Raw genomic sequence first — 461,373 nt, 5'->3', positions numbered from 1 at the left:
GGCAGCCGGTCGGGCCTGCCCTGTTCGGCCCAGCAGTTGCCCGTGGTGGGGCGGATGCCGAGCGGTCCGGACTCGTCGAACGCGAATGTGCGGTCGGGGAAGTGCTCCAGGACGTGCTCGATCCGGTCGAGCTCGGCGTCGTAGTCGGGGTCGGTGGACTCCTTCCAGGTCTTGGTGCGCTGGAAGGTGACGCCGCGACGGGCGAGCAGGCAGCGCAGGGCCTCGCGGCCGATGCGTATCACCCGGCCGTGGACGCGTCGCAGGTAGGCGAGCAGTTTGCGGATGGACCAGCGGGTGAAGGGCTGGCCGAGTTTGGCCGGGCGGGTGGTGACTGTCTGGACGACGAAGTCCTCGTCGTCAGTGCTGATCAGGCGGGGACGGCCTCCCGCCCACCGAGGGTCCAGGCAGGCCGGGCCGATCTCGTTGAACCGGTGGATGACACCCCGCACCGTGCCCTCGTCGGCCTGCGCGAGCTGGGCGATCACCGGGATCCGGTTGCCGCCGGCCGAGGCCAGCAACATCATCGCCCGCCGGTAGCGCACCGAGCTGGTGCTGCCCCGGCGCACGATCCTCTGTAACTGCTGGCCCTCGTGGCCCGTGAGCCTTCGGACCCTGACCGGCTCTGCCATCGCGCCCCTCCGAGTTGAACGTCTCGCGACATCCAACCGGCCGAAGGTCCGCCAGCGCCAACCCGGCGAACCTACTCGGTCAGAGCACTAGTCGGCGGGGCCGATCCGCCCGCGCAGGTCGGCGAGCAGGCGGTCGAGCAGTCCGGCGAGCGCGGTGCGCTCGGTGGGGGAGAGCCCGGTGACGAGTTCGGCCTCCCGGCCCAGCACGGCGTCCACCGAGCGCTCGATCAGCGCGTGCCCGTCCGGCGTCAGCGTGACCAGCACCGCCCGCGCGCCGGCCGGGTCGGGGGAGCGGCGCACCAGGCCCTCCCGCTCCGCCCGGGCCACCCGCTGCGAGATCGCCCCGGCGGTGACCAGCGTCCGCCGGGTCAGCTCCCGCGTCGTCAGCTCGTACGGCGCACCGGCGCGGCGCAGCACCGCCAGCAGGTCGAGCGTCGCCGCGTCGATCCCGGCCGCGCGCAGCACCCGGTTGCGGTCGTCGGCGAAGAGCTTGGCGAGCTGCCAGACCGGCGTGACGATCTCGATCGAGTCGGTGGGCGTACCCGGCCGCTCCCGCTGCCACGCGGCCGCGATCGCCGCCGCCGAACGGCTGTCCGGGCTGGCCGGGCTGTCCGACACCCGCCCCCCGCTCCCGCTCCCGTCCCCGCTCCCGGCCCCCTCGGTGGGCTCGGCCATGGGCTTGCCTCCTGCCGCTCCTGAGCTATGTTTAGTGCTAAACGTAGCAGTCGCAGCCGCAGGAGGACGCAGTGACCCGTACCGTGCTCGTCACCGGAGGAACCAGCGGCATCGGCCGCGCCGTCGCCGCCCGGTTCGCCGCCGACGGGGCCGAGGTGCACCTGACCGGGCGGCGGGCGGAGCCGGTGGAGCGGGTCGCGCGGGAGCTCGGCGCGCACGGGGTGGTCTGCGACGCGACCGACCCGGTGGCCACCGCCGCCCTGGCCGCCCGCTTCCGGACGCTGGACGTGCTGGTCAACGCCGCCGGCGGCCTGCCCGCCGGGCCCGCCACCGGCACCCCGCTCGGCGACCTGCTCGCCGCCTGGCAGGCCAGCCTCGCGCAGAACCTGCTCGGCGCCGTCCTCACCACCGAGGCCGTGCGCCCCGCCCTGGCCCCGGGCGGCACGGTGATCAGCCTGGGCTCGATCGGCGCCGAGCGGCGCGGCGGCGCGTACGGGGCCGCCAAGGCCGCCCTCGCGGCCTGGAACGCCGCGCTGTCGGCCGAGTTGGCGCCCCGCGGGGTCAGCTGCAACGTCATCGCGGCGGGCTACGTCGAGGGCACCGGCTTCTTCGGCGGGGCCCTCCCCGAGGAGCGCCGCCGCGCCCTGATCGAGGAGACCCACGACGGCCGCCCCGGCACCGTCGAGGACATCGCCGCCACCGCGCACTTCCTCGCCTCGCCCGGGGCCCGCCACCTCACCGGCCAGACCCTGCACGTCAACGGCGGTGCGCACACCACCCGTTGACCGGCCCGGCGGCGTCAGGCGTTCCGCTTGGCCCGCTGCTCGGCCTCGCGCAGCAGGGCCGCCGCGTCGTCGAGGTGGACGCGCGCCGACTCCGCGGGCCAACTGGTGCTGTGGGTGCTCCGGCGCTCGACGGCGACGGCCGCCAGCTCCTGGAGCGACTCCACCAGGGCCGCCAGCGACCCCAGCAGGTGGTGCTCGTCCGCCTCCGGGAACCGGCTCCGGGCGGCCCGCAACGGGGCGGTCACCTCCTCGCGGAGCCTGTCCCGCGCCTCGTCCAGTCCGGTGACGGCCTTCTGCACTTCGGCGTCCACGTCCGCTCCTCTCCGCCACGGCCGGCCGACCGCCGTCCGCTCCCGTGCGACCTACCCCTTTCCGGATCACCGCATCCGCCGGGAAAGACCCTCCGACGCCTCCGCGTCCCTCCCGGGCACCGCCCCCGCCCGCCGCTAGCCTGGCCCGATGAGCAGCGGTCAGGGCGGCGGCCAGGGCGGTGGACAGCCCGGCGGGCCGGACGGGGAACCGGACGGCGGGCGGGACGGGGAGCCGGGCGGCGGGCGGCGCGGCCCCCGGTGGAACGGAGCGCGACCGGGCGCGCAGCAGGGCGGCAAGCGCCGCCGACCGCGCTACCGGGCCCTGTCGCCGCTGCGCGAGCACCTGCGCGAGGCGTTCTGGTTCGCCCCGCTGCTGACCTGCGTCGGAGCGGTGCTGCTGGCCGGGCTGACCGACCTGCTGGACCGGGAGATCTTCGCCGAGGCCTCCGCCGCGCAGACCGCCGACACCCTGCTGTCGTTCAGCTCGGCCGCCAAGAGCGTGGTCTCCACCGTCAGCTCCGCGATGCTGACCTTCATCGGCGTGGTGTTCTCCATCTCGCTGGTCTCGCTGCAGATGGCCGCCAGCCAGTTCAGCCCCCGGGTGCTGCGCCTGTACGTGCGCAGCCGCCTGATCAAGGCCACCTTCGCCACCTGCCTGGCCACCTTCGTCTACACCCTGCTCGTCCAACTCGGCTACGACGACACCACCGACCCGTCCCGCGCGGTCTCCGTCCCGATCGTCTCCACGATCGTCGCGCTCGCCATGGTGATGCTCAGCCTGGCCCTGTTCGTGCTGTACGTGCAGGCCACGATGCGCCTGCTGCGGGTGCCGCACGTGATCGACCGGGTCACCCGGGAGTCCCTCCAGGTGCTCCAGGACTACCGCTGGCTGGCCCCCGAGGTCGGCCCGACCCCCGGCGCCGTCCCGCCGGGCCGGGTGCTGCTGCACGAGGGCCGCGGCGGCGTCCTGCGCGACGTCAACATCCGCTGGCTGATCCGGGTCGCCCGGCGGCACGGCACCGTGCTCCACCAGGTGCCCCGGATCGGCGACTTCATCGCGCCCGGCACCCCGACCGTGGTCGTGGTCGGCGGCACTCCGCCCCGGCCGCGCCGGATCACCACCGCGCTGAACGTCGGCGTCGACCGCACCATGCACCAGGACCTCTGCTTCGGCTTCCGCCAGCTCGTCGACATCGCCGTCCGCGCCCTCTCCCCGGCCGTCAACGACCCCACCACCGCCGTGCAGGCCGTCGACCGGATCCACCAGCTGCTCGCCGTCCTCGCCCCCGTCCACCTCGGCGAACTGCGTCACCGGGACAAGGACGGCGCGGTCCGGCTGGTCCAGCCGGTACCGGGCTGGGCGGCCACCGTGGACCTGGCGTTCACCGAGATCCGGATCTGCGCCGCCACCCAGCCCCAGGTCACCCGCCGCCTCGCCGCCGCCCTCGACGACCTGCTGCGGATCACCCCCGAAGCGCGCCGCCCCCCGCTGCTGCTCCAGCGCCGGCTGCTGGAGCGCGCCGTCGCCGCCGCCGTCCACGACGAGGACAACCGCCTCTTCGCCCTCACCCCCGACCGCCAGGGCATCGGCTGACCGTTCCCGGACCGACCGTTCCCGGGCCGACCGGCCCCGGACCGACCGGCCCCGGACCGACCGTTCCCGGGCCGACCGGCCCCGGACCGACCGGCCCCGGACCGACCGGCCCCGGACCGACCGTTCCCGGGCCGGGCTCCGATGCGCGAACCGCCCGGAACGGGAAGCCGTTCCGGGCGGTTCGCGGTGCCGTGCGGGGCGGGGACTACCCGGCGGCGCGGTTGGCGGACTTGTCCAGCGAGGCCAGGTACCGGTTGTACGCCTCCAACTCGGCGTCGCCGTCCCGGTCCGCGGCCCGGTCGCGGCGGCGGGCCTGCCGCTCCTCGGACTTCGCCCACTGCAGGGTGAGCGCGATCAGCACGATCGCGGTGGGGATCTCGCCGAACGCCCAGGTGATGCCGCCGGCCAGCTGCTGGTCGTCGTGCAGGTTCGTCCCGGCGGGCGCCGTCGCGGCGGAGAAGGTGGACACCAGCTGCCCGGAGGCCATCATCACCGCGACGCCGAAGAACGCGTGGAACGGCATGCCCATGAACAGCTCGATGATCCGCATCACGAAGCCGGGCCGGTGCGGGCCCGGGTCGACGCCCATGATCGGCCAGAAGAACAGCATGCCGACGGCGAGGAAGTGCAGCATCATCGCCAGGTGCCCGATCCGGTACTGCATCAGGAAGTCGAACAGCGGCGTGAAGTACAGCACGTACAGGCTGGCGATGAACGCCGGGATGGTGAACGCCGGGTGCGAGACGATCCGCACGTAGGTGGAGTGCAGCAGGGCGACCAGCAGTTCGCGCGGGCCCCGGCCGCTGCCCTTGCGGGCCGGGCGCAGGGCGCGCAGCGCGAGGGTGATCGGGCCGCCCAGCAGCAGCAGGATCGGGGAGAGCATGGACAGCACCATGTGCTGCATCATGTGGGCGCTGAACAGCACCATGCCGTAGTCGTTCAGGCCGGTGTTGGTGACCAGCAGCACCGTGCCGACGCCGGCCGTCCAGGCGATCACCCGGCCGACCGGCCACCTGTCGCCGCGCCGCCACAGCCGGACGGCCCCCGCCAGGTACAGGCCGAGGGCGAGCGCGCAGAACACCAGGTAGGGCCAGTCGGGCGACCACTCCAGGGCGCGGGAGAAGGAGAAGGGGGGGAGCGGTCCGCCTCCGTGGTGGTGCATCCCCGTCATGCCGTCGCCCATCGGGCGGCCCCGCTTTCGTCCATGCCGACCGGGCCGCGCGAGCGGCGGCCAGGTCCGGCCCGGTGTGGCCCGGTCCGGTTTGGTCCGGTTTCGTTCGGGCCCCAGCCTAAGCGCCGCTTACCCCCGCCCCCCGGGCGCCCCCGCCCGCAGCCCCCCGGCCCCGCCCGCAGCATCCCGGGCGCCCCCGCCCGTCGGGGCTCCCGCCTGCCGAGGGGCTCCGGGCGGGTCCGGCGGGTCAGCCCTTCGGCACCAGGGTGTTCTCGTTGGTGCGGCCCGCCGCGTAGTCGTCGATGTTGCGGACGGTGGTGTCGATGATCTGGCCCACGGCGGTGCGGGTGTAGTACGCCTGGTGGCTGGTGACGAGGACCTGGGGGAAGGTGACCAGCCGGGCCAGGGTGTCGTCGGTGATGCCCTGGATGGACTGGTCGGTGAAGAAGACGCCGGTCTCCTCCTCGTAGACGTCGAGGCCGACGCCGGAGAGGCGCCCGGCGCGCAGCGCCTCGACCAGGGCCGCGCTGTCGACGAGGCCGCCGCGGCTGGAGTTGACCAGGATCGCGTCGTCCTTCATCCGGGCGAGCGCGGCGGTGTCGATCAGGTGGTGGGTGGACGGCAGCAGCGGGACGTGCAGGCTGATCAGGTCGGACCGGGAGAGCAGCTCGGGGAGCTCGGTGTAGGTCATGCCGAGCTCCCGGCAGGCGGGGTTCTCCGCGATGTCCCAGCCGAGGAGGTGGGTGCCGAACCCGGCGGCGATCCGGGCGAAGCACTCGCCGATCTTGCCGGTGCCGATGACGCCGACGGTCATGCCGTGGATGTCGCGGCCGAGCAGGCCGTCGAGGCGGAAGTCGAACTCGCGGGAGCGGCCGGCGGCCCGGGTGAGCCGGCGGTTGACCGCCAGGGCGAGGGTCCAGGCGTGTTCGGCGACCGCGTAGGGGCTGTAGTAGGAGACCCGCGCGATGGTGAGGCCGAGCCCGGCGGCGGCGTCGAGGTCGATGTTGTTGAAGCCGGTGGAGCGCTGGGCGATCACCTCGGTGCCGCCCGCGGCGAGGACGGCGAGCGTTCCGGCGTCGAGCTCGTCGTTGACGCTGGTGCTGACGGCCGGGTAGCCGGCGGCGAGCGGGGCGGTGTCGCGGTTGAGGAACACGGCCAGGGTGCGCAGGGAGTGGCGGCCCGCGAAGGCCTCCTCCAGGAGCGGCTGTTCGTCTGCTTGGACGCCGTAGGCGAGGATCTCCATGCGGTGAGGCTATCGCCGGGGGCGCGGGCGGCGGACCGCGACGCGCCCCCGGGGTGCCGGGCCGTCAGATGACGGTCTCGGCCTCCTTGTAGCGCTCCGCCGGAACGGTCTTCAGCTCGGCGACGGCCTCGCCCAGCGGCACCAGCTTGATCTCGGTGCCCTGGAGCGCCGTGATGTGGCCGAACGCGCCCTTGTGGGCGGCCTCCACCGCGTGCCAGCCGAAGCGGGTCGCCAGGACGCGGTCGTACGCGGTCGGGGTGCCGCCGCGCTGGGTGTGGCCGAGGATGACCGGGCGGGCCTCCTTGCCGAGGCGGTGCTCCAGCTCGCGGGAGAGCTGGGTGGCGATGCCGGTGAACCGCTCGTGGCCGTACATGTCCTTGGTGCCCTCCTCCCACGGCATGGTGCCGGGCTCGGGCTTCGCGCCCTCGGCGCAGACCACGATCGCGAACTTCTTCTGCCGGTCGAAGCGTTCGCGCACGACCTCGGTCAGCTTGTCGATGTGGAACGGGCGCTCCGGCACCACGATGGCGTGCGCACCGGCCGCCATGCCCGCGTTCAGCGCGATCCAGCCGGTGTGCCGGCCCATCACCTCGACCACCATGACGCGCTGGTGCGACTCGGCGGTGGTCTTCAGCCGGTCCAGCGCCTCGGTGGCCACCGAGACGGCGGTGTCGAAGCCGAAGGTGACGTCGGTGCAGGCGATGTCGTTGTCGATGGTCTTCGGCACGCCGACCACCGGCAGGCCCGCGTCGCTCATCAGCTTCGCGGCCTTCAGGGTGCCCTCGCCGCCGATCGGGATGACCGCGTCGATGCCCAGGTCCGCACAGTACTGCTTGGCGCGCTCGACGCCGTCGCGCAGGTGGCTGGGCTGCACCCGGGACGAGCCCAGGATCGTGCCGCCCTGGGCGAGGATGCCGCTCACCGAGTCGAGCGTCAGCGGACGGTGCACGCCCTCCAGAAGACCGCGCCAGCCGTCCTCGAAGCCGATGATCTCGTCGCCGTGGTCGACCACCCCCCGGTGGACCACGGAACGGATGACGGCGTTCAGGCCGGGACAGTCACCGCCGCTGGTCAGGACACCAATACGCATTGCTTTGCCAACTCCCGAGCAGGATCGGACGGCCGGACTGGTGGGTGGGAATCGGGCATACCGCCCGAAACTGACCTGCTGCACAGCATACGGTTCCTGCGTCCGGCCGAGCCGAAACCGACGCGGGGGCGGCTTCCTCGACGCACCACGCGTAACTGCGACCCGACCGCCGAGGAGGGTGTTGCGTCCGGGCTCTCCATATTCTCCTACGAAGTCGTCCGGCGGCGGGACGGCTGACCACATGGCGGTCAGCCGTCCACCACCGTGACCTCGGCTTACGCGCGGGTGAACGCGCGGCGGGGCCGCTGCGGCGGCTACGCGGGACGGGCCGCGGCGATCCGCTCCTCGCGCAGCGCGTCGTACCACGTGGTGTCGGCCGGCGGCAGCGCGTTCACGTCCAGCGCCAGCTTGATCAGCAGGTCGGCGACGGCGGGGTTGCGGGCCATCACCGGGCCGTGCAGGTAGGTGCCGAACACCGTGTCGCGCCAGGCGCCCTCGGTGCCGTCGCCGGTGCCGTTGCCCCGGCCGACCTGCACGGTGGCGAACGGGCTGACGCCCTCGCCGAGGTGGGTGACGCCCTGGTGGTTCTCGAAACCGGTCAGCTGCGGCAGGTTCAGCTGCGGGCTCACGTCCGCCAGCACGTCGCCGACGCAGCGCGAACCCTCGCCGCGGACGGTCCACACGTCCAGCAGCCCCAGGCCCGGCTCGCGCTCGCCCAGGTCGTTGATGAACTCGTGGCCCAGGATCTGGAAGCCCGCGCAGACCGAGAAGATGATCGCGCCGTTCTCGGCCGCCCGGACCAGCCCGCCGTCGTTGCGCAGCCGCTCCGCCGCCAGCCGCTGCGGACGGTCCTCACCGCCGCCGATCAGGTAGATGTCGCCACTGGTCGGCACCGACTGGTCGGAGCGCACGTCGATCCGCTGCACCCCGAGGCCGCGCTGCCGCGCCCGCCGCTCCACCACCAGCGCGTTGCCGCGGTCGCCGTACGTCGACAGCAGGTCCGGGTACACCCAGACCACCCGCAGGCTGCTCTCGCTCATCCTCGAAGACCTCCCGAACTGCTGCTGGGGCGCGGGCCGCTGCGGAGCGTCCCCGCCGTACTGCTGGTGCTGCGGGTCGCCGTACGCCTGCTGCTGCTCGTACTGCTGGTGCTGCCGGGGCTGCTGCTGCTCGTACGGCTCGTACTGCTGGTGCTGCTGCTCGTACGGCTGCTGCGGGTCGCCGTACTGGGGCTGCCCGTACGGCTGTCGGCCGTACTGCTGCTGCGGGTCGCCGTACTGCTGCCCGTCGTAGTACTGGTCGCTCATCAGGCCACCACGGCCTTGCGCAGCTGCTGGAAGGCGGTGTAGTTGGCGATGGCCTCGATCCGGCCGGCCGGGGCGGCGTCCACCGCCTGGGCCAGCGAGTCGACCACCTGGAACTGCAGGTTGGCGACCTCCAGGCGGACCGCGAGGTCCAGCTTGCGCTGGCCCATCACGAAGATCGGGTGCCCGGACAGGCGCTCGTAGTCGACGTCCCACAGCCAGGAGGTGTCGGTGCCGTCGGCGTCCATCGCGTTCACCGAGAGGACCACCGGCGCGGGCGGCCCGTCGATCAGCGAGAAGGTCTCCAGCCAGCCGGCCGGGTTCTTCGCCAGCAGCAGCCGGATGTCCCGGCCGCGGTACTGCACCACGTCGTAGCGGCCCGCGACCGCGGCCACCGACTGCATCCGCTGCAGCGCGACCTGCGGGGCCACCCCGAAGACCGCCGCGACGGCGGCCGAACTAGTGGCGTTCGCCAGGTTGGCGCGGCCCGGCAGCTGGAGCTGGATCGGCCAGGCACCGCGGTGCGGGTCGATCACGTGCGTGCCCTGGAGCGCCCAGTGCGGGTTCGGCCGGCGGAAGCCGCACTCGCCGCAGAACCAGTCGTCGCCCGGACGCTGCATCACGCCGCCGCAGGACGGGCACGACCAGGCGTCCTCCTTCCACGCCTGCCCGGCGGCCACCCAGACCACCTTCTTGCAGGACGAGGCGGCCCAGGTCACCAGCGGGTCGTCCGCGTTCGCGATGATCACCGCGTCGGTGTCCTTGAGACCCTCGCGCCACTTCTCGGCCATCATCCGGGTCTCCGCCGCGCGGTCCAGCTGGTCGCGGGAGAGGTTCAGCAGCGCTATGGCCTTCGGCCGGGTGTCCCGGGCGACCATCGGCAGGTACTTCTCGTCCACCTCGATCACGCCGAAGCGGGCGCTGGTGCTGTTGGCCAGCGCGCCGGTGATGCCGGCCGGCATGTTCGCGCCCAGCGCGTTGGAGACCACCGGGCCGGCCGCCCGCAGCGCCTCGGCGATCAGCCGGGTGGTGGTGGTCTTGCCGTTGGTGGCGCTGACCAGGACCACGTCCAGGTGCTCGGTGAGGGTCGCCAGCAGGTCCGGGTCGAGCTTGAGCGCGACCTTGCCGCCGATCACCGAGCCGCTGCCTCGGCCCGCCTTCTGGGACAGCGCGGCGGCCATCTTGCCCGCCGTCACGGCGATCTTCGCGCGGGCGGGCAGCGAGGCGTCGCGCGGGGCTTCCGAATCGGTGCCTGGCATGCTCAGGGGTTCCTCCTTGCTGCGGCACCGCCCGGGCCGTTCGACGGCCCACGGGCGGCGGGGACAGGCTCAGCCTACCGACTCCCGCCCGCACACTTGAGCAGGGGCGACAACCTGCTGCGCGAGCTCAGCCCTTCGGCAGAGGAGGGGGACACCACCGGGGGCGCGGGGAACGGCGGGGCCGGGTCCGCTGACGGTGCACTGCCGCCCGGCGCAGCTGCTTCAGGTTCTGTCACGGGCGCGCAGCAGCACGGACACACCGATGGGCTCCGACCGTCAGCAGCACGGACTCGCCGTTCCCCGAGCCCCCGGCGGGGCCCTGTCTCAGTGAGAGGTCGGCCAGGGGGTGGGGAGCTTCTCGGTGGCCTCCGCGAGGTGGGCGGTGATCACCAGGGTGCCGTCCTCGACCTGGTAGTCGAGGGGGGCGGACAGCCGGCGCATGGTGGAGATCAGGCCGGTGTTGGCGGAGGTGGTGACCGCGTAGACGGTGCGCACGCCGGCCTCCAGGGCGAGGGCGGCCATCCGGCGGACCAGGTCGACGCCCAGGCCGCGGCGCTGCCAGGCGTCCTCGACCAGCAGGGCGATCTCCGCACCCTCGTCGTCCCACATCAGGTGGGCGAGGGCGACCAGCCGGCCGTCGGAGGTCTCGACGGCGAGGGTCTGGCCGTGGCGGGGGTCGAGCAGGTGGTCGAGGTAGCGGTCGGCGTCCCGGACCGGGCCGTGGTAGCGGCGGCGCAGCGACTCCGCGGAGCAGCGGGCGTGCATGGCCAGGGCGGCGGGCTTGTCGTCGGGGGTGGCGCGGCGGACGGTGAGCTCGTCGTCCAGGTGGCTGATCCGGGCGGCGACGGCCGGGACGCGCGGGCCGAGGACGGTGTCGAGCTCGACCAGGGCGCGGGCCCGGGCGAACTCGGTGGGCGTGAACGGGAGGTGGGGCCGGGAGAGTTCGAGCAGGTCGCCGCCCGGTAGGGGCAGTCGCATCAGGTGTCCTTCCAGGCCGGCCGGGGTGCCGTCACCGCGGCCGGGGTACTGCCGGATGGTGGCGCGGCCGAACAACTGGCGCAGGGCGACCGGGAGTTCGGCGGCGTCGAGGGCGGTGCGGGTGGCCAGGGCGAGGACCTGGCGCGGCACGTCCACGAGTTCGTGGGCGTCGGCGCGGTCGGTCCAGATGTCCCAGCCGCCGCCGGCGGCGACGGCCGCGGCGAGGTCGGTGCGGGGCAGCGCCTCGGGGGCGCGGACGATGAACTCGTCGACGGTGCAGTCGGGCAGCGGGTGGGCCTGCATGGAGACGATGTTGACCCGCAGCTCGGCCAGCGCCGTGCACACCCGGGCCAGGCTGCCGGGGGCGTCCGAGACGCTGGTGCGCAGCCGCCACAGGACGGTCGGCTCCTCGGCGGGGGTCACCGCCGGGCCGCCCGGCGGTGCGGCCGGGCCGGGCGGCCCGTGCGGGTGCCGGTGGGCGAGCCAGCCGCGGAACAGCGCGGTGGCGAGCATGGCCGCGGCGGACGCGACCAGCAGCACCGGCCCGTCGTGGCCGTGCACGACGACGTTGGCGACCAGGTCGGCCGCCGCGACGGCGGCGAAGACCGCCGCGAGCTCGACCGTCTCCTTGCGCCAGCGGTGCCCCCGGCTCCGCCGCCGCTCCTGCCGCTCGTCGCCGACTCCGCTGTGGGTGTACGCCATGTTGTCCATGCCTGCATGGTGGCGCTCCGCTGTTTCACGATCACGAATCCCCCGTGACCTGACGGTAAATGTCTCCGCGGGCCCCCGTCGGATCGGCGCTGATCCGCACCCGCGATCAGTTGGACGTACGGCACCGGTCCAGGAGTTCCGCTCCGGCGGACTTCACCTCGTCCAGCAGCAGCCGCAGGTCCGCCTCGGTGGTGGCGGCGTTCAGCAGGCAGGCCCGGAGCACCTCCCGGCCCCGGTAGACGGCGCCGGTGACGAACACCTCGCCGCGGCGCTGGACGGCCACCGGGAGCAGGGAGTTGAGCTGCTGGAGCCCGGCCTCGTCCAGACCGGCCGGGCGGTGCCGGAAGGCGACGATGGAGGTCTCGACGGGGGCGACGAGCTCCAGCTCCGGGTCCTGCTCGATCCACTCGCCCAGCTGCCGGGCCTGCGCGGTGCAGTGCGCGACGTCCCGGGCGACGCCGGAGCGGCCGCGGTGGGCGATGGACGCCCAGACCTTCAGCGAGCGGAACGGGCGGGTCTGCTCGGTGCCGTACTCGGAGAACCAGCCCAGGTCGCCGGCCGCGTCGTCGCGCAGGTAGGAGGGGACGAGGCTGAAGGTGCCGCGCAGCTCCTCGGCGTCGCGCACCAGCGCGCAGCCGCAGTCGACCGGCACGCCCAGCCACTTGTGCGGGTCGAGGGCGAGCGAGTCGGCCCGCTCCATGCCCGCGTAGCGGTGCGCGATCGTCTCGTCGAGGACGCCGAAGGCGCCGTACGCGCCGTCGACGTGGAACCACAGGCCCTCGCGCTCGGCCAGGTCGGCGATCGCCTCGAACGGGTCGACGGCGCCGGTGCCGACGGTGCCCGCGGAGGCGACCACCAGGAAGGGCAGCCGCCCGGCCGCCCGGTCCTCGGCGATCGCGGCGGCCAGGGCGTCCAGGACGAGGTGGCCGTCGGCGTCGGAGGCGACGGTGCGCAGGTGCTTGGAGCCGAGGCCGAGCAGCTCGGCGGCCTTGCGCACGCAGCTGTGCGCCTCGCCGGTGACGTAGCCGACCAGCGGGGGCATCCCGGCCAGGCCGTCCTCCCGGACGTCCCGGCCGGCCTTGCGGGCGGCCCGGTTCCGGGCGGCGGCCAGGCAGACGATGGTGGCCATCGAGGTGCCGGAGGTGAGGATGCCGCCGCCGGGCGGGTGCGGGAAGCCGACCAGCTCGGCGATCCAGCGGACCACGGCGCGCTCCAGGTGGACGTCGGCGTGGTCGCCGCCGGCCGAGCTGGGGTTCATCGCGCTCGCGGCCAGGGTGGCGAGCACCCCGGCCGGCTGCGGGGCGGAGTTGACCCAGCCGAAGAAGCGCGGGTTTCCGTTGCCCATCGGGTGCGGCATGATCCGCCGCTCGACGGTCTCCAGCAGCGCCGCCAGCGGGGCGCCGTCCTCGGGCAGCGGGAGGTCGAGCAGCGCGGCCCGCTCGGCCGGGTCCATCGGCTGCCACACCGGCCGGTCGGGCAGGGCGTCGAGGTAGTCGGCCACCAGGTCTGCGGTCGCCCGGGCGGCCCCGCGGAAGTCTTCGTCGTTCACACCCGGCATGGTATGCGCGGACGCCCCCGTGACCTGCCGCGGGTCCGGCGGGGCGCTCCGCACCCGATGCCCCGCCCGGCAGCCGGTGCGTCCGGGCGGATCGGGGGTACACGCCTCCGTGGTACCGGGTGGTGCCCGGCCGGCGCCGAACCGCCGGAGTCCGGCCCCCCGGTCCGACCAGGTCGCCGAGCGAGCACCAGCGAGGAGGAACGGATGGCACCGCAGCGGGACACGGAGTCGGCAAGGCACTACCTGGACGAGAGCAAGAAGATGATCGAGAAGACCACGGACCCGGGGCAGCGCGCGATCGCCCTGGGCCTGGCCGCGCTGACCCACGCGCTCCTGGAGGCCGGCCCCGGCCGCCCGGACGGCGCGGGCGCGCCCGCCGCGGTGGACCCGCCGCGCGGGGAGGTCTGAGACCCGGTCGACGCCGGGCGGCGGCCCGCCCCCGGGGCGGTCGGTCAGTCGGTGCTCCCGGTCTCCGAGCCCCACAGGCTCACGACCCCGTCGAGTTCGGCCAGCTCCGCCATCAGGCGGTACACGTCGCCGGTGCCCTCGACGGACAGGTGCACCGTGGTGCCGCCGGCGTCCGGCCCGGCCTCCTCGCCGCCGTCCTGCGGCGTCCGGTCGACCCGGACGCCGAGGATGCGGAACCCCTGCGCCGTGCAGCGTTCCAGGACGCGGCGCAGGGCCCCGCGCCCGGGCAGGTAGAGCAGGCGCAGCTCGGTCGCCTCGGGGGTGGAGATGGCCGGGATGCGGCGGGTGATCAGGGGGTAGCCGCGCACGATGAGCAGGTAGGCGCCGGTGACGGCCAGGGCCAGCACCCACAGCCCGCCGCCGCACGCCATGCCGACGGCCGCCGTCAGCCAGATCGTCGCGGCCGTGGTCAGCCCGCGGACGATGTCCCGCCGCACGAAGATCAGCCCGCCTCCGATGAAGCCGAGGCCCGAGACGATCTGCGCGGCCACCCGGGACGGGTCCAGGGAGACGTGCGACAGGCCGAGCACGTTGTTGAAGCCGTGCTGGGAGACCTCCATGAACAACGCCGCGCCGAGCCCCACCAGGGTGTGGGTGCGCAGGCCGGCGCTCTTCTGCTGGAACGCCCGCTCCAGGCCGATCAGCGTCGACAGCACCAGGGCCAGGCCGAGTTCGGTGAGCTGCCGCAGGCCCTGCCCGGTGCTCGGGTTCCACGGCAGTGACGCGCTCAGGTGCACGTGCCCCTCCATTGACGCTCCGTCCGACGGTCCGCCCGGCCCCGGGAAGGCCGAGCCCCGGCCAGCCTGGCACGGCCGGCCGGGGCGGGGCGGCGCGCCCCCGGGGTCAGTCCAGGGTGTTCGAGAGGCCGCCGGCCGAGCGGCAGTAGCCCTGGATCTGCCGGTCGGTGATCTGGGCGCACAGGCGTCCGGCGGCGCCCGCGCTGGTGTCGTTGACGGTGTAGTAGCTGACCAGGCCCTGGGTGCAGGCCTGGCGCTGCCAGGTGTCCTTGGGGGTGGCGCACTGCTGGGCGGCCCAGTCCGGGCGGTCCAGGTTGTACTTCATGATGCGCGAACCGGCGCCGCGCGAGCAGTCCTGGGCACCGCCGCTGGCCTGCGCGTTCAGGCACCACTGGAGGGCCTGGGGGAACGCCTCGGGGTGGTTGGCGTAGTCGTGCGAGGAGAGGAAGAAGGTCGGCGCGTAGAAGAAGCAGGCCGACTGGTAGAGGGCGGGCTGCTCCGGGCACGGGTAGAGCGGCTCGGCGGCGAGCTTGTCGGCGGGGAGGTTGGCCTTGGCCTTCTCGTCCTCCTCGTCGGGCGCGAACAGCTGCATGAAGACGCCCTCGGAGCAGGTGATCCGGCGGCTCTGGCTGGGGAACTTGTCGCACAGCGCGCGGGCGGCCGGGATGTCCTGCTTGGTGACGAACATGATGCCGTGGCCGACGCCGTGGATGCACGGGCCGGTGTTGGCCGGGGCGCACAGCGTCAGGATGTCGCTCTGCGGGTCCTTGGAGTTGGCGAGCATCTCCTCGACCGCGCCGTGCAGGTAGCCCGCCGCGCAGGTCTCGTGCGGGAAGGAGATCACCTTCTGGAAGTCCTGGTGGTAGCGCTGCACCGCGGCGTGCCCGAGCTCGTGCGCGATCGGGTGGCAGAACCGCACCGTGTACGGCTTGTCCTTGGAGATCTTGTCGAGGTCGGCGAGCGCGACGCCGGGGTCGGTGGCGTCCATCTCGGCCATCAGCTTGTTGCGCAGGGTGGAGCGCGTCCACACCGCCGGGTCGCCGGTGGGGGAGGGGGAGGCGGCGGAGGCGGCCGCGGCGCTGTCGGGGACGGCGCCGGGGCGCTGGCCGCCCGGGCCGGCGGCGGCGGTGGACTTCGGCGTCCAGTCGGTCACCGCGACCGACCCGAGGCCGAGCACGGCCAGCAGGACGGCGGTGACGACGGCGAACACGCGCGGTTGCATGACGGACGTTCCCCCAGTGATCGGCACGGACAGTACGCGGCCCATCCTGCGGGGTGACCGCCGGAAACCCGGCGAGGGACACCGCCGACCGGGTCGGACGCCCGCCACGATCACCCGAACACCGCCCGCCCCGTCGCCGTCCGCCCCCGCCCCGCAGCGACGGGCCACATCATAGGTGCCCGTCCGTTCCCGCCCGTCCGGCCACCGTCCTTTCCCACGCCGCGTCCGGCGGAAAGGTCGCACCGGGCCGCCACCGCTGGTGGTCCTGCCCGAATTCGGGCAGGATCTTTGGCAAATGAACCCTTCACGCCTAGGCTCCCCGATCGTGCCTGCCTCACCTCACCCTCATGAGGACCTGCTGGCCCACCTCGTCAGGACCACTGCGCTGTCCCCGGGGGAGGCCGCGCGGGTCGTCGCGGAGGTGCTGGCGTACTTCGCGGAGAGCACCGAGGAGTACGTCCGCCGCCGCCACGGCGAGCTGCAGGCCCGGGGGCTGACCAACGAACGGATCTTCGCCCGCCTCGGCGGGGAGCTGGCCGCCCGCCGGGTGGCCGCCCCGCAGCTGTCGGTGCGTCAGCTGCGGCGGATGGTCTACGGCTGAGCGGACCGCCCCCGCGCCACCCACGACTGACAGGAGCCCACGTCATGTGCGGAATCGTGGCCTACATCGGCCCCAAGGACGCCTCGCCCTTCCTGCTGGAGGGGCTGCAGCGGCTGGAGTACCGCGGGTACGACTCGGCGGGCGTCGCGGTGGTCGCCCCCGCGACCAAGTCCGCCCCGGCCCGGCTGCGGGTCTGCAAGGCCAAGGGCCGGGTCGCCGACCTGGCCGCCGCGCTGCCCGCCCGCTTCAAGGGCACCGTCGGCATCGGCCACACCCGCTGGGCCACCCACGGCGTCCCCTCCGACGCCAACGCCCACCCGCACACCGACAACGAGGGCCGGATCGCCGTCGTCCACAACGGCATCGTCGAGAACGCCGAGGAACTGCGCGCCAAGCTCGCCGCCGACGGCGCGGTGTTCCGCTCCGAGACCGACACCGAGGTGCTCGCCCACCTGATCGCCGCGCACCGCGCCGCCGGCGACGGCGGGCTGGAGGACGCGGTGCGCTCCGCGCTGGGGCTGGTCGTCGGCACCTACGGCATCGCGGTGCTGGACGCCGAGCAGCCCGACCGGATCGTGGTCGCCCGCAACGGCAGCCCGATCGTGCTCGGCATCGGCGAGAAGGAGATGTTCGCCGCCTCGGACGTCTCCGCGCTGGTCCGCTACACCCGCCAGGTCGTCCACCTGGAGGACGGCGAGCTCGCCACCGTCCGGGCCGACGGCTTCCGCACCTTCACCGAGGACGCCCGCACCGTCACCCGGCAGCCCTCGACGGTCGACTGGGAGGTCGGCTCCTACGACACCGGCGGCTACGCGCACTACCTGCTCAAGGAGATCCACGAGCAGCCCGGCGCGGTCGAGCGCACCCTGTCGGGGCGCCTGGACGAGCGCTTCGCCACCGCGCACCTGGGCGGGCTCAACCTGGACGCCCGGGAGCTGCGCGAGATCCGCCGGGTGAAGATCCTCGGCTGCGGGTCCGCCTACTACGCGGGCGAGATGGGCGCCCAGCTGATCGAGGAGCTCGCCCGCATCCCCGCCCACTCCGAGCCCGCCTCCGAGTTCCGCTACCGCAACCCCGTCATCGAGGCCGACACCCTGTACGTCGCGGTCAGCCAGTCCGGCGAGACCTACGACACGCTGGCCGCCGTGCAGGAGGTCAAGCGCAAGGGCGGCCGCGTCCTCGGCGTGGTGAACACCGTCGGCTCGGCCATCGCCCGCGAGTGCGACGGCGGCATCTACCTGCACGCCGGGCCGGAGATCTCGGTGGCCTCCACCAAGGCGTTCACCTCCACCGTGGTCGCCTTCGCGCTGCTCGCCCTGCACTTCGGCCGCATCCACGACCTCTCGCCCGCCGACGGGCGCCGGATCGTCGGCGCGCTCAAGGCGCTGCCCGACCAGATCCGCAAGGTGCTGGAGCAGCAGGAGGAGATCGCCGACCTGGCCGCCGAGTACGCCCACAGCCGGGGCATGATGTACATCGGCCGGGTCCGGGGCTACCCCGTCGCCCGGGAGGGCGCGCAGAAGCTCAAGGAGATCTCCTACGTCCACGCCGAGGCGTACCCCGCCAGCGAGTTGAAGCACGGGCCGCTCGCGCTGATCTCCCCCGAGCTGCCGACCGTCGCGCTGGTGCCCGACGACGAACTGCTCGACAAGAACCTCACCGCGCTCGGCGAGATCAAGGCCCGCGAGGGCCGGGTGCTGGCCGTCGCGCACCGCCCGGTCGAGGCCCGGCTCGCCGACCACTGCCTGGTCGTGCCGAAGAGCGAGCCGGAACTCGACCCGCTGCTGCTGAACATCCCGCTCCAACTGCTGGCCTACCACGCCGCGGTGGCCCTCGGCCGGGACGTCGACAAGCCGCGCAACCTGGCCAAGAGCGTGACGGTCGAGTAGCGGACCGGACGTGCGACGGCCGGGGCCCGCTCCCGGTGGAGCGGGCCCCGGCCGTCGTGGTGGCAGCGCGGCGCGGCGGGGGTCAGACGCGTCGGCGGGACCAGAACGGGGTCACCAGCATGATCAGCACGGCGGCGGCGCCGATCTGGAAGAAGTGCCGGATCCAGTCGATGCCGTCGGTGTCGGCGACGCCGAAGGCGCTCGCCAGGAAGTTGCCGATGATGCCGCCGACGACACCCAGCAGGATGGTCAGCCACAGCGGGATGGGCTGGCGGCCGGGAATGACCAGCTTCGCCAGCAGACCGATGATCAGACCGGCGATGATCGCCCACAGGATCGACACGGGTTCCTCCTCGTCTCGCGGATGCCGCGGCCCCGGTGGCGCCGCACCACCCGCATGCCCGGCGCACCGCGGCTGATGCCTGTGAGTTCCCTGAATGCCGTGCGAATGTTGTGCGAATGAGGTGCGGATACCGCGTGGATGTCGCGTGGATGCCGCGTGGACGCCGCGCTTCGCCCGGCCCGGCATGGAACCCCGGCCCGCGGGCAACCGCCTCGGGCGGCCGGAGGGTGGGAGGTCCGCCCCGCCGGAGCCGCCCGAACGGAGAGCCGAACATGAGCGAGCAGTCGCAGCAGGTGGACGTCTGGACCTACCGGGACGCGTCCGGCCACGAGGTGGGCGCCGACCTGGTCGGGTTCCACGTGGAGGCCGCGGACGGGCCGATCGGCAAGGTCGACCGGATGGCGGAGGACTTCGGCCCCCAGTACCTGGTGGTCGACACCGCGCCGTGGATCTTCCACCACCGGGTCCTGCTCCCGGCGGTGACGGTCCGACAGATCGACCTGGAACAGCGCACCGTCCGGGTCGACCGCACCAAGGACGAGATCAAGGCCGCCCCGCCGCTGGTGGCGGAGGCGCACCACGACGACCTCGTCCTGCGCACCGACCTGGCGGTCTACTACGCCCCGTTCTACGGCAACCGACTGCCCTGAGCGCGGCGTCACGGCGGTCCGGGGCCCGGGCGGCGGGCCCGGGACCGGCGGCCCGGACCGGCGGGCGGGTCAGGGGCTGACGGCGAGGACCAGGTAGGCGCCGAGGATCGCCAGGTGGACGCCGCCCTGCAGGGGGGTGGCCCGTTTGGGGATGACGGTCAGGGTGCCGACGGCGACGGTCAGGGCGAGCAGGATCATGTGGTTCGGGCCCAGGCCGAGTTCGAGCGGGCCGGAGAGCCAGGCGGAGGCGACGGCGACCGCCGGGATGGTCAGGCCGATCGAGGCCAGGGCCGAGCCCAGCGCCAGGTTGAGGCTGATCTGCACCCGGTTGCGGACGGCGGCCCGGACGGCCGCGATCGACTCCGGCAGCAGCACCAGCAGGGCGATCACCACGCCGACCACCGCGTTGGGCAGGTCCGCGGCGGCGACGCCGCGCTCGATGGTGGGGGAGACGCCCTTGGCCAGCCCGACCACCGAGACCAGGGCCACCGACAGCAGGGCGACGCTGACCAGCGTCTCCCTCATGGTCGACGGCTCCGAGTGGTCGTCCATCGGGTCGACCAGCTCGCCCGCCGGGGTGACGGGCAGGAAGTAGTCCCGGTGGCGGACCGTCAGGGTGGAGACGAACAGGCCGTAGATGACCAGCGAGGCGGTCGCGGCGAACACCAGCTGGGTGGTGGAGAACTGCGGGCCCGGCTCGGAGGTGGTGAAGGTCGGCAGCACCAGGCTCAGCGTCGCCAGGGTGGCGATCGCGCCGAACGCCGCGCCGGTGCCCTCCGCGTTGAACACGGCCACCCGGTACTTCAGCGCGCCCACCAGGATGGACAGGCCGAGGATCCCGTTGCAGGTGATCATCACGGCCGCGAACACGGTGTCCCGGGCCAGGCCCGCGCTCTTGTCGCCGCCGTCGGCCATCAGCGTGACGATCAGCGCCACCTCGATGATGGTGACGGCCACCGCCAGCACCAGCGAGCCGTACGGTTCGCCGACCCGGTGCGCGATCAGCTCCGCGTGGTGCACGGCAGCCACCACCGACACCGCCAGGAAGCAGGCCACCAGCGCCACCACCGGCCACGGCAGGTCGCGGTGCCAGGTCGCCAGGAGCAGCAGGAACGCCAGCACCGGGGCGACGGTCGTCCACTGCAGGTAGTGCGGTCGAGGGGAGGAAGCCATACGGCCGAGCTTGGCAGATGGCACCGGCCCGGCCCGGAAGTGACACTCGTGGCGATGGGCACGGTGCACGGCGAGGAGCTGCGGAGATGGTCGGACGGCGGGCGGTAGTGGCGGCGGCGCTCGGACTCGCGGCGGCGGCCTGCGCCGCACCGGGCCGGTCCCCGGGACGGGCGGCGGCCCCTGACGCCCCGTCTGACCCGCCGTCCCCGTCCCAGGCCCCCTCCCCGTCCCCGACCCCGACGGCCGATCCGGCCCGGCCGCCCGCGCCGCCCACCCGGGAGCAGGTGCTGGCCCGCTACGCCGGACGGGCGCCGCAGCAGTGGGGCACCGACCTGCCGGGCGTGGCGGCGACCGTCCCGGACGGGGCGCTGGCGCTGACCTTCGACGCCTGCGGCGGGCCGGGCGGGGACGGCTACGACGCCGCGCTGATCGGCACCCTGCGCCGCCTGCGGGTGCCCGCCACGCTGTTCCTGAACGCCCGCTGGGTGGACGCCAACCCGGGGCCGTTCGCCGAACTGGCCGCCGACCCGCTGTTCGAACTCGGCAACCACGGCACCGCGCACCGCCCGCTGTCGGTGACCGGCCGTTCGGCGTACGGCATCACCGGGACGGCCGATCCGGCGGCCGCGTACCGGGAGGTGGCGGACAACCGGGCGAAGCTGACCGCGCTGCTGGGCCGGGCGCCGGGCTGGTTCCGGGCGGGGACGGCGCACTACGACGAGGTCGCGGTGGCCCTGGTGGGGGAGTTGGGCGAGCGGGTCGCCGGGTTCGCGGTGAACGCGGACGGCGGGGCGACGTTCACCCCCGGGCAGGTCGCCGCGGAGGTGGCCGCCGCGCCGCCCGGATCGATCCTGATCAGCCACTTCAACCACCCGGCCGCCGGAACCGGCGAGGGCTACGCCCGGGCGCTGCCGGCGCTGGTCGACGCCGGGCAGCGCTTCGTCCGGCTGTCGGACTAGGGCCGGACGGGCGCTAGGACCGGACGTTCCCTGGGGCCGGACGGGCGCTAGGGAGCGGGCACGCAGGTGCGGTCGCCGACGGCGCCGAGCGGGCGGGTGGCGCGGCCCCGTTCCTGGACCACGTCCGGGCGGACCGTGGCGAAGCACTCCCGCTGGTCCGGGGTCTCCCAGAGGTAGGACGCCCCGCCCCGCCACGCCTGGACCAGCAGCACCCCCTGCGGGCCGGGGGCCTCGGACGTCCCGGCCGTCGTCTCGGTCAGCACCGCGCGGGTGCGGTCGGCCAGCTCGGCCGGCTCCGGGGCGGTGTGCGGGGGAACGTACAGCACGGGGCTCACGGATGTTCCGGGGTGGTGGAGCGCAGCAGGTCGTAACCCGCCTGGACGAAGCGGCCGTTCAGGGCGGGGCCGGTGTTGGCCAGCGCCGCGACCGCGACCGCGTCCCCGGGGCGGAAGCCGACGAAGGCGGTGAATCCCCGGGTGCCGCCGGAGTGGAAGTACAGGTCCCGGCCGTCGGAGCGGCGGCGGTTCCACACCAGGCAGAGTTCGTCGCCGGAGCCGGGCAGGCGCAGCCGCGGCCGCTGGACGTCGCGCAGGGCGTCGGCCAGGGCGTCGGCCACGGCGGTGGGGCGGGGGTCGAGGTGGGCCCGCAGGTAGCGCAGCAGGTCGGCCCCACCGGCCCGGACGGCGCCCGCCGCCGGCAGCGCGGGAATCCGCCAGGGGGGCACCGGTCGTCCGTGCCGGTGGCCGACGGCGCGGTCGGCGCGGTCGGCGCGGTCGGCAGGGTCGGCCCGGTCCGGGGCGCAGGTCGCGGAGCGCAGGCCCAGGGGCGACAGGACCCGGTCCCGGAGCAGGTCGCCGTAGGGCAGCCCGGCGCGTTCGGCCAGGGCGCGGCCGAGCAGCCCGACCCCGTAGTTGGAGTAGCGGTAGCGGCGGCCCGGCGCGGTGCGCACGGTGGTCCTGGCCAGGGCCGCGCGCAGCCGCCGCTCGTCGAAGGCCGCGTACGGGTTGCTGTTCCAGGCCGGGAGGGCGGTGGCGAGCAGCCCGGGCGGGAGGCGGGGCAGCCCGGAGGTGTGGGTGGCCAGGTGGAGCAGCCGGATCGGCTCGGCGCCGCGGACGGCGGGCGCGGGCCAGTCGGCGGGCAGCAGGCCCTCCACCGGTTCGTGCAGGGCGAGTTCGCCGCGGGCGGCCATCGCGGCGAGCAGCAGCGCGGTGAACGTCTTGCTGACGGAGCCGAGTTCGAAGACGGTGTCGGGGGTGCAGGCGGTGGCCGGGCCCCGTCCGGTGCGCCCGAAGCAGCGCACCTCCTCCCGGCCGCCGGCCAGCACGGCCACCGTGACGGCGGTCGCGGACGACGCCCGGGCCGCCCGCACCGCCGCATCGAGGGCGGCCCCGGCCCCGCTCACGCGGCCGCCGTCGCCCGCAGGGCCCGGGCGAGCGTGACGTCGCCGGCCACCACCGCGACGACGGCGGTGTGCTGGTGGTCCAGGAACACCCGCTCGCGGTCCCCGTCGACCGGGTCGCTGTCGCGCGGCAGCAGCCCGTCCTCGTGCTGGGCGGCGGCCAGCGCGTCCCAGCCCTGGCGCCCGGTGGCGGGTTCGCCGATGCAGGCGTCGACCACCAGCAGTTCCGCGACCAGGTCCCACTGCCCGACCTCGGCCCACACGTCGAGCCAGACCGGCAGCCAGTCCCGGACGTAGTCGCGCATCGGTCCGGGGAGGCCGTCGGGGCGGGCGCCCCAGTCGGTGAGGTGGAAGACGGTGTGGGTGACGTCGTACCCGGTCATCCAGTTCACGGCCCAGGGCTCGGGCCGGGCGCCGAGCCAGGTGCCGAGGGCGAGCGCCTCCCAGTCCGGCCGGTGGTCGAGCCCGACGACCCGGCGGGCGTTGGCGACGCCCAGGCGCCGGTTGGGGCGGATCTCCTCGGCGTGCGCGGCCCGCAGCCGGGCGAGCGAGCCGAGCAGTTCCTCCAGCGCCGGGTGCCGGTAGCCGGCCCGGGCGAAGTGGCCGTAGGTCTCCAGCGGGTCGGTCATGGTGAAGTGGTGCAGCTGGCGCTCGTACAGCAGGTCGCCCGCGCGCAGCTGCGCCCAGCAGCCGTCGAGCAGTTCGCGCGCGGCCCGGGTGTCGGCGGGGCCGCTGACGCCGTCGCGCAGGACGAGGGAGGTGGCGAGGGCGACCTCGCCGAGCGGCTTGTAGGCGTTGTCGGCGTCGGCGAAGTCGATCAGGGTGTTGTCCGGGATGCGGCCGAGGCCGTCGCGGTGCGCGGCGTGCAGCCAGGACAGCGCGCGGGAGCCGAGCCGCTGCGCGGTGGCCAGGACGTGGGTGTCGGTCATGCGGCCCGCCTCCCCGAGCCGGGGCCCGCGAGCAGGCGATGGGCGACGGCGAGGCCCAGCGCGGTGCGGGCGCTGCCGTCGCCGGCCAGCCGGATCCGGTCCAGCACGGGTTCGACCTCCAGGTGCGGCGGCAGGCCCTCGGCGCCGGTCCAGGCGAGCCAGCGGGCGAGCCTGGCCGCGGTGGTCGGGTCGCGGCGCAGCAGGGACCGGACGGTGCCGCGGGCGAGCGCCAGGGCGTGCGCGCGGGCGCCGTCGTGCACCGGCCCGTCCAGGGTGGGCAGGGCCAGCCCGGAGAGCTGGGCCATCCGCACCGACCAGGTCTGCCAGCCGAGCTCCGCGGGGCCGGGCGGGGCGGGCGGTGGTGGCGCTCCGTCACCGAGCAGGCGTCCGGCGGCCCAGTCCTGCCAGGCGAGCACCAGGGCGGCCTGCTCGGAGGGGGCGGCCGGGGGCGGGAGGGTGCGGCGGGCCTCGGCCAGCAGCGCGGCGGTGGGCCCGTCGGGCCCGGCGCCGGCCAGCAGCCGGGGCGCGAAGAGGTCGGGTCCCAGGACGCGGGCCGCGGCCAGCAGCGGACGGGGCGCGGCTGCGTCGAGGGGCGGCGGGGGCGCGGCGGTGTCGTCCCGGAGGGCGTCGAGGGTGCGGCGGGCCAGGTGTTCGACGGCGGCGGCGTACTCGTCGCGCAGCGGTGTCTCGGCGAACGGCATGGCGGGGGCTCCTCCCGGTACGGGGCCGGGCCGGTCCGCGCGGGCGGACCGGCCCGGTCGTCGGGCCTTCCCGGTCACCGGGTCGGCTTGGTCTCCTTCGGGGGCTTCGGCGAGAGCAGCAGCCCCAGCACCAGGAGCCCGGCTCCCACGGCCTCGGGCGAGTACGTGGGCGCGTCGGACACGGCGGCCTCGTCCTCCAGCATCAGGCTCGCCAAGGCGGCGGCCTCGGTCGACGTCGCCGTGCGTGACCGCGGCGCCGTTTCGGTCCGGAACTGAGTAAGCATCAGGTGTGCCTCCTCGTCTGGATTTCATCGCCCGTTCGGGTGACGCCCCCCTTTCGACGGTACGAGCACGAACGGAGCTTTGCACCCGCAGCGGGAGGGTTCAGCCGACATCGGTCAGGTCGCGGGCCCCGCGCAGCCGGGAGGAGAGCAGGACGACGGGGGAGAGCACCGTCAGCGCGCAGGCCAGGGCCAGTGCGGTGCGGGCGCCCCAGAGCGAGGCGGCGCCGCCCGCGGCCAGCGCGCCGACCGGGATGGCGCCCCAGGAGACGAACCGGACGGTGGCCATCACCCGGGGCAGCAGCGCGGCGGGCACGGTGCGCTGCCGGTGGGTGCGGGTCAGGATGCTGAGCACCACCACGGAGGCGCCGAACCCGGCGTTGCCGAGCGCGAACAGCAGCAGGCCCGCCCCGCCCGGGGCGAGCGGCATCAGCGGCGCGGCCGCCACACCGAACAGCGAGCCGCACACCAGGGTGCGGGCGGTGCCGAAGCGGGCGGCCAGCCGGGGGGTGAGCGCCGCGCCGAGCAGGCTGCCGGCGCCCTCGGCGGCCATCAGCACGCCGACCAGCCCGGCCGGGGCGTGCAGGGTGCGCACCAGGAACAGCGGGACCACGGCCATCAGCGCGCCGCAGACGAAGTTCACGCAGGTCGCCCCGGCCAGGCAGGGGCCCACCACCGGGTGCCGGGTCGCGTAGCGCCAGCCCTCGCGGATCTGCGCGCCGAAGGACGGCCGGTCGGCGGCGGGCGCGGGGCGCTCGACGGCGGCCCGGGGCAGGGTGCGCAGCAGCGCGGCCGAGCACAGGAAGCTCACCGCGTCGGTCACCAGGGCCGTCGCGGCGCTCAGCAACTGGACCAGCAGGCCGCCGATCGAGGGCCCGGCGAGCTGGTTCACCGCGTGGGTGGCGGAGGTCAGGCTGTTGCGGGCGGTGAGCTGCTCGGGCGGCACCACGGCGGGCAGGAAGGTCGAGTTGCCGACGTCGAAGACCACGCTCGCGAAGCTGACCAGCAGCGCCGCCGCCACCAGGTGCGGCAGGCCGAGCACGCCGAACGCGGCGGCCAGCGGGACGGAGGCGATGGCGGCGGCGCGCAGCAGGTCCATCGCGATCTGGGTGCCGCGCAGCGGCAGGCGCTGCACCAGGACGCCGGCGGGCAGGCCGATCACCAGCCAGGCCACGTACCCGGCGGCGGTGACCAGGCCGACCTGGAAGCCGCTCGCGTGCAGCACCGAGACGGCGGTCAGCGGCAGGGCGATCGCGGTGACGGCGTCGCCGAGCCCGCTGACGGTGGTGGCCGCCCAGTAGCGCCAGAACGCGGCGGCCGCGCCGTCGGCGGGGGCCCGCAGTGGTTGGTCGGTGCGGTCGGTGCTGGTGGTGCTCATGTGGCGTTCCCCCTGGTGGCAGGCAGTGAGTTCCCTTGGGGAACTCACTATAGGCGGTGCGGACGCGGCAGTGGCAAGGTGGTGCCATGCGCTACACCGACGTCGGCGACACCGACTGCTCCATCGCCCAGGCGCTGTCCGTGGTCGGCGACTGGTGGACCCTGCTGCTGGTGCGCGACCTCGCGGGCGGCACCCACCAGTTCGACGCCCTGCACGAGTCGCTCGGCATCAGCCGCAAGGTGCTCACCGCCCGGCTGCGCGCCCTGGTCGAGGACGGCGTGGTCGAGAAGCGCCTCTACCACGCCCACCCGCCGCGCTACGCCTACCACTTGACCGACAAGGGCTGGGGGCTGCTGCCCGTGCTGGTCGCCCTCCAGGACTGGGGCGGCCGCCACCTGCTCGGCGACGGCACGCTCACCGCCACCGCCGACCCCGACTCCGCCGAGACCCGCCGGGTGCACGCCCTGGTCGGCACCCGCGTCCCCGAACTCGCCCTGCCCGCCGCCTCCGAGAGCGCCCGCCCGCCGCTCACCGACCCGGTCGGCCGCACCCCCTGGACGGTGCTGTACTGCTTCCCCGGCGCGTACGCCCCCGGCACCCAGGGCTACCCGCCCGGCTGGGGCGACATCCCCGGCACCGTCGGCTGCACGCTCGAATCCTGCACCTACCGGGACCGGTCGGACGCCTTCACCGAGCGCGGTGCCACCGTGCACGGCGTCTCCACCCAGCGCCCCGACCAGCAGGCCGCGTTCGCCGCCCACCAGTCCATCCCGTTCCCGCTGCTCTCGGACGCCGCGCTGCGGCTGACCGGCGCGCTGCGGCTGCCCACCTTCCGGGCCGGCGGCGCCGAGCGGCTCAAGCGGCTCACCCTGGTGGTGGACGGCGCCCGCACCGTGCGCGCGGTGCTCTACCCGGTGCCCGACCCGGGCGGCTCGGTGGCCGAAGTCCTGGCGCTCATCGACGAGTTGACGTCCGCCCAGCGGTAGAGCAGCACCGAGGCGAGCGCGGCCAGCGCGCACCAGGTGGAGACGAACGCCAGCCGCCACAGCAGGCCGCACAGCAGCGCGCCCAGCCCGGTGATCCACCCCAGCAGCCGCAGCCGGCGGTCGCCCGAGCACAGCAGCGCGCCCAGCACCGCCGCCAGGTACCCGGCCAGCAGCAGCCCGGGCGCCGGGACGCCGACCGCGTAGCCCAGGGTGTGGCCGTGCACGTGCGCCGCCACCGGGCGCCGGGCCACCGCGAGCGCCAGCGGGACGGCGACGGCCGCGCCCAGCAGGGTGAACCACCCGGCGGCGCGGCGGCGGGTCGCGCACCACACCGCCGCCGGGACGTACAGCGGCAGCAGCGGCAGCGCGACCACCGCCCACACCGTCCGGGCCCAGGCCCAGCCCGCCCACACGCCCGCCTCCACCAGCTGGTGCGCGCCCAGCAGCAGCGGCAGCGCGGCCAGCGGCAGCCGCCGCGACACCCGGCGCGCAGCACCGCGCCGACGCCCACCGCCGCCACGGCGGCCCCGGCGGCCAGGTCGGCCTCGGCACTCCAGCACATCCGGCAAGCGTACGAGCCGACGGCCCGTCAGTACGACTGGAACTCGATCAGCCGGCCCTCCGGGTCGCGCAGGTGGGCGGTGCGCACCGTGGCGCCCCACTCCGGCCGGTCGGCGGGCGGCAGCACCGCCGTCCCGCCGCTGCGCAGGGCCAGCGCGTACGCGGCGTCCACGTCCGCGACCCGGCAGACGAACATGTCGCCCCGGGGCGCGGGCGGCTCCTCGCCCAGGGCGCCGGCCATCGCGGCGCGGTCGAACAGCACCAGCACGGCCTGCTCGCCGACGTCCCAGTGCGCGTACGGGCCCCACTCGGCGCCCTGGACGCGGTGGGCGCCGAGCAGCGGCGGCAGGACGGCGTCGTAGAAGGCGAAGCAGGCGGGGAAGTCGGCGACCAGCAGGCGGGGGTGCAGCGCGTCCACGGGGTACCTCCGAAATAGTGGGTATGGACCCACTATAGGGGTGAACCTATGATTGACTCCATGACCGATCCCGCCGAACCCCCGCCCTCGCTCAGCGAACTGACGATCTACCTGCTCTCCCGCACCGGCAAGGACGCCCGCACTTGCCTCGCCGAACGCCTGGCCGCCGACGGGCTGCGCCTGTACCACCACGCGGCCCTCGCCGCCCTCGCCGACCTCGGCCCGCACACCCAGCGCGAACTCGCCACCCGCCTGCGGCTGGACCCCAGCGACCTGGCCAAGGCCGCCGACCTGCTCGCCGCCCGTGGCTGGATCGACCGCACCCGCGACCCGGACGACCGCCGCCGCCTCACCCTCACCCTCACCGGCGCCGGCCGCACCCGCCTCGCCGAACTCCAGGCCGAGGCCCGCGCCGTCCAGGACGCGGTCCTCGCCCCGCTCACCCCCGCCGAGCGCGCCACCCTGCACGAGCTGCTGCTGCGCCTGCGCGCCGGGGGCGGGCGGGGGTAGCGCGCGCCGTCGGGCGCCCTCCGTCAGGCGCCCGCCGCCGGGGAGCCGTCCGCCGGGGAGCCGTCCGCCGGGGGGTGGCCGGCCAGCTGCCGCAGGCCGGCCAGGGTCAGGTCGAGGGCGGCGAGGAACTGCTCCTTGTCGTCGTGGTCCTCGAACACGTCGACGATCTCGTGCAGGAAGGGGTACGCGGCGTCATCGAGCGAGCGCCAGGTCTCGGCGTAGCGGTTGAAGAACTCGTCGCGGTTCATCATGCCGTCGGCCACCTCGTCCGGCGGCTCCTGCCCGAGGTCGGCGGCGTTGCTGACCACCGTTCCGACGACGGCCGAGACGGCGTGGAAGCGCTGCAGGGGGGTGAGGTCCAGCCGGAGGGTGGGGCGCCCCAGCTCCTCGTAGAGCTGCAGCGAGTTGCCCGGGGCGTCGATGTGGCGCATGAAGCGCGAGCCCAGCCACGGGCGGTCCACGATCGCGTCGAACAGCATCACGGCCATCGTCCGCAGGTCCTCGATCGGGTCGCCGGTGCCGGTGAGCTTCGCGGTCTCGGCCAGTACCCCGCCGAGCACGTGGTCGACGGCGCGGTCCAGCAGGTCGTCCCGGCCCGACACGTACCAGTAGACGCTGCCGACGCCGGTGCCGAGCCGACTCGCCAGGCCCCGGATGGTCAGGGCGGGCTCACCCGCCTCGTCCAGCAGTTCCACCGCGGCGCCGAGGACGGCCTCGATGGAGTGCGAGGCGCGCCGGCGTTCCCGGGACGTGCGGTCGGCGGGGCGCTGGCGCGGAGGTGTCATGCCCTTCATCCAACCACATTTGCCAGATTATCGAACGTGGTTCTAGTATCGAACCGAGTTCGATAATGTGACACCCGTCCCGAGAGGAGGCCGCTATGACCGGCACCGAGACCACCACTCCCGCCGCCGCTGCCGCGGCGCCGCGCACCTATCCGTCGCTGCGTGCGGCGTGGATCCCGATGGCCGCGCTCTGCCTGGCCTTCTTCGTCGAGATGGTCGACAACACGCTGCTGTCCATCGCCCTGCCCACCATCGGCCGCGACCTGGGCAGCGGCACCACCGCACTGCAGTGGGTCACCGGCGCCTACTCGCTGACCTTCGGCGGCCTGCTGCTGACCGCCGGCTCGATGGCCGACCGCCTCGGCCGCCGCCGCGTCCTGCTCACCGGCCTGGCCGCATTCGGCCTGCTCAGCCTCGCCGTCGCCCTGGTCACCGGCACCGGACAGCTCATCGCCCTGCGCGCCGGCCTCGGCATCGCCGCCGCCGCCATGGCCCCCATCACCAACTCCCTCGTCTTCCGCCTCTTCGACGACGCCGCCCTGCGCATGCGCGCCATGACCGTCATGATCGTCGTCGGCATGTCCGGCTTCGTCCTGGGCCCGCTACTCGGCGGCACCGCCCTCGCCCACGTCGCATGGCAGTGGCTGCTGCTCGTCAACGCCCCCATCGCCCTGATCGCCGCCATCGGCGTACGCCTGGGCGTCCCCGCCGACCGCCCCGAAGACCTCACCCGCGACCGCCTCGACCTGCCCGGCGCCGCCCTCAGCGTCGCCGCCATCGGCCTGGCCTGCTACAGCCTCACCAGCGGCGTCGACCACGGCTGGACCTCCCCCGCCACCCTCGCCTCCGTCCTGGGCGCCCTCACCGCCGCCCTCGCCTTCATCCGGCACGAGCGCCGCACCAGCGCCCCCATGCTCGACCTGAAACTCTTCACCAACGGCACCGTCCGCGGCGCCGCCATCGCCCAGATGGGCACCGCCATCGCCATGGCCGCCGTCATGTTCGGCCTGATCCTGCACTTCCAGTACGCCTACGGCTGGAGCCCCGTCAAAGCCGGCCTCGCCAACCTCCCCATCATCGTCACCATGCTCGCCGCCACCCCGCTGTCCGAATGGCTCGCCAAGCGCCACGGCCACCGCATCGCCTGCCTGGTCGGCGCCGCCTGCCTGGCCACCGCCCTGGCCGGCCTCGCCTGGGGCGTCTACCACGGCTACCCCGCCATCGCCGCCTCCATGGTCGTGATGACCATCGGCCTGCGCACCGTCATGACCATCTGCGCCATCGCCCTGGTCGAGAAGATGCCCGACAACCGCACCTCCATCGGCACCGCCCTCAACGACACCGCCCAGGAAATCGGCAGCAGCATCGGCACCGCCGTCGTCGGCACCCTCATCGCCGCCCTCGTCACCACCCAACTGCCCGCCGGCACCTGGGACCACACCCTCACCACCTCCTTCTTCCACGGCGAACGCATCACCTACACCATCCTCGCCGCCGCCGTCGGCCTCATCACCGCACTCGGCGCACTCACCCTCACCGACTCCCACACCACCGAAGAACACCCCGCCTAACCACCCCCCGCGGGCCCCGGGCCCGGGTCGGCAGCCGTCGCGGTTGCCGACCCGGGCCCTCGCGGCGACGGTGGGGGAGAGCCCTGCCGCCCCAGCCCGAGGGAGCACCCCCATGAGCGAGGCCCTGACCGGTCCGACCCCCGACCTCCGCCGGATCGGCATCGCCCCCGACCACTGGTACCCGGTGGCGACCTCCCGCCAGGTGCGGCGGGGCCGCACCTTCGCCGCCGTCTTCGCCGGTCAGCGGATCGCCCTGTACCGGGGCGGCAGCGGCACCGTCCACGCGCTGGAGGACCGCTGCGCGCACCGCCAGGTGCCGCTGAGCATGGGCGTGGTCGAGGGCGACGTCCTGCGCTGCTGCTACCACGCCTGGGCGTACCGGGGCGACGGCCGCATCTCGCAGATCCCCTACCTGCCCAAGGGCTGCGAACGGCCGCCGCGCGGCGTCCGCTCCTACCCCGTCCGCGAGCGGTACGGCCTGGTGTTCGTCTTCCCCGGCGACCCGGCGCTGGCCGAGGCGGCCCCGTTCCCGCACCTGCCTGAGTACCACGCGCCCACGCACCGGACGATGACCTTCTCCCGCACCGTGCGGTGCCACTACTCGTTCATGCACGAGAACCTGCTCGACATGAACCACCAGTTCCTGCACCGCAGCGTCCTCGGGATGATCCGGCCCGAGCTGCTCGGGTACGACAGCGGCCCGCGGCACGTCGAGGCCCGGTACCGGTTCGTCCCCGCCGGGGGCCGGAAGGACCGCGGCGCGGGACTACTCTCGGCGGAGGGCATCGGCGGCCGGAACTCCGCCGACGTCATCACCATCCGCACCGAGTACCCCTACCAGACCCTGCACGACGTCCCCGAGAGCACCGGCCTCCCGGCGTTCTCGCTCTGGGCCGCCTACGTCCCGGAGGACGCCGAGCAGCGGGTCAACCACGCCTACGGCCTGCTGATGATCGCGAAACCGGCGTTCCCCGGGGCGCTGCACCTCGCCTGGCCGCTGATCCGCCGCTTCACCGAACGCGTCTTCGCCCAGGACCGGACGGCCGTCGAGGCGGAGCAGCGGGCCTGGGACGAACAGGGCGGGGACCGCAACCACGAGGTGTTCCCGCTCATCCTCGACGTCCGCGAGGTGCTGCGCCGCAACGGCGTCCCGCTGGAGCCGGCGGCGGCCCGCCAGGAACGGGAGAAGGCGGCGGAACCGCTGAGTTGATCACTCGTCAGGGCGCGCTCTTGTAGGGTGCGTTCGAATCATCGATCTGACGTGGGGACGGAGCAGGCGGATGCGGATCGGAATCATCGGCACCGGAACGGTCGGGCAGACCCTGGGCGGCAAGCTGGTCGCCCTGGGCCACGAGGTCACCCTCGGCTCGCGCAGCAAGGGCAACGCCGCGGCGGAGGACTGGGCGGAGCGCTCCGGCCCCCTCGCCCACCCGGGGACGTTCGCGGAGGCCGCCGCCTTCGGCGACCTCGTCATCAACGCCACCGGCGGCACCGTCGCGCTCGCCGCGGTCGAACTCGCCGGGGCGGAGAACCTGGCCGGCAAGATCCTGCTGGACGTGTCCAACCCGCTGGTGTTCTCCCCGACCGGCGAGGTCACCCTCGACCCGGTCAACGACGACAGCGTCGGCGAGCGCCTCCAGCGCGCCCTGCCCGACACCAAGGTCGTCAAGGCGCTCAACACCGTCAACTGCGAGGTCATGGTCGACCCCGGCCGCATCCCCGGGCCGCACCAGCTGTTCGTGGCCGGCGAGGACGCCGACGCCAAGGCCCGGGTCACCGCCCTGCTCGGCGAGTTCGGCTGGCCCGCCGAGGACGTCCTCGACCTCGGCGGCATCGACGCCGCCCGCGCCCTGGAGATGCTGATGCCGTTCTGGCTGCGCCTGATGCGCCACTACGGCCACGCCGACTTCAACTACGCCATCCGCACCGCGCGCTGAACCCCGTCCGGCAGCGGGGCGGGCCCGATCGAGAGGCAAGCACCATGAGCGACACCACCGAGCAGGCCCCGCCCCCCTACCAGGCGCTCGACGAGGACTGGGAGACCGCGCTCGCCGTGGTCGCCCACCCCGACGACATGGAGTACGGCGCGGCCGCCGCCGTCGCCCGCTGGACCGGCCAGGGCAAGCGGATCAGCTACCTGATGGTCACCAGCGGCGAGGCCGGCATCGACGGCATGGACCCGGAGCAGTGCCGCCCCGTGCGCGAGCGCGAACAGGTCGAGTCGGCCCGGATCGTCGGCGTCGACACCGTCGAGTTCCTCGCGTACCCCGACGGCGTCGTCGAGTACGGGCTGCCGCTGCGCCGCGACCTGGCCCGGGCGATCCGCCGGCACCGCCCCGACATCGTGATCACCACCAACTTCCGGGACACCTACGGCGGCGTCTTCCCCAACCAGGCCGACCACATCGCCGTCGGCCGGGCCACCCTGGACGCGGTGCGCGACGCGGGCAACCGCTGGGTCTTCCGCGAGCTCACCGCCGAGGGCCACCAGCCGTGGAACGGCGTCCGCCAGCTCTGGGCGGCCGGCTCCCCGGACGGGCTGCACGCCGTCGACACCACCGACACCTTCGCCGCGGGCGTCGCCTCGCTGGAGGCCCACCGCGCCTACCTGGACGGCCTCGGCGGGGAGATGGCCGACGCCGCCGAGTTCCTGGAGGGCATGGGCCGGGCCGCGGGTTCCCGCCTCGGCACCCGTTACGCCGCCGCCTTCGAGGTGCTCAACCTTCGCTGAGCGGCTGGGGGGTGGGTCGGTGACGGGTCATGCGTGGCGGGGCACGGATGACCCGTCACGGATGACAGGTCATGAATGACGTGTCATGCGTGGCAGGACATGGATGACGGGTCATAGGTGACGGGTCACGTGTGGCAGGACATGGATGACGAGTCATGGGTGACGGGCCATGCGTGATGGGTCACGGATGACGAGTCACGGATGGCGGGTCATGGACGACGTGTCATGCGTGGCAGAGCACGGATGACGAGTCATGGGTGACGGGTCATGAGTGACAGGTCACGGATGGTCGGTGGGCACATCGTCGTCCTGGCCGTTCTGGTGCGGGATCCGGCCGGTGGCCGCGTCCCGGGGCGGGCGACGGCGGCGGCGCAGCCAGGTGCGGACGGCCAGCAGCAGGACCAGCGCGGCCAGCACCGCGAACAGCAGCACCTGGTAGCGCACGGCCTGCCGGTACAGGGTGTCGATGTTGCTGCCCGCGAAGTAGCCGACCGCCGTCCACACGCCCGCCCACAGTGCCGCGCCCACCGCGTTGGCGGCCATGAAGCGGCGCCAGGGCATCTCGGTGGTGCCCGCGATCAGGCCGTTGGTCTGGCGCAGGCCGTCGACGAACCTGGCGCCGGTGACCACCAGGGCGCCGCGGCGGCGGAAGAACGCCTCGGCGCGCTCCATCCGTTCCGGGGTGAGGCGCACGTACCGGCCCCAGCGGTGCACGAACGCCAGGCCGCCGGTGCGGCCCAGCACGTACGCCAGCGCGTCGCCCGCCACCGCCGCCAGTACGGCGACCAGCAGCAGCACCGGCAGCGAGAGCTGCCCCGCGCCCGCGTACACCGCGGCCAGCACCAGGATGGTCTGGCCCGGCACCGGGAGCACGCAGTTGTCGAGGAACACCAGTACCCCGACCGCCAGGTACCCGTAGTCGTCGAGCAGCGGGGCGAGGTGGGCCAGCGGGCCGGGCAGTGGCGGCGACAAGGTCGGGCACTCCTCCTACCGGGCCCGGTGGGGCCCTGGGTCAGCGCTGCTCCTCGCCGGGGCGATGCTCGACGATGCAGTCGGGGCCGGGGTAGACGAGGCCGGCGTGGCCGTCCTCGAAGCGGACCAGGTACGGCGGTTCGCCGTCGGTGCCGCGCACCTCGACGATCTCACCCCTGCGGTCGGTCATGCCGACCGACCTGCTGTACATGTGGACGTGGTCTCCCACCATGGCTTGCATCGGGCACTCCCGCGGGTGGAGGAACGGACTTGTGAGCTTCCCCCTCCACTGTGCGGCGGGCACCCGGACGGCGCAAAGGCGGCGGGCCCGGGACAGTGGCGGGCCCGGACGCCGGTGGATCCAGGCAGCGGTGCGCTCAGGGCGTCGGCGGGACGTCGGCCAGGTAGCTGCGCACCAGCCGCTTGCACTCGCCGATCAGCGCCGGATCGCCCTTCGGGTCGGCCCGGAACGCCAGCTTCAGCACCGCGTCGGCGCACTCCATCGCCACCCGCAGGGCCAGCGCGTACCCGGGCGCCGCGAACAGTTCGCCGCCGATCGCGCGCAGCCGGACCGCGACCGCCGCGTTGTTGTCCAGCTCGTCGTCCAGCAGGTGCAGGTCGTCGAGCCCGCCGTCCCGGACGGTGCCGACCAGGCCGAAGTCCAGGTGGCCGAAGCCCGCGACGGTGCGCTTCATCGCCACGAACTCGTCCACCGCGTGGTCGGTGAAGGCGGCCACGCTCGGCGGGCCCGCCCCGGTGGCGGTGACCCGCCGGGCCAGGCCGTCCAGGAAGCGGGCCAGGTTGCGTTCGGCGAGGGCCGCGAGCAGGCCCTCCTTGCCGGCGAAGAACTGGTACAGGGTGCCGATCGGCACCTCCGCGCGCAGCGCGACCTCCTTGGTGGTCAGCCCCGCCGGACCGACCTCGTCCAGCAGCCCCGCGCAGGCGTCCAGCAGCCGCTCGTACCGCTCCTGGCTGCGCTGCTGCACCGGCCGGCGGCGGGCCCCGGCGGCCGGGGCGCGGGAGGCACGGGCGGCGGACGCGGAGGGCTGCGGGGTCATGACGCCACTCTGCCCCATCCGGTCGGGCCGGGGCGAATTCCGGCCGGTCCGGTGTGGTTGGGTGTCGGACCATGGACGAGCAGCGGGCGGTGGCGGTGCAGCGGGCGGTGGCGGTGCAGCGGGCCGGGCGGATCGAGGACGGGGCGTGCCGGCACCTGCTGGTGTGGCGGGCCGGGCCCGGCTGGCGGATGGCCGGTTCCGGCGTCCTCGGCGGCGGGCTGGGCGAGCGCCACTGGGTGCTCAACGCGCAGGTGCGGGCCGGGTACGGGCGGATGGACCCGGCCGGGCACCTGGCCGAACTCGCCGCCGCGCAGGGCCTGTCCGGGCCCGGGACGGGCCTGATGACGGCCGCCGAGGTGGACGCCTGCACCTGGGCCGAGGACGGCGGCGTCACCGCGCTGGTCACCACCGGCATCGGCGTCCCCACCTGGGCCGCCGCGCCCGCCGCGCCCGCCGCCCCCGTGCCCGCCGCCCCCGTTGCCGCCGCCGCGCCCGGTGTTCCCGCCGCGCCCGCCGACGGGGCGTACGTGCCGGGCACCATCAACATCCTGGCCGTCGTTCCCGCCCCGGTCTCCGACGCCGGGCTGCTCAACCTGCTCACCACCGCCACCGAGGCCAAGGTCCAGGCCCTGCTGGAGGCCGGCTACGACTGCTCCGGCACCCCCTCCGACGCGCTCTGCGTCGCCGTCCGCACCGCCGTTCCGGGGCAGGATCCCGAGCCGTTCGGCGGCCCCCGCTCGCACTGGGGCTCCCGGCTCGCCCGGGCCGTCCACCGGGCCGTCCGCGCCGGGGCCCGCGCCGACCGCGAGCGCCGCGCCGGGTGGGACGGCCCGCCCACCCACCCGGCGACGCTGCCGGGCTGCGCCTGCGCGGACGTGCTGGCGTCCCGGGCTGCCGCGGAGGGAGGGGGCACGGGGTGAAGGGCCCCGGAGTGCGGGGTCGCGGGGTGAGGCGCCGTCAGGTGCCGGGCAGCTGCTCCTGGTCGATCACGTAGACCCGGGTGGCCTCGGGGGCGTCGGCGCAGTGGCGGCCGAGCTTCTCCCAGCGGGACTCGGGGCTGCGCAGCGGGCGGTGGCAGCGGCGGCAGCGGACCACGGGGGCCGGGCGGCGCTCGACGGCCGTGCCGGGGATCGGGGGTTCGGTGCTGCCGGTCTGGTCGCTCACCGTCCCAGTTCACCACCGGGCGGTAGCGGCCGCGACAGGGGGGTGCCCAGGTGGGGCCCGGTGGGTGCCCAGGGAGTTCCAGCGTCCGCCCAGGCGATCTTCACCGGCCCGCCCGGTCGGATCGTACGACCGTTCACCGGTTGTCTGCGCACGGGACATCTCCGGGGATGAACCTCCATCAGGCGAGGGCGAGGTTCCGCTTCCGCACCACCAGACCACCTGAGGGGAAATCCCGTGGACCTTCCCGGCTTCCGGGTGTCGCGCCGCCGGGCCGACGAAATGACCATCGCCGAGCAGTACGAGTACTGGCAGGACGTCCGCAAGGGCCTGTCGCGGCGCAGCGTGCTGCGGGCCGGCGTGTTCGGCGCCGCGGCCGTCGCCGCCGGGCCGATGCTGCTCGGCCGCCCGGCGTACGCGGACACGCCCGGCTCGGCCGTGGTGCCGTTCGGCCGGCACCTGGCGTTCGGCAACGACCCGGCCACCCAGATGCGGGTGGGCTGGCAGGTGCCGTCCGCCGTCGCCAACCCCGTGCTGCGGGTGGGCACTTCGCCCACCGACCTGAGCCAGACCGTGCAGGCCGAGATCCGCAACCTGCGCAGCGACTACGGCACCGGCGCCCCGCTGGAGCAGTACTACGGGCACGCCGCGCTCGACAAGCTGTCGCCGGACACCACCTACTACTACGCGGTGGGCCACGAGGGCCTGGAGGCCGCGTCCGGTCCGGTGAACTCCTTCACCACCGGCCCCGCCGGCAGCGGCTCCGGCCTCAAGCCGTTCACCTTCACCGCGATGGGCGACCAGGGCGCCAGCGCCCAGGCCGCGCTGGAGAACGCGCAGATCACCGCGCAGAACCCGGTCTTCCACCTGCTCGCCGGCGACATCTGCTACGCCGACCCCAACGGCCAGGGCAAGCTGACCGACAGCTACAACCCGGCGGTGTGGGACGGCTACCTCAAGCAGATCGAGCCGGTCGCCCAGTCCGTGCCGTGGATGGTCGCCACCGGCAACCACGACATGGAGGCCTGGTACTCGCCCAACGGCTACGGCGGCCACGCCAAGCGCCTGGACCTGCCGACCAACGGCCCCGCCAACTGCCCCAGCGTGTACGCCTTCACCTACGGCAACGTCGCGGTGCTGTCGCTGGACGCCAACGACGTCTCCTACGAGATCCCGGCCAACAAGGACTACTCGGGCGGCGCCCAGACCAGCTGGCTGGAGCGGACCCTCGCCGACCTGCGGGCCAAGCCCACCATCGACTTCATCATCGTCTTCTTCCACCACTGCGCCTACGCGGTGACCACCAGCCACGTCTCCGACGGCGGCGTCCGGGAGAAGTGGGCCCCGCTGTTCGACAAGTACAACGTGGACCTGGTCATCAACGGCCACAACCACATGTACGAGCGCACCGACCCGATCCGCGGCGGCAAGCCCACCCGCACCGCGGGCGTCGGCGACACCGTCAGCCCCGTCACCGACGGCACCACCTACATCGTGGCGGGCGGCGGCGGCGCGAGCCTGTACAGCCTGCCCTCGAACGGGCCGGAGAGCTACGCGGGCAACGTCAAGGACGCCTCCGGCGTCGCGGCCGGCTACTTCGGCGCCGGCGGCAAGGTCACCGAGGCGGTCGACTGGTCCCGGGTGCGCTACCGCGGGCACAACCTGCTCGCCGTGGACGTCAAGCCCGCCGCCCCCGGCGGCACCGCCACGCTCACCGTGCGCGGCATCTCGGTCGAGGGCGCCAAGGCCGGCACCGAGATCGACCGGATCACCATCACCCGCACCGCCTCGACCGTCGACACCCCCGCCTTCGGCTCCGGCGCGCTGCTCACCGGCGCCGCGCTCGCCGCCGGCGCCGGGTACGCGGGCTACGCCGCCTGGCGCAAGCACCGCAGCGGCCTCGACGTCCCCGCCTCCTGACCGACCGGACCGCTGACACCCCGATGAACGCCGAACCCCGGCGGACCCCGGCCGGGACGCCCCGTCCCGGCCGGGCCCCGCAGCTCACCGTCTTCGCCGGCACCCGCCCCGAGATCGTCAAACTCGCCCCCGTCGTGCACGCCCTGCGCGCCGCCGGGGCGGACGTCCGGGTGATCGCCACCGGCCAGCACCACGACCGGCGGATGGCCGGTGCCTTCTTCGCCGACCTGGGCGTCCCGCCGGACGCCGTCTGGGAGTTGACCGGCGACGAGGCCGCCCGCACCGGCGGCCTGCTGGCCCACGCGCTCGCCCACTTCGCCGCCGGGCCCCGGCCCGACCTGGCGATCGTCCAGGGCGACACCTGGACGGTGCCGCTGGTCGCCCTCGCCGCCCGGCGGCACGGCGTCCCCGTCGCGCACGTCGAGGCCGGGCTGCGCTCGCACAACCCGCTCTCGCCCGAGGAGAGCAACCGCACCGTCGCCGCCGACCTCGCCACCGTGCACTTCGCCCCGACCGAGGGCGCCCGCGACAACCTGCTGCGCGAGGGCGTCCCCGCCGCCGCCGTGCACGTGGTCGGCAACACCGTGCTCGACGTGCTGCGCACCTCCGGCGTCCCGGCGGTGCCGGTGGAGCGGCGGCGCGGCGTGCTGGTCACCGCGCACCGGCCCGGCACCGTCGACGCGTACGAGCGGCTGGCCGCGCTGACGGCCACCGTCCGCGCGCTGGCGGACGCCCACGGCCCGGTGCTGTTCCCACTGCACCCGCGCACCGCCGACCGGCTGGCCGCGCACGGGCTGCGGGCGGAGCTGGAGCACCCGGGGATCGAGCTTGTGGAGCCCCAACCCCACCGCAGGATGCTGGAGTTGATCGCCTCCTCGGCGCTGGTCGCCACCGACTCCGGCGGACTCCAGGAGGAGGCCGGCTGGTTCGGCGTCCCCGCCGTCGTGCTGCGCGAGAGCACGCCGCGGCCGGAGGGCGTCGCGCTCGGCCAGGCCGCGCTGACCGGCCTCGACCCGCGGCGTGCGCTCGCCGCCGCCCGCCGCCTGCTCGACCCCGCCGAACAGCGCCGGATCGCCGCCCTCCCGTGCCCCTACGGGGACGGGCGCACCGGCGAGCGGATCGCCGCACTCGTCCTCGGCGCGCACCGGGCCGACCGGCTCGCGCTGCGCGAACCCGGAGCGGCCTGATGCGCGTGCTCGCGATCGGGGCGCACCCCGACGACATCGAACTCGGCTGCGGCGCCACGCTGTTGAAGGCCCGGCAGGAGGGCGCGCAGCTCGCCCTGCTGGTGCTCACCGACGGGCGGCTCGGCCCCGGCGACCCCGCCCTGCGCGACCGCGAACAGCAGGCCGCCGCACGGGAGTTGGGAGCCCGGCTGTACCGGGGCGGCTTCCGCGACGGCGAGTTGGCGCACGACGCCCCGCTCACCCGGCGGATCGAGGACGTCCTCGCCGAGTTCCGACCCGACCTCGTCCTCACCCACGCCCCCGCCGACTCCCACCAGGACCACCGCGCCGCCGCCCGGGCCACCGTCGCCGCCGCCCGCACCCACCCCCACCTGCTGCACTACGAAGGCCCCACCACCTTGGACTTCCAGCCCACCGTCTACAGCGACGTCACCGGCCACGTGCCGGGCAAGCTCGCCCTGCTGCGCCACCACCTCTCCCAGGTGGTCGGCTCCCGCCGGGTCGACCTCGACGCGCTCGCCGCCCAGGCCCGCTTCCGCGGCTTCCAGGGCCGCCTGGAGGACGCCGAGGCGTTCACCGCCACCCGCAGCCTGCTCAGCCTGACCGTCGGCGCGCCCGCCGTCCCCCGGCAGGTGACGGCGTGAGGCCGCGCTGCCGGGGCGTGCTGCTCGACCTCGACGACACCCTCTACCCGCAGGCGGCCTTCCTCGCCGCCGCCTGGGACGCGGTCGCCGCCGCCGCGCCCGCCGCCCTGCGCGCCCCGCTGCGCACCGCCCTGGACGAGGTGTGCGCCCTGGGCAGCGACCGCGGGCGGATCGTCGACCGGGCGCTGGAGCGGCTCGGCGCTCCGGACGGCGCTTTGGCGGCGGAACTGGTCGGCGTCTTCCGGGCCTTCCGGCCGGTGCGGCTCGACCCCCACCCCGGCGTCGCCGAACGGCTGGCCCGGCTCGCCGAGGCCGTCCCGCTGGTGGTGCTCACCGACGGCAACCCGCCGCAGCAGCGCGCCAAACTCGCCGCCACCGGCCTCGCGCCGCTGCTGCCGCACGTGGTGTGCACCGACGAGCTGCCCGGCGGCCGGGCCGCCCGCAAGCCCGCCCCCGACGGCTTCCGGCAGGCCCTCGCCCTGCTCGGCCGCGCCCCCGGCGAGGTGCTGATGGTCGGCGACCGGCCCGACAAGGACGTCGCCGGCGCCGCCCGGCTGGGCATCCCGGTGATCCGGGTCCGGCAGGGCGAGTACCGCGAACAGGCCGACGGGGGCGCCGAGTCGGCGTCCGTGGACAGCGTCGCCGAGGCGCTCGACCTGGTCCGGGAGGCGCTGTGAAACGGGCCCGGTGGCTGCTGCCCGCAGCCGCGGCGGCCGGGCTGCTGTGCTGGCGCCCGGTGTGGGCGCACCACGCGCTCGCCGCCCTCCTCGCCGCCGTGTTCGGCCTGTACCTGCTGCGGCACCTGGTGCTGCTCACCGGCGCCCTGCACGCCCGCACCGAACCGGCGGGCGCGGCAGCGGAGTTGCCGAGCGTGACGGTACTGGTGCCGTGCCACGACGAGGCGAAGGTCGTCGACGGGCTCACCCGGGCCCTGGCCGCGCTCGACTACCCCGCCGACCGGCTCGACGTGGTCTTCGTCGACGACCGCTCCGCCGACGACACCGGCGAGCGGCTGGAGCGCGCCGCCGCCGGGCACCCCCGCTGGCGGGTGCTGCGCCGGGCGGCGGACGCCGTCGGCGGGAAGTCCGCCGCGCTGAACGAGGCGCTGGAACTCGTCCGCGGCGAGATCACCGTCGTCCTCGACGCCGACCACCAGCCCGAACCCGGCTGCCTGCGCGCCCTGGTGCGGGCCTTCGACGACCCCGGCACGGCCGCCGCGCAGGGCCGCTGCGTGGTGCGCAACCCAGGCGACAGCCTGATCGCCCGGCTGGTCGCGATCGACTACCTGTGCGGCTACCTGGTCAACATGGCCGGCCGGCGCAGCGCCTTCGGGCTGCCCGCGTACGGCGGCGCGAACTGCGCGGTGCGCACCTCGGTGCTGCGCGAACTCGGCGGCTGGAACACCGACTCCGTCACCGAGGACACCGACCTGACCGTCCGGGTCTGGCTCTCCGGCCGCCGGGTCGGCTACGCCGAGGACGCCGTCGACACCGAACTCGCCGTCACCACGCTGCGCGGCTACTGGCGCCAGCGCTACCGCTGGGCGCGCGGCCACCAGCAGGTCTGCGCCGACTACCGGGGCGCGCTGCTGCGCTCCCCGCACCTGGGCGCGCTCGGCAAGGCGGAGGCGCTGCTGTTCCTGTACCTGTACCACGTGCCGGTGCTGTGCGCGCTGGCGCTGCTGCTGGCGGGCGCCGAGGCGTCCTGGCCCGGGCTGGCGCTCACCGTGCCGCTGTGGCCGGTCGCCCCGCTGATGCTGGCCGGGCCGGTGCTGGAGATCGGCGGCGGCCTGGTCCGGGCCGGGACGCGCCGCCGCGAGGTGCTCTACCTGCTGCTGTTCCCCGCGCTGTTCGCGCTCTCCATGCTGCTGTGCACCCGGGCCCTGATCGACCGGCGGATCGGCGCCGCGTACTCCTGGGTCAAGACCGAGCGCACCGCGAGCGCCCCCAACGCGGCGATCGGGGCGGGGCTGTGAGGGCCCGCCCGGCCGCCGGCCCGGCCCGGCCGCTCGCCCCGCTGCTGCGGGTCCTCGCCGTCATCGCCGCCACCCTCGCCCTCGGGCACTGGGCGTCCGGCCCGGTCACCCGGGCGGAGGCCGCCGCGACCGCGACGGCGGCCCGCTGGTGCGGGCTCACCATGGTGCGCCAACTGCCCGGCACCGACCTGGTGCACGGCTTCCACGGCCACCAGCCGTTCTTCATCCGGATCAGCCCGTCCTGCTCCGCGCTCACCGTCGCGGCGGCCTGCGCGGGCGTCTCGCTGCTGGTCCTCGGCGGGACGTGGCACCGCCGGCTGACCGGCGCGGCCGTCGCGGTGGCGGTGTTCACCGCCGCGAACCTGGTGCGGCTGGTCGCGGTGCTGTGGGTCGGCCAGGACTACGGAATCCCGGCGATGGTCGGCTTCCACGACTGGGGCGGCACGCTCTGGTCGTACCTGATGCTGCTGGTGGCGGTCCTGCTGATGGTCGCGCTGCGGATCAAGAAGCGCCGACCGGACGAGAGTTGAGACCGGACGAGCGTCGAGAACGGACGAGCGTCGAGAACGGACGAGCGTCGAGAACGGACGAGCGTCGAGAACGGACGAGGTGGAGGAGACGATGGCGGTGCGGGTGCTGGTGACCGGCGGCGGCGGGCCGGCCGGGGTGGTGGTGGCGCGGGAGGCGGCGCGGGCCGGGCTGATCCCGGTGGTGGGGGACGCGGACCCGCAGGGCGCCGGGCTGCACCTCGGGCACGAGGCGGTGCTGCTGCCCCCGGCCGGGGACGCCGACTACCCGGCGGCGCTGCTGGACACCGCCGTGCAGCGGGGCTGCACCGCCCTGGTGGTGACCGTCGGCGAGGAACTGGAACGGCTCGCCGGACGGGAGGGCGAGTTCACGGACCAGGGGGTCGCGGCCTGGTTCCCGGCGGCCCGAACGGTCACCGCCTGCCTGGACAAGTGGGCCTTCGCCCGGGCGATCGGGGACGTCCCCGCCCCCGGCACCTCCCTCGGCGGACCGGGCGCGCTGCCCGGCCCGTGGATCGTCAAGCCGCGGCGCGGCCGGGGCTCGCGGGACGTGTACGCCGTCCACGACCCGGAGGACTTCCCGACCCTGCTGCGCCGCGTCCCGGAGCCGATCGTGCAGACCCTGCTGCCGGGGCGGGAGTTCACCGCGGACTGCCTGATCGGCCGGGACGGCACCGTGCACGCCGCCGTCCCGCGCTGGCGCACCCAGGTGCGCGGCGGGATCGCCACCCGGGGCACCACCTTCGCCGACCCCCGGGTGGACGCCCTGGTGGAGCGGCTGACCGGGGCACTGGGCCTGACCGGACTGGTCAACGTCCAGGGCTTCCTGGCGGAGGACGGCCCGGCCCGGGTGGTGGAGGTCAACCCGCGCTGCTCCGGCGGCCTGCCGATCTCGCTGGCGGCGGGCGCCGACCTGGTCGGCCAGTACCTGCGGATGCTGCTCGGCGGCGCCCCCGACCCGGCGGCGCTGCGGTACCGGCCGGGGGTGACCACGGTGCGCAGCTTCACCGAGCACCTGGTGCACGGCTCCGGGACGGCGGCGCGGGTGGACGCGGCGAGCTGAGGGGGCGTCGGCGCCGGGGTCAGTGCGGGCGGCGGACCTTCAGGTCGCGGCAGCGCCAGGACAGCCGGCGGGCGTTCACACGCGGTCGGCGGTGGCCGTAGCGGCCGCCCGCGACGGACAGGTTGACGATGATCCAGGCCCGCCAGCCGGGCCCGACGCCGCGGCCGTCGGCGTACACCTCGCGGCCGTCCAGCTCCCAGCGCACCGAGTCGGCGCCGAAGGTGCAGGCGACGGTGAACCACCGGCCAGGCGTCACCAGCCCGTCCAGGTAGGCCGGGTCGCCGGGGCGGACGTGGTTGCTCAGCTCCAGCAGCCGCGGGTGGTCGTCGTGGTACTCCAGCACGTCCACCTCCCCGTGGCCGTTCTGCGGCTGCCCCGGTGCGACGTCCCGCCCCCAGGTCCAGATCGCGGGCCAGACGCCCTGGTCGGCCGTCAGCTGGCAGCGCGCCTCCAGCCGGTCGCCCGTCCGCAGTTCGAACCCGCCCGAGGTGCCCTCGGTGGTCACCAGCGGGGTGCGCCAGCTGCCCGCGTTCTCCCGCAGCGCGGTGAACCTGTCTCCGTCCGGGCCGTACCCGGGCACCAGGTGGTCGAGCTTGTTGTCGCCCGTGTTGCGCCCGCCCGGCGGGTACGCGGAGGTGGCCCCGGCGGCCCACTGCGAGCGGTCCGAGAACGGCGCGTCGAACACGACGGGTGCCTGCGGGTGGTCGGCGGGCGGGGACGGGTCGGGCTGCGAGGGGTCGGATGGCGGGGTGGTCACTCGGTCACGCTCCGGCGGTGCGACGGGCACGGGCAACCCGGGGCATTCCCGGCGAAACGCCTGGTCATCCTTCGGTCGCCGGGCGTGCGGAAGTGCGCCCGGGCGCGCGGGGGCACTCCGCAGCGCGCGCCCGTCGGCGGTCCGGAGGTCCGTTCCGGCGGGTCGGCGGCCAGGCCCGGCGGCTCTCAGCGGTCCGTTCCGGCGGCTCGGCGGGTTCGTTCCGGCGGCTCTCAGCCGTCCGTTCCGGTGGCCAGCACCCGGAGGGCGGCGAGCAGGGCCTGTGCGTCCGGGGCGGGCAGGGCGGCCAGGAACTCCCGTTCGGTGCGCAGCCGGACGTCCTCCGCCCGGTCGAGCAACTGCCGTCCCCGGTCGGTGAGTCGGACGATGTTCTTGCGGCGGTCGGCGGGGCTGCGGACCCGCTCGGCCAGCGACCTCGCCTCCAGGGCGTCGACCAGGGCGACCATCGTGGTGCGGTCCACGCCCAGCTGCCCGGCCGCCTCCTGCTGGGAGAGCGGGGTGTCCGAGGCCAGGACGGCGAGCACCGCCAGCTCGCGCCCGTCCGTGCCGAGCGGGGACAGGGCCCGGGCGGAGGCGTCGGTGTAGCGCAGGTGGGCGTGCTTGAGCAGGTAGCCGAGCCGGTCGGTGAGCTGCTCGGGGCGGGCGTCGCTCGTCATGGGGCGAGGATAGCCGGGGTCGCTGATGTTCGGGCGAGGTGATGTTCGGGTGAAGTGATGGTTTGGCAGGGCGATAGTCAGTAGTGCTGACGATCGGCTAGGCTGACGAAACATGGAGCCACTCACGCCACCCGCCGTCACGTTCGGCGTCAAGACCACACCCATGCGCGTCGGCTACCCCGAGATCCTGCGGGTCTGGGAGGAGGCCGACGAGCTCCCCGAACTCGCCGACGCCTGGCTGTGGGACCACCTGATGCCCGTCGTCGGCCCCAAGGACGGCGACGTCCTGGAGGGCTGGACCCTGCTCAGCGCCCTCGCCGCCCGCACCCGGCGGCTGCGGCTCGGCCTGCTGGTCACCGCCAACCCGCTGCGCCACCCCGCCCTGCTCGGCAAGATGGCCACCACCGTCGACGTCCTCTCCGGCGGGCGGCTCGTCATGGGCCTCGGCGTCGGCGGCACCCACCAGCCCGCCGGCGCGGGCGGCATCGCCGGGGAGAACCCGGCCGTCGCCGAGTACGCCGGCTACGGGCTGGACCTGGTGCCGCCCGGCGAGGGCATCGCCCGGCTCGCCGAGACGATCGAGGTGCTGCGCGGCATGTGGAGCGGGGAGGCGTTCGACTTCGCGGGACGCTGGACCACCCTGACCGGCAACCACAACCACCCGGGCCCCGTGCAGTGCCCCGGCCCGCCGATCCTGATCGGCGGCTGGGGGACCAGGCTGCTGCGCCTGGTCGCCGAACGGGCCGACATCTGGAACGTCCCCGGCCCGCCGCACAACACCGTCGCCGCCGTCACCGAACGTGCCCGCGTGCTGGACGCGCACTGCGCCGCGATCGGCCGCGACCCCGCGACGCTCACCCGCTCCGTGCAGTACATCGTCTCGTACCAGGACCCGGCCCGGGACCGCGCCGTGCTCGCCGAGCTGATCGCCGCGGGCTTCACCCACCTGGTGCTGAGCCTGCGGGCGCCCTACCCGCCGGGCGTCGCCAGCTGGCTGGTGGAGGAGATCGTCCGGCCGCTGCGGGGGGAGTAGGGGAGTAGGGGAGTAGGCGTCAGGCGGCGGGCGGGACGTCGGCGGGCGGGACGTCGGCGTCGACCAGGGAGGCCGCCCGGGACGGTTCGTGCCCGGCGCGGCGCAGCAGGGCGTCCAGGAGGTAGCCGCCCGGCTCGGCGGGGTGGTGGACCTCCAGGCGCAGGTCGGTGGAGAAGCGGTCCCAGACCAGCGCGGCGTCCAAGTCCGGTCGCCGGGCGTCCAGTTCCTCCAGCAGCCGCCAGGCCGTCGCGGAGCGCTCCGCGCGCCGAGCCGGGTCGCAGGCGTCCAGGGCCGCCGCGATCCGCCGGTCCTCCGGGCGCTCCGCCGCCAACTCGGCCAGCACCGGCAGCAGTTCGGGACGGCCCAGGACCGCGGCGGCGGACAGCGTCAGCGGGTGCGGCTCCACGTACGTCTCCAGCAGGTCGATCAGCCGGGGCAGCACCGAAGCGTCCTGGCGGCGGGCCAGGCCGCGCACCGCCTCCTCGGCGACCTCCTCGTCCTCGTCGTCCAGCCGCTCGTGCAGCGCGGCCCGGACCGCCGGGCCGTACGCCTCGCCCTGGGTGCCCAGGCCGAACACCGCCGCGTCCCGCACCGCCGGGGCCGCGTCCCGGCTCAGCGCCAGCAGGGCGCGCACCCGGGGCGAGCCCTGGGCGGGCTCGCCGACGAACGGCAGCGCCTTCGCCACCGCCAGGCGCACCTCCCCGTCCGGGTGCCCGGCCAGCTCCAGCAGCACCGGCAGCGCCCGCTCGTCCTGCGCCGCTCCCAGTACGTCCACCAGCGCGGCCAGCGCGGGCCCGCCCGGCTCCCGCTCGACCCGGGGCAGCACGGTGTCGACCGCCCAGGCCCGCAGCGCGTCCTTCCCGGGCGCGGTGCGCGCCGCCAGCCGGTCGTACCCGGCGGCCCGCCGGGAGGGCTCGGCGGCGGACAGCAGGGCGGCCGCCGCGCGCAGCTCGTCGTCGGGGGTCCAGGGTTCGTCGATCACCCGCCCGAGTGTGGCCCGTCCGCGGCGGTGCGCGCCACGCGATTACCCGGCCGGGCGGGTGGCCCGCTCCAGGGCGATCAGCACGGAGCGGTAGGCGCGTCCGGTGGCGTGGTCCATGCCGATCTCGCACGTCCGGTTGGCGCTCAGGTGGGCGTCGAATTCGCGGGCGAGCACCTCGGCGGCCTCCTGCCTGGTCGCCGAGGCGGCCAGCTCCTCGTGCAGCATGCCGCGGTCGCCCGCGAAGCCGCAGCACTCCGCGTACACCGGGGTCACCACCTCGGCGCTGACCGCCCCGGCGACGGCCGCCAGGTCGCCGACCACGTCCAGGTGGCGCATCGAGCAGGTGGGGTGCAGGACGGCACTGGCCAGCGGTGCGGTGACGGTCAGGTGCGGCAGCAGGCCGGCCGCCCAGGTGGTGGAGTCGACGACGGTCAGCCGGGCGTGGCGCGCGCGGTTCTCCCCGCTCAGGTACGGCAGCACCTCGTCGGCGATGCCGAGCGTGCAGGAGGACGCGTCGACCACCAGCGGCAGCGCGCCGTGGCCGGTCCACTCCCAGGCCCGCTCGACGATCCGGTTCGCCATCAGCGCGTTGCCGTCCGGGTAGCCCTTGGAGTGCCAGATGGTCGCGCAGCACGTCCCGGGCAGGTCGGCGGGGATCCACACCGGCTTTCCGGCCCGCCGGGAGACGTCCACGACGGCCTGCGGCAGCGAGGCGTGCTCCCCGCCGCCGGTGGAGTCGAAGATCCGGTTCACGCAGGCCACGTAGTAGACGGCCGCTGCCTCCTCCCGGGGCCCGGTGGGCGGCAGCGCCCGCGCCGCCCCCGACGGGATCTCCGGCAGCCAGGCCGGGACGAGGTCCGGGCGGACCGCGGCGCGGGCCGCGCCGGTGACGGCCTCCAGCAGCCGGTCGGGCAGGTGGGCGGCCGCGCGCAGACCGGTGCGGGCGGCGGCCTCCAGCAGCGCGAACCGGTCGGCCGCCGCCGCGGCGTTCCGCTCCTCGAAGGCGGAGTGCCGCCGGTGCCGGAAGTCCTTCATCAGCGCGCCGGTGTCGATGCCGACCGGGCAGGCCAGCTTGCAGGTGGAGTCGCCCGCGCAGGTGTCGACGGCGTCGTAGCCGTACGAGTCGAGCAACTCGTCCAGCACCTTCGAGCCGTCGTCCTGGCGGGTCATCTCCCGGCGCAGCACGATCCGTTGGCGCGGCGAGGTGGTCAGGTCGTGGCTGGGGCAGACCGCCTCGCAGAAGCCGCACTCGATGCACGGGTCGGCGACCGCCTCGATCGGCGGGATCGACTTGAGGCCCTTCAGGTGGATCTCCGGGTCGCGGCTGAGCACCACCCCGGGGGCGAGGACGCCGTGCGGGTCGAACAACTCCTTGATCCGCCACATCACGGCGGTGGCCCGCTCGCCCCACTCCAGCGCCAGGTACGGGGCGATGTTGCGCCCGGTGGCGTGCTCGGCCTTCAGCGCGCCGTCGAAGCGCTCGACGGTCATGGCGCAGAACTCGTCCATGAACGCGGCGTAGCGGCGGACGTCCTCGGGGCGGGCGGCGTCGAAGGTCAGCAGGAAGTGCAGGTTGCCGTGCGCGGCGTGCCCGGAGACGGCGGCGTCGAAGCCGTGCGCGGCCTGGAGGTCGAGCAGCGCCGTGCAGGCCTCGGCCAGCCGGGCCGGCGGGACGGCGAAGTCCTCGGTGATCAGCACGGTGCCGGGCGGGCGGGTCCCGCCGACCGCCGTCACGAACGCCTCCCGGGCGTGCCAGTACACGGCGGCGACGGCCCGGTCGCGGGTGAAGGCGTTGCTCGCGGACTCCACCGGCCGCACCAGGGCGAGCCGTTCGACGGCGTGCCGGGCGGCCTCCTCGTACCCGGCCAGCGTCCGTTCGTCCGGGGCGCGGAACTCCACCAGCAGGGCCGTCACCTCGCGCGGGATCCGGGCCCAGTCGTCCGGGACGCCCTGGACGACGGCCAGCGCGCGCAGCGTGTTGCCGTCCATCAGTTCCACCGCGCGGGCGCCCAGGTCGTTGAAGCCCGGGACGGCCGCCGCCGCGTCCGCCAGGCTCGGGAAGAACAGCAGCGCGGTGGAGGTGCGGCGCTCCAGCGGCACTGTCTCGAACACCGTGTCGGCGATGAAGCCGAGGGTGCCCTCCGAACCGACCACCAGGCCGCGCAGGATCGCCGCCGGGGTGTCCCCGTCCAGCAGGGCGTCCAGCCGGTAGCCGTTGGTGTTCTTCAGCTCGTACTTGGCCCGGATCCTGGCCACCAGCGCGGCGTCCGCCTCCACCTCCCGCTTCAGCTCCAACAGGCCCGCGCAGAGCGCCGGTTCGGCCTCCCGCAGCCGCTCGTCGGCGTCCGCCGCGCCGGTGTCCACCACGGTGCCGGACGGCAGGACGAACGTCACCTCCGACAGCAGCCGGTAGGAGTTGCGGGTGGTGCCCGCCGTCATCCCGCACGCGTTGTTCGCCACCACCCCGCCCACGGTGGCCACCCGCCCGCTCGCCGGGTCCGGCCCCAGCAGCCGCCCGTGCCGGGCCAGCGCCGCGTTCGCCCGCAGCACCGTCGTGCCCGGCGCGATCCGGGCGTGCACGCCGTCCGGCAGCATCCGGGCGCCCGCCCCGGCGCCCGTCCCCGCCCAGGCCCGCCGGACGTCCACCAGGATGTCCTCGCCCTGCGCCTGCCCGTTCAGCGACGTCCCGGCGGCCCGGAACACCAGCGTCCGGCCGTTGCGGTGCGCGTACCGGAACACCGCCGCCACGTCCGCCACCGTCTCGGCGACCACCACCACCTGCGGCACGAAGCGGTACGGGCTCGCGTCGGAGGCGTACTTCACCAGGTCCGACACCTTGCTGAGCACCTTCGCCCCGCCCAGCAGGCCCACCAGGCCCGCCCGCAGCGGCTCCGGCGTGCCGGCCGCCAGCGAGTCCGGGACCTTGTCGGGCGAGTCCAGCAGGTGCTCGGGGCGCAGCAGTCGGGGCGGCGGGACGAAGAGCGGCACGGCCAGGTCCTTCTCGCGGAGGTCCGGGGGAGCGGCGGGGCACCGGGCGCGCGCCTCGCGCGGAGCGCCCGTCCACCCGCCGTGCCCAGCCTGGCACCCCGACCGGCCGGATCGGCCGCACGACGCGCTCGCTCTTCCGGCCCGGCCGCTGCCGCCTGACCGTTGCCGTCTCTGGCAGGGGGGGCGGGGGTCTGGCGGGGGCGGGGGCGGGGACGGGGGCTCGGCGGGCGCCTGGCGGGGAGGGCCGGTGCGCGGGGCTAGACTGGGCCGCGGTCGTGACGCCCCCGGGCGTCCGGGCGTACAGGAGGTGAGAGCAGTGGAGTGCAGTAGTCCGGGCCGAAGTCGGCCCCGCTCCGGGACGTACCCACCCGCTCATGGCCCCCGGTACCACCGCCCGCGTCCGCGTCGCGCCGTCTACTGAACCCCCGCGTTCACGCCAGCGCCGCGCGCCCGCGCACGGCTGCCACCGGAGCCTGCCGCCTGCTCCTCCTCCTCATGGCCCGGCGGCACCGGAACCCGTGGAGGTACCGCCGTGTCCGACTGGCGTGTGCGCGCCGTGCGCGCGAGCAAGCGACCCTTCAGCCGTACCACCGCCCGGCGCCCCGCCGACCGCGCCTCGGCCCCCGAACACTCCATGGACCCGCGCTCCGAGCAGGACCACGACCCCCGCGAGCCCGTCTCGCTGGAGCGCTCCGTCGTCGACGCCGCCGTCTACCGCGACGGCCACCGGATAGAGACCCCCGCCAGCCTCGCCGAGATCTACCGCGAACTCCCCGGCAAGCCCGGCACCATGGCGTGGATCGGCCTCTACCGTCCCGCCGAGGCCCAACTCGTCGAAGCCGCCGAGAAGTTCGACCTGCACGAGCTCGCCCTGGAAGACGCCATCGTCGCCCACCAGCGCCCCAAGCTGGAACGCTACGGCGACACCCTGTTCGTGGTGCTGCGCGCCGCCCGCTACCTCGACGACGTCGAGGAGGTCGACTTCGGCGAGATCCACCTCTTCGTCGGCCCCGACTTCGTGCTCACCGTCCGGCACTCCCAGTCGCCCGACATCTCCATGGTCCGCAGCCGGCTCGAAGCCGACCCCGAACTGCTCGCCCTCGGTCCCGAAGCCGTGCTCTACGCCGTCCTGGACGCCGTGGTCGACGGCTACGCCCCCGTCATCGCCGGTCTCCAGCACGACATCGACGAGATCGAGACCGAGGTCTTCGGCGGCGACCCCGAGGTCTCCCGTCGCATCTACGAACTCTCCCGCGAGGTCATCGAGTTCCAGCGCGCCACCGGCCCGCTGCTGGAGATCATGCGCTCCCTGGAGGGCGGCTTCCAGAAGTACGGCACCGACGAGGAGCTCCAGCGCTACCTGCGCGACGTCGCCGACCACGCCACCTACGCCGCCGAACGCGTCGACGGCTTCCGCCAGATGCTCCAGAACATCCTCACCGTCAACGCGACCCTGGTCTCCCAGCGTCAGAACGAGGAGATGAAGCAGCTCGCCGAGGCCGGGCACGCCCAGAACGACGAGATCAAGAAGATCTCCTCCTGGGCCGCCATCCTCTTCGCCCCCACCCTCATCGGCACCGTCTACGGCATGAACTTCGAGGAGATGCCGGAACTCCACTGGGCCTTCGGCTACCCCTTCGCGATCGGCCTGATGGGCGTGGTCTGTGTCAGCCTCTACCTGATCTTCAAGCGTCGCAACTGGCTTTAGCCGAAAGGGAGTTCAGTACTCCCACGCCGGGCAGTACTGCACGTGCAGGACGCCCGGGAGCCGGGGCGCGTGGCCGGTGGGACAGCGGGTGGGGGCGGTGGAGAGCTCGACGCACTCGTGGTGGCGGGCGGCGGCGCCCGGGTGGTGGCGGTGGTGGCGGTGGTGGACCGCCGGGGCCTCGGCGCGCAGGGCGTGGAGGGCGGCGCCGCTGTCGCGGAAGGCCGGGGCGCTGGCGGTGACGAAGAGGGTGCCGGCGGCGGACGCGAAGTGCAGGTGGTCGCGGAAGTCGGCGTGGTGGAAGCGCTCGGCGAACCGGCCTCCGGCCGGGAAGTCGCCGTCCGGGGTGCCGGTGGTCTGCGGGTGGCCCGGGCCGAGGCGGGCGCGGACCTCCTTCCAGGCGCCGGGGCGGAACTGCAGTGAGTGGTGGGCCAGGACGAGGTCCAGCCCCGCCGGCCCGTTCTCGTGCATCGGCGTGGTCGGCAGCCCGGCCGGCATCGGCTGTCCGCGCAGCGGCAGGTGCAGCAGCGTGTGCGGGGAGCGGGCCGCCAGCGACCACAGGGCGAGCAGCCGGGTCAGGCCCGCGCGGTCCGCGTACAGCGTCAGCCAGTAGTACTCGTCCCGCAGCGCCAGCCGCCCCGGGCCCGGCGCCGAGCGGACGACCCGGTACTCGCGGGTGCCCGTGCGGACCCGGTGCACGGTGATGCGCTGGTGTTCCCCCATGCCCCGGGACCCTAACGGAGGCGGCGGGGCGCGGCGCGCGGTTTTTCGGGCGGGGCGGCGCTTTTCGGGTGGGCGCGGTGTGCGGGTTCTCAGGCGGGCGCGGTGGCCGGGGCGAGGAGGGCGAGGTGGCCGTCGAGACGGCGGTAGAGGACGCGGCCGCGGTGGGTGCGGGGGTCGGCGTAGAACAGGTAGGGGAGGTCGGCGGCGGTCAGCCGGTCGGCGGCCTCCCGGTCGGTGAGGGGCGGGGCGGGGTGCGGGCCGAGGGTGAGCGGGGCCGCCGGGTGGCGGGGCGGCGCGGCCGGGAGGGTGCGGGTCAGGCGGTAGCCGGTGGGGCCGATGCGGTGGACCACGGCGTCGGTCTCGGTGGCCGGGTCGGTGAACAGGTGGATGTCGTAGTCCATCGCGTCCAGGGTGCGGATCGCCGCGTCGGGTGAACACCACACCAGGGAAGGCGACTTGACCCGGACGATCCGGGTCGAGAAGGACACCGGCGGGGTCGGCGCCGCACCCGGCCAGGGGCGGGGGCGCCAGTTCGCGGAGACGGTGCGGACGCGTTGGCGCAGCCCGTCCGCGAGCCGCTCGGCGGCCTCGCCCGCGGTGCGCGCCGCGAGCTGGACCCGGACCCGGCGCCCGTCCACCTCCGCGTTGACCTGGGCGAGGACGCGTTCCGGCCCCGTGGTGAGCCGGACCCGGATCGCCTCGACCAGCGCGGAGGCGTCCCGGGCGGCGGCGGTGATTCCGGTGCGGGCGAGGGCGAGCGGGTCCTTGGACGGGGCGGGCGAGTCCGGGGACGGGGAGAGGGGCGGGACGGACACGGCGGGTGCTCCTTCCGGGGGCGGTCAGTGCGGGCGGGGGCGGTGCAGGGAGACCAGCAGGATCAGCAGGCACAGCCCGACCGAGGCGGCCACCGTCAGCACCGCCGGTCCGGTCGGGCCCGGGCGGCCCGCGAACAGCGTGGCGGCGGCCGAGACGACGGCCGCGGCGGCGGCCAGGCCCGCGGTGAGCCGGACGGAGGCCGGGGCCGGCCGGTCGGTGGCGGCGGGCCGGTCGGTGGCGGCGGGCCGGGTGGGGGCGGGTCGGACGGTGGCGGATTGGGTGGCGGGGGATCGGGTGGCGGCGGGCGGTGGGGGTTCGGTGGGCAGCAGGGCGTTCCAGACGAGCGCCTGCTCGTGCTGGTCGGCACGGTGTTCGGCGCCCGCCGCGCAGCGCAGCGCGGTGGCGGTGAGGGCGCCGGTCAGGGCGGCGCCGAGCGGGAGCTGCCAGGGCAGCGGGGTGGTGAGCAGCAGCGCGGTCGCGGCCAGGGCGGACCACCAGACCAGGCAGGCGGCGGCCGCCAACCGGCTGGCGCGCGGACGGTCCGGCCCGGCCCGCAGGTCGAGCAGCGCGGGCAGGTACCAGGCGCTGCTGGCGGCGGTCAGCGCGGCGGTGCCGAGGGCGAGGACGGGGTGGGCCACGGTGGTTCGACCTCCAGGAACGTCCGGGGTGTCGGGTGTCGGGTGTCGGGTGTCGGGTGTCGGGTGACGGGGCGTTGGGGGCGGGGGCGGCGGCTGAGGGCCGGTCAGTCGGTGGGCGGGGCGGGGTGCTGCGGTGCCTCCGCCACGGCCCCCCGGGGCCGCTCCTGCACCGGCCGGTCGTACCGGGCCGGGGTGACGCCGTCCAGGTGCGGGGCCGGGGCGCCGTGGTTGTCCAGGTGGTCGGCGGCGGCGATGTCGGGGTGGTGCAGGTCGAACGCCGGGGATTCGGAGCGGATCCGCGGCAGGGTGGTGAAGTTGTGCCGGGGCGGCGGGCAGGAGGTGGCCCACTCCAGCGAGCGGCCCCAGCCCCACGGGTCGTCGGTCTCGACCTTCTCGCCGTACTTGGCGGTCTTCCAGACGTTGTAGAGGAACGGCAGGATCGACAGGCCGAGCAGGAAGGAGCCGATGGTGGAGACGGTGTTCAGCGTGGTGAAGCCGTCCGAGGCCAGGTAGTCGGCGTAGCGGCGCGGCATGCCCTCGGCGCCCAGCCAGTGCTGGACGAGGAAGGTGGTGTGGAAGCCGATGGTGAGCGTCCAGAAGCAGATCCGGCCGAGGCGTTCGTCCAGCATCCGCCCGGTCATCTTGGGCCACCAGAAGTGGAAGCCCGCCATCATCGCGTACACCACCGTCCCGAACAGCGTGTAGTGGAAGTGCGCGACGACGAAGTACGAGTCGGAGACGTGGAAGTCCAGCGGCGGGGCGGCCAGCAGCACGCCGGTCAGGCCGCCGAACAGGAAGGTGACCAGGAAGCCCGTCACCCACAGCATCGGCGTCTCGAAGCTCAGCGAGCCCTTCCACATGGTGCCGACCCAGTTGAAGAACTTCACGCCGGTCGGGACGGCGATCAGGAAGGTCATGAAGGAGAAGAACGGCAGCAGGACCTGTCCGGTCACGTACATGTGGTGCGCCCAGACGGTGACCGAGAGGCCGGCGATGGCGATGGTGGCGGCGATCAGGCCGGAGTAGCCGAACATCGGCTTGCGGCTGAACACCGGGATGATCTCGGACACGATCCCGAAGAACGGCAGGGCCAGCACGTACACCTCGGGGTGGCCGAAGAACCAGAACAGGTGCTGCCAGAGCATCGCCCCGCCGTTGGCCGGGTCGAAGACGTGCGCGCCGAACTTGCGGTCGGCTTCGAGTGCGAACAGCGCGGCGGCCAGCACCGGGAAGATCATCAGGACCAGCAGCGAGGTCAGCAGCACGTTCCAGGTGAAGATCGACATCCGGAACATGGTCAGGCCCGGTGCGCGCAGGCAGATGATCGTGGTGATGAAGTTGACCGCGCCCAGCACGCTGCCGAAGCCGCCGAACGCCACACCCATGATCCACATGTCGGCGCCGATGCCCGGTGAGTGCACCGCGTCGCTCAGCGGCGCGTAGGCGAACCAGCCGAAGTCCGCCGCGCCCTGCGGGGTGAGGAACCCGGCGGCGGCGATCAGCGAGCCGAACAGGAACATCCAGTACGCGAGCGCGTTCAGCCGGGGGAACGCCACGTCCGGGGCGCCGATCTGCAGCGGCATCATCCAGTTCGCGAAGCCGGTGAACAGCGGCATCGCGAACAGCAGCAGCATGATCGAACCGTGCATGGTGAACGCCTGGTTGAACTGCTCGTTGGAGAGCAACTGCGTTCCCGGCCTGGCCAGTTCGGCGCGCATGACCAGGGCGAGCACGCCGCCGACCAGGAAGAACGCGAACGCCGTGACCAGATACATGGTGCCGATCGTCTTGTGATCGGTCGTGGTGAGCAGTCGCACCAGCGTGCTGCCCGGTGTGCGTCGCGGCGCGGCCTCGGCCGTGCCCCGACTCGCCTCGATGGCAGCCATCGGCCGCCCTCCTTCGTGCTGCGTCCTGGGCCGGGCCCGGCGGGGCCCGGCGTGCGCCGACCGCTCGGCGGGGGAGGCGTCCGGGGGTGGCACGACCCCTGCCGAGCGGCGGCGCTCCATGCTCGTTCGCGGCCGACCCGCCGCCCCAGGGCCGATGGTCCCGCCCGCGGCGGCCCGAGGGCCCCGGTCTCGGAGCCGCCCCGCGCCGAAAGGCCCTGGTCGGACGGGGGCACCTCGCGTCCGGCCCGCATTCGGCCCGCGTTCGGCCCGGGTCCGGCCTGCGTTCGGCCCGGCCTGCGTCCGGTCTGGGTTCGGCCCGGGTCCGGCTTCCGTGCTCAGGCGGCGAGGGGGCGGAGGCGCGGGTGCGTGGGCGCATCGGAGCGGGGGTGGGCGTGGGCGTGGCTGTGGTGGTACGAGTGCGACTGGTCGACACCGCCGTGCAGGGCGTGCAGGCCGGCGGCCAGGCGGGCCGGGTCCTGGCGCAGCCACAGCCGTAGGGCGGTGCCCAGCGCGGCGCAGGGGGTGGGCGGCGCTGGCGGCGGGGACGGCCGGGTCGGGCGCTCCGGGTGTTCCGGGTGCGCAGCGTGCTCCGGGGGCGCCAGGTGGGCGGCGAGGGCCGGGAGCAGTTCGGCGAGTTCCGGCGGCAGCCAGACCGTCACCGCGCACGGGGCGAACCGGCCCAGCTGCTCGGCGAGTCGGGGCGGGTCCTGGGCGAGCAGCGCGGGCAGCACGTCCAACAGGGCGTCCGCCACCACCTCGGACACGTCGCCGCGGTGGCCGTGCGCCAGGCGGCGCAGCAGCGTCCGCTCCGCGGTGGTGAGCCGGACAGCCAGCATGACCTCGTCGGATTCCATCACACGGCCTTCCTGGGCACCCGCGCCCACCCGATCGGCCCGCCGCGCGGACCGGACACATCGCTGACCTGGGGTCACTGTCCACACCCGCGCCGGACGCCCGGAAGGGCCGAACGGCCCCGGCCGCAGGGCCCGAACGGCCGGCCGGGACCCCGGTGGTGGGTCGGGGCTCCGGTGGTGGGACGGGCGTGGCTGTCGTCGCGAGGCCCTCCGATCGGTCGCCCGGATGTCACGCGGAGGGATGCCGGGGTTCACCGGATTTGCGTTGCTGGTGTGCGCTCAAGTGAATGTCGAGCGAAGGCCTACCAACTCCCTTGTCAATGCGTTGACTTGACGTTTCGTCATCTCCTAGGGTCTGAGCCTGCCAAGTCCGACGATGTGGCGAAAACAGGTGCCTACCAGGCATTTCGCTCCATCGCGGACAGGTGCGGGGCGGTGTCGTCCGCCGGTCGGAGTGCGGTCCGGGCAGGCCCGGGACGCGGTGGTCACGGAAAGGCGGTGCAGGTGGTGGCAGTGCAGGCCGGAGCGGGTGTCGGTACCAGGTTCACAGTGCTCGGACTCCTGGCCATCGCGGACCGCCGGGAAGCGGCCGTTCTCCAACCCTCCAAGCCCACCTCGCTGTTGGCCGTCCTGCTGACCCGCCCCAACGTGATCGTCCCGGTGGAGTCGCTGCAGCGCGCGATCTGGGGCGAGGACATCCCGGCGACCGCCAAGGCGTCCCTGCACTCCTGCGTGCTGCGGCTGCGCCGGCTGTTCGCCAAGTACGGCATCTCCGGCAGCACCATCGAGGCGCTGCCCGGCGGCTACCGGATGGCGGCCGACGCGCGCACCCTCGACCTGCTGGAGTTCCGCGAACTGCTCGTCCGGGCCGACCACGCCGCCGACCAGGAAGAGGAACTCTCCCTGCTGCGCGCCGGGTTGGAGCTGTGGCAGCTGCCGGTGCTGGGCAACGTGCACTCCGACGTGCTGCACCGCGAGGAGGTGCCGCGGCTGGCCGAGGAGTGGCTGCGCACCGCCGAACGGGTCTACGACATCGAGCTCGCCCTCGGGCGATGTCGCGAAGTCCTCTCCGAGCTCTGGCCGTTGGCCAGGTCGCACCCGGCACACGAACGCTTCTGGGAGCAGCTCATCGAGGCGCTGCACCGGACCGGGCGGCGCGCCGACGCCCTCGCCGAATACCGCCGGGTCCGCGACCACCTGCGCGAGGAACTGGGTGTGGAACCCGGAACCGCCCTGCGCAACCTCGAACTGGCCGTCCTGCGCGGCGAACTGCCCACCGTCCAGGCGGTGCGCCCACCGGCCCGGACCGCGAAAACGGCGGCACGCCGGACGACGAATCCGGGGGCGAACCCGGCGACGAATTCGGGGGCGAACCCGGGGGCGAACCCCGCGCCGACGGACGGCGCGCCGCTGGACGCGGCCCCCCTGGACGCTGCGGCGCTGGATACGACGTCGGCGGCCGGCGCCCTGGCCGGATGCGCGCAGGGTGACGTCGTCCTGGCGGGCCTGGTGGGGGCCGGGCTGCTGCGCGAGTGCCCCGACGGCCACTACCACGTCCACGAGTTACTGCGGGCCTTCATCCTTGCCGCCGAAGGCAGTTGGGCCCGCGCCCCCGAAGAGCCGAACCCGGCGCGGCCGGATGCCGGCGCCGATCCAACCCCGTCCGTGCGGCAGTCGGCCGCGTCGTTGCTGACCAGCGAGGTGTGAGGGACATGGCCCCGTACGAGGAGATCGCCGACAGCCGTCCGCGGATCCGCCGAGACGTACTGTTCACCCAGACCCCCGAGGGGGTGCTCTTCCACAACGCCCACGGCGGCTTCGGCCTCACCGCCAAGGACGGCTACCGCTTCGCCTCCCTGATCGTGCCGCACCTGAACGGCCGCCACACCGTCGCCGAGATCAGCGGCGGCTTCGGCGAACACCACCGGGCCATGCTCGCCGAGCTGGTCGGCACCCTCTACAGCCGCGGCTTCGCCCGCGACGCCGGCCCCGCCCCCGAGGGCCCCGGGCCGCTCACCCCCGAGGCCGCCGCCCGCTTCGGCCCGCAGATCGAGTACGTCGACCACTACGCGGGCGACGCCGAGGAGCGCTTCCACCGCTTCCGGCAGACCCGGGTCGCCGTCCTCGGCGAGGACGAGCTCGCCCGCTGGAGCGCACTCAGCCTGATCCGCAACGGCTGCGCCGCGATCGGCGTCCGGCCCGGCCTGGCCGAGTCCGCCGGGTTCGCCGAAGTCGAGGCGCAGGCGACCGAGTTGGCCAAGTCCGGCTGCCCCGTGACGATCGACGTGCTGGCCCCGGAGGACGCCGCGGACGACCGCCCCGGCTCCGGGTGGGCCCGGCTCGACGGCTACGACGTGGTGCTGGTGACCGGTCCGGCCGGCCCCCGCCGGACCGCCCGGCTGCTGGAGGAGGGCATCCCCGAGGGCCGCCTGCTGCTCCCCGCCTGGACGATCGGCGGCAGCGCGGTGATCGGCCCGCTGATGTCCGCCGACCGCACCGGCTGTTGGACGTGCGCCGCGCTGCGCCTCGGCTCCGGCGCCCTCCCCAGCGACGCGGCCGAACTGTGGAGCGCCCTCGCCCCGGTGGCGCCGCTGACCCCCGGCACCCGCGAGCCCGGCGGCCCGCTCGCCGCGATGCTCGGCAACCTGCTCGGCTACGAGGTGTTCCGGCTGACCACCGGCGCGCTCCCGGCCGAGACCGACGGCCGGCTGCTGGTGCAGGACATGGACTCGCTGGACGTGACCGGCGAACCGCTGCTGCCGCACCCCCGCTGCCCGCGCTGCACCTCCGACGCCGCCGACGGCCCGGCCCTCACCGCCGCCGACGGCCCGGCCCTCACGGCCGCCGACGCTCCGCTCCTCACCGCCGCCGACCTGGACGAGGCCGAGGCCGCCGGAGGCCGCGCTCCCGAGGGCGACGGCTCCGAGGCGGCCCTGGCCGAACTGGACGCCCGCGCGACGCTGGTCGGCCGGTGCGCCGGGGTGTTCGCCGACTACGCCGACGACGGCTGGCAGCAGACGCCGCTCAAGCTCGGCACCGTCCGCCTGCACCCCGCCCCCGGCCGGCCGCGCGACGTCACCGCCGCCGACGTCCACCACGTCGCCGGGGCCCGGCTGCGGGCCCTGTACCGGGCCGCCGAGGTGTACGTCGAGCACGTCGTCCCGCCCCGGACCGCCGAGACCGTGGACGCGGACGGTGCGGTGGCCGCCGAGGGGGTCGCCCGGGTCCGGCCGGAGTCGCTGACCACCGCCAGCGGCCTGCCGTCCGGCGCCGTCCGGGCCTGGAGCCCGGCGGCCTCGCTGCTGACCGGCACCCCGGTGCTCGTCCCGACCGCCGCGCTGCGCACCTTCGGCCCGCACAACCGCGACCGGGCCTTCGAGGCCACCTCCGCCGGTACCGGCGCGGGCGGCACGCTCGCCGAGGCGGCGGTGCGCGGCCTGCGCACCGCGCTCGGGTACGACGCGCTGCGCCTGGCCCTGCGCGGCCGGCTCACCCCGCACACCGTGCCGTCGGACGCGTTCCGGGCGGACGCGGAACTCACCTTCCTCACCCGGTCGGCCCGCAACCTGGGCCTGGAGCCGGAGCTGCTGCGCCTCGGTGGCGCCGACGCCGTCTTGCCGGTGGTGCTGGCCCGGGCCGTCGACCCCGGCACCGGCGAGTACCGCTGGACGCTCGGCAGCGGCCTCACCGTGCGGGACGCCGCCGCGGAGGCGCTCCGCGACCTGCTCGGCGCCGTCCAGCTCGACCACGACCCGGCCGCCGCGGCCCCCGCCGACCAGGGCGATCCGCTGATCGGCCAGCTGGACCCGGCGGTGCTGGTGCCGGCGGTGCTGGTACCGGAACCGGCGGACGGCTCCGGCAGCACCGGCGACGACACCGGAACCCCGGACTGGGCGGGCGTGCTGGAGCGGCTCCGGGCCGCCGGCCGGGACGTCCTGCTGGCCCCGTGCGGCCCGGCCGACCTGCGGGCCGGTCGGATCGAGGTGGTCAAGGTCCTGCTCACGGACGGGACTTCGGATGTCTGAGGACAGGCCGGGGCGTCCGACCGGCACCGTGGCGGTGGGGTACGCGGGCCCGTGGAGCGAGCTGCTCGACCTGTGGGCCGAGGAGCTGACGGACCGTCAGTCCAGGCCCGCCGTACTGGCGGTGCTCGGCGCCCGTGACGAACTCGCGGTGCCCGGCGGTGAGGACGCCGACGCCGGAACGGTGTCGGTGCAGGTCTACGGCCACCACGCCGTCGTCGGCCCGAACACCCCGACCGGTGAGCCGAGTTCGGAGCACCCCTGTCCGCGCTGCCTCGCCCGCCGCTGGCAGGCGGTCCGCTCCGGGCAGCTCCGGAACGCGCTCGAACTCGGCGCGGGCACCCGGGCCGTGGGCCGCCCGCCGTGGGGGGTCCCGTTCCTCACCGACGCGCTCGCCGCCCTGCTCGCGGCCCGCGCCGAACGCGACCGGGAGCGCGGGGCGGAGCACGTCGGCTCGGAGCGCGTGGCCGGAACCGACTCGGAGCGCGGGGCGGAGCACGTCGGCTCGGAGCGCGGGGCCGGGACCGGCTCGGAGCGCGGGACGATCGTCCACCTGCTCGACCTGGAGACGCTGCGGGTGAGCGGCTTCCCGCTGCTCGCCGACGCCGAGTGCCCCCGCTGCGACCGCCGGGTCGACGACGGCGCGGAGCAGGCCCGGATCGAGCCGGTGAGCCGACCGAAGCGCGCCCCCGGTGACTTCCGGCTGCGCGCGGTGGCCGACTACCGGCTGTCGCTGCCCGCGTTCGTCAACCCGGTCGCCGGGATGCTCGGCCCCTCGGTGGTGCCCGACCTGGTCTCCGCCTCCACCGCCTCGACGGTCGGCTGCTTCACCATGCGCTCCGGCGACTACCTGCGCGAGTGCTTCTGGGGCGGCCACACCCCCAGCTACCGGGCGAGCGTCGAAGTCGGCCTGCTGGAAGGGCTGGAGCGGTTCGCCGGCATGCGGGCGCGCGGCAAGCGCACCACCGTGGTCGCCTCGTACGACGACCTCGGGGAGCGGGCGCTCGACCCCCGCACCTGCGGCCTGTACACCGACGAGTTCCACCGGGCCAGCGGCGTGCGGCCGTTCTCGCCGAGCCGGCCGATCCCGTGGGTGTGGGGCTGGTCGCTGCGCGACGAGCGGCCGTTGCTGGTGCCGGAGATCCTGGCGTACTACCACGCGCCCGGCGGCCTGGAGAACCGCTTCGTCCAGGAGAGTTCGAACGGCTGCGCGTCCGGCGGTTGCCTGGAGGAGGCGATCTACTACGGGCTGATGGAGACCGTCGAGCGGGACGCCTTCCTGCTCGCCTGGTACGGCCGGCTCGCGCTGCCCGAGATCGACGGCCGCACCAGCGCGAGGCCCGGCACCAGGGCGCTGGTGGACCGGCTGGAGATGTACGGCTACCGGGCCCGGTTCTTCGACACCCGGATCAGCTTCCCGATCCCGGTGGTCACCGCGGTCGCCGAACGGATCGACGGCGGGCCCGGCCGGCTCTGCTTCGGCGCGGGCGCGAGCCTGGACCCGGAGGCGGCGCTCTGGGCCGGCCTGTGCGAGATCGCCACCGACGCCGTCAACCTGGTCAGCCGCACCGTCCGGGAGGAGCGCCGACTGCGGGCGATGGCCGAGGACTTCGACCGGGTCCAGGTGCTGCACGACCATCCGTTGCTGTACGGGCTCCCCGAAATGGCGCACTACGCGGATTTCCTGACGGACCATCAGAATGCTCCGGCGCCGGTCCGGCAGATCGCCGAGGGGTCGATCGCCCCGTCCGACGACCTGCGGGAGGACCTGCGGCGCTGCGTGGACGCGGTGGCCGCGGCCGGGTTCGACGTGGTCGTGGTCGACCAGACCATGCCCGAGCAGCGCGCGTCCGGCCTGCACACCGTGTCCGTGCTGGTCCCCGGCCTGCTGCCGATGGACTTCGGCTGGCGGCGCCAACGCGCCCTGACCATGCCCCGGTTGCGCACCGCGCCACGGGCCGCCGGCCTGCTCGAACACGACCTGCGCCCGGACCAGCTCAACCCGGCGCCGCACCCCTTCCCCTGACCCCGGGCCCAGGGTGCCGACCCCTGACCCCCCGACCCCCGAGCCCGCCGGGCCGTACCGCACCGACCCGGCCCGCGGGCCCGGCCCACCAGCCGCACGGACGGAACGCAGCAGATGAACGACGTAGCCGAGACGCACGAGAGGGGAACGACCATGGGCGAAGCCCGCACGTACGCGTCCGCGGTGCTGTGGCGGGGCCGGGTCCCGATGGAGCCCGCCGACTTCGTACCGAACTGGGGCGACCGCCCCCGCAAGGACAAGTACTACCCCGACGCCCCGCACTTCCCGCTGCCCGACTGCCCGCCCGACCCGCCCGGCGGAGTGGGACGCGGACTGTTCGGCCCGGCCGGCCAGGACGGCTTCACGCTGGAACTGCTCGGCGGCATGCTCAAGGACTCCTACGGCCTGACCGGCCGTCGGCTCGCCGTCCAGGCCAACTCCGACCTCGGCACGCTGCCCCGCTACCCGCACGCCAACTTCTCCCGCGGCACCGCCTCGGGCGGCGGCCTGTACCCCATCGGCATCCACTGGGTCAGCGGCGCGAGCGGCCCGCTGACCCCCGGCGTCCACCACTACTCCACGCCGCACCACGCCATGCGGCGACTGCTCACCGGCGACGTCACCCCCGAGCTCCGGGCGGCGCTCGGCGAACCCGCCCGGGACTGCGACCAGTTCCTGGTGCTGACCGTCAAGTTCTGGCAGAACGCCTTCAAGTACAACAGCTTCGCCTACCACGTCGTCACCATGGACATCGGCGCCCTGCTGGAGACCTGGCGGATCTGGGCCGGGGCCCGCGGCCTGCACCTCGGCGCCGCGCTCTGGTTCGACGAGGAGCGGATCGGCCGGCTGTTCGGCCTCAGCCCCGAGCAGGAGGGCGTGTTTGCCGTCGTGCCGCTCCGCTGGTCCCCGTCCTCGTCCTCTTCCTCTTCCTCTTCCTCGTCTGAGCCTGTGTCTCCGTCTGTGGCGGAGACTGCGCCGACCGGCGCCCGGATCCGGGCCGTCGACCAGGAGCGGTCGCGCACGGTCAGCACCTTCGACACCGTCCGGCGCGTGCACGAGGCCACCCTGCGGGACGCGGACCGGCCCCCGGCCCCCGGCGTGCTGGACGCGGCGCTGCGGACCGCCTGGGACCGGCTCCGGACGGCCGCCGCCACCGCTGTCGCGTCCGACACGCCGCCCGGCGCGCCCGCCCCGCGACTCGTACCGCTGCCCGCCCCGCAGGAGCCGGAACTCGGCGTCCGGGACGCGCTGCGATCCCGGCGCAGCAGCTTCGGCCGGTTCACCGGACGGCCGCCGATGACGGCCGCGCAGCTGTCCGCCGCCCTCGCCGCCGCCGATTCGGCCGGACACCTGGCGCACTGCCAGGAAGGCCCGGCCGAGCAGTCGCTGACCAGGCTGCACGTGTTCGTCAACCACGTCGAGGGCGTCCCCGCCGGGGCCTACGCCTACGAGCCCGCCGAGCGCGCGCTGCGCCCGGTGCGGCCCGGCCCGCAGGGCGCGTTCCTGCAGCGGAACTACTTCCTGGACAACTACAACCTGGAGCAGGCCGGCGCGGTGTTCGTGATCACCGCCCCCACCCCGGCCGTCCTGGACGCCCTCGGCGACCGGGCGCTGCGCCTGGTGAACGCCGCCGTCGGCGCCGGCTCGCAGGCCCTCTACACCGCCGCCCCCGCGGTCGGACTCTCCTGCGGCGTGGCGCTCGGCTTCGACTCCGTCTCCTACACCGAGCACCTGGGCCTCGCGGACGGCGAGGAACTCCCGCTGCTGATCATGATGATCGGCCAGGAGCACCGCAGCCCCGCCGACTTCGACCACGCGATCGCCTGACCGGGGAGGAGGAGACGGTGACCACCACAACAACCACCGCGGCCGGTACGAGTACGGCCGGTGCGCGACGCGAACTCGCCCTCGGCGCCCGGTTCATGCTCCGGGTCGGCGGCCTGCCGGTCGAGGCGGTGCACGGCCTGCGGTCGGCCGAAGCCTACGACTGGGCGGAACGGGTGGCGGCCGAGGAGGACCGCCTCGCCGACCTCGGGGCCCGGCTCAGCGACCCGCTCTCGGCGCTGGTCAAGGCCGCCCCCGAGGCCGAGCAGCGCCGCGGCCTGCTCGCCCTGCGCCGCCGGGTGTTCAACAACCGGATGCCCGAACGCTCCGCCGAACTGCTCGCCCTGCTCGACCTGGTGGCCCGACTGGACGCCGGAGCAGCCGAGTTGCTCACCCGCTGGCTGGCGGCCCGGGAGGAGCTGACCAGGCTGCGGGAGGCCGGAACCCCGCTCTTCGAGCGCGAACTCCTGCGCACCCGGGCCGAGTTGCGTCGCCTCGCCGGGCTGGACGAACTGCGGCTCGGGCTGCTGCTCGCCTCCCCGTCGCTGGAAGGCCGACTGGACGGCCTCGCCGCGCCCAGCGCGGCCCCGGACAAGCGCACCCGCAAGGCCGAGCGGTCGCTGCTGTCCTACCTGTACCGGACGGCCTGCAAGACCAGCCCGTTCAGCACCTTCACCCCGGTCGCGGCCGGCACCTTCGACACCTCCGGCAGCGGCCGCACCGAACCCGTAGCCGCACCCGGCACCGAACCCGGAGCCGCATCCCGTGCGGGCGGCCTTGGAGCGGGCGCTCTCGGAGCGGGCGGCCTCGGGACGGAGCTGCTGCTGGGCGAAGCGCGCGGCAGCCACCCCCGGCTGAACGTCGTGGTGCTGGCCCGGCTGGCCGAGCTCGTCGCCGCCGACCCGGACCGCCGCAACGACCTGCCGGTGGCCCCCGCGTCCGGCCTGGAGCTGACCGAGGACCGGGTCCGCTACGTGCGGCGCTCGGTGACCGCAGGCGACACCGACGCCGCCGTGAGCTTCGACGCGGCCCGCGACCGGCTGTTCTTCCTGCGGCTCAGCGGAGTCCTGGACCACCTGCTCGGCATCTTCCGGCAGCGCCCGCAGGTCCGCTTCGGCGAGCTCGCGGCCGCGCTCGACGCCGAACTGGGCCCGATGGGGGAGTCGGACGGGGAGGGCGACGCCGAACGGTACCTGGCCGCCCTGCTGGAGGTCGGCGTCCTCCAACTCCCGCTGCTCGCCACCGACGTGCACACCGCCGACCCGCTGCACGCCTTCCAGCTCGCGCTGCGCTCACTCGACCGCCCGTGGGCCGAGGACATCGCCGACCGGCTCTCCGGCCCGCTCGCCGCCCTCCGCCGCTACCCCGGCGCGGACGTCCCGACCCGGCGCGCCCTGCTGGCCCGGATCAGGAGCGAACTCGCCGACATCCAGCGCGAGTTGGGTGAGGGCGGGGCGGCCGTGCCGCACACCCTGCTGTACGAGGACGTCTCCGCCGGAGAGGTCGCGACCGCCGCCCGGCCCTGGGCCGAACCGGCGGCCCGACCGCTCGCCGAACTCGCCCGGATCCTGCCGGTCTTCGACCTCGGCCTGGCCCAACGCCTCACCCTCAAGGGCTTCTTCCTCGCCCGCCACGGCCGGGGCGGGCGCAGCGACGACCTGCTGCAACTCGTCCACGACTTCCACGAGGACATCTTCCACCAGTACCTCCAGTTCACCGCAGCCAAGCCCGCCGAGGCGGAGCACGGCGCCCTCCCGAAGGAGGAGAACTGGCTCGGGCTCCCGGAGATCACCGCACTCGACCGGGCCCGCGCCGAACTGTCCCGGCGGATGGCCGAGTTGTCGCAGCAGCTGCCGCCGGACGCGGAGGAGCTGACCCTCGACGCCGCCGACCTGGCCGCCGTGGCCGACCGGCTCGCCCCGATCGGCGGCGACTTCGCCCCGCACAGCCACTTCGTCCAACTCTCCATCCGGGACGGCGAACCACTGGCGGTGCTGAACCACTCGTACGGCGGCCTGTGCTTCCCGTTCACCCGGTTCACCCACTGCTTCGAGCGGTCCGGCGCCGCTTCCCCCGACGCCGCCCCCGGTGCTACCCCCAGTGCCGCCTCCGATCCGCGCGCCGACCTGTCCGCGGACCTGTCCGCGGACCTGTCCACGGACCTGTCCGCCGACCTGCGGGCCGCCCTGCGCGAGGTGGCGCCGGAGGGGGCGGTCCTCGCCGAGGTCACCGCCGGGGCCGCGACCACCAACCTGAACCTGCACGCCCGTCTGACCGACTACGAGCTGGTCTGCCCGGGCGAGACCAGCACCGCCCCCGCCGAGGCGCGGATCCACCTCGACGACCTGTACGTCGAGCACGACCCGGCCGCCGACCGGCTGGTGCTGCGCTCGCGCCGTCTGGACGCCGAGGTGGTCCCGGTCTACCTCGGCTACCTCGTCCCGATGGTGCTGCCCGACATCCCGCGCAGCCTGCTGCTGTTCTCGCCGACCTCCCGGGTCACCCCCGAACTGTGGCGCGGAGTGCCCGCCGGACCGGCGGTGGACGGCGTCACCCGCAGGCCCCGGGTCCGCTACGGCAGCCTCATCCTGCACCGGCGCAGCTGGACCGCCGCCCCCGAGGCGCTGCCCCAACTCCCGCCCGGTGCAAGCGAGTCGGAACGCTACCTGGAGTGGCAGCGCTGGCGCCGCCGGCACGCCCTGCCGGTCCGGGTGTTCGCCCGCACCCGCTCCGCGACCGGCGCCGCCGCCAAACCGCAGTACGTTGACTTCGCCAGCCCGCTGTCCTTGACCGCACTGGACGGACTGCTCTCCGGCACACCGTCCGGCGGCCCCGGACGGCTCGTCCTGGAGGAGATGCTCCCCGGCGAGGACGCCCTGCACGTCCGCTCCGCCCGGGGCACCCACGTCGCCGAACTGGCCCTGGAGATCACGCCCCGTCCGCAGGCCGCCGCGCCCGAACAGCGGCAAGGAGAGCCGAACCATGACTGACCGGCCCGCACCCACCGCCACCGCCGAACTCCCCGCCACCGCCCAACTCCCCGCTCCCGCCGGACTCCCGGCTCCCGCCCAACTCCCGGCTCCCGCACCGGGGGAGTGGCTCGCGCTGCACGTCTTCTACGCCGCCAGCACCCGCCCGCTGCTGCTCCAGTGCGTGCGCCCGCTGGTCGCCGAACTCACCGAAGAGGGCCTGCTCGCCGGGTACTTCTTCATCAACTACTGGGTGGAGGGCCCGCACCTGCGCCTGCGCCTGCGTCCCGCCACCCCCGAGGCCGCCCCCGAGGTCCGCCGACGCGCCGAGGCGGCCGTCGCAGAGTTCCTGCGCCGCCGCCCCGCCCTCTACCAGGTGGAGGACAGCTTCTTCGCCGAGCTCTACAACACCATGTTCGAGCTGGAGTTCACCCCCGAGGAACGCGCCGAACTGCTCGGCCCCGACGGCCGGATGCGGCTGCGCGAGAACAACACCGCCACCCTCGAACCGTACGAGCCCGAGTACGGCAAGTACGGCGGCCCGGCCGGGATCGAACTCGCCGAGTGGCACTTCCAGCACTCCAGCGACCTGGTGATCGAAGCCACCCGCACCATGAACCTGCATCTGCGCACCGTGGTGCTCGGCCTCACCGCCCAGTTGATGATGACCATGGCGGCCTGCTTCCTGCCCGACGAGGACGACCTGCTGGTCTTCCTCGACCGCTACCACGCCTTCTGGAACCGCTCCTTCGCCGGCACCAACTACACCGCCCAGCAAGGCTACGACCGCGCCTACACCAGCATGGGCGACACCTTCCCCGCCAGGTTCCGGGCGATCCGCGCGGCGATCGCGGACGGCGCCCCCGACCGGCTGCCCAGCATGCTGCGCGGCTGGGCCGAACACTGCCTCGAACTGCGCGACCGGGCCGCAGACCTGTCCCGCCGCGGCCTGCTGGTCTTCCGCTCCTGGGACGGCGAACGCGACCTGACCGTCACCGACCCCGCCCAGGCCCTGCCGATGCTGCTCTTCCCGTACGCGCACATGACCAACAACCGGCTCTCCGCCACCGTCCGCGACGAGGCGTTCCTCTCCTACGTCCTGGCCCGCGCCCTGCGCGAGCCCCGGCCCGAGGCGGTCCGGTGAAGAGCCACCGACTCCTCGACCTGAAGCCCCGGGTCCGCCCCGAACTGCGGATCAGTCGACCGCTGCGCCGCGGCGCCGCCGAGGTCCACCTGCTCTGGGACCCGCTCGGCGAACGGCAGTTGGAGGTCGGGCCGAAGGAGCACTTCGTCATCGCCCGACTCGACGGCACCCGTACCCTGGCGGAGATCGGCGACCAGTACGCGGTGCGCTTCCGGGCCCGGCTCGGCGAACCGCAGTGGCAGCAACTGCTCGGCCTGCTGCACACCCGGGGCCTGCTCGAAGGCTCCGCCCGCCCCGCACCGTCCGCCGCATCGCTCGCCGCCCCGGCCGGTGCCGCCGCCGACCGCTCGGGAATGCTGGCCGGCCGGATCCGGCTGGTCGCCGACGCGCCCGCCCTGCTCGACCGGCTGCACCACGCCACCGGCTTCGCCCGCCGCCCCGCCTTCCTCGTCCCGCTGCTCGCCCTGGTCACCGCGCTGCTCGTCGCGGTCGCCGCCGAGTTCGGCACGCTGGTCGACGAGACCGCCACCCTGGCCCGCAACCCCGTCGCCCTGCTGGCCGTCGGCGTCCTGCTCTGGACCAGCCTCGCCCTGCACGAACTCGCCCACGGGCTGGTCGGACGGGCCTTCGGCGGCCGGGTCGGCGAGATCGGCCTGCGCTGGCGGCTGCCGGTCACCTACCTGTACTGCGAGGTGGAGAACGTCCGGTTCTTCGCCCGCCGCCGCGAGCAGATCGCCACCGCCGCCGCCGGAGCCGTCGCCAACCTGGCCTTCCTGCTGCCCTTCTGGCCCGCCCGGCTCCTGTTGCCCGAACACGCCCAGGCCCGCCCCTTCCTCGGCGCCCTGCTGCTGCTCGGCACCGCCGTCGCCCTCGGCAACCTGCTGCCCCTGCCCCCGCTGGACGGCTACAAGGCACTCGGGTACGCCCTGGACTGCCTCCAACTGGCCACCGAGAGCCGCACGTTCGTCCTCGTCCTGGCCCGCGCCACCATCCGCCGCGACCACACCGAACTGCGCCGCTACCCGACCAGGCTCCGCCTCGTCCTCGGCGGGTACGCCCTCGGCTGCGCCGCCCTGGCGATCACCCTGCTGACCGCCGCCGGCCTCCTGCTCGCCGACCACTACGGCCCGCTCGTCGGTGTCCTGCCCGCCCTGGCGGTTCTGGCCGCCCTGCTGCTGCGGGCGGCCGGCATGGCCTACCGCAACGCCCGCGGCCCGGCGGCCGCCCGCGCCGGGCAGGTGACCTGATGCCCGAGCGAACCGAGCAGGCCGCGGGGGCCACGGAGGCTCCGACGGCAACAGGAGCAACGACGCCAGCACCAGCAAGACCAACAGCACCAGCACTAACAGCAACCCGGACGCAGTCGGTGAGGAGAGGGAGCAGCGGGATGAGCACAGGCGACAGCCGCCCGGACGCGGCGGTGGCACTGGACGGCGTCCGCAAGCGGTACGGCCAGGTCCAGGCCCTCGACGGGGTGTCACTGACGGTGGAGCGGGGCGAGTTCTTCGGCATCCTCGGCCCCAACGGCGCGGGCAAGACCACCCTGGTGGAGATCGTCGAGGGGCTGCGGACCCCGGACGCGGGCACCGTCAGCGTCCTCGGCGAGAGCCCCTGGCCCAGGAACACCGCCCTGCTGCGGCGCCTGGGCATCCAGACCCAGAGCTCGGCCTTCTTCACCCGGCTGACCGCCCGCGAACACCTGGTCACCGTCGCCGCGCTCTACCGCCTGGACGCGTCCGCTGCCACCCGCGCCCTCGACCTGGTCGACCTCGGCGAGCACGCCGACCGCCGGGTCGCCCAACTCTCCGGCGGCCAGCGCCAACGCCTGGCCCTGGCCACCGCACTCGTCCACGACCCCGAACTGATCTTCCTGGACGAGCCCACTGCCGCCCTCGACCCGGCGGCCCGCCGCTCGCTCTGGGAGGTGCTGCGCAACCTGCACAGCGGCGGCCGCACCATCGTCTACACCACCCACCACCTGGACGAGGCCGAGGCGCTGTGCGATCGGGTCGCGATCGTCGCCCACGGCTCGGTGCTGGCCCTCGACAGCCCGCGCCACCTGGTTAAGGCCCTCGCCGCCCCCACCCGGCTGCGCGTCCCGCTGCACCGCGTCGCCCCGGAGGACGCCCGCCGGCTCGCCGGCGTCGACCAGGTCACCGTCGAGGGCGGCGAGACGGTCATCTCCACCCGCGTCGCCAACCAGGTGCTGATCGAACTGGGCGACCTGGTCGGCCTGGAGGAGGTCACCACCCGCACGGCGACCCTGGAGGACGCCTACCTCGAACTCACCGCGTCGGAACGCCACCCGTGACCGCCCCCACCGACGGCCCGGCCACCAGCCCGGCCGACAGCCTCGCCGACAACCCGGCCGACAGCCCCGCTGCCCCCGCCCCCGCCCCCGCCGTCGCCCGCCCGGAACCGACCGCAACGGAGTACCGACCGTGAACGCCTACACCGCCGTGACCAGGGCGAGCTACCTCGCCTACCTGCGCGACCGCACCTCGGTGATCTTCACCTTCGCGTTCCCGCTCGCCTTCCTGGCCGTCTTCGGCACGCTCTTCCAGGGCCAGTCCGTCGACGGCGGCCTGTCGTACATCAGCTACATCGCCCCCGGCGTGCTCTCCTGGGGCATCGGCAACGCCGCCGTGTTCGGCGTCGCCTTCACCCTGATGCACTGGCGCCGCGACGACCTGCTGCGCCTCATCTGGCGCACCCCCACCCCGCTGCCCACCGTGCTCGGCGCCCGCTACGTGGTGGCCCTCGGCACCGGACTGGTGCAGGCCCTCCTCTTCATCGCCGTCGCCATCGCCGCCTTCGACCTGCACCTGTCCAGCTCCTGGCCGCTCGCCCTGCCCGTGCTGATCACCGGCACCACCGCCTTCGCCGCCCTCGGCCTGGTGGTCGGCACCCTGGCCAGCACCCCCGAGGCCGTGGCCGCGGTCGCCAACTGCCTGATGGTCCCGATGGCCTTCCTCTCCGGCGCCTTCTACCCCATCGACCTGATGCCGGGCTGGTTGCAGGGCTTCTCCCGGGCCCTGCCGCTGCGCTACTTCGACGAGGGCGTCACCGATACCCTGGGCGGCCGGGGCGGCACCCTGCTCCCGTTCCTGGACAGCGCGGCCCTGCTCGGGTTCACGCTGCTCTTCACGCTGCTCGCGGCCAAGACCTTCCGCTGGAGCAACCGCGACTGATGTCGCGTCATGCATGGTGCAACACCGGTGTCGTGACATGGGTGTCGTGCCGTGCATGTCGCGTCACGCGTTACGCATCACACGTGTCGTGACACGTATGCCGTGTCACGTATGTCGCGTCATGTGTGCCGTGGATGCGTGTCGCGACATGGGTGCCGTGACACGGGTGTCGTGACATGCATGACGCCGCATGGATGCCGCGTCACGCATGTCGCGTCACGCATGCTGTGACATCCATGGCGTGTCACGTATGACGCGACATTCATGCTCCGACACCTGATGCTGCGTCATCCGTGCGGTGTCATGCGTGCCGCAACACAGGTGTCACGTCATGCATGTCGCGCCACACGTGCCGGGTCACGGGTGCCACGACACACATGACGCATCACGGACCGTCGAGCCCGCCGCGCCACCCGCCACCCGCACGCAGCACCCGCACCCCGCACGCAGCACCCCGCCCCGCCCCGCCCCGCCCACCACACCAGCCCCCCGACCCCGGAGGCAGCAGATGACCACCCCCGCCCCCGCCGCCTTCGAGGAGGCCGGGCAGCAGCTGGCCCGCCAACTCGCCGAACGCGCCACCGCCGACGCGGCCCCCGCCCCGGCGGTCGCCGTGCTCGGCGGCACCGACCTGCTGCGCCCCGAAGCCGCCGACGCGGCCCGGCTGCGGGCCGGCGCGACCGTGCACCTCACCTCGCAGAGCGTCCTGATCGGCCCCTGGGGCGGCGACCCCGACGCCGTGCGGGCCTGCGGTACCTGCCTGGCGATGCGCTGGCAGCGCCTGCGCAGCCGTACCGAGCGCGAGGCCCTGGAGACCGGCGGCACCGCCACACTGTCCGGCGCCGGCCTGCCTCCGCTGCCGGACCACGCCGTCGACGCCGTCTGGGCCCTGCACCGCCTCACCACCGTTCCGGGGCGCCGCGCCACCGACCTGCCCCAGGTCTCCCGGCTCGACCTGGAGACCCTCCAGGTGCGCACCGTCCCGCTGCTGGCCGAGCCGCTCTGCCCGTCCTGCGTCGCCGAGACCCCGCCGACTCCGCCGACCCCGCCGGAGGCAGGGGCAGGGGCAGGGACAGGGGCAGGGACAGGAACGGAGTCCGTCCTGCCGCTCGTCTCGCGTCCCCGGCCGTTCCCCGGCAGCCGGCGGCTGCGTTCCGCCGACTCGTACCCGCTGCCCGAGGCGGCGCTCGCCAATCCGGTCTGCGGGGTGCTCGGTGCGGGCACCTGGTCCGACGTCGGCTCGCCCACCACCGCGCCCGTCGCCGGGACGGTCTTCATGCGGGGGTACGCGGGGCTCACCGACGTCACCTGGAGCGGCCAGGCCAACTCCTTCCGCCGCAGCCGCGCGCTGGCCTTCCTGGAGGGCCTCGAACGGTACGCGGGCACCCACCGCCGCGACCCCGCGCCGCTGCTGGTCGACTCCTACCGCAACCTGGGCGCCGCCGCCCTCGACCCGCGCACCTGCGGCCTGTACGCGCCGCGCACCTACCGCGAGGACCCGATGCTCGCCCCGTTCGACCCCGACCGGCCGATCCCCTGGGTCGAGGGCTGGTCGCTCCGCGACGAGGCACCCGTGCTGGTCCCGGCCCGGCTCTGCTACTACAGCGCCGGAACGGCCGCCGACAACTTCGTCTTCGAGTGCTCCAACGGCTGCGCCACCGGCAGCTGCCCGGAGGAGGCGATCCTGTACGGCCTGCTCGAACTGATCGAGCGGGACGCCTTCCTGCTCGGCTGGTACGGCAACGCCCAGCTGCCGGAGATCGACCTGACCGCCGGCTCCGGCTCCGGCTCCGGCTCCGGCCCGGGCGCGGGCTCCGGCCCCGGCCCCGCGCTGCGCGGGATGCTCGACCGGGCCGCCCTGCTCGGCTACGACGTGCACGCCTTCGACAACCGGATCGACCTGTCCGTCCCGGTGGTCACCGCGCTCGCCGTCCGCCGCGACGGCGGCCCCGGCACGCTGGCCTTCGCCGCCGCCGCCGGACTCGACCCCGCGGACACCATCGAATCGGCCGTCTCCGAGATCCTCACCTACATCCCGCACCTGCCCGGCCAGGTCCGCGAACGCCCGGCCGAACTCGCCGCGATGGCCGAGGACTTCGACCTGGTCCGCCGGCTCCCCGACCACGCCGCGCTGTTCGGCCTGCCGCAGATGGCCCGGCACGCCCGCAGCTACCTGGAGCCCGCCGCCCCCGCCCGCCCCGCCGCCGAGCTCTACGCCGACTGGGACCGCGACTGCCCGCGCGGCCCGGACCTGCTGGACGACCTGCTGTTCTGCCGCGACCAGCTGACCGGCGCCGGGTACGACGTGATCGCCGTCGACCAGACCACCCCCGAACAGCGCGCCCTCGGCCTGCACACCGTCTGCACCATCGTCCCCGGCCTGCTGCCCATCGACTTCGGCTGGACCCGCCAGCGCGCCCTGCACCTGCCCCGGCTGCGCACCGCGCTGCGCCGCGGCGGCCTGCGCGACACCGACCTGTCCGACGCCGAACTCCGCCTGGTGCCCCACCCGTTCCCGTGATCCCCGCACCACCCGCGACCGGCGGCCCGTAACCCACGACCCGAGACCGGTGACCCACGACCCACGACCGAGACCGGCGGCCATCGGCCGCCGGTCAGCGTCCGGCAGCCGACGCCCGGCAGTCCCACCCACGGCCGGCGGCCCCCCGTCCGGAGGGACGGGGGGCCGCCGACACGCTGCCCGGGGGCTGACCGCAGGGTCAGGCGGTGCAGCTGGTGGTGGAGGTGGTGCTGGAACAGGTGCTGGTGCTCGAGCAACTGGTGGACGAGCCCAGCATGACCTCGCTGGTGTCCGAGTAGTCGCTGATCTCGAAGGTCTCCGACTCGAGGTTCAGGATCTCCTGGGCGAGCGAGGCGAGCGAAGTGTCAGCCATGTCACTTCTCCTTCCGGTGCGGGGCGGACGGCGCGGCCACGGCGGCCGGACCGGCGGTGATCGGATCGGTGGACCTGCTTCAACGTCCCCCGTTCACAAGACAGTTCTATCGACCGGCGCTGGCGGCACCGGCCGCACCGCACTGACAACCCACTGACACCCCGGCCCCCGCCCGAGAACCCCCACCCCCGAACCCCCACCCCCGAACCCGCTCCGACCAGCCCCGACCCGACCAGCCCGACGAGGAGCCCACCCGATGAGCACCGCCGAAGCCCTTCCCGCGCCCGTCCCCGAACCCACCCCCACCTCCGCCCCCGTCCCCGTCCCCACGCCCGCCGAACTCGCCCGGGCCGCCGAGCTCTACCTCGACCTGCATCGCCACCCGGAGCTGTCCGGCGCCGAGGAGCGCACCGCCGCCCGCTTCGCCGCCCCGCTCGCCGAGGCCGGCTACCGGGTCGCCACGGGCATCGGCGGCCACGGCGTGGCGGCCGTCCTGCGCAACGGCCCGGGGCCGGTGGTGATGCTCCGCGCCGAGCTGGACGCCCTCCCGGTGGCCGAGCGCACCGGCCTGCCCTACGCGAGCACCGCGACCGGGCGGACGGCCGACGGGCGGTGCGTCCCGGTGATGCACGCCTGCGGCCACGACGTGCACCTCGCCTGCGCGGTCGGGGCCGCGGCCGCGCTGGCCGGGAGCCGCGCGCAGTGGCGCGGCACCGTGCTGGTGGTCGGCCAGCCCGCGGAGGAGACCCTCGCCGGGGCCCGGGCGATGCTGGAGGCCGGCCTCTACCGGCGCTTCGAGCCGCCCTCGGTGGTCCTGGCCCAGCACACCGCCCCGCTGCCCGCGGGGATGGTGGCGCACGGCCGGGGCCCGGTGACGGCGGGCAGTCGGACGCTGCGGGTGGTGATCCACGGCCGGGGCGGGCACGCGGGGACGCCGCACCTGGCGGTCGACCCGGTGCTGGCCGCCGCCGCGGTGGTGCTGCGGATCCAGTCGATCGTAGCCCGGGAGACCTCCCCGGCCGAGCAACTGGTGGTCACCGTGGGCTCGGTGGAGGCGGGGGAGGAGGGCAACGTCATCCCGGAGCGGGCGGTGCTGCGGCTGACCGTCCGGGCCTTCACCGAGGCCGCCCTGGAACGGGCCGTCGGCGCGGTGCGGCGGATCGTCCGGGCCGAGGCGCAGGCCTCCGACTGTCCGCGCGAACCGGAGATCGAGGAGCTGTCCCGTTCCGGCCCGCACACCCCGGACCCGGCCCTCACTGATCAACTGCGCACCGTCCACCGGGAGTTGTTCGGCCCGCAGCGCGTCGCCGAGTGGCCCCCGGCACCGGCCACCGAGGACTTCCCGCTGTTCGGGCCGGACGGGGTCCACCTGCACGGCGTTCCCGGCATCCGCACCGCCTACTGGATGCTCGGCACGGTCGGCCCCGAGCAGTGGGCCGCCGCCCCGGGCACCGGCGCCACCGAGAAGCTCGCCGCCCTCCCGGCCAACCACTCCCCGCTGTTCCGCCCGCACGTCGGCACCACCCTGCGCACCGGCATCGCCGCCCTGCACGCCGCGTCCCTCGCCGCGCTCGCCCGCCCCTGAACGGGAGGCCCCCGAGCGGGAGCCCTATGCGGGGAGGCCCCTGAACGGCGGCCCGGACGGCCGAGCCGGGCGCCCACTCCCCTCCCTCCCTCCCTCCCGCACGCCACCGCAAGGGCGGCGCCGACCGCGCGCAGCGCTTCGGGCCCGTCCGGCCCCCTGGCGTTTCGGCGCCGCGGCACTAACATGAGTCCTCCTCGCATTAGCTTCCGTGTCAGCCCCCGCACTCGCCGACCGCCAGGAGACCGCCATGCCGGACCGCCACGACCTGCCCGCCGGATTCCGCTGGGGCGTCTCCACCGCCGCCTACCAGGTCGAGGGCGCGGTCGACCAGGACGGCCGCGGCCCGTCGATCTGGGACACCTTCTGCGAACGCCCCGGCGCGGTGAAGGACGGCGACAGCGGCCGCACCGCCTGCGACCACTACCACCGCTGGCCCGAGGACATCGCCCTGATGCGCGAACTCGGCCTGGACACCTACCGGTTCTCGCTCGCCTGGACACGCGTCCAGCCCACCGGCCGCGGCCCCGCCAACCCGGCCGGGCTCGACTTCTACGAGCGCCTGGTCGACGGCCTGCTCGAGGCCGGGATCACCCCGCTGCCCACCCTCTTCCACTGGGACCTCCCGCAGGCCCTGGAGGACGAGGGCGGTTGGCTGCACCGCGACACCGCCCACCGCTTCGCCGAGTACGCCGTGCTGGCCGCCGACCGCCTCGGCGACCGCGTCCCGGCCTGGATCACCCTCAACGAGCCCTTCGTGCACATGGTGTACGGCTACGCCCTCGGCATCCACGCCCCGGGCCGCGCCCTGATGCTGGACGCCCTGCCCGCCGCCCACCACCAGCTCCTCGGCCACGGCCTGGCCGCCGCCGAACTGCGCAGCCGCGGCCGCGAGGTCCTGATCGCCAACAACCTCACCCCCGTCCGCCCGGCCAGTGCCGACCCGGCCGACCTCGCCGCCGCCGACGCCTACGACGCCCTGCACAACCGGCTGTTCACCGACCCGCTCCTGCTCGGTCGCTATCCGGACCTTTCCGCGTACGGCGTCGGACCGGACCTGCACGGCGCCGTCCGGGACGGCGACCTCGCCCTGATCTCCTGGGCCGGCCTGGACGGACTCGGCGTCAACTACTACAACCCCACCCGCATCGCCGCCCCCACCGACTCCGACCCCCTCCTCCCCTTCGCCGAAGCCCCGATCGAAGGCGTCCCGCACACCCACTTCGGCTGGCCCGTCGTCCCCGAGGGCCTCACCGAGCTCCTCCTCACCCTGCGCGAGCGCTACGGCGCCGCCCTCCCCCCGATCACCGTCACCGAGAACGGCTGCTCCACCGACGCCACCCTCGACGACACCCCCCGCACCCACTACCTCGCCACCCACCTCGACGCCCTCGCCCGCGCCACCGCCGCGGGCATCGACGTCCGCGGCTACTGCACCTGGTCCCTCCTCGACAACTTCGAATGGGCCGAGGGCTACAGCCAGCGCTTCGGCCTGGTCCACGTCGACTTCGCCACCCAGCAGCGGACCCCGAAAGCATCGTTCGGCTGGTACCGCGACCTGATCAGTGCCCACCGTGCTTGTCATTCGGGGTAATTGGCCGCTGGACTTTGGAGAACGTGCGGCCTTCTGGTGTCGTTCGAGGGGCTGTCTGAACGGAGTGGCCCGGCGCATTTGAGCAATGGCTGGTAAGCAAATGGCAGGGCGTTCGGTAAGTCCACAGCCCATCGCCAGTGGTTCATCCACGGGCCGCTCGCATGGGGAGGAGCCGCCTTGTGTCTCCGTGGGTAAAATCGCACACCCGGCACCTACCGTCGTATGGTGCCGCCGTCCTCCTTCGCCGTTCCGCGCACATTTTCGTGGCCTGAGCCGCACCCCCGCCCCAACTCCACCCCGGGCTGTGCCTGCAAGGCAGAAGTCATCTTTCTAGCGTCAACCAAGCTGAACTTTCAGGAGTTGGTGCCTTCGGAGGGGGGTTTTCGCCCGGGAGACTGGGTCGACCGGGTAGCCCCGGCCGACCCAAGCCCCTGTCTGCGAGCCACGTTGCCGCTCCCAGGATGGAGGCCGTCATTCTCACCTCACCCGTACCCCTGGTCCGCGCGCTTCGACAACCTCCGAGCCACCCGCGACAAACACCAGCACCGCCATAGCGCCGACGACGGATACCCTCGGCCCTGCGGCCAGGGAGCTGCCGAGACCAGGAACAAGCGGCCTGTGGCTACGACTTGGTTCTGGGAGCGGCACACGCGCCGTCCGAGGCCTGCACTGCCAACACGGGGTTGCCGCCCCGGCCTTCGCCAACCCGGCCACGCGGGCAGTTCCTCGACCAGGCGCGATGGCGAATGACTGCTGGTCCGACGGCTACCAGCAATCCTTTGGGGTGCTTGCATCGGAGATCTGATGCGGGACCTCACTGATCAAGGAACGCCTCTGTCACGCGCAGGCGCCACTTCGGCGGGCCGGCCGCGTTCACTCGTTCCTCGATGAGTTTGCCTTCGGACACCAGGCGCTTCGCGTAGGTCTGCCACTTGTCGCCGTGCTCGCGCGTCCACTTGAACCGGACATCCTCGTCCGGGGGGCTGTACTGTCGATCCACGACAATCGGTGCCCGGGCGTTGGCGATCTTCTCCCGGAAGAAGGCCTCGATGGCGCTTTCATCAACGGGCTCCTCGGGCAGTCCGAGCAGTTCCCTGATCCGTCGGGGAGTGCTCGCCAGTCCGCCTTGAGTGAAGAGTTCATCTACCTGACTATGAGAATCGTCCAGTAGTGGGTTGCCGGACGTCCGGGACAGGTCCAACTGTTCGATTCGACTGCTGGTCAGTCGGACCTTAACGCCCGGCCCGACGACCAGGTATTTTACCTGGACCTGGTCGAGTGTCACTGTCCCAGAACCATTCAATTCAAGCCTGTCGACCACAATCCGGCTCACCGTTCTCGTGTTCTGTGCCGTTCCGTGAACCCTCGCCCACAGCTCTCCGAGGCTGGCCATTGCCGATTGGCACTCGCGGGGCGACGGGGCCGAACTCACCCGATCCTGAAGCGCTGTGATCAGCGCGATCAATGTCTCTCCTCGGGCCGCTGGCCACATTGAGGCGATCAGCTGCGCACACAGAGTAGAGATGGCCACGTCGGCCAGGAGCGCCAATGCCTGAGGGAAAGGCAACCGGACGACCTGTCTGGCAAGGAAGTGCTCGGCAACCGCGAGGTGGGTGAAGCTGAAGGAGAGCTCATGCTCCGACCAGTCGGCGCTCATGCCACACAGCGCTACGAGTCGACGTCGCTCCTTTTCGCTGAGGTCCTTTCCCAACGCATACTCTGCTGCGTCTACAAGGTCTGACTCGGAGACCTCCGCGCTCACATTGCGAGCGGTCAGCTCCGCGACCTCGCAGAAGATCTCCGAGAGCTCTTCGTGAGTGAAGAGCGAACTGCCTTGGAGGTCCGTTAGCTTGCTCAACTCGCGTTGGAGGTAAGTATCTACCACGAAGCGCAAAAAGTCGCCTGAACGGTCATCCTGTTTCCAGGCGGCGTAGGCGAGACAAAAGAATGGTGTGGTCAACAGCTGTCGGACGGCCGGGGCTTCCTCCGTGGCTGTCGCATCGATCGAAAGGTTCTCCATGAGTTCGGTCAACTGTGACCGCCGCCATGGTTGCAACTTCATCGTCGTTAGCCGGTGCTGAGACTCTTTGGTTGGGTGCTCTGTCAGGCTTTTCCAGAGTCGTGCCTCTGAGTAACTTGCCCGTGCGGAAAGAATGACAGCTCCTCGATTGCGAAGCTGGTCGAGGATTGGTTGGAGGCCCGACAACGGATCGTCATAGGATCGGAAACCCAGCATCTCGTCAAAGCCGTCGATCACCAGTATTGCCAGGCCAGCTCGGCATAGGGCTAGTACTGGTTCTCGGTCCAGGATACGTGTGCCGGCGACCCGTTCAGTGATTAGCTTGTCGAGACTGGTTGCGCTGGACCTGCTCGAGGAAATGTAGATTGCCACAGGGGCAAGGCCAGCGTTGGCGGCCAGTGAATCCCGTGCAAACTGGAGCAGGCTGTGCGTCTTTCCAGCCCCTGCCTCGCCGGTCAGAGTGATGAGGTTCGTACTGCCGCGGTAGGAGTGGATGCCTTCTGTGACCTCTGCGCAGGCTGCGGTGATGGTCAGGTCAGTTCGAGGGCCCTGGTAGTCATCGTCAAACTGCACCAGCGTTGGCACATGGGTAACGCGCTGCTGGAGGTTGGGGAACAACTCTCGGCTGATCTGCTTCTCAGCGGAGACTTGTTCCTCCAGTTCCTCGAGTAGCCGCCGCTTGAGCAGGGGCCAGTTGCAGACGTCCGCGAGGAATTCCTTGTACGGTCTCAGCCCCGACTCCGTTACCCACATCCTGGCGTGGTCGGAGCCGATGACGAATCGGTCGACTCGCGGGACCGGGCCGTCTGAGCTGCGTCGATCCCAACGCACCGCGATCGGTTCGGGTGGCGACACCAGAACGTAGACGGAGTCGCGCTCGGCGAAGCCCTTGAGGTCTCGCTCGATGTCCTGCGCGAAGTCGTCGAGTAGGCGGTCGCCGCGGTTGAAGTTCAACTTCTTCAGTGCATCCACGACGTCGGCGTCGGTCACATCGACTGCTTCGGTCCGGCGGGGCCAGTAGGTCGCAGCTGTCCCGGAGAACGAGTGCAGCGCGGCGAGTTCGCCGTCGACCGTCCGAAAGTACGGCGCCAAGTCGGCTACGTGGCCGTGTTCGTAGATGCGCACAATGCGTTCGGCATTGTCGGTCACGACCTTGTGCAGTGCCGCGTGGTCGATGTTCTCCGGAGCCGGACCGCCATGGCACACCCGGTTGCGCACCAGCCTGATCGACAGCTCTGGCTCCGACACCACGGTGCTCTTGATGCTGTCAGCGACTGCTGTAGCGTCCGTGCGACACTCGGCGCATCCCAGTTTCGCGCTCTGCTTCTTGCTGTAATCCGCCCACGACTCGAGCGAGCCGGGTGTGCTGAACTTGCTTGGCTCATCGTCCGCAGCGGCGCATACCAGTCCCAGGACGCGGAGTTGGTACTCCACATGGACCAACGCACTGAACGCTTCCTGTGACAGCTTGGGTGCCGCGACGAGGTCCGCGATGGTCACATCCACTCCAGAGTATGCAGACAGGCGGGAAGGTCGAGAACACTACCAATCAGGTGGCCGCTGGTCTGTCAAATTACCTGGGCTGTCGTCACCGGTGGGAGCTGCCCTCGTGCCGGTCGCGATGCGGCCGGTGGACAGAGGTCGTCTGCCTGCTCTCGCAATCGGATGCCAGCTTGACTTGAACGCAGAGGCGCGCTCCGAAGGCATCGTTCGGCTGGTACCGCGACCTGATTGCCGCTCACCGGGCGAAGTCGGCTGCCCGGTAGCGGTCGCCCACCGGTGCCGGTGCGGTCCGTCGGCCGACTGCCCGGAGAGCGGCCGGCGCGCCGACCGTGCTCAGGCCCGGAACCGCATCCCCTTCGGCGGGTCGGCCGGGTACCAGCGCTTGCGGTCGATCGGGACCGGCCACCGGACCGGGCGGCCCGAGGCCGTCCGGCGCCCGATGGAGTGTGATCGTCATCATTGGTGATCACCGGACGGTCGCGCCGGTCGCGGTGGCACCCCGGCCCCCGGACGGCCCGGCGCGTGAGGTGGTGGGGGTGCGTCAGAATGGCCCCGGTCGAGTGTCGAGGGTCCGTCGAGGTGGCGGGGTCCGACCGGCCCGCGCACCTGACGGCCGGGCGCGGGGGGTGCTTACCGCCCACCTCTTTCCGGACCGGGCCGTCCCGGCAGCGGAGTCGACGACACATGGCCATGGACGACGAGATCACCACCGAGCTGAGCACGCGGTACCTCGATCTGCTCGCGGAGGTGTCCGGCACCGGCCGCACGCCGCGCCGCGCCGAGCTGGAGGCCCTCCGGAGCCTGGGCGAGCGCGGGGCGGAGGCCGGACACAGCCTGCGCGAACTGGTCACCCGGTGCCTGGGGGCCGGCCGGGACGCCTGGCAGTCCCTCCCCGGTGTCTCCGGTGCCGCGACGGTCAGCGAGCTGCGCCGGGCGGGGGAGGCGGTCCTGGCCGCCGCGGACGCGGCGCTGGCCGCGCTGGGCGAGGGGCACGAGCGGGCGCAGCGGCTGGCGATGCGGCAGGAGGAGGCCGTGCGGCGGGAGTTCATCGACGACCTGCTGTTCGGGCGGAGCGACCTCGGCACGCTCGCCGCCCGGGCCGAGCGGTTCGGCCTGCGGCTGGCCCGGGCGCACGCGGTGGCGGTGGCGGTCGGCCAGGAGCCGTACGACGACGTGCACCCGGTGGTGCGCCGGGTGGAGCGGGAGCTGGTGGGCCGCTTCGGCGAACGGGACGTGCTGCTGGCGACGAAGGAGGGGCGGCTGGTGTGCGTCGCCCCGGACAGCGAACAGGTGGTGCTGGAGGCGTTCGCGCAGCTCGCGCTGCACCCCGGGGCGGGCTACCGGCCGGGGCGGCGGGTGGCCACCGGACGGCGGCACTCCGGCGCCGGCGGGGTGGTGCGCAGCTACGAGGAGGCGCTGGACGCCCTGGACTTCGCGGACCGGCTCGCACTGCCGGCCCCCCTGCTGCGGGCGGAGGAACTGCTGGTCTTCCCGGTGCTGATGCGGGACCGGGCCGCGATGGCGGACCTGGTGCACAGCGTCCTGGGGCCGCTGACCGGCGCCCGCGGCGGTGCCCGGCCGCTCCTGGACACCATCACGGCCCAGGCGGAGAGCGGGTACGTGAACGCGGAGGCCGCCCGCAGGCTCGGGGTGAGCGTGCGGACGCTGTCCTACCGGCTGGAGCGCATCAAGTCCCTGACGGGCTACGACCCGTCGCAGGCGCTGCACCGCTACACCCTGGAGACCGCGGCGATGGGGGCCCGGATGCTGGACTGGCCGAGGCGTCCGCTGTGAGCGGCCGGATCGTGCCCGATCCAGGTGTAAAAGACGCGTAAAGATTGCCGGATCCTGGCAATGTGCCGACCGCGTGCCCGCTGCCACGATCACTGCGGGGCCGGGGGGAACCGGCGCCGGGCGCGAGGCAGGGGGGCGGGGCGGTGCACGGTTTCATCGAGACCGCGTTGGGTTTCCCGACGGCCCTGTTCAGCTTCGCGCTGCTGGTGGTCATCGGGTACTGGGGGCTGGTGCTGCTCGGTGGCCTGGGTGTCGACGTCCTGGACGGGGGACAGGGCGTCGACACCCACGGGGAGGTTCCGGCCCACCCGGGGTGGGACGGGGCGCCGGCCACGGTGGTCGTCTCCCTGCTGGTCTCCATTGCCTGGTTCGTGAGCCTGGCGGGCTCGGCGCTGACCGAGGGGCTGCCGGCCCGCGCCGCCGTGCTCGCCGCCGCCGTCGGCTCGGCCTGGGCCGGGACGAGGGCGCTGGTGCGCCCGCTCGCCCGGCTCTTCCCCCGAGAACGCGCCGCGCGGCGGCACGACTTCGTGGGCCGGATCTGCGTGGTGCGCACCGGCCGGGTCACCGGGGACTTCGGGCAGGCCGAGGTGCGCGCCGAGGACGGGTCGACCGCCGTGGTCCAGGTCCGCTCCCGCGGCGAGGAGCCCGGTCTGACGATCGGCCGCACCGCCCTGGTCTTCGACTACGACCCCGACGGCGAGTTCTTCCTCGTCGCCCCGTTCGATCCGGCGCCCTCCGACCGGTGACCGCGCGCACCGCGCGCCCGTGACCTCCCTTCTTCCAAAGGACCCGTGATGGACACCATCGCTGTGGGCCTCGGCGTGCTCGTGGCCGTCGCCCTGCTCATCGCACTCGCGCTGCTGCTGCTCACCAGCCGCCTGTACCGGAAGGTCGAACAGGGCAAGGCGCTGATCGTCTCCCGGACGCGGAAGGTCGACGTGACCTTCACCGGGGCGATCGTGCTGCCGGTGCTCCACAAGGCGGAGCAGATGGACATCTCGGTGAAGACCATCGAGATCTCCCGCACCGGCCGCGACGGCCTGATCTGCCGGGACAACATCCGCGCCGACATCCGGATCTCGTTCTTCGTCCGGGTCAACAAGACCGTCGAGGACGTGATCAAGGTCGCGCAGGCGATCGGCACCGCCCGGGCCAGCGAGCAGGCCGCGGTGCAGGAGTTCTTCTCCGCCAAGTTCTCCGAGGCCCTCAAGACGGTCGGCAAGCAGATGGACTTCACCGACCTGTACACCCACCGGCACGAGTTCCGCGACCAGATCATCGCGGTGATCGGCACCGACCTGAACGGCTACAGCCTGGAGGACGCGGCGATCGACCACCTGGAGCAGACGCCGCTGGCCGCGCTGGACGCCGGCAACATCCTGGACGCCCAGGGCATCCGCAAGATCACCGAGCTGACCGCGATCGAGCACGTGCGCACCAACGAGTACCGGCGCACCGAGGAGAAGGAGATCACCCGCCAGAACGTGGACGCCCGGGAGGCCGTCCTGGAACTGGAGCGGCGCCAGGCCGACGCCGAGATCCGCCAGCGCCGGGAGATCGAGACGCTGCGGGCCAAGGAGGAGTCGGCGATCGCCCGGGTCCAGGAGGAGGAGCGCCTCGGCGCCCAGTCCGCGTTCATCCGCACCGAGGAGCAGCTGGGCATCCAGCGGGAGAACCAGGCCCGCGAGGTGGCCGTGGCGCAGAAGAACCGCGAGCGGGTCATCGCGGTGGAGACCGAGCGGATCGAGAAGGACCGGCTGCTGGAGGTGGTCGGCCGCGACCGGGAGACCGAACTCGCCCGGATCGCCATGGCGATGGAGGTCGAGGGCGGCAAGCGGGAGGTCGCCGACGTGGTCCGCGAGCGGGTCGCGGTGGACCGCACCGTCGCCGAGCAGGAGGAGTCCATCAAGACGCTGCGCGCCGTGGAGGAGGCGGAGCGGCTGCGCCGGGCGACGGTCATCCAGGCGGAGGCCGAGGCGCAGGAGAAGCTGGTCAAGGACATCAAGGCGGCCGAGGCCGCCGAGCAGGCCGCCGAGCACCGGGCCCGGGAGGCCCGGGTGCTGGCCGAGGCCCGCCGGGACGCCTCCGAGCTCGACGCCCAGGCCAAGGTCCGCCTCGCCGAGGGCGCCCAGGCGGAGGCCGCCGCCGAGGGGCTGGCGCAGGTCCGGGTCCGCGAGCAGGAGGCGGGCGCGATCGAGAAGGTCGGCCGGGCCGAGGCCGCCGTCCTCGGCGAGAAGGCCCGGGCCGCCGCGTGGGAGATCGGCGCGAAGCTCAAGGCCGAGGCCGAGGGGCTCACCGAGAAGGCCGCCGCCATCGCCGCCCTGGACGAGGCCGGCCGCGGCCACGAGGAGTACCGGCTGCGCCTCGCCGCGGAGAAGGACGTCCGGCTGGCCGGGCTCGACGCCCAGCGGCAGATCGCCGAGGCCCAGGCCGCCCTGGTGGCGGCCGGGTTGGAGAAGGCCAACATCGACATCGTCGGCGGCGACACGGTGTTCTTCGACCGCCTGGTGCAGTCGGTGACCGCGGGCAAGGCGGTGGACGCCTTCGTCGCCCACTCCGACACCGCCCGCGCCCTCACCGGCGAGTGGCTGGACGGCAGCCGGCCCTTCACCGAGGACCTCACCCGGGTGCTGTCCTCCTTCTCCGCCGCCGACGTGCAGCACCTCACCGTCTCCGCGCTGCTGATGAAGCTCATCGACTCCGGCGGCGACCAGGCCGGCCCGCTGCGGCAACTGCTCTCCTCCGCGCAGCAGTTGGGCCTCGCCGAGACACCGCTCGCCGCCCTGAACGGCAGCGCGCGGAAGTAGGGCCGGCCCGAAGCGGCAGGCTCGGTACGAAGCGGCAGACCCGGCGCGAAGCCGGCAGGCCCGGTGCGAAGCGGCAGGCCCGGGGAACGCGGGAACGGAACGGCGAGGGAGCACGACTGTGGAGCGGGAGATCGTCGACGCCGACACCTACGAGGTGTTGCGGGCCCGGCTGGCCAGGGCGGCGGCCGACCTGACCGAACGCGCCGAGGCGCTGAACGCGCGCCGCACGGCCGAGTTCGGCGGCGGCGGGCTGACCCTGGCCGGTACCGGCCGGCTCAGCACCGCCCGGCCCGCCCGGCTGCGGGACGCGGTGGCCGTCGGCGCCCTGGTGCTGGTCGGCAGCCTGCCCCAGCCGGGCCCCGCCGAGGCCATCGGCGACGTCCTCGCCCTGTACCGCCCCGACCTCGCCGCCGCGGACGCCGCAGCCCTGCCCGGACTGCTCGAAGCCCCCGGCCCGGCACGGGACTTCGACGAACTGCACCGCTACTTCCGGGACGCCCGGCTCGACCGCCTCCGGCTCGACGAAGGCCGACTGCACGCCGTCTTCCGCACCGGCCCCGCCGAGGGCGACGAGCGGACCCTGCGCTGGCAGCTCGACGACACCGGCCGCGCCCGCTACCTCGACGCGCGCGGCGAACGCGGCCACCCGCGGCCCGACGCGCAGCAGGTCGCCTGGGTTCCGGCCGGCCGGGACGACCACGTCCCCGGCCGCCCGCCCCGGCTGTCGCTCGGTGGCGAACTCCTGCTCGCCACCGAGGGCGGCGTCCTGCGGCTCACCGCCCCCGACGGCCGCGACCTGCACGAGGAACCCCTGGACGAACCGCTCCAGACCCTCGCCGACGCCGAGATCGGCCACGCCCGCACCGACACCCTCCTGCTGGTGCGGATCCGCCCCTACCAGGAGGCGACGGTCCGCCACCTGCTGTGCCACCTGCCCACCGGACGGGTCACCAGGATCGACGCGCTCGGCCAGGCCTGCCTGCGCCTGCCCGGCGACCAGGGCCTGGCCTTCCCCGGCGGCTACGCCCTGGCCGACGGCCGCGTCCGGGTCTTCGACCAGCCCGCGGCCGGGCTGCTCCACGACCGCACCGTCCGCTCGCCCAACGGCGAGGACGTGCTCTACGCCTTCCGCGACCCCGCCGACGGCCGCACCCTGCTGATGCCCTACAACAGCGTCCGCCAGGAAGCCGCCGCCCCCCTGCCCTGCCGCGCCCACGCCCTCCTGGACGACGGCACCCTGCTCCTGTTCGGCGCCACCGACGGGCCCGCCCGCCTGCACCCCGTACAGACCTGGCACACCCCCTTCGCCGACGAACTGCACGCCGCCGCCCGGCCCGTCGGCCACGGCCCGCTGGCCCGGATCGGCAACGCCGACCTGGTCCGCGGCATCGCCGACTGCCTGGCCCTCGCCCGCCAGGCCGCCGCCCCCGCCCCCGGCGCCGACGACTACCGCACCGTCCTCGCCGCCGCCCGGCGCACCGCCGACCGCCACCACTGGCTGGCCGACCCCGACACCGGCGACCTGCACCGGGCCCTGGCCGCGATCCGCGACAGCGCCCGACAGGCCCTCGCCGCCCACGAATCCGTCGCCGGGCTGGCCGCCGACACCGCCCGCACCGTCGAGGCCACCGCCACCCGCACCACCACCCTGCTCCGGCTCACCCGCGGCGAGAGCCCCGCCACCGCCGAGGCCTGGGTCACCGCACTCGCCGAACTGCGCCGGGCCCAGGGCGAGGTGGAGTCCCTCCGGGAACTGCACCACGTCGACACCGACCGGGTCGACCGCCTCGCCGCCGACCTCGCCGACGGCCTCACCGACGCCGCCACCCGCGCCGTCGACCACCTCGCCGCCCCGGACGCCTTCACCCACCAGCGGGACCTGGCCGCCGACCTGGTCGCGCGCTCCGAGGCGCTCACCGCCAGCCCCCAGGCCGAGCCGCTGCACGAGGAGGCCACCGCGCAGACCGCAGCCCTGCAGACCGTCGCCGACCTGGTCACCACCCTCGACCTCGCCGACGCCGCCACCCGCACCGGCATCCTCGACCGCCTCGCCGACGTGCTCGGCCTGCTCAACCGCGCCCGCACCACCCTCACCGCCCGCCGCCGCGCGCTGCGCACCCGGGAGTCGGCCGCCGAGTTCGCCGCCGAGAGCGCCCTGCTCGCCCAGGCCACCGCCGCGGCGCTCGCCGCCGCCGACACCCCGCAGTCCTGCGACGACCAGCTCGCCCGGCTGCTGCTGCGGATCGAACAGCTCGACGCCCGCTTCGCCGACGCGGACCCCGCCCTCGCCGACCGGCTCGCCGCCCGCCGCACCGAGATCCACACCACCCTCACCACCCGCCGCCAGAACCTGGTCGACGAACGCGTCCGACGGGCCGAACGGCTCGCCGCCTCCGCCGACCGCATCCTCGCCGCCCTCCGCCGCCACCTCGCCGCCCTCGACTCCCCCCGGGACATCGACACCGCCCTCGCCTCCGACCCGATGGCCGTCAAGGTCCGCCAACTCGCCGACCAGCTCGGCGAACTGGGCGACCCGGTACGCGCCGACCAGGTCACCACCGCCCTGCGGGCCGCCCGCGACCAGGCCCACCGCTCCCACCGGGACCGCGCCGAACTCTCCGGCGCCGCCCCCGGCACCCTGCGGCTCGGCCGCCACCTGTTCACCGCCGCCCCGCTGCGCCCCGAACTCACCATCGTCCCCCGGCCGGACGGCCCCGTCTTCGCCCTCACCGGCACCGACTACCGCTCCCCGGTCACCGACCCCGCCTTCGCCCGCACCCGCCCGCACTGGGACCAGCGCCTCCCCTCCGAGACGCCCGAGGTGTACCGCGCCGAGTACCTGGCCGCCCGCCTGCTCCTGGACGCCGAACCCGACCGGCTCCCCGCCCTGCACGAAGCCCTCGCCACCGGCCGCCTGCCCGACCTCGTCCGCGAAGCCGCCGAACGGCGCACCGACGAGGGCTACCGGCGCGGCGTCCACGACCACGACGCCACCGCCGTCCTCACCGCCCTGCTGACCCAGTACGCGGCGGCCGACACCCTGCGCCACCCGGCCGCCGCCCGGGCCGCCGCCCAGCTGTTCTGGGCCCACGGCACCGACGAGGGCGCCCGCCACGCCTGGACCGTCCGGTCCCGCTCGCTCGGCCGGGCCCGCGAAGCCTTCGGCTCGGCCCCCGCGCTCGCCGCCCTCGCCGCCGAACTCCAGGCCGAGATCGACCCGTTCGCCACCGCCACCGGCATCCCCGCCGCCCGGGCCGGCCACTACCTGGTCGAGGAACTCGCCCGCACCGCACTCGGCTTCGCCGCCCGACCCGCCACCGCCGCCCTGCTGGAGGAGTTCCACGCCCGGCCGGGCACCCGCGCCCTCGCCGACGCCCTCGCCGCCCTGCCCGCCGACCCCGCCCTGCTGCCCGCCCGCCACCAACTCGCCCACACCTGGCTGCAGTCCTTCACCACCGCCACCGGCCACCCCGCCACCCCCGACGACCTCGCCGAAGCCACCGCCACCCTGCTCACCCCCGACCTGCCCCGCCGCACCCTGCCCACCGACACCGAGACCCGCGTCGAGGACCTGCGCGGCGACCACCCCCGCCTGCGGGACGGCCGCCTCGCCGTCCGCCTCGACGAACTGCTCACCCGCGCCGCCGACTTCCACACCGTCCAGGTCCCCTCCTTCCGCGCCTACCAGCGGCTGCGCGGCGAACTCCTGGAACGCGAACACGCCCGGCTGCGCCTGACGGAGCACCTCCCCGCGCCGCTCAACGGCTTCGTCCGCAACCGCCTCATCGACGAGGTGTACCTGCCGCTGATCGGCGACAACCTCGCCCGCCAGCTCGGCACCGCCGACGGCGCCGCCCGCACCGACCGCAGCGGCCTGCTGCTGCTCCTCTCCCCGCCCGGCTACGGCAAGACCACCCTGGTCGAGTACCTGGCCGAACGGCTCGGCATGCTCCTCGTCACCGTCAGCGGCCCCGCCCTGGGCCACGGGGTGACCTCCCTCGACCCCGCCCAGGCGCCCGACGCGACCTCCCGGCGCGAGATCGAGAAGCTGAACTTCGCCCTGCACGCCGGCAGCAACACCCTGCTGTACGTCGACGACATCCAGCACACCTCGCCCGACTTCCTCCAGCGCTTCATCCCGCTGTGCGACGCCCGGCGCCGGGTGGAAGGCGTCTGGGACGGCCGGCCCCGCGAATGGGACCTGCGCGGCAAGCGCTTCGCCGTGGTGATGGCCGCCAACCCCTACACCGAGTCCGGCCGCAGCTTCCGCGTCCCCGACATGCTCGCCAACCGCGCCGACGTGTGGAACCTCGGCGACGCCGTCACCGGCCGCCACGACCTCTTCGCCCTCAGCTTCATCGAGAACGCCCTCACCGCCAACCCCCACCTCGCCCCGCTGGCCACCGCCGAGCGCGCCGAACTGGACCTGCTGCTGCGCCGCGCCGCCGGGGAGCCCGGGGCCCCGGAGCCGGACCCGGTCCGGCCGCCCGAGGAGAGCGGACGGATCACCGCCGTCCTGTCCCGGCTGCTCGCCGTCCGCGAGACCGTCCTCGCCGTCAACCGGGCCTACGTCGACTCCGCCGCCCAGCACGACCGGGACCGCACCGAACCCCCCTTCCGCCTCCAGGGCTCCTACCGGGACATGAACCGGATCGCCCAACGCGTCGCCCCCGTCATGGACGACGCCGAAGTCCAGGCCCTGATCACCGACCACTACCGGGCCGAGGCCCAGGCACTCGGGCAGGAGGCCGAGGCGCAGCTCCTCAGACTCGCCGAGCTCCGCGGCACCCTCACCACCGCCCAGGCGCGGCGCTGGCAGACGCTCAGGAACACCTTCACCGCCACCCACCGGCCGTGACCGGTGGGTGGCGGTGGCGCCGATCAGGCCGAGCGGCGGCGGAAGAGGGCCCGGATGCCGAGCACCACGGCGACGACGAGGCCTATGACCAGCAGGACGATCAGCAGGATGACGATCAGGACGGCGATGCCGAGCTTCTTGAAGAAGCCGCCCTTCTTCTTCTCCTTGTCCCCGGCGGCGAGGTCCGTGACGGCGGTGGCGGGCGCGTGGGTGATCCGCGGCGCGGCCTGCGGGGCGACCACGTCGGCGGCCCGCTGGACGGCGACGGCCTGCGGACGGCCGGTGCTGCTGCCGGTGCCGGTGCCGGTGCCGTGCTCCGCGGCGGCGGCCGGGCCGCCCGCGGCCAGCAGGGCGGCGAGGGCGAGCGCGGGGAGAGCGGCGGTGATCCTACGCCTGGTCATTTCTCGGTTCCTTCGGATCGTGCGGTTCACCGGCGGGTGCCGGTGTCGAAGCCGGGCCCGGTGTAGTCCGGCCCGGAGAAGTCGGGGCTGCTGTAGTCCGGCCCGGTGAAGTCGGGGCTGGGGAGGCGGGGGCGGAAGGCCGGGGCCCGGCTGCCGGGGGGCGGATCCGCCAGGTGGTCCAGCAAGAACGGCAGCAGGCCGCCCTCCAGCAGTGCGGTCCGCCAGCGCAGACGGGCCTCGACCAGCCGGTCGCCGTCCGCGGTGTCCTGAACCGGCGGCCGTCTGCGGGCCGCCGTGACCGCGAGGACGACCGCGCCGGTCGCCGCACCGGCGACGGCGACCAGGAGGGCGTCCAGCGAGGCGGTGGCGAGGGCGTCGCCCGGCCCGGATGACCCGTCCACCGCGCTGAACAGCAGGCTCAGGAGGAAGAGGACGCCTGCGGTGCCGCCCGCGACGATCGGGACGATCACCGCGAGGACGTCCGCCCAGCCGGGGGAGCGCCCGACGGCCGGCGCCGGGACGCGGGCGGCGGCGGCCGCCCGCAGCCGCGCGTACTCCCGGTACTCCTCGGCCGCGGCCGCCAGGATTCCGGCCCGCGCCGCCCGCGCCAGGACGCGCAGCCGGGCCGCGGCCGGATCGCCGGACGGCAGCAGCCGGGCCAGGGCCTGGCCCACGGCGTACTCGAAATCGGCCAGGTCCTGCTGCGTCAGGCGCGGTCGTTCTTCCATCGTGCTCCCCCGTGTACGGTCGGCTCCCGCCGGGCTCTGCCGTCTCGGCCGTCGCCGCCCCTGCCGAGCGTGACCCCCGCGATCGCCCCGCCGACCCCGGCCGCCCGCGCACCCGCGCCTTGGGCAACTCTTTACCCGTGCTTGAATCTACATCACTGTAGAGACCCGGGGGAAGGCCGTCGCCGAACGACCGTCAACTCGCGTCGTCCGCCCGCCCGCCCGGCCGCCCCGGGCGAGTGACCAAGCCGCGCCGGGCGCCGCTCCGAATCCCGAGGAGGAGACCACCACGGGGCCGCGCCACGACCCCGTCCGGCGGAGGGAGAGCCATGACCGCACCCACGACCCGAACCACCCGGGCCCCCGGGCGGGGGGAGAGCGCCGCCGAGGTGCTCGAACCGGTCCTGCACGAGCTGTTCGCGGGGCCGCCGCCCTTCGCCCTGCGGCTGTGGGACGGCTCGGCCACCGGCCCGGCGGACGGGCCGACGGTGCTGCTGCGCCACCGCCGGGCGCTGCGCAGGCTGCTGTGGCAGCCGGGCGAGCTCGGCCTGGCCGACGCCTGGATCAGCGGGGAAATCGACGTCGACGGCGACCTCGCCGACGCGCTGTCCGCCGTCCGGCGGGCCCTCGCCGGACGGACGGTCGGCCGCCCGGCCCCGCGCAGCTGGCCCGCCCTGCTGTCCGCGGCCGCCCGGCTCGGCGTCGCCGGGCCCCCGCCGCCCCGGCCCGGCGGCCGGGCCAAGGTCCGCGGCGCCCTGCACAGCCGGGGCCGCGACCGGGCGGTGATCAGCCACCACTACGACCTGTCGAACGAGTTCTACGCCCTGCTGCTCGGACCGGCCATGGCCTACTCCTGCGCCTACTACACCCGGGACGACCAGCCCCTGCAGGCCGCGCAGGAAGCCAAGTTCGAGCTGATCTGCCGCAAGCTCGACCTGAGCCCCGGCGCGCGCCTGCTCGACGTCGGCTGCGGCTGGGGCGCGCTCGCCCGGCACGCCGCCCGCCACCACGGCGCCCGCGTCACCGCCGTCACCCTCTCCGCCCGCCAGCACGCCCACGCCCGCACCCTGGCGGCCGAGGCGGGCGTCGCGGACCTGGTCGACGTCCGGCTCTGCGACTACCGGGAGATCCCCGCGGACGCCTACGACGCCGTCAGCTGCGTGGAGATGGGCGAACACGTCGGCCGGGACGAGTACCCCGCCTTCGCCGCCCGCCTGCACGGCCTGCTGCGCCCGGGCGGGCGGCTGCTGGTCCAGCAGATGTCGCGCGGGGCCGTCGCACCCGGCGGCGGCGCGTTCATCGAGGCGTACATCACCCCCGACATGCACATGCGCCCGCTCGGGCAGACCGTCGACCTGATCGAGGCGGCCGGCCTGGAGGTGCTGCACACCGAGGCGATGCGCCCGCACTACGCCCGCACCATCGACGACTGGCGGGCCGAACTGACCCGGCAGCACGATCGCTTCGCCGCCCTGGTCGGCCGCCCCACCGTGCGGCTGTGGCAGCTCTACCTGGCCGGGAGCTCGCTGGCCTTCGCCGAGGGGCGGATGGGCGTCGACCAGATCCTGGCCCGCCGCCCGGGCGGCGGGCAGGAGACCGTCCGGCCCGCCGGGTGGCACTCCGGCTGAGGGACCGTCAACGGCGGGAGCCCGGCGGGCGGGCGTGCGCCCCGCGACCGTCCGCCGGCCCCGGGGGCGACCCGGGGCCGGCGGACGGGATCAGGCGGTGAGGGGGAGGACCAGGAGCGGGGCCGAGGTGGGGTGCGCCGAGCCGCCCGCGGGCTCCTCGGTGACGCCCACACCGTCGGCGCGGCCGATCGTCCCGGCCAGCACGAGGCTGCCGTCGGCCGGGAGCAGACCGGCCGGGCGCATGGTGCCGGCGTCGTCGAACCAGAGCTGGTAGACCCGGCCGTCGGGGAGGGCGGGCAGGCCGGAGGCCCAGAAACCGGCCCGGCCGAGGGCGGGCGACCACACCGTGGTGCCGGTCCCGCCGCCGGTCACCGGGCCGGTGCTGAGGTGGGCGTCCGGGGCGGTGAGCAGGGTGGTGAGGGCGGTCTGCTGCTGCCGCGCCGCCGCCGCGTCCGTCCTGGCCCGCCCGGTCTCCCGGTACTGCTCGACGGCGACCGCGCCCGCGCCGACGGCCAGGGCGAGGCAGGCGGCCAGGACGAACCCCTGTCGGCGCCGCGCGGGACGGCCGCCCGGGCGCGAGCCGGGGACGGGGGCGACCTGCGGGGCGTCCTGCCGGGTGGTGGGCAGCGCCGCGACGACCCGGGCCTTGAGCCGGGGCGGGGGAGCGACGGCTTCGGCGGCGCCGAGCCTGGCGAGCGTCGCGGTGAACTCGGCGACCTCCTGCGCGCAGGACGGGCAGTGCGCCAAGTGGCGTTCGAAGGCGGCGCGTTCGTCGTCGTCGAGGGCGTGCGCGGCGTACGCCCCGGTGAGGGTGTGCAGGTCGGCGGTGTCGTTCATGATCCCACTCCCAGGCAGTCGCGCATGCGGATCAGGGCGTCGCGCATCCGGGTCTTGACGGTGCCGAGCGGCGCGCCGAGGGCCTCGGCGACCTGCGGGTAGGTGTAGCCCCGGTAGTAGGCCAGGGTGAGGGACTCGCGCTGGAGTTCGGTCAGCGTCCGCAGGCACCGGCGGACCTGCTCGCGCTCCAGCCGGCCCTCGACCTGTTCGGCGACCTCGTCGAAGGCCGTCGCGTGGGCGGCGGCCGCGGCGCGCCGGTCGCGGTCGGCCGCGGCCTGGGCGGCCCGGACCCGGTCGACCGCGCGGTGGTGGGCGATGGTCAGCACCCACGGCAGCACGTTCCCGTGCTCCGGCCGGTACCGGGCGGCCGTGCGCCACACCTCCAGCAGCACCTCCTGGGCGACCTCTTCGGACTGCGCGGGATCGCGCAGCACCCGCCGCACCAGCCCGAGCACCGGTCCGGCCACCGCGTCGTAGAGGCGGGAGAACGCGTCCTGGTCGCCGAGGGCGATCCGGCCCATCAGCTCCTGGAGGTCGGGCCCGGGGCGGCCGGGGCCGGAGAGGTGGACGACTGTGCTCACCACGGCGCGACTCCGGGGCGTCGGACGGGGAGTGCCCCCGGGGCGGTGGATGACATGGGTGCCTTCCGTCGGACGGCCGCCCGCGGCGGCCCGTGTGGTGTGCAGCGGCAGGTCGGTGGGGAATCCGCTGGTACCTGCTGTTCGACACCGCGCGGCGCGCGGATTGGTCGCCCCGCGCGCGGGACCAGGACCTCTTCCGGGCGCCCGCGACCGCAGGAGCGGCCGGACGGGGGACGGGCGGCCCCGGCCGCGGCGGCGCCCGCCGTCACCCGATCGGGCGAGTCGGATCGTCCGACCAATCCGGCCCCGTCCATGCGCCGAACGGGGGATGTGACCAAGCAACCGACTCCTCCCGCCACCGCCGCGCGCCGCGGCCGACTGCGGTCCGGCCTGACCCGGGCGGCCGGCGCCGCCGCCGTCGGGATCGCCTCCGCGGTGGCGGCGCTGGGCGCGGGCGAGCTGGTCGCCTGGGCCACCGGGGCGGGCACCGCGCCGGTGATCGCGGTGGGGTCGGCGGCGATCGACCTGACGCCGACGCCGCTGAAGGAGTACGCGGTACGGGAGTTCGGCACCCACGACAAGGCGGTGCTGCTGGGCGGGATCTACCTGACGATGGCGCTGCTCGCCGCGCTGGCCGGTCTGCTGGCCGTGCGCCGCCCGCTCGCCGGGGCCGCGGTCTTCGCCGCGTTCGGCGGCCTCGGCGCCTGGGCCGCGCTGTCGCGCCCCGGCGCGAGCGCCGCCGACTGCGCGCCGTCGCTGGCCGCCGCGTTGGCGGGTTCGGCCGCCGTCCCGTGCTGGCCCGGCTGTGGCGCCGGGCGTCGGCCCGGCCGCCGGGCCCTGCCCGGTCCCGGCCCCGGCCCAGGCGGCCGGGGAACCGGAGCCGTCCGCGCCCGCCGCGAACGTCCCGGAGGCTCCGGAGCCCGCTCCCGCCCCGGGCCCGTCGACCAGCCGCCGGACGGTGCTGGCCGCCACCGCCGGGACGTTCGCGGCGGGCGCGCTGGCCGGAGTCGGCGGACGCCTGCTGACCGACCGCCGGTTCGACGTCACCGCCGCCCGCGACGCCGTCCGCCTCCCGGCACCGGCCGACCCGCTGCCCGCGCTGCCCGCCGCCGTGCACCCGAACGTCCCCGGCCTGCCGCCGTTCACCACGCCGAACGCCGACTTCTACCGGGTCGACACCGCACTCACGATCCCCCGGATCGACCCCCGCGACTGGACGCTGCGCATCCACGGCCTGGTCGACCGCCCGCAGCTGCTCACCTTCGACGAGCTGCTGCGGGAGCCGCTGGAGGAGCTGGACCACACGCTGTCCTGCGTCTCCAACGAGGTCGGCGGCCCCTACGTCGGCACCACCCGCTGGCTCGGCGCCGCGCTGCCCGCGCTGCTGCGCCGCGCCGGAGTCCGGTCCGGGGCCGACCAGTTGGTGGGGCGCTCGAAGGACGGCATGACCATCGGCACCCCGCTGGAGTCCGTCCTGGACGGCCGCCGGGCGCTGCTCGCGGTCGCCATGAACGGCGAGGCGCTGCCGCTCGCGCACGGCTTCCCGTGCCGCACGGTCGTGCCCGGCTTCTACGGCTACACCTCCGCCACCAAGTGGCTGGTCGATCTGGAGGTCACCACCTTCACCGCCTTCGACCCGTACTGGGTGCAGCGCGGCTGGGACCGCACCGGCACCGTCCGCACCGCCTCCCGGATCGAGGTCCCCGCGCCGTTCGCCAAGGTCCCCGCCGGGGACGTGGACGTCGCGGGAACCGCCTGGGCGACCCACCGGGGCGTCGCCGCCGTCGAGCTGCGGATCGACGGCGGGCCCTGGCGGCAGGCCGAGTTGGCCGCCGACGCCGGGCCCGACCTGTGGCGCCAGTGGTCCTACCGCTGGCCCGGCGCCCCGCCCGGCACGCACCGCATCGAGGTGCGCTCCACCGACGCCACCGGGGCGGTGCAGCCCGAGAGCCGCGCCACCCCCTTCCCCGCCGGGGCGACGGGCTGGCACAGCACCGTCGTCATCGTCACCTGAACCGTCAACCACCTTTCGGACCGCACCACTTCGTCCGAGCACCGCACCACTTCACCCGAGTACCGAGGAGAGATCCGCCATGTCCGCTTCCACCCGCAACCGCCGCACCTTCACCGCCCTGCTCGCCGCCGGCGCGCTCGCCGCCACCCTGGGCGCGTGCAGCAGCAGCGGCGGTTCCAGCTCCTCGTCGGCCTCCGCCTCGGCGGCCTCGCCCTCGGCGGCGATGTCCTCCGCGGCGATGTCCACCGGCAGCTCCTCCACCGCGGCGACGGCCGACCAGCCGTTCGGCGCGGCCTGTGCCGCCGTGCCGAAGGACGGCGCCGGGTCGTTCACCGGCATGGCGAAGGACCCGGTGGCCACCGCGGCCTCCAACAACCCGCTGCTGTCCACCCTGGTGACGGCGGTCAAGCAGGCCGGGCTGGTCGACACCCTCAACTCCGCGCAGAACATCACCGTGTTCGCGCCCACCAACGACGCCTTCGCCAAGCTCCCGAAGGCCGACCTGGACGCGCTGCTCGCCGACAAGGCCAAGCTCACCAAGGTCCTCACCTACCACGTCAGCCCGGACCGCCTGTCCCCCGCCGCCCTGCCCGGCAAGCACCCGTCCCTGGAGGGCGCCGACCTCACGGCCGGCGGCTCGGGCCACGACTTCACCGTCAACGGCAACTCCAAGGTGCTGTGCGGCAACGTCCAGACCGCCAACGCCACCGTCTACATCGTCGACACCGTCCTGATGCCCGCCTCCTGACCCACCCTCACCGTGCCGAGGGCCCCGACCGGAGACCGGTCGGGGCCCTCGGGCCGTCCACGGGCCGCGGCCCGCGGACGGCGGTCAGCCGACGTTGGCGCAGGAGTTGCCGAACGCCGGGTTCAGGAGGCCGACCACGCTGACGCTGTTGCCGCACAGGTTGACCGGGACGTGCACGGGGACCTGGATCAGGTTGCCGGACAGGACGCCGGGCGAACCGGCGGCCACGCCCTCGGCGCCGGCGGACGCGGAGGCCGCTCCGGCGGTGCCCACGACGGCGGTGGCGGCCAGCGCGGCGGCGGCGAGGTACGTGCGGGTGCGGGACATGTCGACTCCTCGGTCGGGGAAGGCACCGCCCCGGGCGGGGCGGCACCGGTGATTCGGGGTGTGCGTACCGGCGGCGTGGTCCGGGGGCGGTGTTTCACCCCATCGGGTGCGTCCCGGCACGGATCAGGGGGCGAGCCGCGCCAGCGCGGCGCGGGCCTGCGGGGCCAGCAGGGGGCTGAACCCCGGGTCGGTGGCCAGGGCCTGGGCGAGGTCGGTGCGGGCGTCCCCGGTGCGGCCGAGGGCGCGCTCGATCTCGCCGCGGTGGTAGAGGAACAGGGCGCTGCGCCAGCCGTGGGCGAGGGCCAGGCCGGTGTAGTCGAGGGCTTCGCGGTCGGCGCCGGTGCGGTGCAGGGCCCAGGCGAGGGCGTCGGCGACCAGGGCCTGGTGGCGGCGGTCCCACTCGGCGCGCAGCAGCCGGACGGCGGTGGCCGGGTCGCCGTGGTCGGCCTCGAACTGGCCGAGCGTCAGGTCGTCGACGACGCCGCCCGCGGCCGCCAGGTCGGCTTCGGCGCGCAGCAGCCGGTACTGCTCGGCGGCCTGCGCGGTGTGGCCGAGGGCCTCGTGGAGTTCGCCGAGTTCCAGCAGGTACTGGGGGAGGGGCACCTGTGCGGCGGCCTGCGCGTAGTGGGCGAGGGCGTCGTCGGTGCGGCCGAGCGCGGCCTCGGCGCGGGCCTGCCCGGCCAGGGCCGCGGTGTAGGCGGGGTCGGCGGCCAGGGCGCGGCGGTAGCCGTCGAGGGCGTCGGCGGTGCGGCCGGAGTTCCGGTCGAGTTCGGCGAGCTGGTGGAGGCAGAACGCCCGGTCGGCGGGGTCGTAGGCGTCGGCGAGGGCCCGTTGCAGGGCCGTGCGGGCGTCCTCGGTCCGGCCGTGCTGTTCGAGGTCGTAGGCGGCGCGGGTGAAGGACGCGGTGCCCGGGTGCAGGTCGAGCAGGTGCTGGGCGGCGTCGGTGGCGCCGGTGTCGTCGCCGAGCTGGGTGCGGGCGTCGGTGAGCACGGCCCACGCCTGCCAGTGCAGCGGCGCGGCGTCGAGGGCCCGCTGCGCGTGCTCGGCGGCTTCGGCGAACAGGTGCCGGGCGTTGGCGAGCGCGCCGAGGCCGGTCAGCGCGTCGGTGTTGCCCTCCGGTGCGAGGGCCAGCGAGCGGTGCAGGGCCTCGTCGGCCTTCGGGTAGTACGAGGCGTCGGCGGTCAGCCGGGCCTGCTCGACGTACTCGCCGCCGAGCCGGGCCCAGGCCGCGGCGTCCTCGGGGCGGTCGCGCAGGTGCTGCTGGTCGGCCCCGATCGCCGCCGCCAGGGCGGACCCGGCGGGCGGCGCCGCACGGGGCGCGGCGGGGGCGGAGGCTGAGGCGGGGGCGGGCGGCGGATCGGCGAGCCCGCCGGCGTAGGCGAGGCCGGCGCACAGGGCGGCGGCGGTCAGGAGCAGGGGCAGGCGGCGCACGGCGGCTTCCCTCGACGAGGAGCGGGCGGCGGCCCCGGGCACCGGGGCCGCCGCACGGGGGTCACTTCTGGTTGACGGCCTTGTCGTAGGGCAGGGCGAGGTACGGGAAGGTCGTGGCGAACGGCTTGTCGGGCCCGTTGACCTTGTCGCCGGCGGCGAGGGCCGGGACGAACTTGCCGGGGGTGGCGCCCTCGACGACCTGCAGGGCGATGTCGACGACGTCGTCGCCCAGGCGGCGGCCGTTGGGGAAGCCCTGGAAGTCGCCGTTGAGGACGCCGAGGCGGTCCGGGTTCGGCGTCACCGGGGTGGACATGTTCAGCCGCAGCTCCTCGGCGGGGACGAACAGGTTCGGGTCGATGTCCTGGTTCATCAGCTGGGAGTTGAGGTCGACGGCGAGCGGGCCGTTGGCGGCCTTGGCGATGCCGGTCAGGAAGATCTCCTGGAGGTCGGTGCGCGGCGTGGCGGGCGCGGGCAGGCCGTAGATCGCCTGGACCAGCTTGGGCACCTCGGGGTCGAGCACCTTGGCGACCACCGCGGGCTGGTTGTGGTCCTCGGACGGGGGCAGCGCGTTGAACGCGTCCTTCAGACCGGCCGGGACGACGACCTCGTTGACCAGCGGGTTGCCCAGCCGCGAGACCTGCACGTAGTCGCCGACCGGGTCGGCCTTGCCCGGGCTGAGCTTCATGCTCTGCTTCTCGGTGCTCGACCAGACGCCGATGACGGGGTTGCGGGTCGGGTCGCCCTTGTAGGCGAGGCTGCTCTTGGGGATCTGCAGCGCCACCGAGTTGACGTTGTACCCGGCCAGGGTGTTCTGGCCGACCTCGGAGAGGTTGCCGCCGTACAGCAGGTCGAAGACCCGCAGGTCCAGGAAGAACGGGTCGGCGGCCTGGGTGGCCACCGTCTGTCCGCCGCCCGGGAGTTGGACGGTGGCCTGCTGCCGCAGCCGCCCGTAGTCCGGCATCGAGGCCCGGCCGGTGTCGGACGGGGCGACCTGCCCGTGCTCGACCAGGGTGACCGGGTTGCAGTTCGGGTGGAGCTCCTGGAGCGTGTAGTACTGCCGGAAGCGCAGGGTGTCGTCGCCGAGGTCGTTCACCGGCCCCTTGTTGTAGAGGAAGGTGTCGGTGCCGCGCAGGTCCTCGGTGTGGAAGGTCCAGCGGTAGGTGACGTCCGGGTGCCCGGTGCCCTGCGAGTCGATGTTGATGTCGTAGTGCGCGCCGTCCGCCCACGGGTAGAAGTTCGGGCCGCCGTTGGGCTCCTGGAACGGCAGCCAGTTGGCGATCAGCGTGACCGTGTCCGGGTTGTCGGGGCTGGTGAAGGCGTACACGTCGGTGTTGTCGACCTGCGGGTCGGCGGCGATCAGCGGCGCCTCGCGGTGGCTGGACGCCGCGGAGGTGCCGGCGCCGGTGCCGAGCAGGGCGGTGCCGGCCGTACCGAGGGCGAGCGCGGTGAGGACGGCGGCCCCCCGGGCAGCGGAGCTGCGACCCGGGGAACGACGAAGAAGGCTCATCGAGGAGTCTCCGATTTCCTTGTACGGAAGGGGCGTTCCGCGCCCTGGGCGGACGCGGGACGTGCGGGGGTCGTGCGGCGGGTCGGCCGACACGTACTGTCCTCCACCGACGCGTCCGGTTCGCCGCGAACAGCCCTCCGGCGTGCCGTGATCACCCCGGTGGCCCAGCACCGTCACCCGTCCGGCCGGACGGGACGGCCGCACCGGTGGACACGGTGAACGCGCGGACGCCACAGTGTGCGGGCCCAGCGCCGAAACCCTGCCGCGCCGCCAGCCCGCACGGGGCGCCCGCGCCCACCGCCGTTCCGCACCCCGGAGGCACCGCGTGGCAGTCCACCGCACCCCCGCCCGCACCGGGGCCGCCCTCGCCGCGGCCCTCGCCCTGACCGCGCTGGCCGCACCGGCCGCGCAGGCCCACCCGCTCGGCAACTTCTCGGTCAACCACTACCTCGGACTCACCGTCGGCGGCGACGGCGTCGAGGCCCTCGCCGTCACCGACCTCGCCGAGATCCCCACCCTCCAGGAACAGGGCGCCGTCGACACCGACCACGACGGCACCGCCGACGCCGCGGAGCGCGCCGCCCACGCCGCCCGCCGGTGCGACGACACCGCCCGCCGGACCCGCCTGACCGCCGACGGCGCACCCCTGCGCTGGACGGTCGCCTCCGCCTCGTTCGCCTACCAGGACGGGGCGGCGGGACTGCGCACCAGCCGGCTCGAATGCCGCCTCCGGGCCGACCGGCAACTCGCCCGCGACGGCGCGGACTTCCACGTCGAGACCGGGGCCGACCCGGCCCGGGTCGGCTGGAACGAGATCACCGCCCGGGGCGACGGCGCCGTCCTCGACCGCTCCGACGTCCCGGCCGCCTCCGTCAGCCGCGAACTGCGGGACTACCCCAGGGACTTGCTCGACGCGCCCGCGGGCGTCACCGCCGCGACCTTCCGCGCCCGCCCCGGCACCGGGCCGGGCGCCGCCCCGCTCGCGGACGCACCGACCGCCGGAACCGCGGGCGGCTGGCTGGCCCCGCTCGACACCCGTCTCGCCGCGCTCGGCACGGCCCACCACCTGACCCTGCCGCTCGGCCTGCTCGCCGTCCTGCTCTCGGTCGTCCTCGGCGCCGGGCACGCCCTGCTCCCCGGCCACGGCAAGACCGTCATGGCCGCCTACCTCGCCGGGAAACGCGGCCGCCCGCGCGACGCGCTCACCGTCGGCGCCACCGTCACCCTCACCCACACCACGGGCGTCCTGGTCACCGGCCTGCTGCTGACCACCTTCTCCGCGCTCGCCGGAGACCGCCTGCTGGCCCGGCTCGGCACCGTCAGCGGCGCCCTCGTGCTGCTCGTCGGCACCCTGCTGCTGCGGGACGCGCTGCGCTCCCGCCGCACCCGGCGGGCCCCGGCGGCGGACGGCGCCGGACAGCACGCGCCCGACCCGCACCCGGTCCTGGTCGGCGCGGCGGCCGGGACCGCGGCCCACCCGGGCAGCGGGCAGGGCCACGGGCACAGCCACCACGACGACGACCCGCACGAACACCACGACCACGACCACGGCCACGACCACGACCACGACCACGGCCACGGGCACGGCCATGGGCACGAACACGGCCACCGGCACGGTCTGTTCGGTCACCACCACACCCACGCCCACGCCCGTACCCACGCACCGGACCGGGGAGCGGAGCGGCGACGGCTGATCGGCCTGGGGATCGCCGGCGGCCTGGTGCCCAGCCCCTCCGCGCTGGTGGTGCTGCTCGGCGCGGTCGCCCTCGGACGCACCCTGTTCGGCGCCGCCCTGGTGCTGGCCTACGGCCTGGGCATGGCCGCGACCCTGACCGGGGCGGGGCTGCTCCTGGTCGGCCTCGGCCGCCGGGTCGAGCCGCTCGCCGCCCACCCGGTCCTGGCCCGACTGCGCGGCCTCGCCCCGTACAGCGCCCTGCTGACCGCGCTGCTGGTCCTCGCCGTCGGCGCGGGCATGGTCCTGCGCAGCCTGCCCACCGCCGTCTGACGCCGTACCAGGAGGACCACGTGCCCACCCGTCCCGTCACGCTCCTGCGCGGCCTCGCCGCCGGGATCCTGCCCGCCCTGCTCCTGGCCGGCTGCGGCGCCCCCGACCGGGGCGACCTCGACACCCGGCCCGCCACCCCCTCGCCCGGTTGCCTCGTCCACCAGACCCGCGAGCCCGCCGAGCGCTACACCGCGGGCCGGGAGGCCGACACCGGCGCGGTGCTGGGGGTGCTGCGCTACTACACCGCCAACGGCCGCACCCCCTACTGCGACGGGAAGCAGCCCACCGCCGCCGACCTCGCCTGGCAGCGGCTCTACACCGGCCTCGGCGGCGACCCGGCCCACCTCGCCCGCCCCTGACCGGGAGCCGCCCCCGGACCCCGCACTACGCCGATCGGGTGAACACCGGCACCCCGCACCAAGCCTGCGCCGCCCCCGCCCCGAACGAAGGGTGTGCGCGGAGCCAGGGTCGGCCATCACGCGCACACGCGGGGACGGGACTCACCGGCTGGCACCACGAGTCCCGTCCCCGCCCACACCCGTGTCGCGAGCACCCCCGGCGGGTTCCGGGCAGTCCGTCGTACCGGAACCAACTCGGCGGCAGGAAAAGGGATTTGGGATTTCCTCCGAAAATTCGCCCCCCCTCGATCGAGCGCCGAAGAAGTCAAATCGGCGAATACTGAACCTGAAAGGGTGATGTCGGGGTTGGTTGCCTGACGGTCAGCGGTCTCCTCCGGTAGCTCTGTTGGCGTGAGGTACGCGCAGGGCGGCGGGCTGACCGACGCCGGGAGGGCCGTGCGGGAGCGGATCCGGCTGCAGGCCGTGGAACGCTTCGAGTCGGGGCAGAAGAACAGGGAGATCGCTGCCGCGTTGCGGGTGAGCGAGCGGTCGGTCGAGCGGTGGCGGCGGGCCTGGCGTGAGCGTGGAGAAGCCGGTGTCCAGTCGAAGGGATCCCCAGGGCGTCCGAGGCTCGGACCTGGCCAGCTCGCCAGACTGGAAAAGGAGTTGGAGCATGGCCCGCTTGCACACGGGTGGGCGGACCAGCGGTGGACGCTCGCACGGATCAAGACGCTGATCGGCCGGCTGTTCCACGTCTCGTACACGGTCGAGGACACGTGGCAGCTGTTCAAACGGCGCGACTGGTCGTGGCAGCAGCCGGCCCGTCGCGCGATCGAGCGCGACGACGGTGCTGTCGAGGTGTGGCGCAAGGAGACCTGGCCGCGGGTAAGAGAATCGCGGCGAAGCGCAACGCGTGGCTGGTCTTCGAAGACGAAGCCGGGCAATCGATGACTCCGCCGCGTGCCAGGACCTGGGGCCGGGTCGGTCGCCCCCCGGTTGTGCGGGTACGGGCCCGGGGCTCCGGACGGCTGTCGATGGCGGGGATGACCTGCTTCAAGCCGGGCGAGCGGTCCCGGCTGATCTACGCGGTGCGCGAGTACCGGGGCCGCAAGACCGAACCGAAGGGCTTCGGCTGGCGGGACTTCCGCGACCTGATCGTCCGTGCCCGGATCCAGCTCGGCGGTCCGATCGTCCTGGTCTGGGACAACCTCCGCCTCCACCTGACAGTGGGGATGCGGGAGTTCATCGCCGCGAACGCCGACTGGCTCACGGTGTTCCAGCTACAGGCCTACGCCCCCGACCTCAATCCGACCGAGGGCGTCTGGTCACTGGTCAAGCGCGATATCGGAAACCCTGCCGCCGCCGACCTCGGCCAGATCACCCGGGCCGTGAAGCGCAAGCTCAAGATGCTTCAGTACCGGGCGGATGCCATCGATGGCTGTCTTGCTGGCACAGGTCTCATCATGGACGGCTGACCGACGGTACGAATCACGTTCAGCGGCTTGGCCCGGCGTGGCTTCCGGCTTCCTGATGCTGCGACCGGGACGTCGAAGCCCGCTCTGCCCATCGGTGGGGCGCCCAGCGTCGTCTGAAAACCTCTTGCTCCCCAGTCCGGCTGCTTGGTGGGATGCAGGGGCTTCGACGGCGGGAGGGGACAGCTTGGCGGTGTTCGGGTGTGTGGGCTGCGGTGCGGTCCTGACGGCGGCGGTGTCGGAGGTGGCGCTGCCGATTCACCTGGCCGGTACCCACTGGGAAAAGCTGCACCCGCCACTGCTGGAGGCCGGGTCATACGCCGTCGACCCGGCACCGTTCGGGCCGCCGTGGCGGCAGTGGGACGAGGTCGGGGCGCGCGAGGCGGCGGAACGGGGGCGCTTCGCGCAGTTCGGCGCGCTGTCCGATGGGCCGTCGGACACCGTTCTCCTCGCGCCTGGCGACATGCGCGGCACCAGGCTGATCCTTGAGCGAACTGGGGGCTACTGCATGGGGATCGATGGGAGGGACGGGCCGAACCTTGCCTGCCTGGGCTGCGATCTGCCGGTCGGGACGAGGATGGACGACTGCGGGTGCTGGCAGGTCGTCCGGCTCGTCCCGCAGGCGGTGGTGCGGCTGCCCGGCCCGCCGGAGCGGCCGCTCATGGACTGGGCGGACCTGCTGGCCACCGGCGCGCTGTGGCACCGGCTGAGCGAGTACCGGGATATACCGGCAGGCGTGGCTCTCGCCCAGGTGGTGGTGGCCGCCGGGGGCGCGCCGGTCGAGGCGGCGCCCGGTCCGGTCGCCGAACTCCTCAGCCGGGCACTCGGCGCACTGCTGCCTGCTGGGGAAGGTACGAAGCGGCTAGACCTGGCTGGGCCGCGGTTCGGCGAGCCGGCCGCTGACCTGGTGCTAGTGCCGGTCCATCCGCAGACCGGAGACATGTGGCAGCCGCGCGCCGGGGCGGTGCCGGTGCCTGTGGATGCCGCGCTCTGGGCCGAGCTCGCCTTCCCCCCGCACCGGATCCGGCTGCCGGTGGTAGGCGGGCTGCCGGCAGGCGTGGAGCGGGACGACCCGCTGCCGCCGCACCCGCGGTACCTGTTCCAGCCGTCCAGGGAGGCGTTCCGGTACACGCTCGCGCGGGTGCCCGCCGTCAGGGAGCCGTGGCTGCGGGCGATCTACGACCGAGGGTGATGACCCGTCAGAGGTAGAGGTACGCCCTCTGATCACACATGGCTGACCGACATCACACATTCAACTTCAGGAGCGACGAAACCCGGATGCGGTGTCGGAGATGTGACTCAACCGGGTAGAACCGGTGGCCCTGCGGAACAAGAAGCAGGAGCTGAAGATCGACCAGGGTGCGATCGCCGACCTGCCGCTGGCCCGGGAGGCCGACCAGTGCCGCTACGAGCTCCAGGCCGAGGCGTGCGACCGGCTCTCGCTGCAGGTCCACTCGGCGATGCCCGACCACGCCCGCGGCCCCTACCGGCAGAAGCTGCTGCGCACCGATACGTACCCCGCCGCCCGCCGCCCGCCGGCGGCCCGTCCGCCCCACCGTGTTGTTCGGCGCCTTCAAAGGCGTCCGGTCCTCCGACAGCCCGCGCGCCGTCCGCGAGGAATTGATGCGCCGCGGCGTGCCGTTCGAGCACCTGTGGGTGGTCAAGGACGGCCAGGCCGACGTCCCGGCGGCGGCCCGCGCGGTGCGGATGCGGTCGCCCGAGTGGTACGAGGTCCTCGCCACCGGCCGCTACGTCGTCGCCAACAACCACCTGCCCGACTGGTTCCGCAAGCGCCCCGGCCGGATCGGCGAGTCCGGCCACCCCCGCAACGACGTGCTGCGTTGCCCGGGCGCCGAGCGGCTCGCCGCCGGTGTCCGCCGCCGGATCGGCATCCCCGACGGCAGGCGGGTGGTGCCGTCCGCGCCGACCGCCGCCCCCGCCCGGTGCCGCACCGCGGGCACCAGCCCCAGCAGCAGCACCCCCGCCACCGCACCCAGGGCCACCCGCAGACGACGGTGCGGCCGGGGCCGCGGAACACTGGCGTGGTAGGGCGGCACGGCATCCCCCGGAGCGCTGAACGGTGACGGCGCCCAGCATAACTTTGCCGTCGAACCGTTCCGACGCCGGTCCCGGCGAGGTGGTGCGCCGGGTGCGGCCGGGCTTTACAACGTTGAGTAGGGCTGACCTGGCCCGTGCCGGAACCCTCCCGGCCTGGTCGGCGGCCCTGTGCTGGGCTCTCCTGCCGTTAAGCGCAAGGTAGTTGGCCGGAGATGATCTCCGCTGCGACTCTGGACACCGCACTCCGTGCATGCTGTCATGCCGGTGCCCCCATTTTGCAACGTTGGAATCGCCCTCCGGAGGAGACTGTCATGCCCATGAACCGCAGGCAGTTCGTCAGCAGCGCCGCCGCCGTCGGGGCCGGCCTCTCCCTGAGCCTCCCGGCCGACGCGCACGCCGCCCCCGCCGTGCCCGCCGCCGCCGCTGTGCCCGCCGGGGCCGCCCCGGCCCCCGGCGGGCTCTACTTCCCCAACGCGGCGCCGCTGGCCCCCGTCGCGTTCCTGCGGCTGCCGCCGGGCAGCATCACCGCGGCCGGCTGGCTCGACGGACAGCTCCGGCTCCAACTCGCGGGCCTGTGCGGCCGGTACGACCAGATCTCGCACTTCCTCGACCTGAACACCAGCGGCTGGGCCCGCCCCGACCGGGCCGGCTGGGAGGAAGTCCCGTACTGGCTGCGCGGCTACGTCGACCTGGCGATCGCCACCCGCGACGCCACCGCCCTGGCCACCGCCCGCCGCTGGATCGACGCGATCGTCGCCACCCGGCAGGCCGACGGCTTCTTCGGCCCCACCGCCCTGCGCACCTCGCTCAACGGCGGCCCGGACTTCTGGCCGTTCCTGCCGCTCACCTGGGCGCTGCGCAGCTGGCAGGAGTACAGCGGCGACACCCGGATCGTCCCGCTGCTCAGCGCCTTCTTCCGCTACATGAACGCCCAGGGGCCCGGCGCGTTCAACAGCAGCTGGGTCTCGGTGCGTTGGGGCGACGCGCTGGACAGCGTGTTCTGGCTCTACAACCGCACCGGCGACGCCTTCCTGCTCTCCCTCGCCGACAAGATCCACACCTACGGCGCCAACTGGACCGACAACCTGCCCAGCCTGCACAACGTCAACATCGCGCAGGGCTTCCGCGAGCCCGCCCAGTACGCGCTGCGCTCCCCGTCCGCCACCCTGACCGGCTCCGCGTACCGCGTCTACGACAAGGTGATGGCGCAGTACGGCCAGTTCCCCGGCGGCGGCTTCGCCGGGGACGAGAACGCCCGGCCCGGCTTCGGCGACCCGCGCCAGGGCTTCGAGACCTGCGGCGTCGTCGAGTTCATGGCCAGCCACCAGCTGCTGAACCGGATCACCGGCGACCCGCTGTGGGCCGACCGCTGCGAGGATCTCGCCTTCAACTCGCTGCCCGCCGCGCTCGACCCCGACGGCAGGGCCGTGCACTACGTCACCAGCGCCAACAGCGTCGACCTCGACAACACCCCCAAGAGCCAGGGCCAGTTCCAGAACGGCTTCGCCATGCAGGCGTTCATGCCCGGCGTCGACCAGTACCGCTGCTGCCCGCACAACTACGGCATGGGCTGGCCCTATTTCCTGGAGGAGCTCTGGCTCGCCACCCCCGACAACGGCCTGGCCGCCGCCATGTACGCTGCCTGCACCGTCACCGCCAAGGTCGCCGACGGCACGGCGGTCACCTTCACCGAGACCACCGACTACCCGTTCGCCGAGACCGTCACGCTGCGCCTGAGCACCCCCAAGCCGCTGGACTTCCCGCTCTACCTGCGCGTCCCCGGCTGGTGCGCCGCCCCCGCGCTCACCGTCAACGGCACCGCCGTCAGCGCCCCCGCCGGACCGGCGTACACCGTCGTCCGCCGGACCTGGCGCGACGGCGACACCGTCGTGCTGCGGCTGCCCCAGCGCACCACCGTCCGCACCTGGGCCGCCAACCGCGGCAGCGTCTCGGTCGACCACGGCCCGCTGACGTACGCGCTGCGGATCGGCGAGAACTACCAGCAGTACGCGGGCACCGCCGCCTTCCCCGAGTACGCCGTGCACGCCACCACGCCCTGGAACTACGGCCTCGCGCTGGACGCCGGGGCCCCGGTCTTCACCGCCGCCGGGGGTGCGCTCCCGGCCAACCCCTTCACCCAGGCCGGCACCCCCGTGCGGATCACCGCGCCCGCCCGCCGCATCCCCGAGTGGCAGGCCGACGGCCAGCACGTGGTCACCCCGCTGCAGAACAGCCCCGCCCGCAGCACCGCGCCCGTCGAGACCGTCACCCTCGTCCCGATGGGCGCCGCCCGGCTGCGGATCTCCGCCTTCCCCACCACCTCCCCGAACGGCACGCCCTGGACCACCGGCGGCGCCGCGTTCCGGATCCGCAACCGCAACTCGGGCAAGGTGCTGGGCGTGGACGGCATGTCGACGGCCGACAGCGCCCGGGTGGTGCAGTTCGCCGACAGCGGGACGGCCGACCACCTGTGGCAGCTGGTCGACAACGGCGACGGCTGGCTGCGCATCCGCAACGCCAACTCGGGCAAGGTGCTGGGCGTCGACGTGATGTCCACGGCGGACAGCGCCCGGGTGGTGCAGTTCGCGGACAACGGCACCGCCGACCACCTGTGGCAGCTGGTCGACAACGGCGACGGCTGGTTCCGGCTGCGCAACCGCAACTCCGGCAAGGTGCTGGGCGTGGACGGCATGTCGAGCGCCGACAGCGCGCAGGTGGTGCAGTTCGCCGACAACGGCAGCGCCGACCACCTCTGGCAGCTCCAGCCCGACGGCCAGGTGCGGGTCCAGAACCGCAACTCCGGCAAGGTGCTGGGCGTGGACGGCATGTCGACGGCCGACAGCGCGCAGGTGGTGCAGTTCGCCGACAGCGGCACCGCCGACCACCTGTGGACCTTCCTCGCCGACGCCGACGGCTGGTTCCGGATCCGCAACGCCAACTCCGGCAAGGTGCTGGGCGTGGACGGCATGTCGACGGCCGACAGCGCCCGGGTGGTGCAGTTCGCGGACAACGGGACGGCCGACCACCAGTGGCGCCTGGTCGACAACGGCGACGGCTGGTTCCGGCTGCGCAACCGCAACTCCGGCAAGGTGCTGGGCGTGGACGGCATGTCGACCGCGGACAGCGCCCGGGTGGTGCAGTTCGCCGACAACGGCACCGCCGACCACCTCTGGCAGCTGCGCTGACCCCGTCGCGCAGCTCACCCCGTCGCGCACCCCACCCCGTCGTGTACCGCCCTTCCCCCACCCACCCGTTGGAGGAGCACCGATGCACCGACCGCCCCCAGCCGCAGCCGCAGCCGCGCTCCGCAGCCGGACGGCCGCCCTGCTCGCCGTCCTGGTGACGGCCGCCGCCCTGCTGCTGGCCGCCGGCCAGGCCCCGGCCCGGGCCGCCGCCTGGACGCCCAAGACGCCGCCGATGACCACCCCGTGGACCGGCCAGGTCTCCGTCGACCACCCGCTGCCGGAGTACCCCCGCCCGCAGTTCACCCGCCCCGACTGGCTCAACCTCAACGGCATCTGGGACTTCGCCGTCACCCCGGCCGGGGCCGCCCAGCCCGCCGCCTTCGGCGAGCAGATCCGCGTCCCGTTCGTCGCCGAGTCCGCGCTCTCCGGCATCCAGCGGCAGATCAGCCAGAACGACCGGCTCTGGTACCAGCGCACCTTCACCGTCCCCGCCGGCTGGTCCGGCCGCCGCGTCCTGCTCAACTTCGGCGCCTCCGACTGGCAGACCACCGTCCGGGTCAACGGCACCCAGGTCGGCGCCGTGCACAGCGGCGGCTACGACGCCTTCGGCTACGACATCACCCCGTACCTCAACGGCGGGACCAACACCCTCGTGGTCTCGGTCTGGGACCCGACCCAGACCGGTGGCGGCGCGGTCGGCAAGCAGCGCAACACCAACGGCGTCCTGCCGCACTCCGGCGGCGGCATCTTCTACACCGCCGCGTCCGGGATCTGGCAGACCGTCTGGCTGGAGCCGGTCGCCGCCGCCCACCTCAGCCGCCTCGACCTCGTACCCGACCCCGGCTCCGGCACCGTCCGGGCCACCGCCCTCGCCGACGGCGCCACCGGGCAGAGCGTGCGGGTCACCGTCTCCACCGGCGGCACCGTGGTCGGCACCGCCACCGGACAGCCCGGCGCCCCGATCACCGTCCCCGTGCCCGGCGCCCACCTGTGGACCCCCGAGGACCCGTTCCTCTACGACGTCCGCGCCGACCTGCTCTCCGGTACCACCACCGTCGACTCCGTCGGCAGCTACACCGGGATGCGCTCGATCGCCGTCGCCACCGTCAACGGCGTCCAACGCCCGGTGCTGAACGGGAAGTTCGTCTTCCAGACCGGCACCCTCGACCAGGGCTACTGGCCCGACGGCATCTACACCGCGCCCACCGACGACGCCCTGAAGTCCGACCTCCAGGCGCACAAGGACCTCGGCTTCAACCTGGTCCGCAAGCACATCAAGGTCGAGCCGCAGCGCTGGTTCTACTGGGCCGACCGGCTCGGCCTGCTGGTCTGGCAGGACATGCCCGCGATGGACACCCGCACCCCCGACACCGCCGCCCGCACCCAGTGGGAGGCCGAGTACCACCGGATCATCGACCAGCACCGCAGCTCGCCCGCGCTGATCCAGTGGGTCGACGAGAACGAGGGCTGGGGCCAGTACGACCAGGCCCGGATCGCCGCCGACGTCAAGGCGTACGACCCCTCCCGGCTGGTCGACAACATGAGCGGCGTCAACTGCTGCGGCGCCGTCGACGGCGGCAACGGCGACGTGGTCGACAACCACGTCTACGTCGGCCCCGGCGCCACCACCCCCACCGCCACCCGGGCCGCCGTCCTCGGCGAGTACGGCGGCCTCGGCCTCCGGGTCGCCGGCCACGAGTGGTACCCCGGCGGCGGCTTCAGCTACGAGGACCAGCCCAGCACCGCCGCCCTCAACGACCGCCTGGTCAACCTGCTCGACAGCCTGCGCACCGGCCAGATGCCCGCCGGGCTCTCCGCCTCCGTCTACACCGAGATCACCGACGTCGAGAACGAGGCCAACGGCCTGCTCAGCTACGACCGCCGGGTGGTCAAGGTGGACGCCGCCCGGGTCCGGGCCGCCAACCTCGCCCTGATCGACGCCTCCCGCACCACCCCCGCCAACCCGACCCTGCCCACCGGCCAGTACCGGTCGCTGCGCGCCACCACCGCCTGCTGCACCGACCGCTACCTGCGCCACTACGACGGCCTCGCCGACACCGAGCACGTCGACGCCGCCAGCAGCGCGCTGCTGAAGGCCGACGCCACCTGGAAGGTCGTCCCCGGCCTGGCCGACCCCGCCTGCTACTCCTTCGAATCGCGCAACTACCCCGGCGAGTACCTGCGCCACCGCGACAGCCGGGTGCACCGCGAGGCCGGCAGCGACGCCCTCTTCCGCGCCGACGCCACCTTCTGCGCCCGGCCCGGCACCGGCGGCGTCCGCCTCACCGCCTACAACTACCCCGACCGCTACCTGCGCCACTTCGACTCCCAGGTGTGGATCGCCACCTACGGCGGCGGCAACCCGTGGGACGGCAACACCCCCTCCTTCGTCGCCGACACCACCTGGTCGATCGACGCCCCCTGGGCGCCCTGACCTCTGGGCGCCCTGACCCCTGGGCGCCCTGACCCCTGGATGTCCTGACCTCTGGGCGCCCTGACCTCTGGACGCCCTGACCGATCCCGCGGCACCGACCGCTTCCGCACAGCACCGACCGGCCGCGGCCGGGCCGACCCCGGCCCGGCCGTCGCCGCGTTCCTCCGTCCGTCCCCCCGTTCCTCAGCAGCACCAGGAGACCTCCCGTGACCGTGTCCCGCCCCCTGCGCGCCGCCCTGCTCGCCACCGCCGCCGCCCTGGCCGCGACCCTGCCCGGCACCGTCCTCACCGCCGCCCCCGCTGCGGCCGTCACCGCCGCGACCTGCAACAAGTACTGCGACACCCGCGACCCCGCGCTCAGCCCGCAGGACCGGCAGCCGGTCTCCGCGGCGCTCTCGGGCCGCACGCTCGTCCTGCACTTCGACGACGCCGACGCCATGGGCTGGGCCTCGATCACCGGCGGCGCGGCCGGCGACGAGGTGTGGCTGGACCGCTCGACGGACGGCGGCCGGACCTGGACCGGCGGCAGCAAGCTCGGCGACACCAAGGTGCCCGCGGGCGGCACCGGCTGGCGCACCCTGATGTACAACGTGGACGACTGGAACACCCGGGCGGTCGGCGCGCTGCGGGCCTGCGGGCAGGTCGGCGGCGCCCTCGCCTGCACCCCCTGGGCGCGCACCACCTGGAACGCCTGGGACCGGCGCACCGCCGCCGCCACCGCGCTGATGATGTCCTACGACCGCACCAGCAAGCTCTTCGGCGGCAACGGCTGGTGGACCTCCGCCAACGCGCTCACCGCCGTCATCGACAACGCCCGGATCAGCGGCATGGGCAGCTACACCTACGCCGTCGCCGAGACGTACGACAAGAACGTCAACGCGCAGGGCGGCAACTTCACCAACGAGTACCTGGACGACACCGGCTGGTGGGGCCTGGCCTGGGTGGCCGCCTACGACCTGACCGGCGACGGCCGCTACCTGGCCACCGCCCGCGCCGACGCCGACCACATGACCGCCAACTGGACCGGCACCTGCGGCGGCGGGGTGCGCTGGAACACGAACGGCACCTACAAGAACGCCGTCACCAACGAGCTCTACCTCCAGCTCACCGCCGCCCTGCACAACCGCATCCCCGGCGACACCGCCTATCTCCAGCGGGCCCGCGACGAGTGGAACTGGTTCCGCGGCAGCGGCATGGTCAACGCCGACCACCTGGTCAACGACGGCCTGAACGACGCCTGCGCCAACAACGGCCAGCGCACCTGGACGTACAACCAGGGCGTGATCCTCGGCGGCCTGACCGAGCTGTACCGGGCCACCGGCGACGCCGACCTGCTCACCACCGCCCGCACCCTCGCCGACGCCTCCACCACCCGGCTGACCAGCGGCGGCGTGCTGCGCGAACCCGGCGAGGGCGACGGCTGCACCGGCGACGGCCCCTCCTTCAAGGGCGCCTACGTCCGCGGCCTGGGCCGGCTCAACACCCAGCTGTCCGACCACCCCTACGCGCCGACCCTCGCCGCCTGGGCGAACTCCGCCTTTGCCAAGGACCGCAACCCGCTCGACCAGTACGGCCCGCACTGGGCGGGCGGCCCCGGCAGCACCGACTACGGCTGCCAGCAGAGCGCCCTCGACCTGCTCAACGCCGCCGGCTGACCGTGGCACCACGAACAGCGGTGCCGTCCGCCCCCGCGAGGGGCGGACGGCACCGGAGCGACGGGCCCCCGCTACGCGGCGGCCGGCGGGTTCCACTTCTGGGCGGCGGTCCCGTTGCAGTCCCAGATCTGGAGCCGCACGCCGTTGGTGGTGTCGGAGGACGGCACGTCCAGGCAGCGTCCGGAGTTCGGGTTCACCAGCGTGCCGTTGACGGCCTGCCACTGCTGCGCCCCGCTGCCGTTGCAGTCCCACAGCTGGACCAGGGTCCCGGCGGCGGTGCCCGAGGAGGTGACGTCCAGGCACTTGCCGAGCGCCCGCAGGGTGCCGCCGGTGGACGTCCACTGCTGCGCGCCGCTGCCGTTGCAGTCCCACAGCACCACCGGGTTGCCGTTGGCGGTACCGGAGTTGGAGTCGTCCACGCACTTCGCGCCGCTCAGGCCCGAGGTGATCGGACCGGACCCGGCCCCCGGACCGGTGGCATGGACCTCCAGCTCGTAGAGCCGGGTGGCGGTGTCACTGCCGCTGTTGGTCGGGGCCGAGACCACCACCCGCACGTACCGGGCCGAGCGGACCGCGAACGGGCTGTAGGTGCGGCTGGAGCGCGAGCCCGTGACGGTGGCGGCGGTGCTCCAGGTGGTGCCGTCGGTGCTGGTCTGCACCTGGAACGCGCCGGTGTTCCAGGCGGTGTTCTCACCGCCGAGCCCGGCGTGCTCCAGCACCACCGAACCGACCGGCTGCGCCGAGCCCAGGTCGACCTGGATGCTCGCCCCGGCCGTCTTCGAGCACCACTTGCTGTTGTTCTGCAGGCTGCCGTCGACGGCCTTGTCCGCGCCCTCGGCGCTGGCGCACGCGGCCGAGGAACTGGTCGCCTTCCCGCGCGCCAGGTCGGCGCCCAGCTCCGGGGCGGCGGGCACCGCGCCCGCGCCGTCCTGGAAGGAGGGCGGCACGTCGTCCGCGCCGGTGCCCCAACTCGGGCTGGGCGCCGACCCCATGGTGAAGTCGAGGGTGCCGCCGGCCGCGAGGTCCGGGTAGCGCAGGTAGGTGTGGCTGGTGGCCGTCCCGTTCACCTTCAGGCCCTGCACGTAGGAGCCGGTGCCGGACGCGTTGACGGTGATGTCGCCGCCCGGGCGCTGGATCAGCACCGACGGGAAGGACGGCCCGTGCACGGCCAGGGTGTCGGCGCCGGGCGTCGCCGGGTACAGGCCGAGGGCCGCCCAGACGTACCAGGCGGAGGTCGCCCCGAGGTCGTCGTTGCCGGGCAGCCCGCCCGCGCCGGTGGTGAAGGACTCGGCCATCACCTTGCGCACGGCCGCCGAGGCCCCGGCCGGGTACCGGGCGTAGTCGTAGGCCCACGGCACGCCGTGCTCGGGCTCGTTGCCGATGTAGTAGTACGGCAGGCTCTGCCCGGCGTTGACCTGGGTGAAGTGGTGGTCGAGCCGCTGGACGGCGGTCTGCCGGCCGCCCATGTCGTTGATCAGGTCGGCGAAGTCGTAGGGGACCATCCAGGTGTACTGGGCGGCGTTGCCCTCGGTGAAGCCGGCCTGGGCGGCCGGGTCCAGCGGCCACTTCCAGCTGCCGTCGGAGTTGCGCGGCTGCACGTAGCCGGACTCGGGGCCGTAGGTGTTGCGCCACCACTGGGCCCGGGTCATGAAGTCGGTGTAGTCCGCGGTGCTGCCGAGCGCCTTGGCGAACTGGGCGACGGCGAAGTCGGACGCCGAGTACTCCAGCGAGTCGGACGGCGCGCCGGGGATGTAGTGCAGGCTGGTGTAGGTGCCCTGGTTGCCGCGGATCGGCGAGCCCTGCGCGGTGCCGCCGTTCGAGGACTTCTTCATCAGCGCCAGCGCGGCGGCGGTGTCGAAGCCGCGGGCCCCGAAGGCGTACATGCTGGCGACGATGATCGGGCCGGGGTCGCCGGTCATCACGAAGTCCTCGTTGGTCTGCTGCGACCACTTGGGCAGCAGGCCGCCCTGCTGGCCGTCCAGCACCATCGAGTTGGCGATGTCGGCGGCCTCGTTCGGCGCGATCAGCGCGATCAGCGCCGCCCAGGAGCGGTAGATGTCCCAGCCGGAGTAGTTCTGGTAGACCGGGCGGGCGGAGTTGTGGACCGCGCCGTCGAAGCCGCGGTAGTCGCCGTTGACGTCGCTGGCGACGTTCGGGCTCTGGAAGACGTGGTACAGCGCGGTGTAGAACTTCTTCAGGTCGGTGGCCGAACCGCCGCTCACCTGCGCCCGGTTGAGGACCTGGTTCCAGGAGGCGTCGGCGGCGGAGCGCACCGCGGCGAAGTCCCAGCCGTTGTTCTCGGCGGTCAGGTCGGCCTGGGCGTTGGCGGTGCTGACGTAGCTCAGCGCCACCTTGAACTGCACCGTCCGCGAGCCGCCGGTGTCGAAGGTGAGGTAGGCGCCGGTGTTGGTGCCGGACGCGCTCGCCGAACCGGCGCTGACGGTGGCGCCGGACCAGGTGCCGAAGCCGGTCGGGGCCCGGTCGAAGCGGATGTCGAAGTAGATCTGGTAGGTCTTCGAGGAGCCGCAGAAGCCGCCGGCGGTGACGCTGCCGGTCACCTCCGAGCCGCTGACCTTCACCGAGCCGCTGCGGTTGCCGGTGGCGCTGCGGCCGGTGGCGATCAGCAACTGGGCGGCGTTGGTGGCCGGGTAGGTCAGCCTGCCCATGCCGGTGCGGGTGGTCGCGGTCAGCTCGACGTCGGTGGCGTACTTGTCCAGCCGGTTCTTGTAGTAGCCGGGGGCGGCGGCCTCGTTGGACTTGGTGTAGCCCGAGGCGTAGCCGGTCCAACTGCTGCCCGGCGAGGCGCCCAGCGCGCCGGTGACCGGCAGCAGCGGCAGGTCCTCGTTGTTCGGGCAGCCGGCCCCGTCGAAGTGGGTGAGGCTGAAGTCCTCGATCGAGGTGTCGGAGTAGCGGTACCCCGATGGCGAGGCCGTCGGGGTGTCGGGGCTGAACTGCACCCCGCCGAAGGGCACCACCGCGCCCGGGTAGGTGGCGCCGCCGGCGCCGCCCGGGACGGGGTTGGGTGCGTTGCTGTCGTCGGTCCCGATGAACGGGTCGACGTACGGGGTGAGGTTGGACGCCGCCGCGGTGGCGGACGCGAGGGCGGTGGCGGACGCGGGGTCGGACGCGGGGGCGGATGCGGGGGCGGCGAGGGCCGTTCCCGCTCCCGGGCCGAAGGCGGCGAGCAGCAGACTGCCGACCGCGACGGCGGCACGGGCCTTGCGAGTGGGGAGGGACACCGTGGAACACCTTCCGGTAGCGATGTGAACGTTACCGAGCGGATGGAATTGTTCCGGCGCTGCGATGTGCGCGTCAAGGCTGGGCGTCAAGGTCAACTCCGGTGTTTTTTCCGGTATTTGACGCTCGGCGGGAGGTGGTGCCGGAGCTATTGACAGGCCGTCACGGCGGTATCAGACTCCCAACTCTTCGGTGAACGTTACCAATCGCGGCGCGGAGGTCAGCTCGATGTCCCAACCCCTTCTGGAAGCACGGAAGGTGAGCAAGCACTACGGCCGGGTGCACGCCCTCCAGGGCGCCGACTTCGCCGTCCACCCGGGCGAGGTGGTGGCGCTGATCGGCGACAACGGCGCCGGCAAGAGCACCCTGGTCAAGACCCTCTCCGGCTCCACCGCCCCCGACGGCGGCGAGATCCTGGTGGACGGCACCCCCGTCCGGCTCACCGGCCCGCTCGACGCCCGGCGCCACGGCGTGGAGACGGTCTACCAGGACCTCGCCCTCGCCCAGGACCTCGACGCGGCCGCCAACCTCCACCTCGGCCGCGAACTCCGCCGCCCCGGCCTGCTCGGCCGCCTCGGAGTGCTCGACAACGCCGCGATGCGCCGCGCCGCCGTCACCGCCTTCGCCGAACTCGGCGTCGACCTCCGGGACGTGACCGTCCCCGTGGCCGCACTCTCCGGCGGACAGCGGCAGTCGGTGGCGGTCGCCCGCGCCGTCGCCTTCGCGGGCCGCGTCATCTTCATGGACGAACCCACGGCCGCCCTCGGCGTGGTCCAGCGCGGCCGGGTGCTGGAGACCATCAGACGCGTCCGCGACCGCGGGGTCTCCGTCGTCCTGATCAGCCACAACATGCCGGAGGTGCTCTCGGTCGCCGACCGGGTCGAAGTCCTGCGGCTGGGACGGCGGGTGGCCGTCCTCGACGCCGCCACCACCTCGGTCGAGGAACTCGTCGGCGCGATGACGGGGGCCCTCGACTCCGCGTTGGAGCCTGGGCCTGGGCCTGGGCCTGGGCCGGGGGCGGGGGCGGGGGCGGGGTCTGGGCCGGCTGCCGCCGCTGGGTCGACCCTCGGAAAGGACGGTGCCGCGTGAGTGCGCAGGTGCCCGGCAAGGCCCGTGACGCGACAACTGGTGACGCGTCAATCGATGACGCGACAACTAGTGATGCGACAGCTAGTGATGCGACAGCTAGTGACGCGGCAACTGGTGACGTGACAACTGGTGACGCGGCAACTGGTGACGCGACAACTGGTGACGCGACAATCGATGGCGCGACAACTGGTGACACGACAGTTGGTGATGCGACAACCAGTGACGTGACAGCTGATGACGCGTCACCGACCCGGGCCCTCCCCGGCTGGGTGCGCCGACTCGCCGCCGTGAACGAGGCGTGGACCTTCGGGGTCCTGCTGCTGCTCGTCGCGTTCTTCACCGTCGCCCGGCCCGACACCTTCCTGACCCGCTACGACCTGACCCAGATCGCCACCAACGCCGCGATCTACCTGGTCCTGGGCGTCGGCATGACCTACGTGGTCATCGTCGCCGGGATCGACCTGTCGGTCGGCTCGGTCCTGGTGCTCTCCGCCGTGCTCTCGGCCGAGTACACCATCCACCACGGCGGCGCGGAGGCCGGTTGGGGCACCGTCGCGGTCTCCACCCTGATCGCGCTGGTCACCGGGCTGCTCTGGGGCGCCCTGCAGGGGTGGCTGGTGGCGAAGGCGAAGGTGCCGCCGCTGATCGTCACCCTCGGCGGGTTCGGTGCGGCCCTCGGCATCGCCCAGATCATCACCGGGGGCCAGGACCCGACCGGCGCGGTCTCCGGGAAGCTCCAGCACGCCGTCGGGTTCGGCAAGCTCTTCGGCCAGGTCCCCTGGCTGGTCGTCATCGCCTTCGCCACCACCCTGGTGTTCGGACTGGTCCTCGCCCGCACCCGGTTCGGCCGCCACACCTACGCCATCGGCTCCAACCCGGAGGCCGCCCGCCGGGTCGGCATCGACGTGGACCGCCACCTGGTGAAGGTCTACGCCCTCACCGGCCTGCTCTCCGGGCTCGGCAGCACCATGTGGCTGGCCTACTTCGGCACCACCTCGATCGCCGGGCACTCCACCGACAACCTCAAGGTCATCACCGCCGTGGTGCTCGGCGGCGCCAGCCTCTTCGGCGGTCGCGGCACCGTGCTCGGCACGGTGATCGGCGTCTTCATCCCCGCCGTGCTCACCACCGGGCTGATCATCATGGACGTCCAGCAGTACTGGCAGGACGTCGCGATCGGCGTCGTCCTGGTCGCGGCGGTGTACCTCGACCAGTTCCGCCGACGCGGCCGCGAACGCGGCTGACCCCCAACGGCCGCACCACTCCCCACCCGCCCGCAGCCCCCCACCCTCAACTCCCCACCCGCAGGAGGAGATCCGCCATGCCCGGAACCGGAACCAGCAGACCGCGCACCCTCGTCCGCTGCTGCGCCGCCGTCGCCCTGACCGCGCTGGCCACCGCCACCGCCGGTTGCAGCAGCGGTAGCGGCGGCGGCAGTTCGGACGGCACCAAGAACGTCACGCTGAAGCTCGTCACCGGCGTCAAGAGCGACCCGTTCTACATCACCATGGCCTGCGCCGCCCAGGAGGAGGCGAAGAAGCGGGGCGCCAAGCTCACCGTCGACGGCTCGGCGCAGTGGGACGTCGCCGTGCAGCGCCCCATCCTCGACTCGGTCGGCGCGAGCCGCCCCGACGGGCTGCTGGTGTCACCGGTCGACACCCAGGCCCTCACGCCGTCGCTGGCGCAGCTGCAGAACGCCGGCACCAAGGTCGTCCTGGTGGACACCGCCGTCAGCGACGCCTCCATCGGGGTCTCCCGGATCTCCTCCGACAACGAGGCCGGAGGGCGGACGGCCGCCAAGGCGCTGGCCGAGCTCATGGGGGACAAGGGCTCCGCCATCGTGATCAGCGTCAAACCCGGTGTCTCCACCACCGACGCCCGGATCAAGGGGTTCACCGAGGAGATGAAGGCCGGGCACCCGGGCATCACCCTGCTGCCCGTCCTCTACGACAACGACCTGCCCGCGACCGCCGCCTCCCAGATCCAGGCCACTCTGGCCGCCCACCCCGACCTCGGCGGGGTCTTCGCGGGCAACACCAACACCGCGCAGGGCGTGGCCACCGGCCTCCAGGCCGCCGGTCGGCAGGGCGGCGTCAAGGTCGCCGCGTTCGACGCCGAACCCGACGAGGTCACGGCCCTGAAGAACGGCACCCTGGACGTCCTGGTCGCCCAGGACCCGGCCGGCATCGGCGCCCAGGGCGTCGACCAGGCGCTCGCCGCCGTCGCGGGGAAGCCCGTCACCGGGCAGATCGGCACCACCATGGTCGCCATCACCAAGGCGAACCTGGACGACCCCGAGGTCAACAAGTACGTCTACCGGTCCGCCTGCTGACCCCGCGTCCGGGGCCGCGCCCCCGTACCGACCCCGCGTCCGGGCCCGCGCCCCCGTACCGACCGCGCGGTCGGCGCGGGGGCGCGGACCCGTGCGGCGGCCCGGGCGTCGATAGGATGCGCTCCCCGGCGCCGGGCCGACCGGCCGGTGCCCGGGGAACGCGCCGAGGAGGAGACCTGTTGAAGCGCCCGACGATGAAGGACGTGGCCCAGGCCGCCGGAGTCAGTCTGATGACGGTCTCCCGAGTGGTCTCCCACAACCCCGGGGTCTCGCCCGACACCGTGGCCAAGGTCGAACAGGCCGTCCGCAAGCTCGGTTACCAGCGCAACGTCAACGCCCGCAACCTGCGGCAGAAGCGGCTCGGCACCGCCACCATCGGCCTGGTCGTGGACGACCTCGCCAACCCCTTCTACGCCCTGATGGCCCGTTCGATCGAGGACGAGGCGCACCGGCGCGGCTGCGTCGTGCTGGTCGGGAGCACCAACGACGAACCGCGCCGGGAGCGCGAGGTGATCGCCGCCTTCACCGCCCGGCAGGTCGACGGCCTGGTCCTCGTCCCCACCATCGGCAGCCACGGCTTCCTCCGGACGGCGATGGCGTCCGGCACCCACGTGGTCTGCGTGGACCGGCCCGCCGAGGACCTCGACGTGGACACCGTCACGGTCGACAACCGCGACGGCGCCCGGCACGCCGTCGCCCACCTGCTCGGCCACGGCCACTCCCGGATCGCCTACCTCGGCGACCGCTACGAGATCTGGACCCAGCGCGAGCGCTACGCCGGCTACCTGGACGCGCTCTCCGCCCGCGGGCTGTCCGCCGACCCCGCGCTGGTCCGGCACGGCCTGCGCTCCCACCTGGAGACCCGGCTCGCCCTGGCCGAGCTGCGCGCGCTGCCCGACCCGCCGACCGCCCTGTTCAGCAGCAACGACCTGATCACGCTGGGCGCCCTGGACGCGATGGACGGCCCGGACGACCCGGACGGCTCGCGGACCGCCGGACAGCCGCTCCCGATGGCCATCGTCGGCTTCGACGACCTGCCGCTCGCCAAGCAGCTCGACCCCCCGCTGACCGTCGTCAGCCAGGACCCGGTGGCGGTCGGCAGCACCGCCGCCAACCTCCTGTTCTCCCGGATCGCCGGGGACCGCTCGGCCCCGCGCAAGGTCGTCCTGCTCACCCGGCTCGTCGAACGCCGCTCCGGAGAACGCCCAGGTCACCGCACCGATCACCGCCCCGGCCCGCCCACCGCGCCGCGCTGACCGCGTCCCGCCCACCCGTCGCGTCCCGCCCACCCGCCGCGTCCCGCTGACCGCGCCCCGCCCACCCGCCGGGCCGGCAGGCGTCAGAGCGGGGTGTCCCAGTCGAGCAGGCGCAGCAGCGCCTCGTCCGCCCCGCCGTCCGCGGCCCGCCGGGTGTCCTCGGAGGTGCGGCTGTCCCCGGACGGGCGGGCGGCGGTGAGCCGGGCGCTGGTCGCGGTGTTCTGCTCGGTCCGGGGGCGGCGGTGGTGTTCGTAACGGGCCAGCGCCGCATCGGTGTCGGGGGCGTCCCGCAGGGCCTTGGCGAGGACGAGGGCGTCCTCCAGCGCCATCGAGGCGCCCTGCCCGGTGGCGGGGGAGGCGGCGTGCGCCGCGTCGCCGATCAGCACCGTGCGGCGGCTGCGCCAGCGGCCCCCGGGCGGCAGGTGGAGGGCGTCGGTGACCATGAGGTCGTCGCCCGTGCCCGCCACGATGTCGGCGCAGGGGGTGCGGTCGGGGCGCAGCAGCGGTTCCAGCAGGGCGCGCCACCGGGCGGGGGCGGTGTCGGCGCGTTCCCCCGCCGCGAGGGGCGGGCCCGGGACGCGGGCGAACCAGTGGGTCCGGCCGACGGGCGGGACCAGGTATCCGAAGGCGGCCGCGCTGCCGCGCACCATGGTGATCAGGCCGGGCGCGGGGGCGGGCCGGGGTGCGGCGTCGCTGTAGCCGTAGAAGACGCGCTGTCCCGCGTAGGCGGGGCCGGGGCCGTGGGGGTCGAGCCAGGTCCGCACCGTGGAGCGCAGGCCGTCGGCACCGACCAGCAGCTCCCCGTCGGCCGTGCTGCCGTCGGCGAAGCGGGCGGTGACGGCGCCGTCGGTCTCCGTGACGCCGGTGAGCCGGGCGGCGTGCCGCAGGGCGATCCCGCGGCGGCGGGCCTCGGCCCGCAGTACGGCGGCGAGTTGGGCCCGGCGCAGGCAGCGGTACCGGGCGAGCGGCCGGTCGTGCTCGCCGAGCGGTACGGAGGCCAGTTCGGCCCCGGCCGCGTCCAGGACGTTCATCCGGGTGACGTCGAAGCCGACCCCGGCCACCGTCCGGGCGGCGTCGAACCCGGCCAGGGCGCGCATGCCGTTGCTGGCCAGCGTCATGAACGCACCGATGTCCTCGTCGCTCTCGGGGTGCGCCTCGTGGACGGTCGGCTCGTGGCCAGCCTTGTGCAGGGCCAGCGCGGCCGCCGTCCCGGCGATCCCGCCCCCGATCACCACGATCCGTGCCACGGGCCGCCCCCTGTCGTGTTCGTGCCATCACCGACCGTTCCATCCTCGCAGAGCGCCCACCGGAAGGGGCCCGAACGCCGCAAGGCCCCGCCGGAGGGGCCGGGCCCCCGTCGGCCGGTCGGTTCCCGGAAGCGGGCCTGACCATTCCCGCAGATTCCCGATGCAGGGGGGTTGACCCCCGGCCGGGCCGTGCCCAAAGGTGGCCACCGAAACATAAAGACATGGTTTCGAAATTTTCGGAACCCTCTGCCGTCGGGAGAGCCGCCATGGACCGACCAGCACCGCAGTTCACCACCGGACGCCGGGCCGCCCTCGGGCTCGGCCTGGGGCTGGGCCTCGCCGCCACCCCGCTAGGCCAGGTCCTCGGCCTGAGCGCCGACGCCTGGGCCGCCGCAGGCAACAGCAACAGCAGCGGCAGCAGCAACGGCAACGGAGACAACAACGGCAACGGCAACGGAGACAGCAGCGGCAGCAGCAGCAGCGGCGCCCGGCCGACCGACCCGGGCAGCTGGATCTCCTTCGCCCCGAGCGCCGGTTCCCTCCCGCTGGTCGAGGGCGGCCGGGCCGCCCCGATCGTGGTCAGCGGCGCGGACCACCCCGGCGTGGTCCGGGTCGTCGGCGACCTGGCGGCCGATCTGGAACGCGTCACCGGTGTCCGGCCCGAGGTCGTCCGCGACACCGTCCCGCGCGGCCGCACCGCGGTGATCGTCGGCACCCTCGGCCGCAGCCCGCTGGTCGACCGGCTGGTGGCCACCGGCCGGCTGGACGCGAGCGGTGTCGCGGGCCGCTGGGAGACCTCCCTGCAGGCCGTCGTGGAGCACCCGCTGCCGGGCGTCGACCGGGCCCTGGTGATCGCCGGCAGCGACCAGCGCGGCACGATCTACGGCGTGTACGACGCCTCCCGGGGCATGGGCGTCTCGCCCTGGTACTGGTGGGACGACGTCGTCCCGCAGCGTCGCGCCGCGGTGCACGCGCTGCCCGGCCGGCATACCCAGGGCACCCCCGCGGTGAAGTACCGCGGCGTGTTCATCAACGACGAGAACCCGTCGCTCGGCACCTGGGCGCCCGCGTTCTTCGGCCCGGGCAAGGCGCCCGGCTTCCCCGGCGGCTTCAACGCCGACTTCTACGCCAAGGTCTTCGAGGTGCTGCTGCGGCTGCGCGCCAACTACCTGTGGCCCGCCGTCTGGGGCCGCGCCTTCGCCGAGGACGACCCGCTCAACCACGCCACCGCGACCGCCTACGGCATCGTGATGGGCACCTCGCACGAGGCCCCGATGATGCGCGGCATCGAGGAGTGGAACCGGCACGCCACCCCCGCCGTCCGCGATCCGGCGGGCAACGTCACCACCCCCGGCCACGACCCGTACGGCGGCACCGGCGAGTGGTCGTTCCGCCGCAACGCCGAGGCGGTGAAGGCGTACTGGAGGGACGGCGTCCGGCGGATGGTCGAGCAGGGCATCGAGGGCGTGGTCACCCTGGGCATGCGCGGCAACGGGGACGTCAGCCTGCCCGACGGCGACGGCATCGAGCTGATGACGGAGATCATCGCCGCCCAGCGGGAGATCCTCGCCGAGGTCACCGGCCGCGACCCGGCCGGCCTCCCGCAGGTCTGGACGCTCTACAAGGAGGTCCAGCGCTACTGGGACCGCGGCCTGCGGGTGCCCGAGGACGTCACCGTGGTGCTCACCGACGACAACTGGGGCAACGTCCGCAAGCTCCCCGACCCCGCCGGGGGCGCCCGTAGCGGCGGTTACGGCCTCTACTACCACTTCGACTACGTCGGCGTCGGCCGCAACTACAAGTGGGTGGACACCACCTGCCTGCCCAACACCTGGGAGCAGCTCGACCAGTCGTACGCCCACGGCAACCGCACGCTCTGGGTCGCCAACGTCGGCGACCTCAAGGGCAACGAACTGCCCACCCAGTTCTTCCTCGACTACGCCTGGCAGCCCGAACGCTGGCCGCTGGAGCGGCTGACCGAGTGGGAGACCGGCTACGCCCGGCAGAACTTCGGCGAGGCCCAGGCCCGGAAGATCGCCGAAGTGCTCTCCGAGTACGGGCAGTTGCAGTCGGTCCGCAAGCCCGAACTGCTCAACCGGCGGATCACCGTCGACCCGGCGAAGGACCCGGCCACCGACCCGTCCGCGATCGCCTACGACGACCGGGCCACCCCCTTCTCGCTCACCGACTACCGGGAGTTGGAGACGGTCACCGCCCGCTGGCAGGCGCTGGCCGAGGACGCCGAACGGGTCGGGCGCCGCCTGCCCGCCGCCGTCCAGGACGCCTGGTACGAACTCGTCGGCTACCAGGTCGCCGCCACCGCCAACCTGTACGCGCTGCGCGCCGCGCAGTTCACCAACCTGCACTACGCGCCGCAGGGCCGGGCCCTGACCAACGACCTCGCCGCCACCGCCGAGGCCCGGCTCGCCGACGACCTCGCGCTCGCCGAACGCTTCAACGCCCGGGTCGCGGGCGGCAAGTGGAAGGGGTTTCAGACCCAGCCGCACATCGACTACGGCGACGTCGACCGGTACGGCCCCAACGCCCCCTGGCAGCAGCCGGAACTCGACAACGTCGCCCTCCCCGACGTGCTGTTCCCCGCCGTCGCCCGGATCGAGCTGCCCGACACCGCCGAGATGGGCGTCGCGGTCGACGGCTCCGCCGCCTGGTGGCCGCACGAGCAAGCCCCGGCCGTGCTGCCCGAGTTCAGCCCCTACCAGAGCCAACCCGCCCAGTACGTCGAGGTGTTCAACCGGGGCAGGCGCCCCTTCGACTACCGGGTCCGCACCGGCGCGCCCTGGCTCACCGCGGACCGGCCCGCCGGCCGGATCGACAAGCAGCAGCGGGTCGTCCTCGCCGTCGACTGGGCGCGGGCCCCCTACGGCACCACCGAGGTGCCCGTCACCGTCACCGGGCCGGACGGCGCGAGCGTCGTCGTCAAGGCCGTGGTGAACCGTCCGAAACTTTCGAAGAGCGGCCTGGCCGGGCACGTCGAGGCCAACGGCTACGTCGCCGTCGACGCCGAGCACCACACCCGGGCCGTCGCGGCGGACGGCGTCTCCTGGCGGCTGATCCCCGGCATCGGCCGCACCACCGCCGGCCTGACCCCCGTCCCCGTCACCGCGCCCCGGCGGACGCCCGGCGGGTCCGGGCCGCGGCTGGAGTACCACGTGACCCTGTTCACCGCCGGACGGGTCACCGTCTGGGCGTACCTCTCCCCGCGCAACGACGCGCTCGCCACCGGCGGACCGGCCTACGCCGTCTCCTTCGACGGGCAGCCGCCGCAGACCGTCGAGACCACGGCGCAGAGCGGAGCCGACTCCGGCGCGATGAACGTCCAGTGGGCCCTGGGCACTTCGGACAACGTCCGGCGCAGCGCCACCGTGCACACCCTCGCCGAGCCCGGCGTGCACCGCCTCACCTTCTGGATGGTCGACCCGACCGTGGTGCTGCAGCGCCTGGTGATCGACACCGGCGGCCTGCGCCCCAGCCTGCTGGGCCCGCCCGAGAGCCACCGCGCCGGCTGACCGACCCGCCGCCCCCGCGGCCTTCTCCGCCCCGGCCCGCCCCGCCCCGGCCCGATCCGGTCGGGGCGGGGAAGGCCGGGAGGTGTTCCGGCGGGTCAGGACGAGAGCGGCAGGGACGCCAACTGCTGCGGCAGGTAGCGCTCCTGCATCCAGGCGGACTGCACGATGCCGGGCACCTCCGCGCGGTAGCCCTCGGCGATCGCCTCGCCCACCCGGGGGTCCTTGTAGATCCGCAGGCAGGCCTGGCAGCGGTGCCCGTACATGCCCTCCCAGGCGATCTCCGGGTCCCGGTCCGCGGCCCAGGCGAGGATGCGCTCCGGTCCGGCGGTGCGCAGCCACACCTTGAGGACGTCCGACTCGGCCTCGTCGATCGCCGCGCGCAGGGTCGCCTCCGCCTGCAGGCGCCCGACGTTCAGCTCGGGCACCAGCCGCATGGCCAGGCCGCAGCACGCGCCGATCCGCCCGTCCGCCTGCACGGTGTAGGTCTGCAGGACGCTCTCGCAGCCCACCGTGTCCGGGAGGTTGCGCCGGGTCGCGGCGACGCCGTCCCGGTAGCGCTCCACCTGGAGCGGGCGGATCGGCATCCACGGGCTCTCCGACGGGCGCACCGACTCCCGCAGGTCTTCCGGGAGTTCGGCGATCGCGGGTTCGGCCATCAGCCGTTCGGCGGTGACCGCGCGGCCCTCCCTGAGCTCGACCATGACGTGCGCGGTCAGGCCGCGCCGGACGGCCGTCGCGGCGGCCAGCGCCACCTGGGCGAGCGGGACGAAGCGGGCGTGCTCGTCCCCGGTGCTGAAGTTGATCTCGTGCAGGCCTGCGTCCAGCAGCGCGTCCAGCACCCGGGCCGCCTCGGGTTCGGTGACGGCCCAGTGCGCGTTGGTCACCAGCCGGGTGGGCAGGCCGAGTTCGGTGGTCCGCCGCAGGCAGGTCAGCAGGTCGTCCCAGCGCAGCGTCGCCTCGCCGCCGGTGAACACGACGTTGGCGAAGCCGAGTTCGGCCGCCTCCTCGATGGCGCGCAGCGCGTCCTCGACCGGGATCCGGCTCCGGTTCCCCGGGTGGCTCAGGGTGCTGCAACTGGTGCACGAGGCGGTGCAGGCGAAGGTGAGCATCACCGACAGCGTCCGGCTGCGGTGGAAGACGCCGGTCGGCGGCGCGGCCGTCGTCACAGCTGCCCCGCCTCGGACAACTCCTGCGCCCGGGCGACCAGTTGCTGGGCCAGCCGCTGGACCTGGTCGGCGGGCAGCACCTCCTTCCCGGCCTCCAGCGAACCGGACACCTTGACGATGAACCAGTTGCCGATGGCCACCGAGTCGTGCTTGATGATCAGCGCGGCGTTCGGCATGTCGAGCGCCAGGTCCGAGCCCGCCAGCTCCAGCAGCCCGCCCATCAGGGTCGGGTCGGCGTGGGTCGCCAGCGCCTCGGCGAAGTGCCGCAGGCGCTCCTCCTGGGAGGAGTCCGGGTGCTCCCGGTCGTAGCCGGCCGCCCAGTCGCGCAGGCCGTCGCTGGCCAGTGCGGAGAACAGGAACCGGTTCACGGCGGAGGCCTGGCCGGGGGTCACCTGGCGGCTCCCCGCGTCGGCGGCGCTGACCACCTCGGCCGGAGATTCGATGAAAGCCTGCTGCAGGGACTCGTCGCGGTCGATCTCCTCGAACAGCGCGCCGAGTCGGTCGGTCAGCTGACGGTCACGCAGCACCAGGCGTCGTTCACCACCGAGTGAGAGCTGCTCGGGCATGGCGGGTTTCCTCTCGGGACGGCCCCCCTGCGTCGGACAGGCCCGGAGCCTACCGGCGGCCGCGCACCGGCCGTGGGACGCCGCGCGTCCCGGAGTGTCCGGGAAGGCCCCTCGGCGCAACGATCATTCGGGAACGAACGTCGAACGCCCGCAGCCCCGGCCCGGGGGTGCCGGGGCGGGGCTGCGGGGTGGCCGCGACGGGCCGGGTCCGTGGTGGACCGGCCTGCGGTGGGCCGGGCTTCGCGGGAGACCGGGCTCCGTGGTGGGCCGGGCTTCGCGGTGGGTCAGGCGGCGGCGGGCAGGTCGAGGCCGCGGGTGGTGACCAGGTGGGCGGTGCCGTCGACGAGGCGGTAGGAGAGGCCGACGACCGCGGTGGTGCCCGCGCCGACCGCGGCGGCGAGGGTGTGCGAGCGGTCGAGCAGCAGGGCGACGGTGTGCCGTATGTGCTCGTCGATGAAGTCGGAGTTGTCGGTGTACCCGGCCGCGTTGGCGGCCAGCACGCTGGGGGTGACCCGCTCGATGACGTCGCGGACGAAGCCCTCGCCGCTGGAGCCGGCCGCGACCGCCTCGCGGGTGGCACCGACGGCGCCGCAGGAGTCGTGGCCGAGGACGATGACCAGCGGGGTGCCGAGCACGCTCACGCCGTACTCGATGCTCCCGAGCACCTCGGGGCCGAGCACGTGACCGGCGGTGCGGACCACGAACAGGTCACCGAGGCCCTGGTCGAAGATGATCTCGGCGGCGAGTCGGGAGTCGGAACAGCCGAACAGCACGGCGAACGGGGCCTGGGAGGGGGCGGTCTGGGCGCGGCGGGCGGCGTCCTGGTTCGGGTGGTGCGGAGTACCGGCGACGAACCTGTCGTTGCCCGCCAACAGCATCTCGAAGGCGGCCTGAGGGGTGAGGTGCGCGGCGTCAGTCATGTCCGCAGACTACGTCCCCCGTGGCCCGCAGGTCGCGCCCGGGTCACGTCCTGGACTCCCCGGCACCGGGAGCAAGCCATGATCAAAAGGTGGATAGCGGCCGAAATCGTCCGGATATCGGTGCCGGAGCGGCGATAATCGCGCCCCCACCGGGCGACCGGTACGAATACCATCGGTCCGGGGACGGTCGGCGGACCGACGTTGACCGGCCGGTCACCCGAATGGCCGCCCGAGGCAGCTGCCCGACGTGGCCGTTCGGTGCGGTCGGCCGGGGTGGCCGTTCGATGTGGTCGGCCCGGGTAGCCGTTCGGTGCGGTCGGCCGAGCGGGGCCGGGGTGGCCGCTGCCGGGGGTGCAGGTGTACGGGGAGGGCGTGCGGGGAGCCGAGTCGCACCCCGGAGTGCTGCTGTGCGCGCCGAGCTGCGGGCGGCCCGGCCGGCGGGTCGGCGGATCGGCGGATCGGTGGGCCGGTTCGGGTGGTCAGTCGAGCGCGGAGTAGCGGTCGGGGACGAAGGCGCGCAGCGCGGCCGGGACGTCGCGGCCCCGGTCGGGGAGGTGGTCGAGGCGCAGCAGGACGTAGCCCCGGTGGCCGCGGTCGATGAAGTGGTGCGGGAACGGGAGGGCACCGCCCGGCACCGCGTACACCACCAGGTGCGGGTGTGTCTCGACGGTGTGCGGGAGGCGGCCGGTGGTGACGGCGGCGACGTCGTTCCAGCGGGCGAACACCTCGGCGGTCGCGGGCTCGCGCACGCCGATGCCGTCCGGGCCGATCCGCAGCCGCAGCGGGCGCAGGTGCTGGTGGGCCGCGCGACCGGCCAGCCAGCCGAACAGGCAGGTGAACAGCGCCCAGAGCCCGGTGAACGCCCCCGGGCCGACCGTGCCGGAACCGGCGAGGCCGAGGGCGAGCGGCACGGCGCAGACGGCGGTGGCGGTGAACGTGGCGATCAGCCGGGGAGTGGTGGCGCCCCGGGTGTCGGTGAACACCCTTTCCGCACCGCCGAGGCGCGGGTCGTGGGCGTCCCGGGGGACGGGCGGCAGCACGTCCCGGGGCGCGGTCTCGAACCGGTGCCCGGCGAACTCCCTTAGCGCTTGCACCAGTTCGTTCAGCGGCTGGTCGAGGTCGGCGCTGTCCAGCAGGGTGTGCTCGCGCGGGTCGGCGGCGCCGCGCCCGGGCCGCCGGGGCAGTTCCGCGCCCGGTGCCAGCCGCACCACCAGCCGGGGCGGGGGTGCGGAGGAGTCGTCGTCCTCGGCGGACTTCGGCGGGTGCCACAGCGCGATCGACTCCACGTCGTGCCAAGGGAGTTCGGCATCGTGCAGGGTGACGCCGAAGTCGTCCAGCCGGAGCCGGAAGGGCTTGCGCAGCCGACGCAGTTCGAGGACGCCGCGCACCAGCAGGCCCGCGCACAGGACCAGCAGGATCAGGGCGAAGCGGCGGCTGCTCCCGGTGGTGGGAACGGCCCAGGCGGCGGCGCCGAGCACCCCGGGCGCGGACCAGCCGACCAGACGCAGCCCGCGTCGGCGGATGCGCCCGCTGATGGTGAACTCCACTGCCCCACCGCCTCGTCGGCTCCGCTCGATGGGGAGAATCCTGCCCGGTGGGCGGCCGCCCGTCCGCCGCGGAGCCCGGGTGTGGCGCGGCTGTGACCGGCCGGTCCCACCCGTTCACCCGCCGGTCGCCCACCCGACGCCGGACCGACCCGGATCCGGCCTGCGTCCGGCCCGCGTCCGACTTGCCTCCGACCCATCTCCGACCCGCCTCCGGGGTGAACGCCGGTGCCCGGCCGGTGAGTTGACCTCACCCCGGCCGGGCACCGTCACCACTCGGGCGGTCAGTAGCAGCGGTACTCCTTGGTGCCCTCGTTCACCAGGGAACCGGCCGGGGTGCGGAAGGTGACCTTGTAGTCGCCGTACTGGAGGCCGTTCGGGGCGACGAACTTCTTGGTCAGCCCCTGGGTCCAGGTGCCGCCGTCGGCGTTGTTGCTGTACGAGGACGGGCAGCCCTTGCCGGTCAGGTTGGTCGGGCCGGAGGCCGCGAACGCGGCGCCGGACAGGGTGAGGGCCAGCCCGCCGGCGACGGCGAGGGTGGTGGCGGCCTTGACAGCGGTGCGGATGCGCATGGGGGACTCCTCGTGATGGTGGGGGATGCGGAGGAAGAGACTGCGGTTCCGCTCGTCGAGGGGGCACCTACCGGACGTCGACCGGACGTGGACAGTGCGCCGACAGGACGCGAGCGGGGGCCGGGGAAGCCGGGAGGACCCGGGAGGACCCGGGAAGGTCCGGGAGACGGGTCGGCAGTCGAACGCCCGAGGTGGCCGGACGCGAGAAAGGGCCGCGGAAAAGAGGTGCCGGGAGGGGGTGGGAAGGAACCGGGGGATCAGTAGCAGCGGTACTCGCGGGACGGCAGGGTGGACTTGCCGCCGGCCGCATTGCGGAAGATCACGCTGTAGTCGCCGTACTGGAGGCCGTTGGCGGCGACGAACTTCTTGGTCAGGGCCTGGACGTAGGTACCGCCGTCGGCGCTGTTGCTGTACGAGGACGGGCAGCCCTTGCCGGTCAGGTTGGTCGGGCCGGAGGCCGCGAACGCGGCGCCGGACAGGGTCAGCGCGAGGGCGCTGCCGAGGGCGAGGACGGAAGCGGCCTTGGCGGCGGTGCGGGCGCGCATGGGGACTCCTTGCTTCGGTCGAACCGTGGAATGACGCCGGTGGGGGAGGGGGTCCGGATCGGGCGGGTGCACTCCGTCCCGGCGCGAATGATCCTCTGCCCGCCGCCCGAACACCGTCAATGGTCTGGACCAGTCGGAGAGAATCATGGCCGGATCCCACCCGTCCCGCCGCCACCCCATCAGGGGCGATGACTCCCCGTCGCGACGTCCGCTGGCTGGAATCGAGCGCCTCTGCGGGCGAATCATGACTGATCATCAAAAAGGGTGAACAGGAGGATGCTTGGCGATATTGCGTGGCACGGCCGGACTGGCCGGTGGCACGATCGTTCGGACCGGGTCGAAGTATCGCGACACTACGGAGGAACTCGTGGCCGACGGCTGGGAGTGGGACGCCACACTGTTCGCGGGGGCGGCCCCGCACTACGCCCGCGGCCGCCTCCCGTACGCGCCCGGGCTGGCCGACGAACTCGCGCGGGCCCTGCGGCTCGACGGCACCGGGCGCCTGCTGGACGTCGGCTGCGGGCCCGGCACCCTCGCCCTGGAGCTCGCCGACCGCTTCGCCGAGACGGTCGGCCTCGACGCGGACGCCGACATGGTCGCCGAGGCGGCCCGCACCGCCGAGCGGACCGGCCTCGCCGGACGGACGCGCTGGGTGCACGCCCGGGCCGAGCAACTCCCGCTCGGCCTCGGCCTGTTCGACGTCGCCGCGTTCGCCCAGTCCTTCCACTGGATGGAGCGCGACCAGGTCGCCGCAACGGTCCGCGACATGCTGCGCCCCGGCGGTGTCCTGGTGCACCTCTCCGACTGGAAGGCCGAACCCCGCAGCACCGACCCGCTGCCGCACCGGCCGGTACCGCAGCCCGCGATCGACGCCCTGGTCCGCCGCCATCTCGGCCCCGTCCGCCGCGCCGGCCGCGGCGTCCTGCCGCACGGCACCCCCGGCGGCGAGTCGCTGGTCTACGCCCGAGCCGGGCTGATCGGCCCCGAACAGCTGATCGTCCCCGGCGGCCGGCCCCTGGAACGGAGCGCGGACGAGGTGGTGGCCGGGGTGCTGTCGCTGTCCTCCTCCGCGCCGCACCTGTTCGGCACCGGGCTGCCCACCTTCGAGACCGAACTGCGCGCCCTGCTGCGCGGGGCCTCGCCGTCCGGGCGCTTCTCGGTGCGGCAGCCCGGTAGCGAGGCCGTCCTGTGGCGCAAGCCCGAGCGCTGAGCTGGGGGCGGGGCGGGGTGGCGGTCGGCGTTGTGTCGGCTGCCCGTATCGGTGACACGGCATCGGTGCCACGGCATCGGTCACGCGACATCGGTGATGTGACGTCGGTGACGCAGCATCGGTGATCCGGCACTGATGACCCGCCATCGATGCCGCAGCATCGATGGCGCAACATCAGTGACTTGGCATCAGTGACTTGGCATCGATGACTTGGGATCGATGACCTGGCATGAATGTTGCAGCACCGATGACGTGCCACCGATGATCCGGCATCGATGTCGCAGCATCGATGCCTCGGCATTGATGGCACGTCGTCGATGACGTGTCACCGACCTGTCGGGCGGCACGCCGCCACCGACCCTGAACCCCGCCGACCGGCCCGCGCTCACCCGCGGTAGGCCACCGAGGTGACGGCCGTGAGCGCGGCCGCAGCGACCAACGCCCAGCCGGCCTGCCCGTGCAGGACCAGGACGGAACCCGGGACGACGCCCGCCAGCATGGTGAGCGCCGCCAGGACGCGGCGCCGTCGGCGGGGGGAGCCGGGTTCGGCGGCGAGGCCGGTGAGGGTCATGGTCAGCACGGTGGTGGTCAGGTCGGGCACGCCCAGGCTGCGAACCGTCGCGTTGCGCAGGCCCATGCCTAGGGCGAGCAGCCCGATCACCGGGTACTGGACGGTCCCGCCGGTGCCGACCGCGAACACCACGGCCGCCGCGGCGAGGTGCAGCACCGTCTCGGCGGCCAGCGCTGGCCGCAGGCGGCCGGCGGTCAGCCGTCCGGCGAGGTTCGCACCGAGCAGGAACGCCGCCAGCGAGGTGATCGACCCCAGGACGGAGAAGCCGGGCGCGCCGGCCAGGGCGAAGCCGATCACCACGACGTTGCCCGTCATGTTGGCCGCGAAGACGTGCCCGAGCCCGAGGTAGCTGACGGCGTCGATCAGCCCGCTGACCACGGTCAGCCCGAACAGCGCGAGCGCCAGCGGATCGCCGTCCCCGGTGGTCGCCCCGACGGCCTTCGGTGTGCTCACGTCGTTCCTCCCGTACGGCTCTCATCAGGCTGCTGACGGTTGCTCAGCAGTGTGCCGGACCCGCCGCGGACGCGGCGGGACGAGCGCGGGCGACGGTGTCGGTGTCGCTGGCAGGGCAGGGCAGGGCAGGGGCGGGAACGGGGTCGGGGGCGGTCAGCAGCGGTGCGGGACGGGTGCCGATGGGAGGCCGATGGCGTGGCGGGTCTGGGTGAGCGTGGTGGTCCAGTCGCCGGTGAAGCGGACCGCGCGGTCGTCGATGTAGACCGCGGCGCCCAGCTTCTTGTTGGTGACCAGCAGACAGTCGCCTTGCCAGTAGGCGCGCTCCGGGTCCTCGTCGACGAGCGCCTCCAGGCCGGAGTGCTCGCGCAGCCAGCCCGCCACGGCGGGGTGGAAGCGGCGCGGACGGGCGGTCATGATGAACACCGAACGGACCTGCTTCAGCGCCCGCAGCGACTCGATCGCCCCCGGGATCGGCTTGCCGTAGATCCGGCCGTCCTGCCAGCCGTCGTCGTGAGCGACCAGCGTCTGGTCGAAGTCGATGCCGACGGCGTGCGAGGCGGGCGAGGCGGGGTCGAGCGGAACGACGGTCATGGGACCGGGTCTCCTTCTGGTTCGGTCGGGCCGGTTCTCCGGCCGGTTCGCACGAGGGGAGTCGGCCGGACCGCCCCGCTTACCCGGTTCCGCCACGTTTGGTGATTAATTAACTCCATGGGGTGATTTCCGGTGGTGGCGGGAAGGCCGGCTGACGGACGTCACTCCGGGGTCAGCGCGATCAGCGCGATGTCGTCGGTCAGGTGGTGGCTCCAGTCCCGTACGTCCCGCTCCAGGAAGGCCAGCACCTCCGCCGGTCCGGCGAGACCGCCTGTACCAGCCGCACCGCTCGCACCACCTGCACCGCCCGGGCTACCCGGTCCGCCCACGCCGCCCGGGCTACCCGCACCGCCCGCGCCGAACGCCGCGGACAGCCGCTCGGACGCCGGGTAGAACTCCCGGGAGGCGTTGCGCGCCTCCGTCAGCCCGTCCGTGTACAGCAGCAGCACCTCCCCGGCGGGCAGCGGCACCCGTCCGGGCTCCGGCGCGTCCCCGCCCAGCGCGCCGAAACCCAGCGGCAGCAGCGCCGGCGCCGACACCTCCCGCACCCCCGCCGGGCCCAGTGCCAGCGGCGCCAGGTGTCCGCAGTTCACCACCTCCACGTGCCCGTCCGGCGCCCGGTGCTGTAGCAGCAGCGCCGTCGCGAACAGCTCCTGGTCGCCGCGGGCCGCCGCGCTGCGCGCCGTGTGCCGGTCCAGCCGGGCCGCCAGCTCGCCCAGGTCCTCCGTCTCGTGCGCCTGCGAGCGGAAGCACCCCAGCAGATCCGTCACCGTCTGCACCGCCTGCAGGCCCTTGCCCCGGACGTCCCCGATCAGCACCCGCGTCCCGTGCGGCGTCCGCACCGCCTCCAGGAAGTCCCCGCCGACCCCCGTCCCCGCCCGGGCCGGCTGGTACCGGGACGCCAACCGCAGACCGCCCAGGCGTTCCGGGATCGGATGCAGCACCGCCTCCTGCAGCGCCGACGCGCTGGCCCGGCTCGCCGCCAGCCGCTCGCTCCGCTGCCGCCGCCCCCACACCGCCAGCCCCGTCACCACCCCCACCGCCAGCGCCGACGCCTGCGCCAGCGGACGCTGCGCCAGCTCCGGACCCGCCAGCGCCCGCATCAGCAGCCACTCACCGGCCGCCGCCCCCACCACCCCCAGCACCACCACCGGCAGCCCCGCGACCAGCGCTCCCGCCGCCACCACCACCGCCGCCACCCACAGCAGGTTCTCCGCCTGCCGTTCCGTCGCCCCCGTGCTCACCGCCGAGGTGTACGGCAGCGCCTGCGCGGCCGCCGTCCCCAGCAGCACCGACACCGGGTGGAACGCCGCCGCCGTCCCCAGCCGCCCGCGCGGCAGCGCCGACAGGAACCACGCCATCTGCGGGACCTGCGCCATCATCACTCCCACCCCCGTCAGCAGTGCCGCCAGCAGTCCCAGCGGCACGCCCGTCGCCGCGCCGGTCGGCAGCACGTGGCACAGCGCCAGCCCGGTCACCGCCAGCGGCAGGCCCAGCGAGCAGCCCGTCACCGGCGAGATCCGCCGACCGCGCACCAGCAGGCAGCCCACCACTCCGCCCGCCCCGTACGCCGAGACCATCAGCGCCGTCATCGTCACCCCGATGCCGGAGGCCGCCGTCAGCACCGGCAGCGCCAGCAGCAGCGCGAGCTGGGTGAACCCCACCGCCACGCCCGTCGCCAGCGCCATCGAGGTGATCCGCGGCGGCACCGTGGACCAGTGCGGCCGCCAGCGCCGACCCGCCACCGCCGCCGCGACCGGCAGCAGTGCCAGCAGTGCCAGCGTCCGCGGGTCCGTCCAGCCCCACACCGGGCCGACCTGGAGCGCCGTCACCGCCGCGGCCAGCGCCACCGCCAGCGAGCCCAGGAACAGCCGGTCCAGCGGCACCGGCGGACCGCCCGCCTCCGGCAGCCGCCGCAGCGCCAGCACCAGCAGGCCCACCGCCACCAGCGCCCCCAGGCCCGCGCTCACCCGCAGGCCCGGCATCGACGGGGCGCGCGGGATCAGGTTCGCCGCGACGAAGAACGCCGCCGACATCACCGCCAGCCAGCCGCCCAGCACCTGCGGCATCCGGCCCGGCGGGTTCAGCGCCGCCACCGAGGCCAGGCACCCCGCGAAGGACGCCGACACCCCGGCGATCACCACCGTCCGCCCCAGCAGGTACGACCAGTCCGAGAACGCCACCGTCTCCACCAGCAGCCCCGCCGCCAGCACGCCCAGCGACCACGCCAGCACCCGGCGCCGCCCCCAAGCGTCCCCCGCCCGGCCCGCCGTGAACAGCGACAGCACCATCAGCGCGCCGCCGCCCGCCTTCATCGCCACCACCTGCTGCGGGTCCAGCCCGAAGCGGTCCCGGACCGCCGGCAGCGCCGCGCCCTGCAGCACCGGCGTCACCACGTAGAACACCGCGGCCGCCGCCAGCAGCACCCCCACCGACCGCCCGACCCCCACCCGCCCCAGCACGGACGGGGTGCCCACGGGCACCGGCGCGGGGGAGGGGGAGGCCGTGGGGGTCGCGGCCATCGGGAACCTCGTTCTGTTCGGCGGGGAGCGGGGGAGGACCACCCCACTGTGCCAGGTCGAATCGGATAAACCTGGACGAAAGGGATGGAAACTCCGGCCCGGGGGCGCCCGGGTGAACAGCGCCGACCGGCGCCCTACCCCGCCGGACCGAACCAGCGCTCCAACGCCTCCCGCAGCCCCTCCCGCAGTCCTTCCCCGGCCCCCGGCCCCTCGGCCGCCCCCCGCTCCTCGCCGACCCAGGCCACGTGCCCGTCCGGACGCAGCAGCACCGCCGCGGCCGCCAACTCCGGGCAGCCGTCCACCAGCACGTCCACCCGGTCCTCCCAGCCGACCGCGGACAGCGACCCCGTCCGGTCCAGCAGCAGACCCCGCCCCGCGTGCATCCGCCCGTACAACCGCCCCTCCGCCGGGCCGTCGACCAGCCGGACGCTCCGCAGGCGACGGCCCAGCAGGGCCGGGCCCGGGCCGAAGTCGTACCGGATGTCCACCCCCGAGATCACGCCCGTGATGTACCGGTTGACGTCCGGGAAGTCCATCAGCCGGGCGAACACCCCGCGCAGCGCCACCGAGCCAGGCGCCGTGCCCAGCAGCGTCATCTGCGCCCGGGTGTGCGCGATCACCGCCGCACCCACCGGGTGGCGCTCCGTGTGGTACGTGTCCAGCAGGCCCGGCGGGGCCCAGCCCGCCACCTCGGCGGCCAGCTTCCAGCCCAGGTTGAACGCGTCCTGCACGCCCAGGTTCAGGCCCTGGCCGCCCGTCGGCGGATGGACGTGCGCCGCGTCCCCCGCCAGCAGGACCCGGCCCGCCCGGTAGCGCTCCGCCTGCCGCGTCGCGTCCCCGAACCGGGACAGCCAGCGCGGCGAGTGCACCCCGAAGTCCGTGCCCGCCACCGCGCGCAGCCGGGCCCGGAACTCCTCCAGCGTCGGAGCCGCCCGGTCCTCCGAGACCCCCTCCGCCGGAACGATCACCCGGTACACCCCGCCGCCCTCGTGGTGCAGCCCGAAGCGCAGCTGCGTCCGCCGGACCTCGGCCACCACCTCGGCGATCCGCTCCGGCTCCTCCGCCGCCTCCATCTGCCCCAGCAGCGTCTGCACCGTCGCCGGCTCGCCCGGGAACGCCACGCCCGCCAACCGGCGCACCGTGCTGCGCCCACCGTCGCACCCCACCAGCCAGCGCGCCCGCAGCCGCGAGCCGTCCGCCAACTCGGCCTCCACCTCCTCTCCGTCCTGGACCAGACCCACCACCTCGCAGCCGCGCCGAAGCTCCGCACCCAGCTCCTCGGCCCGCTCCCACAGCAGCCGCTCCGTCACCGGCTGCGGCGTCGCCAGCCCATACGGGTGCGCCGTGTCCATCCCTTCCGGCCACGCGCGCGCCTCGCCCGCGAACAGCCCGCCGACCCGGAACTCCTCGCTCACCGCCCGGAACCGCTCCAGCAGCCCGCGCTGATCCATCACCTCCACGCTGCGCGCGTGCAGGCCCTGCCCCCGGGACTCCCCGGTGGGTGCCGTCAGCCGCTCAAGGACCACCACCTCCACCCCGTGCAGCCGCAGCTCGCACGCCAGCATCAGCCCGGTCGGCCCGCCGCCGACCACCAGCACGTCGATCATCAACCCTCCGAAATCGCCCGACAAGTGATTTTCCGTCAGCTTGTGGACTTCTCTCCGCTTTCCCACTACCAGCCGGACATTCTGGGGCACCCACCGGGCCTTGCGGCAAGGCCCCCGGTGCGCGGTACCTTGGAAGTGGCGGGAGGGGTGGGAGGGGCCGAGAGGGGCGGAAGGGCGGAGACGGGAGAGGCGAGGGGCGCGGGCGCGGGAGGCGTCAGCGGACCACGTCGAAGACGTTCTTCTGCACGCCGTTGGAGTACGCCGCGAACTCGACCAGCTCCAGCTTCTGCACGTCCTTGTCGGTGTCGCTGAACAGTCGCCGGCCCGCGCCCAGCAGCAGCGGGAACACCAGCAGGTGGTAACGGTCGACCAGGCCCGCGTCGGACAGCGCGTGGTTCAGCCGGGCGCTGCCGTGTACGAGGATCGGCCCGCCCTCGGTCTCCTTCAGCGCGGCCACCTCGTCCACCGAGCGCAGGAGCGCGGTCGGGCCCCAGTCGGACACTAGGTCGTCCTCGCCGAGCGTGGTCGACACCACGTACTTCGGCAGCTCCTTGTAGCGGGCGAACTCCGCCATCCCCGGCCACACCGGGCTGAACGCCTGGTAGCTGACCCGGCCCAGCAGCATCGCCCCGGCCTCCTCCTGCTCCCGGCCCTTGATCTCGAACGCCTCCGGGACGAAGTCGATGTCCTTGAACGTCCAGCCGGAGTTGCGGTAGCCCGGCTCGCCGCCGGGGGCCTCCATCACGCCGTCCAGGGAGACGAAGGCGGTGCTGATCAGGGTGCGCATCGGTGGTACCTCGTTCTCGTACGGTGGCAGCGGTCGGTGGGAGGGGCGGGGTCAGGGGGCGAGCAGGGCGGAGAGCCAGTGCTGCCAGGCGGTTTCGGCCTCCGCGGCGCTCGGGGCCGGTGCGGCGAACAGGTGGTGGAAGAGCAGCAGCACGCCCGCCGGGTGCAGGAAGGAGTACAGCCCGTCGGCGGTGCGGACCTCGAAGCGCTCGCCGTCCGACCAGGTCAACTCGCCCTCCAGCGGCGGCAGTCCGGCCAGGTCGGCACGGACCCGGGTGCCGGTCGGCGGGTCGGCCGGGAGGGCGAGCGCGGCGGTCAGCGTGGCCCGGACCTCGGCGGCGGGGCGGCCCCCGGTCGGCTGCACGGCGAACACCGGGGCGCCGGTCCGGCCCGCGAAGTGGGTCAGGTACTCGCGCAGCGTGTGCAGGTGGAACGGCCAGCCGCGGCGCAGCGCGTCGTACTCGTCCGCCCAGTCGTCGCCGAGCACGCCGCTGTGCACCACCCGCAGCACGGTGCTGCCGCCGTCGCGGCCCTCCACCAGGTACTCGAAGGCCATGAACCGGCCGTCCCCGCCCGGCTCGGTGCGGGTGGCGAAGCGCTTGCCCGGCTCGTAGGCGGTGACCGTCGAGGTCTCCGGGCGGCCGCCGAGCTCCATCGAGGCCGTGCCGCCGACCCGCGGATCGACCTCGTTGCGGCCCATGAACCAGGAGTCGATGCCCGGGCCGGTGGCGATGGCCTCCCAGACCTGCTCGGGATCGGCCGGCAGCGTCAGCTCGAATTCCAGCTCGAAGGGGTGCGGCATGGCGTCAGTTCTCCTGCGGGGCGGGCGAGTCGGCGGGCCGGGTGGTGGACGGGGCCAGGGCGGGCGGGGTGGCCGGGGTCGTTGGGGTGGCCGGTGAGGGCGGGGTGGCCGGGATCTGGTGCAGGCCGACGACCAGCCGATGGTCACGGCCCTGCGGGGCGGACTCGTCGTGGTAGCGGCTCACCAGGGCGGCGACCGCCTGCGAGAGCTCCTCGGCGAACGCCGCCCGGTCGGCCGCCGAGGCGAACCGCACCCGGGCGTCGATCCCGAACGAGGCCACCCGCTGCCGGGCCCGGGCCGCGCCGGTCAGCAGCGAGCCGACCTCCTGCACCAGCCGGGAGCCCAGGGCGAGCAGCCAGCGCGCCGAGAGCTGGTCGGGCGAACGGGACGGATCCGGGCTGACCGCCGCCAGGGCGGCCGGCGAGATCACGTACGAGGCGGCCGTCGCCCGGTACACCCGCTCCGTCACGCTCCCCTTCCGGCGCTCCTCGGCCAGCTCCACCAGGCCGTGCCGCTCCAACTCCTTCAGGTGGTAGTTCACCTTCTGCCGGGGCAGGCCCAGCCGGGCGGCCAGCATGGCGGCCGATCCGGGCTCGACCAGGGCGGCCAGCAGGCGGGCCCGCATCGGGTCCAGGGAGGCTTCGGCGGCGGCGGGTTCTTCGATCACGGCTACGTCCAGCACCGCTCCAGGGTCGCGCCGACAAATTTTTTTGTCAAGGAGGGGGAATTTGTCGGTGCGGCGGTGGGCGGTGGGCGGTAGGGGGTCGGGAAGCTCGGGGCGTGGCCGGTCGACTGTTCGCGATCCGCTCCAGTGCGAACCGGCCGGCGGTCCTGGTCCTGGTCCTGGTCCTGGTCTTGGTCTTGGTCTTGGTCTTGGGCCAGGCTGCCGTCACCATCGCCTCGATCCTGCTCCGGAGCCGACCTGTGAAGACGAGCCTCAGGACGCGTGGCCGGGGCGGAGCTCCTTGGCCAGGACGGTCCGGGTGCGGGCGGCGAGGGTGGCGGCGCGGGTGAGCATCATCGCGACGGCCATCAGCAGCAGGGCGTCGGTCAGTGCATCGCCGGAGACCCGGTTCTCCTGCATCCAGGTGCCGAGCGGGGCCGCGAACCAGTGCGCCGAGCCGTAGGAGAAGGCCGCCCGGGCTCCGATGATGCCGGTCCACACGGCCGCGTATGTCCAGCCGGCGCGGCTGACGGGCCTTCCGGTGCGGGGGCTGCGGTAGACGCGGAACGTCGCGGCGGCCAGGGCGCCGCCGAGCAGTCCGGCGACGACCCCGGCGATCTCCAACGACAGCCCGGCGCCGGAGTCGGCGGGGTTCTTCACGAAGAGCGGCACGATGGCGCCGGCGGCCAGGACGGGCCGCAGGATCCGGAACGGCCCGATCTTGCGGTGCGGCCCGAGGTCGGCCTCCAGGATGGCGAGGAGCACGGCGGCGTTGATGACGAGCGCCTGGGTGGTGGGGGACACGAGGTGCCTTCCGGTGGGGAGCGGTGTGCGACGTCGTCCACGCTCTCCCGCCAGGCCCGGGCCGGGCGTCGCCCCCGGCGGTGACCTGCGGGGTGACGTCGGACCTCCGGGGTGATATCGGGCGGCCCGACGTCACCCCGCAGGTCACCGCACGGGGTGACGCCCGACCCGGGTGCGCGTTCCTAGCGTGGCTGTCCCCCGGCGGCCTCCCGGTGCCGCCCCGACCGTCAGGAACGTGGCCGATGTCGACCCTGCTACGGGTGCTGCCAGTGATCGCGATCGTCGCCGTGCTGGTGATACGCCAGTGGCAGGGCAGCCCGCTGCGCCTGCGGCGTGTGCTGCTCGCGCCGTGCGTCCTGTGCGCCCTCGGCCTGTTCACCCGGGCGGGGCTGGGCGGCCCCCAAACGGTGCGCGCGCTGAAGCCGACGGACGCGGTGCTGCTGTTCGTGGGGGCCGCGGCTGCGGCGGCGGTCGGCGCGGGCCAGGGGCGGACGCTGAGGCTGGAGATCCGGGCCGGAGTGCTGTGGACACGCATGCCGGTGGCCGGACTCGGGTGGTGGCTCGCGTTGGCGGGGCTGCGGGTGGCGATGTCGTACGCGGGCCCCGGGCTGGGCGCTCCCGTCGCCGCCTCCAGTGCCACGGTCGTCCTCTTCCTCGGTGCGAACCGGCTCGGCCAGGCGGCCGTGCTGGTGCCGCGCGCCCGCGCGACGGGTGGGCCGATCGCTGACGTCGGCCGGGTCGGCCGCCGCTCGGTGCCGACGGGGCCCGGCTCCGGTCCGTTCCGAGGCGAGGAGCGGCCGGAGGACCACCCGGGGGAGCACGGGGTCCGCCGACGGAGGGGACTCCGGGAGGATCCGGAGCGTGACCGACGGCAGGACCGACGGCAGGATCGGTGGCAAGACCGGTGGCAAGACCGGTGGCAAGACCGACGGCAGGACCGGAGGGCCGGGCGCGGCGGCGAGCGCCGGGAGCGGTCCGGCACGCGTCCCGAGCGCCGTCGCGGCGGTGCCCGGTGAACCGGCGGGGCCCCGCTTCGGCTCCGCCCCCGGCCCCGGCGGCGGACCCCGCGCACCGCTGCGGTGCGGCGTCCCACTCGCCGCGGGACGCGCTCGGGCGTCTCTTCGCGGACCGTGCGGCGGCATATCGTGGAGCTGTGCTCCGCATCGTTTCCTGGACGATCCGCGGCGTGGCCTTCGCGCTGATCGGCCTCGACACCTTCGTGCGCGCCACCGGCCTGCCGGCAGCCGCCGGCCGGACGGCGATCGCGGCCGCGTACCTCCTCTGCGGGTGCTGCCTGGCCGTCTGGGTGTTCCTCGACTTCCGCGGCCCGACGGGCCCGTTCGTTCACGGACGGGCCCTCCCGTCCCTGCTCGGTACGGTGGCAGCCACCGCCGGGGCGGCCTGCGCGCAGCCGGGCGCGGGCACCATGGTCGGTCTCACGGCCATTGCCGTGATCGCCGCGGGCAGCGACGTCCCGCTGCCCGCGGGCTGGACCGTGTTCGCGCTCGGGGTGCTGGCCGTGCAGGTGGGGGCGCTGGTCTCGGGCGCCGGACGCGGGGTGTTCCTGGGCTACCCGCTCCTGCTCCTGGTCGCCCTGCTCGCCGGGCACAACCGGCGGGCCCACCGCATCCGCGCCGAGCAGGCGGACCTGCTGCTCGACCGGGCCGAGGAACTGCGGGCGGAGCAGCGCCGCACCGCAGTCCTGGACGAGCGCACCCGCATCGCCCGGGAGATCCACGACGTGCTCGCGCACTCGCTCGGGGCGCTCGGCATCCAGATCCAGCTGGCCCGAGTGCTCGCCGCCCAGGAATCCGGCGGAGCCACCGACCCCCGCCTGGCGGAGGCCCTCGACCGGGCCCAGCGGATGGCCTCCGACGGCCTGGTCGAGACCCGCCGCGCCGTCCACGCGCTGCGCGGCGGCGACGTTCTGCTGCCCGATGGCCTGGCGGCGGCCGTGGCGGAGCACCGGTCCCGACACGGCGCTCCCGCACGGTTCGAGGTGCGCGGCCCGGCGAGCCCCGGGCTCGGCCCCGAGCAGAACCTCCACCTCCTGCGGACGGCGCAGGAGGCCCTGGTCAACGCCGCCAAGCACGCGCCCGGCCAGCCGGTCGCCGTCACCCTCGACTACCGGGAGCACCACGTGTTGCTGACCGTCTCCAACCCACTGCGCCCGCCGGGCAGCGGCCCCCAGGACCCCGGGCGGGCGGTCGCGACGGTCGCGACGGTCGCGACGGTCGACGGGGGCTACGGGCTCACCGGCATCCAGGAGCGACTGGCCCTGCTCGGGGGCAGCCTCCGCACCGACGGCTCGGACGGCACCTGGACCCTCGTCGCGGATGTGCCCCGGTGACCGGCGCACCCGCCTCCGGCACGGCCGGCCCCGATCCGCTGCGCATCGTCGTCGCCGACGACCAGGCGAGCATCCGCGAGGGGCTCGCGATCATGCTGGACCTGCTCCCCGGGATCGACGTCGTCGCCACCGCCGCCGACGGCGACGAGGCCTTGGCCCAGGTCGGGCGGCACCACCCCGACGTCGTGCTGATGGACCTGCACATGCCCCGCATGGACGGGGTCGAGGCCACCCGCCGGCTCGCCCGGGACCACCCCCGCGTCGCGGTCGTCGTCCTGACCACCTACGTCGACGACACCTCGGTGCTGAACGCGCTGCGGGCCGGTGCCCGGTCGTACCTCACCAAGGACGCCGACCGGGCGGACATCGCGGCCGCCCTGTACGCCGCACGCAGCGGCCTCGCCGTGCTCGACCCGCGGGCGCGCGGGGCGCTCCTCGCAGGGGCGCCCGCCGCACCGGCCACCGCACCGGCCACCGCACCGCCCCCGCCCCGGGACGGCCCGCCGCCGGACGGGCTGACCGCCCGGGAGGCCGAGGTGCTGGCCCTGGCGGCCCGCGGCCTCAGCAACCAAGAGATCGGCGCCACGCTCTTCCTCAGCAACAACACCGTCAAGACCCACATCAACCGGATCTTCGCGAAGACCGGGTGCCGGGACCGCGTGGCCGCAGCCAACTATGCGCGGCGGCACGGGCTGGCCGACGCGCCGCCGTGATCCGCCGCGCTCGGGTGCGCGGGCCGAACCGTTCCGTGTACATCCGCGTACAGGGGCCCCGGCCGCGCCCGGCGGTCGTTCAACCCGTGAGGGTGTTGAGCCAGCCGGTCAGCAGACGGTTGACCTCCTCGGGGCGCTCCTGCTGGATCCAGTGGCCGCAGCCCGCTACGAGGTGGGAGGCGGTGAGGCCGGGGAGGGTGGTGGGGAAGGCGTCGATGGCGTCGGACATCCAGGTGGTGGAGGCGTCCAGGGCGCCGCCGATGAACAGGGACGGCTGCTCGATCGGGGCTCCGCGGTGGGGGGCGAGGTCCTCCCAGTCGCGGTCCACGTTGCGGTAGCGATTGAGGGCGCCCGTCATGCCCGTGCGCTCGAACTCCCCGGCGTAGACGTCGAGGTCGTCCTCGGTCAGCCAGGCCGGGAGGGTGCCGGTGGGAAAACGGTCGCGCAGTCGGCCGCCGCGGGCGACGAAGTGCGGATCGGGCTCGTCCTGGGCGGGCATGGTGTCGGCGGACAGGGCGGCGTAGAAGCCCGCGAGCCAGCCCCGTACGTCGGGCTCGATCTCGGTCTCGGCGCGGCCGGGGTCCTGGAAGTAGGAGACGTAGAACTCCTGGTCGGGGCCGCCGATCCGGCCGAAGACGTCGGTGGGGCGGGGGCCGCCGGGCGGCGCGTACGGGACGCTCAGCAGGGCGACGGCCCGGAAGACCTCGGGGTGGAGCAGGGCGGAGGTGGCGGCGATGCCGGAGCCCCAGTCGTGGCCGACGACCACCGCGTTCTCCTCGCCGAGGGCGTGCACCAGGGCGACGTTGTCCTCCACCAGGTCCAGCATCCGGTAGGCACCGGTCTCCGCGGGCTTGGAGGAGCGGCCGTAGCCGCGCACGTCGAGCGCCACCGCCCGGTAGCCGGCCGCGGCGAGGGCCGGGAGCTGGCGGCGCCAGGAGTACCAGGACTCGGGGAAGCCGTGCACGAGCAGGACCAGTGGACCGGTGCCCTGCTCGACCAGGTGCAGGCGCCCGGCAGGGGCCTCGACGGTGCGGTGGCGGAGTGCGGCGGACGGCTCGGGCGGCATGGTGTCTTCTCCCGGTTCGCTGGTGGGCGCAGGTACGCGTCGATGACGCGTCGATCATGCGGCGCAGCGACCGTCCACCGCGATTACCCTTGCCAGTCTGGCAAAATTGCCGGACAGGACGGTGGAGCGGCACGTCCGGAAGGGGGCGGAGCAGGTGGCAGGCGACGACGTGGCCGACACGCTGGCGGCGATGGGCCCCCGGCTGCGGGCCGTACGCGAGCGCCGCGGCTCCACGCTCACCGGCGTCAGCTGCGCGACCGGCATCTCCCCGAGCACGCTGTCGCGGATCGAGACCGGCCGACGCAAGCCCACCCTGGAAGTGGTGCTGCAGTTGGCGAAGGAGTACGGCGTCTCCCTGGACGAGCTGGCCGGCACCGCTCCCGCCGCCGAGCCCCGCACCTCCGCGCTCCGGCGTTCCGGCGACGACAAGGCGGTGCTGCCGCTGACCCGGTACGTCGGCGGCCTGCACGCCCACAAACACGTCCTACCCGCCGTCCAGGAGCCGCCCGCGCGGCCCCGGCAGGCCTCCCACGACGGCTGGGAATGGCTGTGCGTCCTGTACGGGCGGCTGTGGCTCGCACTCGGCGACCAGGACCTCGTCCTGAGTGCCGGGGACGTTGCCGAGTTCGACACCCGCAGTCCCCACGGGGTCGCGAACGCCGGCCCCGGCGGCCCGGTCGAGTACCTGATCATGTTCGGGCCGCAGGGAGAGCGCCTGCGACCGCGCACCCCGCCCGCCCGCGGCCCCGGGGCCCGCTAGCGAGCAGCGAACGAACGGGCCCGGTGGCACCGACCCCGAGGCCGACGACCCCGAGGTCGACGACCACACCGCCCGCACCTTGCATTCGGTACCCGGGTACGGGTTTACCGTCGGAGGCGTCCCCGTGCGGGGGCCTGGTGACGGGAGTGAGCGGGATGAGTGGTCCGGATTGGGTGCCTGCCTCGTGCGTGCTGCCCACGGCGGAGCGGCCGTTGCGGGTGGTGGAGTGGGACGGGCTGTTCGCCGGGCGGCTGGAGGGCCTCTCGCGGCCGGAGCCGTTGCGGGTGCGCCTGGTGCTGCGCGGTGGTGACGGGGTGGAGGAGCGGGTGCGGGACCTGGCGGGGCGGGAGGGGGACTGCTGCTCGTTCTTCGCCTTCGCCGTCGCCGCCGACCGGGGCGCGGTGGTGCTGGACGTCGCCGTCGACGCGGCGGTGCTGGAGGCGCTGGAGCGCCGGGCCGCGGCGGTCGGTGGGCTGCGGTGAGTGAGCGCCTGCGGAGCTCGCAGGTCGCCGAGGCGGCCGGGGTGAACGCCCAGACCCTGCGCTACTACGAGCGCCGGGGCCTGCTGCCGGAGCCCGACCGCTCCCCGGGCGGCCACCGCCGCTACGACGGGCGGGCCGTGACCGTGCTGCGGGTGATCAAGGCCGCCCAGCGCCTCGGCTTCACCCTGGACGAGGCCGCCGAGCTGCTGGAGACCGGCCGCCACCGCCACGGCCGCCCCGTCCCCGGGCTCCAACAGCGGGCCCGGGGCAAGCTCGCCGAGGTCGAGGAGCGGATCGCCGACCTCACCGCCCTCCGCGAGGCCCTGACCGCCGCCCTCGACGCCGGGTGCGACGACCTCACCCGGTGCGCCGGAAGCCCGTGCTGCCCCGTCCCCTTCACCGACCTCGCCGAGCGGAGCCGCCGTGCCGGGCCCGGCTGCTGACCGGCCCGCCCACCGCACCCCACCGCACCCCCAAGACGCCCCCAAGACGCCCGGCGCCCGGCGCCCTCGCCGCCCCGGAGGGGGCCGGGCGGCGGCGCCGGGTCCGGCTCATCCGGCCGGGGCGTAGCGGTTGGCCGGGCGCGGGAGGCGGAGCAGGGCGCGCAGGGTGTCCGCTTCGTAGGCGGTGCGGAAGGCGCCCCGGCGCTGGAGTTCGGGCACCAGGCCGCGGGTGATGGCCGTGAGGTCGTGCGGGAGGGCGCCGGGGCGCAGGCGGAAGCCGTCCAGGCCGGTGGTGCGCCAGTCGAGCAGCAGGTCGGCGAGTTCGGCGGGGGTGCCGGTGAAGACCAGGGCGTCCGAGCCGAAGGCGCCGCCGTCCCGTTCGTCCAGGCGCTGCTTGCGTTCGGCGGCCCGGCCCGGTGCGTCGTCCAGGAAGACCACCAGGTCGGCGAAGGTCCGGACCGGGTCCGCGGCGGGCCGGGCGGAGTGCTGCCGGGCCCGGGCGAACGCGTCGAGCCTGGCCACGGAGTCCGGGCGGGACTGCGGGGTGAGGAAGACGACGTCCGCCCCGGCGGCGGCCAGTTCGTACGGGGTGCTCGCGTGGGCGAGGACGGCCACCACCGGCTGGCCCTGGGGCGGGCGCGGGGTGATCGAGGGGCCCCGGACGGAGAAGTGCGCGCCCGCGAAGTCGACGTGGTGCACCTTGGCGGCGTCGAGGTAGCGCCCGGTCGCGGTGTCGCGGATCTCCGCGTCGTCCTCCCAGCTGTCCCAGAGCCGCCGGACGGCCTCGACCACCTCGTGGGCCTCGGCGAAGAGCCCGCGCAGCCGGGCGGCGATCAGCTCCGAGTCGAGGACGTCGGCGTCGGTCAGCTGCGGGGTGGTGCGGCGGCCGAAGTGGGCGGCGTCGGCGGCCCGGGAGGTGATCTGCGGGCGCCAGCCGGCCCGGCCCAGGCTGGCGTGGTCCAGCGAGGCGATGCCGATGGCGAGGTGGAACGGCTCGGTGTGGGTGACGTTGGTGGTCGGGACCAGCCCGATGTGCGAGGTCAGCGGGGCCAGCGCGGCCGTCAGCAGGACGGCGTCCAGCCGGCCCCGGACGTGGTCGGTGCGGTCGTCGGGCCGGTGGAAGGCCGAGGTCTGCAGGCCGAGGGCGTCCTCGACGGTGACGAAGTCGAGCAGGCCGCGTTCGGCCTCCAGGACCAGGTCGGCCCAGTAGCGGGCGGTGAGGATCTCGGCGGGCCGGGCGTCCGGTTCGCGCCAGGCGGCCGGGTGCCAGCCGGTGCCGTCCAGGGCGACCGCGAGGTGCAGGTGGGTCACGGGGTCTCCTCGAAGTGGCGGCGGGCGGGCTTCAGCCCGAGGTGGTCGCGGAGCGTGCTGCCGGTGTACTCGGCGCGGTGCACGCCCATCTCCTGGAGCAGCGGCACCACCCGGTCGACCAGTTCGTCCAGCCCGCCGGGCACCACGTTCGGGGAGAAGACGAAGCCGTCGGCGGCGTCGCTCTGCACGAACGCGTTCATCGCGTCGGCGACCTGGCGCGGCGTGCCGACGAAGGTGGGCCGCGCGGTGACCTCGACGATCAGCTCCCGGATGCTCAGCCCGCGCTCCTCGGCGGTCTTGCGCCAGTGCCGGACGGTCTCCTCGCGTCCCCGGCTGCGGTACAGGTTGTGGCCCTTGGTGACGACGTTCTCCGGGACGGGGTCGACGTCCGGCAGCGGGCCGTCCGGGTCGTAGCCGGACAGGTCGCGGCCCCAGGCCGCCTCCAGCAGCATCAGCGCGGTCTGCGGGCTCACCTGGGCGCGGGCGACCTCCTCGGCCCGCTCGGCGGCCTCCGCCGGGGTGTCGCCCAGCACGTAGCTGACCGACGGGATGATCTTCAGGTCCGCCGGGGAGCGGCCGTACTTGGCCAGCCGCGCCTTGACGTCCCGGTAGGCGGCCTGCCCGCTGGCCAGGTCGGCGTGCCGGCTGAAGATGACGTCGGCGTCGGCGGCGGCGAACTCGCGCCCCTCGGGGGAGTCCCCCGCCTGGAAGACCACCGGGTGGCCCTGCGGGCCGGGCGGGGTGCTGAACCGGCCGGCGATGTCGAAGTGCCGCCCCCGGTGGGCGAAGCGGCCCGCGCCGGGCCGGACGAACTCGCCCGCGGCGGCGTCCGCCCGGAAGTCGCCGGGGCGCCAACTGTCCCACAGCTCACGGGCGGTGTGCAGGAACTCGGCGGCCCGGGTGTAGCGGTCGGCCTCGGCCAGGAAGCCGCCGCGCCGGAAGTTCTCGCCGGTGAACGCGTCCCAGCTGGTCACCACGTTCCAGGCGGCCCGCCCCCCGCTCAGGTGGTCCAGGGTGGCCAGCCGCCGGGCCACCTCGTACGGCTCGTTGAAGGTCGAGTTGACCGTCGCGGCCAGCCCGATCCGGTCGGTGACGGCGGAGAGCGCGGCGAGCACGGTCAGCGCCTCGGGGCGGCCCGCGACGTCGAGGTCCAGGACCCGGCCCTTGTGCTCGCGCAGCCGCAGGCCCTCGGAGAGGAAGAAGAAGTCGAACCTGCCGCGCTCGGCGGTCCGGGCGAGATGGGCGAAGGAGTCGAAGGCGATCTGGCTCCCGGCGGACGGGTCCGACCAGATCACGGTGTGCTGGACGCTGGGGAGTTGGGCGGCGAGGTGGATCTGCTTGAGCGGACGGGCGGGCATCCGGTGGCCTCCGGGGTGTCGGGGTGTCGGGGTTCAGGCACGGCGGGCGGGGAAACCGTGCGCGCGGGCGCCGACCACCACGGCCAGCACCGGCGCCATCAGGGCCAGCACGCTCCACGGCAGCGAGCCGGCGCCCGCGCCCGCCAGCAGCACCCCGCCCAGCACGCCGCCGCCGGCCATCGCCACGTTCCACAGCGTGACCAGCATCGCCTGGGCGGCGTCCGCCCGTTCGCCGCCGGCGTCCCCGGCCGCGGTCTGCAGCAGCGTCGGTGCGCCGCCCCAGCCCAGGCCCCACAGCCCCGCCGCGACGTACACCGCGGCGTGGACGCCGGACAGCAGGCCCAGCACGGCCGCCGCGACGGCCACCAGCGCGGCCCCGGCGATCGTCAGCACCCGCAGCCGGTCGTGGATCAGCGCGCCGGTGGCCCAGATGCCCGCCAGCGAGGCGGCGCCGAAGACCAGCAGCACCGGGCCGGTCGAACCGCCCATCCCCAGGTGGTCCAGGAAGCTCGCCACGTACGCGTACAGCACGGTGTGCGCGAGCACGAACACCAGCGTCACGAACAGCACCGGGACCACTCCCGGGACGGACAGCGCCCCGAGGATCCGCTCGCGCCGCTCCGGCGGCTGGCCCGGCTGGTCCGGGACGGCGGCGACCACCCAGCCGACCACCGCGAGGGCCAGCACCGTCATCGCCAGGAACGCCGTCCGCCAGTCCGTGGCCCGGGCCAGGAACGTCCCGGCGGGGACGCCGAGCGACAGGGCGACCGGGATGCCCGTCATCACGATCGCGATCGCCCGGCCCTGCAGGTGGACGGGTGTCAACCGGCGGGCGTACCCCGCCAGCAGCGCCCAGGCCAGGCCCGCGGCCACCCCGGCGAGGAAGCGCGCCGCCAGGGTCAGCGGGTAGGCGGAGGAGACGGCGGTGACGGTGTTGGCCAGCGCGAAGGCGGCCATCGCGGCCAGCAGCAGGCGCTTGCGGCGCCAGGCCGCGGTGGCCGCGGTCAGCGGGATCGCCGTCAGCGCCGTGCCCACCGCGTAGACGGTCACCGTCTGGCCCGCCGCCGACTCGCCCACCCCGAGGTCGGCGCCCAGCGCGGGCAGCACGCCCGCGGGCAGCGTCTCGGTCAGACTGGTGACGAAGACCGCCAGCGCCAGCGCCAGCAGTGCGGACAACGGCAGCTCGCGGCGGCCAACTCGCTGGTGGGGGAGGGTGCCTGAGGATTCATGGACTGGTGACCGGGTGCTCATGGCGGCTATCGTGAAACCCTCACACATATGTGAGGGTCAACGCGGATCGATGTGAGGTGGGTCACGGTGGGGCGGATGCGGATCGGGGAGCTGTCGGAGCGCACCCGCACCTCGCGGCGGCTGCTGCGCTACTACGAGGAGCAGCGGCTGATCGTCTCCACCCGGGCCGCGAACGGCTACCGCGAGTACGACGAACGCCTGGCCGACCGCGTCCTGCAGATCCGCGGCCTGCTGGACGCCGGACTGCCCACCAGGATCATCAGACAGATCCTGCCCTGCCTCGACAAGCCCCGAACCATCCACTTCTCGGACGCGACGCCGGAGATGCTCGCCACCCTGACGCTGGAGCGCGACCGGATGACGGAGCGGATCAACTGCCTGATCCGCAACCGGGACGCGATGAACGAGTACCTGGAGGTGGTCAGCGGAGGGGAGCTGCCGGCGACCGGCTGAGGGGCGTACCGGGCGGGCCGGGCGGGTCCGGCGGGTCCGGCGGGCCCGGCGGGTTCGGCCTGAGTGGCGGGCCGGGCCGGGCCTGGGTTGGTGCCGCGCCCGGGGGGTAGGCGCGGGGGCGCGGGTCCGCGGTCGCGGGCCCGGTGGTGGTGGAGGAACGGGCGAGGTGGCGTCATGGACGGGCCGCACGGTTACCGGATAGCCGTCCCCGGGCGGCCGGGGGCGCACGCCCCGCAGGTGATGGTGGTGGTGTACCGCTCCTCGGAGACCACTCCGGAGGGGCTCACCGTCTACCGCGGCCCGGGCGGCCTGCGGGTGACCGTGCACGGCAGGGTGGCCTGCTTCCTGGAGCCGTACCCGCCCGGCCTGAACCACCCCTACGGGTACGCCTACCCGCTGGCCGCGGCCTGAGCGGCGGGCCGGGCCGGCGGTGGGGGCGCCTCAGGGGTGCGGCGCGGGCGGTTCAGGGAGTCGCGGGCGCGGTGAAGGCGGTGACCAGCGCGCGGTCGAAGGACGGGAGGTCGTCCGGTTTGCGGCTGGAGACCAGGGTGTTCGGGCCGTCCGTGCAGACCACCACCTCGCGGTCGACCCAGTGCGCTCCGGCGTTGCTCAGGTCGGTGCGCAGGCTCGGCCAGGAGGTCATGGTGCGGTCGCGGACGGCGTCGGCCTCGATCAGCGTCCACGGGCCGTGGCAGATCACCGCGACGGGCTTGCCGCGTCCGAAGAACCCGGCGACGAACTCCACGGCGCGCCGGTCGGTGCGCAGGAAGTCCGGGTTGGCGACGCCGCCGGGCAGCACCAGGGCGTCGTAGTCGGCGGCCGAGGCGTCCGCGACGACCGCGTCCACCATGAACGGGTCGGCCCGGTCGAGGTGGTGGAACGCCCGGATCTGGCCCGGCTCGGTGGAGATCAGGCGCGGGGTGCCGCCGTGATCCAGGACGGTCTGCCACGGCGAGGTCAGCTCGACCTGCTCGGTGCCCTCGGGCGCGGCCAGGAAGGCCACGGTCACGCCGTGCAGCTCGTGCAGGCCGTCGGCGTCGGTGGTCCCGGTGGTGCCGGTGGTGTCGGTGGTGCCGGTGGTGTCGTTCATGGTGCGGCTCCGTTCCTCGGGGTCCTCGCGGCCCCGGGTGGGCGTGCGGGTGATCCCCCGCGCAGGGCGTCTCGCCACGAACGGCGACCGGCAAACCGGTGCGAAAGGCGCAAAGCAGGTGAAACGTCGGCATAGGGTGGGGCGGTGGACGGCGGCGAAGGACGGCGACGAGGGGACGCGGTGGACGGCGAACGGTTCGAATCCCGGTCCGGTCCGGAGCTGGAGGCCACGGTCGACCGGCTGCGCACCGAACTCGAGGGCGTGCGCACCGCGATGCGCACCCGGGCCGTGATCGAGCAGGCCAAGGGCGTCCTGGTCGAGCGGCTCGGCTGCGGGCCCGAACAGGCCTTCGCGGAACTGGTGCGCCGCTCCCAGGACGAGAACCGCAAGCTGGTGCAGATCGCCGCCGACCTGGTGGCCGCCGCCGCCCCGCCCCCGGCGGGCCGGGAGGCCCCGGTCGAGCCGCCGGTCGGGGACGCAGCCGAGTCGCCGGTCGGGGGCGAGGCCGAGTCGCCGGTCGGAGGCGGGGCCGGGGCGCCCGTCCCGTCCGGGGCCGAGGACGAAGCCGCGCTGGCCGCCCGCTTCCACCTGGCCGCCGCCGCGCTCGCCACCGTCACCGGCCCCGACGAGATCGCCGAACACCTGCACCGCACCGCCCTCGGCCCGCTCGGCGCGCAGGCGCTGGTCCTCGCGGTGCGCGAACCCGACGGCGCGCTGCGGCTGGTCGGCGCGCACGGGGTGACGGCACGCCGGCGCAGCCAGTGGCAGCGCATCCCGCCGCACCTGCGGCTGCCGCTCACCGAGGCCGTCCGCACCGGCCGCCCGGTGTGGGTGATCGACCGGCAGGAGTTCGCCGCCCGCTACCCCGAACGGACCGACGACCTGGTGCCCGGCACCACCGTCTGCGCCCTCCCGCTCCAGGCCGGCGGACGCCTGCTCGGCGTGCTCAAGATCGGCTGGGCGGCCCGCCGCGACCCCGCCCCCGCCGTCGCCGCGCACCTCGCCGCGCTCGCCGACCTCGCCGCGGACACCCTGCTGCGCCTGCCCGGGCCCCCGCCGTCCGCGGCCTCCTCCGCCCCGCCGCCCGACGTCCTCGACCCGGCCGGCGCCCCCTGGTTCCGGGCCGTGCTGGACGGCCTGCTCGACCCGGTGCTGCTCCTGCGCACCGTCCGCGACCGGGACGGGAAGGTCACCGACCTGCGGGTCGAGCACGCCAACGCCACCACCGTCGACCTGGCCGGGCGGTCCGCCGCCGAACTGCGCGGACGCCGGCTGACCGAGCTGTACCCCGGCATGGTCGCCTCCGGCACGTTCGAGCGGCTGCGCACCGCCGCCGCCGACGGCACCCCCTACCGCGGCGAGGCCGAACGGTACGTCGAAACGGTCGCGGGCAGCGCCCGGGCCAGCGCCATGACGGTGCAGGCCGCCCCGTTGCAGGACGGCCTGCTGCTCACCTGGCGGGCCCACGACGAACGCGACCGGCGGATCGCCCAACTCGCCCAGACCGGCCGCCTCGCCCGGGTCGGCACCTGGGAGTGGCACCCCGGCGAGCGCCGGATCACCTGCTCGGACGGCGTCCCGCAGCTCTTCGGCGCCCCCACCGGCACCGTCGGCCTCGACCCGCGCGCCGCCCTGGACGCCGTCGTCCCCGCCGACCGCGACGCCGTCCGCGCCGCCGCCCGCGCGCTGCTGGACGGCCGCACCGCCGTCACCGCCGACTTCGCCGTCCGCGCCGCCGACGGACAGCGCAACCTGCGCGCCCTCGGCGAGGCCGCCCGGGCCGACGACGGCCGACTGCTCGCGCTCAGCGGCGTCGTCCAGGACGTCACCCCCTGGCGGCGCGCCGAACAGGCCCTCAGCGACACCCGCGACCGCCTCGCCGACCAGCGCCGCCGCACCGAGGACGAGCAGCGCGCCGTCCGCGCCCTCCAGCAGGCCCTGATGCACGCCCCCGCCGGCCGCCCCGTCCCCGGCTTCGACACCGCCGCCCGCTACCTGCCCGCCGAACGCGAACGCAAGGTCGGCGGCGACTGGTACGAACTGCTCGACCTGCCCGACGGCACCGTGCTGCTCGCCGTCGGCGACGTCTCCGGACACGGCCTGCCCGCCGCCACCGCGATGTCCCAACTCCGTTACGCACTACGGGGGATCGCCTACGACGGCACCCCGCCCGGACAGCTCCTCGACCGGCTCGACCGGATGCTCTGCCACCAGCGCGCCGACCACATCGCCGCCGTCACCGTCGCCCGGCTCGACCCCCGCACCGGGCACGTCGCCTGGGCCCGGGCCGGCCAGCTGCCCCCCGTCCTGATCCACGCCGGTACCGCCCGCACCCTCGACCCGCCGCCCGGCCTGGTCCTCGGCGTCACCCCGCGCGCCCACCGCCCCACCGCCGAACTCCGCCTCGCCCCCGGCGACACCCTGCTGATCCACACCGACGGCCTGGTCGAACGGCGCGGCACCGGCACCGACCTCGGCACCGCCCGGCTGCTGCGCGCCTGCACCGACTACCGGGCCGCCCCCGACCCGGCCGGGCTGCTCGACCACCTGCTGCGCCGCCTCGGCGGGCCCAACCCCTTCGACGACATCTGCCTGCTCGCGGTCCGCCGCCACGACGACGCCTGACCGCCCGACCGGCGGGGAGGCCCCGGCCCCCTCGCCTCCCTTCCCCTCACTCCTCCTCGCTGGCGATCTCGATGCACGCGAGGTCGATCTGGTCGGCGAGTTGGCGGACCATGTCGGCGAGGGCGCCGGTGGTCTCCGGGTCCAGCCCGCTGTCCTCGCGGCCGGCCCAGTCCTCCCACTCCTCGGGCAGCGCCCGCAGCAGTTCGACCACCTGGCGGGCCGGAATGGCCAGGCCCCCGGACAGCCCGCAGATCACCGGAACACTGAGCCGCCCCACGGCGCCCACCTCCTCCTGCGCTCAGCTGCGCTCGCCTGCGCTCGCACGCTTCTCACCTGGGCGTCTGCCCGGGGGCCGCCCGGCGGAAACGGCGGTCCGGCGGGCCCGCCTACCGGCGGGTGCGGCGGTGGGTGCGGTGGCTGGTGTCGCACAGCGGGTAGCGGCGGCTGCGTCGGCAGGTGCAGACCGCGACGACCGGGCGGTCGCAGTGCAGCACGGTGCCGTCCGGCAGCAGCAGGTCCACCGGGCCGTCGACCAGCAGCGGGCCGCGTTCGGTCAGCCGGATCCGGGGCGGGGGCGGTGGCGGGGGCGACGGCGGTGGTGATGGCGGGGGAGCGGGCGGATCGACGGCGGGCGGGCCGACGGCGGGCGGGCCGACGGCGGGCTCCGGGTCAGTCGCGGACACCGCGGACCACCACCAACTCCTCGGTGCGGACGCCCGGTCGGATCAGCCCGGTGCGCTCGAACCAGGGCGCGCGGGCGGTCATCACCGGGCCGAACGCCTGCGGCCGCCGGTCGGCCACCTCCGTCCGCAGGCCGGCCGCGCGCAGCTGCCGCACGGTGGCGTCGGGCCGGGCCAGCGAGGACTGCACGAGCAGCAGCACCCCGCCCGGCGCGAGCAGCGGCGGCACCAGGCGGCACAGCCGGTCCAGCAGCAGCCGCCCGTCCGGCCCGGCGTCCCAGGCCCGGGCGGGACCGGACGGCGGTGGCCCGGGGCGGGGCGCGGGCACGTACGGGGGATTGCTCAGCACCAGGTCGTACCGGCCGTCGGCGGCGGGCGCGGTGAGGTCGCCGTGCCGTACGCGCAGCGGGAGGTGGTGCAGGCGGGCGTTCAGCCAGGCGGTGGCGAGCGACAGTCGCGACAGGTCCACGGCGGTCACCCGGCAGCCGCGCCGGGCGGCGGCCAGGGCGAGCGCGCCGCAGCCCGTGCCGATGTCCAGGCACCGCGCGTCGGGACGCACCGGCTCCCGGCCGAGCACGTCCAGCAGCAGGTCGGTGTCCCCCTGGGCGGGGTACACGCCGGGCGGTCGCAGCAACAGCATGGGCCCGCGTATGCCCGGCGGGCGGCGGGCGACACGTGGGGCGGCGGGCGACACGTGGGGCGGCGCGGAGGCGTGGGAGAGCCGGGGGCGTCGGGTGGGTCAGCAGGGTTGGGCGGTGCGGTGGGCGAGGTCGTCGACGACGGCGGAGAGGTGGCCGTGTCGGGTGAGGGCGGCGCGTTGGCGGTCGGCGCCGCAGCCGGTGGCCAGCAGGTGGGTGGACAGGTGCCGGGCGAAGTCGAGTTCGCGGGTGCGGCGCAGCGCGGGTGCGGTGAACTCGACGAGTGCGGGGAGCAGGTGGCGGACGGAGCGGTAGCGGCCGGTGAGCGGGTCGGGCAGTCGGGCGTCGAGGGCGGCGGCCGCGGCGCGGCGGTGGGCCAGGCGCAGGGCCGGGTCGGGCACCAGGACCGGCCGGGCCGGGGTGCGCGGGTCGAGCAGGGTGTGGGCGAGGGCGCGCAGCAGGACGGCGAGCAGCAGGACGGTGTCCAGGTCGGCGCTGGTGTCGGCGACCCGCACCTCCAGGGTGGGCAGGTGCTCGGACGGCCGGGCGTACCAGTACAGCATCCGCCGGTCGAAGATCACCCCGTCCGCGAGCAGCCGGTCCAGCGCGCCGCGGTAGCCGGTCTCGTCCAGCAGTGGCGCCGGGCCGAAGGTCGGCCAACGGGCGTACCGGTCGGGCCGGTTGGAGGCGGTGCCGCGGTCGTTCCCTTCGCAGAAAGGGGAGTTGGCGCAGAACGCCTGGAACACCGGCAGCCAGCCGCGCATCCGGGCGCTGAGCGAGAGTGACTGACGGAGCGTCAGATCTCCCAAGTGGACGTGACAGCCGCACAGTTCGGCGCCGACCTGGTCGGCGACACCGTCGACCCGGTCGGCCAGCAGCTGGTAGCGGGGCTTCGGGGTGACGGGCAGCGGGTGGTGGCTGGGCCGGACGGCGGTGCCGGTGGCGGTGAGCCGACAGTCGGCCCGCTCCGCGGCACAGACCAACGCACGTCTGGTGTCGGCGAGTTCGGCGCGCAGCTCGGTGACGGTGCCGACCGGCCGGGTGCAGCCCTCCACCTGGGTGGCCAGGAACTCGTACTGGGCGCGCGGCCCGAGCGTCCGGGCGGCGTCCGTCACCACCGCCTCGGCGGCCGGCACGGTGATCCGGCTGCGCGGCCCGGTCAGCAGGAACTCCTCCTCGACGCCGAAGCGGAGCAGTGGCGGTGGTCGACGGCTCGGCGGGGCGTTCACGCCGGGTGTCCCGGGTCGAGGTCGGAGACGTCCCGCAGGGTGAGGACGGCGGGCGGCGGCGGTGCGTCCGTGCCGTCCGCCAGCGGGTCGAGCAGGAACCCGGTGTGGTCGCCGCCCTCGATCCGGCCGACCACCCGCCCGACGAACCAGGCGGCCGCCCCTGCGAGCACCGGCACCCCGGCCGGGCCCGGACGCCAGGCCGCCCGCGCGAACTTGTCGACCTCGTCGCCGGTGTACTCGCCGAACAGCCGGGCCAGGGCCGTCCCCGCGTCGTCGGGCGGCAGCAGGTGGACGGCCAGCGCCGTCGCCCGCGCCGCGACCCGGTGGGTGTGGTTGGCGTGCGACAGCCACACGGCGAACCGCTCCGGACGGATCGAGCACTGCGAGCCGAAGCCGACCAGGCAGCCGGCCCGGTCGCCCCCGGCCTCGGCGGTGACCACGTACACCGGCTGGTCGAGCAGGCGCAGGAACGCCCCGGCGCCGCCGCCCGCGGTGCTCCTCGCGCCCGTCGCGCCCGTCGCGCCCGTCGGGTCCGTCGGGTCCGTCGGGTTCATCGTGGGGCTCCTTGGGACGGTCGCCGGAACGGCTCTTCCGCCGGGCGCTCCCCGGTCGGGCGCTCCTCGGGCAGGGGCTCCTCGGGCAGGGGCGTGCGCAGCGAGCAGGTGCCGGAGCGCCAGGCGGCCATCAGGTGGTCGGCGAGCCGGTCCTCGGCCCGGGCGTAGGCCAGGGCGCCGAAGGCGATATCCCGCTCGGAGCACTCCGGGGGCCGGGCGAGCAGCGGCTCGATCACGGTGTGCCGAACCAGCTGCTCGTGGACGGCGTCGGCGAGGACGTGCTCCCGGTAGAAGAGCGTGCCGCGCGGCGAGGCGCCGAGCCGCTCGAAGGCGGTGGCGAGCCGGGCCGCGCCGGGCGGGGAGGTGATCTCCACGGCCGCGAACTGTCCGACCAGCGCGGCCCGCAGGGAACGGTGCAGGCCGAACAGCGACATCGTGTTGACCACGGCCAGGGCGGGTGCGGGCACCGCGTCCAGGTGGGCGCCGTACGCCGGGTCGAGGCCGAAGTCGGCCATCATCGCGGCGAACAGCTCGGCGTGCGCCCGCTCCGGTCGGCCCGCGCCGTACTCGTCGTACTGCACGGCGACCAGCGCGGCCTTCGCCGGGTTCGGCAGCCGGGGCACCGCCCACATCTGCGGGTCGGCCTCCTTCAGGTGGTACGTCGAGCGGTGCACCAGGTACTCGCGGGCCTGCAGCCGGGTGCCGGTGGTCAGCAGGTGGTACGAGGGCCCGTCGCCGTCCGGGGGTTCGGCCAGCAGGTCGGCCAACACGGTTGCCAGCGGCGGCGGTTCGCCCACCTCGCGGCGCAGCGCGGCCAGGAAGGAGCGTTCCATCCAGCCGCGCAGGGCGAGCAGCGGCGGCGACCACTCCCAGGCGTCGTCGACCGCCGCGAAGCCCCGGTAGTGCAGCTCGTAGCAGACGTACAGGGCGAGTTGGAGGTCCTCGCCCCAGGGGTCCGCCAGGTCGTCGAGCGGTGGCGGCGAGAGGTGCGCCGGGGCGGGTCGGCGCAGGGCGGCGAGGACGGTGTCCGAGAGCGGGCCGCGGGCCGAAGGCAGCGGCGGCGCACCGGAGTTCGGGCGGGTGGCGGTCGGCACGGTTCTCACCTCGCTCCTCGTTCCTCGTCTCCGGGGCCCGGGCGCCGATCCCGGAGGCCGGGTTCGGCGCCGGGGCAGGGCCCCCGGGCCGAACGGACTTCCAGCACACAGCACTTGGGGCCGCCACCGGCCTTCAACAGCTCCGGGAGCGAGACCGGCACCGGGACGAAGCCCGCCGCCCGCAGCTGTTCGGCCAGGCCCCGGGCGGCGGCCGGCAGCACCACGTGGCGGCCGTCGCTGATGGCGTTCAGGCCGAACGCGGCGGCGTCCGGCGCGCGGGCCAGGATCGCGTCCGGGTACAGGCGGCGCAGCAGTCGGCGGGCGGGCGGGGCGAACGCGTCCGGGTAGTACATCACCCGGGTGTCGTCCAGCACGGCCAGCGCGGTGTCCAGGTGGTAGTAGCGCGGATCGGTCAACTGCAGGGAGACCACCGGCAGTCCGAGCACCCGCTGGGCCTCCCGGTGGGCGGCGGTGGTGGTGCGGAAACCGCTGGCGGCGAGGATGCGCGGCCCGGCCACCAGCAGGTCGCCCTCGCCCTCGTTCACCTCGGTGGCGGTGCGCACCCGGGGGAACCGGGCGGCCTCGAACCAGCGCCGGTGCGCCGCCGACTCGCCCGCGCGCTGCGGGTGGCGGAAGCGCGCGACCAGCACCCGGCCGGCCACCACCGTCGCCCCGTTCGCGGTGAACACCATGTCGGGCAGGCCGGGCTCCGGCGCCAGCAGGTCGACCCGGTGGCCGAGCGAGCGCAGCACCGAGGCCAGGGCCCGCCACTGCCGCAGCGCCACGGCCCGGTCCACCGGCCGGTCCGGGTCCATCCACGGGTTGATCGCGTACTCCACCGCGAAGTGCTCGGGCGGGCACAGCAGGTACCGCCGCCGGACCCCCGGCCCGGGCCCGGGCCGGGCGGGGACGACGGCGGAGGCCGGTAGCGCGTTCATGCGCCGCGTCTGTCCGCCACCGCCCGCCCCGAAACGGCGCACCGCGACGGCCCGGCCCCGGGGCACCGCGACGGTTCGGCTCCGGGGCACCGGAACGGCCCGGCTCCGGGGCCGCCGGGGCGGGGTGGCGGGGCGGCGGGGTGGCGGGGGTGGAACGGCCCCCGCCGGGCAGACGGTACGGCCGGAGGTGGTGAGCTGATGCCAGGACCTGGGTCCCGCGCGGGCGGGCAGCACGCTGGTGGTGGGGCGCGACGGTCGGGGCGGTACGCACCCGCGCCGCACGACGGCCGACCGCACGGCGGCCGGTCGTACGGGGGCCGACCGTACGGGGGTCGGTCGTACGGCGGTCGGTCGTACAACGGTCGGCCGTACGGTGGCCGGGCCGGGCGGGCGCCGCGGGTGCCGGCCGTCCGTTCGGGGTCGGTTCCGGGGGCGGGGCCGGGCGGGTGGCGGGGGAGCGCGCTGGAGCGGGCGGCGGGGCGGGCCTGGCGGCTGCTGGTGGTGGCGGTGGCCGGTTACGCGGGCTACCTGCTGGTCAGCCGACTGATCCTGCCGGTGGTGGCGGTGTTCGTCGCGCTGGTGATCACGGCCGTGCTGCGCCCGCCGGTCGACCTGCTGGCCCGCCGGATGCCGCGCGCCCTGGCCGTGCTGCTCACCCTGCTGGGCGCGCTGCTGCTGATCGCCGGGCTGGCACTGCTGGCCGTGCTGGTGGTCCGGGCGCAGACGGACCAGCTCGGCGGGCAGGTGCGTGACGGCGTCGACCGGCTGGAGCAGTGGCTGGAGGGGCCGCCGCTGCACGCCGCACCGGGCACCCTGACCGATCTGCGGCAGCGGCTGGGCGACCTGATCAGCACCCACCGGCAGGCCGTGCTGTCCACCGCCCTCACCAGCGCGGGATGGCTGGTCGAGGCGGTCGCCGCCCTCGCGCTCGCGCTCTTCTGCGCCGTCTTCCTGACCCACTCCGGGGAACGGATGTGGCACTGGGCGACCGACCTGCTGCCGTCCCGGAACGCGTCCCGCTGGAACCGGGCCGGGCACGCCGCGTGGCGCACCTTCGCCGGGTACACCCGGGGCCTGTTCCTGGTCGCGGGCACCAACGCGGTGCTGGTCGGCGTGATGCTGGCGGTCCTCGGCGTCCCGCTGGCGGTGCCGCTCGCGGGGCTGGAGTTCCTGGCCGCGCTGATCCCGCTGGTCGGCTCGCCGATCGCGCTGGCCGTCGCCTCCCTGGTCGCCCTCGCCACCCGGGGCCCGGTCACCGCGCTGCTGGTGCTGGCCCTGATCGTGGTGATCGGCCAGCTGGAGGGCCACGTCCTGCACCCCCTGGTGATGAGCTGGGCCGTCCGGCTGCACCCCGTCGCGGTCGCCCTGGCGGTGGCCGTCGGCGGCACCCTCGGCGGGATCGTCGGCGCGGCCGTCGCGGTGCCGGTGCTGTCGGTGGGCTGGGCGGTGTTCCGCGAACTGCGGGACGGCGACGGGCAGGGTGGCGACGTGCGGGGCGGCGACGGGCGGAGCGGGGCCGGACGGGGCGGCGACGGGCCGAGCGGGGCCGGGCGGGGCGGGGGCAAGGGTCCTGACGGGGCCTCGCCGGGGAGATCACCGGACCGTCATTGAACGACCGTCCGAGGGATCGCGCGGGATCGGCCCGGGCCCGGGCAGTGCGACCGCGTCCGGGCCGGTGAGCGTGACCGCGGCCGGGCCCAGCAGCGCGCACAGGGCGCACAGGGCCGTCCAGGACGCGGCCCGCGTGCGGTAGCCCAGCCGGCGGACCAGGGGGTCGACCCGTCGGGGCCGGTCGGCGGCCGTCCGCGTTCCGTTCACCGGGCACCCGCCCCGGGGCGCGCGAGGACGCTGTCGTCCAGGCCGTCCAGCAGCGCGCCGACCGAGGGGTGCACCTCGACGGCGCCCGTGCCGCGCAGTTCCGCGGCGGCGAAACCGCCGGTCTCCACGCCCACGCACGGCGTCCCGGCCCGCCCCGCCGCCTCGACGTCCCACACGCTGTCGCCGACGAACACCGACCGGTCCGCCCGCGCGGCCGCCTGCTCCAGCGCCCGGTGCACCAGGTCGGGGGCGGGCTTCGAGGCCGCCACCCCGTCCGAGTGCGCCACCGCGTGCACCGCGTCGTCGGCGTCCAGCACCCGGCGCAGCACCTCCAGCTCGCGTCCCGAGGCGGACGTCGACAGCACCACCCGCCACCCCCGCCCGGCGCACTCCCGCAGCAGGTCGCCCGCCCCCGGGAAGGCCCGCAGGCCCGGCCAGTGCTGGGCGTACAGCGCGAGGTGCGCGGCCTCGACCGCGTCGTCCTCCGAGCGGTCCCGGTCGTCCCCGAGCAGGTGGTCGAGCAACTGGTCGCTGCCCATGCCGATGGCCCGGTGGATCCGGGCCGCGTCCACTTCGTGGCCGTACTGCGCCAACGCCTGCCACCAGGCGAGGGTGTGCAGGTAGACGGTGTCCACCAGGGTGCCGTCCACGTCGAACAGTGCGGCCGCGCCGTCCGCTGCCATCCCGTCGCCTCCTCCCGACCGGGCCCCCACGGCCCGGGCCTGTTCCGGTGCGTGCCCCCGTCTACCCCGGGCACCGCGCCCCACACCCGCCGTTTTCCGCCGTTCCCGGGCGGGGGGACGCGTGGGGAGGAAGGGGGCGGCCAGGATGTCCGAGCAGTACCTCGGGCGGCACGAGACCCCGAACGAACGTGCGGACCGGCGCTGGACCGAACCGCTCCAGGAGATCCGGGTCGCGCAGACCGGTGCGCAGATCCTGTTCGGCTTCCTGCTGAGCGTGGTCTCCATGCCGCGCTTCACCGCCCTCAGCGGCTTCGAACGCGGCCTGTACGTGGTCACCGTCGCCCTCGGCGCGCTCGCCACCGGTGCCCTGATCGCCACCGGCGCCTACCACCGGCTGCTCGCCGGGCGCCTCCTCAAGCCGCAACTCGGCGACGGCGACGGTGGGGACGGCGGTGAGGGGTCAGTTCAGCCGGGTGCCGAACGGGTCGTCGGTGGGCGGGGGCGGTGCGGCGGCGGGGGCCGGTGCGGCGGCGGCCGGGGTCGGGTCCGCCGCTGTCGGGAAGCGGACGCTGCGGACGACCCGGACCAGCAGCGGGGCGTAGACCTCCGACCAGTTGTCGACGTCCGGGGTGCTGAGTTCGAGGATCAGCACCCCCCGGAGGGCGGGCGGCATCGGCAGGTACGCCTTGGCGGAGAGCAGCGGGACGCTCTGCTCGGCGCTCAGCTGCCAGCCCGGCTGCTGCTCCAGCGTGATCACGACCGGACCGGCCGGGGCGTCGAACCGCCGCAGCTGCGGGGTGGGTTGCGAGGGCTGCGAGGGCTGCGGCTGGCCGGGGAGCTCGCGCGGGGTGAGGATCGCGACGAGTCCGGCGGCGGCGGTGGCCTGTGGCGTCTCGTCCTCGGTGTCCAGCGCGGTGACGGTGAGCGTCGCCGTGGACAGGCGGTCGCCGATGGTGCCGACGCAGGTGCCGGACCAGAGCACGCCCGCCTCGGTGAGCGCCGCCGAACCGGCCGCGTACAGCGCGGTCAGGGCCTGCCGCCGGACCGGGGGGAGGCCCTCGGCGGCCGGTCCGAGCCGGGCGAGGACCAGTTCGTAGGCGTCGTCCACGTCGTCGGCGGGCTCGAACGGCACGAACTCGGGCGGGACGTCGAACTCCACGGTCTCCACTGACTCCACGGTCTCCACGGACTCCACGGTGCTGCCGGTCAACGGTCTTCCTCACGGGTATGGGCGGGTCGTACGGGGCGTCGGGAACGACTCAGCGAGGCGGCGGGGGAGGGGGAGGCGGCGGGCCGCCCGGGGGCGGGTCGTACGGGGGACGCCGGTCGGCGGCCGCCGCGAGCAGCCGGTCGCGGTGGTTCCGGGCGGGCAGGTAGCCGGCCAGGAACGCCAGCGCGACGACGCCGAGGACCGCCGCGAGCACCGGGGCGCCGGGCGCCAGGGCCGCCGCGACGACGCCGAGCCCGCCGCCGATCACCAGCAGCCCCGCCGGGTGGTGGTCGGCGCGGACCTGTTCGGCGGTGGCCCGGGGCATCCGGTCGGCCGCCGGTCGCAGCGGCCCGCAGCCGGGGAGCCAGCCCGGCGGGGTCCAGGGCGCCGGGGCGCCGGTGTGCGGGGAGGTCCACGGCACCGGGGCGGGCGCGCCGGGACGCAGGTCCGGGGCGCGCATCCAGGCCGCCCGGGCCCGCGCGACCGGGTCCTGGTCGAGCACCGCGAGCATCCGCTTGTGGTGGGTGCGGCCGACCTGCCGGAGCTGCTCCAGCCGGTAGCCGTAGAGCCAGCACAGCCAGCGCAGCCCGGGCTCGTCCAGGGTGAAGGAGTTGAGCAGTTCGTCGACCGTGCCCCGGCCGTCGAGCAGTAGGGCGGTGCGGGTCAGGTCCATGCAGGCTCCCCGGGGGCGGGCCCCGGCCGGGCGGGGGAAGCGGGCCCCGGCCCGGCCGGGAGGGTGGTCCGGCGCACCGTCAGTTCCCGCCCCGGGCGGCCTTGTCCTTCTCCGAGCCGTCGTGCCAGGCGTTGTCCAGGCCGACCAGCAGCGGGCCGCCGAGCAGGAGTTCGCCCCACTGGCCGCCGTCCCGGGGGAGGAACTGCTGGAGCCCGCTGGCGTCCTGGGACCAGCCGCTCAGCGAGATGCCGGTGGCGCCGAGGGCGACGCCGTTGCCGATCGTCTCCCGGGCGAACAGCGAGGCGGCGAGCTTCCCGGTCTTGCCGACCTCGCCGATGACCGGGACCATGCCCATCACGTCGACCGCGAAGCTCAGCGGGGGCACGTCCGCCCCGGCCGCCGCCGCCACGCCGTGGGTGACCAGGGCGGCGCCGGACAGGCCCATGGAGACGGCGTTCAGCGCGGCCGCACCGACCTCCAGCGGCGGGAACACCAGGCCCGCGCCGGCCAGGGCGATCGAGCCGAGGCCGACCAGGGTGCTCGCGTTGGAGAGCAGGTCGCCGACCGCCGCGATGGCGTTCGCGTGCGCCTTGGCCCACTCCATGGCGTCCTTGGCCAGCTGGATGTGCGCCTGGGCGACCTGCTTCACGCTGTCCATCAGCTTGGCGAACCAGCCCGGCCCGTCGGGCGCCTGCTCGCCGGCCCGGGCCACCACCCGAGCGGCCTCCTGGGCCAGCTGGTCGTGCTCGGCGCGCAGCGCCTCGGCCCGGGCGACGATGCCCTGCAAGTCGGCGTCGGCGGCCCGGAGTTCGGCGTCGGCCTTGCGCAGCCGGGTCTCGGCGTCCGCGAGCTGCTCGTCGTCCATGAACAGCACCCCGGCCAGCTTCAGGTCCGGGTTGTCGGCGGCCCGGTCGCGCCGGGCCTTGGCCGCCCGGGCCTGCTCCTCCTGGTCGGCGGCGGTGCGCTGCAGACCGGCGAGCTGGTCGCGCCAGCCCGCCAGTGCGGTGTACGCGGAGTCGAACGAGGCGTGGGCGACGTCCAGTTGGCCCGGCAGCTTGGCGATCCGGGCGGAGAACGCGTCCGCCGCCTCGCCCTGCCAGGCGCCGCCGCCGCAGGACGCCCGGTTCACGCTGACCCGGGCGTCCTCCAGCTCGCGCGCGGCCTGCTGGAGGTCCCGGACCAGTTCGTCGATGCCCGGCAGGTTGCCGGGTGCGGGGTCGAAGCCCAGCGCGTCGAAGCCGTCGCGGTCGGTCGGTGCGGCCCATCCGGGCATCAGGATCGACATCAGACGGCCTCCCCCGCCATCACCCGGCGCACCAGCTCGTCGGTCTCCCGGTACGCCCGCACGGTCACGTCCAGGCCCTCGCTGATCGCGTGCAGCGTCTCGTTGAGCTGCTTCAGCCCGTACTTCCAGTCCTCGGCGAACGAGGCGCAGGCACCGTCCAGCGCGCGGTGCCCGGTCACCTGGGGGGAGGTCCGCCCCAGGGCGTGCATCGCCCCGCCCATGCTGTTGTTCGCCTCGGCGAGCTCCTTCGACACCAGGCCGAGTTCGTCGACCTCCACCTGGAACGTTCCCTGAGCCACGGCTCCCCCATCGTTTCCCCGTACCGCCCCGACCGGACCGTCGGGTCCGTCGGGTCGGCGCAATTCGGGGAAGCCTACCCGCAATTGCCGCGGTGGCGGGATCCTGGGTGTTTCCTGCGAATCCGGTCGGAATTCACCGGATGTGGGGAGGGAGAGTGAGATCGGCCAACTGCACTGGTGGTAGCGGGAGTTGAAGGTGAGCGGCGAATGCCCCGGCGCCGGGCGCCCGGGCGGGAGCGGGGCGGGCGGGGCATTCCGGGTCCGGGTGCGGACGGTCCTTCCCGGCGGAAGTCCGCGGGGGTCGACCGGCCGCTATCCGCTTTGTCCTGACGGAACCTCCACTTGACCTGTCCTTGAACCGGCGGGCCGGGCCCGGGACTTCCGCCCGCCGGGCGGGTGCCTCGGCGCGTGGAACCCGGCGCGTGAACCTCTCCGTGCGTGAACCCCAGTGCGTGAACCTCTCAGTGCGTGAACCTCAGTGCGTGAAGCGGTGGCGCGGGCGGCCGCGCGTGGGCCGGGTGGCGGTGGACCCGCCGGTGGTGGCGGTGGACCCGCCGGTGGTGTAGCCGTCGGCGGCCGGGTCGTCGGTGCGCTCCGGTACCACCGCGGCGTCCGCCGGGACGGCCCGGCGGTGGCGGCGGTGCATCCGCAGCCCGCCGCCGACCAGCGCCAGGCCGGCGCAGAAGAGCAGGGCGAGGGCCAGACCGGCCAGGAAGGCCCCCAGGGTGCTCATGGTGGCGATCTGGTGGCCGAGCACGGTGACGCCGGTCTCGGGGCCGCCGCCGAGGTTGTCGGCGATCAGCAGGCCGGCGAACGCGCCGGACGCGGCGAACAGCAGGATTCCGAGCAGCAGCATGGTTCAGGTCCTTTCGCTTGCTCCGATGCTCCTGGTCGGCGGGCGTCTGCCCAGCGGGCCCCGGAACGAATCAGCCCCGGTCCGCCGACCGGCCGCGCGGCGAGGTCCCGCCACGCGGCAGGCCGGCGGCCCGCATCCGCCGATGCGGGCCGCCGGCCTGCCGTGGCTCTCTGCCGGTGCCGTCTGCCGGTGCTCTCTGCTGGTGCCGTCTGCCGGTTCGTTCTCCGCCGGTGGGCGGTGCGGCGGCCCGCGCCCGCCGGTGCGGGCCGCCGGTCGCCCGTCGGCGTCCGTCAGTGGGCGGGCACGTGCACCGGGCTGTTGTGGTAGCCGGCGATCAGCCAGCGGCTGTCGCGCTTCTCCAGCGCCCAGGTCGCGTAGACCTTCCGGTCCTCGGGGACTTCGCTCGCCCCGTCGAACAGGATGCCCGACTCGTTGACCACGAGTGCGGCGTCCCGGCCCAGGAAGCGGACGCCGAGCGTGCGGTTCCAGGTCGAGGTGGACTTCAGCGGGCCGGCGAAGGCCCGGGCCATGTCCGCCCGGACGGCCTCGCGGCCGTCGCGCAGCGAGCCGGGCAGGATGGCGGTGGCGTCCGCCGTGTAGTCGGCGACCATCGCCTCGGCGTCCCCGGCCTCCCAGGCCCGGTAGGACGCGGCCAGTACGGCCTGGATCGCGGCGACGTCCGCCGCACGGTTGTCCGACATCGGAGTTCTCCCTCGCGCTCGTTCTCGGTCGGCCCCACCGGGTCCGGGGGGCTCACCGGTACGTACCGGCGGCGCGCGGGAAATTCATCGCGGCTCCGGGAGGATTTTCGCCCGGAGCCGCGGCGGACGGCGGCGGGGCGCCGGTCAGAGCTCCTTGATCCGCGTCCTGAGCAGGCAGAAGACGTTGCCCTCCGGGTCGGCCAGGACGTGCCAGGACTCCTCGCCGGTCTGGCCGATGTCGGCCGGGCGGGCGCCGAGGGAGAGCAGGCGCTCCAGTTCGGCGTCCTGGTCGCGGTCGGTGGCGCTGACGTCGATGTGCAGGCGCGGCAGGCCCGGGTGCGGCTCGGCCTCGGGGCTCAGGAAGAGGGTCGGCTGCGCGCCGCCGAAGCCCTCGCGCGGGCCGATCTCGATGCCGCCGTCGGCCGTGCGGTCGAGCACCACGAAGTCCAGCACCTCGCACCAGAAGCGCGCCAGCACCTCGGGTTCGCGGCAGCCCAGGACGAGTTCACTGATCCGGCACGCCATCGGCGGCACCTGCTTCCGGTAGGGGGCGTCGACGGGTCCGCCTACCCCGGGCCGGGCGCCCGTACGCGTCACCCGGGCGCCCGTACGCGTCGGCCGCCCGGCCCGTTCGGTGTCGCGTCACAGGCCGTGGCGGCGGCTCGACTCCTCGGACTGGGCCAGGCGGCGGAGGTTGAGCAGGACGGGTTCGAACAGGACGGCCGAGGCGACGGCGTACTCGGCCCGCTCGCGGTCGGTGGGCAGCAGGTCGGTCCGGTCGAGGTCGTGGACGGCGGCCTGCTCCATGGTGCGGGCGTAGGGCAGCAGGTCGTCGGCGCCGAGCGGGTAGCCGAGCCGGTGCAGGGTGGCCAGGGTGGAGACCAGGGCGCGGTGGGCGGGGGAGAGGGCGCCGAGTTCGCGGGCGGTGGACCAGCCGAGGCGGTCCAGCAGTTCGTCCACCAGCAGCAGCGCGGCGGCCCGGGACGGGTCCTCGACGTCCGGCGGGGTGCCGGGGGTCTCCTCGGCGGGGTGCGGCAGGGCCCAGAGCGCGGCGCCGAGCCGGACGGTGCGGCCCAGCGAGTCGTCGTCGACGTGCGCCAGCACCTCCCGGACGGTGGCCACCGGAATCCGCCCCACCTGGATCATCGCCCGCACCAGGCGCAGCCGCCGCAGGTGGGACTCGTCGTACTCGGACTGGGTGGCGTTGATCCGGCGGCCGGGCGGGAGCAGCCCCTCGCGCAGGTAGTACTTGACCGTGGCGAGCGGCACGCCGCTCCGTTCGCCGAGATCCGCCAGGCGCATGCCCTTGTGCCCTCCGTTGATGAGTGCCACTATCCAATGAAGTTGGTGAGCGGGGCTATCCAATCATGGGAGGGCCCGGCGACGACGAGGGGGAACACCGTGCGCGCGAAACCGATGCCCGGCCGGACGACCGCCGCCGCGGAGGGGGACGTCGTCCTCTTCCTGACCGGCATGCGGATCAACCACTTCCGGGGCCCGCACCACTGGCTGCCGGTGTTCCTCGCGATGCCGCGGATGCTGCGCGAACTCTCCCGCGACCCGGAGAGCGGGCTGCTCGGGTACCGGCTGCTGCTCGGCTCGCCGCGCACCTTCTACGTGGTCCAGTACTGGGAGTCGGTGGAGAAGCTGCTCGCCTACGCCACCGCCGCCGACAAGCTGCACCGCCCGGCCTGGGCGACGGTCAACCGGCTGGAGCGCAAGTCCCGCCAGCACGTGGGCATCTGGCACGAGACGTACGTCGTCCCGCCGGGCAACTACGAGTCCATCTACGGCGACATGCCCCCCTACGGCCTCGCCGCCGCCACCGGCGTCCTCCCGATCGAACGGCGCGGCCGCACCGCCCGCGACCGCCTCGCGCACGGGGGTCACCTCGCGCACGGAGGCCACCTCGCGCACGGGGGTCACCTGGCGCACGGCGGCGGCGCGGGGCGCGGGGACGGTGCGGTGCACGGGGACGGCGCGGCGCACGGCGGCTGATCGGGCGTCACCCCGGGTTCCCCGGGACCGGCCGAGCGCCGGGCGCGGCGGGCGCGGGTCGGGGCCTCAGCCGCGGATCACGGACATCAGCCAGAACAGCGGCAGCACGACGACGCCCAGGACGCACACCAGGAACAGGATCGCCAGCCAGGCGAAGACGTAGCCGTCGCCGCTCGCGGCGCGTCCCTTGCGGGCGCAGGCCAGCAGCCACACGGCGGGCATGCCCAGGGTGGAGGCCATCCACCCGCTGAAGGCGAGATACTCCCCGGCGGCGACCGGCGAGGGCGCGTAGGCCCGGCCGCCGACCTCCCGGACGTCCAGCCGGCCGCCGACCCGGTACGCATCGGGGGCGCCGCGCAGCACCATCGGCCGCGACGGCGCCCCGACCGGGGACGAGGGCGTGTAGCGGCCCTCGCAGCTGACGTCGGTGCTCTCGAACTCCTCGTGACAGTGGGAGGCCGTGTAGCTGCCGGTCGGCCCCAACAGGCCGCTCATCGCGAGCGCCTGACCGCCCAGCAGCAGCCAGGTCGCCACCGCCACGGCCGCCAGCCACAGCACGGCGAACCCGCCCGCCGCCCGCCACGGCCAGGTCGGCCCCAGCCACCGGACCCAGCCCATCCGACCCCCCGCCCCCGGATCATTCCGCCGCAGGGCGCCCTACCCGGCCCGGCCGCGCCGGAACCCCGCAACTGCCCGTCCGTGCCCGGTCGTTGCCCAGCCGTTGCCCGGCTTCCCGACCGGCGCGGCGCTCGGCCGGTCGGGGAGGCGGCCCGGTCAGGGCCGCCGGGGCCCTTAGGGGATCGGGCTGGGCTGCGGAGTGGGCTCGGGAGACGGGTCGGGGCCGGGCCCCGGCGGCTGCGGGTCCGGAACCGGGTCGGGTCGGCCGGGGCCGGGCGGGCCCGGGTTCGGCGGCTGCGGGTCGGGCGGGTCGGTCGGGCGGGGCGGCGCGTCCGGCGGCTCAGGCGGTCGGACGTCCGGGTCGACGGGCATCGGAATGGTCATCGCGGTCGTCGTGGTCGCTGCGGTCGTCGTGGTCATCGCCGGTCACCGTCCCAGTGCGTGTTCGAGCTGGCCCTTGTTCATCTTCGAGCGGCCCTTGATCCCGCGCTGCCGCGCCTCGTTGTACAGCTGCTCGTACGTCGGCCCCCCGGCCCCGCGGTGCGAGCGCTTGCCGCCCCGGTGCCCGGAGGAGACGTCGTGCGTGGAGCTGCGGCTGGCCGTGCGGCTCTCGCCGTGCCGGGCGCGCTCCTTGTTGACGGTGCGGGCGGCGATCTCGGTGGCGCGCTCCCGGCTGGCGCCGCGCTCCAGCTCGCTCTCCTTGATGTGCTCGTACTGGCGTTCCCGCTTGGGGCTCGATCCGGCGGGCATGGTGGGACTCCTTTCGTCGCCGGACAGGTCACCCGACGCGCATACCCGTCCCGGGAGGGCCGAACCAGAGGGAATCGGGTGAATCCGGTTCGGAACGGCCGGGCAGGGGTAGGAACAGGAGGCCGCACCGAGCGCACACCGCTCGGCGCGGCCGACCCCAGGGGTCGCCACATCACGGTATGTGAGCAGAGAGTCGCGAGCCCAGAGCCGCGAGTCGTGCGCCGCGTGCCGGGAGCCGTCGCCTGAAGAAGCCGGGTTCCACGGTTCTCCGCCCGCCCCGCCGCCGACCCGACGCCGCGCGGCCCGCCGCGTGCACCGGACGGTCCCCACCGCCCGGCACGCGGTGCGCCCCGTCCGCCGGGTCGCCGAGGCAGGCCCCCACCGTACCCGGGAGATGACTCCCCGTGACCACTACGCCCACCCTCGCGACCGCCGCCGAACCGGTCGAGGTCGACCCGATGCACCGGCCCACCCGGCGCGAGATGCGCGCCATGGGCAAGTACGAGGCCCGCCGGCTCAGCGACGCGCTGTTCCACCGGCTCGCCGAACTACCCCCCGAGGACCCCGCCCACAGCTACGTCCGGGGCACCCTGATCGAGCTGAACATGCCGCTGGTGCGGTTCGTCGCCGCCCGGTTCCGGCACCGCCCCGAGGACCTCGACGACATCATCCAGGTCGGCACCGTCGGCCTGATCAAGGCCGTCGACGGCTTCGACCCGGACCGCGGCGTCGAGTTCGTCACCTACGCGATCCCCACCATCTCCGGCGAGATCAAGCGCTTCTTCCGCGACACCTCCTGGCCGCTGCGCGTCCCGCGCAGCGTGCAGGAACGCTACCTGGCGGCCGTCCACGCCTCCGACCGGCTCGAACAGTCCCTCGGCCGGCTGCCCGACACCGCCGAACTCGCCGCGGAACTCCACGTCACCGAGGAGGAGGCCGCCGAGGGCCTGGAAGCCGGACGGCTGTGCCGCTGCGACTCGCTCGACTCGCTGCGCGACGACGACCCCGACGACGCCGGCAGCGCCCTGGTCAACCGGCTCGGCAGCTGCGACCCGGAACTGGAGGTCGCCGAACTCCGGGTGATGGCCAAGCCCTTCCTCAACCAACTGCCCGAACGCGAGCGCACCGTCCTGCTGCTGCGCTTCTGGGGCGGGCTCACCCAGAGCGAGATCGCCGCCGAGATCGGCGTCTCCCAGATGCACGTCTCGCGCATCCTCGCCACCACCCTCGCCGGACTGCGCGAGCACATCGAGGGGACGGCCGCCGACACGGCCGCCCGGGCCGGGGCCGCTGATTGAGCTCCGGTCCGCCCGGGTAGCCGCGAGGCTGGTGGGACGGCCGCGGACCCGGTGGTCGTCCAGGGGCGGCGGACCGGGAGCGGAGGGGCCCCGGAGCGGAAGAGCCCGGGCGGAAGGAACTCGACACCCGTACGGCAGGAGGTGTGCGATCCGTGGACGCGCAACCGGTCACCGGCCCCGGCGCCCTGCTCACCGTCGCGCTGCGCCGCCCGCCCGGAGCGCTGGTGGTGCGGCCCGAGGGCGAACTCGACCACGACAGCGTCGGCCCGCTGCGCGAAGTCCTGGAGCGGGCCGTCGCCGACCCGCCCGCACGGCTGGTGCTGGACTGCGGCGGCCTGGCCTTCTGCGACTCCACCGGCCTCAACCTGCTGCTGCGCGCCCAGGCCGCCGCCAACCGGGCCGGCCTGCCGCTGATGCTGGCCGCGCCCGGGCCGGTGGTCGCCCGGATGCTGGAGATCACCGGCGCGAACGAGGTGCTGGACGTGCACCCCGACGTCGAGCAGGCGCTGGCGGCGCCGGTGCCGGACGCGAGGGCGGACGTGGTGCCGGACCCGGGGACGGGTGCGGATACGGGTGCGGGTACGGGCCCGGGGGCGGAGGCGGGGCCGCCGCCCGGTGCGGGCGGTGTGGACGATGCGATCGGAGCCCCGTGATGACCGCCCGCCCGGCCCACCCGGCCCACCGACCCGTCGGCAGCTCCGTCGGCCGTCCCGTCCGGCCGCGGCGGCCCGACACCGACCGGCGCGACCTGTCGCTGACCGGCGCGCCCGGCACCGTCGCGCGGGGCCGGGAGTTCGCCCGCGACGCGCTGCGGGCCTGGGGCTGGCTGCCCGCGCCGGACGCCGACACCCGGGCCGTCGCCGAGGACGTGCTGCTGATGACCAGCGAACTGGTCACCAATGCTTGCCAGCACGCCGCCGGCCCCTACCTGCTGGAACTGACCAGGTACGGACCGCTGCTGCGGGTCGCCGTCCGGGACGCCGACGACCGGCCGCCGGTGCTGCGTCCGCCCCGGTCACCCGCCCGGCCCGGCGGGTACGGGCTGCGGGTGGTCGACCGGCTGGCCACCGCCTGGGGCAGCGAGCCGCTGGCGGGCGGCGGCAAGACGGTGTGGCTGGAGATCGTCCGTCCTCCGGCGGAACCCTGAACGCGGAATTGCCACAGTCGAAGCAACGAGCGGTCCCGTTCGCCGGGGCCGCGCCGGGCGTGCTCGGTGAGGTCTCCGGCGTGTGCAACGACATGACGGAGCGGCTGGCCCGGCTGAACGCCGAGGTGACCCGGGTGACCCGCGAGGTCGGCACCGCGCCCGTCCCGCTCGCCGCCCTGCCCGCGCACGTCCACCCCGACGACGAGCAGACCGTCCGCCGGATGGTCAACTCGGCCGTGGGCAACGGGCGTCCGGGCTCCGCGGTGTTCCGGATGCGGCACCTCAGCAGCTACACCCACTACGTCCGGCTGGTCGCCGAACCCGTCCCCGACCCGAGCGGGCGCACCGCCGCCGTCCGCGGCGCCTTCCAGGACGTCCCCGCCCAGCACTGGACCGGGACCGCGCTCGCCGCCACCACCGAGAGCCTCGCCGACAGCCGCCAGGAGTCCGCCGAACGCCACCTGCTCGCCCTGCGCCTGCAACAGGCCGTCCTGCCGCCCGACCGCACCTCCCGCCCGCTCCCGGTGCCGCACGGCATCCTGCTCGGCGCCACCGAGCACCCCGACTACCGGGAGCACCACCTCGCCATGCGCCCCGGCGACGTCCTGCTGCTCCACACCGACGGCCTGATCGAACGGCGCGACCGGTCCGTCGAGGAGCCGCTCGACCACCTCACCCGCACCCTCGCCGAACCCGCCGCCGACCTCGACGCGCTGCTCGACCGCGCCCTGACCACCAGCACCGCCGACACCGACGACGACACCTGTCTGATCGCCGTCGAGGTGCTCGCCGCCGAACCGGGCGAAAACGTTTGAGTCCGGACGAACCGGTCAGACGCCCGGCAGACCCGCAGCGGGTCGGCGGCCGCCGTCCGTCCCCCTCTCGGCGGCCGCCCGTGGACCGAGGAGGTGACCACCGTGCTCGCGATGCTGTTGGTGCTGCTGCTGATCGTCATCCTGTTCGGCGCGGGATTCGCCGTGAAGGTGCTGTGGTGGATCGCACTCGCCGTGCTGATTCTCTGGCTGATCGGCTTCGTCGCCCGGGGTGCCGGGACCGGCGGCCGCCGCTCGCGCTGGTACCGATGGTGACCCTCCCCGGCCGCCCGCCGTACGAGCCACTGAACGAAACGGAGGAGAACGCATGAGCATGGTCCAGGAGACCATCGAGGTGGACGTCCCCCTGCACACCGCGTACGACCAGTGGACGCAGTTCGAGGACTTCCCCCGCTTCATGGACGGCGTCGAGGAGGTCGTGCAGATCGACGAGCGCCACAACCACTGGCGCACGAAGATCGCCGGCGTGACCCGGGAGTTCGACACCGAGATCGTCGACCAGCTGCCGGACCAGAAGATCGCCTGGCGGACCGTCGGCGGTGACGTCCAGCAGATGGGCACGGTCAGCTTCGCCCGGCTGGACGACGCCCGCTGCGAGGTCCGCCTGGCGATGGACTACGACCCGCAGGGCATGGCCGAACACGCCGCCGACACCATGGGCATGATCGACCGCCGGGTCCGCGGCGACCTCGGCCGCTTCAAGTCCTTCATCGAGGACCGCGGCGTTGAGAGCGGCGGTTGGCGCGGACGGATCACTCCTGCCTGACCCGCCCGACCGCACCCCGGCGCCGCCCCGCACCCTTCAGCGGGGCGGCGCAGCCGTGCCTGCCCGCGCCTCAAGAAAGCGGCCTCGCAGAACGGACGGTCGGACTCGGACGGTCGGACCCGGTCAGCAAATGGTGACGGGAGGTCAGGAAGCGTTCGGCACCGGCGTTCCCGGCACCCGGCGGGCCCGACAGCCAGTACGCTCGTCGTCCCGGTCGGCGCCGGGGTGCCGGGGCCGGCCCGACCCCCACCCGCCCCCGGCCGGGCGGGCACCGAGACGCACCGGGAGCCGCCGCGGACCGTCGCAGTTTCGTGGGCTTCGGCGCCGCCTCGCTGGCCGCGCTCGCCGTACCGGGCGGCGCCACCGAACCGGGACGGCTGGCGGCGCTGTTCGGTGGCACCCGGGTCGACGCGGACTTCGTTGCCTGGCTGGAGCAGGGCGGCCACGCCCTGGCCGCCCTGCCCACCGAGCAGCGCGCCCGCACCCACCGCCGGATGGACGCCCAACTCGCCACCGTCCGCAGCCTGATCAGCACCGGCCGGTACGACGAACGCACCGGACGGCGCCTGCACCGGCTGGCCGCAACCCTCGCCACCACCTGCGGCTGGCACCGCTTCGACCAGGGCCGCCACCTCGCCGCCGGACACCCGTGGGAACTCGCCCTGCAGCCCGCGCACGCCGCCGACGACCGCGACCGCTGCGCCGGCGTCCTCGCCGACGCCGCCTACCGGGCCACCTGGCTCGGCCGCCCCGCAGCCGCCGTCGATCGACTCGACTACGCCCTCAGCGGCACCCGCCACCCCACCGCCGCGCCCTGCTGCTGCTCCGCCGGGCCCGCGCCCACGCCGCCCTCGGCGACCGGGCCGCCTGCCGACGCGACCTGACCGCCGCCGAGCACGCGCTCACTGCCCCCACCCCCGACCCGGCCCCCGCCTGGTGCCGCTGGACGGGCCCCGCCGACCTCGCCGTCGACTCCGGCCGCTGCCTGCCCTGGCCCGGCACCGCGGCCTGTCCGGCGTCCCGGACCTGCTGGAGCGGATCGCCGCCGCCTGAACCCGGCCTGAACCCGCAGCGTGACCGCCCGGTGTACGGCGCGTGGGGTGCGGTGCCGTGCGTGGCGCGCGGACGCGGGTGCATCGTGACCAGGTGTGCGTGCGCGCGCACCGGGCAGACGCGTCCGCGGCACGTCCGGAGGTTCCGGACACACGGCCGGACGACGGAGGTCGAGATGTCCGCACCGCAACGCCGTACCGCAGCCGCCGGGGGGTCCGCCGGAGGGTCCGGCACCATCGAGACCGACGTCCCGGCCCGGCTGGACCGGCTCCCGTGGTCACCCTGGCACTGGCGCATCCTGATCGGCCTGGGCACCGTCTGGATCCTGGACGGCCTGGAAGTCACCATCGTCGGCAACCTGGCCGCCCGCCTCGCCGAACCCGGCAGCGGCATCGCGATCAGCACCGCCCAGGTCACCACCGTCGCCGCCGCGATCTACGTGGCGGGCGCCTGCTGCGGCGCGCTGTTCTTCGGCTGGCTGACCGACCGGCTGGGCCGCAAGAAGCTGTTCATGCTGACCCTGGCCGTCTACCTGCTCGCGACGGGCGTCACCGCGCTGTCCTGGACGCCCTGGTTCTTCTTCGTCTGCCGGTTCTTCACCGGCTTCGGCATCGGCGGCGAGTACGCGGCCATCAACTCGGCGATCGACGAGCTGATCCCGGCCCGGGTGCGCGGCCGGGTCGACCTGATCGTCAACGGCAGCTTCTGGATCGGCGCGGCGCTCGGCGCGTTCGCCTCCATCGCGCTGCTGAACACCTCGCTGTTCGCCACCGACGTCGGCTGGCGGCTGGCGTTCGGGATCGGCGTGGTGCTCGGCCTGGTGATCCTGCTGGTCCGCCGGCACGTCCCGGAGAGCCCGCGCTGGCTGTTCACGCACGGCAAGGGCGAGGAGGCGGAGGAGATCGTCCGCGACGCCGAGGCGATCGTCGAACGCGAGACCGGCAAGCCGCTGCCACCGGTGGACGAGCCGCCGATCCGGATTCGCGAACGCGGCCCGATCGGCTTCGTCACCATCGCCCGCACCCTGGTCTCCACCTATCCGCGGCGCACGATCCTCGGCCTGTCGCTGTTCATCGGGCAGTCCTTCCTCTACAACTCGATCACCTTCGGGTACGCGGTGATCCTCACCCAGTTCTTCGACGTCCCGGCGGGCGACACCGGCTACTACTTCGCGGTGATCGCGGTCGGCAACTTCCTCGGGCCGGTGCTGCTCGGCCACTTCTTCGACTCGGTCGGCCGCAAGCCGATGATCGCGGGCAGCTACATCGGCTCCGGCGTCCTGCTGTTCGGCACCGCCTGGCTGTTCCAGAACGGCTCGCTGAGCGCCACCACCATGACGGCCTGCTGGACGGCCGTGCTGTTCTTCGCCTCCGCCGGGGCCAGCGCCGCGTACCTGACGGTCAGCGAGATCTTCCCGCTGGAGACGCGCGCCCTGTGCATCGCCTTCTTCTACGCCGTCGGCACGGCGGCCGGCGGCATCTCCGGCCCCCTGCTCTTCAACGGCCTGGTCAGCAGCGGCGTGGTCGGCGACGCCACGCTCGCGTTCTGCATCGGCGCGGCCCTGATGACCGCCGCGGGCGTGGTCGAGGCCTTCCTCGGCGTCCAGGCCGAACGCCGCAGCCTGGAGTCGCTGGCCGCCCCGCTCAGCCAGGTCGAACGCGCCGACGCCACCTCCTCCTGACCCACCGGACGCGGACCGACCGGGGGCCCTTCCCCGGTCGGTCCCCGGGCCGTCCTCGGGCGTTTCCCGGTCGGTCTCCGGGCGATCGGCGTCCGGGTAAAGGAACGGTCATCGGTCGTCAATCAGGGATTCACCGGGCTCCGGCCGCGATTCCGTGAACGATCAAGTCCGTAGCTGGCGGTGGGTCACCCGGTGCGAGCCTTGAGACTGCGGGGACGGGTGGTACGGGATCTTCCAGGCATGCATCAGGGCCAGTACGATGCACCTGGCATCCCGTCGGTCGTAGCCTGCCGCCGCACGGATTTCGCTGATCGCTCCTTCCAGGTCCCTTTGCCGGATGAGCGAACGAGCGCGCTCTTGAGTAGAGCGGGGGACTGGAAGCTTCAGGGCCCGGACGATGTCGGGATCCCAGTTCTGCCTCCGCGCGCGCCAGGACCGCAGCATCGGCCCGATGGGTGATCTCACTGTGCCCCGCTCCCGAGCCTGTAGCCGCCTGCATCAGCCGTTCCTTGATGAGAGTACGGATCCGCAGGAGACGGAACCAGGCCCGGCCGTAGCGGAGAAAGCCGACGAAGGAGCACATCGGCGCGGGGACGTTCTGCTCGGCCTGGTCGGTCCAGTTCGGCAGGAGGGCGCCGAGGCGATCGGCCGTCAGGTCCTGGAAGCATCGGGCCAGGCCCGGGTGCCGATCTCGGTTTTGCGGACTGCCCAGAAGCTCTCGGCGGCGGCGTTGTCGTAGCACGAGCCGGTGCGTCCGAGCACGAGCCGGTGCGTCCGGTGCTCGCCCGCATGCCCAACCTGGGTATCTCGCCGCGGAATTGATTCGAGGTGTGTTCGCTTTCGCGGTCGCTGTGCGCAATGCAGCCGGGTTCCAGGCGGCCGAGTCCGTGGGCCATGTGCAGGGCGTCGACGTGCAGGGCGTCGACGACCAGATCGGCCCGGTGGTGGTCGGCCATCGCGTAACCGACAACCTCACGGGTGGCCAGGTCCAGCCAGCAGGCCAGGTAGAGCCGGCCCTCGCCGGTGGGCAGATAGGTGACGTCGCCGACCAGGCGGGTTCCGGGACGGTCTGCGGTGAAGTCGCGGCCGATCAGGTCCGGTGCCGGCCGGACCTGGCTGTCCGGGCGGGTCGGCGACCGGCGACAGCGACGGGTTGCTCCGGTGATGCCGTGTTCGCGCATGAGCCGTTCCACACGCTTGCGGTTCACGCCGTGGCCCAGCCGTCGGAGCTCGGCGTGAACACCCGGAACGCCGTGGTCGCTCCTGGAGGTGAGGTGGACCACCCTGATCTCGTGCGCGAGCGCGTCATCGGCCCGACGACACGCCCTTCGCGCCTCCTCGCCCTCGGCCCAGGCGTAGAAGCAGGAACGGGGCACGCCGAGAATACGGCACAGCAAGGCGACCGGATGGTTGGCCTCCTCCGCCCCGATGAACCGGTAGACCTCGTTCACCGGTCGCTCTCCCGCGCGAAGAAGGCCGTCGATTTTTTCAGGACTTCGATGGTCTTCTGCTGTTCGAGGTTCTGCCGGCGCAGGCGACGCAGTTCCTCGTGCTCGGTGCTGGTCAGCTCGCCCGGGACGCCCTCACCGCGGTCGATCGAGTACCGCTTGCCCTGCTTGTTGCTCACCTGGCTCTACTTCCTCTGGAACCTCACGTCCCAGTCTCCAGGTGTCCGGGTCCACGAGGAAGCTTCACACCATCGCCTACCCCGAGCGCACCGGCAAGCCGCCCGGGTAGAGCTTGCTGCCACCAGCAACCCGCCGCTCCAGGTTCTTCATCCAGCGCCGCAAGCCCCCCGGCCAGGGCGCGGCCCACTTGGAGGCGTTGATGCCGTGAAGCTCTGGTTTTCATCAAATGGCTTCACTGTCTTGGTAGTTGAACCAATACTGACAGTAAGTTCGGGCGTTCGACGCAGATCCTGGAGGTACGTCGCGCGGATTCTCCCGCAGTTCGGACGCCTGCGCCGATCCGGTTCCTCGCTGACGAAACGTGAGAGGTCTCATGAGCAACAAGGGTGTTCCGGACAGCACGTGGTCCGGGGTGGCTGGCCCGGAGCCAAAGACTCGGATGCGGCGATTGCGCGTGATCGTCCCGCTCGCGGGCTTCCTGGCCGTCCTCATCGCAGGGTTGGCGTGGTGGCAGTGGCCCTCGGACGCTGACAGCGTGGGCCCAGTGGCTGGCACGGTCCAGGCAGCCGTGCTCTCCTCGAAGGAGGTCAGTGCCGCCGTCGGGGAGACGCTGAACAGCGAGACCCGTGCGAGCAGGCCCGCAAACCTGCTGCAAGCCGACCCGCCGGAATGCTCCGTGGCAGTTGGCCCCGCGACCATGGCCGTCTACGAGGGTGGCTGGACGGCCTTCCTGACGGTGGTGCACCAGGATTCCGCCGCCGCCCCGGAGCACACCGCGACCCAGACCGTAGGCCGCTATGCGACCGCGGATCAGGCCCGCTCTGCGCTCGAGAATCTCTCCGAGGGAATCAATGCCTGCAAGAGCGCCGTACGCGCCGCCTCTGACGGCGGTACCACGACGAAGTGGACCTACAGGGTGGAGGGTTCCACGGCGGACACGCTGCAGTGGACTGCCACACAGGACCAGGCCGGGGGATGGTCCTGCTACCGGGAAGCCCGGCTGAAGTCGTCGACACTCCTTCAGGTCGCAGTCTGCGAGGTGGGCGACGGTCGCACGGCAGCCCACTCGATCGCCGACCGGATCGCGGGGCGGGTGCAGTGACGAAGCGGATGCGCCGCCTGCCGACGCTCGCCCTGACGGTCCTCCTGACCTTGCTCACCTTCATCGCGCCGGCCCGGGCCGCCGCCGGTTCGTCCGAGGTGAGCGGGGCCGCGATCGAACCCCTCGCCACCGGCGCCGCCTACCCCGCCTCCCTCAACGCACGGATCAGGGAGTTCGACCAGCAGCTTTCCGCCCTGCCCACCCAGAAGGACCTCGACGACCAGCAGAGCGCGCTCGACAAACGGACCGCCGCGTACAACGAGCAATCCCGTGCAGTACTGGACGCCCTCGATGCCAACGACCGGAAGATCGACGTCCACAACGCCGAGGTCGCCCAGTACCCCGACGGCGCACCGCCGTCGGTCGCCGACGCACTCAACGCCGAAGCCGAGGCCATCAACGGCGAACAGCAGCGACTCAAGGACCAGGCCGGGAAGATCGCCGACGAGGGCGACTCGATCAAAGCCGACCAGAAAGCCCTGGACGGCCGGAAGTCGGACCTGGAAACCAAACGCAGCACCCTGCGCACCACCCGCGGAACCCTGATCGGAGAGATGGCGACCGCCCTGGTAGCCCTGCTCGCCCCACCGCCGCCGGGTGCAGGTCGAGCGGACGGGGGAGACCAGGCCCACTCCGCTGCCGCGGCGCCCCAGGTCGACGGCGGCGACAGTGTTTCGGGTGCCACCTCGGGCAAGCCATTGGACCAGTACGCCGATCACAGCGGCGAGAAGGTGGACAAACGGCCGGTCACCGCCGTCGTGGACCCGGACGCCGTATCCAGGGTGAGTGCCGACGACGCGGGCGCCCTCCCGCCGGTGCGGTTCTACAACGGGCTGGTCAAGAAGTCCGACGGCACGTACCGCGCCCTGTACTTGAGCAGCCCCGACCAGAAGCCGACCAAGGCCGAGACAGCGTTCGACGACACCGTCAGCCGGGGCGCAGCCGGCGTCGCATTCGTCGACGGCAAGAAGTTCCTCATCACCGATGTCCAGCCGGTTGACGCGCCCACCTCGCCCCAGCCCGACCAGCAGGTCCGCAACCTGGCCCTCGGGCTGTCGTCCGGAGGAGTCAAGGGCTTCGCAGAGGAGCACGGCTTCGAGCACCTGATGAGGAGGGACATCACGAGAGCGGAGCTGCGCCGAGAAACCCTCGGCCGGCTGAACTCACCGAACTACCAGATCCACTTCTCACTCAAGGACATGAGCAAGACGGACTACCCCAATATTCTGCTCCGCGGCTACACGTGGGAGAAAGACTCCAGGTGGAGGGGAAAGGTCCCGCAAGCCGACGGCAAGATCCTCCCGTTCGCCGAGAAGTGGGAGTTCGCTCCGAGCGTCACCGACTGGGAGCTTTACATGGTTCATACCCTGCCGGGCGTTCTCGAACGGACCACCTTCTACGACGAAAACGGCAACGTCATGGCGAGCAGCCCCTTCCTCCCCTACTTGGCTCAGCTGCCCCAGTAGCAGTACCGAGTGCCGGAGACCGGCGACGCAGTCCACATGTCGGCCATCGGCGGGCTCCGGAATCGAGTGCGACACCAGCGCCCGGCCGGGACGATGGGCGCGGACGCGCCCATCGCCGTGACCGAGACACCACTCGTGGGCATCGGCCTTCGACTGTGCGTGGACCCGAGGAGGGGTGACCGAACCGGCACACGAGAACACCAGCAACCGCCGACCGACCGTGCGGGTTCTCAGCGATCAACGTCCAGGAATCCGGGAACCCGCGCGTTTTCCACGGCACCGACCTCAAGTTCTACGTGCCGAAGCCGTCAGGAGGCAACGGCAACAACGCGGTCGTCGAGTTCTCGGCCCGGGGCCGCTGACGCAGGAGCGCGCGGGAGCGTCCCGAGTGGGGGTTCGGGGCGCTCCCGCGCACGGCCCGACGTCCCGACGGCGCGTCAGCCGTCAGCCGCCTGGCGTCCGGTGTGCGGGCATGCGGTGCGCGGCGTCAGGAGAACGTGAACCAGTTGAGGTTGACGAAGTCGGCGCTCTGACCGCTGCTGAAGGTCAGGTACACGGTCTGGACGCCGGTGATCCGGCTCAGGTCGGCCGGGACGGTCTTCCAGGTCTGCCAGCCGCCGGTGTTGCCGACGGCGAAGCTGCCGACGGGGGTGGCGGTGGGGCTGCCCAGTCGGACCTGGACCAGCCCGCTGACCCCGGCCGCCGCGCCGGACGCCACCCGGGCGTCGATCCGGGTCGCGCCGGTGGAGCCGAAGTCGAGCGAGTAGCGCAGCCAGTCGCCGTTGGCCAGCCAGCCGACGTCCGTACCGCCCCCGGTGTCCGAGCAGACCTCGGTCTGCGCGCCCGACTGGGCGGCGTACGACTCGGCCTGCACGGTGGCGAACGCGCTGCCGCCGCCACCGCCGCCGCTGGGCGACGGGCTGGGGGTGGTGGTGCCGCCCCCGCCACCGGCCAGGCCGCCTACGGTGATCACCCAGCGGGTCGGTGCGCCGGACTGCACCTTGCCCTCGAAGTCGACGCCCGCCGGGTGGACGTCGTCGTACGGGAAGGCGTAGCCCAGGCCGTCGGGCGTGGTGGAGTGCAGGATCCGGGCGTAGTGGTTGGTGCGGGCCTGGGTGTAGAAGGCGGCCGGGTTCTCGCCGGTGGGCTGGTTGGCGTTGCCGAGCAGCGTGGTGCGGTTGAACGCGGCGGCCAGCCGGGCGCTCAGGTTGCCCATCAGGTCGTTGCCGGTGGTGAACGGCGCGTCGCTGCAGGAGAAGATGGCGAGCGTGGACGGCTTGGCGAACGAACCGGCGCCCGGGAAGGTGAGCGTGTTGCCGCTGACCCGGCCGGTGAACGCGCCCCAGGTGTACTGGGTGTCGATCCGCAGGTCGGTGCCGGCGTACTTGCTCCACACCTGGTCGACGTACGGCTCGAAGTAGCCGCTGAACAGGGAGCTGTTGCCGCGGATCGCCAGGTTGGGCGCGAGCACCCGCAGGTCGGAGCCGGAGCGGTTGACGACCAGCTTGCTCCAGTCCGAGCCGTCGGCGGTGGACTGGGCGCGCAGCGCGGACGCGACCCGGGCCAGGCCGTCCGAGGGCAGGCCGCGCACGGTCTGGGTGGCGCCGCCGGAGACCTCCAGCTGGAAGGCGATCGGCAGGCAGACCATGTCGACGAAGGTGATGTTGCCGAACAACTGGTCGTTGTTGAAGGTGAATTCGCAGAAGTCGTGCCGGACGTCGATGTTCGGGTCGGACGGGTTGACCACCGAGGGCAGGGCCAGCCCGCCGCCGCGGTTCATCAGGAAGGTCAGCTTGGCGCCGACCGAGAAGTAGATCCGCCCGCTGTCCAGGTGCGGCAGCGTCACCCGGCGCGGCGCGGCCCCCGAGGCGTTCAGCGCGATCGCGCAGTCCACGCCCAGCGGCGTCTGGTCGTTGGCCGGGTTCGGCGGGTGGTACAGGCTGGAGCCGTTCGCCTGCAGGAAGGCCCACCCGCCGCCGGTCGCCGGGTCGCGGCCGACCACGTACGCGTAGACGGTGTTGCTGCCGGTGGTGTTGGCGAGGTCGAGCGGCAGCGTCGCGGGCGTCTGCGCCTGGGCCTGTCCGCCGATCGCCAGGTAGCCGGCGGGCAGGGCGAGCGCGGCGGCGGCCAGCAGGGTGCGGCGGGAGACCTTCGCCGCGTGACGGGGCATCATGGTGTGGGGGAATCCTCTCGGGTGGGGAGGGCTGTGGGGCGCGGCCGGCCGGTGGCAGGTGCGAGGGACGGCCGGCCGCGCTGGGGAGGGGCCGGTGGGGGCGCGGCCCTTGGCTTGGGGGTGCGGGTGCGGGAGCGGGATGCAGGGAGCGTGGAGTGGGGTGCGGGCGGGTTGGTGGCGCGTCATCGGTGAGGCGTCATCCGTGTCGCCGCATCCGTGGTGTCGCATCGATGTCCGGTCATTGGTGTCGGGTCACCGATGATGTTGCACCGGTGACCCGTCATCGTTGCTGGAGCATCGATGACGTCGCATCGATGTGATGGCATCGATAGCGCGACATGGGTGACGTGGCATCAGTGCCGCGACATCGATGTCGGGGTATCGATGACGCGACATCGGCGATGCAACATCGGTGACGCGGCATCAGTGCCACGACATCGGTGATGCAACATCAGTGATGCGACACCAGTGACACAGCATCAGTGGCGCGACATCAGCCGAGCGTCCACTTCTGCGCGCCCGAGCCGTTGCAGGTCCACAGCTGGAGCCGGGTGCCGTCGGCCGCCGAGCCGTTGGGGGAGTCCAGGCACTTGCCGGAGCCGGGGTTCAGGAAGTCGTTGCCGGAGCGGTGCGTCCACTGCTGGGCGCTGGTGCCGTTGCAGGTGTAGAGCTGGATGACCGCGCCGTCGTTGTGGGAGGCGGCGGCGACGTCCAGGCACTTGCCGAGGGCGCGGACGGTGCCGTCGGTGCCGACCGTCCACTGCTGGGCGGCATTGCCGGTGCAGTTGTGCAGCTGGATGGGGGTGCTGTCGGCGCTGGAGGCGCCCGCCACGTCCACGCACATGCCGCCGGGGCCGGTGATCCGTCCGGTGTAGCTGCCGCCGGTGCTGCCGCCCCAGGTGGTGGTGTGGACGTAGTCGACGACCATGGTCTGCGGGTAGGTGGAGGAGCCGTCGGGGTTGCCGGGCCAGTCGCCGCCCACCGCGAGGTTGAGGATCAGGAAGAACGGGTGGTCGAAGACCCAGCGGTTGCCGCCCAGGTCGGCGGGGGTGCGGGTCTGGTAGGCGGTGCCGTCCACGGACCAGGTGATGGCGGTGGGGCTCCAGTCGACGGCGAAGGTGTGGAAGGCGTCGGCGAAGGACTGCCCGCCGGGCAGGCTGTACGGTGCGCCGATGCCGGCCGCGCCGGAGTAGCCGGGGCCGTGGATGGTGCCGTGCACGGTGCCGGGCTCGCGGCCGATGTTCTCCATGATGTCGAGCTCGCCGCTGTTGGGCCAACCGACCGTGCCGAGGTCGTTGCCGAGCATCCAGAACGCGGGCCAGATGCCCTGCCCGCGCGGGATCTTGATCCGGGACTCGAAGTGCCCGTACGCCTGGGTGAAGGTGCGGGAGGTGTTCAGCCGGGCCGAGGTGTACTGACAGGTGCCGTACCAGCAGGACAGGCCGGCGTCGGTGCTGCGCTTGGCGGTGATGACCAGGTGGCCCTGGCCGTCCAGCGCGGCGTTCGAGGCGCCCGCCGTGTAGTACTGCAGCTCGTGGTTGCCGTTGCCCGAACCGCCGGTCTCCATCGTCCACTTGCCGGGGTCGACGGCCGAACCGGCCGGCCCGTCGAAGTCGTCGCCCCAGTTGGTGGCGGCCACCGGTGCGGCGGCGAGCGCGGTGGTGGCGGGGGCGGAGCCGGTGGGGGAGGAGCCGAAGGGGACGGCGGCGACCAGGGCGGTGGCGAGGAGGAGCACGAATCCGCCGAGGGGCCAACGGCGCGTGCGTGGGGCAGCAGCCATGGAGGAATCCTTTGCTTGAGAGCGCTCTCTTCGGCGGGGCGCCTCCGCCGGTAGGCCTGAATCGTACGGACGTGATATCGGCATGGCAATGTCAAAGAACGGCTGATTTTCCGGACCTTTGGCCGCAACTCGCCTTCAGCTCTTGAAACCTGAGGCTGGATTGACCGCCAGTGGCTCGTGAGAGCGCTCTCTCACCCCCTCGCCGCCTTCAGGGAGGCGCACTGGGCGTCGCTCCGGGCGGCATGTAAGGTAACCCTTGCCTAACTGATCGGGGCGGCGAGGCGAGGGTGGGAGGCAAGTGGTGGCCGGACTGTGCGTGCGACCGTCGGGCGGAGGTCCCGACCTCCTGTCCTGTCTGGCCGGCCTGCGGGCGCACCGGGGCGCGACGGTGGTGCTGAAGTTCGGCGGGAACGCCATGGTGGACCGGGAGTTGAAGGAGTCCTTCGCCCGCTGCGTGGTGCTGCTGCGGTACGCCGGGCTGCGTCCGGTGGTGGTGCACGGCGGCGGTCCGCAGATCGACGCGCACCTGCGCCGGCTCGGGGTGAGTGCCCCGTTCGCGGGCGGGCTGCGGGTGACCACGCCCGAGGTGATGGACGAGGTCCGGATGGTGCTGGCCGGTCAGGTGCAGCGCGAACTGGTCGGGCTGATCAACGCGCACGGCCCGTTCGCGGTCGGCCTGACCGGTGAGGACGCGGGCACCCTGGCCGCCGTCAAACGCTGGGGCCGGGCCGACGGGCGGCCGGTCGACCTGGGACGGGTCGGCGAGGTCGCCGAGGTGCGCACCGGATTGCTGGCGGCGCTGCTCGCGGACGGCCGGATTCCGGTGGTGTCCTCGATCGCCCCCGCCGCCGACCGCTCCGACGGCGCCGTCTACAACGTGAACGCCGACACGGCCGCCGCCGCGGTGGCCGGTGCGCTCGGCGCGAGATCGCTGCTGATGCTCACCGACGTGCCTGGCCTGTACCGGAGTTGGCCCCCGGAGGGCGGTCCGATCGAGCAGTTGACGGCGGACGAGCTGGCCCGGATGCTGCCCGATCTGGCGGGCGGCATGGTGCCCAAGATGACGGCCTGCCTGGCGGCGCTGCGCGCCGGGGTCGGCGAGGCGCGGGTGCTGGACGGGCGGGTGCCCGACGCGGTGCTGCGGGCGTTCGGCCCGGCCGCGCCCGGCACCAGGGTGGTGCGCGGCCCGGCGGTGCGGGTGGAGGCGGACGTCGATGCGGACGCGGATGCGGATGCGGATGCGGCTGCGGACGTGGGCGGGCTGTTCGCCGTCCGGTAGCCGGGTCCGGGTCCGGGTCCGGGCCTGGGCTCAGGTTCGGGGTCGGGGTCGGGGCCGGTCTCCGTGCCGGAGGGTCGGTGCGGTTCGTGCGCGTTCCGTCCGTCCGGTGCGGCCCGTCGGGGGCAAAAGTGCTGGCCGCGGTGCGGACTGAACTTGACTCAGCTGCCCGCGATGGGGGAAGTTAGGTAAGCCTTACCAAAGTAAATGGGAGTGCGGGTCTGCCCGCTCCCGTCGTGTCGGTACCGGGGAGAGGGAAGGACGCGCATGTCGCTGGAGAACGAGGCGGTCCGTACGGACGGGGATGTCGACGACCTGGTCGGCATAGGCTTCGGCCCCGCCAACCTCGCCCTTGCGATCGCGGTCGACGACCACAACCGGGCCGCCGCCGAACCGCCGCTGCGGGTCGGCTTCCTGGAGCGGCAGGAGGGCTTCGGCTGGCACCGGGGCATGCTGCTGGACGGCGCGACCATGCAGGTGTCCTTCCTGAAGGACCTGGTCACCCAGCGCGACCCGCGTAGCCGCTTCACCTTCCTGGCCTACCTCCAGGAGCGCGGCCGGCTCGCCGACTTCATCAACCTGAAGACCTTCTACCCGACCCGGCTCGAGTTCCACGACTACTTCGAGTGGTGCGCCGCCGAGTTCGCCGACCGGGTCGGCTACGCCCGCACCGTCACCGGCATCCGCCCGGTCACCGGGGCCGACGGCCGGATCGACCAGGTCGAGGTGGTCTCCGAGGCGCGCGGCGGCGGCGACCGGCAGGTCCGCCGGGCCCGCAACATCGCGATCGGCACCGGCCTCACCCCCCGGCTGCCCGAGGGCGTCCGGGCCGGTGCGAGCCTCTGGCACACCCGCGACCTGCTGCTGCGCGCACCGGAGTTGGCGCAGCGCCCGCTGCGGCACCAGCGGATCGCCGTGGTCGGCGCCGGGCAGTCCGCCGCCGAGGCCGTCGAGTACCTGCACCGGACCTTCCCGGAGGCGGAGATCTGCGCCGTCCTCACCCGGTACGGCTACAGCCCCGCCGACGACAGCCCGTTCGCGAACCGGATCTTCGACCCGTCCGCCGTGGACGAGTTCTACGCCGCGTCCGAGACCGCCAAGCGGACCCTGCTGGCCCAGCACGCCAACACCAACTACTCCGTCGTGGACGGCGAGTTGATCGAGTCGCTGTACCGCACCGCGTACCAGGAGAAGGTCGCCGGGCGCGAGCGCCTGCGCATCCTGAACGCCACCCGGCTGACCGGTGCCGAGGAGACCGCCGACGGGGCCCGGGCGCACGTCCGCTCGCTGACCACCGGGCGCGAACAGGTCCTGGAGTGCGACGCGGTGGTGCTCGCCACCGGCTACACCCACGTCGACCCGGGCGAGCTGCTCGGCGAGCAGCTCGCCGCCGCCTGCCGCACCGACGAGCAGGGCCGGCTGCGGGTCGACCGCGACCACCGGGTGCTGACCGACGAGCGGCTCGACGTCGGCGTCTACCTCCAGGGCGGCACCGAGCACACCCACGGCATCACCTCCTCGCTGCTGTCCACGCTGGCCGTGCGCTCCGGCGAGATCCGCGACTCGATGCTGCTGCGCCGGGCCGGACGCGACCTGCGGGCCCGCGGCGCCGTCGCCGCCGGCATCCGCTGACCGACCGCCGACTCCCGAACGGACAGAGCGACATGACCGCCACCGCCGGACCCGCCCCGCACGGTTCCGAACCCGCCGGTTCCGACCCCGTCGAGCCCGAACCCACCGGGTCCGACAGCGTCGGGTTCGACCCCGACACGCTGCGCGCCGAGATCGCCGAACTGCTGGGCGAGCTCCCCGAGGACATCCACGACGAGGACGACCTGCGCGACCTCGGCCTGGACTCGATGCGGGTGATGCACCTGGTCGAGACCTGGCGCGCCCGCGGCGCCCGGGTCGAGTTCGCCGACCTCGCCGACCTCGACACCGCGCCCACCCTGCTCGCCTGGTCCGCGTACCTGACCCGCGCCTGAACTCCCCACCCCCAGACCGACCTACGGAGAACCATGAACACCCGCGCCCTGACCTCCCGCACCGCCAGAGCGTTCGCCGCGGCCGCCGCCGTCGCGCTCGCCGCCACGGCCTGCGGCTCCAGCGGCGACAGCGGCAAGGACGCCGCCCCGGCCGCCTCCGGCGGCGCCGTCAACAGCGCCGGCCCCGTCACCGTCGAGGCCACCAACGGCAAGATCACCGTCCCGGCGGGGGTGAAGCGCATCGTCAGCATCTCGTACGCCACCGGCGCGCTGCTCGACCTCGGCGTGCAGCCCGTCGGCACCAGCACCATCGACGAGAACAACCCGATGGAGCTGCTGCCCTCGCAGACCGAGGCCGCGAAGAAGATCGAGCCGATCGGCTCCGGCATCGAGATCAACATCGAGAAGGTCGCCTCGCTGCGGCCCGACCTGATCATCGTCGAGGGCGCCACCGCGTTCGACTGGGGCGTCAGCAAGCTCGAAGGCATCGCCCCCACCCTGTACTTCGGCATCGACAAGCCCGTCGACCTGCTGAACGCCCAGGAGAAGATCGCCACCGCGGTCGGCAAGGAGGCGGAGTTCAAGAAGCTGAAGTCCGACTACGAGACCAAGGCCGCGAAGATCAAGACCGACTACGCGGACAAGCTCAACTCGATCAAGTGGACCATCGCCTCCTCGTACGGCGGCGGCGAGTTCCTGGTCGACACCGCGACCTCCTGGGTCGGCCGGGTGCTGACCGACGCGGGCGCCAAGTTCTCCCAGGCCTCCGCCGACACCACCGACCACGAGGTCACCTACTCGGTGGAGAAGCTCGACGTGCTCGCCGACGCCGACGTCATCCTGATCCCGAAGATGGCCGCCACCGGCGAGGTCCCGCAGGACACCAAGGACCTGGACAAGCAGCCGTCCTGGCAGAACCTCAAGGCGGTCAAGGCCGGCAAGGTCGTCCCGCTGACCTACGCCACCACCGACCGCTACGGCACCTCGATCGACGTGCTGGACCAGATCGAGGCCGTCCTCAAGGGCCAGTAGGCCCACTCCCGTCGGGCGGACCGCAGCGGCAGCGGTCCGCCCGACGCGTCCCAGCACCACTCTCCGCACCGCGCGCGGCGTACGGACACGGCCGCGCGCGCACACGCACGAGCAGCACGCAGCGGCCCCGGCGGCCGCCGACACCGGGAAGGGCCGGACCATGGCTGGCACCACGACCACGCAGGCCGAGCACGGCGAGCGGCAGGAGCTGACGGCGGCCCAGGCCGGCGTCCTCGCCGCACAACGGATCGACCCCGGCAGCCCCGCCCACAACGTCGGCCAGTACGTCCGGATCGACGGCCCGCTCCAGCCCGACCTGCTCGAAGCCGCCCTGGCCCGCACCCTCGCCGAGGCCGACGCCCTGCACCTGGCCGTGGACGCGAACGGCGACACCGCCCGCACCCGCCGCTTCGACCCCGAGGCCTGGACGCTCGCCCGGCTCGACACCCGCGGCGCCCACGACCCCGAGCAGGCCGCCGTCGACCTGGTCCGCCGCCAACTCGCCCGCCCGGCCGACCTGTCGGCCGACGCGCTGCACGGCGCGCTGCTGGTCCGCACCGGCCCGGACCGGCACCTGTGGTTCCAGTGGTTCCACCACCTGGTGATCGACGGCTACGGCGTCACCCTGTTCACCCGCCGGGTCGCCGAGGTGTACACCGCCCTCGTCGCCGGAGCCGACGTCCCGGACAGCCCGCTGCGCCCCGCCGCCGTCCTGCGCGAAGCCGAACGGGCCTACCTGGACGGCGAATCGGCCGCCGCGGACGCCCAGTGGTGGCAGCAGCACTACGCCGACCGCCCGCAGGTCCGCGCCCTCACCGAGCAGCAGGCCGCCGCCGCCCCCGCCGCGCTCCGCCACCGGATCACCCTCGACGCGGAGCGCACCGCCCCGGTGCTGGCCGCCGCCAAGGCCGCCCGCACCACCTGGGCCGAGGCCGCGCACGCCGCCCTCGCCGCCTACCTGCACCGGATGACCGGCACCGCCGACCCCGTCCTCGGCATGCACCTGATGGCCCGCACCGCCCCCGGCACCCTCCGGGTGGTCGGCATGGCCGTCAACATCCTGCCGCTGCGCCTGGCCGTCGACCCCGCCGACGGCTTCGACGCCCTGCTGCGCCGCTCCGCCGCCGAGCTGAAGGACGTCCGCCGCCACCAGCTGCACCGCGGCGAGGAACTGCGCCGCGCCCTCGGCCTGGTCGGCACCGACGGGCGGCTGTACGGGCCGCTGCTCAACATCAAGCCCTTCGACCTCGACCTGGACTTCGCCGGCAGCCCCGGCCACACCGTCAACCTCGCCGCCGGCCCCGTCGACGACCTCTCGCTGTCCGTCGCCAAGACCCCCGACCACCGCCTGCAGCTGGAGTTCGACGCCAACCCGAGCCTGTACACCGAGGCCGAACTCGCCCTGCACGCACGCCGGTTCACCGCCCTGCTGGAACGCCTCGCCGCCGAGCCGCACCGCCCGCTCGGCGAACTGGCGCTGCTCGCCGACGACGAGCGCGCCGACGTGCTGGAACGCTGGAACGCCACCGGGCACGACGTCCCGCCCGGCACCCTGGTCGACCGGATCGCCGAACAGGCCGCCCTGACCCCGGACGCGGTGGCCGTCACCGCCCCCGACCGTGAACTGACGTACCGTCAACTCTGGGAGCAGGCAGGCGAACTGGCGGGTGAACTGGCGGCCTCCGGCGCCCGCCCGGACGCCGTGGTGGCCGTCGCGGTGCCGCGCTCCGCCGCGCTGATGGTCGCCCTGCTGGGCGTGCTGCGCTCCGGCGCCGCCTACCTGCCGCTGGACACCGACCACCCGGCCGAACGCCTCGCCGGCATGATCGAGGACGCCGACCCGGTCCGCGTCCTCACCGTCGGCGCGGTCCTGGACCGGCTGCCGGAGCAGGCCGCGGCCCGCGCCCTGCTGCTCGACGCCCGGGCGGCCGGGGCGACGCGCGCCGAGCCGCTGCCCGCCGGACCCGACCACGCCGCGTACGTCATCTTCACCTCCGGCTCCACCGGCCGCCCCAAGGGCGTCCTGGTCACCCACCGGGCCATCGTCAACCGCCTGGAGTGGATGCAGCACGAGTACCGGCTCACCGCCGAGGACCGCGTCCTGCAGAAGACCCCCGCCGGATTCGACGTCTCGGTCTGGGAGTTCTTCTGGGCCCTGTGCGAAGGCGCCACCGTCGTCCTGGCCCGCCCCGACGGCCACAAGGAACCCGGCTACCTCGCCGACCTGATCGCCCGCCAGGCCGTCACCACCCTGCACTTCGTCCCCTCCATGCTGCGCGCCTTCCTGGAGGAGCCCGACCTCGCCGCCCGCTGCGCCACCCTGCGCCGCGCCTTCTGCTCCGGCGAGGCCCTCCCCGCCGACACCGTCGAACGCTGGTACGCCGCCCTGCCCGGCACCCCGCTGCACAACCTGTACGGCCCCACCGAGGCCGCCGTCGACGTCACCTACCACCCGACCGCCCCCGGCGCGGGCACCGTGCCGATCGGCCGCCCGGTCTGGAACACCCGGCTGTACGTCCTGGACGCCGCGCTGCGCCCGTGCCCGGTCGGCGTGCCCGGCGAACTGTACTTGGCGGGCGTCCAGTTGGCGCGCGGCTACCTCGGCCGCCCCGGCCTGACCGCGGGCCGCTTCGTCGCCGACCCGTTCGGCGCCCCCGGCGCCCGGATGTACCGCACCGGCGACCTGGTGCGCCACCGGCCGGACGGCGAGGTCGAGTACCTGGGCCGCACCGACGACCAGGTGAAGATCCGCGGCTTCCGGATCGAGCTGGGCGAGGTCGAGGCCGCGCTCGCCGCCGTGCCCGGCATCGCCCAGGCGGCGGTCACCGTGCACCAGCTCGGCAGCGGTGCACGGCAGTTGGTCGGGTACGTGGCCCCGCCGCCCGCGGACCCGCAGGCGCTGCGCGACCGGCTGGCGCTCACCCTGCCCGAGTACTTCGTCCCCGCCGTGATCGTCGGCCTGGACACCCTGCCGCTGTCCGTCAACGGCAAGCTCGACCGCAAGGCACTGCCCGCCCCGACCACCGGGACGGCCGGGGCGAACGCGCCGCGCACCGAGACCGAACGCATCCTGGCCGCGCTGGTCGCCGAAGTCCTCGGCCTGCCGGTGGAACAGGTCGGTGCCGACGACAACTTCTTCTCGCTCGGCGGCGACAGCATCTCCGCCATCCAACTCGGCAGCCGCGCCCGCCACGCCGGACTCACCCTCACCCCGCGCACCGTCTTCGACCGGCGCACCGTCGCCCGGATCGCCGCCACCATCGCCCCGGCCGGAGCGGCCGGGACGGCACCGGCCCCCGTCGTCGACCGCGACGGCCCGCTGCCCGCCACCCCCATCGGCGAGTGGCTGCGGCAGCAGGGCGGCCCGATCGACCGCTTCGCCCAGTCCACCACGCTCACCGTCCCGGCCGGCCTGGACCCGGCCCGCCTCACCGCCGCGCTCGACGCGCTCACCGACCACCACGACGCGCTGCGCCTGCGGCTGCACGTGGCGGGGGCGGAGGAGCCGAAGGGGACGGACGTCCCCGTGCCGTCCGGGGCCTGGCGGCTGGAGGTGCGGCCGGCCGGGGCGGCGCCGGCCGCCGAGCGGGTGCGGCACCTGCGGGTCACGCCCGGGGAGTTGGCGGCGGCCGCGGACGTCGAGCGGGAGGCCGCGGCGGGGCGGCTGGACCCCGGGCTGGGGGTGGTGCTGCAGGCCGTGCACCTGGACGCGGGGCCCGAGCACGACGGGCTGCTGGTGCTGCTGGTGCACCACCTCGCGGTGGACGGGGTGTCCTGGCGGATCCTGCTGCCGGACCTGCGGGCCGCGTACGAGGGGCGGCCGCTCGCGCCGGTGCCGACCTCGCTGCGGGCCTGGGCGCACGGGCTGGCCGAGGCCGCCGCGAGCCCCGTCGTACGGGCCGAACTGCCGTACTGGCGGCAGCAGTCGACGTACCCGCAGGCCCCGCTGCTGGCCGAGCCGCCGCTCGACCCGCGCCGGGACACCGCGGCCCGCACCCGGCGGCTGCGGCTCACCCTGCCCGCCGGGCGCACCGCGCCGCTGCTGACCGCCGTCCCGGCCGCCCGCCGGGCCGGGGTGGACCACGTGCTGCTGACCGGGCTCGCGCTCGCGGTGCGGGAGCGCCGCCGCGCCCTGCACGGGGCGGCCGCCGCGGACGGCCTGCTGCTGCGGCTGGAGGGCCACGGCCGGGAGGACCAGCTGGTGCCGGGCGCCGACACCTCGCGCACCGTCGGCTGGCTGACCAGCGAGTTCCCGCTGCACCTGGACCTGTCGGGCCGGGAGGAGCCGGGCGCCGCGCTCGCCGAGGTGAAGGAGCGGCTGCGGGCGCTGCCGAACGCGGGCACCGGCTGGGGCCTGCTGCGCCACCTGGGCGCCGCCGAGGAGCTCGCGGACGCGCCCGAGCCGCGGCTGCTCTTCAACTACCTGGGGCGGTTCGGCGCGAGCGGCGAACCGTGGACGCCCGCCCCCGCCGCCGGGGACGCGATCACCGCCACCACCGACCCGGAGCGGCCCTGCGGGCACGCCCTGGAGATCGGCGCGTTCGTCCACGAGCGGGCCGACGGCCCCGAGCTGACCGTCCAACTCACCTGGCCCGAGGCGCTGTTCGGCGAGACGGAGATCCGGGAGCTGGCCGGGGAGTGGTTCGCCCGGCTGGACGAGCTGGCCCGGTGGGCGGCCCGTCCGGACGTCGCCGCGCCGACCCCGTCCGACGTGCCGCTGGCCCGCGTCGCGCAGGCCGACCTGGACGCCCTGGCGGGCCGCTACCCGGGGCTGGAGGACGTGCTGCCGCTCTCCCCGCTCCAGGAGGGCCTGCTGTTCCACGACCGGATGCTGCCCGACGGCGACGACGCCACGTACACCTCGCTGACCTCGCTCGACCTGCACGGCCCGCTGGACCGCGCCGCGCTGGCGCGGGCCGTGGACGCGGTGGTGGGGCGGCACGGCGCGCTGCGCGCCGCCTTCGCGCTGACCGCCGCCGGGGAGCCGGTGCAGGCGCTGGCCGCCGGGGTGCGCGTGCCGTGGAGCGAGCACGACCTGTCCGGGTTCGACGGGGAGCGGCAGGACGCCGAGAGCGCCCGGATCGAGGACGCCGAGTGCGCCCGCCGCTTCGACCTGGCCCGGCCGCCGCTGGTGCGCTGCGCGCTGCTGGTGCTCGGCCCCGAGCGGCACCGGATGCTGTTGACCCGGCACCACATCGTGATGGACGGCTGGTCCACGCCCGTGCTGCTGCGCGAGGTGCTCGCCGCCTACGCGGGCGCCGAACTGCCCGCCGCCCCGCAGTGGGGCGACCACCTGGCCCACCTGGCCGCCCGCGACGCCGGCGCCGACACCGCCGCCTGGCGCGACGCGCTGGCCGGACTGGACGGCCCGACCCTGCTCGCCGACGCCCTCGGCACCGCCGGCACCGGCACCGGCACCGCCTCCACCGGCGACGGCCCGCAGGCCGCCCGGGAGGTGGAGCTGCCGATCCCCGCCGAGCTGGCCGCCGCGCTCACCGCGACCGCGCGCCGCCACGGCCTGACCCTCAACACCCTGGTGCAGGGCGCCTGGGCGGTCCTGCTGGGCCGGCTCACCGGCCGCACCGACGTGGTGTTCGGCGCCACCGTCTCCGGCCGCCCCGGCGAACTGCCGGGCGTGGAAGCCGCCGTGGGCCTGTTCAGCAACACCGTCCCGGTGCGCTTCACCCTCGACGAGGACGAGCCGGTCGCCGCCGCGCTGGCCCGGCTCCAGCAGGCGCAGTCCGCGCTGCTCGACCACCAGTACCTCGGCCTGGCCGAGATCCAGGCCGCCGCCGGGCACGGCACCCTGTTCGACACCCTGCTGGTGTTCGAGAACTACCCGATGCAGCCCGGCGAGTTGACCGCCGGGGAGCTGCGCGTCGCGGGCATCGGCAACCGGGGCGCCACCCACTACCCGCTGACCGTGCTCACCCTCCCCGGCGAGCACCCGCAGCTGACCGTCGAGTACCGCCCCGACGCCTTCACCCCGGCCCGGGCCGCGGCCGTCGGCGCGCGCCTGCTGCGGCTGCTCGCCGCCATCGCCGCCGAACCCGCCACCCCCGTCGGCGCGTTGGACGTGCTGACCGCCGAGGAGCGGCACGCCGTACTGGCCGGCTGGAACGCCACCGACCGCCCGGTGCCGCCCGGCACCGTGGTCGACGCCTTCCGCGCCACCGCCGCCGCCCACCCCGACCGGACCGCCGTCGTCCACGGGCGCACCGAGCTGACGTTCCGTCAACTCGCCGAGCGGGTCGAGGCGTACGCCCGCCACCTGGCCGCGCTCGGCGCCCGCCCGGACACCGTGGTCGCACTCGCCCTGCCGCGCTCCGCCGACCTGGTCGCCGCGCTGCTCGGCGTGCTCGCCGCCGGCGCCGCCTACCTGCCGGTCGACCTCGACCACCCCGACGAGCGGATCGCCCTGATGCTCGCCGACGCGGCCCCGCTGCTCACCCTCACCACCGCCGAACTCGCCGCCGCGCGGCCGGTGCTGGCCGAGGCGCAGCTCGGCGCCGTCCCGCTCTCCGGACTCGGCACGCTGGCCGCCGAACCCGTCCGCCCCGAGCCCGGACACCTCGCGTACGTCATCCACACCTCCGGCTCCACCGGCCGCCCCAAGGGCGTCCAGGTGCCGCACCGGGGCCTGGCCAACCTGCTGGAGCACCACGGCGGCACGGTCTTCGCCCGGGCCGTCGACGCCGCCGGCGGGCGCGTCCTGCGGGCCGCGCACACCGCCTCGTTCTCCTTCGACTCCTCCTGGGAGCAGCTGCTGTGGCTGCTGCTCGGCTACGAACTGCACGTCTACGGCGAGGAGTTGCGCCGCGACCCGCAGGCCCTCGCGGCCCGCCTGCTCGCCGACCGGATCGACACCCTGGACGTCACCCCGTCCTTCGGCGCCCAGCTCGTCGAGTGGGGCCTGCTGGACGACCCGGCGCACCGCCCGCTGCTGTTCCTGGTCGGCGGCGAGGCCGTCGGCGACACCCTGTGGCAGCGCATCCGGGCCACCCCCGGCGTGCTCGGCCACAACTTCTACGGCCCCACCGAGTACACCGTCGACACCCTCGGCGCCGACCTCGCCGCCAGCCCCGTCCCGTTCGTCGGCCGGCCGATCGGCAACACCCGCACCTACGTGCTGGACGCCCGGCTGCGGCCCGTCCCGCCCGGCACGCCCGGCGAGCTGTACGTGGCCGGGCCCGGCCTGGCCCGCGGCTACGGCAACCGCCCCGCGCTGACCGCCGGCCGCTTCGTCGCCGACCCGTACGGCCCGCCCGGGGAGCGGATGTACCGCACCGGCGACCTGGTCCGGCACCGCCCCGACGGCAGCCTGGACTACCTGGGCCGCGAGGACGACCAGGTGAAGATCCGCGGCTTCCGGGTCGAACCCGGCGAGGCCGAGGCCGCGCTCGCCGCGCTGCCCGGCGTCGCGCAGGCCGCCGTGGTGGTCCGCCCCGCCCCCGGCGGCGCCAAGCGCCTGGTCGGCTACCTGGTGGCCGACCAGGGCACGGACGCCGACCCGGCCGCGCTGCGCAAGGCGCTCGGCGAGGCGCTGCCCGAGTACCTCGTCCCGGCCGCGCTGGTCGTGCTGCCCGCGCTGCCGCTGAACGTCAACGGCAAGCTCGACCGGCAGGCCCTGCCCGAGCCCGGCGCCGACGCGTACGCCGCCCCCGCCGGGGCCGCCCCGCGCACCGAGCGCGAGAAGCTGGTCTGCGCGGTGTACGCCGAGGTGCTCGGCCTGCCCGCGGTCGGTGTCGACGAGGACTTCTTCGCCCTCGGCGGCCACTCGCTGCTCGCCACCCGGGTGGTCGGCCGGCTGCGCGCCGCGCTCGGCACCGAGGTCGCCATCCGCGCCCTGTTCGAGACCCGCACCCCCGCCGCGTTCGCCGCCCGCCTGGAGGACGCCGCCACCGGCCACGCCGCCCCCACCGCCCGCCCGCGCCCCGAGCTGGTCCCGCTCGCCCCCGCGCAGGCCCGGCTCTGGTTCCTGGACCGCCTCCAGGGCCCGTCCACCGCCTACACCATCCCGTGCGCGCTGCGGATCGACGGCGAACTCGACGCCGCCGCCCTGGCGGCCGCGTTCGGCGACGTGCTGGCCCGGCACGAGGCGCTGCGCACCGTCTGCGCCGAGCACGACGGCCGCCCCCACCAGCGGGTGCTGACCGCCGAGCAGGCCGGGGTGCCGTTCGAGGTCCGCGAGGTCGCCGGGCACCGGCTGGACGCCGAGACCGCCGCCGCCGGCGCGCACGTCTTCGACCTGACCGGGGAGATCCCGGTGCGCGCCGTCCTGCTCAGCGCCGGGCCGCGCCGCCACGTGCTGAGCATCGCCCTGCACCACATCGCGGCCGACGAGTGGTCCGAGGGCGTGCTGCTGCGCGACCTGGACGCCGCCTACACCGCCCGACTGGCCGGACGCGCCCCCGAACTCCCGCCGTTGCCGCTCCAGTTCGCCGACCACGCGCTGTGGCAGGCCGAACAGCCGCTGGCGGAGCAGTCCGCCTACTGGGCCGAGCGGCTGGCCGCGCTGCCCGCCGAACTCGCGCTGCCCGCCGACCGCCCCCGCCCGGCCGAGGCCAGCGGGCGCGGCGGCGCCGTCCGGCTCGCCCTCCCGGACGAACTGCGGCACGCCCTGGGCGAGTTCACCCGTACCAGCGGCGCCACCCCGTTCATGGTGGTGCAGGCCGCCGCCGCCCTGCTGCTCGGCCGGCTGGCCGGGACGGCCGACGTCGCACTCGGCGCCCCCGTCGCCGGACGCGGCGACGCCGCCCTGGAGCAGCTGGTCGGCTTCTTCGTCAACACCCTGGTGCTCCGCCACGACCTGGGCGGCGAACCGGCGTTCGCCGAACTGGTCGGCCGCTCGAAGGAGACCGTGCTCGGCGCGCTCGCCCACCAGGACCTGCCCTTCGACCGGCTGGTCGAACTGGTCAACCCCGAACGGACCCTGGGCCGCCACCCGCTGTTCCAGGTGATGGTGCAGTACCGCAAGGAGGCCGGCGGCCTCGACCGGCTGCTCGGCGCCCGCACCGCCCTGCTGCCCGACCCGGTGCACGCCGCCCGCTTCGACCTGGCCTTCACCTTCGTGGAGTCCGCCGACGGCGCCCGCACCGACCTGACCGTCATCCACGCCGAGGACCTGTTCGACCGCGCCACCGCCCGCCTGTACGGCACCCGGCTGCTGCGCGTCCTGGAGCAGGCGCTGGCCGACCCCGGGCAACCGATCGCCCGGATCGAGCCCACGTCCGCCGAGGAGCTGCGCGGCCTGGCGGGCGGGTGGAACGCCACCGACATCCCCGTCCGCGAAGGCACCCTGGTCACCCGGATCGCCGAACGCGTCGCCGCCACCCCCGACGCCGTCGCCGTCGACTACGAGGGGGAGGAGCTGACGTACCGTCAACTCTGGTCCCGAGCAGGCGGATTGGCAGTGTCCCTGGCCGAGCGGGGGGCCGGCCCGGACACCGTGGTCGGCGTCGCGGTGCCGCGCTCCGCCGCGCTGATGGTGGCCCTGCTGGGCGTGCTGCGCTCCGGCGCCGCCTACCTGCCGCTGGACACCGAGTACCCGGCCGAACGCCTCGCCGGCATGATCGAGGACGCCCGCCCGGTCTGCGTCCTCACCCCGACCGGCGCGCCCACCGCCTGGGCCGTGGACGGCGTCCCCGTGCTGCCGGTGGACACCGCGTCGCCGGTCGACACCGCGTCGCCGGTGGACACCGCGCTGCCGGTCGACACCGCCGACCCGGCGGACGCCCCGCTCGCCGAAGCGGGCCCCGACCACGCCGCGTACGTCATCTTCACCTCCGGCTCCACCGGCCGCCCCAAGGGCGTCCTGGTCACCCACCGGGCCATCGTCAACCGCCTGGAGTGGATGCGGGAGATGTACGCGATCGGCGCCGCCGACCGCATCCTGCAGAAGACCCCCGCCGGATTCGACGTCTCGGTCTGGGAGTTCTTCCTCCCGCTGACCGTCGGCGCCCGGGTCGTCCTGGCCCGCCCCGGCGGCCACCGCGACCCCGCCCACCTGGCCGCCCTGACCGCCCGCGCCGCCGTCACCACCTGCCACTTCGTGCCGTCCATGCTCACCGCGTTCACCGCCGCCGCCGAGGCCGACGACGTGCTGCGCCGCCAGTTCGCCACCGTGCGCAGGGTGTTCTGCTCCGGCGAGGCGCTGCCCGCCGCCGCCGTCGACCGCTTCCTGGCGCTGTGGCCGCAGATCGAACTGCACAACCTGTACGGCCCCACCGAGGCCGCCGTCGACGTCACCCACCACCGGGCCTGGGCCGGCGCGGGCACCGTCCCGATCGGCCGCCCCGCCTGGAACACCCGGCTGCACGTCCTGGACGCCGCGCTGCGCCCGTGCCCGGTCGGCGTGCCCGGCGAACTGTACCTGGCGGGCGTCCAGTTGGCGCGCGGCTACCTCGGCCGCCCCGGCCTGACCGCGGGCCGCTTCGTGGCCGACCCGTACGGCGCCCCCGGGGAGCGGATGTACCGCACCGGCGACCTGGTCCGGTACCGGATCGACGGCAGCGTCGAGTACCTGGGCCGCACCGACGACCAGGTGAAGATCCGCGGCTTCCGGATCGAACTGGGCGAGGTCGAGGCCGCGCTCGCCGCCGTGCCCGGCATCGCCCAGGCGGCGGTCACGGTGCGGCAGACCCCCGGCGGTACGAAGCAACTGGTCGGGTACGTGGTGCCCGCCGCCGGCTCCGGCGCCACCGCGGGCGGCGCCCGGGCCGCCCTGGCCGCCACCCTGCCCGAGCACCTGGTGCCCGCCGTGGTGGTCGAACTCGCCGCGCTGCCGCTGTCCGTCAACGGCAAGCTCGACCGCAAGGCGCTCCCCGCGCCCGACCGGCACGCAGCCGCCGCCGCCACCGCAGCCGCCGCCACCGCCGCAGCCGCCGTCACCGCGGCCACCGACGCCGTACCGGTCCGGCGCGGCCCGTCCGCCTTCGCCCGGGTGTTCGCCGAGGTGCTGGGGCTGGCCGAGGTCGGCGAGGAGGAGAACTTCTTCGCGCTGGGCGGCGACAGCATCGTGTCCTTGCAACTGGTGAGCCGGGCGAAGGCCGCCGGGCTCGCGATCACGACGAAGGACGTGTTCCAGCACCCGACGCCCGCCGCGCTCACCGCCGCGTTCGGCGGAAGCCTCCCCGGCCCCGCGGCCCCGGCGCCCACGGCCCCGGTGTCCGCCACGCCGGTGTCCGAGGCCCCCGCCGAAGGCCCGGTGCCGCTGCTCCCCGTCGTGCACTGGCTGCGCGAACGCGGCGGCGACGTACGGCGGTTCAACCAGTCCGTGCTGCTCGCCACCCCCGGCGGGCTCGGCGAGCAGCCGCTGCGGGCCGCGCTCGCCGCGCTGGTCGAGGCCCACCCCGCGCTGCGCACCCGGCTGGACGACACCGACGGGCTGTGGAGCCAGGAGACCCTGCCGCCCACCGCCGACCCCGCCCTGCTGCGCCGGGTCGCCGCCCCCGGCGGCCCCACCGCCGAGCAGCTCACCGCCGAGGCCGACCGCGCCGCCGACGCGCTCGACCCGGCCGCCGGACGGATGCTGCGCGCCGTCTGGTTCGACACCGGCGAGCAGACCGAGGGCCGGCTCCTGCTCACCGTCCACCACCTCGCCGTCGACGGCGTCTCCTGGCGGATCCTGCTCCCGCGCCTGGCCGCCGCGCACCGCGACGCCGCCGCCGGACGCCGGCCCGCCCTCGCCCCCGAACCGGTCGCCCTCCGCGACTGGGCCGCCCACCTGCACGCCCACGCCCAGCAGCGCACCCGCCTCGCCGAGACCGGCTACTGGCGCACCGCGCTCACCGGCCCGCCCGGCCAGCTGGCCGACCTCGCCGCCGACCCGGCCCGCGACACCAACGCCACCCTGCGCACCCTGCGCCGCACCCTCCCCGCCGAGCGCACCGCACCGCTGCTCGCCGCCCCGGGTACCGGCAGCAACAGCAGCGGCAGCGGCACGGACGGACTGCTGCTCGCCGCCCTGGTCCTCGGCCTGGCCCGCACCCGGCCCGACGCCGCGCCCGCGCTGCACGTCGACCTGGAGGGCCACGGCCGCGACGGCCACGACGGCCACGCGCCCGACCTGTCCGGCACCGTCGGCTGGTTCACCACCGTCCACCCCGTCCGGCTCGACCTCGCCGGGCTCGACCTCGCCGCCACCGCCGACGTCCTGGCCCGGGTCGAGGAGCAGCTGCGCGCCGTCCCCGACAAGGGCCTGGGCCACGGCCTGCTGCGCCACCTGAACGCGCAGACCGCCCCGCTGCTGGCCGCCGCGCCGCCGTCCCCGGTGCTGTTCAACTACCGGGGCCGCACCGACCGGGCCGCGCCCTCGCTCGGCGGCTGGCCGTTCGCCCCGGCCGCCGAACGCGCGGCGGTCGCCGCCGGAGCCGGGCCCGACCAGCCGCACCGGTCGGCCACCCGCTGGAGATCGACGCCGTGATCGCCGCCGACCCGGCCGGGCGGCCCGAACTCGCGGTCGAACTCTGCTGGCCGCAGGCCCTGTTGACGGACGCCGAGGCGGCCCGGATCGCGGACGCCTGGCTCGCCGCGCTGGACGGCCTCGCCGCGGCCCTCCCCGTAGCCGTCGCCGCCACCGTCCCCGCGGCCGTCCCCGCCGCCGTCGCCGACCGGCCGCAGGCCACCGCCGACGGACCGCTGCTCGCCCTCCCGCAGGCCCGGCTCGACCGGCTGGAAGCCAAGCTGCGCAGCCGGCGGAGCCGATGAGCACCCCGCCCGCCGCCCGTCCCGAACCCGCCGCCCGTCCCGAAACCACGCTCCGCTCCGGACCCGCCGACCGCTCCGGACCCACCGACCCCAGGACTGAGAACACCGCGATGAACGACTCCGCCACCCCGCACGACGACCCGCAGGCGACCAGCCCGGCCCCGTCGGACCTGGAGGACGTGTACCCGCTGTCCTCGCTCCAGGAGGGCCTGCTGTTCCACGCGCTCTACGACGACCGGGCCCGCGACGTGTACGTCGTGCAGGCGCACCTCGACCTGGCCGGCCCCGTCGAGGCGCCGCGGCTGGCCGCCGCCGTGGACGCGCTGCTGGCCCGGCACGCCAACCTGCGGGTCGGGTTCTGGTACGAGGACCCGCAGGACGTCCTGCAGTTCGTCCAGCGCACCGTCGAGACCCCGCTGCGCACCGTCGACCTGACGGGCCGTCAGGAGTCGGACGTGCGGCGCGAGATGGACGCGGACTGGGAGCGCCCGTTCGAGCTGGACGCGCCGCCGCTGCTGCGCTTCGCCCTGCTGCGGCTGGGCGCCGACCGGCACCGGCTGGTGCTGACCTGCCACCACCTGCTGCTGGACGGCTGGTCGATGCCGATCGTGGTGCGCGAACTGCTCGCGCTCTACCGGGGCGAGACGCTGCCGCCGGTGCGCCCCTACCGCGACCACCTCGCCCTGCTGGCCACCCGCGACGGCGCCGCCGCCGAGCGCGCCTGGGCCGCCGCCCTCGACGGGTTCGACACCCCGCACCCCGTCGCGCCCGCCGTCGCCGGGACGGGCGCCGTCGAACCCGGCCTGCTCACCCGGCAGGCCGGGCCCGAGCTGACCGCCCGGTTCGCCGCCGCCGTCCGCGGCCGCGGCCTGACCCTCGGCAACGTCGCATACACGCTGTGGGGCGTGCTGGTCGGCGCGCTCACCGGCCGCACCGACACCGTGTTCGGCACCACCGTCTCCGGCCGCCCCGCCGACCTGCCGGGCGCCGAGTCGATGGTCGGCCTGTTCATCAACACCGTCCCCGTCCGGGTGCACCCCGCCGCCGACGCCACGCTCGCCCGGGCCGCCGCCGAGGTGCAGGCCGCCCAGGCCGAGCTGATGGAGCACCAGCACCTCGGCCTGGCCGCGATCCAGCGCGCCGCCCGCGCCGACGGGCCGCTGTTCGACACCCTGCTGGTGGTGGAGAACTACCAGGGCGGCGGCGAGCAGCTGAGGACCGCGCTGGACGCCGTCGGCGGCGACGGCCCGGTGGTCACCGCGCTCGGCGCCCGTGACGCCACCCACTACCCGCTCGGCCTGACCCTGCTGCCCGGCGAGGACCTGCGGCTCGAACTCGAGTACCGCCCCGACGCGTTCGACGCCGACCGGGCCGCCGCCGTCCTCGACCGCTTCCTCGGCCTGGTCGAGGCGTTCGCCGCCGACCCGGACACCCCGCTGGCCCGCCTCGACCTGCTCACCGCAGCCGAGCGCGCCGCCCTCCCCGCCGCCACCGCCGGCCCCGCGCTGCCCGCCGTCCCGCCGCCCGGCGCCGACGACCTGTTGCGGGCCCGCGCCGCCGACGCCCCCGACGCCCGCGCCCTGGTCGGCCCCGCCCTCGACGGCACCCGCACCGAGCGCACCTTCGCCGAACTGGACGCCGATACCGACGCGCTGGCCCGCCTGCTGCTGGAGCGCGGCCTGCGCACCGAAGGCATCTGCGCCCTCGCCCTGCCCCGCTCCACCGAGGCCGTCACCGCCCTGCTCGCCGTCCTGCGGGCCGGCGGCACCTACCTGCCGCTCGACCTCGACCACCCCGACGAGCGGCTGGCCCTGCTGCTGGACGACGCCCGCCCCGCCGTGCTGCTCACCACCCGCGCCGTGCTGGCCCGGCTGCCCGAGCACCCCGCCGCCACCGTCGTGCTGCTGGACGACCCGGCCGTGGCGGCCGAACTCGCCGCCCCCGCCGAGCCGGTGAGCGTCCCCGTCCACCCCGCGCAGGCCGCGTACGTCATCCACACCTCCGGCTCCACCGGCCGCCCCAAGGGCGTGGTGCTCACCCACGCGGGCCTGGCCAACCTCGCCCACGACCACCTGACCCGCGAGTTCGCCACCGCGCTGGCCGCCACCGGCGCCGCCCGGCTGCGCGCCCTGCACACCGCCTCGTTCTCCTTCGACTCCTCCTGGGAGCAGCTGATCTGGCTGCTCGGCGGCCACGAACTGCACCTGCTCGGCGAGGACGACCGCCGCGACGCCGAGACCGTCGTCGCCTACACCCGCGCCGAGCGGATCGACGCCCTGGACGTCACCCCCAGCTACGCCCGGCAGCTGGTCGACAGCGGCCTGCTGGCGGGGGAGCACCGCCCGCCCGTGCTGCTGCTCGGCGGCGAGGCCCTGCCCGAGGCGCTGTGGAGCGAACTGCGGGCCGAGCTGCGCGCCGCGCCCGGCACCACCGTGCTCAACTACTACGGCCCCACCGAGTTCACCGTGGACGCGCTGGTCGCCGACCTCGCCGACACCCCCGACCCCGCCGTCGGCCGCCCGCTCACCGGCGGCCGCGCCTACCTGCTGGACGCGCTGCTGCGGCCGGTGCCGGACGGCGCGCCGGGCGAACTGTACCTGGCCGGAACGCAGTTGGCCCGCGGCTACCTGGACCGCCCCGGCCTGACCGCCGGACGCTTCGTCGCCGACCCGTTCGGCGAGCCCGGCACCCGGATGTACCGCACCGGCGACCTGGTGCGCCGCCGCCCCGACGGCGCGCTCGACTACCTGGGCCGGGCCGACGAGCAGGTGAAGATCCGCGGCTACCGGATCGAACTGGGCGAGATCGAGGCCGCGCTGGCCGAGCACCCCGCCGTCGCGCACAGCGCCGTCCTGGTCCGGCGCGGCCCGGTGGACCGGATCGTCGCCTACCTGGTGCCCGCCGTCGCGGGCGAGCCGGACACCGCCGGGGTGCGGGCCGCGCTGGCCGCCCGGCTGCCCGCGTACATGGTGCCCAGCGCCTTCGCCGTCCTCGACGCGCTGCCGCTGACCGTCAACGGCAAGCTCGACCGCGCCGCCCTCCCCGACGACGCCCTCGACTACGCGGGCGCGGCCGGCTCGCGCGCCGCCGAGACCGCCACCGAACGCCTGCTGTGCGGGCTGTACGCGGAGGTGCTCGGGCTGCCCGAGGACGCCGCGCTCGGCGCCGAGGACGACTTCTTCCGGCTCGGCGGCGACTCCATCTCCTCCATCCGGCTGATCGGCGCCGCCCGCGCTGAGGGCCTCGCGCTCAGCCCCCGCGACGTCTTCGAACGGCGCACCCCCGCCGCCCTCGCCGCGCTCGCCGACAGCCGCGAGGCCGCCACCGCGCTGCCCCCGCTGCCCGAGCTCCCCGCCGCCACCGCGGCCGAACTCGCCGCCGTCCGGGCCGCCGCCCCGCACCTGGAGATCGAGGAGGTCTGGCCGGTCTCCCCGCTCCAGGAGGGCCTGCTGTTCGAGGCCGACTACGACGACGGCGCCGTGGACGTCTACACCGCCCGCGACGTCATCACGCTCGACCGCCGCGTCCCGCTGGAGACCCTGCGCGCCGCCGTCGCCGCCGTCCTGGACGCCCACCCCAACCTGCGGGCCGGCTTCCTGCAGACCGGCCCCGACCGGCCCGTCCAGTTCGTGCCGCGCGCCGTCGACGTCCCGCTCGCCGAGACCGACCTCTCCGACCTGGGCGAAGCGGAGTTCGCCGACCGGCTGGGCGAGTTGAAGGCGAAGGAGGCCGCGACCCGGTTCGACCCGGCCGCGCCGCCGCTGCTGCGCCTGGTCTCGGTGCTCGCCCCCGGCGGCGGGCAGCGGATCCTGGTCACCAACCACGCCCTGCTGTGGGACGGCTGGTCCTCCGGCCTGTTCCTGCAGGAGCTGCTGAGCCGCTGCGCCGGCCTGCCCGCCCCCGAACCCGGCCTGCCCTACCGGGAGTTCCTGCGCTGGCTGGCCGCCCGCGACGCCGAGCAGGGCACCGCCGCCTGGCGCGAGGCGCTGGCCGGCCTGGAGGAGCCCACCCTGCTCGCCCCGCAGGCCCGCGAGCGCGCCGGACTGCTGCCGCACTCCGTCACCGCCCGGCTGAGCACCGAACTCACCTCCCGCATCGCCGCGTTCACCCGCACCCACGGCCTCACCCTGAACAGCGTGCTGTCCGGCGCCTGGGCGCTGCTGCTGGCCGGGCTGACCAACCGGCAGGACGTGGTGTTCGGCGCCACCGTCTCCGGCCGCCCCGCCGAACTGCCCGGCATCGACGGCACCATCGGCATGTTCCTTAACACGGTGCCCGTCCGCGCCGCGCTGGACGGCGGCGAGAGCGTCGCCGCCTTCCTGGCCCGTCACCAGGCCGAACAGTCCGCCCTGCTGCCGCACCACCAGACCGGCCTGGGCGCCATCCAGCGCGGCACCGGCTTCGGCCGCCTCTTCGACACCCTCCAGGTGCTCCGCAACACCCCCGCCGACGCCGCCACCCGCGCCGAACTGCGCGAGCGCCTCGGCGTGCGCGAGGTCGAGGACGTCGACGCCGCGCACTTCCCGCTGATCTTCATCACCAACCCGGGCGAGGCGCTGGTCTTCGAGTGGAAGTACCGCCCCGACGTCTTCGAGCGCACCGAGGTCGAGCAGCACGCCCAGCGCCTGGTCGTGCTGCTCGACCAGCTCACCACCGACCCCGACCGCCCCGTCCGCAGCCTGGACGTGCTGACGGCGGGTGAGCGGGCGCAGTTGGGTGAGTGGGCCCTGACGGGGCGGGAATTGCCGTCGGCGTCGGTGGCGGAGATGCTGGCGGAGCGGGCGGTGTCGGTGCCGGGTGAGACGGCGCTGGTGTTCGGTTCGCAGGCGTGGTCGTATGCGGAGTTGGACGCGCGGGTGGACCGGTTGGCGCGGTTGTTCGCGGCGCGGGGGGCCGGTCCGGAGTCGGTGGTGGCACTCGGGTTGCCGCGGTCGTTGGACATGGTGGCGGCGCTGTTCGCGGTGCTGCGGGCGGGTGCGGCCTATCTGCCGCTGGAACTCGACTACCCGGCGGACCGGTTGGCGTTCATGGTGGAGGACACCGCCCCGGTCGTCCTGGTCACCGACTCCGCCACCGCGGCCCTGCTGCCCGACCACCCCAGCTGCTGCTGGACGACCCGACCGTCGAGGCCGAACTCGCCGCCTTCCCCGCCGACCCCTACCGGGTGCCGTACGAGCCGGACGCGGCCGCGTACGTGATCTTCACGTCGGGTTCGACCGGTCGGCCGAAGGGTGTGGTGACGCCGTACCACGGCCTGACCAACATGCAGTTGAACCACCGCGAGGCGATCTTCGACCCGGTGGTGGCCTCGGCCGGCGGTCGGCGGCTGCGGATCGCGCACACGGTGTCCTTCTCCTTCGACATGTCGTGGGAAGAGCTGCTCTGGCTGGTCGAGGGCCACGAGGTGCACGTCCTGGACGAGGCGCTGCGCCGCGACGCCCAGGGCCTGGCCGACTACTGCGCCAAGCACGCCGTGGACGTCATCAACGTCACCCCGTCCTACGCCCAGGCCCTGGTGGAGTGCGGTCTGCTGGACGAGGGTCGGCACCGCCCGGTGCTGGTGCTGCTCGGCGGTGAGGCGGTGGCCGAGACGCTGTGGACCCGCCTGCGGGACACCCCCGGCGTGATGGGCTACAACCTGTACGGGCCGACCGAGTACACCATCAACACGCTCGGCGGCGGCACCCTCGACTCCGCGTCGGCCACGGTCGGCCGGCCGATCTGGAACACCGTCGCGCACGTCCTGGACGGTCACCTGCGGCCGGTTCCGGTGGGGGTGGCGGGTGAGCTGTACGTCTCCGGCGTCGGCCTGGCCCGCGGCTACCTGAACCGTCCGGGCCTGACGGCGGAGCGCTTCGTCGCCGACCCGTTCGGCGAGCCCGGCGCCCGGATGTACCGCACCGGCGACGTGGTGCGCTGGCGCCAGGACGGCCTGCTGGACTTCCTCGGCCGGGCCGACGACCAGGTCAAGATCCGCGGCTACCGGATCGAGCCCGGCGAGATCGAGGACGCCCTCACCGCCCACCCCGGCGTCGCCCAGGCCGCCGTGGTCGTCCGCGAGGACGCCCCGGGCGTCAAGCGCCTGGTCGCCTACCTGGTCGGCCCCGCCGAGGCCGAACTCGACGCGCTGCGCACCGCGTTGGCCGCCCGGCTGCCCGAGTACATGGTGCCCTCGGCCTTCGTGGTCCTGGACGCCCTGCCGCTGACCGTCAACGGCAAGCTCGACCGGTCCGCCCTGCCCGCCCCGCGCAGCGGCGGCGGCGAGCGGGCCCCGCGCGGCGCCCGCGAGGAGATCCTGTGCGGCGCCTTCGGCGAGACGGTCGGCCTGGACGAGGTCGGACCGGAGGAGAACTTCTTCGACCTCGGCGGCCACTCGCTGCTCGCCGCCCGGTTGATCGCCCGGGTCCGCAAGGCGCTCGGCGGCACGCTCACCGTCCGCGACCTGTTCGAGGCGCCGACCCCCGCCGCCCTCGCCCACCGCCTGGACGGCCCCGCCGACACCCGCCCCGCCCTCACCCGCCGCACCCGCCCCGCCGACCTGCCGCTGTCGCACGCCCAGCGCCGGATGTGGTTCCTGCAGAACCTCGACGGCGACGGCTCGACCTACAACGTCCCGCTGGTCGTCCGGGTCACCGGCCCGCTCGACCCGGACGCCCTGCGCGCCGCCGTCCGCACCGTCAGCGAACGGCACGAGAGCCTGCGCACCGTGTTCACCGAACGCGACGGCTCGGTGTTCCAGCAGGTCCTGGCCGCCCCGGCGCCCGCCGAGGCGGTCGAGGTCCGCCCCGTGTCCGAGGCCGGGCTCGACGCCGCCGTGCGGGACGCCGTCCGCCACGGCTTCGACCTCGCCACCGAACGGCCGCTGCGCGTCACCCTGCTCGAACTCGGGCCCGAGGACCACGTGCTGGTGCTGCTGTTCCACCACATCGCGGGCGACGAGTGGTCGATGAACCCGTTCGTGGAGGAGCTGACCGCCGCCTACACCGCCGCCGCCACCGGAGCGGAGGCCGAACTGCCGCCGCTGCCCGTCCAGTACGCCGACTACACGCTCTGGCAGCAGGAGCTGCTCGCCGAGGGCCCCGACAGCCTGCTGGGACGCCAACTCGCCCACTGGCAGCAGGCGCTGGCCGGGCTCCCGGAGGAGCTCGCGCTGCCGCTGGACCACCCGCGCACCCCCGTCGCCCACCACCGCGGCGACACCGTGCACGCCCAGGTGCCGCCCGCCGTCTACCGGGGCCTGCGGGAGGCCGCCCGGGCCACCGGCACCACCACCTTCATGCTGCTCCAGGCCGCCGTCGCGACCCTGCTGCACCGCCTCGGCGCGGGCGAGGACATCCCGCTCGGCGCCCCCGTCGCGGGCCGTTCGGACGCCGGACTCGACCGGCTGGTCGGCTTCTTCGTCAACACCGTGGTGCTCCGCGCCGACCTGTCCGGCGATCCGACCTTCGCCGAACTGCTGGGCCGCGTCCGCGAGTTCGACCTCGCCGCGTTCGCCCACCAGGACCTGCCGTTCGACCGCCTGGTGGAGGCCGTCAACCCGCCCCGCGTCCCCGGCCGGCACCCGCTGTTCCAGGTGATGCTGGGCTACCAGCACAACGACGGCCGGGCCGGCCGCCTGCTCGGCCTGGAGAGCCGGATCCTGCCGAGCGAGCTCGGCGCGGCCAAGTTCGAACTCGACTTCAACTTCGAGGAGACCTCCACGGCGGAGGAGATCGACATCGCCTTCGAGTACGCCGCCGACCTCTACGACCGCACCACCGCCGAAGCCCTGGTCGAACGGCTGCTCGCCGTCCTCGCCCAGGTCGCCGCCGACCCGCACCGCCGGGTCGGCAGCCTGGACGTGCTGACGGCGGGTGAGCGGGCGCAGTTGGGTGAGTGGGCGTTGACGGGGCGGGAGTTGCCGTCGGCGTCGGTGGCGGAGTTGTTGGCGGAGCGGGCGGTGTCGGTGCCGGGTGAGACGGCGCTGGTGTTCGGTTCGCAGGCGTGGTCGTACGCGGAGCTGGACGCGCGGGTGGACCGGTTGGCGCGGTTGTTCGCGGCGCGGGGGGCTGGTCCGGAGTCGGTGGTGGCGTTGGGGTTGCCGCGGTCGTTGGACATGGTGGCGGCGCTGTTCGCGGTGCTGCGGGCGGGTGCGGCCTATCTGCCGCTGGAACTCGACTACCCGGCCGACCGGTTGGCGTTCATGGTGGAGGACACCGCCCCGGTCGTCCTGGTCACCGACTCCGCCACCGCCGCCCTGCCCCGGATGCCGTTCACCCCGGGCGTCCCCCAGCTGCTGCTGGACGACCCGGCGGTCGAGGCCGAACTCGCCGCCTTCCCCGCCGACCCCTACCGGGTGCCGTACGAGCCGGACGCGGCCGCGTACGTGATCTTCACGTCGGGTTCGACCGGTCGGCCGAAGGGTGTGGTGACGCCGTACCACGGGCTGACCAACATGCAGTTGAACCACCGCGAGGCGATCTTCGACCCGGTGGTGGCCTCGGCGGGCGGTCGGCGGCTGCGGATCGCGCACACCGTCTCGTTCTCCTTCGACATGTCGTGGGAGGAGCTGCTCTGGCTGGTCGAGGGCCACGAGGTGCACGTGCTGGACGAGGCGCTGCGCCGCGACGCGGAGGCGCTCTCCGCGTACTGCGCCGCGCACGCGGTGGACGTCATCAACGTCACGCCCTCCTACGCCCAGGCGCTCGTCGACCGGGGCCTGCTGGACGAGGGTCGGCACCGTCCGGTGCTGGTGCTGCTCGGCGGCGAGGCGGTGGCCGAGACGCTCTGGTCGAAGCTGTCCGAGACGCCCGGCGTGATGGGCTACAACCTGTACGGGCCGACCGAGTACACCATCAACACGCTCGGCGGCGGCACCCTGGACTCGGCCACGGCCACGGTCGGCCGGCCGATCTGGAACACCGTCGCGCACGTCCTGGACGGCGACCTGCGGCCGGTTCCGGTGGGGGTGGCGGGTGAGCTGTACGTCTCCGGCGTCGGCCTGGCCCGCGGCTACCTGAACCGTCCGGGCCTGACGGCGGAGCGCTTCGTCGCCGACCCGTTCGGTGCGCCCGGCGCCCGGATGTACCGCACCGGCGACGTGGTGCGCTGGCGGCAGGACGGCCTGCTGGACTTCCTCGGCCGGGCCGACGACCAGGTCAAGATCCGCGGCTACCGGGTCGAGCCCGGTGAGATCGAGGACGCACTGAGCGCGCATCAGGACGTCGCCCAGGCGGCGGTCGTGGTCCGCGAGGACACCCCCGGGGTGAAGCGCCTGGCTGCCTACCTGGTGCCAAGTGAGGGTACCCTTATCTCGGCCGCTGCGATCCGTCGTACGCTGGCCGCCCGGCTGCCCGAGTACATGGTGCCCTCGGCCTTCGTGGTCCTGGACGCCCTGCCGCTGACCGTCAACGGCAAGCTCGACCGGAGCTCCCTGCCCGCACCCCGGGCCGAGGACTTCACCACCGGCGGCGAACGGCGCGCCCCGCGCTACCCGAGCGAGCGGGCGGTGCACGCGGCGTTCACCGAGGTGCTCGGCCTGCCCGCGGTCGGCATCGACGAGAACTTCTTCGACCTCGGCGGCCACTCACTGCTGGCGATGGAGCTGCTCCAGCGCCTGCGCACCGACTTCGAAGGGGACCTCCGCCTGCCCGACCTGCTCACCCGGCCCACCGTCTCGGCCCTCGCCGAGTTCCTGGTCGACCGGCTGGTCGACGCCGCCCTCGGCGACACCCCGCCCTGCTCCGCCTGACCCCGCCCACCCCGAGCCCACCCCGAGCCCGCCCCGAGCCCGCCCCAAGAGGAGAACACCCGATGGCTTCCACCAACCCGTTCGAGGACGACGACGCCCGCTACCTGGTGCTGGTCAACGACGAGAACCAGCACTCGCTGTGGCCCGCCTTCGCCGAGGTCCCGGCCGGCTGGCGTACCGTCCACGGCGAGGACACCCGCGAGGGTGCCACCGCCTACATCGACGCCCACTGGACCGACCTGCGCCCCGCGAGCCTGGTCGCCCGCACCGCCTGACCCCGCCCGCAGGAGAGGGGGCGGCCCCGCCGGACCAGGTCCGGCCGCGGACCGCCCCCTCGCCCCCGCCGCTACCCGACGGATGGCCAACGCCGTGAGCACCCACCAGCCAGCCCCCGCCGCCGAGGCCGCCGGCCCGGACGCGGCCCCCGCCCCGGACCCCGCAGCCCCGGACCCCGCCGAGCCGGACCTCACCGACGAGGACCTCGACCCCGCCGCCCTGCCCGCCGAACGCCGCCGCCGCGCCAAGGCCCTGCTGCGCGGCTCGCTGCGCCCGCACCGGGCCACCGTGGCCGCCGCCATGACGGCCGCCGCCGTCCGGCAGCTCGCCCTGCTCGCCGTCCCCTGGTGCGTGCAGAAGGCGGTGGACGACGGGCTCCAGGGCCACGACGGCGGGGCGCTGGCGCGCTGGGCCGCCGCCACCGCGCTGGCCGCGCTGGTCCAGTTCGCCGGACTGTACGGCTGGCAGTACTGGGCCGGGTACGCGGACGCCAAGGTCGGCGCCGACCTGCGGGAACGGTTGCTGCGGCACCTGGCCGGCCTGGACCGGGCCGCCCTCGCCGCGCGCGGCCACGGCGACCTGGCGATGCGGGCCACCCGGGACACCGACCTGGTCCGCGAGTGGGTGCACGGCCTGGCCATCTGGGTGGTGCTCGGCACCACCTTCCTCACCGTGCTGCCCGCGATCGGCCTGCTCGACCCGAGCCTGCTGCTGGTCACCCTGGCCACCCTGCCGTTCCTGATCTGGGTCAACCTGCACTACCCGCGCCGCTTCGCCGTCGCCTCCGCCGACCTGGCCGCCGCCCACGGCCGCCGCGCCGACGCCGTCGCCGACCTGCTCCAGCTCGGCACCGGCCTGCGCGGCACCGGCGGGCACCGCCCGCTGGTCGACCGGCACCACACCGCCAGCGCCGAGGTCACCGCCCGCACCGTCACCGCCGCCCGGATCGAGGCCGGTTGGGCCGCCGTCGCCCCGCTCGTCCCGCGGCTGGCCGTCGCCGCCGGTGTCGGCCTCGGCGGCCTCGCCGTGCTGGACGGGCACCTCACCGTCGGCGGACTGGTCGCCTTCACCACCTGGATGGCCATCGTCACCCTGGCCACCCGCGTCCTGGTCGACCGGCTGCTGGAGCGCGGCCAGGCCGACGTCGCCGCCGCCCGGATCGACGAGGTGCTGTCCATCGGCGCGACCGTCGCCGACCCGGCCGAGCCGGTGCCACTGCCCGCCTCCGGCGCGCTGGAGTTCACCGGCGCGCTGGCCCGGCGGGACGGCAAGACCGTCCTCGGCCCCGTCGACCTGACCGTCGAGGCCGGGGAGTTCGTCGCCCTGCACGGCGCCACCGGCGCCGGCAAGAGCACCCTGCTGCGGCTCGCCGTCCGCCTCGACGACCCCGACGAGGGCGCCGTCCGCTACGGCGGCACCGACCTGCGCGCCGCCCGCCTGGACGAGGTCCGCTCCCGGATCGCGTACGTCGCCCAGCGGCCGGTGCTGCTCTCCGGCACCGTCGCCGACAACCTCCGGCTCGGCCGCGACCTCCCGCCGCAGGCGCTGGAGGAGGCCTGCCGCACCGCCGGGCTGCACGAACAGCTGGCCGCGATGCCCGACGGCTACGCCACCGAACTCGGCGAGGGCGGCACCGCCCTGTCCGGCGGCCAGGTCCAGCGCCTGGCGATCGCCCGCGCGCTGCTCGGCGACCCCGCCGTGCTGCTGCTCGACGACGCCACCTCCGCGCTGGACACCGCCACCGAGGCGCTCGTCCTGGACCGCCTGCGCAGCTGGGCCGGCGGTCGCCGCACCCTGCTGTTCGCCACCCACCGCGCCGCCGTCCTGGCCGCCGCCGACCGAACGGCCGAACTCCTGCCCCCCGGCCGGCCCTCCGCCCACCCCGAACCCGTGGAGGCCCTCCGTGGCTGACCACCCGTGCCCGCGCCCGTGCCCGCGCCCGTGGCGCCCGCGTCGGGGGCCGTCGCCGTGCCGAGGAGTCGCCGTACCGATGTCGTGTCACCGACTTCCGTGGAGGCCCTCCGTGGCTGATCAGCCACTGCTGCGCCCGCGCCGGGCCCGGCTCGCGTCCGGCGTCGGCCCTGTCGGCCCCGTCGGCCCCGTCGATCCCCGGGTGCCGGAGAGCTACCGAACCGATGCCGTGTCACCGACTTCCGTGGAGGCCCTCCGTGGCTGATCAGCCGCTGCTGCGCGAGGAGGCCGACGAGCGCGGTGTGCTGCGCCGCGCCCTGCCGTACCTGCGTCCGCACCGGGCCCGGCTCGCCGTCGCGCTCGGCGTGGGCCTCGCCGACTCCGCCGCCCTGGTGGCCGTCGCCCCGCTGGTCGGCCTGGCCACCGACGCGCTCTACGACGGCGACCGGGGGCGCCTCGGCCTGGCCGTCGCCCTGCTGGCCGTGCTCGCCGCCGCCCAGCTGGTGCTGGCCCGGGTCGGCGAACTGCTGCTGATCCGCAGCGGCGAGGACGTGGTGCGCACCCTGCGCGAGCAGGCCGTGGAGAACCTCGCCACCGCGCCGCTGCGCTTCCTGGAGGCGCACCGCAGCGGCGACCTGCTGCGCCGCGCCACCGGCGAGGTCGCCGCGCTGGCCGCGTTCGTCCGGCTGCACCTGCGCAACCTGGTGTCCGCGCTGGCCACCCTCGGCTTCACCCTCGCCGTGCTGGGCGGGTACTCCTGGCAGCTGCTGCTGGTCCAGCTGGTGGTGTTCCTGCCGCCCACGCTGCTGGTCACCCGCTGGTTCCAGCGCGACGCGGGGGCCGCGTTCGGCGGCAAGGCGAGCGCCGAGGCCGCCGTCGCGGCCACCTTCACCGAGACGCTGACCGCCCGCGAGGCGCTGCAGACCTCGCGCGGCCTGACCGGCTGGACCCGGCGCTTCGACGCCGAGAACCGGCACGCGGTGCGCGCGGCCCGGCGCGCCCTGCGGGTGGAGAACCGGATCGACCTGGTCAGCCTGATCGAGGGCCTGGCGCTGGTCGCCCTGCTCGGCGTCGGCGGCTGGATGGTCACCCGGGACGCGGTGGGCGTCGGCACCGTCGTGGTGTTCGTCGTCGCCAGCCGCAACCTGTTCGACTCCTTCACCGACCTGTCGCAGCTGGTCGGCGAGGTCGCCACCGCCCGCACCGGCCTGGCCCGGCTGCTCGACCTGCTCGCCGCGACCACCACCACGGCGCCCGCCGCGGACGTCGACGGCCTGCCCGAGCGCGGCGAACTGCGCTGCGAGGACGTCGAGTTCGGCTACCGGTCGGACAGCGTCCCGGACCTGCACGGCGTCACCCTGGCGTTCCCGGCCGGCAGCCGCACCGGCGTGGTCGGCGAGACCGGCTCCGGCAAGACCACGCTCTCCAAGCTGCTGTGCGGCCTGTACGCCCCCGACGCGGGCCGGGTCACCTTCGCCGGCACCCCGCTGGCCGCGCTGCCCGAACGGCAGCTGCGCCGCCGGATCGTGCTCGTCCCGCAGGAGGTCCGGCTGGTCACCGGCACCGTCGCGGAGAACCTGGCCCTGGTGCGGGGGGAGCCGGACCGGGCGGCGATCGAACGGGCCGTGGCCCGGCTCGGCCTGACCCGGTGGCTGGACGCCCTGGGCGGGCTGGACGCCGAGGTCGGGCAGCGCGGCGCCCGGCTGTCGGCGGGGGAGCGGCAGATCCTCGGCGTGGTGCGCGCGGTGCTGGCCGACCCCGCGGTGCTGGTGCTGGACGAGGCCACCGCCGACATCGACCCGGCCACCGCCGCCCGGCTGGAGCACGCCCTGGACGAGCTGCACGCCGACTGCACCCTGATCGTCATCGCCCACCGCCCCGCCACCATCGCCCGGCTGCCCCGGGTGGTGCGGCTGGCCGACGGCCGGGTGGTCGCCGACGAGGCGTCAGGGGAGGGCCGCCCTTTGCGGGAAGAAAAGGTTAGGCTAGCCTAAGCTCAAGCGTCGGCGCGGTGCGGCCGCCCCGGGAACACCCGGGACGGCCGCACCGCGCCGCTCGTCCCGGCCACCACCGATCGAATGGGCTGACCGATGACCACCACCCAGGCCGCACCGCCGCGCATGCGGATCGTCCGGCACCCGCTCAAGTACCGCCTGCTGGACGTCAAGCGGGTCCAGCGGATCACCCCCGGCACGGTCAGGGTCACCTTCGCCGGGGACGCCCTGGAGGGCTTCTGCGAGCAGGCCCCCACCGACCACGTGAAGCTCTGCTTCGCCGAGCCCGGCCAGGACCTCCCGGTCGAGCCCGTGGTCCGCGACGACACCTGGATGGACGCCCCGGTCGAGCCGATCACCCGGGACTACACGATCCGCCACTACCGGCGCGAGGCCCGCGAACTGGACATCGACATGGTCCTGCACGACGGCGGCGTCGGCTCCGGCTGGGCGGCCGCCGCCGAACCCGGCATGAAGCTCGGCGTGTTCGGGCCGCGCGGCTCCGAGGAGATCGACTTCGTCCACGACTGGTACCTGCTCGGCGCCGACGAGACCGCCCTGCCCGCGCTCGCCCGCTGGCTGGAGATGCTGCCCGCCGGCGTCCGGGTGCTCGCCTTCGCCGAGGTCGCCGGCCCCGAGCACGAGCAGCACCTGCCCACCGCCGCCGACGCCACCGTCGTCTGGCTGCACCGCGGCAGCGCCGCCCCCGGCACCACCGACCACCTCGAACGCGCCGTCCGGGCCGCCGAACTGCCCCCCGGCATGGGCTTCGCCTGGATCGCCGGCGAAGCCCACACGCTCCGCCCGATCCGCCGCCACCTGCGCACCGAACGCGGCCTGACCCGCGACCAGGTCGACGTGGACGGCTACTGGAAGCGCGGCACCGCCAACCACGACCACCACGAGGACGAGCACACCCCGCACTCATGAGCACGCACGCCCCGGCCCGGGCCGCCGCACCCCGCCGCCGCCCCGCCACCGCCGCCCGCCGCACCGCCTGGCTGTTCGGTGCCCTCGCCCTGCTCGCGGTCCTCGCCGTCCTCTCGCTCGGCGTCGGCGCCCGCGCCATCCCCCCCGGCCAGGTCCTGCACGTGCTCCTGCACCGCGACCCGACCGGCGAGGACTGGATCGCGGTGCACCACTCGCGCATCCCGCGCACCCTGCTCGGCATCGCCGTCGGCGCCGCGCTCGGCATCTCCGGCGCGATGATGCAGGCCCTCACCCGCAACCCGCTCGCCGACCCCGGCCTGCTCGGCATCAACGGCGGCGCCGCGGCCGCCGTCGCCGCCGGCACCGCCCTGTTCGACCTGCGGACCTTCCACGCCTTCGTCTGGTTCGCGCTGCTCGGCGCCGCCGTCGCCGCCTTCGTCGTGCAGGTCCTCGGCGGCGGCGGGCGCGGCGCCGCCACCCCCGCCCGGCTCGCGCTGGCCGGCACCGCCGTCACCGCCGTGCTCACCGCCTTCGTCAACGGCCTGATCCTGCTCGACCCGCAGACCCTCAACCGCTTCCGCTACTGGCAGATCGGCACCTTCGCGGGCGTCGACTCCGCCGCCTTCGGCCAGGTCCTGCCGTTCCTGCTGGTCGGCGGCGTGCTCGCGCTGCTGCTCGGCCGCCCGCTCAACGCGCTCGCCCTCGGCGACGACACCGGCCACGCCCTCGGCGCCCACCCCGGCCGCACCCGCGCCTTCAGCCTGCTCGCCATCACCCTGCTGTGCGGGGCCGCCACCGCCGCCGTCGGCCCGATCGCCTTCGTCGGCCTCGCCGTCCCGCACCTCGCCCGCCACCTGTGCGGCCCCGACCAGCGCTGGATCATGCTGCTCTCCGCCGCGCTCGCCCCCGTCCTGCTGCTCGCCTCCGACATCCTCGGCCGGCTGCTGCTGCGCCCCGCCGAACTCCAGGTCGGCGTGGTCACCGCCTTCCTCGGCGCCCCGCTCTTCATCGCGCTGGTGCGCGGCCGGAGGATCGCCCGACTGTGAACACCGTGAAGGCCGTGAACGCCGCGAACACCGTGAAGGCCGACCTCGCCCCCGCCCGGGTCAGGCTCCCGATCCGGGCCCTGCCGCTGCCCGGCGGCCGCTCGCTGCGCTGGCACCCGCGCGCCGCCCTGGTCACCGGCCTGCTGCTGCTCGCCCTGCTCGGCACCGCCGCCTGGACCCTCACCGCCGGCGACTACCCGCTGCCCGTCCGGGACGTGCTCGACATCCTCGGCGGCGGCGGACGGCGCGCCGACCGGTACATCGTCATGGAGGTGCGGCTGCCCAGACTGCTCACCGCCCTCCTGGTCGGCGCGGCGCTCGGCCTCGCCGGGGCGCTGTTCCAGACCCTGGCCCGCAACCCGCTCGGCAGCCCGGACGTCATCGGCTTCACCGTCGGCTCGGCCACCGGCGCGCTCACCGTCATCCTGCTGATCGGCGGCACCGCGGCCGCCGTCGCGGGCGGCGCGGTGGTCGGCGGACTGCTCACCTCGCTGCTGGTCTACTTGCTGGCCCGGCGCGGCGGCACCCAGGGCTACCGGCTGGTCCTGGTCGGCATCGGCCTCTCCTCGCTGCTCTCCTCGCTCAACGCCTACCTGATCGCCCGGGCCTCGTTCAGCGACGCGCAGAGCGCCGCCGTCTGGCTCACCGGCAGCCTCAACGCCCGCGGCTGGGAGCACTGCACGCCGATGGCGCTGGCCCTGCTGGTGCTGCTGCCCGCCGCGCTGCTGCTCGGCCGCCCGCTACAGCTGCTGGAACTCGGCGACGACACGGCCGCCGCGCTCGGCGTGCGCACCGAGTCCGTCCAACTGCGGCTGGTGCTCACCGGCGTGGCGCTCACCGCCGCCGCGACGGCCGCCGCCGGGCCCGTCCCGTTCGTCGCCCTGATCGCCCCGCAGGCCGTCCGTCGGCTCACCCGCGCCACCGGCCCCAACCTGCTCGGCTCCGCGCTGCTCGGCGCCCTGCTGCTGGCCCTCTCCGACCTGGCCGCCCAACGCCTGCTCGCCCCCACCCAGTTGCCGGTCGGCATCCTCACCGGCGTGGTCGGCGGCGGCTACCTGGTCTGGCTGATCGCCGCCCAGTGGCGCCGTACGGCCTGAGCATCGCACCGGCCTGGACGCCGCCCCGCCGGGCCCGTACGGCGCACGGGCCGGTACGGAGGTCGGGCGGGGCGGCGCCAGAGCCGTTCCGGAGCGGCGCGCACCAGGGTGCCGCCGGGCGGCGGACGCAGCAGGAGCCGGCCCCGGTCCGCGTCGTGGACGACCACCGCCGGGTCGTGGACGACCACCGCCGGGTCGGCGGCCGGGCCCGCCCGGCGGCGGGGTGCCGGGTGTGGCTCAGGCCGCGGGGCGCGGGGCGAGTTCGGCGGCCAGGAACGCCACCGCGTCGGCGACCAGGGCCGGGACGTCCGGGTACCCGGCGAAGCAGTGCCGGGCGCCCTCGACCGGCCTCAGGACGGAGCGGGCGCCCGCCGCGAGCAGCCGCTCGTGCAGCGCCTCGGACTGGGCGAACGGCACCTGCTCGTCCTGCACGCCGTGCACCAGCAGGAACGGCGGCGCGGCCGGCGTCACCTGCCGGACCGGGCTGGCCAGCGCGGCCGGACCGGGCAGCTCGGCCGGGGCGCCGCCCAGCAGCTGGTGGATCGGCGAGTCCGGCCCGCCGTGGCCGAGGGCGGCCAGGTCGGTGGGCGGGTACCAGCAGACGGCGGCCGAGACCGCGTCGGTGGTCAGCGCCGCGAGCGCGCCCAGCGTCGCGCCCGCGGACTCGCCCCACACGCCGAGCCGGTCGGCGTCCAGGCCCAGCTCCCCGGCGTACGCCCGCAGGTAGCGCAACGCGGCCGTCACGTCGTCGAGTTGGGCCGGGAAGACGGCCTCGCCGGAGAGCCGGTAGTCGACCGTCGCGACCGCGACGCCCGCCGCCACCAGCGCCTCGAACACCGAGTCGGGCCGCAGGGTGTCCGGCAGGTAGCGCCGGTCGCCCGCCCGGAACGCGCCGCCGTGCAGCCACACCACCACCGGGAACGGCCCCGGTCCGGCCGGCACGTGCAGGTCCAGCAGCAGCGGGCGGAAGCCGGTGTGCAGCGCGTAGCTGACGCCGTGTCGGACGAGGCCGCCGTGCGCGGCGGGGACGGCGGCGACCGGGGGCAGTGAGAGATCCATACCGGCCCCGAGCACCCGCGGCCCGCCGTTCATTCCCGCCCGGCGCACCGTCTCGCCAACCGAACGGCGAGCCGCGGCCGCGCCCGCCGGGACGGGCACCGACATCCGGCCCCGCGCGTTCTGGCCCGACCCCACCGAACCGGCCGTCCGGATCGCCGACCGGGGCCCGCTGACGTCCTGCTGCTGCGGACCACCCGCGGCCCGCCACCCCGTACGCCGATGCCCTCGGCATGTGCGCCGCCCTCGGTCGGCGGCCCGTGATGGTCGCCGTCGAGGGCGGAAAGCCTGGTGCCTACGGCCCGTCCGCGCCGTCCTGCGCGGTCACCGCCGCCGACCGCTTCCCGGCCACCGGCACCCGGCCCGCCCGCGACCTCACCTACCGCCCCGGCCCTGGCACCCGGCCCGGCCCCGGCACCCGCCGTGGCCGTAGCGCGCTCCGCCGGGCTCTCCGGACCGGCCGCTCGCGGGTGCCGCTCACAGCAGGCGGCGGAAGACCCGGGAGCCGCGGGACGGGTCCAACTCGGCGGCCCAGGACGGCGGTGCGGCCGCGGCCGGGACCTCGGCGAAGCCGTGGCGGAGGAACAGCGCGCCGTCGCCGGTGGTGGCGGTGACCACGGCGGACAGCGCGCTGCGGCGGGCGTGCGCCAGTACGGCGGCCACCAGCAGGCCGCCCAGGCCCAGGCCCTGTCGCCCGGACCGCACGCACAGGTTGTGCAGCACGCCGGTCGGCGGGTGCCCGGGCTCGGGCGCCAGCACGCGCAGCGCCACGCAGGCGTCCAGCGCGCCGCCGGGCTGCCCGTCCAGCCCGCGGTCCAGCCCGCCGTCCGGTCCGCCGGGCGCGCTGCGGACCACCAGGAAGGTGTCCGCGGCCCGCCGGTAGTCCGCCGGGGTGCGGGCGCGCAGCGCCCCCGAGCGCAGGAACGGCAGCGACAGCTCGTACAGCGCACGGGCGTCGCGGAAGTCGGTGCGCACGGCGACCGGCCGCGCGACCGGCTCGGCGGTGGGGGCGGCGGGCGTCACGCGGCGTCGTCCCCGGGCAGCCGCTCCAGCACCTGCGCGGTGTCCAGCACGACGGCGCACTTCCCGGCCGTCCAGCGCAGCGCCTCGCGGTGCTGCTCGGCGGAGAAGTCGGCGACCGCGTCGGCGACCACGAACGCCTGCAAGTCGCGCTGCCAGGCGTCGGCGGCCGTCATCTGCACCCCGATGTGGGCGTACACGCCGACGATCACCAGTTGGTCGCGGCCGAGGGCGGCCAACTGCTCGGCGAGGTCGGTGCGGACGAACGCGCTGTACTTCCACTTCAGCACCAGCCGGTCCCCGGGCTCGGGCGCGACGGCGGCGGGCATCCCCTGGGCGTGCTCGTCGGCGGGCAGCCCGGGGCCCCAGAAGTCCAGTTGCAGGCCCCGCTGTTCGGGGCTCTGGCCGCCGCGCTGGTGCGAGTAGAACACCGGCACCCCGGCCGTCCGGGCGGCCGCCAGGATCCGCGCGGTGTTGGCCAGCACCGGTTCCAGCGGCGGCCCGGCGGACGGGAAGGCGGCCAGGAAGTAGTGCTGCAGGTCGTGCACCAGGACGGCGGCCCGGGCCGGGTCGACCTGCCACGGGACGCGGCGCGGCGGCAGGCCGACGGGCAGCTCGTAGCCGGGGACGGCGGGAATGGCCATGGGGGGAGTGCCTTTCTGACGGACGATCAGTGCGAGGTGGCGCGCAGGTCCTTCTTGCTGACCTTGCCGATGCCGGTGGACGGGAACGACTCGACGAACTCCACCCGGTCCGGGACCTTGAACCCGGCCAGCCCGGCGGCCCGCACGAAGGACTTCAGCTCGACCGGCCGGGGCCGGTCCGCGCCCGGGCGGAGGATCACGTACGCGCAGGAGCGCTCGCCCAGGAACTCGTCCGGCACCGCCACCACCGACACGTCGTGCACCGCCGGATGGGCCAGCAGCACGTTCTCCACCTCCTCGGCGGCCACCTTCTCACCGCCCCGGTTGATCTGGTCCTTCGCCCGGCCCTCCACCACCAGGTGCCCGGTGGCGGTGCGCCGGACGATGTCGCCGGTGCGGTAGAAGCCGTCCGCGGTGAACGAGCGGGCGTTGTGCTCGGGCGCCCGCCAGTAGCCGCGGATGGTGTACGGGCCGCGGGTGAGCAGGTGGCCGGGGGTGCCGTCGGGCAGGTCGCGGTCCTCGTCGTCGACCACCCGGACCTCGTCGTCCGGGGAGATCGGCCGGCCCTGGGTGGTGAGCACGGTGTGCTCGTCGTCCTCCGGGCGGGTGTAGTTGACCAGGCCCTCCGCCATGCCGAACACCTGCTGCAACCGGCACCCGAGCGCCGGGCCGAGCCGCCGGGCCGCTTCCTCGCTCAGCTTGGCCCCGCCGACCTGCAACAGCTCCAGGCTGGACAGGTCCGGCCCGTCGCCCCCGGCCGCCGCGGCCTCGGCGGCGCTCGCCCAGGCCAGCGCCAGCGGCGGCACCACCCCGGTCAGGGTGACCCGCTCGCGGGCGATCAGCCCCAGCGCGGTGGCCGGGCTCGGGTCGGGCGCCAGCACCACCCGGCCGCCCGCGAAGAACGTGCCCAGCGTGCCGGGGGAGGACAGCGGGAAGTTGTGCGCGGCCGGCAGCGCGCACAGGTACACCGAGTCGGCGGTGAGCCCGCAGATCTCGGCGGACGCCCGGACGCTGTACAGGTAGTCGTCGTGGCAGCGCGGGATCAGCTTGGGCAGGCCGGTCGAGCCGCCGGACAGCTGGAGGAACGCCAGGTCTCCGGAGCCGGGCGGCTCGGGCGGCAACGCGCCCTCGGGGGCCCGCAGTTCGGCCAGCGGTGTGAACGGTCCGGGCTCGCCGACCACGAACACCTCCAGCGGCTGCGGCACGGCGGCCCGCACCTCGGCGGCCAACTCGCGGTGGTCGAAGCCCTCGTGGCGGTCCGGCACGAACAGCGCCCGGGCCTCGGCGAACTCGCAGAAGTACGAGACCTCGGCCCGCCGGTGCGCGGGCAGCGCCATCACCGGCACCACCCCGGCCCGCAGCAAGCCGAAGAACACCTCGAAGAACTCGGCCACGTTGGGCAGTTGCAGCACCACCCGGTCGCCCCGGCGCAGCCCGCGCGCCGCCAGCCCGGCCGCCAGCCGGTCGGCCCGGGCGTCCAGCTCCGCGTAACTCCACCGGCGCTCCCGGTCGGTGACCGCGATCCGGTCCGGCGAGGCGGCCGCGTGCCGCCGGATCATCGCGTCCAGCAGCTCGCCGGTCCAGTACCCGGCGGCACGGTGACGGGCGGCGGCCTCGGGCGGGTACAGGTTCATCGGGCGTCCTCCGGCGGGCAACTCGGCTGGGGGGAAGGGGATTCCGTGGTGGCGGTGGTGGTCGTGACGGCGGTGGTGGTCGTGACGGCGGTAGCGCTGTCATGCTGCCGCAGCCCCGCGTCCAGCAGCAGCCCGTTCCACCGGCGGGTCACTACGGCTTCCGAATCCGGGGCCCAGAGCGCGGCCGGGAGCGCGGCCGGGGTCTGGGCCGGGTCGGCCGGGCGCGGGTGCACCGGGCCCGGGCTCACCGGGCGTCCGCCAGGCCCACCGCGTGCAGGAAGGTGCGGAACTTGGCGGCGGTCTCGGCGAGTTCGAGGTCCGGGTCGGAGGCGGCGACCACGCCCGCACCCGCGAACAGGCGCAGCAGGTCGCCGTCCGCCTCGGCGCAGCGCAGCGTCACCACCCACTCGCCGTCGCCGGAGGCGTCGCCCCAGCCGACCACGCCGGTGTACAGGCCCCGGTCGAAGGGCTCCAACTCGCCGATCGCCGCCCGGGCCTGCGCGGTCGGGGTGCCGCAGACGGCCGGGGTCGGGTGCAGGGCGAGTGCCAACTCCAGTGCGCTGGTGGAGGGTTCGCGCAGCACGCCGGTGACGGTGGAGGACAGGTGCCACATCGCGGCGGTGCGCAGCAGGGTCGGCCGCTCCGGGACGGCCAGCTCGGCGCAGAACGGGGCCAGCGCGGCCCGGACGGCGTCGACCACGAAGGCGTGCTCGGCCAGGTCCTTCGCGGACTCCAGCAGGGCCTCGGCGCGCAGCCGGTCCTCCACCGGGTCGGCGCTGCGGGCGGCCGAGCCGGCCAGCGGGTTGGACACCACCCGGGTGCCGCGCCGCGACACCAGCAGCTCCGGGCTGGCGCCGATCAGGGTGGCCGAGCCGCCGGCCGGCACCGCGAAGGTGTAGCCCTGCGGGTCGCGGTGCACCAGCCGGGCCGCCATCGCCGCCAGGTCGCTCCCGCCGGGCGCGGTCAGCTCCAGGGTGCGGGCCAGCACCACCTTCTCCAGCGGGGAGTCGCCCGCCAGCCGTCGCACCGCCTCCGCGACCGCGGCCCGGTACCCGTCCGGCTCCGGCACCGGTCGGCTGCGCCAACGCCCTTCCCCCGTACGGTCGATGGGCAGCGGCACACCGGACGGCGGCGGCACCGGACCGGCCCGGCGGACCCGCTCGGGGACGAACAGCCGGGCGGGCGCGGTCGGGTCGAACGGGATCGCCCCGACCACCACCGGCCCCCCGCCCGCGCGGTCCCCGGCTCCGGCTCCGGTTCCCCGCCCCGCTCCCGCTGCCGTGCCCGTGCCCGTGCCCGCGGCGGCTTCGGCGAGCAGCCGTCCGACCGCCGCCGGGTCGTCGACCGTGCGGTGCACGCCCTCGGCGAGCAGGGTGCGGGTCGGCGTGGCCAGCAGGGCCCGGTCCGGGCCGGGCCGGTACGCCGCCAACAGACCGGCGCCGCCGTCGGCGGTGGCGGTGGCGCCGGGGGCGTCGGCGGGCGGTCGAAGTGCGGAGGCCGTGGTCATGCTGCTGCTCCGTTCCGCCGGCGCGGGGCGCGCCGGCACTGCGAGGGCGGGAGGGGAGGGGCTCGGGGGCGTGGCGAAGCGGCCCGTGGCGGGGATCGGGAGCCCGCCCGGGCGTGGTGTGGTGGTGCGGTGGGCCGGTCAGGCGCGCAGTGTCGCGCCGCCGTCGACGTACAGGTCGTGCATGGTGATGTGCCGGGCGCGGTCGCCGGCCAGGAAGGCGACCGCCTCGGCGACGTCGACGGGGTCGGCGATCCGGCCGAGCGGGATGCCGACCCGGTAGCTGGCCGGGTCGCCCTCCAGGACGCGGCGTTCGGCGTCCGGGTCGGTCCACAGCGAGCGCTGCATCGCGGTGTCGGTGGAGCCGGGGGAGACCAGGTTGCAGCGCACCCCGGCGGCGGCGAGCTCCAGGCCCAGACAGCGCATGTACATGGTGGTGGCGGCCTTGGACGCGGCGTACGCGGCCATCCCGGTGCGCGGGACGCCGGCCGCGTTGGAGCCGACGGTGACGATGGCGCCCCGGCCGCGCTCGGCCATCCGGCGCCCGACGGCGCGGCAGGTGTGGAACACGCCGGTGGTGTTGACGTCGAAGGAGTGCTGCCAGTCGGCGTCCGTCAGCTCCAGCGCGGGCGCGACGTGCAGCACCCCGGCGACGTTCACCAGCACGTCCACCGGGCCGAGTTCGCGCTCGACGCGCTCCACCAGAGCCTCGACGGCCGCGCCGTCGGTGACGTCCAGCTCCCGGACGGAATCCCGGACGGAATCCCGGACGGCGTCGCCGGAGCCGCCTCCGGTGACGTCCGCGCCGCCGCGCAGGTCGCAGCCGACCACCCGGGCGCCGCGCGCGGCGAGCAGGGCGGCCACGGCCGCGCCGATGCCCTGCGCCGCGCCGGTGACCAGGGCGATCCGGCCCTCGAAGCCGTCGCCGGCCCCGGGGTCGGCGACGCCGGTGGCGGCGGGTGCGGGTATGCGGGTGGTGAACGGCATGGGGGTGCTCCCGGGTGTGCGGATGCGGCGGGCCGGAGGACCCCGACCTGCTTAGGTTAGGTTAGCCTAATCATCCTTCGAGGGGTGCCCCACGACCACCCTGACCCCCTGTCATCGGCACCCCGCCCGACACCCGGTCCGGCACCCCGCCCGACACCTGGCCCGCCCCCGCCCGCGCCGCCCGTCCGCACCCGCCTGCGCCGCCCGTCCGCCCCCGCCGTCCCGCATTGCGCCCCGTCCGCCCCGCGGGGGACGCTGGACCCAGCGGGTGGGCCACCCGCCCGCCCGCGTGAGTCGAGGAGGCCACCGGTGAGGTTCATCCAGATCATCGAGTACCGGACCGGGCGGATCGACGAGTTCGACGAACTGCTGGACGAGTGGGCCGCCAGGAACGAGGGCAACCGCCTCGCCGTGCGGGCCCTGCAGACCAGGGACCGCGACGGCGCCGACACCTACCTGAACATCGTGGAGTTCCCCTCGTACGAGGAGGCGATGGAGAACTCGCAACGCCCCGAGACCGCCGAGTTCGCGGCCCGGGCCGCCGAGCTGTGCGACGGCCCGCCGACCTTCCGCAACCTGGACGTGATCAAGGACCGCACCCTGCTCGACTGACTCGACCGAAAGGTCCGGAAGGGGGGTTGGCCGGGGCGGCCCGGACTGCGCAGCATGGGTACTCGCCGGTACCGTCCGCTCCCAGGAGGCCCCCTTGTCCCGTGACCCGCTCAGCTACTCCTCCGGCCCGTCCGGCACGCCGCTGCTCGGCGACACCATCGGTGCCGACCTCGACCGGGCGGTGCGCGCCTTCCCCGACCGGGAGGCGCTGGTCGAGTGCGCCACCGGACGGCGCTGGACGTACGCCGAGTTCGCCGCCGACGTGGACGCGGTGGCGCTCGGGCTGCGCGCGCGGGGCATCGGCAAGGGCGACCGGGTCGGCATCTGGGCGCCCAACCGGGCCGAGTGGACGCTCACCCAGTACGCCACCGCCCGGCTCGGCGCGATCCTGGTGACGATCAACCCGGCGTACCGGGCGCACGAGTTGGAGTACGTGCTCGGCCAGGCGGGCGTGCGGCTGCTGGTGGCCGCCGAGCGGTTCCGGACCTCCGACTACGCGGCGATGATCGCCGAGGTGCGCCCGCGCTGCCCCGAACTGACCGACACGGTGCTGCTGGACGGCCCCGACTGGCCGGAGCTGCTGGCCGTCGGCCGGGCCGGCGACCGGGCGGAACTGGAGTCGACGGCCCGGGAGTTGAGCGCCGACGACCCGATCAACATCCAGTACACCTCGGGCACCACCGGCTTCCCCAAGGGCGCCACCCTCTCGCACCACAACATCCTGAACAACGGCTACTTCGTGGGCGAGCTGTGCGGCTACACCGAGCAGGACCGGGTCTGCATCCCGGTGCCGTTCTACCACTGCTTCGGCATGGTGATGGGCAACCTCGCGGCCACCTCGCACGGCGCCTGCACGGTGATCCCGGCCCCGGCGTTCGACGCCGCCGCCACGCTGGCCGCGGTGGCCGCCGAGCGCTGCACCTCGCTGTACGGGGTGCCGACCATGTTCATCGCCGAGCTGGCCGACCCGGGTTTCGACGGGTACGACCTGTCCAGCCTGCGCACCGGCATCATGGCGGGCGCCCCGTGCCCGACCGAGGTGATGAAGGGCGTGATGGAGCGGATGGGCATGGCGGAGGTGTCGATCTGCTACGGCATGACGGAGACCTCCCCGGTGTCCACCCAGACCCGGGTGGACGACTCGGTGGAGCGCCGGGTCTCCACCGTCGGCCGGGTCGGGCCGCACCTGGAGGTCAAGGTGGTCGACCCGGACACCGGCCGCACCCTGCCGCGCGGCGAGCCCGGCGAACTGTGCACCCGCGGCTACTCGGTGATGCTCGGCTACTGGGGCGAGCCGGAGAGGACCGCCGAGGTGGTCGACGCCGCCCGCTGGATGCACACCGGCGACCTGGCGGTGATGGACGGGGACGGCTACCTGTCGATCACCGGCCGGATCAAGGACATGGTGATCCGCGGCGGCGAGAACGTGTACCCGCGCGAGATCGAGGAGTTCCTGTACACCCACCCCGACGTGCTCGACGTCCAGGTGATCGGGGTGCCCGACGCCAAGTACGGCGAGGAGCTGATGGCCTGGGTCCGGATGCGCGAGGGCGCCCGGCCGCTGACGGCGGAGGCGGTGCGGGAGTTCTGCACCGGCCGGCTGGCGCACTTCAAGATCCCGCGCTACGTGCACGTGGTCGAGGAGTTCCCGATGACGGTCACCGGCAAGGTCCGCAAGGTCGAGATGCGCGAGCTGGCGGCGGCCCTCCTGGCCGGGGCGGACGGCGCCGCTCGCTGACGCGCGTCGACCCGCCCTGACCAGGGGGTTCACGGAGGCCGGATTCCGCCAGGGGTCCGGCCTCCGCGCGCACCGCCCGGCACGGAAGCTGTCACGGGTCTTGACGCCCACTTTTCTCATACGTTAAATCTCGGCGTGAAGTAAGCGGTCGGGGCCCGCGGCTGACGAGTGGTCAGCACGCCCCCCGGCTGCCGTCCCCCGGATCCCACCAGACGGGTGTGCACCCCCATGAACCGAGCTCCCCGGTCCCGCCGCTACGGCCTCGCGGCAGCCGCCGCCACCGCCCTCGTCGCGGCCCTCGTCGCCCCCACCACCCAGGCCGCCGCGGCCCCCGTGCCGCCCGGCGGCGGCAGCCTCGGCGAGAACGTGATCGTCCTCGACCCGAGCATGCCCAAGGCCCAGATCCAGGACCGCCTGAACGCGCTCGCCCAGGCCCAGGCCGGCAACGAGTTCGGCCCGCAGCGCTACGCGATCCTCTTCAAGCCCGGCACCTACGGCACCGCCGCCGACCCGCTGGTCTTCCCGGTCGGCTTCTACGAGAGCGTCGCCGGCCTCGGCAAGAACCCCGGCGACGTGGTGGTCAACGGCTCCGTCAACGTGTACAACCAGTGCGTCGGCGGCGACCAGTCGCAGTGCTACGCCACCACCAACTTCTGGCGCTCGCTGAGCAACCTGACGGTCAACGTCGCGGGCCAGAGCGGCTGTTACGGCAACACCGACTTCTGGGCGGTCTCCCAGGCCGCGCCGCTGCGCCGGGTCCAGATGAACGGCAACGTGACGCTGATGGACTACTGCACCGGCTCGCCCTCCTGGGCCAGCGGCGGCTTCATCGCCGACTCCAAGTTCACCGGCGCCACCGTCGTCAACGGCTCCCAGCAGCAGTTCTTCACCCGCAACAGCAACCTGGACGGCTGGAGCAACGGCGTCTGGAACCAGGTCTTCTGCGGCACCGAGGGCGCCCCCGCGCAGTCCTTCTCCACCGAGCAGGGCGCCGCCCCGTACACCACGCTCGACACCTGCCCGGTCACCCGGGAGGCCCCCTACCTGTACCTGGACGACAAGGGCAAGTACCGGGTCTTCGTACCCGCCGCCCAGCGCAACTCCCGCGGCACCAGCTGGGAGGACGGCTCCACCCCGGGCCGCTCGATCCCGCTGGACGACTTCTACGTGGTCCGCCCCGGCGCCGACGTCAAGCAGATCAACGCCGCCCTCAAGGCCGGCCGCCACCTGCTGCTCACCCCCGGCGTCTACCAGCTGCCCGACGAGATCAAGGTCACCCGCCCCGGCACCCAGGTGGTCGGCCTCGGCTTCGCCACCCTCGTCCCGACCAAGGGCAACGCCGCGATCAAGGTCGACGACGTGGACGGCGTCAACGTCTCCGGCCTGATCATCGACGCCGGGGAGAAGAAGTCGAAGGTGCTGATGAAGGTCGGCGACCGGGGGAGCAACGACTCGCACCGGAACAACCCGATCGCGCTGTCCGACGTGTTCTTCCGGGTCGGCGGCGCGCTGAACGGCGCGGCCGACACCGCGCTGGAGGTCAACAGCGACGACACCCTGATCGACGACGCCTGGATCTGGCGCGCCGACCACGGCACCGGCGGCGGCACCTGGACCAGCGCCCGCAGCGACACCGGCCTGGTCGTCAACGGCGACCGGGTCACCGCCACCGGCCTCGCCGTCGAGCACTTCCAGAAGACCGAGGTCGAGTGGAACGGCGAGCACGGCCAGGTGGTGTTCTTCCAGAACGAGAACCCCTACGACGTGCCCAACCAGGCCGCGTGGATGGCCAACAAGAAGCAGAAGGGCTACCCGGCGTTCGCCGTCGGCCCGAAGGTGAAGACCTTCGAGGGCTGGGGCATGGGCAGCTACTCCTACTTCAACCAGGGCGTCGACATCCGCAACTCGATGGCCTTCCAGGCGCCCGTCACCCCCGGGGTCAAGCTCCACGACCTGCTGACCGTCTTCCTCAACGGCTCCGGCGGCATCGACTCGGTGATCAACGGCACTGGCCGCACCGTCGACCCCACCTTCGGCGGCCCCAGCAACGTCGTCTCCTACCCGTGATCCGTTACCCGTGATCCGTCACGCATGACGCGCCATTCATGACGTGCCACTCATGACGCGTCACTCGTGATCCGTCATTCATGACCTGCCACCCGTGATTCGTCATCCGTGACCCGTCACTCGTGTTGCGTCATCCATGACCTATCACCTGTGTCGCGTCATTCATGGCGTGTCACTCGTGATCCGTCATCCATGACGGGCCACTCATGTCGTGTCATCCGTGACTCGCCACCTGTGTCGCGTCATCCGTGACTCGTCACCCGTGCCGCGTCATCCGTGACTCGTCACCCGTGCCGCGTCATTCGTGACTCGTCACCAAAGCCCGGCCCGCCGCGTACCTCCGGCCCGAGACGCGGCGGGCCGCACCACGTACCGGCCCCCGAACCCAACTCCGGGGCCCGTGCGAGAAGTCACCCCCACCCCCACCCGCAGCGGAGTCCCCCATGACCGAGCTCAGCCGTCGCAACGCCCTGCTCCTGGCCGCCCTCACGGCCGGCAGCGCAGGTCTCACCCTGGCCGGCCCCGCCGGCACCGCCCAGGCCGCCGCCGCCCCCAGCGGCCTCGCCTGGGACGCCGACTGGGCGGCCGCCGCGTACGCCGCCGACCCCGCCGCCGCCACCGCCTCCGGCAGCGAGGGCGGCCCGTACGGCCCCGGCGCGGCCTTCGACAACAACACCGGCTCCCGGTTCTCCAGCAACTTCGCCGACGACGCCTGGATCCGCATCGACCTCGGCAGCGTCATCCGGGTCACCCAGGTCGTGCTGGTCTGGGAGGCCGCCTACGGCCTCAAGTACACCGTCGAGGTCTCCCGGGACGGCGCCGCCTGGCAGTCCGTCTACACCGAGAACGCCGGCACCGGCGGCACCGCCACCATCCACACCCACCAGCAGCCCGCGCTCGGCCGCTACGTCCGGATGCGCGGCCTGCAGCGCGCCACCCCGTGGGGCTACTCGCTGTACGCCTTCCAGGTCTACGGCGGCGCCCCCGCCCCCGCCGCGACCGGCACCGCCAACCTGGCGCTCAACCACCCCGGGTACAGCAACTACTACCAGGACGCCGGGCACACCCCGCTGCACGCCTTCGACGGTGGCGTCCCCGCCGGGCTCACCGGCGACGCGACCCGCTGGGCCAGCGACTGGAACGACCACCGGTGGGTCGCCGTCGACCTCGGCGCCACCGCCCGGATCACCGCCGTCGACCTGCACTGGGAGTCCGCCTACGCGGTCGACTACCAGATCCAGGTCTCCGACGACAACCAGAACTGGCGCACCGTCCACCAGCCCACCGCCGCCCAGGTCGCCGCCCGGGACGCGAACATCGGCACCCCCGGCAGCTCGGCGGGCCTGCACGACGCCATCACCCTGGCCGCCCCCGCCACCGGCCGCTACGTCCGGATGCTCGGCCTGCGCCGCCGCCGCTTCTACAACCCGGCCCCGTACACCGCCCAATTCGGTTACTCGCTCTACGAGTTCCAGGTCTGGGGCACCGGCGGCAGCGCCGCCGCCGAGTACCCGGCCCCGCCGGTGGAGAGCACCGGCGCCTACCGCACCGTCTTCTTCGACGACTTCGCGGGCACCAACCTCGACCGCGGCAAGTGGCGGGTCGTCGTCACCGGCTCCACCATGGGCTCGGTCAACGGCGAGTCGCAGGCGTACGTCGACGACGCCAGCACGCTCAAGGTCTCCGGCAGCCAGCTGCTCATCACCCCCCGCTACCTGCCCGGCGGCTACAACGCCCCCGGCGGCGGCACCTACAAGTTCACCTCCGCCCGGATCGACACCAGCACCGCCGTCAACTTCACCTACGGCCGGGTCAGCGCCCGGATCAAGATGCCCGCCGGGCTCGGCCTGTGGCCCGCGTTCTGGCTGCTCGGCTCCAGCGTCGACGACCCGGACGTCTCCTGGCCCAACTGCGGCGAGACCGACATCATGGAGAACATCGGCTACGCCGACTGGACCAGCAGCGCCCTGCACGGCCCCGGCTACTCCGCCGACGGCAACATCGGCGCGCTCCAGCACTTCCCGGCCGGGCAGGACGTCACCGGCTGGCACGTGTACGCCGTCGAGTGGACGCCCACCGCCATGCGCTTCAGCGTCGACGGCACCCAGACCCTGGAAGTGCCCCGGCAGAAGACGCTCGCCACCCGCGGCGCCTGGGTGTTCGACCACAACCAGTACGTGATCCTCAACTTCGCCCTCGGCGGCGCCTACCCCGCAGGCTGGAACAAGGTCACCACCCCGTTCTGGGGCCTGCCGCAGTCCACCGTCGACCAGATCGCCGCCGGCGCGGCCACCCTCGCCGTGGACTGGGTCCGAATCGAACAGCGGGCCTGACGCCCGGTCGGGCCGGACGACGGAATTCTCAGGAAATATTCAGGGAACGCTCGGGAATGCCGTCGTTCGGCCCAATACACCGATCTAAGACCTGACGGATGGTCAGGTTGACGTGCCCGACCACCAGGGCACATCACCATCCGTCAGAGGAGTTCACGTCTTGTCCCGTCCCCGCCCCACCCGCCGTACCCTGGCCGTCAGCGCCGCGTTCGTCGCGGCCAGCGCACTGGCCGTCCCCGCCGCGTACTCCACCGACAGCGCGAACGCCCCGTCCCACCACCGGGTGACCGCCGCGACCACCATCACCGAGAACCGGCTGCCCTTCACCACCCGCTTCGAGGGCGACTTCCACGGCGGCATCACCCACATCAGCAACACCCTGATGACCTGCGACGAGACCCAGCCGCCGGTCGACCCGGCCCAGGCCCCCTGCGTGCAGGCCCGCAACGGCGACGGGCCGCGCCCGATCAACAACAACTTCCAGATGAAGTACATCAACATCGACGGCCCCGGCCACATCGGCCCGCTCGGCGACCCCATCTACTCCTCCAGCTCCGCCGACCTGCAGATCCCCGAGGGCGCCACCGTCAAGTTCGCCCGCCTCTACTGGGGCGGCACCCGCGGCATCGGCGACACCGTGCTGCCCGAGAGCCAGATCGACGAGATCTACTTCAAGTTCCCCGGCGACGCCCAGTACACCAACATCGCCAACCAGCAGCCCTCCATCGGCTACATCACCACCGACGAGGAGAGCAGCTACCAGGCCTCCGCCGACATCACCGAGCAGGTCCGCAACCACGGCTCCGGCACCTACGAGGCCGCCGACATGGACTCCGTCGTCAAGGCGCACAGCTGGGGCGGCTGGACGGTCGTCGTCGCCTACGAGCGTGAGTGCGAGCCGCTGCGCCACCTGCACGTCTGGGACGGCTTCCAGCCCGAGCTGCCCAACAGCCCCGCCCTCACCGGCACCCTGAGCGGCATCAAGACCCCCGCCAGCGGCCCCGTCACCGGCCACCTCGGCTGGGTCGTCTACGACGGCGACCACAAGTGGACCGGCGACACGATGGACATGAAGTCCACCAACGGCCCGCTCACCCGCTTCAGCGACGCCCTGCACCCCGCGAACGACGCCTTCACCTCCAACCTCGACAACGCCGACCCGGCCCAGCGCTTCCCGCGCAACCCCGCCTACCCCAACTCCTTCGGCTACGACGCCAACCGCTGGAACATCTCCCCGTACCTGCGCAACGGCGACACCGACCTCAGCGTCATCGTCAACACCGAGGGCGACGGCTACAACCTCGGCGTCTTCTACGCGGACGTCGACATCGACCCGGCCACCCTGCGCACCGCCAAGGCCCAGCCCCGCTCGGCCTGGAGCGGCCAGCGGTAACACCCCGCCCGCACCCGGCCGGCCCGCCCCGGACACCCGTCCGCGGCGGGCCGGCCGCGCGCCCGGGCCCGCTCCGGCCGCCTTCCGGACCCCTCCGGCCGCCTCGGCCGATCGGGGGAAGCGGGGGTTCGGGGGCCGGGGCGGGGGAACCGATGGCGGGTGGATGTGCTCGCTGTGGTGTTCGCCGTGTTCGGGGCCGCCTCCAACGCCGCCGGGACGGCCTTCCAGCGGAAGGCGGCGGCCCGGGTCGACCGGGGCGGGGGGCTGCGGTTCCTGCTCGTACTGGCCCGTGACCCGGCGTGGGTGGCGGGGATCGCCGGGGTGGTGGGAGCGGCGCTGTTCCAGGCGCTCGCGCTCGCCTTCGGGCCGCTCGCCCTGGTGCAGCCGGTGTTCGTGCTGGAACTGCCGTTCGCGCTGCTGATCGCCGCGCCGCTGCTGCACCGCCGGATGCCCGCCGCGGGCTGGGCGGGCGTCGCGGCGGTGGTCGGCGGCCTGGCGCTGTTCCTCGGTTGCGCCGCCCCCTCCGGCGCCGAGGACCAGGCGCCGATGAGCCGCTGGCTGCCCGTCCTGGCCGGCTGCCTGGGCGTGATGAGGCTGTGCGTCGTGGCCACCCGCAACCGCCACCGCGGGCCGGTGTTCCGGGCCGGGGCGCTCGGGACGGCCGCCGCCGTCGGCAACGCGCTGACCGCCGCGCTGCTGAAGTCCGCCACCGGCACCTTCTCCGACCACGGCCTGCCCGCCTTCCTGACCAGCTGGCAGACGTACGCCTTCGCGCTCACCGGCATCGCCGCCGTCCTGCTGCTGGAGAACGCCCTCCAGGCGGGCCCGCTGGTCGCCTCCCAGCCCGCGCTGACCATCGGCGACGCGGCCGTCAGCCTGCTGCTCGGCGTGGTGCTGTTCGACGAGACGGTCCGCACCGGCTGGCTGCTGGTCCCCGAGCTGCTCGCCGTCGCCCTGGTGGTCGGCGGCGTGATCACCCTGGTCCGGGCCGTCCCGAACATCCGCGACACCGCGCACTGACGCGCAACCGCGCTGGGTGGGCGCAACCGCACTTGGCGCCGATACCCGGGCGGGCGGAACCGCGTCGGGCGGGGGGTCGTCCTCCACGGCGACGGCCGGGTGATCATGGCCGTCGCCCGACGTTCTGGGAGGGACGCCGTGACGGACGGTACAGCGGAGGACACCTCGCCCGCGGGCGGACGGCGTCGGTGGCGCACCGCGGCGAAGGCCGCCTGCGGGGTGCTGCTGGCGGGCCCGGCCGTGCTCGTCGTGGTGCGGCTATTCGGGTGGGACGACGGCACGGTGTGGGCGCTGCCGATGGCCGGGCTGCCGTACGCGGCGCTGCTCGCCGTCGTGCTGCTGCCCGTCGTCGCGCTGCTGCGCGCGAAGTGGCTGACCGGCGTCGCGGCGGTGCTGGTGGTGCTGCAACTGTGGTGGCTGGTGCCCCGGTTCCTGCCGGACGGGGGAGACGCCCCGGCCGGTGCGCCCCGGCTGCGGGTGGCCACCAGCAACAACTTCATGGGCCAGGTCTCGCCCGCGGCCCTGGTCGAGCTGGTGCGCGAGCAGCGGATCGACGTGCTGGCCGTCGAGGAGCAGAGCGACTCCGCCGCCGACGCGCTGGACGCGGCCGGCATCCGCACCCTGCTCCCGCACCGCGAGCGCCCGGACGGCACCGACACCGCGATCTACACCCGACTGCCCGTCAGGTCCGCCGCCGACCCGGCCTGGCCGACCACCAACGTGACCGTCGACCTCGGCGGCCACCCGGTGCAACTGGTCGCCGTGCACACCTACTACCCGCTCGGCGACGCCCGCCGCTGGGCCGAGGGCCTGCACCAGCTGGCCGCCGCCGCACCCGGACGCACCCGGGACGCCGTCCTGCTGGGCGACTTCAACGCCACGCTCGACCACAAGCCGATGCGCGACCTGATCGACACCGGACTGACCGACACCCACGAGGAGCTCGGCGCCGGCCTCTTCCCGACCTGGCCCGAGAACCACCCGGACTTCCGGGGCGTCCCGCCAGTGATCCAGATCGACCACGTCCTGCACGGCTCCGCGCTGACCGCCCTCGACGTCTCCGAGCACGCCCTGCCGCGCAGCGACCACCGCGCCGTGGTCGCCGAACTCGCCGTCACCGGCTGACCGTCTGAGCGGTTGGTTGGACGGTTGGACGGCCCGACGACCGACGGGTGCGGGCGTCCCCGCCGCGACGCGGGGGAGCCGGGGACGGCCCCACACCGTCCCCGGCCCCTCCTGCCCTGCTCCCGGACGGACCCCCACGGCCGCCGGGAGGCGGTCCGCTACCCGGCGGCGGGCGTGATCAGCCCGTAGTGCCCGTCGTAGCGGTGGTACAGGACGTGGCCGCGCCCGGTCGCGGCGTCGGTGAAGAAGACGAACGGCAGGCCGCTCAGGTCCAGCCGTCCCCGGGCCTGGGCCGGCGTCAGCACCGGCACGCCCAGCCTGCTGGCCACCAGGCCCGGCACCGGGGCCGGGGGCGCACCGGCCGACGCCAGCCGGTAGCCGCCCGCCGTGCCCCGGTACACCACGCTCTCCCGGCCGCTGCCCGCGTCCGTGAACAGGTGAAAGTCGTAGTCCATCGCCTCCAGTTCGCGCACCGCCGCGAGCGGCGTGCAGCGCGCCAGCCCGTAGCTCTTGTGCCGCACCACCTGCCGCTCCTCCGGCGGGCGCACCCGGCGCTCCGGACGATGCTCGCCGCCGCCGCCGACCGGGCGGCCCAACGGCTCGCGCGCGTGCTGCCGGTGGTGGCGCAGCCGGGCCAGCCGGGAGGCGAGCCGGTCCTGCAACAGGTCGACCGCCTCGCGCATGGTCTCCGCCGCGACGTGCGCCCGCACCGGACGGCCGTTCAGGTCCACCACGACCTGCGCCAGCGAGGGCCGCGCCACCGAGCGGTTGGCCTCCTGCACCAGCCGCACCCGCACCGCGAGCACCGGTCCCTCCAGCCGCTCCAGCACGGCCGCCACCTTCTCCCGCGCGTACTGCGGCGCACCCGCCGTCACCGCGCCCCGGGTCTCCACCAGCACCTCGGCCCTGGGACGGGTCTGCAGACTGCTCATCAGATCTCCTCTTCCCGACGTCCCGATGCCCCCACTCTGCTCCGGGCCGGGCGGGCGGGCCGAGGGCCGAACGGTCCCCGTCCGGTGGGTCAGTCGTCCCCGCCCTCCGGGCCGGACTCCCGCTCCCGGCCGGACTCCCGCCGTGCGGAGCCCGGCCGGCCCTCGTGCTCCCGCTCCTCGCGGCGCTCCCTGCGGCGGCCGCGGAAGTGGTGGACCAGCAGGGCCGCCACCACCAGGACGGCCGCGGCCACGGCCACCGAGCGGCCGACGGTGCCCTCCACCTTCGAGTAGGCCGCGCCCGCGAAGTAGCCGAGCAGCACGCAGCCGACGCCCCAGAGCAGGCCGCCGAGCGCGTTGAACAGCAGGAACCGGCGGTAGGGCATCTTCGAGACGCCCGCCAGGGCGGGCATCAGGGCGCGGAAGAACGCCACGAACCGGCCCAGCAGGACCGCCGCCGGGCCCCGGCGGCGGATCAACTCCTGGGCGCGGCCGATCCGTTCCGCGTGGCGGCGCATCGACCTGGTCTCCAGCACCCGCGGGCCCAGCCGCCGGCCCACCTCGTAGCCGACCGAGTCGCCCAGCACCGCCGCGCCCACCACCGTCACCAGCATCCAGCCCAGCGAGACGCTGCCCTGGTGGGCCAGCACGCCGCCGAGCACCGCCGCGGTCTCGCCGGGCAGCACGAAGCCGAAGAACAGCGCGTCCTCGGCGAACACCAGGGCCGCCACCACCGCGTACACCACCGGCCCGGACAGGCCGCCCAGCCAGTCGGTCACCGACTTCACCCGAGCACCTCGATCCCCTCCGGACCACCGTAACGCGCGGGCCCGGGCCGGACGGGGCTCGGCGCGGCCGCAGTCGGCGGATCGGGCGGGTGGACCGGGCGGGTGGACCGGGTCGGCGGACTGAGCGGGTGGACCGAGTGGGCAGACTGGAGGAGTGACAGCGACTCCACTCGCCAAGGGCGCCAACCTGCCGATCGACGCCGCCGCCGTCCGGGCCGACCTCTCCTGGCGGGCCGGGCCGGGCGTCCCCGGGGTGGGCGCCGCCGTGCTGCTGCTCGGCGCGGACGGCGGCCCGCGGCTGCTCCGCGGAACGGAACGCGCCCCCGGCGTCGTGCTCCGGCCGGACGGCGCCGACGTCGACCCGGCCGCGCTGCCGCCCGGCGTCCAGCGGGTGCTGCTGCTGGCCGTCACCGACGGGGGCGGCATCGGCGCCGTCCCCGGCCTGTCGCTGCTGCTCTCGGACGCCCGTACCGGGGCCGGGCTGGCCCGCTTCGACCCGGCGGCGGGCGCGGAACGCGCGCTGGTCTGCGGCGAGCTGTACCTGCGCGCGGGCCGCTGGAAGTTCCGCGCCGTCGGCCAGGGCTGGACGGACGGCCTGGCGGGCCTCGCCTTCGCCCACGGGTTCACCCTCCGGGAGCCCGAGCCGGTGACGCCCGAGGCCATGACGCCGGAGCCGGTGACGCCGGAGCCGGAGCCGGTGACGTCCGGTCAGGTGCTCCCCGAGCCCGTGCTGCCCGAGCCCGTGCTGCCCGAAACGATGACGCCGGAGCCGGTGACGTCCGAGCCGGTGACGCCCGGTCAGGTGACGCCGGAGCCGGTGCTGCCCGGGGCCGAGCCGTTCGGGGTGGCGGTGGTGGAGTCGGCGGAGGAGCGGGCGCTGCCGGTCGAGATGCGCAAGCGGCTGAGCCTGCGCAAGCAGCAGGTCGCCGTCAGCCTGCGCAAGCACGGCGCCCAGCGGCTCATCGCCCGGGTGGTCCTGGTGCTGGACGCCTCCGGCTCGATGAGCGCCCTCTACCACCGGGGCGTGGTCGCCGACGTGGTCGAGCGGATGGCCGCCGTCGCCGCCCAGCTCGACGACGACGGCGCCATGCAGGCGTGGACCTTCGCCTCCCAGCCCGCGCGGCTGCCCGACCTGCGCCTGGCCGACCTCCCGGAGTGGCTGCGCCTGCACGTCCGGGTCGGTGAGATGTCACTGTTCGGTCGCCGCAAGATCCGCCCGCCGCTGCCCGACGGGCGGGTCGACATGAGGGCCGTCGGCATCCAGAACGAGGAGCAGAAGGTGATCGCCCAGGTCCGCGACTACGTGCGCGGCAACCCGGCGCAGGCCCCGACGCTGGTGCTGTTCTTCTCCGACGGCGGGGTCTACCGCAACACCGAGATCGAGCGCGAGCTGCGGGCCGCCGTCGAGGAGCCGGTCTTCTGGCAGTTCGTCGGCCTCGGCCACGGCGACTACGGCGTGCTGGAACGCTTCGACGCCCTGCCCGGCCGCCGGGTCGACAACGTCGGGTTCTTCGCGGTCGACGACATCAGCACCCTCCCGGACCCGGAGCTGTACGACCGCCTGCTGTCCGAGTTCCCGCGCTGGGTGGCGGCCGCCCGCCGGGCGGGCATCCTGCGCTGAGACGCACACCGCGCACACCGCGCACACCGCGCACACCGCGCCCGGCGCGCCGGGTCGGTGCGGGCGGCCAGGGTGTCGATCATGGGGTGGTGGACGCGGAGGAGGACGGGAGCACGGCGGTCGCGGTCGAGCGGCACGCGGGGTGGAACGAGCTGTTCTTCGACCTGATCGCGGTGGCGGGGGTCGGGCAGCTGGCCCACCTGCTGCACGCGGGGCCGGGCTGGGGCGCGCTGGGGCTGTACGTGCTGCTGTTCGGGGCGTTCTGGCTGAGCTGGGCGTGCTTCACCGTGTACGGGGACGTGGTCGCGGAGCGGACCAGCTCGCTGGCCCTGTTCGTGGCGATGGCCGGAATGGCGGTGATGGCGGCGGCCGTCGAGGGCGTGGACGCCGACGCCCGGGCGAACGCCTTCGCGCTGGCGTACGTGCTGCTGCGCTGGTACGCGGGACAGCTGTGGCGGCAGGGGCGCAGCCTGCTGGTGGTGCCGGACTGGCCGATCGCGCAGTACGGGGCGGGGGCGGTGCCGTGGCTGGTGTCGACCGTCGCGCCGTCGGAGTGGCGGTACTGGCTGTGGGCGGCCGGCCTGCTGGTGGACGCGCTGCTGCTGCTCGCGGCCCGGGAGGACCGGGAGCGGGTGCGGGCGCGCTGGGAGGGCCGCCGGGCCCGGCACCGGGGCGGGCCGGGCGCGGACCGGCCGCTGCCGGAGCTGCACGAGGCGGGGGTGGACGCCGCGCACCTGGGGGAGCGGCTGGGCCTGTTCATGGTGATCGTGCTGGGCGAGGGCGTCATCCAGGTGATCCGGGCCGCGTCCGACCAGGAGCACTGGGACGCCCGGCTGGCCTGGACCGGCCTGGCCGCGATGACGCTGCTGGCCTCGCTGTCGGTGCTGAGCGTGCGGCGCGGTGCGGCCGCGTTCCCGCAGCTGGTCGCGGGCGGGCGGCCGCGCTGGGTGATGCTCTGTCACGCGGCGGGCTCCGCCGCGCTGGCGGCGCTGGCGGCGGGGCTCGGCCGGGCGGTCGAGCACGCCCACGGCCCGCTCCCCGACGACACCCGGCGGCTGCTGTGCGCCGCGCTGGCCTGCTACTTCGCGGTCACGCTGGCGGCGGTGCTGCCGACGCTGGAGGGCCGCGAGCAGGTCCGCGGCTTTCTGGCGCACACCGTCCCGGCGGTGCTGCTGGCGCTGCTGCCGGCGGTGCTGCCGGTGTCGCTCGCCGCCGGGGCGGTGGTGTCGCTGCTGCTGGTGGCCACGCTGTGGGCCCGCGGCTACCGGTCGGGGCGGACCGGCTAGGAGCTGTCCGGCCGGTCATGTGACTGTCGCCTGCCCTGGCCGGTGGTTCGGGCCCGGGGCGGGGTGATCCGACGGAAAAGCGGGCCGGCCCGGGAGAACACCGCGACGAGGCGCCGTGGCGGAGTCCTGTCGTTCGCTCGGTGGAGGTGGTGCGGGGGGTGACACAATGTCGTGTCGAACACTAGTTCCAGGAGAGAGACATGCGACAGCGCCTCAACATGATCCTGCTCGGGGTGCGCGACGTCGCCGCCTCCGTCGCGTTCTACCAGGCGCTGGGCTGGCAGCGGTCCAAGGCCGGCTCCGACGAGTTCGCGCTCTTCGAACTGGGCGGCGTCGCCGTCGCGTTCCAGTCCCGGACGGCCTTCGCCGCCGACGCCGGCCTCCCCGACCGCGAGCCGGGCGGCTTCTCCGGCTTCGCCCTCGCCTACGTCGCCCGCAGCGCCGACGAGGTCTACGAGGTCATGTCCAGGGCCGCCGAACTGGGCGCCACCGTCACCCACCCCGCCGCTCCCAACGCCTGGGGTCACAGCGGCTACTTCACCGACCCCGACGGCCACCTCTTCGAGGTCCTGTACGAGGACGGCTGGATCTTCGACGAGCACGACGACCTGGTCCTCTGACCGGAAGGCCCGGCCCGGGTCGTCGCCCTCCGAGGACCGGACCGCGGCTGGGTCCGGCTCGCCACCACCGGCCGGCCCTTCGGCAGCGGTCCGCTCGTCCCGGCCTTCCGGAAGCCACCACGCCCGTTGCCGACCGGCAGGAACGGCCGCGGCCGGGCGGGGCGGTGTCAGTCGGGCGGGGCCTGGATGAGCAGGAAGCAGATGTCGTCCTCCCGGGAGCAGTCGGGCAGCATCCGGTTCAGGACGTCCTCGGCCGCCGCCTTGGTGTCGGCGGTGCGCAGCGGCTCGGAGGAGCCCAGGACCCCGGCGAGCCGGTCGACGCCGAGCAGGACGTCCTCGCCCCGGCGTTCGACCAGGCCGTCCGTGTAGAGCAGTAGCGCGGCGCCCGGGGCGAGGGTGAGCCGGTGGTCGCGGACGGTCTGGTCCATCGGGAGGCCGAGCATCGCCCCGCCGCGCTGGCGCAGCTGCCCGGTCCGGCCGTCGGCGTCGCGCAGCAGCGGGGGGAGGTGACCGGCGGTGGCCCAGGTGACTTCGGGGCTGCCGGGGCGGTGGTGGGCGATGACGGCGGTGGCGCACAGGCCGGGCTCGGTGTGGCGGAGGAAGTCGTGCAGCAGGGTGAGCAGCGCGCCGGGCGAGTCCTGGCGCATGGCGTAGGCGCGCAGGGCGTGCCGGAGCTGACCCATCATCACGGCGGCCCGCAGGCCGTGGCCGGTGACGTCGCCCACCACGGTGATCAGCGAGCCGTCGGGGCGGGTGAAGGCGTCGTACCAGTCGCCGCCGACGTTCATGCCCCGGGTGGCCGGGAGGTAGCGGGCCGCGAGGCGGACGTCGGAGCGGTCCGGCAGGTCGGTGAGCATGGCGCGCTGGAGCGTCTCGGCGGTGCGGCGCTCGTGCTCGTAGCGCTGGGCGTTGTCGAGGGCGACGGCGGCGCGGCCGGCGAGTTCGGCCAGGGTGGCGACGTCGTCCGGGGTGAAGTCCGCGGTGCGGGCGAGGGCCAGGACGCCCCGGACGCTGTTGCGGGTGGTGAGCGGGAGGGCGAGCCGGGCCGGGGTGCCGGTGGCGGCGCCGCTCTGCTGCGGGCGGCCGGTGCGGAAGGCCAGGGCGACCGGGTGGTCCCCGTCGGGCGCGGGCCGGTCGCGGGCCGGGCCGGGGGCCACCAGCCGGTCGGCGTGGTCGGTCAGCCAGACGTCCACCCGTTCCGCCTGCGCGGGGACCAGCAGGTCGTCCAGGTGGCGCAGGATCTCGGTCTGGTCGAGCGAGGCGCTGAGCAGTGCGCCGCCGCCGGCCAGGAAGGTGAGGCGGCCGCGCATGTGCTCGGCGTGTCGGCGCGCGGCCTGTTCGGAGGCGAGCAGGAGCCGCTGGGCGCGGTCCGCCTCGGCGAGTTCCGCGTGCAGCGCCACCACGCCCCGGTTGGTCTCCTCCAGCTCCCGGCTGTGCCACTCCAGCAGGTCGAGGACGGCGGAGGCGTCGGCGTCCCCGTCGAAGAGGGCGTCGACCAGCTCGGCCGTCGGGTCGGCGGCGTCGTGCGCGGCGCCGTGCCATGCCGGGTGCAGGCCGCCGTCCGGCGGGCCCAGGGCGAGGGTGGTCTCCCAGAGGGGGGTGTCCGGGGCGAGCTGCGGGTAGAGGGCCAGGTGCAGTCGGGGCGGCGAGCCGGTGCCGCGCACGTCCAGCCGGGCGGGGCGGCGGTCGGTGGCGAGGTGCCGCAGCTGGGCGGTGAGCGAGGAGGTCAGCCTGACCCGTTCGAGCGGGCGCAGGCCCGCCCAGCGGGCCAGTTGGTGCACCGTGGACCGGGCGCGGGCCGCCTCGGCCGGGGAGGTGATCGTCTGGACGAACGAGGGCGCGGTCATGGGTACCCAGTCAGCAGGGGAGCGGCGGTGTCGAGGCGGCGGTGCCGCCGGGAACTCCCCTCCGTCGACCGGACGCGGCGGCCGACGTGTGCTGTCCAACAACATTTGTCTCGCGACAAGTATAGCCGCCGACCGCGGACCCAAACGGGCTTCTCCACCCGGATCCGCCGGTTCCTCACATGCGCCCCGGACGTTCGGGTACGCGCGGGGCAGCGAGACCTGTGGAGGAGAGCACCATGTCCGGGCAGGAAAGCAGCGCGGAGGACGCGATCCGCGCCGCCGAACACGTCGCCGAAGCCATGATCGAACTGTGGCGACGCGCGCACGAAGAAGTCGCCGCCGCCGTCTCCGACCAGCAGATGCGGGCCCTGCTGGTGCTGGAGGGCGGCGGCGGCAACCCCACCGCACTGGCCGCCAGGCTCGGCCTCAGTCCGTCGTCGACGACCCGGCTCTACGACCGGCTGGAGCACCGGGGGCTGGTGGCCCGGGTGCAGTCCGGGCGGAGGGTCGCCGTGTCGCTCACCGCGCTCGGCAGCCGCCTGCTGGAGGAGACCCGGCGCTGCCGCCGCGAACTGCTGCGGCAGGCGCTGTCCGCCGCCGCCGTCTCCGACCGGCAGGTCCTCCACGAGGCGCTGGAGCAGCTCTGCGCGCTGGTCAGGGGGCTGCCGGCGGCCGCGCCGGAGCAGACCGTCGCGGACCCGGACCCCCGGTGCCCCCCTTGACCGCGCGCCGGTCGGCCCCGGCCTGACGCACCGTCATCGGGCGGTGCGTCAGGCGTCCTTCCCCGGGCGGCCGTACCAGTCGACGCAGACCACCAGGGCGTCGTCGTCGGGGTCGGCGGCCCGGTGGCCGGCGAGTTCGGCCAGCACCGCGCGGGGCACCTCGGCCGCGGGCAGCAGCCGGGTGGCGTGGATGGCCCGGGTCAGCGCCCGTTCGCCGTACAGCTCCCCGGCGGCCGAGGCGACCTCGGACACGCCGTCGCTGACGATGATCAGCCGGTCGCCCGACCGCACCTCGAACTCCTGCTCGCCGTACGGCGTCTCGTCCGCCATGCCGAGCGGGAGCTGGGCGTCGAACGGGATCCGCTCGACCGTCCCCGCGCGCAGCCGCAGCATCTGCGGGGAGCCCGCGTCCACCACCCGGACCCGGCCGGTGTCCAGCGAGAAGTCCAGCAGCAGGACGGAGAGGAACGCCCGGCCCCGGTACTGGGCGTAGACCGCCTGGTCGGCCAGGGCGGCCTGGTCGGCGATGCTGATGCCCGCCCGGCGGGCGTTGCGCAGCGCGTTGACGGCCAGGTTGGTCAGCAGCGCCGCCTCGATGCCCTCGCCCATCCCGTTGGAGACGGTCAGCACCAGGCGGTCGCCGTTCGCCGACCAGTCGAAGTTGTCGCCGTGGATCGCGTACGCCGGTTCCAGCTGGGCGCCGATCGCGTACTCGGCGTGTCGGCACGCCTGGGCGGGGAGCAGCTGCCACTGCATCTCGGCGGCCAGCGTGAGCCGGTTGCGGCGGCGGGCCTGCAGGTAGAGGTCGGTGTCCCGCTCGGCGACCGTGATCTCGCGCGCCAGCATCTCGGCGATCTCGCCCAGCTCCTCGGCCACCGCCTCGCCGAGGCCGTCCGCGGGCAGCCGGACGGTCAGGACGCCGAGCCGGTCGCCCCGGACCGTGACCGGCACGTACGCGACCACCGCGCCGTCCCGCCCGTCCTCCTGCGCGAACAGTTCCTGGGAGCCGAAGGCCCGCCCGGCCGGGTTCCCGTGCGCGGGGACCGCCGCCCCGGCGCTGCGCGGCGCCGACACCGGCTGCAGGACGCTCAGGCTGTAGTCGGCCATCAGCAGTTCCACCGCGGAGGCCGCGTAGCACCGGGCCAGGCAGTCGCGCAGGGCGTCGAGGAGGGCGTGGGGTGCAGCGGAGCGCAGGGCACGCTCGACTGCCATCAGGTTCGTCACGTCGGTCATTTCGTAGAGAAGGGTGCGAGCGGCCGTCCGACGGCTGCCCGGGGGTGACCGGTGGTGCCAAGATGGGGGCATGAGCCCCTTCTCCGCCTTCCCGGGTCCAGACGACGCCGCGCAAACGGCGTCCTCGGTGATGGAACTCCTGGAGATCCTCTGGGGCGGGGGACGCGACCTGGCCACCGCCCCCCTGTCGGCGTCACAACTGCGCGTCATGTACGTGCTGGAGCGGCACGACGGGATCAACCTGCGCACGCTGACCGAGGCGCTCGATTCCACGCCGTCCTCGGCGAGCCGGTTGTGCGACCGGCTGGAGGCGGTCGGGTTCCTGGACCGCGCGCCCAGCACCACCAGCCGGCGCGAGCTGGAACTGCGGCTCAGCGGAAGGGGCCTGGCCTTCCTCGCCGAGCTGCGCTCCCGGCGCGAGCGGCAGATCGAGGCGGCCCTGGGCGGGATGTCGGCGGCCGACCGCAAGGCCCTGGTGCGCGGCCTGGAGTCCTTCCAGGCCGCGCTGGCGGGCACCGTCCGTCCGCCCGCCCTCGGCGTCGCCGAGACGCCCGCGGCGTCGCGGTCGGCCTAGCACACCCACCGTGGCCTCCTGCCCGGATCACAACGGCGGGCAGCGAGGAAGCCCCCCGGGGAGCCTTCCCTGGGAGGTTGCTGTGCGCGCCTGACTCAGACGCAAGATTGTTGCCGGTGGGCCATTGTTGTCAAACGGCAAATGTTGTGGGGACCCGCCGTCGGCCGGAAGCCGACGGCGGGTCGGGCCGGAGCGTCGTCCGGTGGCCGGCCGGAGAGTCAGCCGGTGAACGCCTCGACCAGCGTCCAGGCGGCCAGCACGGCCATGCACAGGCCGCCGACGCGCTGCACGGTGCGCAGCGGGACGCGCTTGGCGATGAAGCGGCCGACCAGCAGGGCCAGCGCGGAGACCGACATCAGGGCGGCGGCGGAGCCGATCGCGGTGGGCAGCCAGCCGTTGGTGGCGGCGAGGTTGGCGGTGGTGATCTGGGTCAGGTCGCCCCACTCGCCGATGAACACCGTCATGAACGCGGTGCCCCACACCGGCCAGAAGCCGGTGACGGTCCTGGCGCCGCCCTCCTCGTCGTCCTCGTCGCCGCCCGAGCGCAGCAGCACGAACGCGCCGAAGCCGAACAGCGCGGCGGAGACCAGCTTGACGGCCGTGCCGGGCAGCAGGCTCAGCAGGCTGCCCGCGCCGACCGCGATGGCGACGTGCACGATGAACGCCGCCGAGGTGCCGAACCACACGTACAGCGGGCGCATGCGGGTGCCCATGGCCAGCGAGGCGAACATCGTCTTGTCGGGGAGTTCGGCGAGGAAGATCAGCCCGAAGGCGGTGAGCATCGCCAGGGGGTCGAAGGACATCGGAGTGCTTTCTGCAGGGGCCGGGCCGTGGACTCGAACGGCACCGGGCGGGCGACGGGCGAACCTCTCGGCCCGGCACGACGAGACCTCCCGCACGGTGGGTGCGGCAGGGTCATGCACGGGGCCGAAGGTCTCGTCCGTCGCGGCAGCGCCTGCCGCGACCCACGGGCCGGGACGGGCGAGCCGTCCAGTGTGTCGACCGGTGGTGTTTCGGGACTACTCCCCTTCGCTCCGGCCAGTCTAGGACATCGCCGGACCGGGGACGGAACCGCCCCGGCCCCGGGCCCGTGCGGGGCGGGGGCGGAGGGCCGGGGGCGGGCCGTGGCCCGTTCTCGACCGTGCGGGCGGGCGGCGGCGGCCGGTCGCGGCACGGACGCGCCTGGTGGCGGGCGGTGCGGGGGCCCGCGGGGCGGGCCGGGATCCGGACAGAATGCGGCCCGGCGGCCCGGCGTCCTTCTCCTGGACACGGACCGCGAGTTAGCGTGACGGTGAGTTAGTTGCCCGAGGCACTCAATTGCCGGGCCCGTCCCGCCGCACCCCGACCCCGGGCCCGCGCGCCGGCCGGGGCCCGGGAAGGGAACCCAGCATGGCCACTGCCACCACCACCCACCCCGCCCCGCGCGGCACCTGCCCGTTCGCCCCGCCGCCCGCCTACCAGCAGGCCGCGCAGGACGCGCCCGTCAGCAAGGTCGCCCTCTGGGACGGCACCCCCTGCTGGCTGGTCACCCGGCACCAGGACGCCCGCGACCTGCTCGCCGACCCCCGGTTCAGCGCCGACGCCGCCCGCCCCGGCTTCCCCTTCCTCAGCGCCGCCGCCCGCCACATCGGCGCCGGCAAGACCTCCTTCATCCGGATGGACGACCCCGAGCACGGCCGACTGCGCCGGATGCTCACCGGCGACTTCACCATCCGGAAGACCGCCGCCCTGCGCCCCGCCGTCCAGCAGGTCGCCGACGAGCTGTTCGAGCGGATGACCGCCGGCCGCACCGAAGCCGACCTGGTCGCCGAGTTCGCCCTCCCGCTGCCCTCCCTGGTGATCTGCCTGCTGCTCGGCGTCCCCTACGAGGACCACGCGTTCTTCCAGCGCTGCAGCCGCACCCTGCTCAGCCGCGACAGCCCGATCGAGGAGGTCGCCGCCGCCCAGCAGGAACTCACCGAGTACCTCGACGCGCTCACCGACCACAAGCGCACCCACCCCGACGACGGCATCCTCAGCCGGCTGGCCGCCCGCGGCGAACTCCCCACCGAGGAGATCGGCGCCATGGGCCGCCTGCTGCTGATCGCCGGCCACGAGACCACCGCCAACATGACCGCGCTCTCCGTCCTCGCCCTGCTCCGCCACCCCGACCAGCTCGCCCGGCTGCGCGCCGACCCCGGCGGCACGCCCGCCGCCGTCGAGGAACTGCTGCGCTGGCTCAGCATCGTGCAGAGCGGCGTCACCCGGGTCGCGATCGAGGACGCCGAGATCGGCGGCGTCCTGATCCGGGCCGGCGAAGGCGTGATCTGCCAGGTCAACACCGCCAACCGCGACGAGCGGCGCTACCCCGACGGCGACGCGCTCGACCTCGCCCGCGACACCCGCCGCCACCTCGCCTTCGGCTTCGGCGTCCACCAGTGCCTCGGCCAGCCGCTGGCCCGGCTGGAACTGGAGATCGCCCTCGACACCCTGCTGCGCCGCCTGCCCGGCCTGCGGCTGGCCGTGCCGTTCGAGGAGATCCGCTTCCGCCACGAGATGACCGTCTACGGCGTCGAGACCCTGCCCGTCGCCTGGTGACCACCCGCCCCAGGAAAGGAACCGCCGTGATCGTCCACGTCGACCCCGACCGGTGCTGCGGCGCCGGACAGTGCGTCCTCGCCGCCCCCGAGGTGTTCGACCAGCGCGACGAGGACGGCACCGTCGTCCTGCTCGACGCCCGCCCGCCCGCCGCCCTCGTCCGGGAGGTCGCCGACGCCGTCGCCGCCTGCCCGGGAGGGGCGATCCGGCTGGAGGAGGGAGCACCCCGGTAGGCTGCCGAACCGGCAGCGGACGGACGCGGGGGAGAAGCACGTGCAGGCCACCGGGTTCGTCCCGCGCGAGACCGCCGACCTGCGCGGCCGGCCCGGCGGCCCGCTGACCCTCCGCTACGGGCCGCGCGCGGTGGTCGTCGTCGGCGGACTGCCGGGCAGCGGCAAGTCCACCCTGCTGCGTCGCTGGGACGCCCCCGCCACGCTGATCGACCCCCGCACCACCCGGCTCGCCTGCCAGGCGAGGATGCCCGCCGCCCTGCCGTACCCCGTCTACCGGCCCGCCGTGCGGCTCCTGCACCTGCTGCGCACCCGCGCCGCGTTCCACCGGCCCGGGCCGCTGCTGGTGCACGACTGCGGCAGCCGCTGGTGGATGCGCCGGGCCCTCGCCCACTGGGCCCGGCGCAGCGGACGCGAACTGCACGTGGTGCTGCTCGCCGTCCGCCCCGCCGAGGCCCTGGCCGGGCAGCACGCCCGGGCCCGCACCGCCGCGCCGCGCACCTTCCGGCTGCACGTGCGGGGGACCGCCCGGCTGCTGGCCGCCGTCGAACGGTCCGGACGGGCGGCCTTCCCCGGCGCCCGGTCGGTGCTGCTGGCCGACGCGGCCTCCCGGGAACGGCTGGCCGGCGTCCGGTTCGACGCCGGGCAGTGACGGGGGTCAGTGGCCCCGGGCGATCCATTCCTCCAGGTGCGGGGCCTCCGCGCCGACGGTGGTCGAGTCGCCGTGCCCGGTGCGCACCACCGTCTCCGGCGGCAGCGTCAGCAGGCGCTCCCGGATCGAGGCGACGATGGTCGGGAAGTCCGAGAACGACCGGCCGGTGGCGCCCGGGCCGCCCGCGAACAGGGTGTCGCCGGTGAAGACGGTGCCCAGCTCCGGGGCGTACAGGCTGACCGCGCCCGGGCTGTGGCCCGGCGTGTGCAGCACCGTCAGCACCGTGCCCGCGACCGACAGCTCCTGACCGTCCGCCAGCGGGGCGTCCGGCTCGCGGTCCGGGTGGGTCTGCCGCCACAGCACCTGGTCCGAGGGGTGCAGCAGCACCGGCGCGCCGCCGTTCAGCGCCGCCAGCGCGGGCGCCGCGTCCACGTGGTCGTTGTGCGCGTGGGTGGAGACCACCGCGAGCAGCCGCCGCCCGCCCAGCGCCGCGTGGATCGCCGCCGCGTCGTGCGCCGCGTCGATCACGACCGCCTCGGCGTCGTCACCCACGATCCACACGTTGTTGTCGACCTGCCAGGTGCCGCCGTCCAGGCTGAACTCGCCCGAGGTGACCAGCTGTTCGATCCGCGCCGCCATCAGAACACCACCACCGAGCGCAGCACCTCGCCGCGCTGCATCCGGGCGAACGCCTCCTCCACGCCGTCCAGCGGGACCGTCTCGCTGACGAACGCGTCCAGGTCCAGCCGACCCTGGAGGTAGAGGTCGATCAGCATCGGGAAGTCCCGCTCCGGCAGGCAGTCCCCGTACCAGGACGACTTCAGCGCGCCGCCGCGCCCGAACACGTCCAGCAGCGGCAGCTCCAGCTTCATCTCCGGGGTCGGCACGCCCACCAGCACCACCGTGCCCGCCAGGTCGCGGGCGTAGAACGCCTGCCGGTAGGTCTCCGGACGGCCCACCGCCTCGATCACCACGTCGGCGCCGTTGCCGCCGGTCAGGCTGCGGATCGTCTCCACCGCGTCCACCGCGCGGGAGTTGACGGTGTGGGTGGCGCCCAGGCGCTGCGCCGTGGCCAGCTTGCGGTCGTCCACGTCCACCGCGATGATCGTGCCCGCCCCGGCCAGCCGGGAGCCCACCACCGCCGCGTTGCCCACGCCGCCGCAGCCGATCACCGCGACGCTGTCGCCCCGGCCCACCTGGCCGGTGTTGATCGCCGCGCCCAGGCCCGCCATCACCCCGCAGCCCAGCAGACCGGCCGCCGCCGGGGACGCCGCCGGGTCGACCTTGGTGCACTGGCCGGCCGCGACCAGCGTCTTCTCCGCGAAGGCGCCGATGCCCAGCGCCGGGGACAGCTCGGTGCCGTCCTCCAGCGTCATCTTCTGCTTCGCGTTGTGGGTGGCGAAGCAGTACCACGGCCGACCGCGCTTGCAGGCCCGACAACGCCCGCACACCGCACGCCAGTTGAGGATCACGTAGTCGCCGGGCGAGAGGTCTTCGACGCCCTCGCCGACCGACTCCACCACGCCCGCCGCCTCGTGCCCCAGCAGGAACGGGAACTCGTCGTTGATCCCGCCCTCCCGGTAGTGCAGGTCCGTGTGGCACACCCCGCACGCCTGCACCCGCACCACCGCCTCACCCGGCCCCGGATCCGGCACCACGACGGGCACCACCTCCACCGGCGCCCCCTTCGCACGCGCGATCACACCCCGGACAACCTGAGCCATCTTCGGTACCCGTCCTCACTCGGTCAACGGCGACGCCCGGCACTGGACGCCGCCCAGCAGCGAACTTACGCGCTTTCAGCAGCGAAGTCCCCCGTTCGGACCCGCGGCACGCGCGAGGCCCCCGGCGGGCCGGGGACCGCGGCGGGCCGGGGACCGCGGCGGGCCGGGGACCGCGGCGCGGCGTCCGGGGTCGGTGGGGTGGCGCCGGTCAGCCGCGCGGCAGGGACAGCAGCGCGCGGGCCCGCTCCGGGGTGATCAGCCCGTCGAGCAGCGGATCGGCCAGCAGCGACACCGGGGCCAGGTGGTCCGGGCTCGCCGGGCGCCACAGCGGCAGCGCCGCCAGCAGCTCGGACCAGGCCCGTTCGGCGACCTCCGGGGCGATCTCCGTCCAGGGCCGTCCGGGGCGGGCGGCGGAGTGCGGCGGCACGGGTTCGTAGCCGGTCGGCACCTCGGAGTGCGGCGCCCCGGCCAGCCGGGCCGCCAGCACTCCGGCAGGGGTCCGCCCGACGGGCGTCGCCGCGAACTCCTCCCACTGCTGGCCGCCGGGGCGGGCGGGGTCGGACGGCCGGACCACATCCGTGGTCGTCAGCACGAGACGCAGCTCCCCGCTCGGCCGGGCCGCCCGCTCCGCGGCCTCCTGCTGCTCGACGGCCGCCCGCTGGGCCCTCAGGTGGGCGACGAGCCCGTCGACCACCGCGTGCACGGCCGCGTCGAACTCCGGCGGCCCGTAGCGGAACCGGAAACCGGGCCCGGTCATCGCCTCGTACTCGGCGAGCGCCGTGCGCAGGGCCTGCGGGCCGTTCGCGCGGATCCTGTCCAGGGTGTACGGCTCGTGCCCGTCCGCCTCCCGGACCAGCCGGACCAGCAGCGGCAGGAAGCCCTCGGTCAGCAGGGGTTCGGCCAGGAGCGGCTCCGCGTCCCGGTGGTTCCACGGGACGCGGTTCTTCCCGGTCCGCCAGCCGTCCAGCAGCAGCCGCAACTGCAGCAGCAGCAGTCGGGCCCGCGGCCGACCGAACGTCTCGGCCTGCCCGAGCAGGTCCAGCGCGAGGTCGAGTTCGCCCGCGAGCGCCGCCCGGCGGCCGCGCTCCACCTCGGCGTCCCAGTGGTCCCGGGTCGGCCCGGCGGGCCGGTCGAGCGCGTGCACGGTGCGCCACTGGTCGCGGATCAGCTCGGCGAAGGACGCGTGGCGCTGCGGGCCCTCGCCCGACCAGGAGGCCAGCCAGTAGCCCGCCCACTCGCCGTCCGCGTCCACGTCCTCCGGGTCGAGCAGCAGCACCGCGCAGTCGCCGGCCAGGGACAGCCGCAGCGAACGGGCCAGGATGCGGGCCTCGGCGGCCGCCACCTCGTCGTACTCCCCTTCCCCTTCCCCGTCCTCGTCGCCGTCCCCGTCCCCGTCCTCGTCGTCCTCGGCCCGGTCGTCGCCGGTCAGACCGGCCAGCTCCGCCCAGATGTCGATCCAGTGGCGCTCCGGGGTGTCCCGCAGCCAGTCCAGCTCGGCGGCGCCGGCCACGCGCTGGATGAACGGCCCGGCGTCCCGCCAGCCGTCCGTGACCAGCAGGAACTCGCGCAGCGAGGGCGGCAGCGGGCGGCCGAGGCGGGCCTCGGCGGCGGCGACCTCGGTCTCGCTGGCGGGGGAGAAGCCGAGCCAGCCGTCCCGGAGCACCTCCGGGTCGAGCGGGGGCTCCGAGGGGTCGGCCTGCCGGGCCGTGATCCACTCGGTGCTCCACAGCTCCAGGAACTCCCGCCACCGCACCCGGTTCGTGCCCACTCCGGTCCTCCTCCGTCATGATCGAGGGCCCCACTCCAGCACATGCCACCGTCAACCGGTTCGGCCGTTCGTGTGGTGGGCGCAGGGCATCGGTGAAGGTTCTGCGTCGATGTGCGGATCTGCGGGCCGGGCGGGTAATCGGGGTCCTGCCGTCAGCTTTCGGCACCGCCCGCCGCCGCCCGGAAGGAAGCCTCCCCGCATGGCCGTCGCCACCTGCTGGTCCACCACCGTCACGCTGCCGCTCAGCCCGCACCCCGATCTGGCGGTGGAGGCCGGGCTGCACTTCGACTCCTCACTGCCGTACGCCGTGCGGCTGCTGTTCCCGCCGGTCGGCCGGATCGAGGCCGTGGAGTGGGTCTTCGGCCGCGACCTGCTCAACGAGGGCCGCCTCGCCCCCGCCGGACACGGCGACGTCACCATCCGCCCCGGCACCGCCGGCGACGTACTGGTCACCCTGCACGGCGGCACCGGGGCGGCAGTGGTCAGCATCCCGGCCGAGATCGTCACCGGCTTCCTGCTGGAGTGCTACGCCCTCGTCCCGGTCGGCCGCGAGCACGAGCACCTGGACGTGGACGGGCTGGTCGCCCAGGTGCTGGAAGCCTCCTGAAGCTCCCCGGGAGGCTTCAGAGTTGCTGAAGGTACACGTGCAGGCTGTACGGGCCGCCGACCTCCGCCGTCTCCAGGTGTCCCGCCACAGCCTGACCGCCTTCCAGGCCGCACGTCACATGAATGTTGGGAACGCCGTCGCGGATCTCACCGTTTCCGGCCACCTCCGCGAGACGGCCGGAGGTGTGCACCGCTTCCCGGGGGTTGTCGGCCTTCATGGTGGAGACCGTGAACGACCGTGCCGCGCCGACGCACGAGACCACCGCCGCGTTCGTGATGCCCCGTTCCTTGACGATTTCCGCCAGCGCCGCCATCGCGTCGCCCTTGTCCCCGAGGATGATCAGTTCCACGGTCGCTCTCCGTTCAGTCCCAAGCCGATCGCCCGCAAGGTCTCCCTGCTGGGCTCCGTACGAAGAGCCCCGGCCAGAAGGGCTCTTGCGGCAGTTGAGCCGCCCTCGACAGCCTCTCCCAGGAAGACCGCTGCGCACCAGCGATTCGAAACGTCGTGGGGGTCGTGCAGCAGTTGGCCGAGAGCGCGGAGCTCGGCGGGCGGAGCCGCCACCGCCGTGTAGCGCGAGGCATCGGGCCAGGAGAGCCCGAAGGTCCGCCGGGTGAAGCAGCGCATGCAGCGTCGACGGGTCTCCGCATCGTGTCGCATGGACCGCTCGGCCCGCTCGATCAGATCGGGATGGTGGGTCTTGAACAGAGTGCCCTGCGCATTGCCGCGTAGCAGGGAGGTGGATCCGCCTTCCAGCCAGCGAACCAGACGGCGTTTGGTCCCCTGGTCCCCGTCGGCGAGGTTCGCCAAGGCGACCGAGAGATCGTACGGACCGATGTTCCGGGACAGGTACGACTCGTCGCCCCCTGCCACCGCAGCAAGCATGTCCAGCAACTCCGCCTTGCGCGGACCGGAGACGGCAACGCCGTGGGCGGCCCGGGCGGCGCGGCGCTCTGCTCGGCTGGCCCTGGCTTCCTGCTCAAGGTCGGCCTCGGGGGTTCCGAGTGCCAGGGCCAGCAGCCGGACCCAGTAGTCACCGGGGATCACCTTCCCCGTCTCCCAGCGTTTCACCTGATCGCGGCCGGGAGTGCCGTCGGGGTTGCCCGACAGTTCACACAGTCGCACGGCCAGTTTCGCCTGAGTCAGCTTCCGCGAAAGCCGTAGGTCGCGGATCACGTCACCGATCACCGTCTCAGGATGCCCCCCGACATGCCCCCGTGCGGCTGAAACGGCGTCGGTAGACCAGTAGGTGTGAACCGGAACCGCTCAGGGGGTCAGCGCATGTCGCCAGCTGTCCACGTCCATCCCCGATACCGCGTCGTCGCCGTACCGCCACCATGCGACAGCATTCCGTTCGACGCATGGGGTGTGGTGGAACAACACGGTTCCTCGATCCGGCCGATCGTGGGGGCGGACGGCAAGCCCCTGGCCTTCTACAGCTTCTCCGAGGCCGCGCGGTGGGCGGACGAGGATGACTGAGCAGTGGAGGCCCAGAGAAGGGTACCCGGCCTACGACCGGTGCTCGGGTCGATTGGTGAGGATCATCTCCGTGCACGTCTTCGGCGCCTTCGTCCGCCCCCTCCGGGGCGGACGGGAAGCGCTTGCGAAACTGTCCGACCTGACTTCGCCGGAGGACTGCGCCCACCGCCCCGACTGTCTGGTGGAGGGGACGAGTTGATCGAGGAAGCCGCACTCGCGGACGCTGCCGCGGCGCTGGCGATCCGCCTCACCGAGGCCACCGGTTCCGAAACCCGGATCCTCCGGACGCCCCGAGGCGGATACCGGCTCGAAACCGTCTCGTCCGACTTCGACCCGGCGGTGGTGGACGCCGTCCTGTCGGCACTGGCCACAGCCGACAGGTACGGCCACTCGTATCGCCGCCAGTGCCACACGCTCTGGGCGGAGCTGCACCCGAAACGGTCTGACGTGCCACTGCGCCGGTAGGACGGCGCCGGCACGTCAGGCCGAGATCGTCACCGGCTTCCTGCTGGAGTGCTACGCCCTCGTCCCGGTCGGCCGCGAGCACGAGCACCTGGACGTGGACGGGCTGGTCGCCCAGGTGCTGGGGGCTCGGTGAGGGTGGGTCAGGAGGCGGGCATCAGGACGGTGTCGACGATGTAGACGGTGGCGTTGGCGGTCTGGACGTTGCCGCACAGCACCTTGGCGCCGTCGTTGACGGTGAAGTCCTGGCCCGAGCCGCCGGCCGTGAGGTCGGCGCCCTCCAGGGACGGGTGCTTGCCGGGCAGGGCGGCGGGGGACAGGCGGTCCGGGCTCACGTGGTAGGTGAGGACCTTGGTGAGCTTGGCCTTGTCGGCGAGCAGCGCGTCCAGGTCGGCCTTCGGGAGCTTGGCGAAGGCGTCGTTGGTGGGCGCGAACACGGTGATGTTCTGCGCGGAGTTGAGGGTGTCGACCAGCCCGGCCTGCTTGACCGCCGTCACCAGGGTGGACAGCAGCGGGTTGTTGGAGGCCGCGGTGGCCACCGGGTCCTTCGCCATGCCGGTGAACGACCCGGCACCGTCCTTCGGCACGGCGGCACAGGCCGCACCGAACGGCTGGTCGGCGATGGTGGCGGGGGACACGGCGGCGGAGGACATTGCGGCGGGTGAGGACGCGGCCTGGGATGCGCTGTCGGTGGCGGAACCCGAGCTGCTGCACGCGCCGAGGGTCAGCGCCAGGGACCCGGCGGCGAGCAGGGCGGCGAACGGGCGGGAGCGGAGCAGCGAGATGCGCATGGAAGCGCCTTTCCTGGAAGGGGTGATGGGGGAACGAAGGGGTGGAGCGGTCTCAGCGCACGGTGACGACGGTGCGGCGCCGGGGATGCTCGTCGTCCACACCCGGCATTCGGCGGGCGGTGGGGCCCGGATTGGTGCGAGTTGCGGAAGTGGTCGGGGTGAAATCGCCCGGCGGCGGGGCAATCCGAACGGGCGGCCGTGACGAAGAGGGGTGCAGTCGTGTTGTGGAGTCGTCGCGGTCGGAGGTTCCGGCCGTCGCAAGGGGAGGCCCAGGTGCCCGTGGTGCAGCGCAGCAACGTCCTTGGCGGGGTGGCCGGATGAGCCACGTGGTGTCACTGGCCCCGCCCCGTCGGCCCGGGCCGGACCTGCGGGAACTGGTGTCCCGGGTGGTGCGCGGTGACCAGGAGGCGTTCGCCGCGCTCTACGACGCCGTCGCCGGGCCGGTGTTCGGCCTGGTGCGGCGGGTGGTGCGGGACGCCGCGCAGTCCGAGGAGGTCGCCCAGGAGGTGCTGCTGGAGGTGTGGCGCACCGCGGCCCGCTACCGGGCCGAACGCGGCGAGGTGCTGTCCTGGGTGCTGACCATCGCGCACCGCCGCGCCGTCGACCGGGTCCGCTCCGCGCAGGCCGCCGCCGACCGCGACCGGCGGGTCGCGGCCGCCACCCACGGCGGCACGCCCTACGACGAGGTCTCCGAGCAGGTCGAAGGCCGACTGGAACGGGAACAGGTCCGGCGCTGCCTCAAGACGCTCACCGAACTCCAGCGCGAGTCGCTGACGCTCGCCTACTACCGCGGCTACAGCTACCCCGAGGTCGCCCAGGTGCTCGGCGCGCCCCTCGGCACCGTCAAGACCCGCATGCGCGACGGCCTGATCCGGATGCGCGACTGCCTGGGGGTGGGCGCGTGAACACCCTCGACCCGCACACCCTGACCGGCGCCTACGCCACCCACGCGCTGGGGCCCGACGAACGCGAGGCCTTCGAACGGCACCTCGACCACTGCCCGTCCTGCGCCGAGGAGACCGCCGGGTTCGCCGCCGCGCTGGCCCGGCTCGGGGCGGCCGAGGCGCTCACCCCGCCCGAGGCGCTCAAGAGCCGGGTCCTGGCCGCCCTGCCCGGCGTCCGGCAGGAGGCCCCGGCGGTGCCCAGGGTGGTCCAGCCCCGGGGCCGACTCGCCCGCAACGCACCGAAGTTCGCCCTCGCCGCCTGCCTCGCGCTGGCCCTCGGCGCGGGCGCGGTCGCCGTCCAGCAGCACCGGGAGGCCGAGCGGGCCCGCGACCGCGCCACCGCGCTCGCCCGCCAGCAGGAGACCGTCGCGGCCCTGCTCACCGCACCCGACGCCCGCACCGCCACCGCCACCTCCGCTGGCGGTCGCGGCACCGTCGTCTGGTCCGCCACCCGCGACCAGGCCGGCTTCCTCGCCACCGGCCTCCCCGCCCCGGGCCCCGGCCGCACCTACCAGCTCTGGTACGACGACGCGGGCACCATGCGCCCGGCCGGGCTGCTCCCCACCGGCGACGGCACCCTGCTGCTCACCGGCCCCCTCGACGGAGCCGCGGGCGTGGGCGTCACCCTCGAACCGGCGGGCGGGTCGGCGCATCCGAGCGGGGCGCCGGTGCTGCTCCTGCCGTTCAGCTGAGCCCGGGCGGCGAACCGGCGCGGCTCCCTGCACCCGGGGGTGCGGCGAACCGGCGCGGCTCCCCGCACCCGGGTGGTGCGGGGAGCCGCGGCCCGGCGGCCGGTCAGCGGCGGCGGGGCGGCAGGGGGAGGAAGGGGCTGGTGCGGGCGAGGTACTCGGACCAGCCGGGGCGGTCGCCGGTGGCGAGGTGGCGTTCGAGCATGGGCTTGCCGCTGCCGAAGGCGAGCAGGTACGTCATCAGCAGGGGGCTGCCGACGAAGGCCCAGCCGATCGGGTGGTCGGCGACGAGCAGGAACAGGCCCCACCAGACGCAGGCGTCGCCGAAGTAGTTCGGGTGGCGGGTGTAGCGCCACAGGCCGCGGTCCATCACCCGGCCGCGGTGGGCCGGGTCGGCCTTGAAGCGGGCCAGTTGGGCGTCGCCGACGGCCTCGAAGAACAGGCCGACGGCCCAGAGCGCGGTGCCCGCCCAGGCGGTGGGGCCGGGCGGGTCGGGGAGGTACTGGGCGGCCAGGACGGGGAGCGCGACGAACCAGACCAGGGCGGCCTGGAGGAGGTAGACGATCCGCAGCGCGTACCGGGTGCGGGCCGGGCCGGCGGGGGCCTTGGCGAGCATCCGGGCGTAGCGGGCGTCCTCCGGGAGGCCGCGGGCCCGCCACCACAGGTGGGTGGCCAGCCGCAGGCCCCAGACCGCGACCAGGACGGTGGCCAGCGCCCGGCGGCCCCCGTCGCCGTACCCGGCGGAGAGCCCGTAGCCGGTCAGCGCGACGGCGGTGAACGCCAGGCCCCAGGCGACGTCCACGCCGCGGTGGCGGCCGGTGCGCACCCCGACCGCGAAGGCGGCCAGCATGACCAGCAGGGCCGCCCCGGCGGCGCCGGCCGCGCCGACGCCGAACGCGGCGGCGTTCACCGGGCGCCGTCCCGGTCCAGCAGCACCTGGTGGACGTTCAGGTAGCCGGAGCGGAACCCGGCCTCCGAGTAGGCGAGGTACAGCTCCCACATCCGCCGGAACACCTCGTCGAAGCCCAGCCCCGCGACCTGCTCGGCGCGGGCCGTGAACCGCTCCCGCCACAGCCGCAGCGTCTCGGCGTAGTGCGGCCCGTACGCGTCCGCGCCGGCCAGCCGCAGCCGGGTGTGTGCGGCGGCGGTGTCGGAGATCGCCCGCAGCGAGGGGATCTGCCCGCCGGGGAAGACGTACTTCAGGATCCAGGTGTAGGTGTCGCTGCTGGCGAGCATCCGCTCGTGCGGCATGGTGATCGCCTGCAGGGCGACCCGGCCGCCGGGGGCGAGCAGCCGGTCCAGGGCGGTGAAGTAGGCGGGCCAGAACGGGCGTCCGACGGCCTCGATCATCTCCACGCTGACGATCGCGTCGAACTCGCCGCGGGCCTCCCGGTAGTCGCACAGCCGGACGTCGACCCGGTCGGACTGCCCGGCCGCGGCGATCCGGCGGCGGGCCAGCGCGAGCTGCTCCTCGGAGAGCGTGAGGGTGACCACCCGCGCTCCGCGGGCGGCGGCGCGCAGGGCGAGCTCGCCCCAGCCGGTGCCGATCTCCAGCAGCCGGGTGCCGGGGCCGACCCGGGCCAGGTCGAGCAGCCGGTCGATCTTGCGGTGCTGGGCGGGCACCAGGTCGGTCCAGCGGGTGGCGGGGGAGGGGTCGGAGAACACCGCCGAGGAGTACGACATGGTCGGGTCGAGGAAGAGCGCGAACAGCTCGTTGGACAGGTCGTAGTGCCGGTGGACGTTGCGCCGCGCGTTGGCCGTGGTGGACAGCTCCTCGGCCGGGGGCCGCCGCACGTACAGCCGGCGCAGCAGGCCCGCGCCGGGCGGCACCAGGGTCTCCGGGCGGGCGGCCAGCGCGGTCAGCAGGCCGGCCGGGTCGGGGCTGTCCCAGTCGCCCGCCTGGTACGACTCGCCGAAGCCGATCAGACCGCCCGCGCCCACCCGGTGCGCGAACGCCTCCGGCCGGTGCAGCCGCAGCACCGGCGCCCCGGGCGGCGCGGGCCGCAGCACCCGGCCGCCGGGCAGTTCGACCCGCACGCCGCGGCGGCCGCCGGCGCAGCAGCCACCCGGCCACCGCGGCCCGCAGCGGGGCGTGCGGCAGCCGGGCGACGTCCGGCCAGCGCAGCGGGTCGACGGCGGGCGCGGCGGGAGCGGCGGTGGCGGCGGTGGTCGTGGTGGCGCTCATGGGCGGGCGGCCTCTCCGGTGGGTGTCGGGTGCCGGACGGTGCTCGGGGGGCGTCGTCGCGGTCATGGCTGGGTGGCCCTTCCGGGGCGGGGGTGGACCGGCAGGCCGCGCAGCCACAGGCGGACGCCCTGGGTGCGGATGCGCAGGCTGACGGCGAAGGTCGCGAACGGGTGCCGGACGGTGGCCCGCAGCAGGGCGGCCGGGCCGGCGGGGCGGCCGGTGCCGGTCACGGTGGCGGTGAACGCCGGCCCGCCGGGCAGCTCCAGCCGGACGGACAGGTGCAGCCGGGCGGCGCCGCCCGGCCCGGGGTCCGGGTCCGGTTCGGGGAGCAGCATGCGGTAGTGGCCGTCGAGCGGCAGGAACGGCGAGACGTAGAAGTCCTTCGCCGCCTCGGCGCGCCCGGCGGCGTCCGGCCGCAGCAGGTAGCGGTGCCGCCCGCCGTACGTGTTGTGCACCTCGGCGACGGTGCACAGCGGCTCGCCCGCCGCGTCCCGGCACCAGTACACCGTCAGCGGGTTGAACACGTGCCCGAGCGAGCGGGCCTGGGTGAGCATCAGCACCCGCCCCCCGCCCAGTTCCAGGCCGTGCGCGGCGAGTTCGCGCTCCAGGTCGCCGCGGATGCTGCGGGCGCCGTCGGCCCCGGCGGGCCGGACGTGGTCGCGGGGCAGGAACCGGGCCAGCGGGCGCAGCGGCCGCGGCAGCCGGGGCAGCGCGTCGAGGTCGACCAGCCAGAGCGGGAAGCGGTGGCGGAACACCCGGCGCGGCTCGGCCCGGACGTGGGTGGTGCGGGCCTCGTACAGCACCGCGCCCCACGGGCCGGGCAGGGCGGCGCGCGGCGGGTGCGCGGAGGCTGCGCGCGGCGGGTGCGAGGGGGTGTCCGTGCTCACGGGGCGACCGCCCCGAGCAGCAGGCGGGCGGCGGCCAGGCCGGAGCGGCAGCCGTCCTCGTGGAACCCCCAGCCGTGGTACGCCCCCGCGAACGCGGTGCGGCCGGTGGCCAGTTCGGGCAGCCGCCGCTGGGCGGCGACCGTGCGGGCGGTGTACACGGGGTGCTCGTAGACGGTGCGCGAGACCACCAGCTGCTCGGGGACGGCGGAGCGCTCGTCCTCGTTCAGGGTGACCAGGTAGTCCTCCGCACCGCCCAGGCGCAGCAGCCGGTTCAGGTGGTAGCTGACCCGGACCCGGTCGGACGGCGCGTCGCAGTCCGGCATCCGGTAGTTCCAGGAGGCGCGCGCCCAGGCCGCCCGGGGCAGCAGCGAGGCGTCCCGGTGCAGCACCGTCGGGTTGCGCGAGTAGACGAAGGAGCCCAGCACCTCCTGCTCGGCCCGGGTCGGGTCGGCCAGCAGCCGCAGCGCCTGGTCGGCGTGGACGGCGACCACCACGGCGTCCGCGGCCGTCCGCTGCCCGTCCGCGGTGGCCACCGTGACGCCGTCCGGGTGTCGGCGCACCGCCCGCACCGGCGCGCCGCGGTGCACGGTGCCGGAGTGCGCGGTCAGGTACCCGGCGATCCGCTCCACGTACGCGGCCGAGCCGCCGACCACGGTGCGCCAGGTCGGCGAGCCGGTGACGCTCAGCAGGCCGTGGTTGGCCAGGAACGTGAACAGGTAGCGGGCCGGGTAGTCGCCGGCCAGGTCGGGCGCGCAGGACCACACGGCGGAGACCACCGGCGTCATGAAGTGCTGCACGAAGTACGCCGAGAAGCCGTGCCCGGCCAGGAACTCGCGCAGGCTCGGGTCGCCCGCCTCCGGATCGGCCAGTAGGGCGCGGGCCAGCCGGTGGAAGCGCGGCACCTCGCCGAGCATCCGCAGGTACCGGCCGCGGGCCAGGTTGCCGGGCTTGGCCAGCAGCCCGGAGGGGCCGCGGGCGCCCGCGTACTCCAGCCCGCAGCCCGCGCAGGACACCGACATGCTCATGTCGCTCTCCTGGGTGCGCACGCCCAACTCGCCGAACAGGCCGACCAGTTCCGGGTACGTGCGGGTGTTGTGCACCAGGAAGCCGGTGTCCAGCGCCAGCTCCCGGCCGTCCGCCGCCGTGGTCCGCTGGGTGTGCGCGTGCCCGCCGAGCCGGCCGTCCGCCTCGAACAGCTCCACCACCGCCCCGGCCCGCGCCAGCGCGTACGCCGCGCTCAGCCCCGCCACTCCCGCACCCACCACGGCCACCCGCCGCACCGGCGCCCCCCGCCGCGACGGCGGCGGGACGGAACCCCCGCCGGAAACCGTGCCGAGTGTCGTCACGTCCAGCCTCCCCACTGTTCACCGGGCCGCCCTCGGCGGCCCTCGCACCCGGCATTCGGAGCCCTCCCCGGCCCGGATTGCTCCGAACGGGGAGGCGCGGGCCGGGAGGCGGACCCGGGTGCGGGACGGCGCGCCGTCAGCCCCGGTCCAGCACCTCCGGCATCCGCCGCTCCGCCGCGTCCGCCAGCCGCTCGAAGTCCCGCCGCAGGAACGGCTCAGCCAGCCGCGCCAGCCCGCGGAACCGCAGCCCCGCCCGGTAGCGGACCACCGCCCCCGCCCCGTCCGGGGCCGGGCTGACGGTGATCTCGTCCCGGGCGGTCACCGTGCCGTTGCGCCCGACGAACACCAGCCGGTCCGACTCCCGCGCCACCAGCTCGTACACCAGCTCGGTGCGCCGCCCCCGGAACACCGAGACGTTGCGCCAGCGCGCCCCCGGCACCGACCCGCCCGCACCGATCCGCTCGCACTCCTCGGTGCCCGGGTCCCACTCGACGGCGTGCGCGAAGTCCGCCAGGTACTCCACCACCTCACCGGCCGGACGGCGGACCGGGATCTCCCGCACCACCTCGATCATCTGGGCCTCCTCGCGCGTTGGGGGACGTCGGAGGAGTGTTCGGAGCCGGACGGGCGACGGATGGGTGATGGGCGGACGAGAGGCGTGACGGGAGTGACGTGAGGCTGCGGTGGGCGGGAGGCGGGCGGTCAGCGCAGGGCGGTGCGGGCCATCAGGTCCAGCGCGGCCGCCAGCGAACGGGGGACGGCGCGGGCCGCCGAGGGGCCGGTGGGGCCCCAGCCCGGGCCGGCGGCCAGGACCGCGGAGGCCGTCCGGGCGCCGCGCTGGCCCCAGGCCGCCCCGGCCAGCAGGCAGACCAGGCGCTGGTCCGCCGTGTGCGCGGTCTGCGACCACAGCAGCACCGCGGACGGCCCCAGCCGCCGCTGCGCGTCCAGCAGGGCCCGGGCCGGGACGGCCGCGCCCAGCATCCGGAACGGCAGGCCGCGCTCCGCCGCCCCCGCCGCGACCGCCTCCAGCGGCAGGCTGTGCTGCTCCCCGGGCATCGCCGCGAGCAGCAGCGGCGGGACGGCGCGCACCGGCACCGCGGGCCGCAGCGCCACCGCGCGCAGCACGCTCGACACCTGCCAGGACAGCAGGTGCTCCACCTCGACGTACTGCTCCCCGTCCGCCGCCCACCGGCGACCGGCCGCGCGCAGCGCCGGGGCCATCACCTCCGTCCAGGCGCACACCGTGCCGAGGGCGTCCACCGCCTCGCCGAGGAGCCGGGCCACCTCCGGGGCGTCCAGCCGCAGCGCGGCGGCCGCCAGGCCCCGGCTGGTCGGACGCGGTTCGGCGGACGGTCGCGGTCCGGTGGACGGTTGCGGTCCGGCGGCGGGCGGGCGCGGGTCCGGGCGGCGGTGGGGGGCGACCGGGGCGGCAGCGGGCTCGGGAGCGGGGCCGGGGGCGTCATCGGGACGCGGGGCCCGGTCGGGGCCGTCTGCCAGGCTGTCGGCCAGGGCGGCCCGGGCGGCGCGGGCGGCCTCGCCCGGCGGGAGCCCGCGGGAGGTCAGGCGGCACATCGCCTCCAGCACCGCGACGTCCTCGGCGTGCCAGCGGCGGTGGCGGCCGGGCTCGTGGCTGGTCGGCCCGATGCCGTACCGGCGCTCCCAGGACCGCACCGTGACGGGCGAGACCCCGAGCAGCCTGGCCACCGCACCGGTCGGGAGCCCCGGGTCGGCGGGGGTGGTCGTCCGCATCAGGGCCTCCGGGGGACGGGCGGGCAGCACGTGGCGAGTGTGCGCCCCGGCGCCCCCCGCTGTCGCTTCGCAGCGCTGGTGCAGCGTTCCGGGAGCCGGGCGGAACGCTGCACCAACGCTGCGGGTGGGCCCTCGGCCGTTCGGAGGCGAAACCTTTCGAGGGGAGGGGTAGCCGCGGTGGGCACCGACCCGCCGCACCGAGAGGAGAACCGCCATGGAACCCCAGCACCGACCGTCCGCCGACCGCCGGCTGTCCCGGATCCACCGCCTCGGCGCCGCCCTGTGCGCCCTCCTGCTACTGGCCTTCGGCGCGCTCGGGCTCGCCGACGGCCTGCCCTTCTTCGGGACGCACGGCGAGCGCGTCGCCGGGCTGTCCAGCAACGGCCTGCTCAGCACGGTCTCGATCGCCACCGCCGCGGTGCTGCTCGCCGCCGCCCTGCGCGGCGGCCGCCAGGCCTCCAGCACCGCCATCGCGGTGGGCGCGCTGTTCGTGCTGAGCGGATTCGTCAACCTCGCGCTGCTGGACAGCTCGGCCAACCTGCTGGCCTTCCGCATCCCGAACGTCCTGTTCAGCTTCGCCATGGGCCTGCTGCTGGCCGCCCTCGGCATGTACGGCCGGGTCAGCGGCGGGCTCCCGCACGACAACCCGTACTGGCTCCGCCGCCACCCGCAGGCCGTCCCCGCCGCGACCACGCGGGCCGTCGCGGCCGGGCTGTCCGGGGCGAGCGCGCTGCCCGGGGCGGTCGGACCGTCCGGTGCGACCGCCGTCCGGCCCGGGAACCCGGGCTGACTCGGGGCCGACCCCGGGCCGACCCCAGGCTGGCCCGGGTTGGAACCTCCCACCCCCGTCCCCTCCCGGAGAGGCGGCAGACCCGATGGACACCCGACTGACCGCACGGGAACGCGTCCTGCTCGCGGAGATCGAACACCACCTGCGCCGGACGGACCCCCGGCTGGACCGGCGGCTCGACCGGACCCCCGGGCCGGTCGCCCGACTGGCCCACCGCCCGCGACCGCTGGTCGCCGCCGTCGCCCTGCTCTCCGTGCTGACGGCCGCCGGCGCCCTGTGGGCGGGCGCGGGCGGCCCCCGGCCGGTGCTGGCCGCGCTGCTCGCGGCCACCGCCGCCGTGCTGGGCGCGCTCGCGCTGCGCGAACTGGCGCGGCTGCACCTCGGCTGACGGCCCCGGGGCCCGCACGGACGTTCGTTGCACCCTGCGGTGGAACCGCACGGACGGGCCGTGACCCCGTCGGGGGCGGGCAGTTGGAACGGGCGTGACAGAGCCTGCGCATACCAGCCCGCTACCCGTGGTCCGCGTCCAGTGGACGCTGCTGCAACCCCTGCTGGCCGCCCTCTCGGAGGCCGGAGTGCCGCTCCGGCCGGGCGACCTGGACCAGTTGCAGCACGCCGCCGCGATCGGACCTGAGTTCGCCCACGCCCTGGCCCGGTGGATCCGGGCCGCACACACCACCGCGGCACACACCACCGCGGCACAGAGCGCCGCGGGGCAGAGCGCCGGAGGGCACGGCCCCGCGAAGCAGCCCCCGACGGACCGTCCCGCCGCCGCGTCCGCCGGGGTCCGTACGCTCGCCCCGCGCTCCGAACACCCCGCCCTCCCGCCCGCCGGCGCGCCCGCTCCCGGCGGGCCCGCCGCCGTCCCGGACCGGCACGCCCGGCACGCCCGGCACGCCTCCTGACCATCCGAACGTTCCGCCCGCGTAACCGTCGCGGGCCGTGACCCGTTGGACTGAACATGCCCGTGATCAACGAACCGCGCCGCCCGCAGGGCGGGCCACCCACGTCGGCGCCCCCGCGCGTCCCCGAACCGGCGGAGCCGCCCGGCCACTCGTCCGGCCACTCGTCAGGCCGCTCGTCCGGCCCCCCGCCCCAGCCGGTCGGGCACCAGACCGCGTCGATCGGGCACCAGGCCGCCGCCCAGCTGCTCGGCCTCCGCGAGGTCGTGCTGCCCGCCGCGGTGGTCGCCGCCGCCGACCTGCTGCTCGGCGACGCCCTCGGCAGTGACGACCCCGTCACCCGGGAGGCCGCCGCCGCCACCCGGGGGCGGCTGCGCGCCGCACTCGGCCTGGCCTGAGCCGGGAAACCGGGTCCGGTTCCGGAAAATGGCGGGAAATCGTTCCGCCGCCGAGGTTTCGGAAGGGAATTCAATTACCGGGTGAATCCTTTTTCTTGATTCCGGGTCATATCAGCGGGAATGCGCATTAGCCTCGTGCCATGGCGAACGGCGTGTTCCACACCGTGTACGGCATCGAGATCAACCTCACCCGGCCCGACCTGGGCCATCCCGACCGCCCGGGGCTGCTGGCGGAGATCACCGCGCCCGTCGACCGGCGCGACCGCGAACTCCTGGAATGCCTCCAGCGGCACCGCGAGGGCCGCTGCGAGGCGGAGGAACGGGCGGGGGGCGACGGCGAGGACCGCTCCCCGTGGATGCACCTGCGCCGGAACACCGTCGGCGGCCGCACCACCTGGGTCGCCGCGCACCTGCCGCTGCGCCGCCCGCCGACGGCGGAGCAGGACGACCGGCGCAAGGCGCTCCAGGAACGCATCGCCCGGGCCGCCGACCGGCACGGCTGCCGGTACGAGGTCGGGACCCGCGCCGGCGGCGGCCGGGCCCGCACCGACGTGCTGGTCACCGGGCCCGGCGGGCTGCGGATCGGCTGGGCCGCCCCGTACGCCCCGGTCACCGCGGAGACGGTGCGCAGGCGCTCGCGCAGCGCCGCCGAGCACGGCATCGTGCCGCTCTGGGTGACCTGCGACGAGCGCGCCCCGCTGATCGACCGGGCGCCCTGGGCCCGGGTCGACGACCTGCCGTGGCAGCGGATCGCCTCCCGGGCGCCGATGGCGGTGCGCGCGGGCGTCCGGCACCTCCAGCAGTGGAAGTGCCTGCGCGGCAGCGCCCGGCCCTGCCCGCTGAACGGCTCCTGGTGCGGCCGACTGCACACCGGCTGGTACCTGCCCGCGCTCTGCCTGCCCGGCAAGCCCCCCACCGAGGTGGACGAACTGGTCGGGGCGAGCGCGGCCGGGGAACTCGTCCCGATGCGGGTGCCGCTGCAGTCGGACGCCGCCACCGTCGCCCGGATGTGGGTCCCGGCCGCCGACCGGGACCGCTGGCGGGAGACCTTCGCCGGGGACGGGCCCGACGCCGCCGACCCCGGGTCCGACACCGGGCCCGCCGGGCCCGCGCCCGACGCCGGGATCAGCTACGCCTGCGAGGAACTGGACCCGGTCTGCCGCTACGGCGAGGAGGACTTCGCCTACGACGACCCGCACCCCCGCGCCCGCCCCCGGCGCGGCCCCCGGCACGCCCACCCGCACCCCGAGGCCGACGCGGTCGCCCTGCACACCCACGACACCGTCCCCGAACGGCTGCTCACCATCCCCCGGCAGGTCCGCCGCGGCCTGGTCGTCACCCCCGAGCAGCGCCGCCGGGCCGCCACCGTCCTCGACTGCCACATCGCCCACGTCGGCCCCTGCGCGGGCTGCGGCACCCCGATCGACCGCTACGGCCCGCGCGGCACCCACGCCTGCGCCCCCTGCCGGGCCCGCGTCCTATCCCGCCGCTGAGACGGCCCGGCGGGAGGCGGGAGGAGCGCGGCGCGGAAAACCGGTGGCCGCGGGGCCGGGGCGGGGCCGATCATGGGGCCATGCCTGAGCGCCTGATGTTCGTCCAGTTGAAGTCCGGCCACGACATCGACCGAGGTCCCTCGTGGATCGGGTGGGTGCGGTTCTCCAGGACGTGGAACACCGCCTACTTCCGGGGGCGGACGCTGCGCCGGGCGGGCGGCCTGTTCGACGCGAACTTCCACGACACCGACACCGGGGAGCGGTTCTGGCTCTCCGGGCCCAAGCGGGATCGCACCGACACCCGCTACGGTCCCACCCGCCCCGAGGTCGAGCCGGACGCCGCCGACGCCTACCGGGCCTTCCTGGCGGGCGCCGCCCTGCCGGGCCGGGCGACCGGCTGACGGGAGCCGACCGCGGGGCCGGGGCTCTTTGATCACGCGGCATGGTCGAGGTGATGTCAATTCCTGCACATCCACCACGAATTCGGCACATTCCCCTCTGTTCATTCGGATCAGCTCCCCGCCTTTCCTGTGATCGGCAGTGCTGCCCGTCGCTTCCCGGGCGGCCCGGACCGCAGGCCGCGCCCCCGGCGGCGGGACGCTGCGCGACCTGTACGGCCGACTGCTGATCCGCATGCAGGGCCTGGAGTTCCGGGCCCCGCCGGGTCCGGTCGCACGGTCGCACCGGGCCCCGCCGCACCGGGCCCCGCCGCACCGGTCAGGAATCGAGAAGCCCCGGGCGGGCGGCGGCCCCTAGCGTCCGGGGCATTGCAGACATCGACAGCATCACCCTGGACGTGGCCGACCCCGAGGCCGCCACCCGCTTCTACGCCGACGCGTTCGGCCTGGACGAGGGCCTGCTGCGGCTGCGTGCCGCGGCCGACCCGTCCGAGGGGTTCCGCGGCTTCACCCTCGCCCTGACCGTGCACGCCCCGGCCGCGGGGGCGTTCACCGACCCGGACGGCTTCCGCTGGGCGGCGGCGGACGCGCCGACCGCCGCCTGAGCCCCTGACTGCGGTGTGCGCGGGGCTAGTTGGGATTTTGCGCGATCCGATCCAGGCATTGCGGATTCATGTCAACGGGATTACGTTCGCTGCTGTCCCGCCGCTCCCCGCCCCACGCGCCCGCGCCTTCGCGGAGCGCGCCCCGCGCACGCCCAGGAAGGGACTCGATGACACCGCCCCCACCCGGCGCCGGTCGCCGCCGCGCCCGCACCGCCCTGCTCGCCGCCACCGCCCTGCTGGGCGGCGGCCTCCTGCTGCCGGCCCTCGCCACCGCCCCGCGGCCGCCGCCCTCCGGCCGCGGCCGTCACCGCGGTCGCCGAAGCCGCGGTCGCCGAAGCCGCGGGCGCCACCCTCCCGTTCACCCCGTGGGAGGCCGAGGCGGGCACGCCCACCGGCGGCGCCACCGTCGTCGCGCTGACCGCCGCGCCCACCACCCCGTACTCCAGCGCCGCGCTGGAAGCCTCCGGGCACGCGTACGTGCACCTGGCCGCCACCGGGCAGGGCGTGCGCTGGACGAACACCACCGGCGGGCCGGTCAGCGCGGTCAACCTGCGCGCGAGCATCCCGGACTCCGCGACCGGCGGCGGCACCACCGCGACCCTGGACCTGTACGTGGACGGGGTGTTCCGCCAGGCGCTGAACCTCAACTCCAAGCAGAGCTGGTTCTACGAGGGCGGCGACGGCCACTATAACGGCAGCGACCAGAACCCCGCCGACGGCGACCCGCGCGCCTTCTTCGACGAGGCGCACACCTTCGTCACCGGCGCCCCGATCGCCCCCGGCAGCACCCTCGAACTGCGCAAGGACGCCGCCAACACCGCCGCCCACTACGACATCGACGTGCTGGACGCGGAGAACCCGCCGCCGCCCGCCGCCCGGCCCGCCGGGTCGCTGTCGATCACCGACTGCGGCGCCGTCGCGAGCACCACCCCGACCAACGGCTCGGCCGCGCCCGACGCCGTCGACTCCACCGCCGCCATCCAGAACTGCATCGACCGGGCCCAGGCCCAGCAGCGCACCCTGTGGATCCCGCCCGGCACCTTCTACCTGCGCGGCACCACCGGGTTGAGCGCGAAGGGCATCACCATCGTCGGCGCCGGCCAGTGGTACTCCACGATCTACCGGGACGTCCCGCTGCCCAACAGCACGCCGCTGGCCGCCCTGTTCAACCTGACCTCCACCCACGTGCAGGGCTTCCACCTGGACTCCGACTCCACCAGCCGGGAGATGGTCGACGGCGGCGGCGGGGCGATGGACACCACCGGCGACGGCTGGAGCGCCGACGGCATCTGGAGCCAGCACGTCGAGTCCGGCTACTGGGCCTCGGGCACCAACGGCAGCGTCCGCAACGCCCGGGTGACCGCCGTCTGGGCCGACGGCATCAACGTCAACAACGTCTCGCTCGGCAACTCGGTGGGCAGCGACATCACCGCCGACAACAACTTCGTCCGCGGCACCGGCGACGACGGCATGGCCGTCAACTCGGTGAACTACAACACCGACGGCAACGGCAACCGGACGTACTACACGCCGATGGCCCGGATCACCATGACCCGCAACACGATCGTCGCGCCCTGGGGCGGCAAGGGCATCGGCGTCTACGGCGGCAGCGGCCACCTGATCGAGCACAACCTGATCTCCGACACCGCCCGGTACATCGGGCTCGGTGCGGGCCGCTTCGGCGTCAACGGCAGCGACCTGCTCGGCGCCACCCTGAACGCCAACACCGTGGTCCGCTCCGGTGGCAACGGCTACGGCCAGGGCCAGCCCGCGCTGCACGTCGGCAACGGCGGCGACGGCCAGAACACCGGGGTGGTCGACCGCGTCACCGTCACCGGCAACACCGTGCTGAACGCGCTGTACGACGGCGTCGGCCTCTCCGCGTCCACCAACACCCTGATGCGCGGCAACACCGTCACCGCGCCCGGCCGCAACGGCTTCGTGGTCGCCCCGCCGTTCTACCCGGCGCCCACCGGCTCGGCCGCCCTCACCGACAACACCGTCACCGGCCTGAGCGCCGCCGGAGCCACCGCCTACCGCAACAACTCGCCCGCCTTCACCGTCACCGCGAGCGGCAACAGCTGGGGCAGCGGCACCGGCAGCCCCGAAGCCCCCTACGGCGGCACGCCCGCCGCCGTCCCCGGCACCGTGCAGGCCGAGGACTACGACACCGGCGGCCCCGGCACCGGCTACTTCGTCAACACCGTCAACGGCACCGCCAACGGCTACCGGGCCGACGGCGTCGACCTGGAGGCGATCACCGACACCGGCGGCGGCTACGGCCTCGGCTGGACCTCCGGCGGCCAGTGGCAGCGCTACACCGTGGACGTCGCCACCGCCGGGACGTACACCCTCACCCTGCGGTACGCCGCGCCCGCCGCCGTCACCGGCGCCCTGCACCTGGCCAACGCCACCGGCGCGAACCTCACCGGCGCCGTCGACCTGCCCGCCACCGGCGACTGGCAGACCTGGGCCGACGCCACCGCCCGCCTCACCCTGCCGGCCGGGCGCCAAGTGCTCACGCTGGTCCAGGACACCGGCGGCTGGAACCTCAACAGCCTCCGCTTCCAAGGCACTTCCGCCCCGCCCGCCACCGACCTGGCCGCCGGCCGGCCCACCGCCGAGTCCTCGCACACCGACGTGTACGGCTCCGGCAACCTCACCGACGGCAACCGCAACAGCTACTGGGAGAGCGCCAACAACGCCCTCCCGCAGTGGGCCCAGGTCGACCTCGGCACCACCCGGCAGCTCTCCCGCGCCGTCCTGCGGCTGCCCGCCGGCTGGGGCGCCCGCACCCAGACCCTCACCCTGCTCGGCTCCACCGACGGCAGCACCTTCACCCCGCTGAAGGCGTCCGCGCCCTACCTCTTCGACCCGGCCGCCGACAACACCGTCACCGTCGCCTTCCCCGCCGCCCAGGCCCGCTACGTCCGGGTCCAGGTCACCGCCAACACCGGCTGGCCGGCCGGACAGCTCTCCGAACTCCAGCTCTGGCAGCAGTAGCCGCCGCTCCCGTCACCTCCGCCCCCGTCACCTCCGGCCGGTCGCCGACCGTCCGGAGGTGACGGTTATTCAGTTGCTCCACCGGCGGGCCCGGTTAGGCTCGTCCGTCATGTCTGCGATCCCCCTGGACGACCTCCTGCACCCGCCGACCACCCCCTACGACCGCGGGTTCCTCGACACCGGCGACGGCAACCGCGTCTACTACGAGCAGCTCGGCAACCCCGACGGCAAACCCGCCCTGTACGTGCACGGCGGCCCCGGCGCGGGCACGCCGGACCGGCCGACCCGGGCGTGGGACCCGGCGCGCTACCGGCTGATCCGCTACGACCAGCGCAACTGCGGGCGCAGCACCCCGCACGGCAGCGACCCGGCGGCGGACATGGCGCTGAACACCACCCGGCACCTGATCGACGACATGGAGCGGCTGCGCACGCACCTGGGCGTCGAGCGCTGGCTGCTGGACGGCGCCTCCTGGGGCTGCACGCTGATCCTGGCGTACGCGCAGCAATACCCGGAGCGGGTCAGCGAGATCGTCCTCCAGGCGGTCACCACCACCCGCCGGGCCGAGACCGACTGGCTCTACCACCGGGTGTCGGCCTTCAAGCCCGAGGCCTGGGACCGCTTCCGGGCCGCCGTCCCCGAACACGCCTGGGACGGCGACGTGTACGCCCTGCTGGCCGCCTACGCGCGCCGGATGGAGCACCCCGACCGGGCGGTGCGGGCCGCCGCCGCCGACGCCTGGCTGGCCTGGGAGGACGCGGTGGTCTCGGACGAGCCGAACGGCGTCCCCGGGATGTACAGCGCCCGGGAGGCGGACGCCCGGATCGCCTTCGTCCGGATCTGCGCCCGCTTCTTCAGCCGCGGCGCCTGGCTGGCGGAGGACCAACTGCTGCGCGGCGCAAACCGGTTGGCGGGCATCCCGGGCGTGCTGGTGCACGGCCGGTACGACATGGGCTCCCCGGTGCAGACCGCGTGGGAGCTGGCGAAGGCGTGGCCGGACGCCCGGCTGCACGTCTTCGACGACTCCGGGCACGTCGGCGGCGAGGCGATGCGGCGGACGGTGTTCGAGGCCCTGGAGGAGTTCAAACGGCACTGAGCCGGTGCCGCCCGCCCCAGCCGACCGGGCGGACGACCGGGCGGGCGGCACCGGCCCGGGCGGTCACTTCTGCCAGCCGACCGAGGTGATCACGGTGCTGGCCAGGCTGCTGGCGCCGTAGTTGGCCAGGCCCTTGCGGACGGCGACGATGCTGGGGCGCTGGTAGAGCTCCAGGGTGTGGCCGAGCTCCCAGATCTTCGCGTCGGCCTGGTTGTACAGCTCGGCGGCCTGCGCCGGATCGAGGGTGGCGGCCGCCTTGCGCAGCAGGCCGTCGATCTCGGGGGTGCTGAGCTTCGAGTAGTTGCCGAACACGTTGTCGCCCTGCGGCGCGCGGTAGATCGCCACCGTCTGGGAGAGCGGGAAGGAGTCGGTGTTGCGCCAGCTGGCCAGGTCGAACTTGCCCTGGTTGATGTACTTGGTGAAGTACTCCTTGCTGGGCACCTTGTCGACGGTCAGCTTGACGCCGACCTGCTGGAGCATGTTCTGCGCGGCGGTGGCCAGGTCGATCTGCGCCTGGTTGGAGCCGTCGTTCAGCACGTAGTGCAGCTCCAGCGGCTGCCCGTCCTTGCTGCGGACGCCGCCCGCGTCCTTCCAGCCCGCCTCGTCCAGCCACTTCTTCGCGGTGGCCGGGTCGTAGGACGCCCAGTCGGCGGAGTTGTCGCGGTAGCCGTTCTGGTTGGTCATGAACAGGTGGTTGCCGAGCGGCTTGAACTCCACCGGCACGCCCTTGTTGGCGATCTTGATCAGCGAGGCGCGGTCCAGCGCCCGGCCGAGCGCCTGGCGGACCTTCTGGTCGGCGAGCGGGCCGTTGCCGCCGAAGGAGATGTGCACCTCGTCCCAGGGGGTGCCGGTGCGGATCGCCGCGTCGGGGGCGTCCTTGAGCTGGCCGTACGCGGTGGCGGTGCCCGCCGAGGCCAGGTCGATCTCGTTGTTCAGGAACGACTGGGTGATCGCGGCGGCGTCCAGCACCCGGTAGGTGATCCGGTCCAGCTTGGGCTTCGGGCCCCACCAGCGCGGGTTCGGGGTGAGGGTGACGGTCTGCGCGGTCTTGTCGGCGTTCGCGACCACGAACGGGCCGCCGAAGAGCGGGGTCCGCTCCACCCAGCCATCGTTGAAGTCCTGCGGGGCGGAGATCCCGGCGGCGGGCAGCAGCGGGTTGAACAGGTTCTGCCAGTCGGCGTACGGCTCGGCGAAGGTGACCTTGACCTCGCTCGGGTCCGCGCCCTGCTCGACGGCGGAGATCTGCTCGTAGCCGGAGGGGTCGGCGATGTTGTACGCCGGGTCCTTGCCGTTGGAGGTCTTCCAGACCGCCGCGAAGTCCCGGTAGCTCAGCGGGGTCCCGTCGGACCAGACCGCCTTCGGGTTGAGCTTGTACGTGACCACCTGCGGCGAGGTGGAGGTGACCTCGGCGGAGACCAGGTACGAGGGGTCGGGGTGGTAGACGCCCTTGGGGTCGACCCGGAAGAGCTTGGCCTCCACGTAGCCCATGATCTCCACCGCGTCCCCGTACCGGCCGTCGACCTGGTACGGGTTCCACTGGGTGATCCACTGCTGGAGCGGCAGCCGCAGCTCGCCGCCGTCCTTGACGTTCTCCGGCGGCTGCGGGTTGTCGTCCTCGGCGTCCACGGTGGGGGACACGGTCTTGGCCACGTCGCCGCCGGAGCCGCCCGCCGAACTGCAGGCGGTCGCGGCGAGGAGGACGGTGAGGGCCGCGGCGGCGGCGCGGCCGGACCGGCTGGTGGCGGGCGGTGTGCGCATCGGGGGAGTCCTCGGATTTCGAAGAGTCGGGGGCCGCCGGGTGTGGCGGCACTTGATGGTGGGCAGCCAAGTCGGTGCCGGCGGGCCGAACGTAACAGCCCGTCAGCCGGCCCACCAGGGGGTCGTGCGCAGAACTGATCGAAAAGAAACGCGGCGCAACACGGCCGCAACACGCCGTCCGTACCCGTCTGATCAGCTGTGACCAGCGGGTTCACCGGACCGGCCGGACCCGCCGACCCGGCGGCCACTGGACGGACCGCCCGGCGTGGCGTACAACTGCTGCGCGAAAGTGCGTCAAAACCCGTACTAACGAAGGCAAATGACCATGTTCCCCAGGTGTGCGAACCACACCGGAGGCAGGCCGTGACGCGATACCTCGCGGGGCGGCTCGGCTACTACGCCGCCCTGCTGACCGCAGCGGTGTTCCTCTCGTACGCCCTCACCGGCACCGCGCTCGGCCCCCGCGCCTACTTCGAGGCCAAGCAGCCGCGGCCCTCCGCCGCCTCCGTGGACCGGCAGCTGACCGCGCTCAACCTCAACGACCGCACCCCCGTGGTCGAACGCTTCGGCACCTGGGCGAACGGCCTGCTGCACGGCGACCTCGGCCGCACCATCCACGGCACCCCCGTCAACGACGAGTTCGGCCGCCGGATCTGGGTCTCGCTGCGGCTGCTGCTGGTCGGCACCCTGCTCGGCATGCTGCTCGGCGTCGCCGCCGGGGCCTGGAGCGCGGTGCGCCAGTACCGGCTCTCCGACCGGGCGCTGACCGTGCTCTCCTTCGTGCTGCTCTCCACCCCCGTCTTCCTGCTCGCCCTGCTGCTCAAGAACGGCGCGATCGCCGCCAAGGACGCCGCCGGGCACGAGGTCGTCCCGTTCACCGGCTACGAGACGCCCAACCTGGCCGGCGGGATCGGCGCCCACCTCGCCGACTGGGCACTGCACCTGCTGCTGCCCACCCTCACGCTCGCCCTCGGCGGCCTCGCCGCCTACAGCCGCTACCAGCGCGCCACCATGCTCGACGTGCTCGGCGCGGACTACCTGCGCACCGCCGAGGCCAAGGGGCTCACCCGCGGCCGCGCCCTGCTCAAGCACGGCCTGCGCACCGCCGTCATCCCGATGACCACCATGTTCGCCTACGCCTTCCTCGGCCTGTTCACCGGCGCCGCCTTCACCGAGACCGTCTTCGGCTGGCACGGCATGGGCGAGTGGTTCATCCAGGCCGTCAACGAACAGGACGTCAACTCCGTGGCCGCGGTCAACCTCTTCGCCGCGGTGGCGGTCCTCGCCGCCGGCTTCCTCGCCGACGCGCTGCACGCCGCGCTCGACCCCCGGGTGCGTGCCGCGTGAGTGCCGAACTCGCCGCCGCCGCGCAGCAGCTGATCGACGAACCGCCCGTGCCCCGGGGACGGTTGCGGCTGGCCGCAGCCCGGCTGCGGGCCTCGCGCGGGGCGTCGGCCGGGCTGGTCGTGCTGGTGCTGCTGTTCCTGCTGGCCTTCGCCGGACCGTACCTGACGCCCTGGGACTACGCCGCCCCCGACTACACCAGCCTGCGCCAACCCCCGTCCGGCACACACTGGTTCGGCACCAACGGGCTCGGCCAGGACGTGTTCGCGCAGACCGTCCGCGGCCTGCAGAAGTCCCTGGTGATCGGCCTGCTGGTGGCCCTCCTCTCCACCGGCCTGGCCTCGCTGGTCGGCGCCTGCGCCGGGTACTTCGGCGGCTGGACCGACCGGGTGCTGACCTTCCTGGTCGACCTGCTGCTGATCTTCCCGGCCTTCCTGGTGATCGCGGTGCTCTCGCCCCGGCTGCGCGGCAGCGGCTGGATCGCCTTCGTGCTGCTGCTCGCCGTCTTCAACTGGATGGTCACCGCCCGGGTGGTCCGGTCGATGACCCGCTCGCTGCGCGAGCGCGAATTCGTCGCCGCCGCCCGGTACATGGGCGTCGGACCGTTCCGGATCATCTGGCGGCACGTGCTGCCGAACGTCTCCTCCTTCCTGATCATCGACGCCACCGTGACCGTCGGCGGCGCCGTGATGAGCGAGGCCGCGCTCTCCTACTTCGGCTTCGGCGTCCGGCCGCCCGACGTCTCGCTCGGCACCCTGCTGGCCGCCGGGGCCGCCGACGCGCCCGTCTTCCCCTGGCTGTTCTACTTCGCCGCCGGGCTGCTGGTGCTGTTCGTGCTCGCCGTCAACCTGGTCGGCGACGGCCTGCGCGACGCCCTCGACCCGACGGCCGCCGCCGGACGCCCCCGCCCCCGCCGCGAAACCCGTCGGCGCCGCACCCGACCCACCGACACCCCCTCGCGCCGGAGCACCCCATGACCACCCCGCTGCTCACCGTCCGCGACCTCACCGTCGACTTCGACGGCCGCCCGGCGGTCCGCGGCGTCGACCTCGACCTGCACCGGGGCGAGACCCTCGGCCTGGTCGGCGAGTCCGGCTCCGGCAAGTCCGTCACCGCGCTCGCCGTCCTCGGCCTGCTGCCCGCCACCGCCCGCACCGGCGGCTCCGTCCGCCTGGACGGGCGCGAACTGGTCGGCCTGCCCGCCCGGCAGCTCGCCGCCGTCCGGGGCCGCCGCATCGCCATGGTCTTCCAGGACCCGCTGTCCGCCTTCACCCCCGTGCACCGGATCGGCGACCAGATCGCCGAAGCCGTCCGGATCCACCAGGACGTCGGCCGCACCGCCGCCCGCAAGCGCGCCGCCGACCTGCTCGACCTGGTCGGCATCCCCGACCCGGCCCGCGCCCTGGACGCCTTCCCGCACGAGTTCTCCGGCGGCATGCGCCAACGCGCCATGATCGCCATGGCGGTGGCCAACGACCCCGACGTGCTGCTCGCCGACGAACCCACCACCGCGCTCGACGTCACCATCCAGGCCCAGGTCCTCGACGTGCTGCGCACCGCCCGGCGGGAGACCGGCGCCGCCCTCGTCCTGGTCAGCCACGACCTCGGGGTGATCGCGGGCAGCGCCGACCGGGTCGCCGTCATGTACGCCGGACGGATCGTCGAGACCGCCCCCGTCGACGAGCTGTTCGCCGCGCCCCGCCACCCCTACACCCTCGGCCTGATCGGCGCCGTCCCCCGGCTCGACGGCCGGGGCGGCCCGCTCGTCCCGATCCCCGGCCGCCCGCCCGCCGCCGGTGAACCCGCCCGCCCCGGCTGCGCGTTCGCCGACCGCTGCCCGCTCGCCGAGGACCGCTGCCGCACCGCCGAACCCCCGCTCACGGGCACGGGTGTGGGTGCGGGTGCGGGTGCGGGCGTGGATACCAGTGCCGGCGTGGGCGCGGGCACCGGCGACCACCTCGCCGCCTGCGTCCGCGCCGACCACCTCGCCGCCACCCGGCCCGCCCCCGCCGAGGTCTACCCCGTCCCGGTGCTGCCCGCCGCCGTTCCCCGGCCGCGCGCCGCCCGGGACAGCGTCCTCGCCGTCCGCGGCCTCACCCGCAGCTTCCCCCGCCGCGGCGGCCCGCTGCGCCGCCGGGCGGGCGAGGTGCACGCCGTCGACGGCGTCGACCTCGACATCCGGCAGGGCGAGACGCTCGGCCTGGTTGGCGAGTCCGGCTCCGGCAAGTCCACCACCCTGTACGAGATCCTGCGGCTGGCCGCCCCGCAGGGCGGCCGGATCGAACTCCTCGGCCGGGACACCGCCACCCTCGACCGGGCCGCCGTCCGGCGGCTGCGCTCCCGGGTCCAGATGGTCTTCCAGGACCCGGCGGCCTCCCTCGACCCGCGGATGCCGGTCGGCGACGCGCTCGCCGAACCCCTGCTCGCCCAGCGCACCCCCGGGGCGGAGGCCCGCCGCCGCGTCCCCGAACTGCTGCGCCAGGTCGGCCTCGACCCCGCGCACGCCGACCGCTACCCGCACGAGTTCTCCGGCGGCCAGCGCCAGCGCATCTCCATCGCCCGCGCCCTCGCCGTCCGCCCCGACCTGCTGGTCCTGGACGAACCCGTCTCCGCCCTCGACGTCTCCGTCCAGGCCGGCGTGCTCAACCTGCTCCAGCAGCTCAAGGCCGAACTCGGCCTCGCCTACCTGTTCGTCTCCCACGACCTCTCCGTGGTGCGCCACCTCGCCGACCGGGTCTCCGTCATGTACCTCGGCCGCACCGTCGAGACCGGCACCGCCGCCCGCGTCCTCGGCCGCCCCCGCCACCCCTACACCCGCGCCCTGCTCGCCGCCGTCCCGCTCCCCGACCCGGCCGCCGAACGGGCCCGCCCCCGCCTGCTGCTGGCCGGCGACCCGCCCTCCCCGGCCGAGCGCCACCTCGGCTGCCCCTTCCGCACCCGCTGCCCCGTCCACGCCGCCCTCGCCCCCGCACAGCGCGACCGCTGCGCCACCGAGGCACCCCCCGCCCTGCCCGCGGCCCCGGGCGTCGACCACACCGCGGCCTGCCACTACCCGGACCACCCGGCCTGAGAGGACGGTATGAGAGCTGATGCCCGATTCTTCGTTTCGTGCGGGACGAGCGGGCAGGCCGGGGCGGCGTCGGTCGGCTACGGCCGGGGCTGGGTGAACAAGCCTGGCGCGCTAACGCTTCGGCCGGGCGAGCATGCAGTGGAAAACAAGCGTCTCCGGATGCGAGTCAGTCGGGGACAACTCCCGGAGCCGGTCCCGGAGCGCGGCCTCGAAGGCTGCCTTGCGGTCGCCGAGCACCACGGGATTGCAGAATGACGTCGAGTAGAGATATCCGACGATCTCGTCGGCCGTCCAGATCTTCTCGGCGGTGTACTGCCGGGACTCCAAAACGAAACCGGCCAACTCCAGGTAGTCGTCATGGCGGCCCGCCGCGACGAATGGCTGGTTCCCCGCGCGGCGCCGCTCGCCGACGTATTCGCGGATCGTGCGCACCGCGACGGCGTGCCAGGGGGCCCGCTCGTCCCATACGTCGCTGCCGCCGCCCAGCAGGCCGAAGACGCCACTGTCGGTCAGCCAGGTCCGGACCCGCCCGGCGAGCAGTTCGCGGTCCATCCAGTGGAAGGACGATCCCGCGACTACGAGATCGGCGGACCCGGCCGGCACGTCGAGGGACTCGGCCGCCCCCACTGTCCACGCGACGTTGCGGATCTGCCGCTCGGCGGCCTTGCGCTCGGCGATGGCGGCCATGTCCGGGTCGATGTCGATCGCCGTCACCGTATCGAACGACGCGCTCAGGGGCAGGGCGACCTCGCCGGTGCCGCAGCCGAGGTCCACAAGCCGCCGTCCGTGCGGGCCGACGCTGAGATCGACCAGGTCGGTCAGCATCCGGTCGGGATATACGGGGCGGTATCGCGCGTAGTAATCGGCGGTACCGGCAAAGATCGGCGAGTTCATCGTCTTCCGTCGTTCCTCTGCAGCGGGTGCCGGGCTTCGGGACCGTATCAGGGAGCGGAATAAGAGTGCATAGGTGTTTCGTCGTCGCCTGAACGTGTGGTGGTGGGGCATCCCGGCCGTTCGGTGGCCGTGGGCATGTTGGGCTGGTCGCCGTGAGCGAGCGCAAGCCCTACAAGACCGATGTGAGCGACGAGCAGTGGGCGCTGGTCGAGCCGGTGATCGCCGCTGGGGCTGGTGATCGCGGTGGTGGTGGCGGCCGCGTCGGCGCACGAGAACGCCGTCGGCATCGCGCTGCGGGCCCGACAGGTGTGCGAGGCGATGGACCTGCCGGTCGCGCCCGACAACATCAACAACGTCCGCCTCAAACTCAAGCGGCTGGCCGACCGCGGAATCCCGGCCGAGACCGAGCCAGGCTTGTTCACCCAACCCCGGCCGTAGCCGACCGACGTCGCCCCGACCTGCCCGCTTGTCCCGCACGAAACGAAGAATCGGGCATCAGCTCTCATACCGTCCTCTGAGATCACTCGGCCTGAGACCGGGCGGCCTGAGACCGGGCGGCCTGAGACCGGGCGGCCTGAGACCGGGCGGCCGGGCCCGGGCGGCCGGGCCCGGGCCCGGCCTCCGGTCCTGGTCCTGGTCTCGGTCCCGGTTCAGGAGACGGTCCACTGCCCGATGCTGTCGGCGAGGCCGCTGTTCAGCGAGAACTGGACCTTGGCGACCCGGGAGGAGGCGGGGACCTCGAAGGTGACGAACCCCAGGGCGCTGTCACCCGGGGCGATCGCCACCGACCCGGAGAACGAGGGGCCCGCCGCGGTCTCCTGGTAGGTGTCGGTGAAGCGCTGGCCCTCGGTGTCGACCACCTGCGCACCGTTGCCGGGGCTGTCGCTGTAGGAGGCCGTCCCGGTGTTCGCCAGCCGGAACTGCACGGCGACGAACCGGGTTCCGGCCTCGGGGGAGGAGTACTGGTCCTTCGGCTTGGCCGGGTCGACGACCTTGACCACCGTCACGTCGCACGCCTCGCCGTCGTTCATCCCCTTCAGCGCGATGGTGCTGCCGACCGAGGCGGTGGCCGCGGAGGCCGAAGGGGAGACGGAGGCCGAAGAGGAGGCGGACGTGGATGTGGACGCGGATGCGGACGCGGATGGGGACGACGTGGGGACGTCGGGGTCGGAGGCGACCGTGGTCGGACTGTTCGGGGTGGTGGTGACGTGGGCGGTGCTGGTGCAAGCGGTCACCAGCAGCGAGGAGGCCAGGAGGGTCGCGACACGGCGCATGATCGTTTCCTTCGGCTCGGCACCCCGGGACGGGTGGTGGTTGCCGCCGTCGGGGCTGCCCGGCGCCGACGCACGGGGAACAGGGCCGCTCGTGTGGCGACCGAACCGGGTCGGCGGCAGAGCCCGTGCTCTGTCATCGATGCCGCGTCATCCAATGCCATGTCGTCGATGACGCGGCATTGATGCCGCATCACCAGTGCCGCGTCATCGGTGCCGCATCATCGGTGCTGCGTCATCGGTGACGCAACATTGATGCCGCGCCATCGATGACGAAGCATCAATGCCTCGTCATCGATGACGCGGCACGGGATTCGCCGCAGTCAGGTCACTTCCCGTACACGCCCACCTCGTTCAGCGAGTAGCGGTTGTCGGTGCCGCGGGCCAGCATCACCACCCGCACGTGCCGGGCGTCGACCGGGGTGAAGGAGCGGTTCTCCAGGCCGCCGCGGTCGGCGGTGGTGGCGTAGACGGTGCGCCAGGCGGTGCCGTCGGTGGAGACGTCGATCCGGTAGGAGGTGGCGTACTGGTCGGACCAGTCCAGGACCACCCGGCCGACCTTGCGGACGCTGCCCAGGTCGACGTTCAGCCAGGCGGTGGCCACCGTCTTGGACGCCCAGCGGGTGCCGGTGTTGCCGTCGACGGCCTGCTTGGGCGGGTAGGCCACCACGATCGCGTCCTGGTAGTCGGAGGCGGTGGCGGTGGCGCCGCGGGCCAGGTTGGTCAGGTCGTCGGTGCGGCGGGCCGGGAACTCCACCACCTGCTGGTAGGTGGGCCGGTTCTGCCAGGCGATCCGCGGCACGGTGATGCCGCCCATCGCCCGGTGCACGATCGAGTCGGCGCACAGCTGGTCGCCCGCCGCGCAGTACTTGTCGGCCGGGTACGTGGTGGCCGCCGGGGTGGCCACCGCCTGGGCGAGGGTGGTCAGCAGGACCTGCCGGCAGGCGCCGAGCGTGCCGCCGCCGCAGTACGCCCGGTCCAGCGGGCCGGAGACGGAGCGGCCGAGCACCGTGCGCAGGTCCTTGTCGACGTACGACCACCAGCCGTGCTGGAACGCCGAGCCCTTGTGCGCCTCGCCCGCCGCGATGTCGCCGCCGCCGGACGTCCCGCCCAGCTGCCCGCCCGAGGGCGTCTCGTTGATCGGCGCGACGGCGGTCAGCGCCCGCCACGCCCCGTCGCCCAGGCCGGGCCGGAACTCGCCCTCCACCAGCAGCGGCCACCAGGCGTCCAGGATCCGGATCGCCTCCGCGTCGGTGTACGTGCCCGCACCCTTGCTCGCCTCCCGCCGGTGCGAGCCGCTGCCCGCCCAGGCCCGCAGTTTCGCGACCGCGCCGGCCGCGGCGGGGTCGGTGACCGGCGCCGAGTCCAGCACCGCGAGCAGCTCGGGCAGCACCCGCTCGGCCCGCAGGTCGACGTTGGCGGCGTCCTCCATCGCCTTGACCAGGTCGGTGCGGGTGACGCCGCCGCGCTGCACCAGCGCCTTCACCCGGGAGTCCAGCAGGTCGGCCCGGTGCACCGCGCCGTTGCCCCAGGCCGAGGTGAGGCCCGGCGCCTGCTTGTTGTTCCAACTGACGTAGTAGTCCTGGTCGGTGGACTGCGCGTGCCGGGCCGGCGGCTCGACCGCGGAGGTGTTGGCGGCCCGGTCCCAGCCCTGCCAGGTGTAGGCGCCCTGCGCCAGGACCGGCAGGTCGGGGTCGGTCCCGGGGGCGCGCAGCGGCTCGGTGCCGGAGTTGTAGTACGCGGTGTGGTCGGCGTCCGCGTAGAACCAGTTGAAGGTGTAGCCGACGTCCTGCGCGGCGCGCTGGAACGCCGCCGCCGAGGTGATCGCCGCCGGGTCGTTGAACTGCTGGAAGCCGATCACCGAGTCCACCTCGTGCCGGTAGGTGGAGCGCAGCGCGGTGTACGCCACCGGCCGCCCGCCGACCGTCCCGGTGTGGGTGACCAGCCCGTACGCCGAACGCAGCGTCACCAGGTCGTAGGCGCCCGCCGCGGTGGAGTCCGCGGTGGTCGGCTGCCAGGCGTTGTGCTTGGTCAACCGCTCGAACGGGGTGCAGGCGCCGTCCAGCAGGTAGCCGCGCGAGGAGGTGGAGGGGGTGCCGCCGCCCGGCTCGCACAGGTCGACCGCGAAGGTGTCGGTGATGTCCTGGTTGGCGGAGGTCGCGCTCCACGCGTAGTCCAGGCCGCGGCCGATCTCCACGTAGAAGCTCAGGCCCGGGAAGGACGCGCCCCGGCTGCGCAGGCCCGGCCCGTCCAGCTCCTGCACCATCAGGATCTGCGGCGCGTAGTAGCCGGTCTGCGGGCCGAACACGGCGACCGGGTGCCCGGAGGCGGTGTGCGCGCCGGACACCAGCAGGGCGTTGGACATGCCCTTCTTCGCGGTGATCAGGTCGGCGGGCAGCACCCCCTCGGCGCCGGCCGACGTGCCGGTGGCCGCGACCGCCGCGGTTCCGGTCCCGGTGCCGTTGGCGGCGTGCGACAGCTCGGTGACCGACCCCGGGTCCGGCAGCGCGGTGCCCACCGGGTTCGCGGGGGAGGCCGCGTACGGGAAGGAGGTGCCGTCGTGCACGGTGGGCGTCGCCTCCGGGTCGTCCCCGGCCCGCCAGGCCGCGTACGCCCGGTCGCCCGCCTCGGTGCCGTACTGCTGGCGCAGCGCGATCCGGGCCAGCGCGTTGCCGACCTCGCCGCCGCCACCGCTGCCGAAGATCGCCCCGATCACCGAGGAGATCGCCACCACGTCGGTGACCGTGAACGGTTCGATGGTCGAGCCGTGCCCGGTCAGCACGTACTCGCCCGGGTAGTTGTTCGCGGCCACGTCGGCCGCCGCGAAGGCGTTCAGGCCCGCCACGTAGTCCTGCACGTCCTGCCAGGCCTGCGCGCCGCGCGGCCCGGACGCCCGCACCCGGTCGATCTGCTGCTGGAGGTCCGCCTCGGTGTAGGGGGCGACCGCCCACAGGCTCTGCTCCAGCGCCCGGTTGCCCGGCGCGCCGCCCGCGAACGAGGACAGCTGCCCGCGCCCCACGTGCCGCAGCACGTCGATCAGCCAGAGCCGGTCCTGCCCGGCCGCGTACCCGGCGCCGAACTCGGTGTCGGAACGGGTGACGCCCTTGACGTGCGGCGTCCCGGTCGCCTTGTCCCGGGTGATGGTCACCCCGGCGCGCGGCGTGCTGGTGCTCTCCACCTGCCCGGCGGGCACCCCGAACGAGGCGTCGTTGAAGTAGGCGGACAGCTGGTCGGGCGTCAGGCCGCTGTAGTCGTGCAGCAGCGCGTCGTACTCGTCGACCTGGTCGGCCGAGTGCGTCGGGCGGGTGCCCACGCTCTGGTGCAGCAGGATTCCGGCCAGCGTGGCGTGGCCGTTCTCCCCGGCCGTCAGGACGTCCTGGCACTGGCCCAGGCACGGGTCCCCGGCGGTGGGGGCGGGCCCGGCGGCCGCCGCGGCGGACGGCTGGGCGGTGAGCGCGCCGAGCAGCAGCGCGGCGGAGGCGAGCACGGCGAGGGTGGCCGAACGCAGTCGGCGGGGGAGGGGGGCAGCGGGCACCTGGGCCTCTTCCTGACAGGGAGTATCGGAAGTCCGGGCGCACGCTAGTCCCCGAAGTGACCTCCGGGTAGGGGTCGCGCGGGCACCGCCACGGAACTGTCATCCGCCTGTCATGAACACGAGTTGACGGCCCGTCGGGAGACCCGGGAACGCGCACCCCGGTGCGCGGGCCACCGTGGATCGCTGCGGATCGCTGCGGATCGCTGCGGGTCGCCGCGGAGCGTCAGGGACGGTCGGACCCGGGCCCGACCGGGGCGAGCGGCCGCTCGGCGAGCACGTGCAGGGCGGCCTGGGAGGGGGAGCCCTCCTCGGCGGTGTAGGTGATCAGCGTCTGGTCGGGGTCCCCGGGCAGGGTGAGGCTCTCGTACGCGAGGGTGAACTCGCCGACCGCGGGGTGGCGCAGGTGGTAGGTGCCGTGGGTCTTGTCCCGGATCTCCTGCTGCTCCCACAACCGCCGGAACTCCGGGCTGGCGTCCGACAGTTCCCCGATCAGCGCCGGGTACGCCGGGTCCCCCGGGTGGCGCCCCAGGTCCAGGCGCAGGTAGGCGACGATGTCGCGGGCCTTGGCCTCCCAGTCGACGAAACGGCCGCGCAGCTCCTCGTGGCAGAAGACCAGCCACGCCTTGTTGAGCCGCGCGGGCGGCAGCGCGGCGAAGTCGATCATCATGGCGGCCATCGGCGCGTTCCAGGCCAGCACGTCGGTGCGCCGACCGATCACGTACGCCGGGGTGTGCGGCATCGAGTCCATCAGTCGGCGCAGCCCCGGCCGCACCCGCTGGGCGGCCACCGGCCGGTCACCCGCACCGGCCGGACGCACCAGCCGGTGCAGGTGCCCGGTCTCCACGGCGTCCAGCCGCAGCGCCGAGGCGACGGCGTCGACGACCGCGTCGGACACGTTCTCGGCCCGGCCCTGCTCGAAGCGGGTGTAGTAGTCGACGCTCACCCCCGCGAGCTGCGCCAACTCCTCCCGGCGCAGACCGGGCACCCGGCGGCGCTCGCCGAAGGGCCGCAGCCCCACTTCCTCCGGGCGGATCCGGGCACGCCGGGAACGCAGGAAGGCACCGAGGTCGGCTCGTCGGTTCATGGCCACGATCCTAGGCGCTGCCCAGGACGGCCCCGGTGCGGCCTTTGCGGCCCGGCCCCGGCCCCGGCGTCCGGTGTTCCGCCCCGGCATCCGGTGTTCCGTTTCGGAGGTCGGTGCCCCGTTTCGGAGTCCGGTGCTCTGCACCGGAGTTCGGTGCTCCGCCTCGGCGTCCCGGCTCCGCCCGGGAATTCGGTGCGTCCCCGGCCCATCCGGACCGGCCCGCGTTCCGAAGCCGTTCGGGGACCACCCGCCGAATCGGCGGCGCGGTGGCCGCGGTCCGCGAGAGGGGTACGGGGTGGAGCTGGTCGGCGGTGGCACCGGACGGGTGTGGGAGCCCTGGGCCGAACTGATGGCCGATCACCGTCCGGTCCTGGTCGCCCCGTCGGCCCCGGAGCGCCCCGCATCGGCCGGCGACGGGTGGAGCGGGGCCGACGAGCTGCCCGAGCTGCGCCCGGACTGGTCCGCGGCCTTCGACGGCGCCCGACTGGTCGTCACCCGCCCCGACGGGGCGGTCTGGTACGACGGCCCGCTCGCGGCCGCCCGCGAGTGGGCCCGCGCCCTGCGCGCCCACGGCGCCCTGGTCATCGTCACCGGGCCCTTCGCCACCCCCGCCGGCCTGCGCCCCGCCGCGGCCGACGNCCGGCTCTCCGTGCTGGCCGTCCCCGCCCGCCTCGTCGACGCCCACCGGCCCGCGCCCGGCGCCGTGCACTGACCGGGCGCCGGACGCCGGACGCCGGACGCCGGACGCCGGACGCCGGACGTCGGTGCGGCCGGGGGCCGGAGCGCGGCCAACGCGGCCAGGGGGGTTCCGGCAGACCCAGGTTCGGCGGTACCGGGGTCGAGCAGGGCCCTGGGTCGGGGTGCGCGCGGCGGTGACGATGGACGTGCGCTGCGAGGGACGCCGGGAAGAGGACGGCGGGTCGCGGCGCGCAGCACCCGGACACCCGAACGTGAGGAACCCGCGACCATGAACGCTCTGCCCACCGCCCGGCTCGGCGGCACCGACCTCGACATCACCCGGCTCGGCTTCGGCGCCTGGGCGATCGCCGGGAGCGGCTGGAGCTTCGGCTGGGGACCGCAGGACGACGCCGACTCGATCGCCACCATCCACCGGGCCGTGGCGGCCGGGATCAACTGGATCGACACCGCCCCCGCGTACGGCCTCGGGCACTCCGAGGAGGTGGTCGGCAAGGCCCTCGCCGCGCTCCCCGCGTCCGAACGCCCGTACGTCTTCACCAAGGCGGGCCTGGTCTGGGACGAGCCCGACCCGTTCGCCGCCCCGCGCAAGCTGCTCAAGCCCGCCAGCATCCGCGCCGAACTGGAGGGTTCGCTGCGCCGCCTGGGCGTCGAGCGGATCGACCTCTACCAGGCGCACTGGCCCGGCGACGGCGCGCTGCTCACCTTCGCCCCCGACGAGGACCCGGTCACCACGGCCCGGCACGCCACCGCCGTGGAGGAGTACTGGGCGACGCTGGCCCAACTGAAGGCGGAGGGCAAGGTCCGGGCGATCGCGCTGTCCAACCACGACACCGCGCAGCTGGCCGCCGCCGAGGCGGTCGCGCACGTCGACGCCATCCAGCCGCAGTTCAGCCTGCTGCACCGGACGGCCGCCCCCGAACTGGCCTGGGCGCACGCCCACGGCACCGGCTCGATCGTCTACCAGCCGCTCCACTCCGGGCTGCTGACCGGTACCTTCAGCACCGAGCGGGTCGCCGCGCTGCCCGAGGACGACTGGCGCAAGGGCGCCCCGGACTTCACCACCGGCCTGCCCGCCAACCTCGCCCTGGTCGACGCCCTGCGCCCGATCGCCGAGGCGCACGGCAGCACGGTCGCCGCCGTCGCGCTCGCCTGGACGCTGGACTGGCCCGGCGTCACCGGCGCGATCGTCGGCGCCCGCCGCCCCGAGCAGGTCGACGGCTGGATCGACGCCGGCGCGCTGCGGCTGACCGAGGACGACCGGGCGGCGATCGCCGCCGCGCTCACCACCACCGGCGCCGGGACGGGCCCGATCCGTCCGTGAACCCCGGTGCGCCGGTGGCCCCCTGCGCGCCGCGCCCCCGAACGGCGCACCCCCGGGCGGTGCGCCGCGCGAATCGGCCGCGCGAATCGGTCGAAAAGCCGCGCATGCCCGTGCCGAAACCGGGCAGCCGACCCGCAGAACGACGAACTCCCCTCGAAAAGGAGACAGTTGTGAGCGACGGCATGTGGGGTTACGAGAAGGCCGCGGGCTACGCCCCGGGCGTCGACCTGACCGGCTACCGGGTCGAGGCCACCGACGGGCACATCGGCAAGGTCGACAAGCACTCCTACGAGGCCGAGGACGGCTACATCGTGGTCGACACCGGCCCGTGGATCTTCGGCCGCGCCGTACTGCTCCCGGCGGGCGTCATCCAGCGGATCGACGAGGAGGCCAAGACGGTCTGGGTCGACCGCGCCAAGGAGGAGATCAAGGACTCCCCCGAGTACCACCGCGAGGCGCACGCCCACGACGCCGACTACCGCCGCGGCGTGGGCGGTTACTACGGCACCGGCGGCCTGTGACCGGCCCGCCGGCGTGTCGCGGTGCCGGTGCGTCAGGGCGCCGATGGCGTCGGCGGTACGGGCGGTACGGGCGGTAGGGGCCGTTCGCGGGGCGCGGGCGGCCCCGGGCGCGGCCGTCACTCGTTCGGCTGACGGTGCGGCCCGGGCGGGGCGTCGGCGGAATCGGTCGTACTCGACCTGTCATGGTGGGCGACGGGGGCGTTCGGCGCCCCCTCACCCGCCAACTCCCGTACCGGGAAACCCTGGTGCCCGGGTCGCCGCAGCGCGCCCGGGCCGGGGCCGGTGCGGCGGAAAGGACGTCGAGCGCGATGACCGACGACATCTCCTACGCGAAGATCCACCCCGCGATCGGAGTGGCCCGGCTGGGCAACAGCGCCCACCCCGACGGCTGGTTCTACGGCCCCGAGACCCCCGAGCCCGCGCCCGTCACCCCCGGCGCGCACAAGGACGACACCGGCGCGATCAAGCGCCAGGCCGCCAGGTTCCGGATCTACGGCTACGACGCCGGGGGCCGCGTGGTGCGCGAACTCACCACCGCCGAAGCCGGGGTGGACATCGAGTGGGCCGTCCACGTCGCCAACCGGAAGTCCGCCTGGTACAACTTCGACCTCGCCTTCGACATCCCCGACATGCAGGGCATGCAGTCCGCCCGCCGCAACCCCAAGCAGACCGACCGCGCCCGGCTCGTCATCGACCCCGGCCGCAAGACGCTGCGCGCCGGCACCGGAGACCGGGTCGAGTTCACCGGCGGCACCTTCCTCGGCGTCGACGTCCCGCTCGGCCGGATGCACACCGACGACCACGGCCGGCTCGTCCTCCTCGGCGGCACCGGCACCTCCGGCGCCCCCGGCGGCGAGGAGCTCCACTCCTTCGGCAACAACGACGGCTGGTACGACGACACCTCCGACGGCCCCGTCACCGCCACCCTCACCCTCGGCGGCCGCGACGTCCCGGTCAAGGGCGCCTGGGTCGCCGTCGCCCCGCCCAACTACGCCCCCGACGTCAAGACCCTGCGCACCCTGTGGGACCTGCTGCACGACCTCTTCCTCCAGCAGGGCACCGTCCCGCCCGACCCCGAGGTCACCTTCGAACGGGACGTCCTGCCGATCCTGCGGCGCTTCCACGAACTCCAGTGGGTCAACAAGGGGTTCGCCACCCACTACGGCTTCGGCGGCCCGCAGGACTTCCTCGCCCCCGCCATGCTCGCCCGCCTCGGCAGCAGGGCCGAACGCGACCGCGAACTGCGCCGCCAGGTCTACACCGCGATGCGCGACCACGCCCGCGACGGCCTCTCCCCGCAGCCCTGGCCCTGGTTCTACGGCGACGCGATGGCCAGCAGGCCCAAGTCCGTCCTCCAGTACATGACCCTCTCCGACACCCAGATCGCCCACCTCGAAGCCTGGGCCAAGGGTGAGTTCAGCACCGACCCCTGGCCCGGCTTCCCGCGCCGCCTGGAGGACGCCCCCGTCGCCGACCAGCCCGGCCTGCTCGACCGCGCCGCGCTCGACTTCTGCCTCGCCGACGCCTTCCACCCCGGCTGCGAAGTCACCTGGCCGATCCGCCGCACCACCGTGTACGAGGAGCCCTTCCGGATCCTCCACCGCCCCGCCGACCGGCCCGAACCCGACTACGGCCCCGACCTCACCACCCGGCAGGCCCTCGCCGACGACGGCCCCCTGCACGCCCAGGGCCCCGGCGACCTCACCCGCTGGATGGCCGTCCCCTGGCAGACCGACACCGTGAGCTGCCGCTCCGGCTACGAGTCCACCGCCCTCCCGAGCGGCCGCTACGACCCGCACGTCCCCACCTTCTGGCCCGCCCGGGTGCCCAACCACGTCCTCACCGCGGAGGACTTCCGGATCGTCAACCAGGAGGACGGCACCGCCCACTCCGACGAGGAGCGCGCGGACGCCTTCGCCCGCCGGGCCTCCTGGCTGCGCGGCCTGCGCGGTGAGTACAAGGAACAACTCGCCCGGTCGGTGCGGGAGTGGCACGACTTCGGCATCGTCGAGACCCGCCGCTACACCGTGGGCGACGGCCGCTTCCCCTCGACCGTCCGGGTCGAGTCCACCCCCGGCTTCCCGCTCGAAGGCGTCTCGCCCGACCGCAACCTCGTCACCCTCCACGTCCCCGAACCCGTCCTCGGCACCACCACCCACGCCGACCTCCTCGCCACCACCGCCGCCCACACCGGCTACTCCACGGACGCGATCACCGTCGGCTACGTCGACAAGCTGGACCCGTTCGGCGAGGAGTCGGCGAACGGCGGTGGCGCGGAGCCGGAGGGCGGGGCGGCGTGAGCGGGGTGGCGGAGGTCGGGGAGGCTCCTGGCGGAGGGCCGGGGGCGGGGTGGGGAGTGGGGCGAGGGGTCGGCGAACGGCGGTGGCGCGGAGCCGGAGGGCGGGGCGGCGTGAGCGGGGTGGCGGAGGGGGGGGAGGCTCCTGGCGGGGGGCGGGGGGGGAGGCGGGGAACGGGGCGGAGGGGTCGCGAGCGGTGGCGGGGCGGCGTGAGCGGGGTGGCGGCGCCTGGTGGGTGGGTGGGGGTGTGGTGACCGGGGGGTGTTCGGCGCGGTACGACGTGGTGGTGGCCGGGGGGGGGCCGGCCGGGGTGGCGGCGGCGTCGGTGCTGGTCCGGGCCGGGCGGCGGGTGCTGCTCGTGGACGCCGGGCGCGGTCCGGCGCCGGTCGGGGAGGCGCTGCCCGCCGCCGCCCGCGTCCTGCTGCGGGACCTGGGTGCGGAACGCGTCCTGACGGACGGTCACCTGCCCTGCCTGGCCAACCGTTCGGCCTGGGGGAGCCCGGCGCTGGGCTCCGTCGACAGCATCCTCGACCCGCACGGCCACGGCTGGCACCTGGACCGTCCGCGCTTCGACCGCCAACTGCGCGGGCTCGCCCGCACTCAGGGCGTCCACCTCGCCGAACGCACCACCGTGCGCCTGCCGGTCCGCACCCCCGACGGCGGTTGGACGGTCGAACTGCGCGGCCCCGAACGGCGATCGGTCCACTGCCGCTGGCTGGTCGACGCGACCGGCCGCCGGGCGGCCCTCGCCCGCACCCTCGGGGCCCGGGTCCTGACCCGGGACCGGCTGATCGCCGTCCACCTCACCCTCGCCCCCGCCGACCCGCCGCCCGCCGACACCACGACCACCGTCGAATCCGCCCCCGACGGCTGGTGGTACACCGCGCCCCTCCCCACCGGCCACCGCCTGCTCGCCTGGTACACCGACACCGACACCGACGCCGCCCCCGGCACCCCCGCCGGGGCGGAGGGCTTCCTCCGGAGGCTCGCCGTCACCCGGCACGTCGGCCCGTTGGCCGCCGTCCACCCGAGGCCCGCCGCGGGCGGTCCCAGGCGGGCGCCCGCCCACTCCGCGCGCCTCGACCCGGTGTGCGGGGAGGGCTGGATCGCGGCGGGGGACGCGGCCGTCGCGTTCGATCCGCTCTCCTCGCAGGGCATCCTGACCGCGCTGTTCACCGGGGTGCGGGCCGGGCAGGCCGTGCACGCCCGGCTGGGGGGAGAGCGGGGGGCACCGGGGGAGTACGTCCGGGCGGTGGCCGCCGTCCGGGAGACCTACCTGCGCAATCACCGCGCGCACTACGCCGCCGAACGGCGCTGGCCCGACCGGCCGTTCTGGCGGCGCAGACACCTCACCACCGCACCGGAGGAGACGTTCCGATGAGCACCGCACCCCTGCCCGACACCCTCAGCGCCGCCGCCGACCGACACGGCCACCGCTTCCTGCTGATCGGGAGGAAGACGGTCTTCAGCTACCACCTGGGCCTGTACCACGTCCCGATCCACGCCTTCCAGCTGATCACCGCCTTCGGCCTGTCCGACCAGCTGCGCACCACCTACCTCGACGACCTCGCCGCCCACGAGGACCAGCAGGTGTACTACTCGCTGTTCACCGAGGGCCACTGGCCGCTCCAGGAGCTGGTGGACGGCACCCGCACCTCGCTGCCGGTCGAGCTGGAGCGGGTCACCGTCGACGCCGAGGGCCGGCGCACCTTCACCCCGCTGCTCCCGGCCGTCGAGGTCGGCAGCCGCAAGGAGGACGTCGTGCACTACCGGCCGCTGGTGGCCGACGCCGACTACCCGGACCTCCTCACCGAGCTGGTCTTCGGCCGGGACGACGAGGTGCACCTCGCCCACGCCCTGGCCGGTGCCCCGAACTGGGACGAGGTGATCACCACCGTCGACCCGCAGGGCTTCCGGCCCACCGACCTCGCCCCCGCCGCGACGCTCACCGTGCCCTCGGTCAAGGACCCGCACGGCGCCGCGCCGAAGAGCCCGCTGACCCCCGGCGACCGCTACGAGGCGAAGATCGGCGAGCGCGCGCTCACGTTCACCGCGGGCCGCCGGGGCTGGTGGAACAACACCTCGCTGAACGCGCAGTAGCGATACCGGCGGCGCCGGTCCCGACCGCCGTCGTGCCGACCGCCGTTGTGCCGACCGCCGTCGTGCCGACCTGCGTCGTGCTGACCTCCGCCCCCGGCCGCCCGTGACGAAAGCCCTGGTGACCGGGGGCGGAGCGCCGGGCAGGCTGGAGGGGTGAGAGAACGGCCCCGTCGAGGGGCCCGGCGGCACGATGCGGCGGAACCGGCCGGAGAACGACGGCGGACGGGCCGTGCGAGACGGCGAACGGCCGCACGCCGCAGTCCGAGGGGGGAGGAAGCAGAACCGCCATGCCCCTGCGCACCCTCACCGCGCCTTCGCCGCCCGCCCTCGTCCTGTCGCTGTCCGCGCTGGTCGCCGGGGCCGCCGCCGTCGGCGGGTACCTGGTCAACGAACGCCACGAGAGCACCGTCCGCCGACTGGATGACCACATCCGCCCCGCCCAGAGCGTCCTCGCCGAGACCCGGACCGCGGTGGGCGACGCCCGCACCGCCTGCCTGGTCGAGGACAGCACGCACGCCACCGCCCTGCGCGCCGACGCCCGCACCCGGCTCGCCGACCGGCTCCCGCAACTGCGCGCCCTCACCGCCTACCATCCGCAACTCGCCTCCGCCGCCCAGGACTTCGACCGCAGCACCACCCGCTGGCTGGCCGCCGAACCCGCGGACCGGGCCGCCGCGCCGGCCGACTGCACCGGCGCGGGCAACGCCGACGACGGCTACCCGGCCGTCCACCGGCAGGCCGACCGGCTGACCGTGCTGCTCGCCGACGAGGCCCGCGCCACCACCGCCGACGCCACCCGGGACGGCCGGGCCGTGCTGTTCTACCTGCTCGCCCTGTGCGGCGGCCTGGTCGTGCTGGCCGGGCTGACCGCCCGCCAGATCACCCGCCGCCTGCTCATCCCGCTGGCCGGCATCGAACAGCGGCTGCGCCAGGACGCCGCGCCCCAGGACGCCGCGCCCCAGGACATCGCACCCCAGGACACCGCGTCCCGGGACACCGCGCCCCGGGGCGTCGTGCTGCCGGGCGCCGCACCCCGGGGCCGGGCCCCGGGCGCGCCCCGCCGCGCTGCACCGGCTCGCCCACGCCGCCGACGCCCTGCGCGGCCGACTGCGCACCGCCCAGCGCCAGGCCCGCCGCGACCACCAGGCGCTCGAACAGAACGGACGCTGCGTCCAGGGCCTGGGCTCGATCCTCGCCTCCCGGCACCGCTCCGGCCCCGGCGTCACCGCGCACGGCGACCTGGTCGCCGCCGAAGGGCTGCTGGCCGGCGACTACCTGGGCGTGCTCGCGCTGCCCGACGGCTCCACCGCGCTGCTGCTCGGCGACGTCTCCGGGCACGGCGTCGAGGCCGCGCTGCTCGCCGTCCAGCTCAAGTGCGCGCTGCGCGGCGCCCTGCGCACCACCGCCGACCCGGCGGTGGCCGTCCGCGCCGCCTGGCACACCCTGGACCCGGCCGACGAGCACTTCAGCACGCTCGTGCTGGCCCGCCTCGACCCGCGCACCGGACGCCTCGGCTGGCTGAACGCCGGCCACGAGCAGCCCTTCCTGCGCCGCGCCGACGGCACCGTCGAACGGCTCGCGCCCACCGGCCCGCTGCTGCACCCGCTGATCGAGCCGGACGCCGGGACCTGGACCGAGCACAGCACCCCGTTCGGCCCCGGCGACCTGCTGCTGCTGTGCACCGACGGCCTGACCGAGGGCCGCGGCCCCGGCGACCCGGGAGGCTCCCGTGGCCCCGGAGACTCCGGCGGCTCCGACGGCCCCGGCCGGGAGTTCGGCGAGCAGCGGGTCACCGCGTTCCTGGCCGGGCTGCCCGAGGCCGCCCCCGTCGAGGCGGTCCGGGCCCTGCACGCCGAGGCCGAGCGCTTCGGCCTGGACTGGGGGCGCGACGACGTCACCGTCCTGGCCGCAGCCCTGGACCCCCGGCGGCCGGGCCCCCGGCGGCCGGCTCCCGGGTGCCCGGCTCCCCGGTGAAGGACACCCGCTGCCCGGGGGCGAGGAACGCCGCCAGCCGCCCGGCCTCCGCCGCCACCTCCCCGGCGGCCGCGTCCGGCAGCGGGCGGAACGGGGTCACCCGCAGCTCCGCGCCGTCGACCGCCCAGGTGCCCGCGACGGAACCGTCCAGCAGGAAGGTCGGCAGGACCCGGGCCGAGCCCGGCATCACCCGCGGGCGGTCCGGGTCGGCGAGCACCCGGGTGCGGTCCGCGTGCCCGAGCAGCAGGTTGTCGTACGCGGGCAGGAACCGCACCGGGACGGGCCGGTCCGGGTCGGCGAGCACCGCGTCCGGCAGGTCGAACAGCTCGGTGCCCCGCTCGTCCCGGTACGCCCGCAGCCGGGGGCGCAGTTCCTCGAACACCGTCCGCGTCCGGGTCAGCCCGGACCAGGCCTGGAAGTCCTTCACCCCGGCGGGGCCGAACGCCGCCAGGTAGCGCAGCACCGCCGCGCCCGCCGACAGCTCGCCGGGCCGCTGTTCGGCGAGCGCCAGCGAGGTGTTCGGCCGGGTGCCCCAGCCGCCCCAGGCGGAGCTGTCCGGCCCGTGCAGCACCGGCACCCGCAGCTGCACCACGGCCGCCAGCAGCCTGCCGTCCCGCCCCGGGTACCGGGTGGCGAGCTCGACGGCCAGGCCCTGCCGGGACAGCGTCCGACCCGCCAGCAACTCCCGCCCGGTGGCGGCGAGTTCGTCCAGGTCGAGGCCGTCCGTGGCCGGGGCGAAGTACCGGGCCCGGGAGGTTCGGTCCAGCACCGGTTGCAGCAGCGGCCGCCACCGGCCGAAGTCCGCGCCGCCGGACAGGTGCTGGGTGCTGCGCAGCGAGGCCGAGCGCACCACCCGTCCGTCCGCGAGCAGCGCCGCCAGCTCCTCCCGCCGGAAGTCCGCGATCCTGGCCCACAGCCCCAGGTACGGCCAGTTCGGCTCCTGCCCCTGCAAGGCGACCAGCCGTTCCACCACCTCCGCCGCGCCGCGCCCGGTCCGTTCGGTGAGGAACTGCCGTTCGAGCAGGGTCCGGTTCAGGGTGCGGAGGGGCAGCACGTCGTCCATGCGGTGCGGGTTCTCCCGTCGAGTGGTGGGCCTGCCGCCACGCTACGGACCGCAGCGGTCAGTTCCCGGCCGCAATCCGCCCCTCACCGGAAACGGGCGACGAAGCGGCGCTGCCAGGGCGTCTCCACCGCGCGCGGGGAGTAGCGGGCGCGGACGTACCCGACCGCATCGGCGGCGGGGACGCCGTCCAGCACGGCGAGGCAGGCCAGGGCGGTGCCGGTGCGGCCGTAGCCGCCGCCGCAGGCGACCTCGACGCGTTCACCGGCGGCGCGGGACCAGGCCTCGCGCAGCGCGTCCGCCGCGTCGGCCCGGTCGGCCGGGAGCCGGAAGTCCGGCCAGCGCAGCCAGCGGGACTCCCAGTCGACGGCGGGCGGCCGGTGGCCGAGCAGGTGCAGCGCGAAGTCCGGCGGCGGTCCGGCGGGGAGCGGGCGGCGCAGGCCGCGGCCGCGGACGACCCGGCCGGAGGGGAGCGGCAGGAGGCCCGCGGTGCCGGGCGGCCAGGTGGTGGTCACGGGGTGAGCGTAGCGGCGCCCGGCGGCCCGGCCGGGTGTGTCGCGCGGGCGGATCGATCTTCGGCCGTCAGGATGGTGCTTCCCGCGCCGCACCGCCCCGAGGCGCCGACGAGGAGCAGTCATGGACGTGTCCGCAGGTCTGTGGGTCGGCACCATCGCGGTGCTGATCGTGCTGATCGTGGCCGACTTCTTCATCGGCGGCCGCAAGCCGCACGAGGTCTCGATCAAGGAGGCGGCGGTCTGGACCACCGTGTGGGTGGTGCTGGCCTGCCTGTTCGGCGGCTTCGTGTGGTGGTACGGCGGTTCGAAGTCGGCGGTGGAGTTCTTCGCCGGGTACGTCACCGAGAAGTCGCTCAGCGTCGACAACCTGTTCGTGTTCATCCTGATCATGGGCAAGTTCGCGGTGCCGAAGATCTACCAGCAGTGGGTGCTGATGTTCGGCGTGATCATCGCCCTGGTGCTGCGCGCGGTGTTCATCGCGGGCGGCGCGGCGCTGGTCTCCCAGTTCTCCTGGGTGTTCTACCTCTTCGGCGCGTTCCTGGTCTGGACGGCCGTCAAGCTGATCATGGAGGCCGGACAGGACAAGACCGAGGAGGAGTTCGAGGAGGGCCGGCTGCTGCGCCTGGTCAAGAGGCGGATCCCGTCCACGGACGAGTACCACGGCACCAAGCTGTTCGTCCGGATCGACGGCAAGCGGCTGATGACGCCGATGCTGACGGTGCTGCTGGCGATCGGCACCACCGACGTGCTGTTCGCGCTCGACTCGATCCCGGCGATCTTCGGCCTGACCCAGGACGCGTACATCGTCTTCACCGCCAACGCCTTCGCGCTGATGGGCCTGCGCCAGCTGTACTTCCTGATCGGCGGCCTGCTGACCAGGCTGGTCTACCTGTCCTACGGCCTGTCGGTGATCCTCGGCTTCATCGGCGTCAAGCTGATCCTGCACGCCCTGCACGAGAGCGGCGTGCACGTGCCCGAGATCGGCATCGCCTTCTCGCTGGCCTTCATCGTGGTGGTGCTGGCGGTCACCACCGTCGCCAGCCTGCTGGCCTCCCGCAAGCAGGACCGGGCGGCCGGCACCTGACACGGAGTCGGGCACCGGCCGCCCGGGCATCGGCCGCCCGGGGGGTTCGGCCGCTGGGGCTCAGCCGCGCGGGCTGAGCTCCGCCATCGCGTTCCAACCGGTGCCGGGGACCTCCACGTTGACGATCTCCGGCGTCCGGCTGATGAAGTCGGGCATCCAGGCCATCGCGGTCTTGAAGTGCTCCGACTCGACGTGCCGGGCGCCCGCCTCGCCGTCCCGGAACGCCTCCAGCAGCACGTACTGGTGCGGGTCGTCGACGCTCCGGGACCACTCGAAGAAGACGTTGCCCTCCTCGGCCCGGGTCGAGGAGGTGAACTCCCCGACCCGCTCGATCCAACTCGCGCTGTGCTCGGGCCGGACGGTGAACTTCACGGCGATGAAGATCACGACTGCTGCTCCTCTGCGGTGGGTTCGCACACGCGGGCGTGTGCCTTCACCTGCAACGATCTCAGACCCTACGGCTGTGGTGCGTCACCGGTGCCCGAACCGCCGGTACTTGGTGCCGTGTCATCAGTGCTGTGTCATTGGTGTCGCGTCACCGATGCCGCGTCACCGGTGCTACGTCACCAATGCCGTGTCACCGGTGCCGCAGATACGCCGCCGCAGTCTCTCGCAGCCGCTCGTGCAGGCCGTCGTACGCCCGGGCCCGGCCCAGGACGGACTTCGGCAGCTTGGCGACCATCGTGTAGTTGGTGTCGCAGACGTTCGCCGCCGGGGCCAGGCCCGCCTGGCTGACCAGCTGGTACGCGTCCAACTGGTCCAGGCCGAGCAGGTCGGAGGCCCAGCCGACCAGGTCGTGCTGGCTGATCCGGAACGCGTCCTCCAGTGGGCGGGCCGAGCCGGCGCTGATCAGGAAGTCGTCGTTCTCCAGCCGGGGCCAGGCGGGGCCGCCGCCCTTCACCAGGTCGATCACCACGGTGGTGCGCATCGCCGCCTCCACCGCCGTCCCGCACACCTCGCCCTCGCCCTGCCGGGCGTGTCCGTCGCCGATCGCCAGCAGCCCGCCGTCCACGTTGACGCCGAAGTACGCGGTGGTGCCGGCCCGCATCTCCGGGGTGTCCAGGTTGCCGCCGTGCGCGCCCGGCGTGATCGAGGCCAGCACCTCGCCGGCCGCCGGGGCCACGCCGACCGTGCCGTGCATCGGGTCCAGCGGCAGCGCGACGGTGAAGTCGCTGTTGCGGGCCCGGAAGTGGCACAGGCCCGCCGCCACGTCCAGGTCGTACACCCAGACCCGCTCCTCCAGCGCCGGGTGCAGCATCGCGGTCTGGTGCGTCGCGGTCAGCGCCCCGAAGTGCGGGAAGGTGCTGGAGAACCCGCGGTCCCGGGCCGGGGTGATCTCCACGAAGTGCACCGCCAGCACGTCCCCCGGCTCGGCGCCCGCCACCGCGATCGGCCCGGTCACCGGGTTGAGGTACGGGAAGACGCACACCCGGCTGGGCAGGTCGTCCACGCCGCGCACCTTGCCGCCGAAGCAGTCCTCGGTGGTCAGCTCCACGACGCTGCCCGGCCGGACGGTGGTCAGCGGCGGCCGCCCGCCGAAGGTGTAGGCCCAGTCCTCCGGGCCGGGGGAGAGGCGGACGATCTCGGGCAGGCTCACGGGGTCTCCTCGGTGGCGGGGTCGCTGGGGGTGCCGGTGCCGGTGCCGGGCTCGGCGGGTTCGGCGGCGGGACCGGCGACGGACAGCTTCGGCGTGCGGCCGGTCGCGATCAGCCCGGTCAGCACCAGGGCGCCGACCAGCAGCCAGACGAAGCCGAGCCGCTGCGCCGCGATGTTCGCGTTGACCACCACGTACGCCAGGATCGCGAAGCCGATCACCGGCGCGACCAGGTGCCGCCAGTAGTCCCGGCTGCGGTTGCGGACCAGGTAGTGCACGACCACGGCGACGTGCAGCACCAGGAAGGTGGTCAGCGCGCCGAAGTTGACCAGCGAGCTGAGCAGGGTGATGCCGTCGTCCCGGGAGGTCATCCACAGGCCCAGCCCCAGCGAGACGCCGGCGGTCAGCAGCGTCGCGTTCACCGGCACCCGGCGGGTCGGGTGGACCTTCGCCAGGAAGGACGGCAGCTGGCGGTCGCGGGCCATCGCGAACAGCAGCCGGCTGGTCGCCGCCTGCGCCACCAGCGAGTTGGCGAAGCCCCAGGCCACGGCCGTCGCGGCGGCGGTCAGGGTGGCCAGCCAGCCGCCCGCCGCGGTGCGCGCCGCGTCGTAGAACGCGGTGCCGTCCGGGTCGCCGTTCGCCACCAGCGAGTCCGGATCGGTGACCAGCAGCGACGCCACCCAGGTCTGCACGATGAACAGGGTGCCCGCCAGCAGCAGCGCGGCCACCATCGACCTGCCGATCGCCTTCGCCGAGTCCCGGTTCTCCTCCGAGAGGGTGGAGATGCCGTCGAAGCCGAGGAAGCTCAGCACCGCGATCGACACCGCGCCGAACACCAGGCTCCACGAGAAGGTGTGCCCGTTGTACAGCGGCGTGAAGTCGAAGCCCCGGCCCTTGCCGCCCGCCAGCGCGACGACGCCGACCACCACGAACAGCGCCAGCACCACCAGTTCGCCGATCAGCACCGCCTTGTTGACCCTGGCGGTGGTCTCGATGCCCAGGTAGTTGACCGCGGTGTTCAGCAGCACGAAGCCGACCACCCACAGCCACACCGGCACCGAGGACACCAACGAGTTCATCGCCACCCCGGCGATCAGGTACAGCAGGCCCGGCACCAGCACGTAGTCCAGCAGGATCATCCACCCGGACAGGAAGCCGACCGGTGCGGCGATGCCCCGGCCCGCGTAGGTGTACACCGACCCGGCCATCGGGAACGCCCGCGACATCTGGGCGTACGACAGCGCGGTGAACATCATCGCCACCATGCCCAGCACGTACGCCAGCGCCACCATGCCGCCGGAGCCCTGGAAGACGCTGCCGAAGATGCCGAACGGCGCGATCGGCACCATGAACACCAGCCCGTAGACGAGCAGGTCGGCGAAGGTCAGTGAGCGGCGCAGCTCCTGTTGGTAGCCGTAGCTCTCGATGCCCTGCGGCGCGGGTGTGTCGGCCATGGGTGCTCCCTCTCCGTGACGTGACGGGCCAGCGGGTGTGGGGGAGACTGTAGGGGTAAGTATTTCCATATGGAAGGGTTTTCTCGGCGTGCGGAGCCGGTCACCAGTCGTGACGGGGGTTCGGCGCGCGACGAACTCAAGGCAGGACAGGCCCAGGGCGGGACGGGTTCAGGGCAGGGCAGGTTCAGGGCGGGGCGGATTCAGGGTCGGGGCAGGACGGCGAAGCCCAGGCCCTCGGCCCGGGCCAGGTGCACCGTGCGCCGCCCGGCGTGCAGCAGCGGGGCGGCCGCCCGGGCCAGCCCTCCGGGGTCCAGCGCGCGGCGGGCCGCCAGCGTCGCCAGCAGGTGCAGGCCGTCGTACAGGCCCACCGCGTACGCGTCCAGCACCGGTGCCCACGGGCCGCACAGCGCCCGGTGGCGTTCGGCCAGCGACTGGCGGGGCTCCTCGGCCAGGGTCGCGAACGAGGGCATCGCGGCGTACAGCGTGCCGGTGCCGTCGCCGCCCAGCGCCAGCAGGCCGTTCTCCTCCAGCGAGCCGGACAGCCGCACCAGCCCGCGGTCCAGTCCGCTGCGGCGCAGCGCCCGGTTGAACAGGACGAGGTCGCGCCCGATCAGGCTGAGCAGCAGGCCGTCCGCGCGGGCCGCGCGCAGCTCGTCCAGCAGCGGTTCGACCGTCCGCTCGACGCCGCCGAAGGCGATCCGGCGCTCCAGCACCACCCGGGCCCCGGCGCCCGCCGCCAGCCGGGCCGCGGCCCGGTGTACGCTGCGCGGCCAGATGTAGTCGTTGCCGATCAGCGCCCACCGCCGCAGGCCGTGACGCTCCGTCAACGTGCTGATTGCGCCACCCAGTTGGGCGGCCGGGGCGATGCCGGTGCACAGCACGCCGGGCCGCCGGGACCCGCCCTCGTGCGGCGGGGTGAACACGTACGCGATCCGCTCGGCGGCCACCTGCTCCACCGCCCGGTGCACGTCGCTGGTGTGGCAGCCGGCCAGCGCGTCCAGCGCCCCCGCCGCGAGCAGCCGGCGCACCTCGGCGGCCACCGGCTGCGGCGAGCCGCCGCCGTCCACCAGCACCAGTTCCAGCGGGCGGCCGAGCACCCCGCCGCGGGCGTTCACCTCGTGCGCGGCCAGCAGTGCGCCGTCCAGCGCGGACGGCCCGGTCAGCCCGAGCGTCCCGGACTGCGGCACGACGAGGCCCACCCGGAACGCGCCGTCCTCCCGTCCGAGGTGCAGCGCGTCGAGCGGATCGACCAGCCTGGCGTCCAGCATCACCCGTTCCTCACGCGTTCCCCGACGGTGCGAGTATGGTCGTCCCGCCGGGCCCCGGGAAACCCCCTCCGGGTCACGGCGAGGGATCGGAACGGGAGGCCGGATGTCCGCGAACAGCACCGCGCGGGACGCCGACGTGCGGGGCACCGACGTGCGGGGCACCGACGTACGGGACGCCGACGTACGGGACGCCGACGCGCACGTGGGCGCCGTCGGAGCGGAAGCGGCCCCGGCGCCGCTGCTGGTCGAACTCGTCGCGCTCGCCCACCGCCGCCTCACCACCGGACTGGCCGCCGCCCTCGCCGAGGAGGACTGCACCGTCGACCAGTGGCGGGTGCTGCGCGCCCTCGCCGACGGGCGGGGCCACGCGATGGGCGAACTCGCCCAGGCGCTGCTGATCCCGCAGGCCAGCCTCAGTCGCCTGGTGGACGGCCTCGCCGACACCGGACTGGTCTACCGCCGCCAGGGCGACCGGGACCGCCGCCGGATCACCGCCCACCTCTCCCGGCAGGGCCGCACCCGGCTCACCCGCCTCGACGCGCTCGCCGCCGCCCACGACGCCGCCGTCCGCACCGCCTGCGCCCTCCCGGACCCGGCCGGCCCGCTGGCCCGCCTCGCCGCGCTCTGACGCCCCGTCCGCTCCTGCCCCATCGGGCAGGCCCGGCGCCGCTCAACTCGGGCGGCGCCGCCCGTTGTGACCGGGGCCCGTGACGCGGTTGTGACGGGCGGGGAACGCGGCTGTGGATCTTCGGGCGGTACAACTGTCGGGAAGGCTTCCGGCCCGCTCCGGCCCCCTCCGGGCCGCCCACCCGCCCCACGCCCCCACGGCCCCCACCGAGGTAGACACCGCCATGCGCACCATCACCCGCCTGACCGCCACCGCCGCCGTCGCGCTCCTCGCCGGGCTCACCCTCACCGCCTGCGACGACGACACCGCCGCCACGGGTACCGCCCCGACCAGCGCCGCCTCCGCCCCCACCGCTCCCGCTGCCTCCGGCAGCCCCGCCGCAGGCACCGCGGGCGCCACGGCTGCCACGGGCGCCACCGCGAGCAAGGGCGCGGGCACCACCGCCACCGCGGCCGGTGGCGCCAAGTGCACCACCAAGGACGTCAAGCTGACCGTGACCGGCCCCAACGACCACGCCACCGAGCAGTCCTCCGCGCTGGCCCTGCTCCGCGCCCAGAACACCTCCGGCAAGGCGTGCACCCTGACCGGCTTCCCGGGCATCCGGCTCGCCGACGACCAGGGCAAGTCCGCCCCGCTGGACGCCGTCCGCGAGGCGGGCGGCAGCGCCACCGCCGTCACGCTCCAGCCCGGCAAGTCCGCCGAGGCCCACCTGCTCTTCACCAACGTCAACTTCGAGGGCAGCGCCTCCGGCCGCCTGGTCTGCCCGGTCACCGGCTCGAAGGTCTCGGTGATCCTCCCGGACACCACCGAGCAGGTGCAGGTCCCGGTCACCGGCGGCGTCGACAACGGCACCATCAACGTCTGCGCCGACTTCATGGTCGGCCCCTTCGCAGCCGCGTCCTGACCCGCCTCCGCCCCGGCCCCGCCCCGGCCCCGAGCGATCTTCCGCCCGGGGCCGGGGTCGTTCGTCCACCACGGCCGTGAGGTGCGGGAACGGGCGCGGCGAGGAGTACGGGGACGGGTGCGGGCCGGGCGCGGGCCGGGCTCGGGCGTGGGCGAGGGGTGTCGGGGCGAGCCCCTACGATGGGCGGCATGACGACAGCCGGGCCGGGCGGCCAACTGATCGACGGCCGCTTCGAGTTGCTGGCGCGGCTCGGGGGCGGCGGGATGGGGCTGGTCTGGCGGGCCAGGGACACCCTGCTACAGCGCGAGGTGGCGCTGAAGGAGGTCCGGCCGCCCGATCCGGCGATGCTGGCCGCCGACCCGGCGGCCGCGTTCGAGCTGCGCGAGCGGGTCCTGCGGGAGGCCCAGGCGCTGGCCCGGCTCCAGCACCCCAACGTGGTGACCATCCACCACATCGTGGACAACGCCGAACTCGCCCACCCCTGGCTGGTGATGGAGCTGGTCTCCGGCGGCTCGCTGCACGACCGGATCACCCGCGGCCCGCTCGCCCCGCAGGAGGCCGCCCGGATCGGCCGGGGGCTGCTCTCCGCGCTCACCGCCGCGCACGCCGCGGGCATCCAGCACCGGGACGTCAAGCCGGGCAACGTGCTGCTGCGCACCGACGGCACGCCCGTCCTCACCGACTTCGGCATCGCCGCGCTCAGCGAGTCCACTAGCCTGACCGCCACCGGCGCGCTGATCGGCTCGCCCGAGTACATCGCCCCCGAGCGGATCCGCGGCCACGAGGGCGACCCCGCCTCCGACCTGTGGTCGCTCGGCATGACGCTGTACGTCGCCGTCGAGGGCCACCACCCGCTGCGCCGGGCCACCAGCATCGCCACCCTCGCGGCCGTCCTCGACCAGCCGCTGCCGCCGCCGGTCCGCTCCGGCCCGCTCGGGCCGACCCTGACCGCGCTGCTGGCCCGCGACCCGGCCCAGCGGCCCGACGCCGTCCGCCTCGACCGGCTGTTCGCCGCCGCCGAGCAGGGCGTCGACGGCACCCTCGGCGGCAGCCCGGCCTTCTCGCCGACCGAGACCAACTCCCCGCCCCCGTACCACCCGTACAGCCGGACCGAGACCAACGGCGCCCTCCCCGACGGCCCGACCGGCCCGACCGAGGCGGTCCGCCCGGAGCGGCCGCGACGGTGGCTCCGGGCCGTCCCGGCGGTGCTGGCCGGGGCCGTGGTGCTCGGGGTGCTGGGGTGGACGCTCGGGCCGACGCTGTTCGACGGGAAGCGGGGCGACGGTTCCGCCGCCGGGTCGACCGTGAGCACCCCCGCCACGGCCGGGGCGGCCACCGGGGCCGCACCGCCCGCCGGGTCCTCCGCCCCGCCGTCCACCGCGCCGTCCAGCGCGCCGTCCCGCGGCGGGTCCGGGTCCGGGCCCGCCGCCGGCACCGACCTGCTCACCCCGGACGGGGCCCGCGCCCTGGTCGAGTCGATCCGGACGAGCACCGGCAGCGCCACCGTCATCGACATGACGATCCGCTCCGACAACGCCCACGCCAAGGTGGTGCGCAAGGACAACCCCGCGCGCTACGACACGGTCGACTACCGCGCGGGGAAGCTCACCACCACGGCCGGTGGCGCCGTCGACAGCGTCAGCGCCAAGAAGCTCGTCGACCTCGGCCGGATCGACTGGGGGCAGCTCCCCACCGTCACGGCCACCGCCAAGAGCCGGCTCGACCTCCCGCAGCCGACCGACCGCTACCTGATCATCGACTACGGCTGGTTCGCGGACGAGATCACCATCCGCTACTACCTCTCCGACGACCAGGGCGGTGGCGGCTACCTCACGGCGGGCGCCACCGGGAAGGTGCTCAAGGTCGTCAAGTCGACCGACTGACGGGCCCGGGCCCCGCTGATCCGGTCGGCCCGGGTGACCCGGTCAGCCCGGTCGGCCCGGCGGCCGGGGGTCAGTGGATCGGGCGGGCCATCGCCACCAGCCGCGGCGAAACCCCGGTCGCCCGCTGGGAGTTGAACGGCCGGTAGCCCCAGCCCTCGTACAGCCGCTGCACCCGGCCGTCCCCCGCCAGCGGGTTGACCATCAGGGCGGCCCGCCGCTCCGGGCGGTCGGCCAGCAGCGCGTCGTGGATCCGCCGGGCGACCCCGGTGCCGCGCCAGGGGGCCCGGACGCCGATCTCCCGGACGGCGAGCACCGGGGCGTCGGTGAAGCCGTCGGGCAGCGGCTCGGCCATCCGCCGCCAGTAGCCGTCGCCGGGCCCGACCGTGTTCCCGTAGGCGTACCCGACCGGCGTGCTGTCGTCGCTCTCGTAGCCGAGGACGAGGGCGAAGCCCGGCGCGGCGAGGTGCAGGTCGAGGCGCTCGGCGAACGCCTCGACCCGGTAGTTCGGTTCGTGCAGCAGCGGCGCCCGCACGTCCGCGTACACCTCCAACAGTTCCCGCCGGACCCGCGGGGCGAGGGCGGTGCAGCGGCGCAGCTCGACGGGCACGCGGGCCTCCGGTTCCTCGGCGGGGCGGGTCACGGTGGGCGAACCGTACCACCGGGGCGGCCGGGCGCCGCGAGGGGAAAACGCGTCGACAGCCCTCCCGGCGTCCGGCAGAGTGGACGTCCGTGACGAGCAGCGAACTGTGGAGCCGGGAGACCGCCGAGCGCTACGACGCCGGGGAGGCCGAGTCGTCCTCGGCCGCCGCCCTCGAACCGACCCTCGCCTTCCTCGCCGAACTCGCCGGGGACGGCCGGGCCCTGGAGTTCGCCATCGGGACCGGACGGGTGGGCGTCCCGCTCCGGGAGCGCGGCGTGCCGGTGGCGGGCATCGAACTGTCCGCGCACATGGCGGCCGTGCTGCGGCGCAAGGTCGACGAGGACACCCTCCCGGTGGCCGTCGGGGACATGGCCACCACCGTCGTCCCCGGCGGGTTCACCCTGGTCTACCTGGTCTACAACACCATCTCGAACCTGCTCACCCAGGACGAGCAGGTCGAGTGCTTCCGCAACGCCGCCCGCCACCTGGAGCCCGGCGGCCGGTTCGTCATCGAGCTGGGCGTGCCCCCGCTGCGGTTCCTGCCGCCCGGGCAGGTCGCGGTGCCGTTCGACGTCTCCGACCGCCACCTCGGCTTCGACACCTTCGACCTGGCCGAGCAGGTCCTGGTCTCGCACCACTTCACCCGCGACGGCGCGGACGGCTCCTACCGCCGCGTCAACTCCCGCCACCGGTACGCCTGGCCGGCCGAACTCGACCTGATGGCCCGGATCGCCGGCCTCGCGCTGGAACGCCGGGTCGCGGACTGGGACGGCACCCCGTTCACCCAGGACTCCCCGAAGCACGTCTCCGTGTGGCGCAAACCGCTCGCCTGACCGTCCGTCACACTGCCGCCGGACCGGGGTTGTCGGTGGTCGCGGTTAGGGTGGCGGGCATGAGTCTGGCAGCAGTGATGGTCACGGTGGACTGTGCGGAACCCCAGGAGCTGGCCCGGTGGTGGGCCGGCGCGTTGGGGGGCGAGATCGTCGAGGACCACGGGGAGTTCGTCATGGTCGCCGCGCAGCCCGTGGCGATGGGGTTCCAGCGGGTGGCCGAGGAGCGGCGGGGCAAGAACCGCGTGCACGTCGACTTCCGGGTCGCGACCGGTACGGGCATGGCGGGGGAGGTGGAGCGGCTGGTCGCGCTGGGGGCGAGCGTCGTCGGCGAGCACAGCGTTCCGGGCCTCACCTGGACGGTCCTCCAGGACCCGGCGGGCAACGAGTTCTGCGTTCACTGAGGGCGCGGCGGCGTGTGCGGGCCTGGGCCCGGGCTGCCGGGGACGTCCGTCCGGTTCGGGCCGGTTCAGGCCGGTCCGGCCCGGTTCAGTTCGGTGCGCCGGGCCCGGCCGGGAGCTTCGGCAGCAGGCACACCCCCAGCGCGAGCCAGCACCCCGCGAGCAGCCAGCCGCCCAGCACGTCCAGCGGCCAGTGCACGCCCAGGTAGACCCGGGTGAAGCCGATCACGGCGGCGAAGAGGACCGCCGCCGTGGTCGCCGCGCGGGTCGCCGACGGCCGGGCCCGGGCCACCGCCACCGCCAGCAGACCGGCGGACAGCGCGGAGGTGAAGGCGTGCCCGGACGGGAAGGAGAAGGCGGAGGCGTCGAAGGCCCAGCCCGCCGCGGGCGGTCGCGGCCGGGCGAGACCGTGCATCAGGGCCTGCCGCAGCACCTGCCCGGCCGCCAGCCAGGCCGCCGGGGCGAGCAGGACCACCGCCCGCCGACGGCTCCCGGCGGGCCGCCGGGAGCGGACCGAGACCGCGCCCGCCGCCAGCGCCAGCAGGTACGGGAAGACGTAGGTGCCCAGGGCGGTGACCGCGATCGCCAGCGCGCGGGCCGTCGGCGGGCGGTGGGTGACGCCCCAGCGCACCGCGGCCGCCTCGAAGCCGAACGCGGTCCAGCCGTGCACCGCCACCGCCGCGGTGAGCAGGGCGAACGCCCCGCCGCAGGCCGAGGCGAACAGGACGGGGCGGCGCGGGGCGGAACCGCGGGCCGGGCCGGTCATCGGGTCCCGGCCCGGGCCCGGCGGCGGGAGCGGAGCAGCTCCAGGAACACCGGGACCAGCGAGACGGCCACCACCAGGGCGACCAGCGGCAGCAGGTAGTGGTCCACGTTCGGGACGGAGGAGCCGAGGGCGTACCCGGCCAGCACCAGCCCCACCGTCCAGAGCAGGCCGCCGACGACCTGCCAGCGGGTGAAGGTGCGGACGTCGACGCCCAGCGCGCCCGCCAGCGGGTTCAGGACGGTGCGCACCACCGGGACGAAGCGGGCCAGCACCACCGCCTTGGCGTGCCCGTAGCGGGCCAGGATCTCCTCGGCCCGCACCGCCCCCTCGTGCAGGTGCTTGCTGCGGGAACGGGCCAGCAGCGCCCGGCCGCCCCGGCGCCCGAGCAGGTAGCCGGTCTGCGCCCCCGCCAGCGCGCCGACCACGGCGGCGGCCAGCACCCCGCCCAGGTTCAGGTGCGGTCCGCCCTGCGCGCCCGTGGTGCACAGCAGACCGGCGGTGAACAGCAGCGAGTCGCCCGGCAGGAAGAACCCGATCAGCAGACCGGTCTCCGCGAACATCACCACGGCGATGCCCAGCGCACCGAACGAGGCCAGCAGCGACCCCGCGTCCAGCGGATTGACGGCCAGTGCGGCCGCGGGGGAGAGCGAGGGGAGCATCGTCGCGCCTTTCCGGGAGCGCCGGGGCCGGACGGCACCGTCGGGTCCAGCATGGTCCAGACGTGCTGAACGGTTGCTGAAGACCTGAAGGGTTCTTCAGCAACGGAGGGCGCTCCCGGTTCCGGCCCCGACCCCGGCACCGGCCGCGAAGGCAGCCCCGGGCCGGGCGGGCGTCAGCGGCCGAGCACGGTGTTGCCGGTCAGGCTGCCGTCGGCGCCGTCGACCGTCACCAGGTGCCGCACGCCGTCCGGGCCGAGCACCACGGCCTGCCAGGCCCGGCCACCGCCGTCCGTGGTGACCGGGCGCAGCGACTCGGCCCGCCCGCCGGGTATCGCGGCAGTCGCCTTCGCCACGGCGTCGGCGGCGGACAGCGCGGGCAGCGACGTCGGAGTGCCGGGGCCGGGGCCGGGGCCGCGCCGGTCCGGTCGGGCGGTGCGGTCGTCGCGCTGCCCGTCGCCGGGACGCTCCTCGGAACGCCCCGCCCGCCCGTCGCGTCCGCCCCGCTCGTGCCGCTTCCCGCCGCGCGCGTTGTGCCTGCGGTGCTCGTCGTGCTCGCCGTGCTCGCCGTGCTCGCCGTCGCGGGCCGCGACCTCCCCGCCGTGGTGCCCGCGGTGCCCGTCGTGCCCGCCGATCGCGACCGCCGCCGTCCCGCCGCCGACCAGCAGCAGCGCCGCCGCCGCGATCCCGCCACCCCAGCGCGCCGCCCGGCCGCGCAGCCACCCCGGCACCGGCCGCCCCGTCGGCACCGGCCGCTCCTCCGGCACCGGCCGCTCCTCCGGCGTCGTCCGCTCCTCCGGCGCCGTCCGCCCCGCCCCCGACCGCTCCCGCTCGTCCATGCCGTCCGACTCCCGTCCCCCTCCGCGCCCGGGCACCGCGTCCGGGCGGCCCCGTGCCGAAGGGGCGGGCTGAAGGGTAGCCGAGCGCACCTGAAGACACCTTCAGCCCCCCGCCCCGCCGACCTGCCACCCTGGGAGGCATGCGGGTACTGGTGGTGGAGGACGAACGGCGGCTGGCCCTGGCGCTCAAGCACGGCCTGGAGGCGGAGGGCTTCCACGTCGACGTCGTCCACGACGGGCTGTCCGGCCTGGTCCGGGCCACCGACCACTCCTACGACGTGGTGGTCCTGGACATCATGCTGCCCGGCCTCAACGGCTACCGGGTCTGCGCCCGGCTGCGGGCGGCGGGCAGCGACGCGGGCATCCTGATGCTCACCGCCAAGGACGGCGAGTGGGACGAGGCCGAGGCGCTGGACACCGGCGCCGACGACTACCTGTCCAAGCCGTTCTCGTTCGTCGTCCTGGTCGCCCGGCTCAAGGCGCTGGCCCGCCGGATCGGCTCCCGGGCCCCGCGCCGCGCCGTGCTCGGCGACCTGGTGGTCGACTCCGCCGCCCGCACCTGCACCCGGGGCGGCACCCCGATCGCGCTGACGCCGCGCGAGTTCGCCGTCCTCGACCACCTGGCCCGGCGGGCCGGCGAGGCGGTCTCCAAGCGGGAGATCCTCGACCAGGTGTGGGACGCCGCCGCCGACAGCGACCCCAACACCGTCGAGGTGCACATCAGCGCGCTGCGCCGCAAGATCGACACCCCGTTCGGGCGCAGCGCCCTGCAGACCGTGCGCGGCGCGGGCTACCGGCTGGAGCCCGACGGTGGCTGACCGGCCGTCCCCGTTCCGGGCCCGCGCCGCCGCCGCACGCCGCCGCCTCGCCGCCGCGGTCCGCCGTCTCGTCGCCGCGGTCCGTCGCCGTGCACCCGGCCCCACCTCGCGCCTCGCCGCCGCGGTCCACCGCCTCGAACCCCGCTCGGTCCGCACCCGCACCACCATCGCGGCCTGCCTCGGCGTCGCCGCCGTCCTACTGGTGGCCTCCGCCGCGGTGGTCCTGCTGCTGCGCGCGAACCTGGTGCGCAGCGTCGAGGCCGGGGCCCGCGAACAGGCGCTCGCGGTGGCCGGGACGGCCGCCGACGGGCACCTGCCGGGGCAACTGCCGCTCGGCCACGGCACCGACTTCATCCAGGTCACCGACGCGGACGGGAAGGTCGTCGCCGCCAGCCAGAACCTGGCGGGCCATCCGGCCCTCACCACCGGGGACGAGGACCGGGACTCGTTCGACCTCGGCGTACTCGGCGACGAGCACCACCAGCGGGTCGCCACCGTCACCGCCGACACCCCGAACGGGCCGGTCACCATCCGGGTCGGCGCCTCGCTGCACACCGCCGACACCGCCGAGGACCTCACCACCGCCGGGCTCGCCGCGCTCAGCGCCCTGCTGGTCGCCACCGTCGGCGCCGTCACCTGGCGGGCCACCGGGCGGGCCCTGCGCCCCGTCGAGGCGATCCGCTCCGAGGTCGCCGGGATCGGCGACCGCGGCCTGGACCGGCGCGTCCCCGAACCCGGCAGCGACGACGAGATCGCCCGGCTCGCCCACACCATGAACGCGATGCTCGACCGCCTGGAGGCCGCGGGCGTCCGGCAGCGCCGCTTCATCGCCGACGCCTCGCACGAACTGCGCAGCCCGCTCGCCGTGCTGCGCACCCAGTTGGAGGTCGCGCACACCCACCCCGACCCGGCGGTCCGCGCCGAGATGGTCGCCGGGGCGCTCCAGGACACCGACCGCCTCCAGTCGCTCGCCGCCGACCTGCTGCTGCTGGCCCGGCTCGACGCGGCCGGGCACGACGGGCCCCGCGAGACGCTCGACCTCGCCGAGTTGGCCCGCACCGCCACGGCCGGCCGCCCCCGGGTCGCACTGCACGCCCGGGACGGCGCCCTGGTGCTCGGCAACCGCCTGTGGCTGGGCCGGCTGCTCACCAACCTGCTCGACAACGCCCAGCGCCACGCCCGCACCGGCACCACCGTCCGGGTCGCCACCGACCCCGCCGACGGCAGCGTCCTCCTGGACGTCGGCAACGACGGTCCGCCCATCGCCCCCGCCGACCGCGAGAAGGTCTTCGAACGGTTCACCCGGCTCGACGACGCCCGCAGCCGCGACGACGGCGGCACCGGCCTCGGCCTGTCCATCGCCCGCGACATCGCCGCCCTGCACGGCGGCACCCTGACCCTCGTCGACGGCCCGGGCACCACCTTCCGCACCACCCTCCCGGGCGCCGGGACCCGACCGGAGTGAGATCCGCTGCGCGAGCGGAGACGGTGACGGGGACGAGGAGCGGGCCGGCCCGGCTGGTCAGGCGGGCGGGTTGGGGCGGGTCAGGCCCAGGTCGTAGGCGAAGATCACGGCCTGGACCCGGTCGCGGGCGCCGATCTTGGCGAGGACCCGGCCGACGTGGGTCTTGACCGTGGACTCGGACAGCACCAGGCGTTCGGCGATCTCGCCGTTGCTCCAGCCCCGGCCCACGGCGAGCAGGATCTCCCGCTCGCGGCCGGTCAGGGCGGCCAGCCGGGGGTCGCCGTCGGCCGGGCCGGGGCGCCGGACGGGCAGGTGGTGGGCGTAGGCGTCGAGCAGGCGGCGGGTGACGGCGGGGGCCACCACGGCGTCGCCGCCGGCCACCGCGCGGACGCCCGCGAGGAGTTCCTCGGGGTGGGCGTCCTTGAGCAGGAAGCCGCTGGCCCCGGCGCGCAGCGCGGCGTGCGCGTACTCGTCGAGGTCGAAGGTGGTCAGCACCAGGACCCGGGAGCGGCCGCCGGAAGCGACGATCAGCCGGGTCGCCTCGATGCCGTCCATGCCGGGCATCCGGATGTCCATCAGCACCACGTCGGGGCGCAGTTCGGCGGTCAGCCGGACCGCCTCCGCGCCGTGCCCGGCCTCCCCGGCGACCGAGGTGTCGCCCTGGCTCTCCAGCAGCATCCGGAAGCCGAAGCGCTGCAGGGGCTGGTCGTCCACGATCAGGACGGTGGTCACGCCGGGTCTCCGATCCGGTCGAGGACGGACGGGAGAGGGGCCGGAAGGGGGGCCGGAAGGGGGGACGGGACGGCAGCGGGGACGGCGGACGGGACGGCGGCGGGGGCGGCGGACGGGAGGGCGGCGACGGGCGGGACGGGCGTGACGTCCAGGTCGGCGAGCACCGACCAGCCCCCGCCCGGGGCCGGGCCCGCCGTGACGGCGCCACCGTACAGCGCGGCCCGCTCCCGCATGCCGGTGACGCCCTGTCCCTCGCCGGTCGGCGCGCCGGGTGCGGGGGCGCCGACCGGCGGGCCGTCGTCGTCGATCCGGACCCGGAGCCGGGTGCCGGACAGCGCGACGGAGACCCGGGCGCGGGAGTGCGGGCCGGCGTGCTTGAGGGTGTTGGTCAGGGCCTCCTGGACGATCCGGTAGACCGCCAGCTGCACCCCGCGGTCCAGCGTTTCGAGGGCGCCCTCGGTGCGGTGCACCACCGCGGGCCCGGCGGCCCGGATCCGGCCGCACAGCTCGGCCAGGTCGGCGATGCCGGGCTGCGGGGCCAGCGCGGGGCCGTCGCCGTGCTCGCGCAGCACGCCCAGCATCCGGCGCAGCTCGCCGAGCGCCTGCCGGCCCGCGTCGCCGATCAGCTCCAGCGCCTCCTGCCCGCGCGCGGGCGAGGAGCGGGCCGCGTACGCGCCGCCGTCCGCGAGCGTGATGATCACCGACAGGTTGTGGCCGATGATGTCGTGCATCTCCCGGGCCACCCGGGCGCGTTCGGACGCCGCGGCCAGCCGGCTGCGCTGGTCGCGCTCCACCTCCAGCCGGGCCGCCCGCTCGCGCAGCACGGCCAGCTGGCCGCGGCGCACCCGCACCGCGATGCCGAGCGCGACGGCGGCGGTCACCGCGGCGGTCAGGAAGAACAGGACGTCCCACACCGAGACCGCCGAGGCCACCCGGACCGCCACCAGCCCGATCCCGAGCGCGCCGGCCGCGCAGGCCCACGCCAGGTCGCGCAGCCGCCCGTGCAGGGCCAGCGCGTACAGCGCCAGCAGCAGCGCCGCGTCCGCCCGCAGCGCCGCGCCGAGCGACCACTGCAGCAGGAACACGGCCGTCACCGCGGCGAACGCCGCCGCTGGCCGGCGGCGCCGCCACAGCAGCGGCAGCAGCAGCGCGGCCTGGAAGCCCAGCACGGCGGCCAGCGGCAGGTGGGTGAAGGCGAGGCGGTGCCCGCGCGGGCCGTCCCCGTCGCCGTCGTGCACCAGGTCGGGCACGCAGAACGCCAGGAAGGAGACGGCCACCACGGCCGCGTCCGGCAGCCACGGGTACCGGACGGCCGGCGCGCGCAGCCGCTGCCAGGCCCGGGCCGACAGGTCGAGCAGCGGGTGGCCCGGCAGCGGCGCGCCCTCGGCGCCCTGCGGGGGGTGGGGGAGGACCGGATCGTGCACGGGAAGCCCCAGGGGTGGTCGGACGGGGTGTGCCGCGGTGCCCGGACGGCGGGGGGCCGGCCGGGCACCGCGGGAGGTCAGTGTGTCAGGCGTCGCGCCGCAGCAGCCGCACCGCGCCGCCGGCCAGCGCCGCCGCCGTCCACAGCGCGAACACGGCGAGCCCGGCGCCGGGCGACAGCGTCGCGGCGTCGTGGTGCAGGGCGAACACCGCCTGGCCCGCGTTGCTCGGCAGGTACGGGCTGATGTGGTCGTGCCACGAGCTGGGCAGCAGCTGCACCAGGCCGGGCACCAGCATCAGCGAGGCGACCAGCACCGAGATGCCGCCCGCGATCGAGCGCAGCAGCATGCCCAGCGCGACGCCGATCACGCCCACCAGGCCCAGGTACAGGCCCGCGCCGAACAGGCCGCGCACCACGCCCGCGTCCGAGAGGGTCAGGGCGGCCCGGGTGCCGGAGAGCACGCTGCTGCCGATCAGGAAGGCCGCGAACACGCCGACGGTGGACAGCACCAGCGCGACCGCCCCGTACACCAGGGCCTTCGCCCACAGCACCGGCAGCCGGCGCGGCACCGCGGCCAGGGTGGAGCGGATCATGCCGGTCGAGTACTCGCCCGCCGCGATCAGCACGCCCAGCACGCCGAGCGCGAGCTGCGCGAAGTTGGTGCCGAACAGCGACAGGGTGAGCGCGTCGGCGTCGGCGAAGTCGCGATCCATCGGACGGCCCGAGGTCAGCCGGGACTTGAACTGGTAGGCCGCGATCAGGCCGAACGCCACCAGGAAGAACAGCCCGAGGCCCAGGGTGATCCAGGTCGAGCGCAGCGACCAGGCCTTCGCCCACTCCGAGCGCAGCACCCGGACGGCGGTGACCCGGTACGGGGGACGGGCGGGGCGCTCGGCGGCGGTCGGCGCGGCGGGGGTGGGTGCGATGGTGCTCACGCGGCGCTCCCGGCGGTCTCGGTGGTCCCGGTGGTTCCGGCACCGGGGGTGGTGGCGGTGGTGGTGCCGTGGTACTCCACGGCGTCCCGGGTCAGGTCCATGAACGCCTGCTCCAGGGAGACCGTCCGGGTGGCCAACTCGTAGAGCGCGATGCCGTGTTCGGCCGCGACGGTGCCGATCCGGCGGGCCGTCAGGCCGGTCACCTCCAGCTCCTCCGAACCGGCCCGGCCGGTGATCTCCACGCCCGGCCCGGTGAGCAGCCCGCGCAGCTTCGCCGGGTCGGCGCAGACCACGGTGACCCGGTCCCCGCCGGCCTGCCGGACCAGGTCCTGCACGGTGGTGTCGGCCAGCAGCCGGCCCCGGCCGACCACGATCAGGTGGTCGGCGACCAGGGCGACCTCGCTCATCAGGTGCGAGGAGACGAACACCGTCCGGCCCTCGGCGGCCAGGCCGGTGAGCAGGTTGCGGATCCACCGCACGCCCTCGGGGTCGAGCCCGTTGACCGGCTCGTCCAGCATCACCGTGGCCGGGTCGCCCAGCAGCGCCGCCGCGATGCCCAGCCGCTGCCCCATGCCGAGCGAGAACGCCCCGGCCCGCTTCTTCGCCACCGACTCCAGGCCGGTCAGGCCGATCACCTCCTCGACCCGGGCGCGCGGGATGCCGTGGGTGTGCGCCAGCGCCATCAGGTGGTTGAACGCGGAGCGCCCCGGGTGGATCGACTTCGCCTCCAGCAGCGCGCCCACCTCCTGCAACGGCGCGGCGTGCTCGGCGTAGCGGCGGCCGTTGACCCGCACCGACCCGCCGGTGGGCGCGTCCAGACCGACGATCATCCGCATGGTGGTGGACTTCCCGGCGCCGTTCGGGCCGAGGAACCCGGTCACGCTGCCCGGCTTCACGGTGAAGTCCAGCCGGTCGACGGCCGTCTTCTCCCCGTAACGCTTCGTCAACTGCTGCGCCTCGATCATCCGGCCGCTCCCTACCGCTCCCGGCCGGGACCGCCCCGGCCGCCTCACCGGCCACGCTAAGCCCGCCGGGGCCCGGAACGGCGGCACCCGGGGACGATCATTCGCCGCCGGGTGGTACCGCGGTACCACCCCTTTTCGCGGCGCGGCACCCGGACGCCGGACCGGCAGCGGACCGGCACCGGACGGTCGCCGGGCCCGTGCCGCCCCCGTTTCGCCGTCCCGGGCGGGGGCACACGCGACTGCTGACCGTGCGCCGACCGCCGCCCACCGCAGGAGGAGCCACCCATGCGCATCGGATACACCCTGATGACGGAGCAGCGCGGCCCGCGCGACCTGGTCGCCGACGCGGTGCGCGCCGAACGGGCCGGGTTCGACTTCGCGGTCGTCTCCGACCACTACTTCCCCTGGCTGGACGAGCAGGGGCACGCCCCCTACGCCTGGGCGGTGCTCGGCGCGGTCGCCCAGGCCACCACGACGCTGCCGCTCATGACGTACGTGACCTGCCCGACCGTCCGCTACCACCCGGCGGTGGTGGCGCAGAAGGCCGCCACCGTGCAGCTGCTCTCCGAGGGCCGCTTCCGGCTCGGGCTGGGCAGCGGGGAGAACCTCAACGAGCACGTGGTGGGCCGGGGTTGGCCGCCCGTCGCGGTGCGGCAGGAGATGCTGGCCGAAGCCGTGGAGATCATCCGGGCGCTGTTCGCCGGCGGGTACGTGACCCGGCACGGACGCCACTTCCAGGTCGACGGCGCCAAACTGTGGGACCTGCCCGAGCAGCCGCCCCCGATCGGCGTCGCCGTCTCCGGACCGGTCTCCTGCGCCACCGCCGGACGGCTCGCCGACCTGGTGATCGCCGTCCAGCCCGAGCGCGAGCTGCTCACCGCCTTCGCCGAGGCGGGCGGCGCGGGCAAGCCCTCGGTCGGCCAGGTGCCGGTCTGCTTCGACCGCGACCGGGACGCCGCCGTCGCCCGCGCGCACGCCCAGTTCCGCTGGTTCGGCGGCGGCTGGAAGGTCAACGCGGACCTGCCCGGCACCGCGGGCTTCGCCGCCGCGAGCCAGTACGTCCGCCCCGAGGACGTCGCCGCCGCCATCCCGTGCGGCGACCGGGTCGAGGACTTCCTCGCCGCCGTCCGCCCCTACGCCGAGGCCGGGTTCGACGAGCTCGCCCTGATCCAGGTCGGCGGCGACAGCCAGCCCGCGTTCACCGACTGGGCCGAGCACGAGCTGCTGCCCGCGCTGCGCGCCGCCTGACCCGGACCTGTGCCGGACCCGGCCCGCACCTGAGCCGGGGCGGGCCGGGGACGGATCCGGGACGGCGCGGTCAGGGTTCGAACAGCACCTTGATCGCGCCGTCCCGCTTCTGCTGGAACATCGCGTACGCCTCCGCCGCCTCGTCCAGCGGCAGGTGGTGGGTGGCGAAGGAGTCCACGCCCAGCGGGTCATCGTCGGTCAGCAGCGGCAGCAGCTCGTCCGTCCAGCGGCGCACGTTCGCCTGGCCCATCCGCAGCTGGATCTGCTTGTCGAACAGGGTCAGCAGCGGCAGCGGGTCGGCCGCGCCGCCGTACACCCCGGACACCGAGACCGTGCCGCCGCGCCGCACCAGCTCGATCGCCAGCTGGAGGGCCTGCAAGCGGTCCAGGCCAGCGTGCTGCATCAGCGGCCGGGCCAGCGCGTCCGGCAGCAGGCCGGTCACCCGCTGCGCCACCGTCGCCAGGGGGGAGCCGTGCGCCTCCATGCCGACCGCGTCGATCACGCTGTCCGGGCCGAGCCCGTCGGTCAGGTCGCGGACGGTCTCCGGCAGCAGCTCCGGCCGGTCGTTCAGGTCCAGCACGACCGCGCCGCGCTCCCGGGCCCGCTGGAGCCGCTCCGGGACGAGGTCGACGCCGATCACCTGCCGGACGCCCGGCCGCAGCAGCGCCATCCGCACGCACATCTCGCCGATCGGGCCGAGGCCCAGCACCAGCAGCGTGCCGCCCTCGGGCACCGCCGCGTACTCGACGGCCTGCCAGGCCGTCGGCAGCACGTCCGAGAGGAACACGAACCGGTCGTCCGGCGGCCCCTGCGGCACCTTCACCGGCAGCGTGTCGCCGAACGGCACGCGCAGCAGCTCGGCCTGACCGCCCGGCACCTGCCCGTACAGCTTGGTGTAGCCGAACAGCGCCGCGCCGCTGCCGTACTCGTGCACCTGGGTGGTCTCGCACTGCGAGTGCAGCCCGTCCGCGCACATCCGGCAGGTGCCGCAGCTCACGTTGAACGGCACCACCACCCGGTCGCCCGGGCTCAGTGAGCGCACCGCGCCGCCGACCTCGCGGACGGTGCCCATCGCCTCGTGGCCCAGGACGTCACCCGGGTCGAGGAACGGCCCGAGCACCTCGTACAGGTGCAGGTCGGAGCCGCACAGGCCGGTCGAGGTCACCTCCACCAGCACGTCCGAGGGTTCTTCCAACCGCGGGTCGGGCACCTCCGTCACCCGGACGTCCCGCCTGCCCTGCCAGGTCACCGCGCGCATCACGTGCTCCTTCTTCCGTGGGGATGGTGTGGTCAGTCCGCCTGCGGGCCGGGCTCGTTGTTCTCCCGACCGGCCCGGTCCCCGAGGGCGGTCAGCACCGGGACGAGCCGCCCGGTGCGCCGGGCGGCGTCCTCGCCCGGCAGGTCGTGCTCCGCGACCCGGCCCGGGCTCGGCAGCAGCCGGCCCGCCGCGCCCAGCAGCGCCCCGAACGTCGCCGGGGCCAGCCCCTCCAGCCGCACCGCCAGCTTCGCCGCCGGGGTCAGCACCAGCTCCGGCCGCCCCCGCTCGGCGGCCCGCACGATCCGGTGCGCCGCCCGGCCCGCGTCCATCGACAGCAGCGGCAGGCTCGCCGCCGGGCCGAACCAGGCGTACTCCAGCGGCGCCCGGCCGGAGAACCGGGCCGCCCGGTGCGAACCCGTCCGCATCAGCCCCGGCACCACCGTGGTCACCCGCACCCCGGTGCCGGCCAGCTCCACCCGCAGCCCGCGGGAGAACGCCGCCAGCGCCGCCTTCGCGGTCACGTACGGCAGCAGGTGCGGCGCCGGGACGGGCCCGCCGATCGAGGCGATGTTCACCAGCGAACCCGCGCCGCGCTCGCGCATCCCGGGCAGCACCGCGAGCACCAGCTCCACCGGCGCCGCGACCATGGTGTCCCAGGAGCGGCGGAAGTCCTCCTGCTCCAGCGCCGCCAGCGGCCCGACCTGGATCACCCCCGCGTTGTTCACCAGCAGGTCCAGCGGCCGCCCCAGCCGTTCGGCCGCCTCCGCGGCCACCGCCCGCCCCGCGCCCGGCACCGACAGGTCGCACTCCAGTGCCGCCCGCCGGGTCGTCAGCCGCGCCAACCTCCGCTCCGCGAAAGCCAGTTCGGCGCCGTCCCGGGCGCACACCGCGACCCGGCAGCCGCGCCGGGCCAGTTCCTCGGCCACCAGCAGGCCCAGCCCCCGGGACCCGCCGGTGACCAGCGCCGCCCGGTCGGCGAAATCCACCCGTGCCACGTCCGTCACCCCTTCTCCGCATCCGACTGTGCTGCGCCTGCCCGAGGTGCAGGGGAGGAAACAGGACGATAAGAGATGTACGGGGACATTCATCCGTTTCTGCCCGGGCCCGGCGGGTTAGCCGGGCCGGTAACGCCCCACGACCTCACGTTCCGGAAGGACACCCATGACTGCTGACGACACCCGCCCCGACCTCCCCGGTGCGCCGAGCGCCGCCGGACCGACGGTGGAGGAGCCGGTCGAGCCCCGCCCGCCGTTGCCGCCCAAGCCGGACCAGGCCGCGCCCGAGCCGCTGTCGGCCACCGGCCGGGCGGCCGGGGGACGGGACGTGCGGGCGCAGGACGGCGCGTACCTCACCACCGCGCAGGGCACCCGGCTGCCGGACTCCGACCACTCGCTGAAGGCCGGTCCGCGCGGGCCGGTGCTGCTGCAGGACCACCACCTGCGGGAGAAGATCACCCACTTCGACCACGAGCGCATCCCGGAGCGCGTCGTGCACGCCCGCGGCGCCGCCGCGCACGGCGTCTTCGAGGGCTACGGCACGGCGGGCGGGGTGTGCAGGGCCGCGTTCCTGGGCGAGGGCGTCCGGACGCCGGTGTTCGTCCGGTTCTCCACCGTGCTCGGCTCGCGCGGCTCGGCGGACACCGTGCGCGACACCCGCGGCTTCGCCACCAAGTTCTACACCGACGAGGGCGTCTTCGACCTGGTCGGCAACAACATCCCGGTGTTCTTCATCCAGGACGCGATCAAGTTCCCCGACGTCATCCACGCCGGCAAGCCGCACCCCGACCGGGAGATCCCGCAGGCGCAGTCCGCCCACGACACGTTCTGGGACTTCGTCTCGCTGCACACCGAGGCCACCCACCACACCCTGTGGAACATGTCCGACCGGGGCATCCCGCGCTCCTACCGGACGATGGAGGGCTTCGGCATCCACACCTTCCGCCTGGTGAACGCGCAGGGCGGCACGAGCCTGGTCAAGTGGCACTGGAAGCCCAAGCTCGGCGTCCACTCGCTCACCTGGGACGAGGCCCAGCTGATCGGCGGCACCGACCCCGACTTCCACCGCCGTGACCTCGCCGACGCCATCGAGGCCGGCGCGTTCCCGCAGTGGGAACTCGGCATCCAGGTCATGCCCGACACCCCCGAGCAGACCTTCCGGGGCATCGACCTGCTCGACCCCACGAAGATCGTGCCCGAGGAACTCGTCCCGGTGCAGCCGATCGGCCTGATGACCCTCAACGCCAACCCGACCAACTACTTCGCCGAGACCGAGCAGGTCGCCTTCCACCCCGGCCACCTGGTCCCCGGCATCGACATCACCGACGACCCGCTGCTCTCCGGCCGCCTCTTCTCCTACCTCGACACCCAGATCACCCGGCTCGGCGGCCCCAACTTCGCCCAGATCCCGATCAACCGCACCCACGCCCCCGTCAACGACATGCTCCGCGACGGCTTCCACCAGGACGCCGTGCACACCGGCACCGCCCCCTACAAGCCCAACTCGCTGGACGGCGGCTGCCCGTTCTTCGCCGGTGCCGAACAGCGCGCCTTCATCGAGCACCCGCAGCCCGTCCCGGAGGCGAAGAAGGTCCGCCAGGCCCCCGCCAGCTTCGACGACCACTTCAGCCAGGCCCGGCTCTTCTGGGTCAGCATGACGCCCGTCGAGCAGGAACACATCATCGCCGCCTACACCTTCGAACTCTCCAAGTGCACCGAACCCGCCGTCCGCGAACGCACCCTGCGGGTGCTCGCCCGCATCGACGCCCGGCTGTGCGGCGAGGTCGCCGCCGGGCTCGGCCTGCCCGCGCCCGCCCCCGACGGTGCCCTGGCGGACCCCGACCCCAGCCCCGCGCTCTCCCAGCTCGGCCGCGACTGGCCGGTCGCCGGGCGGACGGTGGGCATCCTCACCGGCCCCGACACCGACCCCGCCGCGCTCGACGCCGTCCGCGCGGCCGCGCTCGCCGCCGACCTGGTGCCGCTGGTGGTCGCCCCCACCGGCGGCGACCCGGCCCGCGTGCAGCGCAGCTACGCCACCGCCCGCTCGGTCGAGTTCGACGCCGTCCTGCTGGCCGGCGTCCCCGGCCCCGCCGCCGACGCCACCCCCGCCCGGGACGCCCGCGCCGCCGGGCCGCACGCCACCCTCGACCCGCGGCTGGTCCTGCTGCTCGGCGAGGTCTGGCGGCACGCCAAGGCGATCGGCGGCTGGGGCGACGCCCGCGACGTCCTCGCGGCGGCCGGCCTCCCGTCGGACGGGCCCGGCACCGTCCTGGGCACCGATCCGGTCCAGGTCCTGCGCGACCTCGCGGACCTGCTCGCCGGGCACCGGGTCTGGGACCGCTTTCCGCCGCCCGCGCAGAGCTGAACCGGCGTCCATCCGGACAGATTTTCGTACCGGTGGCGGCATGCTCGGGCGATCCGGGGGCAGACGGCGGACGTATTGATATGAAGGTATGAAGGAGGACAAATCGTGGTTCCGCTTCTGCTGGTCCTGCTCCTCGCTCTGCTCCTGTTCGGCGCCGGTTTCGCGGTGAAGATCCTGTGGTGGGTCGCGGTCATCGTGCTCGTGCTGTGGCTGGTGGGCTTCATCGCCCGCGGCACCAACGCGAGCGGCGGCCGCGGACGTTGGTACCGCTGGTAGCGGATGCCGCAGTACCGACGACGCCGACGGCGGAGGCCCACAGCCTCCGCCGTCGGCGTACGTGCGCGTCGCGCGGGCGGAGCACGGCGGGCGGGGGCGGGCTCACCGGGAGGGGGCGCTCACCAGGAGGGGGCGCGGGGGCGGGTGTCGTCCAGGAGCGGCGGCGAGAGCGGCTGCCACTCGATCATCATGATGGTCGCGTCGTCGGTGAGCCCCTCGTCCTGGTGCTCCAGGATCGCGTGCATCAGCCGGCGCAGGGTCTCCGGGGCGGTCTCGCCCGCACCCGCGGCCCGGATCACGAAGTCGGTGAACCGGGCCAGGCCGAAGAACTCGTGGTGGGAACCCTTCGCGTCCACCACCCCGTCGGTGTAGATCAGCAGCCGGTCGCCCGGTTCGAGCGAGAAGGTCCGCACCGTCCGCGGGGCGCCGGTGTAGTGGCTCAGCCCCAGCGGCAGTTCGCCGGGGCCCTCCAGCGCGCCCGGGACCACCTCGCCGGAACGGATCAGCAGGGGGTGCGGGTGCCCGCAGTTCGCCCAGTGCAGGGTGCCGGTGGCGATGTCCAGGCGCAGGAACACGCCGGTGGCGAAGCGGTCGGGGAACCAGGTGTGCAGCGCCTCGTCGATCGTGTCGACCAGGTCCGGCAGGTCGGCGCCGTTGCGGCGCGCGTTGCGGCAGGCGCCCAGCGCCAGCGCGGCGGTCAGGCCGGACGCCAGGTCGTGGCCCATCGCGTCCAGCACGGCGGCGTGCAGCATCCCGTCGGCCAGCGAGTGCTCGAACGCGTCCCCGCCCAGCCGGTAGGCCGGCTCCAGGACGGCGGTGGAGATCGCCCGGTCGGTGCAGACGGTGCGCGGCGGCAGGAAGGCCCGGAGCAGCTCCGAGGCCAGGCTCATGGTGTCCGCCCGGGTGCCGTGCGCGTAGCTGTCGCTGGTGTCCCGCTTGGAGGTGATCACCATGGCGAGCACCGAGGCCAGCAGCCGGCAGCGCCGCACCGCCTCGCGGTCCAGGGACGTCGTGCGCAGCCCCAGCACGCCCAGCCGCTCGGCGCCGTCGGTCAGCGGGAACCAGGCGACCAGGCCCGCGTCGGCGTCCTCGGCCACCCGCATCGTCCCGGTCCGGAACGCCCAGCCCGCCAGCGTGCCGTCGATCGGCAGGTCCGGCCCGCTCGCGAGGGCGACCAGGCGGTGCTGCTGGATGTCGGCCAGGTACACGGCGGCCGAGCCCAGGCCCAGCGCCCGGGCGTACTGCTCGGCGAAGCGCGGCGCGTCCCCCGGGTCGAGGGTGCGGCCCGCGGTCAGGAACCGTTCCAGCAGCTGTTCGCCGAGGTTCAGCGGCGGTGTCTCGTCAGGCATCTCTCAAGCCGATCGCGGATACCGCGCCCGCGCAGCCCCGGCCCGCTGTTCCGGGCACCGGGATGCGCCGGACGGGGGACCGCCCGCCGTCTCGCGGCACTCGACCGGACGGGGCGCGGGGACGGACGCCGTGACGGACGCCGTGACGGGCGCGGGCGCCGGGCGGGTGGCGGGTTCGGCGTGACGGCCCAGCCGCAGGTCGCGTTCGAGCTCCTCGATGCGGGCCGCGACCTCCGACGGGTCCGGGCGGACGGGGGCGGCGGTGGGACGCCCGCGGTCCAGCGCCACCGTCCCGACCAGGCCGTGCAGCAGCAGGACGGGCAGCGCCACCGGCCACAGCGCGCCCGCGCACAGGGCGAACGCCTCGGTCTGCTGCCGCTCCTGCCGCTCGAAGGTGCCGACCCGCCGCTCGTCGGCCACCGCCCGCGCACCGCCCGCCCGCAGGAACCGCTCCCGTTCCCGCCGGAAGACCGTCCGGGCCGTCAGCAGCCCGCCGAGCGCGTAGCCCGCCACCATCCCCAGACACAGCAGCACCACCGCTGACCGCCTCCCTGATCGCCGAAAGCCTCCGGATGCGTCGCCGGACACGTCGCACGTATGCCCGGCATTCCGGCGCGCAACGGACCGACCGCGGCAAAAGCCGCCCGGGCGTCCGGACGGCTGGATGATCGATGCGAAGGGTTCGTGGTCGTAGGCGGTCAGCGAGCACATGACGGGTCGGCCACAGCAGGCAAACGCCCCATTCGGCCGGCTCGTGTTCGAAGGCGCGGCCGTAGGAGTACCGGTCGGCGGTCAGGGTCTGTCCCGGGCGGGTCCGGACGCGAACATCCGGCCCCGACCCGCTGGAGCCCCGTCCGTCGTCGTTCAGACGGTGAGCAGGGTGGGGCCGGCGGCCTTGTCGGTGGGCAGGAAGTCGTCGGGGACGGGGTACTGGCCCAGGACGTAGTGGACGTTGTAGGTCGCGAAGAGGTAGGTCTGCGCGGCCGCGTTGAACGCCTTGGCGTGCGCCTGGTGCTGCGCGGTGGTCTTGCTGATGAACGCGGCCACCGTCTTGTTGCCGTCCTTGCGCGGGTGGGGACGGGGCAGCCTCTTACGAGGCCGTCCGCGCGAACTGTTCGTTGCTCGCCCCGACGCAGGTGTACTGGATCAGTCGGGCGCTGTTGGCGGTCGAAGCGCCGTCCACGTTCAGGCACTTGCCGCTGTGGCGTGCGATCAGGCGGTAGTACCCGCTGCCGACGTCCTCCAGTTTCCACTGCTCATTGGTGGCGCCGACGCAGTCCCACTGGATGATGGGCGCATTGTTGGCGGTGGACGCGCCGGAGACGTTGAGGCAGCGGCCGCTGTGCTGGGCGATGACCCTGACGTAGCCGGAGCCCGCGTCCTCCACGCGCCACTGCTGGTTGAGAGCGCCGATGCAGGTCCACTGGTCGGCCTGGATGCCGTTGGCGGAGTTGTTCTCGGGGACGGTGAGGCACTTGCCGCTGTGCCGTGCGGTGAACGTGTAGTACGGGCCGCCGCCGACGCCCTCGACCGAACCGGTGGCCGTGTCGATGGCGACCTGCGGGTACCACGACATGGTCATCGTGGTGGACGTGGGAAAGCGGAGCGGGAGCCAGACGTACGGGGACGCGTTGACCGCCATGCCGTGGGCCGGCCCCCAGCGGTCGCCGAGGTAGAGGTACGACGTGGTGGAAGTGCCCTGGACTTCCTGGACGTAGGTGGTTTGCGAGTCGTAGGCGATGTTGTCGCCGACGGGCTTCAAGTCCGTCCAGGGGCCGGTGACGCTGGGGGCGGTGGCGTACATCTGCTGGTTCGGGTACCAGCCGCTGGTGGTGGAGGAGAGCATGAAGTAGACGTCGCCCCGCTTGAACACGGCCGGTGCCTCGCGGTACTGGCCCGGCCAGGGGTTCGCCACCTTGCTCTGGACCGTCAGGTAGTCGGCGGACAGCCTGTAGAACTGCAGGTCGGCGTTCTCGTTCGCGGCCGAGATCAAGTAAGCGGTGCCGTCGGCATCCTTGTACAGGGTCATGTCACGCGACATGTAGTCGAGCGGCCGGAAGGAGCCCTGCCAGCTGTAGTCGCCGTCGACGGTGTCGGAGACCGCGACGGCCGCGCGGGCCTGGGAGTAGTCCTGGCCGTTCTCCTTGTGGACCCACAGGACGTACTTGCCGGTGGTGCTGTTGTAGATGACCTTCGGCCGTTCGAGGACCGCGCTTTGCAGCTCGGGGGCGCTCTGCTGGCCGAGGACGTGGTTGCGGAACTCCCAAGTCTTCAGGTCGGTCGATCGGTAGGCGTTGACGTACTTGAACGTATTGTCGGCATTCAGCTCGGCGCCGAAGAAGTAGTAGTACTGCCCGACCTTGATCAGCCCACCCCCGTGCGCATGAAGCGGGCTGCCGTCGGTGGTGGTGAACTGGGTGCCGTTGGTCACGTTGACCGCGGCGGCCTGAGCCGATCCCGTGCCGATGAGGGTGGGCAGGAAGCTGAGGAGGAGGGCTGTGACGAGCAGCCAGATCCGGCGCATCGAATGTTTCCTTCGACGATGGGGGCGGGAGCGCTGAGTGGGGACGGGTGGCTTCCCGCGTCGTGGTGGACGGGAACAACTGCCGGGGAGGCCCGCTGGGGTGCTGAAGACTGATCGTGCAGTGCCCGGCAAAGCCCGTCAATATTATTTCCATAATTAATTCCGTTACGTATGGTGATGGTCATCGGGGCGCGCACCTGCCGCAGAGTCCACGGCCGACCGGCGGGGTTGATCAACCGGGGCTGCGGCGGGCATGGGAGTTGCTAAGCCCAGGCGGTTCGTGGCCGTAGGCGCAGCGGCCCGGCCGCCCTGTCCTCGTCGGACGCCCCGCAGCGGTGCACTGGTGCCGGCTGACCACGATCGCTACGCTCGGTCATCATCGCTTGGGGGCCGAAGCGTCGGGCGCGGCGCCGAACTCGACGGACCGACTTCGATCCGGCAACCCTGGAGCGGGAGCGCCTCGGTCGCGCCGGCCGCCACCCGGGTGCAGCCGCCCCCGGCTCCCCCGTCGGTCAGGAACCGGACGCCGAAGCCCTGCCCGCCGCCGCGGGAGCGGGGGCGGGCAGGGCGGTTTCGCTGTCGGCCGGGACGTCGTCGGCCGGGGTGCCGACCTACTGCGGCAGTGTCCAGCGCTGGTTGGGGTTGGCGGTGCAGGTCCAGACGATCAACGGCGTGCCGTCGGCGCTGCCGCCGCCCGAGGCGTCCAGGCACAGGCCCGCGTTGGTGTTCTTCACCGTGCGGTCCGACCGGTAGGTCCAATCCTGCGAGGTGGAACCGTTGCAGGCGGCGAGCTGGACGCGGGTGCCGGGGGCGGTACCGGAGCCCTGCACGTCCACGCACTTGCCGTCGGTGCGCAGGGTGCCGTCGCCGACCACCGTCCAGGTCTGCCCCGCGGCGCCGTCGCACGTCCGCAGTTGCAGCGGGGTCCCGTCGGCGCTGCTGCCGCCGGTGAGTTCGGCGCACTTGCCGCCGATGCCGGTGACGGTGCCGACCGGGGGGGTCGGCAGCGTCCACAGCTGGTTGGGGTTGGCGGTGCAGGTCCAGACGATCAGCGGCGTGGTGTTCGCGCTGCCGCCGCCGGAGGCGTCCAGGCACAGGTTGGACTTGGTGTTCTTCAGGGTGTTGTTCGCCTGCTGGACCCACTTCTGGGCGGTCGTGCCGTTGCAGCTGGAGAGTTCGACGGCCGTCCCGGCGGTGGTGGCGCCGTTGCGGACGTTCATGCACTTGCCGCGGGCGCGCAGGGTGCCGTCGCCGACGAGCTGCCAGGTCTGGGCGGCCGTCTGGTTGCAGGTCCACAGCTGCAGGGCCGTGCCGTCGGCGCTGTTGCCCCCGGCGACGTCGGCGCACTTGCCGCCGATGCCGGTGACCGCTCCGGTGGGGGCCGAGGCGGGCAGCGAGGCGGCGATCGCCGAGGCCACGGCGTACGCGTCGCCGGTCGGCGTCGTCGGGTAGGTGTTCGTCGACTTCGCCCAGGCGTCCTCGATGGCGAAGAAGTCCACCGGCACCGGCGCGCTGTTGGTGGCCAGCGCGGTGTCCAGGGACTTCAGGTACGCCGACCACGCCTTGGCGTGGACGTCCGCCACCAGACCGGACCAGTCCCGGGTCGCGTAGTCGTGCAGGCCGTTGGCCTCGGAGACGTTCTGCCCGCCCCAGGTGGTCAGCAGTGACCGCGCGTCGTACTGCAGTTGGTCGCGCTCGGCCGGCGTGGCGCCGAAGGAGACGGCCTGCGCGATCCACGGGCCGACCATGAACCGGGCGTCGGTTCCGGTGAGCTTGTCGAGGTCGGCCTCGTCCTTGTTCCATTCGGCGGCCAGGGCGCGGAACGTGGTCAGGTCCCCCGCGCGGTAGGCGTCGCCGATCAGCGGCAGCAGGTCCCGGCTGCGGTTGGCCAGCGCCTGGCGGGCGGTGTCCACCAGGTCGTACCGGTAGGCGTCGCCGGAGCGCAGCGCCGGGTCCACCTTCAGCAGGGCGTTGAGGGCCTCGCGGACGGTGGCGGGGTCGTAGCGCATCCAGGAGGGCGTCCCGGAGCCGGCCAGCACGGTCAGCGACGGCCTGGCGGTGAACAGGTCGTCCTGGGGCGCGCCCTGGACGGTCCCGACGACCGGCATGCTGTACGGGCCCTGCCGCAGCAGGTTCCAGGCCGCGGCGGCGTTGGGGTCGGAGCCGCCGTACCGCGCGGTCGCGTAGGCGGCGTACCAGGCGCTCTGGTCGATCGGGTCCGCCGACCAGCCGAGATCGCCGAAGAACGCCAGGTCGGCGGGGTTGGTGCCGGTGGCCTCGGGCAGGTAGGCGATGCCCTTCAGCGCGCTGCCGGGCTTGGTGCGCCACTGCTGGAACTCCGTGGCCCAGTACGCCGTGCTGCCGCCCATGGAGTCCCGCCCGCCGAAGCCGGTGATGGTTCCGAAGGCGTAGGGCGTCCCGCCCCAGTTGTTCTCGCGGTTCAAGCCGGTTCCGGCGTCGGACTGGCTGTCGAGGACGAGCATCTTCGTCTTGTCCACCCCGGCGAGCACCGCCTGGCTGGGGTTGGAGCTCCAGGCCAGGATGGCCCAGGTCGCATCGGGGTGCGCCGCCAGCAGGGCCTGCTGGACGGCGGTCGCGGAGGCGGTGACGTTGACGTTGCCGGCGGTGCCGCCCTCGTGCAGCGGGTCCATCTTGTACATCGTGCTGTCGCCGAAGGCCGCGTGCTGCGCGGCGTAGAAGGCCGCGGCCACCTTGGGGAACACCGGGCCGGTCGGGTCCAGCCAGGAGTCCCGGGTGAAGCCGGACCACCCGCCCTGGGCGACCACGTTCGCCCCGGGGTTGCGGGTGGCGAAGTCGGTCGGGACGGTGCCGTAGTAGCCGGGCAGCACCGGCGTCATGCCCAGGGACCGGAGCTGGTCGCAGACCTGCTTGCCGATCGTCGCGCGGGCCGTGATGAGCTGGGTGCTGACCGGGCCGCCGAAGCCGGACAGGTTCTGCAGCAGCCACCACGGCTGGTGCGCCGGAGCGGGGATCCAGCTCTGCAGGTCGGAAGCGGAGTAGCCGAACTGCTGCAGCGCGTCGAAGTAGGGCTTCTCCGCTCCGACGGTCACGAAGACCTCGTTGAAGCCGTGCAGCGCGAGCACGTCGATCTCGTGCTGGTAGTCCGCGAACGAGCGGTAGGCGCCGGAGTACCCGTTGTCCGTGTCGTTGAGCGCGTAACGGTGCGGGACGACCGCCGAGTTCGTGAAGGCCGCGGTGACGGCCGGGAGGGTCGCGGGGAGCTTGGCGGTGCTGTCGCCCGGGAGACCGATGTCGGCGTGCGCGACGTTGCGCAGGTACCAGCCGACGCCGGCCAGCAGGGTGGCCGGGGACGTGCCCCGGACGGTGATCGCGCCGGTCCGGCCGGAGACCGTGTACGAGTCGACGCCGGGCGTGGCCCGGCTCGCGGCGACCAGGGTGATCTGCGACGCCTGGCCCGGCAGCAGCCGGCCCAGGCTCGCCGCCGCGGCGCCGGTGTCGAAGGCCGCCGGGGTCTGTTCGAGCGGGGCGGCGGCCTGCGCGAGCGGGGTGGTGGCGACCAGCCCGCCCGTGGCGCTGGCCAGGGACAGGAGTACGACGCCGATTCTCCGGCGAAGGGTTGTTCTCATGACGCCTCCGTGACAGTTCGGATGGGGCGAGATGGGAGGGGCGCGACGCGATGGCCACGGGGGTGCGAAAGCGAGGCGGCGGTGACGGAACTCCCGGGCCGGGCGGACCGTCTGAGCCGGTGGAGCGGGCACGCCGGAAGGGGCCCTTGCGGATTGACGGGGGTGTGCAAGAGCCCGAGCCATTAGTAATGAACCGTTAGATAGTCCAAGTGTGTCGGGCCGCTGTCAAGACCCGGTACCGTGATGCGGGCCGTCAGCATCCGTGCCCCGACCCGCCGGAATGGAGTGCGCGAAACCCATGTCGTCCGACCTCGCCGCAACCGGCCCCCACGTCCTGCGGCAGATGAACACCGCGGCCGTCCTGAACGCGCTGCGCGAAGCCGACGACCCGACTCCGCGCGTCTCCGACCTCGTCTCCGCGACCGGCCTGTCCCGCCCCGCCGTGACGCGGGCGCTCAACACCCTGGCCGAGCGCTCGGTGGCGGAGTACCTCGGCGCCGAGTCCGCGCAGATCGGCCGGCCGGCCGTCCGGGTCCGCTTCCGCGCGGACGTGGGGCACGTGGCCGGCATCGACATCGGACCGCGCACGATGGCCCTGGCCATCACCGACCTGGCCGGAACGGTCCGCGCGCAGCGCCGCTTCGCGACACCCCGGGACCCGACGGGCGCGAAACTGGTACGGGTGCTGCGCACCGCGCTCGGCGAAGCCGCCGCGGAGGCGGACATCCCGCCGACCGGCCTGTGGGCCGTCGGCGTGGGAACGCCGGGCATCGTCGACCACGACCGGGGCGAGGTCGTCCTGGCCCCGAGCATCCCGGGCTGGACCGGGCTGCCGATGCTGGCCGGCCTCCGCTCCTGGCTGGGCTGCCCGGTCGTGATCGACAACGACGTCAACCTGGCGGTGCGCGCGGAACAGTGGCGCGGCGAGACCAGCCCCAACCTCCTGTACGTGCACTGGGGCGAGCGCGTCGGCTCAGGCCTGGTCATCGACGGCAAGCCGTACCGGGGTGCCTCCTCGGCGGCCGGCGAGCTGGGCTTCCTCGACCTGGTCACCCCCGTCGACGACCCGCCGCCGGGGATCAGCGACGGCCTCGGACCGTTCGAGCGGTTGGCCGGGGCCGGTGAGATCCGGCGGCTGGCGCTCCAGGGCTGCGGCAGCGCGTTGCGCCACCGGCTGACGGCGGACGAGGATCTCAGACCGCTGTTCGACGCGGCCCGCGCCGGTGACCCGTCGGCTCTGGAGGTCGTCGACCGGGTCGCCACCCGCTTCGCCCGGGGGCTGGCCGCCTACCTGCTGCTGTTCGACCCCGGCCAGGTCGTCATCGGCGGCGGCCTGGCCCGCGCCGGGGACGTGCTGGTCGACGCCGTGCGCCGGCACCTGGAACCGCTGCTGCTCGCGCCGTGCGAGCTGCGGATGTCGAACCTGGGGGAGAACGCGGTGGTCCTGGGCGCGGTGCGGATGGCGCTGGACAGCGCCGAGGCGCGGCTCGCCGGGATGCTCTGAGCGGACCCGCCCGACCCCCGGCCTCCTCGACGCGCAGGGCGTGTTCGGCGAGGACCGGGGGAGAGGTGCGGGTCCCGGGGGGCGGGGCCGGAGCACCGGCGCGATCCTCAACCTCGGACTCGCCCACACCGGCACCACCCGGCAGATCCGGGCCACCCCCCGACGGCGGTGACCCGGATCAGACCAAGATCTTCATCAGCCTTCCAGGGCCTGGCGCACGGGCTCGGTCAGCGTTCGAACGGCTCGTCCGGCTCGTGCCGGGGGGCGGTCCGCCCCGGCCCCTCGCCCTCCGGGGTGCGCCAGGAGTCGGCCCCCTGCCCGGTCGGGCCCGGCCCGCCCGGGGCGCGGCGGCGGTTCCACCGACGGCTGCCCCAGAAGAACGCCCCGATCAGCAGCACGGCGATGATCAGCGCCGGAATGATGACCACCAGGAGGGACGGGCCGCTCGACTCCGCTGCCAGTACCGCGTCGACCGTCATGACCTGCTCCTTCTGCTCGGACGGGCCCGTTCCGACGGACCCGTGACCCCGAGCGCCTACCCGGTCGATTCGGGATGAACGCCGAAAAGCCCCGGATATCACCTCCGGGAATCCCGGGACGCCGGTGCGGCGCGCCCCCGCCGGCTCAGGACGCCCGCCCGAGGTTCCGGCGCGGGCGGGCGGCGGCCTTCAGCGCGTACTGCAACTGGTCGCGGGTCATGGTGGACCGGTGCGGGATGCCGAGCGCGGCGGCCCGCCGGTAGAGCTCGGCCTTGCTGAGCGAGCCGAGGTCCTCCACGGCCGCGGCGGGCTCCGCCGGCTTCACGGCCTTCACCGGCTTCACGGCCTTCACCGACTTCACAGCCTGCGCGGCGGGCTTCGGGGCCGCCCTCACCGCCTTCGCCGCCGGGGCCGCCTTCGCCCGGCCGCCGCCCCGCCCGCGGCCTGCCGCCGCGCCGCCCTTCGCCCGGGCCTGCTCCAGGCTGCGGCGCAGCACGTCCACCAGGTCGGTGAGGTCGGTGGGTTCGGGTTCCGCCCCGGCGGACAGCGGGATCTCCCGGCCCTCGGCCTTCGCCTCGACGAGCGCCCGGACCCGTTCCTCGTGGGTGTCGCGGTAGTCGTCCGGGTCCCAGTCGACGGCGAGCATGTCGATCAGCTGCTCGGCGGTGGCGAGTTCGGTCCGGTTGAAGTCCTTGCGCCGGGAGGGCAGGTCGGGCACCTCCTGCTGCGGGTCGCGCAGCTCGTCGGACCAGTGCAGGGTGCGCAGTTCGAGCAGTCCACCGGTGGAGTCGACCGCGGTCAGGTACTCCCGGCCGCGCATCGAGAACACGGCGATCCCGGCCCGGCCGGAGTGCGCGAGCGCCTCGACCAGCAGCTGGTAGACCCGGGTGGTCGCCGGATCGGCCGGGCCCAGGTAGTACGTCCTGTCGAAGAGGACCGGGTCGATCTCCGCGAGGTCGGCGAAGCCGCCGATCTCGATGGTCCGGGACCGCCCGGGGGCCAGCTCCTCCAGCTCGGCGGGCTCCACGACGACGTACCGGCCCTCGGCGAGCTCGTAGCCCTTGACCACGTCCTCGAAGGGCACCTCCTCGCCGGTGCGCTCGTTCACCCGCCGCTGCCGCACCCGGTCGGTGGTGCCGCGCTGCAACTGGTGGAAGCGCACCGCGTGCGACTCGGTCGCCGGGTACAGCGCCACGGGCAGGCTCACCAGCCCGAACGTCAGCGTTCCCTTCCACACCGGCCTGGCCATGGTGCCCACCTTCCTCCAGTGGACGCGCACCGCCGGTGCCGCGGCCCGTGACCGTCCGCGTCCTGCCCGCGCGGCTGCCCGGTCCGGCCCGCGCCCACACCAGGGTCCGGCCGCGAGCCCCGGTCCGCACCCGCTGGTGGCCCGGGACGACGGTACGGCGGGACGGCGGGACGGCGGCACGACGCAGTGCGCCGGGCCCGACGTACGGGCCCGGCGCGCTGCCGGCTCGATCCGCTCCGGTCCGGGGAGCGGGGACGCGGGGGAGCGGGGGTCAGAACCGGCGCCAGCGCGCCGAGGCGAACGAGAACACGCCGTACAGGACCAGCCCGGCGGCGACCACGACCAGCAGCCACGGGCCCGCCGCGCTGCTCGCGAGGGAGCGCAGGGTGTCGTCCATGCCCCGGGCCCGGTCGGGGTCGAACCGGACGGCCGCCGTCACCACGAACACCCCGGCGGCGGCGTACACGGCGCCGCGGGCCACGTTGCCGGAGATGCCCGTCCCGGTCACCGCGGTCCGGGTGCGCGGGTGCATCGTCCCGGTCTCCAGCTTGCGCAGGAAGCGCCGCTGGAGGGCGCGCACGGCGATCGCCGTGCCGATCCCCGCCAGCACCAGGCCGGCCGCGCCCACCAGCCAGCGGCCGCCGGGCCAGCCCAGCGTGGTGGCCGTCCAGTCCTTGGAGGTGGAGTCGCTGTCCGACCCGCCGCCGGAACCCGCCGCGTACGCGGCCGTCCCCCACGCCACGAAACCGTAGAACACGGCCCGGCCGGCCGACAGCACCCGGGAACCGGTCTTCTTCTGCCCGGCCTCGCCGAACACCGCCGTCGAGGCCCGCCACAGGGCCATCCCGACGAATCCGGCCGCCAGCACCCACAGCAGCACCGCGCCGAACGGCCGCACCGCGATCTGGTGCAGCGCCCCCTGCCGGTCGGCGTCCTCCCCGCCCGACCCGAAGGCGATCTGCAGGGCCAGCACCCCGACCAGGGCGTAGACCACGCCCCGGGCCACGAAGCCCGACCGGCCGGCGACCCTGGTCGCCCGGCCCAGCCCGGCGCCGTCACGCGTGTCCGAGTCCATCGACGTCCTCCTCGCTCGTTCCTTGCCGACACTCACTGCCGGTACTCACTGCCGGTACTCACTGCGGGTGCTCCGGGCCGGCTCAGTCGAGGGCCCGGCTGCGGGTGACGAGGTTGCCGATGACGACGTAGACCACGGCCGGGATGCCGTAGTCGAGGAGGACCTGCGCGGTGTGGTTGGACACCGTGAACAGGCCGCGGGACCAGCCGGAGAGCCAGTCGGCGGCGGTGTGGAACCAGTGGACGAGGCCGTTGCCCTGGTTGGCGTCGAAGAGGTCCAGCAGGATCCAGACCACCAGGATCGCGGCGAGCGCGTGGGCCAGTACCGATATGACCGAAGTTGTCCGTCTCATGGCTGCCGCCTTGCCCATCTCGAAGTCCTGAAACCCGTTGTGGTGAAAGGGAGTTGACCGAATTCTCCGGACCGGCCCGGCGGGGCCGGGCGCACCGGTCAGAGGAAGTGCCGGATCGGCGCGGTGGCCGCCTCCAGGGCGCGCCGGGCCGGGCCGCGGCGGTGCCAGCGGTCAGGGGTGACGACCTCGCTGCGCGCCAGGTCCTCGTCGAAGTGCCGGTCCAGGGTGGCGGTGAACTCCTCGTCCACCACGGCCAGCACCACCTCCTCGTCGTGGTCGAGCGAGCGGCGGTTGAAGTTCGCCGACCCCACCACCGCGGCCGTCCCGTCGACGGTGAGCACCTTGGCGTGCATCATCGTCGGCTCGTACCGCCAGACCGTGACCCCCGAGGCGGTCAGCCGCCCGAAGTGGCGCTCGCCCGCCAGCTGGCACACCCGCTTGTCGGTGTGCCGCCCCGGCACCAGCAGGTCGACGGCCACGCCCCGGCGGCCCGCGGCGCACAGCAGCCCGACGAAGTAGTCGTCCGGCGCGAAGTACGCCGTGGCCAGGCGCAGCCGCCGCTCGGCCGAGGAGATCACCACCCGCATCAGGGTCTGCAGGTCCTGCCAGCCGACCGCCGCCGAACCCCGGACCACCTGGACCACCGAGCCGCCCGGCTGCTCGTGCTCCTCGAACCGGTCCGCCGCGTCGTACAGCGTGCCGGGCGCGCACTCGGCCCAGTTCTGCGCGAAGGCCGCCGCGATGCCGTCCACGGCGGGCCCGGTCACCCGCACGTGGGTGTCGCGCCACTCGCCCGGGTGCCGGGCGTCGCCGCACCACTCCTCGGCGATGCCCACGCCGCCGGTGAACGCCGTCCGCCCGTCCACCACCAGCACCTTGCGGTGGCAGCGGTGGTTCTGCTTGAACGGCGACAGCCGCACCGGCCGGCGGAACCAGGAGATCCGGACGCCGGCCGCCTCCATCAGGTCGATCAGCTCCGGCTCGATCAGCCGGCTGCCGAACCCGTCCAGCAGCAGCCGCACCCGCACGCCCTCCGCCGCCTTCCGAGCCAGCGCCCGGGCGAAGGTCCGGGCGATCTCCCCGCGCCAGTAGACGAACGTCATCAGGTCGACCGTCCGCCGCGCCCCGTCGACGGCCTCCAGCATGGCGGGGAAGATCTCGTCGCCGTTGCGCAGCGGCGTCAGCAGGTTCCCCTCGGTCGCGGCGATGCCGAGCAGCCCCTCCAGTCGGCGGCGCAGCAGCCGGCCGCCCTCCGACGGCCCGGCTGCCGCAGCGGGCACGGCTATCGGCGCGGGCGCGGGCGCGGCGGCGGCCGGGGCGGGATCGGGCGCGGTCTCGGTGGTCATGGGTCGCTCCGTCCGGGGCGGGTGGCTGTGGCGGGCGCTCGGTTACCCGCTGCGCCGCGATCGACGCCTGCCGACCGGCGGCAATCGCGGTGCAGTCGATCACGCAGGGATGAAAACGCCGCTCCGGGGGACACGGGAGCCATGACGAGGACTCAGGGGCGCGTGCCGCCGTACGTCGCACCGGTGGTGGCGGCGCTCGCGCAGGGGACGGCGCTGGTCGCGGCGGGACTGCTGATCACCCATCCGCCGACGGGCTGGTGGGACCCGGGCGAGAAGGGGCTGGTCGGCTGGCTGGCCGCGCACCGCACCCCCGCCCTGACCACGGCGAGCGGCTGGCTCTCCACGATCGCCTTCACCCCCGCGATCGTCGCGGTGACGGCGGTGGCCGCCCTCCTGCTGCTGCTCCGGCACCGGTGGCGGCCGGCCGCACTGCTCGCCGGGGCGGTCACCCTGCAGGCGGTGCTGTTCGTGTCGGCCGCCCACCTGGTGGACCGGGCCCGCCCGGACGTCGTCCGGCTGGACGGCTCGCTGCCCACCTCCAGCTTCCCGTCCGGGCACGTCGGGGCGGCCACCGCCCTGTACGGCGGCCTGGGCCTGCTCGCGCTGTACGGGACGCGCGGACGGTGGCGGGTGCCGCTGTGCGCGCTGGCCTGGCTGGTGCCGGCGCTGGTCGCCGCCAGCCGGCTCTACCGCGGCATGCACCACCCCACCGACGTGCTGTTCGGCCTGCTCAACGGCGCGGCCGCGCTGTGGGTGGTGGCGCACGCGCTGCCCGTGCGGGAACGCCGGGAACGCCCCGCCCCGGCCGACCCCGCCGCACCGCCGCGCCCGCCCGCCGCCCTGGTCCACAACCCGGTGTCGGTGGACGACGCCCTGCTGGAACGGCTCTCCGCGGTCCTGGTCGCCCACGGGTACGCGCCGCCGCTGCGCCTGCCCGGCGCGGCCGAGGACTGCGGCCGGGCCGCCGCCGCCCGGGCGCTCGCCGACGGCGCCCTGCTGGTGGCGGCCTGCGGCGGCGACGGCACCGTCACCGCCTGCGCCGAGACCCTGGCCGGCACCGGCGCTACCCTGGCCGTCGTCCCCTGCGGCACCGGCAACCTGCTGGCCCGCAACCTCGGCCTGCCCACCGACCCCGAGGCGGCCCTGACCGCCGCCCTGACCGGCCGCACCCGCCGGATCGACCTGATCCGCGCCGAGGGCGACGGCCTGCCGGTGCGGGCCGCCGCGACGATGGCCGGGATGGGCCTGGACGCCGCCGTGATGGCCGACACCGGCCGCGACCTCAAGCGCCGCCTCGGCTGGCCCGCCTACCTGGTCGGCGCCGCCCGGCACCTGCGCGACCGGCGCTTCCCGCTGACCGTCACCGTGGACGACGCCCCGCCGGTGCGCCGACAGGTCCGCACCGCGGTCGTCGGCAACGTCGGCACCCTCCAGGGCGGGGTGCGCCTGCTGCCCGACGCGGTGCCCGACGACGGGCTGCTCGACCTCGTCCTGGTCCAGCCGCAGGGGCCGCGCGGCTGGAGCACGGCGGTGCTGTCCCTGCTCACCGGCACCCGCCGCCAGGGCCCGGCCGCCCCGCTGGAGCACTTCCGGGGCCGCCGGATCGAGCTGACCGCCGACCGTGCCCACCCGCGCGAGTGCGACGGCGACCCGGTCGGCGACGGCCGGACGCTGATCCTGACCGCCCGCCCGGACGCCCTGCTGGTCCGCGTCCCCGCCACCTGGCAGGAGCAGCCCGCCGAGCTTGCCGCGTCCGCCGAGCCCACCGATTCCGCCGCGTCTGCTGAGCACACCGAGCACGCAGAGGCCGCCGCGTCCGGGCGGGAGGCGGCCTGATGGGAACCGCCAGCCGGGTCAGGCCCGGCCGCGAGCACCTCTCCGCCGACGAGGCCGTGCACACCCTGCGCCGGGGCGCCTGGTGGCCGCTGGTGCGGGACGCCTTCGTGCGCTTCCGCTACGCCGACGGGTTCAGCCACGCCCGGGCGCTGGCCTTCCAGGCGGTGCTGGCCCTCGTCCCGTTCACGATCGCCGCGGTCGGCCTGGCCTCCTCGCTGCACGGCGGCCCGCTCGGCCAGCTGGTCGCGGGCAGCATCGAACGGATGGCCCCGGCCTCCAGCGCCGATCTGGTGCGCGACGTCCTCGAAGGCAGCCGGCACCGCACCGGCGGCACCGTCGCGCTCTGGTTCGGCGCCCTCTTCGCGCTCGCCAACCTGGTCACCGCGATGTCCCAGATCGAACGCGGCGCCAACCGGATCTACGGGATCGAACGGGACCGCCCCTTCGACCGCAAGTACGGCCGCAGCCTGCTGATGGCGGCGGGCGCGGGCCTGCCGCTGGCCACCGGCTTCCTGGTGCTGGTGGCCGGACCGCAGGTCGCCGAGGCCGCCGACGAGGTGTTCGGGCTGGGCCCGGTCACCACCGGGGCCTGGACCCTGCTGCGCTGGCCGATCGGGGTGCTGCTCACCGTCACCTCGACCGCCCTGATCTTCCGCCGGGCCCCCCGCCGCCACCAGCCCGGCTACAGCTGGCTGGCCTTCGGCGCGGGCGTCCACCTGGTGCTCTGGCTGGCGGCGACCTGGCTGCTCACCCTCTACCTGCGCCTGAGCGGCTCCTTCGACGCCGTCTACGGCCCGCTCAGCGTGGTGTTCTCGCTGCTGGTGTGGGCGTACCTGACGGCGATCTCGCTCTTCCTCGGCCTGTCCTTCGCCGCCCAGCTGGAGGCCGACCGGATCGGCCGGCCCGGCCCGGTGCTGCCCGACCCGCTGGCCACCGACCTGTCCGGGACCGGCTGGCCCGACTCCGACTCCGACTCGGACTCCGACCAGCCGTCCGCCACCGAGCCGTCTGCCGCCGAGCCGTCCGCCACCGAGCGGCCCGTCACCGGGCTGCCCGACGCCCACCTGCCCGCCAACGACTCCGGGTCGGCGCCCGGGCGCGAACCGGCGCCCCGCGTGCCGCACCCGGGAAGGACGGAGCCGTGATCCGCCGTCCCGCCCTGCGCCGCTCCTCGCCGCGCACCGCCCGCCTGCGCACCGCCGACCTGCACCTGGGCGAGCGGCTGCTCGCCGCCGTCGCCGCGTTCGCGGTGGCCGCCGTGCCCACCGCGCTGCTGCTGGTGCTGATCGAGGCCAACTGGCCGCCGCTGCACCGGCTCGACGCGGGGGCGGCGCACCGCCTGCACACCACCGTGCGCGACCACCCCGCCGCCCTCTCGGTGCTGCGCACCCTCAGCAACGGGGTGTGGGACCCGCTGACGATGCGGCTGCTGGTCGCGGCGGCCGTCGCCTGGCTGCTGTGGCGGCGGGCCTGGCGGCTGGCGGTGTGGGCCGCCGCCACCGTGACCGCCTCCGGGCTGATCGGCTGGGCGGTGAAGGCCGCCGTCGCCCGGGCCCGGCCCGCGCTGCCCGACCCGGTGGCGCACGCCCCGGGCTTCTCGTTCCCGTCCGGGCACGCGATGACGGCGGCGACCTGCTGCACCGTGCTGCTGCTGGTGTTCTCCCCGGTGCTGCGCCCGCCGTGGCGCCGGGCGGCCCGCGGGCTGGCCGTGCTGAGCGTGCTGGGGGTGGGGTTCACCCGGGTCGCGCTCGGCGTGCACTGGGCCAGCGACGTGCTGGGCGGGTGGCTGCTCGGCCTGGCCCTGGTCGCCGCCACCGCCTGGGCGTTCGAGGGCTGGCGGCGGGAGACCGGCCGTCCCGTCCCGCCGCCGCTCGCGGAGGGGCTGGAGCCCGAACTCGCCCCGCACGGCCCGGCCCGGCCCGAGGGGTGAGGCGCTGCGGCGGGGCGCCCGGGGTCAGCCCCCGCCCGGCCGCAGCGCGCCGACCGCCGCGTCGACGGTGGCGTGGCAGGGCAGCAGCCGGTCCACGCCGGTCATCGCGAGCAACCGGCTGACGTCGGTGGAGGGGCTGACCAGGGCCAGCGCGGTGCCGGCGCTCTGGGTGCGGCGGAAGGCGAACAGCAGCTCGGCCACGCCGAGCGAGTCGCAGAAGCTCAGCAGCGCGAGGTCGAGCACCAGCGGCAGCGCCTCGGCGGTGCGCTCCACGGCCCGGTGCAGGCGCGGCGCGGTGTGGTAGTCGAGTTCGCCCGCGAGCACGACGACGGTCGCCCCCACGGGATGGGTGCGGACCTCGATGGTCAGGGCGTACTCGGGCACGGGGCTCCGTACGGTGCGTGGTGGGTGGGCCTGCGGGCGGGGTGCGGCGGGGGTCGGGCGGGGTCGGGTGGGGCGCGGCGGGTTCAGTCCAGTCGGGCGAGCAGCAGGGCGACGTCGTCGGTCTGGGCCCGGGCGAACGAGGAGAGCAGCAGGTCGGCCGCCGGGTCCAGCTCCGCCGGGGCGCCGGCGAAGGCGTCCCGCAGCGCGTCCAGGCTGCTCTGCAGGTGTTCGCCGGGCACCTCGATCAGGCCGTCGGTGACCAGCAGCAGGGTGGCGTCGGGCGGTACCGGGTAGTCGACCGGCGGCGGCTGCGGCACGTTCAGGCCGAGCAGGATGCCGTGCTCGGTCAGGTAGCGGGCGGAGCCGTCCGGGAGCCGCAGCAGCGGCGGCAGGTGGCCCGCGTTGGCGACCCGGACGCTGCGCCGGTCGGGGGCGATCAGCACCAGGCACACCGTCGCGGTCAGGCCGGGGCGCAGCCGGGTCAGCAGCACGTCCAGCCGGTGCAGCAGGGTCTGCGGGTCGTGGCCCTCGATGGCGTAGGCGCGCAGCGCGTGGCGCAGTTCGCCCATCGCCATCGCGGCCTCCAGCGAGTGCCCGGCCACGTCGCCGATCGCCAGCAGCAGCCCGGCGGGGGTGTCGATGGCCTCGTAGAAGTCGCCGCCGATCTCGCTGCGGGCGGAGGCCGGCTCGTACCGGACGGCGAGGTCGACGCCGGGGACGGTGGGCAGCCGGCTGGGCAGGAAGCTGCGCTGCAGGGTCAGCGCGAGGGCGTGCTCCTCGGCCTGGCTGCGCTGGGCCTCCAGGGCGAGCGCGCCGGCCTGGGTGAGTTGGGGGAGCAGCCCGCGCTCGTCGGGGGCGGCGACCGCGTCCCGGTCGACGACCACGGCGAGCAGCGGGCGGCCGGGCTTGGTGCGGGCCGCGACCAGGGCGACCGGCCCGGCGGGCAGGCCCGCGCCGTCCAGCCCGTGGCCGGCCAGCACCTCGTGCCACTCGTCGGCGCCCAGCAGGGTGGTGGCGGTGCCGGTGGCGTCGCCCAGGGTGTGGTGGGCGATGACGTCGAGCAGCACCGGCGGGGCCTGGAGCAGCCGCACCCCGGTGCCCTCCGGCGGGTCCGGGTCGTGGTGCGCCAGGTGGAGGGCGGCGCGGTCCGGCCCGAGGGCGATGGCGGTGGCCCGGGCGGCGCCGAGCCGGACCGCGCCGAGCGCGGCCGAGGTGACCAGGGCGTCCGTGTCGGCGGCGCCGTACAGGGCGAGCGTGCTGCGGTGCAGGGCCGCGACCAGGGCGGCCAGCCGCTCGGCGTGCCGGCGGGCCCGGGTGTAGCGCAGCACGGCGGTGACGGTGGCCTGGAGCTCGGCCGGGTCGATCGGCTCGGTCAGGTAGGCGTCGGCGCCCCGGTGCAGGCCCTGGGTGCGGTCGCTGGCCTCGATCGCGGTGGCGGAGATGTGCACCACGGGCAGCGTGGCGGTGCGCGGCTCCTCCTTGATCCGCTCGCACACCTCGAAGCCGGTCATGTCGGGCAGGCTGATGTCCACCACGGCGAGTTCGGGCAGTTCGGCGGTGGGGGTGCGCTCCAGCAGCGCGAGGGCCTGGGTGCCGTCCACCGCCTCGACCACGGTATGCCCGGAGCGGCGCAGCCAGCTGCCCACGATGTAGCGGGTGGCGTCGTTGTCGTCGAGCACCAGGACGGTGGCGGGCCCGGTGTCGGGGCCGGTCATGACCCCTCCTCGGGGGACGGCGCCCGGCGCGGCGCGGCGGGGCGGGGGGCGGCCAGGGCGGCGGCGATCCGGCCGCTGCTCAGGCCGGACTTGGGCAGGACGGCGCGGGCGTGCGACAGCCGGGCCCGGTCGGCGGCGCTCAGCGAGGCCGAGGTGAGGATGACGACCGGGATGTGCCGCAGCGCCGGGTCGGCCCGCAGGTCGGCGGTGACCTGGTAGCCGTCGACGTCGCCGAGGTGCAGGTCGAGGACGATCCCGTCGGGCCGGACGTCGCGGACGGCGGCCAGCGCGGCCGTGCCGTCGTGGACCTCCACCACCTGCTCGGCGATCTCGTGCAGCAGCGGGCGCAGCAGGCCCCGGAACACCGGGTCGTCGTCGACCGCGACCAGCACGCCCCGCCGGGTGCCGACCGGCGGGGCCGGCCGGGCGGGCAGCCGGACGGTGAGCGTGGTGCCCCGCCCGGGGGCGCTGTCCAGGTGCAGGGTGCCGCCGAGGATCTCGGTCAGCCGGCGGGCGTACGGCAGGCCCAGGCCCGTCCCGCGGCGGCCCCGCTGGTGCGCCCCCTTGACCTGGTAGAACTCCTCGAAGACCCGTTCGTGCTGGTCGGCCGGTATCCCCACGCCGGTGTCGGTGACGGTCAGCACCAGCAGCGGCCCGCCGTCCGGCGCGTCCCCGGCCCGGTCCTCCTCGATCGCGGCGGTCAGTTCCACCGACCCGTGCTCGGTGAACTTCAGCGCGTTGGACAGCAGGTTGCGCAGGATGCGCACCAGCATCGTCTCGTCGCCGAGCAGTTCCCCGGGCACCTCGGGCGCGGGGCCGATGCGCAGCGCGACGCCGGGGCGGGCCAGGCCGCGCAGGGTGCCGTCCAGGTGGGTGAGGACGGCGCGCAGGTCCAGCGGCGCCCACAGCGGGTCGAGGGTGCCGGACTCCGCCTTCGCGACGTCGAGCAGCTCGTCCACCAGGGCCAGCAGGGTGCGGCCGGAGTCCGCGATCAGGGACAGCTGGCGGGAGCGCTCCTCCGGCGGGACGTCGGTGTCGGCGCGCAGCAGCTCGGCCAGGCCCACCACCGCGTTGACGGGGGTGCGCAGCTCGTGGCTGACGTTCGCCCAGAACCTGCTCTTGGCCTTGCTGGCCTCGCGCAGTTGCTGCGACTTCTCGTCGAGCTCGGCGTACAGCGCCACCACGCCCCGGTTGGTCTCCTCCAGCTCCTCCGACAGCTCCGAGTAGAGCGCCAGGACGCCCCGGTTGGTCTCCTCCAGCTCGCGGTTCAGGCGGCGCAGCTCCTCGCGCTGGGCGCGGGTGTGCTCCAGCGCGGCGATCAGGTCGCGGGTCTGCGCCCGGGAGTCCTCCAGGGCGCTGGGGTCGGTGTGCGCGTCGAGCAGGTGGCGGGCCTGCCCGACCAGCTCCGGCGCCGGGTCGGGGTTGGAGCCGTGGCCGAGCCGCTGCTCGACCTGCACCAGGCCGTCCCCGCCGCCGTGCTCGTGGTGGGTGGACAGCAGCCGGGCGGACGCCTCCAGCGCCTCGGCGGGCAGCCGGTGGCCGCCCCGCCACACCAGGGTCACCCGCAGCGAGGCCGGCGGCCCCGGCAGCAGGTCGAACGCGGCGGTCAGCCGCTCCGAGCCGAGCAGGCCGCGGCCCAGCTCGCTCAGCGCGGTGGCCAGCCGGACGGCGTCCTGGCCGTCCGCGCCGAGCAGGTCGGCGACGGCGCGGGCGCTGCGGCGCAGCGCGAAGGTGTCCTGGGCGGTGACCACCGAGGTGGTGCCCAGGTGCACGACCGGCGGCCGGCCCGGCTGCCCGGCGTCCGGGTACTCGGGGTACTCCGGCTGCGCGGTCGGCTCGGTGTCCGTGCGGTCGGTCGGCTCGGCGCCCGTGCCCGCGGCCGGGTCGGCGTCCGGGCGTCCGGGCGTGCGGTCGGTCGGTGCGTTCACCAGGTGCCCTTCGCGATCACCACGCCGGCGTCGTCCCGGCGCACCCCCGCCTCGCGCAGCAGCAGGGCGGCGGCGGTGACGGGCAGGTGGGAGAACAGGCCGGGGGTGTCGGCGGCCCGCCAGCGGTCGGTCAGTCCGTCCGAGTGCAGGACGACCACGCTGCCGGGCGGCAGCTCCTGCCGGACGGTGTGCGGCGCGGGCAACTGGTGGCCCACGATGCCGGGGGAGGAGGGCAGCGAGCGCCTGGTCCCGCTCGCGGTGTCCACCACGAAGGCGCTGACGTTGCCGACCCCGCAGAACGTCAGCCGGGCGGCGACGGGCTCGACCAGGGCGACGGCGACCGCCCCGCCCCGGCCGGAGCGCAGCGCCCGGTGCAGGTCGGCCAGCACCTCGGAGGGCTCCTGCGCGGGGCTGCGGTGGAAGGCGGCGGTCGCGTCGGAGGCGGCCCGGGCGGCCAGCGGGCCGTGGCCCAGGCCGTCGCAGAACATCAGCAGGAAGGCGCCGGCCGCCCCGCCGCCGCCCGTCCCGCCGCCGACCGCCCCGGAGACGGTGTGGGTGCGCGGCGCCCGGTTGGTCAGCACCGACCAGTCCAGCCGGGCCGCCGCCGCGGACGCGGGCAGCACCGGGGCGGGCCCCGGCGCCGGGCGGCCGGCCGGGCGCACCGCCCAGGCGTCGCCGCACAGCTCCTGTCCGCTCATCGGCCGGGTCAGCCCGGCCGCGGGCGGTTCGCCCGCGGCGGCCGCCGCCCGGCCGGCCGGGGTGCGGTTCCAGAACCGGGCGGTCAGCACGGTGCCCCGGCCGGGCAGCGAGTGCAGGTCGAAGGCGTCGGCCAGGCGGGAGATCGCGCCCAGGCCGATGCCCAGGGTCGGGCCGGAGGAGTAGCCGTCGGCCAGCGCGGCGGGGACGTCGGCCATCCCCGGGCCGCTGTCGACGGTGAGGAACTCCAGCGCCGCCTCGGTGTCGGTGCGCACCACGCGCAGCACCATCGCCCCGTCGACGGCGTGCCGGCGCAGGTTGGTGGCGGCCTCGCTGACGGCGAGCGCCACCTCGGCGGCCCGCTCGGGCAGCAGGCCGATCCGGTGGGCGAGCTGCCGGGCCGCGCCGCGCGCGGCGGCGGGCAGCGAGTCCGAGTGCCGGAACCACACGGTGTCCTCGCACTCGGTCAGGGCGGGGGTCACCGGGCCCACTTGGTCACCGAGACCTTCGTCCCGGCCCCGGGCTCGCTGTGCAGCTCGAACTCGTCCACCAGCCGCCGGGCCCCGCTCAGGCCCAGGCCCATGCCGTTGCCGGAGGTCCAGCCGTCGGTCAGCGCGAGGTCCAGGTCGGGGATGCCGGGCCCGTTGTCCTCGAAGACGGCGTGCACGCCCTTGCGGGTGCCGTTGTGCACGGTGGCGCAGCGCATCAGGCCGCCGCCGCCGTACACCAGCGTGTTGCGGGCCAGCTCGCTGGCCGCGGTCACCAGCTTGGTCTGGTCGACCAGCGACAGCCCGCACTGCTGGGCGTACGTGCGGACGGTCTGGCGGGCCCGCACCACGTCGTCGTTGGAGCTGATCGGCACGCTCTGCTCGTCTGCTACCCGGGGGCCGGTCATGGGCGGGCCGTACGCGCGGTACGGTCGCGTTCCAGCAGGGCCAGGCCCTTCTCCAGGGTGAGCGCGGTGCGCACCCCGCCCAGCGAGAGGCCCAGTTCGACCAGGGTGATCGCCACCGCCGGGCGCATGCCGACGACCACGGTCTCGGCGTCCAGCATGCGCGAGATCGCGGCGGTGTTGGCGAGCATCCGGCCGACGAAGGAGTCGACGATCTCCAGCGCGGTGATGTCGATGACCACGCCGTTCGCGCCGGTGGCGACGATCCGCTCGGCCAGGTCGTCCTGGAGGTCGAGGACGATCTGGTCCTCCAGGTCGACCTGGATGGACACCAGCAGGACCTGGCCGATCTTCAGGACGGGGACGCGGTCGCTCATCGGGTGCCACCGGCGGGGACGGTGCCGCCGCTCTGCTGCAGCACGTGCCGCAGCGCGTCGGCCAGGGTCGCCTTGGTGACGATGTCGCCGAACTGCACGCCCAGCGCGACCAGGGTCTGCGCGATCTGCGGGCGGATGCCGGAGATGGTGCACTCCGCGCCCATCAGCCGGGCGGCGACCACCGTCTTCAGCAGGTGCTGGGCGACCTCGGTGTCCACGGCGGGCACACCGGTGATGTCGATGATGGCGTGCTCGGACTCCGAGTCCACCAGGCTCTGCAGCAGCTTCTCCATCACCACCTGGGTGCGCGCCGAGTCCAGCGTGCCGACCAGCGGCACCGCGACCACGCCGTCCCACAACTTGACCACCGGCGTGGACAGTTCGAGCAGCTGCTCGGCCTGGGCGCTGATGATCTCCTCGCGGGTGCGGGCGTACGCCTCGATGGTGAACAGGCCCAGCGAGTCCAGCAGCCGGGTCAGCTGCAGGTAGGCCGTGATGTCCTCGGCGCTGCTGTCCGTGGTGGGCTCCAGCACGTCCTTGCCGGCGAAGACGCTGACGGCCGTCTCGGTCGGCGTGAAGCCGTGCCGGGCCCTGGCCCGGGAGAGCTCCACCAGCAGGGCGCGGACCTCCGAGTACGCCTCGCCCTGCCAGTTCAGGCCGTCCTTGCCCAACGCCTGCAGCAGGGCCTGGTACAGCTCCGACAGCTCGCGCTCCAGCTCGGCCCGGCTGATCCGGCCGCCGAGGGTCGCCGCCACGGCCGCCACCCACTGCTCCTGCACCGCATCGTCCCGGGTGAGCAGCTCCACGAGCCGTTCCGACGCACGCTCCACCGCCATCAGGCGTTCTCCTCGCTCATTAGGCCCCCGTGGTCGGGGGGACCCGGCCGTCGCATGACGGCGCGCGGCGACCCGGACCGGTCGGTCGGGTCACCGCGCGCCTTCTGCCCCGATCGCCCCAGGGTATGCGGGAGCGGCCGAGAATTTTTCGGCGGTTCTTCGGCGGGGGGAACGCTGCAGGTCAGGGCCGCTCCGCGTGCTCGGCCCGGAACATCCAGGCGTGCTTCTCCAGCGCCGCGGTCACCGTGATCAGCAGGTCCTGGGTGACGGGGTCGGGCTCGCCGGTCTTCGCGATCCGCTCGCGCATCCGGGAGACCACCGCGGTGAGCGCGCCCACCAACTGCTCCACGACCGCCGTGTCGGCCTGCCAGCCCGCGGGCACCCCGGGCAGGCCGCCGGCCGCGACGGTGGCGGCCCGCCCGTCCGGGCTGACCCCGATGGCCGCCGCCCGCTCCGCCACCTGGTCGGCGAAGTCGCGGGCGGTGGCCACCACCTCGTCGAGTTGCAGGTGGACCGAGCGGAACCGGGGGCCGTACAGGTTCCAGTGGGCCTGCTTGCCGATCAGTGAAAGGTCCACGAGATCGACCAGGGCGCCCTGCAGCGCCTCCCCGGCCGTGTCGCGGTCGTGCTCGGCCAGCGGGCTGCCGGTGGCGATGTCCATCGTCTGTCCTCTCCGCGTCGGGGGGTGGCCGGCGAGTGCCGACCGCCCCTCGGCTGCCCGCCCCGGCCGGACGGAAACCCGTTCGCGGCCCCGGATAACGTTTTCGCATCGACCGCTTGGACCTTGCCGCCCCGGGTAGCCGCGTCGACGCCGCCACCCGTGCGCAGGCCCGCCCGCACCGGGCCGCTCCCGCAGGCACGCCACCGGCGCACCAGCTCACGAACAGGAAATGGGGACCCGCATGCCCGCCGCCGTGTCCAGGCCGATCTCCGTCACCCTCCCGGAGAGCCCCTACCCCCACGTCCTGCTCGCGGGAGAGCTGCGCTTCGACCCGACCCTGCCCTACGGCGTCGGGCTGGCCTTCCCGCCGCGCCGCCCCGGCGACGAGGAGCTCGTCTGGTGGTTCGGCCGGGAACTGCTCGCCGAGGGCCGGCACGCCCGGTCCGGCGAGGGGGACGTGCTGGTCGCCCCCGGCGTGGACGGCCGGGTCCTGGTCACCCTCGGCAGCCGCACCGACCGCGCGGTGATCAGCGCCCCCGCCGCGACGGTCGACGCGTTCCTCGCCGACACCTTCGCCCAGGTGCCCCCCGGCACCGAGTCCGCCCACCTCGACCTCGACCTCGGCCTCGCCCGGCTGCTGGCCTGAACGGCGGCCTGAACAGCTGCTGCTCAGGCGGTCGGCGGTCAGGCGGTCAGGACGACCCGGATGCGCTTGCCGCCCCCGGGCAGCGGGTGGATCTCCCACTCGGTGGCGACCAACTGCACCAGTGGCCAGCCCCGGCCGCCCAGCAGGGTGGGGTCCTGGAGGTTGGCCCGGTCCCCGCGCGGGTGCGCGTCGCAGGCGTCCTCGATCTCGATGGTCAGCACGCTGCCGCCCTCGCTCGCCCGGGCGGCGAACCCGGTCACCCCGCCGGCGTGCCGGATCGCGTTGGTGACCAGCTCGGTGACGGCCAGACAGGCGTCGCCGAGCAGCCGGCCCCCGGCCGCGGAGTGCCGGGCGAGCGCCTCGGTGACGACGGCCCGGGCATCGGCCGCGGTGCGCACCGCGCACCCGGCGACGCCGGAGCGGGGCCGGTGGCCGGTGGGAGGGTGCCGCCGGGTCGGGTCGGTCTCGGCGCGGGACATCGGATGACCTCGAATCGGACGGGACGGGAACGGTGCTTCGGACGCCCGGCGTTCGGACGGCGGGCGGCTCACACCCCGCGGGCCCGCGGCGGGCGGGTCGCGACCGGTGCGGGCGCCGGTACGGGTGCGCAGCGCGCCGCGGCCTCCGCGTCCGCCGCGACGTGCAGGTACCCGGTGGCGGACGCCAGGTCGAGCAGTCGGCGCACCGGCTCCCGCAGCGGCCCGGCCAGCACGAGCCGCCCGCCGGCCTCCGCCATCCGGCGGTGGGCGGTGAGCAGGCCGTGCAGCACCGAGGAGTCGGCGAAGGTGACGTCGGCCAGGTCCACCACCAGCAGCCGCGGCGGACGGTCGAGCACCGCGGTCAACCGCTGCACGAAGTCCTGGGCGTCCTCCCAGTCCAACTCGCCCCGCGCCCGAACCGTCTCGACGTCCACCGGGCCGGTTCCGGCCGCGCCGTGTGGGTGATCGGTCATACCCGGCATGGTAGTCGGCCGCCGCCCCCCGGTCCCCGACCGGCCCCGACCCGCGCTCCCCGCCCGCCCCGGAACGCCGACCGGCCCTGGGCCCCACCGGGCGGCGGTAGCATGGCGGTTCGGGTGCGGCCCGCCGGACGTGTTCGCACGGTCCCGGCAGCTCGTGCCAAACCCGCCGACCGCGGCGGGCCTCCGGGCCCGGGCCGGACGGCGGAAACCCGATTGCGAGGTGAGGGCCAGTCAGGGCCCGGACGATGGCATCTTCGACTTCCCCGACCACGACCGCCGGCGGGGAGTTCCTCGCCGCCTCCCCCTACCCGGTGGCGGTGCTCGGCCCCGACGGCGGGCTGCTGCACTCCAGCCACAGCGCCCGCCGCCTGCTGGCCGGCCCGGAGGGCGGCCCCGTCCGGGTGCCGCACTGGCTGCTGCGGGCCCACCTGGACCTGCCGTCCGGCCCGTCCGACGGCGCCCCGTCCGACGGCGCCCCGGCGGGCGTGGTCCGGCACACCGACCCGGTCGCCGGCCCGGTCGAGGCGCACCCCTCGCCCCGGCCCGACGGCAGCACCGCGTGGTGGTTCGTCGTCCCGGAGGGCTGCGCCGGCCTGCTGCCGCGCACGGCCGGCGCCGGCCCCTGCGACTGGGAACTGCTGACCCGGCTGTCCGGCCTGCTGCTGTCCTCGCTGAACGTCGACCGCATCCTGGAGACGGCGGCCCGCCAGTCGGCGCTGCACCTGGCGGACGCCGCCGTGCTGGTCGCCCCCGGCGCCGGACGGACCCTGCACCTGGTGACCTGCCTGCGCGGCGGCGACCCGGCGCACGTCCAGGCCCGGGCCGATCCGGCGGAGGTGCCCGGCCTGGCCGAGGCGCTCCAGGGCTTCCCGCCGGTGCCCTCCCGCTGGATCGACCCGGACGCCACCCCGCGCTGGCTGGTGCCCGCGGGCTTCGGCCGGGTCGGCTCGGTGCTGGTCACCCCGCTGCCCGGGCACGGCGTCCCCGCCGGGGCGCTGGTGCTGCTGCGCGCGCCGGGCCGCGGGCCGTTCGCCACCGAGGAGGAGGTCTTCGCCCGGATGTTCGCCGCCCGGGCCGGTGCCGCGGTGTCCGCCGCCGTCATGTACTCCGAACAGGCCGCCGTCACCGACCTGCTGATGCGCGAACTCCTCCCGCCCCGGCTCGAACACCTCAACGGGGTGGACTTCGCGGGCGGTTACCGGGCCTCCGTCGACCGGGACCGGATCGGCGGCGACTTCTACGACGTCCACCCCGCCGCCGACCCGGACGGCGAGACCCTCGCCCTGCTCGGCGACGTCAGCGGCAAGGGCCTGGAGGCCGCCGTGATGACCGGAAAGGTCCGCAACACGCTGCACGCGCTGCTGCCGCTCGCCGACGACCACGGGCGCGTCCTCAACCTGCTCAACCGGGCCCTGCTGACCTCCCGTCACACCCGCTTCGCCAGCCTGGTGCTGGCCTCCGTGCGCCGCGAGGGCGACCGGGTGCGGGTCCGGCTGTCGGCGGCCGGCCACCCCGCGCCGATGGTGGTCCGGGCGGACGGCCGGGTCACCGAATCCACCACCCTCGGCAGCATCGTGGGCGTCCTGCCCGAGGCCAGTACCCACACCGACACCGTCCTGCTCGACCCCGGCGAGGCCTGCGTCCTCTACAGCGACGGCATCACCGAGGCCAAGGGCGGGCCCACCGGCCGCGAGCAGTTCGGCGACCACCGCCTGCGCCAGGCCCTCGCGCAGTGCGCGGGCATGCCCGCCGAGGCGATCGTGGAACGGGTCCAGATGCTCACCGCGCAGTGGCTGCGGGACGGCCGGCACGACGACATGGCGGTCATGGTCATCGCCGCGCCCCCGCGCGGCCACCTGGCCGTGACCGCAGGACGACGGGGAAGCGCCGCATGAACGCCGAGACACCGACCACCACCCTCCGACCGGGCCGCCCCGCCCGGGAACCCGCGCGGGAACCCGCCCGGACCGCCCCCGCCCCCGTTCCGTCCGTGCCGGTCCTCACCGAGCGGCTCTGGGAGGCCGTCCTCGGCGGCGACCAGGCCCGGGCCGCCGACCTCGCGGTGGGGGCCCTGGAGGCGGGGCTGCACCCGGAGGCGCTGCTGCTGGACGTGATCGGGGCGCTCCAGGCCCGGGTCGGCCGGGAGTGGGCGGCCGACCGGATCACGGTGATCCAGGAGCACGCCGCCACCGCCGTCAACGAGCGGGTGGTGGCCCTGGTGACCGGCCATCCCGCGTTCGCCGCCGCCGCGGCGCCGCCGGAGCGCGGGCGGGTCACGGTGGCCTGCGTGGCCGGCGAGTGGCACGCCTTCCCGGCCCGGCTGCTGGCCGAGGTGCTGGTGCTGCGCGGCTGGCGGGTCGACTACCTCGGCGCCCAGTGCCCCACCCCCCACCTGATCGCGCACCTGCACCGCACCGCCCCCGACGCGCTGGCCCTGTCCGCCTCGCTGTCCACCCGGCTGCCCGCCGCGCACACCGCGGTCACCGCCGCCCAGGCCGCCGGCGTGCCGGTGATCGCCGGCGGCGCCGCGTTCGGCCCCGACGGCCGCCACGCCCGGCTGCTCGGGGCCGACGCCTGGGCCCCGGACGCCCGGTCCGCGGCCGAGCGGCTGGCCCGGGGGCTGCCGCTGCCCGCCTCCCCGCACCAGCCCGTCGACGACCTCCCGCACCTGGCCGACCAGGAGTACACCCTGGTCACCCGGAGCTCCCGCGAGCTGGTCGGCGCCGTGATGGCCGCCATGGAGCGCGAGCACCCCGCCGTCCGCTCCTACACCCCGCTCCAGCGCGAGCACACCCTCGACGACCTGGCCCACGTCGTCGAGCACCTGGCGGTCGCCCTCTACACCGGCGACCCGGAGCTGTTCACCGCGTTCGCGGGGTGGACCAGGGAGATCCTGCTCGCCCGCTCCGTCCCGGACGTGCTGCTCGCCGCCGCGCTGGCCGTGCTGCGCGAGGAACTGCGCGACCTGCCGCGCAGCGTCGCCGTCCTGACCGCCGCCCTGGGGACGGGGGCCGCCGCGTGAGCACCACCCCGTCCGGGCCCGGGCCCCGCACGGTCACCGTCCCGGTGGAGGGCGAACTCGACCACGAGAGCTGCGAGGGGCTGGTCCGGGAGGTCACCGTCCACCTGGCCGCCCGCCCGCCGGTCGACGTGGTCCGGGTGGACTGCGCGGGCATGACGCTGTGCGACTCCATGGGCCTGTCCGCACTGCTCCAGATCCGCCGCGACGTCGACGCCGCCGGGCGCACCCTGCGCTTCGACCACCGCCCCGCCCACCTGGACCGCCTGCTGCACCTCACCGGCACCGCCGACTACCTGCTCGCCGAGCGGCCGAACTGAGACCCCCGCGACCGGCCCGCCCGGAGCGGCCCGCGCCCGGGCGGGTGCGCCACCCGGGGGAAGCCCCGGTTCCGGGCGGTTCCCGCCGTTTCCGATTCCCCGGCCGGGGCAGCCGACGGCCATGCACCGACGACACCACCCCCGGTGGGACAACACCCTCCCGCTGCTGGCCCGCGGCTACGCGTGGCTCCCCGACCTGCGCCGACGCCATCCCGGCCCGGTCGTGCGGACCAGGCTGGCCGGCCGGCCCGCGGTCGCCCTGCACGGCCCGGACGCCGTCCGGTTCTTCTACGACGAACGGCACGTCCGGCGGGCGGGCGCGCTGCCGGAGCCGGTGAAGAGCACGCTCTTCGGGCACGGCGCCGTGCACGCGCTGGACGGCCCGGCGCACCGGCTGCGCAAGGCGATGTTCCTCTCGCTGCTGGCCGACCCGGCCCGGGTCCGCGCCCTGGTCGACGAGGTCGGCGCGGCCTGGGAGGCCGCGGTGGACGACTGGGCCGGGCGGGGGCGGGTGGTCCTGCTGGACGAGGCGGCCCGGGTCCTCACCGAGGGCGCCTGCCGGTGGGCCGGCCTGCCGCTGCCCGAGGACGGCGCCGGCCCGCTGGCGGCCGACCTGGTCGCGATGGTCGACGGCTTCGCCACCCCGGGCCCGCGGCACTGGCGCGGCCGGCTGGCCCGCCGCCGCCGGGAGGCCTGGATCGCCGGGATCGTCGAGGGCGTCCGGGACGGCACCGCGCCGCTCCCGGCCGGCTGCCCGGTCGAGCGGGTGGCGCTGCACCGGGACGCGGACGGCGAACCGCTGGAGCCCCGGGTCGCGGCCGTCGAGGTGCTCAACCTGATCCGCCCCACCGTCGCGGTCTGCTGGTACGTCGCCTTCGCCGCGCACGCCGCGCACCGCCGGCCGGACACCCGCGCGGCGCTCGCCACCGGCGACCCGGCCCACGCGGAGGCGTTCGCCCAGGAGGTCCGCCGGTTCTACCCGTTCGCCCCGTTCGTCGGCGGCCGGGCCGCCGCCGACCTGACCCACCGGGGGGAGCCGATCGCCGAGGGCACCACGGTGCTGCTCGACCTGTACGGGCAGAACCACGACCCGGCGCTGTGGCCCGACCCGTACGCCTTCCGCCCCGAACGCTTCCTCGAACGCCCGGAGGACGTCCGGCAGTTGGTCCCGCAGGGCGGCGGCGACCCGGGCAGCGGCCACCGCTGCCCGGGCGAGGCCGTGGTGGTCGGGCTGCTGACCGACCTGTCGGTGCGGCTGGCCCGGCTGGAGTACGTGCTGCCCGCCCAGGACCTGAGCATCCCGCTCGACCGGATGATCGCCCGGCCGCGCAGCGGCTTCGTGATCGAGGCGGTCCGGGCCGGATGAGCGCGCACGAGACGAACGTGGACGGGACGAACGCGCACGGGACGAACGCGCACGGGACGAACGCGCGGAGGCCGCAGCGCGAACCCGGGGAGCGCGGGAGCACCGGGCCGGACGGGCCGACCGACCTCCCGGCCCGCGGCTGGGTCGCGGTGCTCCGGCGCACCGGGAAGGAGTTCCTGGATGACGAACTGCCCGACCGGGCCGCCGCGCTGACCTACTACGGGGTGCTGGCGGTCTTCCCGGCGCTGCTGGTGCTGGTCTCGATCCTCGGGCTGCTCGGCCGTTCCGCCACCGACACGGTGCTCGACAACCTCCAGCAGCTCGCCCCCGGCCCGGCCCGGGACGTCCTGCGCAGCTCGGTCGAGCAGTTGCAGGACGGGCGCGGCACCAGCGGGGTGCTGGCCGCGGTCGGCCTGCTGGGCGCGCTCTGGTCGGCCTCCGGCTACGTCGCCGCGTTCATCCGGGCGTCCAACGCGGTCTACGACATCCCCGAGGGCCGCCCGGTGTGGAAGGTCACCCCGCTGCGGGTCGGCCTGACCCTGCTGATGATGGTGCTGCTGCTGGCCAGCGCGGTGATCGTGGTCTTCACCGGCCCGGTGGCCCAGCGCGCCGGGGACGTCCTCGGGCTGGGCGCCACCGCCGTCACGGTCTGGTCGATCGCCAAGTGGCCGGTCCTGGTGCTGCTGGTCACCCTCATGGTCGCGCTGCTGTACTGGGCGGCCCCCAACGTGCGCGGCCGCGGCTGGCGCTGGATCTCCCCGGGCAGCCTGCTGGCCGTCCTGCTCTGGCTGGTCCTCTCCGGCGGCTTCGCCGCCTACGTCGCCAACTTCGCCTCCTACAACCGCACCTACGGCACCCTCGCCGGGGTGATCGTCTTCCTGGTCTGGCTGTGGCTGTCCAACCTCGCCATCCTGCTCGGCCTGGAGTTCGACGCCGAACTCGCCCGCGAGCGGGCCGTCGAGGGCGGGCTGCCGCCCGACGAGGAGCCGTACGTGCCGCCGCGCGACACCCGCAAGTGGCCCGAGGGGATGCGGGCCCCGGAAACCCTTACGGACCGACCCGAGGAGACGTGATGACCGAGTACGGGTTCTTCCTGTCCTGCGAGGAGTTCACCCCGCAGGAGCTGATCCGCCAGGCCGAGCAGGCCCGCGACGCCGGGTTCACCCGGCTCGCGATCTCCGACCACTTCCACCCGTGGAACGAGGCGCAGGGCAACAGCGCCTTCGTCTGGTCGGTGATCGGCGCGCTCTCGCAGGCCGTCGACCTGCCCGTCACCACCCTGGTGACCTGCCCCACCGTCCGCCTGCACCCGGCGGTCACCGCCCAGGCGGCGGCCACCTCCAGCGTCCTGCTGGACGGCCGCTTCACCCTCGGCGTGGGCACCGGCGAGGCGCTCAACGAGCACGTCCTCGGCGACCGGTGGCCCTCCTTCGAGGAGCGCGCCGAGATGCTGGAGGAGGCCGTGGAGGTGATGCGCGAACTGTTCACCGGCAGCCGGGTCAACCACCGCGGCCCCTACTACACCGTCGACAACGCCCGCCTCTACACCGCGCCGCGCGGCCGGCTGCCGATCCTGGTCTCCGGGTTCGGCCCCAAGGCCGCCGCGACGGCCGCCCGGATCGGCGACGGCTTCGTCACCATGACGCCCGACGCCGACCTGGTCGCCGTCTTCCGGGACGCGGGCGGCACCGGCAAGGTCGTCGGCGGGCTGAAGGTCTGCTGGGGCGCCGACCGGGACAAGGCGATCGACGAGGCGCACCGCCGCTGGCCCACCGAACTGCTCCCCGGCGAGCTCGCCCAGGTGCTCCCCACCCCCGCGCACTTCGAGCAGGCCAGCACGCTCGTCACCCGGGAGATGGTCGCCGACGCGATCACCTGCGGCGACGACGTCGACGCCCACGTCGAGGCGGTCCGCGCCTACCCGCGGGCCGGCTTCGACGAGGTGTACGTCGGACAGATCGGCCCCGACCAGGACGCCTTCTTCGAGGCCTACCGGACGCAGGTGCTGCCCGCCCTGCGGGCCGCCGACGGCGCCCCCGCGGGACGGCCGCTGGAGACCCCCGAGGCCCGGATGACCGCCGAGGGCGCCCCCGCGCCCGACGAGCGGGCCAAGGACGCCGCGGACGGCCCGGAGTTCGCCCGCACCGACCCCGGCCGCTGATCGAATCGCCACCGGCGTGCATGACCGGCGGGGGAGCGGTTAGACGGCGGTTGTTCGATCACCTCCGTTCGGAAGGCACCGTCGTGACCAAGGTCTCCCGCCTCCCCGGCGCTCAGACGCACCACTGGGACTGGCAGCTCGAAGGCTCCTGCCGCACCGTCGGCAGCGAGGTCTTCTTCCGACCCGCGAGCGAGGGCCGGGCCGAAGCCAGGCAACGGGAGCAGGCCGCCAAGCGGGTGTGCGCCGGCTGCCCGGTCCGGCTGGAGTGCCGGCGGCACGCCCTCGCCACCCAGGAGCCCTACGGCGTCTGGGGCGGCCTGACCGAGGACGAGCGGCGCGCCCTGCTGGTGCGCCGCGAGCCCGCCGCCGTCCCGCAGGTCACCCCCGCCGCCGCCTGAACGCGCCGCAGTCCCGCGGGCCGACCGGACCCCGGTCGGCCCGCGGCGTTCCCGGCGGCCTCGTCCGGGAGCGCCGCCGGACCCGGGCCGCCCCGCCGTCCTCGACCACCAGGTAGGGGGTCGTCCGGGTCAGCTCCAGCACCCGGCGCACGCAGCGCGACGGCGAGTCCAGGGCCAGCGCCACCCCGAGGGCGCGGGCCTCGTCCCCGGCCCGCAGCAGGGTGTCCAGGGCGGACGAGGTGAACAGGTCCACCGCCCGCAGGTCGACCGACAGCCGGGCCGGGCGGGTGCGCAGCCCGTCCCGCAGCGCCCGCGCGAACACCCGCTCGTTGTCCTGGTGGAGGGCGCCGACCAGGGCGCACCGGACGGTCCCGCCGGTGCGGCGGGTCTCGATCCGCAGGTCCGGGGTGCGCACCACGACGGACCGTCGGTACCGCCGGGGCAGGGCCGTCACTACATCGCCTCCAGGCGCCGGTTCGGGGGAGCGGCACTCCGTCCACTCTCCCCGCGGGCATGACATACGTCAATGAATGCACGAAAAGTATGTCATGCATTCGGAATCGTGAATCGCACTACCTATGCTGGGCCGGTGGAGAGAGCCGTCGAACCCAGCCGCCAGTGGACCTTCCTGACCAACCACGCCAGGGTGCTGATCCAGATCTACCGCGACCCCGGCATCCGGGTCCGGGACATAGCCGCCCGCTGCCTGCTCACCGAGCGCGCGGTGCAGCGCATCATCTCCGACCTGGAGGAAGCCGGGTACCTCTCCCACGAGCGCCTCGGCCGCACCAACCACTACCACGTCATCGACGGCCAACTGCGCCACCCCGCCGACGCCGGGCCCACCATCGCCGAACTGCTCTCGGCCCTGCTCACCCCGCCGCCCGACACCCCCTGAACGCCCCCGGCCCGGTCGGCCGCACGGCGATGGCCCCGCCCCCCGAGCGTCGGGGGGCGGGGCCATCGGTGCTCCGGGAGCCGGCTCCGGGAGTCAGGGCGCCTTGCTGTCCGCCGCGGGCGGCTCCGGCTCCTCGTCCGCCTTGCCCTCCGCCTTGGCCCGCACGTCGGCCGGGGTCGGCGCGGTGATCTCGCGCTCCTCGGCCGAACGCTCGCGCACGCTCTCCCCGGGCGCCTCCTCGGCGGCCCGGTCCTTGCCGTCCTGCGTGGTCATGGCTGCTCCTCTCCTGTCTGCACCGGTCGGTCCGGCCCCCGCCGGGCCGGGCCCGGCGGGGACACCGAGCGGCTACCCGCGACCCCGCGACCCACACCGGGCCGACCGGGTGATCTTCGGCCGGGGCCCCGGCCCGACCGGGGATCACCCGGTCGGCCACACCCCGGTCACCCGCCGCCAGGCGGTCGCCCCCGACCGGTCCAGGGCCGCCTTCACCAGGGCGAACACCGCGCCCTGGAGCGCCGCGGCGATCAGCACCTGCCGCCAGCCGCGGTCCTCGTCGGTCGCGTCCGGCGGATCGTCCTCGTGCGCAACCCGCTGCCACACCCGCTTGAACACCGCCCCGGCCACCACCCCGCCCAGCGCCCCCACCGCCATGCCGAACGGCTTGTACACCACCGCTGCCGCCTTCATCGGGACTCCTCTCCCCGCGCCGTCCGCGGCCCGCCCGCGGCTGCCCGGGCGTCCCCGCGGGTGCCCGGGCGCCCCCGCCGCAAACGGTCGGCCCTGCTCGGCGCCTGCTCAGCACCCGTTCGGCGCCCGCTCGGCGCCTGCTCGGCGCCCGCTCAGCGCTCGGTCTGGCGGCGCTCCTCGTGGCGCAGCAGCAGGAACGGCAGCACCAGCCAGGTGGTGGCGAAGTAGGCGAGGGTGCAGCCGGCGACCGTCGCGGCGAGCACCGGGTTCCCGGTCGCGGTGCGCAGCAGCAGCAACAGGGCGCAGCCGATGGTGAGGGCCAGCAGGGCCAGGCCCAGCGCGATCAGGCGGGAGCCGGTGCGGATCAGCACCGGCTTCAGGTCGTGCCCGGCCAGCAGCCGGTGGAAGGAGACGGGCGCGATCAGCGAGGCGGTCGCGCAGGCGCCCAGCACGACGGTCACCGTGTACAGGCCCTTGTCGAAGCCGTCGAGGGTGCCGAACCGCGGGGTGAAGGCCACGCTCAGCAGGAAGCCGAAGAGGATCTGCGCCCCGGTCTGGGCGACCCGCACCTCCTGCAGCGTCTCGTCCCACTGCCGGTCGGCCCGCTCCTGCGGGCTCTCGTCCCGGCCGGGGCCGCCGCCGGTGTTCCGGGAGTCGTCCAAGGGGAGCCCTTTCGCTCGTGGGGTCGCTCGTGGGGTCGCTCGTGGTGTCGCTCGTGGGGCCGGATTCCCGGCACGGCCGCAGCCATGCCGGGAATCCGGCTGGCGGGTGGGGCGCTGCCTCAGCCGCTGCTCCGGGCATCCGTCCCGGGGGCGTCGGTCAGGGCGTCGGTCAGGGCGTCGCGGAGGCTGGGGCGGGTGGGGAGGACGGTGTCCATCTCGGTGATCTCCAGCAGCCTGCGGGCCGGGGCGGAGGGCCGGGCGAGCAGCAGGGCGGCGTGGCTGCGGCGGGCGGCGCGGTGGGCCTTGAACAGCAGGTGGAGGGTGGCGGTGTCGCAGTACCGCACGGCGGACAGGTCGACCACCAGGCGGCGCGGGCGGCGGGCGAGCGCGCGGGCCAGGGCGCGTTCCAGCGCGGGCACCCGGTCGTGGTCGAGGTCTCCGACGGGGCGGAGCACCACCGCGTGCCCGGGCAGGTCGGTCGTGGTGATCCGGAGGCCGGGTTCGCGGCCGCGGGCGCGGGGGCGGCCCGGCACGTCGATCGGCTCAGGGGTGTGCGCGGTGTTCATGGTCACCACCGGGAAGGGGGTCGTCGGTACCGGTCGCGGGGTCGAGGTCGGCGAACAGGGCCAGCAGTCCGGCGATCTCGTGGCGGGACTCCGCCGGGTGGCGGAAGAAGGCGTGCCGGGCCACCCGGTAGTGGGTGCGGCGGCCGTTCCGGGTGCGGGTCAGGTAGCCGGTGTCCTCCAGATCGGTCAGGATGCCCTGCACCGCCCGCTCGGTCACCCCGCACGCCCCGGCGACGTCGCGCACCCGGACCTCCGGGTCGCGCGGGACCATCAGCAGGACCCGCGCGTGCTGGGTCAGGAACGTCCAGCCCGTGCGCGGTCCGGGTGCGTCCACCACACCACAAGCATGAACCCGGATTCCGGTTTCGCCAGTCCGGTGTCGCCGGTCCGCCGTCCCCGGGCCGGGGCCCGGCAGCGCCCCGCGCTCCCGGCAGCCGCGGCCGCGGGCCCTTCCCCGAGGTGTGGTGGACGGCGGCCGGGGCATCCGCCGCGTGGGCGGGGGCGGACCCGGCCGGTCTCGGGTGCAATGGAAGGACGGGACGGCGGACGCGGGAAGCGGCGCGGACCAGGAGGCGGGCATGGCAGTGAGCGGCGGCGGCGAACGGCGGCCGGTGGGGGCGGACCGGCCCGCGGGGCCCGGGGAGCACCTGCTGGAGGTGCTGCTCGACCGGGCCCGGGAGCTCGCGCCGCCACTGATCGCCCCGCTGGTCGCCGAGGCGGTGGCCGGGCTGGGCGGCCGGGAGCCGGCGCTGCTGCTCCAGGACTACGGCCAGTCGGTGCTGGTGCCGTTGCCCGGCGACGGTCTGATCGGGGGCCCGCCGCTGCCGATCGTCGGTTCTCCGGCCGGTGAGGCGTTCCTGCGGGGCACCGCGGTGGAGGTGCCGCAGGACGGCGGGGTGCGGGTGTACCTGCCGCTGCTGGACGGCGGGGACGAGGCGGGGGTGCTGTCCTTCACCCTGGACGCGGTCGGCGACGGCGACCGGCTGCCGCTGCGGCGGCTGTCGGCCCTGGTGGCGGACCTGCTGATCACCAGGAGCGGCTACACCGACCTGGTCTTCCGGGCCCGGCGGCTGGAGCCGATGAGCGTGGCGGCCGAGATCCAGTGGTCGCTGCTGCCGCCGCTGTCGATGTCCGTGCCCCGGGTCGCGGTGGCGGGCATCCTGGAGCCCGCCTACCAGGTGGCCGGCGACAGCTTCGACTACGCGCTCAACGACGACGTGCTGCACGTCGCCACCCTGGACGCGATGGGCCACGGCCTGGACGCGGCCACCATGGCGACGGTGGCCGTCGGCGCGTACCGGCACGCCCGCCGCGCGGGCGTCGGGCTCGCCGAGATCTACGCCTTCATGGACCGGGCCGTCGCCGAGCAGTTCGGCCCCGACCACTTCGTCACGGCGCAGATGATGCGGCTCGACACCGCCACCGGCCACCTCCAGTGGGTCAACGCCGGTCACCCGGAGCCGCTGCTGATCCGCGGCGGCGCGGTCGTCCAGCGGCTGGAGAGCGCCACCACGCTGCCGGTCGGGTTCGGCGGCGAGCAGCCGGTGATCAGCGAACGGGAGCTCCGGCACGGGGACCGGGTGCTGTGCTTCACCGACGGCCTGGTCGAGGAACGGGGCGCGGGCGGCGAGCAGTTCGGCGAGGAGCAGCTGATCGACTGGGTCGACCGCATCGAGCGCACCGGCTCCGGCGTGCGGGCCACGGTGCGCGCCCTCTCGCACGCGCTGAAGGCCCGCCGGGGCGGGCACACCAGTGACGACGCGACGCTGTTCCTGATCGAGTGGCGCTGAGCGGCCCGGCCGCCACGCACCGCGAGTGCCCCGCGCTCCGCACGACCCGACTGCCGGGCCGCGGTCGGGGTCGGGGCCCCGCGGCTCCCGCTCCGGGCAGGAGTAGCCTCGAAGACGTCCAGGGCATCCCGCATCCCGGTAGCCGTTCCGGCCTCGTTCTGGGTGAACGAAAGCCCGGCAGCCGCCCGCGCGCGGCCGCCGGAGAGGAAGCGGTGAGCCCCGTGACCGCCACCGAACGCCCCGACCTCCCGCTGCGGCACCGCCGCGGTCTCACCGTCGCCGACGCGATGGAGCCGTGGGGGCACCAGATCGCCGACGACAGCACCGTCGACCGCGCGAACGACGTCCTGCGGGGCTCCGGGGCCGAGTACCTGCTGGTCCGCGACCACGACGGTCGCTGCGAAGGCGTCGTCACCCGGACCGGGCTGGGCTCCGCCCCGGTCCGTCCCCGGCGCACCGGGCACACCGGCCGGACCACGGTCGGCGCCACCGCCCACCAGCGCGGCCCGTTCGCCTGGCCGACCATGGGGCTGGCCCTCGCCGCCGTCGCCATGCGGGTCAAGCGCCTGACCGTCTGGCCCGTGGTCGACGAGGAGGGCTACCCCCTCGGCGTCCTCACCGCGGACCGGACCGCGTTCCTGCTCGCCGCGCCGGGCGGCGCCGACGCGCCGTCCGGCTGACCGGAGCGCCCTCGCCGCCGGGCGGGTGCCACGGCGGCGGACGTACCTACTCCTACAGCGGGCGGATGTTCTCCGCCTGCAGGCCCTTCTGGCCCTGGGTGACGTCGAACTCGACCTTCTGCCCCTCGATCAGCTCCCGGAAGCCACCGGCGCTGATGTTCGAGTAGTGGGCGAACACGTCCGGACCGCCGCCCTCCTGCTCGATGAAGCCGAAGCCCTTCTCCGCGTTGAACCACTTCACAGTGCCGTTGGTCATGTGAAAAATCTCCTTCGGGGCTTTCCGGCGCCCGCACGGTGCGGATGCCGAGTCACCGTGATGGGAACCCGCCCGGAGAGGATCCGGAAAATAAAAATGCGCCCGCGAAACATCAGCAGGCGCACACGAATTTCATGGGGACCATTACTGCAACTACGTCGACTGTAACAGCCCCCGGCCCGCAACGGGCGGAGAAACGTGCCCGGATTTTTCGGCGGCACCCGGAATTCCCGTCCCGGAATTCGGCCGGTCGGACGCGGGGTCAGATGAGGCGGTCGTGGCGGAGGGCGGCGGTTTCGCGGACGAGCCGGGCGAAGCGTTCGCGGCTGGCCCGCTGCTGCCGTTCGGCCAGCTCGTCGTCCGGCGCGCCGGGCGCGCCGCCGGTGCCGGTGCGCTCGTCGGCCTCGGCGTACTCGCGGTGGAGCAGCCAGCAGCCGTGGATGCCGGCGAGGAGGTCCTCCAGGAGGTCGCGGGCGGGGCGCCGCGGGTCGAGCGGGGTCAGGCGCAGGGCGACGTCGTCGAGGTCGGGTTCGTCCTCGCCGGTGTAGTCGGTGAGGGCCTCCTCCAGCCCTTCGAGCTGTTCGCGCACGGCGGCCGGGTCGGGGAGCAGGCCGTCGGTGATCTGCATGGCGTGGCGCACGAGGCCGGTGACGGCTTCGTACGGGGTGGCGCCGTCGTGGAGGAGCCCGAGGACGAGGCTCGGCGTCTCGTAGGGCAGCGATTCGATGGTGTCCGCCTCGATGACCACGGTGGCGGGGGCGCGGCCGGAGGTCGTGGCGGCGACCTCGGCCGCGGCGGCGAGCCAGTGGGCGGCCGCGACGGCGGCCGCGGTCGGGTCGACGGTGGAGAAGAGCGGGTCGGGGCCGAAGGGGTCCTGGTCCAGGAGGTGGTCGGCGGCGGCGACCTGGACGGGGGACGCGTCCTCGCGGCTGAGCATGACGGCCTGCTGGGCGCGGCCGGTCAGGTCGCCGAGTTCCGCGTTCTCGACGGCGGCGAGCTCGGTCGCGACGTCGGAGAGGACGGCCCCGGTGAGGGCCGGGTCGTCGAGGTCCAGCAGGGCGCGTCCGACGCGGTGGGCGGATTCGAGGATCCGGCTGTAGGAGACCGCGATGGTGCCGCCGTGGGGGAGGTTGGGCGCGGTGATCGCCTCGGCGACGCCCCCGAAGCGGTCGCGTTCCCGCTCGCGGCGGCGCTCGTCGGAGTCCGCCCCGGGGGAGTCGGGGGCGCCGGGGGAACCGCCGGGGTGGGTGTAGGTGCGCCATGCGGCGTCCGACAGCTGGGTGAGGGCGCGCGCCAGGCCCAGGAGGGCGGAGGTGCCGGCCTCCGGGGACAGGACGGCGACGCGGGTGACGAGGTCGCCCTCGCCGGTGCCCCAGGCGGCGATCAGGTCGTGTCGGTCCGGGTCCACGCCGTACCGCGTCACGGGCTCTCCTCTGGTTCGGCCACCGGGCGGGCGCCTCGTGGCACCCGACCATTCTGGTGCACCGTCAGATCCGTGCCGGACCGGACACCGCGTGCCCGCCCGCCGGGACGGGAGGACGGGGCGGGGGAGGGGGACGGAGAGTAGGCTGGACATCACCGAAGGCACCTCGCATGCCGGCACCGGATACTGGCGTCGTCTCCGGCGAACGGCGATGCCGGACCCGGCTTCCTCGGCCGGGCCCGGAGACAGGTCTCAGTCATGACCGCGATGTCCGACCGTGCCGCGGCGGTGCCCACCGCCCTGGAATCCACCCCACGGCTCTCCCTGGCCCCCCAGAGCGCCCGGCCCGGCCGCCTGGACGGCGCCTGGTGGCCCCGCTCGCGCGACCTCCTCCTCGAACTCCCCTCGCTGGCCGCCGAGATCGACGAGCGGTGGGGCCGGATCACCCGGATCACCGTCAACCCCGCGCAGTGGCCCGTCATCCCCCGGCGCATCCCGGTCACCGGGCACACCGTCCACGCGGGCTGGTACACCACCGAGCAGGACGAGCACATGATCATGGTGTGCTCGTACGCTCCGCGCCGACTGGAACTGCTGGTCGTCCCGCCGGGGACGGACAGCGCCGACGCCGCCCGGCTGATGGCCGCGGCCGCCGACCCGGCGAACACCAGGACCGCGAGCGAGCTGCTGGCCGCGGGCGCCGCCCGGAGCCGGGCCGCGTCCTGGCCCGCGTCGGCGTAGGCGGCGGACCGGAGCCGTGTCGCGGGCCGCCCGGGGGCGGCCCGTTCGAGCGGAGGCGGGGTGCCCGGCCCACCGGGGCCGGGCACCCCGCCGGTGCGGGGAGGGGTGTCGCGTCACCAGTAGTGGCGGCGGCCGGCCACCTCGTGGCCGAGCGCGCCCGCGAGCACCAGGCCCAGGCCGACGACGGCGAGGATGATGCCGATGGTCCACAGGACCGGGATGCCGGCCAGGAAGCCGATGACGAGGAGGATGACTCCGAGGATGATCATGATGACCTTCGTTCCTGTTCCCCCCGGTGGTGCGGTGCTCCGCGGGGCGGAGCCGGTGCTGCTCCTTTCGGTGGCGTCCCCGTCGTGGCGGTCGGCGGCCCGGCGCGGGCCGTGGCCGGTGCTCGCGGCGGGTCAGGGTGCTCCGGGGGCGAGGCCGGAGAGGAGGATGTCGAGGCCGCGTTCGAGTTCGGCGGCCCCGTCGTAGGAGGCGAGTTCGGCGGCGAGGCCGCGCAGGAGGGGGAACTCGCGGAGCGGGAGGCGGTACAGGCCCAGGCGGAGCAGGTCGTCCGTCTCGTCGGGGTTGTCGACGAGTTCCTGCAGTTCGTTGAGGACGTGGCCGTGCAGGAGCCCGGTCAGGGAGCGGTAGGCGTGCAGGGCGGCGGCGCCGGTGAAGCCCGCCCCGGTGAGGAGGGCCAGGACGTCCTCGAGGGGGCGCAGGGTACCGGCGGGGCGCAGGGCGAGGGGGGTGGCCAGGGGGCGGGTCACCAGGAGGGGGACGGCGTTGGGGTGGTCGAGCGCCAGTCGCCGGTAGCCGCGGGCGAAGGCGCGCAGCTGGCCGGGCCAGTCGGGGTCGCCGGGATCGACGCTGAGCCGGCGCAGGAGCGTGTCGGCGACGCCGTCGAGGAGGGCGGCCTTGTTGGGGGCGTGGCGGTACAGGCTCATCGGGTCGTGGCCCAGGGTGCGGGCCAGGTGCCGCATGGACAGCTTCTCGACGCCGTCGCGGTCGACGATCTCCAGCGCGCAGGCCAGCACGCGCTCCAGGCTGAGCCGTTCCGCGGAGGGCGCTCCGGCGTCCCGGTCGGACGCGCGGGTCGGGGTGACCGCCATGCCGGAGCCTCCTCGTCGTGCCGGGGCCGTGCCGGATCGTGCCGGGATCGCGCCGGATCGTGCCCGGCGTGAGCACCGGTGGCGCAAAGTTCGTAGTCATACGGTGTAGACACCAGTGTAGTCCGGGCGTTGACTGTAGGCATACGACGTAGACCCGTTGGGAGCGCGTCATGATCATTCTTCTCGGACTCCTCCTCCTGCTCGCCGCGGTCGTCGTCGCGGTGGCGGGAATCCTCGGCAACACCGGCGCCGCGCACGAACTCACCGGCGCCTTCTCGGTGTTCGGCCACCACGTGACCGGCTCCACCGGGATGCTGTTCCTCTGGGGCGTCGTGGTCGGAGCGGTCGCCGTGCTCGGCCTCGGCCTCCTGCTGGCCGGTCTCCGCCGCCGCGCGGCCGCCCGGCGCGGACCGCGGCGCGCCAGGTCCGGGGCGGTGGACGCCCGCGAACGCGACGGCGCCCCGGCCGGACGGCCCGAGGGCGTCCGCACCGACGCGGCGACGGCCGACGGGTACCGCGAGGACTTCGCCCGGCAGCGCGAGGCCCGGGCCACGGCCCCCGACCACGCCCGGGAGCAGACCGCGGGCACCCGGACCGGCCCGATGCCGCAGGACTCCGAACCCGCGGCCGACGACGGGAACCGCGGGTCGCGACTGCTGTGACCGCTGCGGCGGCGCCGGCCGGAGAACGCGCTGCCGGGGGAGCGGGGAGACGGCGATCCACCGCGGGAGGCCGTGGCCTGCTAGAGTCGTTCCCAGTTGCAGTAGTGGTTCCCATGGAATTCGTGTGCGCCTGCTGAGGTGTCGCGGGCGCGTTTTCTTTCCCGGCTCTTTTCCGGGTGGGCCATCATCGCGGCGCTCGAAGCCCGCACCCTGCGGGCTTCGGACGGCCCGTTCAAGGAGATTCGTTTATGGCTCATGGCACTGTGAAGTGGTTCGACGCGGAAAAGGGCTTCGGTTTCGTCGAGCGGGCGGGTGGCGGCCCGGACGCCTGCGCCCACTGCTCGGACATCCGCCCGCTGTAGTTCTTCCCCACCGCCGCGGCACCCGTCCGGCGGCGAGGGGTGCGCACCGCGTACGCGCTCGGTGCGGGCCGCTCGGCCCTGCACGATGACGCACCTCCCCGGCCGGCAGTTCAGGCCCCTGGTTCCGCCACCGGCGGCCACCCCGCGCGAGGCGCCCCGCGCCGCGCCCGTCGCACTTCCGGCCCGTTCCCTTGCGGTCTCCCCCGGCGCCCCGCGCTGCGGAGCCTTCCTCGTGACGCGCCGCCCCGAGGAAGGTCTCCCGCATGAACCGCTCCAGCCGCTCCTCCCAGCAGAGCCCCGGCCTGCGCTCCGCCCCGGGCTCCCGCTCCGGCCGCCGCACCCGTCAAACAGCCTCCGGGCAGGGCGAGTTCGCGCTGCCGACGGGCACCACCCCGCCGCTGCCGGCCGTCGAGACCTTCGGCGAGCTGGACCTGCCGGAGGCGCTGCTCACGACGCTGACCCGGCAGGGCGTCACCGCGCCGTTCCCGATCCAGGCCGCGACGCTGCCGAACGCGCTGGCCGGCCGCGACGTGCTGGGCCGGGGCCGCACCGGCTCCGGCAAGACGCTCGCGTTCGGCCTCGCCGTGCTGGCCCGCACCGCCGGCCGGAAGGCCGAGCCCGGCCGGCCGCTGGCGCTGGTCATGGTCCCCACCCGCGAGCTGGCCCAGCAGGTCACCGAGGCACTCACCCCCTACGCCCACGCGGTGAACCTGCGCCTCGCCACCGTGGTCGGCGGGGTGTCGATCGGCGGCCAGGCCCGGGCGCTGAACCGCGGCGCCGAGGTCGTGGTCGCCACCCCCGGACGGCTCGCGGACCTGGTCCAGCGCGGCGACTGCCGACTGGACCGGGTCGGCACCACGGTGCTGGACGAGGCCGACCAGATGGCCGACGTGGGTTTCCTGCCGCAGGTCGTCCAGCTCCTCGACCAGGTCGCCGAGGGCGGCCAGACGATGCTGTTCTCCGCCACCCTGGACCGCAACGTCGACCGCCTGGTCCGCCGCTTCCTGGAGGACCCGGTCACCCACTCGGTGGACCCGTCCGCCGGAGCGGTCAGCACCATGGAGCACCACGTGCTGCACGTGCGGAGCTCCGACAAGAACGCCACGATCGCCCACATCGCCTCCCGCGAGGGCAACGTGATCATGTTCACCGACACCAAGTACGGCGCCGACCGCCTGGTGCGGAACCTGCTCGCCAACGGGGTGAAGGCCGCGGCCCTGCACGGCGGCAAGTCCCAGCCGCAGCGCACCCGCACCCTGGAGCAGTTCCGCAGCGGCCAGGTCACCGCACTGATCGCCACCAACGTCGCCGCCCGCGGCATCCACGTCGACGGCCTCGACCTGGTCGTCAACCTGGACCCGCCCGCCGACCACAAGGACTACCTGCACCGCGGCGGACGCACCGCCCGGGCCGGCGCGTCCGGCACCGTCGTCACCCTGGTCCTGCCCGAACAGCGCCGCGACACGGCCCGGATGATGGCCACCGCCACCATCACCCCCGTCACCACCGAGGTCAGCTCCGGCGACGGGGAACTCGCCCGGATCACCGGCGCCCGCGTCCCCACCGGCATCCCCACCGTGATCGCCGCCCCGGTCGTCGAAGGCCCGCGCCGCAGCACCTCCGCGAGCCGCAACCGGCGCCGCCGGGCCAACCGCAGGGCGCGGACCACCGCCGGCACGTACGACGCGGCGCCCGGGCGCGCCGCCCTCGCCGGCTAGGACACCGCACGGGGCGGGGCCGCGAGCCGGTCCCGCCCCGCCCGCCGACGCCCGACTCCTCCCCCCCCCGTGCCCGGAGCGCCGCCACCACGGGCGGCAACGACCCGAAGGACCACGCCCATGACCATCAGCCTCGAACGCCCCGCGACCACCACCACGGTCGGCGACCTCATGAAGCACCCGGAACTGCAGATCAGCGACGACGTCACCGCCGACACCGCGATGGACATCCTGTACAGCTCCGGCGCGGACCACGTGCTGGTCCGCACCGAGGACGGCCGCTGCGCCGGGCTGCTGACCCGCCTCCACCTCGCACCGTTCCAGGCCCGCTCCTGGTACACCGAGCGCACCCCGGTCCGCGACATCGCCCTCGACCGCGCCCCGTTCGCCACCACCGACATGCCGGCCACCGACGCCCTCGCCGCCATGCGCGCCCGCGGACTGGACACCTGGCCGGTGGTGGACCACGACGGCCACGCCATCGGCCTCCTCGACCTCCGGTAGCCGGCCCCGGGCACCCGCGAGCGGGCATCCCCGCCCCGGGGGAACCGGAAGCATGCGACCGAACGTCCCTCCGGAGCATGAACGACAACACCTTAGGACGACGCGGACTCCTCCGGACCGCGGTCGCGGGCGCCGCCCTCCTGCCGGTGGCCGGAGCCGGGGCCGTCCCCGCGGCCGCCGCGGACGAGCCGCAGCAGCGCGGCGGCGAGACGGCCTTCACCTGGCTGGGCAACAGCGGGTGGCGGATCGAGGGCAACGGGAAGACCGTCCTGTTCGACCCGTACCTCACCCGCTTCCCCACCCACGGCTTCGACCCCGCGACCCCGCTCACCGTGGCCACCGAGGTGGTCGACCGGCACATCGGGACACCCGACCTCGTCCTGGTCAGCCACAGCCACTGGGACCACTTCAACGACGTCCCGTACATCGCCAAGAGCCGCGGCGTGCAGGTCGTCGGCACCGCCACCACCTGCCACCTGCTGCGGGCGACGGGCGTGGACCCGGCCCAGCTGATCGTGGTCAAGGGCGGCGAGGTCCTCGACTTCGGCGGGTACACCGTGCGGGTGGTGGCCAGCCTGCACAGCCGCAACGCGACGCACCGCTACTGGGCGCCCGGCACGCTCACCGCGCCGCCCGCGGCGCCGCCCGGGGCGATCGGCGAACTCGTCGAGGGCGACACCCTGGCCTTCCAGGTCCAGCTCGGTGACGGGCCGTCGACCCTGCTGACCGGCGCCAGCGACTTCGTCGAGCACACCTTCGCCGGCCTGCGGCCCGACGTCGCGATGATCGCCGCCGAGAGCACCGCCCGCACCACCCACCGGTACGTGCCCCGGCTGCTCCAGACGCTCGACTTCCCGCGCACCGTCGTCCCCGTGCACTGGGACGACTTCCAGTCGCCGCTGGCCGACCCGGCCGTCCAGGACCCGGGGATCGACCTCGACGGCCTCCTCGACCAGGTGCGCCGGCTCTCCCCGCGCACCCGGCTGATCCGCCCCGAGCACCTCGCCACCCTGCGACTGAAGGCGTAGCCCCGCGCACCGGAATGCCGTCGGCCCGCCGGGAGTTGGGGGACAGCAGTCCCACCAGCCCTCCGGCGCGGCCGCGGCCCGACCGGAAGAATCCGCACCGGAGCCCCGCATGACGTCCCGTTCGTTCCTCTTCCTGCTCGGCAGCGCCCGCACCGGCGGCAACACCGAGGCGCTCGCCCGGGCCGCCGCCGAGCGGCTCCCGGCCGGCACCGCCCAGCGCTGGCTGCACCTGGCCTCCCTCGACCTGCCCGAGTACACCGACGCGCGGCACGCGCCGGGCGGCCCGGACGCCCAGGTCACCACCGGGGACGAGGCGCTGCTGCTGGAGGCCACCCTCGGCGCGAGCGACCTGGTGATCGCCTCGCCGCTGTACTGGTACTCGCTCTCCTCCGCCACCAAGCGCTACCTCGACCACTGGTCGAAGTGGCTGCGCACCCCCGACCCGGAGTTCCGCGCCAAGATGGCCGGACGCACCCTGTGGGGCGTCACCGCGATGGCGCACGCCGAGCAGGAGGTGGCCCGCCCGCTGGAACTGACGCTCCAGCACACCGCCGCGTACATGGGCATGCGCTTCGGCGGCGTCCTGCTGGGCACCGCCAGCCGCCCGGGCCAGGTGCTGGCGGACGAGCGGGCGCTGGCCCGGGCCGCCTCCTTCTTCGCCGGGGAGCCGGAGCTCGCCCGCTTCCCCTACGACCGGTAGCGGGCGCTACCCGCGCGCGCCGGCCGGGTCGGCGGAGGCACCGGCGGAATCACCACCGGCGGAATCACCACCGGCGGAATCACCGCCGGAGGAGCGGGCGACGTTGCGGGCCAGGTTGGCCAGCAGGCGGCGGTTGCGCAGGTGCAGGACCAGCTCGGTCAGCGGGTTCTCCAGCCGCGCCCCGAGCCCGCGCAGCGGGTGCTCGTCGAGCAGCAGCAGGGTGTGGCCGCCCCACGGGACGAGCGAGAAGGCGATCCGGGCGGTGCCGAACGGGTCGGCCCGGGCCTCCAGTTCGAGGCGGCGGCCGGGTTCGCAGATCCGCACCACGCAGGTGTCCTCCAGCACGGCCGGCCCGAGGCCGACCCGGAACCTGAGCCGGGCCCCGACCTCGGGCCAGTGCTCGTCCGCGTCCAGGACGTCCTGGGTGCCGACCACCCACTGCGCGTAGCTCCGGGCGTCCGCCAGGACGTCCCAGACCCGCTCGGGCGGGGAGTCGATCAGGCGTTGGCGCTGTGCCATGGGTCCGTTCCCTTCGGGAGGGGCGGGTCAGCGGTCCGGCCCGCGCCGGGAGGTCGAGCCGCCCGCGGGCAGGAACCTGCCCGGCGAGCGGCGGTGGGCGTTCAGGGCGGCCCGGGCCGCGTTGGCGCCGCACGCCCCGTGCACGCCGCCGCCCGGGTGGGCGGCGGCGGAGGCCAGGTAGAGCCGGGCGACCGGCGTGCGCGGCCCCGCCGTGCCGGGGGAGGGGCGCAGGAACAGCTGCTGGTGCGGGGCCGCGGTGCCGCCGTTCAGGGCGCCGCCGACCAGGTTGTCGTCCAGCCCGCGCAGCACCGGCGGGGTGAGTATCCGGCGGGCGGCGACCAGCGCGCGGAAGCCGGGCGCGAACCGCTCCACCTGCCGCTCGATCCGGTCGGCCATCGCCTCGCCCTCCCGCTCGTCCCACCGGCCGGTGATGCCGTCCGGCCCGAGGTCGGCCCGGACGCGCTGCGGGACGTGCGTGTAGGCCCAGGCCGCCTCGGTGCCGGCGGGGGAGCGGCTCGGGTCGGCCACCGTCATCTGGCCGAACAGGGCGAACGGCCGGGCCGGCAGCCGCCCGGTGAGCACCTGGTGGGCGTAGTCGCCGAGCTCGTCCAGGTCGGCGCCCAGGTGCACGGTGCCGGCCCCGGCGGCGGCGGGCGCCGACCAGGGGACGGGCCCGCGCAGCGCCCAGTCGACCTTGACGGTGCCGAAGTCCCAGTGGAAGCGGTCCATGTCCCGGCGCAGCCCCCCGGGCAGGTGCTCCCAGCCGACCAGGCCGCCGTACAGCGCGGTCGCGGCGGTGTCCGCCAGCACCGCCCGCCGGGCCCGGTGGCGGCAGCCGTCCGCGGTGCGCACCCCGAGCGCCGTCCCGCCCCGGACCAGCACCTCCCGCACCGGCTGCCCGCAGTGCACCTCCCCGCCCCGGGACTCCAACCGGCGCACCAGCGCGCCGGTCAGCGCGGACGCCCCGCCGACCGGCACCGGCCAGCCGTACCGGCGCCCCAGCATCGCCATCAGCCACCCGAACGCGCCGCTGCCCGCCGCCTCCGGCAGCAGGTCCGCGTGCAGCGCGCAGCCGGCCAGCAGCAGCCCCGGCGCGTCGCCCTCGAACTCCTCCTCGGCCAGCCGCCGCACCGGCAGCGCCAGGAAGCGCGCCAGGTCGACCAGCCCGGCGAGGCGCAGCCGGGCCGCGATCGCCGCCCCCGCCCGCACCGGCGGGAACGGGGTGAGCAGGGCGTTCACCAGGTGCGGCTCCAAGGCGTCCCAGCGATCCGCCAGGCGCTGCCAGGCCCGGGCGTCGGGCGCGCCGAACATCCGCTCCAGCCGCTGCGCGTCCGGCGCCCCGTCCCGGTCGCGGTACAGGCTCGCGCAGCGGCCGTCCGGGAGCGGGTGGGCCAGCACCGCCGGGGCGTGGCTCCAGCGCAGCCCGAACCCGTCCAGCCCCAGCCCGCGGATCGCCGGCGAGGCGACGGCCAGCGGGTGGAAGGAGCTGAACAGGTCGGAGACGAACCGCGGGTCCACGCCCCGGTCGCTGCGCACCGCGCCGCCCGGGGCGGGCTGCGCCTCCAGCACGAGGACGTGCCAGCCCGCGTCGGCGAGCAGGTTGGCCGCCACCAGGCCGTTGGGGCCTGATCCGATCACGATCGCGTCCGCCATCCGGGCCTCCTCGGGCGTCGTCCGCCCGCGCTTGCCCAGCCGCCCCGATCCGCACACCTGCGGCCGGGGCGTCCGCCCCGGCTACCGCACCTCGATGCCGACCAGGCAGGTGTCGTCGTCGGTGTCGGCCCCGCTGAAGCGCAGCAGGTGGTCCAGGTGGGCGTCGAGGGCGGTGGCGCCCTCGTAGCGGGCGGCCTCGGAGAGGGACACCAGATTGGCCAGCGAGGCGTGCAGGCCCTGGTCGCGGCGCTCGATCAGGCCGTCGGTGTACATCACGATCCGGTCGCCCGGGTGCAGCGCGATCTCGTCCTCCTGGTAGTCGGCCTGGCCGATCACGCCCAGCAGGATGCCGTCCACCTGCGGCAGGCACTCGGCGCTCCCGCCGCGCAGCAGGACGGGCGGGAGGTGGCCGGCTCGGGCCCAGCGCAGCCGGCGGTGCTCCGGGTCGTACAGGCCGCAGACCGCGGTGGCGGTGACGTTGTCGGTCAGGTGGTGCGTCACGCTGTTGAGCCAGGACAGCAGCTGGGCCGGGCCGGCCCCGGTGGCGGCGAGGCCGCGCAGCGCGTTGCGCAGCGCGACCATCCCGGTGGCGGCCTCGATGCCGTGCCCGGCGACGTCGCCGACGCACACCAGGACCTGCCCGGACGGCAGCGGCAGCGCGTCGTACCAGTCCCCGCCGACCAGGTGGTCCTTCTCGGCGGGGCGGTAGCGCACCGCGACGTCCAGGTTGTTCAGCGTCCGCGGACCGGCGCTGGGCGGCATGATCGCGTGCTGCAACTGCCGGACCAGCCGGTGCCGTTCGGCGACCTGCTGCTCGGTCTGCACCAGCTGGTCGCGGGTGGCCGCCAGGGCGACCTCGGTCCAGTGCTGCGCGGAGATGTCCTGGTAGGCGCCGCGGACGGCGCTGAGCCGCTCGGAGACGTCGTGGACCGGCTCGGCCACCACCCGGATGTGCCGGGTCACGCCGTCCGCGCGCTGGAGGCGGAAGGCCGTGGACGCCGGGCGGCGGTGGTGCAGCAGGGTGCGCAGGAAGCGGTCGACGGCCTCGCGGTCGTCCGGGTGGGCGTGCTCGGCCAGCCGGTCCAGCGGGATCGGCTGCGCGGTGCCGGGCAGGCCGTACAGCTCGAACAGGGTGTCGTTCCAGACCACCTGGCGGGAGTCCAGGTCCTCCTCGAAGCCGCCGATCCGGCCCAGCCGCTGCGCGTGGTGCAGCAGGCGCGCGATCTTCGGGGTGTTGTCGGTCAGCCGCCACAGCACCGTCACGTGGCTGCCGTGCCGGCTGACCGAGACGTACGCGTCCGCGGTCAGCAGCACCCCGTCCACCAGGGCGGCCAGCCGCATCCGCGGGTCCCGGAACGGCGCCCCGGTGGCGTGGACGTCCTCCACGGCGCCCAGCAGGCCGCCCTCCTGCGCGGCCAGCGGGTACGCCTCCAGCAGCGGCGCGCCGACCAGGGCGGCGGTCGGGCGGCCCGCGAAGTCCACGAACGCCGGGTTGGCGTGCCGGATCACGAAGCGCGGCGGGAAGGCGTCGTCGGCCGGCTCCAGCACCATGCACGGGTCGAGCAGCCCGTCGACCAGCCGGGCCAGCTCGTCCAGCCGCCCGGTCGCCGGGGCCTCGTCCGGGGCCTCCGCCCAGGTCTCCAGGGTGGCCGCGCACAGCCCGGCCAGCGCCTCGAACTGCCGCTGCAACGACTGCGACCGCTCCGGCAGCTCCTCGCGCCAGCACACCTCCAGGACGCCGATCAGCCGGCCGCCGACCCCGGCCGGGACGGCGATCCGCCCGCCGCCCGTCTCGTGCTGGCCGATCGACGGGACGGCCGCGTCGGCCAGCGTGCGGTACGCCACCGTCGCGCGCTCGTCCAGGGCCCGGCGGGCCGCGGTGACCACCCCCGGCGGCACGTGCCGCCACCGCCGGGCCTCCGCGTCGGTGAAGCCCGCGCTGCCCGCCAGCGCCAGCGACAGGTCGGGGCGGGCTGCCCAGATCGCCACCGCGACCGCGCCCAGCGGGCGCAGCTCATGCTCCAGCATCGCGCGGGCCGCCGCCGCCGCGTCGGTGCCGCTCAGCGCGTCCGCCTCGGTGTTGCGCAGCCGGACGCCCACGCCCTGGTCCGCCGGGCCCGCGGCGCGCGCCACGAAGTCCTGGGCGGCCTCGGAGATCTTGTCCGCGGCGGCCTGGTTGACCAGCCCGGCGGCGAGCTCCAGCGGGGTGGAGCCGGCCTGCTCCGCCAGCAGGTGCAGCTGCTTGGCGGCCTCGGTCGGCCCGCAGCGCAGCCGCTCCACCAGGATGCCGACCGCCATCTCCACCACCGAGCGGCCCGCGGCGTGCGCCTGCGCCTCGTCGAGCTGCCGGCGCAGCTGGTCCACCGCCCCGGCCAGCCGCCCCAGCGGGCCGCCGACCACCGCGCCGTCCGGCCCGATCCGGCCGGCCGGCCCGATCGCGCCCCCGGGCCCGTCGGCGGCGGGCCGCTGGGCGCCGATCAGCCCGGACGGGACCGGGGAGGCCGACGGGATCGACAGCTCCTGGCCGGTGTGCGGCTCCCGGGACTGGTGCACGGTGGGGACTCCTGCGGTGGGCGGGGACGGACGGCGGCGGGGCGGCGGGCGGCTACCGGGTGAGCTGGGCCTCGATGCGGCTGATCAGCTCGCCCGCGTCGACCGGCTTGGTGACGTAGTCGCTGGCACCGGACCCGAGGCTCTTCTCGCGGTCGCCGACCATCGCCTTGGCGGTCACGGCGATGATCGGCAGCGCCGCGTGCTGCGGCATGGCGCGGATCGCCGCAGTGGCCGTGTACCCGTCCATCTCGGGCATCATGACGTCCATCAGGATCACGTCGACGCCGGGGTTGGCGGCCAGCGTCTCCAGCGCCGCCCGGCCGTTCTCGGCCTGGAGCACCCGCATGCCGTGCAGTTCGAGGATGCCCGTGATGGCGTACAGGTTGCGGTCGTCGTCGTCGACGACCAGCACCAGGCGGCCGTTCAGGGCGGAACTCCCGGCCTCCCAGGGGTCGTTCTGCGGGAGCCCGCGGACCAGCGGGACGTCCTCGGGGTGGTCGGCGCTCATGTGCAGGGCGATCCGCTCGCGCAGCTCGTCGAGGCTGGAGATCACCTCCAGCGGGCGGGACCCGGCCCGGGAGAGCGCGTCGGCGTCGCCGGGCGTCCCGTGGTTGCTGTGGACCAGCACCGGCACGCCCTGCAGCGCGGGGTCGCGGTCCATGTCGCGCAGCAGCGCGGGGGCGGCGCCGTCCGGCAGGTCGAGGGCCAGCACCACGCAGTGCGAGGGCGCGGACGCCAGGACGGCCGCGGCCTCCGCCGCGCCGACCGCGGTCACCACCTCGATCCGGCGGCGGGCCTCCCCGGGCCCGGCCAGGCCGGCCGGCTCGGCGGTGGCGTTCTCGGCGACCAGGGACAGCAGCCCGCCCTGGCGGTCCTCGACCACCAGCAGGCGGCGCGGCTGGAGCGGGGCGGCGCCCTCCTCGGAGCCCTGCTGCGGGGCGTCACCGGGGACGTCCCGCTCGCCGGACGCCCCGGACCGCGGGTCGGCCTCCAGCGCCAGGAACTCCGGACGGGCCACCGGCAGGAACAGGGTGAAGGTGCTGCCGCTGCCCAGCACGCTCTCGGCGCTGATCGCACCGCCCAGCAGGTAGGCGATCTCCCGGCTGATCGACAGGCCCAGGCCGGTGCCGCCGTACTTGCGGCTGGTGGTGCCGTCCGCCTGCTGGAAGGCGCCGAAGACGCTCTCCAGGTGCTGCGGCGCGATGCCGATGCCGCTGTCGGAGACCTGGAAGGCCAGCACCGGCCCGCCGCGCCGCACCCCGTCGGGGACCTGCTCCTCCGGGGCGAGCCCGATCCGCAGCTCGACCCGGCCCCGCTCGGTGAACTTCACCGCGTTGGAGAGCAGGTTCCGCAGCACCTGGCGCAGCCGGTAGTCGTCGGTGACCAGCTCCTCGGGCACGTCCGGGGCGGTGCGGACGGTGAAGGTCAGGCCCTTCTGGCCGGTCAGCGGCTTGAAGGTGGCCTCGGCGTACTCCAGCAGGCTGAGCAGCGACACCGCCTCGGGGTTGAGGTCCATCTTCCCCGCCTCGACCTTCGACAGGTCGAGGATGTCGTTGATCAGCTGGAGCAGGTCGGAGCCGGCCGAGTGGATGATGCCCGCGTACTCGACCTGCTTGGCCGTCAGGTTCCGGGTGGGGTTCTGGGCCAGCAGCTGGGCCAGGATCAGCAGGCTGTTCAGCGGGGTGCGCAGCTCGTGGCTCATGTTGGCCAGGAACTCCGACTTGTACGTGGAGGCCAGCGAGAGCTGGTGCGCGCGCTCCTCCAGCTCCTGCCGGGCCTGCTCGATCTCCAGGTTCTTGGTCTCGATGTCCCGGTTCTGGGCGGCCAGCAGGGCGGCCTTGTCCTCCAGCTCGGCGTTGGACGCCTGCAGCTCCTCCTGCCGGGACTGCAGCTCCTGCGAGCGGACCTGGAGCTCGGCGGTCAGCCGCTGCGACTCGCCGAGCAGCTCGTCGGTGCGGGCGTTGGCGACGATCGTGTTGACGTTGACGCCGATGGTCTCCATCAGCTGGTCCAGGAAGGCCCGGTGGACGGCGGTGTACGGCCGGATCGAGGCCAGCTCGATGACGCCGAGCACCTGGTCCTCGACCACGATCGGGACGACCAGCAGCGACAGCTCCTCGGTGCGGCCGAGGCCGGAGGAGGCCGCCAGGTAGCCGGAGGGGAGGGTCTCGACGGCGATGGTGCGCCGACTGCGGGCGGCCTGGCCGACGAACGACTCGCCGAGCCGGAAGCTGGTCGGCCGCTCGCCGTCCGGGTAGGCGTACGAGCCGAACAGCCGCAGCAGCGTCCCGCCGTCGGTCTCCTCGGCCAGGTAGAACGCGCCGACCTGGGCGCCCACCAGCGGGGTGAGCTCGTCCATCACCGCCTCGGCGACCACCGCCAGGTCCCGCTGGCCCTGGAGCAGGCCGGAGAAGCGGGCCAGGTTGGTCTTCAGCCAGTCCTGCTCCTCGTTGGCGCGGGTGGTCTCGCGCAGCGAGCCGACCATCGCGTTGACGTTGTCCTTGAGGTCGGCGACCTCGCCGGAGGCGTCCACGGTGACCGAGCGGGTCAGGTCGCCCGCCGCGACGGCGCTGGTCACCTCGGCGATCGCGCGGACCTGCCGGGTCAGGTTCCCGGCGAGCTCGTTGACGTTCTCGGTGAGGCGCTTCCAGGTGCCGGAGACGCCCTCCACCTCGGCCTGGCCGCCGAGTCGGCCCTCGCTGCCGACCTCGCGGGCGACGCGGGTGACCTCGGCGGCGAACGAGCCGAGCTGGTCGACCATGGTGTTGATGGTGGTCTTGAGCTCCAGGATCTCGCCGCGCGCGTCGACGTCGATCTTGCGGGTCAGGTCGCCGTTGGCGACCGCGGTGGTGACCTGGGCGATGTTGCGGACCTGCGAGGTCAGGTTGTGCGCCATGAAGTTGACGTTGTCGGTGAGGTCCTTCCAGGTGCCCGCGACGTTCGGCACCCGGGCCTGGCCGCCGAGGATGCCCTCGGTGCCGACCTCGCGGGCCACCCGGGTCACCTCGTCGGCGAACGCCGAGAGGGTGTCCACCATGGTGTTGATCACCCCGGCCAGCGCGGCGACCTCGCCCTCCGCCTCGACGGTGATCTTCTGGCTGAGGTCGCCGCGGGCGACCGCGGTGGCGACCTGGGCGATCGAGCGGACCTGGCCGGTCAGGTTGGACGCCATCACGTTGACGTTGTCGGTGAGGTCCTTCCAGGTGCCCGACACGCCCCGGACGGTGGCCTGGCCGCCCAGGTTGCCGGCCGTGCCGACCTCGCGGGCGACGCGGGTGACCTCGTCGGCGAACGCCGAGAGCTGGTCGACCATCGTGTTGATGGTCTCCTTCAGCTCCAGGATCTCGCCCCGGGCGTCCACCCGGATCTTCTGGGTCAGGTCGCCCTTGGCGACGGCCGTGGTGACCTGGGCGATCGCCCGGACCTGGGCGGTCAGGTTGTCGGCCATCACGTTCACCGACTCGGTGAGGTCGCGCCAGGTGCCCGACACGTCCCGGACGTCGGCCTGGCCGCCGAGCCGGCCCTCGGTGCCGACCTCGCGGGCCACGCGGGTGACCTCGCCCGCGAACGAGCTGAGCTGGTCGACCATCGTGTTGATGGTGTCCTTCAGCTCCAGGATCTCGCCGCGCGCGGCCACGGTGATCTTCTGCGACAGGTCGCCCTCGGCCACCGCGGTCGCCACCTGGGCGATCGCCCGGACCTGGCCGGTCAGGTTGCCCGCCATCGAGTTCACGCTGTCGGTCAGGTCGCGCCACGTCCCCGAGACGCCCTTCACGTCGGCCTGGCCGCCGAGGATGCCCTCGGTGCCGACCTCGCGGGCCACGCGGGTGACCTCGCCCGCGAACGAGCTGAGCTGGTCGACCATCGTGTTGACGGTGTTCTTCAGCTCCAGGATCTCGCCCCGGGCGTCCACGGTGATCTTCTGCGACAGGTCGCCCTTGGCGACGGCGGTGGCCACCTGGGCGATGTCGCGCACCTGGGTGGTGAGGTTGCCCGCCATCGCGTTGACGCTGTCGGTCAGGTCCTCCCAGGTGCCGGACACGCCGGGGACGACCGCCTGGCCGCCCAGCTGCCCCTCGGTGCCCACCTCGCGGGCCACCCGGGTCACCTCGGAGGTGAACCGCGACAGCTGGGCCACCATGCCGTTGAACACGGTGGCGATCTCGCCCAGCAGCCCGTCCGCGTCCCCGGCCAGCTTGGTGCTGAAGTCGCCGTCGCGCACCGCGGTCAGACCGGCCAGCAGCAGGCGGAGTTCGGCCTCGCCGATCTTCGATCGGTCGGCCACCGGCTCCTGCCGCGAGTCCCGGGACGTCGTCGAGCCAGCCATCGAAAGCTCAGCCTCCTAGAGTGCCCCGCCGTTCGGAGGGGCAACCGATCAAGCGCACGGGCCACCCGGGTGAACAGTGCGGACGCATCTCGCCCGGGGCCCCGGGCGAGGCTACCCCAGCCGCGCGAACGGCGGGAAACCCCCAGTTCGGAGCAGGTCGCGGACGGAGCTTCCGCGCCCTCGGCCGGGGAGCGCGCCCTCGACCGGGGAGCGCGCCCTTGGCCGGGGAGCGTGGCCTCAGCCGGGGAGCGCGGCCTCGACCGGCGAGCGCGGCCTCAGCCGGGGAGCGCGGCCTCGACCGCCACCGGCTCGCCGCCGTCGGCGGGCGCCACGGCGACGCGCAGCAGGTCCGCGGTGGCCGCCGCGGACAGCCGCAGGGTGCCGCCCGGGGCCCCGGCGAGGGCCCCGGCGAACGCCTCCCCGCCGGCCGCCGCCGCCGACCGGGCCGCGGCCTCCGGGACGCCGCACTCCGCGAGCCAGGCCGACAGCGCCTCCCGGGCGGCCGGCAACCCCTCCGGGCGGGCGGGCAGCGGCAGCTCCAGGCGGCCCGGGTGCCGGTAGAGCAGCACGGCCACGTCGTCCTCGTAGCCGTCGGCCGGGCGCAGCAGCCCCGTCACGTGGTCGGCGAGCCCGGTGACCGGCAGGTGCGCGCCCGCCACCACCGCGTCGGCCGCCGCCGCGATGCCCTCGGACAGGCCGGCCCGCCGCCGCTCGACCAGCCCGTCCGTGTAGAGCAGCAGCGTGGAGCGGCCCGGCAGGACCACCCGGGCCTCGGGCCGCGGCCGGCCGGTGCGGACCGCCAGCGGCAGCGAGCGGCCCCCTTCGAGCAGCACGGTGCCGCCGTCGCCCCGGACCAGCACGCCCGGCGGGTGCCCGGCGCTGGAGTAGCGCAGCTCGCCGGTGGCCGGGTCGAGGACGCCGCAGAAGACGGTGGTGCAGACCGCGCCCGGAACGGTCGCGGCGAACGCGTCCAGCGCGGCCAGCGTCCGGGCCGGGCTCTGGTCCTGCAGCAGCAGGGCCCGGCAGGCGCTGCGCAGCTGGCCCATCACGCTGGCCGCGCTCAGGCCGCGCCCGACGCAGTCGCCGACGATGATGCCGGTCCGGCCGTCCGGCAGCGGCACGGTGTCGTACCAGTCGCCGCCGACCTCCAGCGGCGGGGTGGCCGGCTCGTAGCGGACCGCGAAGTCCGCCGGCAGCCGGTCCGGGCCCAGCAGGGCGCGCTGGAGGGCGAGGGCGGTCTCGCGCTGCTGGTCGATCCGCCGGAGCCGGGCCAGCCCCTGCGCGAGCCGACCGCCCAGCAGGGCGAGCAGCAGCTCGTCCTCCCCGGTGAAGGGCCGGTGCTCGCCCAGCTCGACCGCCAGCACCAGCGGCCCGCCGGGGTGCTCCATCCGGACGCCGGTGCCGGCCGGGCCCGCCGCCGGGGTGAGGACGGGCGAGACGGCCAGCTCCGCCAGGTGGCGCCGGGCCTCCTCCGACAGTTCGGAGCCGTCGCCGGCGGTGGTCAGCCGGGGCGCGGCGCCCGCGTGCTCGAAGCGGGCCGCCACCACCCGGCGGGCCCGCCACAGCCCGCGCAGCTCCTCCAGGGCGCGGGCCAGCGCCTCCTCGGCGTCGCCGGCCCGGGCCAGGCAGTCGGCCAGCGCGGCCAGCGCGCTCTCCCGCTGGACGGCGTAGTACTCGGCCGTCACGTCGCGGAAGGTGCCGACGGTGACGGTGCGCCCGGTCACCGGGTCCGGGACGCGGTTGAAGGTGGAGTGCGTCCAGATCCGGTGGCCGTCCCGGTGGACGGCGGGGACGGTGGCGCTGCTGCGGTCGCCCGTCATCGCCCCGGCCAGGGCGTCGGCGGACTGCTGCCGGGCGTCCGGGTCGCCGACCCCGTCCGCCCACCACGGGTGCGGCGGACGGTAGGGCAGCCCCTCGGGGCCGTACCCGAGCACGTCGGCGAAGGCCGCGTTGACCTGGACGATCGCGCCGTCCTCGTCGCAGACGAAGAAGGCGTCCTGGAGCGAGTCGACCAGCCCCTCGCTCCACCGGGTGTGCTGCTCGCGCAGCCGGGCCAGCCGCAGCGCCGCGCGCACCCGGGCCAGCAGGTCGGCCGCGGCGAAGGGCTTGACCAGGTAGTCGTCCGCCCCCGACTCGAAGCCGTCGAGGGCGTCGTCCCGGCCGGCCCGCGCCGACAGCAGCAGCACCGGCAGGACGGCCGTGCGCGGGTCGGCGCGCAGCGCCGCGACGAGTTGCAGGCCGTCCGTGCCGGGCATCATCACGTCGCTGATCACCAGGTCGGGGGCGGCCGAGCGGACGGCGGCCAGCGCCCGGTCGCCGTCGCCCACCGCGGTGACCCGGTGGCCCGCGCCGCCCAGGACCCGGGTCAGGTAGTCGCGCATGTCGGCGTTGTCGTCGACGACCAGGACGTGCGCGCCGCCCTCGGCGGGCTGCACCGCCGCCCCGGCGTCCGGCGCGTCGGCCGGCTCCCAGCGGGCGGCCTCCTGGAAGAACGGCTCGGCGGCGGCCGCCCCGGCACCGGCCTCCGGCGCGCGGTCGGCCGGCGCCGCCGGGAGGACGGCCGCCGGGGCCAGCGGCAGGCTGACGGTGAAGGTGCTGCCGCGGTCCGGCTCGGAGTCCGCGGTGATCGTCCCGCCGTGCAGGTCGACCAGCTCCTTGACCAGCGCCAGGCCGATGCCGCTGCCCTCGTGCGAACGCGCCCGGCCGCCCTCGACCCGGTGGAAGCGGTCGAACAGGTGCGGCAGCTCGGCGGCGGGGACGCCCACCCCGGTGTCCGCCACGCTCACCAGGGCCCGCCCGTCCCGCTCGCGCACCCGCACCCGGATCGTGCCCTCGAAGGTGAACTTCAGGGCGTTGCCGAGCAGGTTGAAGACCACCTTCTCCCACAGGCCCGGGTCCACCAGGACCGGGGCGCCGAGCGGCGCGCAGTCGACCTCCAGGACCAGCCCGGCGCGCTGCACCGCCGAGCGGAACACCGAGGCCAGCCCGGCCGTCACCCGCGCCAGGTCGACCGGCTCCGGGCGGGCCCGCATCCGGCCCGCCTCGATCCGGGAGAAGTCCAGCAGCGTGTTGACCAGCCGCTCCAGCCGCAGCGCGTTGCGCCGGACGGTCTCCACGTCCTCGCGGACGTCCGGATCGGCGGCCAGGCCCCCGGCCTCCGGCCCGGCGTCCGCCAGCCGCTGCCGCAGGGCCTCGGCCGGGCCCGCGATCAGCGTCAGCGGGGTGCGGAACTCGTGGCTGATGTTGGAGAAGAACGCGGTCTTCGCCCGGTCCAGCTCGGCCAGCTGCTCGGCCCGCCGCTGCTGCGCCTCGTGGCTGCGGGCACTGGAGACGCCCGCCGCCAGCCGGTCCGCCACCAGGTCGACGAAGCCCAGGTGGGCGTCGTCCGGCGGGCGGTAGCGGTTGAGGCCGACCACCAGGAAGCCGCTCGGCCCGCCGCCGCCCTCACCGCCCAGCGGCACCACCCGGGCCTCCCGGGGCGGCTCCTGCCACGCCCCGCACGGCAGGTCGGCGAACGGGCCGTCCGCCAGCGGCACCGTCGACGCCCCGCCCCGGCGGGCGGCGTCGACCGGCCACGGACCCGACCCGTCCGGGCCGGTCAGGGCGGGCGCGGCCGGGTGCCCGGCGGGCATCCCGGAGGAGGCGGCCAGCCGGGCGCCGCCCCCCTCCTCGAACAGGTACGCCAGGGTGAAGGGCAGGTCGTACGGGTTGCGGGCGAGCTGCCCGGCGGCGAAGGCGAGGAACTCCTCCTCGGTGCGCACCGTCCCCGGGGTGGAGCCCAGGTCGCGCAGCGTCGCCATCCGGCGCTCCGCGACCACGCGCTGGGTGTCCTCGCTGACCACGCACAGCACGCCGACCACCTCGTCGGCCTCGTCGCGCAGCGGGCTGTAGGAGAAGGTGTGGTAGCTCTCCTCGGTGTACCCGGAGCGCCGCAGCCACAGCAGCAGCGCCTCGTCCCAGGTCGCCTCGCCCTCGGCCAGCACGTGCTCGATGCGCGGACGGGCGTCGTCCCAGACCTCCGCCCACACCTCGCGGAACGGGCGGCCCAGCGCCCACGGGTACTTGCCGCCCAGCGTGTCCCGGCGGTACGCGCCGTTGCACAGGAAGGTCAGCTCCGGACCCCAGGCCAGCCACATCGAGAACCGCGAGGACAGCATCAGGTCCACCGCCGAGCGCAGGCTCTGCGGCCACCGCGCCGGATCGCCCAGCGGCGTCGCCGCCCAGTCGACCCGCGCCAGGTCGGCGCCCACCACCGGATCGGCGCCGAACACGCCCCGCGCCCGCTTCCGCGCCACCGGGCTCCCTTCCTCCGCCCCGGCGCCGCCGGACGCGGCACCGTCACCCAATTGTGCCGGGTCACGGCCCCGGCCCCGGACGGATGCCCGCTCCCGGGCAGGGCAACCGTCGGCCCCGTCCGCACGGTTGGCTAGCATGACCGCCATGACCGACCACACCCCAGGGCCGCCCGGAACGACGGTGCTGCACCTGCGCGGCGACCTCGACCACGACAGCGAGCGCGAACTCGCCGCCACGGTGGACGCCGCCGTCGCCCGCAGCACCGGAGCCCTCGTCCTGGACGTCTCGGGGGTCACCTTCGCCGACTCCTCCACCCTGCGGACCCTGGTCCTGGCCCAGCAGCGGATGGAGGCGGCGGACGGCGCGCTGGTCCTGCTCGGACCGCTCGGGCCCGCACTGCGGCGCCTGCTGGAGATCACCGCCACCGACGGCTACTTCACCGTCGCCGACAGCCTGCCGCTGGCCCTGGCGGCGGCCGGCGAACTCCTCCGGCGTGACCCGCACGACACCGGCTCCGGCTGACCCGGAGCCCGAACGCGCCGCATCATCCGCCCCTCGCGGGGCACAAGCCCTCAGATCCCTCCGCCCGGCCTCGCCGGCCGGCACGACCGTGCCGTAGACGATTGAGGTCGCCATGCCCCACCGAGAAGCCCGGCCGCCCACCCTGGCCGCCGCCGCTCCCGCCGCCCCGTTCGCCCCGGCGGTGCACCCCGCCCCGGCCGAGCCGTCGCCCGGGTACGCGCGCGAGCCCGCGGCCGGATCCGCGCCCGAGCCCGTGGTCGTGTCCGCGCCCGAGCCCGCCCCGCGCCCGTGCGGACGGCCGGGCAGGCCCGCGCCGCCCTGGCCCGGCTGCTGGCGGCGGCCGGACACCCCGGCGGCCGGGCGCTGGCCGACGCGCAACTCGCGGTCACCGAACTCATCGCCAACGCGCTGCACCACGGCGGCGGCCTGACCCGCTTCGACGCCCGGCTCGGCCCCGGCGGCACCGAACTGGTCGTCGACGTCGAGGACGGCGACGACCGCCACCCCGTCGTCCAGCCGCTGCACGACCGCGACCCCGCCACCACCGGCGGCCGCGGCTGGGCCATCGTCCAGGCCCTCGCCGCGACCTGCCACGTCGTGCCGCTGCCCGCCGGGGGCAAGCGCATCCGGGTCACCTTCGCGCTCTGAACGCCCCGCGCCCGGTGCGCCGGAAAAAAATCAGAGGATTCGATCGGTGACGGCAGGTCAGACTGGGCACATGGACACCGACCGCCGCCCGCTGTGGCAGCCCTTCTCCGAGACCGCCACCCAGCAGCCGCTGCGCCCCCGCGACGGGCAGCGGCCCGCGCCGGCCACCGCCTCGCCCTTCCTCGAACCCGGCCCGGCGGCCGAGCTGCCCGCGGCACCGTGCCCCGCCGCCGCGAGCCCGACCGGCTGCCCGGCCGACCCCGCCGACCCCGCCGACCTCACCGGCCCCGCCGACCCGGCCGGGCCGGTGTCCGCCGCCCGCTCACCCGGCGAACGCCACCCGGCCCGGGCGGGTGTCCCGCCCCGCCGCCAGGTCGGCCAGCACCTCGCGGGCCGCCCGCGCCCCCGACGCCAGCGCCCCCTGCACCGAACCGGTGGCCCGGTGGTCGCCGCACACGTACCGGCCGGGCGCCCACCGGGTGCTGCGGGTCAGCGGGTGCGGGGCGGGCATCGCCGGCAGCGCGCCCGGAATCCGGTACGCGGCCAGCGGCTCCCAGCCCGAGGTGTCGCACTCGTACAGCTCCGCCAGCCGGGCGCGCACCGACCGCTCCTCGGCGGTGACGCCGAGCACCGAGGTCGACACCAGCGCCAGCCCCGGCGGCGCGCAGCCCGGCACCACCTCCGAGAGCACCACCGAGTTCAGCACCCGGCGCCCGCCGTCCACCAGCAGCGTCGGAGCGGCCAGCGGGCTGCGCTCCGCGGCGTGGTAGAAGGTCGTCACCGCGCGGGTCGGCGGCAGCGGGAAGCCGGGCAGCAGCGCCGCGGCCGCCCCCGGCTCGGTGGCCACCACCACGCGGCGCGCCGCCAGTTCCCGGCCGTCCGCCAGCAGCACCCCGCCCTCGTGCACCCCGGCGACCGGGGCCTCCAGCTCCAGCACCCCCGGGGGCAGCAGCGCGGCCAGCGCGGCCGGGACCGCCCCGATGCCCGCCGCCGGGAGCGCGAGCGTGCCGCGCACCATGCTGCGCCAGTACAGGTGGAACACCCGGGCGGAGGTGGTCAGCCCGTCCTCCAGGAAGACCCCGGCCAGGAACGGCCGCAGCACCCCGTCGACGGTCGCCGTCGAGACGCCCGCCCGGCGCAGCGCCGCCGCCGTCGACACCTCGCGCCCGCGCCGCAGCAGCGCGGCGGGCAGCAGGGCGTCCCGCACGGTCAGCGCGCCGAGCACGGCCGCGTCCCGGGCCGGCAGCACCCGCCCGCCCAGCAGATCGCCCGCCAGGCCCGGACGGCGCAGCGGGTCGACCACCAGGCGGCGGCCCGCCGGACCGACCAGGGCGAAGCCCGGGGTGAACGGCCGCAGGCGCAGCGGGCGCAGCGCGAGGCGGCGGCGCACCTGCGGGTAGGAGGTGTTGAACACCTGGAAGCCCCGGTCCAGCCGGAAGCCGTCACGCAGGTCGGTCCGCATCCGCCCGCCCACCGCGTCCGCCGCCTCCAGCAGCCGCACCCGCCCCCCCGCCGCCGCGACGTCCAGCGCACAGGCCAGACCGGCCAGCCCGGCCCCCACCACCGCCACGTCCACCGCACCGTTCGTGTCCACCGCGCTCCTCCTGCCCTCGGCTGCCTCCGGCTGCCTTCGCTCTCCGGCCGGTACCCATTCGGAGCGGGCCCGGCGGACGGATGGGACGGCCCGTCCGGCCCGCGGCCCGGCTACCGTGGAGGGCATGGACGCGGAGCGCGGCGCGGACCGACCCGGTCCGCGGGAACGGCTCGGCGCGGCCCTGTTCGCCAAGGTGGCCGGGCCGCGGGGCCCGGCCGTCCGGCAGCGCATCCACGGCACCCCGGGGCCGCGCTGGTTCGGCCCGGACCGGCCGATCCGGACGGTGCACGGCGACGCCTCGATGTTCGTCGGCGGGCTCGCCGCGCTCCTGGTCCAGTCGCTGCACCCGTCGGCGATGGCCGCCGTCGCCGCGCACTCCGGCTACCGCGGCGACCCGTGGGGCAGGCTCCAGCGCACCAGCACCTTCCTCGCCGTCACCACCTTCGGCACCGCGCGGGACGCGCAGGCCGCGGTGGACCGGGTCCGCGCCGTGCACGCCCGCATCCGCGGCACCACGGCGGACGGCCGCCGCTACCGGGCCGACGACCCGCACCTGCTGGCCTGGGTGCACGCGGCCGAGACCGACAGCTTCCTGCGCGCCCACCAGGCGTACGGGGCCGCGCCGCTCGATCCGGCGGGCTGCGACGCCTACGTGGCGGACACCGCGGAGGTCGCCGCCGCCCTCGGCGTCGAGGAGCCGCCGCGCAGCCGCGCGGACCTCGACGCGGTGCTCCGCTCCTACCGGCCCGAACTCGCCAGGACGGCCGAGGCCCGCGAAGCCGCCCGCTTCCTGCTGCTGCACCCGCCGCTGCCGTGGGCCGTCCGCCCCGCCTACGGCGCGCTGGCGGCCGCGGCCACCGGCCTGCCCGCCCCCGAGCACCGGGCCCTGCTGGCCTGCCGGCCGACCCGCTCACCGCCGCCGCGGTCCGCCCGCTGGGCCTGGCCGTGGTGCGGGCGATCCGGTGGGCGATGCCGGTGCCGCGCGAGCTGGCCTGAGCGGCCGGGCCTGAGCGGTCGGGCCGGTCGGGCCTGAGCGGTCGGGCCGGACCGGGAGGAATCTTTTCGGACAAGCCGGGCATACGGAACTGCGTCAGTGACGGAACGATGGCTCAGGAGGCCGTGATGGGCATGGGTGACAAGGTCAAGAACACCGGCGACAAGCTCAAGGGCACCGCGAAGGAAGCCACGGGCAAGGCCGTCGGCAACGAGCGCCTGGAGGCCGAGGGCAAGGCCGACAAGGCCAAGGGCGACCTCAAGCAGGCCGGCGAGAAGGCCAAGGACGCCTTCAAGGACTGATCAGCCGACCGCCCCGACCAACCGGAGGGGGCCCGGACCGTTTCCCCGGTCCGGGCCCCCTCCGCCGTCGCTCCGGCCGGTCACAGCATGTCGCGGCGGTGCTCCTCCACCACCACCTCGTCCACGCCGCGCCCGAGGTAGCGGCGGCGGCCCAGCACCCGCGCGTACACCACCACGCCGATCAGGCCCGCCGCCATCAGCACGACGCCGACCACCGTGAGGTTGACACCCGCCAGGTGCCAGTGCACGCCGAAAGCCAGGATCGCCCCTACCGCCAGCAGGATGATGCAGCCACCGAGTCCCATGATCGCCTCCGTCACCGAGTCGCCTCGCCCCTCGACCGGGGCCGCCCGGCGTCTACCCCCGACCCGCCGGAGGATTCCCGCTCCGCGCCCGCACCCTGACGCCGCGTCGGCCGCCCGGCCGCCCGGCCGCCCGGCCGCCCGGCGCCCGGTTCCCCGGGCCGGGGGCTGGTTCAGGCCCCGGTCGGGTGGCGGGTTCAGGCCCCGGCCGGGTGCCAGGCGGCGAGCAGCACGGTGGCGTCGTCCCGCAGCCGGTCGCCCTGGTGCGCGGTGACCCGCCGGACCAGCCGGCGCAGCGCCTCCGGGGCGGGCAGGCCGTCGGCCATCGCCCGGGAGACCACGTCGACCAGCCGCTCCTCGCCGAACGGGACGCCGTCCGCGTCCCGCCCCTCGGTCACCCCGTCGGAGTGCACCAGCAGCTGGTCGCCCGGCTCCAGGCGCGCGGTGTGCACGGTCGGCGCGGTGCGCGGGAGGCCCTCGGGCAGGCCGAGCGGCGGGTGGACGGGGCGCTCCAGGGCCCGGGGGACGATCCGGCCGCGGCGGATCAGCAGCGGCGTCGGGTGGCCGCAGTTGATCCAGGACAGGGCGCCGGTGTCGAGGTCCAGGTCGGCGATCACGCAGGTCAGCAGGCGGTCCGGGATCCACCGGGTGAGCGCGGCGTCGACGGCCCCGGCGATGTCGGCCAGGGTGCCGCCGGTCCGGCGGGTGGAGCGGCAGGCCGCGACGGCGACGGCGCTGGACCCCCCGGACGCCAGGTCGTGGCCCATCGCGTCGACCATGGTCAGGTGCAGGTGGCGGTCGGCCAGGTTGTGGTCGAAGGCGTCGCCGCCGATGTCGTAGGCGGGCTCCAGCACCGCGCTGGAGGTGACCCGGCGGCTGCCGATCGTCCGGGGCGGCAGGAACGCCCGGACCAGCTCGGCCTGCAGCGTCATCGGCCGACGGCGGCCGGTGCGCACCAGCAGGTCGCTGAACGGCGTCCGGGCGGCGATCAGCAGCGCGGTCGCGTCGGCCAGCGCCCGGCAGGAGGCCAGCCGGGCGCCGTCGAGCACCGGCGCGGTGACCTGGAGCACCCCCAGGCGCCCGATGCCGTCCACGAGCGGCACCCAGCCCACCGCGCCGACACCCGCGCCCGCGTCGGTGCCGGTGCCGGTGCCCGCCTCGCCGCCGGTGCAGGTGCTCTCGGTGCGGTAGGCGCGGCCGGCCAGCGAGTTGTCCACGTCCAGCACCCCGGGGCCGGACGGGCCGGTCAGCGAGGGGTCCTCCGGCGGGACGGGCAGCGCGGTCAGGCACTTCTCCTGCACGTCGGCCAGGTAGATCCAGGCACCGGTCAGGCCCAGCCGCCGGGCCGCGTCCCGCACCAGCCCCGGGACGTCCCGGGGCCCGGCCCGGTGCGAGCCCTCCAGCAGGCCGAGCACCGCGGCCCCGGCCGCGGCCTCCTCGTCGTGGCCCATCGTCGGTCACCTCCGCCGTCCTCGGCCCCCGCGCTCGTCCCACCCTCCCGAACCTCGGGCGGGTCCGCCCGGTGGGGCGGTCGGCCGGAGCGGTCGGTGGGACGGTTGGTGGGGCGGCGGGACGGCCGGGCGGGGGCTCAGGCCGGTACCGGGACCGGCTGCCGCGCCGCCGGGCGGAGCAGCCCGGCCCGGGAGAGGCGGTGGACGGCCGCCGCGCAGGCCAGCCCGGTGGCGGCCAGGACCAGCCACGGCAGGTACAGGGCGTGGTGGCGGACCCCGTGGTCCCACAGCGCGCCGACGCCCAGGTTGCCGAGCGTGATGCCGAGCCCGGAGACCGTGTTGTACAGGCCGTAGTGGGTGGCGACCAGGCGGCCGCCGGAGAGCACCACCACGGTGTCCATCTCGAACGGGTAGACCACCGCGCCCGCCGCCGCCAGCACCGCCACCGCCACGCCCAGCGCCGCCAGCCGCAGCCCCGGCCCCGCCCACGGGAACGCCGCCAGCGGCAGGAAGGCGGCCCCCATCGCGGCCAGCCCGCGCACCAGCGCGGCGGACGGCGTCCAGACCCGTCCCACCCAGCCGGTCAGCCGCAGCTGCCCGGCCACCGCGACGGCCGCCGAGACGGTGAACAGGCCCGTGGTGACCGCGCTCCCGCTCCCGCCACCGCCGTCGAGGGCGAGCCCGGCGGCCAGCGGGAGCGCCAGGTAGACCTGGAAGGTCAGCACGTACGAGCCGATCATCGCCCCCGAGAACAGCAGGAACGGCCGGTTCGCGACCACCGTGCGCCACTGCGCGAGCACGCCCTCGCCCCGCTGCTCCCGCGGCCCCCGGTGCGGCGGCAGGGCCCGCCACTGGAGCACGGTCAGCGCCGCGAAGACCGTCGCGGCCACCGTGCACACCGCCGCGAAGTCGACGGCCAGCAGGGCGAGTCCGACCAGCGGGCCGAGCAGCATGCCCGCCTGGTAGTACACGTTGAACACGGCGAACGCGTCGATCCGGCGCTCACCCGCCTCGGCGGCCAGGTACGCCCGCACCGCCGGGTTGAACAGGGCGCCCGCGAAACCGGTGGCGGCGGACGCGGCGAGCAGCGCGGGCAGCGAGTCGACCCGGCCGAGCAGCGCGAACCCGGCGGTGCGCAGCAGGCACCCGGCGATGATCGGGCCGCGCGGCCCGAAGCGGTCGGCGAGCGTCCCGCCGACCAGGAACATGCCCTGCTGGGAGAGGTTGCGCACGCCCAGCACCAGGCCGACCGTCCAGGCGGCCAGCCCGAGGTCGTCGGCGAGGTGGGCGGCCAGGTACGGCATCAGCATGTAGAACGCCAGGTTGATGGCGAACTGGTTGGCCATCAGCAGCCGGGCGGTGGGGCCGAAGGAGCGGGTCTGCCGCCACAGCGCCCTCACCGGGCGGCCCGGCCGGTCGGGGCGGGCGCGGTGCGGGCGGGTACGGTGGCGGCGGGCGCGATCGGTCGGTCTGCGGTCGGCGGGTCGGTGGTCGGCGGATTGGCGGTCGGCGGGTTGGTCGTCGGCGGGTCGGTGGCCAGTGGGTCCAGGACGGTGCGGCAGCGCGTCCAGCGGGTGACGGTGCGCTCGCCGGGGTGGGTGATCTCCTCGGGCCGCTCGGGCGGGCGGTGGCCGAGCAGGCCGCGCTCGCGGCACCACCCGTCGTCGAACACGGTGCCGACGTAGCGCTGCGGGCCGTCCGGGAAGACCGCCGCGATCCGCTGCTCCGGGCCGCCGTCGGCGGCCAGCCAGCGGGCCACCAGGGCGACCGCGCCGACGCTCCAACCGCCGCTGGCGTAGCGGGAGGTGGCCAGCGCGCGGGCCGCCCAGACCGCCTCCGGCGCGGCCACCCAGTGCACCTCGTCGAACAGGGCGTGGTCGACGTTGCGCGGGTGGATGCTGCTGCCCAGCCCGCGCATCAGCCGGGGCAGCGCGGGCTGGCCGAAGATGGTGGACCCGGTGGTGTCCACGCCCACCACCCGCAGCGCGGGGAAGCGCTCGCGCAGCACCCGGCCGACGCCCGCCGAGTGCCCGCCCGTCCCGACGCTCACCACCAGGGTGTCGACCCGCCCGAGCTGGGCGGCCAGTTCGAGGGCCAGCGGCCGGTACGCGGCCACGTTGTCCGGGTTGTTGTACTGGTCCGGGCACCAGGCACCGGGGTGCGCGGCCAGCAGCTCGCGGACCCGGTCGCGCCGGGCTCGCTGCCAGCCGCCGACCGGGTGCGGGGCGTCCACCACCACGACCTCGGCGCCGTGCGCGGCCAGCAGCCCCGTCATCAGCGGCTCGATCTCCGGGTCGGTGACCACCGTGACCGGGTGCCCGTAGGCGACCCCGGCCAGCGCCAGGCCCAGCCCGAGGGTGCCCGAGGTGGACTCCACGATCCTTGCTCCGGGCCGCAGTTCACCCCGCTCCCGGGCGGCGCGCACCATGTGCAGCGCGGGGCGGTCCTTGATCCCGCCGGGGTTGCGGCCCTCCAGCTTGGCCCAGAACCCGCGCCCGGGCCCGGTGAACGGGGCGCCCACCCAGAGCACGGGCGTGTCGCCCACCAGCCCCGCGGGGCTGTCGGCACGGCGGGCGGCTGATCCGGCGGCTGATCCGGCGGCTGATGCGGCGGCTGGTCCGGAGTCGGGAACGGGTGCGGCGGGCCCGGCCGGGGGTGCGGCGGGGGAGGGGCAGGGGACGACGGTACTGGTCATGGCAGGGCGCTCCTGCGGTCCGCGCCGCCGTACGGGCGGGCGGGACCGGTGGGGTGGGTGACGGGACGTCAGGACGCCGGTGCGCCGGTGCACCTGGTCACCGGCCGGGTCGGGGGCCGGTCCGGTCGGGACACGGGCCGCCAGGGACACCGGGGCGTCGGGGCATCAGGACACGCGGGGCGTCAGGACGTCGGGACACGGCGGCCGCGGCGCGTGCCGGTGGGCACGGTGGCGCGGCGGGGCCGGTCAGGTCCGCCAGACGCCGAGCGCCGCTCTGCTCCGCCCGACCGCCGGGCCCGGGCCGTCGTCCGGGGCCGCCGTCGCAGCCGGTCCCGCCGGGGCGGGGGCCGGAACGGGCGTGTCGGCTCCGGCAGGTGCGGCGGGCGGGTCCGTCGGCTGACGGTCCGTCACCGGCTGGTCGGTGCCCGCGCACCGGGCCTCCTGGTGCCCGGTGTCGTGCTGCGGGTGGTCCAGCGGCGCGCGGCCGTGCGCGGCGGCCGCCGGGAGGGCGTCGGCGGCGGGCGCCGACCAGCCCGCGCCCGCCAGCGGGCCGTGCGCGCAGCCCAGCACGTGCAGCAGCGCGGCGAGCAGGACGACGATGACGCCCACCGGCCTCCGCCCGCCGCGCACCGCGTTCCGTCCCGTCATGTCGCCGAACGTACCCGAGCGGACACGTAAGGTGCGCGTCAGTCGCTGTGCGAATCCAGCCCGCGCGACGGGCCCTCGGCGGGCGGCGCGGGCCGTGTGGCGAGGGGCGACCGGGCGCGGACGAATCGAACGGCGCGGGCGCGGCGGCCGGTCGGCCCCGGCGCGGCACCACGCGGCACCACCCGGAGGGAGCAATCGGGGCGGCGGCCGGACCGGGACCGCCGGGAACGGCGTCGTCGCAGGTCAGTGCGGTCTTATCGCCGTTGAAAACCGTCATCGGTGCAGCCTTTGCCAAGGTGCGCGGAGGTGCGCTTCACTTCCCCGGGTCGAACGACCGGCCGGGGAGAACGGGAGGCGGAGCCGCATGGGCGCCGAGCACGACCAGCACGACCGTGACCAGTACGACCGTGACCAGCACGGCCACGGGCACGGGCACGACGGGCACTCCCACGGGGTGTCGGCCGACGCGGACCGCCGGTGGCTGGCCATCGCGCTCACCCTGATCTGCGGCTACATGGCGGTCGAGGTCGTCATCGGCCTGGCCGCCGGATCGCTGGCCCTGCTCTCGGACGCGGCGCACATGCTGACCGACGCGGCGTCCATCGTGCTGGCCCTGGTGGCGATGCGGCTGGCCGCCAGGCCCGCCGGGGGCGGCTTCACCTTCGGGCTCAAGCGCGCCGAGATCCTCTCCGCCCAGGCCAACGGCCTGACCCTGATCCTGCTGGCCGCCTGGCTGACGTACGAGGCGGTGGAGCGGCTGGTCAGCCCGCCCGAGGTCACCGGCTCGCTGGTGCTGTACACCGCGCTCGCGGGCATCGCGGTCAACGTCGCCGCCGCCTGGTGCATCTCCAGGGCCAACCGCACCTCGCTGAACGTCGAGGGCGCCTACCGGCACATCCTCAACGACCTGTTCGGCTTCGTCGCCACCGCCGTGGCCGGCCTGGTCGTGATGACCACCGGCTTCGCCCGGGCCGACGCCATCGTCTCGCTGGTCGTCGTGGTGCTGATGGTCAAGGCCGGGTACGGGCTGCTCAAGGAGTCCGGCCGGATCTTCCTGGAGGCCGCCCCCGCCGGGGTCGACCCCGGGGCCATCGGCGACGCCATGGTGGCCCGCCCCGGCGTCGTCGAGGTCCACGACCTGCACGTCTGGCAGATCACCTCCGGCCAGACCGCGCTCTCCGCGCACGTCCTGGTCGCCCCCGACCGGGACTGCCACGCGGTGCGCGCGGAGATCGAGCACGGGCTCGCGCACGCCAACGGCATCACCCACACCACGCTCCAGGTCGACCACGTCGCCGCCGAACTGCTCACCGTCGGCGCCCCGCAGGCCGCGGGCGGCCACTGCGCCGAGCCGCACGGCGCCGTCCACCGCGAGCAGCCCCACGGGCACTGACCGCCCGCGGTCGGCCCCGGCGCCCGGTGCGCCGGGCGCGTACGCAGGGTGAGCGGGCGCATGCCCCGGAGGCAATCGAACTGCCTGACGGACCGTCAAATTCCGTTCTACCGGTGGTTTCGCCGAAGTGAACAATCCGAAAACGGTCTACCGCGATTACATTCCGTCAGTATGCTGGTCACTGTGCGGCGACTTGGCCGGGCGGACGCCGGGGGAGGCGCAATGGGGAGGCGCGGGACGACGCGCGGCAGGCGGGTCGCCGCCATGCCCGTCGCCCTCCTCGCCGTGCTGCTCGCGGCCGTCCTCGCCCTGCTCACCGCCGGGCCCCCGGCCCAGGCCAGGGCGCCCCGCCCGCCGGCCTCCGCGGCCGCCGAAGAACACCTCGAGTGCAAGTACCAGCAGGAGGCGCAGGCCCCGGCCGGCCGCTCCGCCGCCCGCCACCGGGGCAACGGCGGCCCGCCCGCCCGTTCCCAGGCCCGCCCCGACGACGAGACCGCCCCCGGCGCCCCGTCCGCCCCGGGGGCCGCCGACCCCGCCCCCTCCGGCGGCGGGTCGAGACCGGGCGCGCTCGCGCGCCTCCAGGTCTTCCGCTGCTGAGCGGTCCCGCGAACTGACGGAGACCGGCAGCACTCCGGCCCGCCCGCCGCTTACCTGCCCACGACCGGCCTGTCCGTGACCGGCGTGCTCACGATGGGCATGCCCGGGACCGGCCTGCCGGTGACCGGCATGCCGGTGGTGACCGGCATACCCGGGACTGGCACGCCTGGGATCGGCATGTTCGGGACCGGCACACCCGGCACCGGCCTGTCCGTGACTGGCGCGCTCGTGATGGGCACGTCCGTGGTCGGCCTGCCTGCGATCGGCTTGTCCGTGACTGGCCTGGCCGCGACGGGCACGCCCGTAACCGGCTTGTCCGTGACCGGCTTGTCCGTGACCGGCCTGGCCGTGATGGGCACGCCCGCGGCCGGCCTGCCTGCGATCGGCTTGTCCGTGACCGGCCTGGCCGCGATGAGCACGTCCGTGACCGGCACGCTCGCGACCGGCGCGCCCCGGCCGTCCGGCCCGGAACCCGCCGTGGCCCGGTTTCGGTGGCGCCCCGGTCCCGGTGGCGCCCCGGGCCCGTCGGTGGTCCCGCCGACCCGTCAGTCCGCTCCGCTGCCCGAAGACAGCAGCGCCCGCCCCGGCCGATGCCGGGCGGGCGGAAGGAGACCCGATGCGACACCCCGTGCACCACCACGTCCACGTCCACGCCCTCCCGGACCGGAAGGCCCGCGCGCTGTGAACCTCAACCCGAACCCCGGCCCCGAGCCCGTCCGCGCCACCGCCTTACGCGGTGCGCTCGCCCACTGGCGCCAGGACCTGCCCGCCTCGCTGGTGGTCTTCCTGGTCGCCGTCCCGCTGTGCGTCGGCGTCGCCGTCGCCTCCGGCGTGCCCGCCGAACGCGGGCTGGTCACCGGCATCGTCGGCGGCCTCGTGGTGGGCCTGCTGCCCGGCAGCAGCCTCCAGGTCAGCGGCCCCGCGGCCGGTCTGACCGTCCTCGTTTTCGACGCCGTCCAGCGCTTCGGCCTCGGCGCGCTCGGCGTGCTGGTGCTCGCCGCCGGGCTGCTCCAGATCGCCATGGGTCTGCTGCGCACCGGCCGCTGGTTCCGGGCGATCTCGCTGTCCGTCGTGCACGGCATGCTGGCGGGCATCGGCCTGATCCTGATCCTCGGTCAGCTGTACGCCGTCTCCGGCCGCACCGCGCCCGGCAGCGGCGGCGGGAAGATCGTCCACCTGCCCGCGCTGCTCGGCGACTGGTTCACCGGCGCGGCCGCGACCACCGCGCTGCTGATGGCCGCCGCGACGGTCGTCCTGCTGACGCTGTGGAAGAAGCTGCCCGCCCCCGTCCGCGCCGTGCCCGCCCCGCTGGCCGCCGTCGCCCTCGCCGCCGCGGCCACCGCCGCGTTCGGCCTCGACGTCCCCCGGGTCCGGGTCGACGGGCTGCTGGACGCGGTCGCCCTGCCCACCGGCGACGACTTCGCCGCCGTCACCGGCGCCGCCGGGCTGGGCACCGTGCTGGCCTTCGCCCTGATCGCCTCCGCGGAGAGCCTGTTCAGCGCCGCCGCCGTCGACCGGATGCACCACGGCCCGCGCACCGACTACGACCGCGAACTCACCGCCCAGGGCATCGGCAACACCCTGTGCGGCCTGCTCGGCGCCCTCCCGCTCACCGCCGTCATCGTCCGCAGCGCCGCCAACGTCCAGGCCGGTGCCCGCACCAAGGTCTCCCGCGTCCTGCACGGTCTGTGGCTGCTGCTGTTCGCCGCCCTGCTCCCGGCGGTCCTCGGGCTCATCCCGCTCGCCGTCCTCGGCGGCGTCCTGATCCACGCGGGCGCCAAACTCATCCCGCTGCGCCCGCTCCTCGCGCTGTGGCGCGAGCACCGCGGCGAACTCGTGGTCCTCGCCGTCACCACCACCGCGATCGTCCTCACCACCCTCTTCGAGGGCGTCCTGATCGGCGTCGCCCTCGCCGTCGCCAAGAGCGCCTGGCAGACCTCCCACCTCCACATCGAGCTCACCGACAGCGGCCCCGACACCCCGCTGCGGGTCCGCCTCAGCGGCAACGCCACCTTCCTGCGGCTGCCCCGCCTGCTCGACACCCTCGAATCCCTCCCGACCGGCCGTCCCGTCGAACTCGACTGGACCGCCCTCCGCCACCTCGACCACGCCTGCCGCACCGCCCTCCACACCTGGGCCGCCCGCCACACCGCCCACCAGGACACCCCCGTCACCTGGGAACCCCCGCTGACCGTCACCACCTGAGGGGGCGGAGCGGCCCCGGCCGGAGCCCGGGGAGAATGGCGGGAGGAGGCGACACCGGGGCCCGGGGAACGGCGGGGCCGTGGTGCCGCCTCCACCGGTCGGCCGATCCACCCGTCGGCCGATCAACCCGTCGGTCGATTCGGTCGATTCGGTCGATTCGGCCGATCCGGCGGGGAACGGCCGGATCCCGCTCTTTCCAGCCCCTGCCGGTGGGCCGACCATGACGGCAGGGGGAGAGGTGTCGCCATGCGGGAACGAGAAGCCCCGGTGTCCGTCGAAACCGTTCCGCTGTCCGTGGCGCAGCGTGCTCTCGGGGCGGTTCCGGAGACGCGATCCGGCGGCCCCGTCCGGCACCTGGCGGTCGACGTCCGGCTGCCCCGGGAGGCCGACGAGCGGGTGGTGCGGCTCGCGCTGGGCGCGCTCGCGGCCCGGCACGCGCCCCTGCGGACCACCGTCCCCCCGGCGGGCGTCGAGGGGCTGCCGGTGCAGCGGGTGCACCGGCGGCTGCCGCTGGACCTGCGGGTCGTGGAGCTGGGGATGATCCCCGAGCGCGACCGCCCCGGCCTGGTGGGGCGGTTGGCGGCGGGGGCCGCGCAGCGTCCGTTCGACCTCGGCGCCGGCCCGCTGTGGCGGGCGCTGCTGCTGCGCGCCCCGGCCCGGGGGCACCTGCACCTGGTGGCGCACCGGCTGGTCTTCGACGGGCACTCCGCCGCCGTGCTGCGCGCCGAACTGGCGGAGACGGTCGCGGCGGCCCTGGCCGGGAGACCCGCCCGGCTCCCGGAACTCCCCTCGCAGTACCCCGACTTCGCGCTCCGGCAGCAGAGCGCCGAGGTGCGGGAGCACGCGCTCGCGCACTGGCGGTCCCGGCTGGCCGGGGCCCCGGACACCGCCCCGCTGCCGTGGGACCGGCCGCCCCCGGCGGTGGCGGACCTCCGGGGCGCCCGGCGGGAGTTCGCGCTGCCGGGTCTCGTCCCCGAGGTCCGCCGGGCGGCCCGGCGGGCCGGGACGGACCCCGCCCTGGTGCTGCTGGCCGGGTTCGCCGCGCTGCTGCACCGCTGGGGCGGCCGGACGGACCTGCTGATCGGCGTCCCGGCGGCCGACCGGCCCCCCGAACTGCGCGGCCTGATCGGCTGCTTCGAGACCGTCCTGCCGCTGCGGGTGCGCGTCCCGCCGGACGCCTCCGGCCGGCGGCTGCTGGACGAGGTGCGCGCGGTCTCGGCCGACGCGCTCGCCCACCGCGACGCCCCGCTGGACCTGCTGCCCGGCGTCCCGCCCGTCCGGGTGGCGTTCACCGCGGACCCGGTCGCGGACCTCGCGGGGGCGGTCGGCGGGACGTCCGGCCCGCCGCACCGGCGGGCGGCGGGCGCGGAACACCGGGACGCCGCCCCGCGGTTCGACCTCGCGCTGGCGCTGACGGAGCGCGGCGACGGCTACCTGGGCCGCTTCGAGTACCGCACCGCCCTGCTCGACCCGCGGACGGTCGACCGGCTGGTGCTGCACTGGCGGGCCCTGCTGCCCGCGCTGCTCGCCGACCCGGACCGGCCGGTCGGCGAGCTGCCCGCGACCGGCGGGTAGCGGAACCGGAGCCCCCGCCGCCGGGCCGGGAGGGACGGGGTGCACAATCGTCGCGACAGGAGTCGGTCGGGGGTCGGTGAAAGGGCCGTGGAGTGCCGTACGTCGTCGTCAGCGCGCTCAGCCACGACGGGGTGGTCAGGGACCACAACGAGGACAGTCTCGTCCTGGGGCCGTGGACGCTGTGCGCCGCCTCCACCGACAGCCCGCAGTCGATGGTCTTCCCGCTCGGCGACACCCCGGTGGTGGTCGCCGTCGCCGACGGCCTCGGCGGGCACCCGGCCGGTGACGTCGCCTCCGCGCTGACCGCCCGTCACCTCGCGGCGGCCGGGCCGCGGCTGCGCACCGAGCGGGAGGTCACCGACGAACTGCGGGCCTGCCACGCCGTCCTGCACGCGGCCGCCGACGCCGACCCCGGCCTGGCCGGGATGGCCACCACCGTCGCCGGGGCCGCGTTCGGCGCCGATCACGTCCTGGTGTTCAACGTCGGCGACAGCCAGGTCTACGCGATCACCCCCGACCGCGGCGACGGCCTCGGCCTGCGCCTGCTCAGCACCGACGACAGCCCGCCGCCCGCCCCCGGCCGGCGCACCAGCCACCTGGTCACCAGCACCCTCGGCGGCCCCACCGCCCCCGAGGACCTCCACCCCCACCTGGTTCGGCTGCCCGTCGAACCCGGCGCCCGCTACCTGCTGTGCACCGACGGCCTCACCGACCCGGTCGCCCCGGAGGACCTCGCCGCCCTGCTCACCGAGGCCGAGGCGGAGGCCGACGGCGACCCGCAGGGCGACGACCAGCGCGCCCTGGTCGACCTGTGGCGCGCCGCGATCCGGGCCGGCGGCCCGGACAACGTCACGCTCGCCCTGGTCCGCATCGAGGACTGACCCGGGGACTGATCAGGGGACTGACCCGGAGACTGCTCCGGGGCCGGGCCCCGTCGGCGGCGACCGGCACCCGCCCGGGTGAGTCCGGCCGGGGACCGTGTGAGTGGAACCGGCGCCGGGAACCCTCGTGCGGTGATGAGCGAGATCACCGTCCACGTCGACGGAACCCCACGCCGGCTGAGCGTCGACACCCGTACCACCCTGCTCGACGCGCTGCGCGAGCGGCTGGGGGTGACGAGCCCGAAGAAGGGCTGCGACCACGGGCAGTGCGGCGCGTGCACGGTGCTCTCCGGCGGCCGGCGGGTGCTGAGCTGCCTCACCCTGGCGGTCACCCAGGACGGCGCCCGGGTCGTCACCGCCGAGGGGCTCGCCGCCCGGGAGCGGGACGGCGGCGGGCGGTGCGCCGACGACGCACTGCACCCGGTGCAGCAGGCGTTCATCGACTGCGACGCGTTCCAGTGCGGCTACTGCACCCCGGGGCAGGTGGTCTCCGCGGTCGGGATGCTCGACGAGTTCGCGCGGGGCTGGCCGAGCGCCGTCACCGAGGGCACCCGGCCGCCGCGGCTGGACCGCGCCGAGGTGGCCGAGCGGATGAGCGGCAACCTGTGCCGCTGCGGGGCCTACGTCAACATCGTGCCCGCCGTCCGGCAGGCCGCAGCGGCGTCGGGTGCGGTGGCGTCGGGTGCAGTGGCGCCGGGTGCGGCGGCGTCCGGCACGGCGGCGCCGGGTGCGGAGGTGGCCGGGTGAAACCCTTCGACTACCGGAGCCCGGTCGACGCGGCGGCGGCCGTCCGCAGCGTCGCCGGGAACCCGGCCGCGGTGTTCCTCGGCGGCGGGACGAACCTGGTCGACCACCTCAAGCTCGGCGTCGTCGCCCCCGACCTGGTCGTCCACGTCGCCGACCTGCTGCCCGCCGGGATCGAGGACCTCGACGGGGGAGACCTCCGGATCGGCGCGGGCGTCCGCAACAGCGAACTCGCGGCCGACCGGCGGGTGCGCGAGCGGTTCCCCGTGCTGTCCCAGGCCCTGCTGTCGGGCGCGTCGGGCCAGTTGCGCAACATGGCCACCACCGGCGGCAACCCGCTGCAGCGCACCCGGTGCGTCTACTTCCAGGACGTCACGACGGCGTGCAACAAGCGGGAGCCCGGCTCGGGCTGCTCCGCCGTCGGCGGCTGGACCCGCCACCACGCCGTCCTCGGCGCCTCCGAGCACTGCCTCGCGGTCCACCCCTCCGACATGGCCGTGGCGATGGCCGCCCTCGACGCCCGGGTGCGGGTGCTGGGGCCGGACGGCGAGCGCACGATCCCCTTCGTCGACCTGCACCGGCTGCCCGCCGACACCCCCGAACGGGACACGGTGCTCGAACACGGCGACCTGATCACCGCGATCGACCTGCCGGCCCGACCCCTCGCCCGCCGCTCGGCCTACCGCAAGGTGCGCGACCGGGCCTCGTACGCGTTCGCCCTGGTCAGCGTCGCCGCGGCGGTGGAGGTGCGGGACGGGGTGATCACGGACGCGCGGGTCGCGTTCGGCGGCGTGGCCCACGTGCCGTGGCGCGCGCGCCGGGCCGAGCGGGTGCTGCGCGGCGCCCCGGCCACGGAGGAGACCTACCGCGCCGCCGCGGACGCCGAACTCGCCGACGCCCGCCCGGTCGACGGGCCGGACGGCGGCAACGCCTTCAAGATCCCGCTGCTGCGCCGCACCCTCGCCGCCACCCTGCGCGGACTCGTCCGGGAGGACGCCCGATGACGTTCATCGACGCACCCGTCGCCATCGGCCTGGACCTGCCCCGCCGGGACGGCGCGGCCAAGGTGCGCGGCACCGCCGTCTACGCGTACGAGACGCCGGTGGAGAACGCCGCCTACGCGCACCCCGTCCAGGCCACCGTCGCCCGGGGGCGCGTCACCGCGCTGGACACCGCCGCCGCCGAGGCGCTCGACGGCGTGCTCGCGGTGCTCACCCCCGCCACCGCGGAACGCCTGGCCTCCACCGAGGACCGGGAGCTGGCGGCCCTCCAGGGCGACGAGGTCGCCTTCCGCGGCCAGGTCGTCGCCCTGGTCGTCGCCGACAGCTCCGAGACGGCCCGGCACGCCGCCGCCCTCGTCCGGGTGGCCTACGCGCGGGCGGTGCACGACAGCGGGCTGCGGGCCGACCGCGACGACCTGTACGCGCCCGAGCGGGTCAACCCGGACTTCCCCACCGACACCGTCGAGGGCGACGTCGCGGCCGCCACCGCCACCGCGGCGGCGGTGGTCGAGCAGACGTACACCACCGCGACGTACCACAACAACCCGATGGAGCCGCACGCCACCACCGCCCGGTGGGAACCCGGCACCGGCTTCCTCACCCTGTGGGACTCCACCCAGGGCGTCCACCCCGCCCGGAGCGTCGTGGCGTCGGTGTTCGGCCTCGACGAGGCGAAGGTCCGGGTCGTCAGCCCGTACGTCGGCGGCGGCTTCGGGTCGAAGGGCACCCCGCACGTCAACGTGGTGCTCGCCGCGATGGCCGCGCGCGCCGTCCCCGGCCGGCCGGTCCGGCTGGCGCTGACCCGGCAGCAGATGTTCTCCCTCGCCGGCTACCGCACCCCCACCATCCAGCACTGCGTCCTCGCCGCCGAAGCCGACGGCACGCTGACCGCCCTCGCGGTCGACGTCGTCGAACAGACCTCGCGGATCAAGGAGTTCGCCGAGCAGACCGGCGTGCCCTCCCGGATGATGTACGCCGTCGCCAACCGGCGCACCACCCACCGCCTCGCCGCCCTCGACGTCCCCGTGCCGTCCTGGATGCGCGCTCCCGGGGTGTGCCCCGGGATGTTCGGGCCGGAGGTGGCGATGGACGAACTCGCCGAACGCCTCGGCCTCGACCCGGTCGAGCTGCGGATCCGCAACGAACCCGCCACCGACCCGGAGACCGGCAAGCCCTTCTCCAGCCGCAACCTCGTCGGCTGCCTGCGCGAGGGCGCGGCGCGCTTCGGCTGGAGCGGGCGCGACCCGCGGCCCGGCGTGCGCCGCCGCGGCGACTGGCTGGTCGGCACCGGCGTCGCCGCCTCCACCTACCCGGTGCACCGGATGCCGGAGTCGACGGCGGTGATCCGGCGGGAGGGCGACCGGTACGTCGCCGAGATCGGCGCGGCCGACCTGGGCACCGGCACCTGGACCACGCTGGCGCAGATCGCCGCGGACGCGCTCGGTGCCCCGGTCGAGCGGGTCGAGGTCCGGATCGGCGACACCGACCACCCGGTGGCGACGGTGGCGGGCGGCTCCTCGGGCACGTCGACCTGGGGCTCGGCCGTGGTCGAGGCCGCCCGCACCTTCCGCGCCAGGTACGGGGCCGAGCCGCCGGACCGGGCCGAGGCGTCCGGCTCCGTCCGGCCGGTGGACGACCGTTGGGCGATGCACGCCTTCGGCGCCCAGTTCGCCGAGGCCCGGGTCCACCTGGACACCGGGGAGATCCGGGTGCCGCGCCTGCTGGGCGTCTTCGCCGTCGGCCGGATCGTCAACCCGCGCACGGCGCGCTCGCAGTTCGTCGGCGGGATGACCATGGGACTGTCCATGGCGCTGCACGAGAACGGCGTCCTCGACCCCCGGACCGGCCACGTCGTCAACCACGACCTCGCCGACTACCACATCACGGCCAACGCGGACGTCACCGAGGTCGAGGCGCACTGGCTCGACGAACACGACCCCCACGTCAACGCGATGGGCACCAAGGGCATCGGGGAGATCGGCATCGTCGGCACGGCCGCCGCGGTGTCGAACGCCGTGTGGCACGCCTGCGGCGCGCGGGTGCGCGACCTGCCCGTCACGCTGGACAAGCTGCTGCCCGCGCTGGAGGACCTGCCCGTCCCGGAGGACCCGTCCGGGCGGTGAACCGCCCGGACGGCGGCGGCGCCGCTCAGGCCACCCGCCGGGGGCCGGTGGCCTCGCGGCTCTCGGCGCCGCCCTCGTCGTCCTCGTCGTCCTCGTCCTTCTCGCCGGGGAGGTGGACGTCCTTGACCGCGATGTTCACCTCGACGACCTCCAGGCCGACCAGGCGCTCCACCGCCTCGATGACGCTCGCCCGCACGTCCTTCGCGACCTCGGGCACCGGCACGCCGTACTCGACGACGACCTCCAGGTCGACGGCGGCCTGGCGCTCGCCCACCTCGACCTTCACCCCGCGAGTGACGCTGCTGCCCCCACCGCCCGGGACGCGGTCACGCACCGCGCCCAGGGCCCGGGACATCCCGGCCCCCAGCGTGTGGACGCCCGCGACCTCGCGCGCGGCCGTACCGGCTATCTTCGCGACGACGCCGTCGGCGACGCTCGTCTTCCCCTTGCCCTCGGGCGCCGCGTCCGCGCCGGGGCGGGAGCCGCCCGGCTGGGACTGCGACGGGCTCCCGGGGGAGCGGACGTTTCCCGGATCGACCATGACGGCCTCCTGTGTGCTGTCCCGGGCGAACCCGGTGCGGGCGGCCGGGCGCGGCCGGTCCGCCGGCGGAGCGGATGGGTGCTGCGGGCACCGGACCGCCGGGGAGCACCCGGCCGGTACCGCGCCTGCCCGCAGACGGGGAGAAACCCCTACAAAAAACCCTAGGCGCTTTCCCGACTCCCGTCCTTCCGTCCCCCGCGGGCCCGCCCCGCCCGCCCTCTTCCACCCCGGCCCGCCCCGATTTCCGAAAAGGTTTGATGCCGAATCAAAAACCCGGCGAGCATGGAGGACGCGCCTTCGGCCCACCCCATCGTGATCGACCTCCAGGAGCACCGCGTGAGTCAGACCGGCATCCGGCCCCCCGACGGCCATCGGGAGGACACCGCCCCGGACCGGCGCCCCCGGCCGGTGCGGCGGGGGCTGCTCCCGGAGCCCGGCCCCCGGCGCAGGCTGGCCCTCGGGGGCTTCGTCAACCAGCTCGGCACCGCGGCCTTCCTGGCGACGGCGCCGCTGTACGCCCTGCGGGTGATCGGCCTGCCGATCGGGCAGGTCGGCCTCGCCCTCGGGGCCGCCGGGGTGGTCGGGCTGCTCGCCGGCCCGCCCGTCGGGCACCTCGCCGACCGCCGCGGCCCGCGCGGCGTCTTCCTGGTGACCCTGCTGGTCCAGGCCGTCTCGATGCTGTCGCTGCTGTGGGCCCACTCGTTCGCGGCGTTCGTGGTGTCCATGGCGGTGACCGACCTGGCCGGTGCCTCGGGGGGTGCGGCGCGCGGCCCGATGATCCGCCGGTTCGGCGGCGACGAGGTGCCGCAGTTCCGTTCCTACCTGCGCTCGACCGCCTTCCTGGCCAGCACCTTCGGCGCGCTGGCCGCCGGTGTGGTGATCCAGCTCGACTCCGGCTCCGCCTACCGCGCGCTGATCGTCGCCAACGCCCTGACCTTCGTCGGCTGCGCGGCCGTCATGTTCGGGCTGCCCGGGCTGGAACCGCTGCCCGGGGCGACCGGGTCGAACCGGTGGCTCGCGCTCAGGGACAAGCCGTACATGGCGTTCGTCGTGCTGGACGGCGTCCTGTGGATCCAGGGCGAGGTGGTGACCTACGCGCTGCCGCTGTGGGTGGTCCTGCACACCCACGCGCCGCGCTGGTTCACCGGCGTCGCGCTCGCCGTCAACACCGTGATGGTGGTCCTCCTCCAGGTCCGGACCAGTCGCGGGATCAGCGGGGGCCCGATCGCCGGCCGGGCCACCCGGCGCGCCGGGCTGGCGTTCCTGGTCGGCATGGCGGTCATCGCGACGGCCCCGGGCCTGCCGGGCTGGGCTGCCGCGGCGGTCGTGGCGGCGGGCGTCGCCGTCCACACCACGGGCTCGCTGTGGCACGCGGCCGGGTCGCTGGAGCTGCGGTTCCGGCTGGCCCCCGCGCACGCGCAGGGACAGTACTCCGGCGTGTTCGGCATCGGCACGGGCCTGTGCTACACCGTCGCGCCGGGCCTGCTCGGCCTGCTCTGCCTGGGCTGGGGCGCCCCCGGCTGGCTGGTGATGGGCGGGGTCTTCGTCGCGGCCGGCCTCGCCATGCCGTTCGTGGTCCGGTGGGCCGGGCGGTCCCGGGAGCTCGGCGCCTGAGCGGGCGGACCGGACCCGGGCCGACCCGGAGGCCCGGCCCTCGCGTACGGACGCACCGGGGGCCGACCGGCCGGGGCGCGTCGGGGCGTGTCGGGGCGTCGCTCAGGCCGGGGCGCGTCGGGCCGCGTCGGGTCGCCGCTCAGGCCAGGCCGAGCGCGGGTAGCACGGCGGACTCCACGTACCGGGCCAGGTAGTCGGCGTCGGCGGGCCGTCCGGCGATCAGCGGGCGGATCCGGGTCATGCCGAAGAGCATGCCGGGGACGAACTCCAGCGCCGGGTGGTCGGCCGGCACCTCGCCGCGTTCGACCCCGCGCCGCAGCACCGCCTCCAGCGCCGCCACCTCGGGGGCCACCACCGTCTCGCGCACCGCGTCCCGCAGGTCGCTGTCGGTCATCACGGCGTAGCCGAGGGCCTGGAGCAGGCTGGTGTCCCGGTCGGACCACGCCCCGGCGGCCGCGGCCACCAGGCGCAGGTCGCCGGCCAGCGAACCGGTGTCGATGCCGGCGCAGCGCGGCTGCCGGCCGGCGCGCAGGGCGGCCGCCACGAACTCGGCCTTGGTCCGCCAGCGCCGGTAGAGCGTGGACTTGCCGCAGCGGGTGCGGGCGGCCACGCCCTCCATGGTCACGGCCTCGTAGCCGTGGGTGCGGATCTCGTCGAGCACGGCCTCGAAGAACTCCCGCTCGCGCTCGGAGGAGATCTTCGAGCGGGCCTGGACGGCGGTCGGTCCGGCGTCCCGGGCGGGCTGGTGCGTCATGCCTTCCCCATGGTGTCGGTGCAGTGGCAGGCGTATGTACACTACCCAAACGTATCGATACGCGCCCGTATCGATACGTGGGCGTATCGGCACTCGCGAGCGGTCCACGAGCACGGTCCGCCAGTAAGGGGGGGAGGGTTGCGCGCGCGTACGGAACCCGGCAGCACACCCGTCACACCCGCTGCGGCACCGGACGGAGGGGCCGGGGGAGGGGCGGCCGGGGGAGCGGGCGACGGGACGGCCAGGCCCCCGCTGCTGCGGGAGCTGCTGCTGGTCATCGGGCTGTTCCTGGTCTACAAGTTCGGCCGGCAACTGGCCATCGGCCACACCGCCACCGCCTTCCGCAACGCGGACCGGGTCTGGGACTTCGAACGCGCCGTCCGCCTCCCCGGCGAGGGCGCCGTGCAGTCGCTGCTGCTGCACGACCACACCGTGGTCCAACTGGCGAACGCCTACTACGCCACCGTCCACTTCCCCGCCACCGTGCTGTTCCTGATCTGGCTCTACCTCCGCCGCCCCGTCCACTACCTCTGGGCGCGCCGGGTGCTGGCCGCCGTCACCTCGGTCGCCCTCGTACTGCCGTTCGCCTTCCCGCTCGCCCCGCCGCGGATGCTCTCCGCCAGCGGACTGCAGGACACCGCCCGGCTCTACGGCCCCTCGGTCTACGGCCCGCCGACCGCCGACCACCTCTCCAACCAGTACGCCGCGATGCCCTCGCTGCACTTCGGCTGGGCCCTGATGGTGGCGATCGGTCTGATCGCGGCCACCCGCTCGCGCTGGCGCTGGCTCTGGCTGCTGCACCCGCTGGTCACGCTGACCGTGATCGTCGGGACGGCCAACCACTACTGGCTGGACTCGATCGCCGCCACGCTCATGTTCCTCCTTGCCTTCGCCCTCGTCCCCGGCCCCGCCCGCACCACCCCGTCCGCCGCCGTCCACCGCTGCCCGACGGTGCGCATCCCGCGCCAGGCCGGGCCGACGCCGGGCGAGCGGATGTCGGGCGAACGGGTGCTTGGCGAACGGGTGCTTGGTGAGCGGGTACTTGGTGAGCGGGTACTTGGTGAGCGGGCGCCGGACGGGCCGCAGCGGCCGTAGCGGGTCGCAACGGCCGCCGTCCCGCGCCGTGTCGCAGCCCCCGGCCGCATCCGCGCTCTGGTGAACTCTCGGAAGGACCCGGTAGGCCCCCGCCCGGAAAGACCCCCGCCCCGGCGGCCGGGACCGGGCCGACCGCCGGGGCCGGACCGGCCGCCACGACCGCACAGGAGCGCCCATCGACAGCCAGCCCGAGGACGACGACCCGGATTCGGCCCCGATCACCCGCGCGGTGGCACTGGCGGCCGCCGTCCTGCTGTACGGGCTCGTCGTCGGCCTGCAGTACGGCACCGCCGACTGGCACCTGCCCTCCGTGCTGGTCGTGGTGCCCGCGCTCCTCGCACTCGCCTTCGGACCACCGGTGATCATCGCGTCCGCGCTGTTCGCGGTCGGCACCCGCTGGGTGTTCGCCGCCGCCGAGCCCGGACGCACCGGCGCGGCGGTCGGGACCACCGTGGTGATCCTCGGCATCGCCGTGCTCGGCTGCTTCGTGGTCCGCCGCCGGGAACGCTCCGCGGCCCGCCTGGTGAGCGTCGCCACCGTCGCCGAGACCGCCCAGCGCGCCGTGCTGCGCCCCGTGCCCGCCACCGTCGGGCCGTTCCGGACCGCCGCCAACTACCGGGCCGCCGCCCGCTACGCCCGGATCGGCGGAGACCTCTACGCCGTCGCGGACACCCCGGCCGGGCTGCGCGCCCTGATCGGCGACGTCCGGGGCAAGGGCCTGGACGCGGTGGCCACCGCCGCCGTCGTGCTCGGCGCCTTCTACGAGGCCGTCCTCGACGCGCCCACCCTCGACGCGCTCGCCGACCGGCTCGACGCCAGCCTGTCCCGCTACCTCACCGATCCGGAGTCCTTCGTCACCGCGTTCCTGCTGGAGGCCGCCCCCGACGGCACCGCGCGCGGCCTCTCCTGCGGCCACCCCGCCGCCCTGCTGCTGCGCGACGGGGCGGTGTCCGAACTCCCCGCCCCGATCGGCCTCCCGCTGGGCCTGCGCACCACCGCACCCGGCTCCGAGCCCGAGCCCGAGCCCGAGCCCGGCCCGGCCCCCGCCACCCCGCTGCTCCCCGGCGACACCCTGCTGCTGTACACCGACGGGCTCAGCGAGGCCCGCGACCGGGCCGGCGACTTCTACCCGCTCCCGGACCGGCTGGCCGCCTGCGCCGGGCTGCCCCCGCAGGCCCTGGTGGACCGGTTGCAGCAGGACGCCCACGACTTCGCGGGCGGCACCGGGGACGACACGGCCCTGCTCGCCCTGGCTCTCCCCGCCCCGCCCCGGCCGTCCGCCGGAGCGGCGGCACCCGACTGAACCCGCCGCCGACCGGGTGGGCGGCCTGGCCGGGTGTCAGGGGGTGAGCGTGAAGGTCAGGCTGGCCCCGGTGGCCAGGCACAGGCCCGAGGTGGTGACGGCCCTGACGTTGATCTTGTAGGTGCCGGGGCGCGGGTAGAGGTGGGTGGCGTAGGTCTTGCGCACGTCGGGGGAGCCGGTGCCGTTGGTGTCGGTGTAGGTGGTGGTGCCGTCGCCCCAGTCGGTGGTGAAGGTGAACGTGCAGCTGGTCCACCCGCCGGACGAGGTCAGCTCGACGGTCGGGTCGTCACTGCTACAGGTCGCCTCCGAGGTGAACACGCAGCGGGGGCCGTGGGACTTGGTCCGGGACGGCGCCGGGGTCGGGGACGGTGACGGGGGCGGGGTGGACTTGGGCTTGGGCGTCGGGGTGGCCGCGGCCTTCTCGGCGGTGCCGGGGGTGGTGCCGCTCGGGGTGGTGCCGCTCGGGTCCGGGCTGGTCGGGGCGGGCGTGCTGGGCGTGCCGGGCGCGGTCGGGGTGCCGGAGTCCGGTGCCGGGCCGGGGCTGTCGGAGCCGCCGGTGCCGCCGGGCGAGCCGGAGAGCGCCGACGAGCCCTGGGTGGTGCCCGAGGACGAGGTGTCCGGCAGTAACTGCACCGCGGTGGTCGCACCGGTGACCAGGAGCACGGGGACGAGCAGCGGCACGAACCGCCGGTACCGGGGGCGTTCCGGCTTCGGCTGCGGGCCCGCCACCCGCAGCACGCGCGTCGCCGGGTCGGCCGCCGGCCCGGCGGACCGCCCGTCCGGCGCCTGGTCCGGCGCCCCGCCCGGTGCCCCGTCCGCTGCCTGGTCCGATGTCCCGTTCGGCGTCCCGTCCGGTGTCCCGTTCGGCGGTCCGGCCACCGGGACGGGCCGGGCGGCGAAGGCGGACCTGGCGCGGAGCGTGCCCATGACCGGCTCGGGCCAGTGGACCTCCTCGGCGGGCGACGGGCCGTGCTGGGCGGCGAGCCGGACCAGCCGGTCGGCGCTCGGGCGGGCCGCGGGGTTCTTGTCCAGGCAGGCCGCGACCGTCTCGGCGAGGTCGGGGGAGAGGCCGTGCAGCGCGGACAGGTCGGGTTCGGTGTGGATGACGCGGTACAGCATGTCGACGCCCGAGCCCTCGCCGAACGGCGGGCGGCCGGTGGCGGCGTGGGCGATCAGCGCGCCGAGCGCGAAGACGTCCGCGGCGGAGGTCAACTCGCGGGTGCCGCCCGCCTGTTCGGGCGCCATGTAGGCGGGGGTGCCGAGCACCGTGCCGGTGCGGGTGAGCCGGCTCTGGTCGGCCGCGCGGGCGATGCCGAAGTCGATGAGCGTGGCGCCGTCCACGGTGAGCATGACGTTCGAGGGCTTCAGGTCCCGGTGGATCATCTCCAGGCCGTGCACCACCCGCAGCCGGGACGCCGTCTCCCGCAGCAGCAGCCACACCCGGGCCACGTCCAGCGGGCCGCCGTTGACCGCCAGGACCCGGTCCAGGGTGAGGCCGGGCACGTAGGCGGTGGCCAGCCACGGGGGCCGCGCCTCCCGGTCGGCCGCCAGCAGCGGCGCGGTGGCCTCCTCGGGCAGCCGCGCCAGGTTGTCCAGCTCGTGGCCGAAGTGCCGCCGGAAGTCCGGGTCCTCGACGAACGGCGGCAGCACCTGCTTGACCGCCGCGTACCGTCCCCCGACCACGCCCAGGTAGACCCGGCCCATGCCGCCCGCCCCGAGCCGCCCCAGCAACGGGATCGAACCGATCGTCCGTGGGTCGTCCCCCTCCAGCGGACCCGCCCCGCTGCCGGCCGGGTCGAATCCGGCCCCGCCCGCTCCCCCATGCCCTGTCATGACTGCGCATGCTAGCGAACGACGGTGTACGCAGCCTCACTTGAGGGCTGCGCACTCACCCCCCCGGGAGCGGACGTCTCCACGGACAGGCCGAGGTGGTCCCGGAGCGCGTCCCGGCCGGTCCCGGTGAGGGCGACGGCGCGGCCGGTGCCGATCCGGGTGATCCAGCCGGAGTCGAAGGCGTGGCGGCACAGGGCCGCACCGACGGCGCCGGCCACGTGCGGGCGGCGCTCGGTCCAGTCCAGGCACGACCGGACGGGCGGCCGCCGGGCGGTGGACGGCAGCACGATGCCGAGGTCGGCCAGCCAGGCGGCCCCGTCGCCGGTGAGCGTCGGCCCCTGCTCCCAGTCCAGCAGCCCCCGTTCGGTCATCGCCTCGGTGACGGCCACCCCGAGGGCGCCCGCCAGGTGGTCGTAGCAGGTCCGGGCCCGGGCCAGGGCCCGGCTCCGGCCGGCGGCGGGCAGTGAGCGCGGCGCGGTGGTGCGGCGGGGCGCCATGGCGGCGAGGGTCTCGATCAGCCGGGCCGTCTCGGGGTCGGCGAGGCGGACGTAGCGGTGGCGGCCCTGGCGCTCCTGGGCGAGCAGGCCCCCGCCGACCAGGAGGTTCAGGTGCTCGGTCGCGGTCGAGGCGGCCACCCCGGCGTGGCGGGCCAACTCGGTCGCGGTCCAGGCCCGGCCGTCCAGGAGCGCCAGGCAGAAGCCCGCGCGGGTGCCGTCCGCCAGGAGACCGGCCAGGGCGGCCAGGTCCGGGCCTTCCGGGTGCGTGTCGTGGTTCCTCATCGTGGTCCATCATCCACCGGCGATCCTTCGGCGACGGCCGAAGGGTCCCCGCCCTACGGTCGACCCCCATGAACACCGGAACACCCAGCAGCACGCCCCACGACACGCCCCACGACACGTCGGCCGCTCACGTGGCCATCGAGCCGAGCATCCTGTACTTCGGCACGCCGGTCGTCCTGCTCTCGACGGAGAACGAGGACGGCTCCGCCAACCTGGCGCCGATGTCCTCGGCCTGGGCGCTCGGCCAGGTCGTCGTCCTCGGCCTGGGCCCCGAGGGGCAGACCGCGCGCAACCTCCTCAGCCGACCCGATCTCGTGGTCAACCTCCCCGCGCCCGCCCAGTGGCCGGCGGTGGAGCGGCTGGCGCCGCTGACCGGACGCACCCCGGTGCCGGTGGACAAGCGCGGCGCCTTCCGCTTCGAGCCGGACAAGTTCGCCGCCGCCGGTCTGCGCCCGGAACCCTCCGAGCTGGTCCGGCCGCCCAGGGCCGCCGCCTGCCCCATCCAGTTGGAGGCCCGCGCCGCACGGGTCCGACCCGATGCCTCCGGGGCCTTCCTCATCGCCGAAGCCCACGTCCTCAAGGTCCACGCCGACCCGCGCCTGGTCGTCCCGGGCACCCAGCACATCGACCCGGCCGCGTGGAGCCCGCTGATCTACAACTTCCGCCACTACTACGGACTGGGCCCCGAACTCGGCCGGAGCTTCCGCTCCCAGACGCCCGGGCGCAGCCGCTGACCGCCCGCGGAGACGCGCACCGCGCCCAGCCGGGCGGGGCGTCCGAGTGAACGGCTCCCGGCCGGACCGGGCCTGACGTCGAGTCAGGCGGACGGTCCGGCGGGGGCGTCCACCGGGAATTCCGGGCGCGAGTTCTGCCGGGACGGTTGACCAGATTGAAGTGGCCATGGCACTTTCGTCCGGCGCGGGCGTGCACCGACCGGTAGCACGTCTGCGATCCCCCACAAGGAGAGCCATGTTCAAGAGATTCGCCGCCGCACTCGGCGCGGGCACCGTCCTCGCCGGCGCCCTCACCATCGGTGCCGCTCCCGCGCAGGCCGTCCAGGCCGGCGACCTGACCTCCACCATCGCGCTGAGCAACTGCTCGGCCTCGCTGGTCCGTTACCCCTCCTCGGTGGACACCGACCGGGCGCTGATGCTGACCAACGGCCACTGCCTGCCGACCATGCCGGCGGCCGGCGAGGTCATCCAGAACGTGAACTCCAGCCGCAGCGGCACCCTGCTCAACTCCTCCGGCGCCTCGCTCGGCAGCGTCCAGTCCGACAAGGTGCTGTACGCGACGATGACCGGCACCGACGTCGCGCTCTACCAACTCACCGACACCTTCGCCTCGATCACCTCCAAGTACGGGGCGACGGCGCTGACGATCAGTGACACCCACCCGGTCGACGGCTCCTCCATGTACATACCCTCCTCGTACTGGAAGCAGGTCTGGAACTGCTCGATCAACGGGTTCGTCGGAACCCTGCGCGAGGACACCTGGACCTGGCGCGACTCGCTGCGCTACAGCGCGGGTTGCAACACCACGCACGGCACGTCCGGTTCGCCGATCGTCGACGCGACCAGCCGGAAGGTCGTCGGCATCAACAACACCGGCAACGACGACGGTGCCATGTGCACCTTGAACAACCCGTGCGAGGTGGCCGCGGACGGCACCACGACGGCCACCAAGGGCCAGAGCTACGGTGAGGAGACCTACTGGTTCACCACCTGCCTGGGCACCGGCCGGGTCATCGACCTCGGCGTCAGCGGCTGCCTGCTGACCAAGCCCGCCGGTGCGGCCGTCTCGGTCACCAGCCCGGGCAACCAGTCGACGGCGGTCAACGGTTCGGTCAGCCTGCAGATCGCGGCCTCCGGGGGCACCGCGCCGCTGAGCTACTCGGCGACCGGGCTGCCCACCGGCCTGTCGATCAACGCCTCCACCGGCGTGATCAGCGGCACCGCCACCGCGGCCGGCACCTACAACGTGACCGTCACCGCCAAGGACGCCGCCAACAAGACCGGCACCGCCTCCTTCACCTGGACCGTCACCTCCGGCGGCGGCACCGGCTGCACCCCGGCCCAGCTGCTCGGCAACCCCGGCTTCGAGACCGGCACCGCCGGCCCCTGGACCGCCACCTCGGGCGTCGTCAACAACTCCTCCTCCCAGGCCGCGCACGGCGGCTCCTGGAAGGCCTGGCTGGACGGCTACGGCTCCGCCCACACCGACACGCTCTCGCAGACCGTCACCATCCCGGCCGGCTGCAAGGCCACGCTGAGCTACTGGCTGCACATCGACACCGCGGAGACCACCACCTCCACCGCCTACGACAAGCTCACCGTCACCGTCAACGGCACCACGGTCGCCTCGTACTCCAACCTCAACAAGGCCACCGGCTACACCCAGAAGACCGTCGACCTGTCGGCCTACGCCGGCCAGAGCGTCACGGTGAAGTTCAACGCCGTCGAGGACGCCTCGCTGCAGACCTCCTTCGTCATCGACGACACCGCCGTCCAGACCGGCTGAACCCACTGACGGCCTGAACGGCCGAACCCACTGAACGGCCGAACCGCCCGACCGCCCGGTCCCGGACCGGGCGGTCGGGCCGTCGGTCAGGCGGGGGACTCTTCGGGCGGGTCGGGGAGCAGGGCCGGGACGGGGTGCGGGCGGCTGTCGGGGCCGATCGCGACGAAGACCAGGCGGGCCGTCGCGACGTCGGTGACCGGGCCGGTCAGGTTCCAGCGCTCCGAGGTGACGGCCACCGAGACGTCCATGGAGGTGCGTCCGGCGCGTTCGACCCGGGCGTGGACGGTGAGCAGGTCGCCGGCCCGGACGGGGGCGAGGAAGGACATCCCCTGCACGGAGGCGGTGACCGCGGGAACGCCCGCGTGGCGACCGGCGGCCGCGGCGGCGGCGTCGTCGATGAGCTTCATCACCACGCCGCCGTGCACCGTCCCGTAGAGGTTGGTGTCGTGCTCGCTCATGATGTGGGCCAGCCTGACGGCGGACTCGGCCGGGGTGCGGGCGGGGGCGGGGGTGGTGGTCATCGGGCGGTCACCCCGGATCGGGCGGGTCGGACGGCGTGCTGCACGGAACTCTCCTTCGCGAGTTCGCGGACCCGGGCACGCGGACGGGGCGGCCGGACCGGTGAGCGTCCGCCGTCGCCGCCGCCCGCCCTCGGGGTCGCGGTGGGGCCGCGGACCACCGTGGTCCGCGGGCAGCGGCAGGTCTTCGGACTCGCGGGCACGCCCACCCCGTGAGGAGGTGGACTCCTACTGGCCGTCGCTTCCCGGGCCCGTGCGGGCCCAGTGCGTATGACGGCGGTCGTTCCCGCTCACCGCTGCGGGGCAGTCCCGGATTCCCACCGGGTTCCCTCTTGCGACGCACCCGCCCTGGAGGGGCGGGGCGAACCGGCTGCGCTCGCCACTCTACGTCCACCGCACCGCCCCGGAGGCCCGGGGGTGGTCCGGGTTCCGGCAGGTCGCAGGCGTGCGGTCGGCCCGGGGCCGGGCTACCGGGGTGCGGCGGAGAAGTGCACCGGCGCCTCGAAGGCGGCCCGGCGGGCGGCGCGGCGGAAGACGGCGAGCACGGCCGGGCCCGCGAGCAGCACGGCCAGCGCGGTGGTGACGGCGCGTCCGGTGTCCCAGCCGAGCGAGGTGGCCAGGTCGAACAGCAGGTAGCGGTGCCACTGCTCGGTGAAGGGCAGGCCGGGCAGGTAGGCGATCGAGCTGTGCGGGTCGAGGGAGAACGGCCAGAACGAGAGGTTCAGCAGGAAGCCGAACAGGTAACCGGACAGCGCCCCGTACCCGGCCAGCAGCAGCACCTCGGCCCGGCCGCGCAGCCGGGGCAGCAGGCCCGCGACCAGGCCGACGAAGGCGCAGCCGAACATCTGGTACGGCATCCACGGGCCGACGCCGCCGGTGAGCAGCGCGGAGGCGAACAGCGAGGTGCAGCCGAGGGTGAAGCCGAAGCCGGGGCCGAAGACCCGGCCGGCCAGCACGAGGAGGAAGAAGACGGTCTCGACGCCCGCGGTGCCGGCGCCGAGCGGGCGCAGCCCGGCGTTGACGGCCGAGAGCACGCCCAGCATGGCCAGCGCCTTGGCGTCGATGCCGCCCGAGGCGATCTCCGAGACCACCACGGCCAGGATCAGCACCAGCAGCGCCCCGAAGATCAGCGGCGGCGCGTACGCGGACCCGAAGCGGCCCGGCGCGACGACGAACGGCCAGGTGAAGGCCACCAGACCGGCGAAGGCGGCGCCCGCGATCACGGCCCGGGCCCGGAGCGGGATGCGGACGGCCCGGACGGCCCGGGCGGCGGCGCTCATCGGGCCGCCTCCGGGGCGGGGAGGGCGGCGGCGCTCATCGGGCCGCCTCCGGGGCGGGGAGGGCCGCGGCCACCTGGCGGACCGTCAGCCACGGGAGCGGGGCGAGCACCTTGGCGGTCTGCGGGGCGAAGACCGGCGAGGCGGTGAGCACGGCCGGGGCCGGACCGTCGGCGACGACCTCGCCCTCGGCCATCACCACCACCCGGTCCGCGGCGGCGGCCGCGAACTCCACGTCGTGGGTGGCGACCAGCACGGCCCGGCCCTCGGCGGCCAGCCGGTCGACGATCGCGGTCAGGGCCTCCTTGGCCGGGTAGTCCAGGCCGCGGGTGGGCTCGTCGAGCAGCACGACGGGCGGGGCCGCGGTGAGCTGGACGGCGAGGACGAGGGCCAGTTGCTGGCCCTCCGACAGGTCGCGCGGGTGCAGCCGGCCCGGGATGCCGGGGGCGAGGGCGTCGAGCAGGGCCCGGGCGCCCCGGCCCGGCGCGGGCCCGGACTCCCGGTCGGCCTGGGCGAGTTCGGCGTCCACCGTGTCCAGGTACAGCAGGTCGGACGGCGTCTGCGGGACCAGCCCGACCAGCCGCCGGGCCGCCGCCGCGGGCACCCGCTTCGGGTCCCGCCCGTCCACCCGCACGGTGCCGCCCTGCCGGGCGCCCGAGCCCTGCAGCGCCCACAGCAGCGAGGACTTCCCGGAGCCGTTGCGCCCCATCAGCGCCACCACCTGCCCGGCCGCCAGGTCGAGCGAGACCTCCCGGACGGCGACCTGCCGTCCGTGCCGGACCACCACCCGTTCGGCGGTGAGCACCGTCTCCCCGGCGGCGCCGGTGCGCCGCGGCGGCGGCACGGGACGCGCGGAGAGCCGCTCGCGCAGCGGCCCGGCGGCCCGGCGGGCGTCGCGCACCGACAGCGGCAGCGGGTGCCAGCCGGCCAGTCGGCCCAGCTCGACGACCGGCGGGGCGATCGCGGTCGCGGCGAACAGCTCGGCGGGCGGCCCGTGCCGGACGGTGCCGTCCCCGGGCAGGTACGCGACGCTGTCGGCGTACTGCACCACCCGCTCCAGCCGGTGCTCGGCCAGCAGCACGGTCACCCCCAGGTCGTGCACCAGACGGGTGATCGCGGACAGCACCTCCTCGGCCGCGGTCGGATCGAGCGCCGAGGTCGGCTCGTCCAGCACCAGGACGCGCGGGTGCGCGGTGAGCACCGAGCCGATCGCCACCCGCTGCTGCTGGCCGCCGGACAGCTCGTGCAGCGCCCGGTGCCGCAGCTCGGCCAGGCCCAGCAGGTCGAGGGTCTCCTCCACCCGCTTGCGCATCACCTCCGGCGGGACGGCCAACTGCTCCATCGCGTAGGCGAGTTCCTCCTCCACCGTGTCGGTGGTGAACCCGGCCAGCGGATCCTGCCCCACCACGCCCACCACGTCGGCGAGTTCGCGCGGCGGGTGGTGCGCGGTGTCCCGCCCGTCGACCGTCACCCGGCCGTGCAGGGTGCCGCCGGTGAAGTGCGGCACCAGCCCGTTCACCGCGCCCAGCAGCGTCGACTTGCCGGAGCCGGTCCGGCCCACCACCAGGCACAACTCGCCCTCCGGAACGGTCAGTCCGACATCCCGGAGGACCGGCTCGGACGCGCCGTGGTACACCACGGAGACCTGGTCGAAACGGATCACTCGGACACCTCGGAGAGTTCGCGGTCGGCGGCGGGGCGCGGGGACGGCCGGGCGGGGCGCGGGGACGGCCGGGTGGGGCGCGCGGACGGCCCGGCGGGGCGGTCGGCGGGCGGCCCGGCCGTCCCCGCGCCCCCGCCGCCCCGGCCAGCAGCAGGGCCAGCGCCGGGACCGGCGGGAGGGAGGGCCAACTCAGCGGGTACAGCGAGGGGTTGAGGTCGGTGGCGGCATAGCCGACGGTGACGCACAGCAGCACGGCGGCGGCGACACCGCACCCCGCCACCCCCCACTCGGCGCCCCGCCACGGATCGGGCCGGTACGTGGTGCGCCGCACCCGCCGCCCGCCCAGCGCCAGGCCCGCCACGCACAGCGCCGACCCGGCCGCCAGCCCCGGCAGGCCCAGCCAGGCCGGGGCCGTCCCGTCCAGCAGCCCGTACAGGCCGGTGCACAGGCCGCCCATGCCCGACAGCAGCAGCGCGCCGGTGAGCCGCCGGGAGGCCCGGGTGGCGGTGCCGGAACGGCCGTAGCCGCGCGAGTCCATCGCCGCCGCCAGGTGCAGCGAGCGGTCCAGTGCGTCGCTCAGCACCGGCACCGCGATCCCGCGCAGCGCCCGCAGCCCGCCGGTCTGCCCGGCCCGCAACCGCCTTGCCCGGCGCACCCGTTGGACGCTCGCCACCAACTGCGGGGCGACGCTCAGCGACACCGTCACCGCCACCCCCAGCTCGTACAGCGCGCCCGGCAGCACCCGCAGCGCGCGCTTCGGATTGGCCAGCGTGTTGGCCGCGCCGATGCAGCACATCAGGCACGCCAGCCGCAGCCCGTCCACCGCCGAGGACAGCACCGCCTCCAGCGACACCGGGCCGCCGATCTCGATGCCCGCGTACCAGGCGGGGGTGGGGAGGTGCGGCAGAGTGAGGATCACGTGGTCGTCCGGCGTCACCCCGGTGGCGAACACGCACCGGAACAGCACCCGGATCGCCACGATCGTCAGCGCCAGCCACAGGTAGTACCGGAAGCCGCGCGCCCACGGGGCCTCGGTGCGGCGCGCGGTCACCACGAAACCCAGCACCGCCAGGACCAGCAGGAGCAGCAGCGGATTGGTGGTCCGCGACGCCGCTGTGCCCAGCGCCAGCGCCCACGCCCACCAGGCCAGCGGGTGCAGGTCGCGCGGGATCCGCCGGCCGGAGTCGACCGCCTCGCGCGGGCTCACTCCTCGGCCGGCCCGTCACCGGCCGCCCGGCGGCGGCGCACCGCCACCACCGCCGTCGCGGTGCCCAGCGCGGCCACCAGCGCCACGCCCGTCACCACCGGGGCGATCGAGCCGGAGGAGCGGCGCGGGGCGTCCCCGAGCGGGGCGGCGTCCATCGGGGCCGGGGAGGTGCCGCTCGGGGCGGGCGACGGGGAGCCGGTGGGCGGCGCGGAGGGTGAACCGGAGGGCGCGTCGGAGGCGGTCGCGGCGGCGGACGCGGAGTCCGACGGGGCGGGGGAGGGCGGCGTCTCGGCGGCGGGGTCGGTGGGTGGCGCCCCGTCCGAACTGCCTCCGGTGCCACCGCCGTTGCCGGTGCCGCCGTTCTTCGGGGCGCCGGTCGCGGCCTTCGTCGCGCCGCCCCCGGTGCCGCCACCGCTGCTGGTGCCGCCGCCACCGCCGGTGCTGCCGGTACCGCCGTTCGTGCCGGAGCCCGAAGTCGATCCGCCTGAAGTCGAGCCGCCCGGAGCCGAGTTGTGGGCGCGCACCGAGTCGGGCGAGAAGGACGGGCCGCCGCGGGTGCCGCCGATGTCGGTCTCGCCGAACACCCAGGCATCGACGCCGCCCGGCACCGGCTTGTAGCTCATCGCCCCCAACTGGCTGTAGGACCAGGTGTTCTGGCCCGGATCGGCGTGCCAGTACGACCAGTACGCGGTGGCCGGCGGGGTCAGCACGCACTTCTCCTGCTCGGGCGGCGGGAACTGTTTGCCGCCCTGGTAGCCGCTGTACCCGATCCGGCAGATGAAGCCCGGGCCGTCGTGCTGGGTGCCGGTGGTCTTCCAGCCGCCCTGGTTGAGCAGTTGGTAGCCGGTGGTGGGCGTGCTGCCGCAGGCGCGCAGCACCGGGCCGCCCCAGCGGCCGAAGTCGATGGCCAGCACCACGTTCTGGCTGGTCGTGCACTGCTCCATCGGCAGCGCCGCCGCCCGCGCGGGCGACGGGGCCAGCCCGCCGAGCGCCACGGCCAGCACCGTGCCCGCCGCCGCGCCCAGCCGGGCCGGACGGGCCAGGCGCCCGCTCACCTGCTGCCCCCGTCGGCCTTCGTCCGGCGCCGGACCGCGACCAGCACCGCACCGCCGGACGCCGTCAACAGCAGCCCGGGGACGACCAGTTCGAGCGCCTCGGTGCCGGTGAACGCCAGCCCGTCGGAGGTCGAGCCGCCACCCGTCGAGGTGTCCACCACCGTGCCGGGAGCGCCGCTCTGCGAGGGCGCGGCAGAGGCAGAGGGGGAGGGGGACGGCGGCGAGGAGGGGGACGGCGAGGGCGAGGACGAGGGCGAGGGCGATCCGGTCGGCTCCGCGGAGGACGACGGGGACGGGGACGGGGAGCCGCTGGGCTCCGGGGTGCCGTCGTCCAGGTGGTGGCTGAGGGTGCCGAAGGAGCGGCCGGTGGCCCCGCCCGCGGCCTGGGCGGAGGCGCGCACGTCCGAGGTGCGCGGGCCGTCGGCGGCGACCGTGAAGCCGCCGTCCGCGTTCTGCTGCCCGGCCAGGAACTCGGTGGCCCGGGCGATCCGCGCCGCGTAGCTGCCCTGGCGCAGGCTCAGGCCCTGGAGGGCGAGGGCGGCCGAGTTGACCGAGTCGCCCGCCGTGCCGGGGAAGCCGCCGTCCGGCAACTGCTGGGCGGCCAGCCAGGCCAGCGCCCGTTCGACGGCCCGCTTGCTCTCCGGGTCGTCCAGCAGGTCGAGCGCCATCGCCGCCATCGCGGTGGAATCCACGTCCGGGGTGCGGGAGTTGGGGATCAGGCTGGGCCAGGAGCCGTCCGCGTTCTGCAGGCCGCGCAGGTAGCCGGCCGCGGGCCCGGCCTGCTCGGCGTGCCCCGCCCGGACCTGGGCCAGCACGCCGAGGGCCTGCGAGAACACCGACTGCGCCCACTGGTAGTTGCCGGGCCCGTCGCAGCCCGCGTTCGGGTCGGCGTGGTCGCACACCAACTTGTCCAGGGCGGCGATCAGGTCCTGCCCGCCGAAGTTCCGCGGATCGCGCCCGACGATCTCGGCGAGCAGCGCTTCCTTGCCGATCGAGCCGCCGCCCGCCCACTCGGTGCCGATCGCCGACCAGTCGTTGACGGAGCGCTCGGCGCCGTCCTTGCCCTGCCCGTCCAGGAAGTCGGTGATCCGGCGCAGCGCCGCGTCGTCGCTCCCGGTGGCGGCGAGCGCGTACGCGGTGTCGATGGTCAGGCCGAAGTCGGCGAACCCGGAGTCCGGGAAGGCCTCGTAGTAGTGGCCGTCCAGCAGCCGGGCGGGGGCGGTGAGGTAGGCGCCGGCCTTGGCCAGGTCCGGGGTCCAGGCGGGCTGCGGGGCGTCCGACTGCCGCAGCACGGTGGACGGGTCGGTGCCGGTGAAGGCGAGGACGGCCTGCTCGGTGGCGGGCGCCTCGGAGTCCGGCGCCCACTCGTCCGGGCCGAGGCCGCCGTCGCCGTTCTGCCGTCCGGTCAGCCAGGCGGTGGCCCGGTCCGCCTCGGTGGTGCGGCCGGCCGCCCGCAGGGCCTGGGCCGCGGCGGCGGTGGAGAAGGTCTCGGGCGAGCCGCCCGGGTAGGGGAGGAAGGACCCGTCGGCCTGCTGCTGGGCGGCCAGCCAGGCCACCGCGCGGTCCAGGACCTGCTGCCGCCCGCCCGCCAGGTGCAGGGCGAGCACGCCCTCGGCGGTGGACAGCGGATCGGACTCGCAGTACTGGCCGGGGCGGATCAGCGTCCCGGCGAAGCCGCCGTCGCCGCACTGCACCCCGGCGAACCGGTCCAGCACGGCGGGCGCCGGGACGACCCCGGCGCGGGCCAGCGCGATCACGCCGAGCGCCTGGTTCCACGGGTTGGCGGCGCCCTGGAAGTCCCCGGCGGCGCTGCACTGCCCGGCCCGGCCGGCGGCGTCGCAGACGTGGTCGGTGAGCGCGGCGATCAGGTCGCGGCCGCCGAAGGAGCGCGGGTCGTGCCCGGTGGCCTCGGCGACCAGGGCCAGCATCGCGGCGGCCCGGGCCCCGGGCACGGCGTCGGCGGACGTGCCGTCCGGGAACAGGAACGCGTCGGCGTGCGCGGCCAGGTACGCGGTGACCCTGCGCAGCGCGGCGTCCTGGGTGCCGGAGCCGGCCAGCGAGAGCGCGGTCAGCGCGGTGCGCGGGAAGTCGACGGTGTCGTCGGCCGGGTTCACCATGTGGTCGCCGTCGGTCAGTCGGCCGGCCAGCCAGGCCGCGGCGGCGGCCGGGTCGGCGGTGCGGGCGGGCGGGGTGCTGCTCGGGCTCGGGCTCGGGGACGGCGACGGGCTCGGGTCGGCGGGGGAGGACGACGGGGACGGGCCGGTGGTGTTCTTCGCCCGCACCTCGTCCGGGGTGAACCGCGGTCCGCCGCCGCCCCCGTCCAGGTCGGTCGCCCCGTACACCCAGGCTTCGACCTCGCCCGCCTTCGGCCGCTGCCCGTCCGCGCCGAAGCGGCTGTACGTCCAGGTGGCGGCGCCGGGTTCGGCGATCCAGTACGACCAGTAGGCGGTGGCCTGCGGGGTGGTGGTGCAGGGCTCGGTGGCGGCGGTCGGGTACCGGGTGCCGGTGGCGAACGCGTCGGTGCCGATCCGGCAGACGAAGCCGGGGCCGTCGTGCACGGTGCCCTCGGTGGTGAACCCGGCGTGGTGCAGCAGGTTCATGCCGGTGCTCGGGTGGGCGTCGCAGCCGCGCACCAGGCCGCCGCCCCACGGGGAGAAGTCGACCGCGACGATCGCGCCGGTGGTGGCGGTGCACTGCTCGATCGGGTCGGCGGCCGCCGTGCCCGGGTGCCCGAGCAGCAGGGTGCCGGTGCTGGCGGCCGCGACGAGCGTGGCGAGCAGGACGGCGGCCGGGCGGCGGCCGAGGGTTCTGGACGGGTGCGTGCTGGTGCTGCTGTGACTGACCCTCACCGGTGACTCCCTGATCGGGTCGTGGCGGGGTGTGACAAGGCAGCGGACGGCGGACGGGCCCCCGTACCGACTGCGCCGTAGTCCGCGACGACGCATGTGGTGCTGACGAACCCCCGGCCGCAGGCATTCCGGCTCCCCCGTCGCACGGACGGGGCCACGGTTGCGGGTCAGCGCCGGATTCGGACCGGCTTCCCCTGACTGCCGAGGTGGAAAACCCGTTCATCAGACCACGCGTTCCGCAGGGGAGTCAACGAGTGGTCAGGAGGCCGGAGCCGCGCGAGGGGCGCGGGGGAGCGCGGGGCGGGGGCTCGGACGTGGTCTGCAAAGAGTCCTTCGCGGAAGGAAGTTGACGGTACGTCGGAGCTGCGGCGCCGGGTCGGCCGGCTCGGCGGTGTCGGGTACGTCACCTGTCGGCGGCGGTCTCCGTGGGGTACGGTCCCCGGTGGCCGCGCAGGGGAACCCGGTGGGAATCCGGGACTGACGCGCAGCGGTGAGGGGCCTCCACGCGCCCGAGTCCGAATGCCTGCCGGCCGTGCACCACGAGCGAAAGCCACCCACGCGATCCGGGCGGCGGCCGCCCCGAACTCCGGCCGGACGCCCGCGCGCCCGGCGGTGGAACGGGGACGCGTCGGCGCCCCGACCCAAGGAGTCCGCCGTGACCGCCGCGAACCGTCCCGCCGCCCGCACCGCCCGGGCGCCCCGCACCGCCGGACCGCCCGCACCGCCCGGACCGCCCGCACCGTCCGGGCCGCCCGCCCCGCCGCCGTCGTCCTCGCCGCGGGCGCGCTGCTGTGCACCGCCGTCCCCGCGCAGGCCGCCACGCCCACCCAGATCGCCACCTCGAAGACCAACGGCGTCGCCTACCTGAAGACCCTGCAAGCCGCCGACGGCAGCTACGTCACCTCCGGCGGGCTGTCCAACGAGTGGGCGTTCAGCGCGCTCGCCGCCGCCGGGACCGCCGCCGTGGACGTGCTGCCCGGCAGCGACCCGGCCAAGAACGCCCGCACCGTCTACCGGGGCCAGCTCGCCGCCGGCACCTGGCCCGGCGGGTCCCCGGTGGTCACCGACTACGAGCGGGCCATCCTCAACTCCTACGCGGCCGGCATCGACCCGGCCCGGGTCGGCGCCGGACGCAACCTGGTCGCCGACCTCGCCGCCTACTGGCAGAGCGCCGAACCCGGCTACTGGGGGCCGTCCGCCAACTTCAACGGCACCGTCTTCGGCCTGCTCGCCCTCGGCGGCGCCCGCACCCAGGCGGGCGGGCAGCGCGTCCCGCAGGCCCTGCTCGACGCCACGGCCGCCGCCGTCCGCGCCAACCAGCACACCGACGGCGGCTGGAACTACAGCAAGGCCGCCGGGAACCCGACCGAACTCGCCAAGACCTCCGACATCGACATGACCGGCGCCGCGATGGCCTCGCTCTGCGTGGCCGGGGTGCCGAAGACCGACAGCGCGATCACCTCCGCCGCGAGCTTCCTGTCCGCCAACCTGAACGCCAACGGCTCGTTCGCCGCCATGTGGGGCCCCAACACCGACTCCAACGGCTGGGCGGTCTCCGGCCTGAACGCCTGCGGCATCAACCCGCAGGGCGCCGCGTTCACCAGCGGCAGCGGCAAGACCCCGGTCGACTACCTGATCTCCCTGCAGTTCAACCCCGGCGGCGGCTTCAAGTACCAGTCCACCGACACCACGCCGTCCGCGTACGCCTCCGTGGACGGGCTGCGCGCGGTGGCCGGCGCCGGGTTCACCGCCGCCCCGCCCACCCCCGTCACCTCCGGCGCCCCCACCTGGGTCGCCACCTCCGCGTTCACCTCCGGCACCGCCGCCCGGGTCGCGCTCACCGTCGACGACGGCACCGGCAGCCTCAAGGTCTGCGCCGTCACCCTCACCCCGACCGGCACCACCACGACGCTCGGCGCCGTCCTGGACGCCGCCGCCACCGCCACCCCGAGCGGCTGCGTCACCTCCGTCACCCCCTCCAGCGGCACCGGCACCGTCACCGCCGTCAACGGCACCGCCAACGCGGGTGCCAACACCTGGAAGGTCCGCCTCGACAACGGAACCTCCACCGCCGCCACCCGCGCCACCACCGTCAACGTCGGCGACACCGTCGCCCTGCGCTACGGCAGCTGATCTCCGGCGAGGCCGGGCACGGGCGGGGGCACGACGGACACACCACCTGCTCCCCGCGCCGGCCCGTCCCCGGCCGTCCCCGCCGCGGACTAGCCGCCCCGGAGGGCCGGTTCGCACCCCGCGTGCGGGGCACGGACCGGCCCGTCGGCGTTCTCCGGGACGGGGGAGACCGGTCCGGGCGGGGCCGGCCGACCGGCCGCCGCGGCCACCCGTACCGCGTCCGCGCTGGCGCGGACCTCGTGCACCCGCACCGCCCACGCCCCGGCCAGTGCGGCCAGGGTGCTCACCGCGGCCGTCGCGTCGTCCCGCTCGTGGACCGGGCGGGGCGCGCCGGTCGCCGGGTCGGCCAGCAGCTCGCCCAGGAAGCGCTTGCGGGAGGCCCCGACCAGCACCGGGCGGCCCAGCGACCGCCAGGCGTCCAGCGCGGCCAGCAGCGCCCAGTCCTCGGCCCGGGAGCCGGTGAAGCCCAGCCCGGGATCGACCAGCAGCTGCCCCGGGTCGACGCCCGCCGCGACCAGGGCGTCCAGCTGCCGGCCGACCGCCGCGACCGCCCGCACCGCCGCGCCGCCCGCGGCCGGGCGCTGCCGCTGCTCGGCGGGGCCCCGCCAGTTCATCACCACGAACGCCGCCCCGTGGCCGCCGCCACCGGGCCATCGCCGGGTCGGCCCGGCCGCCGCTGACGTCGTTGACCAGCCGCGCCCCGGCCGCCACCGCCGCCTCGGCCAGGCCCGCCCGCACGGTGTCCACGCTGACCAGCACCCCCTCGGCGGCCAGCGCCCGCACCACCGGCAGCACCCGGGCCCGCTCCACCTCGGCCGGCACCCGCACCGCCCCCGGCCGGGTCGACTCGCCGCCCACGTCCACCAGGTCGGCGCCGGCCGCGACCAGGGCCAGACCGCGGGCGACCGCGGCCCGCGCGGACGGCCACCGGCCGCCGTCCGAGAACGAGTCGGGAGTGACGTTCACGACGCCCATCACCGCGCACCTCCCCCATTCCGGAATGCCCGGAAGAGCGCCCGAAAATACTCCTGAACCACTCATTCGTCTCCTCCCGGCCCGCCCGTTCGGCGGAAATGAACCGGCCATTTCGTATCACATGTCGGACAGTGGCAGATCATTCCGCCGACGGCTCGTTAGCATTCCGTCATGACGCTGGGATCCTCTTCCATCCGGACCGACCGTGCCGCCACCGTCGCCGAACTCCTGGCCACCGGACGGCGCTCCTACTCCTTCGAATTCATGCCACCGCGCAGCGCCGAGGCCGAGGCCGGCCTGTGGGCCGCGATCCGCCGCCTGGAGGCGCTGGCGCCGACCTTCGTCTCGGTGACGTACGGCGCCGGCGGCTCGACCCGGGGCCGCACCGTCGCCGTCACCGGGCGGATCGCCCAGGAGACGACGCTCACCCCGGCGGCCCACCTGACCGCCGTCGGGCACAGCGTGGCCGAGCTGCGCAACATCCTCGGCCACTACGCCGACCAGGGCGTGCGCAACATCCTCGCGCTGCGCGGCGACCCGCCCGGCGACCCGCTGGGCCCCTGGCACCGGCACCCCGGGGGCGTGGAGTACGCCGCCGACCTGGTGCGCCTGATCAAGGAGTCCGGCGACTTCTGCGTCGGCGTGGCGGCCTTCCCCGAGCAGCACCCGCGCTCCCCGGACCGGGCCGCGGACCTGCGGCACTTCATCGCGAAATGCCGCGCGGGCGCCGACTACGCGATCACCCAGATGTTCTTCGAAACGGACGGCTACCTGCGTTTCCGGGACGACCTGGAACGCGCCGGATGCGCGACGCCGATCATTCCGGAAATCATGCCGGTCACCACGGTCCGCTCGCTGCGGAGAATTCCGCAGCTCAGCACGGCCGTGATTCCGTCCCGCCTTTCGGACGCGCTGGAGCGGAACGAGGGCGACCCCGCCGCAGTGCGGGCGATCGGCATCGAATTCGCCACCGAAATGTGCCGGAGGCTGCTCGCCGAGGGTGCGCCGGGAATCCATTTCATGACCATGAACTTCTCCACGGTCACCACGGAGATCTACCGCAACCTCGGGCTGCCCGGCTCCGGCTGACCCCCTGCGGCGCACCCCGCCCCGCCTCCCCGGGAGCCGGTGGAGTGGCGGGGCGGGGTGCGGCGGGTCAGTCGGCCAGCTCGGCGCGCAGGGTGCGGGCGGCGGCGACCAGGCTGTCGATCGAGGCGCGGGTCTCGGGCCAGCCGCGGGTCTTCAGGCCGCAGTCGGGGTTGACCCACAGGCGTTCGACCGGGATCGCGGCGAGCCCGGCGCGCAGCAGGCCGAGCGCCTCCTCGGTGCTCGGCACGCGCGGGGAGTGGATGTCCCACACGCCCGGGCCGACCTCGGCGAGGTAACCCGCCTCGGCCAGTTCGCGGGCCACCTGCATGTGCGAGCGGGCGGCCTCCAGCGAGATCACGTCGGCGTCCAACTCCTCGATGGCGCGCAGGATGTCGCCGAACTCGGCGTAGCACATGTGGGTGTGGATCTGGGTGTCGGCGCGGACGCCGGAGGTGGTGAGGCGGAACGCGTCGGTGGCCCAGTCGAGGTAGGCGGGCCACCCGGCGCGGCGCAGCGGCAGGGTTTCGCGCAGCGCGGGCTCGTCGACCTGGATGACGGCGGCGCCGGCGGCTTCCAGGTCGTTCACCTCGTCGCGCAGGGCGAGGGCGACCTGCTGGGCGGTGTCGGCGAGCGGCTGGTCGTCGCGGACGAAGGACCAGGCGAGCATGGTGACCGGGCCGGTCAGCATGCCCTTGACCGGGCGGTCGGTCAGGCCCTGCGCGTAGGCGTACCAGTCGACGGTCATCGGCTGCGGGCGGGAGATGTCGCCGGCCAGGACCGGCGGGCGGACGTAGCGGGTGCCGTAGGACTGGACCCAGCCGTGCCGGGTGGCGAGGTAGCCGGTGAGCTGCTCGGCGAAGTACTGCACCATGTCGTTGCGTTCGGGCTCGCCGTGCACCAGCACGTCCAGCCCGGCCTGCTCCTGGTACGCGATCACCGCGCGGACCTCGGCCTCCATCCGCTTGCGGTAGTCGGCCGCGTTCAGCCGTCCGGCGTTCAACTCGGCCCGGGTGGTGCGCAGTTCGGTGGTCTGCGGGAAGGAGCCGATGGTGGTGGTGGGCAGCGGCGGCAGCTGGAGGCGGGCGCGCTGGGCTTCGGCGCGCTGCGGGTAGGGCTGGGCCCGGCTGGTGTCGGCGTCGGTGACGGCGGCGGTGCGGGCCCGGACGGCCGGGTCGCGGGTGATGGGGGAGGTGGTGCGGGAGGCCAGGTCGGCGCGGTTGGCGGTGAGCCGGGCGGTGACGGCGTCGGTGCCCTCGCGCAGGGCGCGGGCCAGCAGGGCCACTTCGGCGGCCTTCTGGCGGGCGAAGGCCAGCCAGCGGGCGATCTGCGGGTCGAGGTCGCGTTCGGCGGCGGCGTCCAGCGGGACGTGCAGCAGCGAGCAGGAGGTGGCGACGTCCACCGTGTCGGCGAGGCCGAGCAGGGTGCCCAGGGTGGTGAGGGACTTGCCCAGGTCGTTGATCCACACGTTGCGGCCGTCGACCACGCCCGCGACCAGCCGCTTGCCGGGCAGCCCGCCGAGGGCGGCCAGGTCGTCCAGGTTGGCGGCGGCGGGCCCGGTGAAGTCGAGGGCCAGGCCCTCGACGGGGGCCTTGGCCAGCACCGGCAGGGCTTCGCCGAGCCGGTCGAAGTAGGAGGCGACCAGCAGCTTCGGCCGGTCGGCCGGGGCGCCGAGCTCCCGGTAGGCGCGGGCGGCGGCGTTCAGCTCGGCCGGGGTGCGGTCCTGGACGAGGGCGGGCTCGTCCAGCTGCACCCAGGCGGCGCCGGCCGCCCGCAGGTCGGCCAGCAGCTCCGCGTAGACCGGCAGCAGCCGGTCCAGCAGGGTGAGCGGCTGGAAGTCGGCGGGCGCGTCGGGCGCGGGCTTGGCGAGCAGCAGGTAGGTGATCGGGCCGACCAGCACCGGGCGGGCGGCGTGGCCGAGCGCGAGCGCCTCGCCGAGCTCGGCGACGGCCTTGGCGGGATTCGCGGCGAACACCGTGTCCGGGCCCAACTCGGGCACCAGGTAGTGGTAGTTGGTGTCGAACCACTTGGTCATCTCCAGCGGCGGTGCCTGCTGGGTGCCGCGGGCCATCGCGAAGTACCCGGCCAGCGGGTCGGCGGCCACCGCGGCCCGGTGCCGGGGCGGGATCGCGCCGACGGCGACGGTGGTGTCCAGCACGTGGTCGTACAACGAGAAGTCGCCGGTGGGGACTTCCTGGACGCCCGCCTCGGCGAGCTGCTTCCAGTTGCTCCGGCGCAGGTCGGCGGCGGTGGCCAGCAGGGCTTCCGCGGTGACGGCGCCCTTCCAGTAGCCCTCGATCGCCTTCTTCAGTTCCCGGTTGCCGCCCTGGCGGGGGTATCCGTGAACGGTTGCCGCGGCTACGGACTTCGTAGTCAAGGGGACTCTCCTCGCGAGCCTTGATCCTGGGGCCGGTGCACAGGAGGGCGCGCGGGGGTGGCGAGACCGGGCGGGGTGCGGCGCCGGAGCGCGCGTGCCCGCCGGGTGTCCGTGCCGACCCGCCCTCGAGGTCACCGGCTACCGGGTGCGAACGTTCGCACCCGGGCAACGGGCAGGTCTTCGGACTCGCGGGCACACCCGGGGGATCGAGATCGTTCCCGGGCACCTACTGGCCGTCGCTTCCCAGACCCTCCCGGGCCCAGTGCGTATGACGGCGGTCGTTCCCACTCACCGCTGCGGGGCAGTCCCGGACTGGCCGTTAAAGGCGTCACCGGGTTCCCTCTTACGACGCCCCGCCTGGCGGACGGGGCGAACCAGTCGCGCCGCCAGTGTAGAACGGACCGGGCGGATTCCGGCGCGAACTCCCGAACCCGTCCGATCCGTGGGACGGGTTTCGGACAGGACGGGCTCGGTCGGATCGGGTTCCGGACAGGACGGGCTCGGTCAGGACGGGCTCCGGACGGGACGGCGGTCGGGTTCAGCCGTCGGTGCGGCGCAGCAGGTAGCTGTCCATCAGCCAGCCCTTGCGCTCGCGCGCCTCGGCCCGCAGCGCGGCGATCCGGTCGGCGTGCTCGGCCAGCGGGCCGGAGACCAGGATCTCGTCCTCGGTGCCCAGGTAGGCGCCGTAGTGGATGTGCACGCCCGCCGGGTCGATCTCGGCGAACGCCCCCTGCCCGTCCAGCATCACCACCGCGTCCTCCGCACCGGGCCCGAAGCCCTCGGCGGCCAGCCGCCGCCCGGTGGTGATCCGCACCGGCCGCGCGGTGCGGGTCAGCGTGGTGCGGTGCCGGGCCGCCAGGACCGACACGCTGCTGATCCCGGGGACCACCGTGTAGGCGAACCCGGTGCGTCCGCGCGCCAGGATCCGGTCCAGCACGGCGGTCACGCTGTCGTACAGCGCCGGGTCGCCCCACACCAGCAGCGCACCCGTCCCGCCGTCCGGGACCTCCTCGGCCACGGCCCGCTCCACCAGGTCCGCCCGCCGCTCCCGCCACTCCTCCACGGCCTGCGCGTACGCGGCCGTGCCGCGGTCCCGGGCCGGGTCGACCAGCTCGACCACCCGGTGCCCGGGACGGCCGTGCTCGGCGATCATGTCCCGCCGCAGCCGCATCAGGTCCTGCCGTTCGGCGGGCTTGTCCAGCAGCAGGAACACGTCGGTGCGGCCGATCGCCTTGACCGCCTCCAGGGTGAGGTGGTCGGGATCGCCCGCACCGATGCCGATGACCAGAAGAGTGCGCATGGCCACGATTGTGCCCCCACCGCACCCGGCCGGCCGTCAGGGGGCCGGGTCGTACCGGTGGAAGCCGCGCCCGCTCCGGCGGCCGAGCAGGCCCGCCTCGACCATCCGGGACAGCAGCGGGGACGGGGCGTGCAGCGGCTCCTTGTCCTCGTCGTACATCGCGCGGGCGATCGCCTCGACGGTGTCCAGGCCGATCAGGTCGGCCAGCGCGAGCGGGCCCATCGGGTGGGCGCAGCCGTGCACCATGGCGGCGTCGATGTCGGCCGCGTCGGCGTGCCCGCCCTCGGCCATCCGGATCGCCGAGAGCAGGTACGGGACGAGCAGCGCGTTGACCACGAAGCCCGCCCGGTCCCGGGCCCGGACCACCCGCTTGCCGAGCACGTCCCGGGCGAACTCCTCGACGCGGTCGGCCACTTCGGGCGCGGTGTGCAGCGACGGGACGAGCTCGACCAGCGGCATCACCGGCGCCGGGTTGAAGAAGTGCAGCCCCAGCACGCGGGCGGGGCGGCCGGTGGCGATGCCCAGCCGGGTGACCGGCAGGGCGGAGGTGTTGGTGGCGATCACCGCCTCCGGGTCGGCCAGGACCTTGTCCAGGGCGGCCAGCAGGCGCAGCTTCAGCGGCTCGTCCTCGGGGACCGCCTCGACGGTCAACTGCCGGTCGGCGAGGGCGTCCAGGTCGTCGGTGAACAGCAGGTGCGCCCAGGCGTCGGTGCGCTGCTCCGCGCTGATCCGGCCGCGGTCGGCGGCCCGGTGCAGCGAGCGGTCGATCCGGCGGCGGGCGGCGCGCAGCCGGTCGGGGCCGTCCTCGCAGACCACGGTGTCCAGGCCGGCCCGGGCGAACACCTCGGCGATGCCGGAGCCCATCTGCCCGGCGCCGAGCACCGCGACCCGGCGCAGCGCGCTCACCGGGCCACCGCCGGGGCCGGGGCGGTGGTGCGGACCAGGTGGCGGGCGTACGCGGCGGTGGTGAGGAAACCGGGCAGCTGCTCGCCGAGCGCGGTCTCCGCCAGGATCCGCACCGCGTCGTCCACCCGCGCCGGGTCGGCGCCCTCGGCGAGCAGCGCGGCCCGTTCGCGGTCGATCAGCCGCCGGACGGTGCCCGGGGTGGCGAGCGAGCCGCCGGTGAGCCGGGTGCGGTGGTGCTGCCACTGCCAGAGCTGGCAGCGGGCGATCTCGGCGGTGGCGACGTCCTCCATCAGGCCGAACACGGCGACCGCGCCGGAGCCGCCCAGCCAGGCGGTCAGGTAGCGCAGCGCGACGGCGGCGTTGGCGCGCATCCCCTCCTCGCTGGGCAGCCCGGCGGTCAGCCGGTGGACGGCCAGCAGGTCGGCGGCGGTGACGTCGACGTCCTCCCGGGTGCGCTCCAACTGGTGCGGTCGCCCGCCCAGCACGGCGTCGAAGGCGGTGCGGCAGGTGTCCACCAGCGCGGGGTGCGCCACCCAGGAGCCGTCGAAGCCGTCGCCGGCCTCGCGCTCCTTGTCGATCCGCACCCGGGTCAGCGCGGCCTCGTGGGCCGCCGGGTCGCGCTGCGGGACCGCTGCGGCCATGCCGCCGATCGCGTGCGCGCCGCGCCGGTGGCAGGTGCGCACCAGCAGGTCGGTGTAGGCCCGCAGGAAGGGCTGCGTCATGGTGAGGGTGGCCCGGTCGGGCAGCACGAACCGCGGCCCGGCCTGGGCGAAGTTCTTGATCAGCGAGAACAGGTAGTCCCACCGCCCGGCGTTCAACCCGGCGGCGTGGTCCCGCAGTTCGTAGAGGATCTCGTCCATCTCGAACGCGGCGGTGACGGTCTCGATCAGCACGGTGGCGCGGATCGTGCCGTACGGCAGGCCGAGCGCGGCCTGTGCGAAGGTGAACACCTCGTTCCAGAGCCGGGCTTCGAGGTGGTTCTCCAGTTTGGGGAGGTAGAAGTACGGGCCGTGGCCGCGGTCGATCTGGCGCTGCCCGCAGTGGAACAGGTGCAGGCCGAAGTCGACCAGGGCGGCGACGGTGGGGCGGCCGTCGATGAGCAGGTGGTGCTCGTCCAGGTGCCAGCCGCGCGGGCGGACCACGACGGTGGCGAGTTCGGCGGCGGGCTTGAGCGCATACGCCTTGCCCCGGGCGTCGGTGAAGTCGATCCGCCGGTCGAGGGCGTCGATCAGGTTGAGCTGGCCGGTGACCAGGTTGTGCCAGGTCGGGGCGGTGGCGTCCTCGAAGTCCGCCAGCCACACCCGGGCGCCGGAGTTGAGCGCGTTGACGGTCATCCGGCGTTCCGGCGGGCCGGTGATCTCCACCCGGCGGTCCGCCAGCCCGGGCCCGGCGCCGGCCACCCGCCAGCTGTCGTCGGCCCGGACGGCGGCGGTGCCGGGGAGGAAGTCCAGCGTGCCGCCGCTCGCCAACTCGGCGGCCCGGCGGGCGCGTTCGGCGAGCAGGGCGGTGCGGCGGCCGGCGAAGACCTCGTGCAGGCGGGCCACGAACTCCAGGGCGGCCGGAGTGAGGACCTCCTCGAAGCGGTCCTCGGGCACGCCGAGGACCTCGATGCTGGTCTCGGTGCGGCTGGTCGGGCTCATCCGGTACTCCAGGGGCAGTCGGCGGGGATCGGGGGGTGGGGCCCGGGGCCTCGTCCCTCAACGAGGCCCCGGGCGGGGCGGGCGGCGGCCGTGGAGCCCCCGCGTCCTGCCGGGGCGGCCGCCGCGGGGCGGATCAGTGGAACTGCTCGGCCTCGGTGGAGTCGGCCAGCGCGAGCGTCTCGGCGTGCGGGTTGAGCGCGGTGGAGACCAGGTCGAACCAGCCGGTGCCGACCTCGCGCTGGTGCTTGACCGCCGTGTAGCCGTCCGCGGCGGACGCGAACTCGGCCTCCTGGAGCTCCACGTACGCGGTCATGCCGTGCTCGGCGTAGCCGCGGGCCAGCCGGAACATCGAGTGGTTCAGCGCGTGGAAGCCGGCCAGCGTGATGAACTGGAAGCGGTAGCCCATCGCGCCCAGCTCCCGCTGGAACTTGGCGATCTGGTCGTCGTCCAGCGCGGCCTTCCAGTTGAACGACGGCGAGCAGTTGTACGCGAGCATCTTGTCCGGGTACTCGGCCTTGACCGCCTCGGCGAACTCCCGCGCCTGGGCGAGGTCCGGGGTGCCGGTCTCCACCCAGAGCAGGTCCGCGTACGGGGCGAAGGCCAGGCCGCGCGAGATCACCGGCGCCATGCCCGGCTCGACCCGGTGGAAGCCCTCCGCGGTGCGCTCGCCGGTGCAGAACCGGGCGTCGCGCTCGTCCACGTCGCTGGTCAGCAGGTTCGCCGCCAGCGCGTCGGTGCGGGCCACGACCAGCGTCGGCACGTCGGCCACGTCGGCGGCCAGCCGGGCGGCGTTCAGGGTGCGCACGTGCTGGGCGGTGGGGACGAGCACCTTGCCGCCCAGGTGGCCGCACTTCTTCTCGGACGCCAGCTGGTCCTCGTAGTGGACGCCCGCCGCACCGGCCGCGATCATGCCCCTGGTCAGCTCGAAGGCGTTCAGCGGGCCGCCGAACCCGGCCTCGGCGTCCGCGACGATCGGCACCAGCCAGTCCGGGCCGTCCTGGCCCTCGGCGGCGTCGATCTGGTCGGCGCGCAGCAGCGCGTTGTTGATCCGGCGCACCACCTGCGGCACCGAGTTCGCCGGGTACAGGCTCTGGTCCGGGTAGGTCTGCCCGGCCTGGTTGGCGTCGGCGGCGACCTGCCAGCCCGACAGGTAGACCGCCTCCAGCCCGCCCCGGACCATCTGCACCGCCTGACCGCCCGTCAGCGCGCCCAGCGCGGGCACGTAGTCGCGCTCGTGCAGCAGCCGCCACAGCCGCTCGGCGCCGCGCCGGGCCAGCGTGTGCTCCTCGCGCACCGAACCCGACAGGCGCACCACGTCCTCGGCCGTGTAGGTGCGCTCGATCCCCGCCCAGCGCGGCTCGGACGCCCAGCGCGCCTCCAGGGCGGCGGCCCGCTCCCGCTGCTGCTGCCGAATGGACTGCGACATGATCCGCTCCCGAGGGTCATGGGGCCCGACGAGGGTGCCCCTGCGAAGGGTGTGACGATCCTCACCGCGCGCGGCGGGAGGGCGGCCGGAGGAGTCCGGACGGCGGTCCGGCCGTACCGGTCGGCTGCTGTACGGTCCGGTCGTTGCTGGGCCGTTCGGCGGCTGTTGTGCCGTTCAGCCGTTGCCGCGCCGTCCGGCGGCTGCTGTGCCGTCCGGCCGCACCACGACTCTGGCAGCGCGCCGACGGCCCGTCACCACTGGACGGCTGCCGAGAACTGCGAAGATCCGCGCGGCTTTCTGCGAATCCTGCGAACCCCCGCGAAGGCGGCGACCGGCTAGGCTGCCCGGACGGCGGGAGGGGACACCATGGGCAAGACGTACGCGGGCGCGCGGCTGCGCCGACTGCGCGAGGAACGCGGCCTCAGCCAGGCCGCGCTGGCCCGGGCCCTCGACCTGTCGCCCAGCTACCTCAACCAGCTGGAGCACGACGCCCGCCCGCTCACCGTCCCCGTGCTGCTCCGCCTCACCGAGGAACTCGGCGTCGAGGCGGGCTACTTCGCCCCCTCCGACACCGCCCGGCTGAACACCGAACTGCGCGAGGCGATGGCCGCCGAACTCGCCGCCGGACGCCTCACCGCCGGAGACCTGGACGACCTCGCCGCCCGGCTGCCCGCCGTCGGCCGCGTCCTGCTCGACCTCCAGCGCACCCGCCGCGACACCGCCGAACAGCTCGCCGTGCTGGCCGGCGACCGCGGCCTGCCCGAGCCCGAGACCGCCCGCACCCCGCACGAGGAAGTCCGCGAGTTCTTCTACCGCCGCACCAACTACGTCCACGAACTCGACCTGGCCGCCGAGCGGTCGGCAGCCGACACCGGACTGCGCCGGGGCACCGCCCACAGCGCCCTGGCCGAGCGGCTGAGCAGCGCGCACGGGGTGCGGATCACCACCTCCGACGGCCTCGGCGACCGCCTCCACCGCTACGACCCCGGCACCCGCGTCCTGCACCTGGCCCCCGGACTGCGCCCCGGCCGGCAGGCGTTCCGGATGGCCACCGAACTCGCCCACCTGGAACACGGCCCGCTGCTGTCCGAGCTCGCCGCCCAGGACAACCCCGAGGGCTCCACCGCCTTCGCGCTCACCCGGATCGGCCTGGCCCACCACTTCGCCGCCGCGCTGATCCTGCCCTACGCCGCCTTCCACGCCGAGGCCGAGCGCTCCCGCTACGACATCGAGCACCTCGCCGACCACTTCGGCGTCGGCTACGAGACGGTCTGCCACCGGCTGTCCACCCTGCAGCGCCCCAGGCTGCGCGGCGTCCCGTTCAGCTTCGTCCGGGTCGACCGGGCCGGGAACGTCTCCAAACGGCAGTCCGCCACCCCGTTCCACTTCTCCCGCACCGGCGGCACCTGCCCGCTGTGGAACGTCTACGACGCCTTCGCCGCCCCCGGCCGGGTGCACGTCCAGGTCGCCGCGATGCCCGACGGCCGCCGCTACCTGTGGACCGCCCGCACCGTCACCCGCTCGCCCGGCGGCTGGGGGCGCCCCGGCAAGACCTTCGCCATCGGCCTGGGCTGCGAACTCCGGCACGCCCACCGCCTGGTCTACTCGGCCGGCCTCGACCTCGCCGACCAGGCCGCCGCCACCCCCATCGGCCTGGGCTGCAAGGTCTGCGACCGCCCCGCCTGCCCGCAGCGCTCGGCCCCGCCGCTCGGCCGCCCGCTCGCGGTGCGGGAACGGAGCAGCAGCTTCGTCCCGTACCCGATGGCGGACCGGCCGGACGACGGGGCCCGGTGACCAGGCCCGGTGACGGCGCGTCGAGCGCCTCGTACTCCGGCAGGACTTCGGCGTCCCGCCCGAGCGGCCGGCGGCGGTCGGCCGGTCAGCCGGTCCGCCGGTCAGCCGGGTGCGGGGCGGGCGGCCCGGTCGGTGAGGGTGCGGAGGTGGACGTGGACGGTCGCGGCCTCGGCTCCGGTGAGGTCGGCGATCACGTCGATGGGCAGGGCGAGGACGGTGTGCAGGAGGAGGGCGTCCTGCTGGTGCGGTTCGAGGTGGGCGGTGGGGCGGAGCCGGGTGGGGTCGGCCAGGGCCCGGACGTGGTCGCGGACCGCCTGCCAGGCGCAGGCGGCGGGGCTGGAGGTGGACAGGATCTGCGGCCAGGTCTCGGCGAGGGCGTCGAAGGCGTCGTCGATGGCGCGGTGGGCGTCGGCGGCGTGCAGCAGCAGTTCGGCGTAGCGCAGGTAGTGCCGGCGGTGCAGGTCGTGGAGGGCGGTCAGGTCGAGGCGTCGGTGCGGGCGGGCGCGGTGGGCAGGCATGGCGGTGGCCCCTCGGGTCGGGCGGGGCGGGCAGGGGCGGTCGGTGTCAGGGCGGGCTCGGTCTCGTCGCCCATCGGGGTGCGCGGGTGCGGCGTGGGACGCGGATGGGCAGGCCGGAGGGCGTGTAGCCGCCGAAGGGCAGGTTCGCCACCGGGCCGTTCTCGTTGAGCTCGTGCACGGTGAGTCCGTGGGAGTGCAGGAAGTTGCGGTCGCCGCTGGTGAGGGTGTGGAAGCGGGGCCGGGCCGCCCCGGTGGCCGTGTCGGGGGCCGGCGCGGGGGCCAGCACGCTGACCCGGAAGCTGACGGTGGTGGATTTCCTGCGGGCTTCCTCGAAGCCCGGCATGTCGGCCCCCTGGTACCAGGACCGGGGGGTGGCGATGGTGTCGCCGCGCTCGGCCCGGTTCCAGGCGGCCACCCACTCGGTTTCCCGGCGGCCGTCGCCCATGGCGCGGACGAAGGCGAGGATGTGCCGGAGGTCGGGGACGGCTTCGGCGCGCAGGATCGCGCCGAGGCTGCTGGCCGGCAGGAGCCAGCCGCCGCCGTCCGTGCGGCCGGCCAGTTCCTGGAGCTGGGCGAGCGAGGGCTGCCCGCCGCGGGCCCGCAGGCCGATCATGGCGCGGCGCAGGTTCACGTAGTCGGAGATCAGGCGTGGTTGGGTGGCCAGGACGTCGTACCACTTGGCGGCGATGTCCCCGCCGAAGGCGTCCGCCTGTGCTTCCTGGCGGCACCGGTGCTCGGCCCAGCGGGCGTTGCGCCACAGGCGGCGTGCGGTGCGCAGGTCGGCGCCGCAGATGCGGGCGTAGGCCTCGGTGAGTTTCCAGGTGGGTACGGTGCGGCCGCTGCAGGCCCGGGAGAGGGCGGTGGAGGTGTAGTCGCTCTGCTCGGCCATCGCCGCGTAGGTCAGGCCGCGGACCTGGCGTTGGGCGCGGAGCCACAGCGCCAGGTCCGCGAGCTGCCTGGTGGAGGCGACGACGGCTTTCTCATGCCGTCCCACGGTGGGTCAGGCGCGGTCGGCCGTCGGGGTGCCGGGTGCGCGCAGGCCGGTGACGGCCCGGCGGGCGGCGTAGGTGACGGTGCCTATCAGGCCGGTGATGGCGATGTTCGGCAGCCCGGCGAGGGCGAGGGCGCCGGCGGTGAGGACGATGACGACGACGACCAGGGCCTCGGCGACCGTCAGCGGCCGCCCGACGGGACGCGGGGCCGGGGCGGGGCCGATGGACGCCGGAGGAGTGGATGTGCGCATGGGTGTGCCTTTCGTGGACTTCGCGGGCTTCCGTGAGCAGCAGTCGCGCCCGCGAGCGGACGCGACTGTGGACTGCACCAACACGGTCCGGCGGGGCTTCCCGACCCCGTGCGCCGAACCGGTGTGATCCTCTCACCGGTGACACACCGCTCACAATCCGTATCCATCGCCGCAGGGGTTTTGATTCCGTTTCCACCACCGTGCCACCCCTGAAAGAGCACGCGCGGGCCGCGGAAGCGTATCTACGGCCCGGTATAGCCGCAGGTCATTGATGGACACGGGACAGGATTCATTCATTTTCGACCGAGCCGCATTGCCGACCCCGGCGAGGGAATGACACCCTGGCAACAGCGCGACCTTTCGGCCACGGCCGGAGCTTCCCTGGCGCAGTGGCTGCACCACGAACAAGGGAACTGGGCATCACCGCGACTTCCCGCGCGGCGCCCGCGAGGGTGGCACGCCTCAGGGCGGAGCCACCCTTCGCTTTTCCCGCTCGGCGGTCGGCGGTCGGCGGTCGGACGCCGGAGTCGCCGGGGCGCGGCCGGCATCCGGCCCTGCACCCGATGGGCAGCTCGTCCCGGCAGGGCGAGCTCCTCGCGGACCTCGCTGAACCGTGCGGAACGCCCGTGGAGTTCTGGCCGAGTGCCTCCGACCGGCTCCGCCGACGACCCCAGTACGCGTGGAGCGGGGGGCAGTGGTGCGTCCGCAGACTTCAGCCGCGACGACGGGAGCACCCCCCCGGTGTCCCGGTCAGGAGTCAGGAGGTCGGCGGCGCGTAGTGGCGGGCGAGATCGGTGGCGAGGTCGCGGAGGCGGTCCCTGGCCTCGGCGGGGCCGTGCACGGTGACGGCGCTCCCGAACGGCAGCAGGGCCCGCACGTCCTCCAGGTGCAGGAAGCGGATCGTCACCCTGCGGCCGTCGAAGGCGTCGTCGTGGTCGCCCGGGACGAGTCGGCGGCCGAAGATGCGTTGCGCCCGCCCGATCTGGTGCAGGTCGATGGTGGCGCTGACCTCCACCGCGTGGTCGTGCTCCCACTGGTCCACGAGCGCTGCCGTGACGGTGGCCAGGGTCTGGCCCGTGCGCAGCCGTCGTGGCCGGTCGACTTCGTTCCACGTCGTGATCCGTTCCAGCCGGTACATCCGCGGCACTCGGGCACAGTCGGCGATGAGGTACCAGACGCCGGCCTTGGCGAACAGGCCGTAGGGATCGACGACCAGGTCGCGCCGGGAGGGGGAGCGCGCGCTGTCGTACCCGATCCGCAGCCGGCTGCCCCGCCGCACCGCGCCGATCAGCGGGGCCGGAGCCGCGCCGGACGCCGCTGCCTGACGCCAGGGGCGGCTGTCCACGTGCACCACCTCGGTGAGCGGCAGGAGTTCATGAACCCGACGCGGCTGTGCGGCGGCGATCTTGGAGAGCGCGCGGCGGCTCTCGGCCGAGGCGTCGAGCTCCGCGCGCTGCTTGTCGTCCAGCCCGGTGAGCAGCAGGTGGTCACGCTCGTCCGGTGTGAGCCGCGCGAGGTCGAGGCCGGACCCGGGCACCAGGGCCACCCCTCCGAAGCGGCCCCGCTGTGCGGTCACCGGCAGGCCGGCGTCACGGAGCCAGTTGAGGTCCCGGGTGATGGTGCGCAGCGACACCCCGAGCGCGGAGGCGAGTTCCTGCGTGGTGGCACCCTGCCTCGATTCGAGGAGCAGCATCAGGTGGAAGAAGCGGTCCGGGGTCACGTCCTCGATCTTCACAGGAATTGCGACACGATGCGGCGCATATTCCGGCCAGGCTGGTGGCCGTGCGACGACGACCTGTCCGTTCGCCGAGCGGGTGCTCCCACGCACCCCTGATCCAGAGAGGTGCTCGCGATGAGTGACCGCACGACCGACGCCGAATCGCCGGTGCTGCACCGCCCGGGCGCTGCCGAGTACGACGGGCACCGGGCCGGCTTCCAACTGCGGGAGCAGCACCGGCCGGCCCTCGTGGTGGCGGCGCGGGGCGTCGGTGACGTGGTGGCGGCCGTCCGGCACGCCGCGGACGCCCGCATGCCGATCGCGGTTCAGGCCACCGGACACGCGCTCGCCGGACCGCTGGCCGGCAGGGGCGTGCTGGTGTCGACGCGGGGGATGGACGACGTCGACGTCGACCCGGACGCCGGCACCGCGCGGGTGGGCGCCGGAGCGCGGTGGCGCGACGTGATCGATGCCGCCGCGCGCCACGGCCTGGCGCCGCTGTCCGGGAGCCTGCCCGGCGTCGGCGCGGTGTCCTACACGCTCGGTGGCGGCATCGGGCTGATGGCCCGTCGCTACGGCTTCGCCGCCGACCACGTCACGCGCCTGGAGCTGGTCACCGCCGACGGCTCCCTGCTGACGGTCTCGGAACACGAGGAGCCGGACCTGTTCTGGGCGCTCCGCGGCGGTGGCGGGAGCTTCGGCATCGTGACCGAGTTGGAGATCGCTCTGATGCCGGTCGCCGAGCTGGTCGGCGGCGCTCTGGTGTTCGACCTGCGCGAGACGCCCGACGTGGTCCCCGCCTGGTTGCGCTGGACGGCGACCCTGCCCCCGGAGACGACCTCGGCGTTGACCGCACTCGGGTTTCCCGGTCAGCACCTGGCGCACGTCCAGCTCGCCCACCTCGGCCCGCCTGCGGAGGCCGACGAACTCGTGGCCCCGTTGCGGGCGTTGAAGCCCGTGCACGACAGCCTGCGGAAGATCCCCTACCAGCAGTCGCACACCGTGTTCGGCGAGCCGGACCAGCCGCACGCCTATCTCGGCGACAACGTCCTGCTGCGGGCGGTCGACGAGGAGCGCCTCCGCGACGCCGTCGCCGTCTCGGCGCCGGACCATCCGCTCCCCGCCATCCTCACGGTCCGCCACCTCGGAGGGGCGCTGTCGGCTCCGCCGAGGGTGCCGAACGCAGTCAGCCACCGCGAGGCGCAGTACCTGCTGTGCGCGGTCACCCCGACGGCCGGGCCGGACGCGGAGCGGGCGCGGGCGCTGCACGGTGAACTGTTCGCCGACTGGTCCGCGGACGCCGTGGGCAGCTCGCCGAACTTCACTTTCGGACGCCCCGACCGGCGCACCGCCGCGGAACGGTTCGACGCCGCGCACCGTGACCGACTGCTGCGCCTGGCCCGCAGGTACGACCCGGCCGGACTGCTGCACCCCAGCTTCGTCATCGCCTGACCACCTCCTACGAAAGGCCGGCCCATGGGCCTGGTTCACGCTCGGATCGGCGAGCACCGCCGGTGGTTCGCCGGCCTGATCGCCTTCCAGTCGGTCAGCGTCGCCGCCACCCTGTACCTGCCGGCGATCAATGCGGACCTGATCGACAACGGTCTGCTGCGCACCGACATCGGACACATCCGGACAGCCGGCGGGTGGATGCTGATCGCCAGTGTCGTCCAGTTGCTCGCGGCGGCACTGTCGTCCTACGCCGGAACGCGGGCGGCCACGAACGTCGTGCACGACCTGCGGTCGGACGTCTACGACAAGGTCGCGACCTTCTCCAACCGGGAGCACCAGGACTTCGGAACGCCGACGCTGATCACTCGCAGCACCGACGACCTGCAGCAGATACAGGCCTTCCTGCTCACCTTCGGCACGGTGGCGGCCGCCGCGCCGCTCACGGTACTGGGCGGGGCCTGGATGGCCTTCCGCACGGATACCGGGCTGTCCCTCGTCGTCGTCGTGGCAGTCGTCCTGCTGGGTGCGGTGCTGGGGGTGGTCCTCCGCCGGATGGCACGGGTGTCGCGCCGGATCCAGGACCGGCTGGACGCCGTCAACCGGGTCCTGCGCGAGCAGTTGACGGGGCTCACGGTGATTCGCGCGTTCACCCGCGAGCGCTTCGAGACCGAGCGGTTCGGGCTGGAGAACGAGGAACTGGCGGTGGCGACCCGGTCGATGGGGCGGCTGAACGGGACGTTCGTCCCGGCCGTCATGCTGGTCACCGATCTGTCGATCCTGGCCGTGGTGTGGTTCGGCGGCCACCGGGTTACGTCGGGACGTCTGCCGATCGGCGGTCTGACCGCCTGCGTCACCTACCTGGTCCTGATCCTCGGGGCGGCCATGACGGCCGCCTCGGCGGTGATGCTGCTGCCCAGGGCGATGGTCGCGGCGGGACGTATCCGGGCGGTGCGGGACTCCGCCCCCGTGCTCCGGCCGTCGGGCCGCCCCACCGGCCCGGTCCCGATCCGCGGGGGGCTGGAGTTGCGCGGTGTCACGCTGCGGTACCCGGGCGCCGCCGCCGACGTCCTGTCCGGCATCGACCTGGCGGTCGAGCCCGGCAGCACGGTGGCGATCGTCGGATCGATGGGCGCCGGCAAGACGACCCTGCTCTCCGTCGTCGCGGGGCTTCAGGACGTGACGTCGGGATCGGTCCGGCTGGACGGCGTCGATCTGCGCACCATGGATTCCTCCGGGCTGCGCGGTCACCTCGCGATCGTTCCGCAGCGTTCGCTGCTCTTCCGGGGGACGGTCGCGAGCAATCTGCGGCTGGCCCGGCCGGACGCCACGGACGCCGAGCTGTGGGAGGCCCTGGAGGTCGCGCAGGCCCGCGAGTTCGTCGCCGCGATGGACGACGGGCTCGAGTCACCGATCGTCCAGGGCGGAACGAACGTCTCCGGCGGCCAGCGGCAACGGCTGTGCATCGCCCGCGCACTCGTTGCCGCCCCCCGGCTCCTGCTCCTCGACGATCCGGTCTCGGCGCTCGACCCCGAAACGTCCGCGCGACTCCTGGAGGCGCTGCGTACGGCCACGGCCGACACGACGGTCCTGCTGGCATCGCAGCGGACGACCGGCATCCGCGACGCCGAACGGATCGTGGTGCTCCACGAGGGCGGCATCGTCGCCGACGGGACGCATCCGGCCCTGCTGGACAGCTGCCGGACGTACCGGGAACTGGTGGCCGCGCAGGACACGATCGGGGCATCGGCATGAGCCGCCGGAAGCGTGGACACGGCGAGGACGGCGCGGGCAGCGAGGACGGCGCGGGCTTCGCCGCGACGTCGCGCCGGCTGGCGGGCCTGTTCCGGCACGTCCGGGTGTCGGTGGCCGGGTCGCTCGCCCTGGCTGCGGCCGGCGTGCTGGCCAATCTGGCCGGCCCGCTGATCTGGGGCCGCGCGATCGACGCGGTGCTGGCCGGCACCGGCTTCGACCACGTACGCAACCTCCTGCTGACGGCCGCCGGCCTGTACGTCCTCGGCGCCCTGGCGGGATTCGCCCAGCAGTACACGCAGAACAGCGCGATCGCCCGCGTCGTGCAGACCCTGCGCGACGACGTCGAGGAGAAGCTCAACCGGCTCCCGCTCCGCTACCTCAACGGCTCTTCGCGCGGTGAGCTGCTGTCACGGATGACCAACGACATCGACAACATCGCCAACTCGCTCACCCAGACCCTGACCCAGGTGCTCTTCGGCCTGCTCACCGTCGTCGGCGTCCTGGTCATGATGCTGGGCATCTCCCCCCTGCTGACCCTGCTCGCACTGGTCCCGGTGCCGCTGACCCTCGCCGTCGGAACCCTGACGGCGAAGCGGAGCCAACGGCTCTTCGGCGACCAGTGGCGACTGACCGGAGAACTCAACGCGCACATCGAGGAGTCCTACTCCGGCCACGAGCTGGTCACCGTGTTCGACCGCGCGGGCGCGTTCCGCGAGACGTTCGCGCACCGGAACGCCGAGGTGAGGGAGGCGAGCCAGCTCGCGCAGTTCACCTCCGGCCTGCTCGCCCCGCTGGTGCTGTTCATCGGAAACCTGGGGTACGTCCTGCTCTGCGTGGTCGGTGCTCTGCGGGTGGTCGGCGGGCAGTTGACGCTGGGCGGCGTCGTCGCGTTCGTCCAGTACTCGCGGCAGTACTCGCAGCCGCTCGGCATGCTCGCCTCGATGTCGAGCCTGTTCCAGTCGGGCATCGCGTCGGCGGCCCGCGTGTTCGCCCTGCTCGACGAGCCGGAGGAGGCCCCCGACGGCCCGGGACGGCTGCCGGCCGTCCGGCCGCGCAGGATCGCCTTCGAGCAGGTGTCCTTCGGCCACGGCCGCGAGCTGACGATCAAGGGCCTCGACCTGGTGATCGAGCCGGGACGGACCGCGGCGATCGTCGGAGCGTCGGGCGCCGGGAAGACGACCCTGATGAACCTGCTGATGCGGTTCTACGACGTCGGCGGCGGGCGCATCCTCATCGACGGCGAGGACATCGCCTCGGTGTCACGCGACGCGCTGCGCTCCGAGATCGGGCTCGTCCCCCAGGAGCCGTGGCTGTTCAGCGGCACCATCCGCGACAACATCGGCTACGGGAGACCGGACGCCACGCCGGAACAGATCGAGCAGGCCGCCCGGGTCTGCGGTGTCAGCCACATCGTGCACGCTCTTCCGCACGGGTACGACACGATGGTCGACAGTGCGGACGAACGCCTGAGCGACGGCGAGCGACAGTTGATCTGCATCGCGCGCGCGTTCATCGCCGACCCCGCCGTGCTGATCCTCGACGAAGCCACCAGCGCGGTCGACGCCCGCACCGAACTCCTCCTCCAACGGGCGACCTCGCGCCTGCGGCACGGCCGCACCTGCCTGGTGATCGCCCATCGGCTCTCCACCATCCGCGACGCCGACGTCATCGTCGTGCTGCGGGACGGCCGGATCGCGGAGCAGGGAACACACGCCCAGCTCATGCGGGCCGGCGGCGAGTACCACCGGCTCAGCCGGCACCAGTCCCACGCACCGACCGCCGTGCCGGCGCCCGGCCGGTACTCACAGCGATGAGGAGCACACGCGATCCCCGACCTACCGATGACGCCGGACCGGGCGCGCCTGGCTCGTGCGGGAGGAGACCCGTGAGCACAGAGCCGACACCCTCCGCCGACGCTGCCCCCGGCTCCCGGCCCCCGGCCCCCCGCTCACGGACACCGAGTGGGCCCTGGCCGCCGTCTGGGCCGAGGTGCTGGAAGCACCGCACGTCAGTGTGGAGCAGAACTTCTTCGACCTCGGTGGCCACTCCGTCCTGCTGCACGCGGTTCTCGACCGGATCACCACCCGTCCGGGCATGAACCCCCCCGCTGATCGAACTCTTCCACCATCCGACCGTCCGCCATCCGACCGTCCGCAGCCTGGCGGCCCACCTCGACGGGCACGTCCCGGGGCCGGAGACGGGCGGATCGGCCGGCCGACCACGTTCGGGGAGGGGGAGCGGCATGAGGAGCCGCGTCCACGGCGACGCCACGGCCCAGCAGGAGGACGACAGTTCGTTCGTCGCCGTCATCGGCATGGCGCGCCGTCACCCCGGGGCCCCCGACCCGGGAGAGTTCTGGCAGAACCTGGTCCGGGGCACCGGGGCTGCTCAAGTACCCCGAGTGGTTCGATGCGGGGTACTCCGGCCTCTCGCCCCGGGAGTCCCACATCATCAGCCCTCAGCACCGGGTCTTCCCGGAACGCGCGGTGGAAGGCGCTGGAGGACGCGGGCTGCGACCCGGAGCCCTTCCCGGGGGCCATGGGCGTCTACGCGGGCAGCACCGACACCTCGTACGCGGAGGCCGTCCGGTCCCGCCGCGAGGAGCTGGGCTCGTTGACGGACACGGAGATCCTGGCCGGCAACACGCCGCACTACCTCGCCTCACGGGTCGCCCACAAGATCGGTCCACGCGGCCCCGCGGCGGCGCTCCAGGCAGCGTGCACCACCTCACTGGTCGCGGTCCACTGGGTCGCACCGTCGGCAGTGGTCCGGAAAGTTCGGTGACACCGTCCCGATCCCGCCTCCCTCCGACTTCGGCCTCACCACAACGAGCCTGCTCCGCTACACAACCTGAACTTGTAAGGGGCCATCCCCGCGGGCGCGGGGAGCAGACCGGTCGAAGCCCGAGGCGTACCGCGAGGTCGGGGTCATTCCCGCGGGCGCGGGGAGCAGACGGTGCTGGCCGGCGATTTCGTCGCCGTGCAGGGGTCATCCCCGCGGGCGCGGGGAGCAGGGCTGGATCGAACTCAGCGGCGCCGACGGCCTGGGGCCATCCCCGCGGGCGCGGGGAGCAGCGCTGCGAGAGCTGGGCATCGGTCAGCTGATTGGGGCCATCCCCGCGGGCGCGGGGAGCAGTCTTGTTGACCTGCGGTGTTATGTGCTGGTGGGCCGGAAATTTACCAGCTTCAAGGATTCGGGCATTGGTGACATTAGGCCACTTTCTTTCCTAGGGTGGGCTGGTGGTCCTTCAGCGCGTGGAAGGGGTGGGGCTCAGTGGTCGCCTGGTTGTGTACCGGGAGGCTGGCGTGTGCCGTGGCGGTGGTCGGTCGTTGTGGGTGGTGCTGTGGAGGTGTCAAGGGGCGCGGTGGTGCGGGCGCATGTTCCCACGGCCCTCCGACACCACAGCCGCCGGCCCCGCACGGACACGGGGCAACAAGGCACTGTCCCTAGGCCGCCCGTGCGGCGGCCGGACCACCCTAATGGCGCTCTTTGAATTTGGCTCTGGCCGCAGTTTTGGGAATGTCCAAGTTGCAGAGATCGGTGCAGGGGCGTTTTTCGTGGGATGCCATGCCCGGCTTCGGTCACGGCATGGCGGCAGGGGTGTTGGGTTCGGGAGTCTTGTGCAGGAGTTCGCGGTCGGTGCAGTAGCTGCCCGGGTCGTCCACGGTGCACAGGACGTATTCGCCGTGGATGCGGAAGACGCTCAGGTCGAAGTAGCAGTCCACCAACTTCCCGAAGGTGGCGGATGCCGCCTGCCCTTCTGTGGCGCTCTGTTCGCTGACGAAGGCGCCGGATTCGCGGCGGACGTAGAACATCCAAGTGCCGTCATGTTCGCACGGGGCCGTGCCCGGAATGCCGTCAGCGGCGGCCTGGTGGTCCGGTCCCAGGTGCAGCGTCAGGCCGTAGCCGTTCTTCCAGGTTCCGAGCATGTCGTTCTGGCCGACCACGACTTCGTCGGGACGCTGGTCGCCCAGCACCAAGCCGACACATCCTGCCGCGATCAAGGTCAGTGGCTCAAGCAGAACCACAATCAGGACCACGGCGACGGGCACAGCCCACCGCCAACGCACCGGCGTTGCCTTCTTGAACACGGCCACCTGTCCTGTTCTGTTCAACGTGCGCGAACGTACCCGGCCGACAGCATGAAAAGGCAGGCCGATCGACCGAGAGCGCCTCATCATGGCATCAGATTTGAACACGTTCAACCCGATGTGTTGCCCTGATGACGGCGGGAGCCCCGGACTCTGCCGATCGGGTGTCGCGGCCCAGGCTCTGCTGCGGATGGCGATCCGTGGGGAACGGATCTACCTGGAAAATCGCGGCACACCAGGTCGTCGGTGTGAATGCAGGATCGTTTCGCTTCGGGATGACTTTGACGTGGCTCTCGATTCGATCGAAGACGTGCTGTTCCCCGGAGTCGATGTTGAACTGGAGCGGGTGACCGCCGGGTTGGACCTGGTGCTGGTCGAGGTCGCCGCGTGCGGTCCAGCCGTCCGCTGCCCGGATTGCGGGATCCGAGGGCGGCGGGTCCACTCCACGTACTGGCGCACGGTGGCTGAACGCCCTCTGGCAGGGCGGAAGTTGCTGATACGGCTGCGCGTGCTCCGGTATTTCTGCGACCGTCTCCGGTGCGGTCGGCGGACGTTCGTCGAGCAGGTCCGGGGACTGAGCGAGCGTCACCTGCGCTCCAGCACCGGGCTGAAGGAGTGGCTGCGGGCCGTCGCCGTCGAACTCGGAGGCCGCGCGGGCGAGCGGCTGTGCCGCAAGCTCAGCGTCGCGGTCGGCCGCACCCGGCTGCTCGGGCTGTTCGAAGCGCCCGAAGTGCCCGAGCGAGCGCTGCGGGTGCTGGGCGTCGACGAGTTCGCCTTCCGCCGGGGCCGCACCTACGGCACTCTGCTGGTCGACGTCGAGACGGGCCGCGTCGTCGACGTCCTGCCCGACCGGACCTCGGAGACCTTCGCTGCCTGGCTGCGCGAGCACCCCGGTGCCGAGATCGTCTGCCGCGACCGTGCCAGCGCCTACAGCCGGGCGATCAAGGAGGCCGTGCCGGAGGCGACCGAGGTCGCCGACCGCTGGCACCTGCTGCAGAACCTGTCCGCCGCGGTCGAGAAGACCTGCCACCAGCACCGCGTCTGCCTGCGCAAACACGCCGAGCAGGAGGTGCCTCCCGAGCCGCCGGCGATCGACCTGCCGGTCCTGCAACTGCCCCGCACCCCGATCGTCGAGCGCACCCACGACCGCTGCGCGGACGTCCACCGCCTGCTGGACCAGAAGTGCACGATCAGTGCGATCGCCCGCCACCTGGGGCTCGACCGCAAGACCGTCCGCCGCTTCAAGACCACCCCGCTGGACGAACTCCTCGCCTCAGAAAGGGAGTTCGGCGCGAGCAAGCAGGGGCTGCTCGACCCGTTCAAGCCCTACCTGAACAGCCGGTTCACCGCCGGGTGCACCACCGCCCAGCAACTGTTCCGCGAGATCACCGAACGCGGCTACCGGGGCAGCGTCCTCGCTGTGCGCCGCTACGTCGCCTCCCTGCGCGAGGGCACCGCCGAACCCGTCCGCGCCGACATCCCCAGCCCCCGCCGGATCACCTCCTGGATCACGCGGCCGACCGGCACCCTCACCGAGCGCCAGCAGGACAGGTTGCTGGACGTCAGGATCGCCTGCCCGGACATCGCCCGCGCTTACGACCTGGCCCGCTGCTTCCACGACCTGATGACCAACCGCCTCGGTGCCCTCCTGCCGGACTGGATCGACCAGAAGGCAACGTGAACCGGGTCAAAACACTCAAAAGAGCCATGTACGGCCGGGCCTCCTTCCGACTCCTCCGGATCCGGATCCTCACCCGACCATGAAGATCACGTGATCAGTCATCAGCCGCAACGAGGAGAGTCAGGGCCTGCCGATCGTCGTCGATGGCAACGAACTCGTGGAACTCGTCGTGCACGCCGCCCCAGTCGTGGAAGGCATCACTGCCCAGGTCTCGGAGGCAGTAGAGACGGCCGGCCGAGTTCACCGTCGCACGGAGCGTCGCATCGAGTGCATCCTCCAGCGAGTTCGGGAGGCCACCGCACTGCTTCACCCACTCCTCCAGCACCAACGCGGTCCTGTCGCGGCTGACCGGCTGGTACTCGTCGGGGCTGATCACGTTGAGCCAGTACGGTCCGTGTCGGAGGCCGTCGGGGTCGACACCACCTCCGGCGTAGTCGTCACGGAACTGCTCATGCGCGACAACAGCGGTGAGCAAGTCCGGGTCCTGGCAGTCTCGCGCGAACCGGAAGAACTTCAGATCGACCCAGCGGAAACCGTGACCTCTGCCATCGGGGAAGAGGTGGTCGCGAAAGTTCACGAAGGTTCGTTCGACGAAGTCGAGCTCTGCCACCCGGCCACGCTACCCCGATGAAGCTCGCCAGGGCGGCTTCACGAAACTTCGGTCAGAGCCAATTTCGCGGATCCTCATCATCCCCGCGGGCGCGGGGAGCAGTGACATTAGGTCACTTTCTTTCCTGGGGAGGGCTGGTGGTCCCTCAGCGCGTGGACGGGGTGGGACTCAGTGGTCGCCTGGTTGTGTACTGGGAGGCCGGCGCGTGCCATGGCGGTAACCGGTCGTTGTGGGTGGTGCTGTGGAGCTGCCAAGGAGCGTGGTGGTGCGGGCGCATGTTCCCACGGCCCCCCGACACCACAGCCGCCAGCCCCGCACGGACACGGGGCACAAGGCGCTGTCCCGAGGCCACCCACGCGGCGGCCAGGACCATCCTCGCAGTGCGTGTGCGACGCCGAGCGCCGAATGACCGTCTCGGGGCCCCAATTGGCCAGATGTCCCCGCTAAGGGCGGCCGAGGGTGCGGTGGGTCCAGCCGGCGGCCCGCCAGCGGGCGGGGTTGAGGGTGCCGCGGCCGTCAATCACCCGCGGGGCGGCGACGCGGGTGGCGAGGTCGGCCGGGTCGATGCGGGTGAACTCGGGCCACTCGGTCAGGTGCAGCAGTAGGTCGGCGTTGTCGGCCGCCTCGATCGGGTGATCGGCGTATTCGAGCTGAGGGTGGGCCTTGCGGGCGTTGTCGAGGGCTTTGGGGTCGAAGACGGTGACGGTGGCCCCGGCCTGGTGCAGGGCCTGGGCGACGGCGAGGGCGGGGGAGTCCCGGGTGTCGTCGGTGCCGGGCTTGAAGGCGGCGCCCCAGACGGTGATCCGCTTGCCCTTGATCATGCCGTCCAGTTGTTCGCGGGCGAGGTCGACCATCCGCTCGCGGCGGCGGTTGTTGATCGCGTCGACCTCGCGCAGGAAGGTCAGGGCCTGGTCGGCGCCGAGCTCGCCGGCGCGGGCCATGAAGCCGCGGATGTCCTTGGGCAGGCAGCCGCCGCCGAAGCCGAGGCCGGGCCGCATGCCCCGGCGGCCGATTCGGGCGTCGTGCCCGAGGGCCTCGGCCAGCAGCTGGACGTCGGCGCCGGAGGTCTCGCACACCTCGGCCATCGCGTTGATGAAGGAGATCTTCGTGGCGAGGAAGGCGTTCGCGGCGGACTTCACCATCTCCGCGGTGGCCAGGTCGGTGACGATTACCGGCGTGCCGGACTCGATGATCTTGCCGTAGGCCTGGCGGATCACGGCTTCGGCCCGGGTGTTCTCGCCGGTGAAGCCGAGGACGATCCGGTCGGGGTGGAGGGTGTCCTCGACCGCGTGGGACTCGCGCAGGAACTCGGGGTTCCAGCAGACCTCGACCTGGTCGCCGGCGGGGGCGAACTCGCGCAGGATGTCGATCACCTGCGGGGCGGTGCCGACCGGGACGGTGCACTTGCCGACGATCACGGCGGGGCCGGTCAGGCGGGGAGCGAGCCGGCGGACGGCGGAGAACAGCGGGCCGAGGTCGTAGGCCATCTCGCCGGGCTTCTGCGGGGTACCGACGCCGATGAAGTGCAGGCCGGCGAAGGCGGCGGTCTCCGCGTAGGAGGCGGTGAACCGCAGCTGCCCGCTGGCGGTGTGCTTGGCCAGGAGCTCGTCCAGGCCGCGCTCGAAGAACGGGGCCCGGCCCGCGTTCAGGGCGGCGACCTTGTCGGGGTCGATGTCCATGCCGAGGACCTCGTGGCCGAGTTCGGCCATCGCGGCGGCGTGGGTCGCGCCGAGGTAGCCGCAGCCGATGACGGTGAGCTTCACGAACGGTGTCCTTCCGGAAGGGATGGAGCCGCCCGGCCGGCGCCCCGCCCCTCTCGGAGGACGGGCGTCAGGCGGGCCGGGCGGCGAGGTAGCGGTGGATGCCGTGGCGGATGAACGGCGGGATGGTCAGGACGGGCAGGTGCTCGGAGGCGAAGAACTGGAGCTTGACGCCCTCCGCGAGCGGCAGGGCGCTCTCGTCGCCGTCCCAGGTGCCGACGAAGAAGGTGATGGTCTGGCCGGAGCCGACGCTGTCCTTCGTCTCGAAGAGCTTGGCCAGGCCGTCGACGGCCAAGCCCGCCTCTTCGTCGAGTTCGCGGACGATCGCTGCGGCCGGGTCCTCGCCGGGGTCGCAGCCGCCGCCCAGCAGGCTCCAGTGATCGGGCCAGGCGATGCCGGCGATGTCGTCGCGCAGGTGCAGCAGGAGCTCGCCGCGCCGGTTGGTGATGATCGCGACGGCCCCGCGCGGCTCGGCCCCGCGCGGTTCGGCGGCGGACGGCTCGTCGGGGAGAGTCTGGGAGTCCATTCCCTCACCGTAGTGAGCCGACGGCCCGTCATATCACCGCCACCGGATGGTCGTTGAACCAGGACGCGGCCATGAGCGACTGCATCCGGGTCCGGTCGAACCGCCCGCCGGGCCTCAGTCCGCCGGCCAGCAGCGGCCGCAGCGAACGCGGGGCCTGGTCGAGAGCGGAGCTGATCTGCGCGGTCGCCCAACCCTCCAGTGGGCCGCTCAGCCAGCTCGGGACCGGGGAGGCGAAACCGAGCTTGTCCCGGCTGCCCCAGACCTCCCGCGGCAGGCCGAGGGACTTCGCCGCGTCCCGCAGGATCCGCTTCCCGGCCGCCGGATCGCCGATCTTGTGCTTGATGGGCAGCTGGTAGCAGAACTCGACCAGGTCCCGTGCCGGGAACGGCGAGCGCCGCTCCAGCGCGAACACGGAGGCCAGCTTGTCGCTGGTCATGACCAGCGGGCGCCAGGCCGTGGCCAGGCCCGCGAGCGTCAGCCCCCGGGCCAGGTCACCTTTCGCCCGCCGGAGCGTGTCGGCGACGACCTCGCGAAGGCACCCGTCCGGATCCTGCCTGCGCAGGATGAGCCGGACGATCGCCTCAGCCGGCTCCAGCGGCTCACCGGCCGGGTGCAGGAGCTTGGAGGCCAGCGGCCGGTAGGACTCCAGCCCGGCGCCCAGCACCGCCTGCGGTCCGAACAGGACCAGCACGTGGCGGACGTAGCCCATCAGGAACTCGTCCGGCCCCAGCCCGCCCACCACGACCCGGATGCCCCGCTCGGCGATCGCCCGGTAGGCCATGTGCGCGGAGAACGTGGGCGCGTTGCCCATCGGGTAGTCCAGCGCGTGCATGATCTCCGGCAGTGCGCGGGCGAAGTCCTGGGCGGTCGGCTCGATCACCATCAGTTCGGCACCGATGTCGCGGGCGACGACGGCCGCGGTCGCGGACTCGTCCAGGCGGTCTTGGCCGGGGTAGCGGACCGTGATGCAGACCTGCGGGTGCATCAAGTAGGCCAGCACGGAGGAGTCGAGCCCGTCCGACAGCAGGAGCGCGAAGTCGGAGCCGGGTGACCGCAGCGGGACGCGGTCGGCCAGCAGGGTGGAGATACGGGCGAGCGCGGTGCGGTAGTCGCCCTGCCAGGGCTCAAGCCCCTCCAGCGCCCACCAGGTCTGCTGGGCCAGGGAACCGGTGGCGACGTCGAAGGCCAGCAAGGTGGCCGGCGCGAGGAGTTGGATGCCCTGGAACGGGGTGTCGACGCCGGCCGGCGTTTCGATGCTCAGCATCTCCGGGCGGACGACCAGCGGGGCGGTGCCGTAGCCGGTCAGCGTGGTGACCTCGGAGGCGAACGCGAGCCGCCCGCCGTCCAGGCGCCAGTAGAGCGGCTTCTCGCCGAGCCGGTCCCGCGCGAGGAACAGCCGGCCCTCGCGCGGGTCATAGACGGCCAGCGCGAACATGCCGTCCAAGGCGGCCAGGCAGGCCGGCCCCATCTTGGCCCAGGCCCGCAACACCAGGTGGGCGTCGCTCTCGCCGGGCTCCAGCGGGATGCCCCAGGCAGCGGCGACCTGCCGGTAGTTGTAGATCTCGCCGTTGAAGGTCAGGACGACGCCGCTGGCCGGGTCCTCGTAGGGGCCGGACCGGGCGGCAGGGTCGACGATCAGCAGGGTGTTCATGGACAGCACCGCCCGGCCGTCGGCCGAGATCAGGTGCCGGGTGCCGTCGGGGCCGCGGTGCCTCTGAGCGATCCCCATCGCGGCGACGGTCGTCTGGTGGCGGGCGGCGTCAGCGCCGGCCAGTCCTGCGATTCCGCACATCTGGTTGTCACCCCCGAGCGTGAATCGGTGGAGGCCCCCGCCGGACGGTCTGTGGTCCGGCCCGGCGGAGGCCCGGGGCATCAGACAACCGCGTCCGGCCGGGCCGGGGCAGGGCTCGCAAGGGGGCGCACAACGCGCGAAAGCGGTTCACCGCGAGCAGCCAAGGCAATACCCTCGGTGATCCGGCGTCGCCTGCCGGACGTACGACTTCTCGTGCCCAGTCACGTACGACTTCCGTGCAGAGCCGCGCGGACGGATGAGGGGGACGCTGTGGCGTCGACCACCCGCCGGGCCAAGCCGCCGAACGACGCGCTGGCCCGGATGATCGACAAGTGCGACGGGGCCAGCCACAAATCGCTGGCCCACCGGGTGAACCAGCTCGCCGTTGAGGCCGGGCTGACCACCAACTACACGCACACCTCGGTCGCGAACTGGTGCCGCCGGGGCATGGTCCCCGACTGGCCGGTGCCCAGGCTGCTGGCCCGAGCGATCGGCGAACGACTGGGCCGGCCCGTGCAGTTGGCGGAGATCGGTATGGCGGATGCGCAGACACCCGACGCTGCAGTGGGGTTGGATTTCCCGCGAGATCCCGCCGACGCCGTGCGCGTCGCCACTTCGTTCTGGAGCACTGTGGACCGCCGCGACTTCCTCACCCGAACGGGCTTCGCCGTCTCCGCGTTCGCCACCCCGGTCACCCGCTGGCTGGTCACCCCCGCCGACGACGATGCCGCCCATCGCGGCCGCGGCCGGGTCGGCGCCGCCGACCTCGCCGAACTGCGGGAGGCCGCCGCCGACGCCCGGCGGTGGGACTCGAAGTACGGCGGCGGGAACTGGAAGGCCAACTCCGTCACCGCCTGCCTGCAAGAGCGGGCCGTGCCGCTGCTGAACGGCTCGTTCGGCGACAACGTGGGACGCGAGCTGTTCTCGGTGACCGCCGAACTCTCCCGCCTGGCCGGCTGGACCGCCTTCGACGTCGGCCAGCACGACGCCGCCCAGCGGCACTTCATCCAGGCCCTCCGCCTCGCGCGGGCCGGCGGCGACGTCGAGCTCGGCTGCTACGTCCTCACCACGATGGCGATGCAGACCCTCCTGAGGGGCTTCCCCAGCGAGGCCATCGACATGACCCAGGGCGCCTTCCAACGCGCCAAGAGTGAGGCCGCCCCGCGGGTGCTGGCCTTCACCAAGCTGATCGAGGCCCGGGCCCACGCCCGCGACAACAACGCCAGGGCCGCCTCGGCCGCCCTGGCCGCCTCCGAGAGCCTGCTCGACCAGGCCCGCGACGGCGTTGGGGAACCCGCCTGGATCGACTTCTATCACCACGCCCGGCTCTCCGCCGACGCCGCCGAGATCTTCCGCGACCTGAAGAACCCCAAGGCCGCCCTGGCCTGGAACGCCCAGGCCGCGGCCATGCAGCCCGGGATGTTCACCCGCTCGGTGGGCATGCGGCTGGCGATCGTCGGGACCGCCCACCTCCAGGACCGCGACCTGGACCACGGGCTCAAGCTCGGCAACCAGGCAGTGGACGTCCTTGCCCGCGTTCAGTCGACCCGCGCCCTGGACTATGTCCGCGAGTTCAATGCGGCCCTTGCACCGTGGCGCCGGGAAACGGCCGTACGGGAGTTCCTCAACCGCACCCGCACCGAACTCGGCATGGCGGCCTGACGCAACATCGCCAGCCGATCCTGGCGCCATTTCGACTGGAGCGCCATCCACTCCCATGGGATATAACCACCATCTCCGCGGATGCGGGGAGCCGAACCTCGGCTCCGAGGCGACCGCCGTTGTCCAGGGGCCATCCCCGCGGGCGCGGGGAGGACGCTCACGAGCCGGTTCCGGGGGTCGCCCTGGACAGCTGACCCCCGCTCGCACAGGGAGGACCTCCACCCGTCTGCCGAAGCGGTGAGAAAGCAGGTGGTCCTGGTGGACCTACTGAAGCCGCAAGACGTCGGGAGCACGATCCTCGAAGATCTGGACCAGCCAGTCGAAGACAGTCGGCCCGCGCTGATCACGTGCCGCAGCCAGGTCCGCACTGACAGCAGGGCGATTCGTGGGGTGGCATCGTGAGAGACGAAGTTCCAGCTGGCGAGCCGTCTCCGGGTATCCGAGATGCTCACGAGAGGCCTCATGGTCCCGCCACTCGACCGTGTAGTCATCGTCGTCAGGCTGCCCGAAGCCACCGCTGAGGCAGTCAGCGAAGGCATCGAGGTTCCTGCCGAAGTAGCCTCCAGGGCCGTTGATCGCTTCGCCCATGAGCCGCCAGAAGTCTTCGAGCGTCCTGACCCGGGTGCCATCCAACACGTATACCGCCGTCACAGCCCGCAGGATATGGGCAGAACCCTGCTCGCGCGGGGAGCAACAGGAACTGGCGGCATGAACACCACCGACCCAGGACCATCCCCGCGGGCGCGGGGAGCAGCAGCCGGCCAGCTTGCAGACGTAGCGGGACGTGGGACCATCCCCGCGGGCGCGGGGAGCAGCCCACACGCGCGCGAGCGCGTGAGTCGTAACGGGGGCCATCCCCGCGGGCGCGGGGAGCAGAACGAGGAGGTGGCCGAGGCCGTGCGCGAGCTGGGACCATCCCCGCGGGCGCGGGGAGCAGATCGCCGCGCCCCGGAGGTAGCCGTCCCACGCGGGACCATCCCCGCGGGCGCGGGGAGCAGGATGTAGTCTTCTGCCTGACGCTCCCCACCTGCGGACCATCCCCGCGGGCGCGGGGAGCAGCGGACCTGCGGATTCGTCCCGCTGGTGGCCCCGGGACCATCCCCGCGGGCGCGGGGAGCAGTCTTGTTGACCTGCGGTGTTATGTGCTGGTGGCCGGGAATCCGCAAGCTTCAGGGATTCGGGCATTGGTGACATTAGGTCACTTTCTTTCCTGGGGCAGGCTGGTAGTGCTTCAGCGCGTGGACGGGGTGGGGCTCTGCGGTCGCCTGGTTGTGTGCTGGGAGGCCGGCGCGTGCCGTAGCGGTGGCTGGTCGTTGGGGGTGGTGCTGTGGAGGTGTCAAGGAGCGCGGCGGTGTAGGCGCATGCTCCCACGGTTCTCCGACACCACGGCCGCTAGCCCCGTACGGACAGGGGCAACAAGGCACTGTCCCTAGGGCGCGTATTTGGTTGTGATCATTCTGGGAAGTTGTCTTCGCGGTGCGGTCTGATCCGGTAGACCGTGTTCCGTGACGCGAGTGCAACTATCAGATGCAGAGTGGGAGTTCATCGAGCCGTACCTCCCGATCGGCGAGTACGGCCCGTACCCCGAACAACTGCGCCGGCAGTTCGAGGGCGTGATCTGGCACTTCAAGACCGGCAGCCAGTGGCGTGAGACGCCGAGGGAGTTCGGCGCCTGGTCGACCGTCCACAACCGGTTCCGGCAATGGCGGGACGCCGGCGTCTTCGAGGCCCTGCTGGAAGGCGCGATCGCGGAGGCCGCCAAGCGGGGTGAGGTGGACCTGTCGCTGGTCAGCGTTGACTCCACCACCGTCCGGGCCCACCATGACGCCGCTGGGATACACCTGGACCCCGACACGCTCGCCGATCTGGAGAAGGCCGCCGAGGAAGCGGAGAAGGCCCGCCAAAAGGGGGCAGCTCGGAGGGACAAGACGGGCAGGGCGCCACAGACGACCCGGAGCAGGACGAGCGGCGGCGTGTCCGGCGCAGGCGAAAGCTCCGGCTGAAGGCTGCCCTGCTCGGGCGGTCCAGGGGCGGTCAGACCAGCAAGGTCCACGTCGTCGGCGAGCGTAAGTGCCGCCCGCTGGTGCTCGTTCTGACCGAGGGGCAAGCCGCCGACAGCCCGCAGTTCATCCCCGTGCTGAAGAAGATGCGGGTTCGCGGGCCGGTCGGCCGCCCCCGCACCCGACCCGACGCGGTCGCCGGAGACATGGCCTACTCGTCCCGCGACAATCGCTCCTACCTGTGCAAACGCCACATCAAAGCGGTCATCCCGGAGAAGAGGGACCAGGCCGCCAACCGGAAGAAGAAGGGCAGCGGAGGCGGTCGTCCCGTCAGCCATGACGCCGAGCTCTACAGAGAGCGGAACACCGTCGAGCGCCTGATCAACAAGCTGAAGGCCTGGCGGGGCATCGCCACCCGGTTCGACAAGAAGCCCGAGAGTTACCTCGCCGGCCTCCAGTTTCGCGGCGCCATGATCTGGATCAAGGACCTCACCAGAGCCACCGCTTGATCACGACCAAATACGCGCCCTAGGCCGCCCGTGCGGCGGCCGGACCACCCCCGCGCGGTGGGGGAACGGGCTGGCAGCGGCAGCCGGGGCCAGCGAGCCTAGGGGTCATCCCTGCGGGCGCGGGGAGCAGGTCGTGGAGCACTACGGCGGCCATCCCGCCGAGGGACCATCCCAGCGCGGGCGGGGAGCAGTGGGCCTCGAAGGTGCGGCGCCGGATGACGCAGGGACCATCCCCGCGGGCGCGGGGAGCAGGCGAATTCGACCCGGCCGCCCTCGGTGACGTGGGGGACCATCCCCGCGGGCGCGGGGAGCAGCAGAACCAGTTCGCCAAGCTGCCCGGTGTTCGGGGACCATCCCCGCGGGCGCGGGGAGCAGCACCGACTGCTGGCCCCGTCCTGCCCGGCCCTGGGACCATCCTCGCGGGCGCGGATGGTCCCGGTGTTCTGGTTCAGGTGAGTTCGCGGCGGGTGCCGTCGGCGATGGCCTGGAGCTTGTCGGGGTTGGCCACGTTGTGGATGGCCGAGATGCGTCCCTCCGGGTCGAAGTCGAAGGTCATCGTGGCGACCACGCGGTTCGGGCCGCGGAAGACCACACCCGGGCCGCCGTTGATCGAGGTGAGTTCCGCCCGCATCTGATCGGGTGTGACGCCCTGGTAGGTCGCGGTGCCGAGTGCGGCGAACCAACCGGCCACGGTTTGAAGGCCTACGACCGGCTTGAGGGCCTGGCGGACCTTGCCGCCGCCGTCGGTCCACAGCGTCACGTCCGGGGAGAGCAGTTCCATGAGGGTGTTGATGTCGCCGCCGGTCGCAGCGGCGAAGAACCGCTCGGTGACGTCGCGCTGGCGGGCGCGGTCCGCGGGGAAACGGGGCCGGCGGGCCCGGACGTGTTCGCGGGCGCGGTGCGCGGCCTGCCGCACTGCCGTCTCGGAGCGTTCCACCGCCTGCGCGATCTCCGCGTAGCTGAAGGCGAAGACCTCCTTCAGCACGAAGACCGCGCGCTCCAGGGGGCTCAGCGTCTCCAGGACGACGAGCAGGGCCATGGAGACCGAGTCCGCCGCGGCGACGTTGTCGGCGGTGTCCGGGCCGGTGAGGATCGGTTCGGGCAGCCACGGCCCGACGTAGGTCTCGCGCTGGTGGCGGGTGGAGCGGAGCCGCTCCACCGCCAGGTTGGAGATGATCCGGGTCAGGTAGGCCTTGGGGTCGGCGACCTGGGATCGGTCGGCCGCCGACCACTTGAGCCAGGCGTCCTGGACCACGTCCTCGGCGTCGGCTGCGGAGCCGAGGAGGCGGTAGGCGACGGAGAAGAGCAGGGTGCGGTACTGCTGGAAGGCGAGTTGCTCGGGGTCGGCCTGCTGCGGCTGGGTCACTTGGCGCTCCGGATCCGGGTGTAGCGGCCGCCGTGCGGCCAGAGGGCGCCCGAGGCGGGCATCTTCTTCATGCGGGCGAAGGTCGGCCACGGTGCGGCGGTGACCGTCTCCTTGTACTTCGCGGCCCGCTTGCCGGTCAGCACGATCCGGCGCGGGCTGTCGTCCGGATGGGTGAACTGTACGACGCCGTCGTTCCGACCCAGGCTGACAGGGGTGTGGTAGTAACCGAAGCGAAAGGGCTTGGGCTCCTTGCCGGCCAGCACCCGCAAGATGGCGAGGGCCGCGTGCACGCCGGTCGGCATGCCGCCCTGGCAGGTCCCGTGCATCACGCCGTAGCCCTGCCGGATCGCCGCCGCATCGCCCACCGCGTAGACATCCGGGTGCGAGAGCGAGCGCAGGGCGCCGTCGGTGACCACCCGGCCGCGCTCGTCGACGGTCAGGCCAGCGGCGGCGGCCAGCGGCGAGACGCGGGTGCCGCTGGTCCACAGCACTACGGCCGCCTCGACGCCGGTGCCGTCCGCGAGCTCGACGCTGTCCGCCAGCACCTTGGCCACCTCGACGCCGCTGCGCACCTGCACGCCGAGCCGGGCCAGCGCCGCGTCCAGGTGGGCCTTGGCCTTCGGGTGCATGCTCGCACCCGGCTCCCCGCGGCCCAGCAGCACCACCTGGAGCTGTGGGTACTGCTCGGCGATCTCCGCGGCAGCCTCGATGCCGGTGAGGCCGCTGCCGCCGACCACGACGGTCCCGCCGCCGAGCCGGGCCAGCCGGTCGGCGAGGAGGGCGGCGTCCTGCGCGCTGTTGAGGGTGTAGGCATGCTCGTCCACGCCGGGGACCGTGATCGTGTCCGCGACGCTGCCCAGGCCGTAGACCAGGGTGTCGTACCGCAGGATGCGGTCGTCGTCGATCCGGACGGTCTTCGCCGCGGCGTCCACCGCGGTGACCCAGCCTCGGACGAACTCGGCTCCGGTGCCGTCCAGCAGCGCCGGGATGTCCATCTCGGCCGTCTCCTGACCGGTGGCGGTCATGTGCAGCCGGAGCCGCTCGGTGAAGGTGTCGTACGGGTTGACCAGCGTCACCCGCAGGTGCCCACGCTTCCCGGTGCGGGCTGCCAGCTGGATCGCGGCGGAGAGCCCGGCATAGCCGGCGCCCAGGACCAGGACTTCGTGCCGTCGTGCTGCTGCAGCGTTCATCGCTCTGCTGTCTCTTTCATGTCGGTCGTTCCCGCCGTGCGGACGACCACCAGACGCAAGCTCCCGTTCCGTTCGTGACATGGGGCCCATGTGACCCGCGTCACCTTGCGCAGGGGGAGGGGGCGCGCGGTGCCGGTCGACGAGTGTCGCGACTCGGCCGGGACGGCGTCGTGATCATGGCGGTCAGCTTCGATCTGACCGGTTGTGGTGTCCGGCCGGACACCACAACCATTCGCGTCAGGCCGTCGGGGCCGCAGTGCCGAGGTGCCGGGTGAAGGACCGGACCGCACTATCGGCCTCGAAGCGGGGCAGCTCCTTGTGCTTGCCCGAGCCCACGTGCAGGGGCTTCTCCGCCGAGGCGAAGGCGTCGAACAGCGCGAGACCCTCCTCGCGCGAGATGCGCCCGTCGTCCCACTGCAGGTCGAATTCGACGGGAATGGTGATCTGCTGTGCGTAACCGGCCAGCCGG

General features: G+C 74.8%; 387 protein-coding genes, 15 pseudogenes, 1 CRISPR repeat array and 4 riboswitches (2 of these 407 only partly in view). Of the genes and pseudogenes, 198 read left to right on the top strand and 204 right to left on the bottom strand.

Annotated elements, in window-relative coordinates:
• Together HUT16_RS03475 and HUT16_RS03470 are read right to left on the bottom strand one after the other, a co-directional pair.
• On the bottom strand, positions 1–629 hold the 5' portion of the coding sequence (locus tag HUT16_RS03475; protein ID WP_176185357.1) for an IS630 family transposase. 493 nt of this gene lie to the left of the window's left edge; 629 of the gene's 1,122 nt are visible here — the first part of the coding sequence; its start codon is at positions 627–629; the stop codon falls past the left edge of the window.
• A gap of 87 nt (positions 630–716) precedes the next feature.
• On the bottom strand, positions 717–1,304 hold the full coding sequence (locus HUT16_RS03470) for a MarR family winged helix-turn-helix transcriptional regulator (protein ID WP_176185355.1): 588 nt from the start codon (positions 1,302–1,304) through the stop codon (positions 717–719).
• 71 nt (positions 1,305–1,375) lie between these two features.
• On the opposite strand from HUT16_RS03470, the gene HUT16_RS03465 reads away from it, so the two are divergent.
• Positions 1,376–2,089 carry an SDR family NAD(P)-dependent oxidoreductase gene (locus tag HUT16_RS03465; protein ID WP_176185353.1) on the top strand — a complete coding sequence of 238 codons (714 nt, stop codon included), beginning with the start codon at positions 1,376–1,378 and terminating at the stop codon, positions 2,087–2,089.
• 14 nt (positions 2,090–2,103) lie between these two features.
• Here the strand turns inward: HUT16_RS03465 and HUT16_RS03460 are convergent, their stop codons facing one another.
• The gene (locus HUT16_RS03460; RefSeq protein ID WP_176185351.1) at positions 2,104–2,400 is read right to left on the bottom strand and encodes a hypothetical protein; all 297 of its coding nucleotides are present in this window, start codon (positions 2,398–2,400) and stop codon (positions 2,104–2,106) included.
• Between the two features lie 148 nt (positions 2,401–2,548).
• Between HUT16_RS03460 and HUT16_RS03455 the strand changes: the two genes are divergently transcribed.
• A complete protein-coding gene (locus tag HUT16_RS03455; RefSeq protein WP_176185349.1) occupies positions 2,549–3,994 on the top strand; it encodes a DUF2254 domain-containing protein in 1,446 nt (481 codons plus the stop codon).
• A gap of 205 nt (positions 3,995–4,199) precedes the next feature.
• Here HUT16_RS03455 and HUT16_RS03450 read toward each other — a convergent pair whose 3' ends face one another.
• The 7 genes from HUT16_RS03450 to HUT16_RS03420 form a co-directional block, all read right to left on the bottom strand.
• The gene (locus HUT16_RS03450; RefSeq protein WP_176185347.1) at positions 4,200–5,156 is read right to left on the bottom strand and encodes a cytochrome c oxidase assembly protein; all 957 of its coding nucleotides are present in this window, start codon (positions 5,154–5,156) and stop codon (positions 4,200–4,202) included.
• Between the two features lie 256 nt (positions 5,157–5,412).
• Complete coding sequence (locus HUT16_RS03445) at positions 5,413–6,408, bottom strand: 2-hydroxyacid dehydrogenase (RefSeq protein ID WP_176185345.1); 996 nt, start codon at positions 6,406–6,408, stop codon at positions 5,413–5,415.
• A gap of 64 nt (positions 6,409–6,472) precedes the next feature.
• Positions 6,473–7,498, bottom strand: a complete 1,026-nt coding sequence (locus tag HUT16_RS03440) for a 6-phosphofructokinase (RefSeq protein ID WP_176185343.1) — start codon at positions 7,496–7,498, stop codon at positions 6,473–6,475.
• Positions 7,499–7,812: 314 nt separating this feature from the next.
• Positions 7,813–8,538: a type 1 glutamine amidotransferase gene (locus tag HUT16_RS03435; protein WP_176192460.1), complete on the bottom strand. Its 726-nt coding sequence runs from the start codon at positions 8,536–8,538 to the stop codon at positions 7,813–7,815.
• 266 nt (positions 8,539–8,804) lie between these two features.
• Entirely contained in the window at positions 8,805–10,061 is a 1,257-nt protein-coding gene (locus HUT16_RS03430) for a MurT ligase domain-containing protein (protein WP_176185341.1), read from the bottom strand.
• A gap of 324 nt (positions 10,062–10,385) precedes the next feature.
• Complete coding sequence (locus tag HUT16_RS03425) at positions 10,386–11,750, bottom strand: GNAT family N-acetyltransferase (RefSeq protein WP_176185339.1); 1,365 nt, start codon at positions 11,748–11,750, stop codon at positions 10,386–10,388.
• A gap of 106 nt (positions 11,751–11,856) precedes the next feature.
• Positions 11,857–13,308 carry a pyridoxal-dependent decarboxylase gene (locus HUT16_RS03420; RefSeq protein ID WP_176185337.1) on the bottom strand — a complete coding sequence of 484 codons (1,452 nt, stop codon included), beginning with the start codon at positions 13,306–13,308 and terminating at the stop codon, positions 11,857–11,859.
• A 204-nt stretch (positions 13,309–13,512) separates the two neighbouring features.
• On the opposite strand from HUT16_RS03420, the gene HUT16_RS03415 reads away from it, so the two are divergent.
• Complete coding sequence (locus tag HUT16_RS03415; RefSeq protein ID WP_176185335.1) at positions 13,513–13,716, top strand: hypothetical protein; 204 nt, start codon at positions 13,513–13,515, stop codon at positions 13,714–13,716.
• 44 nt (positions 13,717–13,760) lie between these two features.
• On the opposite strand, the gene HUT16_RS03410 is transcribed toward HUT16_RS03415, so the two are convergent.
• Both HUT16_RS03410 and HUT16_RS03405 read right to left on the bottom strand, forming a co-directional pair.
• On the bottom strand, positions 13,761–14,525 hold the full coding sequence (locus HUT16_RS03410) for an MgtC/SapB family protein (protein ID WP_176185333.1): 765 nt from the start codon (positions 14,523–14,525) through the stop codon (positions 13,761–13,763).
• 94 nt (positions 14,526–14,619) lie between these two features.
• Positions 14,620–15,735: a hypothetical protein gene (locus tag HUT16_RS03405; RefSeq protein WP_176185331.1), complete on the bottom strand. Its 1,116-nt coding sequence runs from the start codon at positions 15,733–15,735 to the stop codon at positions 14,620–14,622.
• Between the two features lie 325 nt (positions 15,736–16,060).
• Between HUT16_RS03405 and HUT16_RS03400 the strand changes: the two genes are divergently transcribed.
• On the top strand, positions 16,061–16,336 hold the full coding sequence (locus tag HUT16_RS03400; RefSeq protein ID WP_254897614.1) for a hypothetical protein: 276 nt from the start codon (positions 16,061–16,063) through the stop codon (positions 16,334–16,336).
• Between the two features lie 44 nt (positions 16,337–16,380).
• Positions 16,381–18,225, top strand: a complete 1,845-nt coding sequence (gene glmS / locus HUT16_RS03395) for a glutamine--fructose-6-phosphate transaminase (isomerizing) (RefSeq protein WP_176185327.1) — start codon at positions 16,381–16,383, stop codon at positions 18,223–18,225.
• An 82-nt stretch (positions 18,226–18,307) separates the two neighbouring features.
• On the opposite strand, the gene HUT16_RS03390 is transcribed toward glmS, so the two are convergent.
• A complete protein-coding gene (locus tag HUT16_RS03390) occupies positions 18,308–18,568 on the bottom strand; it encodes a GlsB/YeaQ/YmgE family stress response membrane protein (protein WP_176185325.1) in 261 nt (86 codons plus the stop codon).
• A gap of 272 nt (positions 18,569–18,840) precedes the next feature.
• On the opposite strand from HUT16_RS03390, the gene HUT16_RS03385 reads away from it, so the two are divergent.
• Positions 18,841–19,218, top strand: coding sequence for a PRC-barrel domain-containing protein (locus HUT16_RS03385; RefSeq protein ID WP_176185323.1), 378 nt, complete (start codon positions 18,841–18,843; stop codon positions 19,216–19,218).
• A 69-nt stretch (positions 19,219–19,287) separates the two neighbouring features.
• Here the strand turns inward: HUT16_RS03385 and HUT16_RS03380 are convergent, their stop codons facing one another.
• Positions 19,288–20,391, bottom strand: a complete 1,104-nt coding sequence (locus HUT16_RS03380) for a calcium:proton antiporter (RefSeq protein ID WP_176185321.1) — start codon at positions 20,389–20,391, stop codon at positions 19,288–19,290.
• Between the two features lie 86 nt (positions 20,392–20,477).
• On the opposite strand from HUT16_RS03380, the gene HUT16_RS03375 reads away from it, so the two are divergent.
• The gene (locus HUT16_RS03375; RefSeq protein WP_176185319.1) at positions 20,478–21,350 is read left to right on the top strand and encodes a polysaccharide deacetylase family protein; all 873 of its coding nucleotides are present in this window, start codon (positions 20,478–20,480) and stop codon (positions 21,348–21,350) included.
• 47 nt (positions 21,351–21,397) lie between these two features.
• On the opposite strand, the gene HUT16_RS03370 is transcribed toward HUT16_RS03375, so the two are convergent.
• The 6 genes from HUT16_RS03370 to HUT16_RS03345 form a co-directional block, all read right to left on the bottom strand.
• Entirely contained in the window at positions 21,398–21,685 is a 288-nt protein-coding gene (locus HUT16_RS03370; protein WP_176185317.1) for a hypothetical protein, read from the bottom strand.
• Complete coding sequence (locus HUT16_RS03365) at positions 21,682–22,752, bottom strand: serine hydrolase (protein ID WP_176185315.1); 1,071 nt, start codon at positions 22,750–22,752, stop codon at positions 21,682–21,684. The genes HUT16_RS03370 and HUT16_RS03365 overlap by 4 nt, the downstream gene beginning before the upstream one ends.
• Positions 22,749–23,678, bottom strand: coding sequence for a hypothetical protein (locus tag HUT16_RS03360; protein WP_176185313.1), 930 nt, complete (start codon positions 23,676–23,678; stop codon positions 22,749–22,751). Before HUT16_RS03360 ends, HUT16_RS03365 begins: the two co-directional genes overlap by 4 nt.
• Entirely contained in the window at positions 23,675–24,379 is a 705-nt protein-coding gene (locus HUT16_RS03355; RefSeq protein WP_176185311.1) for a hypothetical protein, read from the bottom strand. The genes HUT16_RS03360 and HUT16_RS03355 overlap by 4 nt, the downstream gene beginning before the upstream one ends.
• Positions 24,380–24,453: 74 nt before the next feature.
• Positions 24,454–24,594, bottom strand: a complete 141-nt coding sequence (locus HUT16_RS03350) for a hypothetical protein (RefSeq protein ID WP_254897613.1) — start codon at positions 24,592–24,594, stop codon at positions 24,454–24,456.
• Between the two features lie 169 nt (positions 24,595–24,763).
• Positions 24,764–26,038 carry an MFS transporter gene (locus HUT16_RS03345; RefSeq protein WP_176185307.1) on the bottom strand — a complete coding sequence of 425 codons (1,275 nt, stop codon included), beginning with the start codon at positions 26,036–26,038 and terminating at the stop codon, positions 24,764–24,766.
• A gap of 86 nt (positions 26,039–26,124) precedes the next feature.
• Between HUT16_RS03345 and HUT16_RS03340 the strand changes: the two genes are divergently transcribed.
• Entirely contained in the window at positions 26,125–27,024 is a 900-nt protein-coding gene (locus HUT16_RS03340; protein WP_176185305.1) for a winged helix-turn-helix transcriptional regulator, read from the top strand.
• Here the strand turns inward: HUT16_RS03340 and HUT16_RS03335 are convergent.
• Both HUT16_RS03335 and HUT16_RS03330 read right to left on the bottom strand, forming a co-directional pair.
• On the bottom strand, positions 26,946–27,506 hold the full coding sequence (locus HUT16_RS03335) for a DUF6629 family protein (RefSeq protein ID WP_368662669.1): 561 nt from the start codon (positions 27,504–27,506) through the stop codon (positions 26,946–26,948). The genes HUT16_RS03340 and HUT16_RS03335 overlap by 79 nt on opposite strands.
• 107 nt (positions 27,507–27,613) lie before the next feature.
• On the bottom strand, positions 27,614–28,003 hold the full coding sequence (locus HUT16_RS03330; RefSeq protein WP_176185303.1) for a VOC family protein: 390 nt from the start codon (positions 28,001–28,003) through the stop codon (positions 27,614–27,616).
• 60 nt (positions 28,004–28,063) lie between these two features.
• Here HUT16_RS03330 and HUT16_RS03325 point away from each other — a divergent pair, with 60 nt between their 5' ends.
• On the top strand, positions 28,064–28,513 hold the full coding sequence (locus HUT16_RS03325; protein ID WP_176185301.1) for a MarR family winged helix-turn-helix transcriptional regulator: 450 nt from the start codon (positions 28,064–28,066) through the stop codon (positions 28,511–28,513).
• A gap of 23 nt (positions 28,514–28,536) precedes the next feature.
• On the opposite strand, the gene HUT16_RS03320 is transcribed toward HUT16_RS03325, so the two are convergent.
• Entirely contained in the window at positions 28,537–29,232 is a 696-nt protein-coding gene (locus HUT16_RS03320; RefSeq protein ID WP_254898234.1) for a TetR/AcrR family transcriptional regulator, read from the bottom strand.
• 161 nt (positions 29,233–29,393) lie between these two features.
• On the opposite strand from HUT16_RS03320, the gene HUT16_RS03315 reads away from it, so the two are divergent.
• From HUT16_RS03315 to HUT16_RS03300, 4 genes are all read left to right on the top strand, one after another.
• Entirely contained in the window at positions 29,394–30,869 is a 1,476-nt protein-coding gene (locus HUT16_RS03315; protein WP_176185297.1) for an MFS transporter, read from the top strand.
• 112 nt (positions 30,870–30,981) lie between these two features.
• Entirely contained in the window at positions 30,982–32,079 is a 1,098-nt protein-coding gene (locus HUT16_RS03310; protein ID WP_176185295.1) for an aromatic ring-hydroxylating dioxygenase subunit alpha, read from the top strand.
• Positions 32,080–32,149: 70 nt separating this feature from the next.
• A complete protein-coding gene (locus tag HUT16_RS03305) occupies positions 32,150–32,806 on the top strand; it encodes an NADPH-dependent F420 reductase (protein WP_176185293.1) in 657 nt (218 codons plus the stop codon).
• Between the two features lie 44 nt (positions 32,807–32,850).
• Positions 32,851–33,600, top strand: a complete 750-nt coding sequence (locus tag HUT16_RS03300) for a PIG-L deacetylase family protein (protein ID WP_176185291.1) — start codon at positions 32,851–32,853, stop codon at positions 33,598–33,600.
• 279 nt (positions 33,601–33,879) lie between these two features.
• On the opposite strand, the gene HUT16_RS03295 is transcribed toward HUT16_RS03300, so the two are convergent.
• From HUT16_RS03295 to HUT16_RS03285, 3 genes are all read right to left on the bottom strand, one after another.
• Positions 33,880–34,572, bottom strand: coding sequence for a DedA family protein (locus HUT16_RS03295; protein ID WP_176185289.1), 693 nt, complete (start codon positions 34,570–34,572; stop codon positions 33,880–33,882).
• A gap of 40 nt (positions 34,573–34,612) precedes the next feature.
• Positions 34,613–34,813: a DUF1918 domain-containing protein gene (locus tag HUT16_RS03290; protein WP_176185287.1), complete on the bottom strand. Its 201-nt coding sequence runs from the start codon at positions 34,811–34,813 to the stop codon at positions 34,613–34,615.
• 136 nt (positions 34,814–34,949) lie between these two features.
• Entirely contained in the window at positions 34,950–35,630 is a 681-nt protein-coding gene (locus HUT16_RS03285) for a TetR/AcrR family transcriptional regulator (protein ID WP_176185285.1), read from the bottom strand.
• A 71-nt stretch (positions 35,631–35,701) separates the two neighbouring features.
• Between HUT16_RS03285 and HUT16_RS03280 the strand changes: the two genes are divergently transcribed.
• On the top strand, positions 35,702–36,550 hold the full coding sequence (locus HUT16_RS03280; RefSeq protein ID WP_254897612.1) for an adenosylcobinamide amidohydrolase: 849 nt from the start codon (positions 35,702–35,704) through the stop codon (positions 36,548–36,550).
• Between the two features lie 37 nt (positions 36,551–36,587).
• On the opposite strand, the gene HUT16_RS03275 is transcribed toward HUT16_RS03280, so the two are convergent.
• Positions 36,588–36,794 carry a DUF6011 domain-containing protein gene (locus HUT16_RS03275; RefSeq protein WP_176185281.1) on the bottom strand — a complete coding sequence of 69 codons (207 nt, stop codon included), beginning with the start codon at positions 36,792–36,794 and terminating at the stop codon, positions 36,588–36,590.
• 234 nt (positions 36,795–37,028) lie between these two features.
• On the opposite strand from HUT16_RS03275, the gene HUT16_RS03270 reads away from it, so the two are divergent.
• From HUT16_RS03270 to HUT16_RS03240, 7 genes are all read left to right on the top strand, one after another.
• Positions 37,029–38,711, top strand: a complete 1,683-nt coding sequence (locus HUT16_RS03270) for a purple acid phosphatase family protein (protein WP_368662668.1) — start codon at positions 37,029–37,031, stop codon at positions 38,709–38,711.
• Between the two features lie 23 nt (positions 38,712–38,734).
• Entirely contained in the window at positions 38,735–39,898 is a 1,164-nt protein-coding gene (gene wecB, locus HUT16_RS03265; RefSeq protein ID WP_176185279.1) for a non-hydrolyzing UDP-N-acetylglucosamine 2-epimerase, read from the top strand.
• Complete coding sequence (locus HUT16_RS03260) at positions 39,898–40,542, top strand: PIG-L deacetylase family protein (protein ID WP_176185277.1); 645 nt, start codon at positions 39,898–39,900, stop codon at positions 40,540–40,542. The genes wecB and HUT16_RS03260 overlap by 1 nt, the downstream gene beginning before the upstream one ends.
• Positions 40,539–41,219: an HAD family hydrolase gene (locus tag HUT16_RS03255; protein ID WP_176185275.1), complete on the top strand. Its 681-nt coding sequence runs from the start codon at positions 40,539–40,541 to the stop codon at positions 41,217–41,219. The genes HUT16_RS03260 and HUT16_RS03255 overlap by 4 nt, the downstream gene beginning before the upstream one ends.
• The gene (locus HUT16_RS03250) at positions 41,216–42,517 is read left to right on the top strand and encodes a glycosyltransferase family 2 protein (RefSeq protein ID WP_176185273.1); all 1,302 of its coding nucleotides are present in this window, start codon (positions 41,216–41,218) and stop codon (positions 42,515–42,517) included. The genes HUT16_RS03255 and HUT16_RS03250 overlap by 4 nt, the downstream gene beginning before the upstream one ends.
• Positions 42,514–43,047: an exosortase/archaeosortase family protein gene (locus HUT16_RS03245; protein ID WP_176185271.1), complete on the top strand. Its 534-nt coding sequence runs from the start codon at positions 42,514–42,516 to the stop codon at positions 43,045–43,047. Before HUT16_RS03250 ends, HUT16_RS03245 begins: the two co-directional genes overlap by 4 nt.
• Positions 43,048–43,126: 79 nt before the next feature.
• The gene (locus tag HUT16_RS03240; RefSeq protein WP_176185269.1) at positions 43,127–44,107 is read left to right on the top strand and encodes an ATP-grasp domain-containing protein; all 981 of its coding nucleotides are present in this window, start codon (positions 43,127–43,129) and stop codon (positions 44,105–44,107) included.
• Positions 44,108–44,126: 19 nt separating this feature from the next.
• Here the strand turns inward: HUT16_RS03240 and HUT16_RS03235 are convergent, their stop codons facing one another.
• Entirely contained in the window at positions 44,127–44,864 is a 738-nt protein-coding gene (locus HUT16_RS03235; protein ID WP_176185268.1) for a beta-glucanase, read from the bottom strand.
• Positions 44,865–45,094: 230 nt separating this feature from the next.
• Positions 45,095–45,538: a MarR family winged helix-turn-helix transcriptional regulator gene (locus tag HUT16_RS03230; RefSeq protein WP_176185266.1), complete on the bottom strand. Its 444-nt coding sequence runs from the start codon at positions 45,536–45,538 to the stop codon at positions 45,095–45,097.
• 112 nt (positions 45,539–45,650) lie between these two features.
• On the opposite strand from HUT16_RS03230, the gene HUT16_RS03225 reads away from it, so the two are divergent.
• A complete protein-coding gene (locus tag HUT16_RS03225) occupies positions 45,651–46,571 on the top strand; it encodes an LLM class flavin-dependent oxidoreductase (RefSeq protein WP_254897611.1) in 921 nt (306 codons plus the stop codon).
• A 19-nt stretch (positions 46,572–46,590) separates the two neighbouring features.
• On the opposite strand, the gene HUT16_RS03220 is transcribed toward HUT16_RS03225, so the two are convergent.
• Together HUT16_RS03220 and HUT16_RS03215 are read right to left on the bottom strand one after the other, a co-directional pair.
• Complete coding sequence (locus HUT16_RS03220; RefSeq protein ID WP_176185264.1) at positions 46,591–47,553, bottom strand: HEAT repeat domain-containing protein; 963 nt, start codon at positions 47,551–47,553, stop codon at positions 46,591–46,593.
• Between the two features lie 42 nt (positions 47,554–47,595).
• Positions 47,596–50,541 (bottom strand): FAD-binding and (Fe-S)-binding domain-containing protein, encoded by a 2,946-nt coding sequence (locus tag HUT16_RS03215; RefSeq protein WP_176185262.1) that lies wholly within the window; start codon positions 50,539–50,541, stop codon positions 47,596–47,598.
• A 532-nt stretch (positions 50,542–51,073) separates the two neighbouring features.
• On the opposite strand from HUT16_RS03215, the gene HUT16_RS03210 reads away from it, so the two are divergent.
• On the top strand, positions 51,074–52,249 hold the full coding sequence (locus tag HUT16_RS03210) for a magnesium and cobalt transport protein CorA (protein WP_176185260.1): 1,176 nt from the start codon (positions 51,074–51,076) through the stop codon (positions 52,247–52,249).
• A gap of 12 nt (positions 52,250–52,261) precedes the next feature.
• Here HUT16_RS03210 and HUT16_RS03205 read toward each other — a convergent pair whose 3' ends face one another.
• The 5 genes from HUT16_RS03205 to HUT16_RS03185 all read right to left on the bottom strand — a co-directional run bounded on the left by HUT16_RS03205 (position 52,262) and on the right by HUT16_RS03185 (position 57,163).
• Positions 52,262–52,969: a hypothetical protein gene (locus HUT16_RS03205; RefSeq protein WP_176185258.1), complete on the bottom strand. Its 708-nt coding sequence runs from the start codon at positions 52,967–52,969 to the stop codon at positions 52,262–52,264.
• 89 nt (positions 52,970–53,058) lie between these two features.
• Positions 53,059–53,784, bottom strand: coding sequence for a sigma 54 modulation/S30EA ribosomal C-terminal domain-containing protein (locus HUT16_RS03200; RefSeq protein ID WP_176185256.1), 726 nt, complete (start codon positions 53,782–53,784; stop codon positions 53,059–53,061).
• Between the two features lie 24 nt (positions 53,785–53,808).
• Positions 53,809–54,423: a hypothetical protein gene (locus tag HUT16_RS03195; protein ID WP_176185254.1), complete on the bottom strand. Its 615-nt coding sequence runs from the start codon at positions 54,421–54,423 to the stop codon at positions 53,809–53,811.
• 104 nt (positions 54,424–54,527) lie between these two features.
• Positions 54,528–56,309: a cytochrome c oxidase subunit I gene (ctaD, locus tag HUT16_RS03190; RefSeq protein ID WP_176185252.1), complete on the bottom strand. Its 1,782-nt coding sequence runs from the start codon at positions 56,307–56,309 to the stop codon at positions 54,528–54,530.
• 335 nt (positions 56,310–56,644) lie between these two features.
• Positions 56,645–57,163, bottom strand: coding sequence for a hypothetical protein (locus tag HUT16_RS03185; RefSeq protein ID WP_176185250.1), 519 nt, complete (start codon positions 57,161–57,163; stop codon positions 56,645–56,647).
• 549 nt (positions 57,164–57,712) lie between these two features.
• On the opposite strand from HUT16_RS03185, the gene HUT16_RS39630 reads away from it, so the two are divergent.
• The 11 genes from HUT16_RS39630 (at position 57,713) to HUT16_RS03130 (ending at position 74,860) form a co-directional block, all read left to right on the top strand.
• Complete coding sequence (locus HUT16_RS39630; protein ID WP_368662667.1) at positions 57,713–58,870, top strand: BTAD domain-containing putative transcriptional regulator; 1,158 nt, start codon at positions 57,713–57,715, stop codon at positions 58,868–58,870.
• A 5-nt stretch (positions 58,871–58,875) separates the two neighbouring features.
• Positions 58,876–61,188 (top strand): TOMM precursor leader peptide-binding protein, encoded by a 2,313-nt coding sequence (locus HUT16_RS03175; RefSeq protein WP_176185248.1) that lies wholly within the window; start codon positions 58,876–58,878, stop codon positions 61,186–61,188.
• Positions 61,181–63,211 (top strand): TOMM precursor leader peptide-binding protein, encoded by a 2,031-nt coding sequence (locus HUT16_RS03170; protein ID WP_176185246.1) that lies wholly within the window; start codon positions 61,181–61,183, stop codon positions 63,209–63,211. Before HUT16_RS03175 ends, HUT16_RS03170 begins: the two co-directional genes overlap by 8 nt.
• A gap of 153 nt (positions 63,212–63,364) precedes the next feature.
• A complete protein-coding gene (locus tag HUT16_RS03165) occupies positions 63,365–65,038 on the top strand; it encodes a nitroreductase family protein (RefSeq protein ID WP_176192456.1) in 1,674 nt (557 codons plus the stop codon).
• 17 nt (positions 65,039–65,055) lie between these two features.
• Positions 65,056–68,025 carry a lantibiotic dehydratase gene (locus HUT16_RS03160; protein ID WP_254897610.1) on the top strand — a complete coding sequence of 990 codons (2,970 nt, stop codon included), beginning with the start codon at positions 65,056–65,058 and terminating at the stop codon, positions 68,023–68,025.
• Positions 68,018–69,148 (top strand): lantibiotic dehydratase C-terminal domain-containing protein, encoded by a 1,131-nt coding sequence (locus tag HUT16_RS03155; RefSeq protein WP_176185244.1) that lies wholly within the window; start codon positions 68,018–68,020, stop codon positions 69,146–69,148. The genes HUT16_RS03160 and HUT16_RS03155 overlap by 8 nt, the downstream gene beginning before the upstream one ends.
• Positions 69,145–70,395 carry a peptidase M50 gene (locus tag HUT16_RS03150; protein ID WP_176185242.1) on the top strand — a complete coding sequence of 417 codons (1,251 nt, stop codon included), beginning with the start codon at positions 69,145–69,147 and terminating at the stop codon, positions 70,393–70,395. The genes HUT16_RS03155 and HUT16_RS03150 overlap by 4 nt, the downstream gene beginning before the upstream one ends.
• A gap of 140 nt (positions 70,396–70,535) precedes the next feature.
• Positions 70,536–71,459, top strand: a complete 924-nt coding sequence (locus HUT16_RS03145; protein WP_176185240.1) for an ABC transporter ATP-binding protein — start codon at positions 70,536–70,538, stop codon at positions 71,457–71,459.
• Positions 71,456–71,593 (top strand): hypothetical protein, encoded by a 138-nt coding sequence (locus HUT16_RS03140; protein ID WP_176185238.1) that lies wholly within the window; start codon positions 71,456–71,458, stop codon positions 71,591–71,593. Before HUT16_RS03145 ends, HUT16_RS03140 begins: the two co-directional genes overlap by 4 nt.
• On the top strand, positions 71,590–72,339 hold the full coding sequence (locus tag HUT16_RS03135) for an ABC transporter permease (protein WP_176185236.1): 750 nt from the start codon (positions 71,590–71,592) through the stop codon (positions 72,337–72,339). Before HUT16_RS03140 ends, HUT16_RS03135 begins: the two co-directional genes overlap by 4 nt.
• A 508-nt stretch (positions 72,340–72,847) precedes the next feature.
• On the top strand, positions 72,848–74,860 hold the full coding sequence (locus HUT16_RS03130) for a TOMM precursor leader peptide-binding protein (protein WP_176185234.1): 2,013 nt from the start codon (positions 72,848–72,850) through the stop codon (positions 74,858–74,860).
• A 199-nt stretch (positions 74,861–75,059) separates the two neighbouring features.
• On the opposite strand, the gene HUT16_RS03125 is transcribed toward HUT16_RS03130, so the two are convergent.
• Positions 75,060–75,233, bottom strand: coding sequence for a thiazolylpeptide-type bacteriocin (locus HUT16_RS03125; protein WP_073810233.1), 174 nt, complete (start codon positions 75,231–75,233; stop codon positions 75,060–75,062).
• A gap of 256 nt (positions 75,234–75,489) precedes the next feature.
• Between HUT16_RS03125 and HUT16_RS03120 the strand changes: the two genes are divergently transcribed.
• Positions 75,490–76,818, top strand: a complete 1,329-nt coding sequence (locus HUT16_RS03120) for an amidohydrolase (protein WP_176185232.1) — start codon at positions 75,490–75,492, stop codon at positions 76,816–76,818.
• A 247-nt stretch (positions 76,819–77,065) separates the two neighbouring features.
• Entirely contained in the window at positions 77,066–78,409 is a 1,344-nt protein-coding gene (locus HUT16_RS03115) for a GH1 family beta-glucosidase (RefSeq protein ID WP_176192454.1), read from the top strand.
• Positions 78,410–79,223: 814 nt separating this feature from the next.
• On the opposite strand, the gene HUT16_RS03110 is transcribed toward HUT16_RS03115, so the two are convergent.
• Positions 79,224–81,929: an NACHT domain-containing NTPase gene (locus tag HUT16_RS03110; protein ID WP_176185230.1), complete on the bottom strand. Its 2,706-nt coding sequence runs from the start codon at positions 81,927–81,929 to the stop codon at positions 79,224–79,226.
• A gap of 342 nt (positions 81,930–82,271) precedes the next feature.
• Positions 82,272–82,361 (bottom strand): annotated as a pseudogene (locus HUT16_RS37755) (metal-dependent hydrolase); the annotation flags it as partial.
• A 255-nt stretch (positions 82,362–82,616) separates the two neighbouring features.
• On the opposite strand from HUT16_RS37755, the gene HUT16_RS03105 reads away from it, so the two are divergent.
• The 4 genes from HUT16_RS03105 to HUT16_RS03090 all read left to right on the top strand — a co-directional run bounded on the left by HUT16_RS03105 (position 82,617) and on the right by HUT16_RS03090 (position 91,391).
• Positions 82,617–83,726, top strand: coding sequence for a CdaR family transcriptional regulator (locus tag HUT16_RS03105; RefSeq protein WP_176185228.1), 1,110 nt, complete (start codon positions 82,617–82,619; stop codon positions 83,724–83,726).
• A 143-nt stretch (positions 83,727–83,869) separates the two neighbouring features.
• A complete protein-coding gene (locus HUT16_RS03100) occupies positions 83,870–84,472 on the top strand; it encodes a hypothetical protein (protein WP_176185226.1) in 603 nt (200 codons plus the stop codon).
• 48 nt (positions 84,473–84,520) lie between these two features.
• Positions 84,521–86,533 carry an SPFH domain-containing protein gene (locus HUT16_RS03095; protein WP_176185224.1) on the top strand — a complete coding sequence of 671 codons (2,013 nt, stop codon included), beginning with the start codon at positions 84,521–84,523 and terminating at the stop codon, positions 86,531–86,533.
• A 118-nt stretch (positions 86,534–86,651) separates the two neighbouring features.
• Positions 86,652–91,391, top strand: a complete 4,740-nt coding sequence (locus tag HUT16_RS03090) for a DNA repair ATPase (RefSeq protein WP_176185222.1) — start codon at positions 86,652–86,654, stop codon at positions 91,389–91,391.
• A 23-nt stretch (positions 91,392–91,414) separates the two neighbouring features.
• Here HUT16_RS03090 and HUT16_RS03085 read toward each other — a convergent pair whose 3' ends face one another.
• Positions 91,415–91,792 (bottom strand): hypothetical protein, encoded by a 378-nt coding sequence (locus tag HUT16_RS03085; RefSeq protein WP_176185220.1) that lies wholly within the window; start codon positions 91,790–91,792, stop codon positions 91,415–91,417.
• A 26-nt stretch (positions 91,793–91,818) separates the two neighbouring features.
• Complete coding sequence (locus HUT16_RS03080) at positions 91,819–92,520, bottom strand: hypothetical protein (RefSeq protein ID WP_176185218.1); 702 nt, start codon at positions 92,518–92,520, stop codon at positions 91,819–91,821.
• 326 nt (positions 92,521–92,846) lie between these two features.
• Here HUT16_RS03080 and HUT16_RS03075 point away from each other — a divergent pair, with 326 nt between their 5' ends.
• Positions 92,847–94,145, top strand: coding sequence for a cyclopropane-fatty-acyl-phospholipid synthase family protein (locus tag HUT16_RS03075; protein ID WP_176185216.1), 1,299 nt, complete (start codon positions 92,847–92,849; stop codon positions 94,143–94,145).
• A gap of 90 nt (positions 94,146–94,235) precedes the next feature.
• On the opposite strand, the gene HUT16_RS03070 is transcribed toward HUT16_RS03075, so the two are convergent.
• Entirely contained in the window at positions 94,236–94,982 is a 747-nt protein-coding gene (locus tag HUT16_RS03070) for an anti-sigma factor (protein ID WP_176185214.1), read from the bottom strand.
• Entirely contained in the window at positions 94,979–95,563 is a 585-nt protein-coding gene (gene sigK, locus HUT16_RS03065; RefSeq protein ID WP_176185212.1) for an ECF RNA polymerase sigma factor SigK, read from the bottom strand. Before sigK (HUT16_RS03065) ends, HUT16_RS03070 begins: the two co-directional genes overlap by 4 nt.
• 958 nt (positions 95,564–96,521) lie before the next feature.
• Between sigK (HUT16_RS03065) and HUT16_RS03060 the strand changes: the two genes are divergently transcribed.
• Both HUT16_RS03060 and HUT16_RS03055 read left to right on the top strand, forming a co-directional pair.
• Positions 96,522–97,577 (top strand): molybdopterin-dependent oxidoreductase, encoded by a 1,056-nt coding sequence (locus tag HUT16_RS03060; RefSeq protein ID WP_254897609.1) that lies wholly within the window; start codon positions 96,522–96,524, stop codon positions 97,575–97,577.
• Between the two features lie 79 nt (positions 97,578–97,656).
• Entirely contained in the window at positions 97,657–98,325 is a 669-nt protein-coding gene (locus HUT16_RS03055; RefSeq protein ID WP_176185210.1) for a fasciclin domain-containing protein, read from the top strand.
• Positions 98,326–98,409: 84 nt separating this feature from the next.
• Here the strand turns inward: HUT16_RS03055 and HUT16_RS03050 are convergent, their stop codons facing one another.
• The 3 genes from HUT16_RS03050 to HUT16_RS03040 all read right to left on the bottom strand — a co-directional run bounded on the left by HUT16_RS03050 (position 98,410) and on the right by HUT16_RS03040 (position 101,590).
• The gene (locus HUT16_RS03050; RefSeq protein ID WP_176185208.1) at positions 98,410–98,652 is read right to left on the bottom strand and encodes a chaplin; all 243 of its coding nucleotides are present in this window, start codon (positions 98,650–98,652) and stop codon (positions 98,410–98,412) included.
• Positions 98,653–98,775: 123 nt separating this feature from the next.
• On the bottom strand, positions 98,776–100,083 hold the full coding sequence (locus HUT16_RS03045; RefSeq protein ID WP_176185206.1) for a lipopolysaccharide assembly protein LapB: 1,308 nt from the start codon (positions 100,081–100,083) through the stop codon (positions 98,776–98,778).
• Positions 100,084–100,144: 61 nt separating this feature from the next.
• Positions 100,145–101,590, bottom strand: coding sequence for a DUF4331 domain-containing protein (locus HUT16_RS03040; RefSeq protein ID WP_176185204.1), 1,446 nt, complete (start codon positions 101,588–101,590; stop codon positions 100,145–100,147).
• Positions 101,591–101,915: 325 nt separating this feature from the next.
• Between HUT16_RS03040 and HUT16_RS03035 the strand changes: the two genes are divergently transcribed.
• The 5 genes from HUT16_RS03035 (at position 101,916) to HUT16_RS03015 (ending at position 106,597) form a co-directional block, all read left to right on the top strand.
• Complete coding sequence (locus HUT16_RS03035; protein WP_176185202.1) at positions 101,916–103,595, top strand: high frequency lysogenization protein HflD; 1,680 nt, start codon at positions 101,916–101,918, stop codon at positions 103,593–103,595.
• A 20-nt stretch (positions 103,596–103,615) separates the two neighbouring features.
• Positions 103,616–103,954: a hypothetical protein gene (locus tag HUT16_RS03030; RefSeq protein WP_176185200.1), complete on the top strand. Its 339-nt coding sequence runs from the start codon at positions 103,616–103,618 to the stop codon at positions 103,952–103,954.
• Between the two features lie 390 nt (positions 103,955–104,344).
• Positions 104,345–104,884 (top strand): winged helix-turn-helix domain-containing protein, encoded by a 540-nt coding sequence (locus HUT16_RS03025; RefSeq protein WP_176185198.1) that lies wholly within the window; start codon positions 104,345–104,347, stop codon positions 104,882–104,884.
• Positions 104,881–105,408 (top strand): transposase, encoded by a 528-nt coding sequence (locus HUT16_RS03020; RefSeq protein WP_254898233.1) that lies wholly within the window; start codon positions 104,881–104,883, stop codon positions 105,406–105,408. Before HUT16_RS03025 ends, HUT16_RS03020 begins: the two co-directional genes overlap by 4 nt.
• Before the next feature lie 190 nt (positions 105,409–105,598).
• Positions 105,599–106,597, top strand: a complete 999-nt coding sequence (locus HUT16_RS03015) for a hypothetical protein (RefSeq protein ID WP_368662731.1) — start codon at positions 105,599–105,601, stop codon at positions 106,595–106,597.
• Between the two features lie 52 nt (positions 106,598–106,649).
• Here the strand turns inward: HUT16_RS03015 and HUT16_RS37750 are convergent, their stop codons facing one another.
• Positions 106,650–106,982, bottom strand: a complete 333-nt coding sequence (locus tag HUT16_RS37750) for a hypothetical protein (RefSeq protein ID WP_254898434.1) — start codon at positions 106,980–106,982, stop codon at positions 106,650–106,652.
• Between HUT16_RS37750 and HUT16_RS03010 the strand changes: the two genes are divergently transcribed.
• From HUT16_RS03010 to HUT16_RS02995, 4 genes are all read left to right on the top strand, one after another.
• Positions 106,963–107,454 (top strand): CDP-glycerol glycerophosphotransferase family protein, encoded by a 492-nt coding sequence (locus HUT16_RS03010; protein ID WP_254897608.1) that lies wholly within the window; start codon positions 106,963–106,965, stop codon positions 107,452–107,454. The genes HUT16_RS37750 and HUT16_RS03010 overlap by 20 nt on opposite strands.
• Positions 107,455–107,774: 320 nt before the next feature.
• Positions 107,775–110,648, top strand: a complete 2,874-nt coding sequence (locus HUT16_RS03005; RefSeq protein ID WP_176185194.1) for an RICIN domain-containing protein — start codon at positions 107,775–107,777, stop codon at positions 110,646–110,648.
• 82 nt (positions 110,649–110,730) lie between these two features.
• Positions 110,731–113,082, top strand: coding sequence for an AbfB domain-containing protein (locus tag HUT16_RS03000; protein WP_176185192.1), 2,352 nt, complete (start codon positions 110,731–110,733; stop codon positions 113,080–113,082).
• 257 nt (positions 113,083–113,339) lie between these two features.
• Complete coding sequence (locus tag HUT16_RS02995; protein ID WP_254898232.1) at positions 113,340–114,737, top strand: glycoside hydrolase family 76 protein; 1,398 nt, start codon at positions 113,340–113,342, stop codon at positions 114,735–114,737.
• A gap of 71 nt (positions 114,738–114,808) precedes the next feature.
• Here HUT16_RS02995 and HUT16_RS02990 read toward each other — a convergent pair whose 3' ends face one another.
• Entirely contained in the window at positions 114,809–117,976 is a 3,168-nt protein-coding gene (locus tag HUT16_RS02990) for a GH92 family glycosyl hydrolase (protein ID WP_217712017.1), read from the bottom strand.
• Between the two features lie 226 nt (positions 117,977–118,202).
• On the opposite strand from HUT16_RS02990, the gene HUT16_RS02985 reads away from it, so the two are divergent.
• The 4 genes from HUT16_RS02985 (at position 118,203) to HUT16_RS02970 (ending at position 122,651) form a co-directional block, all read left to right on the top strand.
• Positions 118,203–119,063, top strand: a complete 861-nt coding sequence (locus HUT16_RS02985) for an ATP-binding cassette domain-containing protein (RefSeq protein WP_176185188.1) — start codon at positions 118,203–118,205, stop codon at positions 119,061–119,063.
• Between the two features lie 224 nt (positions 119,064–119,287).
• Entirely contained in the window at positions 119,288–120,307 is a 1,020-nt protein-coding gene (locus HUT16_RS02980) for an ABC transporter permease (protein ID WP_176185186.1), read from the top strand.
• Between the two features lie 77 nt (positions 120,308–120,384).
• Positions 120,385–121,395: an ABC transporter substrate-binding protein gene (locus HUT16_RS02975; protein ID WP_176185184.1), complete on the top strand. Its 1,011-nt coding sequence runs from the start codon at positions 120,385–120,387 to the stop codon at positions 121,393–121,395.
• Between the two features lie 179 nt (positions 121,396–121,574).
• On the top strand, positions 121,575–122,651 hold the full coding sequence (locus HUT16_RS02970) for a LacI family DNA-binding transcriptional regulator (RefSeq protein WP_254897607.1): 1,077 nt from the start codon (positions 121,575–121,577) through the stop codon (positions 122,649–122,651).
• Between the two features lie 83 nt (positions 122,652–122,734).
• Here the strand turns inward: HUT16_RS02970 and HUT16_RS02965 are convergent, their stop codons facing one another.
• On the bottom strand, positions 122,735–123,898 hold the full coding sequence (locus HUT16_RS02965; protein ID WP_176185182.1) for an NAD(P)/FAD-dependent oxidoreductase: 1,164 nt from the start codon (positions 123,896–123,898) through the stop codon (positions 122,735–122,737).
• Positions 123,899–124,164: 266 nt separating this feature from the next.
• On the opposite strand from HUT16_RS02965, the gene HUT16_RS02960 reads away from it, so the two are divergent.
• Positions 124,165–127,425: a glycosyl hydrolase 115 family protein gene (locus HUT16_RS02960; RefSeq protein ID WP_176185180.1), complete on the top strand. Its 3,261-nt coding sequence runs from the start codon at positions 124,165–124,167 to the stop codon at positions 127,423–127,425.
• Between the two features lie 95 nt (positions 127,426–127,520).
• Here HUT16_RS02960 and HUT16_RS02955 read toward each other — a convergent pair whose 3' ends face one another.
• From HUT16_RS02955 to HUT16_RS02930, 6 genes are all read right to left on the bottom strand, one after another.
• Entirely contained in the window at positions 127,521–128,591 is a 1,071-nt protein-coding gene (locus HUT16_RS02955; RefSeq protein ID WP_217712015.1) for a radical SAM protein, read from the bottom strand.
• A complete protein-coding gene (locus HUT16_RS02950; RefSeq protein WP_176185178.1) occupies positions 128,588–129,157 on the bottom strand; it encodes a hypothetical protein in 570 nt (189 codons plus the stop codon). Before HUT16_RS02950 ends, HUT16_RS02955 begins: the two co-directional genes overlap by 4 nt.
• Before the next feature lie 284 nt (positions 129,158–129,441).
• Positions 129,442–130,077 carry a carbonic anhydrase gene (locus HUT16_RS02945; protein WP_176185176.1) on the bottom strand — a complete coding sequence of 212 codons (636 nt, stop codon included), beginning with the start codon at positions 130,075–130,077 and terminating at the stop codon, positions 129,442–129,444.
• A 479-nt stretch (positions 130,078–130,556) separates the two neighbouring features.
• Positions 130,557–131,624, bottom strand: coding sequence for a hypothetical protein (locus HUT16_RS02940; RefSeq protein ID WP_176185174.1), 1,068 nt, complete (start codon positions 131,622–131,624; stop codon positions 130,557–130,559).
• A 281-nt stretch (positions 131,625–131,905) separates the two neighbouring features.
• Complete coding sequence (locus HUT16_RS02935; protein ID WP_176185172.1) at positions 131,906–132,193, bottom strand: hypothetical protein; 288 nt, start codon at positions 132,191–132,193, stop codon at positions 131,906–131,908.
• 257 nt (positions 132,194–132,450) lie between these two features.
• Positions 132,451–132,738, bottom strand: coding sequence for a hypothetical protein (locus HUT16_RS02930; RefSeq protein ID WP_176185170.1), 288 nt, complete (start codon positions 132,736–132,738; stop codon positions 132,451–132,453).
• Positions 132,739–133,105: 367 nt separating this feature from the next.
• On the opposite strand from HUT16_RS02930, the gene HUT16_RS02925 reads away from it, so the two are divergent.
• Positions 133,106–133,948 (top strand): class I SAM-dependent methyltransferase, encoded by an 843-nt coding sequence (locus HUT16_RS02925; protein ID WP_176185168.1) that lies wholly within the window; start codon positions 133,106–133,108, stop codon positions 133,946–133,948.
• Positions 133,949–134,333: 385 nt separating this feature from the next.
• Here HUT16_RS02925 and HUT16_RS02920 read toward each other — a convergent pair whose 3' ends face one another.
• The 8 genes from HUT16_RS02920 to HUT16_RS02885 all read right to left on the bottom strand — a co-directional run bounded on the left by HUT16_RS02920 (position 134,334) and on the right by HUT16_RS02885 (position 142,748).
• Positions 134,334–134,972, bottom strand: coding sequence for a YoaK family protein (locus tag HUT16_RS02920; protein WP_176185166.1), 639 nt, complete (start codon positions 134,970–134,972; stop codon positions 134,334–134,336).
• A 153-nt stretch (positions 134,973–135,125) separates the two neighbouring features.
• On the bottom strand, positions 135,126–135,563 hold the full coding sequence (locus HUT16_RS02915; protein WP_176185164.1) for a hypothetical protein: 438 nt from the start codon (positions 135,561–135,563) through the stop codon (positions 135,126–135,128).
• Between the two features lie 161 nt (positions 135,564–135,724).
• Entirely contained in the window at positions 135,725–138,085 is a 2,361-nt protein-coding gene (locus HUT16_RS02910; RefSeq protein ID WP_176185162.1) for an MFS transporter, read from the bottom strand.
• Positions 138,086–138,219: 134 nt separating this feature from the next.
• Positions 138,220–139,692, bottom strand: a complete 1,473-nt coding sequence (locus HUT16_RS02905; protein WP_176185160.1) for an FAD-dependent monooxygenase — start codon at positions 139,690–139,692, stop codon at positions 138,220–138,222.
• A 214-nt stretch (positions 139,693–139,906) separates the two neighbouring features.
• Positions 139,907–140,479, bottom strand: coding sequence for a dihydrofolate reductase family protein (locus HUT16_RS02900; protein WP_176185158.1), 573 nt, complete (start codon positions 140,477–140,479; stop codon positions 139,907–139,909).
• 51 nt (positions 140,480–140,530) lie between these two features.
• The gene (locus HUT16_RS02895; RefSeq protein WP_176185157.1) at positions 140,531–141,280 is read right to left on the bottom strand and encodes an SRPBCC domain-containing protein; all 750 of its coding nucleotides are present in this window, start codon (positions 141,278–141,280) and stop codon (positions 140,531–140,533) included.
• 4 nt (positions 141,281–141,284) lie between these two features.
• Positions 141,285–141,962 carry a helix-turn-helix domain-containing protein gene (locus HUT16_RS02890; protein ID WP_176185155.1) on the bottom strand — a complete coding sequence of 226 codons (678 nt, stop codon included), beginning with the start codon at positions 141,960–141,962 and terminating at the stop codon, positions 141,285–141,287.
• 255 nt (positions 141,963–142,217) lie between these two features.
• Positions 142,218–142,748 (bottom strand): hypothetical protein, encoded by a 531-nt coding sequence (locus HUT16_RS02885; protein ID WP_176185153.1) that lies wholly within the window; start codon positions 142,746–142,748, stop codon positions 142,218–142,220.
• 242 nt (positions 142,749–142,990) lie between these two features.
• Between HUT16_RS02885 and HUT16_RS02880 the strand changes: the two genes are divergently transcribed.
• From HUT16_RS02880 to HUT16_RS02870, 3 genes are all read left to right on the top strand, one after another.
• Positions 142,991–143,764, top strand: coding sequence for a hypothetical protein (locus tag HUT16_RS02880; RefSeq protein WP_176185151.1), 774 nt, complete (start codon positions 142,991–142,993; stop codon positions 143,762–143,764).
• A gap of 137 nt (positions 143,765–143,901) precedes the next feature.
• On the top strand, positions 143,902–145,098 hold the full coding sequence (locus HUT16_RS02875; protein ID WP_176185149.1) for a sensor histidine kinase: 1,197 nt from the start codon (positions 143,902–143,904) through the stop codon (positions 145,096–145,098).
• Positions 145,095–145,811, top strand: a complete 717-nt coding sequence (locus tag HUT16_RS02870) for a response regulator transcription factor (RefSeq protein WP_254897606.1) — start codon at positions 145,095–145,097, stop codon at positions 145,809–145,811. The genes HUT16_RS02875 and HUT16_RS02870 overlap by 4 nt, the downstream gene beginning before the upstream one ends.
• A 79-nt stretch (positions 145,812–145,890) precedes the next feature.
• Here HUT16_RS02870 and HUT16_RS02865 read toward each other — a convergent pair whose 3' ends face one another.
• Positions 145,891–146,877, bottom strand: a complete 987-nt coding sequence (locus HUT16_RS02865) for an alpha/beta hydrolase (protein WP_176185147.1) — start codon at positions 146,875–146,877, stop codon at positions 145,891–145,893.
• A 154-nt stretch (positions 146,878–147,031) separates the two neighbouring features.
• Here HUT16_RS02865 and HUT16_RS02860 point away from each other — a divergent pair, with 154 nt between their 5' ends.
• The 3 genes from HUT16_RS02860 to HUT16_RS02850 all read left to right on the top strand — a co-directional run bounded on the left by HUT16_RS02860 (position 147,032) and on the right by HUT16_RS02850 (position 148,562).
• The gene (locus tag HUT16_RS02860; RefSeq protein WP_176185145.1) at positions 147,032–147,637 is read left to right on the top strand and encodes a helix-turn-helix domain-containing protein; all 606 of its coding nucleotides are present in this window, start codon (positions 147,032–147,034) and stop codon (positions 147,635–147,637) included.
• Between the two features lie 155 nt (positions 147,638–147,792).
• Positions 147,793–148,119 carry a hypothetical protein gene (locus HUT16_RS02855; RefSeq protein ID WP_176185143.1) on the top strand — a complete coding sequence of 109 codons (327 nt, stop codon included), beginning with the start codon at positions 147,793–147,795 and terminating at the stop codon, positions 148,117–148,119.
• The gene (locus tag HUT16_RS02850; protein ID WP_176185141.1) at positions 148,116–148,562 is read left to right on the top strand and encodes a MerR family transcriptional regulator; all 447 of its coding nucleotides are present in this window, start codon (positions 148,116–148,118) and stop codon (positions 148,560–148,562) included. Before HUT16_RS02855 ends, HUT16_RS02850 begins: the two co-directional genes overlap by 4 nt.
• Positions 148,563–148,670: 108 nt before the next feature.
• On the opposite strand, the gene HUT16_RS02845 is transcribed toward HUT16_RS02850, so the two are convergent.
• Genes HUT16_RS02845 through HUT16_RS02835 form a run of 3 tightly spaced genes read right to left on the bottom strand, consistent with a single transcriptional unit; the run spans position 148,671 to position 152,482 of the window.
• Positions 148,671–149,873, bottom strand: a complete 1,203-nt coding sequence (locus HUT16_RS02845; protein ID WP_176185139.1) for an LLM class flavin-dependent oxidoreductase — start codon at positions 149,871–149,873, stop codon at positions 148,671–148,673.
• Positions 149,870–151,231, bottom strand: a complete 1,362-nt coding sequence (locus tag HUT16_RS02840) for an NtaA/DmoA family FMN-dependent monooxygenase (protein ID WP_176185137.1) — start codon at positions 151,229–151,231, stop codon at positions 149,870–149,872. The genes HUT16_RS02845 and HUT16_RS02840 overlap by 4 nt, the downstream gene beginning before the upstream one ends.
• A gap of 33 nt (positions 151,232–151,264) precedes the next feature.
• Positions 151,265–152,482, bottom strand: a complete 1,218-nt coding sequence (locus tag HUT16_RS02835; protein WP_176185135.1) for an MFS transporter — start codon at positions 152,480–152,482, stop codon at positions 151,265–151,267.
• Positions 152,483–152,557: 75 nt separating this feature from the next.
• Here HUT16_RS02835 and HUT16_RS02830 point away from each other — a divergent pair, with 75 nt between their 5' ends.
• The gene (locus HUT16_RS02830) at positions 152,558–152,935 is read left to right on the top strand and encodes a MerR family transcriptional regulator (protein WP_176185133.1); all 378 of its coding nucleotides are present in this window, start codon (positions 152,558–152,560) and stop codon (positions 152,933–152,935) included.
• A 174-nt stretch (positions 152,936–153,109) separates the two neighbouring features.
• Entirely contained in the window at positions 153,110–153,346 is a 237-nt protein-coding gene (locus HUT16_RS02825) for a DUF6296 family protein (protein ID WP_176185131.1), read from the top strand.
• Between the two features lie 52 nt (positions 153,347–153,398).
• Here HUT16_RS02825 and HUT16_RS02820 read toward each other — a convergent pair whose 3' ends face one another.
• Complete coding sequence (locus HUT16_RS02820) at positions 153,399–153,944, bottom strand: type 1 glutamine amidotransferase domain-containing protein (protein WP_254898231.1); 546 nt, start codon at positions 153,942–153,944, stop codon at positions 153,399–153,401.
• 261 nt (positions 153,945–154,205) lie between these two features.
• Here HUT16_RS02820 and HUT16_RS02815 point away from each other — a divergent pair, with 261 nt between their 5' ends.
• A complete protein-coding gene (locus tag HUT16_RS02815) occupies positions 154,206–156,650 on the top strand; it encodes a SpoIIE family protein phosphatase (protein WP_176185127.1) in 2,445 nt (814 codons plus the stop codon).
• Positions 156,651–156,696: 46 nt separating this feature from the next.
• Here HUT16_RS02815 and HUT16_RS02810 read toward each other — a convergent pair whose 3' ends face one another.
• The 7 genes from HUT16_RS02810 to ddaH form a co-directional block, all read right to left on the bottom strand.
• Complete coding sequence (locus HUT16_RS02810; protein ID WP_176185125.1) at positions 156,697–156,927, bottom strand: DUF6213 family protein; 231 nt, start codon at positions 156,925–156,927, stop codon at positions 156,697–156,699.
• A gap of 109 nt (positions 156,928–157,036) precedes the next feature.
• Positions 157,037–157,333, bottom strand: coding sequence for a CDGSH iron-sulfur domain-containing protein (locus HUT16_RS39625; protein ID WP_368662666.1), 297 nt, complete (start codon positions 157,331–157,333; stop codon positions 157,037–157,039).
• Positions 157,320–157,970: a HemK2/MTQ2 family protein methyltransferase gene (locus HUT16_RS02800; protein ID WP_176185123.1), complete on the bottom strand. Its 651-nt coding sequence runs from the start codon at positions 157,968–157,970 to the stop codon at positions 157,320–157,322. The genes HUT16_RS39625 and HUT16_RS02800 overlap by 14 nt, the downstream gene beginning before the upstream one ends.
• A 99-nt stretch (positions 157,971–158,069) precedes the next feature.
• On the bottom strand, positions 158,070–159,197 hold the full coding sequence (locus HUT16_RS02795; RefSeq protein WP_176185121.1) for a YbdK family carboxylate-amine ligase: 1,128 nt from the start codon (positions 159,195–159,197) through the stop codon (positions 158,070–158,072).
• Complete coding sequence (locus HUT16_RS02790; RefSeq protein WP_176185119.1) at positions 159,194–159,751, bottom strand: flavin reductase family protein; 558 nt, start codon at positions 159,749–159,751, stop codon at positions 159,194–159,196. Before HUT16_RS02790 ends, HUT16_RS02795 begins: the two co-directional genes overlap by 4 nt.
• On the bottom strand, positions 159,748–160,845 hold the full coding sequence (locus HUT16_RS02785; protein ID WP_176192448.1) for an iron-containing redox enzyme family protein: 1,098 nt from the start codon (positions 160,843–160,845) through the stop codon (positions 159,748–159,750). The genes HUT16_RS02790 and HUT16_RS02785 overlap by 4 nt, the downstream gene beginning before the upstream one ends.
• Positions 160,846–160,850: 5 nt before the next feature.
• Positions 160,851–161,783, bottom strand: coding sequence for a dimethylargininase (gene ddaH, locus HUT16_RS02780; RefSeq protein WP_176185117.1), 933 nt, complete (start codon positions 161,781–161,783; stop codon positions 160,851–160,853).
• 399 nt (positions 161,784–162,182) lie between these two features.
• Between ddaH and HUT16_RS02775 the strand changes: the two genes are divergently transcribed.
• On the top strand, positions 162,183–163,394 hold the full coding sequence (locus tag HUT16_RS02775) for an AI-2E family transporter (RefSeq protein ID WP_254897605.1): 1,212 nt from the start codon (positions 162,183–162,185) through the stop codon (positions 163,392–163,394).
• A gap of 203 nt (positions 163,395–163,597) precedes the next feature.
• Here the strand turns inward: HUT16_RS02775 and HUT16_RS02770 are convergent, their stop codons facing one another.
• Positions 163,598–164,284: an HAD family hydrolase gene (locus HUT16_RS02770; protein ID WP_176185113.1), complete on the bottom strand. Its 687-nt coding sequence runs from the start codon at positions 164,282–164,284 to the stop codon at positions 163,598–163,600.
• 145 nt (positions 164,285–164,429) lie between these two features.
• Here HUT16_RS02770 and HUT16_RS37745 point away from each other — a divergent pair.
• A pseudogene (locus tag HUT16_RS37745) lies at positions 164,430–164,708 on the top strand (DUF6328 family protein); the annotation flags it as partial.
• A 36-nt stretch (positions 164,709–164,744) separates the two neighbouring features.
• On the opposite strand, the gene HUT16_RS02765 reads toward HUT16_RS37745, so the two are convergent.
• The 8 genes from HUT16_RS02765 to HUT16_RS02730 all read right to left on the bottom strand — a co-directional run bounded on the left by HUT16_RS02765 (position 164,745) and on the right by HUT16_RS02730 (position 170,610).
• Positions 164,745–165,494 carry a hypothetical protein gene (locus HUT16_RS02765; protein WP_176185111.1) on the bottom strand — a complete coding sequence of 250 codons (750 nt, stop codon included), beginning with the start codon at positions 165,492–165,494 and terminating at the stop codon, positions 164,745–164,747.
• A gap of 49 nt (positions 165,495–165,543) precedes the next feature.
• Entirely contained in the window at positions 165,544–166,167 is a 624-nt protein-coding gene (locus HUT16_RS02760) for a hypothetical protein (RefSeq protein WP_176185109.1), read from the bottom strand.
• 79 nt (positions 166,168–166,246) lie between these two features.
• The gene (locus tag HUT16_RS02755; protein ID WP_176185107.1) at positions 166,247–167,452 is read right to left on the bottom strand and encodes a putative T7SS-secreted protein; all 1,206 of its coding nucleotides are present in this window, start codon (positions 167,450–167,452) and stop codon (positions 166,247–166,249) included.
• Positions 167,452–167,751, bottom strand: coding sequence for a hypothetical protein (locus HUT16_RS02750; protein WP_176185105.1), 300 nt, complete (start codon positions 167,749–167,751; stop codon positions 167,452–167,454). Before HUT16_RS02750 ends, HUT16_RS02755 begins: the two co-directional genes overlap by 1 nt.
• Positions 167,752–168,226: 475 nt before the next feature.
• Positions 168,227–168,607, bottom strand: coding sequence for a hypothetical protein (locus HUT16_RS02745; RefSeq protein WP_176185103.1), 381 nt, complete (start codon positions 168,605–168,607; stop codon positions 168,227–168,229).
• A 290-nt stretch (positions 168,608–168,897) separates the two neighbouring features.
• Positions 168,898–169,308, bottom strand: coding sequence for an SgcJ/EcaC family oxidoreductase (locus HUT16_RS02740; protein ID WP_176185101.1), 411 nt, complete (start codon positions 169,306–169,308; stop codon positions 168,898–168,900).
• A 144-nt stretch (positions 169,309–169,452) separates the two neighbouring features.
• A complete protein-coding gene (locus tag HUT16_RS02735; RefSeq protein ID WP_176185099.1) occupies positions 169,453–169,833 on the bottom strand; it encodes a VOC family protein in 381 nt (126 codons plus the stop codon).
• A gap of 117 nt (positions 169,834–169,950) precedes the next feature.
• Positions 169,951–170,610 carry a MerR family transcriptional regulator gene (locus HUT16_RS02730; protein WP_176185097.1) on the bottom strand — a complete coding sequence of 220 codons (660 nt, stop codon included), beginning with the start codon at positions 170,608–170,610 and terminating at the stop codon, positions 169,951–169,953.
• 114 nt (positions 170,611–170,724) lie between these two features.
• On the opposite strand from HUT16_RS02730, the gene HUT16_RS02725 reads away from it, so the two are divergent.
• Positions 170,725–171,306 carry a DUF4188 domain-containing protein gene (locus tag HUT16_RS02725; protein WP_176192447.1) on the top strand — a complete coding sequence of 194 codons (582 nt, stop codon included), beginning with the start codon at positions 170,725–170,727 and terminating at the stop codon, positions 171,304–171,306.
• A gap of 66 nt (positions 171,307–171,372) precedes the next feature.
• Here the strand turns inward: HUT16_RS02725 and HUT16_RS02720 are convergent, their stop codons facing one another.
• Positions 171,373–171,924: a hypothetical protein gene (locus HUT16_RS02720; protein WP_176185095.1), complete on the bottom strand. Its 552-nt coding sequence runs from the start codon at positions 171,922–171,924 to the stop codon at positions 171,373–171,375.
• Between the two features lie 426 nt (positions 171,925–172,350).
• Positions 172,351–172,674: a plasmid stabilization protein gene (locus HUT16_RS02715; RefSeq protein WP_176185093.1), complete on the bottom strand. Its 324-nt coding sequence runs from the start codon at positions 172,672–172,674 to the stop codon at positions 172,351–172,353.
• A 404-nt stretch (positions 172,675–173,078) separates the two neighbouring features.
• On the opposite strand from HUT16_RS02715, the gene HUT16_RS02710 reads away from it, so the two are divergent.
• The 8 genes from HUT16_RS02710 to HUT16_RS02675 all read left to right on the top strand — a co-directional run bounded on the left by HUT16_RS02710 (position 173,079) and on the right by HUT16_RS02675 (position 179,452).
• Positions 173,079–173,972, top strand: a complete 894-nt coding sequence (locus tag HUT16_RS02710) for a SigB/SigF/SigG family RNA polymerase sigma factor (protein WP_303392060.1) — start codon at positions 173,079–173,081, stop codon at positions 173,970–173,972.
• A 152-nt stretch (positions 173,973–174,124) separates the two neighbouring features.
• Positions 174,125–174,625, top strand: a complete 501-nt coding sequence (locus HUT16_RS39620) for an STAS domain-containing protein (protein ID WP_368662665.1) — start codon at positions 174,125–174,127, stop codon at positions 174,623–174,625.
• Positions 174,625–175,119: an ATP-binding protein gene (locus HUT16_RS02700; protein ID WP_176185091.1), complete on the top strand. Its 495-nt coding sequence runs from the start codon at positions 174,625–174,627 to the stop codon at positions 175,117–175,119. The genes HUT16_RS39620 and HUT16_RS02700 overlap by 1 nt, the downstream gene beginning before the upstream one ends.
• Before the next feature lie 80 nt (positions 175,120–175,199).
• Positions 175,200–175,934 carry a SpoIIE family protein phosphatase gene (locus HUT16_RS02695; protein ID WP_176185089.1) on the top strand — a complete coding sequence of 245 codons (735 nt, stop codon included), beginning with the start codon at positions 175,200–175,202 and terminating at the stop codon, positions 175,932–175,934.
• 102 nt (positions 175,935–176,036) lie between these two features.
• Entirely contained in the window at positions 176,037–176,207 is a 171-nt protein-coding gene (locus HUT16_RS02690; RefSeq protein WP_176192444.1) for a hydrophobic protein, read from the top strand.
• Between the two features lie 52 nt (positions 176,208–176,259).
• Positions 176,260–176,718, top strand: a complete 459-nt coding sequence (locus tag HUT16_RS02685) for an SRPBCC family protein (protein WP_176185087.1) — start codon at positions 176,260–176,262, stop codon at positions 176,716–176,718.
• Positions 176,719–177,029: 311 nt separating this feature from the next.
• Positions 177,030–177,602 carry a hypothetical protein gene (locus HUT16_RS02680; RefSeq protein WP_176185085.1) on the top strand — a complete coding sequence of 191 codons (573 nt, stop codon included), beginning with the start codon at positions 177,030–177,032 and terminating at the stop codon, positions 177,600–177,602.
• 344 nt (positions 177,603–177,946) lie between these two features.
• Entirely contained in the window at positions 177,947–179,452 is a 1,506-nt protein-coding gene (locus tag HUT16_RS02675; RefSeq protein WP_176185083.1) for an MFS transporter, read from the top strand.
• Between the two features lie 461 nt (positions 179,453–179,913).
• Here HUT16_RS02675 and HUT16_RS02670 read toward each other — a convergent pair whose 3' ends face one another.
• Positions 179,914–180,903, bottom strand: coding sequence for an IS3 family transposase (locus tag HUT16_RS02670; RefSeq protein ID WP_176185081.1), 990 nt, complete (start codon positions 180,901–180,903; stop codon positions 179,914–179,916).
• The gene (locus HUT16_RS02665) at positions 180,900–181,079 is read right to left on the bottom strand and encodes a hypothetical protein (protein ID WP_176184152.1); all 180 of its coding nucleotides are present in this window, start codon (positions 181,077–181,079) and stop codon (positions 180,900–180,902) included. The genes HUT16_RS02670 and HUT16_RS02665 overlap by 4 nt, the downstream gene beginning before the upstream one ends.
• 455 nt (positions 181,080–181,534) lie before the next feature.
• Here HUT16_RS02665 and HUT16_RS02660 point away from each other — a divergent pair, with 455 nt between their 5' ends.
• Both HUT16_RS02660 and HUT16_RS02655 read left to right on the top strand, forming a co-directional pair.
• Positions 181,535–182,182 carry a sensor domain-containing protein gene (locus HUT16_RS02660; protein WP_254898229.1) on the top strand — a complete coding sequence of 216 codons (648 nt, stop codon included), beginning with the start codon at positions 181,535–181,537 and terminating at the stop codon, positions 182,180–182,182.
• Positions 182,179–183,648 carry a hypothetical protein gene (locus tag HUT16_RS02655; RefSeq protein WP_176185077.1) on the top strand — a complete coding sequence of 490 codons (1,470 nt, stop codon included), beginning with the start codon at positions 182,179–182,181 and terminating at the stop codon, positions 183,646–183,648. The genes HUT16_RS02660 and HUT16_RS02655 overlap by 4 nt, the downstream gene beginning before the upstream one ends.
• 487 nt (positions 183,649–184,135) lie before the next feature.
• On the opposite strand, the gene HUT16_RS02650 is transcribed toward HUT16_RS02655, so the two are convergent.
• Together HUT16_RS02650 and HUT16_RS02645 are read right to left on the bottom strand one after the other, a co-directional pair.
• A complete protein-coding gene (locus tag HUT16_RS02650; protein ID WP_254897604.1) occupies positions 184,136–185,821 on the bottom strand; it encodes a beta-1,3-glucanase family protein in 1,686 nt (561 codons plus the stop codon).
• Between the two features lie 493 nt (positions 185,822–186,314).
• Positions 186,315–187,601: a glycoside hydrolase family 16 protein gene (locus tag HUT16_RS02645; RefSeq protein ID WP_176185075.1), complete on the bottom strand. Its 1,287-nt coding sequence runs from the start codon at positions 187,599–187,601 to the stop codon at positions 186,315–186,317.
• A 346-nt stretch (positions 187,602–187,947) separates the two neighbouring features.
• Between HUT16_RS02645 and argB the strand changes: the two genes are divergently transcribed.
• From argB to HUT16_RS02575, 14 genes are all read left to right on the top strand, one after another.
• Complete coding sequence (argB, locus tag HUT16_RS02640) at positions 187,948–188,880, top strand: acetylglutamate kinase (RefSeq protein WP_254898228.1); 933 nt, start codon at positions 187,948–187,950, stop codon at positions 188,878–188,880.
• Positions 188,881–189,144: 264 nt separating this feature from the next.
• A complete protein-coding gene (locus tag HUT16_RS02635; protein ID WP_176185073.1) occupies positions 189,145–190,509 on the top strand; it encodes a lysine N(6)-hydroxylase/L-ornithine N(5)-oxygenase family protein in 1,365 nt (454 codons plus the stop codon).
• A gap of 32 nt (positions 190,510–190,541) precedes the next feature.
• On the top strand, positions 190,542–190,862 hold the full coding sequence (locus tag HUT16_RS02630; RefSeq protein WP_176185071.1) for a phosphopantetheine-binding protein: 321 nt from the start codon (positions 190,542–190,544) through the stop codon (positions 190,860–190,862).
• Between the two features lie 33 nt (positions 190,863–190,895).
• A complete protein-coding gene (locus tag HUT16_RS02625) occupies positions 190,896–191,894 on the top strand; it encodes an ABC transporter substrate-binding protein (protein WP_176185069.1) in 999 nt (332 codons plus the stop codon).
• 160 nt (positions 191,895–192,054) lie between these two features.
• On the top strand, positions 192,055–204,318 hold the full coding sequence (locus tag HUT16_RS02620; protein ID WP_176185067.1) for a non-ribosomal peptide synthetase: 12,264 nt from the start codon (positions 192,055–192,057) through the stop codon (positions 204,316–204,318).
• Positions 204,315–204,602 (top strand): hypothetical protein, encoded by a 288-nt coding sequence (locus HUT16_RS02615; protein ID WP_176185065.1) that lies wholly within the window; start codon positions 204,315–204,317, stop codon positions 204,600–204,602. The genes HUT16_RS02620 and HUT16_RS02615 overlap by 4 nt, the downstream gene beginning before the upstream one ends.
• A 110-nt stretch (positions 204,603–204,712) precedes the next feature.
• Positions 204,713–209,800: a non-ribosomal peptide synthetase gene (locus tag HUT16_RS02610; protein WP_176185063.1), complete on the top strand. Its 5,088-nt coding sequence runs from the start codon at positions 204,713–204,715 to the stop codon at positions 209,798–209,800.
• The gene (locus HUT16_RS02605; protein ID WP_176185061.1) at positions 209,767–214,332 is read left to right on the top strand and encodes a non-ribosomal peptide synthetase; all 4,566 of its coding nucleotides are present in this window, start codon (positions 209,767–209,769) and stop codon (positions 214,330–214,332) included. Before HUT16_RS02610 ends, HUT16_RS02605 begins: the two co-directional genes overlap by 34 nt.
• 62 nt (positions 214,333–214,394) lie before the next feature.
• Positions 214,395–214,607 carry an MbtH family protein gene (locus tag HUT16_RS02600; RefSeq protein WP_100834845.1) on the top strand — a complete coding sequence of 71 codons (213 nt, stop codon included), beginning with the start codon at positions 214,395–214,397 and terminating at the stop codon, positions 214,605–214,607.
• A 94-nt stretch (positions 214,608–214,701) separates the two neighbouring features.
• The gene (locus tag HUT16_RS02595; protein WP_176185059.1) at positions 214,702–216,519 is read left to right on the top strand and encodes an ABC transporter ATP-binding protein; all 1,818 of its coding nucleotides are present in this window, start codon (positions 214,702–214,704) and stop codon (positions 216,517–216,519) included.
• Positions 216,520–216,776: 257 nt separating this feature from the next.
• Positions 216,777–218,513 carry an ABC transporter ATP-binding protein gene (locus tag HUT16_RS02590; protein ID WP_254897603.1) on the top strand — a complete coding sequence of 579 codons (1,737 nt, stop codon included), beginning with the start codon at positions 216,777–216,779 and terminating at the stop codon, positions 218,511–218,513.
• Between the two features lie 96 nt (positions 218,514–218,609).
• Positions 218,610–219,443, top strand: coding sequence for a siderophore-interacting protein (locus HUT16_RS02585; RefSeq protein WP_217712013.1), 834 nt, complete (start codon positions 218,610–218,612; stop codon positions 219,441–219,443).
• Positions 219,440–220,489 carry an iron ABC transporter permease gene (locus tag HUT16_RS02580; RefSeq protein ID WP_176185055.1) on the top strand — a complete coding sequence of 350 codons (1,050 nt, stop codon included), beginning with the start codon at positions 219,440–219,442 and terminating at the stop codon, positions 220,487–220,489. The genes HUT16_RS02585 and HUT16_RS02580 overlap by 4 nt, the downstream gene beginning before the upstream one ends.
• Complete coding sequence (locus tag HUT16_RS02575) at positions 220,486–221,586, top strand: FecCD family ABC transporter permease (protein ID WP_368662664.1); 1,101 nt, start codon at positions 220,486–220,488, stop codon at positions 221,584–221,586. Before HUT16_RS02580 ends, HUT16_RS02575 begins: the two co-directional genes overlap by 4 nt.
• 237 nt (positions 221,587–221,823) lie before the next feature.
• Here the strand turns inward: HUT16_RS02575 and HUT16_RS02570 are convergent, their stop codons facing one another.
• A complete protein-coding gene (locus HUT16_RS02570; protein ID WP_176185053.1) occupies positions 221,824–222,645 on the bottom strand; it encodes an alpha/beta hydrolase in 822 nt (273 codons plus the stop codon).
• 230 nt (positions 222,646–222,875) lie between these two features.
• Here HUT16_RS02570 and HUT16_RS39615 point away from each other — a divergent pair.
• Positions 222,876–222,959, top strand: a pseudogene (locus HUT16_RS39615) (hypothetical protein); the annotation flags it as partial.
• A 160-nt stretch (positions 222,960–223,119) separates the two neighbouring features.
• Here the strand turns inward: HUT16_RS39615 and HUT16_RS02565 are convergent.
• From HUT16_RS02565 to HUT16_RS02545, 5 genes are all read right to left on the bottom strand, one after another.
• On the bottom strand, positions 223,120–223,665 hold the full coding sequence (locus HUT16_RS02565; RefSeq protein ID WP_254897602.1) for a GNAT family N-acetyltransferase: 546 nt from the start codon (positions 223,663–223,665) through the stop codon (positions 223,120–223,122).
• Entirely contained in the window at positions 223,662–224,306 is a 645-nt protein-coding gene (locus HUT16_RS02560) for an isochorismatase family protein (protein ID WP_176185051.1), read from the bottom strand. The genes HUT16_RS02565 and HUT16_RS02560 overlap by 4 nt, the downstream gene beginning before the upstream one ends.
• 26 nt (positions 224,307–224,332) lie before the next feature.
• Entirely contained in the window at positions 224,333–225,940 is a 1,608-nt protein-coding gene (locus HUT16_RS02555) for a (2,3-dihydroxybenzoyl)adenylate synthase (RefSeq protein ID WP_176185049.1), read from the bottom strand.
• A 244-nt stretch (positions 225,941–226,184) separates the two neighbouring features.
• Positions 226,185–227,447, bottom strand: a complete 1,263-nt coding sequence (locus tag HUT16_RS02550; protein WP_176185047.1) for an isochorismate synthase — start codon at positions 227,445–227,447, stop codon at positions 226,185–226,187.
• Positions 227,448–227,585: 138 nt separating this feature from the next.
• Entirely contained in the window at positions 227,586–228,431 is an 846-nt protein-coding gene (locus HUT16_RS02545) for a 2,3-dihydro-2,3-dihydroxybenzoate dehydrogenase (protein ID WP_176185045.1), read from the bottom strand.
• 309 nt (positions 228,432–228,740) lie between these two features.
• Between HUT16_RS02545 and HUT16_RS02540 the strand changes: the two genes are divergently transcribed.
• The 7 genes from HUT16_RS02540 (at position 228,741) to HUT16_RS02510 (ending at position 238,719) form a co-directional block, all read left to right on the top strand.
• Positions 228,741–229,043, top strand: a complete 303-nt coding sequence (locus HUT16_RS02540) for a hypothetical protein (RefSeq protein ID WP_176185043.1) — start codon at positions 228,741–228,743, stop codon at positions 229,041–229,043.
• Positions 229,044–229,137: 94 nt separating this feature from the next.
• Positions 229,138–230,781, top strand: coding sequence for an AMP-binding protein (locus tag HUT16_RS02535; RefSeq protein WP_176185041.1), 1,644 nt, complete (start codon positions 229,138–229,140; stop codon positions 230,779–230,781).
• Positions 230,782–231,009: 228 nt separating this feature from the next.
• Positions 231,010–232,848, top strand: coding sequence for a hypothetical protein (locus HUT16_RS02530; RefSeq protein ID WP_176185039.1), 1,839 nt, complete (start codon positions 231,010–231,012; stop codon positions 232,846–232,848).
• Between the two features lie 443 nt (positions 232,849–233,291).
• A complete protein-coding gene (locus tag HUT16_RS02525) occupies positions 233,292–235,181 on the top strand; it encodes a discoidin domain-containing protein (protein ID WP_176185037.1) in 1,890 nt (629 codons plus the stop codon).
• A 160-nt stretch (positions 235,182–235,341) separates the two neighbouring features.
• The gene (locus tag HUT16_RS02520; protein ID WP_176185035.1) at positions 235,342–236,574 is read left to right on the top strand and encodes a hypothetical protein; all 1,233 of its coding nucleotides are present in this window, start codon (positions 235,342–235,344) and stop codon (positions 236,572–236,574) included.
• Positions 236,575–236,733: 159 nt separating this feature from the next.
• On the top strand, positions 236,734–237,594 hold the full coding sequence (locus HUT16_RS02515) for a DMT family transporter (protein ID WP_176185033.1): 861 nt from the start codon (positions 236,734–236,736) through the stop codon (positions 237,592–237,594).
• A 138-nt stretch (positions 237,595–237,732) separates the two neighbouring features.
• Complete coding sequence (locus HUT16_RS02510) at positions 237,733–238,719, top strand: endonuclease/exonuclease/phosphatase family protein (RefSeq protein ID WP_254897601.1); 987 nt, start codon at positions 237,733–237,735, stop codon at positions 238,717–238,719.
• 158 nt (positions 238,720–238,877) lie between these two features.
• On the opposite strand, the gene HUT16_RS02505 is transcribed toward HUT16_RS02510, so the two are convergent.
• Entirely contained in the window at positions 238,878–239,651 is a 774-nt protein-coding gene (locus tag HUT16_RS02505) for an HPF/RaiA family ribosome-associated protein (RefSeq protein WP_176185031.1), read from the bottom strand.
• Positions 239,652–239,740: 89 nt separating this feature from the next.
• Positions 239,741–240,436 carry a DedA family protein gene (locus HUT16_RS02500; protein ID WP_176185029.1) on the bottom strand — a complete coding sequence of 232 codons (696 nt, stop codon included), beginning with the start codon at positions 240,434–240,436 and terminating at the stop codon, positions 239,741–239,743.
• A 154-nt stretch (positions 240,437–240,590) separates the two neighbouring features.
• On the opposite strand from HUT16_RS02500, the gene HUT16_RS02495 reads away from it, so the two are divergent.
• The 3 genes from HUT16_RS02495 (at position 240,591) to HUT16_RS02485 (ending at position 243,963) form a co-directional block, all read left to right on the top strand.
• Positions 240,591–242,057: a VWA domain-containing protein gene (locus HUT16_RS02495; RefSeq protein ID WP_176185027.1), complete on the top strand. Its 1,467-nt coding sequence runs from the start codon at positions 240,591–240,593 to the stop codon at positions 242,055–242,057.
• A gap of 89 nt (positions 242,058–242,146) precedes the next feature.
• Complete coding sequence (locus HUT16_RS02490) at positions 242,147–243,343, top strand: low temperature requirement protein A (RefSeq protein ID WP_176185025.1); 1,197 nt, start codon at positions 242,147–242,149, stop codon at positions 243,341–243,343.
• A gap of 200 nt (positions 243,344–243,543) precedes the next feature.
• A complete protein-coding gene (locus tag HUT16_RS02485) occupies positions 243,544–243,963 on the top strand; it encodes a VOC family protein (RefSeq protein WP_176185023.1) in 420 nt (139 codons plus the stop codon).
• Positions 243,964–244,130: 167 nt separating this feature from the next.
• Here the strand turns inward: HUT16_RS02485 and HUT16_RS02480 are convergent, their stop codons facing one another.
• A complete protein-coding gene (locus tag HUT16_RS02480) occupies positions 244,131–245,810 on the bottom strand; it encodes a PP2C family protein-serine/threonine phosphatase (RefSeq protein ID WP_176185021.1) in 1,680 nt (559 codons plus the stop codon).
• A 236-nt stretch (positions 245,811–246,046) separates the two neighbouring features.
• Here HUT16_RS02480 and HUT16_RS02475 point away from each other — a divergent pair, with 236 nt between their 5' ends.
• Entirely contained in the window at positions 246,047–246,532 is a 486-nt protein-coding gene (locus HUT16_RS02475) for a MarR family winged helix-turn-helix transcriptional regulator (RefSeq protein ID WP_176185019.1), read from the top strand.
• A gap of 48 nt (positions 246,533–246,580) precedes the next feature.
• On the opposite strand, the gene HUT16_RS02470 is transcribed toward HUT16_RS02475, so the two are convergent.
• Positions 246,581–247,744, bottom strand: a complete 1,164-nt coding sequence (locus HUT16_RS02470) for a PP2C family protein-serine/threonine phosphatase (RefSeq protein ID WP_176192437.1) — start codon at positions 247,742–247,744, stop codon at positions 246,581–246,583.
• Positions 247,745–247,835: 91 nt separating this feature from the next.
• On the opposite strand from HUT16_RS02470, the gene HUT16_RS02465 reads away from it, so the two are divergent.
• Positions 247,836–248,339, top strand: a complete 504-nt coding sequence (locus tag HUT16_RS02465) for a MarR family transcriptional regulator (RefSeq protein ID WP_176185017.1) — start codon at positions 247,836–247,838, stop codon at positions 248,337–248,339.
• Between the two features lie 218 nt (positions 248,340–248,557).
• On the opposite strand, the gene HUT16_RS02460 is transcribed toward HUT16_RS02465, so the two are convergent.
• Positions 248,558–249,142 (bottom strand): TMEM165/GDT1 family protein, encoded by a 585-nt coding sequence (locus HUT16_RS02460; protein ID WP_176185015.1) that lies wholly within the window; start codon positions 249,140–249,142, stop codon positions 248,558–248,560.
• Between the two features lie 586 nt (positions 249,143–249,728).
• On the opposite strand from HUT16_RS02460, the gene HUT16_RS02455 reads away from it, so the two are divergent.
• From HUT16_RS02455 to HUT16_RS02445, 3 genes are read left to right on the top strand one after another with little or no spacing between them, the layout of a single operon-like run.
• The gene (locus HUT16_RS02455; RefSeq protein WP_176185013.1) at positions 249,729–250,916 is read left to right on the top strand and encodes a cytochrome P450; all 1,188 of its coding nucleotides are present in this window, start codon (positions 249,729–249,731) and stop codon (positions 250,914–250,916) included.
• Between the two features lie 26 nt (positions 250,917–250,942).
• Positions 250,943–251,149 carry a ferredoxin gene (locus HUT16_RS02450; RefSeq protein WP_176185011.1) on the top strand — a complete coding sequence of 69 codons (207 nt, stop codon included), beginning with the start codon at positions 250,943–250,945 and terminating at the stop codon, positions 251,147–251,149.
• A 40-nt stretch (positions 251,150–251,189) separates the two neighbouring features.
• On the top strand, positions 251,190–251,798 hold the full coding sequence (locus HUT16_RS02445) for an ATP-binding protein (protein ID WP_254897600.1): 609 nt from the start codon (positions 251,190–251,192) through the stop codon (positions 251,796–251,798).
• Between the two features lie 6 nt (positions 251,799–251,804).
• Here the strand turns inward: HUT16_RS02445 and HUT16_RS02440 are convergent, their stop codons facing one another.
• From HUT16_RS02440 to HUT16_RS02430, 3 genes are all read right to left on the bottom strand, one after another.
• Complete coding sequence (locus HUT16_RS02440) at positions 251,805–252,437, bottom strand: MBL fold metallo-hydrolase (RefSeq protein ID WP_176185010.1); 633 nt, start codon at positions 252,435–252,437, stop codon at positions 251,805–251,807.
• The gene (locus tag HUT16_RS02435) at positions 252,437–253,522 is read right to left on the bottom strand and encodes an S-(hydroxymethyl)mycothiol dehydrogenase (RefSeq protein WP_176185008.1); all 1,086 of its coding nucleotides are present in this window, start codon (positions 253,520–253,522) and stop codon (positions 252,437–252,439) included. Before HUT16_RS02435 ends, HUT16_RS02440 begins: the two co-directional genes overlap by 1 nt.
• Positions 253,523–253,730: 208 nt before the next feature.
• Positions 253,731–255,290: an SMI1/KNR4 family protein gene (locus tag HUT16_RS02430; protein WP_176185006.1), complete on the bottom strand. Its 1,560-nt coding sequence runs from the start codon at positions 255,288–255,290 to the stop codon at positions 253,731–253,733.
• 199 nt (positions 255,291–255,489) lie between these two features.
• On the opposite strand from HUT16_RS02430, the gene HUT16_RS02425 reads away from it, so the two are divergent.
• On the top strand, positions 255,490–255,897 hold the full coding sequence (locus HUT16_RS02425; RefSeq protein WP_176185005.1) for an SsgA family sporulation/cell division regulator: 408 nt from the start codon (positions 255,490–255,492) through the stop codon (positions 255,895–255,897).
• A gap of 16 nt (positions 255,898–255,913) precedes the next feature.
• Here HUT16_RS02425 and HUT16_RS02420 read toward each other — a convergent pair whose 3' ends face one another.
• Together HUT16_RS02420 and HUT16_RS02415 are read right to left on the bottom strand one after the other, a co-directional pair.
• Positions 255,914–256,246, bottom strand: coding sequence for a DUF296 domain-containing protein (locus tag HUT16_RS02420; protein ID WP_176185003.1), 333 nt, complete (start codon positions 256,244–256,246; stop codon positions 255,914–255,916).
• Positions 256,237–257,082 carry a helix-turn-helix domain-containing protein gene (locus HUT16_RS02415; RefSeq protein ID WP_176185001.1) on the bottom strand — a complete coding sequence of 282 codons (846 nt, stop codon included), beginning with the start codon at positions 257,080–257,082 and terminating at the stop codon, positions 256,237–256,239. Before HUT16_RS02415 ends, HUT16_RS02420 begins: the two co-directional genes overlap by 10 nt.
• A 93-nt stretch (positions 257,083–257,175) precedes the next feature.
• On the opposite strand from HUT16_RS02415, the gene HUT16_RS02410 reads away from it, so the two are divergent.
• A complete protein-coding gene (locus tag HUT16_RS02410) occupies positions 257,176–257,373 on the top strand; it encodes a hypothetical protein (RefSeq protein WP_176184999.1) in 198 nt (65 codons plus the stop codon).
• Positions 257,374–257,568: 195 nt separating this feature from the next.
• Entirely contained in the window at positions 257,569–257,838 is a 270-nt protein-coding gene (locus HUT16_RS02405; protein WP_176184997.1) for a hypothetical protein, read from the top strand.
• 140 nt (positions 257,839–257,978) lie between these two features.
• Here the strand turns inward: HUT16_RS02405 and HUT16_RS02400 are convergent, their stop codons facing one another.
• Positions 257,979–258,626 (bottom strand): fasciclin domain-containing protein, encoded by a 648-nt coding sequence (locus HUT16_RS02400; RefSeq protein ID WP_176184996.1) that lies wholly within the window; start codon positions 258,624–258,626, stop codon positions 257,979–257,981.
• Positions 258,627–258,943: 317 nt separating this feature from the next.
• Between HUT16_RS02400 and sigK (HUT16_RS02395) the strand changes: the two genes are divergently transcribed.
• Together sigK (HUT16_RS02395) and HUT16_RS02390 are read left to right on the top strand one after the other, a co-directional pair.
• The gene (gene sigK, locus HUT16_RS02395) at positions 258,944–259,531 is read left to right on the top strand and encodes an ECF RNA polymerase sigma factor SigK (protein WP_176184994.1); all 588 of its coding nucleotides are present in this window, start codon (positions 258,944–258,946) and stop codon (positions 259,529–259,531) included.
• Complete coding sequence (locus tag HUT16_RS02390; protein ID WP_176184992.1) at positions 259,528–260,262, top strand: anti-sigma factor; 735 nt, start codon at positions 259,528–259,530, stop codon at positions 260,260–260,262. Before sigK (HUT16_RS02395) ends, HUT16_RS02390 begins: the two co-directional genes overlap by 4 nt.
• A 103-nt stretch (positions 260,263–260,365) precedes the next feature.
• On the opposite strand, the gene HUT16_RS02385 is transcribed toward HUT16_RS02390, so the two are convergent.
• From HUT16_RS02385 to HUT16_RS02360, 6 genes and pseudogenes are all read right to left on the bottom strand, one after another.
• On the bottom strand, positions 260,366–261,109 hold the full coding sequence (locus HUT16_RS02385; protein ID WP_176192435.1) for a DUF1295 domain-containing protein: 744 nt from the start codon (positions 261,107–261,109) through the stop codon (positions 260,366–260,368).
• A 56-nt stretch (positions 261,110–261,165) separates the two neighbouring features.
• Positions 261,166–262,444, bottom strand: a pseudogene (locus HUT16_RS02380) (class I SAM-dependent methyltransferase).
• A gap of 62 nt (positions 262,445–262,506) precedes the next feature.
• Positions 262,507–263,247 carry a DUF1365 domain-containing protein gene (locus tag HUT16_RS02375; RefSeq protein ID WP_254898224.1) on the bottom strand — a complete coding sequence of 247 codons (741 nt, stop codon included), beginning with the start codon at positions 263,245–263,247 and terminating at the stop codon, positions 262,507–262,509.
• A gap of 80 nt (positions 263,248–263,327) precedes the next feature.
• Complete coding sequence (locus tag HUT16_RS02370) at positions 263,328–264,602, bottom strand: NAD(P)/FAD-dependent oxidoreductase (RefSeq protein ID WP_176184990.1); 1,275 nt, start codon at positions 264,600–264,602, stop codon at positions 263,328–263,330.
• A 211-nt stretch (positions 264,603–264,813) separates the two neighbouring features.
• Complete coding sequence (locus HUT16_RS02365; RefSeq protein ID WP_176184972.1) at positions 264,814–265,251, bottom strand: SRPBCC family protein; 438 nt, start codon at positions 265,249–265,251, stop codon at positions 264,814–264,816.
• Between the two features lie 128 nt (positions 265,252–265,379).
• The gene (locus HUT16_RS02360) at positions 265,380–266,426 is read right to left on the bottom strand and encodes a MerR family transcriptional regulator (protein WP_176184970.1); all 1,047 of its coding nucleotides are present in this window, start codon (positions 266,424–266,426) and stop codon (positions 265,380–265,382) included.
• A gap of 214 nt (positions 266,427–266,640) precedes the next feature.
• Here HUT16_RS02360 and HUT16_RS02355 point away from each other — a divergent pair, with 214 nt between their 5' ends.
• From HUT16_RS02355 to pip, 9 genes and pseudogenes are all read left to right on the top strand, one after another.
• The gene (locus HUT16_RS02355; protein ID WP_176184968.1) at positions 266,641–267,216 is read left to right on the top strand and encodes a DUF4383 domain-containing protein; all 576 of its coding nucleotides are present in this window, start codon (positions 266,641–266,643) and stop codon (positions 267,214–267,216) included.
• A gap of 85 nt (positions 267,217–267,301) precedes the next feature.
• On the top strand, positions 267,302–267,604 hold the full coding sequence (locus tag HUT16_RS02350; protein ID WP_176184966.1) for a DUF3040 domain-containing protein: 303 nt from the start codon (positions 267,302–267,304) through the stop codon (positions 267,602–267,604).
• A 127-nt stretch (positions 267,605–267,731) separates the two neighbouring features.
• The gene (locus HUT16_RS02345; protein WP_176184964.1) at positions 267,732–268,121 is read left to right on the top strand and encodes a hypothetical protein; all 390 of its coding nucleotides are present in this window, start codon (positions 267,732–267,734) and stop codon (positions 268,119–268,121) included.
• Positions 268,122–268,177: 56 nt separating this feature from the next.
• A complete protein-coding gene (locus HUT16_RS02340) occupies positions 268,178–268,516 on the top strand; it encodes a hypothetical protein (RefSeq protein ID WP_176184962.1) in 339 nt (112 codons plus the stop codon).
• Between the two features lie 140 nt (positions 268,517–268,656).
• A complete protein-coding gene (locus tag HUT16_RS39090) occupies positions 268,657–270,009 on the top strand; it encodes a hypothetical protein (RefSeq protein WP_176184960.1) in 1,353 nt (450 codons plus the stop codon).
• A gap of 80 nt (positions 270,010–270,089) precedes the next feature.
• Positions 270,090–270,410 carry a hypothetical protein gene (locus HUT16_RS02330; protein WP_176184958.1) on the top strand — a complete coding sequence of 107 codons (321 nt, stop codon included), beginning with the start codon at positions 270,090–270,092 and terminating at the stop codon, positions 270,408–270,410.
• Positions 270,411–270,775: 365 nt separating this feature from the next.
• A pseudogene (locus tag HUT16_RS37725) lies at positions 270,776–270,934 on the top strand (VOC family protein); the annotation flags it as partial.
• 555 nt (positions 270,935–271,489) lie between these two features.
• A complete protein-coding gene (locus HUT16_RS02320) occupies positions 271,490–274,015 on the top strand; it encodes a discoidin domain-containing protein (protein WP_254897599.1) in 2,526 nt (841 codons plus the stop codon).
• A gap of 109 nt (positions 274,016–274,124) precedes the next feature.
• Positions 274,125–275,111: a prolyl aminopeptidase gene (pip, locus tag HUT16_RS02315; protein WP_176184954.1), complete on the top strand. Its 987-nt coding sequence runs from the start codon at positions 274,125–274,127 to the stop codon at positions 275,109–275,111.
• Positions 275,112–275,174: 63 nt separating this feature from the next.
• Here pip and HUT16_RS02310 read toward each other — a convergent pair whose 3' ends face one another.
• Positions 275,175–276,869, bottom strand: coding sequence for an ABC transporter family substrate-binding protein (locus HUT16_RS02310; protein ID WP_176184952.1), 1,695 nt, complete (start codon positions 276,867–276,869; stop codon positions 275,175–275,177).
• 363 nt (positions 276,870–277,232) lie between these two features.
• On the opposite strand from HUT16_RS02310, the gene HUT16_RS02305 reads away from it, so the two are divergent.
• Genes HUT16_RS02305 through HUT16_RS02295 form a run of 3 tightly spaced genes read left to right on the top strand, consistent with a single transcriptional unit; the run spans position 277,233 to position 281,283 of the window.
• Entirely contained in the window at positions 277,233–278,216 is a 984-nt protein-coding gene (locus HUT16_RS02305) for an ABC transporter permease (RefSeq protein ID WP_176184950.1), read from the top strand.
• 47 nt (positions 278,217–278,263) lie between these two features.
• Complete coding sequence (locus HUT16_RS02300; RefSeq protein ID WP_254898223.1) at positions 278,264–279,190, top strand: ABC transporter permease; 927 nt, start codon at positions 278,264–278,266, stop codon at positions 279,188–279,190.
• A complete protein-coding gene (locus HUT16_RS02295; protein ID WP_176184948.1) occupies positions 279,187–281,283 on the top strand; it encodes an ABC transporter ATP-binding protein in 2,097 nt (698 codons plus the stop codon). Before HUT16_RS02300 ends, HUT16_RS02295 begins: the two co-directional genes overlap by 4 nt.
• Before the next feature lie 111 nt (positions 281,284–281,394).
• Here the strand turns inward: HUT16_RS02295 and HUT16_RS02290 are convergent, their stop codons facing one another.
• Entirely contained in the window at positions 281,395–282,177 is a 783-nt protein-coding gene (locus HUT16_RS02290; RefSeq protein WP_176184946.1) for a class I SAM-dependent methyltransferase, read from the bottom strand.
• A 234-nt stretch (positions 282,178–282,411) separates the two neighbouring features.
• Here HUT16_RS02290 and HUT16_RS02285 point away from each other — a divergent pair, with 234 nt between their 5' ends.
• Complete coding sequence (locus tag HUT16_RS02285; RefSeq protein WP_176184150.1) at positions 282,412–282,615, top strand: hypothetical protein; 204 nt, start codon at positions 282,412–282,414, stop codon at positions 282,613–282,615.
• Between the two features lie 212 nt (positions 282,616–282,827).
• On the opposite strand, the gene HUT16_RS02280 is transcribed toward HUT16_RS02285, so the two are convergent.
• The 3 genes from HUT16_RS02280 to HUT16_RS02270 form a co-directional block, all read right to left on the bottom strand.
• Positions 282,828–283,451 (bottom strand): DUF4352 domain-containing protein, encoded by a 624-nt coding sequence (locus HUT16_RS02280; RefSeq protein WP_176184944.1) that lies wholly within the window; start codon positions 283,449–283,451, stop codon positions 282,828–282,830.
• A 325-nt stretch (positions 283,452–283,776) separates the two neighbouring features.
• Entirely contained in the window at positions 283,777–286,983 is a 3,207-nt protein-coding gene (locus HUT16_RS02275) for a penicillin acylase family protein (RefSeq protein WP_176184942.1), read from the bottom strand.
• A gap of 223 nt (positions 286,984–287,206) precedes the next feature.
• Complete coding sequence (locus HUT16_RS02270) at positions 287,207–288,067, bottom strand: helix-turn-helix transcriptional regulator (protein WP_176184940.1); 861 nt, start codon at positions 288,065–288,067, stop codon at positions 287,207–287,209.
• 295 nt (positions 288,068–288,362) lie between these two features.
• Here HUT16_RS02270 and HUT16_RS02265 point away from each other — a divergent pair, with 295 nt between their 5' ends.
• The 7 genes from HUT16_RS02265 (at position 288,363) to HUT16_RS02235 (ending at position 296,979) form a co-directional block, all read left to right on the top strand.
• A complete protein-coding gene (locus HUT16_RS02265; RefSeq protein WP_254897598.1) occupies positions 288,363–288,779 on the top strand; it encodes a hypothetical protein in 417 nt (138 codons plus the stop codon).
• Positions 288,780–289,034: 255 nt separating this feature from the next.
• A complete protein-coding gene (locus HUT16_RS02260; protein ID WP_176184938.1) occupies positions 289,035–290,087 on the top strand; it encodes an aldo/keto reductase in 1,053 nt (350 codons plus the stop codon).
• 170 nt (positions 290,088–290,257) lie between these two features.
• Positions 290,258–290,608, top strand: a complete 351-nt coding sequence (locus HUT16_RS02255; RefSeq protein ID WP_176184936.1) for a PRC-barrel domain containing protein — start codon at positions 290,258–290,260, stop codon at positions 290,606–290,608.
• A 308-nt stretch (positions 290,609–290,916) separates the two neighbouring features.
• A complete protein-coding gene (locus HUT16_RS02250) occupies positions 290,917–292,908 on the top strand; it encodes a LodA/GoxA family CTQ-dependent oxidase (protein ID WP_176184934.1) in 1,992 nt (663 codons plus the stop codon).
• Between the two features lie 283 nt (positions 292,909–293,191).
• A complete protein-coding gene (locus HUT16_RS02245; RefSeq protein ID WP_254897597.1) occupies positions 293,192–294,286 on the top strand; it encodes a tryptophan 7-halogenase in 1,095 nt (364 codons plus the stop codon).
• On the top strand, positions 294,283–295,005 hold the full coding sequence (locus tag HUT16_RS02240) for a hypothetical protein (protein ID WP_176184930.1): 723 nt from the start codon (positions 294,283–294,285) through the stop codon (positions 295,003–295,005). The genes HUT16_RS02245 and HUT16_RS02240 overlap by 4 nt, the downstream gene beginning before the upstream one ends.
• Before the next feature lie 1,281 nt (positions 295,006–296,286).
• Positions 296,287–296,979: a PP2C family protein-serine/threonine phosphatase gene (locus HUT16_RS02235; protein WP_176184928.1), complete on the top strand. Its 693-nt coding sequence runs from the start codon at positions 296,287–296,289 to the stop codon at positions 296,977–296,979.
• On the opposite strand, the gene HUT16_RS02230 is transcribed toward HUT16_RS02235, so the two are convergent.
• Both HUT16_RS02230 and HUT16_RS02225 read right to left on the bottom strand, forming a co-directional pair.
• On the bottom strand, positions 296,900–298,042 hold the full coding sequence (locus HUT16_RS02230) for a winged helix DNA-binding domain-containing protein (protein ID WP_176184926.1): 1,143 nt from the start codon (positions 298,040–298,042) through the stop codon (positions 296,900–296,902). The genes HUT16_RS02235 and HUT16_RS02230 overlap by 80 nt on opposite strands.
• Positions 298,043–298,125: 83 nt before the next feature.
• Positions 298,126–298,554: a protein-tyrosine phosphatase family protein gene (locus tag HUT16_RS02225; protein ID WP_176184924.1), complete on the bottom strand. Its 429-nt coding sequence runs from the start codon at positions 298,552–298,554 to the stop codon at positions 298,126–298,128.
• 121 nt (positions 298,555–298,675) lie between these two features.
• Between HUT16_RS02225 and HUT16_RS02220 the strand changes: the two genes are divergently transcribed.
• On the top strand, positions 298,676–299,638 hold the full coding sequence (locus tag HUT16_RS02220; RefSeq protein ID WP_176184923.1) for a TerC family protein: 963 nt from the start codon (positions 298,676–298,678) through the stop codon (positions 299,636–299,638).
• Between the two features lie 60 nt (positions 299,639–299,698).
• Here the strand turns inward: HUT16_RS02220 and HUT16_RS02215 are convergent, their stop codons facing one another.
• The 4 genes from HUT16_RS02215 to HUT16_RS02200 form a co-directional block, all read right to left on the bottom strand.
• Positions 299,699–300,025, bottom strand: coding sequence for a putative quinol monooxygenase (locus tag HUT16_RS02215; protein ID WP_176184921.1), 327 nt, complete (start codon positions 300,023–300,025; stop codon positions 299,699–299,701).
• Between the two features lie 190 nt (positions 300,026–300,215).
• The gene (locus tag HUT16_RS02210; RefSeq protein WP_176184919.1) at positions 300,216–301,235 is read right to left on the bottom strand and encodes an acetamidase/formamidase family protein; all 1,020 of its coding nucleotides are present in this window, start codon (positions 301,233–301,235) and stop codon (positions 300,216–300,218) included.
• A complete protein-coding gene (locus HUT16_RS02205) occupies positions 301,232–302,686 on the bottom strand; it encodes an APC family permease (RefSeq protein WP_176184917.1) in 1,455 nt (484 codons plus the stop codon). Before HUT16_RS02205 ends, HUT16_RS02210 begins: the two co-directional genes overlap by 4 nt.
• A gap of 200 nt (positions 302,687–302,886) precedes the next feature.
• A complete protein-coding gene (locus tag HUT16_RS02200) occupies positions 302,887–303,954 on the bottom strand; it encodes an ABC transporter substrate-binding protein (RefSeq protein ID WP_254897596.1) in 1,068 nt (355 codons plus the stop codon).
• Positions 303,955–304,057: 103 nt separating this feature from the next.
• Between HUT16_RS02200 and HUT16_RS02195 the strand changes: the two genes are divergently transcribed.
• The 3 genes from HUT16_RS02195 (at position 304,058) to HUT16_RS02185 (ending at position 307,369) form a co-directional block, all read left to right on the top strand.
• On the top strand, positions 304,058–304,582 hold the full coding sequence (locus HUT16_RS02195; protein ID WP_176184913.1) for a MarR family winged helix-turn-helix transcriptional regulator: 525 nt from the start codon (positions 304,058–304,060) through the stop codon (positions 304,580–304,582).
• A 223-nt stretch (positions 304,583–304,805) separates the two neighbouring features.
• On the top strand, positions 304,806–305,486 hold the full coding sequence (locus HUT16_RS39085) for a DUF4232 domain-containing protein (RefSeq protein ID WP_176184911.1): 681 nt from the start codon (positions 304,806–304,808) through the stop codon (positions 305,484–305,486).
• Between the two features lie 188 nt (positions 305,487–305,674).
• A complete protein-coding gene (locus tag HUT16_RS02185; protein WP_176184909.1) occupies positions 305,675–307,369 on the top strand; it encodes a serine/threonine-protein kinase in 1,695 nt (564 codons plus the stop codon).
• A gap of 70 nt (positions 307,370–307,439) precedes the next feature.
• Here the strand turns inward: HUT16_RS02185 and HUT16_RS02180 are convergent, their stop codons facing one another.
• On the bottom strand, positions 307,440–308,009 hold the full coding sequence (locus HUT16_RS02180; RefSeq protein ID WP_254897595.1) for a GNAT family N-acetyltransferase: 570 nt from the start codon (positions 308,007–308,009) through the stop codon (positions 307,440–307,442).
• Between the two features lie 89 nt (positions 308,010–308,098).
• Between HUT16_RS02180 and HUT16_RS02175 the strand changes: the two genes are divergently transcribed.
• Positions 308,099–308,842, top strand: coding sequence for a class I SAM-dependent methyltransferase (locus HUT16_RS02175; RefSeq protein WP_176184907.1), 744 nt, complete (start codon positions 308,099–308,101; stop codon positions 308,840–308,842).
• Between the two features lie 59 nt (positions 308,843–308,901).
• On the top strand, positions 308,902–309,243 hold the full coding sequence (locus HUT16_RS02170; RefSeq protein WP_176184905.1) for a VOC family protein: 342 nt from the start codon (positions 308,902–308,904) through the stop codon (positions 309,241–309,243).
• Between the two features lie 85 nt (positions 309,244–309,328).
• Here the strand turns inward: HUT16_RS02170 and HUT16_RS02165 are convergent, their stop codons facing one another.
• From HUT16_RS02165 to HUT16_RS02155, 3 genes are all read right to left on the bottom strand, one after another.
• A complete protein-coding gene (locus HUT16_RS02165) occupies positions 309,329–310,006 on the bottom strand; it encodes a phosphatase PAP2 family protein (protein ID WP_176184903.1) in 678 nt (225 codons plus the stop codon).
• Entirely contained in the window at positions 310,003–310,665 is a 663-nt protein-coding gene (locus tag HUT16_RS02160; RefSeq protein WP_176184901.1) for a DedA family protein, read from the bottom strand. Before HUT16_RS02160 ends, HUT16_RS02165 begins: the two co-directional genes overlap by 4 nt.
• Positions 310,666–310,838: 173 nt before the next feature.
• Positions 310,839–311,501 (bottom strand): hypothetical protein, encoded by a 663-nt coding sequence (locus HUT16_RS02155; RefSeq protein ID WP_176184899.1) that lies wholly within the window; start codon positions 311,499–311,501, stop codon positions 310,839–310,841.
• Between the two features lie 140 nt (positions 311,502–311,641).
• On the opposite strand from HUT16_RS02155, the gene HUT16_RS02150 reads away from it, so the two are divergent.
• Entirely contained in the window at positions 311,642–312,319 is a 678-nt protein-coding gene (locus tag HUT16_RS02150; RefSeq protein WP_176184897.1) for a response regulator transcription factor, read from the top strand.
• Positions 312,312–313,784 (top strand): HAMP domain-containing sensor histidine kinase, encoded by a 1,473-nt coding sequence (locus tag HUT16_RS02145; RefSeq protein WP_254897594.1) that lies wholly within the window; start codon positions 312,312–312,314, stop codon positions 313,782–313,784. The genes HUT16_RS02150 and HUT16_RS02145 overlap by 8 nt, the downstream gene beginning before the upstream one ends.
• 57 nt (positions 313,785–313,841) lie before the next feature.
• Here HUT16_RS02145 and HUT16_RS02140 read toward each other — a convergent pair whose 3' ends face one another.
• The 4 genes from HUT16_RS02140 to HUT16_RS02125 form a co-directional block, all read right to left on the bottom strand.
• Complete coding sequence (locus tag HUT16_RS02140; protein WP_176184895.1) at positions 313,842–314,516, bottom strand: response regulator transcription factor; 675 nt, start codon at positions 314,514–314,516, stop codon at positions 313,842–313,844.
• Positions 314,513–315,889, bottom strand: a complete 1,377-nt coding sequence (locus tag HUT16_RS02135) for a sensor histidine kinase (protein WP_254898221.1) — start codon at positions 315,887–315,889, stop codon at positions 314,513–314,515. Before HUT16_RS02135 ends, HUT16_RS02140 begins: the two co-directional genes overlap by 4 nt.
• A 136-nt stretch (positions 315,890–316,025) precedes the next feature.
• Positions 316,026–316,874 carry an ABC transporter permease gene (locus tag HUT16_RS02130; protein ID WP_176184891.1) on the bottom strand — a complete coding sequence of 283 codons (849 nt, stop codon included), beginning with the start codon at positions 316,872–316,874 and terminating at the stop codon, positions 316,026–316,028.
• On the bottom strand, positions 316,871–317,839 hold the full coding sequence (locus tag HUT16_RS02125; RefSeq protein ID WP_176184889.1) for an ABC transporter ATP-binding protein: 969 nt from the start codon (positions 317,837–317,839) through the stop codon (positions 316,871–316,873). Before HUT16_RS02125 ends, HUT16_RS02130 begins: the two co-directional genes overlap by 4 nt.
• A 285-nt stretch (positions 317,840–318,124) precedes the next feature.
• On the opposite strand from HUT16_RS02125, the gene HUT16_RS02120 reads away from it, so the two are divergent.
• Positions 318,125–319,087: an LLM class F420-dependent oxidoreductase gene (locus tag HUT16_RS02120; protein WP_176184887.1), complete on the top strand. Its 963-nt coding sequence runs from the start codon at positions 318,125–318,127 to the stop codon at positions 319,085–319,087.
• Between the two features lie 70 nt (positions 319,088–319,157).
• On the opposite strand, the gene HUT16_RS02115 is transcribed toward HUT16_RS02120, so the two are convergent.
• Together HUT16_RS02115 and HUT16_RS02110 are read right to left on the bottom strand one after the other, a co-directional pair.
• Positions 319,158–320,345, bottom strand: a complete 1,188-nt coding sequence (locus tag HUT16_RS02115) for an alcohol dehydrogenase catalytic domain-containing protein (protein WP_176184885.1) — start codon at positions 320,343–320,345, stop codon at positions 319,158–319,160.
• A 32-nt stretch (positions 320,346–320,377) separates the two neighbouring features.
• On the bottom strand, positions 320,378–321,340 hold the full coding sequence (locus HUT16_RS02110) for an SDR family oxidoreductase (protein ID WP_254897593.1): 963 nt from the start codon (positions 321,338–321,340) through the stop codon (positions 320,378–320,380).
• Between the two features lie 166 nt (positions 321,341–321,506).
• On the opposite strand from HUT16_RS02110, the gene HUT16_RS02105 reads away from it, so the two are divergent.
• Both HUT16_RS02105 and HUT16_RS02100 read left to right on the top strand, forming a co-directional pair.
• Entirely contained in the window at positions 321,507–323,705 is a 2,199-nt protein-coding gene (locus HUT16_RS02105; RefSeq protein WP_176184881.1) for a catalase, read from the top strand.
• A 105-nt stretch (positions 323,706–323,810) separates the two neighbouring features.
• Positions 323,811–323,981 carry a hydrophobic protein gene (locus HUT16_RS02100; RefSeq protein ID WP_176184879.1) on the top strand — a complete coding sequence of 57 codons (171 nt, stop codon included), beginning with the start codon at positions 323,811–323,813 and terminating at the stop codon, positions 323,979–323,981.
• A 119-nt stretch (positions 323,982–324,100) separates the two neighbouring features.
• Here HUT16_RS02100 and HUT16_RS02095 read toward each other — a convergent pair whose 3' ends face one another.
• The 5 genes from HUT16_RS02095 to HUT16_RS02075 form a co-directional block, all read right to left on the bottom strand.
• Positions 324,101–325,330 (bottom strand): PP2C family protein-serine/threonine phosphatase, encoded by a 1,230-nt coding sequence (locus HUT16_RS02095; RefSeq protein ID WP_176184877.1) that lies wholly within the window; start codon positions 325,328–325,330, stop codon positions 324,101–324,103.
• A gap of 3 nt (positions 325,331–325,333) precedes the next feature.
• Complete coding sequence (locus tag HUT16_RS02090; protein WP_176184875.1) at positions 325,334–325,867, bottom strand: hypothetical protein; 534 nt, start codon at positions 325,865–325,867, stop codon at positions 325,334–325,336.
• Between the two features lie 327 nt (positions 325,868–326,194).
• Entirely contained in the window at positions 326,195–326,377 is a 183-nt protein-coding gene (locus HUT16_RS37320) for a hypothetical protein (protein ID WP_217712012.1), read from the bottom strand.
• A gap of 43 nt (positions 326,378–326,420) precedes the next feature.
• On the bottom strand, positions 326,421–327,854 hold the full coding sequence (locus HUT16_RS02080) for an RICIN domain-containing protein (protein WP_176184873.1): 1,434 nt from the start codon (positions 327,852–327,854) through the stop codon (positions 326,421–326,423).
• Between the two features lie 611 nt (positions 327,855–328,465).
• Positions 328,466–331,462, bottom strand: coding sequence for an alpha-N-acetylglucosaminidase (locus HUT16_RS02075; protein ID WP_176184871.1), 2,997 nt, complete (start codon positions 331,460–331,462; stop codon positions 328,466–328,468).
• A 298-nt stretch (positions 331,463–331,760) separates the two neighbouring features.
• On the opposite strand from HUT16_RS02075, the gene HUT16_RS02070 reads away from it, so the two are divergent.
• Positions 331,761–332,966 (top strand): ROK family transcriptional regulator, encoded by a 1,206-nt coding sequence (locus HUT16_RS02070; protein WP_176184869.1) that lies wholly within the window; start codon positions 331,761–331,763, stop codon positions 332,964–332,966.
• A 227-nt stretch (positions 332,967–333,193) separates the two neighbouring features.
• Here the strand turns inward: HUT16_RS02070 and HUT16_RS02065 are convergent, their stop codons facing one another.
• The 5 genes from HUT16_RS02065 to HUT16_RS02045 form a co-directional block, all read right to left on the bottom strand.
• Positions 333,194–333,445, bottom strand: a complete 252-nt coding sequence (locus tag HUT16_RS02065; protein ID WP_176184867.1) for a DUF6479 family protein — start codon at positions 333,443–333,445, stop codon at positions 333,194–333,196.
• Between the two features lie 145 nt (positions 333,446–333,590).
• Positions 333,591–334,694 (bottom strand): Ku protein, encoded by a 1,104-nt coding sequence (locus HUT16_RS02060; RefSeq protein ID WP_176184865.1) that lies wholly within the window; start codon positions 334,692–334,694, stop codon positions 333,591–333,593.
• A gap of 271 nt (positions 334,695–334,965) precedes the next feature.
• The gene (locus tag HUT16_RS02055; RefSeq protein ID WP_176184863.1) at positions 334,966–335,769 is read right to left on the bottom strand and encodes a DUF1206 domain-containing protein; all 804 of its coding nucleotides are present in this window, start codon (positions 335,767–335,769) and stop codon (positions 334,966–334,968) included.
• An 82-nt stretch (positions 335,770–335,851) separates the two neighbouring features.
• Entirely contained in the window at positions 335,852–336,121 is a 270-nt protein-coding gene (locus HUT16_RS02050) for a hypothetical protein (protein WP_176184861.1), read from the bottom strand.
• Positions 336,122–336,219: 98 nt separating this feature from the next.
• Positions 336,220–337,467, bottom strand: a complete 1,248-nt coding sequence (locus HUT16_RS02045; RefSeq protein WP_176184859.1) for a phosphatidylserine/phosphatidylglycerophosphate/cardiolipin synthase family protein — start codon at positions 337,465–337,467, stop codon at positions 336,220–336,222.
• 141 nt (positions 337,468–337,608) lie between these two features.
• On the opposite strand from HUT16_RS02045, the gene HUT16_RS02040 reads away from it, so the two are divergent.
• From HUT16_RS02040 to HUT16_RS02030, 3 genes and pseudogenes are all read left to right on the top strand, one after another.
• Positions 337,609–339,303 carry a diacylglycerol kinase family protein gene (locus HUT16_RS02040; protein ID WP_176184857.1) on the top strand — a complete coding sequence of 565 codons (1,695 nt, stop codon included), beginning with the start codon at positions 337,609–337,611 and terminating at the stop codon, positions 339,301–339,303.
• A pseudogene (locus HUT16_RS02035) lies at positions 339,303–340,235 on the top strand (YihY/virulence factor BrkB family protein); the annotation flags it as partial. The gene HUT16_RS02040 and the pseudogene HUT16_RS02035, both read left to right, overlap by 1 nt.
• 227 nt (positions 340,236–340,462) lie before the next feature.
• Entirely contained in the window at positions 340,463–341,233 is a 771-nt protein-coding gene (locus tag HUT16_RS02030; RefSeq protein WP_254898220.1) for a phosphatase PAP2 family protein, read from the top strand.
• A gap of 24 nt (positions 341,234–341,257) precedes the next feature.
• Here the strand turns inward: HUT16_RS02030 and HUT16_RS02025 are convergent, their stop codons facing one another.
• From HUT16_RS02025 to HUT16_RS01990, 8 genes are all read right to left on the bottom strand, one after another.
• Complete coding sequence (locus tag HUT16_RS02025) at positions 341,258–341,617, bottom strand: anti-sigma factor antagonist (RefSeq protein WP_176184853.1); 360 nt, start codon at positions 341,615–341,617, stop codon at positions 341,258–341,260.
• An 83-nt stretch (positions 341,618–341,700) separates the two neighbouring features.
• The gene (locus HUT16_RS02020; protein WP_176184851.1) at positions 341,701–343,332 is read right to left on the bottom strand and encodes a fused response regulator/phosphatase; all 1,632 of its coding nucleotides are present in this window, start codon (positions 343,330–343,332) and stop codon (positions 341,701–341,703) included.
• A complete protein-coding gene (locus HUT16_RS02015) occupies positions 343,329–345,260 on the bottom strand; it encodes an ATP-binding protein (protein WP_254897592.1) in 1,932 nt (643 codons plus the stop codon). Before HUT16_RS02015 ends, HUT16_RS02020 begins: the two co-directional genes overlap by 4 nt.
• Positions 345,257–346,447 (bottom strand): ATP-binding SpoIIE family protein phosphatase, encoded by a 1,191-nt coding sequence (locus tag HUT16_RS02010; protein ID WP_176184849.1) that lies wholly within the window; start codon positions 346,445–346,447, stop codon positions 345,257–345,259. Before HUT16_RS02010 ends, HUT16_RS02015 begins: the two co-directional genes overlap by 4 nt.
• A complete protein-coding gene (locus HUT16_RS02005; RefSeq protein WP_176184847.1) occupies positions 346,435–346,851 on the bottom strand; it encodes an anti-sigma regulatory factor in 417 nt (138 codons plus the stop codon). Before HUT16_RS02005 ends, HUT16_RS02010 begins: the two co-directional genes overlap by 13 nt.
• Positions 346,848–347,225, bottom strand: coding sequence for an STAS domain-containing protein (locus HUT16_RS02000; protein WP_123558766.1), 378 nt, complete (start codon positions 347,223–347,225; stop codon positions 346,848–346,850). Before HUT16_RS02000 ends, HUT16_RS02005 begins: the two co-directional genes overlap by 4 nt.
• The gene (locus tag HUT16_RS01995; RefSeq protein ID WP_176184845.1) at positions 347,222–348,061 is read right to left on the bottom strand and encodes an STAS domain-containing protein; all 840 of its coding nucleotides are present in this window, start codon (positions 348,059–348,061) and stop codon (positions 347,222–347,224) included. The genes HUT16_RS02000 and HUT16_RS01995 overlap by 4 nt, the downstream gene beginning before the upstream one ends.
• A gap of 181 nt (positions 348,062–348,242) precedes the next feature.
• The gene (locus HUT16_RS01990; RefSeq protein ID WP_176184843.1) at positions 348,243–348,722 is read right to left on the bottom strand and encodes a Dps family protein; all 480 of its coding nucleotides are present in this window, start codon (positions 348,720–348,722) and stop codon (positions 348,243–348,245) included.
• Positions 348,723–348,963: 241 nt separating this feature from the next.
• Here HUT16_RS01990 and HUT16_RS01985 point away from each other — a divergent pair, with 241 nt between their 5' ends.
• A complete protein-coding gene (locus tag HUT16_RS01985; protein WP_176184841.1) occupies positions 348,964–349,368 on the top strand; it encodes an SsgA family sporulation/cell division regulator in 405 nt (134 codons plus the stop codon).
• 38 nt (positions 349,369–349,406) lie between these two features.
• Here HUT16_RS01985 and HUT16_RS01980 read toward each other — a convergent pair whose 3' ends face one another.
• Both HUT16_RS01980 and HUT16_RS01975 read right to left on the bottom strand, forming a co-directional pair.
• Positions 349,407–349,847, bottom strand: coding sequence for an ATP-binding protein (locus HUT16_RS01980; protein WP_176184839.1), 441 nt, complete (start codon positions 349,845–349,847; stop codon positions 349,407–349,409).
• A 68-nt stretch (positions 349,848–349,915) separates the two neighbouring features.
• On the bottom strand, positions 349,916–350,320 hold the full coding sequence (locus HUT16_RS01975; protein WP_176184837.1) for an STAS domain-containing protein: 405 nt from the start codon (positions 350,318–350,320) through the stop codon (positions 349,916–349,918).
• A 254-nt stretch (positions 350,321–350,574) separates the two neighbouring features.
• Here HUT16_RS01975 and HUT16_RS01970 point away from each other — a divergent pair, with 254 nt between their 5' ends.
• The 7 genes from HUT16_RS01970 (at position 350,575) to HUT16_RS01940 (ending at position 357,593) form a co-directional block, all read left to right on the top strand.
• Entirely contained in the window at positions 350,575–352,224 is a 1,650-nt protein-coding gene (locus HUT16_RS01970; protein WP_176184835.1) for a PP2C family protein-serine/threonine phosphatase, read from the top strand.
• Complete coding sequence (locus HUT16_RS01965; RefSeq protein WP_176184833.1) at positions 352,221–353,351, top strand: B12-binding domain-containing protein; 1,131 nt, start codon at positions 352,221–352,223, stop codon at positions 353,349–353,351. The genes HUT16_RS01970 and HUT16_RS01965 overlap by 4 nt, the downstream gene beginning before the upstream one ends.
• Positions 353,348–353,668: an STAS domain-containing protein gene (locus HUT16_RS01960; protein ID WP_176184831.1), complete on the top strand. Its 321-nt coding sequence runs from the start codon at positions 353,348–353,350 to the stop codon at positions 353,666–353,668. The genes HUT16_RS01965 and HUT16_RS01960 overlap by 4 nt, the downstream gene beginning before the upstream one ends.
• A 121-nt stretch (positions 353,669–353,789) precedes the next feature.
• The gene (locus HUT16_RS01955) at positions 353,790–355,034 is read left to right on the top strand and encodes a cytochrome P450 (protein WP_176184829.1); all 1,245 of its coding nucleotides are present in this window, start codon (positions 353,790–353,792) and stop codon (positions 355,032–355,034) included.
• Positions 355,031–356,107, top strand: a complete 1,077-nt coding sequence (locus HUT16_RS01950) for a YihY/virulence factor BrkB family protein (RefSeq protein WP_176184827.1) — start codon at positions 355,031–355,033, stop codon at positions 356,105–356,107. The genes HUT16_RS01955 and HUT16_RS01950 overlap by 4 nt, the downstream gene beginning before the upstream one ends.
• Positions 356,107–357,195, top strand: coding sequence for a TIGR03557 family F420-dependent LLM class oxidoreductase (locus HUT16_RS01945; RefSeq protein WP_176184825.1), 1,089 nt, complete (start codon positions 356,107–356,109; stop codon positions 357,193–357,195). The genes HUT16_RS01950 and HUT16_RS01945 overlap by 1 nt, the downstream gene beginning before the upstream one ends.
• Before the next feature lie 83 nt (positions 357,196–357,278).
• Positions 357,279–357,593: a WhiB family transcriptional regulator gene (locus HUT16_RS01940; protein WP_176184823.1), complete on the top strand. Its 315-nt coding sequence runs from the start codon at positions 357,279–357,281 to the stop codon at positions 357,591–357,593.
• Here the strand turns inward: HUT16_RS01940 and HUT16_RS01935 are convergent.
• The gene (locus HUT16_RS01935) at positions 357,574–358,008 is read right to left on the bottom strand and encodes an STAS domain-containing protein (protein ID WP_176184821.1); all 435 of its coding nucleotides are present in this window, start codon (positions 358,006–358,008) and stop codon (positions 357,574–357,576) included. The two genes, HUT16_RS01940 and HUT16_RS01935, sit on opposite strands and share 20 nt — an antisense overlap.
• Before the next feature lie 174 nt (positions 358,009–358,182).
• On the opposite strand from HUT16_RS01935, the gene HUT16_RS01930 reads away from it, so the two are divergent.
• A complete protein-coding gene (locus HUT16_RS01930) occupies positions 358,183–358,491 on the top strand; it encodes a helix-turn-helix domain-containing protein (RefSeq protein WP_176184819.1) in 309 nt (102 codons plus the stop codon).
• A 93-nt stretch (positions 358,492–358,584) separates the two neighbouring features.
• On the opposite strand, the gene HUT16_RS01925 is transcribed toward HUT16_RS01930, so the two are convergent.
• The 5 genes from HUT16_RS01925 to HUT16_RS01905 form a co-directional block, all read right to left on the bottom strand.
• Positions 358,585–358,764 carry a hypothetical protein gene (locus HUT16_RS01925; protein WP_176184817.1) on the bottom strand — a complete coding sequence of 60 codons (180 nt, stop codon included), beginning with the start codon at positions 358,762–358,764 and terminating at the stop codon, positions 358,585–358,587.
• A gap of 144 nt (positions 358,765–358,908) precedes the next feature.
• Positions 358,909–359,178 carry a DUF4235 domain-containing protein gene (locus HUT16_RS01920; RefSeq protein WP_176184815.1) on the bottom strand — a complete coding sequence of 90 codons (270 nt, stop codon included), beginning with the start codon at positions 359,176–359,178 and terminating at the stop codon, positions 358,909–358,911.
• A gap of 152 nt (positions 359,179–359,330) precedes the next feature.
• Positions 359,331–359,840, bottom strand: a complete 510-nt coding sequence (locus HUT16_RS01915) for a DUF6328 family protein (RefSeq protein ID WP_176184813.1) — start codon at positions 359,838–359,840, stop codon at positions 359,331–359,333.
• A gap of 119 nt (positions 359,841–359,959) precedes the next feature.
• A complete protein-coding gene (locus HUT16_RS01910; RefSeq protein WP_176184811.1) occupies positions 359,960–360,406 on the bottom strand; it encodes an STAS domain-containing protein in 447 nt (148 codons plus the stop codon).
• On the bottom strand, positions 360,384–360,743 hold the full coding sequence (locus tag HUT16_RS01905; protein ID WP_176184809.1) for a helix-turn-helix domain-containing protein: 360 nt from the start codon (positions 360,741–360,743) through the stop codon (positions 360,384–360,386). The genes HUT16_RS01910 and HUT16_RS01905 overlap by 23 nt, the downstream gene beginning before the upstream one ends.
• 241 nt (positions 360,744–360,984) lie before the next feature.
• On the opposite strand from HUT16_RS01905, the gene HUT16_RS01900 reads away from it, so the two are divergent.
• Both HUT16_RS01900 and HUT16_RS01895 read left to right on the top strand, forming a co-directional pair.
• Positions 360,985–362,196 (top strand): PP2C family protein-serine/threonine phosphatase, encoded by a 1,212-nt coding sequence (locus tag HUT16_RS01900; RefSeq protein WP_176184807.1) that lies wholly within the window; start codon positions 360,985–360,987, stop codon positions 362,194–362,196.
• Positions 362,197–362,417: 221 nt separating this feature from the next.
• Complete coding sequence (locus HUT16_RS01895) at positions 362,418–362,876, top strand: CBS domain-containing protein (RefSeq protein ID WP_176184805.1); 459 nt, start codon at positions 362,418–362,420, stop codon at positions 362,874–362,876.
• A gap of 52 nt (positions 362,877–362,928) precedes the next feature.
• Here HUT16_RS01895 and HUT16_RS01890 read toward each other — a convergent pair whose 3' ends face one another.
• Both HUT16_RS01890 and HUT16_RS01885 read right to left on the bottom strand, forming a co-directional pair.
• Entirely contained in the window at positions 362,929–363,132 is a 204-nt protein-coding gene (locus HUT16_RS01890) for a cold-shock protein (RefSeq protein WP_176184803.1), read from the bottom strand.
• Between the two features lie 262 nt (positions 363,133–363,394).
• On the bottom strand, positions 363,395–364,555 hold the full coding sequence (locus HUT16_RS01885; RefSeq protein WP_176184801.1) for a hypothetical protein: 1,161 nt from the start codon (positions 364,553–364,555) through the stop codon (positions 363,395–363,397).
• A gap of 258 nt (positions 364,556–364,813) precedes the next feature.
• Between HUT16_RS01885 and HUT16_RS01880 the strand changes: the two genes are divergently transcribed.
• Positions 364,814–365,296, top strand: a complete 483-nt coding sequence (locus tag HUT16_RS01880; protein ID WP_176184799.1) for a DUF5994 family protein — start codon at positions 364,814–364,816, stop codon at positions 365,294–365,296.
• A 113-nt stretch (positions 365,297–365,409) separates the two neighbouring features.
• Here HUT16_RS01880 and HUT16_RS01875 read toward each other — a convergent pair whose 3' ends face one another.
• Positions 365,410–365,565, bottom strand: coding sequence for a DUF6131 family protein (locus HUT16_RS01875; protein WP_176184797.1), 156 nt, complete (start codon positions 365,563–365,565; stop codon positions 365,410–365,412).
• A gap of 132 nt (positions 365,566–365,697) precedes the next feature.
• The gene (locus HUT16_RS01870) at positions 365,698–366,393 is read right to left on the bottom strand and encodes a TetR/AcrR family transcriptional regulator C-terminal domain-containing protein (RefSeq protein WP_176184795.1); all 696 of its coding nucleotides are present in this window, start codon (positions 366,391–366,393) and stop codon (positions 365,698–365,700) included.
• Positions 366,394–366,563: 170 nt separating this feature from the next.
• Between HUT16_RS01870 and HUT16_RS01865 the strand changes: the two genes are divergently transcribed.
• From HUT16_RS01865 to HUT16_RS01840, 6 genes and pseudogenes are all read left to right on the top strand, one after another.
• Positions 366,564–367,055 carry a hypothetical protein gene (locus HUT16_RS01865; RefSeq protein ID WP_176184793.1) on the top strand — a complete coding sequence of 164 codons (492 nt, stop codon included), beginning with the start codon at positions 366,564–366,566 and terminating at the stop codon, positions 367,053–367,055.
• Positions 367,056–367,303: 248 nt separating this feature from the next.
• Positions 367,304–367,405, top strand: a pseudogene (locus HUT16_RS01860) (cold-shock protein); the annotation flags it as partial.
• Positions 367,406–367,680: 275 nt separating this feature from the next.
• Complete coding sequence (locus HUT16_RS01855) at positions 367,681–369,135, top strand: DEAD/DEAH box helicase (protein WP_176184789.1); 1,455 nt, start codon at positions 367,681–367,683, stop codon at positions 369,133–369,135.
• Positions 369,136–369,255: 120 nt separating this feature from the next.
• Entirely contained in the window at positions 369,256–369,639 is a 384-nt protein-coding gene (locus tag HUT16_RS01850) for a CBS domain-containing protein (protein ID WP_176184787.1), read from the top strand.
• Between the two features lie 77 nt (positions 369,640–369,716).
• Positions 369,717–370,667, top strand: coding sequence for an MBL fold metallo-hydrolase (locus HUT16_RS01845; protein ID WP_176184786.1), 951 nt, complete (start codon positions 369,717–369,719; stop codon positions 370,665–370,667).
• A 109-nt stretch (positions 370,668–370,776) separates the two neighbouring features.
• On the top strand, positions 370,777–371,367 hold the full coding sequence (locus HUT16_RS01840; protein WP_176184784.1) for a flavodoxin family protein: 591 nt from the start codon (positions 370,777–370,779) through the stop codon (positions 371,365–371,367).
• 6 nt (positions 371,368–371,373) lie between these two features.
• Here the strand turns inward: HUT16_RS01840 and HUT16_RS01835 are convergent, their stop codons facing one another.
• From HUT16_RS01835 to HUT16_RS01815, 5 genes are all read right to left on the bottom strand, one after another.
• Positions 371,374–371,886: an SRPBCC domain-containing protein gene (locus tag HUT16_RS01835; RefSeq protein ID WP_176184782.1), complete on the bottom strand. Its 513-nt coding sequence runs from the start codon at positions 371,884–371,886 to the stop codon at positions 371,374–371,376.
• A 27-nt stretch (positions 371,887–371,913) separates the two neighbouring features.
• Complete coding sequence (locus tag HUT16_RS01830) at positions 371,914–373,539, bottom strand: NAD(P)/FAD-dependent oxidoreductase (RefSeq protein WP_176184780.1); 1,626 nt, start codon at positions 373,537–373,539, stop codon at positions 371,914–371,916.
• 81 nt (positions 373,540–373,620) lie between these two features.
• Positions 373,621–375,975 (bottom strand): SpoIIE family protein phosphatase, encoded by a 2,355-nt coding sequence (locus HUT16_RS01825; RefSeq protein ID WP_254898219.1) that lies wholly within the window; start codon positions 375,973–375,975, stop codon positions 373,621–373,623.
• A gap of 169 nt (positions 375,976–376,144) precedes the next feature.
• Positions 376,145–380,419: a HAMP domain-containing protein gene (locus tag HUT16_RS01820; RefSeq protein ID WP_176184778.1), complete on the bottom strand. Its 4,275-nt coding sequence runs from the start codon at positions 380,417–380,419 to the stop codon at positions 376,145–376,147.
• Positions 380,420–380,694: 275 nt separating this feature from the next.
• Positions 380,695–384,555 carry a SpoIIE family protein phosphatase gene (locus tag HUT16_RS01815; RefSeq protein ID WP_254898218.1) on the bottom strand — a complete coding sequence of 1,287 codons (3,861 nt, stop codon included), beginning with the start codon at positions 384,553–384,555 and terminating at the stop codon, positions 380,695–380,697.
• A 304-nt stretch (positions 384,556–384,859) separates the two neighbouring features.
• On the opposite strand from HUT16_RS01815, the gene HUT16_RS01810 reads away from it, so the two are divergent.
• A complete protein-coding gene (locus HUT16_RS01810) occupies positions 384,860–385,237 on the top strand; it encodes an STAS domain-containing protein (RefSeq protein ID WP_176184774.1) in 378 nt (125 codons plus the stop codon).
• A gap of 288 nt (positions 385,238–385,525) precedes the next feature.
• Entirely contained in the window at positions 385,526–385,885 is a 360-nt protein-coding gene (locus HUT16_RS01805) for an ATP-binding protein (protein WP_176184772.1), read from the top strand.
• A gap of 322 nt (positions 385,886–386,207) precedes the next feature.
• Here the strand turns inward: HUT16_RS01805 and HUT16_RS01800 are convergent, their stop codons facing one another.
• Positions 386,208–387,479, bottom strand: coding sequence for an NAD(P)/FAD-dependent oxidoreductase (locus HUT16_RS01800; RefSeq protein WP_254897591.1), 1,272 nt, complete (start codon positions 387,477–387,479; stop codon positions 386,208–386,210).
• Between the two features lie 124 nt (positions 387,480–387,603).
• Here HUT16_RS01800 and HUT16_RS01795 point away from each other — a divergent pair.
• Both HUT16_RS01795 and HUT16_RS01790 read left to right on the top strand, forming a co-directional pair.
• A pseudogene (locus tag HUT16_RS01795) lies at positions 387,604–388,475 on the top strand (oxygenase MpaB family protein).
• A 126-nt stretch (positions 388,476–388,601) separates the two neighbouring features.
• Complete coding sequence (locus tag HUT16_RS01790; RefSeq protein ID WP_176184768.1) at positions 388,602–388,775, top strand: CsbD family protein; 174 nt, start codon at positions 388,602–388,604, stop codon at positions 388,773–388,775.
• An 80-nt stretch (positions 388,776–388,855) separates the two neighbouring features.
• Here HUT16_RS01790 and HUT16_RS01785 read toward each other — a convergent pair whose 3' ends face one another.
• The 5 genes from HUT16_RS01785 to HUT16_RS01765 form a co-directional block, all read right to left on the bottom strand.
• Positions 388,856–389,080, bottom strand: a complete 225-nt coding sequence (locus HUT16_RS01785; RefSeq protein ID WP_176184766.1) for a DUF6458 family protein — start codon at positions 389,078–389,080, stop codon at positions 388,856–388,858.
• Positions 389,081–389,274: 194 nt separating this feature from the next.
• Positions 389,275–390,528 (bottom strand): PP2C family protein-serine/threonine phosphatase, encoded by a 1,254-nt coding sequence (locus tag HUT16_RS01780; RefSeq protein WP_176184765.1) that lies wholly within the window; start codon positions 390,526–390,528, stop codon positions 389,275–389,277.
• A 137-nt stretch (positions 390,529–390,665) separates the two neighbouring features.
• Positions 390,666–391,928: an MFS transporter gene (locus tag HUT16_RS01775; RefSeq protein WP_176184763.1), complete on the bottom strand. Its 1,263-nt coding sequence runs from the start codon at positions 391,926–391,928 to the stop codon at positions 390,666–390,668.
• A complete protein-coding gene (locus HUT16_RS01770; protein WP_176184761.1) occupies positions 391,925–393,223 on the bottom strand; it encodes a PLP-dependent cysteine synthase family protein in 1,299 nt (432 codons plus the stop codon). Before HUT16_RS01770 ends, HUT16_RS01775 begins: the two co-directional genes overlap by 4 nt.
• 246 nt (positions 393,224–393,469) lie before the next feature.
• Complete coding sequence (locus tag HUT16_RS01765) at positions 393,470–393,871, bottom strand: hypothetical protein (protein WP_176184760.1); 402 nt, start codon at positions 393,869–393,871, stop codon at positions 393,470–393,472.
• 364 nt (positions 393,872–394,235) lie between these two features.
• Between HUT16_RS01765 and HUT16_RS01760 the strand changes: the two genes are divergently transcribed.
• The 8 genes from HUT16_RS01760 to HUT16_RS01725 all read left to right on the top strand — a co-directional run bounded on the left by HUT16_RS01760 (position 394,236) and on the right by HUT16_RS01725 (position 404,390).
• Positions 394,236–395,264 carry a cation diffusion facilitator family transporter gene (locus HUT16_RS01760; RefSeq protein WP_176184758.1) on the top strand — a complete coding sequence of 343 codons (1,029 nt, stop codon included), beginning with the start codon at positions 394,236–394,238 and terminating at the stop codon, positions 395,262–395,264.
• A 264-nt stretch (positions 395,265–395,528) separates the two neighbouring features.
• Positions 395,529–395,861 (top strand): hypothetical protein, encoded by a 333-nt coding sequence (locus HUT16_RS01755; RefSeq protein WP_176184756.1) that lies wholly within the window; start codon positions 395,529–395,531, stop codon positions 395,859–395,861.
• A 762-nt stretch (positions 395,862–396,623) separates the two neighbouring features.
• The gene (locus tag HUT16_RS01750; protein WP_254898217.1) at positions 396,624–398,066 is read left to right on the top strand and encodes a SulP family inorganic anion transporter; all 1,443 of its coding nucleotides are present in this window, start codon (positions 396,624–396,626) and stop codon (positions 398,064–398,066) included.
• Between the two features lie 267 nt (positions 398,067–398,333).
• Positions 398,334–399,641, top strand: coding sequence for a condensation domain-containing protein (locus HUT16_RS01745; RefSeq protein ID WP_176184752.1), 1,308 nt, complete (start codon positions 398,334–398,336; stop codon positions 399,639–399,641).
• Between the two features lie 92 nt (positions 399,642–399,733).
• Positions 399,734–400,522 (top strand): PP2C family serine/threonine-protein phosphatase, encoded by a 789-nt coding sequence (locus tag HUT16_RS01740; RefSeq protein ID WP_176184750.1) that lies wholly within the window; start codon positions 399,734–399,736, stop codon positions 400,520–400,522.
• Between the two features lie 132 nt (positions 400,523–400,654).
• On the top strand, positions 400,655–401,269 hold the full coding sequence (locus tag HUT16_RS01735; protein WP_176184748.1) for a (2Fe-2S)-binding protein: 615 nt from the start codon (positions 400,655–400,657) through the stop codon (positions 401,267–401,269).
• The gene (locus HUT16_RS01730) at positions 401,266–402,270 is read left to right on the top strand and encodes a xanthine dehydrogenase family protein subunit M (RefSeq protein WP_176184746.1); all 1,005 of its coding nucleotides are present in this window, start codon (positions 401,266–401,268) and stop codon (positions 402,268–402,270) included. The genes HUT16_RS01735 and HUT16_RS01730 overlap by 4 nt, the downstream gene beginning before the upstream one ends.
• On the top strand, positions 402,267–404,390 hold the full coding sequence (locus HUT16_RS01725) for a xanthine dehydrogenase family protein molybdopterin-binding subunit (RefSeq protein WP_176184744.1): 2,124 nt from the start codon (positions 402,267–402,269) through the stop codon (positions 404,388–404,390). Before HUT16_RS01730 ends, HUT16_RS01725 begins: the two co-directional genes overlap by 4 nt.
• A gap of 25 nt (positions 404,391–404,415) precedes the next feature.
• On the opposite strand, the gene HUT16_RS01720 is transcribed toward HUT16_RS01725, so the two are convergent.
• Positions 404,416–404,931, bottom strand: coding sequence for an Asp23/Gls24 family envelope stress response protein (locus HUT16_RS01720; RefSeq protein WP_176184742.1), 516 nt, complete (start codon positions 404,929–404,931; stop codon positions 404,416–404,418).
• Positions 404,932–405,267: 336 nt separating this feature from the next.
• Here HUT16_RS01720 and HUT16_RS01715 point away from each other — a divergent pair, with 336 nt between their 5' ends.
• On the top strand, positions 405,268–406,545 hold the full coding sequence (locus tag HUT16_RS01715) for an MFS transporter (RefSeq protein WP_254897590.1): 1,278 nt from the start codon (positions 405,268–405,270) through the stop codon (positions 406,543–406,545).
• Positions 406,546–406,684: 139 nt separating this feature from the next.
• Here the strand turns inward: HUT16_RS01715 and HUT16_RS01710 are convergent, their stop codons facing one another.
• Positions 406,685–407,299 (bottom strand): TetR/AcrR family transcriptional regulator, encoded by a 615-nt coding sequence (locus HUT16_RS01710; RefSeq protein ID WP_176184738.1) that lies wholly within the window; start codon positions 407,297–407,299, stop codon positions 406,685–406,687.
• 252 nt (positions 407,300–407,551) lie between these two features.
• On the opposite strand from HUT16_RS01710, the gene HUT16_RS01705 reads away from it, so the two are divergent.
• Positions 407,552–408,394, top strand: a complete 843-nt coding sequence (locus tag HUT16_RS01705) for a phosphatase PAP2 family protein (RefSeq protein WP_254898216.1) — start codon at positions 407,552–407,554, stop codon at positions 408,392–408,394.
• A 229-nt stretch (positions 408,395–408,623) separates the two neighbouring features.
• Positions 408,624–409,697 carry a PP2C family protein-serine/threonine phosphatase gene (locus HUT16_RS01700; RefSeq protein WP_254897589.1) on the top strand — a complete coding sequence of 358 codons (1,074 nt, stop codon included), beginning with the start codon at positions 408,624–408,626 and terminating at the stop codon, positions 409,695–409,697.
• A 36-nt stretch (positions 409,698–409,733) separates the two neighbouring features.
• Here the strand turns inward: HUT16_RS01700 and HUT16_RS01695 are convergent, their stop codons facing one another.
• Both HUT16_RS01695 and HUT16_RS01690 read right to left on the bottom strand, forming a co-directional pair.
• The gene (locus HUT16_RS01695; RefSeq protein WP_176184734.1) at positions 409,734–411,530 is read right to left on the bottom strand and encodes a serine/threonine-protein kinase; all 1,797 of its coding nucleotides are present in this window, start codon (positions 411,528–411,530) and stop codon (positions 409,734–409,736) included.
• 11 nt (positions 411,531–411,541) lie between these two features.
• On the bottom strand, positions 411,542–412,309 hold the full coding sequence (locus HUT16_RS01690) for a helix-turn-helix domain-containing protein (RefSeq protein WP_176184732.1): 768 nt from the start codon (positions 412,307–412,309) through the stop codon (positions 411,542–411,544).
• Positions 412,310–412,377: 68 nt separating this feature from the next.
• Between HUT16_RS01690 and HUT16_RS01685 the strand changes: the two genes are divergently transcribed.
• The 3 genes and pseudogenes from HUT16_RS01685 to HUT16_RS37710 all read left to right on the top strand — a co-directional run.
• Entirely contained in the window at positions 412,378–413,043 is a 666-nt protein-coding gene (locus HUT16_RS01685; protein WP_176184730.1) for a flavin reductase family protein, read from the top strand.
• Positions 413,044–413,209: 166 nt separating this feature from the next.
• Positions 413,210–413,896 (top strand): annotated as a pseudogene (locus tag HUT16_RS39610) (serine protease); the annotation flags it as partial.
• Positions 413,897–414,106: 210 nt separating this feature from the next.
• Positions 414,107–414,829, top strand: a pseudogene (locus HUT16_RS37710) (putative Ig domain-containing protein); the annotation flags it as partial.
• A gap of 86 nt (positions 414,830–414,915) precedes the next feature.
• Here HUT16_RS37710 and HUT16_RS01675 read toward each other — a convergent pair.
• The 6 genes and pseudogenes from HUT16_RS01675 to HUT16_RS01650 all read right to left on the bottom strand — a co-directional run bounded on the left by HUT16_RS01675 (position 414,916) and on the right by HUT16_RS01650 (position 423,398).
• Positions 414,916–415,350 (bottom strand): acyl-CoA thioesterase, encoded by a 435-nt coding sequence (locus HUT16_RS01675; RefSeq protein WP_176184726.1) that lies wholly within the window; start codon positions 415,348–415,350, stop codon positions 414,916–414,918.
• A gap of 178 nt (positions 415,351–415,528) precedes the next feature.
• Positions 415,529–415,681, bottom strand: a riboswitch (cobalamin riboswitch).
• Positions 415,682–415,814: 133 nt separating this feature from the next.
• Complete coding sequence (locus HUT16_RS01670; RefSeq protein ID WP_176184724.1) at positions 415,815–416,627, bottom strand: ECF transporter S component; 813 nt, start codon at positions 416,625–416,627, stop codon at positions 415,815–415,817.
• Between the two features lie 34 nt (positions 416,628–416,661).
• Complete coding sequence (locus HUT16_RS01665) at positions 416,662–418,287, bottom strand: ABC transporter ATP-binding protein (RefSeq protein WP_176184722.1); 1,626 nt, start codon at positions 418,285–418,287, stop codon at positions 416,662–416,664.
• A 130-nt stretch (positions 418,288–418,417) separates the two neighbouring features.
• Positions 418,418–419,494, bottom strand: a pseudogene (locus HUT16_RS01660) (CbiQ family ECF transporter T component); the annotation flags it as partial.
• Complete coding sequence (locus HUT16_RS01655) at positions 419,491–420,549, bottom strand: hypothetical protein (RefSeq protein ID WP_254897588.1); 1,059 nt, start codon at positions 420,547–420,549, stop codon at positions 419,491–419,493. The pseudogene HUT16_RS01660 and the gene HUT16_RS01655, both read right to left, overlap by 4 nt.
• Complete coding sequence (locus HUT16_RS01650; RefSeq protein ID WP_254897587.1) at positions 420,546–423,398, bottom strand: prenyltransferase/squalene oxidase repeat-containing protein; 2,853 nt, start codon at positions 423,396–423,398, stop codon at positions 420,546–420,548. The genes HUT16_RS01655 and HUT16_RS01650 overlap by 4 nt, the downstream gene beginning before the upstream one ends.
• A gap of 122 nt (positions 423,399–423,520) precedes the next feature.
• Positions 423,521–423,592, bottom strand: a riboswitch (cobalamin riboswitch).
• Positions 423,593–423,852: 260 nt separating this feature from the next.
• A riboswitch (cobalamin riboswitch) is annotated at positions 423,853–423,922 on the top strand.
• Positions 423,923–424,184: 262 nt separating this feature from the next.
• On the opposite strand from HUT16_RS01650, the gene HUT16_RS37705 reads away from it, so the two are divergent.
• On the top strand, positions 424,185–425,531 hold the full coding sequence (locus tag HUT16_RS37705; RefSeq protein ID WP_176192425.1) for a prenyltransferase/squalene oxidase repeat-containing protein: 1,347 nt from the start codon (positions 424,185–424,187) through the stop codon (positions 425,529–425,531).
• 89 nt (positions 425,532–425,620) lie between these two features.
• Here HUT16_RS37705 and folP read toward each other — a convergent pair.
• A pseudogene (folP, locus tag HUT16_RS01640) lies at positions 425,621–426,506 on the bottom strand (dihydropteroate synthase).
• 171 nt (positions 426,507–426,677) lie between these two features.
• Between folP and metF the strand changes: the two are divergent.
• The gene (gene metF / locus HUT16_RS01635) at positions 426,678–427,595 is read left to right on the top strand and encodes a methylenetetrahydrofolate reductase [NAD(P)H] (protein ID WP_176184718.1); all 918 of its coding nucleotides are present in this window, start codon (positions 426,678–426,680) and stop codon (positions 427,593–427,595) included.
• Positions 427,596–427,662: 67 nt separating this feature from the next.
• On the opposite strand, the gene metE is transcribed toward metF, so the two are convergent.
• The 5 genes from metE to aceA form a co-directional block, all read right to left on the bottom strand.
• Positions 427,663–429,969 (bottom strand): 5-methyltetrahydropteroyltriglutamate--homocysteine S-methyltransferase, encoded by a 2,307-nt coding sequence (gene metE / locus HUT16_RS01630; RefSeq protein WP_176184716.1) that lies wholly within the window; start codon positions 429,967–429,969, stop codon positions 427,663–427,665.
• A 153-nt stretch (positions 429,970–430,122) separates the two neighbouring features.
• Positions 430,123–430,363, bottom strand: a riboswitch (cobalamin riboswitch).
• 144 nt (positions 430,364–430,507) lie between these two features.
• A complete protein-coding gene (cobF, locus tag HUT16_RS01625) occupies positions 430,508–431,269 on the bottom strand; it encodes a precorrin-6A synthase (deacetylating) (protein WP_176184714.1) in 762 nt (253 codons plus the stop codon).
• Positions 431,270–431,305: 36 nt separating this feature from the next.
• A complete protein-coding gene (locus HUT16_RS01620) occupies positions 431,306–432,175 on the bottom strand; it encodes a 3-hydroxybutyryl-CoA dehydrogenase (RefSeq protein WP_176184712.1) in 870 nt (289 codons plus the stop codon).
• Positions 432,172–433,815 carry a malate synthase A gene (gene aceB, locus HUT16_RS01615; RefSeq protein ID WP_176184710.1) on the bottom strand — a complete coding sequence of 548 codons (1,644 nt, stop codon included), beginning with the start codon at positions 433,813–433,815 and terminating at the stop codon, positions 432,172–432,174. The genes HUT16_RS01620 and aceB overlap by 4 nt, the downstream gene beginning before the upstream one ends.
• Positions 433,816–433,948: 133 nt before the next feature.
• Complete coding sequence (aceA, locus tag HUT16_RS01610; protein WP_176184708.1) at positions 433,949–435,241, bottom strand: isocitrate lyase; 1,293 nt, start codon at positions 435,239–435,241, stop codon at positions 433,949–433,951.
• Between the two features lie 366 nt (positions 435,242–435,607).
• On the opposite strand from aceA, the gene HUT16_RS01605 reads away from it, so the two are divergent.
• Positions 435,608–437,035 carry a short-chain fatty acyl-CoA regulator family protein gene (locus HUT16_RS01605; protein WP_176184706.1) on the top strand — a complete coding sequence of 476 codons (1,428 nt, stop codon included), beginning with the start codon at positions 435,608–435,610 and terminating at the stop codon, positions 437,033–437,035.
• 101 nt (positions 437,036–437,136) lie between these two features.
• Here HUT16_RS01605 and HUT16_RS01600 read toward each other — a convergent pair whose 3' ends face one another.
• The 4 genes from HUT16_RS01600 to HUT16_RS01585 form a co-directional block, all read right to left on the bottom strand.
• On the bottom strand, positions 437,137–437,553 hold the full coding sequence (locus tag HUT16_RS01600; protein WP_176184704.1) for a hypothetical protein: 417 nt from the start codon (positions 437,551–437,553) through the stop codon (positions 437,137–437,139).
• A gap of 46 nt (positions 437,554–437,599) precedes the next feature.
• Entirely contained in the window at positions 437,600–438,547 is a 948-nt protein-coding gene (locus HUT16_RS01595) for a helix-turn-helix transcriptional regulator (protein ID WP_176184702.1), read from the bottom strand.
• Between the two features lie 6 nt (positions 438,548–438,553).
• The gene (locus tag HUT16_RS01590; protein ID WP_176184700.1) at positions 438,554–438,796 is read right to left on the bottom strand and encodes a hypothetical protein; all 243 of its coding nucleotides are present in this window, start codon (positions 438,794–438,796) and stop codon (positions 438,554–438,556) included.
• Between the two features lie 757 nt (positions 438,797–439,553).
• A complete protein-coding gene (locus HUT16_RS01585) occupies positions 439,554–440,516 on the bottom strand; it encodes a YafY family protein (protein ID WP_176184698.1) in 963 nt (320 codons plus the stop codon).
• 132 nt (positions 440,517–440,648) lie between these two features.
• Here HUT16_RS01585 and HUT16_RS01580 point away from each other — a divergent pair, with 132 nt between their 5' ends.
• The 6 genes and pseudogenes from HUT16_RS01580 (at position 440,649) to HUT16_RS37700 (ending at position 446,501) form a co-directional block, all read left to right on the top strand.
• A complete protein-coding gene (locus HUT16_RS01580; protein WP_176184696.1) occupies positions 440,649–441,965 on the top strand; it encodes an FAD-binding oxidoreductase in 1,317 nt (438 codons plus the stop codon).
• Positions 441,966–441,989: 24 nt separating this feature from the next.
• Positions 441,990–443,717, top strand: coding sequence for an ABC transporter ATP-binding protein (locus tag HUT16_RS01575; RefSeq protein WP_176184694.1), 1,728 nt, complete (start codon positions 441,990–441,992; stop codon positions 443,715–443,717).
• Complete coding sequence (locus tag HUT16_RS01570) at positions 443,714–445,531, top strand: ABC transporter ATP-binding protein (protein WP_176184692.1); 1,818 nt, start codon at positions 443,714–443,716, stop codon at positions 445,529–445,531. The genes HUT16_RS01575 and HUT16_RS01570 overlap by 4 nt, the downstream gene beginning before the upstream one ends.
• Positions 445,532–445,586: 55 nt before the next feature.
• Positions 445,587–445,787 (top strand): annotated as a pseudogene (locus HUT16_RS39605) (phosphopantetheine-binding protein); the annotation flags it as partial.
• A 172-nt stretch (positions 445,788–445,959) separates the two neighbouring features.
• A complete protein-coding gene (locus tag HUT16_RS39600) occupies positions 445,960–446,334 on the top strand; it encodes a beta-ketoacyl synthase N-terminal-like domain-containing protein (protein ID WP_368662663.1) in 375 nt (124 codons plus the stop codon).
• Positions 446,256–446,501, top strand: a complete 246-nt coding sequence (locus HUT16_RS37700; protein ID WP_254897586.1) for a beta-ketoacyl synthase N-terminal-like domain-containing protein — start codon at positions 446,256–446,258, stop codon at positions 446,499–446,501. The genes HUT16_RS39600 and HUT16_RS37700 overlap by 79 nt, the downstream gene beginning before the upstream one ends.
• A gap of 78 nt (positions 446,502–446,579) precedes the next feature.
• A CRISPR array of direct repeats spans positions 446,580–446,852; the repeat unit is 24 nt; unit sequence CATCCCCGCGGGCGCGGGGAGCAG.
• A gap of 446 nt (positions 446,853–447,298) precedes the next feature.
• On the opposite strand, the gene HUT16_RS01555 is transcribed toward HUT16_RS37700, so the two are convergent.
• Complete coding sequence (locus HUT16_RS01555) at positions 447,299–447,814, bottom strand: hypothetical protein (protein ID WP_176184688.1); 516 nt, start codon at positions 447,812–447,814, stop codon at positions 447,299–447,301.
• An 82-nt stretch (positions 447,815–447,896) separates the two neighbouring features.
• Between HUT16_RS01555 and HUT16_RS01550 the strand changes: the two genes are divergently transcribed.
• Positions 447,897–449,489, top strand: coding sequence for an ISL3 family transposase (locus tag HUT16_RS01550; protein ID WP_368662662.1), 1,593 nt, complete (start codon positions 447,897–447,899; stop codon positions 449,487–449,489).
• A 94-nt stretch (positions 449,490–449,583) separates the two neighbouring features.
• Here HUT16_RS01550 and HUT16_RS01545 read toward each other — a convergent pair whose 3' ends face one another.
• The 4 genes from HUT16_RS01545 to HUT16_RS01530 all read right to left on the bottom strand — a co-directional run bounded on the left by HUT16_RS01545 (position 449,584) and on the right by HUT16_RS01530 (position 454,114).
• A complete protein-coding gene (locus tag HUT16_RS01545) occupies positions 449,584–450,099 on the bottom strand; it encodes a hypothetical protein (RefSeq protein ID WP_176184684.1) in 516 nt (171 codons plus the stop codon).
• Between the two features lie 443 nt (positions 450,100–450,542).
• On the bottom strand, positions 450,543–451,862 hold the full coding sequence (locus tag HUT16_RS01540) for a UDP-glucose/GDP-mannose dehydrogenase family protein (RefSeq protein WP_176184682.1): 1,320 nt from the start codon (positions 451,860–451,862) through the stop codon (positions 450,543–450,545).
• 67 nt (positions 451,863–451,929) lie between these two features.
• On the bottom strand, positions 451,930–452,385 hold the full coding sequence (locus HUT16_RS01535; protein ID WP_176184680.1) for an NUDIX domain-containing protein: 456 nt from the start codon (positions 452,383–452,385) through the stop codon (positions 451,930–451,932).
• Between the two features lie 28 nt (positions 452,386–452,413).
• Positions 452,414–454,114: an asparagine synthetase B gene (locus tag HUT16_RS01530; RefSeq protein ID WP_176184678.1), complete on the bottom strand. Its 1,701-nt coding sequence runs from the start codon at positions 454,112–454,114 to the stop codon at positions 452,414–452,416.
• 333 nt (positions 454,115–454,447) lie between these two features.
• Between HUT16_RS01530 and HUT16_RS01525 the strand changes: the two genes are divergently transcribed.
• Positions 454,448–455,839 (top strand): sporulation protein, encoded by a 1,392-nt coding sequence (locus tag HUT16_RS01525; protein WP_176184676.1) that lies wholly within the window; start codon positions 454,448–454,450, stop codon positions 455,837–455,839.
• A 264-nt stretch (positions 455,840–456,103) separates the two neighbouring features.
• Here HUT16_RS01525 and HUT16_RS01520 read toward each other — a convergent pair whose 3' ends face one another.
• On the bottom strand, positions 456,104–456,490 hold the full coding sequence (locus HUT16_RS01520; protein ID WP_176184674.1) for a barstar family protein: 387 nt from the start codon (positions 456,488–456,490) through the stop codon (positions 456,104–456,106).
• Between the two features lie 854 nt (positions 456,491–457,344).
• Here HUT16_RS01520 and HUT16_RS01515 point away from each other — a divergent pair.
• Positions 457,345–458,348, top strand: a pseudogene (locus tag HUT16_RS01515) (IS5 family transposase).
• Between the two features lie 448 nt (positions 458,349–458,796).
• On the opposite strand, the gene HUT16_RS01510 reads toward HUT16_RS01515, so the two are convergent.
• The 3 genes and pseudogenes from HUT16_RS01510 to HUT16_RS01500 all read right to left on the bottom strand — a co-directional run.
• Entirely contained in the window at positions 458,797–459,714 is a 918-nt protein-coding gene (locus tag HUT16_RS01510) for an RNA polymerase sigma-70 factor (protein ID WP_176184672.1), read from the bottom strand.
• Positions 459,711–460,904, bottom strand: coding sequence for an NAD(P)/FAD-dependent oxidoreductase (locus HUT16_RS01505; RefSeq protein WP_176184670.1), 1,194 nt, complete (start codon positions 460,902–460,904; stop codon positions 459,711–459,713). Before HUT16_RS01505 ends, HUT16_RS01510 begins: the two co-directional genes overlap by 4 nt.
• 237 nt (positions 460,905–461,141) lie before the next feature.
• Positions 461,142–461,373: pseudogene (locus HUT16_RS01500) on the bottom strand (alpha/beta hydrolase) (its annotated part continues 404 nt past the right edge of the window); the annotation flags it as partial.

The sequence above is a fragment of the Kitasatospora sp. NA04385 genome (assembly GCF_013364235.1).
GTDB lineage: Bacteria > Actinomycetota > Actinomycetes > Streptomycetales > Streptomycetaceae > Kitasatospora.
Note: the sequence above shows the minus strand (reverse complement) of the source record. Positions and strands in the feature narration are given on the sequence as shown.

Coding starts and splice junctions, on each gene's coding strand:
- HUT16_RS03360 (WP_176185313.1), bottom strand. CDS start 23,678: ATGACCGACACCCACGTCCTGGCCACCGCGCAGCGGCTCGGCTCCCGC.
- HUT16_RS01925 (WP_176184817.1), bottom strand. CDS start 358,764: ATGACCACGCAGGACGGCAAGGACCGGGCCGCCGAGGAGGCGCCCGGG.
- HUT16_RS02360 (WP_176184970.1), bottom strand. CDS start 266,426: ATGCGGACGACCACCCCCGCCGACCCGGGGCTCCCGACCGGTGCGGTG.
- HUT16_RS02770 (WP_176185113.1), bottom strand. CDS start 164,284: ATGGCAGCGGACGGCGCGGCCGCACTGTTCGACGTGGACGGCACCCTG.
- HUT16_RS01850 (WP_176184787.1), top strand. CDS start 369,256: ATGACCATCAGCCTCGAACGCCCCGCGACCACCACCACGGTCGGCGAC.
- HUT16_RS01575 (WP_176184694.1), top strand. CDS start 441,990: ATGGGCCTGGTTCACGCTCGGATCGGCGAGCACCGCCGGTGGTTCGCC.
- HUT16_RS02465 (WP_176185017.1), top strand. CDS start 247,836: ATGAGCCCCTTCTCCGCCTTCCCGGGTCCAGACGACGCCGCGCAAACG.
- HUT16_RS03440 (WP_176185343.1), bottom strand. CDS start 7,498: ATGCGTATTGGTGTCCTGACCAGCGGCGGTGACTGTCCCGGCCTGAAC.
- metF (WP_176184718.1), top strand. CDS start 426,678: ATGACGCTGGGATCCTCTTCCATCCGGACCGACCGTGCCGCCACCGTC.
- HUT16_RS02165 (WP_176184903.1), bottom strand. CDS start 310,006: ATGACCGGCCCGGCCCGCGGTTCCGCCCCGCGCCGCCCCGTCCTGTTC.
- HUT16_RS02610 (WP_176185063.1), top strand. CDS start 204,713: ATGAACGACTCCGCCACCCCGCACGACGACCCGCAGGCGACCAGCCCG.
- HUT16_RS02065 (WP_176184867.1), bottom strand. CDS start 333,445: ATGACGGTCGACGCGGTACTGGCAGCGGAGTCGAGCGGCCCGTCCCTC.
- HUT16_RS03145 (WP_176185240.1), top strand. CDS start 70,536: ATGAGCACAGGCGACAGCCGCCCGGACGCGGCGGTGGCACTGGACGGC.
- HUT16_RS01590 (WP_176184700.1), bottom strand. CDS start 438,796: ATGCGCACATCCACTCCTCCGGCGTCCATCGGCCCCGCCCCGGCCCCG.
- HUT16_RS02220 (WP_176184923.1), top strand. CDS start 298,676: ATGGACGTGTCCGCAGGTCTGTGGGTCGGCACCATCGCGGTGCTGATC.
- HUT16_RS03050 (WP_176185208.1), bottom strand. CDS start 98,652: ATGTCCCGCACCCGCACGTACCTCGCCGCCGCCGCGCTGGCCGCCACC.
- HUT16_RS03075 (WP_176185216.1), top strand. CDS start 92,847: ATGACCGCACCCACGACCCGAACCACCCGGGCCCCCGGGCGGGGGGAG.
- HUT16_RS03430 (WP_176185341.1), bottom strand. CDS start 10,061: ATGCCAGGCACCGATTCGGAAGCCCCGCGCGACGCCTCGCTGCCCGCC.
- HUT16_RS01985 (WP_176184841.1), top strand. CDS start 348,964: ATGCCCGCCGCCGTGTCCAGGCCGATCTCCGTCACCCTCCCGGAGAGC.
- HUT16_RS03310 (WP_176185295.1), top strand. CDS start 30,982: ATGAGCGAGGCCCTGACCGGTCCGACCCCCGACCTCCGCCGGATCGGC.
- HUT16_RS02045 (WP_176184859.1), bottom strand. CDS start 337,467: ATGACCACCGAGACCGCGCCCGATCCCGCCCCGGCCGCCGCCGCGCCC.
- aceB (WP_176184710.1), bottom strand. CDS start 433,815: ATGAGCCCGACCAGCCGCACCGAGACCAGCATCGAGGTCCTCGGCGTG.
- HUT16_RS02900 (WP_176185158.1), bottom strand. CDS start 140,479: ATGCGCACCCTGATCAGCACCGCCTTCGTCTCCCTGGACGGCGTGATG.
- HUT16_RS01690 (WP_176184732.1), bottom strand. CDS start 412,309: ATGAGGAACCACGACACGCACCCGGAAGGCCCGGACCTGGCCGCCCTG.
- HUT16_RS01865 (WP_176184793.1), top strand. CDS start 366,564: ATGATCATTCTTCTCGGACTCCTCCTCCTGCTCGCCGCGGTCGTCGTC.
- HUT16_RS02600 (WP_100834845.1), top strand. CDS start 214,395: ATGGCTTCCACCAACCCGTTCGAGGACGACGACGCCCGCTACCTGGTG.
- cobF (WP_176184714.1), bottom strand. CDS start 431,269: ATGCGCACTCTTCTGGTCATCGGCATCGGTGCGGGCGATCCCGACCAC.
- HUT16_RS02740 (WP_176185101.1), bottom strand. CDS start 169,308: ATGTCGGACAACCGTGCGGCGGACGTCGCCGCGATCCAGGCCGTACTG.
- HUT16_RS01975 (WP_176184837.1), bottom strand. CDS start 350,320: ATGACCGATCACCCACACGGCGCGGCCGGAACCGGCCCGGTGGACGTC.
- HUT16_RS02645 (WP_176185075.1), bottom strand. CDS start 187,601: ATGGCTGCTGCCCCACGCACGCGCCGTTGGCCCCTCGGCGGATTCGTG.
- HUT16_RS02545 (WP_176185045.1), bottom strand. CDS start 228,431: ATGCCGTTCACCACCCGCATACCCGCACCCGCCGCCACCGGCGTCGCC.
- HUT16_RS01840 (WP_176184784.1), top strand. CDS start 370,777: ATGACGTCCCGTTCGTTCCTCTTCCTGCTCGGCAGCGCCCGCACCGGC.
- HUT16_RS03080 (WP_176185218.1), bottom strand. CDS start 92,520: ATGGAAGAACGACCGCGCCTGACGCAGCAGGACCTGGCCGATTTCGAG.
- HUT16_RS03305 (WP_176185293.1), top strand. CDS start 32,150: ATGCGGATCGGAATCATCGGCACCGGAACGGTCGGGCAGACCCTGGGC.
- HUT16_RS01920 (WP_176184815.1), bottom strand. CDS start 359,178: ATGAAGGCGGCAGCGGTGGTGTACAAGCCGTTCGGCATGGCGGTGGGG.
- HUT16_RS02915 (WP_176185164.1), bottom strand. CDS start 135,563: ATGACCGTCGTTCCGCTCGACCCCGCCTCGCCCGCCTCGCACGCCGTC.
- HUT16_RS02105 (WP_176184881.1), top strand. CDS start 321,507: ATGACTGCTGACGACACCCGCCCCGACCTCCCCGGTGCGCCGAGCGCC.
- HUT16_RS01830 (WP_176184780.1), bottom strand. CDS start 373,539: ATGGCGGACGCGATCGTGATCGGATCAGGCCCCAACGGCCTGGTGGCG.
- HUT16_RS02250 (WP_176184934.1), top strand. CDS start 290,917: ATGACCGACGACATCTCCTACGCGAAGATCCACCCCGCGATCGGAGTG.
- HUT16_RS02155 (WP_176184899.1), bottom strand. CDS start 311,501: ATGGACGAGCGGGAGCGGTCGGGGGCGGGGCGGACGGCGCCGGAGGAG.
- HUT16_RS02830 (WP_176185133.1), top strand. CDS start 152,558: ATGCGGATCGGGGAGCTGTCGGAGCGCACCCGCACCTCGCGGCGGCTG.
- HUT16_RS03280 (WP_254897612.1), top strand. CDS start 35,702: ATGGACGAGCAGCGGGCGGTGGCGGTGCAGCGGGCGGTGGCGGTGCAG.
- HUT16_RS03040 (WP_176185204.1), bottom strand. CDS start 101,590: ATGAGCCTTCTTCGTCGTTCCCCGGGTCGCAGCTCCGCTGCCCGGGGG.
- HUT16_RS02475 (WP_176185019.1), top strand. CDS start 246,047: ATGTCCGGGCAGGAAAGCAGCGCGGAGGACGCGATCCGCGCCGCCGAA.
- HUT16_RS02350 (WP_176184966.1), top strand. CDS start 267,302: ATGGACACCCGACTGACCGCACGGGAACGCGTCCTGCTCGCGGAGATC.
- HUT16_RS03170 (WP_176185246.1), top strand. CDS start 61,181: ATGTCTGAGGACAGGCCGGGGCGTCCGACCGGCACCGTGGCGGTGGGG.
- HUT16_RS01550 (WP_368662662.1), top strand. CDS start 447,897: ATGGCATCAGATTTGAACACGTTCAACCCGATGTGTTGCCCTGATGAC.
- HUT16_RS02400 (WP_176184996.1), bottom strand. CDS start 258,626: ATGCGCATCTCGCTGCTCCGCTCCCGCCCGTTCGCCGCCCTGCTCGCC.
- HUT16_RS02790 (WP_176185119.1), bottom strand. CDS start 159,751: ATGAACCCGACGGACCCGACGGACCCGACGGGCGCGACGGGCGCGACG.
- HUT16_RS02005 (WP_176184847.1), bottom strand. CDS start 346,851: ATGACCGGCCCCCGGGTAGCAGACGAGCAGAGCGTGCCGATCAGCTCC.
- HUT16_RS01790 (WP_176184768.1), top strand. CDS start 388,602: ATGGGCATGGGTGACAAGGTCAAGAACACCGGCGACAAGCTCAAGGGC.
- HUT16_RS03120 (WP_176185232.1), top strand. CDS start 75,490: ATGAGCACCGCCGAAGCCCTTCCCGCGCCCGTCCCCGAACCCACCCCC.
- HUT16_RS03405 (WP_176185331.1), bottom strand. CDS start 15,735: ATGCAACCGCGCGTGTTCGCCGTCGTCACCGCCGTCCTGCTGGCCGTG.
- HUT16_RS02910 (WP_176185162.1), bottom strand. CDS start 138,085: ATGGCCGCGACCCCCACGGCCTCCCCCTCCCCCGCGCCGGTGCCCGTG.
- HUT16_RS03355 (WP_176185311.1), bottom strand. CDS start 24,379: ATGCCGTTCGCCGAGACACCGCTGCGCGACGAGTACGCCGCCGCCGTC.
- HUT16_RS01675 (WP_176184726.1), bottom strand. CDS start 415,350: ATGACCACCACCCCCGCCCCCGCCCGCACCCCGGCCGAGTCCGCCGTC.
- HUT16_RS02550 (WP_176185047.1), bottom strand. CDS start 227,447: ATGACCACGGCCTCCGCACTTCGACCGCCCGCCGACGCCCCCGGCGCC.
- HUT16_RS03415 (WP_176185335.1), top strand. CDS start 13,513: ATGGCACCGCAGCGGGACACGGAGTCGGCAAGGCACTACCTGGACGAG.
- HUT16_RS02675 (WP_176185083.1), top strand. CDS start 177,947: ATGTCCGCACCGCAACGCCGTACCGCAGCCGCCGGGGGGTCCGCCGGA.
- HUT16_RS03425 (WP_176185339.1), bottom strand. CDS start 11,750: ATGGACAACATGGCGTACACCCACAGCGGAGTCGGCGACGAGCGGCAG.
- HUT16_RS02945 (WP_176185176.1), bottom strand. CDS start 130,077: ATGACTGACGCCGCGCACCTCACCCCTCAGGCCGCCTTCGAGATGCTG.
- sigK (WP_176184994.1), top strand. CDS start 258,944: ATGAGCCACGTGGTGTCACTGGCCCCGCCCCGTCGGCCCGGGCCGGAC.
- HUT16_RS03290 (WP_176185287.1), bottom strand. CDS start 34,813: ATGCAAGCCATGGTGGGAGACCACGTCCACATGTACAGCAGGTCGGTC.
- HUT16_RS01765 (WP_176184760.1), bottom strand. CDS start 393,871: ATGACGGGACGGAACGCGGTGCGCGGCGGGCGGAGGCCGGTGGGCGTC.
- HUT16_RS02755 (WP_176185107.1), bottom strand. CDS start 167,452: ATGTCGATCCTGATGCCCGGATGGGCCGCACCGACCGACCGCGACGGC.
- HUT16_RS02125 (WP_176184889.1), bottom strand. CDS start 317,839: ATGATCGAGGCGCAGCAGTTGACGAAGCGTTACGGGGAGAAGACGGCC.
- HUT16_RS01695 (WP_176184734.1), bottom strand. CDS start 411,530: ATGACAGGGCATGGGGGAGCGGGCGGGGCCGGATTCGACCCGGCCGGC.
- HUT16_RS02310 (WP_176184952.1), bottom strand. CDS start 276,869: ATGCGCACACCGCCCGCCACCAGCCGGTCCGGCCGCGCCGCCGCCGCG.
- HUT16_RS02485 (WP_176185023.1), top strand. CDS start 243,544: ATGCGACAGCGCCTCAACATGATCCTGCTCGGGGTGCGCGACGTCGCC.
- HUT16_RS01875 (WP_176184797.1), bottom strand. CDS start 365,565: ATGATCATCCTCGGAGTCATCCTCCTCGTCATCGGCTTCCTGGCCGGC.
- HUT16_RS02580 (WP_176185055.1), top strand. CDS start 219,440: ATGAGCACGCACGCCCCGGCCCGGGCCGCCGCACCCCGCCGCCGCCCC.
- HUT16_RS02185 (WP_176184909.1), top strand. CDS start 305,675: ATGACGACAGCCGGGCCGGGCGGCCAACTGATCGACGGCCGCTTCGAG.
- HUT16_RS01670 (WP_176184724.1), bottom strand. CDS start 416,627: ATGAGCGCCGCCGCCCGGGCCGTCCGGGCCGTCCGCATCCCGCTCCGG.
- HUT16_RS02070 (WP_176184869.1), top strand. CDS start 331,761: ATGTCGTCCGACCTCGCCGCAACCGGCCCCCACGTCCTGCGGCAGATG.
- HUT16_RS02700 (WP_176185091.1), top strand. CDS start 174,625: ATGACCGCCCGCCCGGCCCACCCGGCCCACCGACCCGTCGGCAGCTCC.
- HUT16_RS02455 (WP_176185013.1), top strand. CDS start 249,729: ATGGCCACTGCCACCACCACCCACCCCGCCCCGCGCGGCACCTGCCCG.
- HUT16_RS02410 (WP_176184999.1), top strand. CDS start 257,176: ATGTCGCCAGCTGTCCACGTCCATCCCCGATACCGCGTCGTCGCCGTA.
- HUT16_RS01855 (WP_176184789.1), top strand. CDS start 367,681: ATGAACCGCTCCAGCCGCTCCTCCCAGCAGAGCCCCGGCCTGCGCTCC.
- HUT16_RS39085 (WP_176184911.1), top strand. CDS start 304,806: ATGCGCACCATCACCCGCCTGACCGCCACCGCCGCCGTCGCGCTCCTC.
- HUT16_RS01970 (WP_176184835.1), top strand. CDS start 350,575: ATGGCATCTTCGACTTCCCCGACCACGACCGCCGGCGGGGAGTTCCTC.
- HUT16_RS01535 (WP_176184680.1), bottom strand. CDS start 452,385: ATGGACTCCCAGACTCTCCCCGACGAGCCGTCCGCCGCCGAACCGCGC.
- HUT16_RS02895 (WP_176185157.1), bottom strand. CDS start 141,280: ATGCCGCACCCCTTCGAGCTGGAATTCGAGCTGACGCTGCCGGCCGAT.
- HUT16_RS01995 (WP_176184845.1), bottom strand. CDS start 348,061: ATGGCGGTGGAGCGTGCGTCGGAACGGCTCGTGGAGCTGCTCACCCGG.
- HUT16_RS02840 (WP_176185137.1), bottom strand. CDS start 151,231: ATGCCCGCCCGTCCGCTCAAGCAGATCCACCTCGCCGCCCAACTCCCC.
- HUT16_RS01505 (WP_176184670.1), bottom strand. CDS start 460,904: ATGAACGCTGCAGCAGCACGACGGCACGAAGTCCTGGTCCTGGGCGCC.
- HUT16_RS01580 (WP_176184696.1), top strand. CDS start 440,649: ATGAGTGACCGCACGACCGACGCCGAATCGCCGGTGCTGCACCGCCCG.
- HUT16_RS03345 (WP_176185307.1), bottom strand. CDS start 26,038: ATGAGCACCACCAGCACCGACCGCACCGACCAACCACTGCGGGCCCCC.
- wecB (WP_176185279.1), top strand. CDS start 38,735: ATGAACGCCGAACCCCGGCGGACCCCGGCCGGGACGCCCCGTCCCGGC.
- HUT16_RS02480 (WP_176185021.1), bottom strand. CDS start 245,810: ATGACCGCGCCCTCGTTCGTCCAGACGATCACCTCCCCGGCCGAGGCG.
- HUT16_RS02460 (WP_176185015.1), bottom strand. CDS start 249,142: ATGTCCTTCGACCCCCTGGCGATGCTCACCGCCTTCGGGCTGATCTTC.
- HUT16_RS01945 (WP_176184825.1), top strand. CDS start 356,107: ATGACCGAGTACGGGTTCTTCCTGTCCTGCGAGGAGTTCACCCCGCAG.
- HUT16_RS02560 (WP_176185051.1), bottom strand. CDS start 224,306: ATGGCCATTCCCGCCGTCCCCGGCTACGAGCTGCCCGTCGGCCTGCCG.
- HUT16_RS03155 (WP_176185244.1), top strand. CDS start 68,018: ATGACTGACCGGCCCGCACCCACCGCCACCGCCGAACTCCCCGCCACC.
- HUT16_RS02290 (WP_176184946.1), bottom strand. CDS start 282,177: ATGAACTCGCCGATCTTTGCCGGTACCGCCGATTACTACGCGCGATAC.
- HUT16_RS01755 (WP_176184756.1), top strand. CDS start 395,529: ATGCCCGTCGCCCTCCTCGCCGTGCTGCTCGCGGCCGTCCTCGCCCTG.
- HUT16_RS02230 (WP_176184926.1), bottom strand. CDS start 298,042: ATGGACGACGTGCTGCCCCTCCGCACCCTGAACCGGACCCTGCTCGAA.
- HUT16_RS02635 (WP_176185073.1), top strand. CDS start 189,145: ATGTCGCTGGAGAACGAGGCGGTCCGTACGGACGGGGATGTCGACGAC.
- HUT16_RS03020 (WP_254898233.1), top strand. CDS start 104,881: ATGACTCCGCCGCGTGCCAGGACCTGGGGCCGGGTCGGTCGCCCCCCG.
- HUT16_RS02075 (WP_176184871.1), bottom strand. CDS start 331,462: ATGAGAACAACCCTTCGCCGGAGAATCGGCGTCGTACTCCTGTCCCTG.
- HUT16_RS02930 (WP_176185170.1), bottom strand. CDS start 132,738: ATGCGCGCCCGCACCGCCGCCAAGGCCGCTTCCGTCCTCGCCCTCGGC.
- HUT16_RS02280 (WP_176184944.1), bottom strand. CDS start 283,451: ATGCGCCGTGTCGCGACCCTCCTGGCCTCCTCGCTGCTGGTGACCGCT.
- HUT16_RS37700 (WP_254897586.1), top strand. CDS start 446,256: ATGGGCGTCTACGCGGGCAGCACCGACACCTCGTACGCGGAGGCCGTC.
- HUT16_RS02730 (WP_176185097.1), bottom strand. CDS start 170,610: ATGCGCCTGGCGGATCTCGGCGAACGGAGCGGCGTGCCGCTCGCCACG.
- HUT16_RS02260 (WP_176184938.1), top strand. CDS start 289,035: ATGAACGCTCTGCCCACCGCCCGGCTCGGCGGCACCGACCTCGACATC.
- HUT16_RS02295 (WP_176184948.1), top strand. CDS start 279,187: ATGACCACCCCGCTGCTCACCGTCCGCGACCTCACCGTCGACTTCGAC.
- HUT16_RS02620 (WP_176185067.1), top strand. CDS start 192,055: ATGGCTGGCACCACGACCACGCAGGCCGAGCACGGCGAGCGGCAGGAG.
- HUT16_RS02000 (WP_123558766.1), bottom strand. CDS start 347,225: ATGAGCGACCGCGTCCCCGTCCTGAAGATCGGCCAGGTCCTGCTGGTG.
- HUT16_RS03175 (WP_176185248.1), top strand. CDS start 58,876: ATGGCCCCGTACGAGGAGATCGCCGACAGCCGTCCGCGGATCCGCCGA.
- ddaH (WP_176185117.1), bottom strand. CDS start 161,783: ATGAACGCGCTACCGGCCTCCGCCGTCGTCCCCGCCCGGCCCGGGCCC.
- HUT16_RS03070 (WP_176185214.1), bottom strand. CDS start 94,982: ATGAACGACACCGCCGACCTGCACACCCTCACCGGGGCGTACGCCGCG.
- HUT16_RS03420 (WP_176185337.1), bottom strand. CDS start 13,308: ATGCCGGGTGTGAACGACGAAGACTTCCGCGGGGCCGCCCGGGCGACC.
- glmS (WP_176185327.1), top strand. CDS start 16,381: ATGTGCGGAATCGTGGCCTACATCGGCCCCAAGGACGCCTCGCCCTTC.
- HUT16_RS03385 (WP_176185323.1), top strand. CDS start 18,841: ATGAGCGAGCAGTCGCAGCAGGTGGACGTCTGGACCTACCGGGACGCG.
- HUT16_RS02935 (WP_176185172.1), bottom strand. CDS start 132,193: ATGCGCATCCGCACCGCTGTCAAGGCCGCCACCACCCTCGCCGTCGCC.
- HUT16_RS02735 (WP_176185099.1), bottom strand. CDS start 169,833: ATGGCGTGCCGGATCAGTGAACTCGTCCTGGGCTGCCGCGAACCCGAG.
- HUT16_RS03105 (WP_176185228.1), top strand. CDS start 82,617: ATGGCCATGGACGACGAGATCACCACCGAGCTGAGCACGCGGTACCTC.
- HUT16_RS01990 (WP_176184843.1), bottom strand. CDS start 348,722: ATGGACATCGCCACCGGCAGCCCGCTGGCCGAGCACGACCGCGACACG.
- HUT16_RS02950 (WP_176185178.1), bottom strand. CDS start 129,157: ATGCCCGAGCAGCTCTCACTCGGTGGTGAACGACGCCTGGTGCTGCGT.
- HUT16_RS02720 (WP_176185095.1), bottom strand. CDS start 171,924: ATGGGCTGGGTCCGGTGGCTGGGGCCGACCTGGCCGTGGCGGGCGGCG.
- HUT16_RS01570 (WP_176184692.1), top strand. CDS start 443,714: ATGAGCCGCCGGAAGCGTGGACACGGCGAGGACGGCGCGGGCAGCGAG.
- HUT16_RS01880 (WP_176184799.1), top strand. CDS start 364,814: ATGACCGCGATGTCCGACCGTGCCGCGGCGGTGCCCACCGCCCTGGAA.
- HUT16_RS02530 (WP_176185039.1), top strand. CDS start 231,010: ATGAACCGAGCTCCCCGGTCCCGCCGCTACGGCCTCGCGGCAGCCGCC.
- HUT16_RS02270 (WP_176184940.1), bottom strand. CDS start 288,067: ATGAACCGACGAGCCGACCTCGGTGCCTTCCTGCGTTCCCGGCGTGCC.
- HUT16_RS02195 (WP_176184913.1), top strand. CDS start 304,058: ATGTCCGCGAACAGCACCGCGCGGGACGCCGACGTGCGGGGCACCGAC.
- HUT16_RS02725 (WP_176192447.1), top strand. CDS start 170,725: ATGCCCGGCCGGACGACCGCCGCCGCGGAGGGGGACGTCGTCCTCTTC.
- HUT16_RS01770 (WP_176184761.1), bottom strand. CDS start 393,223: ATGACCAGTACCGTCGTCCCCTGCCCCTCCCCCGCCGCACCCCCGGCC.
- HUT16_RS01605 (WP_176184706.1), top strand. CDS start 435,608: ATGGGCAAGACGTACGCGGGCGCGCGGCTGCGCCGACTGCGCGAGGAA.
- HUT16_RS02715 (WP_176185093.1), bottom strand. CDS start 172,674: ATGCCCGCCGGATCGAGCCCCAAGCGGGAACGCCAGTACGAGCACATC.
- HUT16_RS01870 (WP_176184795.1), bottom strand. CDS start 366,393: ATGGCGGTCACCCCGACCCGCGCGTCCGACCGGGACGCCGGAGCGCCC.
- HUT16_RS01785 (WP_176184766.1), bottom strand. CDS start 389,080: ATGGGACTCGGTGGCTGCATCATCCTGCTGGCGGTAGGGGCGATCCTG.
- HUT16_RS39600 (WP_368662663.1), top strand. CDS start 445,960: ATGAGGAGCCGCGTCCACGGCGACGCCACGGCCCAGCAGGAGGACGAC.
- HUT16_RS01725 (WP_176184744.1), top strand. CDS start 402,267: ATGACGTTCATCGACGCACCCGTCGCCATCGGCCTGGACCTGCCCCGC.
- HUT16_RS03455 (WP_176185349.1), top strand. CDS start 2,549: ATGAGCAGCGGTCAGGGCGGCGGCCAGGGCGGTGGACAGCCCGGCGGG.
- HUT16_RS39090 (WP_176184960.1), top strand. CDS start 268,657: ATGGCGAACGGCGTGTTCCACACCGTGTACGGCATCGAGATCAACCTC.
- HUT16_RS02160 (WP_176184901.1), bottom strand. CDS start 310,665: ATGCTCCCCTCGCTCTCCCCCGCGGCCGCACTGGCCGTCAATCCGCTG.
- HUT16_RS03445 (WP_176185345.1), bottom strand. CDS start 6,408: ATGGAGATCCTCGCCTACGGCGTCCAAGCAGACGAACAGCCGCTCCTG.
- HUT16_RS02120 (WP_176184887.1), top strand. CDS start 318,125: ATGCGCATCGGATACACCCTGATGACGGAGCAGCGCGGCCCGCGCGAC.
- HUT16_RS02570 (WP_176185053.1), bottom strand. CDS start 222,645: ATGGATCTCTCACTGCCCCCGGTCGCCGCCGTCCCCGCCGCGCACGGC.
- HUT16_RS02115 (WP_176184885.1), bottom strand. CDS start 320,345: ATGCGCGCGGTGACCTGGCAGGGCAGGCGGGACGTCCGGGTGACGGAG.
- HUT16_RS01685 (WP_176184730.1), top strand. CDS start 412,378: ATGAACACCGGAACACCCAGCAGCACGCCCCACGACACGCCCCACGAC.
- HUT16_RS02355 (WP_176184968.1), top strand. CDS start 266,641: ATGGAACCCCAGCACCGACCGTCCGCCGACCGCCGGCTGTCCCGGATC.
- HUT16_RS03115 (WP_176192454.1), top strand. CDS start 77,066: ATGCCGGACCGCCACGACCTGCCCGCCGGATTCCGCTGGGGCGTCTCC.
- HUT16_RS03300 (WP_176185291.1), top strand. CDS start 32,851: ATGAGCGACACCACCGAGCAGGCCCCGCCCCCCTACCAGGCGCTCGAC.
- HUT16_RS02880 (WP_176185151.1), top strand. CDS start 142,991: ATGTCGACCCTGCTACGGGTGCTGCCAGTGATCGCGATCGTCGCCGTG.
- HUT16_RS03165 (WP_176192456.1), top strand. CDS start 63,365: ATGGGCGAAGCCCGCACGTACGCGTCCGCGGTGCTGTGGCGGGGCCGG.
- HUT16_RS02200 (WP_254897596.1), bottom strand. CDS start 303,954: ATGCTGGACGCCAGGCTGGTCGATCCGCTCGACGCGCTGCACCTCGGA.
- HUT16_RS02050 (WP_176184861.1), bottom strand. CDS start 336,121: ATGAGACGGACAACTTCGGTCATATCGGTACTGGCCCACGCGCTCGCC.
- HUT16_RS02905 (WP_176185160.1), bottom strand. CDS start 139,692: ATGATCGACGTGCTGGTGGTCGGCGGCGGGCCGACCGGGCTGATGCTG.
- HUT16_RS03450 (WP_176185347.1), bottom strand. CDS start 5,156: ATGCACCACCACGGAGGCGGACCGCTCCCCCCCTTCTCCTTCTCCCGC.
- HUT16_RS02150 (WP_176184897.1), top strand. CDS start 311,642: ATGCGGGTACTGGTGGTGGAGGACGAACGGCGGCTGGCCCTGGCGCTC.
- HUT16_RS03410 (WP_176185333.1), bottom strand. CDS start 14,525: ATGGAGGGGCACGTGCACCTGAGCGCGTCACTGCCGTGGAACCCGAGC.
- HUT16_RS01910 (WP_176184811.1), bottom strand. CDS start 360,406: ATGAACACCGCGCACACCCCTGAGCCGATCGACGTGCCGGGCCGCCCC.
- HUT16_RS02205 (WP_176184917.1), bottom strand. CDS start 302,686: ATGGCCGACACACCCGCGCCGCAGGGCATCGAGAGCTACGGCTACCAA.
- HUT16_RS02340 (WP_176184962.1), top strand. CDS start 268,178: ATGCCCGTGATCAACGAACCGCGCCGCCCGCAGGGCGGGCCACCCACG.
- HUT16_RS03205 (WP_176185258.1), bottom strand. CDS start 52,969: ATGGGGGAACACCAGCGCATCACCGTGCACCGGGTCCGCACGGGCACC.
- HUT16_RS02055 (WP_176184863.1), bottom strand. CDS start 335,769: ATGGACTCGGACACGCGTGACGGCGCCGGGCTGGGCCGGGCGACCAGG.
- HUT16_RS02425 (WP_176185005.1), top strand. CDS start 255,490: ATGGCCGTCGCCACCTGCTGGTCCACCACCGTCACGCTGCCGCTCAGC.
- HUT16_RS03230 (WP_176185266.1), bottom strand. CDS start 45,538: ATGACGAGCGACGCCCGCCCCGAGCAGCTCACCGACCGGCTCGGCTAC.
- HUT16_RS01965 (WP_176184833.1), top strand. CDS start 352,221: ATGAACGCCGAGACACCGACCACCACCCTCCGACCGGGCCGCCCCGCC.
- HUT16_RS02630 (WP_176185071.1), top strand. CDS start 190,542: ATGACCGCCACCGCCGGACCCGCCCCGCACGGTTCCGAACCCGCCGGT.
- HUT16_RS02385 (WP_176192435.1), bottom strand. CDS start 261,109: ATGCTGGCCGCCTTCGCGGTCGGGGTGCGCACCGGCCGCCACCGCGGC.
- HUT16_RS02170 (WP_176184905.1), top strand. CDS start 308,902: ATGAGTCTGGCAGCAGTGATGGTCACGGTGGACTGTGCGGAACCCCAG.
- HUT16_RS01820 (WP_176184778.1), bottom strand. CDS start 380,419: ATGGCTGGCTCGACGACGTCCCGGGACTCGCGGCAGGAGCCGGTGGCC.
- HUT16_RS03315 (WP_176185297.1), top strand. CDS start 29,394: ATGACCGGCACCGAGACCACCACTCCCGCCGCCGCTGCCGCGGCGCCG.
- HUT16_RS03380 (WP_176185321.1), bottom strand. CDS start 20,391: ATGGCTTCCTCCCCTCGACCGCACTACCTGCAGTGGACGACCGTCGCC.
- HUT16_RS03185 (WP_176185250.1), bottom strand. CDS start 57,163: ATGGAATCCGACGAGGTCATGCTGGCTGTCCGGCTCACCACCGCGGAG.
- HUT16_RS02835 (WP_176185135.1), bottom strand. CDS start 152,482: ATGAGCACCCGGTCACCAGTCCATGAATCCTCAGGCACCCTCCCCCAC.
- HUT16_RS01815 (WP_254898218.1), bottom strand. CDS start 384,555: ATGTGGCTGGCCTGGGGTCCGGAGCTGACCTTCCTGTGCAACGGCGCG.
- HUT16_RS01710 (WP_176184738.1), bottom strand. CDS start 407,299: ATGACGCACCAGCCCGCCCGGGACGCCGGACCGACCGCCGTCCAGGCC.
- HUT16_RS01720 (WP_176184742.1), bottom strand. CDS start 404,931: ATGGTCGATCCGGGAAACGTCCGCTCCCCCGGGAGCCCGTCGCAGTCC.
- HUT16_RS01845 (WP_176184786.1), top strand. CDS start 369,717: ATGAACGACAACACCTTAGGACGACGCGGACTCCTCCGGACCGCGGTC.
- HUT16_RS03005 (WP_176185194.1), top strand. CDS start 107,775: ATGCCCATGAACCGCAGGCAGTTCGTCAGCAGCGCCGCCGCCGTCGGG.
- HUT16_RS02960 (WP_176185180.1), top strand. CDS start 124,165: ATGGACCGACCAGCACCGCAGTTCACCACCGGACGCCGGGCCGCCCTC.
- HUT16_RS02650 (WP_254897604.1), bottom strand. CDS start 185,821: ATGATGCCCCGTCACGCGGCGAAGGTCTCCCGCCGCACCCTGCTGGCC.
- HUT16_RS01780 (WP_176184765.1), bottom strand. CDS start 390,528: ATGGGCCACGACGAGGAGGCCGCGGCCGGGGCCGCGGTGCTCGGCCTG.
- HUT16_RS02585 (WP_217712013.1), top strand. CDS start 218,610: ATGACCACCACCCAGGCCGCACCGCCGCGCATGCGGATCGTCCGGCAC.
- HUT16_RS02865 (WP_176185147.1), bottom strand. CDS start 146,877: ATGCCGCCCGAGCCGTCCGCCGCACTCCGCCACCGCACCGTCGAGGCC.
- HUT16_RS02240 (WP_176184930.1), top strand. CDS start 294,283: ATGAGCACCGCACCCCTGCCCGACACCCTCAGCGCCGCCGCCGACCGA.
- HUT16_RS03325 (WP_176185301.1), top strand. CDS start 28,064: ATGACCGATCCCGCCGAACCCCCGCCCTCGCTCAGCGAACTGACGATC.
- HUT16_RS02365 (WP_176184972.1), bottom strand. CDS start 265,251: ATGATCGAGGTGGTGCGGGAGATCCCGGTCCGCCGTCCGGCCGGTGAG.
- HUT16_RS02855 (WP_176185143.1), top strand. CDS start 147,793: ATGAGTGGTCCGGATTGGGTGCCTGCCTCGTGCGTGCTGCCCACGGCG.
- HUT16_RS01955 (WP_176184829.1), top strand. CDS start 353,790: ATGCACCGACGACACCACCCCCGGTGGGACAACACCCTCCCGCTGCTG.
- HUT16_RS02800 (WP_176185123.1), bottom strand. CDS start 157,970: ATGCTGTTGCTGCGACCGCCCGGCGTGTACCCCGCCCAGGGGGACACC.
- HUT16_RS03130 (WP_176185234.1), top strand. CDS start 72,848: ATGACCACCCCCGCCCCCGCCGCCTTCGAGGAGGCCGGGCAGCAGCTG.
- HUT16_RS02760 (WP_176185109.1), bottom strand. CDS start 166,167: ATGGACCTGACCCGCACCGCCCTACTGCTCGACGGCCGGGGCACGGTC.
- HUT16_RS03285 (WP_176185285.1), bottom strand. CDS start 35,630: ATGACCCCGCAGCCCTCCGCGTCCGCCGCCCGTGCCTCCCGCGCCCCG.
- HUT16_RS03470 (WP_176185355.1), bottom strand. CDS start 1,304: ATGGCCGAGCCCACCGAGGGGGCCGGGAGCGGGGACGGGAGCGGGAGC.
- HUT16_RS03000 (WP_176185192.1), top strand. CDS start 110,731: ATGCACCGACCGCCCCCAGCCGCAGCCGCAGCCGCGCTCCGCAGCCGG.
- HUT16_RS03260 (WP_176185277.1), top strand. CDS start 39,898: ATGCGCGTGCTCGCGATCGGGGCGCACCCCGACGACATCGAACTCGGC.
- ctaD (WP_176185252.1), bottom strand. CDS start 56,309: ATGGCTGCCATCGAGGCGAGTCGGGGCACGGCCGAGGCCGCGCCGCGA.
- HUT16_RS02080 (WP_176184873.1), bottom strand. CDS start 327,854: ATGCGCCGGATCTGGCTGCTCGTCACAGCCCTCCTCCTCAGCTTCCTG.
- aceA (WP_176184708.1), bottom strand. CDS start 435,241: ATGTCGCAGTCCATTCGGCAGCAGCAGCGGGAGCGGGCCGCCGCCCTG.
- HUT16_RS02060 (WP_176184865.1), bottom strand. CDS start 334,694: ATGGCCAGGCCGGTGTGGAAGGGAACGCTGACGTTCGGGCTGGTGAGC.
- HUT16_RS01900 (WP_176184807.1), top strand. CDS start 360,985: ATGGCAGTGAGCGGCGGCGGCGAACGGCGGCCGGTGGGGGCGGACCGG.
- HUT16_RS02020 (WP_176184851.1), bottom strand. CDS start 343,332: ATGACCGGCCCCGACACCGGGCCCGCCACCGTCCTGGTGCTCGACGAC.
- HUT16_RS02625 (WP_176185069.1), top strand. CDS start 190,896: ATGAACACCCGCGCCCTGACCTCCCGCACCGCCAGAGCGTTCGCCGCG.
- HUT16_RS03375 (WP_176185319.1), top strand. CDS start 20,478: ATGGTCGGACGGCGGGCGGTAGTGGCGGCGGCGCTCGGACTCGCGGCG.
- HUT16_RS02330 (WP_176184958.1), top strand. CDS start 270,090: ATGCCTGAGCGCCTGATGTTCGTCCAGTTGAAGTCCGGCCACGACATC.
- HUT16_RS02040 (WP_176184857.1), top strand. CDS start 337,609: ATGACGAGGACTCAGGGGCGCGTGCCGCCGTACGTCGCACCGGTGGTG.
- HUT16_RS02685 (WP_176185087.1), top strand. CDS start 176,260: ATGAGCATGGTCCAGGAGACCATCGAGGTGGACGTCCCCCTGCACACC.
- HUT16_RS01810 (WP_176184774.1), top strand. CDS start 384,860: ATGACCGACCACACCCCAGGGCCGCCCGGAACGACGGTGCTGCACCTG.
- HUT16_RS01950 (WP_176184827.1), top strand. CDS start 355,031: ATGAGCGCGCACGAGACGAACGTGGACGGGACGAACGCGCACGGGACG.
- HUT16_RS02975 (WP_176185184.1), top strand. CDS start 120,385: ATGCCCGGAACCGGAACCAGCAGACCGCGCACCCTCGTCCGCTGCTGC.
- HUT16_RS03225 (WP_254897611.1), top strand. CDS start 45,651: ATGGAGCCACTCACGCCACCCGCCGTCACGTTCGGCGTCAAGACCACA.
- HUT16_RS02435 (WP_176185008.1), bottom strand. CDS start 253,522: ATGGCTCAGGTTGTCCGGGGTGTGATCGCGCGTGCGAAGGGGGCGCCG.
- HUT16_RS01980 (WP_176184839.1), bottom strand. CDS start 349,847: ATGTCCCGCGCCGAGACCGACCCGACCCGGCGGCACCCTCCCACCGGC.
- HUT16_RS01530 (WP_176184678.1), bottom strand. CDS start 454,114: ATGGGGATCGCTCAGAGGCACCGCGGCCCCGACGGCACCCGGCACCTG.
- HUT16_RS02525 (WP_176185037.1), top strand. CDS start 233,292: ATGACCGAGCTCAGCCGTCGCAACGCCCTGCTCCTGGCCGCCCTCACG.
- HUT16_RS01600 (WP_176184704.1), bottom strand. CDS start 437,553: ATGCCTGCCCACCGCGCCCGCCCGCACCGACGCCTCGACCTGACCGCC.
- HUT16_RS03055 (WP_176185210.1), top strand. CDS start 97,657: ATGTCCGCTTCCACCCGCAACCGCCGCACCTTCACCGCCCTGCTCGCC.
- HUT16_RS03340 (WP_176185305.1), top strand. CDS start 26,125: ATGCGCTACACCGACGTCGGCGACACCGACTGCTCCATCGCCCAGGCG.
- HUT16_RS03125 (WP_073810233.1), bottom strand. CDS start 75,233: ATGGCTGACACTTCGCTCGCCTCGCTCGCCCAGGAGATCCTGAACCTC.
- HUT16_RS02095 (WP_176184877.1), bottom strand. CDS start 325,330: ATGCCTGACGAGACACCGCCGCTGAACCTCGGCGAACAGCTGCTGGAA.
- HUT16_RS01835 (WP_176184782.1), bottom strand. CDS start 371,886: ATGGCACAGCGCCAACGCCTGATCGACTCCCCGCCCGAGCGGGTCTGG.
- HUT16_RS02505 (WP_176185031.1), bottom strand. CDS start 239,651: ATGAGCAGTCTGCAGACCCGTCCCAGGGCCGAGGTGCTGGTGGAGACC.
- HUT16_RS02745 (WP_176185103.1), bottom strand. CDS start 168,607: ATGCTGCTGCTCGGAATCCTGCTGTTCGCCGCGTCCGGCGCGTTCGCC.
- pip (WP_176184954.1), top strand. CDS start 274,125: ATGTCTGCGATCCCCCTGGACGACCTCCTGCACCCGCCGACCACCCCC.
- HUT16_RS02825 (WP_176185131.1), top strand. CDS start 153,110: ATGGACGGGCCGCACGGTTACCGGATAGCCGTCCCCGGGCGGCCGGGG.
- HUT16_RS02470 (WP_176192437.1), bottom strand. CDS start 247,744: ATGGCAGTCGAGCGTGCCCTGCGCTCCGCTGCACCCCACGCCCTCCTC.
- HUT16_RS01760 (WP_176184758.1), top strand. CDS start 394,236: ATGGGCGCCGAGCACGACCAGCACGACCGTGACCAGTACGACCGTGAC.
- HUT16_RS01890 (WP_176184803.1), bottom strand. CDS start 363,132: ATGACCAACGGCACTGTGAAGTGGTTCAACGCGGAGAAGGGCTTCGGC.
- HUT16_RS02555 (WP_176185049.1), bottom strand. CDS start 225,940: ATGAACCTGTACCCGCCCGAGGCCGCCGCCCGTCACCGTGCCGCCGGG.
- HUT16_RS02440 (WP_176185010.1), bottom strand. CDS start 252,437: ATGGCGGCGCGGATCGAACAGCTGGTCACCTCGGGCGAGTTCAGCCTG.
- HUT16_RS03435 (WP_176192460.1), bottom strand. CDS start 8,538: ATGAGCGAGAGCAGCCTGCGGGTGGTCTGGGTGTACCCGGACCTGCTG.
- HUT16_RS02985 (WP_176185188.1), top strand. CDS start 118,203: ATGTCCCAACCCCTTCTGGAAGCACGGAAGGTGAGCAAGCACTACGGC.
- HUT16_RS03085 (WP_176185220.1), bottom strand. CDS start 91,792: ATGACCAGGCGTAGGATCACCGCCGCTCTCCCCGCGCTCGCCCTCGCC.
- HUT16_RS03095 (WP_176185224.1), top strand. CDS start 84,521: ATGGACACCATCGCTGTGGGCCTCGGCGTGCTCGTGGCCGTCGCCCTG.